At 34.2% G+C, this 461,373-nt stretch carries 425 protein-coding genes, 5 tRNA genes and 3 rRNA genes (2 of these 433 cut by a window edge); 219 read left to right on the top strand and 214 right to left on the bottom strand.

Translation table 11 applies throughout. The features are described from left to right. The 41 genes from QY331_04505 to QY331_04305 all read right to left on the bottom strand — a co-directional run. Positions 1-1,893, bottom strand: partial view of a glycosyltransferase gene (locus QY331_04505; protein WKZ70514.1) — the 5' portion only. The gene continues 96 nt to the left of window position 1, outside the view; only the first 1,893 of its 1,989 coding nucleotides appear in the window; its start codon is at positions 1,891-1,893; the stop codon falls past the left edge of the window. 7 nt (positions 1,894-1,900) lie between these two features. Next, positions 1,901-2,620, bottom strand: a complete 720-nt coding sequence (locus tag QY331_04500; protein WKZ70513.1) for a polyprenol monophosphomannose synthase — start codon at positions 2,618-2,620, stop codon at positions 1,901-1,903. 7 nt (positions 2,621-2,627) lie between these two features. Further along, positions 2,628-4,031 (bottom strand): sugar transferase, encoded by a 1,404-nt coding sequence (locus tag QY331_04495; protein ID WKZ70512.1) that lies wholly within the window; start codon positions 4,029-4,031, stop codon positions 2,628-2,630. Then, positions 4,028-5,248, bottom strand: coding sequence for an L-2-hydroxyglutarate oxidase (gene lhgO, locus QY331_04490; protein WKZ70511.1), 1,221 nt, complete (start codon positions 5,246-5,248; stop codon positions 4,028-4,030). Before lhgO ends, QY331_04495 begins: the two co-directional genes overlap by 4 nt. Further along, the gene (locus tag QY331_04485) at positions 5,245-6,429 is read right to left on the bottom strand and encodes a glycosyltransferase (protein ID WKZ70510.1); all 1,185 of its coding nucleotides are present in this window, start codon (positions 6,427-6,429) and stop codon (positions 5,245-5,247) included. The genes lhgO and QY331_04485 overlap by 4 nt, the downstream gene beginning before the upstream one ends. Positions 6,430-6,459: 30 nt before the next feature. Next, positions 6,460-7,368 carry a glycosyltransferase family 2 protein gene (locus QY331_04480; protein ID WKZ70509.1) on the bottom strand — a complete coding sequence of 303 codons (909 nt, stop codon included), beginning with the start codon at positions 7,366-7,368 and terminating at the stop codon, positions 6,460-6,462. Between the two features lie 16 nt (positions 7,369-7,384). Beyond that, on the bottom strand, positions 7,385-8,635 hold the full coding sequence (locus QY331_04475) for an O-antigen polymerase (GenBank protein WKZ70508.1): 1,251 nt from the start codon (positions 8,633-8,635) through the stop codon (positions 7,385-7,387). Between the two features lie 6 nt (positions 8,636-8,641). Further along, complete coding sequence (locus QY331_04470) at positions 8,642-9,562, bottom strand: glycosyltransferase family 2 protein (GenBank protein ID WKZ70507.1); 921 nt, start codon at positions 9,560-9,562, stop codon at positions 8,642-8,644. A gap of 1 nt (position 9,563) precedes the next feature. Continuing rightward, positions 9,564-10,994 carry an oligosaccharide flippase family protein gene (locus QY331_04465; GenBank protein WKZ70506.1) on the bottom strand — a complete coding sequence of 477 codons (1,431 nt, stop codon included), beginning with the start codon at positions 10,992-10,994 and terminating at the stop codon, positions 9,564-9,566. Between the two features lie 4 nt (positions 10,995-10,998). After that, complete coding sequence (locus tag QY331_04460; GenBank protein ID WKZ70505.1) at positions 10,999-12,249, bottom strand: Wzz/FepE/Etk N-terminal domain-containing protein; 1,251 nt, start codon at positions 12,247-12,249, stop codon at positions 10,999-11,001. A gap of 5 nt (positions 12,250-12,254) precedes the next feature. Then, positions 12,255-14,102 (bottom strand): SLBB domain-containing protein, encoded by a 1,848-nt coding sequence (locus tag QY331_04455; GenBank protein ID WKZ70504.1) that lies wholly within the window; start codon positions 14,100-14,102, stop codon positions 12,255-12,257. 54 nt (positions 14,103-14,156) lie between these two features. Then, positions 14,157-14,882, bottom strand: a complete 726-nt coding sequence (locus tag QY331_04450; GenBank protein ID WKZ70503.1) for a hypothetical protein — start codon at positions 14,880-14,882, stop codon at positions 14,157-14,159. A 177-nt stretch (positions 14,883-15,059) separates the two neighbouring features. After that, complete coding sequence (gene ftsZ, locus QY331_04445) at positions 15,060-16,349, bottom strand: cell division protein FtsZ (GenBank protein ID WKZ70502.1); 1,290 nt, start codon at positions 16,347-16,349, stop codon at positions 15,060-15,062. A 29-nt stretch (positions 16,350-16,378) separates the two neighbouring features. Then, positions 16,379-17,623, bottom strand: a complete 1,245-nt coding sequence (gene ftsA / locus QY331_04440; protein ID WKZ70501.1) for a cell division protein FtsA — start codon at positions 17,621-17,623, stop codon at positions 16,379-16,381. Beyond that, on the bottom strand, positions 17,620-18,396 hold the full coding sequence (locus QY331_04435; GenBank protein ID WKZ70500.1) for an FtsQ-type POTRA domain-containing protein: 777 nt from the start codon (positions 18,394-18,396) through the stop codon (positions 17,620-17,622). The genes ftsA and QY331_04435 overlap by 4 nt, the downstream gene beginning before the upstream one ends. Next, positions 18,397-19,779 (bottom strand): UDP-N-acetylmuramate--L-alanine ligase, encoded by a 1,383-nt coding sequence (murC, locus tag QY331_04430; GenBank protein WKZ70499.1) that lies wholly within the window; start codon positions 19,777-19,779, stop codon positions 18,397-18,399. A gap of 2 nt (positions 19,780-19,781) precedes the next feature. Then, positions 19,782-20,882: an undecaprenyldiphospho-muramoylpentapeptide beta-N-acetylglucosaminyltransferase gene (murG, locus tag QY331_04425; GenBank protein WKZ70498.1), complete on the bottom strand. Its 1,101-nt coding sequence runs from the start codon at positions 20,880-20,882 to the stop codon at positions 19,782-19,784. After that, entirely contained in the window at positions 20,879-21,988 is a 1,110-nt protein-coding gene (locus QY331_04420; GenBank protein ID WKZ70497.1) for a putative peptidoglycan glycosyltransferase FtsW, read from the bottom strand. Before QY331_04420 ends, murG begins: the two co-directional genes overlap by 4 nt. After that, a complete protein-coding gene (gene murD, locus QY331_04415) occupies positions 21,988-23,337 on the bottom strand; it encodes a UDP-N-acetylmuramoyl-L-alanine--D-glutamate ligase (GenBank protein ID WKZ70496.1) in 1,350 nt (449 codons plus the stop codon). The genes QY331_04420 and murD overlap by 1 nt, the downstream gene beginning before the upstream one ends. After that, on the bottom strand, positions 23,337-24,446 hold the full coding sequence (gene mraY / locus QY331_04410) for a phospho-N-acetylmuramoyl-pentapeptide-transferase (protein WKZ70495.1): 1,110 nt from the start codon (positions 24,444-24,446) through the stop codon (positions 23,337-23,339). The genes murD and mraY overlap by 1 nt, the downstream gene beginning before the upstream one ends. Further along, the gene (murF, locus tag QY331_04405) at positions 24,446-25,834 is read right to left on the bottom strand and encodes a UDP-N-acetylmuramoyl-tripeptide--D-alanyl-D-alanine ligase (GenBank protein WKZ70494.1); all 1,389 of its coding nucleotides are present in this window, start codon (positions 25,832-25,834) and stop codon (positions 24,446-24,448) included. Before murF ends, mraY begins: the two co-directional genes overlap by 1 nt. Before the next feature lie 2 nt (positions 25,835-25,836). Then, entirely contained in the window at positions 25,837-27,318 is a 1,482-nt protein-coding gene (locus tag QY331_04400) for a UDP-N-acetylmuramoyl-L-alanyl-D-glutamate--2,6-diaminopimelate ligase (protein ID WKZ70493.1), read from the bottom strand. Then, positions 27,318-29,330 carry a penicillin-binding protein gene (locus QY331_04395; GenBank protein WKZ70492.1) on the bottom strand — a complete coding sequence of 671 codons (2,013 nt, stop codon included), beginning with the start codon at positions 29,328-29,330 and terminating at the stop codon, positions 27,318-27,320. Before QY331_04395 ends, QY331_04400 begins: the two co-directional genes overlap by 1 nt. After that, positions 29,323-29,649: a hypothetical protein gene (locus tag QY331_04390; protein WKZ70491.1), complete on the bottom strand. Its 327-nt coding sequence runs from the start codon at positions 29,647-29,649 to the stop codon at positions 29,323-29,325. The genes QY331_04395 and QY331_04390 overlap by 8 nt, the downstream gene beginning before the upstream one ends. Beyond that, entirely contained in the window at positions 29,646-30,572 is a 927-nt protein-coding gene (rsmH, locus tag QY331_04385) for a 16S rRNA (cytosine(1402)-N(4))-methyltransferase RsmH (protein ID WKZ70490.1), read from the bottom strand. The genes QY331_04390 and rsmH overlap by 4 nt, the downstream gene beginning before the upstream one ends. Beyond that, complete coding sequence (gene mraZ / locus QY331_04380) at positions 30,565-31,008, bottom strand: division/cell wall cluster transcriptional repressor MraZ (GenBank protein ID WKZ70489.1); 444 nt, start codon at positions 31,006-31,008, stop codon at positions 30,565-30,567. The genes rsmH and mraZ overlap by 8 nt, the downstream gene beginning before the upstream one ends. Before the next feature lie 222 nt (positions 31,009-31,230). Continuing rightward, entirely contained in the window at positions 31,231-32,175 is a 945-nt protein-coding gene (locus tag QY331_04375) for an alpha/beta hydrolase (protein ID WKZ70488.1), read from the bottom strand. Positions 32,176-32,203: 28 nt separating this feature from the next. After that, complete coding sequence (locus QY331_04370) at positions 32,204-33,751, bottom strand: hypothetical protein (GenBank protein ID WKZ70487.1); 1,548 nt, start codon at positions 33,749-33,751, stop codon at positions 32,204-32,206. Between the two features lie 66 nt (positions 33,752-33,817). After that, entirely contained in the window at positions 33,818-34,570 is a 753-nt protein-coding gene (locus QY331_04365; protein WKZ70486.1) for a carboxypeptidase-like regulatory domain-containing protein, read from the bottom strand. 24 nt (positions 34,571-34,594) lie between these two features. Beyond that, positions 34,595-36,115 (bottom strand): long-chain fatty acid--CoA ligase, encoded by a 1,521-nt coding sequence (locus QY331_04360; GenBank protein WKZ70485.1) that lies wholly within the window; start codon positions 36,113-36,115, stop codon positions 34,595-34,597. Beyond that, positions 36,108-37,625: a sodium:solute symporter gene (locus QY331_04355; GenBank protein WKZ70484.1), complete on the bottom strand. Its 1,518-nt coding sequence runs from the start codon at positions 37,623-37,625 to the stop codon at positions 36,108-36,110. Before QY331_04355 ends, QY331_04360 begins: the two co-directional genes overlap by 8 nt. A 165-nt stretch (positions 37,626-37,790) precedes the next feature. Further along, on the bottom strand, positions 37,791-38,780 hold the full coding sequence (locus QY331_04350) for a ketoacyl-ACP synthase III (protein WKZ70483.1): 990 nt from the start codon (positions 38,778-38,780) through the stop codon (positions 37,791-37,793). A gap of 17 nt (positions 38,781-38,797) precedes the next feature. Beyond that, positions 38,798-39,541, bottom strand: a complete 744-nt coding sequence (gene fabG, locus QY331_04345; protein ID WKZ70482.1) for a 3-oxoacyl-ACP reductase FabG — start codon at positions 39,539-39,541, stop codon at positions 38,798-38,800. 80 nt (positions 39,542-39,621) lie between these two features. Then, positions 39,622-40,110: a MarR family transcriptional regulator gene (locus tag QY331_04340; protein WKZ70481.1), complete on the bottom strand. Its 489-nt coding sequence runs from the start codon at positions 40,108-40,110 to the stop codon at positions 39,622-39,624. A gap of 137 nt (positions 40,111-40,247) precedes the next feature. Further along, on the bottom strand, positions 40,248-41,672 hold the full coding sequence (locus QY331_04335; protein WKZ70480.1) for a phospholipase D-like domain-containing protein: 1,425 nt from the start codon (positions 41,670-41,672) through the stop codon (positions 40,248-40,250). Between the two features lie 200 nt (positions 41,673-41,872). Further along, on the bottom strand, positions 41,873-42,940 hold the full coding sequence (locus QY331_04330) for a hypothetical protein (GenBank protein WKZ70479.1): 1,068 nt from the start codon (positions 42,938-42,940) through the stop codon (positions 41,873-41,875). A gap of 3 nt (positions 42,941-42,943) precedes the next feature. Then, positions 42,944-43,468, bottom strand: coding sequence for a hypothetical protein (locus tag QY331_04325; protein ID WKZ70478.1), 525 nt, complete (start codon positions 43,466-43,468; stop codon positions 42,944-42,946). Further along, positions 43,461-44,150 (bottom strand): hypothetical protein, encoded by a 690-nt coding sequence (locus QY331_04320; GenBank protein ID WKZ70477.1) that lies wholly within the window; start codon positions 44,148-44,150, stop codon positions 43,461-43,463. The genes QY331_04325 and QY331_04320 overlap by 8 nt, the downstream gene beginning before the upstream one ends. A 65-nt stretch (positions 44,151-44,215) precedes the next feature. Next, positions 44,216-44,288, bottom strand: a tRNA-Thr gene (locus QY331_04315). Positions 44,289-44,415: 127 nt separating this feature from the next. After that, positions 44,416-45,186: a tetratricopeptide repeat protein gene (locus QY331_04310; GenBank protein WKZ70476.1), complete on the bottom strand. Its 771-nt coding sequence runs from the start codon at positions 45,184-45,186 to the stop codon at positions 44,416-44,418. A gap of 8 nt (positions 45,187-45,194) precedes the next feature. Continuing rightward, positions 45,195-45,491, bottom strand: a complete 297-nt coding sequence (locus tag QY331_04305) for an HU family DNA-binding protein (protein WKZ70475.1) — start codon at positions 45,489-45,491, stop codon at positions 45,195-45,197. Positions 45,492-45,750: 259 nt separating this feature from the next. Here QY331_04305 and QY331_04300 point away from each other — a divergent pair, with 259 nt between their 5' ends. From QY331_04300 to QY331_04280, 5 genes are all read left to right on the top strand, one after another. Continuing rightward, entirely contained in the window at positions 45,751-46,320 is a 570-nt protein-coding gene (locus tag QY331_04300) for a hypothetical protein (GenBank protein ID WKZ70474.1), read from the top strand. 80 nt (positions 46,321-46,400) lie between these two features. Beyond that, positions 46,401-46,907, top strand: coding sequence for a hypothetical protein (locus QY331_04295; protein WKZ70473.1), 507 nt, complete (start codon positions 46,401-46,403; stop codon positions 46,905-46,907). Between the two features lie 10 nt (positions 46,908-46,917). After that, the gene (locus QY331_04290) at positions 46,918-47,478 is read left to right on the top strand and encodes an AraC family transcriptional regulator (GenBank protein WKZ70472.1); all 561 of its coding nucleotides are present in this window, start codon (positions 46,918-46,920) and stop codon (positions 47,476-47,478) included. A gap of 211 nt (positions 47,479-47,689) precedes the next feature. After that, on the top strand, positions 47,690-47,887 hold the full coding sequence (locus tag QY331_04285) for a cation transporter (GenBank protein WKZ70471.1): 198 nt from the start codon (positions 47,690-47,692) through the stop codon (positions 47,885-47,887). A 1-nt stretch (position 47,888) separates the two neighbouring features. Continuing rightward, positions 47,889-50,117: a heavy metal translocating P-type ATPase gene (locus tag QY331_04280; GenBank protein WKZ70470.1), complete on the top strand. Its 2,229-nt coding sequence runs from the start codon at positions 47,889-47,891 to the stop codon at positions 50,115-50,117. Positions 50,118-50,179: 62 nt separating this feature from the next. Here the strand turns inward: QY331_04280 and QY331_04275 are convergent, their stop codons facing one another. From QY331_04275 to QY331_04230, 10 genes are all read right to left on the bottom strand, one after another. Next, on the bottom strand, positions 50,180-51,196 hold the full coding sequence (locus QY331_04275) for a guanosine monophosphate reductase (protein ID WKZ70469.1): 1,017 nt from the start codon (positions 51,194-51,196) through the stop codon (positions 50,180-50,182). Between the two features lie 141 nt (positions 51,197-51,337). Continuing rightward, positions 51,338-53,182: an oligoendopeptidase F gene (gene pepF / locus QY331_04270; protein ID WKZ70468.1), complete on the bottom strand. Its 1,845-nt coding sequence runs from the start codon at positions 53,180-53,182 to the stop codon at positions 51,338-51,340. A 59-nt stretch (positions 53,183-53,241) separates the two neighbouring features. Continuing rightward, on the bottom strand, positions 53,242-56,757 hold the full coding sequence (locus QY331_04265) for a UvrD-helicase domain-containing protein (GenBank protein ID WKZ70467.1): 3,516 nt from the start codon (positions 56,755-56,757) through the stop codon (positions 53,242-53,244). After that, positions 56,757-60,524 carry an ATP-binding protein gene (locus tag QY331_04260; protein ID WKZ70466.1) on the bottom strand — a complete coding sequence of 1,256 codons (3,768 nt, stop codon included), beginning with the start codon at positions 60,522-60,524 and terminating at the stop codon, positions 56,757-56,759. The genes QY331_04265 and QY331_04260 overlap by 1 nt, the downstream gene beginning before the upstream one ends. A gap of 49 nt (positions 60,525-60,573) precedes the next feature. Beyond that, positions 60,574-60,996: a DUF4783 domain-containing protein gene (locus tag QY331_04255; protein WKZ70465.1), complete on the bottom strand. Its 423-nt coding sequence runs from the start codon at positions 60,994-60,996 to the stop codon at positions 60,574-60,576. Between the two features lie 95 nt (positions 60,997-61,091). Then, the gene (locus tag QY331_04250) at positions 61,092-61,925 is read right to left on the bottom strand and encodes a fibronectin type III domain-containing protein (GenBank protein WKZ70464.1); all 834 of its coding nucleotides are present in this window, start codon (positions 61,923-61,925) and stop codon (positions 61,092-61,094) included. Positions 61,926-62,072: 147 nt separating this feature from the next. Further along, positions 62,073-63,362 (bottom strand): dihydroorotase, encoded by a 1,290-nt coding sequence (locus QY331_04245; protein ID WKZ70463.1) that lies wholly within the window; start codon positions 63,360-63,362, stop codon positions 62,073-62,075. Positions 63,363-63,385: 23 nt separating this feature from the next. Continuing rightward, entirely contained in the window at positions 63,386-64,306 is a 921-nt protein-coding gene (locus QY331_04240) for an aspartate carbamoyltransferase catalytic subunit (GenBank protein ID WKZ70462.1), read from the bottom strand. Between the two features lie 14 nt (positions 64,307-64,320). Continuing rightward, entirely contained in the window at positions 64,321-64,869 is a 549-nt protein-coding gene (gene pyrR / locus QY331_04235; protein ID WKZ70461.1) for a bifunctional pyr operon transcriptional regulator/uracil phosphoribosyltransferase PyrR, read from the bottom strand. Between the two features lie 193 nt (positions 64,870-65,062). After that, positions 65,063-66,160, bottom strand: a complete 1,098-nt coding sequence (locus tag QY331_04230; protein ID WKZ70460.1) for an OmpA family protein — start codon at positions 66,158-66,160, stop codon at positions 65,063-65,065. 194 nt (positions 66,161-66,354) lie between these two features. Here QY331_04230 and QY331_04225 point away from each other — a divergent pair. From QY331_04225 to QY331_04195, 7 genes are all read left to right on the top strand, one after another. Continuing rightward, positions 66,355-66,428 (top strand) — tRNA-Pro (locus QY331_04225). 183 nt (positions 66,429-66,611) lie between these two features. Next, entirely contained in the window at positions 66,612-67,109 is a 498-nt protein-coding gene (locus QY331_04220; protein ID WKZ70459.1) for a YajQ family cyclic di-GMP-binding protein, read from the top strand. Positions 67,110-67,193: 84 nt separating this feature from the next. Next, positions 67,194-68,249, top strand: a complete 1,056-nt coding sequence (locus QY331_04215) for an RHS repeat protein (GenBank protein WKZ70458.1) — start codon at positions 67,194-67,196, stop codon at positions 68,247-68,249. Positions 68,250-68,632: 383 nt separating this feature from the next. After that, positions 68,633-71,392: a TonB-dependent receptor gene (locus QY331_04210; protein ID WKZ70457.1), complete on the top strand. Its 2,760-nt coding sequence runs from the start codon at positions 68,633-68,635 to the stop codon at positions 71,390-71,392. A 161-nt stretch (positions 71,393-71,553) separates the two neighbouring features. Continuing rightward, positions 71,554-72,747, top strand: coding sequence for an ectonucleotide pyrophosphatase/phosphodiesterase (locus QY331_04205; GenBank protein ID WKZ70456.1), 1,194 nt, complete (start codon positions 71,554-71,556; stop codon positions 72,745-72,747). A gap of 6 nt (positions 72,748-72,753) precedes the next feature. Beyond that, positions 72,754-74,031, top strand: a complete 1,278-nt coding sequence (locus QY331_04200; protein WKZ70455.1) for a pitrilysin family protein — start codon at positions 72,754-72,756, stop codon at positions 74,029-74,031. Continuing rightward, positions 74,021-75,382, top strand: a complete 1,362-nt coding sequence (locus QY331_04195; protein ID WKZ70454.1) for a pitrilysin family protein — start codon at positions 74,021-74,023, stop codon at positions 75,380-75,382. Before QY331_04200 ends, QY331_04195 begins: the two co-directional genes overlap by 11 nt. On the opposite strand, the gene QY331_04190 is transcribed toward QY331_04195, so the two are convergent. From QY331_04190 to QY331_04135, 12 genes are all read right to left on the bottom strand, one after another. Further along, entirely contained in the window at positions 75,375-76,397 is a 1,023-nt protein-coding gene (locus QY331_04190; protein ID WKZ70453.1) for a hypothetical protein, read from the bottom strand. The genes QY331_04195 and QY331_04190 overlap by 8 nt on opposite strands. Before the next feature lie 65 nt (positions 76,398-76,462). Continuing rightward, complete coding sequence (locus QY331_04185; protein WKZ70452.1) at positions 76,463-77,245, bottom strand: enoyl-CoA hydratase-related protein; 783 nt, start codon at positions 77,243-77,245, stop codon at positions 76,463-76,465. 9 nt (positions 77,246-77,254) lie between these two features. Further along, positions 77,255-77,845 carry a hypothetical protein gene (locus QY331_04180; GenBank protein WKZ70451.1) on the bottom strand — a complete coding sequence of 197 codons (591 nt, stop codon included), beginning with the start codon at positions 77,843-77,845 and terminating at the stop codon, positions 77,255-77,257. Continuing rightward, positions 77,838-78,323 carry a hypothetical protein gene (locus QY331_04175; GenBank protein ID WKZ70450.1) on the bottom strand — a complete coding sequence of 162 codons (486 nt, stop codon included), beginning with the start codon at positions 78,321-78,323 and terminating at the stop codon, positions 77,838-77,840. The genes QY331_04180 and QY331_04175 overlap by 8 nt, the downstream gene beginning before the upstream one ends. Position 78,324: 1 nt before the next feature. Beyond that, a complete protein-coding gene (locus QY331_04170) occupies positions 78,325-78,765 on the bottom strand; it encodes an SRPBCC family protein (protein ID WKZ70449.1) in 441 nt (146 codons plus the stop codon). Positions 78,766-78,790: 25 nt separating this feature from the next. Further along, positions 78,791-79,543, bottom strand: coding sequence for a 3-oxoacyl-ACP reductase family protein (locus QY331_04165; protein WKZ70448.1), 753 nt, complete (start codon positions 79,541-79,543; stop codon positions 78,791-78,793). Further along, a complete protein-coding gene (gene truA, locus QY331_04160) occupies positions 79,543-80,277 on the bottom strand; it encodes a tRNA pseudouridine(38-40) synthase TruA (GenBank protein ID WKZ70447.1) in 735 nt (244 codons plus the stop codon). Before truA ends, QY331_04165 begins: the two co-directional genes overlap by 1 nt. A 110-nt stretch (positions 80,278-80,387) precedes the next feature. Continuing rightward, positions 80,388-81,107, bottom strand: a complete 720-nt coding sequence (locus QY331_04155; protein WKZ70446.1) for a hypothetical protein — start codon at positions 81,105-81,107, stop codon at positions 80,388-80,390. 4 nt (positions 81,108-81,111) lie between these two features. After that, the gene (mtaB, locus tag QY331_04150; GenBank protein WKZ70445.1) at positions 81,112-82,431 is read right to left on the bottom strand and encodes a tRNA (N(6)-L-threonylcarbamoyladenosine(37)-C(2))-methylthiotransferase MtaB; all 1,320 of its coding nucleotides are present in this window, start codon (positions 82,429-82,431) and stop codon (positions 81,112-81,114) included. Between the two features lie 79 nt (positions 82,432-82,510). Further along, entirely contained in the window at positions 82,511-84,388 is a 1,878-nt protein-coding gene (rpsA, locus tag QY331_04145) for a 30S ribosomal protein S1 (GenBank protein WKZ70444.1), read from the bottom strand. A 93-nt stretch (positions 84,389-84,481) separates the two neighbouring features. Continuing rightward, positions 84,482-85,174 (bottom strand): (d)CMP kinase, encoded by a 693-nt coding sequence (gene cmk, locus QY331_04140; GenBank protein WKZ70443.1) that lies wholly within the window; start codon positions 85,172-85,174, stop codon positions 84,482-84,484. 91 nt (positions 85,175-85,265) lie between these two features. Beyond that, a complete protein-coding gene (locus tag QY331_04135) occupies positions 85,266-86,030 on the bottom strand; it encodes an inositol monophosphatase family protein (protein ID WKZ70442.1) in 765 nt (254 codons plus the stop codon). Positions 86,031-86,185: 155 nt separating this feature from the next. On the opposite strand from QY331_04135, the gene lon reads away from it, so the two are divergent. Together lon and QY331_04125 are read left to right on the top strand one after the other, a co-directional pair. Then, the gene (gene lon / locus QY331_04130) at positions 86,186-88,606 is read left to right on the top strand and encodes an endopeptidase La (protein WKZ70441.1); all 2,421 of its coding nucleotides are present in this window, start codon (positions 86,186-86,188) and stop codon (positions 88,604-88,606) included. Continuing rightward, a complete protein-coding gene (locus QY331_04125) occupies positions 88,606-89,112 on the top strand; it encodes a GAF domain-containing protein (GenBank protein ID WKZ70440.1) in 507 nt (168 codons plus the stop codon). Before lon ends, QY331_04125 begins: the two co-directional genes overlap by 1 nt. Here the strand turns inward: QY331_04125 and QY331_04120 are convergent. Next, entirely contained in the window at positions 89,109-89,882 is a 774-nt protein-coding gene (locus QY331_04120; GenBank protein WKZ70439.1) for a response regulator, read from the bottom strand. The genes QY331_04125 and QY331_04120 overlap by 4 nt on opposite strands. A 116-nt stretch (positions 89,883-89,998) precedes the next feature. Between QY331_04120 and dnaX the strand changes: the two genes are divergently transcribed. From dnaX to QY331_04105, 3 genes are read left to right on the top strand one after another with little or no spacing between them, the layout of a single operon-like run. After that, on the top strand, positions 89,999-91,648 hold the full coding sequence (gene dnaX, locus QY331_04115) for a DNA polymerase III subunit gamma/tau (GenBank protein WKZ70438.1): 1,650 nt from the start codon (positions 89,999-90,001) through the stop codon (positions 91,646-91,648). 26 nt (positions 91,649-91,674) lie between these two features. After that, positions 91,675-92,127, top strand: coding sequence for a hypothetical protein (locus QY331_04110; protein WKZ70437.1), 453 nt, complete (start codon positions 91,675-91,677; stop codon positions 92,125-92,127). Continuing rightward, positions 92,127-92,741, top strand: coding sequence for a hypothetical protein (locus tag QY331_04105; GenBank protein WKZ70436.1), 615 nt, complete (start codon positions 92,127-92,129; stop codon positions 92,739-92,741). The genes QY331_04110 and QY331_04105 overlap by 1 nt, the downstream gene beginning before the upstream one ends. A 100-nt stretch (positions 92,742-92,841) precedes the next feature. Here the strand turns inward: QY331_04105 and rrf are convergent. From rrf to QY331_04080, 5 genes are all read right to left on the bottom strand, one after another. Next, a 5S ribosomal RNA gene (gene rrf / locus QY331_04100) occupies positions 92,842-92,958 on the bottom strand. A 96-nt stretch (positions 92,959-93,054) separates the two neighbouring features. After that, positions 93,055-96,056, bottom strand: a 23S ribosomal RNA gene (locus tag QY331_04095). Positions 96,057-96,196: 140 nt separating this feature from the next. Beyond that, positions 96,197-96,269, bottom strand: a tRNA-Ala gene (locus QY331_04090). A gap of 57 nt (positions 96,270-96,326) precedes the next feature. Continuing rightward, positions 96,327-96,400: transfer RNA gene (locus tag QY331_04085), tRNA-Ile, on the bottom strand. Positions 96,401-96,518: 118 nt separating this feature from the next. After that, positions 96,519-98,062: ribosomal RNA gene (locus tag QY331_04080) — 16S ribosomal RNA — on the bottom strand. The 16S, 23S and 5S rRNA genes sit together here with 2 tRNA genes alongside, the layout of an rRNA operon. 473 nt (positions 98,063-98,535) lie before the next feature. Between QY331_04080 and QY331_04075 the strand changes: the two genes are divergently transcribed. The 4 genes from QY331_04075 to dprA all read left to right on the top strand — a co-directional run bounded on the left by QY331_04075 (position 98,536) and on the right by dprA (position 100,601). Continuing rightward, on the top strand, positions 98,536-98,784 hold the full coding sequence (locus QY331_04075) for a hypothetical protein (protein ID WKZ70435.1): 249 nt from the start codon (positions 98,536-98,538) through the stop codon (positions 98,782-98,784). A gap of 136 nt (positions 98,785-98,920) precedes the next feature. Next, positions 98,921-99,205, top strand: coding sequence for a hypothetical protein (locus QY331_04070; protein WKZ70434.1), 285 nt, complete (start codon positions 98,921-98,923; stop codon positions 99,203-99,205). Then, the gene (locus QY331_04065) at positions 99,186-99,464 is read left to right on the top strand and encodes a EutN/CcmL family microcompartment protein (GenBank protein WKZ70433.1); all 279 of its coding nucleotides are present in this window, start codon (positions 99,186-99,188) and stop codon (positions 99,462-99,464) included. Before QY331_04070 ends, QY331_04065 begins: the two co-directional genes overlap by 20 nt. Positions 99,465-99,488: 24 nt before the next feature. Continuing rightward, positions 99,489-100,601: a DNA-processing protein DprA gene (gene dprA, locus QY331_04060; protein ID WKZ70432.1), complete on the top strand. Its 1,113-nt coding sequence runs from the start codon at positions 99,489-99,491 to the stop codon at positions 100,599-100,601. 18 nt (positions 100,602-100,619) lie between these two features. On the opposite strand, the gene QY331_04055 is transcribed toward dprA, so the two are convergent. From QY331_04055 to rmuC, 8 genes are all read right to left on the bottom strand, one after another. Then, entirely contained in the window at positions 100,620-101,918 is a 1,299-nt protein-coding gene (locus tag QY331_04055; protein ID WKZ70431.1) for a replication-associated recombination protein A, read from the bottom strand. Next, positions 101,902-102,219: a septum formation initiator family protein gene (locus tag QY331_04050; GenBank protein WKZ70430.1), complete on the bottom strand. Its 318-nt coding sequence runs from the start codon at positions 102,217-102,219 to the stop codon at positions 101,902-101,904. Before QY331_04050 ends, QY331_04055 begins: the two co-directional genes overlap by 17 nt. Then, a complete protein-coding gene (locus QY331_04045; protein ID WKZ70429.1) occupies positions 102,212-103,219 on the bottom strand; it encodes a D-alanine--D-alanine ligase in 1,008 nt (335 codons plus the stop codon). Before QY331_04045 ends, QY331_04050 begins: the two co-directional genes overlap by 8 nt. Positions 103,220-103,221: 2 nt before the next feature. Continuing rightward, complete coding sequence (locus tag QY331_04040; GenBank protein ID WKZ70428.1) at positions 103,222-103,884, bottom strand: class II aldolase/adducin family protein; 663 nt, start codon at positions 103,882-103,884, stop codon at positions 103,222-103,224. After that, positions 103,875-104,873 carry a Gfo/Idh/MocA family oxidoreductase gene (locus tag QY331_04035; GenBank protein WKZ70427.1) on the bottom strand — a complete coding sequence of 333 codons (999 nt, stop codon included), beginning with the start codon at positions 104,871-104,873 and terminating at the stop codon, positions 103,875-103,877. Before QY331_04035 ends, QY331_04040 begins: the two co-directional genes overlap by 10 nt. A 1-nt stretch (position 104,874) precedes the next feature. Beyond that, positions 104,875-105,828 (bottom strand): methylenetetrahydrofolate reductase, encoded by a 954-nt coding sequence (locus QY331_04030; GenBank protein WKZ70426.1) that lies wholly within the window; start codon positions 105,826-105,828, stop codon positions 104,875-104,877. Between the two features lie 66 nt (positions 105,829-105,894). Then, positions 105,895-108,312, bottom strand: coding sequence for a penicillin acylase family protein (locus QY331_04025; protein WKZ70425.1), 2,418 nt, complete (start codon positions 108,310-108,312; stop codon positions 105,895-105,897). A gap of 14 nt (positions 108,313-108,326) precedes the next feature. Then, on the bottom strand, positions 108,327-109,649 hold the full coding sequence (gene rmuC / locus QY331_04020; protein WKZ70424.1) for a DNA recombination protein RmuC: 1,323 nt from the start codon (positions 109,647-109,649) through the stop codon (positions 108,327-108,329). A 168-nt stretch (positions 109,650-109,817) separates the two neighbouring features. Between rmuC and QY331_04015 the strand changes: the two genes are divergently transcribed. The 8 genes from QY331_04015 to QY331_03980 all read left to right on the top strand — a co-directional run bounded on the left by QY331_04015 (position 109,818) and on the right by QY331_03980 (position 116,587). Continuing rightward, positions 109,818-110,498, top strand: coding sequence for a LiaF-related protein (locus QY331_04015; protein WKZ70423.1), 681 nt, complete (start codon positions 109,818-109,820; stop codon positions 110,496-110,498). A 17-nt stretch (positions 110,499-110,515) separates the two neighbouring features. Continuing rightward, positions 110,516-111,220 (top strand): DUF5668 domain-containing protein, encoded by a 705-nt coding sequence (locus tag QY331_04010; protein WKZ70422.1) that lies wholly within the window; start codon positions 110,516-110,518, stop codon positions 111,218-111,220. Continuing rightward, complete coding sequence (locus QY331_04005; GenBank protein ID WKZ70421.1) at positions 111,217-112,272, top strand: histidine kinase; 1,056 nt, start codon at positions 111,217-111,219, stop codon at positions 112,270-112,272. Before QY331_04010 ends, QY331_04005 begins: the two co-directional genes overlap by 4 nt. After that, positions 112,269-113,012 (top strand): LytTR family DNA-binding domain-containing protein, encoded by a 744-nt coding sequence (locus QY331_04000; protein ID WKZ70420.1) that lies wholly within the window; start codon positions 112,269-112,271, stop codon positions 113,010-113,012. Before QY331_04005 ends, QY331_04000 begins: the two co-directional genes overlap by 4 nt. 162 nt (positions 113,013-113,174) lie before the next feature. Next, positions 113,175-114,767, top strand: coding sequence for an aldehyde dehydrogenase family protein (locus tag QY331_03995; GenBank protein WKZ70419.1), 1,593 nt, complete (start codon positions 113,175-113,177; stop codon positions 114,765-114,767). Positions 114,768-114,937: 170 nt separating this feature from the next. Continuing rightward, positions 114,938-115,435 carry a bacterioferritin gene (locus QY331_03990; protein WKZ70418.1) on the top strand — a complete coding sequence of 166 codons (498 nt, stop codon included), beginning with the start codon at positions 114,938-114,940 and terminating at the stop codon, positions 115,433-115,435. Positions 115,436-115,864: 429 nt separating this feature from the next. Beyond that, entirely contained in the window at positions 115,865-116,329 is a 465-nt protein-coding gene (gene tnpA, locus QY331_03985) for an IS200/IS605 family transposase (GenBank protein WKZ70417.1), read from the top strand. Positions 116,330-116,377: 48 nt separating this feature from the next. After that, on the top strand, positions 116,378-116,587 hold the full coding sequence (locus tag QY331_03980; GenBank protein WKZ70416.1) for a hypothetical protein: 210 nt from the start codon (positions 116,378-116,380) through the stop codon (positions 116,585-116,587). Here QY331_03980 and lptB read toward each other — a convergent pair. The 20 genes from lptB to QY331_03880 all read right to left on the bottom strand — a co-directional run bounded on the left by lptB (position 116,584) and on the right by QY331_03880 (position 132,095). Beyond that, positions 116,584-117,327 carry an LPS export ABC transporter ATP-binding protein gene (gene lptB, locus QY331_03975; protein WKZ70415.1) on the bottom strand — a complete coding sequence of 248 codons (744 nt, stop codon included), beginning with the start codon at positions 117,325-117,327 and terminating at the stop codon, positions 116,584-116,586. The genes QY331_03980 and lptB overlap by 4 nt on opposite strands. A 1-nt stretch (position 117,328) precedes the next feature. Next, positions 117,329-118,678, bottom strand: a complete 1,350-nt coding sequence (locus QY331_03970) for an OstA-like protein (GenBank protein WKZ70414.1) — start codon at positions 118,676-118,678, stop codon at positions 117,329-117,331. Next, entirely contained in the window at positions 118,675-119,214 is a 540-nt protein-coding gene (gene lptC, locus QY331_03965) for an LPS export ABC transporter periplasmic protein LptC (GenBank protein ID WKZ70413.1), read from the bottom strand. Before lptC ends, QY331_03970 begins: the two co-directional genes overlap by 4 nt. Continuing rightward, the gene (locus QY331_03960) at positions 119,211-120,188 is read right to left on the bottom strand and encodes a KpsF/GutQ family sugar-phosphate isomerase (GenBank protein ID WKZ70412.1); all 978 of its coding nucleotides are present in this window, start codon (positions 120,186-120,188) and stop codon (positions 119,211-119,213) included. Before QY331_03960 ends, lptC begins: the two co-directional genes overlap by 4 nt. Further along, on the bottom strand, positions 120,185-120,940 hold the full coding sequence (locus tag QY331_03955; GenBank protein ID WKZ70411.1) for a hypothetical protein: 756 nt from the start codon (positions 120,938-120,940) through the stop codon (positions 120,185-120,187). Before QY331_03955 ends, QY331_03960 begins: the two co-directional genes overlap by 4 nt. Before the next feature lie 6 nt (positions 120,941-120,946). Then, positions 120,947-121,396 carry an HAD hydrolase family protein gene (locus tag QY331_03950; GenBank protein WKZ70410.1) on the bottom strand — a complete coding sequence of 150 codons (450 nt, stop codon included), beginning with the start codon at positions 121,394-121,396 and terminating at the stop codon, positions 120,947-120,949. A gap of 1 nt (position 121,397) precedes the next feature. Further along, positions 121,398-122,216 (bottom strand): 3-deoxy-8-phosphooctulonate synthase, encoded by an 819-nt coding sequence (gene kdsA, locus QY331_03945; GenBank protein ID WKZ70409.1) that lies wholly within the window; start codon positions 122,214-122,216, stop codon positions 121,398-121,400. Positions 122,217-122,218: 2 nt separating this feature from the next. Next, positions 122,219-123,250 carry a Holliday junction branch migration DNA helicase RuvB gene (gene ruvB / locus QY331_03940; GenBank protein ID WKZ70408.1) on the bottom strand — a complete coding sequence of 344 codons (1,032 nt, stop codon included), beginning with the start codon at positions 123,248-123,250 and terminating at the stop codon, positions 122,219-122,221. Between the two features lie 39 nt (positions 123,251-123,289). Continuing rightward, a complete protein-coding gene (locus QY331_03935; protein WKZ70407.1) occupies positions 123,290-124,384 on the bottom strand; it encodes a heparan-alpha-glucosaminide N-acetyltransferase domain-containing protein in 1,095 nt (364 codons plus the stop codon). 157 nt (positions 124,385-124,541) lie between these two features. After that, the gene (locus tag QY331_03930; GenBank protein WKZ70406.1) at positions 124,542-124,874 is read right to left on the bottom strand and encodes a 4Fe-4S dicluster domain-containing protein; all 333 of its coding nucleotides are present in this window, start codon (positions 124,872-124,874) and stop codon (positions 124,542-124,544) included. A 24-nt stretch (positions 124,875-124,898) separates the two neighbouring features. Beyond that, the gene (locus QY331_03925; protein ID WKZ70405.1) at positions 124,899-125,258 is read right to left on the bottom strand and encodes a DUF309 domain-containing protein; all 360 of its coding nucleotides are present in this window, start codon (positions 125,256-125,258) and stop codon (positions 124,899-124,901) included. Positions 125,259-125,307: 49 nt separating this feature from the next. Continuing rightward, positions 125,308-126,036, bottom strand: a complete 729-nt coding sequence (locus QY331_03920) for a TPM domain-containing protein (GenBank protein ID WKZ70404.1) — start codon at positions 126,034-126,036, stop codon at positions 125,308-125,310. Positions 126,037-126,039: 3 nt separating this feature from the next. Further along, entirely contained in the window at positions 126,040-126,651 is a 612-nt protein-coding gene (locus QY331_03915; GenBank protein ID WKZ70403.1) for a LemA family protein, read from the bottom strand. 14 nt (positions 126,652-126,665) lie between these two features. Continuing rightward, a complete protein-coding gene (locus QY331_03910; GenBank protein ID WKZ70402.1) occupies positions 126,666-128,027 on the bottom strand; it encodes a PFL family protein in 1,362 nt (453 codons plus the stop codon). A gap of 81 nt (positions 128,028-128,108) precedes the next feature. Next, on the bottom strand, positions 128,109-128,540 hold the full coding sequence (locus QY331_03905) for an ACT domain-containing protein (protein ID WKZ70401.1): 432 nt from the start codon (positions 128,538-128,540) through the stop codon (positions 128,109-128,111). After that, positions 128,537-129,370 carry a hypothetical protein gene (locus QY331_03900; protein ID WKZ70400.1) on the bottom strand — a complete coding sequence of 278 codons (834 nt, stop codon included), beginning with the start codon at positions 129,368-129,370 and terminating at the stop codon, positions 128,537-128,539. Before QY331_03900 ends, QY331_03905 begins: the two co-directional genes overlap by 4 nt. Positions 129,371-129,375: 5 nt before the next feature. Then, on the bottom strand, positions 129,376-130,245 hold the full coding sequence (locus QY331_03895; GenBank protein WKZ70399.1) for a hypothetical protein: 870 nt from the start codon (positions 130,243-130,245) through the stop codon (positions 129,376-129,378). Next, positions 130,238-130,681 (bottom strand): membrane protein insertion efficiency factor YidD, encoded by a 444-nt coding sequence (yidD, locus tag QY331_03890; GenBank protein WKZ70398.1) that lies wholly within the window; start codon positions 130,679-130,681, stop codon positions 130,238-130,240. Before yidD ends, QY331_03895 begins: the two co-directional genes overlap by 8 nt. Beyond that, positions 130,674-130,952 (bottom strand): DUF2442 domain-containing protein, encoded by a 279-nt coding sequence (locus QY331_03885; GenBank protein WKZ70397.1) that lies wholly within the window; start codon positions 130,950-130,952, stop codon positions 130,674-130,676. The genes yidD and QY331_03885 overlap by 8 nt, the downstream gene beginning before the upstream one ends. Continuing rightward, the gene (locus QY331_03880) at positions 130,953-132,095 is read right to left on the bottom strand and encodes an acyl-CoA dehydrogenase (protein ID WKZ70396.1); all 1,143 of its coding nucleotides are present in this window, start codon (positions 132,093-132,095) and stop codon (positions 130,953-130,955) included. Between the two features lie 153 nt (positions 132,096-132,248). Between QY331_03880 and rlmN the strand changes: the two genes are divergently transcribed. From rlmN to QY331_03850, 6 genes are all read left to right on the top strand, one after another. Beyond that, entirely contained in the window at positions 132,249-133,313 is a 1,065-nt protein-coding gene (gene rlmN, locus QY331_03875; protein WKZ70395.1) for a 23S rRNA (adenine(2503)-C(2))-methyltransferase RlmN, read from the top strand. A 14-nt stretch (positions 133,314-133,327) separates the two neighbouring features. After that, positions 133,328-133,753, top strand: coding sequence for a hypothetical protein (locus QY331_03870; GenBank protein ID WKZ70394.1), 426 nt, complete (start codon positions 133,328-133,330; stop codon positions 133,751-133,753). 65 nt (positions 133,754-133,818) lie between these two features. Further along, positions 133,819-134,061 carry a helix-turn-helix transcriptional regulator gene (locus tag QY331_03865; GenBank protein WKZ70393.1) on the top strand — a complete coding sequence of 81 codons (243 nt, stop codon included), beginning with the start codon at positions 133,819-133,821 and terminating at the stop codon, positions 134,059-134,061. After that, positions 134,052-134,528, top strand: a complete 477-nt coding sequence (locus QY331_03860) for a hypothetical protein (GenBank protein ID WKZ70392.1) — start codon at positions 134,052-134,054, stop codon at positions 134,526-134,528. Before QY331_03865 ends, QY331_03860 begins: the two co-directional genes overlap by 10 nt. 3 nt (positions 134,529-134,531) lie before the next feature. Beyond that, positions 134,532-134,849, top strand: coding sequence for a multidrug efflux SMR transporter (locus QY331_03855; GenBank protein WKZ70391.1), 318 nt, complete (start codon positions 134,532-134,534; stop codon positions 134,847-134,849). 8 nt (positions 134,850-134,857) lie between these two features. Beyond that, positions 134,858-135,406: an RNA methyltransferase gene (locus QY331_03850; protein WKZ70390.1), complete on the top strand. Its 549-nt coding sequence runs from the start codon at positions 134,858-134,860 to the stop codon at positions 135,404-135,406. Here the strand turns inward: QY331_03850 and QY331_03845 are convergent. From QY331_03845 to secA, 4 genes are read right to left on the bottom strand one after another with little or no spacing between them, the layout of a single operon-like run. Next, positions 135,393-136,046: an ATP-binding protein gene (locus QY331_03845; protein ID WKZ70389.1), complete on the bottom strand. Its 654-nt coding sequence runs from the start codon at positions 136,044-136,046 to the stop codon at positions 135,393-135,395. The genes QY331_03850 and QY331_03845 overlap by 14 nt on opposite strands. A gap of 5 nt (positions 136,047-136,051) precedes the next feature. After that, positions 136,052-138,220 carry a tetratricopeptide repeat protein gene (locus QY331_03840; protein WKZ70388.1) on the bottom strand — a complete coding sequence of 723 codons (2,169 nt, stop codon included), beginning with the start codon at positions 138,218-138,220 and terminating at the stop codon, positions 136,052-136,054. Positions 138,221-138,234: 14 nt separating this feature from the next. Continuing rightward, positions 138,235-138,573, bottom strand: a complete 339-nt coding sequence (locus QY331_03835) for a P-II family nitrogen regulator (protein ID WKZ70387.1) — start codon at positions 138,571-138,573, stop codon at positions 138,235-138,237. Positions 138,574-138,582: 9 nt separating this feature from the next. Beyond that, a complete protein-coding gene (gene secA / locus QY331_03830) occupies positions 138,583-141,645 on the bottom strand; it encodes a preprotein translocase subunit SecA (protein WKZ70386.1) in 3,063 nt (1,020 codons plus the stop codon). Positions 141,646-141,829: 184 nt separating this feature from the next. Between secA and QY331_03825 the strand changes: the two genes are divergently transcribed. The 3 genes from QY331_03825 to QY331_03815 all read left to right on the top strand — a co-directional run bounded on the left by QY331_03825 (position 141,830) and on the right by QY331_03815 (position 146,986). Beyond that, positions 141,830-144,622, top strand: coding sequence for a hypothetical protein (locus QY331_03825; protein WKZ70385.1), 2,793 nt, complete (start codon positions 141,830-141,832; stop codon positions 144,620-144,622). Beyond that, positions 144,619-146,493 (top strand): DUF2723 domain-containing protein, encoded by a 1,875-nt coding sequence (locus QY331_03820; GenBank protein WKZ70384.1) that lies wholly within the window; start codon positions 144,619-144,621, stop codon positions 146,491-146,493. The genes QY331_03825 and QY331_03820 overlap by 4 nt, the downstream gene beginning before the upstream one ends. A gap of 64 nt (positions 146,494-146,557) precedes the next feature. Continuing rightward, a complete protein-coding gene (locus tag QY331_03815) occupies positions 146,558-146,986 on the top strand; it encodes a hypothetical protein (protein ID WKZ70383.1) in 429 nt (142 codons plus the stop codon). A 53-nt stretch (positions 146,987-147,039) separates the two neighbouring features. Here the strand turns inward: QY331_03815 and QY331_03810 are convergent, their stop codons facing one another. From QY331_03810 to QY331_03775, 8 genes are all read right to left on the bottom strand, one after another. After that, positions 147,040-148,128: a DUF4837 family protein gene (locus QY331_03810; protein WKZ70382.1), complete on the bottom strand. Its 1,089-nt coding sequence runs from the start codon at positions 148,126-148,128 to the stop codon at positions 147,040-147,042. A gap of 55 nt (positions 148,129-148,183) precedes the next feature. Continuing rightward, complete coding sequence (locus QY331_03805) at positions 148,184-148,864, bottom strand: SEC59/DGK1/VTE5 family protein (GenBank protein ID WKZ70381.1); 681 nt, start codon at positions 148,862-148,864, stop codon at positions 148,184-148,186. Next, positions 148,836-150,971, bottom strand: a complete 2,136-nt coding sequence (ftsH, locus tag QY331_03800; GenBank protein WKZ70380.1) for an ATP-dependent zinc metalloprotease FtsH — start codon at positions 150,969-150,971, stop codon at positions 148,836-148,838. Before ftsH ends, QY331_03805 begins: the two co-directional genes overlap by 29 nt. Positions 150,972-150,990: 19 nt before the next feature. After that, positions 150,991-151,551, bottom strand: coding sequence for a hypoxanthine phosphoribosyltransferase (gene hpt / locus QY331_03795; protein ID WKZ70379.1), 561 nt, complete (start codon positions 151,549-151,551; stop codon positions 150,991-150,993). Then, positions 151,533-152,900, bottom strand: coding sequence for a tRNA lysidine(34) synthetase TilS (tilS, locus tag QY331_03790; GenBank protein WKZ70378.1), 1,368 nt, complete (start codon positions 152,898-152,900; stop codon positions 151,533-151,535). Before tilS ends, hpt begins: the two co-directional genes overlap by 19 nt. Positions 152,901-152,976: 76 nt before the next feature. Next, entirely contained in the window at positions 152,977-153,447 is a 471-nt protein-coding gene (gene greA / locus QY331_03785) for a transcription elongation factor GreA (GenBank protein ID WKZ70377.1), read from the bottom strand. Between the two features lie 99 nt (positions 153,448-153,546). Next, positions 153,547-156,681: an exodeoxyribonuclease V subunit gamma gene (locus QY331_03780; GenBank protein WKZ70376.1), complete on the bottom strand. Its 3,135-nt coding sequence runs from the start codon at positions 156,679-156,681 to the stop codon at positions 153,547-153,549. Then, complete coding sequence (locus tag QY331_03775; GenBank protein ID WKZ70375.1) at positions 156,678-157,178, bottom strand: class IV adenylate cyclase; 501 nt, start codon at positions 157,176-157,178, stop codon at positions 156,678-156,680. Before QY331_03775 ends, QY331_03780 begins: the two co-directional genes overlap by 4 nt. Positions 157,179-157,275: 97 nt before the next feature. On the opposite strand from QY331_03775, the gene QY331_03770 reads away from it, so the two are divergent. The 3 genes from QY331_03770 to QY331_03760 are packed head-to-tail and all read left to right on the top strand — an operon-like array spanning position 157,276 to position 159,106. Then, positions 157,276-157,923, top strand: a complete 648-nt coding sequence (locus QY331_03770) for a hypothetical protein (GenBank protein ID WKZ70374.1) — start codon at positions 157,276-157,278, stop codon at positions 157,921-157,923. Further along, on the top strand, positions 157,920-158,648 hold the full coding sequence (locus tag QY331_03765) for a DUF2461 family protein (protein ID WKZ70373.1): 729 nt from the start codon (positions 157,920-157,922) through the stop codon (positions 158,646-158,648). The genes QY331_03770 and QY331_03765 overlap by 4 nt, the downstream gene beginning before the upstream one ends. After that, on the top strand, positions 158,645-159,106 hold the full coding sequence (locus tag QY331_03760) for a YdeI/OmpD-associated family protein (GenBank protein WKZ70372.1): 462 nt from the start codon (positions 158,645-158,647) through the stop codon (positions 159,104-159,106). The genes QY331_03765 and QY331_03760 overlap by 4 nt, the downstream gene beginning before the upstream one ends. Before the next feature lie 25 nt (positions 159,107-159,131). On the opposite strand, the gene QY331_03755 is transcribed toward QY331_03760, so the two are convergent. From QY331_03755 to sufB, 7 genes are all read right to left on the bottom strand, one after another. Then, positions 159,132-159,614, bottom strand: coding sequence for an Rrf2 family transcriptional regulator (locus tag QY331_03755; GenBank protein ID WKZ70371.1), 483 nt, complete (start codon positions 159,612-159,614; stop codon positions 159,132-159,134). Position 159,615: 1 nt separating this feature from the next. Beyond that, positions 159,616-160,158 (bottom strand): BrxA/BrxB family bacilliredoxin, encoded by a 543-nt coding sequence (locus tag QY331_03750; GenBank protein WKZ70370.1) that lies wholly within the window; start codon positions 160,156-160,158, stop codon positions 159,616-159,618. Between the two features lie 35 nt (positions 160,159-160,193). Then, complete coding sequence (locus tag QY331_03745; GenBank protein WKZ70369.1) at positions 160,194-160,505, bottom strand: SUF system Fe-S cluster assembly protein; 312 nt, start codon at positions 160,503-160,505, stop codon at positions 160,194-160,196. A gap of 9 nt (positions 160,506-160,514) precedes the next feature. Beyond that, on the bottom strand, positions 160,515-161,789 hold the full coding sequence (locus tag QY331_03740) for a cysteine desulfurase (protein ID WKZ70368.1): 1,275 nt from the start codon (positions 161,787-161,789) through the stop codon (positions 160,515-160,517). Positions 161,790-161,794: 5 nt separating this feature from the next. Next, positions 161,795-163,132, bottom strand: a complete 1,338-nt coding sequence (gene sufD, locus QY331_03735; GenBank protein WKZ70367.1) for a Fe-S cluster assembly protein SufD — start codon at positions 163,130-163,132, stop codon at positions 161,795-161,797. Positions 163,133-163,147: 15 nt separating this feature from the next. Then, positions 163,148-163,906 carry a Fe-S cluster assembly ATPase SufC gene (gene sufC / locus QY331_03730; GenBank protein ID WKZ70366.1) on the bottom strand — a complete coding sequence of 253 codons (759 nt, stop codon included), beginning with the start codon at positions 163,904-163,906 and terminating at the stop codon, positions 163,148-163,150. 144 nt (positions 163,907-164,050) lie between these two features. Next, positions 164,051-165,532 (bottom strand): Fe-S cluster assembly protein SufB, encoded by a 1,482-nt coding sequence (gene sufB / locus QY331_03725; protein WKZ70365.1) that lies wholly within the window; start codon positions 165,530-165,532, stop codon positions 164,051-164,053. Positions 165,533-166,022: 490 nt separating this feature from the next. Between sufB and QY331_03720 the strand changes: the two genes are divergently transcribed. Then, a complete protein-coding gene (locus QY331_03720) occupies positions 166,023-166,865 on the top strand; it encodes a universal stress protein (GenBank protein WKZ70364.1) in 843 nt (280 codons plus the stop codon). A 1-nt stretch (position 166,866) separates the two neighbouring features. Beyond that, complete coding sequence (locus QY331_03715) at positions 166,867-168,546, top strand: cation:proton antiporter (GenBank protein ID WKZ70363.1); 1,680 nt, start codon at positions 166,867-166,869, stop codon at positions 168,544-168,546. 32 nt (positions 168,547-168,578) lie between these two features. Here the strand turns inward: QY331_03715 and QY331_03710 are convergent, their stop codons facing one another. Further along, complete coding sequence (locus QY331_03710; protein WKZ70362.1) at positions 168,579-169,358, bottom strand: cyclase family protein; 780 nt, start codon at positions 169,356-169,358, stop codon at positions 168,579-168,581. A 260-nt stretch (positions 169,359-169,618) separates the two neighbouring features. On the opposite strand from QY331_03710, the gene QY331_03705 reads away from it, so the two are divergent. Further along, positions 169,619-170,893, top strand: a complete 1,275-nt coding sequence (locus tag QY331_03705; GenBank protein WKZ70361.1) for a DEAD/DEAH box helicase — start codon at positions 169,619-169,621, stop codon at positions 170,891-170,893. Between the two features lie 11 nt (positions 170,894-170,904). After that, the gene (locus QY331_03700; GenBank protein ID WKZ70360.1) at positions 170,905-171,099 is read left to right on the top strand and encodes a YwbE family protein; all 195 of its coding nucleotides are present in this window, start codon (positions 170,905-170,907) and stop codon (positions 171,097-171,099) included. Between the two features lie 88 nt (positions 171,100-171,187). Here the strand turns inward: QY331_03700 and rlmB are convergent, their stop codons facing one another. From rlmB to QY331_03680, 4 genes are all read right to left on the bottom strand, one after another. Further along, a complete protein-coding gene (gene rlmB, locus QY331_03695; protein WKZ70359.1) occupies positions 171,188-171,913 on the bottom strand; it encodes a 23S rRNA (guanosine(2251)-2'-O)-methyltransferase RlmB in 726 nt (241 codons plus the stop codon). Between the two features lie 186 nt (positions 171,914-172,099). Beyond that, positions 172,100-172,612 carry a hypothetical protein gene (locus tag QY331_03690; GenBank protein ID WKZ70358.1) on the bottom strand — a complete coding sequence of 171 codons (513 nt, stop codon included), beginning with the start codon at positions 172,610-172,612 and terminating at the stop codon, positions 172,100-172,102. Next, complete coding sequence (gene hisS, locus QY331_03685) at positions 172,612-173,874, bottom strand: histidine--tRNA ligase (GenBank protein ID WKZ70357.1); 1,263 nt, start codon at positions 173,872-173,874, stop codon at positions 172,612-172,614. Before hisS ends, QY331_03690 begins: the two co-directional genes overlap by 1 nt. Before the next feature lie 34 nt (positions 173,875-173,908). Next, positions 173,909-174,382, bottom strand: coding sequence for a PTS sugar transporter subunit IIA (locus QY331_03680; protein WKZ70356.1), 474 nt, complete (start codon positions 174,380-174,382; stop codon positions 173,909-173,911). A gap of 174 nt (positions 174,383-174,556) precedes the next feature. On the opposite strand from QY331_03680, the gene QY331_03675 reads away from it, so the two are divergent. Then, on the top strand, positions 174,557-176,257 hold the full coding sequence (locus QY331_03675) for a short-chain dehydrogenase (protein WKZ70355.1): 1,701 nt from the start codon (positions 174,557-174,559) through the stop codon (positions 176,255-176,257). 119 nt (positions 176,258-176,376) lie between these two features. Here QY331_03675 and QY331_03670 read toward each other — a convergent pair whose 3' ends face one another. The 4 genes from QY331_03670 to QY331_03655 form a co-directional block, all read right to left on the bottom strand. Then, positions 176,377-177,030 (bottom strand): hypothetical protein, encoded by a 654-nt coding sequence (locus QY331_03670; GenBank protein WKZ70354.1) that lies wholly within the window; start codon positions 177,028-177,030, stop codon positions 176,377-176,379. A 91-nt stretch (positions 177,031-177,121) separates the two neighbouring features. Further along, positions 177,122-177,496: a hypothetical protein gene (locus tag QY331_03665; protein ID WKZ70353.1), complete on the bottom strand. Its 375-nt coding sequence runs from the start codon at positions 177,494-177,496 to the stop codon at positions 177,122-177,124. A 13-nt stretch (positions 177,497-177,509) separates the two neighbouring features. Continuing rightward, a complete protein-coding gene (locus tag QY331_03660) occupies positions 177,510-178,763 on the bottom strand; it encodes a hypothetical protein (GenBank protein WKZ70352.1) in 1,254 nt (417 codons plus the stop codon). 21 nt (positions 178,764-178,784) lie between these two features. Further along, entirely contained in the window at positions 178,785-179,297 is a 513-nt protein-coding gene (locus QY331_03655) for a hypothetical protein (protein WKZ70351.1), read from the bottom strand. A 225-nt stretch (positions 179,298-179,522) separates the two neighbouring features. Here QY331_03655 and QY331_03650 point away from each other — a divergent pair, with 225 nt between their 5' ends. Continuing rightward, positions 179,523-182,771, top strand: coding sequence for a glycosyl hydrolase (locus QY331_03650; protein WKZ70350.1), 3,249 nt, complete (start codon positions 179,523-179,525; stop codon positions 182,769-182,771). 109 nt (positions 182,772-182,880) lie between these two features. Beyond that, positions 182,881-184,002 carry a serine hydrolase gene (locus tag QY331_03645; protein ID WKZ70349.1) on the top strand — a complete coding sequence of 374 codons (1,122 nt, stop codon included), beginning with the start codon at positions 182,881-182,883 and terminating at the stop codon, positions 184,000-184,002. A gap of 67 nt (positions 184,003-184,069) precedes the next feature. Here the strand turns inward: QY331_03645 and alr are convergent, their stop codons facing one another. The 6 genes from alr to QY331_03615 form a co-directional block, all read right to left on the bottom strand. Then, on the bottom strand, positions 184,070-185,221 hold the full coding sequence (gene alr / locus QY331_03640) for an alanine racemase (protein ID WKZ70348.1): 1,152 nt from the start codon (positions 185,219-185,221) through the stop codon (positions 184,070-184,072). Further along, positions 185,222-186,367: an amidohydrolase gene (locus QY331_03635; protein WKZ70347.1), complete on the bottom strand. Its 1,146-nt coding sequence runs from the start codon at positions 186,365-186,367 to the stop codon at positions 185,222-185,224. Between the two features lies 1 nt (position 186,368). After that, positions 186,369-187,820, bottom strand: a complete 1,452-nt coding sequence (locus tag QY331_03630; GenBank protein WKZ70346.1) for a sodium:solute symporter family protein — start codon at positions 187,818-187,820, stop codon at positions 186,369-186,371. Positions 187,821-187,835: 15 nt separating this feature from the next. After that, a complete protein-coding gene (locus tag QY331_03625) occupies positions 187,836-188,915 on the bottom strand; it encodes an alanine racemase (GenBank protein WKZ70345.1) in 1,080 nt (359 codons plus the stop codon). A gap of 9 nt (positions 188,916-188,924) precedes the next feature. Continuing rightward, positions 188,925-189,368, bottom strand: a complete 444-nt coding sequence (locus QY331_03620) for a GNAT family N-acetyltransferase (GenBank protein WKZ70344.1) — start codon at positions 189,366-189,368, stop codon at positions 188,925-188,927. Between the two features lie 497 nt (positions 189,369-189,865). Next, the gene (locus QY331_03615; protein WKZ70343.1) at positions 189,866-190,297 is read right to left on the bottom strand and encodes a hypothetical protein; all 432 of its coding nucleotides are present in this window, start codon (positions 190,295-190,297) and stop codon (positions 189,866-189,868) included. A gap of 241 nt (positions 190,298-190,538) precedes the next feature. On the opposite strand from QY331_03615, the gene QY331_03610 reads away from it, so the two are divergent. Further along, positions 190,539-190,817: a hypothetical protein gene (locus QY331_03610; protein ID WKZ70342.1), complete on the top strand. Its 279-nt coding sequence runs from the start codon at positions 190,539-190,541 to the stop codon at positions 190,815-190,817. 43 nt (positions 190,818-190,860) lie between these two features. On the opposite strand, the gene QY331_03605 is transcribed toward QY331_03610, so the two are convergent. Further along, positions 190,861-190,933, bottom strand: a tRNA-Arg gene (locus QY331_03605). Positions 190,934-191,067: 134 nt separating this feature from the next. Here QY331_03605 and eno point away from each other — a divergent pair. Further along, a complete protein-coding gene (gene eno, locus QY331_03600; GenBank protein WKZ70341.1) occupies positions 191,068-192,360 on the top strand; it encodes a phosphopyruvate hydratase in 1,293 nt (430 codons plus the stop codon). A gap of 89 nt (positions 192,361-192,449) precedes the next feature. Beyond that, positions 192,450-193,832: a type I glutamate--ammonia ligase gene (gene glnA, locus QY331_03595; GenBank protein WKZ70340.1), complete on the top strand. Its 1,383-nt coding sequence runs from the start codon at positions 192,450-192,452 to the stop codon at positions 193,830-193,832. 42 nt (positions 193,833-193,874) lie between these two features. Here the strand turns inward: glnA and QY331_03590 are convergent, their stop codons facing one another. The 7 genes from QY331_03590 to QY331_03560 form a co-directional block, all read right to left on the bottom strand. Next, the gene (locus tag QY331_03590; GenBank protein WKZ70339.1) at positions 193,875-194,279 is read right to left on the bottom strand and encodes a PIN domain-containing protein; all 405 of its coding nucleotides are present in this window, start codon (positions 194,277-194,279) and stop codon (positions 193,875-193,877) included. Further along, complete coding sequence (locus QY331_03585) at positions 194,276-194,518, bottom strand: DUF6364 family protein (protein ID WKZ70338.1); 243 nt, start codon at positions 194,516-194,518, stop codon at positions 194,276-194,278. Before QY331_03585 ends, QY331_03590 begins: the two co-directional genes overlap by 4 nt. Before the next feature lie 151 nt (positions 194,519-194,669). After that, positions 194,670-195,290: a hypothetical protein gene (locus tag QY331_03580; GenBank protein WKZ70337.1), complete on the bottom strand. Its 621-nt coding sequence runs from the start codon at positions 195,288-195,290 to the stop codon at positions 194,670-194,672. A gap of 276 nt (positions 195,291-195,566) precedes the next feature. Continuing rightward, the gene (locus QY331_03575; GenBank protein WKZ70336.1) at positions 195,567-196,067 is read right to left on the bottom strand and encodes a cupin domain-containing protein; all 501 of its coding nucleotides are present in this window, start codon (positions 196,065-196,067) and stop codon (positions 195,567-195,569) included. Further along, the gene (locus QY331_03570) at positions 196,042-196,854 is read right to left on the bottom strand and encodes an alpha/beta hydrolase-fold protein (GenBank protein ID WKZ70335.1); all 813 of its coding nucleotides are present in this window, start codon (positions 196,852-196,854) and stop codon (positions 196,042-196,044) included. The genes QY331_03575 and QY331_03570 overlap by 26 nt, the downstream gene beginning before the upstream one ends. A 113-nt stretch (positions 196,855-196,967) precedes the next feature. After that, positions 196,968-200,228, bottom strand: a complete 3,261-nt coding sequence (locus tag QY331_03565; GenBank protein WKZ70334.1) for a PDZ domain-containing protein — start codon at positions 200,226-200,228, stop codon at positions 196,968-196,970. A 19-nt stretch (positions 200,229-200,247) separates the two neighbouring features. Continuing rightward, on the bottom strand, positions 200,248-200,667 hold the full coding sequence (locus QY331_03560; GenBank protein WKZ70333.1) for a hypothetical protein: 420 nt from the start codon (positions 200,665-200,667) through the stop codon (positions 200,248-200,250). A gap of 105 nt (positions 200,668-200,772) precedes the next feature. Between QY331_03560 and QY331_03555 the strand changes: the two genes are divergently transcribed. After that, complete coding sequence (locus tag QY331_03555; protein ID WKZ70332.1) at positions 200,773-200,988, top strand: hypothetical protein; 216 nt, start codon at positions 200,773-200,775, stop codon at positions 200,986-200,988. 83 nt (positions 200,989-201,071) lie between these two features. Continuing rightward, the gene (locus QY331_03550) at positions 201,072-201,530 is read left to right on the top strand and encodes a hypothetical protein (protein WKZ70331.1); all 459 of its coding nucleotides are present in this window, start codon (positions 201,072-201,074) and stop codon (positions 201,528-201,530) included. Between the two features lie 82 nt (positions 201,531-201,612). On the opposite strand, the gene QY331_03545 is transcribed toward QY331_03550, so the two are convergent. Then, entirely contained in the window at positions 201,613-203,349 is a 1,737-nt protein-coding gene (locus QY331_03545; protein ID WKZ70330.1) for a hypothetical protein, read from the bottom strand. A gap of 137 nt (positions 203,350-203,486) precedes the next feature. Between QY331_03545 and QY331_03540 the strand changes: the two genes are divergently transcribed. Continuing rightward, positions 203,487-205,025 (top strand): AbgT family transporter, encoded by a 1,539-nt coding sequence (locus QY331_03540; protein ID WKZ70329.1) that lies wholly within the window; start codon positions 203,487-203,489, stop codon positions 205,023-205,025. A gap of 133 nt (positions 205,026-205,158) precedes the next feature. Here the strand turns inward: QY331_03540 and QY331_03535 are convergent, their stop codons facing one another. From QY331_03535 to QY331_03520, 4 genes are all read right to left on the bottom strand, one after another. Continuing rightward, entirely contained in the window at positions 205,159-205,560 is a 402-nt protein-coding gene (locus tag QY331_03535; protein WKZ70328.1) for a NifB/NifX family molybdenum-iron cluster-binding protein, read from the bottom strand. 12 nt (positions 205,561-205,572) lie between these two features. Next, entirely contained in the window at positions 205,573-205,845 is a 273-nt protein-coding gene (locus QY331_03530; protein WKZ70327.1) for a DUF134 domain-containing protein, read from the bottom strand. 75 nt (positions 205,846-205,920) lie between these two features. Further along, positions 205,921-206,838, bottom strand: a complete 918-nt coding sequence (gene rfbD, locus QY331_03525; protein WKZ70326.1) for a dTDP-4-dehydrorhamnose reductase — start codon at positions 206,836-206,838, stop codon at positions 205,921-205,923. Then, the gene (locus QY331_03520; protein WKZ70325.1) at positions 206,825-207,694 is read right to left on the bottom strand and encodes a carbohydrate kinase family protein; all 870 of its coding nucleotides are present in this window, start codon (positions 207,692-207,694) and stop codon (positions 206,825-206,827) included. The genes rfbD and QY331_03520 overlap by 14 nt, the downstream gene beginning before the upstream one ends. Before the next feature lie 89 nt (positions 207,695-207,783). Between QY331_03520 and bshA the strand changes: the two genes are divergently transcribed. After that, positions 207,784-208,911 carry an N-acetyl-alpha-D-glucosaminyl L-malate synthase BshA gene (gene bshA / locus QY331_03515; protein ID WKZ70324.1) on the top strand — a complete coding sequence of 376 codons (1,128 nt, stop codon included), beginning with the start codon at positions 207,784-207,786 and terminating at the stop codon, positions 208,909-208,911. 44 nt (positions 208,912-208,955) lie between these two features. On the opposite strand, the gene QY331_03510 is transcribed toward bshA, so the two are convergent. Then, positions 208,956-210,281, bottom strand: a complete 1,326-nt coding sequence (locus QY331_03510) for a UDP-glucose/GDP-mannose dehydrogenase family protein (GenBank protein WKZ70323.1) — start codon at positions 210,279-210,281, stop codon at positions 208,956-208,958. Positions 210,282-210,447: 166 nt separating this feature from the next. On the opposite strand from QY331_03510, the gene QY331_03505 reads away from it, so the two are divergent. The 3 genes from QY331_03505 to QY331_03495 are packed head-to-tail and all read left to right on the top strand — an operon-like array spanning position 210,448 to position 212,294. Then, a complete protein-coding gene (locus tag QY331_03505; protein WKZ70322.1) occupies positions 210,448-210,759 on the top strand; it encodes a carboxymuconolactone decarboxylase family protein in 312 nt (103 codons plus the stop codon). Position 210,760: 1 nt separating this feature from the next. After that, on the top strand, positions 210,761-211,858 hold the full coding sequence (locus tag QY331_03500; protein WKZ70321.1) for a hypothetical protein: 1,098 nt from the start codon (positions 210,761-210,763) through the stop codon (positions 211,856-211,858). Then, entirely contained in the window at positions 211,836-212,294 is a 459-nt protein-coding gene (locus QY331_03495; GenBank protein WKZ70320.1) for a nucleoside-triphosphatase, read from the top strand. The genes QY331_03500 and QY331_03495 overlap by 23 nt, the downstream gene beginning before the upstream one ends. 74 nt (positions 212,295-212,368) lie before the next feature. Here QY331_03495 and QY331_03490 read toward each other — a convergent pair whose 3' ends face one another. From QY331_03490 to QY331_03460, 7 genes are all read right to left on the bottom strand, one after another. After that, positions 212,369-213,016 carry a rhodanese-like domain-containing protein gene (locus QY331_03490; protein ID WKZ70319.1) on the bottom strand — a complete coding sequence of 216 codons (648 nt, stop codon included), beginning with the start codon at positions 213,014-213,016 and terminating at the stop codon, positions 212,369-212,371. Beyond that, positions 213,013-213,612, bottom strand: a complete 600-nt coding sequence (locus QY331_03485; GenBank protein ID WKZ70318.1) for a YeeE/YedE thiosulfate transporter family protein — start codon at positions 213,610-213,612, stop codon at positions 213,013-213,015. The genes QY331_03490 and QY331_03485 overlap by 4 nt, the downstream gene beginning before the upstream one ends. After that, positions 213,609-214,196 (bottom strand): YeeE/YedE thiosulfate transporter family protein, encoded by a 588-nt coding sequence (locus tag QY331_03480; protein WKZ70317.1) that lies wholly within the window; start codon positions 214,194-214,196, stop codon positions 213,609-213,611. Before QY331_03480 ends, QY331_03485 begins: the two co-directional genes overlap by 4 nt. 118 nt (positions 214,197-214,314) lie before the next feature. Further along, the gene (nrfD, locus tag QY331_03475) at positions 214,315-215,247 is read right to left on the bottom strand and encodes a polysulfide reductase NrfD (GenBank protein ID WKZ70316.1); all 933 of its coding nucleotides are present in this window, start codon (positions 215,245-215,247) and stop codon (positions 214,315-214,317) included. Positions 215,248-215,258: 11 nt separating this feature from the next. After that, entirely contained in the window at positions 215,259-215,798 is a 540-nt protein-coding gene (locus QY331_03470; GenBank protein WKZ70315.1) for a 4Fe-4S dicluster domain-containing protein, read from the bottom strand. Between the two features lies 1 nt (position 215,799). Then, positions 215,800-218,007, bottom strand: coding sequence for a molybdopterin-dependent oxidoreductase (locus QY331_03465; protein ID WKZ70314.1), 2,208 nt, complete (start codon positions 218,005-218,007; stop codon positions 215,800-215,802). 1 nt (position 218,008) lies between these two features. Then, entirely contained in the window at positions 218,009-218,452 is a 444-nt protein-coding gene (locus QY331_03460; protein ID WKZ70313.1) for a MerR family transcriptional regulator, read from the bottom strand. 299 nt (positions 218,453-218,751) lie between these two features. Between QY331_03460 and QY331_03455 the strand changes: the two genes are divergently transcribed. The 3 genes from QY331_03455 to QY331_03445 are packed head-to-tail and all read left to right on the top strand — an operon-like array spanning position 218,752 to position 219,261. Continuing rightward, positions 218,752-219,006, top strand: coding sequence for a type II toxin-antitoxin system Phd/YefM family antitoxin (locus tag QY331_03455; GenBank protein WKZ70312.1), 255 nt, complete (start codon positions 218,752-218,754; stop codon positions 219,004-219,006). Continuing rightward, positions 219,003-219,077, top strand: coding sequence for a type II toxin-antitoxin system YoeB family toxin (locus QY331_03450; protein WKZ71297.1), 75 nt, complete (start codon positions 219,003-219,005; stop codon positions 219,075-219,077). The genes QY331_03455 and QY331_03450 overlap by 4 nt, the downstream gene beginning before the upstream one ends. Then, on the top strand, positions 219,058-219,261 hold the full coding sequence (locus QY331_03445) for a Txe/YoeB family addiction module toxin (GenBank protein WKZ71296.1): 204 nt from the start codon (positions 219,058-219,060) through the stop codon (positions 219,259-219,261). Before QY331_03450 ends, QY331_03445 begins: the two co-directional genes overlap by 20 nt. A 20-nt stretch (positions 219,262-219,281) precedes the next feature. Here QY331_03445 and QY331_03440 read toward each other — a convergent pair whose 3' ends face one another. Together QY331_03440 and QY331_03435 are read right to left on the bottom strand one after the other, a co-directional pair. Continuing rightward, on the bottom strand, positions 219,282-219,932 hold the full coding sequence (locus tag QY331_03440; protein WKZ70311.1) for a molybdenum cofactor guanylyltransferase: 651 nt from the start codon (positions 219,930-219,932) through the stop codon (positions 219,282-219,284). After that, the gene (locus QY331_03435) at positions 219,932-220,876 is read right to left on the bottom strand and encodes a hypothetical protein (GenBank protein WKZ70310.1); all 945 of its coding nucleotides are present in this window, start codon (positions 220,874-220,876) and stop codon (positions 219,932-219,934) included. The genes QY331_03440 and QY331_03435 overlap by 1 nt, the downstream gene beginning before the upstream one ends. A gap of 303 nt (positions 220,877-221,179) precedes the next feature. Between QY331_03435 and QY331_03430 the strand changes: the two genes are divergently transcribed. From QY331_03430 to meaB, 4 genes are all read left to right on the top strand, one after another. Beyond that, positions 221,180-223,336 (top strand): methylmalonyl-CoA mutase family protein, encoded by a 2,157-nt coding sequence (locus QY331_03430; GenBank protein ID WKZ70309.1) that lies wholly within the window; start codon positions 221,180-221,182, stop codon positions 223,334-223,336. An 87-nt stretch (positions 223,337-223,423) separates the two neighbouring features. Next, positions 223,424-225,601 (top strand): methylmalonyl-CoA mutase, encoded by a 2,178-nt coding sequence (scpA, locus tag QY331_03425; GenBank protein WKZ70308.1) that lies wholly within the window; start codon positions 223,424-223,426, stop codon positions 225,599-225,601. Between the two features lie 57 nt (positions 225,602-225,658). Next, positions 225,659-226,213 carry a GNAT family N-acetyltransferase gene (locus tag QY331_03420; GenBank protein WKZ70307.1) on the top strand — a complete coding sequence of 185 codons (555 nt, stop codon included), beginning with the start codon at positions 225,659-225,661 and terminating at the stop codon, positions 226,211-226,213. Between the two features lie 105 nt (positions 226,214-226,318). Then, positions 226,319-227,434, top strand: coding sequence for a methylmalonyl Co-A mutase-associated GTPase MeaB (gene meaB / locus QY331_03415; protein ID WKZ70306.1), 1,116 nt, complete (start codon positions 226,319-226,321; stop codon positions 227,432-227,434). A 2-nt stretch (positions 227,435-227,436) separates the two neighbouring features. On the opposite strand, the gene QY331_03410 is transcribed toward meaB, so the two are convergent. Together QY331_03410 and QY331_03405 are read right to left on the bottom strand one after the other, a co-directional pair. Next, the gene (locus QY331_03410) at positions 227,437-227,838 is read right to left on the bottom strand and encodes a bacteriohemerythrin (protein WKZ70305.1); all 402 of its coding nucleotides are present in this window, start codon (positions 227,836-227,838) and stop codon (positions 227,437-227,439) included. Between the two features lie 63 nt (positions 227,839-227,901). Beyond that, positions 227,902-229,023 (bottom strand): saccharopine dehydrogenase NADP-binding domain-containing protein, encoded by a 1,122-nt coding sequence (locus QY331_03405; protein WKZ70304.1) that lies wholly within the window; start codon positions 229,021-229,023, stop codon positions 227,902-227,904. Positions 229,024-229,158: 135 nt separating this feature from the next. Here QY331_03405 and QY331_03400 point away from each other — a divergent pair, with 135 nt between their 5' ends. The 4 genes from QY331_03400 to QY331_03385 all read left to right on the top strand — a co-directional run bounded on the left by QY331_03400 (position 229,159) and on the right by QY331_03385 (position 234,225). Beyond that, a complete protein-coding gene (locus QY331_03400) occupies positions 229,159-231,336 on the top strand; it encodes a DUF5916 domain-containing protein (protein WKZ70303.1) in 2,178 nt (725 codons plus the stop codon). 55 nt (positions 231,337-231,391) lie between these two features. Beyond that, positions 231,392-231,817 (top strand): archease, encoded by a 426-nt coding sequence (locus QY331_03395; GenBank protein ID WKZ70302.1) that lies wholly within the window; start codon positions 231,392-231,394, stop codon positions 231,815-231,817. Positions 231,818-231,867: 50 nt separating this feature from the next. Further along, positions 231,868-233,322 carry an RtcB family protein gene (locus QY331_03390; GenBank protein ID WKZ70301.1) on the top strand — a complete coding sequence of 485 codons (1,455 nt, stop codon included), beginning with the start codon at positions 231,868-231,870 and terminating at the stop codon, positions 233,320-233,322. 99 nt (positions 233,323-233,421) lie between these two features. Beyond that, positions 233,422-234,225: an alpha/beta fold hydrolase gene (locus tag QY331_03385; protein ID WKZ70300.1), complete on the top strand. Its 804-nt coding sequence runs from the start codon at positions 233,422-233,424 to the stop codon at positions 234,223-234,225. 79 nt (positions 234,226-234,304) lie between these two features. On the opposite strand, the gene QY331_03380 is transcribed toward QY331_03385, so the two are convergent. Further along, positions 234,305-234,763 carry an 8-oxo-dGTP diphosphatase gene (locus tag QY331_03380; GenBank protein ID WKZ70299.1) on the bottom strand — a complete coding sequence of 153 codons (459 nt, stop codon included), beginning with the start codon at positions 234,761-234,763 and terminating at the stop codon, positions 234,305-234,307. 107 nt (positions 234,764-234,870) lie between these two features. Beyond that, positions 234,871-235,845, bottom strand: coding sequence for an ADP-glyceromanno-heptose 6-epimerase (rfaD, locus tag QY331_03375; protein ID WKZ70298.1), 975 nt, complete (start codon positions 235,843-235,845; stop codon positions 234,871-234,873). 86 nt (positions 235,846-235,931) lie between these two features. Here rfaD and metH point away from each other — a divergent pair, with 86 nt between their 5' ends. The 7 genes from metH to QY331_03340 are packed head-to-tail and all read left to right on the top strand — an operon-like array spanning position 235,932 to position 245,013. Further along, positions 235,932-239,615 (top strand): methionine synthase, encoded by a 3,684-nt coding sequence (gene metH, locus QY331_03370; protein WKZ70297.1) that lies wholly within the window; start codon positions 235,932-235,934, stop codon positions 239,613-239,615. Positions 239,616-239,637: 22 nt separating this feature from the next. Beyond that, positions 239,638-240,192, top strand: coding sequence for a hypothetical protein (locus QY331_03365; GenBank protein ID WKZ70296.1), 555 nt, complete (start codon positions 239,638-239,640; stop codon positions 240,190-240,192). A 4-nt stretch (positions 240,193-240,196) separates the two neighbouring features. Beyond that, positions 240,197-241,117 carry a mechanosensitive ion channel gene (locus QY331_03360; GenBank protein ID WKZ70295.1) on the top strand — a complete coding sequence of 307 codons (921 nt, stop codon included), beginning with the start codon at positions 240,197-240,199 and terminating at the stop codon, positions 241,115-241,117. Between the two features lie 2 nt (positions 241,118-241,119). Beyond that, a complete protein-coding gene (locus QY331_03355) occupies positions 241,120-242,310 on the top strand; it encodes an aminopeptidase (protein ID WKZ70294.1) in 1,191 nt (396 codons plus the stop codon). A gap of 11 nt (positions 242,311-242,321) precedes the next feature. Continuing rightward, positions 242,322-243,566, top strand: coding sequence for an arginine deiminase family protein (locus QY331_03350; GenBank protein ID WKZ70293.1), 1,245 nt, complete (start codon positions 242,322-242,324; stop codon positions 243,564-243,566). Positions 243,567-243,591: 25 nt separating this feature from the next. Next, complete coding sequence (locus QY331_03345) at positions 243,592-244,572, top strand: DUF1028 domain-containing protein (GenBank protein ID WKZ70292.1); 981 nt, start codon at positions 243,592-243,594, stop codon at positions 244,570-244,572. A 24-nt stretch (positions 244,573-244,596) separates the two neighbouring features. Continuing rightward, on the top strand, positions 244,597-245,013 hold the full coding sequence (locus QY331_03340; protein ID WKZ70291.1) for an acyl-CoA thioesterase: 417 nt from the start codon (positions 244,597-244,599) through the stop codon (positions 245,011-245,013). Between the two features lie 56 nt (positions 245,014-245,069). Here the strand turns inward: QY331_03340 and QY331_03335 are convergent, their stop codons facing one another. The 3 genes from QY331_03335 to QY331_03325 all read right to left on the bottom strand — a co-directional run bounded on the left by QY331_03335 (position 245,070) and on the right by QY331_03325 (position 248,248). Beyond that, positions 245,070-245,717, bottom strand: coding sequence for a glycosyltransferase family A protein (locus QY331_03335; GenBank protein ID WKZ70290.1), 648 nt, complete (start codon positions 245,715-245,717; stop codon positions 245,070-245,072). Positions 245,718-245,811: 94 nt separating this feature from the next. Beyond that, positions 245,812-247,374: a PQQ-binding-like beta-propeller repeat protein gene (locus QY331_03330; GenBank protein ID WKZ70289.1), complete on the bottom strand. Its 1,563-nt coding sequence runs from the start codon at positions 247,372-247,374 to the stop codon at positions 245,812-245,814. A gap of 31 nt (positions 247,375-247,405) precedes the next feature. Then, complete coding sequence (locus QY331_03325; GenBank protein ID WKZ70288.1) at positions 247,406-248,248, bottom strand: T9SS type A sorting domain-containing protein; 843 nt, start codon at positions 248,246-248,248, stop codon at positions 247,406-247,408. 989 nt (positions 248,249-249,237) lie between these two features. Between QY331_03325 and QY331_03320 the strand changes: the two genes are divergently transcribed. The 4 genes from QY331_03320 (at position 249,238) to QY331_03305 (ending at position 254,396) form a co-directional block, all read left to right on the top strand. Continuing rightward, a complete protein-coding gene (locus QY331_03320; protein WKZ70287.1) occupies positions 249,238-250,353 on the top strand; it encodes a glycosyltransferase family 4 protein in 1,116 nt (371 codons plus the stop codon). 141 nt (positions 250,354-250,494) lie between these two features. Beyond that, the gene (locus tag QY331_03315) at positions 250,495-250,719 is read left to right on the top strand and encodes a hypothetical protein (protein WKZ70286.1); all 225 of its coding nucleotides are present in this window, start codon (positions 250,495-250,497) and stop codon (positions 250,717-250,719) included. 47 nt (positions 250,720-250,766) lie between these two features. Beyond that, entirely contained in the window at positions 250,767-251,441 is a 675-nt protein-coding gene (locus QY331_03310; GenBank protein ID WKZ70285.1) for a class I SAM-dependent methyltransferase, read from the top strand. Positions 251,442-251,483: 42 nt separating this feature from the next. After that, the gene (locus QY331_03305) at positions 251,484-254,396 is read left to right on the top strand and encodes a DUF2723 domain-containing protein (protein ID WKZ70284.1); all 2,913 of its coding nucleotides are present in this window, start codon (positions 251,484-251,486) and stop codon (positions 254,394-254,396) included. A 23-nt stretch (positions 254,397-254,419) separates the two neighbouring features. Here QY331_03305 and QY331_03300 read toward each other — a convergent pair whose 3' ends face one another. Beyond that, complete coding sequence (locus tag QY331_03300; protein WKZ70283.1) at positions 254,420-254,950, bottom strand: LOG family protein; 531 nt, start codon at positions 254,948-254,950, stop codon at positions 254,420-254,422. A 1-nt stretch (position 254,951) separates the two neighbouring features. Then, positions 254,952-255,371, bottom strand: a complete 420-nt coding sequence (locus QY331_03295; GenBank protein WKZ70282.1) for a secondary thiamine-phosphate synthase enzyme YjbQ — start codon at positions 255,369-255,371, stop codon at positions 254,952-254,954. A gap of 158 nt (positions 255,372-255,529) precedes the next feature. Between QY331_03295 and rocD the strand changes: the two genes are divergently transcribed. Next, the gene (rocD, locus tag QY331_03290; GenBank protein ID WKZ70281.1) at positions 255,530-256,732 is read left to right on the top strand and encodes an ornithine--oxo-acid transaminase; all 1,203 of its coding nucleotides are present in this window, start codon (positions 255,530-255,532) and stop codon (positions 256,730-256,732) included. A 41-nt stretch (positions 256,733-256,773) separates the two neighbouring features. On the opposite strand, the gene QY331_03285 is transcribed toward rocD, so the two are convergent. Beyond that, complete coding sequence (locus tag QY331_03285; protein WKZ70280.1) at positions 256,774-259,056, bottom strand: response regulator; 2,283 nt, start codon at positions 259,054-259,056, stop codon at positions 256,774-256,776. A 140-nt stretch (positions 259,057-259,196) separates the two neighbouring features. On the opposite strand from QY331_03285, the gene QY331_03280 reads away from it, so the two are divergent. From QY331_03280 to QY331_03260, 5 genes are all read left to right on the top strand, one after another. After that, positions 259,197-259,751 (top strand): phosphatase PAP2 family protein, encoded by a 555-nt coding sequence (locus QY331_03280; protein ID WKZ70279.1) that lies wholly within the window; start codon positions 259,197-259,199, stop codon positions 259,749-259,751. A 2-nt stretch (positions 259,752-259,753) separates the two neighbouring features. Next, positions 259,754-260,527, top strand: coding sequence for an AMP nucleosidase (locus tag QY331_03275; GenBank protein WKZ70278.1), 774 nt, complete (start codon positions 259,754-259,756; stop codon positions 260,525-260,527). Positions 260,528-260,650: 123 nt separating this feature from the next. Continuing rightward, positions 260,651-261,073 (top strand): hypothetical protein, encoded by a 423-nt coding sequence (locus QY331_03270; protein ID WKZ70277.1) that lies wholly within the window; start codon positions 260,651-260,653, stop codon positions 261,071-261,073. 3 nt (positions 261,074-261,076) lie between these two features. Beyond that, positions 261,077-261,532 (top strand): hypothetical protein, encoded by a 456-nt coding sequence (locus tag QY331_03265; GenBank protein WKZ70276.1) that lies wholly within the window; start codon positions 261,077-261,079, stop codon positions 261,530-261,532. A gap of 262 nt (positions 261,533-261,794) precedes the next feature. Next, entirely contained in the window at positions 261,795-261,977 is a 183-nt protein-coding gene (locus tag QY331_03260) for a hypothetical protein (protein ID WKZ70275.1), read from the top strand. A gap of 10 nt (positions 261,978-261,987) precedes the next feature. On the opposite strand, the gene QY331_03255 is transcribed toward QY331_03260, so the two are convergent. Continuing rightward, positions 261,988-262,881, bottom strand: coding sequence for an EamA family transporter (locus QY331_03255; GenBank protein WKZ70274.1), 894 nt, complete (start codon positions 262,879-262,881; stop codon positions 261,988-261,990). 119 nt (positions 262,882-263,000) lie between these two features. Here QY331_03255 and QY331_03250 point away from each other — a divergent pair, with 119 nt between their 5' ends. From QY331_03250 to QY331_03225, 6 genes are all read left to right on the top strand, one after another. Next, positions 263,001-264,230: a mechanosensitive ion channel gene (locus tag QY331_03250; GenBank protein WKZ70273.1), complete on the top strand. Its 1,230-nt coding sequence runs from the start codon at positions 263,001-263,003 to the stop codon at positions 264,228-264,230. 8 nt (positions 264,231-264,238) lie between these two features. Then, on the top strand, positions 264,239-265,393 hold the full coding sequence (locus QY331_03245; protein ID WKZ70272.1) for a thiamine pyrophosphate-dependent enzyme: 1,155 nt from the start codon (positions 264,239-264,241) through the stop codon (positions 265,391-265,393). A 94-nt stretch (positions 265,394-265,487) separates the two neighbouring features. Then, positions 265,488-265,805 carry a phosphoribosylaminoimidazole carboxylase gene (locus QY331_03240; GenBank protein WKZ70271.1) on the top strand — a complete coding sequence of 106 codons (318 nt, stop codon included), beginning with the start codon at positions 265,488-265,490 and terminating at the stop codon, positions 265,803-265,805. Positions 265,806-265,821: 16 nt separating this feature from the next. Further along, complete coding sequence (locus QY331_03235) at positions 265,822-266,973, top strand: DUF819 family protein (GenBank protein WKZ70270.1); 1,152 nt, start codon at positions 265,822-265,824, stop codon at positions 266,971-266,973. Between the two features lie 6 nt (positions 266,974-266,979). Then, positions 266,980-267,165 carry a PspC domain-containing protein gene (locus tag QY331_03230; protein WKZ70269.1) on the top strand — a complete coding sequence of 62 codons (186 nt, stop codon included), beginning with the start codon at positions 266,980-266,982 and terminating at the stop codon, positions 267,163-267,165. Positions 267,166-267,238: 73 nt separating this feature from the next. After that, complete coding sequence (locus tag QY331_03225; GenBank protein WKZ70268.1) at positions 267,239-267,781, top strand: hypothetical protein; 543 nt, start codon at positions 267,239-267,241, stop codon at positions 267,779-267,781. 13 nt (positions 267,782-267,794) lie between these two features. Here the strand turns inward: QY331_03225 and QY331_03220 are convergent, their stop codons facing one another. Beyond that, positions 267,795-268,970 carry a chorismate mutase gene (locus QY331_03220; protein ID WKZ70267.1) on the bottom strand — a complete coding sequence of 392 codons (1,176 nt, stop codon included), beginning with the start codon at positions 268,968-268,970 and terminating at the stop codon, positions 267,795-267,797. Between the two features lie 297 nt (positions 268,971-269,267). Between QY331_03220 and QY331_03215 the strand changes: the two genes are divergently transcribed. From QY331_03215 to QY331_03190, 6 genes are read left to right on the top strand one after another with little or no spacing between them, the layout of a single operon-like run. Then, on the top strand, positions 269,268-270,182 hold the full coding sequence (locus tag QY331_03215) for a 4Fe-4S dicluster domain-containing protein (protein WKZ70266.1): 915 nt from the start codon (positions 269,268-269,270) through the stop codon (positions 270,180-270,182). Next, positions 270,182-271,420 carry a Ni/Fe-hydrogenase cytochrome b subunit gene (gene hybB / locus QY331_03210; protein ID WKZ70265.1) on the top strand — a complete coding sequence of 413 codons (1,239 nt, stop codon included), beginning with the start codon at positions 270,182-270,184 and terminating at the stop codon, positions 271,418-271,420. Before QY331_03215 ends, hybB begins: the two co-directional genes overlap by 1 nt. Next, complete coding sequence (locus tag QY331_03205; GenBank protein WKZ70264.1) at positions 271,420-272,541, top strand: cytochrome c3 family protein; 1,122 nt, start codon at positions 271,420-271,422, stop codon at positions 272,539-272,541. Before hybB ends, QY331_03205 begins: the two co-directional genes overlap by 1 nt. Positions 272,542-272,544: 3 nt before the next feature. After that, on the top strand, positions 272,545-274,428 hold the full coding sequence (locus QY331_03200; protein ID WKZ70263.1) for an ATP-binding protein: 1,884 nt from the start codon (positions 272,545-272,547) through the stop codon (positions 274,426-274,428). Further along, a complete protein-coding gene (locus QY331_03195; GenBank protein WKZ70262.1) occupies positions 274,425-275,222 on the top strand; it encodes a response regulator in 798 nt (265 codons plus the stop codon). Before QY331_03200 ends, QY331_03195 begins: the two co-directional genes overlap by 4 nt. Before the next feature lie 37 nt (positions 275,223-275,259). Beyond that, positions 275,260-276,426: a response regulator gene (locus QY331_03190; GenBank protein WKZ70261.1), complete on the top strand. Its 1,167-nt coding sequence runs from the start codon at positions 275,260-275,262 to the stop codon at positions 276,424-276,426. Between the two features lie 61 nt (positions 276,427-276,487). Here QY331_03190 and QY331_03185 read toward each other — a convergent pair whose 3' ends face one another. Continuing rightward, entirely contained in the window at positions 276,488-277,984 is a 1,497-nt protein-coding gene (locus QY331_03185; protein ID WKZ70260.1) for a NapC/NirT family cytochrome c, read from the bottom strand. Positions 277,985-278,348: 364 nt separating this feature from the next. Between QY331_03185 and QY331_03180 the strand changes: the two genes are divergently transcribed. From QY331_03180 to QY331_03090, 19 genes are all read left to right on the top strand, one after another. Then, on the top strand, positions 278,349-280,322 hold the full coding sequence (locus tag QY331_03180) for a cytochrome c3 family protein (protein WKZ70259.1): 1,974 nt from the start codon (positions 278,349-278,351) through the stop codon (positions 280,320-280,322). Then, entirely contained in the window at positions 280,322-281,197 is an 876-nt protein-coding gene (locus tag QY331_03175; protein WKZ70258.1) for a cytochrome b/b6 domain-containing protein, read from the top strand. The genes QY331_03180 and QY331_03175 overlap by 1 nt, the downstream gene beginning before the upstream one ends. Before the next feature lie 30 nt (positions 281,198-281,227). After that, positions 281,228-283,669 carry a cytochrome b/b6 domain-containing protein gene (locus QY331_03170; GenBank protein WKZ70257.1) on the top strand — a complete coding sequence of 814 codons (2,442 nt, stop codon included), beginning with the start codon at positions 281,228-281,230 and terminating at the stop codon, positions 283,667-283,669. Between the two features lie 104 nt (positions 283,670-283,773). Next, the gene (locus QY331_03165) at positions 283,774-284,316 is read left to right on the top strand and encodes a cytochrome c family protein (GenBank protein WKZ70256.1); all 543 of its coding nucleotides are present in this window, start codon (positions 283,774-283,776) and stop codon (positions 284,314-284,316) included. A 17-nt stretch (positions 284,317-284,333) separates the two neighbouring features. Further along, the gene (locus QY331_03160) at positions 284,334-285,599 is read left to right on the top strand and encodes a hypothetical protein (protein ID WKZ70255.1); all 1,266 of its coding nucleotides are present in this window, start codon (positions 284,334-284,336) and stop codon (positions 285,597-285,599) included. Positions 285,600-285,605: 6 nt separating this feature from the next. Continuing rightward, positions 285,606-286,811 (top strand): cytochrome c3 family protein, encoded by a 1,206-nt coding sequence (locus QY331_03155; protein WKZ70254.1) that lies wholly within the window; start codon positions 285,606-285,608, stop codon positions 286,809-286,811. Between the two features lie 21 nt (positions 286,812-286,832). After that, entirely contained in the window at positions 286,833-287,690 is an 858-nt protein-coding gene (locus QY331_03150) for a CxxxxCH/CxxCH domain-containing protein (GenBank protein WKZ70253.1), read from the top strand. 343 nt (positions 287,691-288,033) lie between these two features. After that, complete coding sequence (ccsA, locus tag QY331_03145) at positions 288,034-288,858, top strand: cytochrome c biogenesis protein CcsA (GenBank protein ID WKZ70252.1); 825 nt, start codon at positions 288,034-288,036, stop codon at positions 288,856-288,858. 15 nt (positions 288,859-288,873) lie between these two features. Continuing rightward, entirely contained in the window at positions 288,874-290,175 is a 1,302-nt protein-coding gene (gene hemA, locus QY331_03140; protein WKZ70251.1) for a glutamyl-tRNA reductase, read from the top strand. A gap of 2 nt (positions 290,176-290,177) precedes the next feature. Beyond that, positions 290,178-291,119 carry a hydroxymethylbilane synthase gene (gene hemC, locus QY331_03135; GenBank protein ID WKZ70250.1) on the top strand — a complete coding sequence of 314 codons (942 nt, stop codon included), beginning with the start codon at positions 290,178-290,180 and terminating at the stop codon, positions 291,117-291,119. A gap of 2 nt (positions 291,120-291,121) precedes the next feature. Beyond that, the gene (locus tag QY331_03130) at positions 291,122-291,916 is read left to right on the top strand and encodes a uroporphyrinogen-III synthase (protein WKZ70249.1); all 795 of its coding nucleotides are present in this window, start codon (positions 291,122-291,124) and stop codon (positions 291,914-291,916) included. Positions 291,917-291,931: 15 nt separating this feature from the next. Next, a complete protein-coding gene (gene hemE / locus QY331_03125) occupies positions 291,932-292,978 on the top strand; it encodes a uroporphyrinogen decarboxylase (GenBank protein ID WKZ70248.1) in 1,047 nt (348 codons plus the stop codon). A gap of 31 nt (positions 292,979-293,009) precedes the next feature. Then, the gene (locus QY331_03120; GenBank protein ID WKZ70247.1) at positions 293,010-293,399 is read left to right on the top strand and encodes a GxxExxY protein; all 390 of its coding nucleotides are present in this window, start codon (positions 293,010-293,012) and stop codon (positions 293,397-293,399) included. Between the two features lie 48 nt (positions 293,400-293,447). Next, entirely contained in the window at positions 293,448-294,824 is a 1,377-nt protein-coding gene (gene hemN, locus QY331_03115) for an oxygen-independent coproporphyrinogen III oxidase (protein ID WKZ70246.1), read from the top strand. 205 nt (positions 294,825-295,029) lie between these two features. Beyond that, complete coding sequence (hemH, locus tag QY331_03110) at positions 295,030-295,998, top strand: ferrochelatase (GenBank protein ID WKZ70245.1); 969 nt, start codon at positions 295,030-295,032, stop codon at positions 295,996-295,998. Next, positions 295,988-297,364 (top strand): protoporphyrinogen oxidase, encoded by a 1,377-nt coding sequence (hemG, locus tag QY331_03105; protein ID WKZ70244.1) that lies wholly within the window; start codon positions 295,988-295,990, stop codon positions 297,362-297,364. Before hemH ends, hemG begins: the two co-directional genes overlap by 11 nt. 43 nt (positions 297,365-297,407) lie before the next feature. Continuing rightward, positions 297,408-298,382, top strand: a complete 975-nt coding sequence (gene hemB, locus QY331_03100) for a porphobilinogen synthase (protein WKZ70243.1) — start codon at positions 297,408-297,410, stop codon at positions 298,380-298,382. A 94-nt stretch (positions 298,383-298,476) separates the two neighbouring features. Next, positions 298,477-299,766: a glutamate-1-semialdehyde 2,1-aminomutase gene (gene hemL, locus QY331_03095; GenBank protein WKZ70242.1), complete on the top strand. Its 1,290-nt coding sequence runs from the start codon at positions 298,477-298,479 to the stop codon at positions 299,764-299,766. 44 nt (positions 299,767-299,810) lie between these two features. Then, the gene (locus QY331_03090) at positions 299,811-300,215 is read left to right on the top strand and encodes a hypothetical protein (GenBank protein ID WKZ70241.1); all 405 of its coding nucleotides are present in this window, start codon (positions 299,811-299,813) and stop codon (positions 300,213-300,215) included. A gap of 1 nt (position 300,216) precedes the next feature. Here QY331_03090 and QY331_03085 read toward each other — a convergent pair whose 3' ends face one another. The 9 genes from QY331_03085 to ccsA (QY331_03045) all read right to left on the bottom strand — a co-directional run bounded on the left by QY331_03085 (position 300,217) and on the right by ccsA (QY331_03045) (position 306,440). Continuing rightward, a complete protein-coding gene (locus QY331_03085) occupies positions 300,217-300,606 on the bottom strand; it encodes a YciI family protein (GenBank protein WKZ70240.1) in 390 nt (129 codons plus the stop codon). A gap of 28 nt (positions 300,607-300,634) precedes the next feature. Continuing rightward, complete coding sequence (locus QY331_03080) at positions 300,635-300,961, bottom strand: thioredoxin family protein (protein WKZ70239.1); 327 nt, start codon at positions 300,959-300,961, stop codon at positions 300,635-300,637. 1 nt (position 300,962) lies between these two features. Then, complete coding sequence (locus tag QY331_03075) at positions 300,963-301,751, bottom strand: sulfite exporter TauE/SafE family protein (GenBank protein ID WKZ70238.1); 789 nt, start codon at positions 301,749-301,751, stop codon at positions 300,963-300,965. Positions 301,752-301,791: 40 nt separating this feature from the next. After that, on the bottom strand, positions 301,792-302,145 hold the full coding sequence (locus tag QY331_03070; GenBank protein WKZ70237.1) for a DsrE family protein: 354 nt from the start codon (positions 302,143-302,145) through the stop codon (positions 301,792-301,794). A 98-nt stretch (positions 302,146-302,243) separates the two neighbouring features. Beyond that, a complete protein-coding gene (locus tag QY331_03065; protein ID WKZ70236.1) occupies positions 302,244-302,567 on the bottom strand; it encodes a DoxX family protein in 324 nt (107 codons plus the stop codon). 178 nt (positions 302,568-302,745) lie between these two features. Beyond that, positions 302,746-305,157 carry a cytochrome c-type biogenesis CcmF C-terminal domain-containing protein gene (locus QY331_03060; protein WKZ70235.1) on the bottom strand — a complete coding sequence of 804 codons (2,412 nt, stop codon included), beginning with the start codon at positions 305,155-305,157 and terminating at the stop codon, positions 302,746-302,748. Between the two features lie 21 nt (positions 305,158-305,178). Continuing rightward, positions 305,179-305,568: a cytochrome c maturation protein CcmE gene (locus tag QY331_03055; GenBank protein ID WKZ70234.1), complete on the bottom strand. Its 390-nt coding sequence runs from the start codon at positions 305,566-305,568 to the stop codon at positions 305,179-305,181. After that, complete coding sequence (locus QY331_03050) at positions 305,558-305,731, bottom strand: CcmD family protein (GenBank protein WKZ70233.1); 174 nt, start codon at positions 305,729-305,731, stop codon at positions 305,558-305,560. The genes QY331_03055 and QY331_03050 overlap by 11 nt, the downstream gene beginning before the upstream one ends. Position 305,732: 1 nt before the next feature. Beyond that, positions 305,733-306,440, bottom strand: a complete 708-nt coding sequence (ccsA, locus tag QY331_03045; protein ID WKZ70232.1) for a cytochrome c biogenesis protein CcsA — start codon at positions 306,438-306,440, stop codon at positions 305,733-305,735. Positions 306,441-306,818: 378 nt separating this feature from the next. Here ccsA (QY331_03045) and QY331_03040 point away from each other — a divergent pair, with 378 nt between their 5' ends. Beyond that, the gene (locus QY331_03040; protein WKZ70231.1) at positions 306,819-307,481 is read left to right on the top strand and encodes a redox-sensing transcriptional repressor Rex; all 663 of its coding nucleotides are present in this window, start codon (positions 306,819-306,821) and stop codon (positions 307,479-307,481) included. Positions 307,482-307,512: 31 nt separating this feature from the next. Here the strand turns inward: QY331_03040 and QY331_03035 are convergent, their stop codons facing one another. Both QY331_03035 and QY331_03030 read right to left on the bottom strand, forming a co-directional pair. Next, a complete protein-coding gene (locus tag QY331_03035) occupies positions 307,513-309,051 on the bottom strand; it encodes a tetratricopeptide repeat protein (protein ID WKZ70230.1) in 1,539 nt (512 codons plus the stop codon). 72 nt (positions 309,052-309,123) lie between these two features. Further along, entirely contained in the window at positions 309,124-309,537 is a 414-nt protein-coding gene (locus QY331_03030; protein ID WKZ70229.1) for an ATP-binding protein, read from the bottom strand. Positions 309,538-309,729: 192 nt separating this feature from the next. Between QY331_03030 and QY331_03025 the strand changes: the two genes are divergently transcribed. After that, the gene (locus QY331_03025; protein WKZ70228.1) at positions 309,730-310,122 is read left to right on the top strand and encodes a Ser-Thr-rich GPI-anchored membrane family protein; all 393 of its coding nucleotides are present in this window, start codon (positions 309,730-309,732) and stop codon (positions 310,120-310,122) included. Here the strand turns inward: QY331_03025 and QY331_03020 are convergent. The 3 genes from QY331_03020 to QY331_03010 are packed head-to-tail and all read right to left on the bottom strand — an operon-like array spanning position 310,114 to position 313,224. Further along, the gene (locus tag QY331_03020) at positions 310,114-311,682 is read right to left on the bottom strand and encodes a DUF4301 family protein (GenBank protein ID WKZ71295.1); all 1,569 of its coding nucleotides are present in this window, start codon (positions 311,680-311,682) and stop codon (positions 310,114-310,116) included. The two genes, QY331_03025 and QY331_03020, sit on opposite strands and share 9 nt — an antisense overlap. Positions 311,683-311,701: 19 nt before the next feature. After that, positions 311,702-312,589 (bottom strand): cation diffusion facilitator family transporter, encoded by an 888-nt coding sequence (locus QY331_03015; GenBank protein ID WKZ70227.1) that lies wholly within the window; start codon positions 312,587-312,589, stop codon positions 311,702-311,704. Positions 312,590-312,597: 8 nt separating this feature from the next. After that, positions 312,598-313,224 carry a hypothetical protein gene (locus QY331_03010; GenBank protein WKZ70226.1) on the bottom strand — a complete coding sequence of 209 codons (627 nt, stop codon included), beginning with the start codon at positions 313,222-313,224 and terminating at the stop codon, positions 312,598-312,600. A gap of 174 nt (positions 313,225-313,398) precedes the next feature. On the opposite strand from QY331_03010, the gene QY331_03005 reads away from it, so the two are divergent. Both QY331_03005 and QY331_03000 read left to right on the top strand, forming a co-directional pair. Further along, positions 313,399-315,087: an ATP-binding protein gene (locus tag QY331_03005; GenBank protein WKZ70225.1), complete on the top strand. Its 1,689-nt coding sequence runs from the start codon at positions 313,399-313,401 to the stop codon at positions 315,085-315,087. Between the two features lie 3 nt (positions 315,088-315,090). Further along, positions 315,091-316,401: a DUF4147 domain-containing protein gene (locus tag QY331_03000; protein WKZ70224.1), complete on the top strand. Its 1,311-nt coding sequence runs from the start codon at positions 315,091-315,093 to the stop codon at positions 316,399-316,401. Between the two features lie 19 nt (positions 316,402-316,420). On the opposite strand, the gene QY331_02995 is transcribed toward QY331_03000, so the two are convergent. The 6 genes from QY331_02995 to QY331_02970 form a co-directional block, all read right to left on the bottom strand. Continuing rightward, positions 316,421-317,197 (bottom strand): enoyl-CoA hydratase/isomerase family protein, encoded by a 777-nt coding sequence (locus tag QY331_02995; GenBank protein WKZ70223.1) that lies wholly within the window; start codon positions 317,195-317,197, stop codon positions 316,421-316,423. A gap of 55 nt (positions 317,198-317,252) precedes the next feature. Further along, the gene (locus QY331_02990; GenBank protein ID WKZ70222.1) at positions 317,253-320,345 is read right to left on the bottom strand and encodes an efflux RND transporter permease subunit; all 3,093 of its coding nucleotides are present in this window, start codon (positions 320,343-320,345) and stop codon (positions 317,253-317,255) included. Between the two features lie 8 nt (positions 320,346-320,353). Continuing rightward, the gene (locus QY331_02985) at positions 320,354-321,394 is read right to left on the bottom strand and encodes an efflux RND transporter periplasmic adaptor subunit (GenBank protein WKZ70221.1); all 1,041 of its coding nucleotides are present in this window, start codon (positions 321,392-321,394) and stop codon (positions 320,354-320,356) included. A gap of 28 nt (positions 321,395-321,422) precedes the next feature. Beyond that, on the bottom strand, positions 321,423-322,844 hold the full coding sequence (locus tag QY331_02980; protein ID WKZ70220.1) for a TolC family protein: 1,422 nt from the start codon (positions 322,842-322,844) through the stop codon (positions 321,423-321,425). A 26-nt stretch (positions 322,845-322,870) separates the two neighbouring features. Then, entirely contained in the window at positions 322,871-323,494 is a 624-nt protein-coding gene (locus QY331_02975) for a TetR/AcrR family transcriptional regulator (protein WKZ70219.1), read from the bottom strand. Positions 323,495-323,610: 116 nt separating this feature from the next. Further along, complete coding sequence (locus QY331_02970; protein ID WKZ70218.1) at positions 323,611-323,856, bottom strand: septation protein SpoVG family protein; 246 nt, start codon at positions 323,854-323,856, stop codon at positions 323,611-323,613. A gap of 360 nt (positions 323,857-324,216) precedes the next feature. Between QY331_02970 and QY331_02965 the strand changes: the two genes are divergently transcribed. From QY331_02965 to QY331_02935, 7 genes are all read left to right on the top strand, one after another. Further along, positions 324,217-325,677, top strand: coding sequence for a pyridoxal-phosphate dependent enzyme (locus tag QY331_02965; GenBank protein WKZ70217.1), 1,461 nt, complete (start codon positions 324,217-324,219; stop codon positions 325,675-325,677). Between the two features lie 126 nt (positions 325,678-325,803). Next, entirely contained in the window at positions 325,804-327,246 is a 1,443-nt protein-coding gene (locus QY331_02960) for an amidohydrolase family protein (GenBank protein WKZ70216.1), read from the top strand. Positions 327,247-327,326: 80 nt separating this feature from the next. Further along, the gene (locus QY331_02955; protein WKZ70215.1) at positions 327,327-328,652 is read left to right on the top strand and encodes an amidohydrolase family protein; all 1,326 of its coding nucleotides are present in this window, start codon (positions 327,327-327,329) and stop codon (positions 328,650-328,652) included. Between the two features lie 3 nt (positions 328,653-328,655). Continuing rightward, entirely contained in the window at positions 328,656-329,843 is a 1,188-nt protein-coding gene (locus tag QY331_02950; protein WKZ70214.1) for a YgeY family selenium metabolism-linked hydrolase, read from the top strand. Positions 329,844-330,046: 203 nt separating this feature from the next. Further along, entirely contained in the window at positions 330,047-331,051 is a 1,005-nt protein-coding gene (locus QY331_02945) for a hypothetical protein (protein WKZ70213.1), read from the top strand. A gap of 79 nt (positions 331,052-331,130) precedes the next feature. Further along, positions 331,131-332,312, top strand: a complete 1,182-nt coding sequence (thrC, locus tag QY331_02940) for a threonine synthase (GenBank protein ID WKZ70212.1) — start codon at positions 331,131-331,133, stop codon at positions 332,310-332,312. Further along, positions 332,313-332,915: an NTP transferase domain-containing protein gene (locus QY331_02935; protein WKZ70211.1), complete on the top strand. Its 603-nt coding sequence runs from the start codon at positions 332,313-332,315 to the stop codon at positions 332,913-332,915. Between the two features lie 156 nt (positions 332,916-333,071). On the opposite strand, the gene xdh is transcribed toward QY331_02935, so the two are convergent. The 7 genes from xdh to QY331_02900 all read right to left on the bottom strand — a co-directional run bounded on the left by xdh (position 333,072) and on the right by QY331_02900 (position 346,335). Next, positions 333,072-335,633, bottom strand: coding sequence for a selenium-dependent xanthine dehydrogenase (xdh, locus tag QY331_02930; GenBank protein WKZ70210.1), 2,562 nt, complete (start codon positions 335,631-335,633; stop codon positions 333,072-333,074). Positions 335,634-335,693: 60 nt separating this feature from the next. Then, positions 335,694-338,987 (bottom strand): putative selenate reductase subunit YgfK, encoded by a 3,294-nt coding sequence (gene ygfK, locus QY331_02925; GenBank protein ID WKZ70209.1) that lies wholly within the window; start codon positions 338,985-338,987, stop codon positions 335,694-335,696. A gap of 5 nt (positions 338,988-338,992) precedes the next feature. Continuing rightward, entirely contained in the window at positions 338,993-339,955 is a 963-nt protein-coding gene (locus QY331_02920; GenBank protein ID WKZ70208.1) for an XdhC family protein, read from the bottom strand. A gap of 8 nt (positions 339,956-339,963) precedes the next feature. Then, the gene (locus QY331_02915; protein WKZ70207.1) at positions 339,964-342,267 is read right to left on the bottom strand and encodes a molybdopterin-dependent oxidoreductase; all 2,304 of its coding nucleotides are present in this window, start codon (positions 342,265-342,267) and stop codon (positions 339,964-339,966) included. Then, entirely contained in the window at positions 342,264-343,676 is a 1,413-nt protein-coding gene (locus QY331_02910; GenBank protein WKZ70206.1) for an FAD binding domain-containing protein, read from the bottom strand. Before QY331_02910 ends, QY331_02915 begins: the two co-directional genes overlap by 4 nt. Before the next feature lie 171 nt (positions 343,677-343,847). Then, positions 343,848-345,914, bottom strand: coding sequence for a methyl-accepting chemotaxis protein (locus QY331_02905; GenBank protein ID WKZ70205.1), 2,067 nt, complete (start codon positions 345,912-345,914; stop codon positions 343,848-343,850). Between the two features lie 7 nt (positions 345,915-345,921). After that, the gene (locus tag QY331_02900; GenBank protein ID WKZ70204.1) at positions 345,922-346,335 is read right to left on the bottom strand and encodes an energy transducer TonB; all 414 of its coding nucleotides are present in this window, start codon (positions 346,333-346,335) and stop codon (positions 345,922-345,924) included. A gap of 286 nt (positions 346,336-346,621) precedes the next feature. On the opposite strand from QY331_02900, the gene QY331_02895 reads away from it, so the two are divergent. From QY331_02895 to QY331_02530, 74 genes are all read left to right on the top strand, one after another. Beyond that, on the top strand, positions 346,622-348,394 hold the full coding sequence (locus QY331_02895) for a hypothetical protein (GenBank protein WKZ70203.1): 1,773 nt from the start codon (positions 346,622-346,624) through the stop codon (positions 348,392-348,394). A gap of 123 nt (positions 348,395-348,517) precedes the next feature. Next, a complete protein-coding gene (locus tag QY331_02890) occupies positions 348,518-349,600 on the top strand; it encodes a UDP-galactopyranose mutase (protein ID WKZ70202.1) in 1,083 nt (360 codons plus the stop codon). Further along, positions 349,597-354,489 carry a glycosyltransferase gene (locus QY331_02885; GenBank protein WKZ70201.1) on the top strand — a complete coding sequence of 1,631 codons (4,893 nt, stop codon included), beginning with the start codon at positions 349,597-349,599 and terminating at the stop codon, positions 354,487-354,489. The genes QY331_02890 and QY331_02885 overlap by 4 nt, the downstream gene beginning before the upstream one ends. Before the next feature lie 173 nt (positions 354,490-354,662). Beyond that, a complete protein-coding gene (locus QY331_02880) occupies positions 354,663-355,547 on the top strand; it encodes a hypothetical protein (protein WKZ70200.1) in 885 nt (294 codons plus the stop codon). 1 nt (position 355,548) lies between these two features. After that, a complete protein-coding gene (locus tag QY331_02875) occupies positions 355,549-357,075 on the top strand; it encodes a glycosyltransferase (GenBank protein WKZ70199.1) in 1,527 nt (508 codons plus the stop codon). 13 nt (positions 357,076-357,088) lie between these two features. After that, positions 357,089-357,922, top strand: a complete 834-nt coding sequence (locus QY331_02870) for a flagellin (GenBank protein WKZ70198.1) — start codon at positions 357,089-357,091, stop codon at positions 357,920-357,922. A 210-nt stretch (positions 357,923-358,132) separates the two neighbouring features. Continuing rightward, on the top strand, positions 358,133-358,966 hold the full coding sequence (locus tag QY331_02865) for a flagellin (protein WKZ70197.1): 834 nt from the start codon (positions 358,133-358,135) through the stop codon (positions 358,964-358,966). Positions 358,967-359,043: 77 nt separating this feature from the next. Further along, positions 359,044-359,388, top strand: coding sequence for a flagellar protein FliS (locus tag QY331_02860; GenBank protein WKZ70196.1), 345 nt, complete (start codon positions 359,044-359,046; stop codon positions 359,386-359,388). Between the two features lie 9 nt (positions 359,389-359,397). Continuing rightward, positions 359,398-361,167, top strand: a complete 1,770-nt coding sequence (gene fliD / locus QY331_02855) for a flagellar filament capping protein FliD (GenBank protein WKZ70195.1) — start codon at positions 359,398-359,400, stop codon at positions 361,165-361,167. 1 nt (position 361,168) lies between these two features. Beyond that, positions 361,169-361,510 carry a hypothetical protein gene (locus QY331_02850; protein ID WKZ70194.1) on the top strand — a complete coding sequence of 114 codons (342 nt, stop codon included), beginning with the start codon at positions 361,169-361,171 and terminating at the stop codon, positions 361,508-361,510. Beyond that, positions 361,507-361,755, top strand: a complete 249-nt coding sequence (locus QY331_02845; GenBank protein WKZ70193.1) for a hypothetical protein — start codon at positions 361,507-361,509, stop codon at positions 361,753-361,755. Before QY331_02850 ends, QY331_02845 begins: the two co-directional genes overlap by 4 nt. A gap of 97 nt (positions 361,756-361,852) precedes the next feature. Continuing rightward, a complete protein-coding gene (locus QY331_02840; GenBank protein WKZ70192.1) occupies positions 361,853-362,572 on the top strand; it encodes a HAMP domain-containing sensor histidine kinase in 720 nt (239 codons plus the stop codon). Next, entirely contained in the window at positions 362,562-363,959 is a 1,398-nt protein-coding gene (locus QY331_02835; GenBank protein WKZ70191.1) for a sigma-54 dependent transcriptional regulator, read from the top strand. The genes QY331_02840 and QY331_02835 overlap by 11 nt, the downstream gene beginning before the upstream one ends. Before the next feature lie 184 nt (positions 363,960-364,143). After that, the gene (locus QY331_02830) at positions 364,144-365,523 is read left to right on the top strand and encodes a HEAT repeat domain-containing protein (protein ID WKZ70190.1); all 1,380 of its coding nucleotides are present in this window, start codon (positions 364,144-364,146) and stop codon (positions 365,521-365,523) included. A 17-nt stretch (positions 365,524-365,540) separates the two neighbouring features. Beyond that, a complete protein-coding gene (locus tag QY331_02825; protein WKZ70189.1) occupies positions 365,541-366,434 on the top strand; it encodes a protein-glutamate O-methyltransferase CheR in 894 nt (297 codons plus the stop codon). Between the two features lie 9 nt (positions 366,435-366,443). Continuing rightward, a complete protein-coding gene (locus QY331_02820; GenBank protein WKZ70188.1) occupies positions 366,444-366,809 on the top strand; it encodes a response regulator in 366 nt (121 codons plus the stop codon). Between the two features lie 12 nt (positions 366,810-366,821). Then, positions 366,822-367,193 (top strand): response regulator, encoded by a 372-nt coding sequence (locus QY331_02815; protein ID WKZ70187.1) that lies wholly within the window; start codon positions 366,822-366,824, stop codon positions 367,191-367,193. A 17-nt stretch (positions 367,194-367,210) separates the two neighbouring features. Continuing rightward, the gene (locus QY331_02810; GenBank protein ID WKZ70186.1) at positions 367,211-367,966 is read left to right on the top strand and encodes a protein phosphatase CheZ; all 756 of its coding nucleotides are present in this window, start codon (positions 367,211-367,213) and stop codon (positions 367,964-367,966) included. A gap of 5 nt (positions 367,967-367,971) precedes the next feature. Beyond that, complete coding sequence (locus QY331_02805; GenBank protein WKZ70185.1) at positions 367,972-369,774, top strand: chemotaxis protein CheA; 1,803 nt, start codon at positions 367,972-367,974, stop codon at positions 369,772-369,774. A gap of 2 nt (positions 369,775-369,776) precedes the next feature. Next, positions 369,777-370,859, top strand: a complete 1,083-nt coding sequence (locus tag QY331_02800) for a chemotaxis response regulator protein-glutamate methylesterase (GenBank protein WKZ70184.1) — start codon at positions 369,777-369,779, stop codon at positions 370,857-370,859. Next, positions 370,852-371,097: a hypothetical protein gene (locus QY331_02795; protein ID WKZ70183.1), complete on the top strand. Its 246-nt coding sequence runs from the start codon at positions 370,852-370,854 to the stop codon at positions 371,095-371,097. The genes QY331_02800 and QY331_02795 overlap by 8 nt, the downstream gene beginning before the upstream one ends. A 119-nt stretch (positions 371,098-371,216) precedes the next feature. Next, the gene (gene flgB / locus QY331_02790; protein ID WKZ70182.1) at positions 371,217-371,567 is read left to right on the top strand and encodes a flagellar basal body rod protein FlgB; all 351 of its coding nucleotides are present in this window, start codon (positions 371,217-371,219) and stop codon (positions 371,565-371,567) included. Between the two features lie 2 nt (positions 371,568-371,569). Continuing rightward, entirely contained in the window at positions 371,570-372,067 is a 498-nt protein-coding gene (flgC, locus tag QY331_02785) for a flagellar basal body rod protein FlgC (protein WKZ70181.1), read from the top strand. Between the two features lie 4 nt (positions 372,068-372,071). Beyond that, positions 372,072-372,311 carry a hypothetical protein gene (locus QY331_02780; GenBank protein WKZ70180.1) on the top strand — a complete coding sequence of 80 codons (240 nt, stop codon included), beginning with the start codon at positions 372,072-372,074 and terminating at the stop codon, positions 372,309-372,311. Positions 372,312-372,315: 4 nt separating this feature from the next. Next, the gene (gene fliE, locus QY331_02775; GenBank protein ID WKZ70179.1) at positions 372,316-372,606 is read left to right on the top strand and encodes a flagellar hook-basal body complex protein FliE; all 291 of its coding nucleotides are present in this window, start codon (positions 372,316-372,318) and stop codon (positions 372,604-372,606) included. A gap of 21 nt (positions 372,607-372,627) precedes the next feature. Then, positions 372,628-374,235 (top strand): flagellar basal-body MS-ring/collar protein FliF, encoded by a 1,608-nt coding sequence (fliF, locus tag QY331_02770; protein WKZ70178.1) that lies wholly within the window; start codon positions 372,628-372,630, stop codon positions 374,233-374,235. Positions 374,236-374,248: 13 nt separating this feature from the next. Further along, positions 374,249-375,274 (top strand): flagellar motor switch protein FliG, encoded by a 1,026-nt coding sequence (fliG, locus tag QY331_02765; protein WKZ70177.1) that lies wholly within the window; start codon positions 374,249-374,251, stop codon positions 375,272-375,274. Continuing rightward, entirely contained in the window at positions 375,267-375,893 is a 627-nt protein-coding gene (locus tag QY331_02760; GenBank protein ID WKZ70176.1) for a FliH/SctL family protein, read from the top strand. Before fliG ends, QY331_02760 begins: the two co-directional genes overlap by 8 nt. After that, the gene (gene fliI / locus QY331_02755; protein ID WKZ70175.1) at positions 375,893-377,224 is read left to right on the top strand and encodes a flagellar protein export ATPase FliI; all 1,332 of its coding nucleotides are present in this window, start codon (positions 375,893-375,895) and stop codon (positions 377,222-377,224) included. Before QY331_02760 ends, fliI begins: the two co-directional genes overlap by 1 nt. A 2-nt stretch (positions 377,225-377,226) precedes the next feature. Then, positions 377,227-377,658, top strand: coding sequence for a flagellar export protein FliJ (locus QY331_02750; protein WKZ70174.1), 432 nt, complete (start codon positions 377,227-377,229; stop codon positions 377,656-377,658). Then, the gene (locus tag QY331_02745) at positions 377,655-378,245 is read left to right on the top strand and encodes a hypothetical protein (protein ID WKZ70173.1); all 591 of its coding nucleotides are present in this window, start codon (positions 377,655-377,657) and stop codon (positions 378,243-378,245) included. Before QY331_02750 ends, QY331_02745 begins: the two co-directional genes overlap by 4 nt. Then, positions 378,242-380,824 carry a flagellar hook-length control protein FliK gene (locus QY331_02740; protein ID WKZ70172.1) on the top strand — a complete coding sequence of 861 codons (2,583 nt, stop codon included), beginning with the start codon at positions 378,242-378,244 and terminating at the stop codon, positions 380,822-380,824. The genes QY331_02745 and QY331_02740 overlap by 4 nt, the downstream gene beginning before the upstream one ends. A gap of 9 nt (positions 380,825-380,833) precedes the next feature. Beyond that, positions 380,834-381,550: a FlgD immunoglobulin-like domain containing protein gene (locus QY331_02735; protein ID WKZ70171.1), complete on the top strand. Its 717-nt coding sequence runs from the start codon at positions 380,834-380,836 to the stop codon at positions 381,548-381,550. Further along, positions 381,537-381,911 (top strand): TIGR02530 family flagellar biosynthesis protein, encoded by a 375-nt coding sequence (locus tag QY331_02730; GenBank protein WKZ70170.1) that lies wholly within the window; start codon positions 381,537-381,539, stop codon positions 381,909-381,911. Before QY331_02735 ends, QY331_02730 begins: the two co-directional genes overlap by 14 nt. A gap of 100 nt (positions 381,912-382,011) precedes the next feature. Further along, entirely contained in the window at positions 382,012-383,718 is a 1,707-nt protein-coding gene (locus QY331_02725; GenBank protein WKZ70169.1) for a flagellar hook protein FlgE, read from the top strand. A 156-nt stretch (positions 383,719-383,874) separates the two neighbouring features. Further along, positions 383,875-384,441 carry a flagellar basal body-associated FliL family protein gene (locus QY331_02720; GenBank protein WKZ70168.1) on the top strand — a complete coding sequence of 189 codons (567 nt, stop codon included), beginning with the start codon at positions 383,875-383,877 and terminating at the stop codon, positions 384,439-384,441. 5 nt (positions 384,442-384,446) lie between these two features. Next, positions 384,447-385,415 (top strand): flagellar motor switch protein FliM, encoded by a 969-nt coding sequence (gene fliM / locus QY331_02715; protein ID WKZ70167.1) that lies wholly within the window; start codon positions 384,447-384,449, stop codon positions 385,413-385,415. Between the two features lie 18 nt (positions 385,416-385,433). Next, positions 385,434-385,805 (top strand): flagellar motor switch protein FliN, encoded by a 372-nt coding sequence (gene fliN / locus QY331_02710; protein WKZ70166.1) that lies wholly within the window; start codon positions 385,434-385,436, stop codon positions 385,803-385,805. Continuing rightward, positions 385,805-386,146, top strand: a complete 342-nt coding sequence (locus QY331_02705) for a flagellar biosynthetic protein FliO (GenBank protein ID WKZ70165.1) — start codon at positions 385,805-385,807, stop codon at positions 386,144-386,146. Before fliN ends, QY331_02705 begins: the two co-directional genes overlap by 1 nt. Further along, positions 386,143-386,898 carry a flagellar type III secretion system pore protein FliP gene (gene fliP, locus QY331_02700; protein WKZ70164.1) on the top strand — a complete coding sequence of 252 codons (756 nt, stop codon included), beginning with the start codon at positions 386,143-386,145 and terminating at the stop codon, positions 386,896-386,898. Before QY331_02705 ends, fliP begins: the two co-directional genes overlap by 4 nt. Next, positions 386,895-387,161 (top strand): flagellar biosynthetic protein FliQ, encoded by a 267-nt coding sequence (locus QY331_02695; GenBank protein ID WKZ70163.1) that lies wholly within the window; start codon positions 386,895-386,897, stop codon positions 387,159-387,161. Before fliP ends, QY331_02695 begins: the two co-directional genes overlap by 4 nt. Further along, positions 387,158-387,934 (top strand): flagellar biosynthetic protein FliR, encoded by a 777-nt coding sequence (gene fliR / locus QY331_02690; protein ID WKZ70162.1) that lies wholly within the window; start codon positions 387,158-387,160, stop codon positions 387,932-387,934. The genes QY331_02695 and fliR overlap by 4 nt, the downstream gene beginning before the upstream one ends. Positions 387,935-387,937: 3 nt before the next feature. After that, positions 387,938-389,020 carry a flagellar biosynthesis protein FlhB gene (gene flhB, locus QY331_02685; GenBank protein ID WKZ70161.1) on the top strand — a complete coding sequence of 361 codons (1,083 nt, stop codon included), beginning with the start codon at positions 387,938-387,940 and terminating at the stop codon, positions 389,018-389,020. Next, the gene (flhA, locus tag QY331_02680; protein WKZ70160.1) at positions 389,020-391,071 is read left to right on the top strand and encodes a flagellar biosynthesis protein FlhA; all 2,052 of its coding nucleotides are present in this window, start codon (positions 389,020-389,022) and stop codon (positions 391,069-391,071) included. Before flhB ends, flhA begins: the two co-directional genes overlap by 1 nt. Then, entirely contained in the window at positions 391,061-392,164 is a 1,104-nt protein-coding gene (locus QY331_02675; GenBank protein ID WKZ70159.1) for a hypothetical protein, read from the top strand. Before flhA ends, QY331_02675 begins: the two co-directional genes overlap by 11 nt. 5 nt (positions 392,165-392,169) lie before the next feature. Next, positions 392,170-393,015, top strand: a complete 846-nt coding sequence (locus QY331_02670) for an AAA family ATPase (GenBank protein WKZ70158.1) — start codon at positions 392,170-392,172, stop codon at positions 393,013-393,015. An 86-nt stretch (positions 393,016-393,101) separates the two neighbouring features. Beyond that, positions 393,102-393,326 (top strand): hypothetical protein, encoded by a 225-nt coding sequence (locus tag QY331_02665; protein WKZ70157.1) that lies wholly within the window; start codon positions 393,102-393,104, stop codon positions 393,324-393,326. Positions 393,327-393,328: 2 nt separating this feature from the next. Further along, entirely contained in the window at positions 393,329-393,949 is a 621-nt protein-coding gene (locus QY331_02660) for a sigma-70 family RNA polymerase sigma factor (protein WKZ70156.1), read from the top strand. Further along, positions 393,942-394,823, top strand: a complete 882-nt coding sequence (locus tag QY331_02655; protein WKZ70155.1) for an HDOD domain-containing protein — start codon at positions 393,942-393,944, stop codon at positions 394,821-394,823. The genes QY331_02660 and QY331_02655 overlap by 8 nt, the downstream gene beginning before the upstream one ends. 15 nt (positions 394,824-394,838) lie before the next feature. Then, positions 394,839-395,717, top strand: coding sequence for an HDOD domain-containing protein (locus QY331_02650; protein WKZ70154.1), 879 nt, complete (start codon positions 394,839-394,841; stop codon positions 395,715-395,717). Then, complete coding sequence (locus QY331_02645; GenBank protein ID WKZ70153.1) at positions 395,714-396,997, top strand: hypothetical protein; 1,284 nt, start codon at positions 395,714-395,716, stop codon at positions 396,995-396,997. The genes QY331_02650 and QY331_02645 overlap by 4 nt, the downstream gene beginning before the upstream one ends. Next, positions 396,994-397,527: a hypothetical protein gene (locus QY331_02640; GenBank protein ID WKZ70152.1), complete on the top strand. Its 534-nt coding sequence runs from the start codon at positions 396,994-396,996 to the stop codon at positions 397,525-397,527. The genes QY331_02645 and QY331_02640 overlap by 4 nt, the downstream gene beginning before the upstream one ends. 11 nt (positions 397,528-397,538) lie before the next feature. Further along, positions 397,539-398,252 (top strand): flagellar hook-basal body protein, encoded by a 714-nt coding sequence (locus tag QY331_02635; GenBank protein WKZ70151.1) that lies wholly within the window; start codon positions 397,539-397,541, stop codon positions 398,250-398,252. Positions 398,253-398,268: 16 nt separating this feature from the next. Beyond that, positions 398,269-399,066 (top strand): flagellar basal-body rod protein FlgG, encoded by a 798-nt coding sequence (gene flgG, locus QY331_02630; GenBank protein WKZ70150.1) that lies wholly within the window; start codon positions 398,269-398,271, stop codon positions 399,064-399,066. Between the two features lie 2 nt (positions 399,067-399,068). Next, entirely contained in the window at positions 399,069-399,716 is a 648-nt protein-coding gene (gene flgA, locus QY331_02625; GenBank protein WKZ70149.1) for a flagellar basal body P-ring formation chaperone FlgA, read from the top strand. Between the two features lie 4 nt (positions 399,717-399,720). Then, entirely contained in the window at positions 399,721-400,293 is a 573-nt protein-coding gene (locus tag QY331_02620) for a flagellar basal body L-ring protein FlgH (protein WKZ70148.1), read from the top strand. Between the two features lie 8 nt (positions 400,294-400,301). After that, the gene (locus QY331_02615) at positions 400,302-401,396 is read left to right on the top strand and encodes a flagellar basal body P-ring protein FlgI (protein ID WKZ70147.1); all 1,095 of its coding nucleotides are present in this window, start codon (positions 400,302-400,304) and stop codon (positions 401,394-401,396) included. A gap of 5 nt (positions 401,397-401,401) precedes the next feature. Then, the gene (locus tag QY331_02610; GenBank protein ID WKZ70146.1) at positions 401,402-402,253 is read left to right on the top strand and encodes a transglycosylase SLT domain-containing protein; all 852 of its coding nucleotides are present in this window, start codon (positions 401,402-401,404) and stop codon (positions 402,251-402,253) included. 1 nt (position 402,254) lies between these two features. Beyond that, entirely contained in the window at positions 402,255-402,710 is a 456-nt protein-coding gene (flgN, locus tag QY331_02605; GenBank protein WKZ70145.1) for a flagellar export chaperone FlgN, read from the top strand. A gap of 1 nt (position 402,711) precedes the next feature. Continuing rightward, positions 402,712-404,070, top strand: a complete 1,359-nt coding sequence (gene flgK, locus QY331_02600) for a flagellar hook-associated protein FlgK (GenBank protein WKZ70144.1) — start codon at positions 402,712-402,714, stop codon at positions 404,068-404,070. A gap of 2 nt (positions 404,071-404,072) precedes the next feature. Then, on the top strand, positions 404,073-404,975 hold the full coding sequence (locus tag QY331_02595) for a flagellin (protein WKZ70143.1): 903 nt from the start codon (positions 404,073-404,075) through the stop codon (positions 404,973-404,975). Next, entirely contained in the window at positions 404,975-405,757 is a 783-nt protein-coding gene (locus QY331_02590) for a MotA/TolQ/ExbB proton channel family protein (GenBank protein WKZ70142.1), read from the top strand. Before QY331_02595 ends, QY331_02590 begins: the two co-directional genes overlap by 1 nt. Beyond that, entirely contained in the window at positions 405,745-406,419 is a 675-nt protein-coding gene (locus tag QY331_02585; protein WKZ71294.1) for an OmpA family protein, read from the top strand. The genes QY331_02590 and QY331_02585 overlap by 13 nt, the downstream gene beginning before the upstream one ends. 12 nt (positions 406,420-406,431) lie before the next feature. Then, entirely contained in the window at positions 406,432-406,815 is a 384-nt protein-coding gene (gene fliW / locus QY331_02580) for a flagellar assembly protein FliW (protein WKZ70141.1), read from the top strand. Positions 406,816-406,824: 9 nt separating this feature from the next. After that, the gene (locus tag QY331_02575; GenBank protein WKZ70140.1) at positions 406,825-407,076 is read left to right on the top strand and encodes a carbon storage regulator; all 252 of its coding nucleotides are present in this window, start codon (positions 406,825-406,827) and stop codon (positions 407,074-407,076) included. Further along, complete coding sequence (locus tag QY331_02570; protein WKZ70139.1) at positions 407,069-407,800, top strand: response regulator; 732 nt, start codon at positions 407,069-407,071, stop codon at positions 407,798-407,800. The genes QY331_02575 and QY331_02570 overlap by 8 nt, the downstream gene beginning before the upstream one ends. Next, a complete protein-coding gene (gene motA, locus QY331_02565) occupies positions 407,800-408,657 on the top strand; it encodes a flagellar motor stator protein MotA (GenBank protein WKZ70138.1) in 858 nt (285 codons plus the stop codon). The genes QY331_02570 and motA overlap by 1 nt, the downstream gene beginning before the upstream one ends. Then, on the top strand, positions 408,657-409,433 hold the full coding sequence (locus QY331_02560; GenBank protein ID WKZ70137.1) for a flagellar motor protein MotB: 777 nt from the start codon (positions 408,657-408,659) through the stop codon (positions 409,431-409,433). Before motA ends, QY331_02560 begins: the two co-directional genes overlap by 1 nt. Then, on the top strand, positions 409,430-409,825 hold the full coding sequence (locus QY331_02555; GenBank protein WKZ70136.1) for a response regulator: 396 nt from the start codon (positions 409,430-409,432) through the stop codon (positions 409,823-409,825). The genes QY331_02560 and QY331_02555 overlap by 4 nt, the downstream gene beginning before the upstream one ends. Continuing rightward, on the top strand, positions 409,822-410,490 hold the full coding sequence (locus QY331_02550) for a response regulator (GenBank protein ID WKZ70135.1): 669 nt from the start codon (positions 409,822-409,824) through the stop codon (positions 410,488-410,490). Before QY331_02555 ends, QY331_02550 begins: the two co-directional genes overlap by 4 nt. Before the next feature lie 66 nt (positions 410,491-410,556). Then, a complete protein-coding gene (locus QY331_02545) occupies positions 410,557-411,195 on the top strand; it encodes a hypothetical protein (GenBank protein WKZ70134.1) in 639 nt (212 codons plus the stop codon). Then, complete coding sequence (locus tag QY331_02540) at positions 411,182-413,077, top strand: ATP-binding protein (GenBank protein WKZ70133.1); 1,896 nt, start codon at positions 411,182-411,184, stop codon at positions 413,075-413,077. The genes QY331_02545 and QY331_02540 overlap by 14 nt, the downstream gene beginning before the upstream one ends. A gap of 118 nt (positions 413,078-413,195) precedes the next feature. Next, on the top strand, positions 413,196-413,678 hold the full coding sequence (locus QY331_02535; protein ID WKZ70132.1) for a chemotaxis protein CheW: 483 nt from the start codon (positions 413,196-413,198) through the stop codon (positions 413,676-413,678). A 46-nt stretch (positions 413,679-413,724) separates the two neighbouring features. Beyond that, positions 413,725-415,815, top strand: coding sequence for a methyl-accepting chemotaxis protein (locus tag QY331_02530; GenBank protein ID WKZ70131.1), 2,091 nt, complete (start codon positions 413,725-413,727; stop codon positions 415,813-415,815). A 145-nt stretch (positions 415,816-415,960) separates the two neighbouring features. Here QY331_02530 and QY331_02525 read toward each other — a convergent pair whose 3' ends face one another. From QY331_02525 to QY331_02500, 6 genes are all read right to left on the bottom strand, one after another. Continuing rightward, entirely contained in the window at positions 415,961-417,202 is a 1,242-nt protein-coding gene (locus QY331_02525; protein WKZ70130.1) for a PAS domain-containing sensor histidine kinase, read from the bottom strand. Between the two features lie 104 nt (positions 417,203-417,306). Beyond that, positions 417,307-418,371, bottom strand: coding sequence for a response regulator (locus tag QY331_02520; GenBank protein ID WKZ70129.1), 1,065 nt, complete (start codon positions 418,369-418,371; stop codon positions 417,307-417,309). 120 nt (positions 418,372-418,491) lie between these two features. Beyond that, entirely contained in the window at positions 418,492-421,785 is a 3,294-nt protein-coding gene (locus QY331_02515) for a PAS domain S-box protein (protein ID WKZ70128.1), read from the bottom strand. Between the two features lie 122 nt (positions 421,786-421,907). Next, complete coding sequence (locus tag QY331_02510) at positions 421,908-423,146, bottom strand: hybrid sensor histidine kinase/response regulator (protein ID WKZ70127.1); 1,239 nt, start codon at positions 423,144-423,146, stop codon at positions 421,908-421,910. Positions 423,147-423,251: 105 nt separating this feature from the next. Beyond that, positions 423,252-423,629, bottom strand: a complete 378-nt coding sequence (locus QY331_02505; GenBank protein WKZ70126.1) for a response regulator — start codon at positions 423,627-423,629, stop codon at positions 423,252-423,254. A 13-nt stretch (positions 423,630-423,642) separates the two neighbouring features. Beyond that, positions 423,643-427,428, bottom strand: a complete 3,786-nt coding sequence (locus QY331_02500) for a PAS domain S-box protein (protein ID WKZ70125.1) — start codon at positions 427,426-427,428, stop codon at positions 423,643-423,645. 325 nt (positions 427,429-427,753) lie between these two features. Between QY331_02500 and QY331_02495 the strand changes: the two genes are divergently transcribed. From QY331_02495 to QY331_02435, 13 genes are all read left to right on the top strand, one after another. Continuing rightward, positions 427,754-429,103, top strand: a complete 1,350-nt coding sequence (locus QY331_02495) for a Na(+)-translocating NADH-quinone reductase subunit A (GenBank protein WKZ70124.1) — start codon at positions 427,754-427,756, stop codon at positions 429,101-429,103. A 3-nt stretch (positions 429,104-429,106) separates the two neighbouring features. Beyond that, positions 429,107-430,309, top strand: a complete 1,203-nt coding sequence (locus QY331_02490; GenBank protein ID WKZ70123.1) for an NADH:ubiquinone reductase (Na(+)-transporting) subunit B — start codon at positions 429,107-429,109, stop codon at positions 430,307-430,309. Then, positions 430,299-431,105: a Na(+)-translocating NADH-quinone reductase subunit C gene (locus tag QY331_02485; GenBank protein WKZ70122.1), complete on the top strand. Its 807-nt coding sequence runs from the start codon at positions 430,299-430,301 to the stop codon at positions 431,103-431,105. Before QY331_02490 ends, QY331_02485 begins: the two co-directional genes overlap by 11 nt. Next, a complete protein-coding gene (locus tag QY331_02480) occupies positions 431,092-431,712 on the top strand; it encodes an NADH:ubiquinone reductase (Na(+)-transporting) subunit D (GenBank protein ID WKZ70121.1) in 621 nt (206 codons plus the stop codon). The genes QY331_02485 and QY331_02480 overlap by 14 nt, the downstream gene beginning before the upstream one ends. Before the next feature lie 2 nt (positions 431,713-431,714). Further along, complete coding sequence (gene nqrE, locus QY331_02475) at positions 431,715-432,326, top strand: NADH:ubiquinone reductase (Na(+)-transporting) subunit E (GenBank protein ID WKZ70120.1); 612 nt, start codon at positions 431,715-431,717, stop codon at positions 432,324-432,326. A gap of 12 nt (positions 432,327-432,338) precedes the next feature. After that, the gene (nqrF, locus tag QY331_02470; protein WKZ70119.1) at positions 432,339-433,574 is read left to right on the top strand and encodes an NADH:ubiquinone reductase (Na(+)-transporting) subunit F; all 1,236 of its coding nucleotides are present in this window, start codon (positions 432,339-432,341) and stop codon (positions 433,572-433,574) included. Positions 433,575-433,630: 56 nt separating this feature from the next. After that, positions 433,631-434,659, top strand: a complete 1,029-nt coding sequence (locus QY331_02465; protein WKZ70118.1) for an FAD:protein FMN transferase — start codon at positions 433,631-433,633, stop codon at positions 434,657-434,659. A gap of 17 nt (positions 434,660-434,676) precedes the next feature. After that, entirely contained in the window at positions 434,677-434,883 is a 207-nt protein-coding gene (locus QY331_02460; protein WKZ70117.1) for a hypothetical protein, read from the top strand. A gap of 196 nt (positions 434,884-435,079) precedes the next feature. Further along, positions 435,080-437,347, top strand: coding sequence for a T9SS type A sorting domain-containing protein (locus QY331_02455; protein WKZ70116.1), 2,268 nt, complete (start codon positions 435,080-435,082; stop codon positions 437,345-437,347). A 260-nt stretch (positions 437,348-437,607) separates the two neighbouring features. Further along, positions 437,608-438,360, top strand: coding sequence for a LytTR family DNA-binding domain-containing protein (locus tag QY331_02450; GenBank protein ID WKZ70115.1), 753 nt, complete (start codon positions 437,608-437,610; stop codon positions 438,358-438,360). 2 nt (positions 438,361-438,362) lie between these two features. After that, the gene (locus QY331_02445; GenBank protein ID WKZ70114.1) at positions 438,363-441,350 is read left to right on the top strand and encodes a two-component regulator propeller domain-containing protein; all 2,988 of its coding nucleotides are present in this window, start codon (positions 438,363-438,365) and stop codon (positions 441,348-441,350) included. Between the two features lie 466 nt (positions 441,351-441,816). Further along, positions 441,817-442,092 carry a hypothetical protein gene (locus QY331_02440; protein ID WKZ70113.1) on the top strand — a complete coding sequence of 92 codons (276 nt, stop codon included), beginning with the start codon at positions 441,817-441,819 and terminating at the stop codon, positions 442,090-442,092. 16 nt (positions 442,093-442,108) lie between these two features. After that, positions 442,109-445,663 carry a T9SS type A sorting domain-containing protein gene (locus QY331_02435; GenBank protein WKZ70112.1) on the top strand — a complete coding sequence of 1,185 codons (3,555 nt, stop codon included), beginning with the start codon at positions 442,109-442,111 and terminating at the stop codon, positions 445,661-445,663. A 100-nt stretch (positions 445,664-445,763) separates the two neighbouring features. Here the strand turns inward: QY331_02435 and QY331_02430 are convergent, their stop codons facing one another. The 7 genes from QY331_02430 to QY331_02400 all read right to left on the bottom strand — a co-directional run bounded on the left by QY331_02430 (position 445,764) and on the right by QY331_02400 (position 451,940). Further along, complete coding sequence (locus tag QY331_02430) at positions 445,764-446,117, bottom strand: DUF2200 domain-containing protein (GenBank protein ID WKZ70111.1); 354 nt, start codon at positions 446,115-446,117, stop codon at positions 445,764-445,766. Between the two features lie 91 nt (positions 446,118-446,208). Beyond that, entirely contained in the window at positions 446,209-447,663 is a 1,455-nt protein-coding gene (locus QY331_02425; GenBank protein WKZ70110.1) for an ATP-dependent DNA helicase RecQ, read from the bottom strand. An 89-nt stretch (positions 447,664-447,752) separates the two neighbouring features. Then, entirely contained in the window at positions 447,753-449,435 is a 1,683-nt protein-coding gene (gene ettA, locus QY331_02420) for an energy-dependent translational throttle protein EttA (GenBank protein WKZ70109.1), read from the bottom strand. Between the two features lie 633 nt (positions 449,436-450,068). Continuing rightward, positions 450,069-450,458, bottom strand: a complete 390-nt coding sequence (locus tag QY331_02415) for a putative zinc-binding protein (protein WKZ70108.1) — start codon at positions 450,456-450,458, stop codon at positions 450,069-450,071. A gap of 9 nt (positions 450,459-450,467) precedes the next feature. Further along, positions 450,468-450,806, bottom strand: a complete 339-nt coding sequence (locus QY331_02410; GenBank protein ID WKZ70107.1) for a cupin domain-containing protein — start codon at positions 450,804-450,806, stop codon at positions 450,468-450,470. Between the two features lie 18 nt (positions 450,807-450,824). Beyond that, on the bottom strand, positions 450,825-451,430 hold the full coding sequence (locus QY331_02405) for a DUF6448 family protein (GenBank protein WKZ70106.1): 606 nt from the start codon (positions 451,428-451,430) through the stop codon (positions 450,825-450,827). A gap of 276 nt (positions 451,431-451,706) precedes the next feature. Beyond that, the gene (locus tag QY331_02400; protein WKZ70105.1) at positions 451,707-451,940 is read right to left on the bottom strand and encodes a 4Fe-4S dicluster domain-containing protein; all 234 of its coding nucleotides are present in this window, start codon (positions 451,938-451,940) and stop codon (positions 451,707-451,709) included. Between the two features lie 387 nt (positions 451,941-452,327). On the opposite strand from QY331_02400, the gene QY331_02395 reads away from it, so the two are divergent. Together QY331_02395 and QY331_02390 are read left to right on the top strand one after the other, a co-directional pair. Next, positions 452,328-453,587 (top strand): diaminopropionate ammonia-lyase, encoded by a 1,260-nt coding sequence (locus tag QY331_02395; GenBank protein ID WKZ70104.1) that lies wholly within the window; start codon positions 452,328-452,330, stop codon positions 453,585-453,587. Between the two features lie 59 nt (positions 453,588-453,646). Next, positions 453,647-455,329 carry a formate--tetrahydrofolate ligase gene (locus QY331_02390; GenBank protein WKZ70103.1) on the top strand — a complete coding sequence of 561 codons (1,683 nt, stop codon included), beginning with the start codon at positions 453,647-453,649 and terminating at the stop codon, positions 455,327-455,329. A gap of 110 nt (positions 455,330-455,439) precedes the next feature. On the opposite strand, the gene QY331_02385 is transcribed toward QY331_02390, so the two are convergent. The 5 genes from QY331_02385 to QY331_02365 all read right to left on the bottom strand — a co-directional run bounded on the left by QY331_02385 (position 455,440) and on the right by QY331_02365 (position 458,013). Next, positions 455,440-455,634 carry a hypothetical protein gene (locus QY331_02385; GenBank protein ID WKZ70102.1) on the bottom strand — a complete coding sequence of 65 codons (195 nt, stop codon included), beginning with the start codon at positions 455,632-455,634 and terminating at the stop codon, positions 455,440-455,442. 55 nt (positions 455,635-455,689) lie between these two features. After that, a complete protein-coding gene (locus QY331_02380; GenBank protein ID WKZ70101.1) occupies positions 455,690-456,466 on the bottom strand; it encodes a hypothetical protein in 777 nt (258 codons plus the stop codon). 426 nt (positions 456,467-456,892) lie between these two features. Continuing rightward, complete coding sequence (gene rnk / locus QY331_02375; GenBank protein ID WKZ70100.1) at positions 456,893-457,285, bottom strand: nucleoside diphosphate kinase regulator; 393 nt, start codon at positions 457,283-457,285, stop codon at positions 456,893-456,895. A 58-nt stretch (positions 457,286-457,343) separates the two neighbouring features. Beyond that, complete coding sequence (locus QY331_02370; GenBank protein WKZ70099.1) at positions 457,344-457,829, bottom strand: DUF5698 domain-containing protein; 486 nt, start codon at positions 457,827-457,829, stop codon at positions 457,344-457,346. Between the two features lie 58 nt (positions 457,830-457,887). Next, positions 457,888-458,013 carry a hypothetical protein gene (locus tag QY331_02365; GenBank protein WKZ70098.1) on the bottom strand — a complete coding sequence of 42 codons (126 nt, stop codon included), beginning with the start codon at positions 458,011-458,013 and terminating at the stop codon, positions 457,888-457,890. A gap of 297 nt (positions 458,014-458,310) precedes the next feature. Here QY331_02365 and QY331_02360 point away from each other — a divergent pair, with 297 nt between their 5' ends. Together QY331_02360 and QY331_02355 are read left to right on the top strand one after the other, a co-directional pair. After that, the gene (locus QY331_02360) at positions 458,311-460,032 is read left to right on the top strand and encodes a sigma 54-interacting transcriptional regulator (GenBank protein ID WKZ70097.1); all 1,722 of its coding nucleotides are present in this window, start codon (positions 458,311-458,313) and stop codon (positions 460,030-460,032) included. A 66-nt stretch (positions 460,033-460,098) separates the two neighbouring features. Further along, positions 460,099-460,425 (top strand): NifB/NifX family molybdenum-iron cluster-binding protein, encoded by a 327-nt coding sequence (locus QY331_02355; protein WKZ70096.1) that lies wholly within the window; start codon positions 460,099-460,101, stop codon positions 460,423-460,425. 95 nt (positions 460,426-460,520) lie between these two features. On the opposite strand, the gene QY331_02350 is transcribed toward QY331_02355, so the two are convergent. Further along, a complete protein-coding gene (locus QY331_02350) occupies positions 460,521-461,006 on the bottom strand; it encodes a hypothetical protein (GenBank protein ID WKZ70095.1) in 486 nt (161 codons plus the stop codon). 160 nt (positions 461,007-461,166) lie between these two features. Further along, a protein-coding gene (locus QY331_02345; GenBank protein WKZ70094.1) for an FTR1 family protein crosses the window boundary here: on the bottom strand, positions 461,167-461,373 show its 3' end. The gene runs 1,761 nt beyond the window's last position; 207 of the gene's 1,968 nt are visible here — the last part of the coding sequence; the start codon falls outside the window, past its right edge; its stop codon occupies positions 461,167-461,169.

Here is a 461,373-nt window from a genome sequence, read left to right as displayed (position 1 = left end):
TTTGCGTTTTTCTTCCTCATCATTTTTATCAATGTTTTCGATATTCCACAAGCCTGTCAATCCCGGTTTACCGAGATACAAACCCTCAAATTCACTATTTGATTGTGGCCCGACAAAACTGAGCTTTCCTAAAAATACTCTAGGAACATTAAGAATAAATTTTGAGAATTCGCTAGTTCTCTTGGTCAACTTATGGTGCGAATATATCAAAGGGTAAACCAAAAGTAAAATTAGAGAGCTTAATATAAAATCAAGTACAGCTTTTGCCGTTTTATGAGGCAAATATGAAATGTTATAATAAACTTTAAGTAAAGGAATATCTTCCAACATCGTAATTGAAGATTTACCAACAAGATAATCCATTTCACTTCCTGCTACTACAAATTCAACATTCATACCTTGACATTTGGAAACAACACTGAACATTTGATTAAAAGTAAGTTCATCCGAAGAAAAAATTACTTTATCGATTCTGTTTTCTTGAATAACTTTTTTGATGTTTTCTAAAGAACCAATAACCGAAAAATTATCAATAACTTCTCCGATATCTTTGCTGCTGCTTCCAACCATTCCGATTATGTGATGAATAGAAGTCAAACTGGATTTTAATTTTTTAGTAAGTGTTAATGCTTTTTGATTTGTTCCAACAATCAGTGTTCTATTTTTCCTTTCATTTGCAGAAAGTCCGATCTTAAAAATTGTTTTAGCAATAATTCTCCAAAGTGAAAAACCCAATAACATAAATCCGAATGCAATAAGAACAACAGCTCTGCTGAATGCATATTGCTTAAGGAAGAATGTCATTGAAGTTATTACCATCAATCCGACTATTAAAGAAAGTGAGCTTCTAAGAACAGAAAAACCATCCTTGCGATATGAATTCATCAGTGAAGAAATAATAATCTGAATAAATGCCGGGACGAAGTAAACAGCAGGTTTAAAAATTTCCGGGAATCCCTCCCATCTTTCATTGCTGTAAATTTCTTCGGCAAATAGAAATGAAATCGTTCCAACAACCATATCGAGTATGATTGCGAGAATTACAAGCCGGTACAGATTTGAAAACGCAACGAATCTCCTAAAAAATATCGCTGCTCGTAAGATCAATTCAACAATAAAGAAAGATGAAAAATGTTTCCGGACAAACAGATGCATCGCGTCATAAAAAACTTTTGTCTCGTCTATACTGCTTCGCTTTGTGCTTTCACCTTTATAATGAATAATCTCTGTAGTATGAACGTAATAAACTTTATAACCTTCTTTTTGAGTTCTGTAACAAAGATCTAAATCCTCACCATACATAAAAAATTGAGGATCGAAACCTTTTGTTTTTTGATAAACTTCGCGGGTCATCATCATGAATGAACCGGAAATTGCGTCAACTTCGTAAGTTTCATCTTCGTTCAAATAAGTGAGGTTATACTTTGCGAATAATTTACTGTTAGGGAAAATCTTACTCAAACCGGTAATTTTTGTAAACGAAGTCCACGGCCCGGGAAAACTTCTTCTGCATGCAAGTTGCAGTGTTCCATCGGGATTTAAAACTTTGCAGCCGACCATTCCCGCATCCGGAGTTGATCCCATGAAGTCTATTAATTTTGTAAAAGTGTCTTCCTTTACAATAGTATCCGGATTAATAAGAACCAAATATTTACCTGATGCAATTTCCAACGCTTGGTTATTGGCAGCACCAAATCCAACATTAGTTTTATTAGCAATTAATTTTACTTGCGGAAATCTTGATTTGACTAATTCAACACTTCCGTCATCCGAAGCGTTGTCTACAACAATAATTTCATTTTCAAATTTGGAAACAGCTTTGTGAAGCGAATCGAGAAGATTTAGAAGAAATTCCTTTACGTTATAGTTCACTATAATTATTGATAAATCCATAATCCAACTAATCTAAATATCCGAACATGCTGGCGAAACGTAATTTCCAAACCATAAATATTGCCTCATATACAATATGCTTGGACATTTTAGAACTGCCGTCAGCTCTATCGACAAAAATGATCGGGATTTCTTTTACGCGGAAACCTTTTTTCCAAGTTTTAAAGTTCATTTCTATTTGGAACGAATAACCGTTTGAAGTGATTTTATCCAGATTGATTGATTCCAAAACTTCTCTTCTAAAACATTTAAACCCGCCTGTTGCATCATAGATCGGCATACCGGTTATAACTTTTGTGTATATGTTTGCAAAGTAACTTAGAAGCAATCTACTCATGGGCCAGTTAACAACGTTAACACCTTTAATATATCGGCTTCCGATCACCAAATCATTTTCTTCAATTTCTCTTAAAAAATTTTTCACTTCTTTGGGGTCATGCGAAAAATCAGCATCCATCTCCATTGCGGCTTCATATCCGTTTTCCAAAGCGAATTTAAATCCCCGCACATAAGCTGTCCCCAAACCTAGTTTTCCTTCGCGCTCAATCAGATGAATTTGAGGATCACTCTCCGCTAATTCAAGAACTTTCTTTCCAGTTCCGTCAGGTGAATTATCGTCAACAACAAGAACATCAACTTGCGGATATTCGCTTCTTAGTAGCGGAACAAGTTTTTGTATATTGTTCAACTCGTTATATGTTGGAATAATGATGAGTGTTTTTTTCATGATTCACCTATTCGTAATGACCTTTTCCAAAGAGTACTACAAAAACTGTTCTAAAAATTATTTTAAGATCCATGCGAAGCGACATATTTTCGATATAAAAAAGATCATAGCGCAATTTGGCTTTTACATCTTCAATCGATTCATCGTACTTGTGTTTAACTTGTGCCCATCCTGTTATTCCCGGACGAACTCTTAATCTTCTTTTATAAAGTGGAATTTCTTCGGCTAACTTTTCAACAAAAAAGGGTCGTTCCGGTCTTGGTCCGACGAAACTCATTTCTCCTTTCAATACATTTATTACTTGAGGAATTTCATCCAATCTTAGTTTACGCATTATTTTTCCGACTCTTGTAATTCTTGGATCGTCTTTCATTGACCAAATTGGACCGGAAGCTTTCTCTGCATCATTTATCATGGAACGGAATTTATAAATTTTAAAAACTTTTCCATTCAATCCGCTTCTTTCTTGCTTGTAAAAAATTGGACCTTTACTATCAAGTTTAATTGCAATCGCAGTCAATAATGTTAAAGGTGCAGTAAAAACTAAAAATGCTAATGAAATTCCGATATCCATCAATCGTTTAATTTTCTTTTCCCACTCGGGCATTAATTGGGGCATGATGTCAATTAATGGGAAACCATAAATTTGTGTTGTTCTCGCCTGTCCGCTAATAATTTCATAAAGGTCCGGAACAATCTTTATACCAATATCTAAACCATCGGTAAGTTCAATCACTTTCAGAAAAATGTCTTCTTCGTGATGTTCCAATCCAATGATAATTTCTTTAGCTTGATAGTTTTCAACTACACTTCTGAGATTCTCTGTCGTATCTATTACTTTTATACCGAGATGTTCTTTTCCCACATTTTCTTTTTTCACGGCAACGTAAGCTTTAACATCTATTCCGAGTCCACGGTGATTTGCAATAGAATTATGAATTCGATGAGCTTTTTCGTTGAAGCCAATTATTAAGGCGTTTCTTCTCCCTAGACCTTTAATAAGAATATTTCGCTGAATACTTCTAACGGAAATTCGACCGATAGAAACGTAAACAAAGAAGATAGCCCAATATACAATAATCATGTATCGTGTATTTGAAGCTACATTGTGGGACATGTCGTCGTAGTATATAAGAAAGAACAAAATGAAAATTCCGAAGAACGCAGTCTTGAATAGCAAAGTGATTTCATCAAACCGAGAATATGCAAACCATGTTCGATACATTCCGACAAAAATGAAAAGTATCAACCAATAAAAGTAAACAGCAAACATCGGGAATAAGAATGCAGGTTCGGAAAAAAGTTCAAACCAACCCGTTTCAACTCTTATAAGAAAAAACGTAGCCCATGCAGCATTGATGGTTAAAAAATCTACAATGAGAACTAATATTTTTTCTAATCTTTTATTCAATTAACTACCTGTGAATAATATTTTTCCGCGACATATTTACCAATTGATAGTGATGATGTTGCTGCCGGTGACGGAGCATTACAAACATGAATAATATTCTTTTGTTCAACAAAGTAGAAGTCATCAACTAATCCACCGGTCTTGTTACATGCTTGAGCACGAACACCAGCTCCACCTTGAATCATATCATCTTTCTGAATTTCGGGAATCAATCTTTGCAAAGCTTTTACAAATGCATCTTTACTGAAAGATCTGAAGAATTCACCGAATCCGGTTTTCCAATATTTCGCGGCAACTTTTTGAAATCCGGGCCAAGTTAAACTTTCAAAAGTATCTTTTATATCCAAACTATATTTTGAATAACCTTCTCGCTTAAATGAAAAAACTGCATTAGGACCACACTCAACTTCACCGTCAATCATTCTTGTAAAATGAACTCCAAGAAACGGGAATGCCGGATCGGGAACCGGGTATATTAAATTGTTTACCAAATTCTTTTTATGATTTTTTAATTTATAATATTCTCCTCTAAACGGAATAATTCTTATATCAAGGTCAGGCTTTGTTAACATTGCTATTCTATCGGATTGCAAACCGGCACATGTTATAAGAAATCTGGTATCAACTTCAAAATGATCACATATCACAGAAATTCTGTTATTGTCTTGTTGAATATTTTTTACTTCCGAATTGAATTTTATTTCACCACCAAGTTCAAGGATTCTTTCACTTAACTTTACTGAAACCTCTAAGAAATCTATAATTCCCGTTTGCGGAACGAAAACTCCTTTAATTCCATTAACGTGAGGTTCCTTTTCTTTGAGTTCTCCTTTAGTTAGAAAAATTAATCCTTTTAATCCATTTTCCAATCCGCGATTATAAATTTTTTCAAGTTGTTCAAATTCATGTTCTGAAACCGCGACAATTACTTTTCCGCAGATATCATATTTTATTTTATTCTCATCACAAAAATTCAACAATAAATCATAACCGCGTTTACAATTGATTGCTTTCAAACTTCCCGGATTATAATAGATACCTGAATGAATAACACCGCTATTATTTCCGGTTTGATGTTTAGCAACTCCGCTTTCCTTTTCGATAAGCAATAATTTTGTACTCGGCTTATCTTTTAGGATTGTATAAGCGGTTGCTAAACCAACAATTCCGGCACCTACAACAATAATATCATGTAAACATGAAATTGTACTTTTCATTCTACTCTATTAGCAATTTTATTCAAGTATTTTTCAAAATCGCCTACTATATTTTCCCAACTATAATGCTTCTTCACAAACTGCCTAGATTCCTTACCCATTTTTTCTCGCAAAATAGGATTCTCAATTAATTCTAGAATCCTATTTGCAAATTCCATGGGTGAATCTTCAATAAAAACAGTATTAGCAGAACAACCCTCAATTCCCTTAGCAGCATGTGATGAGATAACAGCAGGAATGGACATTGACATCGCTTCCAGTATTTTATTTTGTAAACCTGTTCCAATTTGCATTGGAGCAACAAATATTTTTGCTCTGTTATAAAATGGACGAATATCATCAACCCAACCAGACACAATTACACTTTTATTTACAAGACGTTTAATTCGAAGACTTGGTGAAGAACCTACAATATGGAATTTACAGTTTGGATGTTTTTGCTTTACTAATGGGAAAATTGATTCAATGAAATAAACAACTGCATCAATATTTGGCTTGTAACTCATATTTCCAACAAACAGCAAATCAATGTCTTTTTTAAGTTCTGGATCCGGTTGAAAGTAATCTGTTTCAATACCATTAGGAACAACCATTACACCAGATTTATTATTAATAGGAAGTGCATTCTTGTCATTTTCAGTTATAATTATAGAACCGTCAAATTTCGAATTCACTTTTTCTTCATATTCTAAAACTCTTTTGTACTCAGAATCGAAAATAGGTTTTAGCAAAAAGCTCACTCTCGATTTACGAAGTTCCAATCCCTTGGATAACACATCTATGTAATCAATTACTTTTGGAACAGAATCAATTGACTCAAGGTATTTACCCATTCGGATTAATTGACAAATTATTATATCGGGTTTATATCTTTCGACTATAGAATCAATAATCATTTTATTTTTTTTAGTGTAGAAATATTCAGTCTGAAAAGGAAACTTTGAAAAAATTGATCGGAATAGATTCCAAATTTTTTGGAGCTTACTCAATTTTAATATAGTGACGAAATCGGCAATAGTTTCCAAATTGTGTTCATACTTATTTTGATTTAGCTCTTCGTTAATCGCTATTAGGTGAACTTCATTATTGTTACGCAGATTATTTATTTGATGATAAGCACGAAGCTTATCGCCCTTGTTGATCGGATATGGATACCTTGATAATAAGAATAGAATTTTCAATTTAATCACTTATAATTTTTTCGAATAATTTTAGAAGAAGTTCTTTAAACCCTCAGAAAAACCACTTAATAAAGATTTTTGAGCCTCCTTTACTCGCTTCATATTCTTTTCCGTCGAAGAATATTTGAATTTAATAACTAACCATTTGCCAATGGTATTCAGTAAAGCAAATATGAAAACATATAATTTGATTAATATGCTTTTATCTTTAAAAAAGATAAAACGATTTCTTGTATAATAATAATAATAAAGTGGAGAGTAATTAGACCAGCCAAGACCACCGCCACTTTTATGATAAATAATCGAGTTATGTACATACACAATTTTAAATTTTTCAATAACTCTTTCAGAGAATTCAACTTCCTCAAAATACAGGAAAAATTTTTCATCAAATAAGCCAACTTCTTCAAATACCTCTTTCTTTACTAGTAAACAACAACCTTCTGCCATCGAGATGAATCTGTTTTCATTCGCATATGCGTGCATATTTTTGCCTTTATACTGGGCAATTCCGCCACACAAGAAAAAATTGATCTCTGCACCAGCACAATAAATTATCTCTCTACGGTCGAATAATCCAACTTTGGGAGATGCAATTCCAATATTTGAATTTTCTTCAAATACTTTTAGCATTGGTTCTAAAAAATTATTTGTTACCTCCGTATCATTATTTAATATGAGAACAAAATCATAATTTTTTTGGAGTGCGAACCTAATGCCTAAATTCATTCCCCCAGCATAGCCTAAATTCTTTTTAGCAACAATTATCTCCAGCTTAGGAAATTTTTGAGATAATTTTTCAACAGAGTTATTATTTGAACCGTTATCCACAATAACTATATCAAGGTATTTATATGTTGCCTTTAATAACGAGTTAACACATACGATTGTGTCTTCAAATCCATTATAATTTAATACAATAGCACAAACTCTATACAAATCTACTCCACGTATGTTAGGTTTTATCAGATACTTTTATGAAAAAGAATTGTGAAGCATATATTAAAGTAAAATTGAACATCATATCCAAACGGGTCAACGGATCGGAAGAATAAGAAATAACTATTACTATAAATCCAATTGAATATAACACAAGCCGCTTTACGCTAGGTTTTGACCTTAATAAATAATATGTATATGATATTATAAAACCAAGTATACCTGGCAATATTGCTAAGCCAAGTATTCCAAAATCATAATAGTAAGCCCAATAAAATGGGAATGTGTTATAACCGGATATAAAATGTGGGAATTTTTCCAAACCAAAATATTCAGCTATCCAATGCTTCATACCAAGAAGTGCCGTTAGAAAGTCACTTGTAAAAAAACCAAGAGCGTGATTTTCAATCTTGTTAAAATTATGCACGAAGTTTTCTAAATTCATGACAATATACATGTAGGGTTCTGAGAAAATTGCGTAATCAACGGAAAATTTCATTTCGGCCATGTAATAAAAATAGAATTCAGCTAATTGTGCGATTCGTAAGTTTCTAATTAACAAAACTGATCCCACCAATATCACCAGCATAATTACATAGGTCCTCAGTCTAATATTTCTCCCGGAGTAATAAAGGAAAATAAAAATCATGATCGTTAGAATAAAAAAGTTATATCGTTGTAAAAGCATTAAGAAACTACCGACCGAAATAATGGTAATTACACCTAAAACAGTTTTACGTTTATACTCACCTTTAATAAAAATGAAGTATTGCGCAATTAAGAATAGAATTACATTTACTCCGTTTACAAGCAGATGTAACCCAAAAACACCGAACATTTTTCTAGCTTTGTCCGGTTGAGGAGTAAAAATTGGAATGTATCCCTCAATCAGGAATTCTAATAAAAAACTAGTAGCAAATACTATAAAGTATATGACAATTAATTTAAAGAGTCGTTGTTCATCAAATTCAACATTTCGAATATTTGCTCGTATCTCATGGACACTTTGCAGTTTTTTATCCCAGAAAATTGTGTAGCATATATAAATACCTAATAAAAATGAAGCTAAACCAAGTAAAAGCATAAACCAACCGAAGAGATCCCACTGGACTTGTAATCGACTTAATTTCAAATCTGTCAACCCAATCGCCGTAAGCCAAACTAATCCAAAAGTTCTGGCAGGTGAGAAGAAATCACTCTTTTTAAATAAACCGGTAAAAATTAAAATTACGAGCAATGTAAATGATATGAAGCTGATGATTGTCATCTTAAGTTAATATTTTCCTAAATATTGAAGTCCCCTACCCATACCAAAATTCCTTTTGTAATAATCAAACAGCCCAGCTTTAGCTGATTGAAAAAATCTTTTGTTTGTAAACCGCCAAACGAAAAGTTTAAGCAAGATCACAGTCATAAAATAAATTTTAGAAATTGTTTTTCCAGGGTTTACAAATGATGAATTTATTAATAACAATCTATTCCTTACTGAATAATAAAGTTTGAATGGACTTTCTTTTTCACCAATGACTTTATGATAAATAATTGAATTAGGTATATAAAATAATTCGTAACCATTTTTACGAATTCTTATCGAAAACTCTATATCGTCTAAATACATAAAAAATCTGTTGTCCTCATTGCCAACTTTTCTGAGTACGCTAGTTTTGAGAAAAAGCATACATCCAGTAATAAATTCAGTTTTTTGACAACCAAGTTTTTTAAATTTACCTGAAAAAAATTCACCCTTATAGTTATGGGAAGCAAGACCTCTATATTTGTGTATTTTTCCACCAGCGTACCAAATCTCGTTTCTATTATGCTCACAGAGTATTGTACCACAGGCAGCTCCAATATTACCTTGCTTGTTAAAACCTTTCACCAATTCGCATAAAAAATTTTTATCGACAACTGTATCATTATTCAGTATCAAGATATATTCAGAATTGCGAGATAATAAAATATTTAAGCCAAAGTTGATGCCACCTGTGTAACCCAGATTTGAATCCGTTTTTAAAATTTCATATTCAGGATAATACTTAATAAGTCTTTCATATGAATTGTCTGTCGATGAGTTATCTACTATAAGCAATTTATAATTTTTATAATTTACTGCTTTTATCGAATCTACGCACTCAATTGTATCTTGATATCTATTATAATTAAGAATCAATATATAGACTAAAGGATAATCCATTCTAAGCAATATTGTCTTTTATAGCGAATAAGAGTTGTCTCTCTTTTCCACTAAAATTAATAAAAAGAGTCAGTGTAACAAATATAAAGACACTGACTATGATTCTAGTTATTTCGGAATTTATTAGTTCATTGAAAAATGGTGTAGAAAAAAACACGATTAACAACAAAGGGAATACATACTTAAGATCAACGAACCACAACAGAAATGACTTAGACACGAATGTTAAATAAAAAACGCCAGCAATAAAATTAACCATTATTGAAATTACAATACTCACAGTTATCCCATAAATAGGTAAGAAAATAATATTTAAGCTGATACTTAAAAAAGATGCCACTATAACGGTTATCGTTCTTCGAGATTGTTTGTCACATACTGTAAGGGAGGCTGCAAACGATTCGAAAAAGTATCGTATGAAAACGACAATTCCAGCTAACTTTAAAATAAATACTGAATCTAAAAATTCTGTCTTCTTATAAATATTGTCAAGGATAAATTCGGGATATGAAAAAAATAGAAAGCCTACTAAAAGACCAGTTAGATACAAACATTTAAATAGTACTTTGTTAATTGCCATCCATTTTTGATCACCATTGCTGTATAACCTGGTTAATGTTGGCATTAGTGCTCCGACTAGAACATCGGGAATAATTAATGAGATCATCATTAATTTGAAAACCGCCTGATAAAGTCCGGCATCAAATTCTCCTCGAATCGCTAGAATAAGAATTGAATCAATTTGGAAGAAGAGGGTTCCAAAAAGAAGATGAAATCCAAAAATCATTACCTTCTTAAATTCAACTCTCAGTCTAACAAAGTTAAAGTTCAAAACTATTTTGTCGAGATTCTTTTTGAATATAGTATAGGCTACGATAAGACTGAATAACCTTATCGCGACCATTGAGACAGCAAGTATGACAAGATCTTGTTGGAAATAAGCTAAGCCACCGATAACAGTTAATAATCCAAAATTACTTATTGATGAAACAATTGCTTCATACTTAAATTTCTCAATTCCTCTAAAGAAAGCAAATAAGAGATTCAGTAAGGAAGTAAAAACCATATTGAACAGAAAAATAAATACCAATGTTTTTGATGATTCCGGAATTGGCAGCAAAAGATTAGTTATTGCTAAAAGGATTGCTGCTGCCAGGGTAAAGACGAATTTAATAGGAAAATATTTGCTGACTATCTTTCTGATATCATTTCTGTATCGAGCTATTTCTGTAGTAATAAGGATATCGAAACCAAAATCAGCAAGCAGCAAAAACAATGTTGATAATGTATGCGCCGTTGAGAAGAGACCAAACTCTTCAGCCCCAAAAATTCTCGCTATAATAATAAAGATTAATGAATTGGCTACAAGACGAGCAAGTGATGAGATAAAATAATAAAGTGAGTTCCTTTTTAATAGGCTTATTTCACTCATCTCTTCAGCTTTTTTTAATTAACTTACGAAGCTTCACATAATCATTGTAGAGTGAATCTTTAATATATATTGATCTGGAATCTTGAAGATTATTAAACTTTTTGAGCAGATGAATTGAAAACACTATAAACAATCCCAGTAATAAGGATATGACAAACGAAACCGCCAAATAAATTGTCCCTTTTGGTTTTGCTTTTCTTTCCGCGGGACCTGCATAATCCAGAACAAGGACTGATGGAGTATTTCTTACTTCTTCAACTTTTGCTTGTTCGTAAAGCGGTGTTACAAATTCCAGGATTTCGTATTGTATTTCTAAATCCCTGTAAATTTTTAAATAATTTCTGCCAAGTTCCGGAGCTTGCCTAAATGGTATTAACAAATTAACATCATCATCGGTCATTTTACTACCGGTTGTACTCATCGAGTTTATTCGCTTCTCTAATTCATTTACTTGCGCTTTTGATATACTTACTAAAGGATGATTTTCATTAAGTGATTGTTCCAACACTTTTAATTCCAGTTGTTTCTCAACTAACTGTCCATACATCGCAGCCATTGCAGTCACGGTAGTTTTTAATTGTTCAGGTACCGCTATCACACCATATTTTTCTTGAAAATCCCTCATTGCATACTCTAACGAATCGATATCAGCTAAATTTTTGAAATATCTTTTTTCGATAAACTCCCTATTTGCCTTTGCATTGAATACATGCATCCGGGTGTTAACTTCATTTAGCTGATCGACAAAATAATTAGCCATGTCAGCGGCACGTTGTTTATCCTTATCATAAACAGAGATAATCAACTGACCTTCATCGCCGACTTCCATGTTTACGTTTCCTTGCAATTCTTTGACAAGCTTTTCATAATAATCATCTTCCATTTCATAAACTTCGCGGAGATTAAATTTCTTTATAACGTTATCGTAAACCGTGCTACTTTGTAAAATAGCTAAATATCTATCGGTTTCTGTGTTCCCGGTAAGACTAGCCAAACCGCTCGAAGCAGAAAAACCTTTTACTATTGATGATAAGCCTCCCAAACTACCTAACAGACTTGATTGTTCTGCCGCTAAAACTACCGATGTTGATTTGTACCATTTGGGCGCAACCAGGGCATACACCGTAGCAATAATAGTTATCGATAAAATAAAGATTACTAAGAAGTATCTATACCTTACGATAGTTGTTACGAATTCTACTAAAGGTGAACCGGTCATTTTTTGTTCTTGTATTTGTGTTTCTTGATTATTCATAAATTTTAGTTTCCTCCTCCACTAGAACTCGATTGAGCGACAAGAATAACGGTTGCTATACCCGCAGCAACAGCGACTATTTCAGCAAACCAAGAAAACCAGTAGCTAAATGTTTTATCCTCAAAATCCATATCACGAGGTATATAAATCACATCTCCGGGTTCAATGTTTGTATCGCTTGGATCAACCCAATTTTTTGTACCGGCTTTAATAATTCGAGTATCCCCCGATTGAGCCATTTCACCATAACCCCCGGCTAAATTAATGTAGAAATCATACTCGGCATCGGGTACATAGTTATAATATCCGCTCCTTGCAATTTGTCCAAAGACATATACTGTATTTTGCTTTTCAGGTATTATTATTACATCACCATCCTGCAGTGTTATATTATAATTCTCATTTTCATTTATGAAAAGTTCAACAAAATCAACGGCAACAAAACCACGTTTAATTGCATATTCATAGTTAAAATATTCTCTCATTCTTTGGTTGAGGGCACCAAGACGCATCTCTTCGAGCCGCATGTAATCAGGATTCTCTTTTGCTTTGTCAATTTCCTCACCAAATCTTATAACAGAAGCTTGCGAAAGCGATGCATGTTTTGTAAATCCTCCGGCTTCCTCAATCAAGTCCCTAATTGTGGTTTGATTTCGTATAATCGGATAAACACCAGGGGAAACAACTTCACCTTTGATTGTAACACTCAATGCTTGTTCACGAGGATATTTGGGTCGGAAGACAATTCTATCTCCCGGTTGAAGAGGCATACCAGTCTTCTTAGAATTAATTATATCTGTAACATTAATCACCATTTTTGTGATTTCGCCGGTATTAAAATTAGTACGATACAGATTTACTTTTTCCAAATCAGCGATTTCAGTTGGGCCTTGGGAAATTGCAAAAATTGAGCTCAAGGAATCGTGGGGTGAATATTCATATTCACCAGTCAATCTTACTTCCCCACTTATTGTTAGACTGTTACCATGCAAAGATTCATTCGGAATGAATATTCTATCGCCGTCTTGCAAAAACGGATTATATTTTACATCTCCTGTTGCATAATATCTGACCAAATCAACATTAAGAGTATCGCCATTTAATCTAATCAGCTTAATATTTCTCAATGACATTTTCAGTCTCTGTTCTTTAAGCTCGTCATTTCTGAAGTACTGAATTACACCTTGTCTGTTTAGTAATTCTCTTTCTTGAGTTTGTAACTGAGAAATATCAGATTGCGCTAAATTGGTTTTAAGGTTGGCCAAATAAATGACCTCATCTACTCTTTGAACTGAAGATGCATAAAAATTACCAGGATTATTTACCACCCCGCCAACCGATACAGTAAAAATTCTAGGAGAAATTAAGGTAGTAGATACTTTAGAATTCTTGAATTGGCTTGATAAAACTTTTTCTACCTCTTTCTTGGCTTGCGATAAATACATGTTTCTGACATTAATCACACCAATTGTAGGGATTACAATTGTAGCTTCCGGTGAAACTTGCAGAATAAATGAGTTTGGTAGATTACCAACAATTGTAACATCCAAAATATCACCCGGTCCAACCAAATACTTGTCTGGATCAATTGGTCCTTGAAGCGGAATCGCTTCTCTCAATTTTTCGATTAATTTTTCTTTATCAACATCATAAGATGGAAAAAGATCACTTGTTAATTGGGAAGATTTGGATCCAAATAGATTTTGGTAATAACTTTGAATCGATTTCGTATCGTTCATCGACCAAGTTTCCAACATTCCGGTAGGTTTTTTCTCTTCTGTATCATCATCCTGAGCAAATAAGACTGAGGATATAAAAATTAGAGCAAAAATTATTTCAAAGACTTTTTTCATCGAAAAATATTCCTTTTGAACTTGGTTTAAATTCTTTTTAAAGTATAACTTTATTTAAAACGCAAAAAATCCTAAGTAAACACCTGCTTGAATAAAAAATGAATTTGCATTTAAATCTGATGGAACTCCGTTTAATTTTAATTCATTGTTTAGTTTCCAATCATCTGCAAAGGTTACTATATACCCTGTCCCGATTCTGAATGCTAAGTATCTTGTAACCGGGTAATCGATATTCAAAGTTGGTGTAATTGTATAAAATGTATTTTCAATTGAATTCATTTTTGTATCAGTCTCAGTGCCAAAACCTGACCAGGTATCATTCCATTCTGCTGAATTAGTATTTTGGTAAAGATCTATATTTATACTTCCGGAACCTAGGATTGCCCCAACTGATATTGCAGGTGTTTTAAGAATTGGTAATGTGTATTCGATCGTTACTCCTCCCATTGATAAGGAATAATCAACTTGTCGATTTACTCCGTTTACATTTCCTTCACGGGATTGTGTTAATCCGAATCCCATTCCACCGATTCGTAAATTTTCCACCAATAATATATAAATATAACCTGAACCGCCGTATGCCATCATTCCTGATGTAGAGAGTTGATCGACTCCAAAATTTGGTAACATGCTGTTGACAGGATCGACATTTGGCATTACCCAAACAGGATTGAATCCGCCGGCAAGACCGAATTTTGTAATCCATCCAACATTTTGACCGTCTTGAGCAAAATTTGGGAGGGAAATTAATAGAAATAAAACAAAAACCTTTTTTGTCATTCCGTCTGATTTAATAATGGATTAAGAAGGTAAAATTAGTAATAATAAACTAAAATAAAAACCAATAACGAAGGTAAAAACAAAAGGCTGTGTCGATATCTTGTTTTGCAACCATGTCACCACAACAAGGTAAGATTCGTCAACAGCCTTTTGGCAGAAAGGGATTTAGGGTTAACCTTAATCCATCATCATTCGTAAAAATGAGGAACTGTCTTGCTCTCTCATTTCAAATTCTTTCTTTTTCTTCTTTTCCTCAGCTTTTTCACTTTCGAAGGCATCCATCTGTTCAATTTTGAATCCGCCTTTAATTTCGGATTCTGCAGATTCAAACATCTTTTTCTGTGATCCTTTTACTCTGAAGATTGTCGGTACATCTAAATTTTCTTCGTCTTCAATTTCCAATTCTCGTCGATTAAACCCACCGATGGGAAATCTTTCTGTTTCTTCTTTCGGCTTTTCGGGTTTTTCTGCTCTCAATTTACTTACACCGCTAGATTCACTTCTTGAAGAAAATCCAGTTGCAATTACAGTGTACGAAACATATTCATTCATTTCTTCTTTATTAACTAAACCAAATATAATGTTAGCTTCTTCACCGGCAGCTTCGTAAATAACTCTATTACCTTCCTCGATTTCCTGCATCGTTAGATTGCTTGAACCGGTTACATTAAGTAGAATATTCTTTGCACCTTTGATTGAAATACCTTCCAACAGAGGTGATGAAATTGCTTTTTGAGCAGCTTCAACGGAACGATTTTCACCTGAAGAAATTCCGCAACCCATCAATGCTTCGCCGCTATGATTCATTACTGAACGCACATCGGCGAAATCAACATTTATAATTCCGGGTACGGTTATAATATCAGCGATACCTCTGGTAGCTTCATAAAGAACTTCGTTGGGTTTATCGAATGCAGTTAACGCACCAACCGAACTATCCAAAATGTTTAGAATTCTTTCGTTAGGGATAACTATTAAACTATCTACAAATTGTCTGAGTTCTTGAATACCTGCTTCGGCATTCATCATTCGCTTTTTACCTTCCCAGCGAAATGGTTTTGTAACAATTCCGATCACTAAAGCACCAACACTTTTTGCTATAGATGCAACAATAGGTGCTCCACCGGTTCCGGTTCCACCACCCATTCCGGCAGTGACAAATACCATATCACTGTGGTTTAAAATTCCCTTAATTTTTTCTCTATCCTCTTCGGTTGCTTTCTTTCCTACTTCAGGATCAGCTCCGGCACCAAGACCCTTTGTCAGTCCAACACCTACTTGAACTTTATGATCTGCACTATTTTTTTGGAGAACTTGTGCGTCAGTATTAATAGCGACATACTCTACGCCTGTCAATCCTCTTTTGATCATACTTTCGATAGCGTTACAACCGCCACCGCCTACGCCTACAACTTTAAGACGTGCGGAAAGTTCATGATCGCGTTCTAGGGTGGCAAATTTACTCATGTTACCTCCTTGTTGTGGTATTTATGTTTTTATAATTCATCAAAAAATTCTTGTATTCGTTTGAAGAAACTTCCAATTTTGACCGTACTTTTATCTTTTTTTAATTTGAAAGTTTTTCCGGTATCTTCTGCTGGTGAACCGGGAACTCCCTTTATCAATCCACCTACGGTTGCAAATTCAGGACTTTCAATTTCATTTGATAAACCAGATCCAAGTTCAATAGGTATTCCGATTCTTGCAGGCATACCAAAAACTTCTTCGGCTAATTCTTTACAACCTTTTAATAATGAGCCGCCGCCGGTTAAAACTATTCCGGCTTTAATTTTATTTTTGAATCCCGTTTGTCTTAATTCGTTATCTATTATAGAGAAGAGTTCACGCATTCTTACATGTATAACCTGTGTTAAGAGTGTTACGGGAATTTTAACATTACCTCTTGCACCAACACCTTTTATATAGATATCTTCTTCTTTGATTATTGCCTCTTCAGTTGCGTAACCAAATTCTTTTTTCAATTTCTCAGCTTCTGATGTAACAATTCCCAAAGATTCTCTTATATCATTTGTTACTTGGTTGCCGGCAACACCGATAACTTTTGTATGCTTAATACTCTTATCATGAAAAATTGCGACATCTGTGGTACCACCGCCAATGTCAATAAGAGTAACTCCCAAATCCATTTCATTTTCATCAAGTACGGAAACACTTGATGCAATCGGTTGAAGTATATAATTTGAAACCGAATAACCGGCTCGTTCAACCGATTTTTTAATGTTTTGAATTGCCGGTATTGATGCCAGCACAACATGATTAACAGCTTCTAACCTTGAACCTGACATACCAATTGGATCTTCTATTCCACCTTGATAATCAACAAAAAATTCTTCCGGAATTATGTGAAGGATTTGTCGATCCGAAGGAATTCTAATTGTTTTAACATCGGCTCGTAATCTATCAAGATCACCTTGCGTAATTTCTTTATCCGGATTACTTATGGTAACATAATTTCTATGACGAAGGCTAGTGATATGTTCACCGGCGACACCAACATTTAGATTTCTAACTTCGAAACCCGCACGGTTAGAAGCTATTTCCATTGCTTCTTTAATTGCTTCTGCAGTTTTAGCAATGTTCGCAACTAATCCACGATTAAGACCTTCAGAAGGAGCAACACCGAAGCCAAGGATATTCAGTTTGTTATCCATCTGCTCTGCGATAACAGCACATACTTTCGTCGTACCTAAATCTAATCCGGCTATAATATTTTTTTTCATGTTTGAGTTTCCTCTACTTGTAAATTTTCTCCGATGAGACCAAGATAAACTTTATCAGTAAATCGGAGATCGACATATTCGAGTAACTTGTTTGCCTGAACAGTTCCAATACTTTCCCAAAGTTTTTCGAAGACAACCATTTTCTTTATTTCATCTTTTGCACCGAGTATAACCGGATAATCAACCGATGAAAAATGTATTACTGCGTTTTTACCATTTCTAAAATCAATTTCGGAAAGGTTATCATACAAACTTGGATTTAACAGTTTTGCAGCCGTTAATATTTTGAATGATGTTTTTAGTTCGTAATTATCTCTTACTATCTTAAAGTGGGAGATGCTTTTATCATCCGATGCAATTTGAATAACCGGATAATTTATATTCTGCGAATTTTTTAATACCGGAATTATTTCCATATCACCGGACATTAAGTATCTATTGTTGTTAGTTATTAACAATGCTTTTAACTCTTTTTCTTTGATACGAACAACAACTTTTCCATCTCCTGTATATTCAACGTTAACTTGCTTTATATATGGATGTTTTTGAAATCTATCTCTTATTAATTGAAGTGATAGTAAATGATAATCAGTTTTCTCATGCAGATTAGCATACTCGAAGTAGGAATTTTTCGGAAGATGAAAATTTCCGTTAATCTCAATCACAGAAATATTAATCTTATCGTTTCGTTCAACCCCAAACGATAAATAAATAACCATTCCGATTAAGAAGATTAATACGATCGTCGCTATTTTTCCGCTGAGATTTTTCATTTATTTATTTTTTAACATTTCGACAAATTTTTCACCGAATTTCCAAATATCACCGGCACCCATTGTTACAATTATGTCATTCTTCTTATGGAGCTTCATTAAAAGATCGGGTATTTTATTTTTATCCGATTCATAGATTACATGCTTATGTCCAAAATCTTTTGCTGTGTTAGCAATTAATTCACCAGAAATTCCATCAATTGGTTTTTCCCTTGCAGGGTAAACATCAGTACAAATGAAAACATCTGTATTCAGGAATGATCTACCAAATTCCGCATAGAAATCTCTCGTTCTTGAATAAAGATGCGGTTGAAAAACAACGACAAGTCTATTTTTCCATCCAGCTCTAATTCCGGATAAAGTTGCGTTTGTTTCAGTCGGATGATGTGCATAGTCATCAATTACAAGAATATCGTTGCTGTATTTAGTTTCAAATCGTCTGTAAACACCGGTGAATGATTCTAAAGCTTTTTTAATTGTTGTAAAATCGATTCCCATTTCTTTAGCAATACATACAGCAACAAGTGAATTTTTCACAAAGTGAACACCGGGCATTTGCAAAGTAATTCTACCAAGTTCTTCACCTTTATAAATTACGGTATAACTACTTGTGTAATGCTCGTGTTTAATATCGATTGCTCTGATATCAGCTTGGGAAGTCAAGCCGTATGTAAATACTTTTTTGTTTATTAACGGAATAATATCTTGAAGCGCCGGTTCATCCATGCATAAAACAACAAAACCAAAGAATGGAACTTTGTTTGCAAACTGAACAAATGCCGATTTTATGTCATCCAAATCTTTGTAAGTATCAAGATGCTCTTTTTCTAATGTTGTAATTGCTGCAATACTTGGTGTCAATTTTAAAAATGTTCTATCAAATTCATCGGCTTCAACTACAATAAATTCGCTGTTGCCAAGTCGAGCATTAGTTCCGCCTAATCCACTTAGTTTACCACCAACAATAATTGTAGGATCAATTCCGCCTTCAGTTAAAACCAATCCCACCATTGAAGTAGTTGTAGTTTTACCATGTGTACCGGCAATACCAATTCCATATTTCATTCTCATACATTCTGCAAGCATTTCCGATCTTTTGATTACCGGTATCTTTCTAGCGATTGCTTCTTTAACTTCGGGGTTTTCAACTGTCACTGCCGATGAATAAACAAGCACATCTGCTTCTTCTAAATTTTCAGTTTTATGACCTTCGTAAATTTTTATTCCGAGTGATTCAAGTCTATCGGTTACTTCACTTTTAGCAATATCGGATCCGGAAACTTTGAAGCCTTTTGTAAGAAGAATTTCTGCAATTCCGCTCATACCGATTCCACCGATTCCAACCATGTGAACATTTTTTACGGTATTCATCATCATAGCCATAATTACAATTGCTCCGCTAAATTAATTGCATTTTCCGCGACAACTTTTGCCGCATCAGGTTTAGAAAATTTTAGGATGTTTTTTTTCATTAAATCTAATTTTGTCGAGTCATTTATAATTGAATTTACTTTCTCAAATAAATCCGAATTTATTTTTCCATCGTCAATTAATTCTGCTGCATTTTCTTTTACTAATGATTCAGCATTTTTAAATTGATGATTTGCCGCTACATTTGGTGACGGAACTAGAATTACAGGTAATCCTAAATAGCTTAACTCTGCAATTGTTGTAGCTCCTGCTCTTGCAATTATTAAATCAGCACATGAATAAGCTGACTTCATATCATCAATGTATGGCATAACCTTTACCGAGTCGGAGTTATAATTCAAATAATTCTCGTAATAATATTTTCCTGTTTGCCATAAAATCTGAATATCATTCCCAACAAAAGATTGAATATTGTTTGCGATAGCTTTATTGATTGAACCGGCACCACCGCTTCCGCCAATTACAAGAAGAATCTTTTTTGTTGAATCTAGATTCAAATTCTTAACCGCTTCAGTTCTATCAATCAATTTTAATTTGGGTCTGATTGGATTTCCAGTAACTACAAGCTTTTCGCTTTGTCTAAAATATTTTTTTGAATCTTCATAGCTTATATGTATTTGATCAGCTTTCTTTTCTAATAATCTATTTGTCACTCCTGGATAACTATTTTGCTCTAATAAAATGATTTTCGTTCCCAATGTTGATGCGGCAGAAATAACAGGTCCGGCAACATAAGCACCTGTTCCAATTGCAACACGAGGCTTGAATTTTGTAAGAGCAATCAAACTTTGGAAATATGAGACAAACACTTTTAATGGAAAAAGAATATTGCTAAGATTCAATTGCCGAGAAAATCCGCTTATCCAAATAGATATAAAGTTAAACCCGCTCGCGGGAGCAACTTTCGATTCAATTTTATTTTTTGTTCCTATAAACAATATTTCTGATTCCGGTTTTAGTTCTTTTATTTTTTCTGCAACTGCAATTGCCGGATAAAGATGTCCACCTGTGCCGCCACCTGCAAAAACAAAACGATATATTGGTGAACCTTTCATGCTTGCGATAATCTCAATTCTCGTTTTTTTATAGTTTCTTTAGCAATACTTAAAATAATTCCGACCGAAAGACCGAATACTATAATTGATGTGCCACCAAAACTTATAAACGGTAAAGTAATCCCGGTTGTCGGCAGAATGCCCGATACAACCCCAGCATTAATGAACGCACTGATTATTATGTTAAACGATAATCCGAATGCAAGAAGTTGACCAAATTTATCAGTTGCTTTTTTTGCGATAATCAATCCGGCTAAAAAGATTGTTAAGTAAATTAAAAGAGTAACAATAGCTCCGATGAATCCATACTCTTCACCGAGAATCGAGAAAATAAAATCGCCGTACGATTCTGGTAAAAACAAATCACTCTGCCTGCTGTTTCCAATTCCTTTCCCGATTAATCCACCGCTTCCTAATGCAACTTTAGCTTGATACACTTGTATGTTCATGCTGGATTCGCTTCCGAAGCTATTTATGAATGCTAAAATTCTTTGCCTTGAATGCGAGAATAACATCATCATTATAAATCCAACTGATGCAGTTCCGGATAAAGTAAAAAGAATATGTTTAAGTCTAGCACCACCGATATAAAGCAGAGTAAAACTTGTGAGAATAATTATCATACTTGTACTTAAGTTTGGCTGAACTAAAACCAAACCACTAATTAAAAACACCCAGAAGAGTAAATAGATTAAACCATTTTTAAAATCATGTAGAATTTCATTTTTCTTTTCGATAAGAACGGCTAGATGCATAATCAAAATAATTTTGGCTAAATCCGATGGCTGGAATTGTATGAATCCAAGATTTATCCATCTCGATGCACCTTTTACAGAGGGAGCAATAAATAATGTTAATACAAGTAAAAAAACTATTCCGAACATGGCTTGTTTGCTGTATCGTTTATAGAATTCATACGGGATTGAAGCGAAGATTATCATTACTCCGATAGCGGCTAGAATTTTCCATAAATGCGAGTTAAATAAATAGTAGAAATTATTAAACTTCATTTGACTGTATGTTCCGCTAGCAGAAAACACTAAAACACCGCCGAGCAACATCAACGAAATAACACAGAGCAATATTATTCTAGTTAATAATCTCATTAATTCAGACTCATCACTATTTGTTTGAAAACTTCACCTCTATGTTCAAAGTTTTTGAACATATCAAAACTTGCGCATGCAGGTGAAAGTAATACTATTTCATTTGCTTCTGCTTCATTTCTTCCGGCTACCACACAATCTTCCATTGTTTCTTTTTTATCCACGCTTACAATGTCATGGAAAAAATCATATACTTTATCTTTGGATGATCCTATTGCATAGATTTTTTTAACTTTTGATTTCACTAAATCTTTAATAATATTATAATCGTTGCCTTTATCTTTGCCGCCAAGTATTAATAAAATTTTAGTATCGAAGCTTTGTAAAGCATACCAAACCGAATCAACATTTGTGGCTTTGGAATCATTAATAAATTTTATTCCTTCAATTTCTCTTACAAATTCTAAGCGATGTTCAACACCTTTGAAACTTGCAAACGCATCTTTAATTTTTTCGTTTGTAATACCAATTAATTTTGCTACAATTAATGCAGCTAAAGCATTTGATCTATTGTGTTCACCCTTTATATAAAGTTCACTGCAATCACAAATTTCTTCTTCAACATTATTATTCACGAATATGAATTTTCCATCCGAACAAAAAGCTCCGTTTTCAACTTTATTTTTTGTAGAGAAAAAGTATCGATTTACTTTTGAATCTATCTGAAGTTTGGATAATGATGAATCATCAGCGTTTAATATCAAAAAGTCATTTTCGTCTTGGTTTTCGAAAATTCTTAGCTTTGCTTGTTTATATTTTTCGAATGAGTTTTCATAACGATCTAAATGATCCGGTGTGATATTTAAGATCACTGAAAATTTTGGTTTGAATGTATTTATATGATCTAACTGGAAACTCGAAGTCTCAAGTGAAACAAAGTCATTACCATTAAGTTTATCGACTATTCCTGATAGCGCATTTCCAATATTACCCGCTGGATAAGAAATATAACCAGCTTCGTTTAAAAGATAATTCAATAATGTAGTAGTAGTAGTTTTTCCGTTTGAACCTGTAATGGCAACGATTGAACCTTCACAAAACCAGGATGCAAATTCAATTTCACTATAAATTGGAATGTCTTTCGATTTTGCATTTACTAGAACATCGGAATCACTTGGTACGCCCGGACTTGTAACTATAAAATCGCAATCAAAAACTTTTTTCGAGTGATTACCAAATTCGTATTGAATTTTTAATTGATCGAATTCTCGTTCTGCATCAACTAATTTTTCTGATGTATTAGAATCGGAAACAAATGGAATTGCACCATGAGCCAATGCAAGCTTAGCAGCAGCAACACCACTTCTAACAGCACCGATGATCGATATTTTTTTATCTTTTATAATCATTAACGTATCTTAAACGAAGCCAAACTTATTATTGCCAAAATTATTGTTATGATGTAAAATCTGATTACAATTTTAGGCTCGGTCCACCCTTTCATTTCAAAATGATGATGAATAGGAGCCATTAAGAAAACTCTTCTTCCTTCACCGTATTTTTTCTTTGTGTATTTGAAATACAATCTTTGAATAATTACCGAAACAGTTTCAAGGAAGAAAATCCCGCCGAGGATTGGAATCAATAATTCCTTTTTAATTAGTATGGCTATTATTCCGAAAGCCCCTCCCATTGCAAGTGAACCTGTGTCGCCCATGAAAATTTGTGCCGGATAAAAATTAAACCATAAGAATCCCAAACCTGCACCGACAAAAGCGGCAATGAAAACTGTAAGTTCACCAGAACCGGGTAAGTACATAATATTCAAGTAATCCGAGTAGATAACATTGCCGGATACGTATGCGATGACAGCAAGTGTTAGCATGACTATTGTCATTGTTCCCATCGCAAGTCCGTCCAAGCCGTCAGTAAGATTTACGCCGTTTGAAATTGCTGTTATTATAAAGATAACCGCCGGTATATATAGATAAGAGAAATCAAAATTGAGATTTTTAAAAAACGGCAATGTTGTTTGAGTACTATACTGTGCAAACTCGGGTGAAAAATAAATTACTGCACCTACAACTAATCCTACAAAAATTTGACCGACTAACTTATACTTTGCAATTAATCCTTTTGGATATTTTTTCACAACTTTTAGATAGTCATCAATGAAACCGACTAAGCTTAAAAATAGCATTCCAAAAGTTGGAAGAAGTATATATGTACTTTTTAAATCACTCCAAAGTAATATTGGAATTGTAATCGATATCATAATGATGATACCGCCCATCGTAGGAGTTCCGGCTTTAGCTTTGTGAGTTTCTGGACCGTCAACTCTTATTGTTTCACCAATTTGTTTGCGATGTAAATAATTGATCAACTTTGGTCCGACATAAAATGCAAGAATCAACGCAGTAATAGCCGCTAAAATTGAGCGGAATGTTAGGAACCGGAAGATATCGAATCCCGGCGGACTAAATTTGTCATTGATATAATCAAACAAATAGTAAAACATTATTGCATTCTCTTTTTAATTATTTCGACGAACTCTTCCATCTTCATTCCACGCGAGCCTTTTATCAAGATTACAGAATCATTTATATCCATCACATTTGCAAAACGTTTTAGACTTTCTCGTAGTGTAAAGTGTAAAGTTGCAATCTTTGTAGAAGGTAAAGCTTCATACAAATTCTTCATAAGTTTACCATGCATATAAACTTCGTCGACTTTTCTTTTCATAATATAGTCTTTAAGATCAGCATGGAGTTTTTCTTTTCCTTTACCGAGTTCGAGCATATCACCAAGAATTAAGATTCTTCGTTTATACTTTTTGATCTGACTTAGCAAATCAACTGCCGCTCTTACCGAATCCGGATTTGAATTATATGTATCGTCAATTAACATTGTTGTTTCTGAAATAATTGGATTTAATCTTCCTTTTACTACCTCAAATTTTTTGGTTGCATCGATAATTTCCTTTTTAGTTAGACCAAATGTGATTGCAACCGCGACTGTTGCTAGATAATTTTTTACATTTGATTCGCCTAAAAGTGGAAGAACAACTTTTAACTTTTTCCCTTTGCCAATAATCTCAACTTCGGGATATCCATATTGACTGAAACCGATTAGTCTTCCTTTTATATCGACTTTTCCCTTGAAGCCATAAGTAATAACATCTTTATAATTCTTTTTACTTTTGCTTAGATACGGATCATCATTGTTGATTAGAATTGTTCCATTGTTATCATCCGTTACAGATAACAAATATGATTTTTCCTTGAAGACGCCATCTCTATCTACTAAGAATTCCAAATGTGAGTCACCGATATTAGTAATTAAAGACAAATCAGGTTCGGATATTTTTGCTATGTATTCAATTTCACCAAAATGATTTGTGCCTTCTTCAAGTACTACTGCTTGAGTTTTTTCATTTGCAGTAAATAGGGTCAACGGGACACCAATATGATTATTATTGTTTGCAACTGATTTTGTTACTGAGTATTTGGCTGATAAAAGTGTCGCAATCATTTCCTTGGTGCTGGTTTTACCGTTACTACCCGTCAACCCAATTACTTTTGCATTTAGTTTCTGTCTCCAAACATTTGCAAGATTACCGTAAGCTTTAGTTGTATTATCAACAGCGATTACCGGAATTTTAATAGATGAAAAATCTTTCACTCTCTTTTTTGAAATCATTACTGCTGAAGCACCGTTAGTAATTGCTTCTTTTATATATTTATGCCCGTCAGTTCGCTTACCTTTTATTGCAACAAACAAAGTGTTTTTACTTATGTTACGGGAATCAATAGAAACTTTTTTAACAGGCTTAAATTCATCGGGATTATAAATGACTGCGCCTGGCAAATTGAAAAAATCTTCCAATGTAATTTTTAATGATTTCATTGTTATCTCATTAATCCTTCGGATAAATACTTCATTGCAGTTTCTTTATCAGAGAAATAACTCCTCACACCGTTTATCTCTTGATAGTTTTCGTGTCCTTTGCCTGCAATTAGGATGACTGCGTTGTCCTCGGATTTTTCTATTGCTGTTTTAATTGCTTCTTCTCTATTTTCAATTCTATGATAGTCTTTTCTTGATATACCTTTTATAACATCGTCAATAATTTTATTTGGATCTTCAGTTCTCGGATTATCGGAAGTAACATAGATTACATCGCTAAGTTCATCAGCAATTTTTCCCATCACCGGTCTTTTAGTTCTATCCCGATCACCACCACAGCCAAATACAGTGTGAATTGTTCTTCCTTCTTTATTCACATGCTGCAATGACATTAATACCTCTTTTAAGCTGCTGGCATTATGGGCATAATCAATTATTACTTTTTTGTTTTCCATCTGAATTAATTCAAATCTGCCCGGCACTTGTGGTGTGTTTTTAATTCCTTCAACTGCTTGTTCGATATCAATTCCGAGAGAAGTTGCTGCAGCTAAAGCGGCAACTGCATTAAAAGCATTAAACAAACCAATTAATTTTGTTTCGACAGAATATTTTCTTTCTTTATAAAACAAATCAAACTTAGTACCGCTAAAATCGTATTGAATATTTTTTAACTTATAATACGAGTTAAGGTTGGTACCGAATGAAAATGTTTTTGCTTTTGTAGAACTAATAACTGCCGTAGAATTGCTATCATCTATGTTATAAATTGCTGTTGCATTTGGCTTTAGTTGATCAAATAATATTTTTTTAGCTGCTAAATAATTTTCAAATGTTTTGTGAAAATCCAAATGATCTGATGCGATGTTTGTGAAGATTGCAGAATCAAAATCGATATTTGCTACTCGATCTAAAGAGAGTGAATGAGATGAAACTTCCATAACACAATATTTTGAATTTACACTTAACATCTCTTGCATCATGAAATTAATTTCATTCGCCTCGGGAGTTGTTAATCGGGATTTTAATTCTTTATTTCCGGCATAGTTCGCAATCGTTCCAATCAATCCACATTTATCCCCCATCTCTTCGAGAATTGACTTTAGATAAAATGCAGTTGTGGTCTTTCCTTTTGTGCCCGTGATTCCTATTACTTGTAACTTTTCGGAGGGATGATTGTAGTATTCATCAGATATTTCGGATAATGCTTTGCGACTGCTTTTAACAAGGATTTTTACCAAACCGGATTTATCAAATACTTGGTCGGGTACAGCATAATTATCTTCAAGAATAATTGCTACAGCCCCTTTATTGATCGCATCTAGAATGAATCTATGTCCGTCTGTTTTATATCCTTTTATCGCAACAAAGAGTGAATCTTTTTTTACCGCTCGTGAATCAATTGTGATATCTTTTATCTCAATCAATTCGGCGTTTCCGGTGACATGAATCGTTTTAACATTATTTAATAATTGTGATAATTTCATCAATAAACTCCCAGAGTTCGAAGTGAGCTATTGGTTTCACATTTTATGAAACATATATCTCCAACTTTAATTTGGGTTCCGGGTTTAATGCTTTGGTCAACAACTTTTCCGCTACCTTCAATATCAAATCTTAATCCCATTTCATTCATAGCTGCAAGTGCATCGCGTAAAGATCTATTAACTAAATTGGGCATTGTGACTCTGCCGACAAATTGACTTGCAAGTTCGACTTTGGGAATTACATCACCAATATTTGCGGTTTCCAGAAATACAGGATTTTCATCACCGGTTACGGATTCCAAAATTTTATCAAGACTTTCATCTTGCCGGGCTATCATAACTTTTTGCGGAATAACATTTATATCTTCTTGTACTATTCTATTTACAATTCGCTTATATACAGGTGCAGCCACTACACCGCCATATTTTCCTTTTGCAGGGGAACCGAGTAATATTAATCCAACTACTTGCGGATTATCTGCAGGGAAGAAACCAATGAATGAAGCATTATAATCTTTTGCATAGGCTCCGTTTATAATTTTCTGTGCGGTTCCGGTTTTGCCGCCGACAAACATATTATCTGTTCTAGCAAGCTTACCGGTACCGTGTTCTACAACTCCAAGCATCAAGTTTTTAATTCGTTCCGAAGTTTCAGCACTAATAACATTTCTAATTTTTTTGGATTGGTAGCTTTCAATTACTTTACCATTTTCATCTACTATTTTATCAATTATTCTAGGTTGATAAAGGATACCTCCATTAATAAGCGAAGCAAATGCGGTGACCATCTGAAGCGGAGTCACAGAAATTTCGTAACCAAATGACATAAACGGTTTACTCAGTGTTGAGTAGAAATCCGGTTTCTTTAAGAATCCGGGCGATTCACTCGGAAGAGTAATTGAAGTTGAGTTACCAAATCCAAAATCACGTAAATATTTATAGAAAGTTCTATCATCGACTCTTTCAATTAACTTTGTCATTCCAACGTTGCTTGAATGTTCTAAAACTTCTCTTACAGTTAACCGATCATATTTATGAACATCAATAATACTTGCATTCGCAATTTTATATCTTCCGTTTTCCGTATCGATTACTTCATCTTCTCTTACTAAATCGTTGTCAATCAAAATAGACATAGTGAGAGCTTTCATTGTCGAACCGGGTTCATAAGTATCTGTTACAGCTCTGTTTCTTCTTATTTGATCATTGAATTTGGAATATGCATCCGGATCAAAGGTGGGATAGTTTGCCAGTGCAATTATTTCACCGGTATTCGGATTCATCAAAATTCCTATACCCGATTCAGCACCACAGTCTTCCGTCCCTTTTTGAAGTTCTTGTTCAAGTATTTTTTGGTACTTTGTATCGATTGTTAAATAAACATCATGCCCGGGTTTTGGTTGACGAGAAAGTTCATCTTTTACCGTTACAATTCTTCCTTGAACATCACGTTCGACATAAAGTAATCCATCAACTCCGGTTAGATATTCATCAAAGACACGTTCAACTCCATCGAGTCCAATCATTTCATTATTTACATAACCTAGTATGTGTGCGGCTAGAGTTTCGTTGCTATAAACTCTTGTCGGATCTTCAACTGAAACCAAACCATCGACAACGAATGATTTGAAACTAAGATATTTCTCGCGTGGAACTTTCTTCTCTAAAAAGACATTACCTTTAGCAGAGTTCATCAAATTGAGATAATAACTTTCACTCTTTGAAAACACCTCAGAAAATTTGGCTGATATTTTCTGTCTAGAATTTGCATTTAGCATTCTTGCATCAACAAAGAAAGAAATATCATCTTCTGTGTAAGAAAGGATATCGCCATTTCTATCTTTTATTAATCCTCTTTCGGCTTTAATAAGAAGTGATCTATCTTGTTGGTTTTTTGCGACTTCGGAATAGTAATTGTGATCGAGCACTTGTAGGTTGAAAAGTCTTGCCGCAATTACGCCAAAACTTACAAACAAGATAAAAGTAATTAAAAGTGCTCGTGAATTAATCATATTTCTCGTTTACAATTTTTTCAATTTGATTAATGCGGTTACCGTCAACATAAACTTCATCAAAAGGATGAAGTGATCTAACTAAGCCGAGTGAATCTTCGGCAATCTTAACGATTCTGTATTCATCTTGTAAAACTTTGAAATCTCTTTCCACTAAGCGTTCAATTTTATCATTGATAGCTTTAAGAGACAATTGTAATGTTTGTTCTTGGTTTTTAAGTAGATCAATTTCAGAGCTGAGAAAGAGGTGCGGGAAAATCCACAAGCAAATTAATGCAAATAGAAAAATTAGATTTTTAACAAAATTACTTTTGTTCATACCCTTTCTGCCACTCTTAGTTTTGCGCTTCGCGCTCGCCTATTTTCTTTTATCTCATTTGTAGTTGGTGTGACAGGTTTTCTTGTAAGTATGTTAATCCGTTTCTCTTTTCCGCAAATACAGACCGGTGTTCCCGGCGGGCAAATGCAGTCCAGGCTTTCATACTTAAATTGTTCCTTAACAATCCTGTCTTCTAAAGAATGGTAACTTATAATTACTATTCTTCCTCCCGGAGTTAAAAGATCAAAAGACTTTTGTAAGAACTCTTTTAGTTCGTCTAATTCGTTATTCACATAAATCCGCAGTGCTTGAAATACCCTCGATAATGTTTTAAAAACAAATGGCTGCGGAGTGGTACTTTCGATTAATTGTTTAAGATGAGTTGTTGTGGTGATCTTTTTTTTTGTTCTCTCATCTTTAATTAACCGAGCAAGTTTCCTAGAGTTTTTCTCTTCACCATAATGAAAAAGAATATTTGCGATTTCCGTTTCTTCGAATTCATTTAAAACTTTATGAGCAGGAATACCTTCCTCTTTATTCATACGAAGATCAAGAATCGCTTCTTCTCTATATGTGAACCCCGAATCAGATTCATCCAGCTGAAATGAGGAAACTCCCAAGTCAGCAAAGATGCCGTCAAATTTATCAATGAACTCGATCTTAGAAATCAGATCAATTTTTGTGAATCCGGTTTTATAAAGCAAAACTCTTTTATCTTCGGCAAACATCTCTTTGCAAGCTTTGAATGCGACATCATCTTTATCAATGCCTACAAGTTTTGCTTTACTACTCAGTTTATTTAAGAACATTTTGGAGTGACCACCAAAACCGATTGTTGCGTCGAGATAACTTCCGTTAAGATCAGTAATAAGGTGATCAATACTTTCGTTTAATAGTACAGGTTGATGAACAAGTTTACTCATCACGTTTCATTACATCTTTAGCAATTTCCTTAAAAGAGGAAAAATTTTCTTTGATGTAACTTTCATACACATCGGGATTCCAAACTTCAATTTTATCCATGGAACCAAAAATCAAAACTTCTTTATCAATCTCTGCGTATTCTATTAATCGTTTGGGTATTAATAATCGTGATTGTGAATCGAGGGTATCCTCTGCAGCTTCATTTAAGAATAACCTTAGGAACATTGCTTCTTTCGGATCGAACTGGTTGATCTTAAGTTTCTCGGCGGCCATTTTTTTCCAAATATCCAACGGATATATACTAATACATTTTTCGGTATCGCGTGTAAGAACAAAAGTATCATTTGCTTCCGGGTTTATATTTTTGCGTAATTTTGCCGGTAAAGCAATTCTGCCCTTTGAATCGATCGAATATTTAAAGCTGCCAATAAACATAATTTTTCAAGTTTAATGTATGGGAAAATTCAACACTTTTCCCCACTCATCCCCAAAATAACGCTTTTGGTATTGTAAAGTCAAGCTTTTTTTCAACAAAAATTATGTTTTTGACACAGCTAACTTTTTAAAAAATAATAGATTGGGGAAATGGATACGAAGGTTTATTTAGGATTTAAACTGCGGGACTAAACCCGCAGTTTTGAGAAGGATAAAATCGGATTATCTGAGAAAATTTTTGACTGCATCGTTGAAAACTTCCGGCTTTTCAAACTGCAAAAAATGGCCACATTCGGGGATCATGACTAATTCGCTGTTTGGAATTAACTCTTTTCCTTTTTGTGCAACTTCTGAAGTGTAGCCGGGATTGAGATAAGGATTAGGAATTAAGTTATCATTCTCTCCAAAAACAATTAATGTTGGCTGTGTGATTCTATCCAGTAAATTTACAACCGGTTGGTCAACCATTCCGTTTACGGATTGAACTACAGCGTAACAGTAATTATCAAATTGCTCAGCTTCGCGGAGTGCAATTCTATCTGTGATCATAAATTCAGCATCATCCGGCATGTTGTAAAAATTTGCATATACATTTGCTCTAAGTTGATTAACCGGAGTAAGTTTAACTCCTTGAACAGTCATCACTTCTCTAAACCATTCTTTTTGACCTTCCGTAAATGATTCTATTCCGGCAGGTGCAACTAAGATTAGTCCTTTTACTTGTTCGGGATATTTTATTGCCATCGTAATTGCTGCTTGCCCACCCATTGAATGTCCGGCGATATTTGCCTTTTCAATGTTAAGTTTCTTCATCAGATTAGAAATTACATCGGCATAAAATTCCGGAGTTCCTTCATGCGGTTCTTTGCTGGATTTTCCATAGCCGGGAAGATCGATTGCGATTGTTCTGTAATTATTTTTTAATTCTTCTATATTTTTCTTCCAAGCTGGTAAATAACTTCCTAAACCGTGGACAAATATTATCACTTCCTCGGATTCACCTTCATCAACAAATGCAATTGTTCGTCCATCGTCTAAGTTCACTTTGTGAACTTCATACGGATATTGTAATTCATCGAATTCCATTTTGCTTAAATTCCCATAAGGTGAACAGGCTATTAATAAACTCGTTACAAAAATTGCTAGTATTACTTTTATATTTCTCATTTTATACTCAGTGATTATTGATTAAGAACTAGAACATAAGCCATTTAAATACTAGGAAAACTGTAAATGGATTATCCGGTTTGATATCAACATTCCCGTTAGTGACTTTGCTGTCATAAAAATCACCCAACCATAAATAAGCTCCGTGTAATTCGACATCCATAAATACAGCCGGTTTGTAACCGATCATCGCATTAATTTCAGATCCAACCATTTTCCCGCCGCCGTTTGGTTCAACTAAACTTTGAGCGGCAGCAGCTCCAACTTTTGCAACCATTTTATTTGGGATAAGTGATTTCGAAAAATTGATTGTTCCGCCAACTTGTCCATAACCCATATTTGATAAGTCGTTGATTGCTGATACATACCTATTGACTACATTTCCGTGAGGATAAAGTAGATAAGCGCCATGACTTACCATAATTGCACCGGGAGAACCCCAGTTATTTCCTGTTAATATACCACTGTATTTTTTATCATCAAGATTATTATCATCACCGGAAGCATAAAACATATCAAGCATAACATTATCATCTGCTGTTTGTCCGTATTTGTAGCCTGCTCTTAGATTAGCTGCGTAGCCAAAAATATCTGCTGCTTTCTTGAATTCGCCACCTTGTTCGGATTGAACTTCACCCAAATTTGCCATGAAGAATCCGTTTAAGGACCATCTCCCCATTGTAAATTCCGGGTTATAATTCCCGTGTGTACCCAACCAAATTACATCAGCTTTATAAGTATTGGCGCCGAGAGGGAAACGATAGACACCGTTATAAGCCGCAAGATTGCTGTTTAATCCTTGACCTAAAACTGAGACTCCACCTTCACCGTTTGCTCTATCATAAAGGTAGTAAGCTGTTACACCCTGCCGCCATTCTTTTGCAACATCCATTTCAAAATTTAATTCCCAAAGAGTAACGTCATCGTTTTGATTAATATTATTTTCATACAACTGATAATATCCCGCTTTTATACGATGATAATCCCAATCATATCTTGCAGAAATACCAACCGCATCACTTCCCCAATACATTAATCTGTAACCGGTTTTAAGCATTGTACTTGCAAAGGTTCGATATGGATTGTATGGAGTGTCGTAAAGTCTTTGTAAACCGAGATTAACAGCAAAATTTTTAAATGGTATAAGCTCCAATTCGATGTTTTGTGTTTGCAAGTTTACTTGGTCGGCAGATAGAGCTGAACCGAAATTGCCACCGGCACCGTAAGAAACATCTCCCCATGTCCAATCAATCTCGAAAGCCATTCTTAAAATCGCTTTCCCATTTAAGAGTTTGGGCTGATAAATAAAAAATGGAATGATTCTCTGTTCAAAGTAATTTGAATTCTGTCCGGTCGTTGTTGTGTTCCCGCCGAATAATCTTCCGACAGTCTGCCCTTTTAACAAATCATTGGTTGCATAAACATTATTACTTACACCTTGACTTATAAAGAAGGCAAGAAATTGAAATTCTTGAGGATGTTTTGTAGGTATGTTGTTTTCATCATAATTCCAGTTACCAGATTGAGCAAGACCTACAAAAGTAGTTAACAAAAAAAATAAAATAAATTTTTTCATGGTTGTATCACCACTTGTTGAATAATAAAATTTGGGTCTGCTCGATCACAGACCCAATTATAAAGATTATTGTCTGACGTAAGTCTGAACATTAAGTGTACCGAGTGCACCGGCATTTGTACTTCCAAAACCACCTGCAGGAGTTGGAGGTGTCGCACCAATATCCGGAGTCGTTTGCACAATTTCATATTTCATGTTGAAAGGTGAAGAATCAGCATAGATTTCAAAAATTCCGGATGAAGTAAGTGCTGCCGGACTTGTCTGTTCAGCTGTGATTTCAAAAATATTATTGACAGTACTTTTTGTCATAGTAAAAGTACCTGTTAATGTAAATGATGCTCCGGATGTATCTGTTTGAACTACAGTATAACTTCCGTTTTGATTAAATGTAGCTTCAATTTTTGCTGTAGCAAAAAGAGCGACTAAAAGAGGAGCTACATTAGCACCTTCTGAAACCCAAGTACCGTAAAGACCAACAGCTGTAAAGTTAACTGTCGCATCAGCATTTAGAGTAACTTGTCCGGTACCTGTTGTAGTAAAATAATAATCGGTACCATTTGCAGTAATGGTATAGGTAGTTCCTGCTGTTAGACCTGTAAATACATATGCGCCTTGTGCATCTGTGGTAGTTGTTTTTGTATCATCGGCACTCTTAGCTTCTACGGTTTGGTTAGCAACACCGTTACCATCAGCATCCGTAATTGTACCGGATACTTTGTAAGTAGTAGTTCCAGTTGGACCTTCATCATCATCGCTGCTGCATGCGATAAAGTTAATTGCAACAAAAGCAATTAATAACAATGTGAGTAATTTTTTCATTTGTACATCTCCTCTGATGTTAATTTAGTTAGTTTGTTTTAGGTGTATCTCGAGTAATTTTTTCTTATCAATTTTACCGGCTTCATTTTTTGGTAATTCATCTAGTATTTCAAAATATTTAGGAATTTTGTACTTGGCTAAATTTCCTGTACAGATTTTTTTTAATTCGTCTTTATTTAATTTAGAATTTTCTTTAAGAGATAAATATGCTTTGCCAACTTCGCCCCATTTCTCGTCAGGTACTCCAATAACAGCAACTTCTCTTATAACATCATTAGTGTACAAGAAGTTTTCAATTTCGGAAGGATAAACATTTTCTCCGCCGCTTATATACATGTTCTTTTTGCGGTCAACTACATAATAAAAATCCTCTTCATCTTTACGAACCATATCACCTGTGTGAAACCATCCATCTGTAATTGATTCATTTGTTTCTTTTTCTTTTTGCCAATAACCCGGTGTAACAACCGGAGATTTCAACCATAATTCACCGACTTCATTTATTCCAAGCTCATTACCTTTATCATCAACTACTTTTGCTTCTACATAAAAGTTTGTAAAACCTATTGAACCTTTTTTCCGGATTGCATCATCTTGATGAAGTGAGAAGCAATTCGGTCCAACCTCCGTGAGTCCATAACCTTGCCTTATGAACACACCTTTTTCATGCCACTTGTTTATTAAAGGAATAGGCATTGGGGCGCCACCAACAATTGCATATCTTACCGATGAAAGATCAACTTTATCGAAATATTCAGATTCAGCCATCATTTGCAACATTGTAGGAACGCCAAATAAAATTGTCGATTTCTCTTTTTCCATTAATTGTAAAATTAGATCGGCGTCAAATTTTGTTAATAAAGTATGAGATGCTCCGTGGTGCATAAATGGAGTAAACAAAACATTCCAACCGCCGGTATGAAAAAACGGAGCAAAACTTTGTGTATGATCTTGTGAAGACAAATCTAATCTTAATGCAGTATTAATTGAATTCCAATACAACATCTTATGAGTTATAATTGCACCTTTTGATAATCCGGTTGTCCCTGCCGTATATAGAATCATTACAGGATCGGATTCTTGAATTTTGTGATCATAATGAAAATCAATTAATTGAATTTTTTCTTTGCTGAACTTAGTAATTATATCCAATGACAATTTTATCGGAATCGAGTTAATTGTCTTCAGCCGTTTTACTTCTTCTTCAAACTCTGTTTCATACAAGAATAATTTTGGTGCAGCGTCTGCAATTAAAGTATCAAGTTCTCTTGGAGTCAATCTAAAATTCAATGGAACTAGTATTGCGCCTATCTTAACGCAAGCCGAAAACAAAAAGACAAACTCAGATTTATTTTTTGAATATATTGCTACTCTATCTCCCTTTTCAATTTTCAATTCATTTCTAAGATGATTCGCAAGTTGATTGGCTCTATTATTAAAATCGTAATAGTTCCATTCCAAACCCGTTTCATATTCTCTTATGAATAAACGATTAGCAGTATATTTAGCCCATCTGGCAATCCAGTCAAATTGAGTATTAAACACTTTTCTTGCTCCTTGTAACTAAGTATAATATTCCTCCAACAAGTATGGATGATATAATTGCCATTGCTGCTGCGACACCCGGATTTTCACCGGTTGCAATTGTAAACGGAACTCCGATTTGACCGTAGTAAAAACTAAAATGAACAATAACCGCAGTTACTGATGCAGCAATCGCTGCAATCTTTTTTACATCTTTCAAAAACATTCCGAATAATATAGGAACGAACGCTGCTGAGAAATAAGCATATACACCGTTCTGTGCAAAAATTGCAACGCTTAGTTTTGGGTTTATTAATTGATCATATGATAATATTATAGCAACCAAGCCTATAAGTGCAATAACAATTTTGTTAAGTCCAATCTGAAACTTGCCTCTTCTTATTTCATCCGCTGGATAATATTTACCAAATAGCGGCTCGGCAATGTCCGAAGTTACAGTTGTTGCAAGTGCTTGAATTAATCCTTCAAGAGTTGAGATGCCTGCGGAAATTAATCCCATAACTACAATTAGTCCAACAAATACTGGAAACTCAGCAACAACATATGCCGAGACTACTCCATCTAGTTTTAATGGGACACCATCAACTGTTAAATCGGGAAAAGTGATTCGAGCATACAATCCAGCAAAAACAACAAAGAAGAAAATTAATTCGGTAATAACGCCGACAATTAAATATCTATTTACATCCTTATCGGTTTTCAATAAAAGTGATTTGGTTATTATGTGCGGTTGACACACAATTGCAACACCCACAATAATTTGAGCAATAATTATTTCAAAAAAATCTCTAAATAAAAAACTTGAATCATTTGTAAAACCGATTAGCTTGGGATCAATTGATTTTAGTTTATCAAGAAATCCATTTATTCCTTCGCTGAAATATTCGTAGCCGGAACCTAGCAGTATAAAAGCAACAACAAGCATTAACACTGCTTGAATAGTATTTGTGTACACCATTGAATTTGCACCGCCAAACATCATGTAACCGAATATGAAAACAATAATTCCGATCATCATATAAATTTCATCTACGTTTAATGATTTTGAAAGTACTTTCGTTAAGCCAACTGCTATAAGAACTATGAATGTTATAAGAAGCAAAGAAAGAAATGCAAAGAACATAGAATAACTTTTACTATTATATCTCGTTCCCATCCATTGAGCCATGCTTAGTGCCTTAACACTACTTCCATGTTTTCTAAAACCTTTCGTGAGAACAACAAGAGATACCATTGCTGCAATAGGTAAAGCGATAGCATAAGATATAACTCCGCTGATACCATAATAGGCAATAAAACCCGGATTGATTATAAACGTTGCCGCGCTAGTCATTGAAGCAGCTAAAGCTAAACCAACTGCAACCGGAGAAAATGAAATATTACCGACTGCATAGTCTTTCATAGTTTTTATTTTCAACGCACCGCGAACAACAAAAAATAGAATAACGGATGCATAAAGCACTATTAAAACCCAGCTCGCAATAACTAATTCATTTGATGCAATGTTCATCTATCTTTCTCTGTGATTTTTATAATGGGGCTAAAGCCCATAATCAATTTACTTTTTTAAAACCGTCAGCTAAAGCAGACTGCAATTTTCAATTTTGTTTAATTACCGTTGACTTAAAGTCAACCGTTCAAAAACAGTTAACTCTCCGAGGCTTCAGCCCCATTTTTACCACTCAAAAAGAGAGCATGCAAACGCTAGTCCTCCGCCGGACCCCATAAAAATTATTCTATCACCGATTTTTAATTGCCCTTTTTCAAAAGCATCATTTAATGCCATAGGAATACAAGCGGAACCGGTATAACCAAATCTGTCCATAATTGTATGAGCTTTATTTCGATCAACTTCTAGGTTATCCATTGTCTCCCAAATTGAATTGATGTTGATTTGAGTAAAGAAAAAATGATCCACATCGTTTGGGGAAATATTTTCTTTTGAAGTGATTTCTTTTATCATACTTGTCCAAGTAGTAGGATTAATTTCTTTAGGGAATTTTTTAACAAACTTTAGAAGATGATCTTTATTTTCAACATCGGCCGGAGTAAGTGGATGTCTTGTTCCGCCTCCATAAATTCCCATCCATTCATTATATTGTCCTTCACTATATAATTTACTTCTTATAAATCCTCTATTGCTATTTTCTTCTGCAGATAAAACAACCGCACCCGCACCATCAGCAAATAGTGTTACAGTTTTTTTATCTTGTAGATCTAAATACTTGCTCATAGCGTATGCACCTATAACAAGAATATTTTTATAATTTTCATCCGCTCTTATAAATTTTGATGCAACATCGATTCCTGTGACAAAACCTGCACAAGCTGTATTAATATCAAACGTACCGGCGTTTACCGCTTTTAATTTATCTTGAACAACCGAAGCAGTAGAGGGTGAAATAAAATCCGGTGTATCTGTTGATATGATAATCAATTGCAAATCTTCAGGTTTTAGATTCGCCCTGTCTAAGACTATTTTTGCGGCTTCAACCGAAAGATCACTTGTTGATTGATCTTTGCTCGCCCATCTTCTTTCTTTAATAGTTAGATTACTTTTTAGCCAAGTATCAACATCTTCACCCAATAGTTCATTAAAATATGAGTTTGGTATAATTCGGTCTGGTGCATAAGCTCCAACTGATTTGATTACTGCATTTCTCATTCACTATCCTTTGCAAATTAAATTACTATTCCACCGTCAACACTTAATGTTGTTCCATTAATAAATGATGCTTCATCGCTTGCAAGAAAACAATATGCATTAGCGATGTCTTCGGGTTTTCCAAGTCTACCAAGCGGAGTTTTTTCTTCCATAGTTTGGATAACTTTTTCAGGCATGGCGGCAACCATTTCGGTTGCAATAAAACCAGGTGCAACCGCGTTTACACAAATTCCTTTTCTTCCTAATTCGCGTGCCCAAACTTTTGTCATACCGATTACACCAGCTTTAGTTGCGACATAGTTGGTTTGTCCAAAATTTCCATATAAACCGACAACCGAAGAGGCATTAATAATTCTTCCGCTGCCATTTTCAATCATATGGTCCGCAATTGCTTGAGTACAATTGAAGACACCAGTTAAATTAACATCAATAACTTGCTGCCATTGTTCTTGTGTCATTTTTTTTAGGGTGGAATCTTTCGTAATTCCCGCGTTGTTAATTAGTATATCAACTTTTCTAAAATCTGAGATCACCTTTTGCATCGCATCTTTCACTTCTTTAGCTTTTGCGACGTTGACTTTGTAGAAAATCACTTTTTGATCATTATTTTTAAATTCGTTTAACAATGAAATTCCTTTATCCGAATCAAGATCCCAAATTGCAACATTTGCACCTTCATTAACAAACTTCAGAACAGTTGCTTTTCCTATACCTTGTGCACCACCTGTTATTACTGCTGTCTTTCCTTGTAACTTTTTCATCTTATATCCTCATTACGTTTTTAACGTTTGAAAAATTTAAAACGTTCGATCAACAAAAAATCCCTTATTCGATTTTTGATTTATTTAGAATATATTTTTTCTCTCTCGACTTCCCACTCATCCAAAAAATTATTGTAATGCTTTTCAGTCAATTGGTAGAACCTATGCATTTCAGTTAATCTATTCTTGAGAGTATTTAAATTGGAGTTTTTTTCTTTTGCTACTAACGATTTAAGTTGTTTTGCGAGACGTGTATTTGATTTAATCAATTCAAAGTTGTTACGGAATGCATTTTCAAAAATTTCCGGCTGAATTTCATAATAATCTTTACGGCTGTTTTCGTGCCAAACTCTCCTTATAAGATTTCGATCACGCAAGCGTTTCATTATTTGACTAATTGGTCCTTTGCTTCTACCAAGATTTTTACAAATTTCATCAAGCGAGAGTGGCTCAGGGGAAGAAATTAGCAGAGCAACAACGTGACCCATCAATTTACTTAAACCAAAGGCTCTGTAGGCATGACCAAAATTCTGAATGATTTCTTTTTTAACGCGTTCTTCGGAACTCATAATATTTTTATCGTTTGAAATTTTTGAAACGTTAAAAACATAGGAAATCCAAATATTAAAAGCAACACATTTCGAACAGCTTACTCGAAACTTAATATAGATACGAGGTCTAATTTTGGAATTGTTACAATCGTCAATTATCTTTTCCTAAACTCTTGCATGAATTGGTTGGCAATAAATCGATCGTAGATAATCAATGTATTTTCATCGTTGTTAGCGTCGGCATTTTCACTCCAGTTGGCGGAACCGACAATTACAACCCCTTCATCTATTATCATTGTTTTCGCGTGCAGTTTTCTAGAATCTCTATCGCGGTAAACCGGTGGGATATTTTTCCATCTTCTCATTGGATGAGGTTCTGAAGTTTGTTTTGGTGTTCGTCCCGTCATATTAATTGAAGCAGACCACCATTGATTCCAGAAAGTTGCATCAAAAATTCCTTTCAAATCAAAATTAGTTCTTTCGCCTTGTAAGTCCTCAATACTTCCTTCCCATTTAACTTTCAACACATCAACTAAAGCTTGATAGGAAAATGCAAATATTGTAAAATAAACAGATCTATTAGCTTCTCGTTCAACTGTATTAATTATTTTATCAAGCACTTTATCGGATGGACTAAAATAGACTTCAACTCTTCTACCATCAATATTAATTATGTGTTGAGTGTTGTCTGTTTTTCGTTTATTGAATCTTGCAAAAGTCGGATTAGGTTTCCGGTTATTGCCGCCCCACATTTCCTCAAATTCTTTTAAATATATTGAAGCTAGTTGTCTATTTCTTATTTCAACTATGTGGTTTTGATTTCCATTTAAGTTGCCATTTTGCATATCTTTTTCGGTTCCGTACAATCCCGTTATTGTAAAATTCCATGAACCGGTAAAGACCCACTGTGTATCTATTATTGCTATTTTGTTATGCATTTGAGCACCAGGTGAATAATAACAATCGCTGCAGCCGGGTTTTAGTTCTGCATCGACTAAAAGATGACCGGAAATATTCTTGTTGCCGATTTTTAGTGTTACATTTTCATAGTCATTGAAAGATATCGGGAGTTTATATTTTTTTCTAAGTGTTGTATCGGTCACAGTAAAAATTGGTGAATCGGCAAGAAGCATAATGTCATCATCTGTACCGGGAATTAAATCCTTACCCCGACTCATCTTTTCTAGATACAATCTCATTTGCGTATATCGTTCAACTGTTGAAGTATCTTCAACCATTGATTCATCATGACTCTTTGCATCAATGATAAATCTAATTTGTATTCCCTCACTTGCTCGTTTAATAAGTGCGTCAATTAATTTCGGCAGATTAATTTCGTAGGCCATCATATCAATTTTTGAAGTTGCTTTTTCAATTCTATTGATCAACACTTCTTCAAAGTTAATGTTGAATTTTGCTTTATTATTTGGGAAAGCATAACTGGTGTCTGCATCTTTATTAAAATAAACATTAATTTCGGATTGAAATTCTTGATGTTGTCTTACTACTTCTGTTGAGCAAGAGACAAAAATGATTATTAAAGATATGAATGGGAATGATTTCTTAAAAGTTGTTTTCATTGGAGTAAATAATCTAAAAAAGTAATGGAGATTTAGAAGTTTGGGTGTGAAAATTCCCTCGAGCCGACTGCCGGAGTCGAACCGGCGACCTATTCATTACGAATGAATTGCTATATCTTGAAACTAAATAAATAAGGGATAAGTGATACATATTTGATTGCCCAACAAAACAAGTCAAAAGAATTCCATAAAAAAATACATTACTCCAAAATATGATTTAAGGGGTGAGGATGCCCTGTACATTGTATTAAGTTTGAATTCGAAGAAAAAGATATTGTCCCATTAAAAGAATTACCGTCTATTTCAAACGGTTTAATTGTATCTTGTTCAAGACCTTCAATTATTAACTCATCATCAAGTTCGTTTCTCAAGTCTAAATCTAATTTTCGGCCGTCATTTGCTAACCAGGACGGCTTCCCGGTACAATAAATATTAATATTCTCTTTTGCTATTTTCTCAACTATATCTTTCGCTGGCAAATTATAGGTTCCATTAGCTGAAATAACGGCTTTTGTCCCGGAATTACAATAATTATCATATAATTCTTTAAAGTAACCTGTTTTTGAGCCATGATGTGACACTTTTACCATGCTGATTTTTCTTTGACTAATTTCTTTTTTATAATCACCTTCATACTTCGCTAAAGCACTTTTTAATGATTCACTATTCGCGTCACTGCATAATAAAGAAATAGATTTCCCATCCTTAATTAACAAAACAGCCGACAACAAATTCTTATCTACTAGAGAATATCTACCTGTATTCAGCGCTTTACTAGCCTGATTTCTATATCTCTTTAATGCCATATTAAACGGTGCAATAGCGAAAATACGAAATTCATCGTGTTCTTCTAAAATGGTGTTATAGCTGAGTTGATTATACTCAATATTGAATTTATTTTTATAATCTAATAGTTTTTTATATAACTCGTATAATTCTTTTTCCTTTTGTTTTGTTGAACAAGTACTAACTCGATACTTATCTACATCCATTCCAAAATCGTAATAACGATTAATTTTAATAGCATTACTATTTGAGTAGTTTAATAACTCCAATAAACCAGAGTAATGATCTTTATCCGGATGCGTAAGACAGATAAAACTAATTTCCGAAATTTTATGATCTTGAAGATATTTTAGTGTAGGAGATTTGTCTGTGTTCGTAGGTTTATGACAATCTATAATAGCGTACTTAATTGTAGAATCAATCTCGTATTTTAGTATTAAGCTATCACCATGGCCAACTTCTAAAGTAATTATTTCATGCAAAATTTATTTCTTCTTTAGTTCTCTAATGATTTTCAAAAAACTTTCATCGGGATTTTCCCAATTATTTTTTTGATCGGAATCAAATCTGATGAACTTAGTCCTTAACTCACCATTATTTTTTTCTACTCTTAATCTTATTTTCATCCCTTCATAAACATCACCAAGATGGTTCAATCTTTCAACCTTAACTAATCTTTCAATTATCCTATCATTTTCAGTGAATGCAATAAGAGCAAAATTATTATCAATTCTCTGAAGCTCTCCCTCAATAAATTTTACATTTTGGGCCATGTGTGTTTTGTCAATAAATTCTTTTGAACCCCCAAAAGTGGCAGTAGTTTCTGAATATCTGGTCATCTCCATATCATGTACTGGCTCATTTTTCTCAGATGTAGGATAATTCAAAAATTCTGATAGGCTCACTTCAATAAAACTATCTCGCTGCTTTTGTCCGACTAGAGATTCACCTGTGCAATCAAAATGAAATTTTTCGTACGATCCACTATTTGTACATGCAACGCTAGTCATTAAATTTCTCCTGTAATTTATCTCTGAAACGAACAATACTAAGTCTTGATTCATTAATAGATTTCTCAATATAACCTTTCAAGGGAAGTGATTCTTCTGTATAAATATCGTAATCTATAAACAGATAAGAATCTAATTCATTTTTATAGTTTCTAAATTCAGCAACTTTTTTATTTACTTCTTCATCTTTCATTGGTCCACAACTTAAATTAGCTTTTGACTTTTCTTTACTTAGCGTCAATGCCAAAGTCCCAATATCTACAATATTTCCAAACCCGTTAAATGCGTCAGCATCAAAATTTATTATTTTTTCATAATATTCTATTAACTCTTCAAATGTAGAATCCGTCGGTATAAGGTACATAACTCTTAGACCAGTCCTTAAATAATAATCAACTTTCAAATCATCTAGTACAGACAGACAATATTTATTGATTTGTCTATTAGCTTCATCAAGCGACTTAACATTTTCGGTAGTAAATGCTAATTTATTCCAGCTAACCAATAATTTTTTATAATTTTCATCGTTACTTAGTTCTATTAACCTGTCTTGAACATCAAACCTCGTAAATTCTTTTGTAAATTTTTGGAGCCCATTAAAATTCTTAGAAGAAAAACTAAGTAATGGAAAATACCTTACCTCAAAAATTACTTTCTTTATAATATAGTCTTTGATTCTCATGATTGTATGCAATATAAAAATAATTATAACATGTAATCAAGTTATTACTTGATGCTATTCCCTCGAGCCGACTGCCGGAGTCGAACCGGCGACCTATTCATTACGAATGAATTGCTCTACCAACTGAGCTAAGTCGGCTTCTAAAGAATTATAAAACAACTATTTTTTCTTTTTGTGTCGGTTTTTTCTGAGTCTTTTTTTGCGTTTGTGTGTTGCCATTTTATGGCGTTTTCTTTTTTTTCCGCTCGGCATCTGGAAACTCCTTCTACATATTCGTGTTATTTTTAATTAATTCTTTTGCTCTATTTGCAATGTCAGAAGTCGGGTTTATTTCAATAGCTTTGTTCCACCATTGAACTGCTTCATTGATATTACCTTTTGTATAAGTAACAATACCTAAATTGAAATGTGCAATTTGATGATTAGGTTCAAGTTCAATTCCCTTACGCATAGATGAAACTGCATTTTCAAAATCGTTTAGATCAAAATAGCAGACACCCATATCAACCCAAACATCAGCTTCGTCACCGTGATCTTTCAAGTATTGCCGGTACCATTTAATTGCTTCTTCCTTAAATCCGGAATCGTTTAATAAATGAGCAAGATGCAACATTGATTGGTGATCGGCTGGATTGTTTGTCACACTTTCGCGTAAATTGTTGATTTCTTGTAGTTTACTCATATCAACCCCACGATGAAAATCATCTACGGGTTGCTCATGATTATGCTGAACTGTGGTTGAAACCGGGTCGTCAAAAATACCGGATGAATAAAGAATTGCACCACCAATAACAATCAATGTAACCGTAAGATACGTTAATTTAATCGGATCAATTTTCTTGGTATTCTTTTTATTAACTGGCGCTTTATCTTTCTTTTTTTCGGTTTTAATTTCTTTGGGAGTCGATGCAACTTCTTCTTTTTTTATTTCATTAATCTGCGCACCACATTCATTGCAGTAAACCGAATCGCTTTTATTTTCAGTTCCGCAAATTTCACATCTAATAAATTTTTTATTTTCTTGGTTAATACTCATATCACAAATTATTTTTCTTTTTCTTTCATTCCTTTATCAACAGCAGTTTTAAAATCTTTCGAGAATTTAAAAACCGGAACAAAGTGTTCTTCTACAAATACCTTTTCACCTGTTCTCGGATTCCGAGCATATCGAGAATTTTTCTTTTTAACTTTATAACTTCCGAATCCCCGAATTTCAATTCCTTTTCCTTCTCTTAAAGAATGAATTACAGTATTAAGAAAACCTTCAATAATTGCTTCGGTTTCAAGTTTTGTTAATCCAGTTCCGGAGGCAACTTTTTCCACAATGTCGGCTTTTGTCATGATAACCCCAAATTTTTGCCAAATCTTTTTTATCAGAGCTTGGAAAAATATCAAAAACTCGAATAAAATCAAACAAAGAATCTCTATAATTTATTTAATTATAATAACTTACTTGGATTCTACATCAAACGACAGCCTATCTCATAACGATACACAGTCTCATTTCTATAATAAAGAAACTTGAATAATTGATCAAAAAGCCACAAAATTTCTGGTATGAGTGTTGTATTAGTAGTGAAAGAGAGAAGAAAGGAATAAAATGTCATTCGTACCAATTATATATACAAGCTTAATTCTTTTTGCAATTTTAATGTTCATTGTAGTTAGTATTTCTTACATAGCTTATAAAATTCGCAATAGGAATTCTAATTCGGTTCAAAATAGAAGAACTGATAATTCTATCCATCTTTCACATAATCGAATTGTAAATAATAGTGTTTCTTATCCTCCACAACCGATTCGGGTTGTAAGTGCTATAAAAAAACCGGAGTTAAGAAAACCAGAAGTTGTACCGGTACAACCAAGAACTACTATTGTAACATCGATTAGCTCATCATATAATAACGGTTCAAGAGAAAGAGAAGATAATTGGAACAATGATTCTCATCGAATGACAGACTATAACCAAAGAACACATTCCGGTTCATTCAAAAGTCGATTAGAAATTCTGAACAAAATAAGTCCGGAAGAATCCAATAAGGAAAAGTTTTCAGTCAGCGGATCAGGTTCAATAGCTTTACCAAAATATTACGAGAATTTTAAAGCTATTCATTACTATTCGGATGATGATGACGAGCATCTTTACAAGCCTTCAAGATATTATCACTAATTAAACTCTATTGTTGCAAAAGGAGATATTAGTTTATATAATTGTAGATAATACATTTACATTAACATTGTATATCTCTTATGGAACTTCTCCCAATTATTTACAATAGTTTGCTAATTGCAGCCGGGTTATTCGTTATAACAATTGCGATTTCATATGTGAGCTTTAAATTCAAGAAAGGTAAAGAGGTATTCAAATCCGAAGAGACTCCAAGTTATACTCCCATATTTAAAGATAAGAAAAAAGTTGAGGACGAATTAAAACCTCATCATAGAACGAAAAACATTAAGCCATCTTCAAAAGAAAAACAATCATCTCAGGATTTTCGCAAACCAAAAACACCTCGTAAAGAGGAACCGAAAAAGGAAATTAAGCAAAGACCAACCGAAAGAATCGAAAGAGTAAGAGATCTTAACGCAAATGATAAATCTCAAATCGCAAAAAATGTTAAATCAGTAGATAAAAAGAAAAACGTATCCGAAGAAACCAGAAAGAAAAAAAATCTTAAAAGTATCGATGATGATCCGTTAAAAAGATATACCGATTCTGCGGATGACGATCTTCACCCCTTAAAAACCGAAGATTAACACCAAGTGTATGAAAATTAATATCAAGAATATGGTCTGCAACAGATGCATTAAAGTTGTTAGTGATGAACTACATAAACTTGGTCATGATGTTATTCATATTGAATTGGGAGAAGTTGAATTAAAGAGAGAGCCAACGAGTTCCGAGTTCGAGAAAATTAAAAAAGTTCTTAAAGAAAATGGTTTTGAATTAATCGAAGACTCAAAAAAAAGAATTATTGAGCAGATAAAGAATATAATTATCTCAAAAATTCATCATTCCGAAGGTGAAGACGAAATTTTGTTTTCAAAAGTGATTGAAAACGAATTACAAAAAGATTACTCGCAGTTAAGTAAAATATTTTCTTCAATAGAACAAATGACGATAGAACATTTCGTGATCCTTCAAAAGATTGAAAAGGTCAAGGAATATTTACGTTACGGAGAAATGACTTTAAGTGAAATTGCATATAAGCTCGGTTATAAAAGCGTCAATCATCTTTCAAACCAATTTAAAAAATATACCGGATTAACAGCCACCGAGTTTAAAGAGAACACTTCTCAAAAAAGAAAACCGCTAGATCAAATTTAGATCAATAATAATGGAACGCAGATTCTTATGATAATTAAGATTCTTTATGATTTTAATTAGCGGACATCATAACAATCATACAGATCAGCGTTTTATTGGTGTTGTGAAATAAAGTCCAAATTTTGTAAATCTTTTCCAAAATTATGTAACGCTTCCCCTATTCTGCATTCCTATATTTGTATCGTAACTTAAATCAAAAGGAGAATCACAAATGAAAAAAGAATATAAAGTAGAAGGAATGTCCTGCCAACATTGCGTTCATTCTGTAGTTTTAGAACTAAATAAATTGGAAATTAATTCTCATCAGGTTGATATAGGTAGAGTGAGTGTTGACTTTGACGAGACTAAAGTAAATGACGAACAAATTAAAGCCGCGATTGAAGAAGCAGGTTATAAAGTGGTGAATTAAAATGGAAAAGTATACAATCCCGGTAAAAGGAATGACTTGTGCAAGTTGCGTTGCACGAGTGGAAAAAGTTGTCGGAAAATTTGACCACCTTCAAAATGTCGCAGTCAATTTTGCTAATGAAAAATTATCATTTGAATCTGAGCATGATAATATTGATTTGCATGAAATTGCCAACAAAGTTAAAGAATATGGTTATGAACTGGAATTGCCAAATGAAGATCATAGCAAACATGCTGAGACTAATGCTGCCGGTCATCAACATGATGAAGAAAGTTATTCCGGAGTAAAAAAAGATTTCTTCGTTTCGTTGATTTTTACTATTCCGATATTTCTAATAAGTATGCTTTATGATTTTGAATTCTTCAGAGAGATTTGGACAATTAGTCATGAATCAACAAATAAAATACTCTTGCTGCTAACCACACCAATTATGTTTATCCCGGGAAAAAGATTCTTTGTAATCTTTTGGAATAATCTCAAACATTTTTCGGCGGAAATGAATTCTCTTGTCGCAATAGGAACAGGTGCCGCATTTTTATATAGCACAATTGCGACTTTATTTCCGGGATTACTTTTTGGAGATTCTCACATACCACATGTTTATTTTGAAACTGCCGCGGTTATCATCACTCTCATATTACTAGGAAGATGGCTTGAAGACAGAGCAAAAAAGAAAACGAATTCCGCTGTTAAAAAATTATTGAAACTTCGTCCCGATAAAGCGTTAGTTAAAAGAAACGGAAAAGAAGAAATTGTTTCTTACTCCGATTTAAGGATTGGTGACATTGTAATTGTTAAACCCGGTGAAAATATTCCAACTGATGGTGAAATAATTTCGGGTAGTTCTAATGTCGATGAATCAATGATAACCGGCGAAAGTATGCCTGTTGAAAAATCGATCGGTTCAAAAGTTATCGGCGGTACATTCAACACGAGTGGTACATTCAATTTTAAAGTTGAAAAACTTGGAGATAATTCCGTACTCGGTAAAATCATCAAAATGGTTGAAGAAGCTCAAGGTTCAAAAGCACCTATTCAAAAATTGGCAGATAAAATCGCATCCGTTTTTGTACCGGTCGTGATTCTTGTGGCGATTATAACATTTCTGGCTTGGCTTATTTTCCCGGATTCGCTTCAGTTCGATAGAGCGTTAATAAATTTTGTTGCTGTCTTAATTATTGCTTGTCCTTGTGCTTTGGGGTTAGCTACACCAACAGCAATCATGGTTGGAACAGGCTTGGGCGCAAATAAAGGGATACTAATCAAGAACGGTGAAATTTTAGAATTGATGCGAGAAATAAAAACTGTTGTGATTGATAAAACCGGAACAATAACGGAAGGTAAGCCAAAGGTTAGTTATATAATTCCGATAGATTACGAAGAGAAGGAATTGTTAAAAATTATCGGTTCTATAGAAAACAAATCCGAACACCCGCTTTCAAAAGCTATTGTTGAAAAAGCTAAAGAATATGAAATGGAATTTGATGAACCGGATAACTTTAATTCAAAAAGTGGATTTGGCTTATCCGCAGAATTAAACGGAAAGCAATATCTAATCGGTAATAAAAAATTGATGGAAGAAAATTCTGTAGAACTTTTACAAGTTGAAACGAAGTATAACGATTACTCGAACGAAGGAAAGACAGTAATTTTTACTGCTGAAAATAATAAGCTTATCGGATTGCTCACAATAGAAGACCCGGTAAAAGAAAGTTCAAAATCGGCAATTGAGAAATTGAAGAGAAAAGGTTTGAAAGTTATAATGATGACCGGCGATAATGAGTTGGTTGCAAAATCTCTGGCAGCTAAAATTGGGATCGATGATTACTTTGCAAATGTTTTACCTGAAGACAAATCTGGTAAAGTAAAAGAACTGCAAGCGAACGGAAGTAGAATCGCGATGGTTGGTGACGGAATAAACGATGCACCTGCCCTCGCTCAGGCTGATGTTGGAATAGCAATCGGAACGGGAACCGATATTGCAATTGAAACAAGCGATGTTACTTTGGTTAAAGGTGATTTAAATGATGTCCTTCATGCAATTAATTTATCTCACAAAACAATTAGAACTGTTAAGCAAAATTTATTCTGGGCGTTTATTTACAACACATTGGGAATACCACTTGCCGCTTTGGGATTATTAAATCCAATGATTGCCGCGCTCGCAATGTCATTAAGTTCAGTTTCGGTTGTTACTAATTCGCTTAGGTTAAAGCGGGCAAAGATTTGAAGGTATATATGATACAAAAAGCCCAACCCCGATTAATCGGGGTTGGCTTATTTGAACTAGGATTATTTTTTGGGGAGTCTTTCTATATAAGAACTGTTACTCAGTATCGCAAAAGCATCTTTACCTTTTAACTCTTCTAAGTTTTTACAGTTCATATAACTCAATGCACTTTTCAATCCATCCGAAATTGTATTGATAACATTTCTAACCGTTCCTTTATAAGGAACCATTGTTTCTTCACCTTCAATAAATTCACTTTTCATTTTTACACCGAATGATGCTGAGCCGCGATACTTTTTCCATAGTTGATCGCTGTATTTAATTACTTCACCGGGAGTTTCTTTTGTTCCAGCTAACATTCTTCCCAGCATAACAACATCGGCGCCGAGTGCCATTGCTTTTGCAACATCGCCGGGACTTTTGATTCCGCCATCGGCAATTAATTCAATTTTCAAATTCTCTCTTTCTCTCGTATGATAAACATTTAACAAACTTGAAACTTGTCCAATTCCAATACCGGTTTGTACAGATGTTGTACAAACGCTGCCGCCGCCAATTCCAATTCTAACAGCATCTGCTCCCGCGTTAACAAGATCTTTCAGTGTTGCACCATGTGCAATATTTCCCACAATAACTTTAGCATTGTATTTACTCTTAACCGATTCACACATTTGTAAAACTTCTTTATTACTTGCGTTTGCGGTATCAATACAAATCAACACGTTCAAGTCGGCTAATTTTTGAAGTATGTCATCTTTAGTTGTCAATCCCACTGAAACTGCATCGATTGTATTAGCAGATTTATCGTAATTCAAAAATGTTTCCAACGAAGAATCAAAACGATTAAGGATACCAATACAGCCCATCTCTTTTAATGTCTTTGCCATTTCGATACCGGTTACCGTATCCATCGGACTAGATACAACCGGAACTTTCATTTCCCTTCCAAGAAACTTTGTACTCGTTGTTACCTCGGATCTACTTTTTATTTCCGATATTTCGTGTGGAATCAGACTAATATCATCATAAGTGAGTGAGAGAGCATATTCGTTTAATTCTTTTTTTGTATAGACTTTCATTTAGTTCTCCTCTGAAGGATTATTTATTTTCTAAATACTTTTTTTTCAAAATACAATGGAACGCTGATCGTTATGATGATTATGATTTGTTAAGATCATAATTGATCATAATAATCCACTTTCCAATCAATAATTTATATTCTATAAATTTCTTTCCATTTCATCCAGCAATAGATTCATTTTATTAACAACAGCTTTAATCGGTTCTTCGGAAGTCATATCAACACCGGCATCTATCAAAACATCGATTGGATATTTTGAACTGCCGGCTTTAAGAAAGTTTAAATATTTTCCAATTGCCGACTCCCCTTCTTCTTTTACTTTATTTACTAAGACTTGCGAAGCGGCAAAGCTCGTAGCGTATTGATAAACATAAAAATTATAGTAAAAATGAGGAACACGAGCCCAAGTATATGTTTCTTCATCATCAACCACCATATCATTTCCCCATAGCGCTTTATAATTTTTACCGTAAAGTTCGCACAATCTTTCATGTGTTAAAACTTCTCCGGCTTCGGTTAATGCATGAGTTGTTTTTTCGAAATCGGCAAAGCGCGCTTGTCTGTAAAATGTAGTTGTAACATTATTGAGATGTTTTTCAATTAATGATAATTTTTCTTCTTGTGATGATGCATTTTCAATCAAGAAATCCAATAGCAAAGCTTCATTCATTGTAGATGCAACTTCTGCAAGAAAGATTGAATAATTTGCATACGGAAACGGTTGTGAAATCCCGGTATAGTGTGAATGCATATTGTGACCCATTTCATGCGTAAATGTGAACACATCATTCAATTGGTTCTGCCAATTAAGCAGCACAAACGGATGAACGCCAAATGTTGATCCGGATGAATACGCACCGCTTCTTTTTCCTTTTGTTTCGAATACATCTATCCATCTCTCATCAAAAGCTTTATTGAGATTTTTTAAGTAATCATCACCAAGCGGTTTAAGTGATTCGATTAAAATTTCTTTGGACTCTTCGTATGTATATTCTTTTTCTGTTCCCGGGAAAAGTGTAACATAAGAATCATACGGATGAAGTTCATCTAGTTTTAAAACTCTCTTTTTGATCTTTCCCCATCTATGCATCGGCTCTAAATTTTCATCAACTGTATTAATCAAATTGTTATAGACTTCGACGGGTATATTGTTTGGCTTTAATGATGCTTCCAAAGTTGACTTATAATTTCTTGCTTTTGCACTAAAGATGGAAGCATTAATGTTTCCGTTAAATAAAGTTGTTAAAGTATTTCGATATTCCACAAAAGGTTTATAGTAGTTTTTATAAACTCTTTCTCTATACGAGCGATCTTGAGAATAAAGTGAAGCCGTATATTTTCCATGAGATATTTTTACATCTTCCCCTTTTTCATTTTTGATTGTGGGAAATTGAATATCCGCGTTATCAAAAATACTGAATGTGTTGTATGGAATTGCTGTTACGGTTTGCGACATTGCAAGAATGCGTTCTTCTTTTGGTGATAGTGTATATTCCTTTTTACGAAATAAATTTTCGAAGTAAAACTTATAGACTTGCAATAATTCTTGTTCTTCGACAAACTCCCAAACTTTGGTTTCATCCATTTCCAAAATTTCAGGAACAATGAATGAACTTGCAGAAGTTAATTCCGAATGCAGCATCATAATTCTTTCGTTACGGGCATTATTTTTCGAATTTGTAAGATCAATATCTTTGCTGAGCATTGCATAAAGAAAAAGCTTTTCAAGCTCGATTCCTACCTTTTCATCAAACTCGATACAGTTTTTTAATTGCTCGGAAGATTGACTTAATTTACCCGAGAATTTTTCATATTCGTTTATCTGTGATTTGATTTCATTAAAAGCTGATTCCCATTTTTCTTCGGATTCATATATATCTTCAAGTTTCCACTTGTTTTCAGTAGGAATTTCCTCTCTATTGTTAAATTCATATTTCCCGGTTTGTGTTTCAGCAGATTCATATAAGTGATGATTTATTCGCATTCCTTTTCCTTTCGTTTTAAACAACTTGCAAATATATGATTTTGTTTGGAGAGGTTAAACTATGTTTGAAATATACATTTCTGATTTACAGCAAAATGACATTTAGCGCAATGATTTAGGTTTTTGGTAAACTTTTGATTCCGAATTGATGTGACAATCTGATGAATTTCCACTCCAAATTTTTCGACATCTATTCTATTAAACGAAAATTTAAAGGAGTGATCGGCGTGCTTTATGAAAATCAATTCTACTTCAAAGTTGGTTATTTCTGTGTATAATTTTGAAACTACATAAGCGTAAAATTTTAACTGCGGTAAGTAATGCTCTGCTTTAGAGTTGATTTTATCTACCGAAAGGTTATCGGTTTTGTAATCAACAATAATTATACTGTCGCCATCAATAATCAATTTATCAATAATTCCATAGACGTAATAATCACTTTCCTTTGAATAGATTTCATATTCATTTGTAAAATTTTTATAAGTTTTTAGTCTCCGAAAAGTCTGACTGGCATAAAAATCCTCTACTTCTTTATGAACCGTTTTTATAAAATCTGATTTCTTATTTTCTATTCTGTTATGGTAATTTGATGCAAGTTCTGCAATTCTAAGATGTAATTCTTCACGGTCAGTTTCTTCTTCCAATATTTTATGAATGATCTGCCCTTTTATATCTGCAAATAAATTAAATTTTGAATCTTCATCATACTTAAATTCATATTCATTAATTGCGGATTTAGTTAGATTAAAAAGCTCTGTGTATCCTAGTTCGTAGGTCAGGTAATACTTTATAGGACATTGAGTAAAGATTGCAATTTTTGTTGCAGACACAATTTCATTTTTTTCATGATCTGTTATTTGCTGCAATTTATAATTTTTGTATTCATTAGCTTTTTTCTTTTCATTAACAATTTGTGAATTTTCGTTTATTGTTTTCTGAATCTTAATCACTGTTGAAAACTTATGTGAAGTGATTGCAAATTTTTGCGAAGCATCCGCCATAAATTGAAGCTGCGAATTAAGTGTTACTGTTTCACTATTTAAATCAATATCCAAAGCATTGGTTAGAAAACTGAGGAATGAATTTTTTGTAATTTTATTATCATTAACAGTCGCCGTTATATAAACATTATCAATCGCGCGTGTAATACCGACATAGAATAATCGTTTTGCTTCAGCAATTTGTTTTTTGGTTTCAATATAATTATGAAGATCAATTATTGCTGAAGAAACATAATTTGAAAAGTAACTCTTATTTCTGGGAACCTTTGTCAGAATTCCCCAAGTCTTATTTATTGCAATACTTTTTGATTTTATCGATTCATCACGTACTTTTTCATTACACTTGAACAAGAATACGTGTTTAAATTCCAAACCCTTTGATTGATGTAAAGTCATAATTTTGACTGCATTACTTACTTCCGCAACTTGAGCCTGCCCTTCATCTTCTTTTATCAAAATTGATTCGTTCAAATAAAGTTTAAAATCATATAATGTTTTGAAGCGTTGAGTTGAAAAACTTCTAGCTACTCCTATCAGTTTAAATAGATTGGATATTTCTTGTTCATAGTTTTGCTTAGCAGCAGCTACTCCCCAGTAATTGCACGACACAAATAACTCTCTTATTAATGCTGAAAGTCTAATTGAAGACGCCAATAAAATATGCCGTTCAAGTTTTTTTACTATTGATTTTATTTCTGCTGAAATTGACTGTGAAGATTTTAATTTGTCGAAGTAATTCTCGCCTTGTTGGAGAAATATTTTATAAATAATCTCATCGTCTAAAGAATAAAAGGGTGAACGCAATATTCCGATTAAAGCAGTATCATCATCAGGATTTACTAAGAATGAGATATAGTTAAAAAGATCATAAATAATTTGGCGTTGATAAAATCCTTTTCCGCCGGCAATTACATAAGGAATTCCTAATTCATTAAATGTTTTTTCGAGTTCGTAAAATGCATCACGCTTTCTGCACAAAATTGCAAAATCGTTCCAGCTATTACTCTCATGGGTAGAAACTATTTCAATAATTTTTCGCGCAACAAACTTGGCTTCATCACTTTTATCTAATTGATTAATCAATATTTCGATATTCCCTTTTTCGTTTTGATTTCTGGAACAGATTAATTCATTATAACTAACTTCATTGTAAACCGCATTTGATTCAGCAAACAAACGCGAGAACAATTCGTTTACAAAATGTGCTATTCCCGGTGCAACTCGAAAGCTATGCGGAAGTAAAAGATTTCCGCTTTCGTTCTGATTTACAATTTCATTTTTAGTTCTATTAAAAACTGCTAACTCAGCTTCTCTAAACATATATATACTTTGTTTTTCATCGCCGACTATAAACAAGTTACCTTTCTTTAAGTTATTCAGAATCGGCATGAATATTTCGTATTGTATTTCGTTAGTGTCTTGGTATTCATCAATCATTATATATTCATACTTGTCTTTCAATAACTCGTTAAAGTTTCGTTTTGAGGTAAGATTTTTTGTGAGAAGTAAAATATCTTCAAAATCCAAAGACCCGGCTTTTCTTTTTCGTTCGTCATATTCTTCTAAAAGAATTTTTCCAATTTGAAAAATATCCTTTGCATACTCAATTGTTGCTTGAAGGACTTGTTTATCGATTTGAAATTCTACTAAGAATTTTAATTCATCCAATTTTTCTTCAATTCGATCAACTAATGTTTGGTCAGTATCATAATCTTTCTTTTGGTAACCTCGTTTTTTAACCGAAAACTGCTTAGTAAAAAATAAGTCAACAAGTTCCGGAAAGAGTTTAATCTTTTCTAATATGGAATTTCGATTATGGATTTTATCAATACAATGGGTGATTTCAATTGCAAGTTGGTTATCTCTATCCTGAGCTAAAATACTATTATTGAATTCCTTTATAAGTTCGATTAGATATTGTAATTCATTTGTGTAAATATGATGAAGAAACTCGTCAATAAGCCTTTCATAGTATTGAATAATCTCTTCGTTCCTGTTTATATAAATTGTTTGTTCAAGTTTTTCAAATATTTTTCTATTATGAACAATATTTTTAATTTCAGAAATAAACTTATACTTGCCGCCAAGTAAACGAATAATTTTCTTAAGCGATTCAGTGTAATTTGTTTGTTGTAAGTTTTGAGAAACAAATTCTTCGATCGTAATATCTAGCATCTCGTTTGCATCTTGTTGATTAAGAGGAGTAAAATTAGCATCTATACCAACTTCCGGAGAGAACTCTTTTAGGATACTTATGCAAAATGAATGTATTGTTGAAATATTCGCTGAAGTAAGTTGTCTGCGTATTCTTTGTAAAATCTTCAATTTGTGAGAATTAGTTTCTTCATTTAATCTTAGATCAATCTCGTCTGATATTTTTTTATTAAGCTCGGCCGCTGCTTTTTCTGTGAATGTAATTGCGACTATTTTACTTAACGGAACATTTTCATTTATGGCAATTTCAACGTAACGGTTTGCAAGAACAAATGTCTTGCCCGAACCTGCATTAGCGGTTAAAGAAATATGCTTTTTATATTGGAGAGCACTTTGTTGAAAAGGCGTTAATTGCGGCATTATCCTAACGGAAGTTTTATTTCAAAAATAGTTCCTGAACTACTGGTTTCTTTCAATCTAATTTCTCCATTCATATTTTCAACTGTTTTCTTCGCCATACTGAGTCCTATTCCCATTCCTGACTGTTTCGTGCTAAAATTAGCATCAAATATTTTAGCAATATTTTTTTTGTCAATTCCAATTCCATTGTCTTCAAAAGTAAGTACTACAAAATTTTCTATAGTACGTGTTTGTACTATAATCTGTTTAGCCTCAGCTTGAATTGAATTTCTTATCAAATTTATAAATACTCTTCTCAGCTGATCTTTATCCGCTTCAATTTTACAATGATCAACCTGGTGGATAAAATTAATATTTTCATCTACGAATAAATTAGTTGCTTCAAATAATAACTCATCAAGATACAACATCTCAAACTTTGGATTAGGCATCCGAGTAAAGACAGAAAATTCCGACGCTATGTTTTTTAATGCTTCTATTTGATTTACAATTGTTTGTGTTACTTTTTGAAATAAATCATCAAACTTTGGTGATTTATCATTATAAGCTGTTATCAATTGCTGCACAGATAATTTCATAGGAGTAAGCGGATTCTTTATTTCATGCGCGACTTGTTTAGCCATTTCCTTCCAAGCGGTTTCTCTTTCAAACTCGGCAAGTTCTGCTTGGTTACGACCCAATTCTTTGACCATGTAATTAAATCCCTGAACTAGCTCTCCAACTTCATCATCACGTTTTATTTTTAACTCAATATTCAAATCGCCTAAAGCAATTGAACGTGTCGCATTTTTTAATTGAGTAATTGGTTTAGATATTTGTCCCGATAATATAAATCCCATAATCAGAATTATTATCATGGCTACTGAATAGCTTATAAAAATATAAACATCTACCTCTTCGCCTGCGAGTGGAACAACAATTTTATTAAAACCGTCATCAATTTTAATTACATGATACTCACCTAAAAGACTTGTTTTGTAGTAAATAGAATTGAATGAAAACTTTTCAATACTTTCTTTTACAACGACATCATTTAATCCCGCTAAGAACAAGCTTTGAAAAGCAACCGGATTTATTACCTTAGGAATTAAGCCTACCTCATAATACTGGTCGTTACTAGAGTATATATACTCATTCGTTTTATAAAGTGTGAAGTCAATTCCAAGATCAGTAGTAGCTTTTGCCGCAATAGCTTCTAATTTTAAATTAGAAGTTTGAGTATAAGTTTCTAAGTAATTCTCTAAACTGCTTGCCCTTTTACCGAGTTTATATTCTATTGAAGTATCATTTTTTGATGTTGTTAATGATCTAAAAAAAACAGATACGAGAATGAGCGGAACTAACGAAATTCCTACAAATGAGATGAGTAGTTTTTGGGTAAAAGTAAGTTTGAGAGATCGATTCCTTGAAAAGAAATAAAACAAGTAAACTATAAAAATTGAGATTATAATAAGTATATGGACAAAAAATACTTTAAAGAAATCGAATAATCCCCAGCTAAGTTCTTTTTCTTTTAATGCGACTGAGATAACTCTGCTGATTGAATTTTGCTCCCTTTTAAGAACAAATACAAGATGTCTTTCGTTGTTTAAATTGAAATTTAACCATGCTTCTCCATATTCATTGTATGGTGCGTCTAAGATTGAAATAATTTCATTTTCATTTAGGTTATAATTAGAAATGGTATTAATCAAAGTGCCTTGATGAAAATCATAAATTTTCAATTTCTCAAAATCTATTGTATCGTTTATATAACTATTATCGGCGATCATGAAATCCGGAGCATCGGGAACATTTAAGGAACTCAAATCGTACATTACACTTACGGTAATATATCCGATTACACCTTCTACATCTTCAATGCTTGCTATTCCTCTAATAATTTTATTGTCAGAAAACAAAAGATCTTCTTCAAAAATTTTTATTTCATGTAAATCAGAGAGCTCAGTTGAGTAATTATCCCAATCTATATTAAATTCATTACTGAATCTAAATTCAAAAGAACCGACTTTGTTATGATTTCTATCGAGTAAACTTACTGCACTTCCTAAAGTTTCTTTTTGAAGAATACTATTGCTCCAGAGTTTAAAAGCTATCGAACTGCTGTTTGTGTTGTTCAGATAAAATGATTGTACTGTTTCTCTATCCGTAATTGCTCTAACTAATGTTTCTTGAACTGCAAATTTTAATAGCTCTTCGTTTTGTCTAGTAAGATTATATGCCGTTTTGCGCAGCGAATCTCTTTCCACCAAAGAGTTATACTGGGTTAACAGTAAAATCACAAGAATAGAAGATAAAACCGCATAAACAAAATGCTCTCTAACTCCAACAAACTTCAATTTAACGAAAGAGAACAAAGCGATAAAAGTAAATAGAATAAATATTATTCTGAATAATGGCGTCCCTTGTGGTTCTCGTTGAATTAAATCATAAAGCAATCCAATAATTTGAAACAAGAAGAAGATAGAAATGAAGTAACTAATGAAGTTTGGATGATCTTTAACATTTCTAAAAATCACAATAAGATATGTTATCGAAATAACAAAAATGATTATACCAAGAAGTAGTATGTTAAATAACATAAAAACTTCTATTGAAGACGGCAATAAAGAACCTTCTTTGTAATATCTTAATGAAGAATCAAGGACTATACTCTTGACGGAAGCTCCTAAACTTCTCAGAGTTAAAAAGTAGAATGGCATAAAAACTAAAAGTGAAAATATGAATTGCAAGCGTAGCTTTAAGTTTCTATCTGTATCTCGTTTATAGTATTCAATTGAATAGCGAAAGGCGATATAAACAATTACTGCAATTATAATTAAAGAAATAAATAATTCGAGAGGTGAGCCGGCAATTCCGCCACCAAACAGAGAAGAAAAATATTTAGAATTTGTTATTGCTTGGCCTTTGAACAGGCTTGATAGCTCTAAGTATAAAATGGCATACCTAAATAGAATAAGATATCCACCCAACAGAAAGAATTTGATCAGATTGGATTTAATCCTTAATAAATACTTAACAATTAGCAATCCTATAACTATTATTAAGAGTAACGACGAGATAGATTGAGCAAGATTGAAATTAGCTGCAATTTTATCGAATTCATTCTCTCTAGTTGGCTTTAGAAAAGTTACCGTACCAATTTTATTATTGTTTGAATTAAGCAATGCGAATGAATGTTTTCTCCCATCACGAGAAGGTTGGGCTTCTTTGAATAAATTGAATTCAACCTCGGTGTTGAATTCTTGAGAGAAAATGTTGCTTAGCTGAACCGGCTCGAAATATATATTTTCAATCTTATACTTCTTTTCAATAGGTTGAAAAATTGCAAGATAGTATTGACCAAAAGAAAAATTTAATGTGTCATAAGCGCTTATATAATCGACTAAACTATTTGAAATAAAATAATTTTCTCTCGGCACAAAATATTCGTCAATAAGATTACTGTTATCTAATATGGACGAGTAATGCCATGAGATTAAATTTTTCCCCGAATCCAACAGTGCAAATACAAATTGAGTATTGTCGTTGGTAAATAAATTTGAACCAGTCGTCTTAAGTAATTGTGGATCAATACTTTTAATATATTCTTTTTGATGTGCTAAATTATTTAGAAGGTTTGACTGTATCTTCTGAAACTCGGTCAGAATTTTTAATTCAATAGTTTCTATTTTTTCATTTAATTCTTCTTCCCAATTCTCCGTTTTATTTTTTAATACGATCGGATTAATTATGCCGATTAGGATAATCGCTGTAATAATTCCCAAAGCAATTGATAATATTATTTTATTACTGATCGATTTTATGCGTGCCTCTTCAATTTATCGATATTTGAGAAATATAAAAATTAGGACCGGATTTTTGCAGCGAGATAAATATTTTATGAGAACCGCGAATTCCATTTCGTAAATAGATATATTCACCCCAGCCAAATGGTGTTTGGCTTTCCCCTTGTTTACTGCTAAACTTAAATTTAATAGGAGTGTATGCAGAAAAATAATCTTTCAATAAATTATAGATTTGTGAATAGCTATAGTAACCTGTTAAATCACTTGTAAAACTAAAGTATGTTTTGCTATCTATATACTCACCAAGTGAAGAAACTTCACCACTATTAAATGCATCTTCAATTTTAATTAATGATTTTGTTCCATCAATTGTATCTTGAGCAATTATTGATGAAAGGAATATTAAGGTGAATAAAATAATAAGTTTAAGAAATGATTTTGTTGATTTCATATTCAATGATTTTGTAATGCTTAAAAAATACTCATTTGAAAATAAAAAAGCATCCGACAAAATTCGGATGCTTTTATGGTCTATTTGATCATTTACTAATAGTTTTTGTGTAATTTTCTGATTCCGGTTCGAGATTCATTATTTCGATTTCCTCGTTTTAGTTCTCTTTCACCGGTTACGGTTTGATAAGCCCAATCAAATACCATCATATCTCCTTGGATTCTGTTAATTCGTATCTTTGCATAATGATCATCGTTTGTCCAGATTACGTAGGTATGCCCTGGTATTGCCTCGGTATATTTTACATTTTCTCCTTCATATAAAGGAACCCAACCACCTATTGGTGCTTCGGTAATATCGTAAATATCGTAAGTCGAACCCATATCTTGAATATCTGTATCATCCCAAACATTGATGTAGTAAGTTCCTTCATAATTTTCGAAGAAGAAATCAGCATCCCAAGAATCGAAAGGAACTACTCTGTATGATGAGAAATCATATCCCGCTTTGCTTGGACTCGTAAAATAATCAAAAACTGATCTGTTATATCCTTCTGGTCTTGGAGTATCTTTAACGTAATCGTAACTCAATTCACTTTCGTTTCCGTCAAAATCATAAGCTGCAACTGCGTAAAAATAAGTTACTCCGTTTTGAACATCATAGTCAACAAAGTAATTCGAAGTGGTACTTCCAATTAAAGTATATCTTCCTTCATAAGTATAATTGTAGTAAACATTATAACCTGCAACATCTCTTTCAGGATTAGGGCTCCATTGAATTTCAACCCAGTTATCACCTGTAATCGTGACGACATTTGTCGGAGGTGATGGTGGTGTCGAGTCATAGTAATACTCCTCATCACATGAGGTTAAAAACATAGCAAAAGCAATTAAAGGTAAAAAAGTTAGTTTAAAAATGATTTTTTTCATGGCTTCCTCCGTTTTTACTAATAGAAACTCAAAGAGAATGCCAAATCAGATTCTGCTTGAAGTATTGGTTTTTACCAAAATTTGAATGGGTATTAAATATTTGCTGCAAAATGTGAGTCCACTCTTGTATAGAAGAGTGGACACACATTATATTTTTTTAAACTCTCCGTTGAAAAACATTTGGGAATTATTAATTACTCCTATAGCTTTTCCGGTTAATAACCTTTTATCGAACGGAGAATTTTTTGATTTCGATTTGAATTTAGAAATGTCCACTGTCCAAACCTGATTGAGATCTAAAAATGTCAAATTTGCTTTTTGACCAACTTTTATTGTTGGTAAATTTAATCGAAGAATTTTACGCGGATTGATAACAAACTTTTCAATTAGTTGATCTATGGTTAAGTGTTTTTTATGAAGCAATTCTGTTAATGCTAATCCAACTTCTGTTTCTAAACCGACAATTCCGTTTGGAGCATAAATAAATTCCATTTCCTTTTCTTCGATTGAATGTGGTGCATGATCACTTGCAATACAATCAATCGTTCCGTCTTTCAATCCTTCTATCATCGCATTAATATCTTTTTGAGTTCTTAGAGGAGGATTCATTTTGAAATTAGTATCGTATGATTTAAGATTCTCATCGGTTAAGGAAAAATGGTGAGGTGTAACTTCGGCTGTAATATTAAGTCCTCGTTTCTTTGCTTGTCTAACCATTTCCACTGAATTTGCTGATGAAATATGAGAAATGTGAACATGTCCTCCGCAATATTCCGCCATTATTATATCTCGCATAACTATCAAATCCTCAGCAACAGTTGGAATTGATGGCAAACCCAAATTTGTAGAAGAAAAACTTTCGTTCATCACACCATCTGCCAGAGATGGATCTTCACAATGTTCAATAACGGGAATATTATACATCTGTGTATATTCTAAAACATTTCTTAAAATTGCGGCCGATTTAATTGCAACACCATCATCAGATACGGCAACAATTCCAGAATCAACCATTTCGGCGATCGGTGCAAGTTCTTCACCTTTTCTTTTTAATGTAGCTGCTCCGATTGGATGAACATCGACTAGATGATTTTTTGCTTTTTCTTTAATAAGGTTTACAACTTCGGCTGAATCAATATCCGGAGATGTGTTGGGCATACAAGCAATACCAGTAAATCCGCCTGCAGCGGCACTATTACTTCCGGTTAAAACAGTTTCCTCATCTTCTCTTCCGGGTTCACGAAGATGAACATGCATATCATAAAATCCGGGTGTACAAATTTTGTCTTCGAGCTCAAAAATTTTTGCGTCTTTTATTTCTGAAGATTTCAATTTTCCGATTTTTGTAATCACACCATCTTCAATAAGCAGATCAGCTTTCTCGTTTAGTTTAACCGAAGGATCAATAACTGTTAGATCTTTTAATAAAATTTTCATTTCTTTCCTTCCGAATTTAGAATTTAGTTCTTAATTCCAAGCAAATAAAGTACTGCCATTCTTACTGCAACACCGTTTGTAACTTGATCAAGAATAACTTGATAAGGTCCATCGGCGACTTCCGATGAAATTTCAACTCCCCTATTTATGGGACCGGGATGCAAGATGACAATATCTTTATTATTTTTTTCAATTCTTTCCGCATTAATTCCAAAATAGTTATGATATTCACGTAAACTTGGAATTGTGCTTCCAGCCTTACGTTCTAGTTGAATTCTCAAAACATTCAAGACATCATTTGATGAAATAGCTTCATCAATGTTATGTAATACTTTTACACCTAGCGATTCAATATCTTTTGGAATCATAGTCTTGGGTCCGCAAACAGAAACATTTGCGTCCATAGCTTTTAATCCGTAGATATTTGATAATGCAACTCTGCTATGCGCGATATCACCAACAATACAAACATTCAAACCTTCTATTTTACCAAGTCTTTCTTTGATCGAATACATATCTAGTAATGCTTGAGTTGGATGTTCATGTCTTCCATCACCCGCATTAATAATATTTGCATTGGAAATCTTTGTTAAAAACTGCGGAACTCCAGCTGATTCATGTCTAACTACGATCATATCAACTTTCATTGCTTCAATATTTTTAACGGTATCTTTGAATGTTTCCCCTTTACTTGTACTGCTACCGGACTTTGCGAAATTTATGGTATCGGCCGATAACCTTTTTTGAGCTAACTCAAACGAGATTCTTGTTCTTGTTGAGCTTTCATAAAAAAGATTAACTATTGTCTTCCCTTGTAGAGTCGGGACTTTTTTAATTGGTCTTTCAAGAACTTCACGAAAGGTTGTTGCGGTATCTAATATAAGTTGAATATCTTCTCGCGGAACACCGTGTAAACCTAATAAATGTCTGCTCGATAATGGCATTTTTTTTCTCTCTTTTATCCTTCTTTTGAAATATCTATTAAATAAACAGCATCTTCACCGTCGGTTTCTGTTAATTTAACTTTTACTTCTTCATTTATTGAAGTAGGAATATTTTTACCAACAAAATCTGCTTTAATAGGAAGCTCACGATGTCCTCTATCAACCAACACACAAAATTGGATTGTATTTGGTCTTCCTAAATCCATTAATGCATCAAGAGCTGCTCTCACTGTTCTACCAGTGTATAGAACGTCATCAATAAGAACAACATCCTTTTCGGAAATATCAAATGTAATATCTGTTGTTGAGACCTCTGGTTGTTTTAATCTCATTCGGAAATCATCACGATATAATGTTATGTCAAGAACGCCTAATTCAATATTGCTACTATCAATTTCTTGGATCTTCTTATGAATTCTTTGAGCAATAAACTCACCTCGAGTTCTCATCCCAATTAAAACAACATTTTTTGTTCCTTTATTTCTCTCAATAATTTCATGAGCTAGTCGGGCGATGGTTCTCTTTAAACCATCTTCGTCAATAATTTTTGCTTTTATGTTCATATAAAAAAAATCCTCATCGACAAATAGTCTTTGAGGTCTCCGTGTTTGTGTGATATGTAATTATTTTTTCCAATCCTTGATTATCTCTCTGGATAAAATTAAAGGGAAATACGTTGCAATAATAAAAAGAATTAAATCAATATAAAAATATCAAAAAAAAAGGGGTCACTAGGTGACCCCTTAAAATTAATGCTTAGTTGAGAACTTTGAACTCTACTCTTCTGTTGATTGCTCTTCCGTCAGCTGTTTTGTTATCAGCTATTGGTTGAGATTCACCATATGATCTTACTGTTAATCTATCAGCAGAAATACCACGTGCGACTAAGTAATCTTTTACGGTTTGAGCTCTTCTTTCACCAAGTTTCATGTTATAGTCTTCAGAACCGATATTGTCTGTATGACCCTGAATTTCAACTCTCATATCAGGATTTTGTAGTAGTACTTGAACAGCATGGAATAATACTGGATATGATTCACTCTTAAGAGTAGCTTTGTTGAAATCAAAGTTTACACCAACAAGAATCCATTGTTGGCTTGCAGGTTCTTTAACAACAACTTGAGTTTCAATAACTTCTGGTATGTGTTTCTTGACTATGTTTTCAATTCTTTCATAATCAATTTCAGGAACGTTAACTGCGATACCATCATACAATTGGCAATATTTTGAAGGTTCGCCTTTTGAGAAGGTATACATTAAGCCAAGATTGAAAGTCATGTATGCATCTGTTGTAGCTCCGAAAATACCGCCCAAACCGGTTCCGTATGCACCATCAAGACTTGTGTTAGGTACTTGATGAAATCCCAATTCAGAAGTTAGAGCCCAAGAGTCTGATAAGTCTATATCAATACCTAAACCTAGGTTAACTTGGTAATCTAACAAATTGTCCAATGTTGGGTCAGGGGGATTATCGTACATTTGATAAACACCACCTAAACCAGCAAACATATATGGTGAAACTGATTCACATGGAGCAAATGTATAAACAAAATCAATATTACCGGAAATTAAATTTGTGTTACCATCTCTGCTCAATCCTGCACCCCAAGCATATGATATGTGGTTAAAACGGCCTTGCAACCTAAGAGCGGTATGCTCACTAAAGTTTCTCTGAAGTGTCAAAAAACCGCCAACACTTTCATTTTGTGGCCAAATACCTACATTATGTGAAGTTAATCTTGGGTAAGAAACGCCAAACCCGAATCCCCAGCTATCTTTAGCAAGCTGTGCGAATGCATTGCTAGAAAAAGCAAAGAACAGTAAAACGGCTAAAATGGTAAATAGTTTTTTCATGTTCACCCCTTAAGGTTGTTAGGTAATAACTTATTTTTAATAAATATTAAGTCTTATTTAAGAAATTATTATGAATAATACAACATTAAATGATACTTTATTACAAAAACTCCAAATCGCCCTAATGTGTAATTTAGAGATTGATTAACGATTATGCAATATTTATTTTTGTTTTTTGTTATTAATCACATTTTCGGGGTGTAGCGCAGCCCGGTAGCGCGCTTCGTTCGGGACGAAGAGGCCGTAGGTTCGAATCCTATCACCCCGACCCGGTTTATTTTCTGCTTATTTCAACTCTTCTTTTTTGCGTATCGTTCCAAGCGAAGATAGTAATTAGTTTATGAGATTTTTTAAATATTTGCTTACCTTTTAAAGCAGAATTTTTATTTAGTTCTCCTTAAACCGTACCAATTTTTATTTTGCGTTTCAAGAATATAATCGAGGAAGAAAAATGGCACAAAAATTTTCGTTTGATATCGTTTCCGAAATTGATTTTCAAGAAGTTGACAATGCTGTTAACCAAGCTGTAAAAGAAATTAATCAACGCTATGATTTGAAAGACTCAAATACCGAGATCAATTTGAATAAGAAAGAAAAAATAATAAACATGAACTCCAAGGATGATTATTCAATTAAAGCCGCGGTTGATATTCTTCAAACAAAATTTATTAAGCGCAGCATATCACTAAAATCAATGAAGCTTAGTGAAGTTGAACCTGCAGGTGGTAATAGAGTAAAACTCAAGATAGATCTTCAAAGCGGAATTTCTAAAGATAATGCAAAATTAATCACAAAACTTATTAAAGATAGCAAAGTAAAAGTAAACGCTCAGATTATGGATGAAATTGTTAGAGTTCAAGGTTCAAAAAAAGATGAACTTCAAGAAATCATCCAACTAGTAAAGGATGCTGATTTAACTTTTCCTGTGCAGTTTGTTAACTATAAATAAAATTTATAAATCTTGTTTCTCTTATAAACCGCTTTTTCTATATTGCAAATGGAATAATAATATTTCACCGTGTGGAGGTTCAAAATGAATTCCTTCTCAAAAACCCTTTCTTTTATTTTGGCTTTAGTTTTGGTCTTAGCATTCAATTTGTCGGCACAGAAGAATTATTACAAAAAAAATGAAAACTCAAAAATTAGATCCTATGAACAAACTTCTCATGTTTATCAATTTGGTGAGCCTGTACCGATTGGTGTAAAGATGTTTGGTGGGGAAATTGATGAAAATGGAAATCTATCTTCATTAAGTATTTACGATAAAGATGGCGAACTTCAAAAAAGAACGAGCTATGAATATGATGCTTCCGGAAATATAACCAAAGAAACTTTTTATGAAGGTGATAACGATGTTATTTTAATGAAAAGATACAGGTATAACAACGAGAATAATTTAATTGAAGAATCTGAACATGAATCCAACGAAAGTATAATTCGAAAGAAAAGTTATGAATATGAGAATGGGAAACTTACAAAAGACACCGAATATAGTGGAAGTGGAGAAATTATCTCGCGTGAAGTTTTTTATTATACTTCGGGAAATGACCTAGATAAAATGATTGGTTATGATTCCGATGGTCAACCAAAAATTAAAATAGATTATAAGTATGATTCAGCTGGAAGGGTAATCGAAAAAATTACATACGATTCAGACGGAGAAATTGTCGACAAGATTGCAAATGAATATGACGAACAAGGCAATCTTATAACAAAAATTCTTTTTGAACCGGACGGCTCAATTGTTTCAAAAACCGCGAACAAATATGATCCGCAAAATCACTTAATTGAAACTATGGAATATGATGATGACGGTGATTTGAAGTTCATGAAAAAATTCGAGTACAATGATAAATCATTGCTTATTTCCGAGAAGGAATATAATTCGTCCGCCGAATTAGAAATTAGCTACGAATACTCTTACACGACATCCGGTGAAATTGAAAAAGAAATCTTTAAAAACATTGATGATGATGTCTATCAAGAGTTCAGATATAAGTATGATTCTTCTGGTAATCTGATAGAAGTTATTGAGTTTGATAGATTAAAAGAACCAATCAAATCGTTTATGATAAGGTATTCGAATTAATCAATTGCATTATCAACTTAAAGATTAAAAGTCTTTTTTTGCAATTATTATAACTTATTGAAAAAAGTTAAAAAACTCTTTTTATTATTTATGAGACATTAGTTATATTGGTGCATCAAAGAAATGTGATTTAGGACAAATTATTTGCAACGGTTAAAAACCTTTAATCAGATTTTGTTAAAAAGTATCATTCGCAACTCGTTCTCTATAAATCTAATTGAGAACTATAATATTAATACACTTCTTAATACCTCAAAGAATTTCGCAAGATTATATATTAAGAAATTGTTAAGATTTCTTGAAGTATTATTAAAAAAGGAAAGTACTTCTTATTATTACATAACTAATTAATTTATTTCACTAACCAAAAAAAGGGTTAACACATGTCAAAAATCTACAACTTACTTATTGCTCTCCTCCTAGTTGCATCCGTTGTTGTAGCCCAAAATTATACTGTTAAAGGTAAAGTGACTGATTCCAGAAATGGCGAAGCACTTATCGGCGCTAACGTATATTTGAAAGGCACAACTTATGGTGATGCTTCAACTCAAGGAGGTATGTATGAGTTTACTGCACCAAAAGGTAAGTACACATTAGTTTGTAGCTACATAGGCTACGAAACTGTTGAGTATGAAATCAACTTAACCAATGATATGGAAGCTGATTTTGATCTCGACGATTATGAATTCTCTCTTTCTGTTGAAGTTATTGCAGACCGTGCAAAAGAAAGAGAAACACCGGTTGCTTTTACAAATGTTGATAAAAAACAAATGGAATTCACACTTGGTTCACGTGATATTCCAATGGTTTTAAATTCCACTCCTTCAGTATACGCATCTGAACAAGGCGGCGGTGCAGGTGATGCAAGAGTTAACGTTCGTGGTTTTGATCAAAGAAACGTAGCTATCATGATCAACGGTGTTCCTATCAACGATATGGAAAACGGTTGGGTTTATTGGTCAAATTGGGATGGATTAAGTGATGCTACTTCTTCTATTCAGGTTCAAAGAGGTTTAAGTGCTGTTAACCTCGCTACTCCTTCGATTGGTGGAACAATGAACGTAATTTCCGATCCTACTCAGCAACGAGCTTCAATGTTCTTCAAAACCGAAACCGGAACAGGTAATTTCTCTAAACAATCAGTATTTGCTCATACCGGTTTAGTTGACGATAAATTTGCTATGAGTCTTGGTTTAGTTAAGAAAACAGGCGATGGAATTGCTCAAGGTACTTATACAGATGCTTGGTCATACTATCTAGGTGCTGCTTATCAAATTAACAAAACAAACAGAGTTGAACTCTATGCTATGGGTGCTCCTCAACGCCATGGTCAAAGAAGTTATAAATTAAATACTGCGCAATTCAGTCATGAATTAGCAAGAGAATTAGGATTTTCGGAAGACGTTCTTCAAGATCCAAGATATCAAGAACGAGGTGTAAACTACAATCCTAACTGGAATGGCGCTCCTTCATGGTATCAAGGAAAAGAATATTATGAAGAATACTGGAATACACCTATTTCTGATAGATATGATGCTAGTAATATGTGGGAAAGAGAAAACTACTATCACAAACCATTAGTTAACTTAAACTGGTATTCACAGTTTAGTGAAGCATTCTCTCTCTATACAACTGCATATTGGTCAGGTGGTAAAGGTGGCGGTTCAGGTACATACGGAAGTATGGTTTGGGATTATACAGGAAGACAAAGAGTTGCTGATTTTTACGGTACAATTAATAGAAACTTGGGAAATACCGCATTGTTGGATTTAAATGGTGACGGCGACAGCACATCTTACAGAGTTGCTCGTGGTATCATGAGAAACTCAGTAAACCAACAATGGACAATCGGTGCAATTTCTAAGGCATACTACAAAGTAAATCAAGACCTTACAATATCATTTGGTATTGACTGGCGTCATGCTGAAATTGATCACTACAGAGAAGTTCGTGATCTTCTTGGCGGGGATGTATTTAAAGAATTTGCCGGTAACAATCAATTCATTACAAATCCAAATGACTTATATGTAAGATTAGGTGATAAAATTAATTATGATAATACAAACACCGTTGATTGGATGGGTGGTTATCTACAGGCTGAATATACTGCCGATAGATTAACACTTTACGGTACTGCAGGCTATTCAGTAATTAAATACGACTATGAAGATCGTTTCAGAACAGCTGCTACATTAGCTGACGGAAGTCCAGATCTAAGTTCTGGTATTAGAAAAATTGAAACAGATTGGATTGGTGGTTATCAATTCAAAGGTGGTGCAAGCTTCCGTGTAACTACTGAAACTGATGTTTATGCTAATTTCGGTTATGTATCTAAAGTGCCGATATTTGATCAGGTGATTGATGACGTTAACGGCGTTCAACTTGAAGATCCGATGAATGAAAAATTCATCTCTGCCGAATTAGGTGCAAACTTCAGATTATTGAAGAACATGCTTAACATCAAATCAAACGTTTATTACACAAAATGGATGGACAGAGCTCAATCACGTGGCGTTCAAAATGCTGACGGTAGCGAAGGTCTAATTCGTCTTGATGGTATTGAAACTACTCATATGGGTATCGAAGCTGAAATCGCTTTCCAACCAGCTAGATTTTTAAGAATCGATTTAGCAGGCTCAAAAGCTGTTTGGGAATATGGAACAGATGTTAGCGGTTCCTATATTCCTGATGCTGGTGATCCAACCACAGTTGAAGAGTACACATATTACATTGATGGTTTAAAAGTTGGTGACGCTCCTCAATTCCAAATAGCTGCTGGAGTAACAGTATTCCCATTCGATGGTTTCCAAGCTCAATTATCATGGAACTTCAATGACGAATATTATTCAGCTTATGATCCATTTAGCAGAACAGATGAAACTGACAGAGCTCAAGTATGGCAAATTCCTTCATTCCATTTGTTCAACTTACATATGTCATACAATTTACCGATCGATTTTGCTGATGTTTCAGTATTCGGTCATATCTTCAACGTGTTTGATGCTCTTTATGTTGCTGATGCTACAGATAACAGTAGCTTCAATGCTTACACAGAAAACGGCGTTAACCACTCTGCTGATGACGCTGAAATTTTCCCAGGATTACCAAGAAACTTCAAAGCTGGTTTCTCAATTAGATTCTAATTCTTGGTTTTTCCATTTACAATTAAGCTGCTCCAAATGGAGCAGCTTTTTTTTTGTTATTCGTGTAAGCATATTCTGGTTAGAGAATCCATCTTTACGTAAAGATGGATTCTCTTTTCATTATATTTACAATTGAAAAACATTTCAATACCGGATTAGTAATGAAAAAATTTATTGTACTCTTCATAATGTTAAGCGGAATATTATTTGCCGGAAAACCTTATGTAATTCTAGTCTCTTTCGATGGATTCAGATGGGATTATGTAAATCGTGATATCACTCCTAATATACAAGAACTAATTGATAACGGTGTTCATGCACTGTCATTGCGTCCTTCATTTCCGTCAAAAACATTTCCAAATCATTATTCAATTATTACAGGAATGTATCCAGAAAATCACGGAATAATTTCAAACAATTTTGAAAATATTCACACTGGTGAAAAATTTACGATGCGATCTACCGAAGGAAATTGGTGGATTGGGCGTGCATTTTGGGAAATTGCAGAGAAGAACGGAATAACTACCGCAACTTATTTTTGGCCCGGTTCAAGACTAGACGATCAATTAAGAAGACCAACTTATTCAAAAGATTATTATCATGAAAAACCTTACGAAGAAAGAATCGATTCCCTCTTTAAATGGCTGCAATATCCAAAAGAAAAACGACCAAATTTTTTATCAATTTATTTTGATGAAACGGATACAGAAGGGCATAAGCATGGACCAAATTCAAAAGGCATAAATGTTTCGATACAAAGATGTGACTCCCTTGTTAAATATTTACGGAATGGTTTAAGAGATATAGGATTACTTGACAGTGTGAATATTATATTAACGGCAGATCATGGAATGACCGAGATTTCAAAAGATCGCACTGTAAACATTGAACAAATGCTCACAGGACTTGAATATAAGGCAACCGATGGTGATCCGTTTATGATGATTCAACCTTCCGAAAATGATAGAGAAAAAATTAAAAATATATTAGAAACGAATCAGCAACATTATAGATTTTACAAACGTGAAGACGTACCGGATCATTATCATTATTCAAACAATGGCTTAATTTACGATTTTGTTTTGATTGCCGAGCTTGGTTGGCTGCTTGTCAATAATCGCGATATGGAACGATGGGATGAATATGCCTCATCAGGTACTCATGGCTACGATAACAATGAACTTGATATGCATGGCATTTTTATCGCAAACGGACCGGCGTTTAAGAAAAATTATAAAACCGGAACAGTTTGGAATGTAGATATTTATCCGTTACTTTGTGAAATATTCAATATTCCTAAAAACATAACTATCGACGGCAAGTTGGATAGAATTAGTCACATATTGAAGAATTAACTACTATTGAAAAACAACATTCTTAATATAGATTACAAAAAAGAGATCTTGGATAATGGGCTGGAATTAGTTCTTGTGAAAGCTAATTCCATTCCATTGGCTACAGTAAACCTTTGGTATAAGGTTGGATCTGCAAACGAATCCCCAGGTAAAACCGGTTTTGCACACCTTTTTGAACATATGATGTTTCAAGGAAGTGAAAACGTTCCAAAGGAAAAGCATTTTAAATATATTCAAGAAGCCGGTGGCACCTTAAATGGTTCAACAAGTCTGGATCGAACAAATTACTTTGAAACAATTCCCTCAAACAGTTTAGAACTTGCGCTCTGGTTAGAATCTGATAGAATGGGATTTTTACTACCTGCACTGACAAAGGAGAAATTACAAAATCAAAAAGATGTTGTAATGAACGAACGCCGACAGCGTTATGAAAATCAACCTTATGGATTATCTTGGGAAACTTTATTCTCAAATCTATTTCCCAAAAATCATCCGTATAGTTGGCCCACAATCGGATGGATGGAAGATATTAAAAAATTCCAATTGGCGGATGTGAAGAGTTTTTTTAAAACTTATTATTCCCCAAACAACGCGAGTTTAGTTGTTGTTGGTGATATTGACTATAACAAGACCATTATACTGATTGAAGATTACTTTGCTGAATTCCCTAAAGGAAATACAGTACCAGAAATTTATGTTCCGGAAACTTCTTTAACTGAGAACAAATTAATTACTTTGGAAGATAACGTTCAATTATCACGTTTGTACCTTGCTTGGCATTCGGATAAGTTATATGGGGATGATGATGCCGCTTTAGATATTCTTTCCGAAATTTTAAGCGGATCAAAGAATTCTAGACTTTTCAAATCACTTGTCTTTGACAAGCAAATCGCACAAGATATAAGCACATTCCAGTATTCAGCAAAACAAACCGGGATGTTTATAATTGTTGCAACTGTTAAACCCGGACATTCTATTGAAGAAGTAAAAGAAACAATTATTAATGAGATTAAAAAGATCGGTAGCAAATCAATAAAGGATGAGGAACTATCGCGAGCCTTGAATAGCCTTAAATCATCTTATATTTTTTCATTACAGAAACAATCTTCGCTAGCCGATCAAATAAATAATTACAATTGTAATTTGGGAGAACCAAACTCTTTTATTTTTGATCTTGATAGATATGCACGAGTTACAAAACAATCGGTCGCTGTAGTTAAAGAGATATATTTAGACAAACCATTTATAGAATTACATGTAGTTCCGAAGATATATGAAAATTAATAGAACGAAAATACCATCTTCCGATATTCCCAGACCATTTGATATACCAAATATCAATTCATTTAATTTATCAAACGGATTGCCGGTTTTCTTCACTCAAAAAAGTAAATTGCCGATAGTTAAGATTTCTTTAATTGTTCCTGCCGGCAGCAGATATGACGGCTATGGTAACGAAGGACTTTCATATTTAACTTCGCTAGTTATAGATGAAGGAGCCGGAAATTATAATGCACTTCAACTTGCTGATGAAATAGATAAACTTGGTTCTTCGATTGATGTTTCAACAAGTGTAGATCATATATTTATAACAATGTCTTCCCTTTCTGAGAATTATAAAAGGACACTTGAGTTACTAAGTTTAATTTTTAAATCCCCTTTGTTTGCAAAAGATAATTACAGCAGAGAAAGGAAAAAACATTTAACACGAATTCTTCAATCGTTCGATAGTCCTGAGTATATTGCTGCAAATGCATTTCAAAAAAACATTTTCAAGAATTCACCATATGATAAACCGGTCCTCGGTTATGAAAAATCCGTTGAACATTTAAAGCTTCAGCAAATTAAAGATTTTTATAACCGATTTGTTCTGTCCAACGGAGTGAAAATTGTTGCAATAGGTGATGTTCAAAAAGAAGAATTATTTCTTCAATTAAAATATCTTTTTTCCGATCTCTCCATCAAAATAAAAAGAAATACTAGCGAATTACGACTAGCTAAATTACATGCAAAGTTGTATTTCATAAATAAAGAAGACTCCGCACAAAGCGAGATAATTGCCGGACATATTTGCAAGGAACGTAATGCTGAAGATCATTTAGCCGCAAAGGTTGCAAATACTATTTTAGGTGGTCAATTTACAAGCAGACTGAATTTAAATTTACGAGAAGCAAAGGGTTACACTTATGGTGCGCATTCTGCCCTAAGTTATAATCAACACGCCGGATATTTTACCGTTTCTACTTCCGTGCAATCAGAGTTTACGTTTAATTCAATTCGAGAAATTCGCAAGGAAGTTGAAGGAATTCGAATCCAGATTAGTGATGAAGAGATATCGTTTGCTAAATCATCCTTGATAAAACAGTTTCCGTTAATGTTTGAGACTTACTCCCAAATTCTCCAACGAGTAACAACAAAAGTAATTTTTGATTTAGAAGATTATTATGATCATTATATTCAAAATATTTGGGAGCTTTCCAAGAATGAAATTCTGCAAGCTGCAAATGAATATTTTAATCCTGCTAATCTTTCCTTTTTTTTGGTTGGAAATAAAAATGAAATATTTGATGATTTGAAAAGAATCAATGATTTAGAATTGATCGAATTAGATAAACTCGGTAATCCGATTAATTAGAATTACTCATACTTTGGTTTATTTGAATAATTTCATTTGGTCTATAAAATTTTGTCCCTCTTTTTTTTGCCTCGAGCAATATCTCATTTGACTCGTAAAAAATATTTGCATTTGTAACTATGATTTTTCCCTTTTCTCCGACACCGCTTTCTAAATAAAATTTAAGCAGAGAGAGCGCTTCATCATAATTATCAGGTAATGAAATGAAATCATTTAACCGGTACAACTTAACTTCTCGAGAAGTGAATTCGTCTCTAATAAAATTAAAAATTGCCGAATTGAAAATGCTTGATTTATCATTCACAATGAAAAGATCCGCCATACTGTAATTTCGACTTAAATATCTCACTGCTTCTTTCAATCTTGTTTTACTAAAATCAGAGGCAAGTTTGTATTTGTCTTCATCAATGTCATAATCAATAAATAGTGAGTAACTTTTTTTATAGTCATTCAATTTGATTATTGTTGAATCAGTTTCAATAGATGGTACAAGCAGAATACTGTAAGGAATCATTGAATAAAATAAACTCTCTTTTCTACTTTGGTTCAACTCTTCATAATTGGTAATTATAAAGGACAGCTTCGTATGCGGCCTTTCCAATTCATTTTCGACAGATATAGTAGATTGCAGCTTTAACTTATCGTTGGAAAGAATATTGAGTGTGGTTGTTGCGTTCACAACTTTTTCATCGGAAATTAAATCAACAGGATAATTTTGAAATGCATTTTTTAGTTCTAGAAGTACAGTAGCCGGACGTAAATCTCCCGGTAATTTTATTCTATAGACTTTCCCAAGTGAATCATATTGGCGACTGCTAATCGGCACTTGAGTAACCCATGAAGAATCAATATTGAATTTATATATAGCATCGATAAACAGACTATCAATTTCCGCTGCATCGGTTTCGGCTTTAACTAGTTGTGGTTCCGGCTTGTTTACTATATTAAGAACAACATTGGCAAATAATAATAAAACAGATAGCACAACAAGAATGTATATTGTTTTTTTCTTCATTCGTAAATAAAAAAATCTCCGGGTAAAATAATTCGCCCGGAGAAATTATCTGGATAAACTATAAATTATTTTTTAACAAAATTAGGTTTTCTTTTTTCAAGGAAAGCTTTTGTGCCTTCTTTAAAATCATCTGTACTACAAGCTAATCCGAATAAAGAAGCTTCATGAATAAGACCTTCCATAAGACTCATCTTTTCGGATGCTTTTATTGCTTTCACCGATAGTCTTACAGCAAGTTGTCCCTTAGAAACGATTTTTTCAGCTAGTTCAAAAGCTTTTGGAATAAGTTCATCCGAGTTATATACTCTATTTACTAAACCAATTCTAAATGCTTCATGAGCATCGATCATATCTCCGGTTAAGATATATTCCATTGCTCTGCCGGTATTTATCAGTTTTGCGAGACGTTGTGTTCCGCCATAACCAGGAATTACTCCGAGATTAACTTCCGGTTGACCAAATTTTGCCTTGTCGGAAGCTAATCTAATATGACAAGCAAGAGATAATTCACATCCTCCGCCTAATGCAAACCCATTTACCGCGGCTATAACAGGTTTACCCAAATTTTCAATATTATTAAAAACGGATTGGCCAAATTCAGCAAACTTTTCACCGGAGATTCCATTTTGTGAATGCAACTCGGAAATATCCGCACCGGCAACAAATGCTTTCTCACCAGCGCCTGTTATAATTACACAATCAATATTGTCATCTGTTTTGAACTTATCAAAAAGTTCATTCAGTTCTTGAAGAGTTTCTTTGTTTAAGGCGTTTAATTTTTCGGGGCGATTAATAGTAACAATTGCAATTGTGTTTTTAATTTCTACAAGCAAACTTTTAAATTCCATTATTCCTCCTTAATAAGTAACAAATACTGGTAATCTAACACGTAAATCGAACGAGATATATTGACGGGTATAAAAATATTGGTAATGAATCATCGCATCTAATAAAAACATTGAAAAACCAGCTCCAACGTGAAATCCAACTTTTACTTCATCTTCAACAAAATTTCTTTTTCCGGAATCTAATTTCATTTGATGAGAAATATGACTATAAGAAATCGAAAGTCCGGCTTCAACAACTGGCATAAGCAATATCACATTTTCAACCAATGGTGAATAATAATGACGTGCACCAATATTTAGACTTATCATGTTTGTTGAAATTGAAGAATGATCAGAATTTTTATAATAGTCTTGTTTCCCAGGGAAATGTTGAAATCCTAAATCACTGTAAAGAAAAAGTGGGAGAATTAAATTATCTGTATAAGATAAAGCTCCGCTGAATCCAACGCCAAGATTATGTGTTTCGGAAAAATCACCCACCGGAATTCTTGGACCAACTCCGACTGAAAAGAACAATCCTTTAACCTCTCCAAACCGCAAATCCTGTGCAGGTGTGATGAGCATTAATGCGAATAATAATACAAATAATTTTTTAATCATGATTTTCAAAATTATCAAAAGTGTTCATGTCTTTATTTATTGATGTTCCTATTCCATAATTATAAACAAGTTTGCCACCGTGTTCACCGGTTTCATAAATCAAATAAGATCCGATCAATACAAGGGGAATAAAAACGAACTTTAAAATTCCTTCAAACTTTTTCTTGAGTATTAAATAAGTTCTCAAAATAAGGATTACAAAATAATACCACAATGTAATTGTTGCATATGTTTCATGGTCGTTAATTAAAGTTGCGATTGGTAAATCGGAATTTAATTTAGCGAATTCGGCTGCTTGATTTCCAGTTAAGACTGCGCCTACTGCGCTAACCACGCCAATTGCCAATAGAAGAAAAGATGTTTTTTGTAGAAATATATTCTTACTTAAGATACCGACAATTTCCAAAACAGAATATAGTATAAGTATTGCAATAGGAAAGTGAATGATTTGTGGATGAAGTTCGGCTAAAAATTCCATACTATTTCTCGAAGATCGATTTTGTTTTTTTATGCCGATGATTAAACATTGTAGTCAACTGAATTATTATAAATGGAAGAAATGTTTTTCCGATAAACCCGAATGGCGGAATAAATTCAATCTTATCGGTCATTATAACTCCATCACCTTTTATCTCAAATATATGAGAATGGTACCAATATTCAAACATCCCCTTGACTTGAAGATCACCGATAAGTTTATTTGATTCAACTTTCTTAATAAATATTTCCCAATCTGTTTTGAACAAAATAAAATTCAGAGTAACTGTAATTGAAGAACCTTGTCTTAATGGGATTTCACTTATTTTTTTAATTGAGGCTCTAGGAAAGGAAGGTGAGATCCTGGGGAGATTGTTTGTATCTAAATGAAAATTAAACAGATCATCTATTGGGCATTTAATAAAAACAGATTTCTCAAACAAAAATGTTCTCTTTATATTTTTTGGGTTATCCCGCAAGAACACTTCCACCATTAACGTTTAATATTTCACCGCAAATATGCTGGGCATAATCGGATGAAAGAAATAATATTGGATATGCAATGTCTTCAGATGAAGCTATTCTTCCAACCGGAATATCTTTCCGAACTTTTTCTTTGTAGGATTTATCCGCAAATACTTCGTCGTTCATTTCAGTATCAACCCACCCTGGAGCAACAGAATTTGTCGTAATTCCAAAAGGACCAAGTTCCCAAGCCATTGATTTAGTAAATGAAATCATTCCACCTTTCGAAGCTGCATAGTGCGAATGAAAGGATTCGCCTCGCTGTCCAGCTGTTGACGATACATGAATAATTCTACCCCAATTATTTTTTTTCATATATGGAACAACTGCTTTAGTAAATAGAAACATTGAATCGAGATTAATTCTTAACAGTTTCTGCCAATTTTCTAATGTCATTTTCTCTAACTCACCGTCATTCCATATTCCGGCATTATGAACAAGTATATCAACATTTCCAAATTCACTAATAACCTTTTCAACACATGTATTTATTTCATTTTCTGATTCCATATCTACTTTATATGCATTCACTTTATCACCATAATTCGAAACCAATTCATCAGCTCGATGCTTAGCACTTATATAAGTAAAAGCGACATTACAATTTGCTTCTGCAAAAAGCTTCACACATGCTGCACCGATACCACGTGAACCACCTGTGATTAATACTGTCTTTCCTGTTAAATCGATTTTCATTAATACCTCACTTTATATAAAAATAAACCTTTTGCCAGAACAGCTTCACCCGCTGCTTCTCTATCTTTTTGTGATAATATTTTGATAAGATAATTTTCATCTAACTGATTTCGTTCAGCATAAAGCAATGTGCCGACAATTGTTCTTACCATCCCGTGTAAAAATCTATTTGCTTCAATATAAAACAAAGAAAAATCTCCGGTCTTTCGCCAATGTATTTCATTTATAATACATTTTTTATTTTCAATTTCGGTATTCTTTTTTGAAAAGGAGGTAAAATCATTTTCCCCTATGAGGATTTTCGACAATAGGTTTAATCGTAAAATTTGCTCAGATTTTAAATCGGGATATTGCAACGAATAATTTTTATAAAAAGGTGTTTTTTTATGACTAATTAAATAGAAATAGCTTCGTTTCTTAGCTGAAAATCTTGCATGAAAGTTCTCTTCAACTTGCTCAATATTTTTAATGGCAATATCATCAGGAAGAAGTGAGTTAAGCGAATACAAAATTTTATATAAATCTAAAAATTGATCTGATTGAAAGTTTGCTACTTGTCCCAAGGCGTGAACACCTGTGTCAGTTCTGCCCGAGCCAATTAAATTAACATCCTCTTTTAAAAGAATTTTTATCGCCTCTGCAATTCTTTGCTGAACCGAATCCGCATTTTCCTGAATCTGCCATCCGGAATAATTTGAACCATCATATTGAATTGTAATCTTGTAGTTGTTCATGGTGTAAAATTAAGAAATAAATATAAAACACGAAGAAAGTAGTTTTGGTATTTGATTAATGATTTGGGAATGATTTGTAGTGAACGCAAACTTTGCGTTCACTACATTTATTAAAATTTTGTTATGAAGTTTAAGTTTATCGACGTTGGGAGATTTGGATTTGTAGTCATTCCAACCGAGACATTCCATGTATCTTCTTCAATACGTTTATTGTAGGCAGAAACCATTCTAACTGCATTAATAGCACTTACAACACGATTAAGAATTAGTGCACCGACCGCAAAACGAACGTTGTTGAATGCATTTTCGGAGGAAGTCCACATTTGACGATACTCACTTCGTTGAGCATTATCTTTCCACTGCCAGAAGTGTGTTGATTCATCATAAATAGCATCAAAATTTCTACTTAATTCTTGTACTTTGTTGTATTGATAAATGTCTGTGTAAATTCCAATATCAGCAAAATATTTTTCGTCTTTACCATCAAGATTAGCTTTACCATTCGATTGAGCAAAAGAACGGTAGCTATCTTCTTTCCAGTTTCCATAAATATTAAGTCCGGCTACACCTCCCCAAAAGATTGCATCTGCTACAGTAAAATAAATTCCGCTATCATATGCATCGGCATAAAGTTCACCCATTCCGGGAAGTATCAGAGAATAAATGATTGCGAGACCGGCTTTCTTCTTTTCCGGTGAGGTTTGTAATTGTAAAGAATAGTCTTGATCAACTTCGGTTGTTATTTGTTGTTTAAGTTCAGCAATTGATTTGTTTTGAGTTTGCGAAAAAATAATTATTGGGAGCAAACTGATTAACAAGAGTTTTTTCATAATGTTATCCGGCTAATGTTTGAATGTTTTCTTCAATTAAATCAACAGTACAAATATTACCATTTGCCTCCCTTATTTTAACTTTTGTGAACTTGTTAATCAACTCACTGTTGTATGTATGCGAAACTCTAAGATATGATTCAGTAAATCCTTTCATAATACCGTTTTCATTTTGATCTTCAAAAAGGACAAATTGTTCTTCACCGATCATTGATCTATTAAATTCGGCTCTTTTTTTGTCACTTAATATACGAAGCATTTTATTTCTTTTCTTACGAATTGAGATGTCAATATTTCCACCCATTTCAATTGCTTTGGTATTTGGTCTTTCCGAATAGGTAAAAACATGTAAATAAGAAATCGGAAGTTCTTTAATAAAATCGTAAGTCTCACGAAAATGTTCATCTGTTTCACCGGGGAATCCAACAATAACATCCACTCCAATTCCGACATTTGGAATTGTATTTACAACTTTGGATATCAATTCTTGATAATTCTCTTTCTTATATCGGCGCTGCATCAATGCAAGAATCTCTTTACTCCCGCTCTGCAAAGGAATATGAAAATGCTTCGCCATTTTTTCATTATCACGTGTTAATTGAATAATATTATCATCAAGTAAATTCGGTTCTATCGAACTGATTCTTATTCTATAATCTCCTTCTACTTTTAACATTCGTTGCAGGAGATTGAACAGGTTCATATTATAATTAAGTCCGTAATCACCAACATTTACACCGGTTAAAATTATTTCTTTATATCCGACATCTAACAGAGTTTTGAATTCTTTGATTACTTCATCGGGATTCATACTTCTACTTTTACCACGGGCGAGTGGAATAGTACAAAACGAACATTTATAATCACAGCCATCTTGTATTTTGAAAAAGGCTCTGGTTCTTTCATTACCTTCTAATGATAATGAAGAGTGAAATTCGTTTAATTCATTTGTATCTGAAACATAAATACAGGAAAGTTCGTTTTTTGAAAAGTTGTTTGCATAGTCAAAGATGTTGAATTTTTCGTTACTTCCAAGTACAACATCTACACCATCGATTTGCGAAATTTCTTCGGCTCTCAGTTGGGCATAACAACCGGTGACTGCAATAAATGCATCGGGATTATTTCTTAAGGCACGTCTAACTATTTGCCTACATTCTTTATCAGCGTTATCCGTTACTGTACATGTATTAACAACATAAACATCCGCATGAGAGTTGAAATCAACAATTTCAAAACCATTATTCAAAAATTTTTGACTGATTGCTGATGTCTCGGAAAAGTTTAGCTTACATCCTAAAGTATGAAATGCAACTTTTTTCAAAACTTCCTCTATAAAAAAAGGCTGTATTTAAGTTATAAAGTTAATTAACTAAATACAGCCCTAAAATAATTACAACTTATTAATTTGATTCTTCTTTTTTATCGTCTTCTGTTTCTGCTGATTTTTCCGTTTTTGGTTCTTCAGCTTGAGGAGCTGCCAGTGTTTGAGTTTCGGGTTTAACTTCATATAAATCGAAGTCGGTTGCATCAAACTTTCCGGTATCAGCTTGTTTTATATCGTCAACAGTAACCTTTTCTAATTTATACTGTGTGATATAATTTGTTATTTCTTCGTCTGATTTTTCTTTCAACGGAGCTAATGCACTCAACACAATTTTCTTGTTTTCTTTATCGAATTCAAGAACAAGTAATTCGAGTTGAGTTTCAATTGGGAAACAGTATGATAAGTTTTTAATCTTACCAGGCGAAAGTTGTGTCGCTGGAATAAATCCGTCAACTCCTAATGGAAGTTCAGCGATTAAACCTTTTTCAATTATGCGTACAATTTTTCCATCAGTTTTCTTACCTGCTGCATATTCTTTTTCAAAGTTATCCCATGGATTATCATTTATTTGCTTATGACCTAACGAGATTTTTCTTTGTTCAGTATCTACACTTAAAACCACAACTTCAATTTCTTCACCTTTTTTAACAACTTCCCCGGGGTGACGAATTTTCTTAGTCCATGATAAATCAGAAATGTGAACTAATCCGTCAATACCAGGTTCAAGTTCTACAAAGACGCCGAAGTTTGTCAAGTTTCTTGCAATACCAGTATGTTTTGAACCTACCGGATATTTTTTAAGAAGTTCTTGCCATGGATCAGGAGTAAGTTGTTTCATGCCTAGAGAAATTTTCTTATCGTTTTTGTCTAAGCTTAAGATCACTGCCTCGATAATTTGTCCCATCGAAACAAATTGAGAAGGATGACTGATATGTTGTGTCCAGCTCATTTCAGAAATATGTATTAATCCTTCAATACCTTTTTCAATTTCGATGAAAGCACCATAATCGGTCAATGATACAACACGACCAGAAACTTTATCACCAATTTTGAATTTATCTTCAATTTTTTCCCATGGATGTGGTTGAAGTTGTTTTAGACTTAGAGAAATACGTTTCTTTTCTTTATCAAAATCAGTAACAACAATTTTGATTTTTTCATCAAGTTTAACAACTTCACTTGGGTGATTAATTCTTCCCCAGCTTAAATCGGTAATATGAATTAAACCGTCAACACCGCCAAGATCAACAAACACACCAAAGTCAGTAATCGCTTTTACGATACCTTCAAGAATTTGACCTTTTTCTAAACCGTCAAGAATTTCTTTTCTTTGATCTGCAATTGTTTCTTCGATAAGTACTTTATGAGAAACAACAATGTTTTCTGTTGGAATGTTAACTTTAACAATTTTAAAATCCATTGTTTGACCGACAAACGCATCGAAATCTCTAACCGGACGAATGTCAATTTGCGAACCAGGTAAAAATGCTTCAATACCTGTTAAGTCAACAACCATACCGCCTTTAATTCTCTTAAGAATTTTTCCAGGAATAACTTCTTCATTGTCATGAGCTTTAAGAATTCTATCCCAAACCTTAAGGAAGTCTGCGCGTTTTTTACTTAATACTAGATTTCCGTCTTCGTCCTCAACGCTTTCAATAACGATATCAACTTTATTTCCTATTTTGATTTCTTCAGTTGCGTTAAATTCTGTTTTAGAAATAGTACCATCTGATTTGAAACCGACATCAACAACAACGTTATCACCAAAAACACCAACAATTTTACCGGTGATGATTTCGCCTTCTTTAATGTCGTAAAATGATTCTGAATATAATTTAGCGAGGGTATTTAATTCCTCTTCCGAATATTCATCTTCATTAAATATTTTAGCATCGTCAAGCGCTTCTTTAGCTCGCACTTGCATTGCTTGATCTTTTTCCATTTCGGACATCGATCCTCCAAAAAAATACTATGCTTTTTAATTCTCCGTCATCAAAAGAAATAAAAGCATTAATTTAGTTTTACATTTGTTATTTGTGATGACTTAAATATTTTTTCTTAATTTCATTCCGACAGCTTTTTCAATCATGTCTAAAATTTTATAAATCTCATCAGGTATAGTCATGTTAGTCGAATCTATTTCAACGGCATCTTTTGCTTTAATTAATGGACTAACTTCTCTACTGCTGTCAATTCTATCTCTAACTTCTATATTTGATCTAACTTCTTCTAAAGTAAGCTGCTGACCTTTTTCGATTAATTCTTTATGTCTTCTTTTTGCTCTTTCTTCTATACTTGCAGTTAGAAAAACTTTTATAGTTGCATCGGGAAAAACAATTGTTGTTGTATCTCTACCTTCGGCGATGAGATCGGTATCTGTTCCTAAATTTCTTTGGATTTTTACCATTGCATCTCGGACTTCGGAAATTTTGCTTACTTCACTTACGTAGGAATTTACTTCCGGTGTTCTGATATTATCTGTGACTTCTTCACCATTAATAAAAACTCTTGTAATGCCATTTTCAAACTGAAGTTTAATCTTTGCATCTGAAGCAATTTTTATGATCTCATCATGATCATTTTGAACACCATTTCTAAGAACTAAGTAAGTTATTGCTCTATACATTGCTCCGGTATCAACATAAACATAATCAAGCATCTGGGCTAAATGTTTAGCAACAGTACTTTTCCCGGCTCCGGCTGGACCATCGATCGCAATGACAATGTTTTTTGACATAGAATAGAAAATTAAGAATTATTCGTTTTTTTAGCAACTAAAAATCCGAATAAATATTTGAAATACAATAACTTAGAGAGATGATTTACTATTAACTACTTAAAATTTCACTTATCTTATTGTGTAATTTACAGTTTGTCGCTAAGATCTCAGAAGTATAATTGCCGATTTCAGCTCCGGCAAAATTTGTTACTTTTCCACCAGCTTCTTCAACAATTAATTTACCCGCGCAAAAATCCCATGGTTGGAGTTTCATTTCCCAATAACCGTCAAATACTCCGGAAGCAATATAGCATAAATCAAGTGCGGCAGATCCCAATCTTCTAACAGCTCTGGATTTCAAAAGTAATTCTGTAAACTTTTCCGAAATTTTAGGCATGTGGGATTCTAAATCATATGGAAAGCCCGTTACAAGTAAACTTTGCTGCAGTTCCGACGTTGAACTTACATTTATGCGAGTATCATTCCTCCATGCACCGGATCCAAATTCTGCAGAATAGATAGTATTCATCATAACATCATTAACGACGCCATATATAGTCTGGCCATTTTTTTGAACTCCAATTGAAACGGAAAAAATCGGTAATCCATAGGCAAAATTTGTAGTTCCGTCAATTGGATCAATAACCCATCTGAATTCTGAATCAGAATTGGTTTCTCCACTTTCTTCGGCTAAAATTGAGTGATTTGGGAATTCCTTTTTAATGAAATCCGTTATAAATTTTTCGGTTTTCTTATCATAATCGGTTACTAAATCTGAGCTATTTGATTTGAAGTTTATATCAAATTTTCCGTTAAAACCTATTTTGGCAACTTCACCAGCTTGCTTGGCTATATCAATAATTTTATCGAGCATAATTTGCAGAATTATTTTTTTATTAATGAATAAACATAACCACTTCAACCACAAAACTAAAGATATCATGCTGTTATTTGTACATTTCTTGTTGACGAAAGTGATTATTGGTATATTTGGTGTTGATTTACTGAAACTTAAGGAGAGAAACGTTAATGAAAGAAAAGATTCGAAAATATTCGTTAGATGAGTCAATTGTGGAAGATATACCAACTAAACTTCCGGTTTTACCACTGCGAGATAATGTAATTTTCCCGTACATGATTTTTCCTGTTTTGGTGGGAAGAGAACAATCCATTAGAGCAGCAAATTTTGCTTTAGAAAATTCCAAATATATTTTTCTATCATCACAGACAAAGGCAAATATTGAGGAACCCACAAACAAAGAAATTTACCTTGAAGGAACAATCGCAAAAATTATTCAAATTTTAAAACTTCCCAACGGATTAATGAAAATCCTTGTAGATGGAATTATTCAAGGAAGAATTAAAAACTTTGTCGATAACCCTAATTTTTTTGAAGCAGAAATTGAAGTTGTTCTTCCTAAATATGAAGATCCGAAGGAGATGAATGCACTTATCCGTCAGATGACAAATATGTTCAAAGAATATGTAAAGATTAATAGAAGTATTCCGCTGGAAACTATAAACTCGTTTGAAAATATAGATGAACTAGATAGAAAACTATTTTATGTTGCAGCGAACATAAATCAGAGCATTGAAGTTAAGCAGAAAATACTTCAGAAATTTTCTTTGAAAGATCAGATTTACGAAGTAATGAAAATCCTAAGCTCTGAAGTTGACATTTTAAAAGTTGAGAAAGAGATTGAGTCTAAAGTTCAAGAAAATATTACAAAGACGCAGCGTAAGTTTATAATACAAGAGCAAATTAGAATTCTGCAAGATGAACTGGGTGATGACGAAGAAGGTTCTCAAGAATTTGTAAAACTTCGTGAAAGAATAAAAAAAGCAAAAATGCCTAAACATGTTGAAGAAAAAGCTTTAGAAGAATTCAACAAGTTAAAGAAAACACCTCCAAGTTCGCCGGAATCTAGTGTTATAAGAAATTATTTGGATTGGTTGATTGATATTCCTTGGAAGAAAAAGACAAAAGATAATCTTGATATCTCCAACGTAAGAAAAATTCTTGATGAGGATCATTTTGGATTAGACAAACCAAAAGAAAGAATTGTTGAACATATGGCGGTTCTTAATTTAGTAAAGCAAATGCGCGGACAAATTTTGTGCTTTGTAGGACCTCCGGGAGTTGGCAAAACATCATTGGGAAAATCAATCGCACGCGCACTTGGAAGAAATTTTGTGAGAATTAGTCTCGGTGGTGTTCGAGATGAAGCAGAAATTCGTGGTCATCGCAGAACTTATATTGGTTCTATGCCGGGTAAAATAATTCAATCTATGAAACGTGCCGGATCAGTCAATCCACTTATGCTTCTTGACGAGATTGATAAAATGAGTATGGATTTCAGAGGCGATCCTTCTTCGGCCATGTTGGAAGTTTTAGACCCCGAACAAAATCATACATTTAACGATCACTATCTTGATATCGATTATGATTTGTCACAAGTAATGTTTATTACCACTGCAAATGTTCGATATAACATCCCTTTACCTTTACAAGATAGAATGGAAATAATTGAATTACCAGGATATTTAGAATTCGAGAAAAAAGAAATTGCTAAACGCCATATTATTCCTAAGCAAATCTCGGCTCATGGATTAGATAAATTCAAAGTTGACTTCAAAGAAGGAGCAATTTCAAAAATCATTAATGAATATACACGTGAAGCGGGCGTTAGAAATCTTGAACGTGAAATTGCATCCGTTCTACGTAAAACGGCAAGATCAATAGTTGCGGAATCTTCAAAGAATGGAAAGAATATTCGAAGTAAAAAAACGTTTGTAATTGATGAAGCTAAGATCGAAGAATTTCTCGGAGTTCCAAAGATTCGTTCTCAGAAGAATAAAAATGAAGCAACTATCGGGACAGTAAATGGTTTAGCTTGGACAAGTGCCGGTGGTGATATTCTATTGGTAGAAGCCTCGGTAATGCCCGGTGCTGAAAAGTTAAGTGTTACCGGACAAATCGGAAACGTTATGAAAGAATCAGCATTTGCGGCGTTAAGCTATTTGAGAGCAAATGCGAAAGATTTTGGATTGGCTCCACATTTTAATAAAGGCAAAGAAATTCATATTCACCTTCCGGAAGGTGCGATTCCAAAAGATGGCCCTTCTGCCGGAATTACTTTGGCAATGGCAATGTATTCAGCTATTTCCGGCAAATTACCAAAGTCTGATGTTGCAATGACTGGTGAAATTACACTTCGTGGAAAAATTCTTGCTATCGGCGGGTTAAATGAAAAGTTACTAGCCGCAAGAAGAAATGGAATGAAAACAGTTTTAATTCCACAAGAAAATGAAAAAGATCTGAAAGAAATAAAAACAGAGGTTAAAGAAGGACTTAAAATTGTTCCGGTAAATACTATTGGTGAAGCAATGCCATATGTCTTTAGCGGTTTTAAGAAAAAGCAAAATCCAAAAACTCGATCAAAAAAATGATGGCTGACGAAATAATTGTAATACAAGGAAGCACTGATAAAGAAATCTATGAACAATTAATTCCGCAAATTAATTCGTTAATAAATCCCGATGAACCAATAATAAGTTCTCTTTCAAATGTAACTGCTGCGTTAAAATCAGCATTCAAAAAAATAAGTTGGGTTGGTTTTTATTTGTTGAAAGATGAAACTCTTTACCTCGGACCATTTCAAGGGAAAGTTGCATGTACACAGATTAAAATCGGTTCGGGAGTCTGTGGAACATCTGCCCAAACCCGAGAAACAATTATTGTTGAGGATGTCGATAAGTTCCCCGGTCATATAGCTTGTGACAGCAAGTCAAAATCGGAAATTGTTATTCCGCTGAGTAGAGATAATGTCTTATGGGGAGTTCTTGATCTCGACAGCTATTCTTATTCTTCGTTTAATGCTATGGATGCAAAATACTTGAATGAATTGGTAAAAGTATTAGTACAAAAATTGGATTTCACTAAAATTAAGTTTTAGTTTATTGATTCTTTATGATAGATTTGATTGAGAAGTTCTTCAATCATTTCAGGCTCAGCAATATTGTGATCAAAATCTTGGTTAATTTTATTTTTTCCAACCACGAAAATTTTTGTGTTTAGTATAACACCTTTTAAAGCCTTGTCCGCAATAAACTTTTTAATTTTCTTAGCTATAAATTCTTCGCTTATGGTCTTAATTCCCTCATCGAGGACTACTATTGCCGTAAGATTTTTTAAATAGTATTCTAATCCTTCCGGTGCAGAATCAAAAGTTATAATAGAAAAATCCGGATTCAATTTTTCAACTATAGTCGACCAATTTTCTCTATTGTTAGTAATTATTAATAAACTTTTCTGTTCGATATTTGCCTTATTATTTTTCACTTCATCTGATTTGCACTTAATTAATTCGATAAATCGATTTATTCGTGATAAAGTTTCATGCGCCATTAAGGGCTTAAGCAAATAATCTGATGCTCCTAGTTCTAGAGCATGTTCTACATCAGATCTGGTATTATTTGCGGAAGTCATCATAATTGGAATTCGATTAGTATCGGGATTCGAAACCAAAATTTCCAACAACTCAATGCCTGTCATTAGCGGCATCGAAACATCCGCAATTATTCCATCGAATTTTTCATTCTCCAAAAGTTTTAATGCTTCAATACCATTTGAAGCCGAGTAGATTTCACATCGATGGTGAGTTTGAATTATCTTTTTTAAGTAGGCAAACGAAGCCTGCTCATCCTCAACAATTAGTATTTTCATAGCCAATATTTTTTCTAATATTATCGTAAATAATGAAGCAAAGTTTAGCAATCTTATTTGCAAGAATATTATTATTTTTTATTATCTTATAAATTCAAGAATTTAAGAAGAATATTATGGAATTTGTTGTAACCGCGCGTAAATGGAGACCACAGCTTTTTGAAGACGTTGTCGGTCAAGAACATATAACAACCACTCTAAAAAATGCAATTGTTAATAAAAGAATTGCACACGCATTTATCTTTGCCGGTCCACGCGGTGTGGGTAAAACTACAACTGCGAGAATACTGGCAAAATCATTGAACTGTTTGAATCCAACCGATGGAGAACCTTGTAACAATTGTGAAATGTGCAAATCATTTCAAACTTCACAGTCCATGGATATCATAGAGATTGATGGCGCATCGAATAGAAGAATTGATGAAATTCGGACATTACGCGAATCAGTTAAGTATGCACCTTCAAAAGGAAAATATAAAATTTATATCATTGATGAAGTACATATGCTAACAACGGAATCGTTTAATGCACTTCTTAAAACCTTGGAAGAACCCCCTGAACATACGATATTCGTATTTGCAACTACCGATATTCACAAAGTTCCTTTAACTATTATTTCACGTTGTCAAAGATTTGATTTTAGAAGAATCGAATTGGATGCAATAAAGAAACAATTAAAACTGATTGCTGATAATGAAAAGATAAAAATTGACGACCAATCCTTAACTCTTATTGCAAAAAAAGCCGATGGAGCATTGAGAGATGCACAAAGTTTGTTTGATCAAGTAATTTCATTTTGTGGAAATCATGTTAAGTCGAATGATATATTCCTAATGTTGAATCTTATAAACGAAGAAATTTATTTTGATTTAACGAATGCTATTCTTCAAAAAGATTTTAAAGTTGCATTCGAAGTTTGTAAAGAAATTTACGATAACGGTTGGAATTATGTAGATTTCTTCGACGGTCTTATAGAACATTTTAGAAATATTTTAACAGTTATTATCACCGGAAATCATAAACTTATTGAGGCTGCAGAGATTTTTAAGAATCGATATCTTGTGTATCAAAATAAATTCAACGAAGCGGATATTTTAAGAATACTGGCTTTTCTAAACCGAAACATTTCCGAACTCAAAAACGTCCAAAATCAAAAATTGAAATCAGAAATTATTTTGAGCCATTTGATAGGATTAGAGAGAACATCAACTATTACTGAGTTGATTTCAAAAATTGACTTGTTGAAAAATGATAAAGAATTTAATTTGAAATCGGAATCTCATTCTGACACTTATAATGAGTCTACAAATTCGAAGCGTAATAGTACTGATGATGTTGCTTCCAAAGTAAATGTTGGATTAAAATCGCCTAATTCAAATAAAGATAAGACTATTACTAGTTTTAAATCACCAACTGTAAATCCAAATAGCGATCTTAATCAAGTCATTGATAAATGGAGTGAATTTCTGACTTATGTTGAAAAAGATTATTCGTTTGGCCCGTTGCTAAATAATTCCCAACCTCTAGGTGTTAACGACTCAATTGTAGAAATTTCTGTTGAAAACGATGAAGATATTCAGCATCTTAATAGTTCAAGAGAAAAGTTTGATTTACGTTCAAAGGAATTTTTTGGAAAACCTATCGAAATAAATTTTATTTCAAAAACAGGTAAGAAGATTGAAGACTCGGATTCCGAGATTGAGCAATTTAACTCTCCTCTATCGAGAGCAGTTGTTGATCAATTAGGCGGACGCGAGATAAGATAATGATTCATTAAATTCTAGGGGGCTTTATGGTCAAAATAATATCGTTTCTACTTTTATCAATAATGTTAAGTCTTTCTTCATTAGCACAGGGTAAAATATTCTTAGAGGACGAGGCAGAACAATTGTTTGGTCCGGTTAAACAAAAAACACGTTTAAATACACGAGTATTTGAAGCCTTCATTGATACACACGAACATTTAATGTTCAAGATGGATAAGGCCAAAATAAATGTATTAGGGCGCAATAGAGTCCCAATAATAAAGCAATTTGAAAGTTCAGCTGATGAGGTTTATCACTTATTCAGTTCTGAAGTTATAAGAGAACTAATTGGGAAGGGCAAGAATCCGAATACTTATATTGAGACAAGAGAAGAAGTATTAAGTATCTCTAATGGTATTTACGTAATGGAAATTGCATTCCCTTGTCCCCCATGTTGTCCGGAATGCCCAGATTGGCCTTGGCCACCAAAGGATGAATAATGAAAATCACGACATTAGTACAATACTTTAGTGCTTTTTCAATACTCTTCCCATTAAGTGCGGCGGTTGTCTATTGGATAAAAAGAAAATTCACATTTGAGAAGCGAGTTAACATTATCGCAGCTTACTTTATTATTGCACTTGTAACTCAAGTATTTATGCTTCTATTGTCATTCTCTGGTCAATCAAATTTGTCTGTTATCAGAATTTATGTAATTATTGAGTCCTTAATACTTAGTTATTTTCTGCTAAGCATACAAATTAAATCCAGCGTACGAAAATTATCATTAACCTTTCTATTCGGATTAATTATTTTCCTAGTCGATTATTACTGGGGTAAACCGAACTCTTTACCGATCGAATCAATAATGTTTGAATCCATTATTATTACGATAATAGGCATGACTACGATTCCTGAGATTAGATTAGAAAAGAGTCACGAAAACTCTTTCTATTATTTCGTATTCGCAATTATGGTATACTCCGTAAACAATTTAATTGGTTATGGTTTTATGGAACTTGCACCTGGTTTTTCGCTTACCGTACAAGCCATTGTAAATGTCGTTAAGAATCTAATTTTTACTTGGGGATTTTATTTATTGATAAAAAAATAATGAGAATGGAGTAGATATTAATTTTAAGGCCGATTATTTTAATCGGCTTTTTTATTTTAAAATAAAAGAGCCTCGCAAAAACGAGGCTTTCAAAATTAAATCCTGGCAGCGACCTACTCTCCCACACAGTTGCCCATGCAGTACCATCGGCGCTAAGGGGCTTAACTTCTCTGTTCGGAATGGGAAGAGGTGTTTCTCCCTTGCTATAGCTACCAGAAAACTTTACCAGATTTACTGGATCAAATTTTCTCAAAACAAAATAGAAATAAAGGAAGAGTGAACCTGAATTAAATTAGGCGTATTAGAAATTTTAATGGTTAAGTCTCACGACTTATTAGTACTACTCGGCTAAATGCATTACTGCACTTACACCTGTAGCCTATCAACCTTGTAATCTCCAAGGAGTCTTTAGTCCGTCTGAGACGGAGGGATACCTAATCTTGAAGTATGCTTCGCGCTTAGATGCTTTCAGCGCTTATCATGACCGAACATAGCTACCCAACGATGCCGCTGGCGCGACAATTGGTACACTATCGGTTCGTTCACTCCGGTCCTCTCGTACTAGGAGCGACTCTCCTCAAGTATCCTTCGCCCGCATAGGATAGGGACCGAACTGTCTCACGACGTTCTGAACCCAGCTCACGTACCGCTTTAATTGGCGAACAGCCAAACCCTTGGGACCTTCTCCAGCCCCAGGATGCGATGAGCCGACATCGAGGTGCCAAACCTTGCCGTCGATATGAACTCTTGGGCAAGATCAGCCTGTTATCCCCGGAGTACCTTTTATCCTTTGAGCGACGGCACTTCCACTCGCTACCGCCGGATCACTAAGTCCTGCTTTCGCACCTGCTCGACCTGTATGTCTCGCAGTCAAGCTCCCTTATGCCTTTACACTCTGCGCATGATTACCAACCATGCTGAGGGAACCATTGAGAGCCTCCGTTACAATTTGGGAGGCGACCGCCCCAGTCAAACTACCCGCCTAACACTGTTCCGGATCCTGATTCAAGGACCGCGGTTAGAATCCAAATAAACCAAGGGTGGTATTTCACCGATGACTCCACCGAAGCTAGCGCCCCGGCTTCAAAGTCTCCCACCTATGCTACACATGATTTACCCGAACCCAATGTTAGGGTGCAGTAAAGGTTCACGGGGTCTTTCCGTCCATATGCGGGTAACCGGCGTCTTCACCGGTACCACAATTTCACCGAGCCCGTGGCTGAGACAGTGCCCAGATCGTTACACCATTCGTGCAGGTCGGAACTTACCCGACAAGGAATTTCGCTACCTTAGGACCGTTATAGTTACGGCCGCCGTTTACTGGGGCTTCGGTTCAAAGCTTCGCCTTACGGCTAACCTCTCCCCTTAACCTTCCAGCACCGGGCAGGTGTCAGTCCCTATACTTCGTCTTGATTGACTTCGCAGAGACATGTGTTTTTGTTAAACAGTCGCCTGGGCCTTTTCACTGCGGCCCCGTTCAGCTCAGAAAGTAAAATCATCACTTACTTGGGGCACCCCTTCTCCCGAAGTTACGGGGTTAATTTGCCGAGTTCCTTAGCCACGGCTCACTCGAGCGCCTTAGAATACTCATCTCGTCTACCTGTGTCGGTTTGCGGTACGGTCTGATAAAATTCTCCCATACGAAGATTTTCTTGGCAGTATGATTACGATCAGTTTATGCTCTAAGAGCTCCCGTTCGCGTCTCGGTCTTAAAAGAGAGCGGATTTGCCTACTCTCTAAACCTACTCGCTTAGACCACCTAATCCGTCAGGTGGCTGACCTTCACTCCTGCGTCCCTCCTTATGGTCGAACAAATTTTACCAGGTACGGGAATGTTAACCCGTTTTCCATCGCCTACGCCTTTCAGCCTCGGCTTAGGGTCCGACTAACCCTGAGTTGATTAACATTGCTCAGGAATCCTTAGACTTTCGGCGTGCCGATTTCTCATCGACATTATCGTTACTTATGCCAACATTTGCTTTTCTATACGCTCCAGCATACCTCGCGATACACCTTCAACGCAAATAGAATGCTCCTCTACCATCTCATAATGGATCCACAGCTTCGGTAAGTAGTTTAAGTCCCGCGTATTGTCGACGCCGAGTCGCTTGACTAGTGAGCTATTACGCACTCTTTAAATGAATGGCTGCTTCTAAGCCAACATCCTAGTTGTCTGAGCAACTCAACATCCTTTCTCTGTTAACTACTATTTGGGGACCTTAGCTGGTGGTCTGGGTTGTTCCCCTCTTGGCAATGAAGCTTATCCCCCACTGCCTGACTCCCGAGAAACATGTATCTGGAATTCGGAGTTTGTCTGGGTTTGGTACCCTTGTGAGGGCCCTAGCCCAATCAGTGCTCTACCTCCAGTACACTATGCTCGAGGCTAGCCCTAAAGCTATTTCGAGGAGTACGAGCTATTTCCGAGTTTGGTTGGCCTTTCACCCCTATCCTCAGCTCATCCAAGCGGTTTTCAACCCACACTGGTTCGGACCTCCATGAGGTTTTACCCTCACTTCATCCTGGCCAAGGATAGATCACACGGTTTCGCGTCTACCCCATGCTACTAAAACGCCCATTTCAGACTCGCTTTCGCTACGGCTTCTTCCCTTAAGGAATTAACCTTGCAGCATAGGAGTAACTCGTTGGCTCATTATCCAAAAGGCACGCTGTCATCCCGATAAATCGGGACTCCAACTGCTTGTAAGCATACGGTTTCAGGTACTATTTCACTCTCCTGTTAGGAGTTCTTTTCACCTTTCCCTCACGGTACTTATTCACTATCGGTCACAAAGTAGTATTTAGCCTTACCAGATGGTTCTGGCAGATTCCCACAAACTTCCACTTATTTCGTGGTACTCGGGAGTGTATTCGAGGAAGTTAAATTGTTTTCACTTACGGGACTATCACCCTCTTTGGTACAACTTTCCAGAAGATTCAGCTAACAATTTAATTTTTTACTTCCCGACCTAATCGCAATTTGGTCGGAATACATCCCACAACACCGCTAACACAAAGGTTGCGTCCTTTAACATGTTAAACGGTTTAGGCTGTTTCCCTTTCGCTCGCCACTACTTAGGAAATCACGGTTGTTTTCTCTTCCTCCGGGTACTTAGATGTTTCAGTTCCCCGGGTTAGCCTCTCCCAACCTATTTATTCAGTTGAGGATATCCCAACATTACTTGGGATGGGTTGCCCCATTCGGAGATCTGCGGGTACTAGGTTGCTTCCACCTCACCGCAGCATATCGCTGGTAGCCGCGTCCTTCGTCGCCTCTTTGTGCCAAGGCATCCACCGTATGCCCTTAATAACTTAACCAAAAATTTCTAAGACGTCTAATTTTGATTACAATAAAAAGACATTGTTTATATTTTTTATTACAGGCTCAGTGTTACTTGCATATGCAAATAACTACTCTTCCAATATTTCAAAGAACAAATCGACGTTAATCGAGTTTGTGGAGCTAATCGGGATCGAACCGATAACCTCCGCCTTGCAAGGGCGGCGCTCTCCCAATTGAGCTATAGCCCCTTAATAGAAATTAAGGGTCAATCAGTTCAGCAAAAACTAAACGCATCACCCTTAATGTGGGCCTGAGTGGAATTGAACCACTGACCTCACGCTTATCAGGCGTGCGCTCTAACCATCTGAGCTACAGGCCCATTAGGTATAATTTTGAAAACAGCCTTTAGGCCGATCGCTCAAAATAATTTAAGAACAAATAAATAAAAAAGAGCGAGGACTAAAGAATCTAAAATGTGATTTCGAAGTTACTCTTAGAAAGGAGGTGATCCAGCCGCACCTTCCGGTACGGCTACCTTGTTACGACTTAGCCCCAGTCACCAGTTTTACCTTAGGCAGCTCCTTCCTTACGGTTAGGTCACCGACTTCGGGTACCCCCGGCTTCCATGGCTTGACGGGCGGTGTGTACAAGGCCCGGGAACGTATTCACCGCGTCGCGCTGATACGCGATTACTAGCAATTCCAACTTCATGGAGTCGAGTTGCAGACTCCAATCCGAACTGAGGATACCTTTAAGGGATTGGCTCCACCTTGCGGCTTAGCAACCCGTTGTAGTACCCATTGTAGCACGTGTGTAGCCCTAGGCGTAAGGGCCATGCTGACTTGACGTCATCCCCACCTTCCTCACTACTTGCGTAGGCAGTCCCATTAGAGTGCCCAGCATAACCTGATGGCAACTAATAGTAGGGGTTGCGCTCGTTGCGAGACTTAACCCAACACCTCACGGCACGAGCTGACGACAGCCATGCAGCACCTGTACAGCGGCCCCGAAGGGAAAGGTACTTTCATACCCGGTCCACTGCATTTCAAGCCTAGGTAAGGTTCTTCGCGTTGCATCGAATTAAACCACATGCTCCACTGCTTGTGCGGGCCCCCGTCAATTCCTTTGAGTTTCAACCTTGCGATCGTACTCCCCAGGTGGAATACTTAATGCGTTTGCTGCGGCACTGACCCCTAACGGAGCCAACACCTAGTATTCATCGTTTACAGCGTGGACTACCAGGGTATCTAATCCTGTTTGCTCCCCACGCTTTCGCGCCTCAGCGTCAGTTATGGACCAAGAAGTCGCCTTCGCCACTGGTGTTCTTCCAGATATCTACGTATTTCACCACTACACCTGGAATTCCACTTCTCTCTTCCAAACTCAAGATCTGCAGTATCAGAGGCAGTTCTACGGTTAAGCCGTAGGATTTCACCACTGACTTACAGATCCGCCTGCGCGCCCTTTACACCCAGTAAATCCGGACAACGCTTGCCCCCTACGTATTACCGCGGCTGCTGGCACGTAGTTAGCCGGGGCTTTTTCTGTGGGTACGGTCAAGCTCTGCACCTTGCGAAGCAGAATTTTTCATCCCCACTAAAAGGAGTTTACAACCTTACGGCATTCATCCTCCACGCGGCGTTGCTGGGTCACCCTTGCGGGCATTGCCCAATATTCCTCACTGCTGCCTCCCGTAGGAGTCTGGACCGTGTCTCAGTTCCAGTGTGGCTGATCATCCTCTCAGACCAGCTACTGATCGTTGCCTTGGTAGGCCATTACCCTACCAACTAGCTAATCAGACATAAGCCCATCCTTAGGTGTTACCGAAGCAACTTTAACAACATCACCATAAGGTGCCGCTGCATCATCCGGTATTAGCTCCGATTTCTCGAAGTTATTCCAGTCCCAAGGGAAGGTTACTTATGCATTACTCACCCGTGCGCCAGTGTACCGGTTCTCCGAAGAAAACTTTCCCCTAGACTTGCATGTGTTAAGCACGCCGCCAGCGTTCGTCCTGAGCCAGGATCAAACTCTCCGTTGTAATTATAATTTAAAATTGACGTAACCTGCTGTCGAAATCACTAAAGATTTATCTTTAGTCACTCACTCTGTCAAAGAACTTCCGTCATTAAAGACGGACACGAAACTTACATTATAAAATCTTTTTTGTCAAGTGATTTTAAATCAGCAATTAACAAAATTTTTATTTCGCCGTATATCTTTACATTATTTCAAAAAAACATAAGCTTTAAGTTATGGTATTCTTTTTTAATTTGCAAGAAGAAAATTAAATTATTTTTCTTTTTTATTTGGTGGGGTTAAAATTAACATTTCAAGAGAGATTACTATAGTATAATTTTTACTTTTCTTTTATTACTACTGCCTAGATTTTAGGCACTTTTCTGGAACTAGTTCAATTTCTTATTTGTATAAAATTGAGTTTAATCGTTGGGAGGTTCGAATAGCTATTTGTTACAGTGATTAGTTTTTATCCACTAACAAAAGGGGGTAGCCATGAAGAACCCAAATCAAGCATCAAATAATCCTTTAGCTGATTTAATTAGTGATGATATTTACGAACTTCTTGATAGCCGTGGACTGATTAACGAGAAGTCAGTTCGCGATTACCAAATTCGTAAAAAATTCAAATCCTTGCGTGATAGTAAGATCTCAGCGAGCGATGCTATTGATAGGTTAAGGGAAGATTATCCTTATCTTCAATTCGATACAATCCGCAAAATAGTTTATCAACTTCAGAAGTAATTATATTCTTGACAAACTATAGTAGTAGATTTATATTTACGACATCAAGCTTTCAAAGACATTGATCTTTGAGTTTGTGTTCCGGCCCAGTGTCTCCCCCCAACACTGGGCTTTTAATTTTAACAAGGGATTTATTATGGCAAAACAAATCAAAAAACAATCACGCATTAGAAAAACTAGATCAGAGTCACCTTTTAAGAATTATTGGACTCGGGAAAATTATTTATTGTTAAGTGCTGGTATATTGGTTCTTGTTCTTGGTTTCTTTTTAATGACATTCGGTCCGTGGGATAATCCGGTTTCATTAACGATTTCACCTATTATTTTACTTATTGCATATCTTATTATCTTTCCATTAGCAATTTTATATAAGAAAAATAAAAAAGCCGGAACTTCAGAAAATGTTCCTAGCAAAAGTTAAAGGAAACTTGGTTTCTACACAGAAGAACGAATACCTAAAAGGTCATAAGTTGCTAATCGTTCAAGCAATTGATTTCGATGGTAATTTTATTGGTTCAAGTGAATATATAGCACTCGATTTAATTGACGCGGGAATTGGTGATACTGTAATCGTTGCTCGTGAAGGGGATGCTGTTCAACAAATTCTTGGTCACGGGAATGCACCAGTAAATACAATGATTATTGCTATTGTTGACGACGTAGATCTAGCAGAAAAGTAATTTTAATAAAACCACATTATTAAATTGGATCTCAAAAATCTCTCAGCATTAAGTCTGCTACTTAAAATTGATGGTCTTGGTCCTTCAAAAATCCTTAATCTAGTTTCAAAATTTCATTCTCCTTCAGAGATATTTGCAGCTTGTAAAAATGAACTTTCTCAAGTCAGTTTAATTAGCAGTACTCTAGCCCGGAGAATTCAGCTTGCTTCGAATGAACTTTTAGATCATGTGAAAATATTTCAACAAGAAATTGAACAATTAAATGAGAGGGGTTTTAAACTAATCACTTATTTTGATTCTGAGTATCCGGCAATCTTAAAAAATATTTACTCCCCGCCAATCTTTTTATTCGTTTGGGGAAAATTAATGGATGATGATAAATATTCTTTAGCTGTGGTTGGTACAAGACGACCGACTGCCTATGGCAGGAAAATTGCCGAGAAAATTTCTGTGGAGTTAGTTGAAAATAGAATAACAATAGTAAGTGGATTGGCGCGGGGTATAGATTCTATTGCTCATAAAACGGCTTTAAAGAATGGTGGTAGAACTGTTGCAATTCTTGGTTCAGGACTTGATAAAATCTATCCACCTGAAAATAAAGATTTGGCAAAAGAGATCTCTGAAAATGGTGCTGTAATTTCTGAGTTTCCATTAGGTACTAAACCCGATGCTCAAAACTTTCCCAGGAGAAATAGAATAATTTCCGGATTAACACTTGGATCGGTTATCGTTGAAACAAATATAAACGGTGGCGCAATGCAAACTGCCAGATTAGCTCTCGATCAAAACAGAGAAGTTTTTGCTGTCCCGGGAAATTTAGAAAGTCCGCAAAGTGAAGGCACAAATGAATTAATAAAAGAGAGCAGAGCAAAGCTTATTACAAGTGCAGAAGATATTTTAGTTGAATTAGATCTAAAATTAAAACCGATACTTGGAAAAAACATTCCAAAAGAAAAATTAGATATCAGTCTTTTTGAACAAAATATTTTAGACCATTTAGACAACAATCCGATTCACATCGACCAACTTTCACAAAAATTGGGTTGTTCCACTTCAGACTGTTTGGTTAACTTGCTAACGCTCGAATTCAAAGGATTGGTTAAACAGCTTCCAGGTAAGCAGTTTATAAGTATGTAATCAATTCTACACTTATTTTTAATACTTCTTTCTATTCTTCCAAAGAAATTTCAAAAAATCTTTTAATGACTTTTCTTTGCCCATTTCAGTCGGCTTGTAATACTGTTTATTAACTAATTCATTCGGAAGATAATTTTCATCCACAAAATGATTGTCAAAATCATGCGGGTATTTATAACCTTTTGCATAACCGATAGATTTCATAAAACTAGTAGGAGCGTTTCTTAAATGATTTGGTACTGCATAGAGTTTCTCATTCCTAACATCAGCAAGTGCTTTATTGATTGCTAGATATGAAGAATTACTTTTAGGTGAAGATGCTAAGTATGTGGCGCATTGTGCAAGAATAATTCTTCCTTCGGGCATTCCAATTTTATCGACGGCACCAAAAGTTGCTTCTGCAAGTACAAGTGCATTTGGTGATGCATTCCCGATATCTTCGGCTGCAAAAATCAGCATTCTTCTGGCAATAAATAAAGGATCTTCCCCGCCCTCTATCATTCTGGCCATCCAATAAATTGCGGCATCAGGATCACTGCCTCTTAAGCTTTTTATAAATGCTGAAACCACATTATAATGTTCTTCGCCGGCTTTATCATAAATAATATTCTTTTGTTGAATAATGTTCTCGATTACATTCTTCGTAATGTCTATACTTTCATCATTATTGTGTTGAGCAAAAACTAACTCAAGTATATTAAGCAAAGTTCTCGCGTCTCCTCCACTTATATAAATAAGATAGTCTCTATCAAATTCATTAATCTTGTAAGCCCTCAACGTTTCATCATTCATCAGTGCATAATCGATAATATTATTAAGATCATCTATTGTTAATTCATTTAGAATGTAAGTCCTCGTCCTTGATCTCAAAGCTGAAATAACTTCAAACGAGGGGTTTTCAGTTGTTGCGCCAATTAAAATAATCTGTCCCGATTCAACTGAGGATAATAATGCATCTTGCTGAGCCTTATTGAAACGATGAATTTCATCTATAAATAAAATTGTTCTTTTATTGTATTGAAGATTTGTAACTGCAGTTTCAATTACTTTTCTTACATCCTTCACACCAGATGAAACGGCATTAAGTTGATAGAAATCTGATTTGGTTTGAGCAGAAATAATTTTAGCTAATGTAGTTTTACCAGTTCCCGGTGGTCCCCATAAAATAAATGACAACAAATTATCACTTTCAATCATTACTCTGATAGGCTTTCCTTGGCCAACTAGGTGTTTCTGTCCAAAAAATTGATCAAGATTTTTAGGTCGGATTCTTTCTGCAAGTGGTGTATGAGAAGTTATATTACTCTTGGTTGCCATTAGTTTTAATTTTTACATCAAGCCCTTTTTCTAAAGGACGTTTCATGTTATATTTTTCGCGAGCGGTTTTTTCTTTTTTAAAGCGGTCGTTTCTTAATGAATCCATTTCTGCTTCAATTTTTTCTATTCGTTTTTCGGAAGATTTTATTTCTCTTTCGAGTGATTCAACTCGATTTTTAACTTCAAGATACTTAAGAATACCTTTGTTATTGAAAAACAGAAAAGCTAAGATGAGTAGAACAACTAAAAAGTAAACTCCCCCTATTATCTTTGCTTTTGATAGCGACTTTAACTTAGCCATTTAATTCATGCTTAATAATTCTATCTATCAATTCGTAAAACGAAACTCCAACCGCTTTTGCCATTTTGGGGATTAAGCTGTGACTCGTCATCCCCGGTAAAGTATTAACTTCCAGACAGTAATTTTTGTAGTCGTTTGTAAGCCTGAAGTCAACTCGTGCATAGTTTGAACACTCAACGGAATTAAATGCAAGAAGAGCTTGATGCTGCAAGTGACTTGCTACATTTTCGGGAATATCAGCCGGAACGATATATTCACTCATACCGTCAGTGTATTTACTTTCATAATCATATAAGCCATGTTTTGGTTTAATTTCAAGAACAGGCAAAGTCTGTTGACCCAAAATTCCTACTGTTACTTCCCTACCGGGAATATATTCTTCAATTAATACTTTATTTGAAAATCTTTTTGCCAGAACGATTGATTCTTCAACTTCGGCATCTCCTCTACATACAGATAAACCAACAGTTGAACCTTGATCATTTGGTTTGATAATACAAGGGTATCCAAAGAATTTCTTAATCTTATCTTTTATTACTTCATAATTTATTTCATTAAATCCGACAACGAACCATTTAGGAGTTGCTACATCATAATGTTGGAATAAAATTTTTGACATTATTTTGTCCATTGCCATCGCGCTAGATAAAACTTTGGACCCTGTGTAATTTATACCTCTTAGTTCAAGTAAGGATTGCACGGTTCCATCCTCACCGTATTTACCATGTAAACCTAAAAATACCAGATCAGTGTCATGTGGCAGCAATGAATTAATGGCTTCAACATAATTTTCTTTCTTTACTTCGCTAAAATCATCTTTTACAAAGTACAATCTTTCGTCTGTCGGTTGATTTTTTCCATAAGCCGGATCGATAAGAATCAGTTCATGTCCAAGTTCACGTATAGCATGAGCAATAGATTTACTTGATTCTTTGGAGACTTCTCTTTCCGGTGAAGCCCCACCAACTAATAAAGCGATTTTTAATTTTTCCTTAGACATTTTTAATAATCCATGCGAGAATTTTTATTAATCTTTATACCATAAGTTGATTCTGCTATATTATATAATTCTTTCAGTTTGAGATTCGGAATTGTTTTTTCTCTTCCCATTGATCTGGCTACAGATAAAATTTGTGCTGCATGTTCAAGTTTTTCCATTCTGAAATAGGCGCCTTTAATTGTTTTTGCAAAAGTTACTGCTCCATGATTTTCAAACAGCAGTGCATAAGCAAAATCAATATATGGTTCCATTGATTTGGGAAGTTCATCTGTAGACGGAGTTGAATATTTACAAAGCGGCACTTTACCCAATGACAAGATTACTTCTGGGAAAATAGGAGTTGTAAAACCCTCTCCTATTGCTGCAAATGCTGTTGCATGAACGGGGTGACAATGAACAACGGCATCAATATCACTACGTCTTTTGTAAGCGAGCAGATGGATTTTGCTTTCAGTTGAAGCTTTGCCACTGCCGCTTACTACATTTCCGTCGTAATCAATTTCTATTAAGTCTTCTTCTCGAATTTCACCTTTGCATTTTCCGGATGGAGTAATAAGAATTTTTGACGAATCTAGTCGAATGGATAAGTTTCCGTCATATGCTGCAACGAATCCTTTTTCATAAACTTTATGACAGTACTTGACAAGTTCACTTCTTATTGACATTGCCTTTCCAATTCTTCCATTAACTTTAGATTTATAAGTCCATCTTCGCCGCTGACCAAAGGAATTTCATTATTCAATATTGCCGATTGAAAATCACGTAATCGGAATAGTAACTTATTTGCTCTTCTTCTAAATGCTTTTTTGGTTTCACCATGAAGATCAATAGTAAGTCTACTTTGAGATGGTTTCTTTCCAATTACGTTTTCAATACTGATGGCACCTTTATAGCCGAGTATTTCTATACGATTAAAAAATCTTTTCGTGTTGAAGGAAACATTAAAATGACCGTAACCACTTTTCTGAAATTTTAATACAGCAGATGAAAAATCTTCAACATCACTTTTATAAATTATGTTATCCATGTAACCTTTAATCTCAATAATTTCTCCGCCGAAAAATCTGAGTAAATCAATCATGTGCGTACCAACATCACGAAGAGCTCCACCACCGCTAAGCTCGCGTTTAAATCTGAAATTTTCACTTGGTGGAATATCTGCATTAAAGGAAGCTGAAATAGATACAATCTTTCCAATTAGTTGATTATCAATCAATTCTTTGGCTTTAACTACCAGAGGATGAAATCGATGAACGTAGTTTACAGATAGCTGAACCTTATTCTCTTTACAAACCTTCACCATTTCTTCAGCTTGTTGACTATTTAACGCTAGAGGTTTTTCGCAAAGAATATGTTTACCGGCTTGTGCAGATTTAATCACTCTCTCATAGTGGTTGGAATTTGCACCATTTATATAAACTGCTTTAAAATCTTCTTTCAAAAACTCATCGAAGTCATCGTACGTTTTGGAAATTCCAAATTTGACGCCAACACTTTTTGCTCTTTCTTTGGAAGCACTAAATAACGCTATCGGTTTACTTTTTTTTAGAAGTTGAAATGTTGGTAAAAATGTGTGTTCAGTAAAGTAACCGCAACCTGCGATTCCCCAAGTTAATTTTTTACCGCGTGGTATTTTCAATCTTGGTTTTACCATTTCATAATTTTAATTTTTTCATCAACATGTTTATTGGCTTGGGATTTTGCATAATATAAAAATGAATTGCTGGTACATTTTCATTCAATAATTCTTCAACTTGTTTTGCAGTCCAATTGACACCAATTTCTAAAACGTGTTCCGGTTTTGCTTTATCAATCTCTTCTGTTAATTCATTAGGTAAATCAATGTAAAAATGTTTTGGTAAACTTTGTAATTGCTGCTTGGAAGTTACAATTTTTAGTCCTGGTATGATCGGCACAGTTATGCCGGCTTCTTTGCATTTTTCTAAGTATTGAAAATAATTTTTATTATCGTAAAACATTTGAGTAACAACATAATCTGCGCCAGCATCAACTTTTTGTTTTGTATATTTTATATCAATCGCGAGATTTGGAGCTTCAAAATGTTTTTCAGGATAACCACCAACTCCAATACAAAAATTCATTGGCTCAGCATCTAGAAGACTATCTTCTATATACTTTCCGCCATTGATATCTTTTATTTGCTTTACTAAATCAATTGCGTATTGATTTATACTTCTTCCAAATTTAACTGGCTTATGATAACCGCTATCATCACCTCTGATGGCAAGTACATTATCAATACCCAAATAGTGGAGTTCAATAAGAAAGTCTTCTGTCTCTTCTCTGGTAAAACCATGACAAATTACATGAGGTACAGCATCAACATTATATTTATTTTGAATCAATGCACAGATGCCAAGTGTACCGGGACGTTTTCTTTTTATCTTCATTTTATATCCACCCGAGGGAGTTTCTTCGTATATAACTTCTGCGGCATGACTGGTTATATCAATAAACGGCGGATTAAATTTAATTATTGCATCCAACACTTCCATAAGGGCTTTTATGTCACCACCCCGCTTGGGAGGTATAATTTCAAAACTTATTAATGTATGTTTTGCTTTAGCTAAATGTTCTATGACTTTCATTTAAGAATATGCTTCCTGAATTATATTAATATTGTTGATCTATTATGTTAAACTAAGAAATTATTTTCACTTTTTGAGTATAGTAAATTTATAAGGTAAACTTTTTATAGAAATCATATCAAGTTCTAACTCCCTATAATTTCCTTCAAGCCAGTCAGAGGTCATGTCACTGTAATGATCACTGAATATATGACCTGATTGACCAGTCGGTAGTATGTAATTGAATTTATTTTTTTCGCTAAAGTCGTAAATATATCTCATCGAAGGACCGAGTTTATTTAAGTACGGTTCAGTAAAAGAGTATTCTGTGTTAAAGACAGTTGTACCGTCACCACCGATTGGAAACGGACCAATATTAACAAAGTTATCAATTACAGGATTAACTCCATCAAAGAAATGCTTAAATTCAATCTGATGTAATTCTCCCCATTGCCAAGTTGCCAAATTAGTTCCAAATTTTTTTTCAAGGAATGTTAATGCATCAACTAAACTTTCACGAATAATTGCATCTCGATTTTCAATTTCTTCTGTTCCAATATTATCGAACCAAGTGGAATTCCCTTTTTCAAATAATTCAATTATTACTCTATACGGAACGTTTGCAATAAAAACATATTCATGAAAAAGTTCTTCGCCCATTTCATCCATAAAAGTATTTTCTAACAACTTCATTAAGAATACATTAAATATTGTTGGGGTTTGACTTTTGGCATCCATCTGATAATTCCATTTATTCAGTAGTTCCAATGCCAAACTTAGATTATCATCTTCAATTTTTGCTTGACCGAATGCACTTGTGATATGTGGCGTGATTCGCTTTGCATAGTAAGAAAAGAAATCATTCTGCAATTGCTTAAAATCTTCAATGGAAAATTTCTCTTTTGAATTTAAGAATTCATCTATTCGTTCGATTCTAGATGATGGCTCCCACAGATTTGAAATATGATATTTAAAATTGCTGACGGTTTTGTTATTAGCCGAAGCAATATAATTCTGAGGTGGATTAAAAAGTTTAGGCATTTCTTCAAATGACACGAATCCTTTCCAATCATCTACAGTAGTAGTTCCGTCATAAACCAAGGTCGGACTTACATTATTTCTGATTGGTAATCTGGCTGCACAAGCATAACCGATATTCCCTTGATCATCAGCATAAACAAAATTTTGTCCGGGCGAAGTAAACTCCTTAACTCCTGCAAGAAATTCATCCCAGTTCTCTGCCTTGTTAATTAATAAAATACCCATCAGTTCATCACTGAATTCATATGCAGTCCATCGCATGCTAATGTTTGCTTTGTTTTGTTGTTCGTTCGGGAAGAGATCATTATAAGCATGTGCACCCGAAACTATTGGTCCACGATGTGTTGATCTAATTTTAAAAATTACACTCGAAGAATCTTTTACAAAAATTGTATCTTCTTCAATTTCCAAATCATTCCATTTTCCATCCAATAAGTATTTGGTTTTCGACGAATCAAATTGCTCAAAGTAAAAATCAGCATCATCAGCCATCACATTAGTTAATGCCCAAGCAATGTTTTCATTTTTACCGATGACAATTGCAGGTAAACCCGGAATCGTAAAACCCTCGACATTCCATTGATTACTTCTTATTGAAGCGAAATACCATTTACCCGGTGCTTGAAATGCTAAGTGTGGATCATTCGCAATTATTGGTTTACCAGTAATTGATTTTTCTCCGTTAACCACCCAACTGTTTGATCCTATGTGTGTACCGACAAATCCAGTGAATTTTCTGAATTCCTTATTAAGCCTTATCAAATCAAGAGAAATTAGCGGACTAGTTTTCAAATTGTTTGGTATAATCGTCGGCGCATTTTCCGGGTAATCCGGAATTATTTCCTTTACTTTATCTTCATCAAACTTTTGTATTAAATGTGAAATTGCAATATCTGCCCACCAACTTATATTTAGTTCGAACGCCATTAACTTTGCAAGCAGCAACGAATGTTCTGGTTCCCAAGGATATGGTTCATAGTTCAGAATGTCGAACTCAAGTGAATGCTTACCCGAATTTTCATTAATGAAGAAATTCACACCGTTGGAATATGCTTCTAATATTTCTTTGGACTTAGGATCAATTTGCGAGTAATGTTTTTCGACTGTTTTCTCAATCTTCATTGTTTTGAACATTTTATCAAAAGGAACGGTTTTATTTCCTAGAATTTCGCTTAATCTGCCTTCACCGGCTCTGCGAGCAATATCCATTTGGAATAACCTTTCTTGTGCATGCAAATAACCAAGTGCAAATACTGCATCACTTTGATCTTCGGCTACAATAAAAGGAATCCCCGCCGAATCACGGTAGATTGTAATATTGTCTTTAATTACTGATGATTCTGTAGAACCATTAAAATTTGGGGAATAACTTTTTAGAAAGAAGTAGGAGATTATTACAAATCCAATCAACACTAAAACTATTGATAAAATTGTTCCGACAAAAACTTTAGTTAACTTTTTCATTTCAGAATTCCGAATTAATCTTCTATACCTTTAATCATATTGTCCGGTAATGATTTGGAAGCTTTTGCCCCGAGTTCTTTTATTGTTTCAATACTTCTTAAAATGTTTCCTCTTCCATCAGATAATTTATTTTTTGCATCATGGTAAGATGCATCTGCTTCGGAAATCTTTTTACCTATTTTTTCAAGATCATCAACAAAGCCGACAAATTTATCATACAACATTCCGCTTCGTCTGGCAATTTCCATCGCATTTTTATTTTGACTTTCTCTTCGCCAAATATTTTCTATGGTTCTTAACGTTGCCAATAAGGTAGATGGACTAACAATTACTATATTATTCTCGAAAGCGTCATTAAAAACACTCGGATCTTTTTGAACTGCCAAACTAAATGCAGGTTCAATTGGAATGAACATCAATACAAAATCCGGTGGATTTAAGTCCTCAATATTTTGATATTCTTTTGCACTCAAACCTTTGATATGAGATCGAATAGAAAAAATGTGATCCTTAACAGCTCTTTCAATTTCTTTTTCATCATCCGCGGACGAATATTTTTCATAAGCAACAAGTGAAACTTTCGAGTCAATAATTATACTTTTCTTTTCGGGCAGTTTTATAACAACATCCGGTCTTAACCTTTTGCCGGTTTCATCTGTAAAACTTTCTTGAATTGTATAATGTTCATTTTTTACCAATCCGGATTTTTCAAGTATGGTTTCAAGAACAAATTCGCCCCAAGAACCCATTACTTTTGTATCACCTTTTAAAGCTTTGGTAAGATTCTCGGCTTCATCTGACATTCGTCTGTTTAGTTCTTGCAAAGTTTTCAAATGAGTTGTTAATTCGGAATAACTTTTTGTATCCGATGCGTGAATTTCATCAACTCTTTTTCTGAAATCTGTAATTCTTTCACGCAACGGGTCCAATATATTTCTTAGATTTTCTTGATTCTGCTCGGTGAATTTTTTGCTTTTATCTTCTAGAATTTCGTTTGCCAAATTTTTGAACTCTATTCTGAATCTTTCCTGAAGTTCTTCAATCTCTTTTTTTTGATTGGATAATTTTTCTTCGAGATTTACGTTTTGGGTATTGATCTTTGAATACTCGGAACTGATTTCCAATAATTTAGTTCTTTCTTTTTCAAGATTACTTTTCAATTCATTCAATTCATTTTGGTAAAGAGAAACTTTTTCTTCGGCTCTAGTTTTTGCGGATTTTATTTCATCGAGTTCTTCAATTGTTAAGCTTGAACTCTTTTTGTTGTTCAATTTTGAAATCAAAAATCCGATGATAAACCCGACAACAATTCCAATAATTAAATAAACTATTTCCATCATAACCCCAAAATTTACATTTGATTGCTGATCATTTTAGCTTCGGACTAATTTAATCATATTCTAACTTCCATTCACCGATTTTTCTCGTCGATTTACCGATTCTTTATTTATTACCTCCGTTGCATAGTATAATTTTCGATCGAAACTTTAATTAAGGAGGAAAGAATGAAAGGAAGAATAAACATCAGCTTAATTATTGGCTTAGCCTTAGTGATTCTAGGTGGATTATTTTTATTGGATAATTTTGATGTAATTTATTTTGATGTCCCATGGTGGATTTTCAAATGGCAGTCCATACTAATAATAATCGGATTATTAATTCTTGCAAATTCCGAAAACAAAACAGCCGGATATATTCTAATTGCAATTGGTTTATTCGCTTGGTTCCCCGGGTTGTGGCCTTTAGTTCTAATCGGTTTGGGATTTTACATACTTTATAAGAGAAGAGATACACCAAAACAATTTTCAGATGAGGATAAAGATTCCCCATTCAATGAAGAAACCGACGAATACTTAAATGATGTTTCAGTTTTTGGTGGAGGTAAAAAAGTTATCAATTCTCAAAATTTTAAAGGCGGTAAAATAACAGCAATCTTCGGTGGATCGGAAATTGATTTGTATGAATGTAAACTTGCAAAAGGAACTAACTACCTTGATGTATTTGCAATGTTCGGCGGTAGTGATATTACTATGCCGGCAGATTGGAATGTAAGAATTGATGTTGTTCCGATATTCGGCGGTTTTTCCGACAAACGAAGAAAAGATCCAAACCAAGTTCCTGATCCGGAAAAGAAATTGATAATTAAAGGTTTAGTTCTCTTTGGCGGCGGAAATTTAAAAAGTTAATTTTACTGGAGGATAAAATGAAACAATGTAACGGAAGATTATTAATAGGATTTTCACTTATAGTTGTGGGACTTGCATTTGTACTTCGCAATCTAAATGTTTTTTCTTGGGAGTTTGAATACGTTTTCCTTTCATGGCCGTCATTAGTTTTTCTGATAGGACTGGTTACAACAATTTCCTCCCGCGGAAGTTTCTGGGGTTTCTCTGCTATGATTGTTGGCGCAATATTTATAACGGCTCGTTATTATGATTATCCGGCCGGAGAAATATTTAGCGATATATGGCCTGTGTTCATTATTTTATTAGGACTCTCAATTTTGTTTCAACATAAAAAGAAAAAATCCATCGAAGGTGAAAAAACAGAAGGTTGGGTTGATTATGCGGACAACACCTTGGATTTAAGTACAGTTTTTAATGAAAATAAATATCGAATAACATCTCAAAATTTCCGAACCGGGAAAACTTCAACTCTGTTTGGAAGTACTGAATTAGATTTTAGAGATGCAAAGCTCGAACAGAATGCATCACTTTACTGTGACACTATTTTTGGTGGAACCGAATTAACAATTCCTTCAACTTGGAAAGTAATTAATAAAGGTTCGGCTATATTTGGGGGTTCAGCGGATGAAAGAAGAAAATCAGCTCCTGTCAACGATAATGAAGAGAATGTAATTACAATTAATGGCTTCACTCTATTCGGAGGAATTGAAATTAAATCATGATGCACCCGTTCTTAAATAATAAAACAAGCATTATAGTTTATAGCTCTGTTTGGATTTCGATTTTCGCGGTTCAGAGTCTTACACTAATCTATTTTATTAATTTGGAAATGTGGTTGGCAATTGCGGATTCATTTGTTTTCACCGGCATTTTATTTTTACTTGGAATTGCGTTATGGTATCCATCTAAATTTATCGGATTTGAATCTACTTCAGTTAGAAACATTTTGATCAACCACGCGATTGGTGCTTCTGTAACAAACTCAGTTTGGATTGGTTTAAGTTATTTTATTTTGTCACGATTAATACACACTACAACCTATCTAGAGTTTCTTGATGCATCGATTATATGGCGGTTATTAATTGGGTTGTTAATTTATTCAATTATAATATCAATTTATTATCTGCTCATTTATTACAATAACTTCAGAGAAAAACTTCAGCAAGAAACAGAATTAAATACTTTAGTAAAAGAAGCCGAACTTAGATCACTGAAATATCAAATCAATCCGCATTTTATTTTCAACAGTTTGAATTCGATCAGCTCACTCACCTTAACTAACCCTGACAAAGCGCGTGAAATGACAATAAACTTATCAACTTTTTTGCGTGGTACACTTTCTAAAAATGAAAAGCAAAAGAATAAACTTTCCGAAGAATTAGATACAGTAAAATTATATCTGGAAATTGAGAAAGTTCGTTTTGAAGGAAAGTTTGAATTGATCGAAGAACTAAGTGAAGATTGTCTAAAAGTAGAAGTCCCGAACATGATTTTACAACCACTTTTTGAAAACGCAATTAAACATGGCGTTTATGAAAGTCTTGACAGTGTGCAAATAAAAATCAGTTGTAATAAAGAAGGTGAATACTTAAGAATTTCTGTATCCAATAATTTTGATTCCAAAGCTGCACCACGTAAAGGTGAAGGAATTGGAATCAAAAATATTCAAAACAGATTACGATTGATTTACAACCGTGATAATTTACTGCGTGTAAAAAAATCTGATAACATTTTTTCCATTGATATCTATATCCCAACCGGAGAGAGAGAATGAACAAATTACGAACAATAATTATTGATGATGAAAAACTTGCTCGCGAAATAGTAAAAAATTATTGCTCAAAGATTGACGAAATTGAAATCATTGACGAATGCAGCAATGGTTTTGATGGAATAAAATCAATAAATATTAACAAACCCGATTTAATATTTCTTGATATACAAATGCCGAAGTTGAATGGTTTTGAAATGCTTGAAATTCTTGAAGAAAAACCAAAAATAATTTTTACAACCGCTTTTGATCAATATGCCCTAAAAGCATTCGAAGTAAATGCTATAGATTATCTTTTAAAACCATTTTCGGAAGAAAGATTTGCGGATGCAGTTAATAAAGTTACTAAAGAACAGTTATCAACAAGTGATGAAAAAGTAGAAAAATTAAAATCACATCTTGAAGAAGAGCTTGAATTTCTTGACCGAGTGATTGTAAAACAAAACCAAAAAATAAATATCATCCCGATTGATAAAGTTATCTACTTCGAAGCGCAAGATGATTATGTAATGATACATACACTGGATGGAAAATATCTAAAACAAAAAACGATGAAATATTTTGAAGATCACCTTGATCCAAAAAATTTCATTAGAATTCATCGTTCCAATATTGTAAACATTTCTTTTATAAAAGAAATAGAACTTTATGATAGTGAGTCTTACCGATGTGTATTAAAAGACAACACAAAACTATCCGTTAGCCGCAGTGGTTATACAAAGCTCAAAGAAATTTTAGAATAATCTTCTAATATCCCAAAATCAATGGGGCTAAAGTCCAAAGAGGTTATTAAATATAAAGATCTAATCAATTTGAAGAGTAATCACAACACCCTATCACATTCCAAATTGAACTTTAAACCCTCTATCACTATATTTTGATACTTAAAAGTTCTGAGGGATAATATGGCAGTAGATAAAGATCTTCAATCAATACAAGAAGCAAGAGACCTCGCACGTAAAGCAAAAGAAGCTCAACTTGAGTTCAAACATTATAATCAAGAGCAAGTTGATAAAATTGTAAAAGCTATGGCTGATGCAGGTTACAAAGCAGCGGAAAAACTTGCAAAAATGGCTCACGAAGAAACCGGGTTTGGAATTGTCGAACATAAAATTATTAAAAACCAATTCGGCACAAAGAATGTATATGAATCAATTAAAGACCTCAAAACTGTTGGTGTTATAGATGTACGCAACAATGGTAAGATTGTAAAAATTGCAGAACCTATGGGAGTAGTTGCAGCTTTGATTCCTTCAACTAATCCGACTTCTACTGCATTGTTTAAGACTCTCATCTCGTTAAAATGCAGAAATGCTATTGTCGCCTCACCGCATCCCAAGGCCGTAAACTGTATAACTGAAGCAAACAATATTTTAAATGAAGCAGCAATAAAAGCCGGCGCACCGCAAGGATTAATTCACACGATGAGCCAACCATCGTTAGCAGGAACCGATGCATTAATGAAAGATGAAAATATTGGAGTTATTTTGGCAACCGGAAGTACTCCAATGGTTCGTGCAGCATATTCAACCGGAACACCTGCTCTTGGTGTAGGATCGGGAAATGTACCGGCATTTATTGAACGAACCGCAAATTATCAAAAAGCTGTCGCCGATATTATTTACGGAACTACATTTGATAACGGGACATTATGTTCATCCGAACAAGCAATGATTGTTGATCGCCCCCTAAAAGATAAAGTTATTGAAGAAGCAAAGAGACAAGGATGTTACTTCGTTAACAAAGATGAAAAGATGAAATTAGAAAACGCGGTAGCTAAAGGTGGAAGAATTAATCCGGATATAGTTGGTAAACCTGCAGCGTTCATTGCGCATTATTCAGGATTTTCAGTTCCTGAAGGCACAAAAGTTTTAGCTGCCGAATGTACCGGTGTTGGGAAACATGAACCCTTATCTATGGAAAAACTCTCACCTATGTTGGCATTCTATGTTGTTGATGGCTGGCTGGAAGGGTGTCATAAATGTATTGATTTATTAAAATTCGGCGGGATCGGTCATACGATGGCAATTCATTCTAATGATAAAGAAATCATTATGAAATTTGCGCTTGAAAAACCCGCATTCAGAATAGTTGTAAATACTCCAAGTTCAGTTGGTGCAGTTGGTTACACAACAGATTTGATTCCCTCGCTTACATTAGGACCAGGAACTTGGGGTGGATCAATAATTTCAGAAAACGTAAGCGCAATGCATTTGATGAATATTAAAACTCTCGCATTCGAAACTAACCCTGTAAATTCAGGCAATGTCGTTACTTCATTGGGAAGTAATATAAAAAACAATTTACGAGACGAAACTTCACCTGGATCTTTTATGCAGCAAATTGAAGAAAGGTTACGTGCCCGAGCCGGAAATGTGAATATCGCGCCCTTCAAAGCACAGTCGAAGGAAAAAGTCGATAACCCAAAATCAAAATTCGGCAGTGGAATCTCCGAAAGTGATATTCAAAGAATTATTGCAGAATTTAACAATAAATAGACTTTATCTAAATCGAGTTCATAGCTTTTTCATTCCTCAATATTGGTAATTCTAGGAATCATTCCGCCTACGGTTTTATTCTACTTTTAACCTAACTCTTAGATAATTGTTATCAATCTTAGTATATTTAACGATAGGATTGTATTATTTAATCAAAATCGGAGAAATCTATGCATAATAAGAGTATCGAATTATTAAATAAGGCCGTTGCCGATGAAATGCATGCTGTGCATCAGTATATGTATTTTCATTTTCATTGTGATGATCAAGGTTACGATTTATTGGCTAGCATGTTTAAAAGAACAGCTGTCGAAGAAATGATCCATGTTGAAAGATTAGCAGAAAGAATTTTATTCTTAAAAGGCGATGTGGATCTGAAACCAAAACAAGATGTTGAAAAAATTCAAGATGTAAAGAAGATGCTTAAAATGGCAGCTGATATGGAAAAAGAAAGCGCAGAAGAATACAATATCTGGGCAAATGAATCAGCTAAAAATAATGACAACGCAACGAAAAAAATATTTGAAAGCTTAGTTGATGATGAAGAAAGACATTTCGATCAATTTGATAACGAAATTGAACAACTTGCAAAATTCGGTGATAATTATCTAGCATTACAATCAATTGAAAGAAGCCGAAGCCGTGAAAGCGGAAATGCTGCTGAATAGTTTAATTTTTATTATGCCCCGGGTTAAAATCCGGGGTTGAATTTTTTTATTGAACTACTACGTAGTTCTTTTTTTTCTTCTAAAACTTTTTATAATTATTTGATGGCTTCGCCATCACTTCTAAATACCTTACATCAACGTAACACTATTTCGAATTATCATCTGTTCCTAAACAAATCCAAACCTTTTTTCTAAAATTTTCGATGATTTTTGATAGCTCCGTCATCATTTCTATATATCTTACATCAACTATTACACAATTTCGAATTATCATATATTCCTAACCGCATCGCGGTTAAATAATTATAAAAAATTTTAATAAACAAAAACGGGACAGCACCGCTGTCCAATTGCATTAGATATCTTTCTTGAACTTTAAAATCATAGAAAGTATTTTCAAAAATGACATCAATTAGGAGTTTAGATCCTATGGCAAACACATTTCACCAAATTTATATCCATATTATTTTCTCAGTTAAGGCAAGACAACACCTTCTTCCAAAATCTAAAAAAACCGAGTTGCATAAATACATTGCAGCCGTAATAAACAATAATAATTGCAAACCCATTCTCATCAACTCAATGCCTGACCATATTCACATCTTCGTTGGATTGCATCCATCTGTTTCTATCTCAACACTCGTAAAAGATATTAAACTCGCCACTAACCAATTGATTAACAAAAGGAAATGGATACGAGGCAAATTCGCTTGGCAGAAAGGCTTTGGTGTTTTCTCCTACTCACATTCACATATTGATAGAGTTTATAAGTATATTGAAAACCAAGAAAAACATCACACCAAGCAATCCTTTCAAAAGGAATACATTTCTTTCTTGAAGAAATTCAAAATCGAATACGATTCAAATTACGTTTTTGATATTGAAGAAGAATAGTTTACTATTTCCTTATATTTACACATCAAAAAAAAAATGATTTTCGATATGAATAAAAATGATCTCGAATATTACGATTCCAACAAGAGTAAATTTGAACGCAAATCAGTTTACTCGAGCTTCGGATGGTTTCTAGTAACTTTTATCGGAATGAGTGCTATGCCTACAAGAATTGAATTTTATGATAAAGAAACCGGTAAGCTTGCTGCAAGTTTTACGGATGATGAAACAAGAAAAAAATATGTAGGTAGATATTAATCGTAGCGGTCTAGCTTAAACTTTTCACCCAGATAAAGCTTACGTACTTCTTCATCTTCTGCAAGATCATTTGCACTTCCCTCTTTAAATATTTTTCCCTCAATTAAGATGTAAGCTCTATCGACAATACTTAATGTCTCATGCACGTTATGATCGGTTATAAGTATCCCGATATTTTTATGTCTTAGATTTGCAACAATGACCATAATATCTTCAACAGCAATCGGATCGACACCAGCAAATGGTTCATCAAGCAAAATAAATTTTGGATCGGTAGCTAAAGCTCTGGCTATTTCGGTTCTTCGCCTTTCACCACCGCTCAATTGAAAGCCAAGATTTTTTCTTAGATGAGAAATGCTTAATTCTTCTAAAAGAGATTCTGTTTTCTCTTTTCTTTGTTGCTTAGTTAAATCAGTCATTTCTAGAATAGCCATTATATTATCTTCAACACTGAGTCTTCGAAAAACCGATGCTTCTTGTGGTAAATAACCTATCCCCATTTTTGCTCGTTTATACATCGGTTGACTTGTAATTTCTTCTTCATTTAAATAAACATGTCCGTCATTGGGTTTAATCATTCCGACTATCATGTAGAATGTTGTGGTTTTACCTGCACCATTTGGTCCCAACAATCCGACAACTTCACCTTGTTTAACATTTACCGAAACGTTGCTTACAACAGTACGCTTTTTATAGATTTTAACTAAACCTTCACTCCTTAATTTCAAGTGTTCTTCCATATTATTTCCTAATCAATTTTTTTAGTTCATCTTTTGACGGACGATTTTCATATACAATAAACTGTGGTAAAGTAAATTCTCTTTCTTTTCCGTCGACTAAATTTTCGGGATGATATTCACTCATCACACTTTTATATAACCTTACATCAACAACTTGTCCGTCTTCAAAGAGTATCTTTGCATTTTCCGAACTGGATTTAATTAAACCGCTTGGTTCGCCATCTTCAAACATATAATAAATGCTTAATACATTTTCATAAACTTCCGTTTTCGAAATGGTGCTATCATTAAAAAACATTTTTATTCGATTTCCCGACATTTGATCATAACGCCAATCGAAATTTTCTTTTTTTGAAATGATTAAGCTGCTGCCGCGGACATCTATCCAATCCAAATTTTGTTCTTTTAAGTAAATGAAAACGGAATCACCTACAAGCTGATTTTCACCACTCCAGATTATTGGTCTGGGTGATTCATCTGTTAACTTATATGTTTCAATTCTCTCTTCAGCATTATAAAAAATTGATTTATCATTTACAGAAGAAAAATCATCGCGAATAATTTTTACGTTATCCGTCGCAATAAATTTTTTGGTTGAATCGGTATAAGATTCCAAAATTTTTCCGGTAATCATCAATGTATCGAGTTTGCCTGTGTTTGATGTATCAATTTGTATAAACAATGGAGAACCTGTTACTTTCGAATACTTTTGTAGATTGTCGTTAACTAGTGAATCCCCGTAAATCAGAACATTGTTTTCAAAGTTATCGACTCTTACATTACCAAATGCAAATGATAATTTTTCATTTCTAAAGTGACGGATACTATCGGCAAAAATAATGGAAGTTGAATCCATTACTTGAACATTAGTCTTTGCATTAATTCTTTCCTCTGTCTTAAAGTAGTAAAGCTCTTGTGAAGTCAATTGAAAAGCCGAATCATTAAGAACAACATCTCCAAAAAACTGGGCCAATTCGTCATTGTAAAAATACTTTCCTTTATTGGCTTTTAGGTCAAAAGAAGGTTCTCTTAGATAAATTAAAGTATCGCTCTGAGCTATTTTGGTGTTTCCAAAATAATAAGCTTTTTCTGTTTCAATCACCAGAGTGTCTTGTGTTGCGACTACATTACCGATTAATTCAAATTCATTTTTAGTGATATACTGTATTGCTTTTCTACAAGTGATTACTACATCCCCTTGAGTGATTACTACATTTCCTATTACCTCACGGATATTTTCACCGTTGATAGTTTTACCGGTTAGACTGTCCCCAACAACTTGTACAGATTCATTTTCCTGAGAAAAAGTGAGAGTTGAAACAAGGATTATCAACATAAATATTTTTCTCATTTATCCTCACCGTTCAACTTTGTTGAATATGTTACATTGTATATTGTATAATTTTTTAATCCTTGATCTGAGATGAAGCCGTAACCTTCGATTCGTTCTTCTTTTGTAGTGATCGTAACAAATTTATCGGTTGTAATTTTTTGTGTTTTGTTGATCCAGTGAAGTTCATCGGTTCTTAAAACTGTACCACTGTCATTTTGTGCAACAACAGAATCGATTGCAAACATATCTTTTGTTTTATCGTCTATTCTTCCTCGCTTTGAAGTCAATTGAGATGTTTTTACTTCATTATCATCAAAGAAATTTATTTTAACTCCTTCAAGAAGAGTTTCTTTTCTATCATCATAAACTAAAATATGATCTGAGTACAAGATTGCTTTTAATAATCCTTCGCCGGTTATTAATATTTTTGAATCCCAACTTTCTTGTGTTGGAATTTCACCATTTACAATTTCATTATTAATGATTGGCTTAACATCATCTTTACATGATGACAATAAAATTAATCCAATAAATATGTAAGCAAATAATTTCATCTTCTTTGCAGACCGATTTCAATCAACTCATGTAAGTGAACAATACCGACCGGTTTATTATTATCATCAACCACAATTATTGATGTTATCTTAAAATTCTCCATTTGCTGTAATGCAAAAGAAGCCAAATACTCACCACTTATCGTTTTAGGATTTATGCTCATAACGTCCTTGACTAGAACATTTACTATGTCGCTTCTTTTTTCAAGAAGCCTGCGTAAATCACCGTCGGTTAAAACACCAGAAAGTTCTCCGCTATCATTTACAACGGATGTTGCACCAAGACGCTTTGTTGTCATTTCGAATATTGCATCTTTCAATGCGGAATTTTCATTAACAATTGGGACTTGATCACCTTTATACATTATCTCGGATATTTTTAACGATAATCTTTTTCCAAGACTTCCGGCCGGATGAAGAAATGCAAAATCTTCCGATGTAAATCCTCTCATTTCCAAAAGTGTGATTGCAAGAGCATCTCCCATAACTAAAGCAGCAGTTGAGGAAGAAGTCGGAGCTAAATCATATGGACATGCTTCTTCTTTAACACGAACATTTAAAAAGATATCACAATCTCGTCCTATTTTTGAATCACGTTCGCCTAGCATTCCAATCATTGTTACATTGATTCTTTTCAGCATTGACATTAGGCTTACAAGTTCTTCAGTATTGCCGCTTTTAGAAATAAGAATAACAACATCTTCACTTCTCACCATTCCAAGATCACCATGCAGAGCATCTGTTGGATGAAGAAATATTGCTGGCGTTCCGGTAGAATTTAAAGTTGCTACAATTTTTCGTGCAATTAATCCGGATTTGCCCAGACCTGTAATTATAACTCTTCCCTTTGTTTCTATAATTACTTTTGCCGCTTTAATAAACTCTTCATCAAGCGTGTCACATAATCCGGCAATAGCTTCGCTTTCTATTTGAATTACTTTTTTACCGTGTATTAAAATTTCTTTATCGTTCAATTTTTTCTTCCTCCAAATATTTTGAAGAATGATTTTTTCTTGTCTGCTTTCTTTTGGGCAAATAATGAGTAATCAATTTTTATTTTGTTAAGATATTTATTGTACATCAAAAATCCTTGTGCGATTTCTTCATCAGAAAGTTCTTCAAGATGAGAAAACAAACGCATGGGCTTCAAAGCAATTATAGGATCACGAATATTTTTGACTCGCATTATTTCGTTATAGAAATTAGTTGCAGGTATGATATGGTTAATTCCCGATTGTGCTTCATAAACCCACACCCTTTTTGATTCGGGAGCAATAGCAATGACAATCTCATTCTTAATTAAATGAATTTCTCTTACAGCAGAATTATCCGGCGGAGAATTTTTTCTTGGCAGCCATTCGGAATAAGTCCAATAATTTTTGATTTCTTCATTAAATTCACCTTCTCCCGAAACCGCAAAATCAAGTTCAATTTTTTTTTCAAATTCATGGTGAATTGATATTTCAATTTTATGGTTCGATGTATTAATTACCCCAACAGCCAACATACTTTCTGCCGGTGCCGAAAAATCGGGCTGATCATTTTCTTCACCCAATACATAATCGTGTTGCTGAAATCTACCACGACCAATTAGAAAAATGTTATCCAATTTATCGTAATAAATTTTATAACCGGGTCTATTTGAGGGGAGTAATTTTCTTAAATAAAGTTTTTCTAATTCTGTTAGTTTGCGAGGATATTTTTCATGTTTATAGTTTGGAAGCATACCATTCTAATTTTGTAATACAAGCTGCTTGATTTCGTTCAGCATTAATTCGACATCTTCGGCAGGAATTATCTTTTTGACAACTCTTTTAACTTCACGACGGGCATTTCTTGGCGCCGCACTAAATCCAACTTTTTGTAAAAGTGGAATATCTAAAATATCATCTCCCATAAAGAAAACTTCGCTGAATCCAATGTTGAATTCTGCAATAATTTTTTCTGCCTCGCTGACTTTATTGATTGACGAATTAATTATCCGAATATCATAATTCTTTACAAACTCAATTACTTCATCATTTTGTCTGCCAGTTATTATTGCGAAGTAAATTCCTTCTTCACAAATCTGTTTAATGAAATCAGCTAACGGATTAAGAATTTGATCTAATGTATAATCTCTATTCTCTTGGATTAATACACCATCAAGATCAAAAAGAACAAGCTTTATTTTTGAATCCACATTAGATTTCATAATTTTTAACAACTGAATCAATTTTTTGAAGAACTACTAATAAATTTTCCAATTCATTAAGCGGTAATTGACTTGCAGCATCACTCATGGCATTAGGAGGATCAGGATGAACTTCCAGAAAGAGGGCATCGATACCAACTGCTGTTGCGGCTTTTGCTAATGGTAAAATATATTCCGGTTTGCCGCTAGTAATTCCGCCGCTACCCGGTGATTGAACCGAATGTGTTGCATCCATAACAACAGGATATCCGAGTTCTTTCATCATAACTAAAGATCGCATATCAACTACTAAATCCTTATATCCGAATGTTGTACCTCTCTCGGTCAACATAATTTTATCATTCCCGGTTGATTTTACTTTTTCGGCTGCATGTTTCATATCAGGCGGAAACATGAACTGTCCCTTCTTAATATTAATAATTTTACCAGATCGACCGGCAGCAATAAGTAAATCAGTTTGTCTGCAAAGAAATGCTGGAATCTGAAGTATATCAGCAGCTATCGAGGCTTGTACTATTTCTTCGGCGTTATGAACATCAGTAATGATTGGAAGATCTAATTCAGTCTTGACCTTATTCAGTATTGAAATAGCTTTATCAATTTCCAATCCCACAAATGAATTTATACTTGTGCGATTTGCTTTTTTATAACTGGATTTAAAAATAAAAGGAATATTTAACTCACTTGTAATTCTTTTAATTTCAGCCGCCGTTGTCAAAATCATTTCTTCGTTTTCAACAACACAAGGTCCGGCAATTAAAACAAAAGGATGGTTATCGCCAATTTTTATATTCTGTAATTTTATCATAATTATTGATTGAATAAATTATTTTGATCTAATTTTCCGCGCTTAGTGCGATTAAATTTTGTGTAAGCCGCTAAAGTTGCTTCTCGTCCACGAGGTGTTCTTTGTATAAACCCCTGTTGAATCAAGAACGGTTCGTAAACTTCTTCGATTGTTCCCGGATCTTCGTTAACAGCAGTGCCTATTGTATTTATTCCGACGGGTCCGCCGTTAAACTTATCAATTATTGTTAGAATTATATCTTTGTCCATTTCATCGAGACCGTCTTCATCAACTTCCAGAGCTAATAAAGCTTTTTTCGCAATTGCCAGATCTATGGTTTTTTTATTATCAAAATCGGCAAAGTCTCTAGTTCTTCTTAATAATCTATTCGCAATTCTAGGAGTACCTCGAGAACGTTTAGCTATTTCATGAGCTGCGTCTTCATTAATTCTGATGTCCAATATTGATGAAGAGCGTTTTATAATCTTTGTAACTAGCTCTGCATCATAATAATCCAGACGAGACTTGATTCCAAAACGATCTCTTAATGGTGCAGTAAGCAAACCGGCTCGAGTTGTTGCTCCAATCAATGTATAGCGTGGTAATTTAATTTGCACGGTGCGTGCATTTGGTCCGGAATCAATCATGATATCAATTTTGTAATCTTCCATTGCGGAATAAAGATACTCTTCAACAATAGGACTAAGTCGATGTATTTCGTCAATGAATAACACTGACTTCTCTTCAAGATTAGTTAGAATACCCGCAAGATCACCGGGTTTTTCTAATACAGGACCTGAAGTTGTTTTTATTGAAACAGCCATCTCATTTGAGATTATGTGAGCAAGAGTTGTCTTACCTAATCCGGGAGGACCGGTTAACAAAACATGATCCAAAGCATCACCGCGTTTTCTTGCGGCTCCAATAAAGACTTTTAAATTATCGGTAATTTTATTCTGACCAGTAAATTCGCTGAAACCTGTAGGTCTCAATGCATACTCAAGCTGCTTTTCTTCTGCTTGAATTTTGGGGTCTATATCTGTTGAATTTCTCATTTACAAATTTACTTATAAATATTATGTATAACCTTATAATTAAACTGCAAAATTTTCTTTTCGGAATTTCTTAATACGCTCTAAACCTAATATCATACTTATCATAACCAAATACATCAATGCAACCGCACCAATTGTTCCGATTGTATTAAATGAACCACCATATGAATTATAGAACCCGGGAATCCATGCACTTCCATATAAGATTACCAGATGAACAACATATATCAGTAATGTATGCCTGCCTATTAACTTAATTATTTGAGGAATGTTATCTAATTTTATAACTAATAATGAGACAATACCGTTAAGAGTAATGACAAAACCGATTCTTAAGAAGAAAATTGCGACACCGTAAGCTTTCTCAAGGTAATTTCCGCTAATAATATAACTGATGTTCGATGAAGCTAGATATATAAACATCAGACTCAGTCCGATGACTATCAAACTAGAACCAAACCTTTTTTTCTTAAAAATTAGTGGATTATGAGCCAGATAAACTCCCAGTAACGCACCGCCGATAACATAACCAACCCAAGGGAATAGCGGAAATAATGATCCTGATTTAGAATACATGTAAGCAGCCAACGGAGCCGTTAATATTTCATTCCAATTTATACTGTAGATAAATGGGTATGTGAAAACAAAGAATGAAACACTTGCAGTAAACATAATGTATGGAGTTACTTTCAATTTTTCAGCAAGGAGGGCTATTAAAATAATAAACAGCAAACCAAAACCAATCAAATGCAGCGCATCAACGGCAAAAAAGATTCGCCACTGTTCATCTGTTACATCCGAAAAATCAAATATTTTCCAAGTCGGATAGCGCAGAAGATAGCCAAGCCCAACCAAAAGTAAAAATCTTTTAAGTCCTTTAATTAATCTGGTTTTATTGTGAGTTTGGCTATTATAGAATAAGAGGTATGTAAAAACAACACCAGCGGTGAACATAAATATTGGGGCTGTAAACCCTCTCATTACATGCCAAATACTATAGAATAATGATTCTGAATTTCGTAAATCGTTGGATAAAAATGTATGCACAGTATGCCCCTGCACCATCATTAAAACGGCAAAAGCTCTCATAAGATCCAGAAAAACTATTCGTTTGGAATTTGAATTGCTATTCAATTTTTTTTAACTCAGATTTTTTTGTTTAGGAAATATATGGAAAGTGCGAATTGAATTAAACAAGGATTATAATAAGAACAGGGGTTGTCTCAAAATGTTAATGTCAATTATTTAAAAAACATAACTATTATAAGACATCCCCTGCGGCTAGTGGGAATTATCGCCCAAGTGCATCAAGTTTATCTTTTTTAGCAAGTAACTCATCTTTGCTTTCAACATGATTTGGATCAGGAATACAACAATCAACCGGACAAACAGCTGCGCATTGAGGTTCATCATGAAAACCAACACACTCGGTACATTTATCCGGTACAATGTAGAAAAATTCACTTGAATAGAAACCTGTCGCTCCGGAAGGTGCTTCATCGCCTTCAGAATAATGTTTTCCTTCTAACTCCCAATCAACTCCTCCTTCATAGATTGCTGTATTGGGGCATTCCGGTTCGCAAGCTCCGCAATTAATGCATTCATCTGTTATCATTATTGCCATAACTTGTCTCCTTTCAGTAAGTGTTTAAATTTTTTCTATCTTAGGAATTTTGTTGCTTGTAATCTCAATTTTTCCTTGAGAAAAATAAATCTCAAGATCTTGGATTATATTATCAATTTTTTGCAGCAGAATATCAAGTTGAATTCCTTTATAATCTGGCAAATAATTAGTCAATTTTTCGGTTCCTTTTTTATATTGACTAAGAGAACCTTTATAATTCTGGTTTAGAAGATGATATCCTCCAACCGAAATCTGTACCATGCCCTGGAAAAATAGTCTATCACTACTTTCCGCATTCATCCACAAATTTTCAAAGAAATCATGTGCTGCAAAAAAATCATGTTCGTTGAAGAGCTTAACCCCTTCTTCAATTTGCTTGAACATTAGCAAAAATAACTAATTTTCAGTTCATTAAAAAGACAATTTATTCTGATTACCACCCTCCGCTAGCTCCACCGCCGCCAAACGAACCGCCTCCACCGCTAAAACCACCAAAACTTCCTCCGCCGAATGAACCACCGCTACTTCGTCCCCCTCCCATTCCACCGAGTAGTATTAAACCGCCTAATCCACTACCTCTTCCCTTTCGCATACTCGAAAGGATCGAGATAATAATAAACATTATAAAATAAATTATCGGAAATCCATCATTTTCTTCTTCGTCTTGTTTATCATTTTTATATTCGCCCATAGTTGCAAGTTTGATAGCGTTTAATCCGGCTTGAACACCTCTAAAATAGTCATCTCTTCTAAAATATGGAGCAATCTCATTACGAATGATTGAACTTGCAAGCGCATCGGGAAGAGCACCTTCCAATCCGTAACCGGTTTCAATTCTCATTTTCCTATCATCTTTAGCTACAAAAAGAAGAACTCCGTTATTATTTTCTGACGTTCCAATTTTATTCTCGGTCGCAATTTCATATGTGAACATTTCAAGAGAATAATTATTGATAGATGACATCATCAAAAAAACAAGTTGGTTGGATGTTGTATCTTCAAAAGTCTTTAGATCCCTGTTAAGATAATCGAGTTCACCGGAAGATATTGTGTTAGTAAAATCAGTTGCATATCTCTCCAACTTTGGAACTTGAGGCTGTGCAAATATCAATGCTGCGACGCCCAAAACAAAAAATAGAAAAATTATCTTTTTAATAAACATTAACTAAAACTCAACTTTAGGGACTGTATCTGCACCTTCGGCAGCTTCGAAATATTGTTTTTGGTTAAATCCCGCAAATCCGGCGATGAAGTTTGCAGGGAATCTTCTAATGGTTGTATTAAATGCCTGTACTGTTTGATTGAATTTCATACGCTCGACCGAAATTCTATTTTCAGTACCTTCAAGTTGTGCTTGAAGCTGTAAGAAATTTTCATTGGCTTTTAATTGCGGATAGTTTTCAACCGTTACAAGCAATCTTGACAATGCATTACCAAGTTCACCTTGTGCACTTTGAAATTGTTGAAAGGCATTTGGGTTTTCCAACATTTGCGGTGTAACATTAATCTGGTTTACTCTGGCGCGAGCTTCAGTTACTGCTGTAAAAGTTTCTCTTTCAAATTCAGCAACGCCTTTAACGGTATTAACTAAATTAGGCACTAAATCAGCCCGTCGTTGATATTGATTTTCAACTTGCGCCCAACTTTGTGTAACACCTTCTTCAAGGGTAACTAAATTATTATAAACTCCCACTCCCCACAAAACAAGACCAATTAGAATAACAACAATTACGGCTCCTACGCCGCACCCTATCATTAGTCCTTTACTCTTTGCCATTTCAACTCCGGTTTTTAATTTGTTAAACTTCTTGTAGGTGCCGGGACTTTACCACCTCGATTAACAAATCCCGCACTGCTAATTTTTCTAACTTCCATTATAGGAGCTTTGCCGAGCAAACCACCGTAATCAACAGAATCTCCAACATTTTTACCGTAAGCCGGTATAATTCTCACAGCGGTAGTTTTATCATTTATAACACCAATTGCACATTCATCTGCTATAATTCCGGCTATGTTTTCTTTTGTGGTATCGCCGGGAACTGCAACCATATCGAGTCCAACTGAACAAACTGCTGTCATTGCTTCTAATTTTTCCAACGACAAATTTCCTCTTTCGACCGCACGAATCATTGCTTGATCTTCACTTACCGGAATAAAGGCACCGCTTAATCCGCCAACGGCTGTACTTGCCATCAATCCGGCTTTCTTAACTGAGTCATTCAACATTGCCAAAGCAGCCGTTGTTCCTGGAGCACCGACGTCTTCGACACCCATAGCAATTAATATGTCACCAATGCTGTCACCTTCGGCCGGTGTTGGAGCTAATGAAACATCAACAATTCCGAAAGGTATTCCATGTTTTTTAGCGACACTTCTTCCAATTAATTCTCCGGCTCGAGTAATTTTAAAGATTGTTTTCTTAATGACTTCGGCAAGTTCACTTAAATCGACTTGACCGGCTTCTTTAATAGCATCTAATACAACGCCCGGTCCGCTAATTCCGACATTCAAAACAACTTCGGGTTCACTAATTCCATGAAAAGCTCCCGCAACAAATGGATTATCTTCAGCAGCGTTTGCAAATACGACAAACTTTGCACAGCCAATCGAGTCATTATCTTTTGTCAGCTCAGCAGTTTTTTTAATTGTATCGGCAATCAAATTAACTGCATCCATGTTGATACCTGCTTTGGTTGATGCAACATTGACCGATGAACACACTCTTTTGGTTTGAGCTAAAGCATAAGGAATTGCTTTGATCAATTCTCTTTCACCATTTGTCATTCCTTTTTGAACTAATGCAGAAAATCCGGCAATGTAATCGATACCAATATCCTCAGCGGCTTTATCCAGTATTTTTGCAATTTCAACAAATTCTTCAGCGGTACAATAATCGAACGGTATAGAAGCGGGAGTTATTGAAACTCTTTTATTCGCAATTGAAATGCCGTATTGAGCTTCAACTTCTTTTGCATATTTAACGTGATTCTTTCCGTACTTTAAAATTTTATCGTAGATCTTTTGCTTTGTGATTTCAATATTACGATCGGCGCAATCTCTAAGACTAATTCCTAATGTGACAGTTCGGATATCGAAGTGTTCGATTTCCGTCATCTTAATTGTTTCTAATATTTCATCGAATTCGTAGTTCATTTTCTCTTAAGGTATAATTGTGAATGTATAATGTATAATTTCAATGTAGTTCATTTTACATAATAAATTATTCATTGTGAATTATAAACGGTGCATCATTCTAAAGACATCTTCATGCTGCAAGTAAATTTTAATTTTTAGATTTTCGGCAATACTTTTCATTTCTTCCTGTAATTCTTTGAAATCTCTTGGAGAGTGTGTGATATCGACAATCATAATCATCGTGAAAAATTCTTCCATTATTTTTTGACTAATATCTTGTATATCACATTTTGCATCGCTTAATGCTTTAGTAATTGCTGCAACTATCCCGGGTTCATTCAAGCCGAATGATGTTACAATAACTCTCCCTTCCGATGTTTCGCTTTTTGCTGTATAAGATGCCGACTCACTGGAAAGTTTTTCTGCGGCTTTCGAAACAATTGCTTTTACTTTTTGAGGTGTTGCTTCATCACCCAATTCATTAATAGCTTCAATCGTAAGTTTTCTGATTTGATCTTCAGTAAGTTTCACGGTTTTTCACCTTTATAATTTTCCATTAAGTAGTATAGTGCTTTGTTAGCAATTTCAATATCCTCTGCTTGGGCAAATTTACCGGCATTTTGAATATTTCCTCTATAAAATCTTAGCCAAAGAAGAGAACCAATAGCCGCGCCATCAAAAACGCGCTCTTCCATAAATGAATTTATGGCTAGATAACCCCAAAGAACATTCCATGCAAGAGACATAAAACCGGAAAAATAATTACCTGTATAAAACTGTCCTGCACCGGGCAAAATATAAGAAATTACAGTTGCAAAAGTAACCGAATATTTATCATTATTAACTTGTTCGCAAAGGGTTTTTAGTTCATGATCTTCCGAAATTTGAGAAAAACTTTGCGCTGCTAAATCCCAACTATCAGCTAACATATATGACCAACCACGCCAATAATTTATCTCTTCTTTATGATTTTCAAAAATTGAATCATTTTCAGACTGATTAAGTAATTGAAGTGCTCTTTCAGTAGTTCTTCTTAAGATATTTACTCTTATTATTTGAAAAGTAGATTCAATATCCTCTTCTGCCGTTTTACTTTCAATCTTTGCTTTAGATAAATGCTCAATTGCATTCTGATAATACCCGCCATATTTATAAGCAATTCCAATTTTATAATTGACTTCGAAAGAATATTTGTTTTCATTATCAAAAAAATGCAATCGTTTGAATTCTGTAATAGCTTCATAATATTTAGCATCATTAAAAAGCTGATTGGCAAATTTGTATTGATTCTCTAATTCATCGTTTCCACTAAGTGAAATGAAGATCAAAATGAACAGTATAGTTAGTTTTCCCAATTTCATAATGTTTACTTAACCAACCATTTACTTTTGGGAACAAAGTGATTTTTCTCGTTAAGAAATATTTTAAGATCACTATTAAACGAAATTCTTAGATTAGCATTATAAACATTAACTGACACAGCCGATCCATAAATATTACCGGCATAAAAGTACGCCGCTAAACCGGCAAACAGCCAACCTCTGAAGTCATGTCCTGCATCAAAATTGTCTACGGATAAAAAAGTTAGAATACCGGTCAATAATAATGCGGTTATCCCATCGCCATAATTTCCTGTATATATTTTTCCAAGTCCTGGTAAAACGGCGCTCATAACCGCGGCAAGTGTAGGATTTTTATCATCAAAATTTAGTTTCCGTTGATAGAACTTGAGAAGCTCAATACTTTCTTTTTTATCAAATGGTTCAAAAAAACTTGCAGAATCTATTTGATTCTCTGCACTTTGCAGTTTATCAAGTTGAATTAGTTTTTCTACATCTTTGCGATAAATTGAGCTTCTTAAGGGTTCACGTCTTGTAATAGAAAAATGTCTGGAAATATGTCCCCATAAATAAATTGTTCTAGCATATTCAAAGCTTGCTTCATCAGTTAAAGAACGACTTCGCATTAAATCACGAAATGTAACAGTTGCTTCTTCCAAACGATTAAGCTGTTGTAGTGATAACCCAATTTTGAATTGAAGAGAATCATTACTTTTAGTTGGATCTACTTCATTAAATTCATCAATTGCTCGAATATAATCACCGCTATAAAAAAGATAATTCGCAAACTTTAATCGATTTTCAAGCGAGAAAAATTCACTTTCTATTTGTGCACTTATTGAAGGAATAGAAAAAATAATTAAGCATAGAAGTGATTTAACTAATCGGTTATTCATCTTGCGACTTTTTAGTAACTATAAGATTTTCACAAACACTACATATATACTTTTTAACCGGATCATAAAACTTACCGGATTTATGAATTGGATAACTTTCAAATCCTTTGAAAAAATTTAAATCACGAGTAAAACGATCGGCAAACAGGAAAGAACCAAAAACTATGTTTAAAGAATCAACTGCGTGAACAAAAAATGTTGAACATGAAGGATAAAAGGGACAATTATCACCATCGTATTCAGAAAATAATTTATGATAAATAACTTGAGCCGATGAAATCAATAATGTCGAAACATTATTTGTTTTTATCGTTGTTGACTTCTCTTCATTTTGTTGCAGTAAATAATCGACAGTTTTAGTTTCCCATTTATGAGTTTCGATTTGTGCAATTGATAAAGAAGAGAGACAAAGGATAGCTAGTAAAAATTTAGTCATTGTCTAAATTTATTTTTAATCTATTCATTAAGCAAAGAAGTGAGAGTTGCTTATGCAAAGCATTACCACACATCCGAACTCCGCTAGGCCAGCAGAGTTCGTTTGTAATTTGGTCAACATAAACTTTTTCGAATTCCGAATTATTTTTCAACTCGTAAAAATTATTTCTTTCAATTGCTTTAACTAAGTTTATATCACCGGTTAATCCATCGTTATAAGATAATTTCACCGTACAGATATCTTTTGGTTGTACATCTACAATCTGTGCCAATTAATCCCTCAATAATTCTCTAGCAATAATAATTTTTTGAATTTCGGATGTACCTTCATAAATCTCTGTAATTTTTGCATCGCGTAAATATCTTTCAACAAGATATTCGCGAACATAACCATAACCACCGTGGATTTGAATAGCTTCCAGAGCGCATTCAACCGCAATTTGTGATGAATATAATTTAGCCATTGCAGCCTCTTTCACATATTTTTTACCGGCATCTTTCATTCCGGCAGCTTGCAATGTTAACAATTTGGCAGCTTCAATTTTTGTAGCCATTTCAGCTAACTTGAATTGAATAGCTTGAAGATTTGCAATTTCTGTTCCAAATGCCTTACGTTGTTTAGAATAATTTCTTGCAGCTTCTAATGAGGCTTCTGCAATACCTATTGCTTGAGAAGCAATTCCATATCTTCCGCCATTCAAAATATTCATTGCAAAGTTGAATCCTTTACCGACTTCCCAGATTACATTTTCTTCAGGAACTCTAACATTTTCGAAAGTTAATGAACATGTATCAGAACTTTTTATTCCAAGTTTATCTTCTTTTTGTCCGTGACCGAATCCATCCAATCCTTTTTCAACAATAAAAGCTGTTATACCTTTGTGACCTTTTTCTTTATCGGTTTGTGCCATAACAATATAATAATCAGCGGATTGACCGTTTGTAATCCAATTCTTCATTCCGTTCAAAATCCAATAATCACCATCTTTATCAGCAGTCGTTCTCTGTTGAGTAGCGTCGCTTCCTGCTTCGGGTTCGGATAAAGCAAAAGCACCAAGCTTGTCACCTCGTGCTAATGGTTTAAGATACTTTTCTTTTATGAAATCTGAGCCATACTTTTCTAAGCCCGAGCAAACAAGAGAATTGTTTACCGACATTATAACACCAACGCTTGCATCTACTTTTGAGATTTCAATCATTGCAAGAACATAGCATATAGTATCTAACCCTGCTCCGTCGTATTCAGGGGAAACCATCATGCCAAGAAAACCTAATTCTCCTAACTTCTTTACTATTTCGGTTGGGAATTCTGCGGTTTTATCACGTTCAACAGCGGATGGCGCAATTTCATTTTGAGCAAACTCTCTTGCGGTTTGTTGGATCATTAATTGTTCTTCGGTGAATTCGAAATTCATTATTCGCCCCGTAATTTTGTGAGGTTTATATTTATTTAGTAAAAAAGATTTTCTTACGAGTTCTGCGAAATCTTAGCTTTTCAAACTACTTAATGTTTGTAGAAATTTCAATAAAAATACCTATACACCAATTTGTTTATTATATTTGCACCCATGTCAAATAAAAGTAATAAAATAGAATTAAAGGGGATGACTCTTTCCGAAATAAAGAATTTTTTTGAATCTATCGGTGAAAAATCATTCCGCGGTGAACAGGTTTTTAATTGGTTATACAATCATCTCGAATTTGATTTTGACAATATGTTAAATCTGTCCAAAGAGTTGAGAGAAAAATTAAAAGAAAAAGTTTCATTGATTAGTTTGGATTTGATTGACTATCAGGATTCTCCAACTACAATGACAAAAAAATATCTTTTCAAGACTTTTGATGGGAAGTTGATCGAATCCGTGGTTATTCCGGATAAAGACAGAAATACACTTTGCATTTCAACTCAGGTCGGATGTCCGTTGGATTGTAAATTTTGCGCAACAGGTTTAATGGGATATAAAAGAAATTTAACTTCGGGTGAAATTGTTGATCAATATTTATTAGCCGCAAAAGAATATGGCAAAAAGTTTATCACAAATATTGTTTTTATGGGAATGGGTGAGCCGTTGTTAAATTTCCAAAATACTTCGGATGCGATTAGAATTTTTACAAACGAACTTAATACAGGTTTAAGTAGAAATAGAATTACATTATCCACTGCAGGAATTCCACATAAAATTAAAGAACTTGCGGATAATGAAATCAGAATTAAGCTTGCATTGTCAATTCATTCTTGTTTTGAAGATATTCGCTCGAAGATAATGCCGATCAATGAAAAATATTCACTCAAAGAAAATATTGACGCACTTAGATATTATTCTGAAAAGACAAAGACTAGAATTACATTCGAATACACCATGCTAAAAGATTTGAACGATCGACCGGAAGATGTGAAAGCATTAACACAACTCTGCAAAAGTCTTCCATCAAAAATTAATATAATCCCCTTCAACTCGATTAAACATATGGACCCGGATGGATTTTCCGGTCAACTTGAACCAACAACTTATCAAAAAATCGAAGAGTTTGCCGAGCAATTAAGAAATAATGGGATTACAGTATTAATTAGAAATACACAAGGTGATGATATTGCGGCAGCATGCGGACAGCTTGCCGTTAAAGCATCTTAATGAAAGGAAATTACATGAAATATCTTATTATAATACTATTATTTACACTAACAATTTCAGCTCAATCAAAACCCGGGAAAAAAGACAGTCTTCTCACTTCCTCAAAAAAGATTGAACAAACAAATGAGCAGCTACGCAATGATATTGATGCGCTTAAAAAATTGAGAGATTCACTTCAACAAAAACTACGGGTTGAATTAAAAGAATTATACATTTTAAGGTATGGTGAAGAAGCCGGTTCGAAAGTTTCGCTTGGTCAGATATGGACCGGGATGACCGAAGAAATGATGAAGGATAGCTGGGGTGAACCCGATAGTGTTACGGTAAACAATCAACCCTGGGGAAAATTTAGTCAATGGTATTATGGAGATATTACTTACTTTTTCAAAAATGGTGAACTTTTTGACTGGGAATCCCCTAAAACCGAAGAGAAGAAATAATTGTAAAGGGTACTTGACTCAATCATCAATTCTGCATAACTTGTAAAGTACACTTTACATTTTATATGAAACTGGCCAACGATTTAAAAAAATTTAGAGAAAGCCGTGGAAGTATTTCTCAAGAAGCCTTGGCAACTGCAGTGGGTGTTTCACGCCAGACAATAATCTCGATCGAGAAAGGTAAATTTATTCCCTCAGCTTTTCTTGCGTTAAAAATCGCAAAATACTTTGATACAAGTGTTGAAGATATTTTCTATTTAATAGACGGACAAAATAATAAAATACGTTGGAGGGTAAAATGGAAGTGAAAATAATTATTATCGTCCTCCTCCTTTTCTTATTCACAGGTGCATGGATTATTTCTAATTCAGAATTTGCACATAAAATAATTATGTCTGATAAATTATTTTATGGTACAAATATCGTTCTGTTAATCTGCAGCGGACTCGGTCTAATACTCACTATTATTTTAGGTGATGAAATATTGACAACCCATCTTTTCGAAATTCTTCTAATACCAGCTTTAGCAGCTTTCTTATTGACTGCAGTTTCCAAGAATAGGAAAAATTCCGAAGATAAATACGATGAAAAACAGCAAAGTAATATGAAAGAAGCCGCCGCATTTTCTTGGATGATTCTTCTAATAGCAATGTTTATTACCTATGCTTTCTATTATGCCGGTAACGTCACTGGCTTGTTTTTTTTTCCTTTACTTTTAAATATTGCATTCGTTTCGTATTCAGCATCGTTAATTTACTTTTATAAGTTGGGATAATTTATGGCATGGATTTACATTTTAGTTGCCGCAGTTTTTGAAATCAGTTGGGCAATTGGTTTAAAATATAGTGAAGGATTTACTAATCTGCGAGCTTCTATTTTTACTGTAATTACAATGATTCTGAGTTATATTTTTCTAGCAATGGGAGTAAAATATATTCCTGTTGGGACTGCATATGCTGTCTGGACAGGGATTGGTGCTGTAGGGGTTGCGATATATGGAATGTTCTTCTTTAATGAGTCGAAGGATGTTTTGAGAATAATATTTATCCTATTAATTGTTACAGGCGTAATCGGATTACGATTAACAAGCAAGTAGAAAATTGTATGAGAAAATTATCACATTCAGAAATTTCGGAAAACAGAAGTACAATTGAGTCAATCGAAACCGTTCGGAAATTACCAGTTGTTGTTGTATTAGACAGCATAAGAAGCAGTTACAATGTCGGCTCAATTTTCAGAACTTCCGACGGAGCAATGATCGAAAAATTAATACCTACCGGCTACACTCCTCATCCTCCCAAAAAAGATGTCCTGAAAACATCACTTGGTTCACAAGATAGTGTTGTTTGGGAATTTTTTAAAGATCCTGTTGAGCCGATTAAACATTATAAAAAGTTGGGATACAAAATTTGTGCGCTAGAACAGACTACAAAAAGTCTCCCCCATTACTCACTGGATAAAAACTACTTTCCGATGTGTTTAATAATTGGGAATGAAATAACCGGCGTTAAGCAAGTGTTAATTGATTTATGTGATTTCTCTATCGAAATTCCGCAGTATGGAATTAAGCAAAGTCTCAATGTTGCTGTTGCGTACGGTATCTCAATTTTTGAATTGCGCAGAGTGTTTGACAAAAAACTTAAACAAGAGTAAAAAATTCCTCTCCATTTTCTTTGTGATGAATAAATAGCAAGTTTGCTCTAACCATATTAATTAAAGTTCTGGAAGCTCTTCTGCTAGAAAGATTTGCTTTTTCTGCTAAGTCTTTTACGGTAACTGAATCATTATTCTGAAGCAATTCAAAAACTACTTTTTCATTTTTTGTAACTGAATAATTTACAAGGGATGAACCACTAGTTTTATTCTGCAATAATTTTATCATCTCCTTACTTGCCGGGATACTTTTGTCATTTACTCTTACGTAAACTTGCGCCGTATTCAAATCAAGTCTATTCTGATAGTCTTGAATTCTGTGCGGTTTAATTTGTGATTCGGGAATTTCAACAATAACAAGCTCGTCTTGCCCAATGTTAATAAACTCTAACGAATATTTTAAAGGTGGTTCACAATACTTTTCCGCGGCAGTCTTGATTAACTCTGCTTCACCTTTTTCACTAAGAACTCCACATATCTTACCATTATCCTCAACACCAAAAATTATTATTCCACCTTTTGTATTGGCAAAAGCGAGCATCTCTTTTGCAATTTTATCTTCTGATGAAAAACGTTTTTTAAATTCAACGGTGAGTTTTTCGCCCTCTTCAATTAATTTAATTAATTGTTTCCGGGTCATGTTGCTTAATCGTTTTTGGTTTGGGTTGTGTCTGTCGGTTCTTCTAAATTCACGGGAGAATTAATAATCTGTTCATTGATTACTTGCGTATCTTCATCTAAAATTTCCTTTTGTGTTTCTGGCTGCGGATCCAATTCTTGCTGTTTTGCATCTTCTTCTGCTTTCTTCTTTTCATTTTCAATTCTTTGTTGTTCGGCTTTGTAATTATTTACTTTCGGATTAACTGCTTTTGCATAATCACTATTTCTATATTCATCGACCAACACAGAATAATAAACTGCCGCTGAGTCAGGCTGATTAATTTTATTTTCATAAATCCAGCCGATAGTATACAACGATTTTGGTTTGAATATTGATTCTGGATGTTCATGAGAAATATTCTTTAATATCACTAATGCAGAATCAAGTTCTCCTTCTTCTATTTGGGATTCGGCAATTAAATATTTGGTTTGTGCCGGATCTGAATCGGTAAACAACAATGGTTTATTAAGCTTTTTAGCCGATTCATTTGCTAAAGGATGAGTTTTATACTCATTGTAAACTTCTAAATAGAGACTGTCACTTTGCTCTTTATTACCTTTTGTTTCAAAATAGGTTGCAAGAGCAAACATTACACGAGGTTTATATTTGGTTTCCGGATAATCCTTTAGCAATAAGTCATAATAATAATATGCTGAATCAGGCCTCATCAAATCTGAAAAGAACAAATTTCCCAAGGCAAAGTAATCTTTCGCAATTTTAGATTCCAAAGAATCTATACCAACTGTTGGAAATATTGGTTTGATTTCGAGTATATAATCATCGTCAAAATCATCAACACTGAATATTGGGGTTGTTGATATTACAGAATCGGCAGCAGCAAGTGTTGAAGTTGTATCAGATATTGCTGCAGTATCTGTTGGTGTTGTAATGTTAGTATTAGTGGTATCAGTGCCGAAAGGTTGATCAATCTTCTGATCATTTTTCACTGCACCGGACTGGACAAGAAACCTATTATATGCTAAGGAATCTCTAAAAAATTCTTGTGGTTCCAAAATGTACGTGATTTGTCGACTAGATTGTTGAATATCAGACTTAAATTTGATGTAACTTGTGATCGACTGAGAATATATTTCGGCGGTTTCTTTTAATTCTTGATCTACATTGTTGCCTTTTACCTTATCATAATAAACTTTAGCAGAATCATAATCCGCATAAACATTTCTCATAATTTCACCGAGCATAAGATTTGCTTTGATAGCTCCTTTGCTCGAAGCATATAATGAATTTACGTCGGTAAAAATATTAAATGCCCGTTCGTAATTTTCAGCACTGTATTCAATCATTCCAATCTCATAATAAACATCACCCCAAAAGCTTGAATACTTGCCTTCATTGTAAAGACTATTTAGCATATCTCGGCTTTCATCAATTTGTCCAAGTTCCCTTTTTAATTTAGCAAGTTCAAATTGACTATTAAATGCAGTCTCAAAATCGGGAGAATAATCAAGTACAGAAGCAAATGCTGAAGCGGCTTCTTCTTGATTATTAAACTTAAGGTGAAGCAACCCAATTTGATAAAGTACTAATGCACTAAATTTATCATCTTCAGAAATTTCAATATATTTTTCGCCTTCACTTATAGCGGTTTCAAATTGTTCGCGGTCAATGTGATATGAAATAATAATTTTATAAGCATCGTTTAGAACTTCTTCATCTTCGCGCACTAGAGCAGAGTCTCTAACTTCTTCAACTATTTTCAATCCCTTTTCAAAGTTTCGCATCTGTAATTCGCATTTACCGATCCACAATCTACTGATTAGATCATACTCATCTGTTCCTAAACTTGCTAATTCTTGAAATTTTCGATTGGCTTTTATGTAATCACCATTATAGTAAAAAGCCCAACCGCTAATGAATAAAGCATTATCAAAATATGATGATTCCGCTTCATGCTGCAATATTTTTGAAGCTTTCTCCTGAATTTTGATGAGGTTTGTTTTGATTGTACCGGTTATTTCCGGTTCTTTCAATTGAAAAGGATCTTTAGGGAGTTTTGAAATTTCTTCGTCTACTTGGTAATACAGTTCGCGAGTGTTAAAATAAAGATTAAAAAATGTTGTGAAGTCAGTCCAAATTCCACAACCGGTAAAAATCAGCAAAATAGCTATAGGCAGAAATTTTTTAATCCTCATACTCACATCAATTCCTATAATGCTTCCGGACCTGATTCGTCCGTTCTTATTCTTATAATGTCTTCTATATTGTAAATAAATATTTTACCGTCACCGACCTGACCTGTCTTTGCATGCGTTAATATTGCATCGATCACTTTTTCAACCATCGGATCATCAACAACAACTTCAATTTTAATTTTGGGAACAAATTCAATCTGATATTCGCTTCCGCGATATGTTTCTTTATGACCTTTTTGCCTTCCATATCCACGAACTTCGGAAATAGTTAAACCACGTACACCTTCTTCAAGCAAAGCTTCTTTAACTTCATCCAATTTAAAGGGACGAATAATGGCCTCAATTTTTTTCATATGGACCTCTTAAGTTCTGCCATGACAATTTTTGAATTTTTTACCGCTCCCACAAGGACATGGATCGTTACGACCGACTTTTTCTTCTTGTCTAACAATTGGTTGAACTTTACCCCTTCTACCACCTTCATCTTGCTGACCGCTGCCTTGCATCCCAAGATTAGTAACACTGTCCTTAATAGTAGTTATTCTTTGCATAGGCTTTTGTCTTCTTTGCTGAACTTCATCAGGTTGAGCCGGGAAAAATTTAAAGCAGAATGATATTGTATCGTTTCGTAATCTCTCTAACAATTGAACAAACAACTTGAAACCTTCTGATTTGTATTCGATGAGAGGATCTTTCTGACCATAAGCTCGAAGACCAATTCCTTCTTTAAGATCATCCATTTCACGAAGATGTTCTTTCCATTTATCGTCAATTACAGATAGGACTGCATATCTTTCTAAGCGGGCCATAAGTTCGTGGCCAAGCATTTCTTCTTTTCGTTTATAGAAACTCTTCGCTTCTTCAAGAATTTTTTCCTTAAGACCATCTTTACCGATTGATTCATAATTCTCAGGATTTATTTTATAATCGACTAAAAGATTTTGAAGTAACGCTTCTCTTATAGCTTCGGTTTCAGCGTTCTCATAATGTTCATTTAGCAAGTCTTCAACATACTCTTCAAGATATGCAAAGACTTCACCTTTCAATCTTTCACCCTCAAGAGCTTGACGTCGTTTTGAATAAATAACTTCACGTTGTTGATTCATAACGTTATCGTATTCAAGAAGTCTTTTACGAATTGCAAAATTATTTTCTTCGACTTTTTTCTGTGCACGTTCAACCGATCTGGTGATAAGCGGATGTTGAATTACTTCACCTTCTTCCAAACCGATTTTACCCATAACGGATGCGGCTCTGTCACTTCCGAATAATCTCATCAAATCATCTTCAAGCGAGATATAGAATTTAGTTGTACCGGGATCGCCTTGTCTTCCCGAACGACCTCGCAACTGTCTATCAATTCTGCGGGATTCATGACGTTCAGTACCAAGGATAAATAGTCCGCCGCGTTCTCTGACACCTGCACCAAGCTTTATATCGGTTCCTCGACCGGCCATGTTAGTTGCAATTGTAACTGCGCCCGGTTGACCTGCATGTGCAACAATTTCAGATTCTCTTTTATGTTGTTTAGCATTCAATACATTGTGAGGAACGCCTTGACGTTTCAACATTCTGCTTATGGTTTCAGAAACTTCAACACTTGTAGTACCAACTAGTATCGGACGCTGTTCATCACGCAGTTCTTTTATCTTCTCAATTACAGCATTATACTTCTCTCGTTTGGTTCTAAAGATGGCATCGTCTTCATCTTCTCTAACTACCGGTTTGTTTGTCGGAATTACAACGACTTCCAGTTTGTAAATTTCGAAAAACTCGCCTTCTTCTGTTTCTGCAGTTCCTGTCATACCGGCAAGTTTGTTGTAAAGTCTGAAATAGTTTTGAAGAGTAATAGTAGCTAATGTCTGTGTATCACGTTCAACTTTTACATTCTCTTTTGCTTCAATTGCTTGATGAAGACCGTCGGAATATCTTCTTCCCGGTAGAACACGACCGGTAAAAGTATCAACAATTGCAATTTTGCCGTCTTCAGTAATTACGTATTCATCATCTTTCTCAAATAGTGAATATGCTTTTAACAATTGGTTTATCGTATGAATTCTATCACTTCTTTCACTATAAACTTGATAAAGTTCATCCTTCTTTACTTTGAGATCTTCTTCGCTTAAGGAAGGATCATTTTCGAGTTTACTGATTTCGGTACCAAGATCTGGTAAAACGAAATAATCTTTACCCTCGGATGAACCGCGAGAAAGTTCTTCCCTACCTTTTTCCGATAGATCAATAGTGTTTTGTTTTTCTTCAATTGCGAAATAGAGTTCAGCATCAATTTCTGGCATGCGCTTTCCTTTTTCACGCAAAAATTCAAGCTCGGTACTTTGCAACAATTTCTTATAATCCGGATCGGATAAAACCTTCATTAATCTCTTATGTTTCGGATATCCGCGGTATGCCCTTAATAATGCTATTCCCGCCTTTTCAATATTAGATTTATCATTGTTATTTTTAAGTAGTTCTTCAGCTTCCTGTACCAACGACGCCACTAGTGAAGACTGTTTTTTAAATAACCTTTCAATCAGCGGTTTCATTTCATGAAACTTATGATCATCAACTTCGACTGGACCAGAAATTATTAACGGAGTTCTTGCTTCATCAATAAGAACAGAATCAACCTCATCAACAATTGCGTAATTATGACCTCGTTGCACACAATTCTCTTTTGAGATTGCCATATTATCGCGCAAATAATCGAAACCAAATTCGTTGTTTGTTCCGTAAGTGATGTCACATTTATAAATTTCTTTTCGTTGCTCGGGTGACATTGTGTTAAGTATGCACCCAACTGTCAATCCATGAAATTTAAAAACTTCACCCATCCATTCACTATCTCGTTGAGCAAGATAATCGTTGACGGTAACAACATGTACACCTTGTCCGCTTAGCGCATTTAGGTAGATTGGCATTGTAGCAACTAATGTTTTACCTTCGCCGGTAGCCATTTCAGCAATTTTACCTTGATGAAGAACAATACCGCCAATAAGTTGAACATCATATGGTATCATATCCCAATGGATTTTATTTCCGGCAGCCATCCATTCTTTACCAACTAATCTTCTGCAAGTATCTTTTACAACCGCGAATGCTTCGGGAAGTATTTCATTTAAAATGGTTTGATATTCTTCATGCAATTCATCTTCAAGAGCTTCAAGTTCGTCATAGATTGGATTTTTATCCTCGAGTTCGTCATCTTGAAGCTTAACTTTTAGTTCTTCGATGTGCTTTTTAGATTCGCCGACGTGTTCTTCAATGCGTTTTCGGAATTCTTCTGTTTTTTCTTTTAATTGCTCATCCGTTAAATCTATTAGTTTTTCGTACTCTTGATTTATTTGATCAACAATTGGTGAAATTTCTTTAATTGAACGAGTATTTTTGTCCCCGAACAACTTTTTTATCAAGCCTGAAACCATCCAAATCTCCGTTTTGTATCCAAAAAGTAAAGTTAAATAAAGGGCTTGCGAAATGCAATTTGGCTCATATTAGAGTAAATTAAGTACCAACCTTATAAATTATTTTGTGAAATTTGTTTCGTCAAATTATCGGATATATACGAGTTTAACAATGTATAAATTTGGGATGTTTTGAGGAAAATATTTGAGTAATGAAGAAATAAAATATTCTTTGTCCGAAGCATTCAAGAATTTCTTGGTAAATGTTTCAGAAGGAATTATTACCGGTGAGCAATATGATCTAGTAATAGAAAAGCTCAACGAAAATGCAATCAAGTATTTTTTTGATAACTCATCAGAGTCAAATCTAATAAGAATACTCTCTTCAATATTTGATAAAAAAACCTTTCTAATTGATTCATTAAAGTACCATCACCATTTGGAAATCATTTGTGCAATCAGTTCGCTAAGCAATTATTTAACTGATATTATTGTGCGAAATCCGGAATATCTCTATAAGATTTTTGATCAAGACTATTTATCATCAAGCATTGAAGATGAAATTCTCTTTACGGAAATTGATAATTCAGTCGATAACTTCAAAACCCTTGCTTCAAAAACAAAAATGCTTCGTAACTTGAAAAGAAAGTATCTGCTTAAAATTGGTGTTTGCGATATTCTTGCTTTTAAAGATTTAAAACAGACTACCGCAGATTTATCAAAACTGGCAAACTTACTTTCCTCAAAATTATTTGAGATTTGCTATGAAGAAATTGGTAAAAAGTACGCCATTGAATTACCTAAGGATTATGCTTTATGTTCGCTCGGAAAACTTGGTGGCAACGAATTAAATTATAGTTCAGATATTGATTTGATCTTACTCTATAAAGAAAATTTTGAAATCGAAAAAGTAAATAGAGATTACCACGAATTAATTTCCGAAGCTCTGCAAGTATTCATCAGAGAAGCAACTTCAATAACTTCGAGTAGTTATTTGTATAGAGTTGACTTCAGACTTCGTCCGGATGGCAGAAATTCTTTACTCTGCAGAACAATTTCGGATTATCTACGTTACTATGAGACCCGCGGTGAAGATTGGGAACGCCAGATGTTAATTAAACTCGGCTTTGTTGCTGGAGATAAGAATCTATTCCTTCACTTCAAAAATTATATTGATGGCTTTATATATCCTAAATCTTTTCACAATTCGATCACAGAAACGATTACCAAAATGAAAAGATCGATAGAAGCCGGATTAATAGATGAGACAAATATTAAACTTATTCCAGGTGGGATTCGTGATATAGAATTTTCAGTTCAAGCTTTGCAACTTATGAACGGCGGAAGATTTCCTAAATTAAAAACCGGAAATACTCTTGAAGCATTGAACGAATTATTAAGAACAGATCTAATAACTCTAACAGAATATAAAGTTCTAAAGGATGCTTACATTCTTTACAGAAAACTTGAACATTTTGTTCAATTGATGAATGATAAACAGACACATTCACTTCCTCAAGATGAAGACCTTTCAAATAAATTATCAAAATTTTTAAATTATAAAACAGCAGATGAATTAAATAACACAATTAATGATTATAGAAGATCTGTAAAAGAAATTTATACAAGTATAGTTGAAATAAAATCCGGTGAAAGTAAAAGCAATTATGCAGATATAAATTTCCGAGACATTCATAAAGCTAAATCCAATGTTAAATTTTTATCCTCAGGTTTGAGTTTATTGGGAGAAAAACAATTTGATATAACAACAATCAAGTTATTTCATGAAATTGAACCTGAGTTAGTTGGTTATTTACAGAGTTCGAATTCACCGGATTTAGTGTTAGAAAATTTTATAAAAGTAATCCGCAATTCAAGCATTCCTTCGGTATGGTATAGTTCATTTAAGGATACCTCATTCTTTAAAACTTTTTTAACCATTTGTGAATTTGGTCAACGAAGTATTGACTATATGTTTAGTTCAAAAAAACTACGTGATCTTTTCCTAAGTAAAAAAGTTTTTAATGAAGTTGATGTCAGGAACATAGAATCATTAGAAACAGTTTTGTTTATCCTGTCCGTTCAATTTACTATTGGATTAATTGATAACAAGTGTTTCTCCGATACTTTATCGAGCTTCATAACAAAAAAAGTCATTTTACATATTGAAGAAAAAAAAATCAGTTACCCATTTTTTGTAGCCGGTTTGGGAAGTTTTGCGACTTCGGAAATGAGTTTCGGTTCCGATGTCGATTTAATTGTTGTTGTTGAAGATTTAAATACCAGTCCTTCGGCTCAAAATGATTTTCAAGAATTACTTGTTGAATTACGAAAGACATTAAATCCCATTGAGGTGGATTTTCGTTTGCGCCCTGAAGGAAACAATTCACCACTCGTTTGGGATTTAGAAGGTTATTCAAAATATATTAATTCCCGTATGAGGATTTGGGAGTTTCAGGCTTTATCAAAAGCTAAATTTTTATACGGTTCTGAGAATATTTTTGATTCACTTATTAATTCCGTATCCAAAAAACTTAATGATTATTCAAATGATTTTATCATTGAAGAAGTTAACAAAATGTATAAATCTAAGCTGAGTTTTTCACATACAAATCAAACCAAGTTGGATGTTAAGAATAGTCATGGTGCTTTAATTACAATTGATACTATATTGGGATCACTTCAATTAAGAAATTCCAAATATTATAGGGAATTCGTTAATTGTAGTCATTCAGACAAACTTAGATTGCTCAATGATTTTTTCACTCTCGAGGAAAGTGAAAGAATTAAACAAAACTTTTTATTTTTGAAAAAGTGTCAAATTACAATGCAAAACTTATTTGTTATGAATAAATCAGTAATTCCAAACGATAAAAATAAAATTCAACAATTAGCCCATGTTTTAGGATTTGATGATTCTAAATCTTTTATTGAGTCGCTGCAAAAAATATTTAAAGAAAATATTGATCTATTAAATAAGACGAGAAATTTTCTGTGAAGATTTTTTCAAAATTCTATGCTGAAATTACAGCTTTAGTCGTTTTTATAATTTATACATTTACTCTTGCCCCGACAATAATTCATTTAGATGCCGGTGAATTGACTGCTGTTCAAGCAACTCTCGGGATTGCACATCCAACCGGCTATCCTCTTTTTACAATTTTAGGATACTTTGTTTCCAAGTTATTCCTTTTTGTTGATACTGTACTCGTCTTAAATCTATTGGTTTCTATTTATTGTGCCGGTTCGGTTTATATTTTAGCAAAACTTACATTTTTACTATTGAGCAACTTTTCCGAAAAAGTTAAAATTGGGAAAAAATTTCAGCAGCATTTAATTGATATTCCGATCGATTCAAAAGGAGTAATTGCTTCGGTTGTAGGATTAATGGTTGGCTTTTCAAAAACCTTTTGGTTTCAGAGTACTTCTGTCGAAGTTTATTCACTTCACTTACTTTTGATAAGTTTAATTTTATTTTTTGCAGTACGCGCTTATTATAACATAGGTAAATATGATTGGTATTTTGTTGCGATATTTTTAGCATTTGCGTTCTCTAATCACATGACCACTTTGCTCTTGTTACCTGGAATTGCATTACTCTTCTTTAATCAAAATGGATTAAAAAAAGAATCATTCTTAAAAATTACAAAGATGATTGCAATATTTGTCCCCCTACTCGTTGTCATATATTCTTACTTACCAATTCGTGCATTACAAGAACCAATCTTGAACTGGGGAAATCCAATAGATTTTGAACGAATCATACGACATATTACCGGTAAACAATATCAGGTTTGGATTTTCTCTTCGACCGAAGCAGCAAAAAAGCAATTTGAATATTTTGTCAACTCACTTCCAATAGAATTAGGCTACATAGGGTTGATTATATCGATGATCGGCATTCCGATTTTACTTAAGTATACAAAAATCCTTGGAATATTTTTTTTAATAAACTTTTTCAGCACACTTTTTTATTCTATTAATTATGATATTGCAGATATCGATGCTTACTTTTTACTTGCTTTTATTTCCTTAATAATTTTTTCATCTGCTTTATTTATAAAGTTTATACAAAGACTTAGTAAGAAATTCATTTACTTATTCTTTGCTATTCCTCTTGTTATGGTTGTAATTAACTTTAATAATGTCGATCAGAGCAATAAATATGCGTTCGAAGACTACACAAAATCTATTTTAGAAAACTCTACCGAGAATAGTATTGTGATGAGCTATTTGTGGGATTATTTTATTTCACCAAGTTATTACTACCAATTTGTTGAAAATTATCGTGATGATGTTGTAATCGTTGACAAAGAATTATTGAGACGTTCATGGTATTTTAGCCAATTAAGCAATCTCTATCCTGAAGTAATGGCTAATGTTTCGACGCAATCAATTTCGTTTTTAAAAGCATTAGAACCTTTTGAAAAGGATGAAGCTTATGATAGTCGATTGTTGGAAGAACGATTTAGAAACCTGCTTACTTCTTTTATATCAAATAATATAGAAGAGAGAGATTTTTATATAACACCGGAATTATTTTTAAATGAAATTAAAAGTGGTGAACTTACTCTGCCCAAGGGATATGAATTAGTTCCTATGGAATATACATTCAAAGTAGCAAAAGTCGGAGCGGACTATATTCCCATCAATTATAAGCAATCAGTCATTCGGTTTGACAATAATCTTAATCATTACGAAATAACCATCCGCAACTTAATTGTAAATGTAATGATCTATCGTTTGCTTTATGAAATACAATTTGGAATGTTTGAGAATGCAAAAGTTATTCACAATAAAATTAAGCATGATTTTCCGGAATACAACATTCCACCGGCAGTACTAAGAGAATTGGAAAAAATTCGTTGATTATATTTTGCACTTGAAAGCATTATCTTTTTTAATATATTACACAAAAAATTTGAGGCTTTAGATGAATTGTATTAAGAGACTTCTTACTATTTCAACAATCCTTTTGGCTTTCGGATTTTATCAATCGGCGGCACCAAGTTTACAAGCACAATCTTTATTCAAAATAAGTGCAGATGAACAGCCCGGGAATGGATCTTCTTCTGGAGAAAGTAGTGGAAATGAAGGAATTTATATAGCAGCCGGAGTAATCGTCGCGGCAATTGTCGGTTATACTCTTTATAAAAAAATTACAAAAGTAGAAGAGAAAGACACCACAACCAGTTCGACCTCTTCGTTAAACAGATTATTGGAAATTGAGAAGGCATCGTTTGCAAATCAACACCAAGAGTATAAAGAAAAAATTCCAGTTGATTTATTTTTTGCAATTAAAAATCCAAGTGTAATGTTACCGGAAAAATCGTATTCGATTGGAATTGGATATAGATTTTAAAACAAAATTGCCCAATCGAATGACTGGGCAATTAATTCCTCGTTTAAAAGTTATTACTTCAAGTGACTTAATAAATCATCGATCTTATCTTGTGATAGATCCGCCTTTGTGGTAAACGATTGCAATAAAACATCTACTTGCTGCAGCAAACGTTTCTTGTAATATTTTGGTGCATAGATTGACCCATCGAGCATATAAATCCGTTTCGTATCTTCATCGTAAAAAGTATAATTAACAAATGGTCCACCCATTGATTTATCCTTCATTCGCCACAAACCTTGAGTCATCAATGCGTATCTGCCTAAGAAATTTACTTCACTGGTGCTTATATAACTATCGGCAATTTCAACAGAAGAAGATAAGTCTGATGTAACATAGAATTTATCGGTTAAAAGATTTCTTACGGCATAGATTGAATCTTTTTCCAACATATTTGGTGATGCATTCTCAATCCAATGTACAAAAATCCATCTTTCCATATCGGTTCCGGGTGCTCTTCTAAACCAAACAAAATTTTCATTTTCATCTTCTTTTGCTAATTGGAAATCTGCCTGCACATAAATTATCCAACCATATTTATCGAGCAATTTAGCTTCAATTTCTTTCTGTTCATATTTTTCGTTGTAAAGGCTTTGGAATAATCTTTTATCGGAAATTTTTTGGAAATAATAAATCAAATTATCATGATCACTAAGTATTCTGGAGTTTAGCTTTTCTAAAGTTGGAGCAGTAATAATGCTAACTAACTGATCCCTAGCCCAAAGATCATATTTATTAAACACATACTCTGTTTCATTTTTTACAAGCTCAGTAACTGATGAATCCAAAATCGAATTAATATATTGGGAAGTGTATGAGCCCGAATTAAGTGGAGCAATAATAATTACATTTTTCTTGTTCTTTATTTCATCTAGGCGATTAACACTATGTCTTTTTAATTCAAAGATATTTTCCGGTTGAGGTGTATAAATTATTTTACCGAATACCTGAAGCAAGGAAGCCTCTAATTCATAAAATTCTGACGAATCGGCAACTACATATATCAAATCTTCTTCTCCGACCGCAGGTTTCTTTGAATCACATGATTGAATAAATAACGCAGAAATAAAAATTGCTGGAATTAAAAAGTATTTAAGTTTCATTTTGGTTTCTAAGTTTATTGTGCAAAATTATACATCGGACAATTGAGAAAGTTTCTCAATTAGGAACACCGCTTAAAACAAGATTCATATTTGGTAAGAACAATGCATAAAGAGCCCACATCGTAAATCCAATTGAAAGCGGGATTGTAAGATTATCATCGGCGTAACCATAGGAAATATTTTCAGCTATAGCTCCAACGAAAGCCGCAATAAAGCCGATTATATATTCAAGTTGAAGTCCATCAACTTTCGGAGCTAAAATAATGACAATACACGCGCTTATAAAAAATGCCGCTGTTCCTTCTAAACTTTTTGATAAAAATTTGATTCTCCCGAATCGTCTACCAATCAATGCCGCGGAAATGTCACTAATAATAAGGATTGTAAAAGCCGAAACGGTGATTACTTTTGGGAAGATTAAAACTGTAAGAACGGCTGCAATCAAAACATATGTTGCGCCGCTGAGATTTCTTTTCTCGTGATCCTTTTCATGTTCACGAAGTAAAAATCCGAATAGCTTATAGAATACTTTTCCAATTGAAGGGTTCTGATATCTGAGTAAATCTAGCGCAATGGAGAATATAACTAAGGGAACCAGTATAGTTAATGCAAGTTCCCTTGTTATAAAATAATAAATAACAGGGATTGAAAGCGAGACAAGATGAATCCCTTTTCTTAATATCTCATATTTATAGTCAATCGAACCTTTATCGAGTGCCGTCATCTTTTGTTTCATTATTTTCATCAGATGAATCGGTGTCTCGTTTCTTTCGCTCGTTCATCATTTTTTGAACATGATCAGGAATTTCATCTTCTGCATTCTTATCAACCGATTTTTCGCCATTAGGCTCTTTGCGAAGTGGTGGTAAATTTTCACCAGCCATAATTTTGTCTATTTCTTCAGAATCTAATATCTCTCTTTCAAGTAATTCTTTAGATAACTTATGAAGCATATCAAGATTATCATTAAGAATTTGTAACGCTCTTTGTTCGGCATCTAAAATTATACGCTTAACTTCAGAGTCAATCTCTTCCGCAGTTTTTTGACTGTAGTCTTGATGACGAGTAATTTCTCTTCCGAGAAAAATTTCTTCTTCATTTTGACCATATGCCAAAGGACCGAGTTTTTCACTCATACCCCATTCGCAAACCATTTTGCGAGCAATTTTGGTCGCCTTTTCAATATCGTTTCCGGCACCAGTTGTGTATCGATTGAAAACCAATTTCTCGGCAGCTCGTCCTCCAAGTGCGTAGGTGATCATCGCATTTAAGTATTCAAGCGAATAAGTGTGCTTCTCATCAACCGGTAAATAAGTTGTAACACCTAATGCTCTTCCCCGAGGAATGATTGTTACTTTATGAACCGGATCTGCCTCGGGAATTTTTCTTGCGACCAGAACGTGACCAATTTCATGATAAGCTGTTGTTTTCTTTTCTTCATCCGAAATTATCATACTTTTTCTTTCGGTACCCATCATTACTTTGTCTTTTGCTTCTTCAAAGTCAATCATACCAACGCTTTTTTTATTCTTACGTGCGGCAAGCAGAGCGGCTTCATTAACAAGGTTTGCCAATTCAGCTCCCGCTAAGCCCGGTGTTCCTTTCGCAAGTACTTTTAAGTCAACTTCAGGCTCTAAAGGAATTTTTCTAGTATGAACTTTTAACACACCTTCTCTTCCTTTAACATCCGGTCTATCGACAACAACTTGTCTGTCAAACCTACCAGGGCGAAGTAATGCCGGATCAAGTACATCAGGTCTGTTTGTAGCAGCAATGATGATTACACCGCTATTTTGTTCAAAACCATCCATCTCAACCAAGAGGGCATTTAATGTTTGTTCACGTTCATCATGACCGCCGCCTAAACCCGCACCTCTGTGCCGACCGACAGCATCAATTTCATCGATGAAAATTATGCATGGTGCATTTTTCTTTCCTTGTTCAAAAAGATCACGAACACGACTGGCACCAACACCGACAAACATTTCTACGAAATCCGCACCGGAAATTGTAAAGAACGGAACTCCTGCTTCACCGGCAACAGCTCTTGCTAATAAAGTTTTACCCGTTCCGGGAGGTCCCAATAACAAAACACCACGAGGAATTTTTCCGCCAAGTCTTTGGAATTTTGAAGGTTCTTTCAGAAATTCAATTATTTCTTCTAACTCTTGTTTTGCTTCATCGGCACCGGCAACATCTTTGAATGTTACTTTTGCGGATGATTCGGAAATAAGTTTAGCTTTACTTTTACCGAAGTTAAATATTCCCCTTGAACCACCTCCACCGGCTTGCATTCTTCGCATAATCAAAATCCAAACAGCGATGATTAATATCCAAGGTAACAGTCCTAGAATTACAGTAAGCCATTCATTAGATTCTTTAACGAAGGTATATTTAATTTCTTTATCATCCCATTTTTGAATTTGAGCTTGAAGCACAGGTTCAACAAATGTAACCGTAAAATTCTGAACACGAATGTAATTGTTATTAATGAGAATTCTTTCTTCTGAAGTAAGTTGCCCTTCAATCCGATAATCATTTATATCGGTTTTTACCACTTTTAATTCAGTGATTTTATCATCATTTAATAATTTTTCATAGAGGTCATAGGTTATTTCTGTACCTGTATTTGAACCTGTTCTCATAAACTGCATAAAAATTACTGCGGCAATAATTACAGCGCCCCAGCTAAAAACAGTTTTAATTACTTTCGACCAATCGAAATCACCATTTGGTTTATTTGAACCGCCACCCAAAGGTTTTTTACCTTTTGGATTTTTTGAGTTGTTTGGTCTCTTTTTATTCTCGTCTGCCATATTGTCTTTCTTAATTTCGTTATCCATTATTTGTAGCCTTATTTCTTTATTCACTTAACACAAAAATTGACTTTAAGTTCCGATATTTTTGGGCATAGTCCAATCCATACCCGATTACAAATTTGTTCGGAATTTCGAACCCAATATAATCAATTTTAACGTCATATTTGATGCTTTCCGGCTTTGAAAGAAGTGAAACAACTTTCATGCTTGCCGGGTTATGATCGCGGAAAATTTCCTCGATAAATTTGATTGACAATCCTGAATCAACAATATCTTCAACTATAATTAGATGTCTGTCAGTTACGTCAGCATTTAATTCTTTTAAAAGTTTAACTTTCCCCGAGGAAATTTTTTCATCGCCGTAACTAGATAGTTTGAAAAAATCTACTTCACAATTTATATCAATTCGTTTTAGAAGATCGGACATGAACATAAAAGATCCGTTCAGAACACCGATAAAAATCGGAAGTTTGGTTTTATACTCGGCTGAAATTTCAGATCCAAGCTCGTCAATTCGTTTTTGAATTTGAGCCTCGGTAAGAAATGGAACAAATTTTTCATTCCCAACTTGGATAATATCTTTTGTTAATTCATTTTCAGACATAGTTTAAACGCCCGTTTTGTGTTTGTAGTAATTTTAAATCTTTCGTCGATTCTCAACCCAACCAACCAAATAATTTGGTTCCTGTATGTAAGAACTAATTGATTTTTTTTATTAGACGAAGAAATTTTTTGATCTGTCAAAAAATCCGAAACTTTTTTAAAATTTTTCATTCCAAGAGGAATGAATTTGTCACCGTCTTTCCATTTTCGTATTGTAAAAGTTGGATGTTCCACATCTAAAGAAACATGTTCACAACCGCTTTGGTTCATTATAAAACGTGAGTTCTTCACATTGTAAATTGAGATTTCACAATCTTCTATTCGTAGTGATTGTCCAACTCTAATTTTGCTTTCGGTTGATTCAAACTTAGTTGATCTTTTTAAGAGCAACAATTCACGTTCTCTTAACGCAGAAAAGTTATTCTTGAATTTAACTTCCGAGCCAACTTGCGATTCGGCAAGTTTTCGAAGTTTTAAGATATCTTTTGAGGTAACTTCCGAATGAAGAAATATTACTAAACTTAATTTTAATACCTCATCAATAAAAAGTTCATCAACCTCAGTGAATAAATTGAGTTTTATAAAAACTTTATTTTCTTGCTGATCAACATATTTCTTAAAATATGATTGTGTTTGAGTTGAGATAATTTTGGCAATTAGTCTCATATTTAGCGATGTACGGAATATTGCTTCTGAAAATCCCGGGTTTAACTCAGATTCAATGATCGGAACAATTTTATTTCTTATAATATTTCTTTGATAATTATTTTCTTCATTAGATTTATCTTTTCTGTATTTGAGTTTTGACTTTCTTAGATAATCCACAATCTCTTTTTTTGAAATACTTAAAACCGGGCGTATTATTTTATTACGTTGAATCGGGATCCCAGCAATCCCCTTGATACCCGTACCTTTAAAGAGATTGAGCAAAATAGTTTCAGTATTATCATTTAAGTTGTGTGCCGTGACAATTTTATCCGCATGAATTTTTGCCGCAGTGTATTCAAAAAATTTATAACGTTCAATTCTTGCAAGTTCCTCAATAGATTTTTTACTGGTTGATTTTAGTTTTTTAATATCTGAATGAGTAGTTACAAACTCCACATTTAACTTCATGCACAAATTCTTACAAAACTCTTCATCTTTCTCGGAATCATTTCCTCGTAATTTATGATTCAGATGTGCTGCTGAGATTTCGATTTTATATTTTCTTTGAAACTTTTTAAGAAAATGAATTAAAAAAACCGAATCAGATCCACCACTTAAACCAACTAAAAGTTTATCTCCCTCACTTATTAGCTTATGAGTATCGATGAAATTAATTACTTTTTGTTCGATTGTTTTATTCATTGCCCTTCATAACGAATAAAAGGGGAAACGTATAATTCGTACTCCCCTTTTCAAAAAAAGAAAAAACTAGTTAAATCTAATCAATCGATAAAATTTGGAATTTGATTTCGCCGGCAGGAACATTTGCAGTAACAGTATCGCCAACTTTTGAACCCATAAGAGCTTGACCAACTGGAGAAGTATAAGCAATTTTCTGCTGTTGTAAATCTGCTTCTTCGGCAGAAACAAGAGTATAAGTAAACTCCTTATTCACTTTTAAATTTTTCACTTTAACTTTTGCCAGGATGTGAACTTTATCCTTAGGCATAGAACTAGTATCTATAATTTGTGCTTTACTAAGAAGTTCCTCCAGTTTACTGATCTTAAGTTCCAACAAACCTTGTTCTTCTTTTGCCGCATCATATTCGGCATTTTCTGACAAATCACCATGTGATCTTGCTTCGGCAATTCTTTCAGCCATTCCTTTACGACCGTTCGTTTTTAATTCGTTAAGTTCCAGTTCTATTTGTCTTAACCGCTCTTTACTCAAGTAAATGAAATTGGCCACGTTACTCACCTTTTACGTTTAACAAAAAAAATTGCCACTGCTTTTGCAGTGGCGATTCAAAAATAAGAAATTAAGTTTATCCTTTCAATAATTCTTGTGTTATAAATCGGTTTCTTCAACCCTGCATATCTTTCCGAAATTGCAAAAATTGCAGACTTTCCTTTCCCGGTCTGGTAATGAAGTCAATGGAAACTCGCCTTTAACAATACTTTCAATATACAATTCGATTTTAGTAATTGTCTCATTCATTAAATTTTCTATCTCTCTATCTCTGTTCTCACTTTTTGTTGGGATAATAGAAATTTTATGCCTTTTCAGTTCATTTTCATTGAATTTAAGTGAATAAAGATAGACTTCCGAGGGCGAAAATTGGATTTCTTTTCGCTCAAATAACTGTTTTGCGGCAAACATATATAGTGGCAGTTGAAGAGAAATTCCATCAGAAATATCAGACTTTGTTGGTTTACTATTCAAACTGAGTTTATAATCAACTATATCAAATGTTGAGTCGGATTCATTTACATCGATCCGGTCTATCTTTCCCTTAAATTTTACATTACCTCCGATTATTGATTGAGATGAGGATAAAGTGGGATCCTTTATTCTTGATTCGATTGAACCGAAAGCGACTTCAAAATATGATGGGATTGAATTGTCACTATTTTCCCTTTCGTTTTTGAGAAATTGATATAGAATAGAATCTTTCTGATTCCCATCAATACCAAGAATTTTTTCTCTCTCATAAAATGAAATTTCCGATGTAAACAGTGGTGAATCCAAATTTCTTTCACCTATAGAAAAAATAATTTTTTGAGCTTTTTGAAATTCACTCTCCGTACAATTTTTTAAAGAAATTTTCTGATTACGTAACTCTGAATAGAATTCATAAAGTATTTTATGAAGGATACTTCCTAATTCGATCGGTTCAACTTCTTCGGTCGGTTCACCTATGTCCGAAAGTTTAAGAACATATTGCAGAAAATATTTAAATGGACATTTTGCATAGGTTTCAAGTTGTGAAATAGAATATTCTCGATCTTTAAATTCGTCCAAGGCTAAGGTAATGATACTATCATTATTGAGCGAAACAAATCCATTTATTGAATTTTCAATATGCGGTGTTGAGGTTCTAACTTTTTGTGCCGCAATTTTTTTATTCAAATCATTGAGATCAATTAAATCAGTTGCCGCATCTTCATTAATTGTCGAATTAACGCCGATTAAACTTCCATAATTAATTTGTACTTCTTCTAATGTAAATGCGGAATCTTTAAAATTCTCATGAGTAATTTCTTCTGCTTCAAAAAGTTTAACAAAATCCTTTAAAAAAATTGAATGGATAAGTTCGCGGTCTCCATTAAAAGAAGAAGTTGATAAATATAAACTTTTTCGCCAAGTACAAAGCGATTGATAGAAATGAAAACGTTCCTCGGTTTGATGTGTAATTTCCTTTTTTGCAAATGAACCAGAGAAAAATATTTCTGGATTATATCTTGTCGGGAAAATTCCGTCATTCAATCCGGCAATAAATAAATAGTCAGAAGTTAATCCACGAATTTCGTTAACCGAAGTCACTAAAACTCCAAAATCAGATCTTCCTTTAATATTGAATCGCGCCCAACTGCATGCCGTTTTTATTTGATCAAGATAAAAGGTGGGAGAATATTTTTCATCATCTTTACTCTGTTTTTCAATTAGGTGTAAAAGTTCTTCAATGGTTTCGATGAAAGTTATAAGAGCTGCGATATCTTCTTCACGATAATTTTCATCACCTTTTAAAACTGTAATAGTAATTTGAGATTCGGTTAGAAATTTTATTAATAAATTATAGAACTCAATAGGTGTCAATTTTTTATTGAATGGTTGAATAAGCTCGTGAATTTTAGCAATATCTTGTAACGCCTTTTCTAATCTTCCGGCTGATATTTTTTCGTCGTCGTTGGATTGGTTATGTAATTCATTTTCAATTGTGTTTATCCAATTTCTGTAACCAGAAATAATTTTTAATTTTGAAGCGACATAATTTAGGTTAACCACATCAATTTCATAATGCTTTAAAAATCTACCACTGAATGCTCTAAAAATATTTTTATAATAAAAATCATTCTCGCCTATCTCCAAAACATTTATAAATGAAGTAACAGGAATGGATTGATCTAACGATGTTCTGTCCGTTAAATTAAATGGGATACCATACTTTTCAAAAATATCTTTAACTATTGGAGAGTACTCCGATATCAAATTAAAGACTACAGCTATGTTATGCGGAGCGACATTATCATCAACGATCAGTGTTTTTATTTGTTTTGCTATTAACTCAATTTCTTCTTCTGTATTTCTTCCGCTTATTATTTTTATTCTGTTTTTATATTTTGAAATTTTTCGCTTCTCGATTTGCAAAAATAGTTTTTCTCTAACTGCTTGAGTGAACTCAGTAAACTCATATAATGATTTATCTTCAACTCCATGAAAATCAAATGATTCCAAAAGTTTACTTGTATCCTCTAAGTGACTAAATATTAGTGGATTGTATTGATTATAGTCAAAGTCTATATAAAGTTTATTATTCACAAATTCCGAAATTGAACTGATAATTTTTACTTCAGGAACCGTGAATTGATCAAATCCCAACAACGCGACTAATTCAACTTGATTAAAAAGTTTACTGAATATCGCATTGAACTTTTCTTTGTCAACATTGATTAGATATTCGTAAACATCACCAATTTCGTAAGCATTAACTTCTTCGGTAAGGCTTTTAAATTTTTTATATATAGCCGAAATATCTTGTGCTTTTAATTTCTCCGAACCTTCAAGAGTTATACTTTCATTAAAGAGCTTCTCGGGTGTTATGTTATGTTTTTTATATTCCGAAATCACATTTTTGATTCTATCGAGTGTACCGTTTGGAATTCCGGACTTATAATTAATAAAATAATTGAGTTTAGTGCTTTCCGCACTTTGTTTAATAAATACAGAGGCAGCGGCTTCACTCAATTGTTCAAACGGTTTAACCTCTTGAAGCAATTTTGTAGCAAGTGTACTTATCGTTTCGATATTTATTTTGGTTACTGATTTGTTCGGTGATCTATTTATTATATCTTTTTTGACTGATCGAAGTTTTCTATTTGTGGGAACAACGATCAATAATTTATTAACCAATCCTTGAGTAATTCGGTTATCAATTTCTCCCATCAGATCGATTGATTTTATTTTATCTTTTGTAAGAATCATTTGTTAAGCAATAAATTTCGGTAAGAAGATTTTATTTGATCCGATGAATCCAATTCCAGAAGTTTCACAACTTCAGCGAATTCTTTTTTACCGGCTTCAACTCCTTCATTTACAACCGTTTCAAGTTCTATGAAATTACCGAGTTTTTCAACTTCATCTAAATGAATTCGAGTGTTTTTATGAATATATAAATTTCTCTTTTTCACAACCTCCGTTTCAATTTCAAAAAGATTGCTGAAAAATTTTTCTGCTTCGACCGGGTTCACATTTAGGATTTCATAATAACTTATTCGGTTGGAAGTATTTTCATTCCGTACATAATAAATTAATTCTCCCTTACCATCAAAAATTCGAAGTTTAAGTAAACCAGAATTACATTTGTAGTAAATATCTCTTTGTGGGATCATTTTTTGAAATGTGATGTTGTTTTCTTTAATTAATAGAAGAATCGAACTAAAATTTTCTACTTTTAGTTTTAATTCTATATTTTGTGCCATAGTTTAGCCTACCCTAAAAATATATATGAAACATTGCATTGATTTTTGAAATATAATATCTAATTTTAGCATAAAACAAAGAGAAAAGGAATTAAGAATGAAGAGAATTAAAATTATTCTCATTTTGCTAATATTTTTAAGTACTCTTGCATACAGTCAAGAAATAGGGAAACTTGCTCCGGAAAAACCGCCCGAAGAATTTCCGCCAAACTCGTGGGGCGTCGATTTGATGTTCGGTGAAGGTGGATTTGGGATAGGTACTTTTTTTAGAAAAGAGTTTAATACGGAAATGACCGGGTTTATTGATCTTTCTTTTTCCGAATCGAAAGACGAGAGAGAATTTCAATATATAGATTATTGGGGTAATACTTTTACTGTAGGAAAAATTAATAGGGTATTTCTTATTCCCGTTAATATTGGATTGCAATACAGATTGTTTTCTACTGAATTGACTTCAAACCTAAGACCATATGTAAATTTTGGTGTTGGTCCTACATTAATTTTATCTACACCTTATGAACAAGAATTTTTCAGCGCATTTGGTGATGCCGAAACAAAATTTGCTGTCGGCGGTTATGTAGGGTTCGGTGCTAATTTTGGATCGAGTAAATCAAATTTAATTGGAATTAATCTAAGATATTATTACATGCACCTATTCGACGAGGGAGTTGAAAACTTACGAGATCGATTTAGAAAAGATATCGCTCATTTTTATTTAACAATAAATATTGGAATAATGTATTGAGCAAAGACCAGCCGATTTTTAAGGGATTTGGCGATGAGATTTTTAATTTTCTGAGAGACCTTGAAAAGAATAATAACTTAGAATGGTTTCATAAAAACAAAGATCGATACCAAAATGTTTTGGTTAAACCGGCAAGATTATTTGTTACAGAAATGGCCCAGTTATTTAATAGATTGAATCCAGCGATCCGAACAGAACCAAAATTCAATCAAACATTAATGCGCCTTAACAAAGATATGCGGTTTGCAAAAGGTGCTCCCTATAAAAATTACTTCTTAATTCATTTCGGTAGATTTAAGTTGGATAGTGAATACTTTCTTTATTTTGATCCCAACGGAACTGATCTTGGTATTTTTTTGAATAAATCAAATGATGAAAATCTTTATTTCAGTCAGAATTTTAATAAGTATAAAAATGAAATCCGTGAAATATTTAAAGAATATAGACTAAATAACAAGCTATCACTTCATCATATGGATTCCAAAGAGCCGACCGAAGTGTTAAAAAGTTTTAATGCAGAAAAACATTTATCGTTACTTACGGATTATAAATACATCCTACTTCAGCTAAATAAATTTGACAAGAACCAAGTCGCGACAGATAATCTCCTTCCTCTTTGTGTAAAAGTTTTTTCAAATTTATATCCCTTACTTTGTTTTGCATACTTCCCGGATCCGTTAAAAGAGATTGAAAAATTTAAAGAATCTTTTGGGATTATTAAATGAAGACCTACAAGTTTACTGCGAAGCTTATTAAAACAAAACGCGGTGGTTACGGAGTTGAATTTCCCTACGATGCTAGAACTGAATTTGGAACCGGCGGTATGGTAAAAGCGAAAGCTAAAATTGGAGGAATTAATTATCGCGGATCACTAACTCCGATGGGTGGAAGTAATCACATGTTGATTGTGTTAAAAGATATAAGAGCTAAACTTGGTTTAAAAGAAAACGATGAAATTAAAATTGAGATTAAACAAGATACCGAAGAGAGAGTTGTAATCATTCCCAATGATCTTCAAGAGATTTTAAAGGAGAATAAAAAAGCAAAAGAAGTTTTTGATAGAATGTCTTACACACACCGAAAAGAATACTCAAACTGGATAAATGAAGCAAAGAAACCAGAAACACGCGAAAAAAGACTGATTAAAACTTTGGAGATGTTATTAGCAAATAAGCATTTGTAGAGACGTTTTACAACGCCTCTACATTTTAGTTGCTATTTTCAAACCCGTTTACAAATTCAAGATTTTCGTTAAACCTTTCAAATGTTTCATTTTCGGAACCGACCAAATCTTTAAGCGTCATGTCTTTTACAACAGTGTCAACCGCATCTTGAATAACTTTCCATAATGATCGAACCGAACAATCAATTGTATGTGTACAAATATCTTTTGAACCGGAGTGCGAATCACAAAATGATGAATCGAATAATCTTCCACCGAGAACATTCATCACTTCATTGATTTTAATGTCTTCGGGTTCTCTAGTTAAAGAGTATCCACCGGTCTGACCGCGTTCGCTTTCCAGAAATCCACCCAAACGTAATTGCCTTAAAATCTTAGCTGTATTATGCTGTGATAATCCTTCAGCTTTGCTAATTTCAGGAATCGTAAGTGTTTTTCCGATTTCATGAAACTTAGCAATTCTAATTAAGCAGCGAATACCATATTCTTCTGTTGAACTAAATTTCATTTTAATTTGTGTCTGGGTTTAATGGAATTGTTGAACCGCATGCTCTTGCATGAACTAATTTACCATAAGCTTCTTCGGAAATAGCCGGACCTTGCTTTGAACAATGTTTATCATAAACATCCATTAATGCTTCGGCAACTTCTTGGGGAGTTCTTCCTTCAATATGATGGCGTGGTAAAACAGCAAGTGGTTCACCGTTTTTAAACATCGCAACAAATGGAGAAGAAGGCGGAATATCTTTCAAATATTTTTCCCTTACATACTCAGTTGAGTCTCTATCTTGTCCGGCAAATACGGTTACCAATCGATCCGGAATTTTATCGTGCATAACAGAATGAGTAACACCCGGTCTTGCACTTCCGGCAGCACAACCACAAACCGAATTTATCATTAACAAAGTAATTTTATCATCCTTTTGCGAAAGAACTTCTTCAACTTTATCAGGAGTTTGTAATTCTTGAAATCCTACATATATAAGTTCATCACGCATAGGTTGAACTGCTTCGGGATCATACATAGGTGGTTTTAGATTTATATTATGCATAACTGAATCCTTTACTTTTGTGCTACATTAATTAATTATAAAAATCCAAGTTCAAGTTTGGCTTCTTCCGACATCATATCTTTATCCCATGGCGGATCCCAAACAAGATCGACGTAAACATCGTTTACATCTTTGAGTGCTTTAACTCTATCTTTAACTTCTCCGGGAAGACTTCCGGCAACCGGGCATCCCGGTGAAGTAAGAGTCATCTTTAAATAAACATTTGATTCTTCATCAATCTTTATTTCATAGATTAATCCAAGTTCATATATATCAACCGGAATTTCCGGATCAAACACGGTTTTAAGTTGATGAATTATATCTTGTTCTAATTTTCCAATATCCATTTTGTTCACTTATTGTTTAAACATCTTAATTACTTTTCGCAATCCTTCGGCTAATTTATCAATCTCTTCTTTTGTATTATAAAATGAAAATGATGCTCTTGCGGTCGCGGGTAAATTATATCTTTGCATTATCGGTTGTGTACAGTGATGTCCCGTTCTGATGGCAATACCATGTGTATCGACAATTGTACCGATATCGTACGGATGAATTCCTTCAATAATAAACGAGATTACCGATGCTTTATTTTTTGCAGTACCGATAATTTTAATCCCATCAACTTCTTTCAACTTTTCCGTTCCATAAAGAAGTAATTCATTTTCATAATCAGCTAAGTCTTCAAAATTAAATTCGTTCAGATAATCAATTGCAGCACCGAATCCAATTCCGCCTGAAATGTTAGGAGTACCGGCTTCAAACTTATTTGGTATATCTTCGAAAGTTGTTTTTTCGAATGTTACTTCTCTAATCATATCACCACCACCTTGATATGGCGGCATCATATTTAAATATTCCGTTTTACCATAAAGCACACCTATTCCCGTTGGTCCGTAAGCTTTATGTCCCGACATAACAAAGAAATCACAGTCTAAGTCTTGAACATCAATATTAAGATGCGGTGCGGCTTGTGCTCCATCAATCAATACGGGAATATTATTTGTGTGAGCTTTAGATATTATTTCTTTTATAGGATTTATCGAGCCCAATGAATTTGAAACATAAACAACCGAAATCATTTTTGTTTTTTCGGTCATGAGTTCATCAAGTTTATCAAGTTCTAATTCACCTGCATCATTAATCGGGATTACTTTTATTTTCATCTGTTTTTGATTACAGATTAATTGCCAAGGAACAATATTTGCGTGATGTTCCATTTGTGTTAAAATGATTTCATCACCTTCCTTAAAATGACCGGCTCTGCATAATGAAGTAGCTACTAAGTTTATTCCTTCAGTTGTGCCTTTTGTAAAAATTACTTCCGACGCACTCATTGCATTGAGGAATTCTTTTACTTTAAGTCGAGCAGTTTCATATGCTTCGGTAGCGACTTCACTTAGAAAATATAATCCTCTATGAATGTTGGCATTATCACTTTCGTAATAATTAACCAGATTTTGAATTACCGACTTTGGTTTTTGAGTTGTTGCGGCATTATCGAGATAGACTAAAGGTCTTCCGTTTACCAATCTTTGTAAAATCGGAAAATCTTTTCGAACATCGTAAACATCAAAGATTCGTTTTTTACTTTTAGTGCTTGCCGTAATTATGTCTATCTCATCTTTCATTAAAATTATATCTCTATTCTGTTTAAGGTTTCGAACAATTTATGATTGAGTTGATCTCTAAGTTGTTCAATGTTCACCGCTTCAATTACATCAGCAGCAAACGCGTGAATCAACATTGATTGAGCGATTTTATCCTCAACACCTCTTGAACGAATGTAAAAATATGCTTCTTCATCAAGTTTACCAATCGTTGCCCCGTGAGAGCATTTAACATCATTAGCAAAAATTTCAAGTTGCGGTTTAGTATCAATTGTTGCTTTATCAGATAGCAAAACAGTCTTATTAGATTGATAAGCATTTGTTTTTTGTGCATCGGGTCTTACTAATATTTGCCCGTTGAATACACCTCGAGATTCATCATCCAAAATTCCTTTGTAAACTTCATTGCTCATACAATTTGGTTTTGCATGATCAACAAAGGTATGGTGATCAAGATGCTGTTTATCTTTACCCAGATAAATTCCGTAGAAATGACATTCTATATTTTCATTATCGAGAACGGAGTTTATATCTGTTCTTGATAACGAAGCACCGAATGCAAAGGAGTAATGATTAAATATACTTCCCTTATCTTGATAAATATCTGTTTTATCTATATGAAAAGCATTCTTCTTTTCACTTTGGATTTTTATATAATCTAAGTTTGCATTTACATCAACGTGAATTTCCGAAAGTGTATTTGTAAAGTATGAGTTATTATTAACGCCTACATAATTCACAATAATTTTTCCCGACGAACCGGATTCCGCAATTACTAAATTTCTTGGGATGGAAAGAATTTTTTCATTTTCATTCCCATTTACAAAGAATACTTGAAGCGGTCTTTCAAGCATTTTTCCTTCGGGAAGATAAACGAATAATCCGTCGGTTGAATATGTTTGGTTCATTGCCGTGAAGGCGTGTTCAACTTTAGAATATTTTCCGATATACTTTTTTACAATCTCCGTGTTCTCTGTTATGGCTTTTGCAAGTGATCCGATAACAGCGCCTTTGGGCAATTCACCAATTATTGAAAATTGCGGACTAAATTTTCCATTTATGAATACAATTCGATCATAGTCAAAATCAGTGAAAGAATTTTTATAAATAAATTCTTCATCGATTTTTGTGGCTTCAACTTTTTCCGGAAGTACAAAATTTTCCTTCATTAAAGGTGCAATATTTGTGTATTTCCATTCTTCATCTTTAATTGTCGGGAAGTGTAAATCTTTTAACTTGGTTAACGCATCTTTTCTAATATCATGCAAAAAAGTTTTGGATTGACCGTTTAGTTTGCTTTCAAAATCTTGAAAATTGGAAATGTACCAATCTCTTATTGCATCGTATTTATTCAATTCTGACATTCTAGTTTCCCTCTCTTATGCTGTTTCCAATTCTGGGTTTACAATCCAATCATAACCTTTTTCTTCTAACTCTAAAGCGAGTTCTTTTCCACCAGATTTAATTATTTTTCCGTTTGACAAAACGTGAACAAAATCCGGGACAATATAATTAAGAAGTCTTTGATAATGAGTAACGAGAAGAACAGCGTTATCCTTACCTCTAAAATGATTCACTCCTTGTGATACAACTTTTAACGCGTCAATATCTAAACCTGAATCAGTTTCATCAAGCAAAGCTAATTTTGGATTAAGCATTAACATTTGGAAGATTTCATTTTTCTTTTTTTCACCGCCGGAAAAACCGGCATTTACGGAACGACTAATCAAATCATCAGGCATACTCAAAATTTTTGCAAACTCTCTTGTTCTCTGCATAAATTCTTTAGCTGTAATTTCTTCTTTATCATGAGCTTTTCTAATTTCATTAATTGCGGTTTTTAAAAATGTTGCATTACTTATTCCCGGAATTTCAATCGGGTATTGGAATGCTAAAAATACACCGGCTCTTGCTCTCTCTTCAGGCGCCATATCTAAAAGTTCTTCACCTTCAAAAATTATTTCACCTTTTGTTACTTCATAACCTTCGTTACCGGCAATTACATTGGCTAACGTAGATTTTCCGGACCCATTAGGACCCATAATTGCGTGGACTTCCCCCGCTTTAACTTCCAAATCAATGCCGCGAAGAATTTCTTTTCCTTCAACGGTTGCATGTAAGTTTTTGATCTTAATCATTATTTATTTTTCCTTTTTATATTTTCTTTTAAAAATCTTTGCAAATATTTTAGAGTAAGATTAAGATTACGATCAAGAATACTGCTCTCATTTCCCCATCTTAATCATAATCTTAATTCTTAATCTTACTCCCCAAACAAATTATTAACCGACACTACCTTCAAGTGAAATTGCGAGAAGTTTTTGTGCTTCGACTGCAAATTCCATCGGTAATTCATTAAACACTTCTTTACAGAAACCATTTACAATCAAGTTGATGGCATCCTCTTCATCTATTCCTCTTTGGTTCAAGTAAAATATTTGATCTTCACCAACTTTTGATGTTGTTGCTTCGTGTTCAACTTGTGCGGTTTTATTATCTATTTCTATGTAAGGGAAGGTGTGTGCTCCACATTTATCTCCCATCAACATAGAATCGCATTGAGAAAAGTTTCTTGCGTTCTCGGCATTCTTACTAACCTTTACTAATCCCCTATAAGTATTATTGCTTCTTCCGGCAGAAATACCTTTTGAAATGATAGTGCTTTTTGTATTCTTCCCGAGATGAATCATCTTTGTTCCGGTATCGGCTTGCTGATAATTATTAGTTACAGCAATTGAATAAAACTCACCTACCGAATTGTCACCTTGTAAAATACAGCTTGGATATTTCCATGTAATTGCAGAACCGGTTTCAACTTGTGTCCAGCTTATTTTGGAATTTTTTCCTCTACACGCTCCTCTTTTAGTAACGAAGTTATAGATACCGCCTTTACCATCTTTACTTCCCGGATACCAATTCTGAACCGTAGAATATTTTATTTCAGCATCATCAAGTGCTATAAGCTCAACAACGGCGGCATGCAATTGATTTTCATCTCTCATAGGCGCTGTACATCCTTCGAGATAGCTTACGTAAGCTCCTTCGTCGGCAATGATTAACGTTCTTTCAAACTGTCCGGTTTCTTGAGCATTAATTCTAAAATAGGTTGAAAGTTCCATCGGGCAGCGAACACCTTTAGGAATGTAAACAAACGAACCATCGGTAAATACTGCGGAGTTAAGAGCAGCATAATAATTATCACCTTGCGGAACAACAGAACCTAAATACTTTTTTATTAATTCTGGGTGTTCTCTTATCGCTTCAGATATCGAACAAAAAATTACTCCTTTTTCAGCGAGGGCTTCTCTAAAAGTTGTCGCAACCGAAACGGAATCAAATACAGCATCAACAGCAACACCGGCTAATCTTTTCTGCTCGTCTAGCGGAATACCCAACTTTTCAAAAGTTTCGAGTAATTCAGGATCAGCTTCATCAAGGCTATCTAAAGTGGGTTTTTTCTTCGGGGCTGAGTAATAACTAATATTCTGCAAATCAACCGGTGGATATTTAGCATTCAACCAATGCGGTTCTTTCATCTTCAAGAAATTTCGATAAGCTTTTAATCTCCACTCTAGCATCCATTCAGGTTCTTCTTTTTTTGCAGAGATAAATTTAATCGCATCTTCATTTAATCCTTTTGGAGCCGTATCGGATTCAATATTGGTTATCCATCCCCATTTATATTCGGATTTTGTAAGATCTTCAATCGCTTTGGCCTGTTCCTCGCTCCCAAAGTCCTCTATTCTTACTTTCGTATCAGACATTAATTCTCCTTTTATTTCAATTTTCTTCTTGTAAAACTATTCAATCTGGAAAAAAAAGTCAAGATTATAAGCCCTTATTTTCCCAAAATTTAGAAGAAAAACTGGATTTGAGGAGAATTAGTTCCTAATCTTGATTTTCTTGGCAAAAAAAAGAAGAGAAATAAATATTTATTAAAATCTATAAATAAAGAATCAAATTTGAATATTGTAGTAAAAATTCAGATTATAAAATCAAATGACTGGTTTTTTGAATAATGTGAAAATCATATCCCCTTTATTCACTCTTTCGTAATAGCGAAATAAAAGTTTTGTAAAATTCAAAAAAAAATCAGAGCAAAAAAAGATCCATTAAACTTTTACGTCAAACTATTATTAGACATAATATCGATCTAACTACTTATTTTTATTCACTATCCCTATTTAATTTTTTCTTTCAAAAATGTCTTATATATTTATGGTACACATCTCTAATAAATGGAAAATTAGAATCATGTTTAAAAAACTTGGATTAGCGATAACATTCTCACCTACCGGGAAAGCATTATTAGCGGAGACTAGACGACTCAAATTATTATTTAATTCAGAGCTGTATTTGATCCATGTGGGGGAAAGAAATTCGGAAACGGAAGAACGACTTAGAAAACTAGTTCTAGAAAGTAACCTTAAACCGGAAGAAATTAATTTTATTTGGGGTTCGGGAAATCCGGCTGATGTAATCATAGACTCGATTAAAAAAAATAGCATTGACTTACTAATTGCCGGAGCATTGGAAAAGGAAAAAACTATTAAATATTACTTCGGATCTGTTGCCAGAAAGTTAATGCGAAAAGTCCCATGCTCATTATTGATTTTGACTTCTGCAATGAACTCTGATAAAGAATTTAAAAAATTAGGCGTGTTGGTCGATTTTAGTCCCGAAAATGAAAATACAATCCAAAAAGCAAATCAGTTTGCAATGATGGAAAAATCCGATCAATTGATTTTAATTAGAGAAATTGATACGACAGGGATCTCGGCTTCAGCAGTTACCGGAAACAGTGCAAATGAAATGGATAATTATATAGAGAAAATAATTAATGAAGAATCGATCAAATTAAGCATTCTAGTCAATGAACTTAATCTTAGGGGCGTCGATATTAGTAAAATTTGTTTACCCGGAAAAGAAGGATGGGCAGTTAGACAGTTTTTAAGAAAGGAAGGTATCGATCTTTTTATTGTTAGCGCACCAGCAAGAAGATTGGGTTTTTTTGATAGAGTTTTTCAACATGATTTGGAATATATCTTTGTGGACATTCCCTGTGATTTATTAATTATAAAGAATTCATCCAAATAAAATGAAATTAACAGCAAACGAAATAACATTCTTTCTTATTGGTATTGCGGTAATGCTTTTGTTTGCAAGAGTTTTCGGAGAGATTGTTCGCAAGCTAAATCAACCATTTGTTATAGGTGAGATAATTGCCGGAATAATTTTGGGGCCTACTCTCCTAGGAACACTCTTCCCTGAATTTTTTAATTCTCTTTTTGTTGCATCAGAAAATGTTCAAATAGCTCAAGACGGATTGATCCAGATATCAGTAATACTTTTACTTTTGGTTTCAGGACTTGAAATTGATCTAGCACTAGTTTTAAAACAAGGGCCAGCTGCTGTAAAAACTAGTTTAGCAAGTATAATAATTCCTTTTGCAGTTGGTTTCGGTTTTGCATTTCTTGCACCTCAATTCCTAGGTATTGAAGATAGTAGTTCAGTTCTAGTGTTTGCTCTGTTTATTGGTACAGCTCTTTCAATAACTGCATTACCTGTTGTTGTAAAAACATTGATGGATTTAAATATTTTTAGATCCAAAATCGGTTCGATTATAATATCATCCGCAATGGTAAACGATTTAATTGGCTGGATCATATTTTCAATTATTCTGAGTATGATTGGTACAGATGGGCATGGTCTCGGTTTAGGAAATGTAATAATTATCACTTTTGTTTTCATTATTTTCTTCTTAACAATTGGAAAGAAAATTTTTGATATAATACTTCCGAAATTAAAAAAACATACCATAGTTCCCGGTGGAATTATAAATCTAGTTTTGATTACCGGATTTTTAGGTTCAGCATTCACGGAATATATCGGAATTCATGCAATCTTTGGTGCTTTTATAATTGGAATAGCAATCGGTGACTCAGCACATCTCGACGAAAAAACACGAAATATTATTCATGAATTTGTTACGAATATTTTTGCTCCTTTATTTTTTGTCTCAATCGGATTGCGGGTGAACTTTTTGGCAAATTTCGATCTCTTACTTGTACTTATTTTTCTAATACTTGCTTTTGTAGGTAAGGTTGTTGGCGGTTATTTAGGATCAAAAATTAGTGGATTTTCTAGAAATGATTCAATGATTATCGGTTTTGGTATGAACTCAAGAGGAGCAATGGAAATTGTCCTCGGTACACTAGCATTGCAATTTGGTTTGATTCAAGAAAAAGTTTTTGTTGCTCTGGTTATAATGGCGTTGTTTACTTCTATTTCAAGTGCACCGTTAATGAATATCTTTTTAAGAAAGAGTGTTCATTTTATCTCCTTCAAAAAGTTAATCAGAAAAGATTTAATTTATTTTACAAAATCTAAAAGTAAGACTGAAGTTATAAAAGAATTATCAGAAAAAATTGCGGCTATACAAACATTGGATTCTGAACTAATATTCAGTGAAATCTTAAAACGAGAAGTAACTCAACCAACAGGAATCGCTAACGGTCTTGCTATACCACATACAAAGCTCAATATTAAAAATTCAGTTGTTGCAATCGCAATCTCGAAGAACGGGATTGATTTTTCATCCTTTGACAACAAACCGGCGAATATTATAGTGATGCTGTTAACCCCCAGAACCGAAAATGAAATTCAACTAAAACTACTTGCCGAAATTGCTTCTCTATTCGAGACTGATGAACTTACTAATGAGCTTTGCTTATCTGAAAGCGTTGATGATGCAGTCATGATTATTGGGACTGACTAAACCAACTGTTTCTCAATCATTTTTTATCTTTTCTAATTACTAATCAGTGCAATTATTCTTGTCGGACCACCACTGCCACCCTTAATTTTTATCGGAAGAGCGATAACTTCAAATCCTTTCGGCGGAAGTTGGTCAAGATTTGCAACGTTTTCAATAATCGGTGTGTTTGCTTCACACAGAACAACATGCGCTTTAAAATATTTTGACTGTCCGTAATCTATGCTTGGTGTGTCTATTCCGACAGCTTTTATTTTTCTTTCGTTCACTAACCATTTGGCACCTTCTTCACTTAGACCGGGAAAGTGAAGTTTAGCAACAGCTTCTTCTCCACGTTCTGCTGTTCCCATATACTTTTCTCTGTCTGGCCAATATTTACCATAACCACTTTTTAATAGGATAATTGATTCATCGGGAATTCTTCCGTGTTCATTTTCCCATTTTTCAAAATCTGTAATACCGAAAAGATAGTCTCGATTCTCTGCGCACTCGTCAGATGCATCAATTACAATTGCTTGACCGATAAATTTCTCGAGTGGAATTTCGTCAGAAGTATATCTTCCTTCATAAAAGTGAATCGGAGCATCTAGATGTGTTCCTCCATGTTCAGCAGTTTTAAAACCGTATGATGAATAAAAATAACCTTTCTCGGTCATCCCGTGAAAATCTTCAATTAATTGAAAACCTTCCTGAGTCGGCCAAAAGATTGTGTTTTCATCAAAAGCATAAGTTAGATCAATGATCTTTCTATTTTCTTGAGCTGTTACAAATAACGTGGTAATCAATAGAAATAACGTTATGAATAGCTTTTTCATCGGATGCTCCATAATTATTTTCAGATTAGTGTGGGAATATAAAAAATATTTTATAAGAAGCTATTGTGTCTTTTAATCCTTCCATAAAAATATTATAACTTTGAGATGGCAAATATTTAAGCTAATTTTACATTGAAATTATTTGTACTGCTTCAGTAACATGCCCTGTTTGTAATTCTTTTCTAAGAAATTCATTCATTTCACTGCTGATCAAAACAAAATAAAATTTAACAAACCGTTATAAAAGGAAATAGAAACAAATGTCATTTGAAAAAATAAACCTTATTCAACCTATAAAAAAAGCTCTTGCCGAAGAAGGTTACACGATACCGACTCCCATACAGCAGCAAGCAATTCCCGTAATTCTTGAACGAAAAGATTTGCTGGGATGTGCGCAAACTGGTACAGGAAAAACTGCGGCATTCGCCGTCCCGATTTTACAGATTCTTCATCTTGAAAAATCAAAAACAAATAAGAGAAGGATTATTCATTCGCTGATTGTTACTCCGACAAGAGAACTCGCGGTTCAAATCGGAGAAAGTTTTGATGCTTACGGTAAACATACCGGACTTAAAAATGTTGTAGTTTTTGGTGGAGTTCCTCAGAGATCACAAACCGACAAGCTTAGAACCGGTGTTGATATTTTGATTGCAACTCCCGGAAGATTGCTCGATTTAATAAATCAAAACTATATCAGTTTGCGGGATATTAAACTATTTGTACTCGATGAAGCAGATCGTATGCTTGATATGGGATTTATTAATGATGTAAAAAAAATAATCTCAAAACTTCCCACAAAGAGACAATCATTATTTTTCTCGGCAACAATGCCGCCTGAAATTGTAAAGCTTGCAAATACAATTTTAGTCGATCCAGTTAAAGTAGAAGTTACACCGGAATCACCAACAGTTGAAGCAATTAAACAAAGCGTCTTTTATGTAGCTAAATCCGATAAGAAAGCTCTTCTGATTCACTTATTAAAAGATCCGGCAATAGAATCTGCTCTCGTTTTTACTAGAACCAAACATGGTGCAGACGTTGTCGCGAGGAACTTGAATAAAGCAAAAATACTTGCCGAAGCAATTCATGGTAATAAATCTCAAAATGCCCGACAGCGTGCATTGAATAATTTTAAAGCTAAGCAAACAAGAGTTTTGGTAGCAACAGATATCGCAGCACGAGGAATTGACATCGACGAGCTTTCTCATGTAATAAATTTTGAAATTCCGAATATTCCCGAGACATACATTCATCGTATTGGACGAACCGGCAGAGCGGGATTAGGCGGCGTTGCACTTTCACTTTGTGACACAGAAGAAAGATCTTTTTTAAAGGATATTAACAAACTGATTTCAAAACCGATTCCGATAGTTTCAGATCATCCGTTTGCTCTTAACAATATCACAAACGAAACTGAAAAAACTTCTCCATCTGTAAAAAAGAAAAGCTATGTAAAAGCTAAATCTAAAAAAACGGGTGAATCGAAAAAGACTAAATCCACATATTGGAAAACAAAAGTTTGGACTAATTGGTAGAGAGGTAATCATTGGATTTTCATAAACGTGATAGTGTTAAAATAGGATTGCATGTTGCAATTGTATTGAAGGAAGACCAACGCAGTAATAAATTAACCGAAGGTGTGGTCAAAGAAATTCTTACCAATTCTCCAAGCCATCCTCATGGTATAAAAGTCAGACTTGAGTCAGGCGATGTAGGACGAGTAAAAGAAATTTTCGATTAACACGAAGGACAACTTATGAGTTGTCCCTACGATGGAGATTTTAAAATTCTTAATTTTACTTTAATTAAAACCCAAAAAGTATAAAAGTCTATTGTTGCTTGCTAATTTCCGCCATCAAAATCCCCGCAGCAACGGATACATTTAGCGATTGAATTTTACCTTTCATTGGGATGTAAACTAGAAAATCGCAGTTTTTTGCCACAAGATCACGAATTCCTTTTTCTTCGTTTCCCATTATTAGTGCGACGGGCATTTTGTAATCTATAGTTGTATAGTCCTGTGATGTATCGGAAAGTGTAGAACCGATAATCCAAAATCCGTTGTCTTTCAAAAATTTTATCTCTTGAACCAGATTTGTGACTTTTGCAATCTTTAGATGATTTATTGCACCCGCAGATGTTTTTTCTACAGTTTCTGTAATCGGTGAGCTTTGATGTGTTGTTAATAAAACTCCGTCAACGCCAAAACATTCGGCACTTCGTAAAATTGCGCCTACGTTTTGCGGATCTTGGATTGAATCTAATAAGAGTATTAATGGAAATTGTTTTTGTTTTGATTTCGAAATGATTTCTTCAACGGACGAAAAATTAAATTCGGGAATGTTTGCAATTACACCTTGAGTGTTGTTTCCTTTCTCGAGCTGCTGGAATTTGTGGGTTGGTAACTCTGCTATCTTAATTTTATTTTTTTTTGCTTCGGCTTTAAGTTCGTTATAGAAATTCCCTTTAGCACCGAATGGAATCAGGATCTGTTCAATTTCTTGTCCGGATTTTATTGCTTCAAGAACAGGTTTTCTTCCGTAGATTTTTTTCATTATGAATTAATGTTAAGGAAGGATGTTGGGTTATTTAATAAAATTACTTTTAGTATCACAATGTTCCTCAAAGTTATTCTCAAAGTCACACGAAGTAAAAACTTTGTGTTACTCGGTGTGTACTTTGTGCTACTTTGTGACCAAATAGATATTGGACTGTAACACAAAGAAACACAGAGAAAAACACTATTCCCCAAAACTAAACTCAGCCTCCGCTACTTCGAACTTGCAGAAGAGTCTGTTGTTTTTCTTTTTTGGTTTATACTCTTTTAGAAGTTTAATTTCTTTTTTAAAAATATTGAAAGAATATTCTGCGGCATTAATTGCGCCGTCCTGTTTAACAACTTTAACCTCGTACTCACCGATTAAATCTTCAAAAGGAATTTCAGTCCTTGCCGGCTTAACTTGCGGGGCTAAATTTGTTAATGCTTTCAATCCCAATATCACAATAATAATTTCACGTTTTTCCTTTATTACATCAACCGAAACTTCATACACAAAACTTGTAAACTCAGCAACTGTTTCAATAGCAAAAACACAGTATTGCTTTTTCTCAACATCATCATATCCATAAAATGCTTTGCAGATATATTCAAGTTTATCAGGTTTGGGTTCGGGAATTGCTTTAAGTGCATTTTCGGCTTTTTTCTGACGAGACTTCGGAATCTTTGGTAGATCTTTTGGCTTTTTAAGAGGCATCAATTACCTCTTAGCATATTTGTTATTTGTTCTACATTTGTAATTGATACATTTTGTTCATCACCGGTCTGCATATTTTTTATACGAATTTGATCCTGGTTAAATTCTTCACCACCGATAAACAGAACAAACCTTGCATTCATTTTATTTGCTTCACGCATTTGTGCTTTCACACTTCTGCTTGCATAATCGAGTTCAATTGCCAAACCTTTTCTTCTGAACAGCAAAGAAAGTTCATAAACTTTATGTGATATTTCTTTATCAAGTGAAACAAAATATGCATCAATACTTTCTTCGGGAAGAGTTAGACTTCCCTCATTTTCACAAGCGAGTAAAATTCTTTCCATTCCCGCAGCAAAACCAACACCAGGCGTAGATTTTCCGCCTAATTCTTCAATAAGATTATCATATCTACCGCCGCCGAGTAACGCGGATTGTGCACCTACGCTCCCGCTTACAACTTCAAATGTTGTGTGAGTATAGTAATCCAAACCTCTAACAAGTTTTGGATCTAGCTCAAAAGAAATTCCCGCGGCTAAAAGTAATCCTTTTACTTTTTCAAAATGTTGCAGACTTTCGTCATCCAAATGTTCGATCAACATCGGAGCATTTTCAACTACTTTAATATCACGTTCATCTTTACTGTCTAACACACGCATAATATTAGTTTCAACTCTCTTTTTACTTTCTTCCGAAAGTTGATCTAGTTTATCAGCAAAGTATTCACGTAAAATCTTTTTATAACTTTCTCTCGATTTAGGAACACCGAGAGAATTTATTTTAACAATTAAATTCTTTAGACCAAGTCCACGCAAAATATCGTATGACATTATTATCATTTCAGCATCAAGAGCAGGATCGTTACTTCCTATCGCTTCCGCACCAAATTGGTGAAATTGTCGGAATCTTCCGGCTTGAGGTCTTTCTTGTCTGAACATCGGAGAAATGTAAAAAAGTTTATTTAAAACTTGCTGCTTGCCTAAGGAATGTTCAAGAAATGATCTTACGACACACGCAGTCATTTCGGGTTTGAGAGTTAAACTTGTCTCGCTTCTATCAATAAAAGTGTACATCTCTTTACTTACGATATCAGTCGCTTCACCAATACCTCTGGCAAATAAAGCGGTCTCTTCAAAAATGGGAGTTCTGATTTCTTTGTATCCGAAAATCGAAAATTGTTTACGTACAAGTTCTTCCAAAAATCGCCATTTGATAATATCAGAAGGAAGAATATCTTTTGTCCCGGTTATTGCTTTAATCATAGTGTAGAATATATAGTTTGTAATAAAAAGTGGATTAGCTTATTTCAAAATACTTCTTTTCTTCTTCATCAAAGATGGAATAAATTTCTTCTTCGGTTTTAGCATTTAAGAGAGAAGTCCTAAATTCATCTTTGTTCATCATGCGTGAAATTCTGCTCAATAATTTTATATGCGGCCCAACCAAATTATCTTTTCCGATTAATACAAAAACCAAATGGACTGGTTCACCATCAAGAGATTGAAAATCTATTTTATTTGATGATTTACCAAATGCCGCCACAATTCCCTCAATTGAAGAAGTTTTTGCATGTGGAATTGCAAATCCTTTACCGACTCCGGTGGACATAATCTTTTCTCTCTCAATAACAGCTTTTTTTAATTCATCAATCACTTCAACGCTGAATTCATCACTCAAAAGATCGATCATTTCTTCAATTACCTGATTTTTATCAATTCCGGCAATTTCTGCTTTTATATGCTTAACCGGAAGTATATCACAAATTCTCATTTTATAGATTCACTTTTATTGGAAAAATTAATTTAACAAAGGGAAAACCTTATAGCAATTTTGCAATCAAAATTAAAAAATTGCATTCTTTTATCCTATTTTTCTTGTTTCGCTGAATCATAAACTTTAATTTGGAAACATCATTTTTTTAGAATATTGAGATGAGGAAATCTTATGGATATCTTAAACAAAACCGTGTTAGTTCTTGGCGGTTATGGATTAGTTGGTAACGCAATTATTAGAAAAATTGTACCCGAAAAACCAAAAAAAATTATTGTAACATCGCTTTTTAAACATGAAGCTGAAGATGAATGTAAGAGACTTTTTGAAGAATTCCCAGAAATGCCGAAAGGTTATTTTGAACCTTGGTGGGGAAATATTTTTGTGCGTAATGAATTTAAAGACGAAAACAGATTTGAAATTTTAAATGACAGCAAAAAAAGAAAAGTATTGATGGCCGATATAATGGAAGAACTTACCGATAATGTTCTTCATGATTCTTCAATTTATCAGCTTTTAATGAAGTACAAACCGGAGATTATAATTGATTCAATCAATTCGGCAACCGGTATTGCTTATCAAGATATATATACGACATATCACCGCATCAAAACTGTTCTTGAAAGTAACCCGAGTGTAGAATTGCTTGCCGAAGAAACAGAAAAATTATTGTGCACTGTTTATATCCCGCAATTGATTCGTCACATTCAAATTTTATATAATTCAATGCAAGCTGCCGGAACAAAAATATATGTTAAGATTGGTACAAGCGGTACGGGTGGAATGGGATTGAATATTCCGTACACTCATAGTGAAGAAAAACCATCCAGAGTATTGCTGAGTAAATCATCAGTTGCCGGTGCACATACTTTGCTTCTATTTTTGATGGGAAGAACTCCGGACGGAACAATTATTAAAGAAATTAAACCTACGGCTGCCATCGCATGGAAGAAGATAACTTATGGTGAGATTAAGAAAAAAGGTAAACCGATTGAAATAATTGAAGTTGATCCAACAGAAGCAATTCCGCTAAAAGATAGATTACAATTAAAATTAGATAAAGAATTTAAATCAAGCGGCGAGACTTTAAAATCTGTATTCATTGATACAGGTGAGAACGGAACCTTCTCTCGAGGTGAGTTCGAAACAATTACAGCTCAAGGTCAAATGGAATACGTTACACCCGAAGAGATTGCAGTTGATGCAATTTATGAAATCCGTGGCGGCAATACCGGGCATGATATAATTAACGCTTTAGACAATGCTACTTTAGAACCGACATACCGAGCCGGATTTATGCAGCACGCGGCCGTTGATAAACTTGATGAACTTGAAAAAGAATATGGCTCTGAAAGTGTTGCATTCGAATTATTAGGACCACCTAGACTTTCAAAACTTCTCCATGAAATAAACTTGATCAAGAAAGTCGGCGGCGGAATGAAATCAATTATTGAACAGAATCCTGCTAAACTCTCCGAGAAAGTTCATCAATACATTAATGAAAATAGAAAACTGCGAAATGAAATTGTGTCTATTGGAATTCCGATATTATTACCGGATGGCAAAAACTTAATACGCGGTAATGACATAAAAATTCCACCTTTCAGAGGAAAGAATGAATTAGACCTTACTCCGGAAAATATTGACAGTTGGGCATTCGATGGTTGGGTTGATCTTCGCGAAAAAAATATGAAAGTATGGATAGAAAGAATCAAAACTATTATCAAAGAAGCCGAATCAATTAATCCGATGGATACAAGCTCAATGCATGTAAGAACTAAAAAATATTGGAATAACTTTGAAAAGATTGATATAGGTAAAGTTGTCGGCTGGATCTTCATAAAAGAAGAAAAAGGCGAAAGAATGAAAGCGTAAGAGTTTATTGCTTAATTGCTGCATGGCTAAATTGTTGTGAAGAGTTTAACAAAACGATTAGACAATTAAACCATGCGGCAATTTTTTTATCAAAAAAAATGTAACAAAAAATACACTACCTAAATTTTTGAATCCCTATTCCTATCAACCCAATAAGCCCAAATAATAAATAACCATTGCAAGTTTCCAGCCCAAGCAATTGCTTCTTCGTTTGGAGGTGTTGAGCCAAATACATTCATGATGTAAATAACTAATAGAAAAATTATCAATCCCCAAAATCCGTAATTACCTTGTTTGTTTTTTGCTTTTGTAACTTTTAGATAATAAAATAAACCGACAGAAAAAATAGCAACCTCGAACAGAAGTGTGAATATCAAAGAGTTCCACAAACCAAGCCCGACTTTTAATTCTAATCCCGGAATTAAAGGTAAATCCGGTGCATGTGTAATAAAATCAAGAATCCAATGACTTATAACTAACAATCCAAGTAAGATTGCCGTTTTATAATTTTTCTTTATTAAGAAATAAACCACACCAAATATTAATCCCCATATTACCACACCAGCTAAACTATGTGTAAACGGATAATAGATAAAATTAAGTGGAGTAAAAACAGTATTGCCAGGTTCAATTATTACTTGTTCAATACCCAGCAATAAAAATATTGGCCAAAGTAAATCGATAAACTGTGATGCAAAAAATAATGTACCAAGCGATGGTTTTGAATCAATCTTTTTGGCTCCGAGCCCAACGCCAAAATGCCCTATAAACATAATACACCTCTATTATTAACGATGGTTCCAAAAATAATTAAAAAGGAGATAAATCGTATTTTGATTTTATTGAAGTTATTAGCAGAAGAATCTATACCAATGGATAAATATATAAAACACCACCGATTAAGAAGAGAACGAAAAATAGAATTGAAGTTTTATTTTTCAATCCGAAGAAAGCAACTTGCATAAAAGCTCTAAGAAACCAGAATACAGAAATACTCGCAATTATTGAGTGTCCAAGCCTAGTAATCAATAAATCATACGTGTAACTGAAGGAGATGTAAGCAAAAATAAAAAACACAAATGTGAGACAAAGATTAAGTATCTGCATTAGTGCACGGTTAACATAACGAAGAGGTTTTAAGTCCTGCTGCCAATTAAATATTCGCCAAAACGAAAGATGAAAAACGGCAAACACTAAATTGAAAATTCCTCCGAGTATAAGTAAGGCATCACTATTCATGAAACTAATGTATCTAAAAACTGAAATTCTTCAAAATTATTCCGATGCCTTCGATTTCGGTTTCCCACCAATCAACGAAGAGAGTTGAGTGGTAATATTCAATTGAAATATGATCGGCAATAAATTGAAGTATATCATTATCGAAATTACTGCTGAGGTATTTTGAGATTCCGGTTGTACTGATTATGAGACCATCAGTTTTCCTAATTTCGTAATAACCCCGTCCGTCAAATCTTCCGATTGAGAAAGATATAGTTTCTAAAATACGGAACATATGAGCTTTACGAACAACAACTTTTTCATCACCCTTTAAGCTGATTACATTATCTCCAAAACTTATATCTCCAAAACCACTTTGATATTCGGTTTTGTAGTCATTGGCTTCATTTTTTTCAATAAGTATATCTTCAGCTTCTGCAATAAAATAATAATCAAGTAAATTGAATTTAAGATTATCACTTACTAAATCGAAACCGAGATTTATGTTATAGCCAAGGCGAGCAGTTCTTGGAATTGGGTCACTTTGAGCTTGATCTATATAATTTATTTCATCACCGATATTAGTTAGCGAGTAACCGAGTGAAATATTTGTCTTCGGTTTTATATTCCAATTATCTTTTACATTAAACACCACATCATCGTAAAACAATTTTGAAATTGGAGCGGTGATTAAAAATCCGTAATCAAATGCATTACCCTCGGCTTTACGTTTCCCGGGCTCAGATTCCGAAGGAGAATCGCTTAATACACTTTTAAATGATTTGGTGGTTATTCCTGCACTGAATTTCAAATAGAATTCATAACTCACCCCAAAACTTAAACTTGAAAATTCATCATAGCTATCGAAAGAAGAAATTGGATCAGGAGACTCCGGACCCATACGCACAAACTCTCCGTAATCAAGTCTATTTTTTATATATCCGATTCCGATTGACAAAGGAATTTTTAGAAATGAGTTTTTAAAATTGTAACCCAAACTCATTCCGAATGTACTAAATTCAATTCTACCAAAATTCAGCCAATCAACTTTTGAAGGAAGAAAGAGTGTAGTAAAATTAAATTCTTTAGAAGTTTCTCCAAGCACTGCGGGATTGAGATAAAATCCCATCGGGTCAATTGGCGGAATTGCAACACCAACTTGCGCTGCACCTGTAAACTGCGGAGATTGTTGTAAAACTAAGAACGGAACTGCGGCTTCACCTTGTGAAAAATTTGTGCTAACTAAAATTGTAAGTGATAATAAAATTACTTTAAAACCATTTTTCATTTTTTATACCTATTCGTTTTATTAATCACATAGTTTAATGACAACATTGCCCAGATGATATTCATATCTTTCAATTCTTGATTTTGCGTTCTGGGGTTCAACAGTATTTTCACAACATCCTACCCCGTGGTCGTCATATGTGTAAGTAATTGTGTGCTCATTTCTTTTTGTTGGATCAATATAAAATACATCACTAAAAATTGGTTCTTGTCCTGCAATCATGATTGCAGTTTTTATAGAATCAAATTCAAAATCATTATCCGCAACAAGTAAATAAAAACCGATTGAGTCGGTCAAAGCAGTATTACTATTCCAAGTTTCATGACAGAAAGCTCTAATAAATTTATTATTGGTGTGGTGCGATTTACCATAAAGTGTAATTGCATAATTCGATTTATTTATAATTGAGTCACACAAAATTTCACCGGAAACTTTGAATCTGTGATATGGAGGCGGGGTTGGAGAATTGCTAAAACCAATAACCGTCACGAAAAATAGTATGATAATAAGTGCCTTTCTGAATTTTCCTTTCATTAAAAATGTCATATGAAATTTGTGAAATTTAAACTACAGAAATGAATATAGTATGACAAGCGAAAAAAGACTGCATATTTAGACATAGTGTTCTATTAAACATATCTCTAATTCTTTCTATTAATTACTGATAATCTTTTTATTTTCACATACATAACTTCCAAAAACTCAGTGCGTCAAAAGGAACACAAATTGAACTCACAAAAAACAAATTCAGAGGTAATAATGCGTAAACTTATCTCTTATCTTTTCATCTTACTCATTGCTACAACTATCACTACTCTTTCGGATGACAAGAAAGAAACCGATCACTTAAAATCATCAACTTTCAGCGGATTAAAATGGAGAAATCTCGGTCCGGCAAGAACTGCCGGTAGAATTTCCGATTTTGCTGTTAATCCGAATAACATTGATGAATATTATGTTGCTGTATCAAGCGGACATTTATGGAAAACAACAAACCGGGGAATTACATGGTCTGCTATTGCAGATACACTTCCCTATTCACTTGGTGTAGTAAAACTTGATCCGAATAATCCAAATGTCGTTTGGGTTGGTACCGGTGAAAATAATCATCAACGTGCTCTTGGTTACGGTGATGGGGTTTACAAATCCACCGATGGCGGAGAATCCTTTGCAAGAATGGGATTGAAGGAATCGCGACAAATCGGCGGAATAGTTATTGATCCAAGAAACTCCGATGTAGTTTATGTTGCAGCTGAAGGATCGGTTTGGGGACCCGGCGGAGATAGAGGTCTTTACAAAACCGAAGACGGCGGCAAGACTTGGAATAAAGTTTTAGAAATAAGCGAACATACCGGCGTTAATAATATCATCATGGATCCGAGAGATCCGGATGTACTTTATGCAACATCAGAACAAAGAAGACGACATGCATTTACTAAAATTGGCGGCGGTCCTGAAACCGCAGTTTATAAATCAACCGATGCAGGTCAAACATGGGATAAAATAATGAATGGACTTCCCGGTGTTCATTTGGGAGGAATGGGAATTGATATTTCCCCCGCCAATCCCGATATAATCTATTTAAGCGTTGAAGCTGCGGAAGATAAAGGCGGTTTTTTTAGATCAACAAATCGCGGAGCTTCTTGGCAAAAAATGAGTGATACACATTCATCCGGTCAATACTTCAATGAAATATTTGCCGATCCTAATTTTGTTGATCGTGTTTATTTGATGGATGTGGTTTCAAAGTACACTGAAGACGGTGGTAAAACTTGGAAAAATCTTCCATTTAAAGATAGACATGTTGATGATCATGCATTTTGGATTAATCCCGATAACTCAAACCATTTACTTGTCGGTGGTGACGGCGGAGTTTATGAATCATATGATATGGGTGCAAATTGGGATTTTCTACCTAACATGCCAATCACACAGTTTTATAGAGTTGCCGTTGATAACGCCGAACCATTTTATAATGTATATGGTGGTACTCAAGACAATGCAACATTAGGCGGACCATCACAAACTTTAAGTGAAGATGGCATAACAAATGCTGATTGGATTGTAACTGTTTTCGGCGATGGCTTTGTTACTCAAATTGATCCTGAAAATCCTGATATAGTTTATTCTGAATGGCAATACGGAAATATTGTTAGATATGATAAAAAGAATGGTGAAATTTTATTAATTCGTCCCGAACCACCAAAAGGACAAAAAATGTATAAATGGTATTGGGATACTCCTTTTATAATTAGTCCGCATTCCAACACCAGATTATATATCGGAGCCGAGAGAGTTTTAAGAAGCGATGATAGAGGATTAAGCTGGAAAGAAATCAGCGGTGATCTTACAACTCAAACAAATCGTAATTCATTTAAAGTAATGGATAAATATTGGAGTACCGATGCAGTTTCAAAAGATGTAAGTATTTCACAATGGGGATTAATAATATCACTTGATGAATCAAGACTTCAAGAAAATTTAGTCTACGTAGGAACCGATGACGGATTAATTCAACATACCGAAGATTTATCAACTTGGATAAAATCCGAAAATTTTCCCGGTGTTCCGCAATATACTCCTGTTCACGATGTTGTTCCTTCTCGTCATGATGTTAATGTTGTTTATGCGGTTTTCAATAATCATAAACGTGATGACATGAAACCCTACGTATTAAAGAGTAACGATAAAGGTAAATCATGGACATCAATTGCAAGCAACTTACCTTCGAATGGCCCGGTTAGTTGTTTGGTTGAAGATCCGGTAAACCCAAATTTACTTTTTGTCGGAACCGAGTGGGGTGTTTACTTCACAATTGACGGTGGGCAAAAATGGGTTCAATTAAAAAATGGAATGCCAAAAGTAAAAGTCCCAGATCTTGTTATTCAAGAAAGAGAAAATGATTTAGTCGCAGCTACATTCGGTAGAGGATTTTATATAATTGATAACTATTCCCCTCTTAGAGAATTGACTCCGGAGTTATTAAAAGAAGAATCACATTTATTCCCGGTTAAAGATGCAAAAATTTTCAGAACATTTATGGGGAGATACGGGCAAGGCGCTACTTATTATCGTGCACCTAATCCTGAATTCGGAGCAATTTTTACTTATTACTTAAAAGAAGTTCCGACAACTTTAAAATCCGAAAGAAAGAAAAAAGAAACCGAATTATTTAAAGAAGGCAAACCGATTCCACAGCCGACTTATGAAGAATTAAAAGCGGAAGAAGATGAAATTCCACCGTATTTAATTTTTACAATTACCGATGAAACCGGTATGGTTGTAAAGAAAATTAATTCTGCAGCAAGTGCCGGTTTAAATCGAGTCGCATGGGATTTACAATTACCAAGTTATAACCCAATAACTGCTTCAGATAATAAATTTGATGCGACAAAAAAATCGAGTGGTAGTTTATATGCCATCCCGGGGAATTACATTGTTTCGATTTCGATGATTTACAGAGGTGAAGAAAAGCAAATAGGTGAGCCTGTTAAATTCAAAGTTGATTTATTGGACACACATACAATTCCCGTTGCAAAAACAGATGAGAAAATTAGATTTGAACAACATGCTTTAGAACTAGCTCGCAAAGTTGTGGGAGCAAGAGAACAAGCACAAGAACTTAAAAAGAAAGTTCAAACACTTTTGCAGACCGCTAATGAAACTCCAAGTGCTTCACATGAATTTATGAAAAAACTTTTCTCAATAAATGAAAAGATTGAAGCTGTTCTGTTCAAATTTATCGGTCAACCGGCAAAAGCAAGTTCTGAAGAAATTCCACCGGCAATACTACCGCTAAATTGGCGGTTGAATGATATGACAAGTCCTTCGCTTTATACACATGCTGATATTACAAAAAATCAAGCTGTGGCTTATGATGTGCTTGAGAGTGAATTACCGGAAATAATTAATTCATTAAGAGAGATAATGAATGTCGATATTGTTGATGCCGAAGAAGAGCTAAACAAACTTAAAGCTCCTTGGACACCTGGAAGAGTTTTAGATTAACTACTTCTGGAAAAATTCAAATTCAATTACTCCCTCTTTTTGAGGGAGTTTTTTTTTGTAATTCAATATATTTTTTCATAAAATGAAGAAAATTCAATACCAAAATAAAATGAATAAAATTAGTTTATATAGCGTTTTGCTCGTTTTGATTTTCGTTGCCTGCCATAACGAGAAACCAAAAGTCCATATAGAAGAAAAGGAGCAAAAGGAAAAAATAGTTTGGGAATATAATCCGGCAAATGACTGGCAGATTAAATTAATTCAAGAAACGGGAATCGATTCATTTGCCATAAATTCATTAATTAATTCTTTTATCGAGCATCAAAATAGAACCAATGATTTTACAAGTTATCTTATCGTCAAAGATCAATACTTGCTTTATGAAAAATATTTCGGCAACGGAAGCCAAGAAAAATTACACAGCATAAAGTCCGTAACAAAAAGTATAGCCTCATTATTAGTCGGTAAAGCAATCGAATTAAAATTAATTAACCGTGTTGATCAAAATATCTCCGATTTCTTTCCTGTTTATTTTGAAAATGCAAATGATTCTCTTAAACAACAAATTACAATCAAACATTTACTTACAATGTCCGCTGGATTTGAATGGAATAACTTCGGTGGGAAATATCGTTCAGGTTGGGATTTGTACAAAGGTAATCGAAATGAATATATGATTACTCAAACAGTGATGGAAGACGAACCCGGCGAAGTTTTTAATTATAATTCCGGTTTATCTCATATGCTTTCAAGTATAATTACCGAAAAAAGCGGAATGTCAACCGATGAATTCGCCGAGAAGTATTTATTCGATTCTTTAGGCATAACAAATTATAAATGGACAAAAGATAGAAACGGTTATAATCTCGGAAACTCCGAATTATTTTTAACTTCAAGAGATATGACAAAGATTGGTTTGCTTGTCTTAGAAAAAGGATTCTGGTATGATAAAAAACTTCTTGATTCAGCATACGTAAATGAAATGTTATACCCTCATATAAAAACTGCCGGTATCGGCGAAAAGTATAGTGAGTTTTACGGTTATCAATGGTGGGTAAAAAATTATAGAAGTGTAATTATAAATTTTGCAGCCGGATATGGCGGGCAATATATTTTTGTAATTCCTAAGTTTGATCTTGTTTTAGTATTTACAACTAACTGGCAATCAAGTAAATCTTCTTTTAAACCACTAGAATTGATTGAAGGATTTATTGATTTGATGATTGAGTAAATTATAAAAAATAGAATTACTCAATTCGCTAAATCCGTAAATTCACATAATTCGACAATTCGTTTAATTAATCAACAATTTTTCTGGGAATGCTTACCGGTAATCTTGTTAGAGTTTCATAATTAACTTGAGCACTTAACTCACTAAAAGAAGCGACCGAAAGTTCGAGTTCTCCTTGTGTTCCAATAATTACAACTTCATCACCTTTCATAATATTAGAGCATCCGGTTACATCAATTGTAAGTAAATTCATATTCACCATTCCGATAACACCCACGCGCTGTCCGTTAACTAAAACTCTTCCGATATTACTCAATCCGCGTGAAAAGCCATGCGAATAACCGATCGGAACATTTGCTATTTTAATTTCATGTTGAGCAAGGTATGTTGTTCCATAACCGATGAACTCACCTGTCTTAACTTTTTTAACATTCATAATTTTTGATTTCCAGGAAAGTATTCTCTTCAATGGTTCTCGAGGTTCGCCGTATTTGCTTATGTAATGAATATAAGTTTCTCTAGTAGGCCAATAACCGTATTGAAGAATTCCAAGTCGTACCATATCCATTTGAGTCTTTGGATAAGTAATTGTTGCAGCTGATCCGGCTGAGTGATATCGTTTTGGCCTTATACCTTCCTTTTCAATTGCAGTACGGATTCGATTAAATTTCTTTAACTGATTTTGGATTCGTAAATAGTTGGCAATACTTTCGGCCCCGGCGTAATGGGTACACATTCCTTCAAATGAAATTTGCTCAGAATTTTCTTTAATGAGTTTGATTGCTTTCCTTAAATCGCTATTATCAAAACCGGTCCTATTCATTCCTGTTTCAACCTCGAGATGAATTCTAGCTTTCTTATTGTTTTTTTTCGCAGAGCTCAATGCCGATTCCAATCTATCCATTTCAAAGACATAAAATTCAATTTCATTTTCAATCGCCCATTGTAAGTCTTCGCTATCAATGTTTCCCATTATCATAATGTCGGAACAATCATCGCAAACATTGAGAACTTGATCAGCTTCTTCAGCACTGAATACCGAAAAGTGGTCAACTCCGGCTTCTTCAGCAATCGGTACAAACTTTTCGATCGTATGCCCGTAAGCATTTCCTTTTACTACCGAAGAGAACTTAACACCCTCATTCAGATATTCATTGATGAATTTTACATTTTGTTTTAAAGCCGACTTACTAATTTCTATTTGAGATGTATGAAGCATTTATTCTTCCGCGATATTTTTAATTATTGAGTAGAACATTTTTGTGCCGGTTAATATTATATCATCCGGAAAATCATAATCGGGATTATGAAGCTGTGGTTGATCAACACCGGAACCCAAGCCAAACAACGCACCATTATACTTTTGTGTGAAGTGTCCAAAATCTTCAGACCATCTAAATGGATTTTTAATTTCTTCAATTGATAGATTATTTTCCTCGGCTGATTTTCGAACAACATCTACGCAAAATTTATCATTGATCGTCGATGGAAATTCTTCTACCCATTCAAGTTTAAATTTTAGATTGTTTTTTGCACTTACTTCATCAATAATTTTCTCAGCTTGTGCTTGAAGTTTTTCCATGTTTTCATTTTTAAATGAACGAAGAGTGGCCATCAATTCAGCATATCCCGGGGTTGTACCGAAAGCACGCTCACCAATTTTCGCATGGATTATTGTAACAAGAGTAAATTCATCAAATTTTTCTTTGTTCGGAATTTCTACTAATCTTTGAATTAATTCAGCGACAGCTAATGAAGGAGTAATTCCTTTTTCCGGTTCGGCTGCATGTGAAGTCTTGCCGATTAATTTTATTTTCAATCCTTTTGAAGCCGAAGCGAATTCATTTTCTTTTACAATAATTTTATTTTTTTCAAATCCCGGTAAATTGTGTAATGCAAAAACATAATCGGGATTTAAATTCTTAAATTTATCGTCATTTAAAATTTTTTCTGCACCTTCTCCGGTTTCTTCTGCGGGTTGATAAAGAAGAACTATTTTTCCGTTCTTAATTTTCTTTTCACTTAAAAGTGGAATCAATCCGCTGACAATTGCCATGTGTCCGTCATGACCACATTTATGCGAAACTCCTTCGGTTTGAGATTTGTAATCAAACTCATTTTCTTCTTCGATTGGAAGCGCATCTAATTCGCATCTTATTAAAATTGTTTTCGCTTCATGATCACCTTGGAATACAACTGCTAAACCATTTCCGCCGATATTCTTAATAATTTCATCCGGATTAAATTTTTCCGCAAACTTTACAATTTTCCCAGCTGTATTATTTTCTTTGCCGGATAATTCGGGATATTTGTGAAGTTCTCTTCTAAGTAAAATTAACTCATGTTCAATTTCTTCCCATTTCATTTTAGGTTTCCTTTTCAATAAATTCTTTTGATGGGAAAATATATGAAAGAACTACAAATACTAGTAGCGACGTAGTAATTCCGAAAATATTGGCATCTAGATTAAAAGGTAGTTTTGATGATATTACAATAAGAGTAATTGTTGTTCCGCCACCTAACAACATTGCCCAAAATGCCGCGATTGAACTACTTCGTTCCCAATAAAACGCGCCGATAACCGGCACGAATAGTCCGGAAACCATAAATGCATAAGAATACAACATTAACTCCAATACATTTTGCATAGTAGTAGCGAGAAGTAAAGCGAAAATTCCTAATACTAAAGTCATAATTTGTGATGTTCTCAAAAATGTTTTGTGATTTCCGCTAATGTTAAAAAAACGATCGAGTATATCCGTTACAAAATTACCCGACGCAGCCATCAAACAGCTATCCGCTGTTGACATAATTGCCGAAAAATAAGCGGACATCATAAGCCCCATTAAGCCAACCGGCAGTATTGTTCTAAGCAGAACTGGCAATCCCATCTCGGGATCGAGATCTTGTATTGCTTCAAAACCAAGATAGTTGAACATACCTTGATCCGCCGCAACTCTTGCGAATAATCCAAGCAATACTCCCATAAAAGCCATTAATGGATATTCAAATATTCCGGCAATATACCACGCTTTCTTTGCTGTTTTTTCATCGGGACAGGAAAAAATTCTCTGGTATAATGTCATCCCGACAAACCAGATTGGAATTATCGTTACAGCCCATTTAACTAATTCTTGCCAGCTAACATTAGTAAGTGTTAACATTTCTGATCTAACAGTCGAAACAATTTCTTCATAACCTCCTACAGCATAATAACCTAAAGGTATACCTATAAAAATTAATCCGGCCATCAAAATTATCCACTGAACAGTGTCGGTGTAAATAACAGCTTTAATTCCACCGAGAACTGTGTAAACAATTACAATAGTTCCCATAATAATTAGTGCGGTATTCATATCAAGACTTACGAAAGACGCAGAAGCGAGTTTTGCACCTGCAAGAATTTGAGATGCAGTGAACCCGATATAACCAATGCCGGAAATCAGACCGGCAGCTATTGCGACTTTTTTACTGTAAAAACTTTCGAAGATTTGCGGAAATGTATAAAGTGATTTGAAATGTTCTAGCTTACTAACTTTTGGAATTAAAAAAATTGCACTTAACCATGCACCGATTAATCCGGTGAATAACATCCAGCTACCGGAAAGACCCATAACAAAACCGAGTCCGCCGAGTCCGATTGAAAATCCACCGCCAACATCTGTTGCTACAACTGAAAGTCCGATATGAAGACTTCCCATTTTCCTTCCGCCGACATAATAATCTTCAGCACTTTTATTCTTTCTCAGAAAATAAAAACCGATACCAAGAACGATTATCATGTAAGCAATAAAAATAGATAGGTCAATCCAATGCATGAAAAAGTATTTTTGTTAGAGAACTTTTTTGGTCATGTACTTTGAGTTTGTAAGTCTTGCGACCGCCATATAATTCGGATTAAAGTGAACTTGATCACCAACTCTATACTTTCCGTTTCGCAATCCCAAATCATAAACAGTCATATCCGATGTTGTACCAACAAAATTTAACTGATCATCTTTTGGAATTAAATTTCTATAATCAACGTCAAGTTCGCCAAAGTCTGCTATAGCACGGTAAGATTCATCGTATTCTAATTTATTAAAATCAGCAGTTTCACCTATTGCAGCGTCGCCAATTTTTCCATCCGGAACAACTTCTTTTTTTTCGAGCTCAACAATGTCAGCGGAAAATGTAAAAACATTTGTCGAAAGATTTTTAAATTTTTTCCCATCATAGGGCGATACTCCAAGAAACGCAGCTTCACCAATCCTGAAATGAGAAACACCTTTCGGAATTTTGTTCATTGCTACTAGTGGCAATGTAATAGAACTCCCGCTTGAGACTAGTTCTAACTTTACATTAAAAGTAGTTTCAATCAGTTGTCTATACAAACTAAGTTGAATTAATTTATCATAAGTTGGTTCAACACCGTACATGCAGCCGAGGTTGGTCCCGATTCCGATGACATTGATATTCTTCATCTTGAAAATCTTTTCATAGAAATTAAGTATCTGATCTCGAACGACACCTTCTCTAAGTTCACCCATTTCAATCATTACAATAATGCGGTGGATCTTACCTTGCTTTTTAGCCTCAATATCCAGTTGCTTAATTGTTTCAAAAGATGAATTAAGCGAGATGTCTGCGTATTGAACTACATTTTTAGCTTGGTTAACTGCCGGAGGTTTAATATAAATTGTAACAATGTCCGGTTTGATTTCTTTAATAGCACGAAGGTTTGATATTCGTGAATCCCCAATCGAGTGAACTTGCTTTATTGCCGGATCAGAAAGAATTTTTTCAAGAATAGGTTTATAACCGTTCAATATTTTAGTTACGAGTGTCCACTCGATTCCTCTTGATTTAAGGAATTTATTGAGTTTTTTAATGTTGCCTATAATGCGGTCGGAGTGAATGTGTAGTGTTGCCATTTTGTTATCCTATTTTTTGAATCGCATTTCGGCATACTTTGTAGTAAAGCCTATTCTTTCATACAATCTTTTCGCGGGATTTTCATATTCAACATGAAGTTTTACATCACCCGGGCAATCTAAAATTGCTTTTTCAACAATTTGTTTTCCAAATCCTTTTCCTCGGTAAGAAGCATCAACTGCAATATATACTAAAATATGTTCGGGAATATAGCCTGACATTCCGGTGTTATTGATTATAAGAGTTCCGACTAATTTATTTTCATAATAAGCAGCGAGCAGAAATCCACCGAGTTTACCGTCCTTACCAAATGCGAAATCAATACATTTATTAATAGCATCTTTAGAATCACCAAATTGATCTAAGTGATGGTAAAGAAAATCTACAAATTTCTCTCGAGTTAAACTTCCATCAAAATCGGATTCGTTAACCAGTTTTTTAATTTCTAACATTTTTTAACCTTAATTTTTTGAACAAAATAATCCCTCCTCCAAAACTCTGGAAACCAATCATGTATTATAATTAGCATTGAGGACGAGATTTAAAAGGAGCTTCTACTTCTGAAGATTTACATCAAAATTTGTTTTTAAAGATAACATAAAATGAAGAAAGACCCAAATTGTTGCGTTTTTGGGTCTTAATTGGCGTTTATTAAAACTAAATCACTTAAGTTGTTCGTGATTTGTAAGTATTTCTTTGAAGAATTTAGAAGCCGGTTTAGAAAGAAGAAGTATTAAAAAGATCAGAAAGGCTACAATAAACAATCCGTTCATGGCGCCTCCCACTTTAATTATGAATGCCCGAAAACAATGTAAGAAATATGGCGTAAAAATATGTGATTTAAATCACAATAACCAAAGTTAGAAATGATTTGATACTAAAGAAAAAGTCCGCCGGGTAAGCGGACTTCCTATCACCTATAATTTATGGAAGGGGTTTTATAGGGTAATTATTTATTTAATGCTGCGATTACAAAATCTACATCCTTTATCGCTGTTTGCTCATCGCCAATCAAATAAGCTGAGTAAAGATGTTTTGCCATTCTACGAACTTTTTCACAGTCATTAAAATCAACCGTACGCTTGACCATGAAAACACCTCTGGCATCACCAATTTTAACAAGTGCGAGTGCGGCAGCAAGTCTAGCACCGTCACAATCATCTTCACGCAAAATTTTCATTAATGGAATAACAGCTTTTGAGGATTTGATTTCACCAAGGAAATAAGCAGAACTGACTTTTAATCCTTGATTTTCTGAACTAACACCAACCAAGTAATTTTCTTCAATTACATCTGCCGGTGTTGCATTTGGACCAGCATATATACTCGTTAAAAGAACTGTAAGAACCGTAAGTACAAGGTACATCTTTTTATGTTTCATTTCTCCCCCCAGAGATTGATCTTTAAGTTTGTGTTCCTATTTATATTAGACTCTTATTTCTCCGTAATGTTGCTTTTATCAGATTCATAACTTAAGACGAGTGTTTGTACTAAAAAGTTTCATCAATAATCTGAAGAAATCGTTCTATAACATAAATTAACAAATCGATTTACAATGGTTTTTTTTATAAATATTTATTCGTTTTTTTCGATAATATGGAATCCAGAAAAGAGGCGATTTTATGCAAAAATTCACAATTTCAGTAAAAAAAGTTCATCAATCTACGGTTAAGAAATTTGATGAACTGGAATTATTCCATTTCGAGTGCAATAATTATGGTATCAAAATGGAGAAATTGAACCCCCTTACATGGGGTCTGAAGTGTAAACGCTGCAAACGCCAAATTATTGTAAAAGATAATGCTTATGGAAACTTACCGATTATGCAAACCGCGGTTGACGGGGAAGAAAGATTATTTAATCATGAACTTGCAAAAGAAACTGTTAAAGCAAAATCTTAATCTGTTTGTTAAAATAGATTTGTAGCATCGACATCATACCTTGTACCCACGGCAGGAATTGAACCTGCGACCTGCGGTTTAGGAAACCGTCGCTCTATCCCCTGAGCTACGTGGGCAATTAAATCAAAAATCAAAGTTGAAATATAAAAATTAGTGAACGCCGTGACAATTTCTTAATCCGCTTTAAATTGAATTTGCATGTCCTTTTTTCTAATTTTCGATGATGAAAACTAACTAAAAAGGAGTAAAAATGACGACGATTATTGATGTTTTAGGACGAGAAATTTTAGATTCACGTGGTAATCCAACTGTTGAAGTCGAGGTTCAATTAGAATCCGGAGTAATTGGAAGAGCTGCCGTACCAAGCGGCGCATCAACCGGTGAACATGAAGCTGTAGAATTAAGAGACGGAGATAAAAAACGTTATCTGGGCAAAGGAGTTCTCAAAGCTGTTGAAAACATAAACAACAAAATTGCGGACGAACTAATTGATTTTGATGCAGTTGATCAAATCGCAATAGACAATATGTTAATTCAATTAGATGGTACGCCAAATAAAAGTGAACTTGGTGCTAATGCAATTTTAGGTGTTTCACTTGCATGTGCAAAAGCTGCGGCAGAAACATTTGGGTTGCCATTGTATCAGTATATCGGCGGAGTAAATGCAAAAACTCTTCCTGTTCCTATGATGAACATTCTTAATGGTGGAAGTCATGCAGACAACACAGTTGATTTCCAAGAATTCATGATCATACCTCATGGTGCCGAAACATTTGCCGAAGCTTTAAGAATGGGAACTGAAACTTTTCATTCATTGAAATCAGTACTTAAATCGAAAGGTTACAGCACTTCGGTTGGTGATGAGGGGGGATTTGCACCTAATCTAAAATCAAATGAAGAAACTTTGGATATAATTTTATCTGCTATCGAGAAAGCCGGATACAAACCAGGTGAACAAATTTCATTTGCACTTGATGTTGCTTCAAGCGAGATGTATAACAAAGAAAAAAATGTTTACGAATTCTTCAAATCGGATAAATCTCAAAAAACTGCCGAAGAAATGGTCGAAATTTATGCTAAGCTCGTAGCTAAATATCCTATAATTTCAATCGAAGACGGGCTTGATGAAAACGACTGGAAAGGCTGGAAATTATTAACCGATAAACTCGGCAAGAACATTCAATTAGTCGGTGATGATTTATTTGTTACAAACACTGAAAAATTATCACGTGGAATTGAAGAAGGTATTGCAAATTCAATTTTAATTAAGGTAAACCAGATCGGTACATTAACAGAAACTCTTGATGCAATAGAAATGGCAAAGAGAGCCGGTTATACGTCAGTAATTTCTCACAGGTCAGGCGAAACCGAAGATGCAACAATAGCAGATATTGCGGTTGCAACTAATGCCGGACAGATTAAAACCGGTTCAGCAAGCAGAACCGATCGTATTGCAAAATACAATCAGCTATTAAGAATAGAAGAATTCTTAGATATTACTGGAGTTTATCCCGGACTTGCAGCGATTAATTATAAAAAATAATTATTAATAGAACCCACAATTGGGGCTGTCCGGAATTTATAAATTCTTGACAGCCCATTTTTGTCTATATAAATAACACTGAGGAAGGTATGGCTAAAAGAACTATCGAATCAATTAAAAGTGAATTAAAGAAAAAGAAAATTGAAGTTATCGATTTAAAAGCGATCGATTTAGCAGGAAGACTTCATCACATCTCTTTACCAGTTCGGGATGATATTATGGAAAGATTAATGGGAGAAGGTGTTGGATTTGACGGATCAAGTTATGGATTTAGGAAAGTTGAAAACAGTGATATGATTTTAATTCCCGATCTTGATACAGCAGTTGTTGATCCTTTCAGAGAAGCACCGACAATGAGCTTTTATTCCCACATAGTTTTAACCGATGAAAAGCGTTCACCTTTTTCACAAGATGGCAGACACATTGCAAAACAAGCAGAACAATTATTAAAGAAAACAACCGGCGCCGATCAATCATGGTGGGGACCGGAATTTGAATTTTATATTTTTTCAAACGTTGAGTATGATACAAGAACAGCAACATCATATTACAAAGTCGAGCATGAAGAAGAATTTCACGGTAAAGCTTATCACGCTGCAAATCCTTTTGATATTTACGATGACTTTAGAGATGAAGCATGTAAAATTTTAAAAAACTTTGGAATAGATGTTAAGTATCATCATCATGAAGTCGGTGAAAGAGGTCAGCAAGAAATTGAGACATATTTTTCAACATTACTAGATACAGCCGATAATATAGTTACTTCAAAATACGCGTTGTTCAATTTTGCAAGATCGCGTGATTTATTTGTAACCTTCATGCCTAAACCAATGTATCATCAAGCCGGAAACGGAATGCACGTTCATCTATATTTAACAAAGAACGGTAAAAATCTTTTCTATAAAAAAGGCGCTTATGGAAATATGAGCGAACTCGGTTTGTATTTTATCGGCGGTATTTTGAAACATGGACCGGCATTAACTGCATTCACAAATCCAAGCACAAATTCATATAAGAGATTAGTACCGGGATTTGAAGCTCCGGTTGCGCTAACATACGGACAAGGCAATAGAGCAAGTGCAATCAGAATTCCAAAATATGTTTCGAATCCGGATGAAACTCGTTTTGAATATCGACCTTCCGATGCAACTGCAAATCCATACTTATGTTTATCATCAATTTTACTTGCGGGAATTGATGGGGTTGTAAATAAAATTGATCCGGTTAAGGAAGGATTCGGACCTTATGACAAAAATTTCTTGAATGATGAACACATCGACAAAATTCATTTCTTACCTCGCAACTTAACCGAAGCGCTTGAAGCACTTAAAGCTGACAATGAATTTTTAAAGAGGGGAAATATCTTTACGGACGAGTTACTTGATCAGTGGTTTAAGATTAAGAATGAAGAAGTAAAGGCAATCGGAACGATGCCTCATCCGTTCGAATATAAGATGTACTTTAATTTGTAAAAATTATTTATGTAGTGAACGCAAACTTTGCGTTCACTACGTTTACTCATCTAAAAATTCTTTTGGTGAATAAACATTTATTTTCGCGCGTGAAAAATCCTTTGTATTTCTTGTAATAATTGCATCAACTTTGCTTGCTAGTGCTGCCTCGTAAATTACTGCATCTTCAAAATCATTAAATTTAGATTTTTGAGCTGATTGCAAAACTTTTTTATTGACCTCGGCAATTCCAAAAAGATTCAATACGTCATTAATAATTTCTCGACTTTTATTTTTACCCAAAGACTTTTGAAGAAAATAATTAATCGTAGTAATAGAAGTAGCACATAAGAATCCAGAATACTTCTTTTTTTCGATAAGTGTAAATAATTGTGCAGCATTTTCTGCATGAGGATATCTATCAAGCAGCAGATCGAGAACAATATTTGTATCAAGTAATATTCTCATTTATGTTTTTCTTCAAGATAGTTGTAGTAATCATCCTTCTTAAATTCTTTCTCTTTAATTAGTCCTTTTAATTTCTTGGTTATTGGCGGATAAACTTCTACGGATTCATTCTCCTTGCGATCTTCATTTTGTATAAAATCCGAAACCATTTTTGAAATGGACTTTCCTCGTTTACGAGAAATTCTTTTAGCCTTTTCGATTACTTTTTCGTCTATTCTTAAAGTTAATTTTGTTTGCATAGATTTCCCTAAATCTGACGTACATTTTGTAATTAATATACGTCAAGTTATTTTTATTAGCAATTGGATTTTCTCTTTAATTTGTAAAAATTATTTATGTAGTGAACGCAAAATTTGCGTTCACTACATTTTCGAATAGATAATTTGTTAACTATTGGAAGGTAGCTGAAAAAGCAATTCCAAAAGTTGTGCAAGCAATAGTAATATCGGAACTACCTTTATCCGGGACATTAGCGTAAGAGAAAAATGCACAAGCTCCCAAAGCCCAATCATCAGCAATCCACCATTCTTTCCCTACACCGGCAAAAACACCAATTCCCATATCGGATTCACCTTCATATTTAACCGAACCTTTTGTGTACTCCATTTTCATTTTGGAAGCTAACACAGATGCGGTAAAGTAAAAATTTAGCGGCATGATATAATATGTCATACCACCTCCGAAACCGAAACTTGAAGATTTAGTTTCATCGGTTTCGTGAACTGTACCGTTAATTTCAATATCCGGATTTGTGATTGTTGACCCGCTTACTTCGCCGAAAGCAATTAAATTCTCAGCAATTGTAGCTCCAATTTGAAAACCGAAAGATGCAGAAACTCCCTTTACTTCCATCTCTGAAGGGGCACCATCATAAACTTGAGTTGTGTATGATGGACCTACCAAAATTCTCATAAAAAATCCATCATGTTCATGCTTTCCTGAGTTTTGAGCACTCGTTGAAATAACTACTAAAAGAACTAAACAAATTGATAGTGTAATTTTTTTAAGCACGGTACCTCCAAGGAATTTAGATGAACTATTTAAAAAAACACTTAAGGTGATTAAACAAACCTGAAAAATGATTATATGTCCTTGGGAGAAGCGCTGTAAAGGAGGAGAGAAATTTGAATATAGATTATATCAAAATGTCTCTAGCAAGGAATTGATTGTATTAGAAAACTAGCTCAATGAATAAAATAAATCAAGACAAGAGTATATTATTAAAAAGGATTAGAAGCTCAAATATCTTTTATAACAACTATCCGAGGACTAAAACTCACGAAATAATTATTGTGAAAATTGTTTAATTAAATTTTGATGCTGCTGGAACTTATCAAGAAGTGTTTTTCGATCTCCCATTTCAAAATCAGCAAAATCAAATCCGGGTGAAACTGTACATCCGACAAGCGAATAAGTAGTTTTGTCTTTTACTTCCGCGGCAAACCATGTTTCTCTTGGAATTGTGTATTGTAGATTTTCATCCTCAGTAATATTCTGTCCGAGAATAATTTTAGAATAATTCCCTTCCGACGAAATTAAATGTAAGACAATCGGTGAGCCTAAATAAAAATGCCAAGTTTCATCCGATTGTAATTTATGAAATGCGGAAAACTGTTCGCCTACCAACATGTAATAAATTGAAGTGCTAAAACATCTTTCGGATGAATAACGTTCAGGTAATCCCTCAACTTTTATAAGTTCATCGGAACGGTAAACTTCTTTGAAATATCCACCTTCCGGATGCGGCTGCAAATCCAATTTTTCAACCAATGTAGATGCTGGAATCATTTTTCCTCGGGAATAGTTTTGTAAATGGAATATGTAATCTATTTGCCCAGTCTTCTTCGGTATGCTTCCCGCCTTTTTCAATATGAGTGAACAAGTTTTGATTTTTCACATAACCTATTTTTTCTAAGAGTTTCATCATATTTTTTGAATCATCAATTAATTTTTCTTCTTCACTGCCGCAATCGATGTATAAAGAAATATCCTTTAAAGGAGTTTTATCATTTTTAATTTCTTTAAATATCTTTTTTTCTTCTACCCAGAACGAACTTGATAGACACGCTGCTTTTGAAAATATGCTTGGGAAATTCCATATTAATTGAAATGAATATAATCCACCAAGTGATGAACCCATTATAAAAGTATTTAATCTATCTTTTTTCGTGCGGTAGGATTCATCAATGTACGGTTTCAATTCGCGCATAATAAAACTTGCGTACTTTTTACCTTTAACCGTCCAAAGATTATATTCTTCCAATCTTTCCGAATTGTTATAAATCCCAACAACAATAAACTCTTCAATTTTTCTTTGATTGATAAGGTTAGTAGCCGTTTCATCAACTCGCCAATCTTTACCTATGAAAGCCGTTGAAGGAGAAAATAAATTCTGCCCGTCATGCATATAAAGCACCGGATATCTTTTTGAACTGGATTGATAAGAAGGCGGAAACCAAATAATAATATCACGTTCGTTTTTGAGATTAATACTATAATATTCATGAAGTAATTCGTGGTGACCAATTATTTCATCAACATTATTGTAAGTTGTAATCAATGCCGGGTCTTTCATTAATTATTTTATCTATTGGGATGGTAAGTATAAATTAAAATGAGATATGTATCAAATGGAAAAAAGAAAAAGAGATTCCATCTTGTGGAAAGATGGAATCTCTCTAGATGAAATTAATTTACTTTTATATCACCATCGGGTGCTTTTTCGGGGAGTTTTGTTGGATATTCTTTCATGAGTTTTTGAATTTCTTCAATCGCTCTGTTTAATTGTTGATCAATTCCCTCCCATTCTTTTGCGGGATCGTTATCAACTACTATATCAGGTTGAACACCTGTTCCTTCAATCAGCCAATCTTTTCCGTTTAGATCAAATAGACCGGCTTCGGGAACCATAACTGTTCCGCCATCCAAATATGGCAGCGAACCCCAAATTCCAACCGTTCCGCCCCAGCTTCTTTTACCGATTATTGGTCCGAGACCATATTGTTTGAAACGGTAATTTACAATGTCTCCATCGGAAGCGGAGAACTCATCAATTAACATTACTTTTGGTCCTACAACCATTCCATCAGGATCGGGTGATGGTTTATTATTTCTAACATTGTCCATCATAATAGCTTCGCGGCGTAATCTTTCTATAATCATAGGTGAAACGTTTCCTCCACCGTTTCCGCGAACGTCAACTATTAACGCTTCTTTACCGAGTTGAGGATAATATCGTTTTACAAATTCATTTAAACCGCCAACTCCCATATCCGGGATATGAACATATCCAACTTTTCCATCGGTAGCTTTGTTCACTTTTTCGATGTTATCTTTTACCCAGTTGTAATAATAAAGATCATGTTCATTATCGGTTGGAATTACAGTATAATCTTTTGCGCCGTCTTTTGATGCTTTGCTGTTCACGGTCAATACAACTTGTTTATTTGCTTTGCCTACAAGTTCGGCAAATAAATTTGTTGATTCATTTAATTGCTTTCCATCCACTGCGATGATGTAATCACCGACATTTACATTAACACCAATTTCTTGTAAAGGTGAACGAAGCGACTTATCCCAATTTGCACCGTCAAGAATCTTAGTAATTTTGTAATAACCTGATTTATCCAACTCAACTTGAGCGCCTAGTAAACCGGTTTTAATTCTATCAGCTTTATCATAATCGCCGCCACCGACATAAGCATGACCGACATTTAATTCGCCTACCATTTCACCCATAATGTATGATAAATCAATTCTATGGTTAACATCTTCAAGGAGAGGTTCATATTTCTTAACATTGGCGTTCCAATCTAGTCCGTGATAATTTTCAACATAGAAGAAATCTCTAACAGCACGAGCTGTTTGATGAAAAATTTGATTCCATTCATCATGTTTGTTTAACATTACTGTTAAACCTGAAAGATCCAGTTTTTCCGAAAGATCTAGTTTGCCGTTTGGTAAATCAATTATATAATATGAACCGTTGGCACCGGCTAACATTTTCTTTCCGTCAGCTGATATTTCATAACCGTTAATGTTTCCAAGTTCAGTTTCTTTTTCTTTTTCTAAATCATATAATAAGAAAACTGATTTGCTGTCTTTACTTCCGTTACGCATGTAATAAATTTTATTTCCAACCGAAGTTAGATTAAAATAATTTGATGGCGAAATTGGAATTTTTACGGTTCTAACAGTTATTCCATCAAAATCAATTTTAACATCTTTTGATTCTTCTTTAGAATCTTTTTTCTCGTCTTTCTTTGAATCTTTCTCATCGGATTTTATTGATACTTCATCATTTTTCGGTTCGAATGGTGATTTGGTTTCCTTCGAGAGTGTAATTAAATAAATACCGCTCATATCTTGATAAGCATGATTCCACTCTGTCCAACTATAGGTTGGACTAAAATCTCTTTGGGAAACGAAGTAAATATATTTTCCGTCTTCAGAAAATATCGGCGAACTGGAATTATTCCATTCATCTGTTATCGGATAACTCTTATTTTCATCTAAAGAATAAACCCAAACTCTGTTCATCTTTCTATGTTCTGGTAATGAATAAGTTATCCATCTACTGTCCGGTGACCATGAACCGAACATGCCTCTACCGGTTTCACCTTTAGCAACTTCAGTGACATTTTTTGAGTCAACATCAACATAATAGAGTTTTAATTCTCTGTCGGAGAATAATATTTTCTTGCTATCGGGCGACCAGCTTAATTGCCATTTGTATGCACCGCCTTGATTTGTGATTTGAATTTCATCACTACTTCCATCTTGCGTAATTATATATATCTCATCTTCACCTGATTTATCGGAAATGTAAGCAATATATTTTCCATCCGGTGACCATTTAGAACCTCTTTCATGCACTCCGGAAGTTTCAGTTAAATTTCTCGTTATACCTTCTTTAGCTGGAACCGTAAATACATCACCTCTTGCACCGAACAATGCTCTTTTTCCATCGGGTGAAATTTCGTAATTACTTACTTCTTTGCTGACATCTTTCATTGTCGGACGACTTATCGCAAAATCCTCAGCAAATTGTACTTCAACTTTTTTACTCGTCTCGGAAGCTAGATCGAATCTGTAAATGTAACCTGCATTTTCATAAACGATTGCATCGTTGCCGAGCGACGGAAATTTCACATCAAACTCTGTATAGTTTGTGAGTTTTCTTGTATCACCGTTCGTTAAATTATAAACGTATAAGTTCATTCTTGCGTTCTCATCACGGTCGGATAAGAAGTAAATATTATCACCATGCCACATTGGGATAATATCTTGTGCAGGTGATTCAGCAATTGTCTTAGTTTGTTTAGTTTCAAAATCATAAATAGAAATATCATCAGCCATACCGCCACGATATTTCTTCCAAGTTCTGAATTCACGAAATATTCTATTATATGCTAGCTTTTTTCCGTCCGGGGAATAAGACGCAAAGCCGCCTCTGGGTAAAGGTAATTGTTTGTGAAGACTGCCATCAACGGGAGCTAAGAAAAGATGTCCTTTAAAATCATTGAACTCATACATTCTTGAGCGGAATAAAACATTTTTATCATCTGGAGTCCATCCCATTACTAAATTATTAGGACCCATTCTATCGGATACATCATCTCTTCCTAAAGTTGCGGTGTAAGTAATTCTTTCAGGAATTCCACCTGTTGATGGAATCAGATAAACTTCTGTATTGCCATCATATTGACCGGTGAATGCAATCCATTTACCGTCGTTTGAAAATCTTGGGAAAATTTCGACTCCAACACTGGTTGTTAGTTTTCTTGCAACTCCACCATTAACATTGATGGTGTAAAGATCACCGGCATAGGTAAACACAACTTGATCATTGTGAATTGTGGGGAATCTTAAAATTCTTCCTTCATCTTGCGCATACAGAATCGAGATGAAAGAAAAAGAAAGAAGAAAGACGAATAACATCTTTTTCATTTGGGTTCCTTTATTTTATTTAAAGATATTTTTCTACTGATAAATGAGGTATATAAAAACTTTCATTACTTGAAGCATGCTCAGCTGTTGAGAGCTGCTGTACCAACCATTGATTGTCAACTTTATTCTTTTTTGCAATTGATGTTAAATATCCGATTTCGAGTTGACTGAACTGATTGTCTGTTATTGCGACTGAAATTCCATCTTCTATAAAACTTCTAGCAAATTCTTGATCTGAAAACAATGGTGGTTCTTGAGAGATGTATTCATTATCTAAAAGTGTATCAATTGCTTCCTCGGTAAATTCTTTATCAAACCCTAATTTATTACCGATACTCATTATGAAATTCTTTTCATCTTCGGAGATTTTTTTATCTTTGCTTATTAGGACTAGAAGTCCTTTGAGATAATTACTTCGGTCAATAACGTTTAGTTTCATTTCCCTCTTCTATTTATTATAGGACATGGAACATAACAAAATTTGGTCATTTGAAAAAAAATTAATTGTATTATTGATACACTTATAAACAATTCCGGTTTCAGGATGAAAGACAATTTTACTTCTAAAACTATCTGCAATTGGTGCGGTCAATTCACCGAAATTGTATGGGTTCATGGTCACGGGCAATGCAGAATTTGCGGAACTAATATTGAAGAATGCTGCAAAGGTGAAGTTTGTATTCAAGAAAACAGTCAAATTCATTCCAAAAATTTGTCTCAAAAAAGTTTAAATAATAATAATGAGACACAATCCAACTAATTCATCATTCTAAATTTCCCCCAAAACGCAAATTTACTGGCACTTTAATTGAATTATATCTTTGTTAATCTCATATAGGAACGATGGATTTAATACCCCAGATAGCAACAGTAATCATATATATTTTGATTGCTTTAATTATTGTGATCTGTTTTTCGTATTTGTTTGCCAGATTCTCTGACTCAAATCGGAAACCGGAAGATGAAAATTTACACGAAAAAAGAAAACATATACGTGAATACATAAACAATCATAATCGACAGCTGACTTCAAAAAATTTAACAAAAAATAAAAATGTAATTGTTCACACTTATTCAGCACCAACTTTCTCACGCAAAACAGCCGCGCAACATGATCAACCAAAGGAATATAATGTGACTGTTACAAGTTCAAGGAATTTATCACCCACTGCTAATAAACCCAAAAATATTAGATACATCATTGTTAATAATAAAAAATGTAACGAGTCAAGAATTACGAATATTCGGATTGTGACGAGCTTAAAAAACACAACCTTGGAACGCAGATCTTATCATCAATAAAACAATATCCGAATTCAAGAAGAAACTAAATAATAAAAAATCCCACATCTTAAATGATGCGGGATTTTCCGAAATAATATAATTATTCAACTCTCATCAGAGTAATACCATACATTTCTTGATTGTGAGGTGGGGTCGAGTTCCAACCTCTGTAGGAGTGTGAGTCATCGGATTCATAGATTAGTTTATAATTTCCGGGTGATAATGTTATTATGCCGTCAAATTTTCTATTCTTGGATGCTCCCCCGGCACTATCGGTTTTCCGGTAAGTCATCTCCCAGATTATGGTTTTTGTATCCGTGTTTTCAATCCAGCCGTAATCATACATTCTTCCGCTTGAACCTTCACCAATTGCTAAAATCCTGACTTGTTGTGTTTTGTCGATTTTAAAGGATTTGGTTTCATAAGCACGATTACCGACCCTTACTATTTGTGAAATTACTTTTTCACTCTGAAAGTTTTCCGGATCGAATAAAGATATACTATTTTCGTCAGTTTTATTTACAGTCCAAAGTGAGATTCCCCATCTTTCGGGATCAAATGGAGGTGCGGCATTCCATTTTTCATAAGAATGCGAACCGTCGGTTGAATAATAAACAATGTAATTTCCTTTTTTCAGTTTGATTGTTTCATGCACCATACGATTTTTTTCGGCACCGCCGCCATATTCAATACTTGCTTTTTCCATATGCCAAACTTTCTCACCGGTTTCAGCATTTACAATCCAACCAAAGTCAGAAAGTCTTCTTTTATCATATCCCTCACCGAAAGCATGGATAATTATTTCCATATCTTTTTTAAGAGTAAAACCCTCCTTTCGGAATTCATTATCTCGTACTCTTATAATTTCAATAAAGGGTTTGTTGATTTCACTTTGGTCAAAAGCTGTGATGTTTTTTGCATCTTTATCTGTCGCAGGCCAGATTGTTAATCCCCAAAACTGCGGATCATCCGGAGGCATTTGATTCCATTCATTAAAAGAATGTGAATCATCTGTCACATAAACAGCAATGTAATTTCCGGCAGGTAAAGTTATATCGTCATCAACCATAATATTTTTATCCGCACCGCCGGCATAATCGGAACGTCGAGTACTCATCTGCCAAACTTTTTCGTAAGTGGAAGCATTATAAATCCATGCATAGTCAAAAATTCTGTCACCAGTACCTTCACCAATGGCATAGACTCGCAGTTTTGTTTCGCCTTTCAGGGCAAATGGTTTTTTGACATACTCGTTATCACCGGTTCTGATGACACTTAGAATGGCACTTTTAGATAGATCGTTAGCAAATTTATTTTTATCGATAACTGAGAATCCCCCCGAAACTCCTGTTACTTTTAAAAATAATTCGTCACGATATCTTCTTCTAAATTCTCTTTGATCATCCCCGAAAATTTTTCTGAAAAATCCCTTTATTCCGTTAATTTCTATATTGTTTGAACTTGCTCCGCCGGTGAAATAAACCTCATACAATCCGGAATTAAGTTTCACACGTTCATCAACTTTTACAAAATCACGATCATTCAATTGATCGCGGATATCTCTAATATCAAGCATGTGCCAAACAACATTTCGAGAAGTAGCATCGAGAATCCATCCATAGAAATAAGTTTTTTGACCCCATTTTTCGAAGCCGGCAACGTTTCCTGTAACTCTAACCTCACCATCGTTGGTAAGTGAAAAAGCGCCATATTCTACATAACCTGGTTCAATATCACTAAGATTAATTTCGTTTTGTGCCTTTGCAGTTGTAACAAAAACAAAAAACGACATTAAAAATGTGAACCAAATTTTTTGTCCGGAATTATGCCTTTGCATAAAAACTCCATTGTTTGTTGAATTTTTAGACGTGAGATTTTATCAAAAGTTGCATCCGATTAAATTTTCTATTTGCCCATAAAATTATATCTTTACGCAATTTATCGTTAAAATTTCATCATTAAACAAGGGATTAAATGTCAACTGAGAATGTTCAGAAAAAATCGGTAATGGATAGGTTTCTAACCGTTATTGAACGAGGCGGAAATGCTTTACCGGATCCGACCACATTATTTGCTCTTTTAGCATTTGTAGTTATCGTTCTATCCGGTATTGCAAGTCTATTTGATTTAGAAGTTGTACATCCCGGAACAGGAGAATTGATTCGTCCGGTTAATCTTTTTTCTGTCGACGGAATACATAAAATATTAAAAGGACTTGTTACAAACTTCACTTCATTTGCACCTCTCGGCACTGTATTAGTTTCATTGCTTGGAATAGGAGTTGCCGAAGGAAGTGGATTGATTGGAGCGACTTTAAGATTATTAGTGTTATCTGCTCCTAAGAAACTGCTCACATTTGTTATTGTATTTTCCGGTATTTTATCTAATACTGCCAGTGAAGTCGGCTATGTTTTATTAGTCCCTCTTTCAGCAATAATATTTTTATCCGTTGGAAGACATCCTCTTGCCGGAATGGCAGCTGCATTTGCCGCGGTATCTGCCGGTTACAGTGCTAATTTATTGCTTGGAACAATCGATCCTTTACTAGCCGGACTATCTGAAGAAGCTGCTAGAATTATTGACCCGGATTACACTGTTAACCCAGCAGCAAATTATTACTTCATGTTTGTTTCTACATTTTTCCTTGCTGCTATCGGAACTTGGATAACCGAGAAAATAATTGTTCCTAGATTAGGTGAGTATAAAGGCGATGCTGAACGTGAAGAGTTAAAAAGACTATCGCCTCAAGAAAAGAAAGGTTTGAAATATGCATTGCTAGCTTCATTAGCATTCCTGGCAATTTTGTTATGGGGAACAGTTCCCGCGGATGGGTTTTTACGTAATCCGGAAACAGGTGATTTACTTAGATCACCGTTTATGTCAGGAATTGTTGCCTTTATATTTTTAGGTGGTGCTGTTGCGGGAGTTGCTTATGGGATAGGTGCGGGTACTTACAAAAGTGATCGAGATGCAATTAAAGGAATGTCAAAAGCAATGGAAACTTTAGGTTCCTATATTGTTCTTGTTTTCTTTGCCGCTCAATTTGTCGCATTTTTTAATTGGACTAATCTAGGATTAATTTTCGCTATTGAAGGAGCTGGTGTACTTAAAAATTTAGGATTGGGAAGTATTCCCTTAACTCTTTCATTTATATTAATAAGTGCAATAATAAATTTATTTATGGGAAGTGCCTCTGCTAAATGGGCAATTATGGCTCCTGTATTTATACCGATGTTTATGCTGCTAGGTTATTCTCCTGAGTTTACACAAATAGCATATCGAGTTGGTGATAGCGTGACAAATATTATCGCGCCAATGATGTCCTACTTTGCATTGATTGTAGCATTCTTCCAGCGTTATGATAAGAATGCCGGAATCGGGACAATAATTGCGACAATGTTGCCGTATTCGATTATCTTCTTGATTACGTGGAGTTTACTGTTAATTATTTGGATAAGTATAGGACTACCGATCGGGCCGGGTGCACCTCTTGAATATGTTATGCAACCGTAAAAAATCTCTTTCTTCTAGGAGAATTGATGAATAGGAGAAGCTGAGAATGGGCGAATAAAAATCTTTACGTGAATTCTAAATGCCGTATTGTAAGATTGATTATCAACCTTTGCAATACGACATGTTATTAAATTTAATGAGCTCTACATTCGGCATCTTCTAAAATATCTAAAGTGCCGTTCTCAAGTTTTATTGCAGCAGTAATTGTATCACTTTCATTAGTCAATATTGGTTTAATTCCTGCTAAAGTTAAGTCTTCAACAAGTCTCCAACCAACACCATGACAGATAAGATGACTACAATCTTTAATTCCATCAGCTAGTCTTTGATGACCGTTTTTATGTTCTTCGCTGTCATGATGACCATGTCCGGAAACATGTTCATGATTTCCCCTTCCGTGATTTGTAAAATTGTTTTCACGTTTTTCAGTTTCCTTTATTTCACCATTTTCAACTGTAATAATTAGAAAACCATTACATCTTCCAACATGTCCGGTTACCGATTTATAATCATCAGTTGCAATTGCTACTTTCATAACTCACCTCGTTTAATTTATTTTTATAGCTTTACCTTTTATTATTGATTCGGCAATTTTATACCGACCTTTTTCCAATATTCTTCCAAAAGTTGCTCGTGAAATATTCATTTTAACCGCACCTTCTTCATGTTTGAGTCCGTCAAAATCTGCAAGTTTAACTGCTTCCAACTCGTCTCTTTCTAAAACCACCTCTTCAAGATTATGCATGGGAATGCCTCTCGGTTTAAAATAATTTGAGCCGGGATTACATTTTATTCTTCTATGTTTACATGGTCTTGGCATATTTAATTATGAGCATATGCTCATAACAAAATTAGACAAATTGTTTCTTCATGTCAACTTTATTTTTTTAATTAATTATTTGGATTGTTCCTTGGTCATAATAATAAAAGCTTCTTTAAGTGAGCGCGGTTTGTAGTTTAATTCTGTTTCAGCTTTTAATGTAATCAAACCTGATTTTAAGGGACGTGGCGCCGGTTGGTTTAACTCTTGAGTTATAATTTTTTCTATTAGTGATGTATCCAAATTAAAATGGGCTGCGATTTTCTCTGTGAATTCAAATCGATTCAAAAATTCTCTTCCACCGAGATGATAAACGCCATCTCTGTCTAAATCTATTATTTTGAGAATTCCATCAGCTAAATCAGGGATGAATGTCGGGTTATTAATCTGATCCGTAACAATTCTAATTTTCTTTTTACTTTTTAAGGAATCAACCACCCAATTGACAAAATCGGGTTCACCAAATTCGGATGGGCCAAATAAAACATTTGTTCTAACTATCACATATTTAGACCCACTGATTTTCAATGCATTTTCAGAAGCAAGTTTAGTCCTGCCATAATAACTTATTGGATTAGTTGAATCGCTTTCAGAATATGGTCCGTCGTTTCCATCAAACACATAATCTGTTGAGACATGTGTAAGATGCGCATCAATCAATCGTGAATAATGCGCTAAATTCTCCACTCCCGAGACATTTATCTTCCAAGCAAGTTCACGTTCGGTTTCGCACTTATCTACATTTGTAAATGCCGCAGCGTTTATGATGTAGTCAGGCACAAAATCCAAAACTAATTTTTTAACCTGATCTTTAATTGTTATATCAGTTTTAGAATATTCAACACCTTTAATAAGCGACTCATTTTCAATAGATGAACAAAGCAATTCCGTCTTTTCTCGAACCATTATTTTTTTAACAAGTGACTGACCGAGTCTTCCGTTTGATCCGATGATTAATATTCGTCTCTTTAATATGTCTTTAGATGATATCATTTTTCAAATTAATAAATTCATTTGCTTTTGAATAAGTTGTAACAATTCCGGCTGCTTTATTTGCTTTGAATAAACATTTTTCATAATTCAATCCGCTAAGGTATGAATAAAAGAAAACGGAACCAAAAACATCTCCGCAACCAATTTTATTTATGGAATTCACTTTTATGGCTTCTACACTATAAAATGACCCGTCGGATAAAAATAATTCCGCACCATTATTACCTTTAGTAATTATTATTGCTTCAACTCCGGATGAGAATACTGTATTAAGAATTTTTTCTTTTTCGTCAAATGGAGTTACTGTTTTTAATTCATGTTCGTTCACTTGAATAATGTCCACGTTACAAAGATACTTTTCATAATCGGAAATCTTTCTAAAATATCTGTGTTGATCTTTCCCAATTCCGCGTGATAATGTATGAACATCCAAATATATTTTTCCAAGTGAAGCTTTTCTAATATGCTCGAAATCATCAGGCAATAAATCAGTTCCGGTTATCATATTGATATAGATTCCATCATAAGATTGCAAGTTAAGTTCCTTCGAAAGTTGTAAAGGTTCAAAACTCTTTTTGTAATGTTCTTTTCTCTCCGCATTACCGTCCAAGTAGAGATTCACGTGTGGAATTTCCTCAAGCTTATTTGCATACATTAGATCATATTTTCTAAATGTTCTTTCAAAAAAATGAAAATCATTATCGGAAATTGAAGTCAACAGATGCAGTTCATCATTCTGGCTAGATAGAGCATTAAATCCACTTGCAGAATAGAATATTCCACCTGGTGAAATTTTTTCTCCATACCCGTCAAACACATGATCAACAACTGAATGACCGACAATTAATAGCTTCATACAAAGAACCGTTTTTCATTACGTAAATATTTTTGATTAACTTATATCCAATAAAAATACAATTATAAATTATACGGTAATAAATTGATATGAAAATCGGAATAACATGTTACCCGACATACGGTGGAAGTGGAGTTGTTGCAACCGAACTAGGCAAAGCTCTAGCGGCAAAAGGATGTGAAATCCATTTTATTAGTTATGCTCTCCCGCATCGGCTAAACAGTTTTGTCGAAAATGTAATTTTTCATGAAGTTGAAATGACTACTTATCCTCTCTTCGAGCATTCTTTATACGGATTGTCTTTAACTAGTAAAATGGTTGAAGTTATTGAATATGAGAAATTGGATTTACTTCATGTTCACTATGCAATTCCTCACGCGACGAGTGCTTATCTAGCAAAGCAAATCTTAAAAAAAGAAAACAAGCAGACTAAAATTATTACAACACTTCACGGAACTGATATTACTTTAGTTGGATTAGAACCTTCTTTTTTACCATTAGTAAAATTTAGTATTGAGGAAAGTGATGGCGTAACTGCCGTTTCAAGATTTTTAAAAGAAAAAACAATTACAAACTATAATATTGATAAAGACATCGAGGTAATTCACAACTTTATCGATACAGATGTTTACAAACCAGTCAGCAATGAACATTTCAAGAAGCATATTGCGCCAAACGGTGAGAAGATTTTAGTTCATACATCGAATTTTCGTCCCGTAAAACGTGTTACCGATACAATTAGAATTTTAAAAGAAGTTCAAAAGAAAATTCCAACCAAATTGGTTCTAGTAGGTGACGGACCGGAACGATCTGAATGCGAAAGATTAGCAAGAGAATTAGAAGTTCACAAAGATGTGATCTTTTTAGGTAAGCAGGACGGATTAACGGAAATACTTAGTTCATCAGACATATTTTTGCTTCCGTCACAATCGGAAAGTTTTGGTTTGTCAGCATTAGAAGCAATGGCGTGCGGTGTTCCCGTAATTAGTTCCAGTGTCGGTGGTTTGCCGGAACTTGTTCGTCACAACGAGACCGGTTTCATTGCAGAGTTTGGTGATGTGCAAAGAATGGCTAAGTATGCAATTGACTTATTAACCAATGAAAAAAAATATAAAGTATTCTCTGATAATTGTATTAAACTAGCAAAAGATAATTTTGAAAAAACTTTAATTGTTCCGCAGTATATGAAATATTATGAGAAGGTTTTAAATTCCTAGCAAAAAAATTCCCCGTAATTAATAGAATTACGGGGAACCAAATTCTATTTTATAGCCACTCTGCCAATACTGTAATAAGTAAACTCAAGTTCGTTCATTCTTTCGGGTGTAAAAACATTTCTACCATCAAAGATTAATTTTTCTTTTAGATTTTCCGCAATGAGATTCATATCCGGGTTTCTAAACTCATTCCATTCGGTTAAAATCAGTAATGCATCTTTATCTTTAATTGCAGCATATTGGTTTTCTGTGTATTCAATTTTATCGTCAAAATAAATTTTAGAATTTTCGATTGCTTCGGGATCGTAAGCCGATATTTTTGCACCGTGTTTTAATAATTCGTTAATTATATAAATTGATGGTGCTTCCCGCATGTCATCCGTGTTTGGTTTGAATGATAATCCCCAAACTCCGAACTCTTTTCCCTTAATGTCATTATTAAAATGCTCTAAAATTTTATTTACTAGAACCAACTTTTGTCTGTTATTAATTTCATCAACGGTCTGAAGAATAGTCATTGAAGAGTTTTTATCAATAGATGTTTTTATAAGAGCGCGAACATCTTTAGGAAAACAAGAACCACCGTAACCAATTCCGGGGAATAAAAATCTTTTCCCGATTCTTGTATCGGCACTAATACCTTTTCTTACCATATCAATATTGCCGCCAACCTTCTCGGTAAAGTTCGCAAGTTCGTTCATAAAAGTAATTCGCATTGCGAGATATGAGTTAGCGGCATACTTTGTTATCTCGGAACTGTATGGATCCATTTCAATTATCGGGTTGCCTTGCCTAACAAATGGCTCATATAATGTTCTCATTTTTTCAAAAACTTTTTTACTTTCTGCCCCTATTACAATTCTATCCGGTTTTAAGAAATCATCAACTGCAAAACCTTCACGTAAAAATTCGGGATTTGAGATCACTTCATAATTCTTTACTCCTTCATCGGCAATAATCTTTGTAACCGAAGCGCAAGTACCAACTGGCACAGTGCTTTTATTAACAATTATTTTAAAATCTTTGTCGTCGTTTCCTTTTAATATTTTTGCAATATCACCGGCAACTCCAAACACATATTTTAAATCTGCAGAACCATCCTCATCCTGTGGCGTAGGCAAGCAGAGAAAAACCACTTCGGAATTTTCTACTGCATATTTTAAATCATCGGTAAACTCTAATCTTTTCTTTTCAATATTTCGATGGAATAAAGTATCTAATCCCGGTTCATAAATTGGGACAACCGCCCTTTTCATCTTTGCTAATTTTTCTTGATTATTATCTACACATATAACATGATTTCCCATCTCGGCAAAACAAGTTGCAGAAACCAAACCAACGTACCCGGTACCAATAACCGATAATTTCATTAAACCTCCTATATTCAATAACATGTTTAAATCTTAATGTAAAACTTACAAAAAATCCCAAAGTTAGTTGCGATTATTTAATCGCTAATAGTGATTTTCTTGTAGATACTTTTATAATACTTTAACTTTACGAAAATGATATTTCCTTTATTACAAAGAGGTCAATATGAGTGAATTACCAAAACCATTTAAGAAGTTCACAGAAGATTATCCAAAGGTAGTCGATGCATACGAAAAATTAGGAGCAGAAGTACATGGAGCAGGACCAATTAACGATAAAAACCGTTCATTAATTAAACTTGCTATCGCCGTTGGTGCTAGAATGGAAGGAGCCGTTCATTCTCATACCAGGAAAGCTCTTGAAGCCGGATGCACAAAAGAAGAAATTAAACATGCAGTTCTTTTAGCGCTTCCAACCATTGGTCTGCCGAATATGATGGCTGCAATGACTTGGGTTAACGATATTTTAGAATCGTAATTTGTTTCGAGATAATTTTAAACATAGCTCAATTCTTGAAAAAGAATTTACAACTATAAGCAGAATTACCGCGCTTTGGGCTTTCAGTGAAGCTGCTTTGGGTGGAATTCTTCATGTGCTGAGAATACCGCTAACAGGGTTATTTATTGGTGGAAGTGCTGTTATATTCTTAACTCTTATTGCATCTTCAGCAGAGAAAAAATCAACACTTCTAAAATCAACTTTGATTGTTATTTTAATTAAAGCAATGGTTAGTCCTCACACACCATTGAATGCCTATTTTGCTGTATTCCTACAAGGATTGTTTGCTTACCTGATATTTAGTTTCATAATAAACAAAAAATTAGCTGCACTTTTGTTGGGATTTATTTCTTTAGCCTATTCAGCTTTTCAACGAGTTTTTGTTCTTACAGTTTTATTCGGTAATACATTATGGGAATCGATTGATGCTTTCGGAATTTATCTGATGAATGAGTTTTTATCAGTTTCTTCCACAGACACAGCATTACAACTTAGCTATATATTAATTGGAGTTTATGGATTTATTCATATTTCGGGTGGAATCTTTTTCGGAATAATCGCCGGTAATATTCATAGCTGGATTACTAAAAATTTTGATAAAGTAAAAGAGTTTAACGAATCAATTACAAGAAAAGATGAATCGATATTATTACAGAAAGATAAAGAAAAAAAGAAAAGAAAGTGGTGGAAGAAAAAAGCAAACATTGCAGTTGCTGCGTTCGCTGTGTTAATGATGATAATATCATATTCAAATCCGGAGCTGGACGATAATTTATTTTACAACATAATTTTCATGTTGATTCGCTCAATTCTTATAATGTATGTTTGGTTTGTGTTATTATCACCCATAATTGTCAAATGGGTAAAAAAATATTTAATGAAAAAACAATCCGATTATTCAAAAGAAGTTGAAACAATTTTAGCATTGTTTCCTTACTTCAAAGGAATTATAAATTACAGCTGGGAACAGACAAAAGGATTGAAAAATTATAAACGCATAATTCCCTTTTTAAAAAACTCTTTTATTCTTCTTTTAATGGCAGACATCGAATCGTATGAAGAAAATAATATTATTTAGCGGACCGATTCATTCCGGTAAAACTACACGATTGCAAAATTTTATTGCAGACAAAAACTGTGACGGAATTATTGCGCCTGTAAAAGAAGGTAAAAGATACATTCAGCGAATCAAAACCGGTGAAATAAAATTGCTTGAAACGAAAAGTCATGAGGCAATTGTTATTGGGAAATATAAATTCAGCAAAGAAGTTATGGATTGGGCAAAGCAACAGATTAAAGAATCATTACATACCGAAGCTGATTACATTGTTATTGATGAGGTCGGAAAACTCGAAATGGTTGATCAAGGTTATGAACCGACGATAAGCATTGCCGTTGATAAATTCAAAAAAGAAAATTTGTTTGAACTTGTTTTAGTCGTGAGAGAAAGTTTGGTTGATGAGGTTATCGAAAAGTATGGATTAAGTGAGTGTAATTACGAATTTACGGATTAGCGAATTTTACGAATTAAATAATCTTGGACTTAAAATTCGCAAAATCCGCCAAATTCATCAATCCGCTAAATCCATTAACATCCTTCCCGCTTCGGTTTACCGCTGTTTGTATTCATCGGTATCGCAGCAGGCATTTCAATCTTAGGCATTTTAATTTCTTTTCCACCTTCGGTTTCGCCGACTTGTGGTGAGCCGCCGAAAAATTTGCTTACTTCAACCATCTTATCAAACTCTGCTTTTTCTTCCGGCGAAGCATTCGTGGATATACTTGGAAATAGGATTTCATCTTTCCAACTATCAACACCACCGTCCAAGATATACACACCCTTGTAATTATTAGCTTTCAGAATAAACCAACCTTGCGCTGCTTTGATATTATCTTCGCAGTACAAAAGAATTTTTTGATTACGCATTAAATTGGATTCTAATAATTTTGAAGTCTGAATATTTACTGCAGTCGGAATAAAATATTCTTTGAAAGCTTCCTCATCGCGCAAGTCCACCAATCTGTAATCTACTCTTCCTTCAATTATCCAGTCGGCAAGTTCTTTAACGTTGATTATTTCGCTATCACGAATTGCCTCGACGGATAACTCTTTCACATTTACTTTTGCATAAGTATTATCGTATGGATTACCGAGAAGTACCGCAACCAAACCGAGTATTAAACCAACTATTGCTAATTTTTTTGAACCGGATAAATTCATAATGTAATTTTTCATTTTGATTCTCCTTTTTTCGCCATAACTCTTTCACCCCACTCTGCTGCGGCAAAAGCACCAAGCGCCATCAACACTACTAAAAATACAACCATCCCGTAAGAAAGTCCGAAGTAGTCGGGCAAAGTTACTCTTCCCATATTTGTTGAGTAATAAAAATCTTCGATGAATGGGAATAATTCAGCGAAGATAAATATGCCGAAAGTAACTCCGAGTATAAAAACAATTGCATCCTTCTTGCCCGTTGAAAATGCGACAAAAGAAGTACCGGGACAGTATCCACCAATTATAAATCCCATACCGAGAATTAATCCGCCTACAACTTGAGGGATGATATATGTATCACTTATAAAAACTAAGGATAAATCTAAGTATCCAATGTATGACAAATAAAAAACGCCGATCATTGCGGTAACAATTGCAGTGAACATAACTTTAAGAACGCGCATATTGGTAAAGTAAAATTGCGCAGCTAAAATTCTTGCACTCCCGAATCCGCCGCGTTCTAAAGCAAACCCGAAACCGATACCGATTGCAAATGCAATTATTAAACTAACGTCAAAACCAAATAAGTCGAATTTGTAAAATGGTGCATTCATCTCCATTGCCTCCTCATAAAATAAGCTACTGCATATCCGCCGGCAAAAACTGCAAGCATAAATGCCCAGCTCCCGAGTCCGAGTAAAGCTCCACCGGTAAGCGCTTGTCCGCTTGTGCATCCTCTTGCAAGCTTAGCCCCGAATCCCATTAATGTACCGCCGATAAAAGCGAAAATAAATCGAGTTCTTGTTTTAACACGCGGTCCTTTTTCAACTCCGCCTTTAACTCTTCCGGCTAACATACCGGATAAAAATCCACCGAAGATAACTCCGAGAACTTCGAATACAAGCCAATCTTTTAGAGGGCTAACAGAACCGTCGCCGAGATAAGATGAAAAGTAACCGTTACTCTGTGCATGTTCCGGAGCAACTGCGTTTACTCCAACGGTTACAACCGATGAAACCGCGCCGGAAGCTCCGAGTCCCCTTCCCATAATAACGAATGCTGCTAATAAAACAAGCCCCAACCCAAATCCGACGTAATATGGATTTGAATAAGGTTTTGCTTCAACGTGACTGTAAGTATGTTCATTATCAGTCACCTGAAGTTTAACTTTTGATAAAATGTGAGTAAGTGCTGTCATTTATATTTCCTTTTAAATCTGCTTAAAATCTCTTAGTCATGCCCGAATGTCTCTATCGGGCATCTCATATTAAATTAGATTCCCGCTTGAAGCATGCGGGAATGACACTAATAAAAAGTTAAAACCAAGAACTAACCTGTCCTGCTTCAACGATTACAAATCTTAAAATCAATCCACCGAGTATGACCATTATCGGTGCCCACGGCGTGTGATTCACTTTATGATTCACCGCCATCAATTGTATTATCAACGGAATTATTATTCCGATACCGACAACGAACACCCAAAAGGTTGGTGCAAATGGACCGTTTAGAATTAACATCGCCGCATCTTGATGAACTTGAGTTGATGTAAGCAAACCAATAATCATTAATCCGATTACAAATAATTCGAAAGTCAAAAATCCGTTATCGGCTTTTGCGAGCAATTCTCTTTCGTAAACATTTTTTGCAACCATATGAACAAAAGCCGCCGCACCGGAAAGTCCGGAAACCAAGAATAGTAACCACAATATTGAAGTATTCCACAAAGGTCTCGCACCGAGTGAACTTAAAAGAATACCGGTGTACATTCCGAGCATTGCTCCTAAAATCATATTTGCAACACCGATGTTTTTAATCCATATTTTTCTTTCGTTCAGCCAATTCGAATATTTTTTTACAACAGGAAACTTTTCAATCAACCATTTCGGTGGTGTGATTAATATAGTTACGAGTATCGCGGGGTAAACAATTATTAAAATCCAAGCTCCCCAAGACATTGGTGAAGTTACTTGGAATGTTGTGTATAATCGCCATGTAAATAATTTGTGTTCGAGATCTAAGAATAACGCGAACATACCCAAACTCAATAAAACTAAACTAACCCAGGGTACATAACGGCATGAACAAGTTTCTTCACTTTGTCTCTGTTTAAATAAAAAGTATCCGGTTATAATCATCATCCCGGCTACCATTCCGCCTAAGAAAAGATAAACCGGAATTTCCCATCCCCAAACACTTAGAGTCGGATCGATTAAATGATTATTTCTAGTTGTTGAAATTTCGTGCATCGTAAACCTCTTTAAGTCAAATAGAATATTTTTGGATTTGTACCGGCTTCAGGTTTCAGCGAATGATGTTTTCTTGAATTAAGTTGTTTGCTTATTTCGCTGTTAGGATCATCAAGATCACCGAAGATCATACAGTTTGTAGGGCAAACCGAAACACATGCCGGATCTTTACCTTCTTCAACTCTGTGAATACAGAAAGTACATTTATCGGCGTAACCATCCGGATGAATAAATCTTGCATCATAAGGACAACTTGCAACGCAGGCTTTACATCCTATACATTCGTTATGTTCAATTAATACAACTCCGCCGACATCGTGATAATGACTTGCACCCGTCGGACAACTTGAAACGCATGGTGCATCTTCACAATGATTACATCTCTCGCTTCTTATTTCCAGATTTATGTTCGGAAATTTTCCTAATGCTTCTTCTGTTATCCAATCTCTATTATAACCTTCGGGAACATTATTTTCTGTTTTACAGGCAACAACACAATCCATACAACCGACGCAAAGTTTAGTATCTATTGCCATTCCGAATCTTGCCATCTTACGCCTCCCGCTCAAAAGTTACAAAATTGACATTCATCGCAGTGCCACCCATCAGCGGATCGAGCTTGTACTTTGTCGTAAGTTGTGCATCGCTGGCACCTTTTAAGTAAGTGCTTTTCAACATTCTTGAACGCTGTCCGAATCCGTGAACCATGTAAACACTATCGGGACGAATTCTCTCTGTTGCTTTTACTTTTACCTTGTTCGAAACTACACCCTCGGTGTTTTTGAGTTTTATATAATCGCCTGATTTAAGACCATAACGCTGTGCTATATCAATGTTTATCCAAACCGAGTTTTCTTCCATCATATCTTTCAATATTGGGTTTGATTGTGTTTTAGCGAAAGTGTGAACAGGAGCTCTTCCCATTAATAATCTGAAGTAACCGGGAGGTGGTGATTCCGGTTCGGTAAATTTCGGTACGGGATCAAATCCTTTTTCTTTTAATTGAAGCGAGTAGAATTCAATTTTACCCGATGGCGTCCAGAAATTCGGCTGTATTCCATCTTCAAAATATATCGGCTGCTTGGGAGCTTTTACTACTCCTTCTTTCTTCAATCTTTCAAGTGAAAGTCCGACTGTTTTCAACCTTGTATCGAGATATTCTTCAACATCTTTCCACGGAAAATATTTTTGCAAACCGAGACGCTTTCCTAATTCTTTTGCAATCCACCAATTCGGTTTTTGATGTGAAGGTTCTTCAATTACAGGCTGACGAATCGAAACAAAACCTTCTTTGAAAGGAGAAATATTTAATTCATCATATCTTTCCAAGTAAACCGATTCAGGAAGCACAACATCAGCCCAACCGGCAATCTCACTTGGAACAACATCTACAACTACCATTAAATCTAAATTTTGAATTGCTTTTATAGTCTCTTTTTGGTTCGGAATTGCCTGAAGTAAATTGGTTGCATAAACTATCCAACCTTTTACAGGATAAGGATTTCCTGTAATTGTTGCTTCACGAATTCCGTTTGCCAAAAGCTCACCTTTTGCGAATGGAAATCTTTCATCAGGGTTATCAACTCTTCCTCTTTCCGGATTTGGATATTCCGGATAAGGATAAGAAGGAATACTTAATTTGGTCGGCATAAAGAATCCGCCTTTTCTTCCCCAGCTTCCGAGAAGTGCATTGAGCAATGCAATCGCACGACTTCTTTGACTGTCGTCTCCATACCAAGTTGTTCTTCTACCGGGGTGAATTATTGTAGCCGGTTTATGCTTAGCCATTTCATAAGCTGTTTCCCTTATTACTTTTGGATCAATTCCAGTTTGGGGATAAGCCCACTCAGGTGTGTAATCTTTTATTTCATAAGCAAACTGTTCAAAACCGAATCCATAGTTTTCTACGTATTCTTTATCATAAAGATTTTCGTTAACAATAACGTTCATCCAAGCGAGCAGCAATGCAATATCGGTTCCCGGTTTAATCGGTAGATAATATTTTGCTTTGCTTGCAGCAACGGAAAATCTCGGATCAACAACAATAAATGTTGCACCTTTTTTGTTTGCTTTAGCAAATTCCTGCACTTGTGTGTTGTGCATATTTTCACCAAGGTGCGAACCGATCAGAACCATACACTTCGTGTTTTCGATATCTGTTCTTTCGGGTGAGCCGACAATATCACCGAAGGTTAATTCAAACCCGGTTTCTCTTGGTCCGCGGCATTGCGCAAATGACGGAGCTGTTTCGTTTGGTGAACCGTAAGCTTTTATCATATGTTTTAAAAATGTTCCGCCGACACCGTGACTGAATAATGCCATTGATTCGGGACCGTATTCGCTTTTTATTTTCTTCATTTTATCAGCTATGTAATCAAGTGCTTCAGTCCAAGTAACGCTGACCCATTTTTCTTCACCACGTTCATTCTTACGGATGAGCGGAGTTTTCAATCTATCTTTATCGTAATGAGCACCGACACCTCCGGTTCCTCTCGGACAAAGTCTACCGTTACTTAATGGATCGTTCGGATGTCCTTCTATTTTCCAAAGCTCACCATCTTTTAGATAAGAAACAGCGCTGCATTTCCAAAAACATAAATCGCAGTAAGTTGGGATTTTTTGTATTCCTTTAACCGGTTTGCCGGTTTTCTCTTCAAGCTTTTTGGCGCCCTTGGTAATCGTACTTAGCGATGTTACCGCTGCAAGTCCGGTTACAGTAGCCGATGAAATCTGCAGAAATCTTCGTCGTGATAATTCCATGTTAGTTTCCCGAAATTTTTCGAATTAATTCTTTCACTTCACCACAGCTTGAATGATCTGTATAAACTTCACATTCTCGGCAGTCTCTATTTTCGCAAGTTGTGTTTGGGTGATTATAAGTCCAGCAAGGTTCTGTATGACCCAAATAGGCTTTACAATTTTTTCTGTCTTCATCCGAACATTTAACTACTTCCCAGCAGGGAATCAACGAGTAAATTGTTTTGATTCCGTTAATACTAATTTTACTTTCGTTAATTGCTCTGCGAATACATTCGATTCTATCGATATCCGCTTGTGAATATGAACGCTGGTTTCCTTCTGTTTTATGTGGGAGGATTAATCCTTCACGCTCATACATTCTTAAAGTGTGAACAGAAATACCGAGAAGTTCGGCTGCCGTTCTGATCGGGTAGATCGGTTTATCTTTTATTTCAGTTAAGTTCATTGAGAAATTCTCATTTGTAAATGTTGATATTTGTGGATGTCAACTTTCTTGCCATTTATAATTATGCGTTTTTATAAAATTTTTTAAGGGTAGACAAATCTCATTTTTATAATTGGGAAATTTTTCTTTATAAAATCATTGATTTTGGGAAATAAAAGACGTTTTATCCGTATAAAGCATAACTGGATATTTTTATTCTGTTAAGATGTACGTAATGGGGAAAAGATTCAAGCAGTAGAAATATCATTGACAAATTCTATTTATGTACATATACTTGTACAAAAAAGTAAGGTTGAATCATGCTCTCAACTACAATTTCAGAATTTAGAAAAGACATAAAAAAATACTTTGATGTTGTTACCAATAATTTTGAAACATTGTTGATTAATCGTGGGAAAGATAACGGGGTTGTAATAATGTCTCTGGAGGAATACAATTCACTAAATGCAACATCTTACGAACTTGCCTCGAAACTAAATGAACAAAGATTAGATTCCGCTATTAAGAAGTTCAAAGAAGGGAAACATTTCGAAAAAGATCTGATTGAAGAATGAAATATCTGTTTGTGGAAGAATCTTGGGACGACTATTTATTCTGGCAGAAAACTGATAAAAAAAATTCTTAAAAGAATAAATGAACTTTTAAAAGATATTTCTCGCAATTCATTCACAAGTCTTGGAAAACCCGAACCGCTTAAACATAAATATACCGGCTGCTGGTCAAGGCGAATCACAAGCGAACACAGATTAATTTATCAAGTAACGGATGATGAAATCAGAATATTGAAATGCCGCTTTCATTATGATTAATCGATCAAGAAAGATGAGTATCATTCAAACATCTTTTTTATCAACTCAAAATCCTCAACCGTATTCATATTCAAAAATTCATTCTTGCCGGAAATTGAAGTTAAATCAACAAACTCAACTTGAGAAACTTCGAGTAATTTTTTAACGGAAGTATTTCTCTTCTTTCTCCATTTCTCCTCTTCTCCTTTTCTCCAATTCTCCCCCTCACCCTCTCTTCTCTTCTCCTCTTCTGTATTTAAAATAGATTCAGATTTTTCCAAAACTGACTTCGAATAAACTCCGCAAAGTTGATGATACTTTCCATTCGTAACCGGAAGAATTATTTCTTTGGTGGAATTACAGTTAATAAGTTTTTCAATTACTTCTGAAGATACAAGTGGCAAGTCGCAAGAAATAATAAAATTCTTTTCTGTATTTGATTCGATAAGTGAAGAATAAATCCCAGCAAGAGGTCCACCGTTTTTGAATTTATCAGGTACAACTTTATAGCCAAATTGAGAATATTTTTCAGTTTCGTCTGCACTGATTATAATCTCATTACAGAATGGTTTTAGTTTGTCAATCATTATTTCAATGATAGTTCTTGTGCCGACCTTCAGCAGGGCTTTATCTTCGCCCATTCGAGAACTTTTTCCACCGGAGAGTATTATGCCGTTGATTTTATTATGCATCAGAAAAGTTGAAAATCAAATTGGAGAAAATAATTTGGAGCAAAAAGTTTGTCTTCTGAGTCGGTATACTTGTTAAATCTTACTCCGCCAAACAAATACCCTAAAGATTCAATCTCTTTATATAGACCGAGTGAAAGAGTATGGTAAGTCTCATCCAACTCAAACCTCTTACCTTCAGAAGACTTTAACCAATCATAAAAAGTAACGGAGGTAGGTTCAATATCAAAAAAGCTTTGTTGGCCGAAGGTGTAGTTAATAAATCCGTTTACGAACCATTCAGGATTTCTTGAGTTTATTGTTACTCCCAAAGACAGATCAAAAAAATTTTCTTTGTGAGATTCATAGAAGAAAAATACTTTACGCTCAGCATCACCGGTAAATGGTTTATCTTCAAGCCGAACATAATCGATATGAGTTTCAGTCTCATAATATGCACCAGCAATATCCAATCGAACCGCCCAATTATTTTCTTCTCTAAAAAATCCAAGTCCAAAATTAAAGTTGTTCAAATCAATTTGATCAATGTCCGCGAAAGTAGTTCCACCGTAGACGGAAAAATTAGGTGTGACATTGACTTCAACCTCAAAATTTGTTTGAAATTCAGGAATATTCCAATGTAGATTATTTCCGGTGAACTCTTCTGTATTGACCCCTGCGGTTTCAAAGAAATAATCTTCGCCTTCAACAGGTTCGACTTCATAAATCCCATTTTTATTCACCATCGTGTGTCCTTCAATTTTGCTGCTCAAGATTCTATCGCGGTTTTTACTCACGTTCAATCGAACACTAAAGTCACCAGCTGATTCATGATTAGTGATCTTAATCGTATTATTATTGACCACGCCAAATTGCTCAGCGTTTTGCAATTTCGGCGTTGTTGTAGTAACCGTACATCCGATAAACAGAACTGAAATTGCTATGATTAATGTAAGTATGATCTTCATAACCATCCCTATTTATCCTCTGAAATATAGCACATAGTGGGAAAAGATAAATTGAAATAAATTTTCGGATTAAATATTCAAGAGGTATCACAACTAATTACCATATTTACTTTTTCCAAAAACGAGAAATATTTCTCAATTTAAGTTAGGTTTTTAGCGAAAAATAACCCTATTTCACTTAAACCCAATCCTTATTTGGCTCGATTTTTTCTTTTCTTCTATTTCTGCAAATGAGATATTATCGCTGATTATTGATAAGTTTATTAGATTAACAAAAAGAAAAGTTTATAACGGAGCTTTATAATGTCTGAAGAAAAACTGAAACCGGAACTTCCAAAAGAATTAAACTTGAAAAAGGATTTTGAGTCACCTTCATACAAACAGTGGCGTGAAGTTGTTGAAAAAGATTTAAAAGGTGTTCCATTCGAAAAGAAGTTGGTGACTAAAACTTACGAAGGAATTGATCTTCAACCAATTTATACAAGTAATGACGTAGAAAATTTGGAGTTCATTAATGAATTACCTGGAGATGGAAATTTTCTTCGAGGAAAATCTTCATCCGGTTATAGTAAAAATGGTTGGGAAATTTGTCAAGATATTCCATATCCAATGGCAGAGGATTTTAATAGTGCACTCAAAAATGATTTAGCATGCGGACAAAATTCTATTTCACTTCCTCTGGATGAAGCAACAAAATTAGGACTTGACGCTGACTATGCAAAAGTTGGACAAGTTGGAAAAAACGGTGTCTCTATTTCAGCTCTAAATAGTTTTAGAAAATCATTGGGCGAAATTGATATCACTAAATATCCAATTCACATCAACACTGGTTTTTCATCTTTACCGTTTATTTCAATCTTTGCAGCTTATCTTAACGAACAAAAAAATGACGCAAAACACATCAACGGAAGCATTACTTCTGATCCGATTTCGTATTTAGTAGAGAATGGTTCTCTTCCGGTCTCCTTCGATTTTTTAATTGATGAAATGAAACTTACTACCGAATGGGCAAATGAAAAAATACCGAACTTCAAAACTATCGGTATTAGCGGATTAGTTTATCATAATGCGGGTGCAAGCGCAGTCCAAGAACTCTCATACACACTTGCCGCTGCAGCAGAATACATGAAAAACCTTTCCGATAAAGGCATGGATGTAAACCTAATTGCAAAACAAATGAGATTTACATTTGGTGTCGGCTCTTTCTTTTTTATGGAAGTTGCAAAATTTAGAGCTGCTAAAATTCTTTGGTCTAAAATTACCGAAGCATTCGGCGTTAATGAAGAAAATCGAAAGATGACTATACATGCTAGAACTGGTTTATTCACTCAGACAAAGTTTGATCCGTATGTAAATATGCTTCGAACTACAACCGAAGCTTTCTCTGCGGTAGTAGGCGGAATTGATTCGATTCATACAAATACATTCGATGAATTGTTTGGGATGCCTGATCAGTTCTCAAGAAGAATCGCACGCAACACACAAATAATTTTGGATGAAGAATCACACCTAACAAACTTGATTGATCCGGCAGGAGGTTCATTCTTTGTCGAAAAATTAACAGACGAAATCGCAAAAGCTGCATGGAAAGAATTCCAAAAGATTGATGAAAAAGGTGGACTTATAAAAGCACTTGAAGAAAACTATGTTCAAGACGAAATTGAAAAAATTTGGGAAACAAGGAAGAAAGATATTTCAAAACGTAAATCTGTAATTGTCGGTACTAACATGTACGCCAACTTAAAAGAAGAAATTAAAAGAAAGAATGAACCTGATTATAAAGCAATTCATAAAAAACGTTCGGAGTATTTGCAAAAACTCAGAACTTCGAGTGATCCAAACAAACACACAAGCATTTTAGAAAAACTACAAAAACTCGTAGATGAATCTTCCGAGAATGCGATTGATACAGGTGCCCAAGCAATTTTAGAAGGCGCTACAATCGGTGAAATTTCTAAGGCAAGCAGAGCAAATGCCGGAGAAGGAATAATTATTCAAAAACTTGAGAAGCGCAGAGCATCAGAGTTTTTTGAATCACTCCGAGATAAATCCGATGAAATAGAAGACAAACGAGGAAACAGACCAAAAGTATTTCTTGCTACAATGGGACCACTTAAGCAATACAAAGGACGTGCAGATTTCTCACAAGGATTTTTTGAAATAGCTGGATTTGAAATTGAATATCCAAAAGGTTTTAATTCAACAGAGGAAGCAGTCAAAACGGCAAATGAATCTAATACTGATGTTGTTGTTATCTGTTCTACTGATGAAACTTATCCCGCGCTTGTTCCACAGATAGTTAAAGGAATTAAAGAAAATAAAAAAGAAGTAACTGTTGTTCTAGCCGGCTATCCAAAAGAACAAATTGAAGAACATAAAAAATCGGGTGTGAATGAATTTATCTATCTCGGCTGCGATGCGTTTGAGTTATTAGATAAACTTTTGAATAAAATTAAGTAAACACTTTGCGTCTCTGCGCCTTAGCGGTTGTTTTTCATTTACTCACCGCAAAGACGCCAAGACGCTAAGAAATGCAGAGGATTGAAAATGAAACCTAATTTTGCAGAATTAAAATTAGACTTGAAGAGTAAAAAAACTTCTTACGATGAGTGGAAAGAAAAATTTAAAACCGAAACTGGTAAAGAAGTTGATGATTTCATTTGGGAAACAATGGAGAAGATCAACGTAAAACCTCTTTACACAAAAGATGATATCACTAATTGTGAACATATCGATTATATGTCCGGCATTCCACCGTTTTTACGCGGACCATATTCGACAATGTATGTGATGCAACCTTGGACAGTTAGACAATATGCAGGGTTTTCGACCGCGGAAGAAAGTAACGCATTCTACAGAAGGAATCTTGCACAAGGTCAACGCGGACTTTCAGTCGCTTTCGATCTTGCAACTCACCGTGGGTATGATTCCGATCATCCACGTGTTGTCGGTGATGTAGGTAAAGCCGGTGTTGCAATTGATTCTGTTGAAGACATGAAAATTTTATTCGATCAAATTCCGCTCGATAAAATGTCCGTATCGATGACGATGAACGGAGCGGTTCTCCCAATTCTTGCATTCTTTATTGTTGCGGCTGAAGAGCAAGGTGTCAAACACGAAGAACTTACCGGAACAATTCAAAATGATATTTTAAAAGAGTACATGGTTCGCAATACATATATTTATCCGCCTGAAATGTCGATGAAAATTATTGCTGATATTTTCAAATACTCAGCGAAAGAGATGCCGAAGTATAATAGCATTTCAATTTCAGGTTACCATATGCAGGAAGCAGGCGCAACAGCCGATTTGGAAATGGCTTACACTTTAGCAGATGGATTAGAGTATGTAAGAACCGGTGTTAAAACAGGAATGGATATAGATGAATTTGCTCCACGTTTATCGTTTTTCTGGGCGCAAGGAATGAATTACTTTATGGAAATTGCAAAGATGAGAGCTGCAAGATTAATTTGGGCAAAACTAATTAAGCAATTCAATCCTAAAAATCCGAAATCAATGTCATTGCGCACACATTCGCAAACTTCAGGTTGGAGTTTAGCAGAACAAGATCCATTCAACAATGTTGCCCGAACTTGCATCGAAGCAATGGCTGCGGCACTTGGTCATACACAATCATTACATACAAACTCACTTGATGAAGCTATTGCACTGCCGACAGATTTCTCGGCAAGAATTGCTCGTAACACGCAACTTTATTTACAAGATGAAACAAACATCACAAAAGTTATCGATCCGTGGGCAGGTTCTTATTATGTTGAAGCATTAACAGACGCGCTTCTCAAAAAAGGTTGGGAACACATTCACGAGGTTGAATCTTACGGTGGAATGACAAAAGCAATTGAAGCCGGTATTCCTAAAATGAGAATTGAAGAGGCTGCTGCGAGAAGACAAGCGAGAATTGACTCAGGTAAAGAAACAATTGTAGGTGTCAACAAATATAGATTAGATAAAGAAGATCCGATTGAAATTTTGGAAGTCGATAACACTGCAGTAAGATTGTCTCAAATTAAAAGATTACAAAAAATAAAATCCGGTCGTAATGAAGCAAATGTAAAGTCAGCGCTCGAAGCAATTACAAAATGTGCCGACAAAGGTGACGGAAATTTATTAGATTTATCAGTCAAAGCTGCTCGAGTTAGAGCGACACTAGGAGAAATTTCAGATGCAATTGAAAAAGTAAGCGGAAGATATCATGCAACAACAAGAACTATTTCAGGTGTTTATAGAAGTGAATACAGCGATGAACAAGGTGGAACAGTGGAACAAGTAAGAAAAATGACTGACGAATTTGCAGAGCACGAAGGTCGTCGTCCCAGAATTATGGTTGCTAAAATGGGACAAGACGGACATGACCGCGGAGCTAAAGTTGTCGCAACCGCTTACGCCGATATGGGATTTGATGTTGACGTCGGTCCCCTCTTCCAAACTCCCGAAGAAACGGCAAAGCAGGCAGTTGAAAATGATGTGCACGCAATTGGTGTAAGTTCACTTGCGGCGGGACATAAAACTCTTGTACCACAATTAATTGATGAACTAAAAAAACTCGGTCGTGAAGATATTATTGTTATTGTCGGTGGTGTAATTCCTTCACAAGATTATGATTTCTTGTATGAAGCGGGAGCTGCTTTGATCTTCGGTCCGGGTACACAAATTCCTGAAGCGGGAATTAAAATCATGGATGAAATAAATAAGAGATTTAGTTAACATCAAATCAGCATAAATTATTAAATTTGATGCCGAGTTTAGCTCGGCATTTTTATTATGAAAATAATACCAAAATTAAAATCAGAGCGTATTACTTTGCGTGCATTTACATTGGATGACGCAAAAAAAGTACAAAAATTAGCCGGTGATAAGAAAATTGCCGAGACAACTTTATATATTCCGCATCCCTATCCCGATGGCGCAGCGGAAGAATGGATTATTACTCATCAAAAAGAATGCGAAGAAAACAAAAGTATTATTTGGGCAATCACTAAAAATGATAATAATGAATTAGTCGGTGCAATTGGTTTTACTTTACAACCAAAGTTCAACAAAGCAGAGTTTGGACTTTGGATCGGTGTTCCCTTTTGGAATAAAGGTTATGCTAGTGAAGCTTTGTCAGTTATTTTGAAATATGGTTTCGAGGAATTAAAATTGAATAAAATTTTCGCTCATCACTTTATTACTAATCCGGCTTCGGGTAAAGTAATGTTAAAACACGGAATGAAGTTGGAAGGTCACTTAAGAGAAGACGTTGTTAAAGATGACAAGTACATAGATGTGAAATTTTATAGTATATTACAGAGGGAGTACAAGAAGTTAAAAAAATAAATCCTTGTCATTCTGAAGGAGTCGCATTTTGACGACTGAAGAATCTCCACTAATTACAAAATGAGATTCTTCGCTTCGCTCAGAATGACATGCCTAATTTCACTTATGAGCAAAAAAGACAACACATATAAACCCGAATGGACACCCGAAAATGCCGGAGATGAATTTGCTGTTAGAATTGTTAAAGGGATTCAGTCGAGCGATAAGAAATCCGAATCAACGAATTCAAAAAAGAATACCTTTCTTTCGATTGATGAATATGTTGAAGGAGTTCTAAAAGGTGACAGAATAAAACTTGCCCGGGCTATCACTTTAGTTGAAAGTAACTCGTCAAAACATCATCAACTTTCTCAAGAATTATTACAAAAACTTCTTCCCAATTCAGGCAATTCATTGAGAATCGGAATTACCGGAACTCCCGGTGCAGGGAAAAGCACTTTGATTGAATCACTTGGAATGTATTTATTAAAGCTAGGACACAAAGTTGCTGTATTAACTGTTGATCCATCCAGCAGTATTTCAAGGGGAAGTATTCTCGGTGATAAAACACGAATGGAAAAATTAGCAAAGGAAGAAAACTGCTTTATCCGTCCATCTCCTTCCGGTGGAACATTGGGTGGTGTTGCCCGCAAAACTCGAGAGTCAATTACACTTTGTGAAGCAGCAGGTTACGATGTGATTTTAATCGAAACCGTGGGAGTTGGACAAAGTGAAATAACAGTCCGTTCAATGGTTGATTTCTTTTTACTGGTTTTAATTCCCGGCGGTGGTGACGAATTACAAGGAATAAAAAAAGGTGTAATTGAACTTACTGATGCGGTATTAATAAATAAAGCTGATGGTAAAAATGAGCAATTAGCAAAACTATCAAAATCAGAATACGCAAATGCACTTCATTATATTCAACATGCTACAAAAGGCTGGCAGACAAAAGCTTTAACTTGTTCTGCATTAACTGGTAAAGGTATCCCCGAAATTTGGAAGATGATTAAAGATTTTGAAAAACTTACAAAAGAATCAGGTGTTTTTACTCAACGAAGAAAAGAGCAATCATTAGAATGGGTTTTGAGATTAGTTGAAGATGGTTTACGAGATTCATTTTTTAATGATGATATAATCAAAAAGGAATACAAGCTGATTCAAGAACAAGTATTGAGTTCAGAATTACCGCCGACAACAGCCGCCGAAAAACTATTAAACATTTTTCGTGAAAGGAAATAGCATTAATTCAAGATTGATAGTCCGAACTTCTTATCACTCCCTTGTATATGTTTAACCAACCAATCTTTAAGAAAAGTTATTAATGAAATTGTAACGGCAACGGAGCCGGAGCCGGATTTATATTTTTCATAAAATGATTCAACCTCTTTCACAAAACTATTGTGTTCGGCAATATGTGTTTCGAGATGTGCGTAATTATGCTTGCGCATAATGTTTTCTTCGTTCTTAAAATGTGTTTTAGTATAAGTAATCAGTTCATTTAGAATATTTCCAAGAACTGCAGAACCCTTACCTTCCCTCATTGCGGCATGTAGTTTATTTGTGGTTTCTACAAGTTTTTTATGTTCGGAATCGATTGTTAAATTTTTTACAGAAAGGTCATCACTCCATTCAATGAATGCCATAAATATCTCCGGATTTTTTAATACTATGACCTATCATCGAATTAAAAATGAAAAAGTTTATGATTATTTCAAATTGAATTCGATTTTAACTTCACATCCTAATCGCTTTATGTCATTTAAAAATTTTTTCGGTTCAACATAATTTGCTTGGAAGTGAAGTCCGGGAATTCTATTGGACTTTTCTAAATACTGATGCAAACATGCAAACGCAGGAACAGCAGTTAGAAAATATCCGTCTTCATGAGATACTTCAATTTTCATTTGCTGATTTTTATCTTCTTTAATTCCTTCTGCAATTAATTGAAGAATAACTTTATAAGGAGGTTTCGAAAATTTCCGGAGACTCCACTTAAAAAGTTTTGTAATCGAATTCAATTTATTCAGTGAAAATCTTTTCACGGCGAACATCATTAATGGTGTGACAAAATAATCAGTAAACCAATTAAATCCGGAGATATAAAATCCTGTTTCAGAAAGTGACGGATATTCATCCGGTAATTCCTTTAACTCTTCCATCATCATAGAGATGCAAGGTTTCTTTCCGAAAGGTTTATCGAAATCAAAGTATTTGTAATCTTTATAACTAAGCTTTCTCCATTCTTTTTTAACATAAGCGGTTGAACCATATTCTTTGAACTCATAAATGAATTCTTTTATTGTATCCGGTGAAGAAAATTCAAACTTCCAATCCATATTCAGCAAGCTGCCTACATTCGCCGAGTGAATTTCATCAAAATAATCTGCAGCATAACGAATTAATGCCGCCGGTAAACCGGGATGAAATCCGCCATCGCTTATTATACATTGATCATTCTTGACAAATTGTTCCGAGGTAGCTTTTAATAAGTTTAACTTTTGCGGAGATGACATCAATACATCGAGGTAATTATTCTTTGTTTGAAGTAATGCTTCGACAATATTATTAGTAAACTGAATTGTACTGGCTGCATTGATTACAAAATCGGATTTCATAAACTCGTTTATAAGAGAACCGGTATTTGAAGCATCGACAAAACCGGTTTCGATTCTTTTCTCATCATGTCTTACTACTAATTCATCTTTAAATTTTTCTGCTTTCGCTTTATCTCGGCCTACAATAATAATTGATGAATTAGTATTTGATAAAATTAATTCAGATAGAAATTTGCCAACATTACCATATCCGCCAATTAAAAGAATTTTCATTACCAATTTCCTCTAAAAACGATATATTTGTATTTTTTAATTTAATCAGTCGAGAATAAAGAATCATTCCTAAAATTGTGAACCTTATAGAAAGAATTTCGTCTAAAATGTAGATTTCAAAATGATGGGGATTAAATGCGGTCTATTTTACTTTTTATTGTTTTCGTAACCTTATTAACTGCTCAAGTTGCAAATTCAGACAAAGTTTTACATCTCAAAAAAATTGATCAACAAATTATAATTGACGGTAAGATTGATGATATCTGGTTACAAGCTGATTCAGTTACCGATTTTGTTCAATATTCGCCTTATAATAATGAAAAACCAACTCAAAGAACCGTTACAAAAGTTTTAACAACAGAAGATGCATTGTATTGTTTATTTATATGCTATGATAATCATGAAGAAATTCAAATCGAAACAGGTGTACTCGATGATTTTGCCGGAGATGGTGTTTCATTTATGATTGATACTTTCGGTGACAGAAGAACTGCTTACAAATTTATTGTTTATGCTTCCGGTGTTAGAGGAGATACAAGGTTGCTTGACGATGCTCGTAACCGTGATTACAGTTGGGATGGAATTTGGTTCGCTGATACCGAAATTTATGATTGGGGCTGGGTTGCAGAAATGGAAATTCCGTACAAGTCAATTCAATACAATGACAAGTTAACAGAATGGGGTCTCGATTTTGACAGATGGCGTTCAATAAATAACGAAGATACTTATTGGATAGCATATGAGGAAAACGAGGGTCAAAGAATTTCCAAATGGGGAAGCTTAGTCCTTGATGATTTTTCTCCAACTCAACATGGTTTGAATTTGGAAATTTATCCGGTTGGCATTAGTAAAATTAATTATATCGGAAATGATGAATACGATACTGATACAGATTTAGGGCTGGACATTTCTTATAACCCCTCGCCTGAATTAAAATTTCAGTTTACCGCAAATCCCGACTTTGCTCAAATTGAAGCTGATCCATATGATTTTAATATCTCCCGTTATGAATCCTATTTTAGTGAACGAAGACAATTCTTTACTGAAGGAAGTGAAGTTTTTAATGCATCAGGTCGAGATAGAAATTCCGGATTCTATAAACCAATCGAGTTGTTTTATTCACGACGAATTGGCAAAAAATTGCCCGACGGAAATGAAGTTCCATTATCATTTGGTACACGTGCATTCGGAAGATTTGGTGATTGGGAATACGGCGGATTTGTTGCCCGTACAGAACAAACCGATTATTTTTTAAATAATGAAAAAATTACTGAACCTACTTCATACTTCGCATCTGTAAGATTGAAAAAACAAATCTTGGACAACTCCTCGATCGGCGTTTTATATGTCGGAAAATTTAATGAATACAATAATTACGGAGTGCTTGATATCGATGGTGCATTTAGAGGAAGCAATTGGCAGCTTTCATATCAACTTGCAAGATCGATAAAAGGAAACGAAGGTGATTATGCCTTTTCTGTTGGCTTCACAAACTTTGCAGACTCTTGGATTAATATGTTTAGAAGTAGATACATTGGTAATGATTTTGATGTTCAAGAAATTGGATTTGTACCATGGCGAGGAACCATGGAAACTGTCGGTCTGACAGGTCCACGATGGTGGTGGGATACTGGATATCTAAAATCCATTATGATATATGGCGGTGGTGGTTTTAATTGGGAAAAAGCTGACGACTATACTGATTACTTTGCAATCCTAGGTTATAATATGCAATTCAGAGACAATTGGGGATTGGAAATAAATCTAGATGCCGGAAAATCTAAGGATAACAATGTTGATTACTCTTCCTATAGTGCAAACTTAAGTTCTTGGTTTAATATTTCGCCTAATTGGAGTGGCAATTTATGGGGAGGATATTCTCATACTTATAACTTCAGCCGAGATTGGCTTGCTTTCTATTCATGGATGGGGACTTCATTCAGCTATAAATTAATGAGTCAACTTACCATTGGAACTTCATATGACATGTTTATCGAAGGTAATCCAGATGGAAACATTGAAGACATTACATTTAATACTCGTCCCTACCTTAATATAAAACCTGTGAATGATCTTAAAATAAGAATTTACTTTGATAATGTATTTGTACGTTCAACTGACAAATTTGAACGATTTATTGTTGGTTTCCTTTTATCATACAATTTCTCACCAAAAAGTTGGATTCATTTTGCGTATAACGAAGTTCAGGATAGAAGTCCCGAATTTGATTTAGCGGGGACAATTCGTCCAAATAGAATGCATACAGTTAACCGAGCCGGAGTATTAAAGGTAAGTTATCTTTATTATTTTTAATTAAAGAAACCACTTTTACTATTTCTTTTGATTCCAGAATTCATCACATTATAGTATGTATAACTATAAATTCATAGAGCACACCGCCGATATTGCCGTTGAATTAACCTCATCAACAATCGAAGAATTATTTCTTTGCGCGGTTGATGCTTGGAACAAGGCGATGCTTGATGCCGAGATTTTATACGATGATGAAAAAATTAAATTAGATTTTGAAGCAGAATCCCTCGAAGAATTGCTGGTTAATTTTTTAAGCGAAATAAATTATTTATTCCTTTCAAAAAAATGGTTTTGTACTTCCGTTGAGGATATAAAACTTCATCATACTAATAATTATAAATTAACTGTTCGTCTTGCAGGCTTAACTGTTCAACCATCGAAAATTGATTTTAAAGAAGAAATAAAAGCAATCACTTATCATCGATTGGAAATCAAAAAAGAAAAAGACGAATATACCACGCGAATTATCTTTGACATTTAACCCATTCCTTTTATAATTATATCATATCAGAAACGTATCAAGGTGAAACTATGCTATTAAGCGGATACGAATTGAAAAAGATCACCGACTATCTTTGGGAAATTCCAAGACAAGGCAAGATGCTTGTACCCGGACGAATTTACACTTCAAAAAATATGCTTGAAGGATCATTACAAAATGACGAAGCAATCAAGCAAGTTGTAAATGTTGCACATCTTCCGGGAATTCAAAAATATAGTCTAGCTATGCCGGATATTCATTGGGGTTACGGTTTTCCGATCGGTGGTGTAGCAGCAACCGATATCAATGAAGGAGTAATTTCGCCCGGCGGTGTTGGTTATGATATAAATTGCGGCGTAAGATTAGCAAGAACTTCACTTGAATTCAACAAAGTGAAATCAAAAATTGATGACCTCGTTAAACAGTTTTTTAGAGATGTGCCAACCGGTGTGGGTGCAAGCGGTGCAATTAAAAAATTACCGCCGAAAGAAATTAAGAACATTTTAATAAGCGGAAGCCAATGGGCAGTTGACTATGGCTTTGGTAATTCGGATGATATCGAATACACCGAAGAAAAAGGAAAACTAAGGGATGCAGATCCGGATGCAGTTTCAGAACGAGCGATTGAACGCGGACAAGATCAAGCCGGTACGCTTGGTTCCGGTAATCACTTTCTTGAAATTGATGTGGTTGATGAAATTTACGATGAAAAAGCTGCAGAAGTTTTCGGAATATTCAAAGGACAGATTTTAATTTTAATTCATACCGGTTCACGTGGATTGGGTTATCAAATCTGTGATGATTACTTAAAAGTTCTTGTTAAAGCAGAGAAAAAATTTAATTTTAATTTACCCGATAGACAACTTGCTTGCGCACCAATTCAATCGCAAGAAGGACAAGATTATCTCCATGCTATGAGATGTGCGGCAAACTTCGCATGGAACAACAGACAAATTATAATGCATCTTGCAAAGAAGAGTATGTTAAGAACTTTTAACATTTCCGAAAGTGAACTGGACTTCAAACTTATTTACGATGTTTGCCATAATATCGCGAAAATAGAAAAGCATAGTGTTGGCGGTGAATTAAAAAATGTCTGCGTTCATCGTAAAGGAGCAACGAGAGCATTTCCACCGGGGAATGAATTTATTCCAAGCAAATATAAAGATATTGGTCAGCCGGTTTTAGTCCCCGGTGATATGGGGCGATATTCATTTATACTTTCAGGAACCCAAAAAGCTATGGAAGAAACTTTCGGAAGTTCATGTCACGGTGCAGGTAGAGTTCAAAGTAGAACACAAGCGAAAAAAGCAGGGAAAGGAAGGGATTTAATTAAAGAGTTGCATTCACAAGGAATTGCAATTGCAGCAAAAGGTTACGGTACAATTGCCGAAGAAATGCCTTATGCGTATAAAGATGTTTTTGATGTTGTTGATATAATGCATAACTCAGGTATAAGCAAAAAAGTTGCAAAGATAAAACCGGTTGGAGTTATTAAAGGATAAATTGTCCACTGTTGTGGTGTCATGTTCCTTTTATTCCTTATATAGTTCAACATTCATAAAGATTTTGTTATCTTGTTCACTCAAATTCTTGGAGTTGTTATGCATATTACGATAAACGGTTTATCTGTTCACGACCTGGGCAACAGCGAAAAACAAACTGTTATATTAATTCATGGATTCCCATTTGATTATACAATGTGGAATAGTCAAATCCGCGCACTTCAAAAAGATTATAATATTATTGCTTATGATATAAGAGGATTAGGGAAAAGTTATGTCGGCGATGGTCAATACACAATGGAGTTTTTTGTTGATGATTTGTTTTGGCTTATGCACGAGCTAGATTTAGGCAAATTAGGGAAACCTATTTTATGCGGACTGTCAATGGGTGGATATATTGCTTTACGTGCAGTTGAAAGAGATCAATCAAGGTTCAACGGATTGATTCTGCTGGATACAAAATCGGATGCTGATGATGATGCCGGGAAGGTTAAAAGATCAGAGGGAATTAATAAAATCAATACCGATGGATTGGATAAATTTGTTGATGACTTGATTCCAAATTTATTTGCCGATGAATCTCTCGAAAATATGAAATCAACTGTCGAGTATATTACTAACATTTGCAAAAATAATAATCCGGTTGGTGTTAAAGGATCGTTGCTTGCAATGTTATCAAGAACAAGTACAACCAAATTTTTAAAGAAGATTGAAATACCAACACTTGTGATGGGCGGTTCGTTTGATAAGCTGACTCCACCACCTGTAATGCGTGAAATGGCTGATAAGATTAAAGATTCAGAGTATGCAATTGTTCCAAGAGCTGGGCATTTATCCCCGATCGAAAATCCATCTTATGTTAATGATATGATTTGCGGATTTTTGAAAAGAAGAATTGAATAGTCACAACACAGATTCAATTGAACGCAAATCTTTATGATTATTAAAATCTTCGCAGATTATAACAAATCTGTGTTCTTTTTTAATAAAAATTAACTTCGTAATCTTTGAACTTGCCTTCCTCATAATTAAACTTTGCGCTGAAAAACTTATCTTCAAAAAGCCAAGGGATAAAAATCTTATCCCCTTCCCATAAATTTATTTCCGATAATTTATCGTTATCGATCCAATCAAGCTCGCCTTCTGGTGAATCAATTAATTCGCCTTCAAATTTATCAATTACAAAAAGGAATACATGCCAATCATCTTTTCCATCAAATAGTGGGAAAGTTATAAATCCCTTCATGATAAGATTCTTTACCGTTAATCCCGCTTCTTCATTAATTTCTCTAATAGCACAATCTTCAGGTGATTCGCCCAATTCAAACTTACCGCCGAGTCCATTCCATTTCCCTTCGTGGTAATCGTTTTCTTTTTTATTACGGTAAAGCATTAATGTTTTGTTGTCTTTTTGAACATAACAAAGTGTTGCGAGTTTCATATTAAATTCTTCTCCAAAGAATGCTGGTTAAACCCATAAAGTTGATCATCCATTTGTTTTATAGATTCCCGCTTGAAGCATGCGGGAATAACATGCGGCTAAAGGATTTACCAAGCTAAATACTCATTTTTCAAAAGATAATTCTTAACATAATCCTCAACACCTTTTTCAAGCGAGGTAATTTCCTTTTTGTAACCAGCACTTTTGATTTTTTCAATTTTAGCTTCGGTAAAATTTTGATACTTGCCAAGTAAATGCTGCGGCATGTCAATGTACTCAATGTTAACCTGTTTACCGATTGAATTAAATACTGAGGTCACTAAATCATTCCAAGTCCTTGCATGACCGGTACCAATATTATAAATTCCGTTTGCATCAATATTTTCGAGGAAGAATAATGTCATATCAACAGCATCCTTTACATAAATAAAATCACGCATCTGTCCGCCGTCTTCATATTTTGCATCTGTTGACTTAAATAACTTTACTTTACCCGTATCTCTAATTTGTTCAAATGATTTGTGAACAACGCTTCTCATATCACCTTTGTGAAATTCATTTGGTCCATATACATTGAAATATTTAAGTCCTACAATTCTATCTAAAACTTTATTCTGTTTAGCCCAAAGATCAAACATTTGTTTTGAATAGCCATACATATTCAGCGGTCTTAGCTTTTCAACTTCGTTCTCATTATCGTTATAACCAAATTCACCGCTTCCATAAGTCGCCGCGGATGAGGCAGAAATAAATCTTATATCTCTTTCAAGAGCATACTTCGCAAGTTCGACAGTATATACAAAATTATTATGCAAAAGATAATCAGCATCTTTTTCGGTTGTTGATGAACAAGCGCCGAGATGAATTATTGCTTCCGGTTTGAAAGGAACTTCATTGTCTAAAACCATATCAAGAAAATCAGATTTATGATAGATATCCGCAAACGAAAGTCCATTTAGGTTTTTCCACTTTTCACCGTCTCTCAACTCATCAACAATAACAATATCACTTCTGCCAATTTGATTAAGCTTCCAAACAGTTACGCTTCCTATAAAACCTGCACCACCTGTTACTATTATCATAGTTTTATATACTCCTTATCAATTTATATTAAAAACTAATTTAACTATATTGGGCTTCATCTTCAAAGAAAGGTTATACAGACACTATGTTATTGGAACAATTAAAAGAAATCCTTCAAAAAAGAATCATGGTCATTGATGGTGCTATGGGAACTATGATTCAGAGATATAAACTTACTGACGCCGATTATCGTGGCGAAAGATTTAAAAATCATTCAGACGATTTAAAGGGTAATAACGATATCCTTTCATTAACTCAACCACAGGTAATTAAAGAAATTCATAAACAATATCTTGAAGCAGGTTCGGATATAATTGAGACTAATACTTTTAACGGTACTTCAATTTCCCAAGCAGATTATAAAACCGAAAATTTAGCTTATGAAATAAACAAAACCGCAGCTGAAATTGCTAAATCTGCTGTTGATGAAGTTATGAAGAATGATCCGAGTAAACCTCGATTTGTTGCCGGGGCAATCGGACCGATGAATAAAGCTCTATCTCTTTCTCCGGATGTTAATGATCCCGGATTCCGGGCAGTTACTTTTGATGAAGTTTATGAATCATACAAAGAAGCTGTTAAAGGTCTGCTTGATGGTGGTGCGGATATATTGTTAGTCGAAACAATATTCGATACGTTAAATGCTAAAGCCGCACTTGTTGCAATTCAAGATTTGTTGGAAGAAAGAAATCAAGAAGTACCCATTATGATTTCAGGTACAATTGTTGACCAAAGCGGAAGAACTTTATCGGGACAAACAACCGAAGCCTTTTGGATTTCTATTTCGCATGTAAAAAATTTGTTAAGTGTTGGACTCAATTGTTCCCTCGGTCCAAAACAAATGCGGCCGTTTATACAAGAGTTATCCAAAATCGCCGATTGTTATATTTCAATTTATCCAAACGCCGGTTTACCTAATGAATTTGGTGAGTACGATGAATCACCTGAAGCAATGAAAAAAGTGTTAGATGAATTTGCTGAAGCCGGTTTCTATAATATTGTCGGTGGATGTTGCGGAACAACACCTGATCATATAAAAGTATTCTCTCAATTGGCGTCTCATCACAAACCCCGTAAAATTCCAAAAGTTGAACCCTATTTGAGATTAAGCGGATTGGAACCATTAGTCTTAAGACCCGATTCAAACTTTATTAACATTGGCGAAAGAACAAATGTAACCGGTTCAAAAAAGTTTGCGCGATTAATAAAAGAAGATAATTATGAAGAAGCATTATCCGTTGCGCGTCAGCAAGTTGAAGGTGGTGCGCAGGTTTTAGATATAAATATGGATGAAGGAATGATCAATTCAGAAAAAGCTATGATTAAATTTTTGAATTTACTTTCATCCGAGCCGGAAATTGCAAAACTTCCTATAATGCTGGATTCTTCAAAGTGGTCTGTTATTGAAGCCGGATTAAAATGCTTACAAGGTAAAGGAATAGTAAATTCAATCAGCTTAAAAGAAGGTGAAGAAGAATTTATAAATCACGCAAAAAAAGTTATGCGTTATGGTGCGGCAGTAATAGTTATGGCATTTGATGAAGACGGACAAGCAGATACTTATGAACGTAAAATCAAGATTTGTGAACGAGCTTATAAAATTTTAACTGAGCAAGTCGGTTTCCCTCCACAGGATATTATTTTTGATCCTAACATATTTGCAATCGCAACCGGAATTGAAGAACACAATGGATATGCAACAAATTATATAGAAGCGACAAAATGGATTAAGAAAAATCTTCCTCTCGCCAAAGTTTCCGGCGGTGTCAGCAACGTATCTTTTTCTTTTAGAGGAAATGATTTAGTGCGCGAGGCAATTCACTCTGCGTTTTTATATCATGCCATTGAAGCCGGCATGGATATGGGAATTGTCAACGCAGGACAACTTGAAGTATATGAAGAAATTCCAAAAGAATTATTAGAAAGAGTTGAAGATGTTATTCTAAACAGACGAATAGATGCAACAGAACGATTAACCGAATTTGCGGAAAATGTTAAGCAAAAAGACAAATCGGAAATTCAAACTGCAGAATGGCGCAACGCTGAAGTTGAAGAAAGACTAAAACATTCACTTGTTAAAGGCATTACCGATTTCATAGAAGAAGATACCGAAGAAGCACGTAAAAGATATCCATCTGCACTTCAAGTGATTGAAGGGCCATTGATGGACGGAATGAATATAGTCGGTGATCTTTTTGGTTCGGGAAAAATGTTCTTACCGCAAGTTGTAAAAAGTGCCCGAGTAATGAAAAAATCTGTTGCTTACTTAATCCCGTTTATTGAGGCAGAGAAAAAGAAATCCGGTAATATCAAAAAAAACGGAACTGTTCTTCTTGCCACAGTAAAGGGCGATGTGCACGATATCGGCAAGAACATTGTTGGAGTCGTACTCGGATGCAATAATTATGATGTGATTGATCTCGGAGTAATGGTTCCATCGGATAAAATTCTTTCAACAGCAGTTGAAAAAAATGTTGATATAATTGGTTTAAGCGGCTTGATTACTCCATCACTCGATGAAATGGTTCACGTGGCTAAAGAAATGGAAAGATTAAATCTGAAATTTCCCTTACTAATTGGAGGAGCAACAACTTCCAGAATACACACTGCTGTAAAAGTTGAACCAAATTATAGCGGACCAACAATTCACGTTCTTGATGCATCTAGAAGCGTTAGTGTAGTTGGTAATTTACTAAACGATAAAGTTACCGATGAATTTATAACAACTATTCGCAATGAATATGTTGAATTGAGGGAAAACCATAAACGCAAACAAAGTGAGAAAAAATTAATATCAATCGAAGAAGCGCGTAAGAATAAACCAATTTATACTTTTGAATCGATTTCAAAACCAAATAAACTTGGGGTTGAAGTTTTACATGACTACTCACTTTCAGAGATTAGAAATTATATTGATTGGACACCTTTCTTCCTAACATGGGAATTAAAAGGAAGGTACCCTGCAATATTCGATAATAAAAATTACGGAATCGAAGCAAAAAAACTCTTTGATGATGCAAACACATTACTTGATAAAATCATAGAGCAAAAGTTATTGAAAGCAAATGCAGTTTATGGAATCTTTCCGGCAAATTCTGTTGAAGATGATATCGAGGTTTATGTTGATGACTCAAGAAAAGGATTGCTTGCATCGTTTCATTCATTAAGGCAACAATCAATCAAATCATCCGATATTCCTAATATTGCACTATCTGATTTTATCGCACCAAAAGAATCGGGACTTACAGACTACATCGGAGCGTTTGCAGTTACAACCGGAATTGGAGCAGATGAGCTTGTAAAAAGTTATGAATCAAATCACGATGACTACAATAGTATCTTAGTAAAAGCTATAGCCGATAGACTTGCGGAAGCTTTCGCAGAATTACTTCACAAAAAAGTTAGAAAAGAATTTTGGGGCTATTCTTCCGGTGAAAAATTCTCTAACGAGGAATTAATAGCAGAAAAATACAACGGTATTCGTCCCGCTCCGGGTTACCCGGCACAACCGGATCACACAGAAAAAATTACTTTGTTCAAGTTATTAAATGTGAATAAATCTGCAGGAATAAATCTAACAGAAAGTTTAGCTATGTATCCGGCCGCATCAGTTTGCGGTTTATACTTTGCTCATCCCGAATCCAAATACTTTAATGTTGGGAAATTAGCCGAAGATCAAGTTAGGGATTACGCAAAACGAAAAGGGATGAGTACCAAAGAAGTTGAAAAATGGTTAAGTTCAATATTAAATTATGATCAAGCAGATTAATTTTTAATTACAAGGTTATTTTATGAAAAAAATTCATTTATCGGTATTATTTACTCTTATTGTTATTTTTTTAATTGCATGTCAAAAAGAAAATATGGAAGGTTATAAACTTTATGAGAATGAGGAATATCAATTTACAATTCAATATCCTGAGAACTGGGTTTATCGTGAAGGATTGGCTAAAGATAGTGGTTTAGATTTAGGATCGATTGTAGTTATACAGGCTCCGAACGAAGGGAAAAAAGATTTGTTTAGAGAAAATGTTCACATATTTACCGAAGCTCTGCCTGATTCAGTTACAAATATCGATGAGTATTTAACATATTCAAAAAGTTATCTTCCGACTCAACTGCAACAAATCGATTTCAAAGAGGAAGGTAAAGTAATTATAGACGGGAAACCGGCACGATGGATAATATTTGACTTTGTTAATAGATTGCAAATGGTTACTACAATAGGATATATATTTTATATGGATGGATATGGTTTAGTTATTACTTCTACATCGCGGCCCGAAGATTTCATGAAATACAGAAGAACTTTTGAAAATATTTCAACGTCAATAAAATTCAAGTAAAATTATGGATTTTGTTACTGATTGGTTAACTCATAATTTCGGGATACAGGTAGAGACTCAGGAAAAATTCCTCACCTCGTTTATTGCTATAACAATTCTTCTAATTATTAGAAAAATAATACTCAACATCGTTACAAAAAAAATCGACGATGTTAAAATCCAATATAAGTGGAGAAAATCTTCTCTTCACGTCTTAACAGTCATAGCATTCCTTGCACTTATAAAAATCTGGTTTCAAGGTTTTGGCTCACTTGCCACATTTTTCGGATTGCTTTCTGCTGGTATAGCGATTGCCTTAAAAGACCCAATTGTAAATTTGGTTGGATGGGCTTTTATAATGATTAGAAAACCTTTTGAAGTAGGTGATAGAATAGAAATTGATAATGTTGCCGGTGATGTAATTGACGTAAGAATCTTTCAATTTACCATTATGGAAATAGGCAATTGGGTTGATGCTGATCAAAGTACAGGGAGAATTATTCATGTTCCAAACGGGAAAGTGTTTACTACTTTTCAAGCTAACTACAGTTCCGGATTTAATTATATATGGAATGAAATTGGAATAAATATCACTTTTGAAAGTAATTGGCAAAAGGCAAAAGAAATCCTCACTAAAATAATTAATAACGATGCTGAGAACTTGACCACGGAAGTTCAAAAGCAAATAAAGGAAACATCCCGTAAATTTATGATATTCTATAGCGTATTGACTCCGACAGTTTACACTTCGGTTAAAGAATATGGAGTAAAGCTTACAATCAGGTACCTATGCGATGTAAGAAAAAGAAGATCATCAGAACAACAAATTTGGGAAGATATTTTAATTGAATTTGCTAAACATGACGATATTAGTTTTGCTTACCCAACTACTCGTTACTATAATAATTTGACCGAAGGAAAACCCGGAACGAAACCAAGAGGATAAAGATGAAAGTTAATATTTCTCAATCGGATTTGAATACTTGGGCAGATTATTTGCTCAATTATTCGTTGGATGGAATACTTCCCAAAGACATTGTGATGATTAAGGGAGAACATGTTTGCTGGCCTCTTATTTCGGTTCTGCAAGATAAAATTTTTCAAGCCGGAGCAATTGCTGATGTTAACTTGGTAACTCCGGATAACGACAGAGGAAGAATATGGGGTTCTTCAATTGCAAAACATGGTACAGTTAAGCAAATTGAACGTGTCCCGGAATGGCAGATGGAAAGATATAATGCAATGACAAAGTATATTGAAATTCTTGGAGCGGAAAATCCCAAACTATTTGAAGGCCTACCCGAACTAAATGCTAAAGCAATTATGCGAGCCGATGAACCTTATAAAAATATTAGATTAGGAAAACCATGGGTTCTTACTTTATTCCCGACACAAGGCTTTGCAGAGTTGGAAGGAATGTCTCTCGAAGATTATACAAAAGTGATAGTCTCGGCTTCAACTGTTGATCCAAGAATGCTTGAAAAAGTTGAGGAAGATATTTATCAATTAATGGAAAAGAGCGATTCTATAACTATCGTTACTGAAAATCCCTATACCGGAAATGAATTAGTTTTGAAGATGGATATATCAAAAAGAAATGTCGTAAAGTGTACGGGAAAAAGAAACTTCCCTGATGGTGAAGTTTTTACAAGTCCGAATGCAAACAGTGTTGAAGGTGAAATTTATGTCGATCTTCCAGTATTTCAAGGAGGAACAACAATACAAGGAATTCATCTGAGATTCGAATCGGGAAAAATAGTTGAGTATTCCGCAAAACTAGGTCACGACGCACTTACAAAAATAATTGAAACAGATGAAGGTTCACATCGTTTGGGTGAAGTAGCTCTTGGTATGAATAACGGTATTCAAAAAGTATTAAAGCATCCCTTGTTTGTTGAAAAAGTCGGTGGAACTTTACATATAGCAATCGGTGCAAGCTACCCGGAATGTTTTACAGATGATCCTAATTCTATTGAGGGTAAAAGTGAAACCGAATCCTTTACAAAAAAAGGTATTATGAATAAATCGGCACAGCATGTAGATATTGTTACCGATTTTAGACCCGGCGGTATCGGAAGATCAGTATACTTAGATAATACAGAATTGAAAATAAAAAATAATATTTGGGTAATTAGCTAAATCGAGATTATATGAATGCAAATGTAAATTCAGAAATCGGTGAACTTGAAAGTGTAATTGTTCATACACCAGGTCAAGAAGTCGAGAACATGACACCTCAAAATGCTGAACGAGCATTGTATAGTGACATTCTAAATCTTTCAGTAGCTAAACGAGAATACAAACAATTCAAATCGGCTTTAAACAAGCTTACCAAAGTTTACGAAGTTTCTGATCTTCTGACGGATATTCTGAAAAAAGAAGAAGCTAAAATTAATGTTGTAGAAAATATTTGCCGCAACGAAGGAATTGAATGCATAAAAGAATATTTATATTCTCTTCCACCCAAAGAATTAGCTCGTCAGTTGATTGAGGGAGTATTAATGGTAAAAGATACTCTTACAAAATTTTTAAACAAGGATAGATATTCACTTCTTCCACTGCACAATTTTTTCTTTACAAGAGATGCTTCAATATCAATTGGTGAAAGAGTTTTTATTTCAAAAATGAGCAGTCCCGTTAGAGAACGAGAAGCTCTTATAATGGAAGCAATATTTAAGTATCACCCCGAATTGAATTCGGAAACAATAAATCCAAGAAATATCGTTAAGGATATTTCACAAATTACTTTTGAAGGTGGTGACATACTTGTAGTTAGAGATGATATACTCTGCATCGGTATTGGAATGAGAACTTCAACACAAGGTGTTGATTTTATAATCGATGAATTAAAAAAATCTAAAACACCAAAACACATCATCGTGCAGGAATTACCGCAAACATTAGAATCATTCATTCATCTCGATATGGTTTTTACATTTTTAGATAAAGACGCTTGTCTAATTTACGATCCGGTAGTTTTTAATCAACATAGTTTTGAGACAGTACATATTAGAATTGATAATGGAAAAGTTGATTGGATTCGAGAAGAAGCAAATATACTCGAAGCACTTAGAAAAATAAAAATTCATCTCAAACCAATCTCATGCGGAGGTAATTCGGATGATTGGATTCAAGAACGTGAACAATGGCACAGCGGCGCAAACTTTTTTGCAGTAGCACCGGGCAAAGTACTTGGTTACGGAAGAAATAGTTACACAATTGATGCACTCAACAAAAACGGATTTGATGTAATAAAATCCGAAGACTTATCTAAAACAGATATAAACTCGATTCAAAAATATGTAATAACAGTTGAAGGCTCAGAACTATCACGAGGCGGGGGCGGATGCAGATGTATGACAATGCCGGTCAGACGAAAAGAAGTAAAATGGTAATTCAAACAAAGACGAGAGTTAAAAAATGAAATATCTAGCCTCAATATTATTTTTAGTGATTACTTTGTACTCGCAAACTTTTTTTAGCAGCAATCCCGTCGCCAATACATATAGCATTGTCGCGCGAGATACAGTCACCGGCGAAATGGGTGTCGCGGTTCAATCGCATTGGTTTTCTGTAGGCACTATAGTTTCTTGGGGCGAAGCCGGAGTTGGTGTAATTGCAACTCAATCGTTTGTTAATGTCTCCTTCGGTCCGGATGGTTTAGCTTTACTTAGAGACGGACTTAGCGCACAAGCGACTTTGGATAAACTTATTGAAGAAGACGAAGGAAGAGATTTCAGACAATTGGCTGTTCTCGATTCAAAAGGAAATGTAGCCGTTTACACAGGTAAGAAATGTACCGAGGAAGCCGGACATTTAAAAGGTAATCAATTTTCCGTTCAGGCAAATATGATGAAGAATAATTCCGTGTGGCCGGTTATGAAAGAAACTTTTGAAAATTCAAAGGGTACTTTGGCTGAAAGATTATTATTAACTCTAGAAGCGGCAGAAGAAGCCGGCGGTGATATTCGCGGGAAACAATCAGCTTCAATATTAGTTGTAAAACCAGAGTCAACCGGTAAAGTTTGGTTAGACAGATTAGTTGATTTACACATAGAAGATCATCCGGAACCTTTAGTAGAATTAAGAAGATTATATAATGTTCATCAAGCTTACGAACACATGAACAAAGGCGATCTTGCTATTGAACACGACGATATGGAATTAGCAATGAAAGAATATTCCATGGCAGAAGAATTATTCCCGGAGAATTTAGAAATGAAATTTTGGAGAGCGGTTACACTTTCAAACATCGGGAAAGTTGATGACGCTTTACCAATATTCAAAGAAGTATTCAGCAAAGATGAAAACTGGAAAATTCTTACTCCAAAATTAATTAAGAATGAGCTTTTAACTGTAAGTGAAGAGGATTTAGAAAGAATACTTTCGGTTAATGAATAATTTTCGCAAATAAAAATATTCTCTATGAATGACAAGTACTCAATTTTTGAAACAGAACTAACGATTCGACCTGATGATATCGACATGAATAATCATGTACATAATTCGAAATACTTGGATTATGTACTTGCAGCTAGATATGATCAAATGAGAAAAGATTATAAAGTAACAATGGAAGATTTTCTATCTCGCGGATTTACTTGGGTTGTTTCAACTGTGAATATCAATTACAAACGTGCTTTAGTTTTAACAGATAAAATAATTGTACGTACACAAGTTGATTCGTTTAACCGTTCGCAAAGTATTGTCAACTTTGAAATTGTAAAAAAAGAAAACGGTAAAGTTGCAGCGGACGGACAATTTGTCTACACTATGATTAATGTCGAAACCGGAAGACCCGCAAAAATCCCGGAAGATTATATTGCTAAATACACTGTATGAAAAAGCCCAACTTCTTTGAGAAGTTGGGCTTTTCGACACACAGCAATGCTATGTCTCTACGAAAACTCAATATTACTGCAAATACTATCCGGCGTATCTCTGTAATAAATATATGTCGGAAAATCGACATCTTTCACATTAAATTTCTTTTCGGCACGTTTCCAAAAATCAGCATCATCTGCATACTTTAAATCGCGAAATCCTTCCAATTCAAGAAATACTTCCCGCTTACCGAAAAATGTTCCGCCGACCTTACATTCCGAAATATGAATTTCTTTTGAGAGATCATTCATATCTTTTACATAAGGATGACCGATAATTTCCAAACCGCCTTGTATTAAATCTATGTCGGGATTATTGATCATAAAATCAAATCGCAATTGCAGATGCTCAGGTTTATATTCATCATCACTACCGAGAAAAGTAACAAATCTACCGATTGATGCTTGAATACCCGTATTAAAAGTAAGCGGTGGTTTTTTGTTTGCATGTTTCATGTATCTGAAACGATGATCTTTTTCTAAATAATCATTCACTATTTGAGAAGTATTATCCGTACTGCCGTCATCGACAATAATACATTCCCAATTGTGGAGTGTTTGCTTTAATATAGAATCCAACGCACGAGGTAGCAGTTTTTCTCTATTGTAAGTAGGTACAACCACTGAAACCGAAGGTGTGAAGTTTTTGTATAACTGAATCATTATTAAATCCCCGGGATTTTTCATCTGAAGTTTAATAATACCTAAATAGATATCAAATTCTATTACGAGTAAATCCCGGGGATTTTCTTTGATACTATTTTATCACCATCATCTTCTTTGTCTGAGTAAAATCACCGCTTTGCAATCTATAAAAGAAAATTCCACTTGGTAATTTTGATGCATCGAACTCAACTTCATAAGTGCCGGGTACTTTAATTTCATTAATAAGTGTTTTTATCTCTCTTCCCAGAATGTCGTAAACAATTAAACTGGTTTGTTGGGGACGAATATATTCGTCCCCTACGTTCGGAATTGTAAATTTTATTGTTGTACTAGGGTTGAATGGGTTTGGGTAGTTTTGTTCTAGTTTAAATTCTGTTGGAATTTCTTCGTCAATTACCGAGTTTGGATCATCCTTTATTGCAATTAATGTTCTTTGCTGACCTTGAGCTGTTGAACTGCCATGTGATCCAATATAAAGTGTCCCATCCGATCCAATCGCCGGGCTTGAGTCAAAATCGTTACCTTCCAAATATAGTTTCCAGAGCAGTTCCCCATCTTTACTTAAACAATAAAAATATCCTTCTCTTGTTGCGCCAAAATAAATTTTCCCTTCTGCATCTACGGTTATTTGACCTTCTACGTCTGTATTATACCATGTATCATGGTCAATAACATAGCTCCAGTTAAGGTCTCCGTCGTTGTTTAAGGAGTTAATTGACGTATATGTTTTGCCATCAAGCACAACCCAATCGGCATAAATTATATTTCCATATTTGTCTATTGCGGGAGTATGATATCTTGTGAATTTTTGGTACTTATAAACCCATCGTTTTTCTCCAGAAGCACCAAGAAACGATATAATGACTCGTGAGGAATCAGCACCAATTATATATATGTTATTTTCATTATCAACTATCGGCATACCCTCTGAGGAATAGCGAGCTTCTTTCTCCCAAATTATATTTCCTTCCAAATCCATACAACCAACAAACGAATTATCTCCTGATCCACGAATAGCCCTAACATAAAATAATTTATCTCCTTCAACTGAAAATGCAAACTGATTTGCATTTAAGTTCTCACCAATATATTTCTTGTATTTAATTCTTCCGTCTTCCGTATCAATTATCAACATTGAGTCTAAATATGTCGAAACGTATAAGTCTCCCTCTTTGGAAATGTTCAATATTGATTTAAGACCAATTGCCAATGATCCGGTTTTCCATTTCTGCCGTCCGTTTTTATCAACTGCATAAATGTGGGAATTATTGGATGGGAAATATATTGTGCTGTCTTTATCTATAATCGCCGCGCCGTAGTTCGGGTATCCTTTTTCCGTACGGAAAACCCACCGTTCTGTTCCATCGGGATTTAATGCGAAAAAATAATTTGAATCCGGTGAAATACCTGCTGTACCAAAGTATAGAATATCCTCATACCCAATTATGGGTCCATGCACAATTCCGCGGGGCATATCTTTTGTCCACATAATATTCGCAGTAGACGGACCTACATATTTTGATCTGCCCGTACCTTGAGGATCACCTTTTATCATCGGCCAGGGGGAGTCTGCCAACGAAGGCCAATCTATTGGGTTCTGTGTCTGAGCTAGAAGAACCAAAGTAAGTGAAAAGTATAAAATAAACTTATTCATCTTAACAACCTGTGTAGTTAATCGATTGATATTATTTTAAAAGTAACATTTTTTTTGTATCCTCAAAATTACCGGCCTTGAATCTTATAAAATAAATACCGCTTGAAAGATTTGATGCATTAAACTTTATTTCATACTTCCCAGCATCTTGAGATTCACTAACTAGCTCAATAACTTCGTCACCAACGGCATTAAATATCTTTAATTGAACAAATTCGTCACTTCTGATGGAATAGCTTATTATTGTGGTTGGGTTGAAAGGATTCGGGTAATTTTGATCAAGTCTGTACTCTAAATCTAATATTTCCGATCCGTCTTTATATAGATCACCATAAATAAATTTCTCAGGAGTAAATTCGGAGTATGCTGTAGCACCTGTACCGTTTTTGGCTCTTATTTTATAGGTTAGTTTGATTGAGCTTCCCACAACATAATCATAATCAATGTAGCTTCTTGTAGTACCATCTACAGTTGTTATTTTTTGGAAAAAACCAAATTTTCCAACTTGCCTATAAATTTCATAATTCTGAACGTAATCAGAATACGGTTTAGTCCAAGTGAGTTTGGGATAGTTATTGTAGCTAGAGACGTTAAAACTGGAAGGTATTTTCGGCTCAAGTTCTGTTGTAACGCCAATTGGTAAACCCGCCGCTTCTGCATAATTAATTGTCGCGTTACTTATTGGGACAGGGTTTGGATTATTATTATAATCACCACCATAATAAAATTTATTTGTTACAGCATCGAAAGAGACAACTATATCATATCCATTTAGCTCATAAGATTCTGGTAATAATGAAGTTCTCCAATCCATTAAAAACCAATCAACGATATTAACAAAATCTTCATCATACGCTGCTGAGACTTTATACAACCCGATACCAAATTTTTTATCATATTGACTAAATTCATTAGTCCAGCACCCTCGCCAATAAATTCTTTCTGGATTATTACCGAATAAGGGAGTCGAAGCTCTAGAATAATTATAGTCACTGGTTAATGGGTGAATCTGAAGACTATCATTGTGTGAATAACCTTCCCAACATACATTTGAAACTAATCTTACTTCAAAATAGGTAATAGTACTTGCTGGTACATTATAGGCTTGAATTGCGAATTCATCAGTTATCCTTTCTTGAGCAATTACCCCCCCATAAAAATATAAATAGAATAAATAGAAGCTTTTTCATTATTTAACTCCTTAAGTTAATATTAAAAATCACCGTCCGGTTAATGCAATTTGTGATTTTAATACCTAAGTGTCAAGTTAAATTTTAATCTCTTTTAATATTTTTTATTTGTTATTAACTCATTGTTTTGGATTTTAATTAAACTCAGTAGAAATACGGAAAAAAGGATGTGTGATCTTTTAATTTAATCTGAATAATTATTTCACCTTGTTAGTCAAAACTACCGAAAGTATCCGTTACTTGTAGGAACAATCGCGAATTGTCCCTACTTTATTTTATCACCATCCCTTTCTTTGATATTATTTCGCGGTTCATAAAATTGACTACACAGAAACCTAAGGTGTGAAATTTTTGTACAACTGAATCTTTATTAAATCCCCGGGATTTTTCATCTGAAGTTTAATAATACCTAAATAGATATCAAATTCTATTACGAGTAAATCCCGGGGATTTTCTCGTTGACAATGTGAAGTTTTTGTATAACTGCATCGTTGTTTGACCGATTTTGATTATTTTTAATTTACAAAAACATCGGGAAAGAAAATCCTAATATCTAAATGCTAATTGATAGACAATACCAAAATCCTAAATCTCATTGCTCAAAACAAAATAGGCGGTTTTCGAATTTTCACATGCTATCTCGATTTCCCAAATAAATATGAAGAAAGATTGAATGAAAATATTAGTAGTAAACTGGCGCTGTCCTAAAAATCCGGAGATGGGCGGAGCCGAAGTTCATATGCACGAAATTTTTAAGCGAGTTGCTGCTAAAGGTCACAGCGTCACTTATGTTGCGCACAATTTTAAAGGTGCTAAACAAAAAGAAATTTTAGACGGAATTGAAATTAGAAGAACCGGAAACAAGTTTCTATTTAACAGACAATTCAAGAATTATTACAAAAAATATTTAGCACAAGAAAAATTCGATCTTATTGTTGATGACATTTCTAAAATACCGCTTGGAATACCTTCATATGTAAGCAAACCGGTTGTAGGAATAATTCATCACATTCATGGGAAATCACTATATAGAGAATTACCAAAACTACTTGCGAATTATATCATTCGCTCAGAAAAAATGATTCCAAAATTATATCGCAATACACCAATCTTCGCGGTTTCCGAAAGCACAAAAAGTGAACTGATAGAATTGGGTCAGCCAGAAAATAAAATAGATATTCTGTATAATGCCATTGACCATGATCTGTTTGACAAATTAAAAGTTGATAAATATTCTGAACCGACAATTTGTTATATAGGACGAATTAAAAAGTACAAAAATCTTGAAGCTATAATTGATGCTTTACCTTTAGTTATTCAAAAAATCCCAAATCTAAAATTTAAAATAGGCGGTTCGGGAGATCATGTTCCAAATCTAAAAGAATATGTAAATCAAAAAGGGCTTCAGAACAATATAGAATTCTTAGGCTATTTGACTGAAGAACAAAAAGCCGAAGAGATGGCTAAGTCGTGGTTGTTCGTTACGATGGCATTAAAAGAAGGTTGGGGAATTACGGTAATCGAAGCAAACGCAGCGGGCACTCCGGTCATTGGATCAGATGTACCCGGTTTACGCGATTCCATTAGAGATAATATTACCGGTAAACTTGTCGATCTTAATAACCAAGATAAATTATCCGCATCTTTAATCGAATTATTGACAAACAAAGAAAAACTAAACTCAATGTCATGCGAAGCAAAAAATTGGGCGTCAAATTTTACGTGGGATAAATCGACTCAGCATTTTCTTGATAAAGTTTATCAGTGGTATCCAAAACTAAAAGAATGATAAAGGATTCCCGATTGAAGGATGCGGGAATGACATTTGCTAATGATTTATAATCAATCTAAGGCACAAAACAGATTAATTCCGATTATATTTGGCACCTATTTTTTATATATTGTTCAGTTCTAAATTATTGATTTTGCAATGAGTTACAGAGATCAAAAAAAATATTTCGAAACGCTTAAACGATACGAACGCAAATTCGAATCGAAAGAAAAACAGCGCTATGATATGCTTGTAAAACGAAATAAGGATGACGAAGATCTTGATAAAGCATCAATGGAATTCTTGAAAGATTTGATCGAAAAGTATCACCGAAACAGACCGAAACCAAATCTGGATGATCTTTTCAAAAAGCCGGAATCATGATTTAGAAACTTCAAAATATTTATCCGCTACAATTACTAAAGGACTTAATGATTAGTTGGAATGAATACTGGCAGAATTACTCTACTTCGAAAGCTGAATTTTGGATGATCGGCGAAAGGGATAATATCTTAAATAAGTATCTTGATTTAATTGATAAACCCGTTAAGAAAGTGTTGGAAGTCGGTTGCGGTTTCGGATCAAATATAAAGTTGCTCAAAAACAAAAGGAGTGATGTAGAAGTTTACACGTTGGATAACAGTCAAGTCGCAATTGACAAAATTAAAGAAGAAATTCCATATTCATATCTTGGTGACTGCCGAGATACTGCTTTTGAGGATAACCAATTTGACTTAGTTTACAGTGCCGGTTTAATGGAACACTTTAGAGATGAATTACCTTTTGTTAACGAGATGAAACGTATAACAAATGATCAAGGTTATCTCGTAACATTTGTTCCGGCAAAATATTCTCTTTGGCAATTATATCAATTATTGCATTTCGGTAAATGGCAGCATGGTTACGAAAAAGCGTATTCTTACAATTCTTTGAAGAACCTTTTTGTAAAAAATAATTTTAAGATTATTGAGATGAGCGGAATTGATCCGTTTAGTGTGAACGGATTTATTATGAAGTTAGCAAATACATCATACGATCCATTTTTCAAAAAGTCCTTTTTAAAAAGTGGTTATACTGAACTTTGTGTTGTAACGCAGAATAAATAAGTTTTTAATAAATCGATGTAACGAAACTCAATCGAGGAGTAAATGGATTTTAACAAATTACACAAAATTATTGCGGCGGTGGTCTTCTTCGTTGCTTTCTTTGTTTATTTTTCAACCGCTCAAGTATCGGTTTCATTTTGGGATTGCGGTGAGTTTATCGCTTCAGCAGTTTTAATGCAAGTTCCGCACCCGCCGGGAACCCCATTCTTTTTGATACTCGGAAGATTATTCTCCCTAATTCCATTTGGTGAAGACTTAGCTTTCCGTGTTAATATGGTATCTGTTTTATCTTCAACCTTTACTGTTTTGTTTGTTTATTTAATCATTGTAAAGTTGATAAGAAATTACAATAAAGACAAAGAAAACGGATCGATAGATAAACTTGGTACTTATATCTCTGCCGCAATCGGTGCTTTCTCTTTAGCTTTTGCTGATACATTTTGGTTCAACTCGGTTGAAGCTGAAGTTTATGCACTCTCCACATTTTTTATTGGAATTGTTACTTGGTTGGTAATGGTTTGGAATGAAAAAGCCGACGATGTCGACGGCAATAAGTATTTGATTCTTATTGCATATTTGATCGGACTTTCCACAGGCGTTCATCTGCTTGCGGTTCTAGCAAGTGTTTCTATAATGATGGTTGTAATTTTCCGTAAATACATAGACGATTTTGAAAACTTAAAGAAAACTGGTGTACTATTAGCATCTCATGCCGGTATAGTTTTATTGGTTATGATGGGATTATGGGCGACTCAAACTCAGTCTGCACCTGTAGGTTTTGAAGAAGCCGGCGCTTTTGATTGGCGAATGTTAATGATTGTCGGTGTTGTAAGTATCGTATTCATGCTTTTCTTCAGAAAGAAAATCTTTACTAAAAATTCGTTTTACTTACCTATTGTTTTAGGTGGCGTAGCGTTGTTGATTGTTTATCCTGGTATTGTAAAATATATCCCAAATCTAATTTCAACAATAGGTAAAAACAATATTGTACTGGATATGATAATCATCCTGGCAATATTCGCAGTAATTGGTTATGTAATCTATTACTCCAGAAAAAATCATAAAGAAACACTTAATCTTGTAGCGAAATGTTTCTTATTTGCGTTTTTAGGATTCTCCTCTTATTCGATGATTATTATTAGATCAAATCAGGACACTCCGATTAACTTAAACAGTCCTAAAACATTTTCAGAACTTGTATCTTACTTGAATCGTGAACAATATGGTGATGCACCTTTATTCCAAAGAAGATATTCGATGGAGCCGCAGCATCAAAATATTTATAGAAATTATAGTTCTGATTTTGATTTCTTCGTCAGCTGGCAAATGGATCATATGTTTAACCGATATTTACTATGGAATTATGCCGGCAGAAACTCTACAATTCAAGATGATGGAGTTAACTGGGGTCAACTTCTTGGCATACCATTTTTCCTAGGTCTGCTCGGAGTATTCTATCACTTTAGGAAAGATTGGAAGATGGCTTCAATTTATCTTGTTCTATTCTTAATGCTTGGATACATAATGGCAATTTACTTTAATATGCAGGAGCCGCAACCGAGGGAAAGAGACTATTTCTATACCGGGGCGTTCTTTGTCTTTTCAATTTGGGTAGGTTTAGGTGTCCGTGGAATTCTTGATTTTGTAAAGGAAAAATTCGAAGGTTCTTCGTTCATAAAACCGGTAATGAGTTTAATTATTATTGTATCATTTATTGCCGTACCTATTAACATGCTTGCCAGTAACTATTTTAAGAATGACAGATCAAAGAATTATGTTCCATGGGATTATTCATATAACCTATTGCAAAGTGTTGCACCAAATGGTATAATTTTTACTAACGGTGATAACGATACATTTCCTTTATGGTATTTACAGGATGTTGAAGGTGTAAGACAAGATGTAAGAGTTGTAAACTTAAGCTTGCTTAATACTTCTTGGTACATCGATCAAATGAAAAACACCGAACCGCATGGTGCCCAAAAGATTAACTTAAGTTATTCTGATTCGCAAATTAAAAGTATTGGTCCGTCTCGTTGGGAACCGAGAAAAGTATCAATTGACGTTCCTCAAGAAGTTATCGAAAAGTACAATGTTAAAGACGAGGAAATAATTAATTCCGGTAAATTAACATGGACGATGCGACACACGGCTCAATACGGTGATATTACAGCAATTAGAGTACAAGATATAGTTGCTTTGGATATTATTAAATCAAATACATGGGATAGACCAATTTACTATGCGGCTACAGTAAGTGATGACAGCAAAATTGGTTTAGAAGATTATCTGCAGATGGAAGGCATGGCTTACCGTCTTGTTCCGGTTAAGGGCGGTAACTCAATGACTCATGTTAATCCGGAAATTTTAGAAAAGCAATTATTTAATATTCCCGATGGATATAGCAAATCATATCAACCTGGATTTAAGTTCAGAGGAATTGATGATCCTTCTGTTTTCTTAAATGATAACGAAGTAAGAATGATGCAGAATTACAGGAATTCATTTATAAAACTTGCATTATATTATTTATATGACATAGGTGACAATGAAAAAGTAATATCTACTTTGGATAAGATGGAAGAAAGATTGCCTCGTAAAACTTTACCGATGGATCATAGAATATTATTCGATGTTGCCAATATTTATTATGAAGCCGGCAGTTTTGAAAGATACTCGGAAATAGCAAGTGAAGTTCAAGTTATAACAGAACGTAAGCTAGCTGAGAACCCAACTGATTTCCAGAGTTCATATAATCCGTATCGATTACTCTTAGATATTTATGAACGAACGGGTCAACCTCTTAAAGCACTTGAATTAGTTGATCAAATTGAAACTTATTTACCCGGTGATCCTTCGATTAAATCGCTGAGGGACAGGTATGAAAGATTAAGTAAATCTTTAGAAGGACGCGAACTGAACAAAGAAATTCCGGTTCCGGATACGATACAATAAATATTGTGTAGCGGTTTGATTGATCAAACCGCTACATTTTTTATAATATAATCCGCACAATCTCTTATTTCATTGCTCCAATAAACAAAACCAAATTTTCTATTTTCATATTGCATTCTTTCATCAATCGTTTTGACTAAAGATTTCCACATTTCGCCATGACAAGCAATCGGTTTTTCATTCATTAAATTCTTATTGAACATTTCCCACACTATAGAAAGTTCTACAAGAGTCCCTGTTCCGCCTCGTAAAATTATATAGGCATCACCAATTTCAATTAGTTTTTCGATTCGAGAAAACAGTGTCTGACAATTGATTTCTTCTGATAAATACTGGCTAACTTTTGCACTAAAAATGTTAACCGTAATACCGATAGCTTTTCCACCAGTTTCAGTTACACCTTTAGACACAGCATCCATTATTCCTTGATAACCACCAGAGCAGACATTAAATCCATTTGATCCAAGAATTTTCCCGAGTTCGTATGCAGTTTCATATTCTTCCTCACCCGGTTTTGGCATAGAACTTCCAAAAACAGTAACAACTTTTCTCAAATTATTTCCCGGTTAATTGAACTATAACTTTTCTATTACGTGGGCGTGCATCAAAATCAATTAGTACAATTTGCTGCCAAGTGCCTAGTAATAATTTGGCGCCGGTAAATGGAACTGTAAACGAACCACCTTGTAACGATGCCCTTACATGAGCATGACCATTACCATCATGCCAAGTTTCATTATGCCGGTATGATTTATCCGATGGAATAACTTTTTCGAAAAATGCCGGATAATCATGAAGTAATCCTGGCTCAAATTCGATTGTAGTAATTCCGGCTGTTGAACCCGGGACAAATATTAAAACTGATCCTTCAGTTAATCCTGATCCCGATAATATCTTTCTAACATTTCCGGTGATATCAATAATATCGGTATGACCTTTTGTTTCAATAGAAAAGGACTGCGTATCGATTTTCATCGGTTCATCTCACAAAATAGTTGTACTTAATCCTAAATGAAATCTAATCAAATCTATGGAAGAAGTGAATTTTACTCATCGATTTTCTTACCAAATCAAACCAAAAATTGATAGATTTGGTGACTAAATTTTTCACATTAATTTAAGGTAGGTGTTAGATGAATTCACAGGACTATATTGCATTAGAAGAAAAATACGGAGCGCATAATTATCATCCGCTTGATGTAGTGATTGATAAAGCTGAAGGTGTTTGGGTTTACGATGTTGACGGTAAAAAATATTTAGATTGTTTAGCTGCATATTCCGCCGTAAATCAAGGTCATTGTCATCCAAGAATATTAAACGCAATGAAAGTACAAGCAGATAAAGTTACTTTAACTTCACGCGCGTTTAGAAATAGCCAGCTTCCTCTTTTATACAAAAAATTAAATGAGATCACCGGTTATGAAATGATTTTACCAATGAACTCCGGCGCTGAAGCTGTTGAAACCGCGTTAAAAGCCGCCAGGAAATGGGGATACAAAGTTAAAGGTGTTCCTGAAAACAAAGCAGAAATTATAGTATGTACAAATAACTTTGCCGGAAGAACAATTTCTATTGTTTCTTTCTCTACCGAAGCTCAATATAAAGATGGATTCGGACCTTTCACCGAAGGGTTCAAAGTTGTTGAATATGGTGATTCAAAAGCATTAGAAGATGCAATCACTCCAAATACAGTTGCTTTTATTTTTGAACCTATACAAGGTGAGGGCGGTGTAATTGCCCCACCGGATGGTTACTTAAAGGAAACTTTTGATATCTGTAAGAAAAACAATGTTCTTTATATAACTGACGAAATCCAATCTGGCTTAGGAAGAAGCGGAAAACTTTTTGCGTTTATGTATGAAGATGTTCAACCAGATGCAGTGATTATTGGTAAAGCCTTATCGGGTGGATTTTATCCTGTGTCAGCTGTTCTTTCTAAAAAGGAAGTGCTTGGCGTTTTTAACCCGGGCGATCATGGATCAACATTTGGCGGAAACCCGCTTGGTGCGGCAGTTGCTATAGAAGCTCTCAATGTTTTAGTTGAAGAGAAACTTGTTGAGAATTCTTTCGAGCTTGGAAATTATTTCAGAGAAGAACTAAGAAAAATTGATTCTAATCATGTGAAGGAAGTGCGTGGCAAAGGATTATTTATCGGTGTTGAATTACATCCTGAAGCAAAAGGTGCAAGAAGATTCTGTGAAGCTTTAATGCAGCGTGGCATTTTATGTAAAGAAACTCACGATAATGTTATTCGTTTTGCTCCTCCTCTTGTAATCAAAAAAGAAGAAATTGATTGGGCGTTAAGTCATATTCGTGAAGTATTGGTAATGGACTAATATATAGGTAGGGACAACTCATTGAGTTGTCCCTACAATCTTCATCTTTTTTGATTAATCCACTGGTCAATTGTCATCTTTAGAAAGTTTATTGAAATTGGTTTTGCAATATAATCATTCAACCCGGCCGCTAAGCATTTTTCTCTATCCTTCATACTGGAATGCGCTGTTACGGCAATAACTGGAATGTGTTTTGCTTCAGTTTCAAGTTCACGAATTTTTTGTGTAGCAGTTAATCCATTCATACCCGGCATTTCAATATCCATCAATACAATATCATATCTTCCGGTTGCTGTTGCTCTAATAGCTTCTTCACCTGATGAAACTGCATCAACTTCGTAACCAACACTTTTGAGCAATTTTATTTCAACATTTTGGCTAATGGGATTATCTTCAACTAGTAAAATTCTTTTTTTATTGTCATCTACATATGCGGTCGCAATATCAATCGCTTTCTTAAATTCATCTTTTTCATCAACCGATGTTTTGGGACTAGGTATTTCAGTTTCGCCTTCAACTTCTTCATCAGCACCAGTCGCGATTTTATCATAATCTAATTTTTGTTCAACAGAAAAGGGTTTAGTACTTAATTTTACAGTAACGGCAAATGTGCTTCCAACACCAATTTCACTATCTACTTCTATATCCCCACCCATTAGGTTTGAGAACTCTTTGCAGATAACAAGCCCAAGACCTGTACCTTGACGGTTCGACCGAACACTATGTACTTGAGAGAAAGGACGGAATAACATTTTTAAGCTTTCTTTTGCAATTCCCTGACCAGTATCTTTTACGGTTGTTTTTAAGGTAACCTCATCATTCTTGTTTTCCATCATCTCAATAGAAATTTCAATTTGACCTCTATCGGTATATTTAACTGCATTCGATAATAAGTTCAATAGAATTTGGCGATATCTTGTTGCATCACCAAATAAAGTATGAGGTATCATCGAGTCATAATTTTCAACCACCTTAATGTTTTTGTCTTTCGCGGTCTGACTAATTATTGAAACGGCTTTGTCCAATTCTTTTTTAACACTAAACTCAACTTCATCGAGTTCCATTTTACCGGCTTCAATTTTTGAGAGATCAAGAATATTATTTATAGTATCAAGCAATGAATGAGCAGACATCCTTCCACTTCTGGCAAAGGTTGTTAGTTCTTCTTTGTCTTCATAAAGATTATTCTCAATCAAATCCAAATAGCCTAAGATTGAATTCATCGGTGTTCGGATTTCATGACTCATATTGGCAAGAAAACGGGTTTTAAAACTACTTTCTTCGATGGCTTTTGTGGCAGCTTGATCAGCTTTAATTTTCTCCATCTTTAATGCATCAAGTGCTTTTTGACGATCATACTCTGCTTGAACTTGCTGAGTTATATCTTGCAAACTACCTTCATAATAAAGTGGATTGCCATCGTCATCAGTTATTAACCGAACGTTGGCTTTTACTACAATATGAGTTCCGTCTTTCTTTTTAAGAATGAGTCTATAATTTTTAACTTTACCTTGCTTACTTAAAAGTTTTAAGAGGGTTTGTCTATCATCCGGATTTTTATATACATCTTTTTCTATATCAACAGCCAAGATTTCTTCTTGGGTTTTATATCCCAACATTTTAATTAAGGTAGGATTAACAATTATAAATCTTCCATCAATTGATGACTGATAAATTCCATCGGCAGAATTTTCAAAAATATTTCTAAATCTTTTTTCCGAAGCAGCAACTTCAAAAGTTTTGAAAACAGATTCTCTTCTTAACCTATAATTAATTGAACTTGCTGCAACTGCCATCGCACTTATAAATAGTACAAGTAATACAGCTTCAAACATATTTGGCAAAGCATACACAGCTTTGTCCGTCATCAATATTGAAACAGCAAAGACTATGTTATAATAGATAGCTACAATAATTTGATTGGTTACTTCCCAACTGAGGAAAAGCGCGGCAGTGAATATTATTAAACTAATGATATGAGAATTGAACACCAATGTATCGGGGATAAGATAAATCATTATACCGAAGGAACCGATAATAGAGAGTAATAATATGTGAACTAATCCTACCGGATGCTCTTTACCAAACTTACTATTTGAAAGTACTAATAATAAAAATGCAATCAGAATTGCACTTAACCTAGCAAGATAAACTTCAACAGAATGTTCCGCGAAATATCGGACTTCGAAGATTAGAGCAAATAGACCCGCTACCGCAGTAAACTTAGCGAGAGCTCGAAAAGGAGCTAATAACAACCTATTACTTTCTTCCCGGAAATATCTATACTTATATGTTTTTTCGGAAGTGATTTTTACATCAGACAATTTTTGCCACACAAAATTAATTAGTTTGTAAAATAACGAATTTTATCATTATTAATATAGTGCTTTGTTCTTTATATTGGAATAAGTTGTTTAGATAACGTAACTTAAATATAAATTATATTCACTTTGTGCTAATATATATGATTGATTTTCTTTATCAAATTGACGTTGCACTTTTTTATCTTTTTAATCACACATTATCTAATCCTCTCTTCGATAAATTTTTCCCATTTATTACCGAAGTTAAACATTGGTATTTAGTTTATGTAATTATGTTTTTTCTCCTCCTTATTAAAGGAGGAAAATTAGGACGAATTTCCGCGATTGGTGCGATATTATTAATTGTTATAACAGATCAATTTAGTTCTTTCTTCTTAAAAAATTTAGTTGAACGGATTAGACCATGTAATGAGTTACCGGACGTTAATATATTAGCCGGTTGCACTGGTTCGTTTTCATTTCCTTCTTCACATGCAGTTAACAATTTTGCAGTTGCAGTATTTTTCACAATTCTTTTTCCTAAATACAAATGGGCATTATTTACTATTGCAACTCTCTTAGCATTGTCAAGAGTTTATTGCGGAGTTCATTATCCCTCCGATATAATTGGCGGTGCTATAATTGGTTCCTTATTCGGTTATATTTTAGCTAAGGTAGCGTTAATTATAAATAATCTTATCAAAACAAAATCATAACTATGAAAACAAAATTAGAAATTGCACAGAATTGGCTTCCAAGATATACGGGTACCGAGATAGATGAATTCGGTGATTATATGCTTCTTACGAATTTTAAGAATTACGTAATTAAGTTTGCTGAAAGATTCAACTGTGATGTTAGAGGTGAAGGTCGGGCAATGCAAACGGCAACAAACAGCAAGGGTTTATCAATTATTAACTTTGGTATGGGTTCGGCAAACGCAGCAACAATTATGGATTTACTCGTTGCAAGAAATCCAAAAGGTGTTCTTTTTTTGGGTAAATGCGGTGGCTTAAAACGTTCAACTGAACTAGGACATTTTATTTTACCTATAGCTGCTATTAGAGGTGAAGGTACATCAAATGATTATATGCCTCCGGAAGTTCCTGCTCTTCCATCATTTAAGTTGCATAAATTTGTTTCGAATAAAATCATTGCACATAAAGTTGAATACAGAACCGGAGTAATTTATACAACTAATCGCCGTGTTTGGGAATGGGATAAAAATTTCAAAAAATATTTGAAAACTTTAGGTGCAATTGCAATAGATATGGAAACCGCCACGCTTTTCGTAGCTGGATATAAAAATCAAATTGCGCGAGGAGCACTTTTACTTGTGTCTGATTTACCAATGATGCCGGAAGGTGTTAAGACTGAAGAATCTGATAAGATAGTAACTCATAAGTATGTCGATCTTCATCTGGATATTGGGATTGATGCGATGAGCGATATCGATACAAAAGGTGAGCAAATAAAGCATTTTACATTTTGATTATCGGCATGAGTTTTGAGCTATAATAAGTGGTTAGTTTCATAATTACTGAATTAGCAGAAAATTGAAATGTTTTGTGAGTAGTATTTAGTACTTTACTGTACAGAAAGAATGGAGTATCAGATGAAAAAGATAATGTCCTTCATGATAATTATAAGTTTTGTAACCTTCGCTCAAAACACCCAGATTGATAGTAGCTTATCCGGTTCGCTCGAAGGATTTTTTACCGCTGTGCAAAAAGCTGATTACAAAAATTCGGCAGAATATATAGTCTATAGCGGGAACGATGAGTCAAGAAAATATTTAGAAAAACTTAACTCTGATAACGCTGGCGAATTACAAAGTGCAGAACGAATCGGCAAAAAAGTAAAGGCATATTTGGATATTAGTGATTCATATGAATTCATCGGAAGCAAAGTGGTTACAGAAAATGAAAGAACTTTTGTTTTTGTCAACACTGCGTTTAAAAGCGGAAAGCAAAGTTTGAATATTGAATTCAAATTTGTCGATGTTCAGGGCAAATATCTATTGGTAGGAATAGAATAGGAAATGAATAATTTAGATAGAGATTTTAGGGTAATAGAATTAATTTTCTATTCGATATTATCGATACAAATGTTTCTTGCCGTCACATTTTATTATCTGCGAAGCAATAATATCATTTCAATGGAAGATATTGATTTTGAATACTTGCCTCTCTTAGTTTTAATGATAAATACATTGTTTATTTTGTCAGCAAAATATTTTTTTACTGCTAGGAATAAGATTGATATCAAACTTCCGGTTGAGACAAAAATTCAAAAATATAGACTAAACACAATTTTAATTGTCGTGCTGCTTGATACAGCTTTTCTCATAAATCTCATCATTTATTTACTAAATGGCTCGCAGATTTATTTATTAGTCGGAATTTTAGTATTGATTCTTTTCATAGTTTACAGACCAAATAAATCCAATTTTTATGAAATTTCGCTCACATCAAATGAAAGATCGGAACTTTTGTAACTGATCGATACTTCTGCCCACTTTGTAAAATAATTTACCTCGGCTGTACTAGTTCTCATTCCCCCTTGGAACAATTGAATTATTAAGGTGTTATACAATTAAATAATTTTTTCTAGTTCTTAAGTTGGTGATTTTATTCATGTTTAATTTCCAATGGATTTTTAATCCTATTGTCCGATTTAAATATTTATTTTTGTATTGACTCTCATACATATTTTCAGTAAAAATAAAGTGACCGAATTGTTTACGAGGGAGGTAAATTATGGAAAATGTTAATCTCGGAACGAGACGATTTGATGACTGGTCTAAACTTTTGAATCGCGATACAAAATTGCCGAATGATTCTAAGTTAAAACCCACGGTACCTTTTTCACATCTGAAGCGAGAAACTTCGGGTGTGAGAAAAGAACGAAAGATTCTGACAAGTGAGATGTGGCTCGGTTAAAAAAGGGGAGTTACTTAACTCCCCTTTTTACTAAAGCAACTCCGGCAAAAATTATAACTGCTCCAACTAATATTTGTAAGTTTATAACTTCATCCAAAACTAACCAGCCTAATGTTAAAGCAATAACCGGATTAATATAGGTGTATGTTGAAACAAATGAAATTGGTAAATGTGAAATAGCATACATGTACGAACCATAACCCAAAATCGATGCGATAAAAGTTAGATAAGCAAATGCATAGAAACTTTCTGTAGTGAAATAAAAACTATGCCATTCACCGAGTGAAAAACCAATTGTTAATTGAAATATTCCGGCGAACATCATTTGTATAGTCGCTCCCATCATTGGGTGAACAGATATTTTGTTATATTTAGAATAAACTGTTCCTCCTCCCCAAGCAGCCATCGCTAACATAAGACTTACTATCCCCGGGAAATAATCAGCATGCCATAAATTAAAAAGACTTTCGTAAAATATTGATGTAACTCCGGCTAACCCAATAAACAATCCAAACATTATTTTTACATTCAACTTCGGTCCTTGCGGAACAAATGATTCAATTCCAACAATCCAAAAAGGTAGGGTTGTAATAAGCAAAGAAGTTAATCCACTCGGCAGCCATTGTTCACCAACTACTACTAACCCGTTACCGCACCCAAGTAACAAGATTCCTACAACAGCAAGATGTTTGATGTCCTTTACCGTAGGCAGTTTATATTTACCGAATAGAAGAATCAAAAAGAAAACCGGACCGGCGATTATCCATCTAAAACCGGCGAATAAAAATGGTGGTAAATCCGATACTCCAATTTTAATTGCGAGATAAGTTGTTCCCCAAATTACACAGATAGTAAACCAAGCTAAGTATGCTTTAAATTTAGTATTGTCGATTATTGTAGTCATATCAAATTAATGCGGAAAATTGAAGATGAAAAATTTTCTGATAAGTTTGATTTCACGGATAGTCACACAGTAATTCCTTAAATTTGGGAGAGGAATATTAATAATATTTTTGAGAAATAATGAAATTTATTGAAGACATTAATAATTGGTTAGAGCAGTATCCTTTTCTTAAAGAAAATATAGTTTTTGTTGGTGTAATTCTATTGGCATATGTTGCTTATCTGATTACAAAAAAAATTCTTATGCGGGTAATTAAAGGATTTGTAAAAAAAACAAAAATTGAATGGGATGATATTTTATTAAGCGACAGAGTTTTAAGAAGAATTTCTCTTGTTGCACCGTTTCTTGTAATAATTAACTTCGCATACTTGGTTCCGACTTTTGCTGGGTTGATACAAAGATTCTCAACCATATTAATAATCTTTTTTATTCTATTAACTATCAGTTCATTACTCACAGGTATTGTAGAAGTTTATGAAAAGATTGAGCGATACAAAGACCGTCCGATTAAAGGATACATTCAAGTTGTAAAAATAATCATGTTTATTTTCGGGGGTATTTTAATCATTACAACTCTCACCGGACAGTCGCCTTGGGCTATTCTTGGTGGTTTAAGTGCTTTAACCGCAGTAATTATTCTAGTCTTCCGCGATACAATACTTTCCTTTGTTGCAAGCATACAAATTTCTTCTTATGATTTAGTTAAGGTTGGAGATTGGATAGAAGTACCGAAGTTTGGTGCCGATGGTGATGTTATCGATATCGCTCTTCATACAATAAAAGTTCAGAACTGGGATAAAACCATCACCGTTATTCCGACTTATAAACTTATTGAAGACAGTTTCAAAAACTGGCGCGGTATGCAGCTTAGTGGTGGTAGAAGAATTAAACGGTCAATTTATATCGACCAAAATTCAATAACCTTTTGCACTGATGAAATGTTGGAGAGATTCGGCAAGTACCAATTAATAAAAGATTATCTTGATAAGAAAAAAAACGAAGTGAAAAAGTATAACGAAGAAAAAAAGTTTGACACAACTCAACTTATAAACGGAAGAAGACTCACCAATGTCGGGACTTTTAGAGCTTACTTAAAAGAATATCTTTTAAAAAGAGAAGATGTTAATAAGGGAATGACTTTTTTAGTCCGCCATTTACCACCGGGTCCAGAAGGGTTACCGATTGAAATTTACGTGTTCGCCACCACAACTAAATGGGCGGAATATGAAGATATTCAATCAGATATATTTGATCATATATTTGCTGTCGTTCCACAATTTGAATTGAGAATATTCCAGAATCCAACTGGTAATGATTTTAAATCATTGTCAGGTTCATCTAAAACATAGGTGATATTATGCAGGCGAAAGTTTCGGAAATTATTGCACAAGCATTTGTTGATTTAGGTGTTAGTGTTGTGACCAATGTTCCAGGTTTAGGCGGCACACAAGTTTACGGCGAATATGTAGCAAAAACATTTAAACAGCATCCCGTTTCATTTCATGAAGAAGTTGCTTATACAATCTCTCATTCGGCTGCTATTTGCGGTAAACGTTCCGCATTTCTTGGTAAATCACAAGGTGTTGCCAAAGCAATGAATTCTATTACCGATTCACTTTACACTGATATGACAGCCGGATTTGTTTCTATTATTTTTGATGATAAAACAGGTCGAAGTTCGGATAATATTTTGGAGATTGAGCCACTATTAAAAGGAGCTGCAGTTCCTCATCGTGTTGCTTCACCCGATTCGATTTATGAAGATGTAGTTAGCGCATTCCGTGAATCAGAAAAATCATTCTCACCATTCTTTTTAATATTAGATGCCGCACAAGTAGAGAATACATTTGAGTATGAAAGACGGACAAATCTTGAGAAAAGGTTTACTTATCAAAGAGATATTTATAACCATGTAGTTCATCCGTTTTTATCGGATTATCAATACAAAGTATTTTCAGCAAAGAAATTTGATGGTGACAGAAGTATAATTAAAAAACCCGCATTACCAAATATCCCCAATGATTTACCTGAAAAATACAAAGAGGCGGCACACAAGTACCTTCCGTTTTTCGAATTGTTTTCAAAATTGAAACGAGATATTACAACAGGCGATACAAGTATATCAAGTTCTTTTGCATTCCCTCCTTATAATGCAATTGATATTGTTACATACATTGGTGGCAGCATTCCGCTTGCGATCGGTGCTTACATTGCCGGTAATAAAAAAGTTTGGGCACTAACAGGTGATTTTGGTTTTCTTTGTGCCGGACATCTTGGTTTGATGGAAGCGGTTAATCGTCAACTTCCGATTAAAATAGTAATATTCAACAATAAATCCGCAGCAGCTACAGGCGGACAAAAAATTGATAAAAAACTTTTACCCAGAATTCTTTCCGGGTTTGATCAATATGTAACTCATATTTCATCTCCATCAGATTTATTTGAAGTAGAAGCTGTTTTAAAGGAAGTAAATAATTCTGATGAACTGAAAGTTGTAGTAGTTGATTACTAATTTTTCGTAATCATATTTATTCACTTCATTAGAAAATTTATTTATATGTTTTTTTCTAATTCCTTATTTTGCGTCAACTCTTATACAACTCACAATGAACAAAAAAAATATTTACAAGGATATTCCTTCTTCAATTAAGGATGAGCTATTTGAGTTAATAGACCAAACAGAACATCTTAAAATTGAACGTATTATATCGGACGGACATCACTCTCCCCAAAATTTTTGGTACGATCAAGAAATGAATGAACTCGTATTTTTACTACAAGGTTGTGCCGTAATTGAATATGAAAATGGAACCAAGTTAAATTTAGAAGTAGGCAACTATGTAAAAATTAAAGCTCACGAAAAGCACAGAGTTGTCGAAACGAGTAATACCGGCAAAACAATTTGGTTAGCAATTCATTATTAAACTTACGGAGGTAAGCGTGTTTGAAAACACTTTAATAGATTCCAACCAAACGTGGATTCTTTGGTCAATTCTTCTTCTTGCAGCTTATTTCGGAATTTGGGCTGAGAAGACAAAAATAGGTTCGCGTTTATCAGGTGCGGTTGTAGCAATTCTAACAACTTTTGTTTTATCTAATTTGTCAATTATTCCCGCAGTATCGGAAGTTTATGATACTGTCTGGTCTTACCTTGTTCCGCTGGCAATTCCGACACTTTTATTTAAAGCAAACTTAAAGCGCATTATAAAAGAAGCCGGACCAACTTTAATCGCGTTTTGTTTCGGAGCTATTGGTACGGTAATCGGAACAATAATTTCTTTTAATATAGTTTCACTTGGAGATGAAGGCTGGCGATTAGCCGGAATATTTTGCTCAACTTATATCGGCGGCTCAATGAATTATGTTGCAGCAGCCGAAGCGCTTCAATTAATGTCGGGCGATCTTCTTACAGCCGGAATTGCCGCGGATAATTTGGTTATGACTCTTTACTTTCTTTTATTGTTCGCCATTCCATCGTTTACTTTTCTTCAGAAGAGATTTAAAACCCATCATGAAGATAACGCACAAAATGTCGATTCATCAAAAATGCAATCCGTCAGTGATGTTTCCGAATTAAGTTTATCTAATCTCGCAAAAGCTTTGGCAATTAGTACATCTGTTTGCGCTGTTGGTTTTTTATTACAAGATATTACCGGTATTAAAGGCAGCGGAATTTTAATAATAACAGCAATTGTTGTTTTTTTAGCAACAGCTTTTCACAATGCGATGGGAGAAATTAAAGGAGCCGACAAAGTAGGTACATTTTTAATGCAAATATTTTTTGCAGCAATTGGGGCGAGTGCAAACATTGCAATTGTAATTGAGTTTGGACCGGTTCTATTTATTTTTGCTGCTATTATTTTATCAATTCACTTACTATTCTTATTAACTGCGGGAAAAATTTTCAAACTTGATTTGGCAGAAATCGTTATAGCTTCGAATGCTAACATGGGCGGCCCCACAACCGCGGCGGCAATGGCAGTGGCAAGAAAATGGGAAAGCTTGGTTATACCGGCAATTTTAGTTGGGACTTTAGGTTATGCAATTGCTACATTTATAGGTACCGGAGTTGGTTATTGGTTACAACCTTAAAAATAAATGAAATTAAAACGTGCAAATGATAGATATCTCGGCGGTGTTTGCGGAGGAATCGCCGAATATCTAAAAGTTAATCCAAATTTTGTAAGAATAATTTGGTCTCTTGTAACATTATTTTCTGCAATGATTCCGGGATTAATTGTTTACATTATTCTGTGGATTATCATGGAACCGCCCGAAGAGTAATTGTAGATTTTGATTTCCATTTTATCTTAAAATGATTGCGATATATTTATGTTTACTAATTAGATGAGTTGATGTGAAAAAAATATTTTTAGTTATTCTTGTTTTAGCAAGCAATACACCTTTAATATCCCAAGTTAAGTTCGAGGCTATTGGCGGCTATATTGGTTTGGGAAGTATTAAAGGAAACTCGGCATCGGTCGGCAGTTTTACAACCTCTGTTTTCTTAGATACAAGATTATCTCTCGCGGACGATGTTATTTTTAGATTTAGTTTCCATTATGCACGTAAGTTAGAATCGTTATTACCCGACAACTCTCAATCTAGATATTTCCCATTTGTTCGAGGCGGTTCAATAAAATTAATTTTAGAACAACCATTAAGTGAATACTTCTTTCTTGAAGAAGGATTGGGAATACTTGCACTAAATGACAGAACATTCAGTGATGTTGACAAATGGGCATTTGGTGCGGCTTTTAATCTCGGAATCGGTTTGGATTTTCGAAACTATAAGCAGTCCGGTTTTAAACTTTTACTTGGTTCTGATATTGGAACAACGTTTAATGCAACAACGCCAAGTTATATTTCTTTCCACATTCAAACAGGATATTATTTTTAGATTTGAGAAAATTCTACTCATCAATAATCTTTGTCTTTGGTAAATCTTTGGAAGGATAGCTTCCGAGAATTTTTAAGAATCTTGTGAAAGGTGTTAATTCATGAATTGCTTTTTGAACATTCTTATCGGATAAATTTCCTTCCAAATCCAAGTAGAACATTTCTTCCCACGGATTCCCGAGTATCGGTCTGGATTCTAATTTTGTCAAGTTGATATTATATTTCCGGAAAGTCATTAATCCTTCAACCAAAGCTCCGGCTGTGTGGGCGGTAGCCATCACTATAGAAGTTTTAGACGGAACTCTTTTATCAATTGATATCGGTTTGCGTGCACAAATTAAAAATCGAGTGAAATTTTCGGGCTGATTTGCGATGTTCTTCTTTAAAATTTTCACCCCAAATACTTTCGCTGCTTCTTCACTGGCTATTGCCGCATGAAATTTATTTTTTTCTTCACTAATTCTTTTTACTGACATTGCAGTATCTGCAAAATATTCCAGGGTGGGATTATTAAGTGTGTCTATAAAACCACTACACTGCGCGGCTGCTTGGTAATGTGCATAAATCTTTTTGATTTTTTCAAGCGGAATTTCTTCCGTACAACAAAGGCAATGTTCTACTTTAAATTTTTCTTCCCCTACTATAGATAAAGTTGTATGAAGCAATATATCATAAACTTCATTGATGCCACCGGATGTAGTATTTTCAATCGGAAGGATTGCATAATCTGCTTCACCGTTTTCAACTGCTTTTGCGACTTCCTCAAATCTTTCTTCGCCCACAAATTCGATTGAATCTTCATAGTCATTAAAGAATCTTTGTGCAGTTAAATAGCTGTATGAACCTTCAATACCTTGTATGGCAACTTTAATTTTTTTCTTCTTCCTGTCTCTCTTATTTGCTTGCTGCTGTATGTATTTTTGTTGAAGTCTTACAGAATTTTCAATCACTTCATAGAATATGCGAGAAACATATTCCGCTTCAAGACCTTTTTGTTTTCCTTCATTAATTAATCTATTGAGAAGTTCTTTCTCTCTCTTTTCATCACGGATCGGTAAATCATTAAGATCTTTCGCTTTAATAATTTCTTTGCTTAGTTCTCTTCGTTTGGAGAATAAATCCAGCAAGGAAGAATCAATTTTGTTGATTTCTCCACGGAGCTTATCTATCTGATTTAATTTTTTTGACATAGCGTTAATTGTAAAAATAAGTGCAAAAAGTAAGAAATAATTTCATTTATAAAAAGATATTTAGTATTGAATAAGAGATTACGATAAACTTATCCCATTACCCATATTTATTTAAGTTGACAGTAAAAAGCAAAAATTTTATCTTTCCAAAAGATATTAGAATCTTTTTTTCTAATTATTCCCTTATTTCTTAACTGGTTAAAAAGATATTATGATCAAGATAAAGATTTTTTTGACAACCCACACGAGTTCTTTCTTAGAAAAACCTAAAATAATCTATAAAAACATGGTAAAAAAATGGGAAAACAAACAAGAAGAGATTTCCTAAAAGTATCTGCCGCATTAGGAGGAACAGTTGCAGGTTTGAGTGCACTTTCTCCCAAAGAGGCAAAGGCTGCCGATATGAAAAATCTATCCGAGGATAGAATGGGTGTGCTTGTAGATACTACTGTATGTATAGGATGTAGAAGATGTGAATGGATGTGTAAAAAAACACATGGTTACGATGCCGGCGATATCGAAACTTATAGCGACGAAGAGGTATTCAACAAGATGCGTAGACCTCATAACGAGGGTTATACCGTTGTTAACCGCTATGATAATCCGGATCAACCATATCATCCGATTAATGTAAAAGTTCAATGTATGCATTGTGATCAACCCGCATGTGTTTCGGCTTGTATTGTCGGTGCTTTTTCAAAAAAAGAAGATGGTTCGGTTATTTGGGATACCGGTATGTGTATCGGCTGTCGATATTGTATGGTTGCCTGCCCCTTCCAAATTCCAACTTTCGAGTATGACAAAGCTATTGAACCTGATATTAGAAAATGCGATTTCTGCCATGAAAGAACTGCCGAGGGATTACTGCCCGGTTGTGTAGAAATCTGTCCTGTTGAAGCTCTCACTTATGGTAAAAGACGAGATCTAATTGCGATCGCAGAAAAAAGAATGGAATTATATCCTGATCGTTACATCAACAAGATTTATGGTCATACCGAAGTAGGCGGAACATCTTGGATGTACATGGCAAGTAGAGATTTCCATGAATTTGATTTTCCAAAACTCAAAAATAATCCCGCTCCCGGTGTATCCGAATCAATTCAGCATGGAATTTTTGCTTACTTCGTTCCACCGATTGCTCTTTATGCTTTACTTGGAGGAATTATGTGGGTCTCAAAAAATAAAGAAAAGAAACATGGGGAGGATGAATAATGGAACATAATCTACAACCTATCCCCGTAAAACATAAATATTTCACTCCTGGAGTAATATTTATAGCAATTATTGCTGCAATCGGGATGACATTTTTATTAGGAAGATTTTTATTCGGACTCGGTGCTGTTACAAACTTGGATAACTTTTATCCATGGGGAATTTGGATCGGGTTAGATGTTGCTGCCGGTGTTGCTTTAGCTGCCGGTGGTTTTACAACTGCCGCACTTGGTCACATTTGGCATCGCGATAAATATGAAGTTTTAGTGAGACCTGCTTTACTAACCGCCTTACTAGGCTATACATTTGTCGCATTCGGAGTATTTACAGATATCGGTAGATGGTATTATATCTGGCATCCGCTTATTATGTGGAACGGTAACTCCGCACTTTTTGAAGTAGGTATTTGCGTTATGTTTTATCTAACTGTTCTATATATTGAATTTCTTCCGATGGTGACGGAAAGATTTATGGGAAAAGTTAATCTACCCGGTTTCTTAAAAGCGTTTAATAAAATTGTTGATAAAATTCTCCATGTGCTGGATAGAACTCTTAACAAAGTAATGTGGATATTTATTATTGCCGGTGTAGTTCTTTCGTGTTTACATCAATCTTCTCTCGGCACATTAATGATTATTGCCGGTGAAAAAATGCATCCATTATGGCAAACTCCAGTATTACCGCTTCTATTTTTATTATCAGCATTTTCAGTCGGATTTCCAATGGTAATTATGGAGTCACTAACGGCATCAAAATCATTTGGTATGAAACCCGAGAAAGAAGTTCTAACTAGTTTATCAAGATTTGTAGGACCATTGCTTGGAGTTTATCTCGCTGCTAAACTTGGCGATATGTTCATCCGCGAATCTTTTGTTTATCTAGCTGAAATAAATACAGCAAGTATAATGTTTACTGTTGAAATGGTAATAGGAGTTATTATACCGCTAAGGATGTTTCTCTCGCCTGCCGTTAGAGAAAACACGACGGGACTCTATATTGCTTCGATGTTGGTAATATTCGGAGTTCTCTTAAATCGGTTTAATAATTTTGTGATCGCATATGATCCGCCTTATACCGATGCATCTTACTTCCCATCAGTTGGTGAAATATTTGTAACATTAGGATTTGTTGCTCTAGAAATTCTTCTTTATAGAGCATTTGTAATGATATTCCCGATTATCAGTCAGCCTGTAAAAGGTGCAATTCAAAAAGCTAAATATGCAATCAAAGGTGCATGATGAAAAAATTAAAAACACATATAGCATTATTATTTTTTGTGATTGGATTTGTATTTACAATCAATGCACAATCTCACAAGAATATGAATTTTAGTTGTAATACTTGCCACGCTTGTGATACACCGACAAAATCGGATCCCTGTTTAATCGAATGTCCTCGAGAAATGATGATAACTGTTTATCAATCTCCTGAAGAATCTCCAGATATCATTGTATTGAATAAAATGAAATCCGTTGAAGATTTATATGAACCTGTTCAATTTACACATAGACTTCATGCGGAAATGGCCGGAATGTCGAACGGATGTGAAATGTGCCATCACTATAATCCTCCCGGAAATGTAGTATCATGCAGCCAATGTCACTCCGCATCGAGAGTTAGACAAGATATTTCCAAACCGGATTTAAAAGCAGCGTTTCACAGACAATGTATTGACTGCCATAAACAATGGGAAGAAAAAGTTGAATGTAAAAGTTGTCACGAATTGAATTCAAGCGGTAAATCAGCTTTCGATAAAAAAACACAAACTACCGATAGAGTTCATCCGAAAATTATAGAGCCGACAAAAATCGTGTATGATTCGAAAGAATATGAATCGACCCTTGTAACTTTCTTCCATAATGAACACACCTCTTTATACGGATTTGAATGTGCTAGTTGCCATAAGAACGAAAGTTGTGCAGCTTGTCATGATAAGAAGACACCGGTTAAAGATGTTGAAATGGAATTCACCGTTAAGCATCAGAAGTGTGCATCTTGCCATGAAACGGAGGACAATTGTGAAAGTTGCCACAGAACTGAAGAGTTAAAACCCTTCAATCATAAACAGCGAACCGGTTTCGACTTGGGAAAATATCATAATAAATTAGGCTGTGTGAAATGTCATACAACTAGTCAAGTATATACAGGTTTAAATAGCAATTGTAATTCATGCCATGAAAACTGGGCTCCTGATAATTTTGATCACAGAATTGTTGGTCTGAGTTTAAGTGAAAATCATATTGAGTGGACTTGCGATGTTTGTCATGAAAATAATGACTTCAAGAAAACTCCGGTTTGTTCAACTTGTCACGATGAAGATATAACTTATCCCGATTATGAACCGGGAGAAAGATTGTAAGAAATGAAACACTATGTAAGTAAAATAGGGTTCAAATTAATTTCGGTTGTTGGGGCCACTTCCCTTATTATTATTGGAGTTTACGGATTTATTGCTATCAAATCTCAACAATCCGTGTTGCTGGATGAGGTAGAACGTCACGGTAATCAATTGAGTGAAGCATTAAAGAAAAGTATGCATTTTGAAATGCTTGCAAACAACCGTGAAAGTATTCATAACATGATTAATACAATCGGCGAAGAACCTTCAATTAAACAAGTAAGAATATTTAATAAAGCCGGAGAGATAATTTATTCGGCCGAAAATAATGACATCGGTAAAATGGTTGACATGCAAGGCGAAAGCTGCTTTGCATGTCATGCCAAAGATGAACCTCTTACACGTTTATCAATGAACGAGCGAACAAGAATATTTAGAGATGAAGCTAAAGGAATTCGTGTACTTGGAATTATAAATCCAATTTATAATGAAGTGAATTGTTATAATGCTCCTTGTCACGCGCATACTGAAAATCAAACTGTACTTGGCGTTCTTGATATAACCTTGGGCTTAGAAGATATTGATAAACAAATATCAAAAAGTGAATTAAACATATTACTATTCTCAATAATTTCGATTGTAGGGATTAGCTTAATAATTATTTTCTTCATACGCCGTTGGGTTGTAAAACCGGTTAGTTTACTTGTAACTGCGACAAAAAATGTTGCTGCGGGTAACCTTCAATATACAATTGATAAAACACAGAATGACGAACTAGGTATGCTTGCGACTTCGTTTAATAATATGACACACAAACTTGCAGAAGCTAGAATGCAATTGTTTCAATCTGATAAAATGGCTTCGCTTGGCAAATTAGCAGCCGGTGTTGCACACGAAATTAATAATCCATTGACCGGAGTTTTAACTTACAGTAGTTTTTTGTTAAAAAGAACAAAAGATAATCCCGAATTTCAAGAAGACTTAAAAGTAATTGTTCGCGAGACAAAAAGAAGTCGTGAAATTGTTAAAGGACTTCTCGATTTTGCTAGACAATCGGTTCCAAAGAAAAATAAAGCTGATATAAATGAAATAATTGATCGAGCTTATACGGTTATCGAAAATCAGCTAACTATGAATAAAGTTAAATTCGAAAGAGATTATCAACCTGATCTTCCGACAATTATTGTTGATTCTAATCAGATGCAGCAAGTTTTTATAAACTTAATTGTAAATGCGTCGGATGCAATCGGTAGCGGTGGCGGAAATATAAAAGTAAGTACAAAACTTATTGAACTTTCACCTTTCGGTGTTATTCAAATTAAAAAAGCCGAATGCGGTAAGCGACACAATCTGTTGGACGATCACCATAAGATTGACGGACTTCCTTCGATAAAATTATTAGCTGAGCAAGATGAAAAAGATGGATTGATTAACCTTAACGCAACTTACGGGAAAAAGGATCATGATGCTGAGATGATAGTCAATACAAATAAACCTTTCTCACTTGAATGCCCAACTTGCAGTATTTCTTTACTTGATGAAAATGAAAAATGTCCCGAATGCAATTCACCAATCTATAAAATTGAAACTCCGGGCGAAGGTCAATTAAAAGGATGTATAAATAAAAATTGCTATTGGCAATTATGGCCACAGGTTGAATCAAGTGGAAGAAGAGAATTTATTCAAATAACAATTGAAGATAACGGAAGTGGAATCCCTCAAGAAAATCTATCCAAAATTTTTGATCCGTTTTTCAGCACAAAAGGTCAAAAAGGCACCGGGCTTGGTCTAGCCGTTATATGGGGAATTATTGATAATCATGATGGCAACATAAAAGTGGAAAGCAAAGTTAATGTCGGCACAAAATTCATAATAAGTTTACCAATGGAGCCGATTAGAAAACAATGAAGGAAAAACAATTAAAAATATTAATTGTGGATGATGAACAAGTTGTTGTTGATTCTCTAGAAAAGATTTGTGCTTTAGAAGATTTCCAAACATCTTTTGCATTAACCGCAGAAGATGGTCTTTCACTTCTTTCAAAAGATAAATTTGATTTGATTCTCTCAGATATAATGCTGCCGGAAATGAATGGTTTCGAATTTTTAGAAACGCTTCAATTAAGAAAAATCGAGACACCTGTTATAATGATCACAGGCTATTCAACATTAGAGAATGCTGTTAAAGCTTTGAATGAAGGAGCGATTGATTATATCCCAAAACCATTTGAGGTAGATGAAATACTAAGCGCTCTTTATAGAGCCAAAAATTTTATTCGTATTAGATATAAAGTCAAAGAAGAAGAAACTACTGATATAGTTTATGTTAATTGTCCATCGAAATATTTCCGGCTTGGGCTATTCTCTTGGGTTCACATAACAGATGAAGGTTCAGCTTTAGTAGGAGCAACGGATTTATTCTTAAAGACAATTGATAACTATAACAATCTCACATTAAAGGAAATCGAAGAAGAAATTTACCAAGGAAGCTCTTGTGCAAAATTAATTGAAGATGATGTTTATATCCATGATTTGCTTGCACCAATTTCCGGTAAAATTATTGAACGAAATGAAGCTGTAATTAACAATAATAGCATAATAGAGAAAGATCCGTTTTTTAATGGTTGGTTGTATAGAGTTATACCCACTGACATTGAATATGAGATGAAAAATTTATCTTCATGCAGTTCGGATCAGATATAAAGAAATTAATTAATGTACTTATAATCGGAGAAATAAAATGGCACTACTAATTGTAATTATTGCCTTCGTCTGCTTTATCATTGCCGATATGTTGATAAGAAAATATCTTGAATCGCATAAAGCAAAGAAAGCTCGTGAAGAAAGAGAAGCCGTTTTAAAACAAAGTTTTAATCTCGATGTTTCTCACGAGGCTAAAACATTAAAACGAGCCGAAGTTGAAAATCCAAAAGCAAAAATTCTAGCTGTAGATGATGAGCAAGTAATTCTGGATAGTTTTCGTAAAATTCTTGTTCTTGATGGATATTCTGTCGATACGGTTGAAACCGGACAAGAAGCATTGGGATTGATTCAAAAGCATCACTATGATTTTGTATTTACCGATCTTAAAATGCCTCAAATGAGTGGTGAAGATGTTTGTAAATCAGTTAAACATTTACGTCCGGATATCGATGTTATAATTATTACAGGTTACGCAACTGTTGAGTCAGCTGTTGAGACAATGAAATACGGAGCAATGGATTATGTTCAAAAACCATTTACAGAAGAAGAACTTATCGAAATGGTTAAGAAGTTTGTAATCAAACGACATGATAGAATTCAAAAGCAGATTAAGCCAAAAGTTCATATTACGCATTTAAGTTATAAAGATGATCCGAAGAGTACGGAATTCTTTATACCGGGCGGTGTGTTTATTTCGGATGCACATTGCTGGTGTTCCGTTAACCAAGATGGAACTGTTAAAACCGGAATTGATGATTTCGCTAAAAAATTACTCGGCAAAGTTGATAATATTGAAATGCCGAATCTTGGAATGGCTGTGACTAAAGATCAGACTTTATTTAACATAACTGCCGGTGGAAAAATTTTCCATTTCAAATCTCCAATTACCGGGAAAGTTGCAAAAGTTAATACAGAGCTCTTAGAAGACTTAGAGAAACTTGATATTACACCTTATGAGAAGAATTGGATCTGTTCACTTGACGCAGACAATCTTGATACAGAATTACCGAATTTAAAGATTGGGAATTCTGCGGTTGCTTTTTATCAAGAAGAAATTGATGAAGCTCAAAAAATAATTAAATCAAAGTTAGTTGCTAAAAGCAAAATGAAAGAAGACGATACAGAAAACGTATTACAGTTTGGCGTGCTAAACCAATTTACAGATTTAGAAGCAAATGAATTTGCTGAAAAATTCTTTGCTTAAAATAGAATTTTTATAATGGTAAATAAAACCCGGGATTTTGAAAATCCCGGGTTTTTTATTTTTAGGGGTTCAAACCCGTGTGGCAATCCGTGCACAGAAAATCTTTCCAAGCTTCATCAATATCAGTCGGATGAACAAACTCAAGTGATTCATTAATACTAGCAACTTGCAGATTATCAGGCGGTCCTTGTGCAGTAATATAATGACATTGATTGCAATCCTTCGAAATTACTTTCCCTTCTTCACTCATATGTAAATCATTATGACATCTAAAGCAGCCGTTAAACTCAACATGCCCAATATGATTAGGATATTGATCCCATTTAACTTTCATTTCCGGGAAAATATTTCTGTTGTATTCTGTTTGTAAACCAACAATTGCTTTTTCAACTAATGCTTGATCAAATTCGGGATAATTACTTTCGTAAAACTCCGACAGAGTTGTTCTTATATATTCATTTGCTTCTTCCCTAGTTTCAAATTCTTCAGAACAAATTTCCATAGAAATTGATTTTAGTTCGGGCAACTCTTTCGGCATTGTTCCGGCGGTAAGTGCATTATTAACAAAAAATGCCGGTGGTTTATAATTATGCGAAGGACGATTATGACAATCCATACAATCCATTTCTCTCACTTTCATGTTAGTCATTTCAGCTGGATCAATTGGATTATCTTGATCTTCATAAATTGTTACTTCACCGGTTTTTAAGTTTGTATATCTGACCCAGGGAATTTCTTCGCGTTTTTCGGTTGCTGGAATGTATTCAATTTTTACGTCCGGATTAATATGCCAGTGAATTCCTTCGGTTAAACCGAGTGCGCTATGTGTTGCACCGATTCTCATGGTTAAGTAAATATCCCATTCGCTATTTGTTTCATCATTTAAGTAGTGTCTTTCCAATCTAAATTTTTGAGCATAGAATTTTTCCGGCCAGTGACATCTTTCACAAGTCTCTCTTGCAGGACGCAGGTCCGTAATCGGAGTTGGGATTGGAGTCGGATAAGTATTGGCAAGAACTGCGTAGACTTGTCTAAGCCCGGAAAGTTTTGAACGCACATACCAGTCAACACCTTCACCGACATGACAATCAACGCAGCTTACTCTTGCATGCGGAGAATATTGATACGCTACATATTCAGGCTCCATCACACTGTGACAAACAGTTCCGCAAAATTCAACCGATTCAGTGTAATGGAATGCTTCATAACTACCGATGGCTGAAATGAATAAAAACAATATTGTTCCAACAATAAAAATTGTGAAAGCATTTCTGTGTCTTTCATTATTCAAATCAATTAGAGGTAATCTTTTTTCTGAATCGCCATGTTTATTGATTCTTCTTTTTTTCCAGATCATACCGATAGGAATCAAAACTAGACCGGCAATCAAGAACGCCGGAAGAATTATATAAACGACTAAACCGAGATACGAACCCCCACGATCGAATACCGATGAGATTATGAAGAGAAAAACAATCATGAAAAAACTAATTGATGCGATTGTCGCCCCCACTAATGAAATCCAGTTATAAGAAGATTCGGGAAGTTTGAGTTTCATAATTTCCTCAAATTGTAGATATTAAGTTAATTTGGTCTGATTTATAATTTATTAAGATAGTTTTTCTGCTGTTAATTCACAATTAATTTATTACGATCAACTGCATCACTTTTTCAATATACGGCATTTAGAAATTATCGGCATCTTTAAAGTTTGACAAAGAGTTCGATTCTCAATATTTTTCTTTTGGATATTATACTCTAATATCTTATTCTGATTTTTCTTAGATATGAAAAACTTGGTTGTTTTCATCTCTCCAAATAAGAAATTATATCAGATTATCTCATTTTTAATGAGTTATTAATGTCATATTTTTAGCATGATTTTTGCAATTATTTGACGATAAATTTTATATGGGAAAATGATGATCAAAAAAATTAGAAATGTTGGGTCACTATTAATTTTCTTTTCACTTATTGTACAAATTTCGGCACAAAATGACGAATGTATGATGTGTCATGGTGACAAATCATTGTCCTATGAACGAGACAATAAATTAGTATCACTTTTTGTTAATGAATCAAAGTTTAACACATCCGTTCATGCTGATTTGGAATGTGTTGACTGTCATCAGGATTTTGATCCCGAAGATATCCCCCATCGTGAAGGCGAGCAGATTTATAAAGTTGATTGCGCAATGTGCCATGATAAACCCGCCGAAATGTATGAGAATAGTTTACATGGCCAAGCTTTAGAAAAAGGTAAATTCTTGGCCCCTTCATGCGCAACTTGTCATGGAAAACATGATATCCTTTCTCACACAGATGAAAATTCTAAGACTTATGTTATGAACATTCCAAATCTGTGCGGAAGCTGCCATAAAGAAGGCACACAAGTTTCTGGTTTAAGAAATATCTCCCAAAGTCATATCCTTGAAAATTATAAAGAATCAATTCACGGCGATGGGTTATTCAGAAGAGGTTTAATCGTAACCGCCGTATGTACTAGTTGTCACTTTACACATAATATTCTTCCGCATGAAAATCCAAATTCTTCTATTAACAGAAATAATATTGCTTCAACTTGTATGCAATGTCACACTCAAATCGAAAAAGTCCACACGAAAGTTATACGTGGTGAATTATGGGAAAAACAACCCCATTCAATTCCGGCTTGTATAGATTGTCACCAACCGCATGAAGTGAGAAGAGTTTTTTATGATCAGAAATACGATGATCAAAAATGTATGTCGTGTCACGGAAACGAAAATTTAACCAGAGAAGTTAACGGTGAACCACAAAGTCTCTTTGTTGATGTAAACGATTTAAAACATTCAGTTCACAAAGATAACTCATGTATTAAATGTCACACTAATATCACTCCATTTAATGATCCAATATGTTATGAAAGCGGTAAGGTTGATTGTTCTGTTTGTCACGCAAGTCAAGTTGAAGACTGGGAGTTAAGTCAGCATTCTATGGAATTGATGAGTGGTAATTTAGATGCACCATATTGTACTGATTGCCACGGAGATCATAAAGTTCAGTTGAAAAAAGACAGAACATCTCCAACATTTTCAAGAAATGTTCCCAAACTTTGCGGAGAATGCCACAGCCCCGGCGGAGTTGCTAAAGGCATGGTTGAAGATGCCGAAGGTATTATTAAAGATTATACACAGAGTATTCACGGAAGCCTGCTCGAATCCGGTTTAACTGTTACCGCTACCTGTGTCGATTGCCATTCAGCTCATAGAGAATTACCTGAAAGCAATCCATTATCTACAATCAGCAAAGATAATGTCGGAGAAACATGTGCTAAATGTCACCTCGGAATTTATGAACAATTTACACAAAGCATTCACAGTCCGCTCGTTACTAAAACAGACAAAGAATTACCGGGATGTCAGGATTGTCATCAAGCGCATACGATAAAAAGAACAGATAAAGACGATTTTAGAGCAGAAATAATAGACCAATGCGGCAGATGTCATGAAGATGTAACTGATACTTATTTTGATACGTTTCATGGCAAAGTTTCAAAATTGGGTTCGGTTGGTGCGGCTAAATGTTATGATTGCCATGGCGCACATAATATTCTTCCGACTTATGAGCCTAAATCTACACTTCACAGAGATAATATTGTCGAAACTTGTAAATCTTGTCATGAAAATTCCAACAGAAAATTCGTTGGATATTTAACACACGCGACACATCACGATAAAGATAAATATCCATTTTTGTTTTATACATTTTGGTTTATGACTATTTTGTTAACCGGAACTTTCTTATTCTTTGGAGCTCATACTCTACTTTGGTTGCCAAGGGGATTAGCTGAAAAAAGAAAAGAGAAGAAAGAACGTGAATTGAAAAATAAAAAGAAAGAAGGAAACACCGATTAATGGAAAATAAAGATTTAGGAAAAAGTGAAACTTTAGAAAATCATGATGAGCAATACATTTGGCGATTCGAACCATTTCTAAGTTTCTTACATATACTTGTTATTTTAAGTTTTATTGCGCTCGCTGTAACCGGAATGACCATCAAATTTTCCGGTGTTGGAATTTTTCAATTTGCTTCAAAACTAATGGGTGGATACGAAGTAACCGGATTCATTCATAGATTCGCCGCTATAATTACTTTCGCTTATTTTATACTTCATATTGGTTATCTGATTAAAAAAGTGACCAAAGAAAAAAGATCTTATAAGCATATGTTCTCCGGCGAAAACTCTATGGTTCCAAATAAAAGAGATCTTACAGAGTTTATCGGAACTATTAAATGGTTCTTTGGTGTAGGAAAACGTCCGGACTACGGTAGATGGACCTATTGGGAAAAGTTTGATTACTTTGCAGTGTTTTGGGGAATTACTGTAATTGGTTCCAGTGGTTTGTTATTATGGTTTTCGGAATTTTTCACAGGTTTAGGTTTGCCCGGCTGGTTGATAAATGTAGCAACTATTGTACATAGTGATGAAGCATTACTTGCGACCGGATTTATTTTTACAATTCATTTTTTCAATACTCATTTTAGACCGGATAAATTCCCGATGGATAATGTAATCTTTACAGGAAGAGTTCCGTTGGAAGAATTTAAAAAAGATAGACCACGCGAATACCAAATTTTAGTTGATACAAATAAATTAGAATCGAGATTAGCACCGCCCCCACCGGAATGGTTAGTTAAAGGTGCAAGAATTTTCGGCTTCACGGCATTAATAACCGGATTAATAATTGTCGTAATGATTATTTATTCGATGATATTCTTATATAGATAATTTTTTTGAAAAATAATTGATGGTAAACGAATGAAAATTTCGAAATTTCTATTACTTTTTTTAGTCACTCACCTATTTATATCAGCTCAAGATGATTGCTTAGTTTGTCACGAAGATCAGAGTTTAACATATGAAAGAAAAGGAAAAGAAATTTCCCTCTTTATAGATGGTAATCGATATTCGAACTCAGTTCACGGAATGTTCGACTGCGCCGATTGTCACACAGATTTTGATGGCGAAAATTTACCGCATAGAGAAGGAACGGATATTTATAAAGTTGAGTGTGCTGATTGCCATGAAGAAATTTATTCGATTGTTCAAAATGATGTTCATCATCGCCTAAAGGACAGAGTAAAAAATCCACCCGAATGTATTGACTGCCATGGTTCTCATTACGTAAAACCACCGGAAGATAGTCCTAATAAAGCTCGTGATTATTGCTCGAGTTGTCATGAAACGAAATTGTTAATGAGACCTTTCCACTCTGTTCAAAAAATTGAAGATAATGCTTGTGCGGATTGTCATTCAACTGAAGATTTTGCTCCTCAATTATCTCAATCTGTTCATAAGGATTTAATTTGTAATGATTGCCATTCGGCAATTGCAAGTAAACTAGACGATCACCCCGATAATTTCAATAAAGTTGAAGTTGCTAGCTGCTATGTGTGCCATAAAGAACAAGCCGATCAACACAAAGAAAGTATTCACGGTATTTCACTTAGCGACGGAATTACCGAAGCTGCAGCGTGCTGGGATTGCCACGGTTCTCATGAGGTATTACATGTAAACAATCCAGCCAGCAAAGTTTCAAACGAAAATCTTGGTCATACTTGCGGTGTATGTCACGACGATGCGAAATTTGCAGAGAAGTTTAATTTAATAAACGTCAGATCAGGATTAAGATTCGAAGACTCTTTCCATTATACATTAATGGCACAAGGTAAAGATATCGACATGAACTGTTCGACCTGTCACGGAGTTCATGATATCAAAAACAGAATTCAACCTGGCTCTAAAATTTCTACATTTAATTTAAATGAGACTTGTGAACAATGTCATGCCGATGTTGTTCATGATTATAAAAATTCAATTCATTGGATCGGCGCTCAAAAAGGATTAAGAGTTGCACCGATTTGTAGTGATTGCCACAGCGAACACAGTCCCCGTGCAAAAGAATTAGCGGAAGGCACTTATTCGGTAAAGCAGTTCCAAGAAGAAATTTGTATTTCTTGTCATCAAGATCCGATACTTACATCACGATTGGGACTATCACAAACTGAAGCATATAGTTACCAAGATAGCTATCACGGCTTGGCAGTTAAAAGAAATGATCCGAACGCAGCATATTGTATTGATTGTCATAATGTACACGATATACTCCCGCAAAAACATCCCGCTTCTTCAGTTAGTGAAGAAAAGGTTTTGCAGACATGTCAAAAATGTCATCCAGATGCAAAACCGGTTTTTGCGAAAAGTTATTCTCATATATCACAGAATAAAGAAGCTCAACAAGTTGAGGATTTAGTTTCTACAATTTATTTCTGGTTAATTGTTGTTATTATCGGCGGAATGATTCTTCACAACCTTCTTATATATGTTCATGAAGTAAGAAAACGCAAACAGAATGAAAGAAAAGAAATTCTTATACCTAGATTCACAAGGAATGAAGTTATTCAACACGTTTTATTATTTACTTCTTTCTTCACTTTGGCAATTACAGGCTTCGCTTTGAAATACCCATTCAGCTGGTGGGCAGATGGTTTATATCAATTTGGAATGTCTGAAGATATTCGACAATTAATTCACAGAATTGCTGCTGTTGTGATGATAGTCCTGAGTTTATATCACGTGATTTATTTGGTTATTACTAAACGCGGTCGTGATGTACTTTCTCACATGGCTCCAAAATTTGAGGATATCAAAGAAGCGACTCAAAATCTCATGTACTATTTAAGATTGAGGAAACATCCCCCTGAATTCAGCAAGTTTGATTATACCGAAAAAGCCGAATATTGGGCTTTGGTTTGGGGTACAATAGTAATGGGTGTCACAGGATTAATATTATGGTTCCCAACTATAGTTGATGATTGGGCGCCGGTTTGGTTAATAAAAGTTAGTGAAACAATTCACTTTTACGAAGCAATACTTGCGACTCTTGCAATTTTTGTATGGCATTGGTTCTTTGTAATATTCAGACCGAGTGAATACCCTATGAGTTTTGTGTGGGTTGATGGTAAGATGAGTTTACACAGATATAGACATCATCACGAAAGACATTTCAAAAAAATTGCTTTGGAATGGATGCAAGTTAAAGAAGAACAAAAGAATATTGACGAAGTTAGTCATTCGACAAAATTATTCTTAGATACGATGAAAAAACATGGCGCAAATCCTGACGAAATTATGTCAGCCGAAATGGAAAATGATCCGGAATTAAGAAATTGGGTTATTGAGCGCTTAAAAGGACTCTAATATAGTTGTTTTTATAAAAAGATTTATACGTCTTCGATTGCTAAAATCGGATAAATGGATTATATTCTTAATATAAATATCCCAATATAAACAGGAGGAATGTTATGAAAAAACTCTGGCTAGCAGTAATTGCGTTATCGTTTATCGCTTTAACAATTAACGCGCAAGAGTTCAATTACATTGGTGTAAAAAAATGTTCAATGTGTCACAAAACTGAAAAACAAGGCTCACAACTTTCAATATGGGAAGGTTCAGCACACGCAAATGCTTACAAAACCTTAACAACAGCTGAAGCTGATAAAATTGCTGCAGAAAAAGGCTTTAAAACAAAAGCTGCTGAAACAAAAGAATGTTTAGTTTGTCATGCAACCGGTTATGATCTTCCAGCTTCAAGAATGGAAAAAGGATTTGAAGTTTCCGCAGGCGTGCAATGCGAAACTTGTCACGGTGCAGGCAAAGATTACAGCCCTATGAAAGTTATGAAAGATCAAGCCGCTTCTGTTGCTGCTGGTTTAGTAGTTTGGGCTGATGACAAAGCGATTGAAGCTCAATGCAGAACTTGCCATAATGAAAAAAGTCCTACTTACAAAGAATTTAAGTTTGCTGAGATGTACGAAAAGATTAAACACAATGTGCCAACTGAATAAATCAGCATAGGTAGAAAATGAAAAAGATTTTAATTGCAGCCGTCATGTTCACTACTTTAGTGGTGACGGCTCAAAATTTAAACGGAAGATTCTCAACTTCCCTCTATACTTTTGAGCGATTTTCTGCTCCTGAAGTTTCGGAATTAAATGTTAGATCACTTAGCTCACTTTATTTTAATTTATCAAAAGACAACATCACTCTAAGATCACGTTTAAATTTTGAAACCAATATTGCAAATTCACTGAACAACGATCCGCGCTTAAGATTCTATAATCTTTATGTTGAAGCTAGAAATTTATTGAATGTTGCCACAATTCGACTTGGAAGACAGTCTCTTTATAATGGCGTTGCAGGTGGATTGTACGACGGTGTTAATCTTCAACTTAGACATGGGATTTTCAAATTAGAAGGTTTCTACGGTGGTAATGTTCCGGAATATCAGAAACTGGAATTAACCGACGACTTTGCTAATGACTTTATTCTTGGCGGTGAACTTACCGTTTATCCAACTGATGAATTGAGAATTGCAGTTAATTATACCGACAAAAATTTCAAAGCCCAAGATTATGATGCAATCCGTTTGAATGAGTTTAACGTGCTTGATACAATTCTTATTCAACGAGCTTCTAACCAATTCAAATATTTGGGTGCTGAAGTTTCTTATTATATCCCCAAACTAATAGAAATTAATTCAAGGTATAATTACGATCTAAATTTTGAGCAAACATCAAGATTTGAGATCGGGACTCGCTATACTCAAGTTGAAGATTTCGGGGTTTCACTTTACTATAATTACCGTGAACCACGAATTAGATACAATTCAATTTTCTCTGTATTTAATTTCTCCAATACTGAAGAAATTGAAGGCGGATTGGATTATAAGTTCAGCGATGTTGTAACTGCTTTCGGAAAATTTGCTAATGTTACTTATCAAGACGAAGATTCTCAAAGATTAACCTTGGGAGTAAATACCACTTACGGAACTGTTAGCTACAGAACATCTTTTGGTTATGCTGGCGAACTTAATTCATTCTCGGTTTATACGGCACGTTCTTTCGATGACGGATTTATTACTCCTTCGTTCGGACTTACGGTTTCAAGTTATAGACTATCGGAAAATGACCCAAAAAATAATTTGCTCGCATTATTAGCCGGAATTAATATCCGTCCTTGGAGCAAATTATCGTTCGATCTTCAAACACAATATGTATCAAACAAAATTTATAATAATGATTTCCGAATTCTCTTTAAAATCAATCACTGGTTCAACACTAACTTTTAGAAAAATATGAAAAAATTATATACGTACTTAGCAGTTTTCATTTTGGGAATATCGGTAATTTTTGTCACTGCTTTTACCACGCAAGAAGAACCTCAAGAAAAGACCAACGAAAGTATTATCATATTTTCGCATTCGCTGCATGCGGAATTAAGTGATTGCGAATCATGTCATACAGGAGTTCTTGAAAGTGAGTCTTTATCAGACAGACTGATTCCCGAAAAAGATGCATGTGCAATGTGCCATGATGTTGAGGACATGGACGCTTGCGGAACATGTCATTATGATGATGTTTTTGAACCCTTACTGCAAAAGAAATCGGAATTGATTTTCTCTCACAAATTTCACGTAGCGGAAAAGGGAATGGATTGTGCTGAATGTCATAAAGATTTCGAAGAAATTAATTATAGCTTCGAATCTTCTCAAGCAAATCCACCAATGATGCAATGTTATTCTTGCCATAATGATAAAGCTGTTGCAACAAATGAATGTTCGGCATGCCATACTGCAACCGATAATCTTCTTCCTCAAAATCATAGAACAGCTTCATTTTTTGATAATCACAAATTCTCGGCTATGGCAGCTACAGCGGATTGTGCAATGTGTCATAATGATGTATTCTGTGAAGATTGCCACGTTGCAACTATCGGAATTGATGAATCAAACCTAGTTGATAATTTTTATACACCTTATTCTCCGCACACATATTTGAATAATACTAAACAGCAAGTTATTACTCGTGTTCATGATTTGAATTACAGATTCTTGCACGGTATTGATGCAAAAGGTAAAACGATGGAATGTCAAACTTGTCATCAAACAGAAACTTTCTGTGCTGAATGCCATTCATCGAATCATCAAGATTTTGCTGCCGAAGGTATTATGCCATCATCACATCTTCAACAAGGATTTGTAATGATTGGAGTTGGCTCGGGCGGTGGTGAACATTCACGACTTGCTAGAAGAGATATTGAAAGATGTGCTTCGTGTCATGATGTTCAAGGCGCCGATGCAAATTGTATTTTATGCCATGTTGATCCGGACGGTGTAAAAGGGACTAATCCTAAGACACATGACATTAACTTTATGAGTAGCAATAATGGTGATTGGCACAATGATGCCGGATCGGTTTGCTATAATTGTCATACTGATGCAAACGCTTATCCGGGTGGAAACATGAATTTCGGATTTTGTGCATACTGTCATAATAACTAAGATTAATTTTACAGGTTAACAATGAAATATATTATCTCATATTCAATATTATTATTAGTCGGAACTTTATTCTTTGTCGGATGCGCCGAATCGAGATATGATCTTACCGAACCTCAGGAAGTATCGATTCATGAAGATGGAATAAAAAATCGACTTTCCGATAAATTTCACGGACAATTAATTCGTGAAGATAATTGGAATCTATTTGCATGTGCACAATGTCATGGCGCTAATTATGCCGGCGGAACTGTCGGTGTAACTTGTTTAAAATGCCACTCACAAGATATGGGACCCGAAGCATGTAATACTTGTCACGGGGATTTCGCTGATCCGTCTAATATTGCCCCGCCTCAAGGGACCAACAATGAAACCAGCACTTCAGATTACGCTGTTGGTGCTCATCAAGTTCATTTATATGGAATTCAAATTGCAGAGAATGTGGCTTGTTCAGAATGTCATCATGTTCCAAATTCATTTACTGCGGAAGGTCACATTGATGAAGCCGGAAGCAGAGCTGAAGTAATATTCGGGCAATTTGCTGATCTTGGAGATTCAGTTGCCGTTTATGATTTTGAATCATTGACATGCCAAAATACTTATTGTCATGGTAACTTCGAATTTATTGCGGCTTCAGGCGTACCGATTGTCGGAAATAATTTTGCACCGAATTGGACAATAAACGATGGATCACAAGCTAAATGCGGAACATGTCACGGTGAATTAGATGAAGAAGGTGAGTTAATTACTCCGCAGCCAATGGGTCACCCGGGTTCATTTACTTTAACTCAATGTTGGAACTGTCACCCGAGAGTTGTTGACGCGCAAGGCAATATTATTGATAAAACACTTCACATTAATGGTGAAAAAGAAATTTTTTAAGAAGTAAAAACATTCCTAAAGCTGTTGCCGTTAATTCGGTAACAGCTTTTTTATTTCCATCAATTAAGAAAGAAAAAGTCATCTCATCCCATTTATAAGAAGTCAATCATTATCTCTTTTTACAAGCTCTATTAAAATTTAAATATACCCATTCTGCATATTCTTAGAGCAATTCTAAACGCGGCTAAATACTTACAAAACAACAATTTAGACATCTTTAAGCCAAATTATTACCTCAAAATAAATTACCGATTGATCTTATTTTTGCATAATTTTAGACTCTTAAAACTGCTTTTTGGCACGCAAATAGAAACAACTTATAAATATATGCAGATGAGGAGAAATGCTTTCGACAATTCACGTACTTAATGTTATACTCCCTATACTTTACGGAGTAACTTTCTTCGTTTATCTATATGATTTCTTGAAGGAAAACAAATCCTTTGCCGATGCGAAAAGAATGTTTTTGTTTATCACACTGGTTATTCATTTTTTCTATTTATTGGTTAGAACATTCGAGTTCGATCATACTCCAATTACAAACAAATTCGAAATCTTCACCCTTCTCGCCTTCTCCATTTCGTTTTCTTATTTCGTTTTAGAACTTCTAACTGATGTTAGAGGGACGGGATTATTTATTATTTTATTTTCATTGGTGTTTCAAATTTTCTCCTCAATATTTATTGAAGATCTTTTTGAAGTTGCAGAAGTTTTAAGAAATAGATTGCTCGGCTTACACGTTGTAAGTTCAATGCTCGGTTATTCCGGTCTCACACTTTCAGCCGTTTATGGTTTGCTTTACCTCCTTTTATATAATGAAATTAAGATGAATAAATTCGGACTCGTATTTAAAAGATTACCAAGTTTAGAAACTCTTTACAGACTTTGTTTTCACTCGGTTGTTATCGGATTTGTGTTGTTAACTTTCGGAGTTGTGATTGGTGTGATTTGGCTTCCTTCTGCTTTTCCAAATTTCAGCTATACCGATCCGAAGCTTATTACAACCGGTATCGTATGGATTTTATTCGGATTTTTAATAGTGGCAAAATATGTGGCTAATTGGAATGGCAAACGTGTTGTTAACTTAGCTTTATTCGGTTATGTGTTGACGATATTATCTGTAGTATTATCAATTGTATTTTCAAGCAGTTTTCATTCATTTTATTAAGATTTTGTATTAATCATGAACCTTTTTGGCATCTCAATAAATCATAAAACAGCTCCTATTGAATTAAGAGAAGCTCTTCATTTAAGTCATGATGAAATAGTTGATTTAATTCCCAAACTTAAAACCGAACTTTTTGAAGATGGATTTATACTTTCAACTTGCAACCGTACCGAAATTTTCGGTACTCCAAAACATGGTTTACTTGATTATAAAAAATTACAAGAGACGATAATTAATTATAAGCCGGTCTCGGGAATTAAATCTGAACATTTTTTAAAGTTCTTTTCTTGTAGTGCTGTTAAACATATTTTCTCTGTGGCTTCGGGAATTGATTCTTTGATAATAGGCGACAGTCAGATTCTCGGACAAATGAAGGATGCATTTCAAGATTCAGAGGATTTACATTTCTCAGGCTCAATAATTAAAAGAGTGTTCGATTCTGCAATTCGCGTCGGAAAACGTGCTATTAAAGAAACATTAATCGGCGAAGGTGCCGTTACTGTTAGTTATGCAGCCGTTCAAGTTGTTGAAAAAATTTACTCCAATTTAGAAAAGAAAAATGCGTTGATTATCGGAGCCGGCGAAACAGGGGAATTAGCTGCCGTACACTTGCATGATAAAGGCGTCGGTAAAATTTCAATTGCAAATAGAACTCTATCGAAAGCTGAAACTTTAGCAAGAAAAGTTCAAGGCGATATAATCCCCTTTGAACAACTAACAACTCATCTGCATGAATTTGATATTATTATAAGTGCAACAAGTTCCCCCGACTATATAATTTCGTTTGATGATGCAAAACAGATGATGAAAAAACGTAAAGGTAACACTTGCGTTATTATGGATATTGCTATTCCGAGAGATATAGATCCCACGGTTAAAGAGATAGAAACTATTTTCTATCATGATATGGATTCGCTTAAGATCATAGTTGATCAAAACATGCGAAGACGTAAAGAAGAAATCCCCAAAGTTGAAAAAATTATTCTTGAAGAAATGACAAATCTTTTCAGTTGGTATAATGCTTTAGAAGTAGTTCCAACCATTAAAACAGTTCGTGAATTTTTTGATGAAATAAGAAATGATGAACTAGAAAAAATAAAACACAAAATCTCTCAAGAAGATTATGAAAAACTCGAAGATATGACCCGCAGAATGATGGGTAGAATTTTACATAATCCAACAATTAAATTGCGTGAACTTGCTGAAGATGGCACAAATACACAGCAAGCAGTAACTCATGCACTAATTCTTAAAGAGTTGTTCAATTTAGAAAATAGAAAAAACGGTTCGAGCACCGCTCATAAGAACGAGGAATAATATTGAATAAACATAAATTAATCATTGGCTCGCGTGGAAGCGACTTAGCTCTATGGCAATCAAATTTTATTAAAAAGGAAATCGAAAGAAAACATAAAAATGTTTCAGTCGAAATTAAGTTAGTAAAAACCAAAGGCGATAAAATTCTTGATGTGGCTCTTTCGAAGATCGGTGATAAAGGTTTGTTCACCAAAGAGTTGGAAGTTCATCTGCTTCATAAGAGAATTGATATAGCCGTCCACAGCTTAAAAGATTTGCAGACTGAGATTCCCGATGGTTTAAAATTAGCAGCAGTTACAAAACGTCACGATGTTGAAGATGTTTTAATTGCTCGAAAGAAAGGAATGACGATTTGGGATTTACCCGAAGGAGGAACCGTAGCTACAGGTTCTTTACGAAGACGTTCACAGCTTAAACATCTTCGTCCCGACTTGAACATAGTTGAACTTCGAGGAAACGTTCCAACACGAATTCAAAAATTTTTAGATTCTAATTGGGATGGAATAATCTTAGCCCGCGCCGGTGTTGAACGATTAAAATTGACTAAACATATTTCTTCTATTATATCTTCTGATATAATGCTTCCTGCAGTTGGACAAGGAGCTTTGGGAATTGAAATTAACAGAGAAAACAAATTTGCCGAAGATATTTTATTATCATTAAACCATTACGAAACAGCTCAAGCTGTGTTAGCGGAGCGCGCACTTCTAAAAGAATTAGAAGGCGGATGTCAAGTTCCGATTGGTGCTTTGGGAAATGTTATGTCAAACGGATTATACTTGGATGCTTTGGTTGGTTCGATCGATGGAGGTGTGACATACAGACAAAAACTACGCGGTAGTAAAACCGAACCGGAAAAACTAGGTAAAAATCTCGCCCGCAATTTATTACGCGCAGGTGCAAAGGAAATTTTAAAAGAAGTTTACGAAACAGCAAGAAAGTAAATTTGAACTACGGATTAAAAAATAAAGTTATAGTTATTACCAGAAGTGAAGAGCAATCAGATGATTCGATCAAAAAATTTGAATCGCTCGGAGCAATTGTAATTCCCTTCCCTACAATAAAAATTAGACCGATTGAAACCTTTAACATGTTTGATAATTATGCAAACCAATTAGACAAATTTGATTACATAATTTTCACTTCAGAAAATGCGGTGAAATATGCTGTTGAGCGCTTAAAAGAAATTCGAATTGATTTACCATCTAGTTTGAGTGTGGTTTGCGTTGGGAAGAAAACAGCGTCGGTTTGCAAAGAGCTTGACATTAAAGTTGATATTGTTCCTAATGATTTTTCTGCTAAGGGTTTATTAAATCATTTTAAAGAAATCGATATAACTAATAATAATATTTTTATTCCATCATCGACAATTGCACCGGATGAATTAAAAGTTGGTTTGATTGAGTTAGGCGCTAAAGTTGTAAAAACTCCTATTTATGATGTTGGTTTGCCTGATGAAAATGATATTGAAGAAAGCAAAAAGATGCTGCAAAAAGAGACCCCGGATTTGTTCATTTTCACTAGTCCTTCTACATATAATAATTTTTTGAAAATTCTTCAAATAGAAGATGCTCAAAATTATTTTGCAGATTACTTGATTGCTGCTATTGGACCAACAACAAAAGAAGCAATAGAAATCAGTGGAGTAAAAATCGATATCATTCCAAAAAATTTCACGATGAATGACTTGATAAAAGAAACAGTAAAGTATTACTCAGAAAAAGAAAATATTACTACTTAATTCTACGGAGGATTTTTGCCGAACTTACAGAACGATTTATTTTTAAGAGCATGCAAACGTCAGCCGGTTGAACGCACACCAATTTGGATGATGCGTCAAGCCGGAAGATATTTACCAGAATATAGAGCAGTGCGCGAAAAAGCCGATTTTTTAACGATGTGTAAAACACCTGAGCTTGCAGCGGAAGTTACACTCCAACCAATAGATTTAATCGGAGTTGATGCGGCAATAATTTTTTCGGATATACTCGTTATTCCCGAAGCAATGGGAATGAATCTCGAAATGCACGAAGGTAAAGGTCCCATTTTTCCAAAACCGATTAGAAATGAACGTGACGCTAATGAATTAAAAATTATTGAACCGGATAAAGACTTAAAGTATGTATTGGATGCTGTTTCATTAACTAAAAAGGAGTTAAACGGAAGAGTTCCTTTAATCGGTTTTAGCGGTGCACCTTGGACGTTATTAACTTACATGGTTGAAGGTAGAGGATCTAAAAATTTTGCCGAAGTAAAAAAATTAATTTATAACAATCCCGAACTTGCTCATAAACTTCTCAGCAAAATTTCTGATGCCGTTGCAGATTATTTGAATGCAAAAATTGAAGCAGGTGCCGATGCTGTTCAGATATTCGATACTTGGGGCGGAATACTTACTCCCGATGATTTTAATGAGTTTTCACTTCAGTATATCCAACAAATAATAAGTAAATTAAATAAAAATGAAGAGCCGGTAATTGTTTTTGCGAAGGGAGTTCATTATAATATTGAAGCTATTGTAGGAACAGGCGCAGATGTTATTGGACTTGATTGGACAATGAATTTAGGTGAAGTTAGAAAAAAAGTCGGAGATAAAGTTGCTCTGCAAGGTAATATGGACCCGACCAAACTTTATTCAACAGCGGATGGTATAAAGAAAGAAGCGTCAAGAATTTTAGAAAGTTTCGGCAAAGGAAGCGGACACATTTTTAATCTAGGTCACGGAATTCTACCAGATGTTCCGCCTGCAAACGCGAAACTTCTTGTAGACTTTGTAAAAGAAGAAAGTAAAAAGTATCATTGAAAAACAACCGCAAAGACGCGAAGGCGCAAAGGTGATAAGCAGAGAGGAATTAAATAAACTTAGCAAAATAATTTTAGATAGCGCAATTGAAGTACATAGGGAATTGGGTCCCGGATTATTAGAAAGTGTCTATGAAATATGTTTATTCAAGGAATTGAGGAATAGAAATTTATTTGTACAGAGACAATTAGAATTACCAGTTAAATATAAAAATGAAATATTAGATGCCGATTTTAGAATCGATCTTTTGGTAAACGAAGAAATTATCATAGAGTTAAAAGCAGTTGATGAATTAGCACCGGTTCACGAAGCACAAATTTTAACTTATATGAAGCTAGCAAATAAAAGACTTGGTTTTTTGATAAACTTTAATGTACCAAAATTAGTTGACGGATTTAGACGGAAGGTTCTAAATTTTTAACTTTGCGTCTTTGCGACTTCGCGGTTAATAAATGAAGGGAGTAATTTGATGTTCGAAATAGATTTAGATTTAGTAAAAAAATACGATAGACCCGGACCAAGATATACAAGCTATCCAACGGCTCCGCATTTTCACGAAAACTTTAAATCGGAAGATTTAACGAACGCTTTGATAAAATCAAACCACGTTGATAACCCGCGTGATCTTTCGCTGTACTTCCACATTCCGTTTTGCGATACGCTCTGTTACTTCTGCGGCTGCAATATGATAATCACCCGCAATCGGGACAGAATTGCAGAATACATTAAGTATCTGAAAAACGAAATTGATTTAGTTAGACAACTACTCTCACCCGACCGGCAAACAATCCAACTTCATTGGGGTGGAGGAACTCCAACTCAATTAAATCCGGATGAAATTAGTGACTTACTCGGTTACATAAAATCGAGTTTCAACTTCAAAGAAAACTCCGAAGAAGGATGCGAAATTGATCCCCGTGAATTAACAAAAGAGCACTTAGTTGCTTTACGCGAAGGCGGAATAAACCGAATAAGTATGGGCGTACAGGATTTCAATGATAAAGTTCAAAAAGCAGTTAACAGAATTCAACCAGAAGAGATGACGCGAAGAGTAGTCAATTGGATTCGCGAACTTGAATTCGAAAGCATCAACTTGGATTTAATTTACGGCCTCCCCTTCCAAACAGTTGAGGAGTTTGAAAAGACAGTCGACAAAATGATCGATATTTCTCCCGATAGAATTGCACTCTTTAATTATGCACACGTTCCATGGATGAAAAAACACATGGCATTAATTAAAGAAGAAGATTTACCGAAACCGGAAGAAAAATTAGAAATATTAAAAATGTCGGTTGCCAAATTAACTGATGCCGGATACGAATTTATCGGTATGGATCACTTTGCAAAACCGGATGATGATTTAACCAAAGCGTTACACGAAAAAAAACTTTACAGAAACTTTCAAGGTTACAGTACTCACGCAGGCACTGATTTGATCGGAATGGGAATCACAAGCATAGGGCAGCTTGCCGATACTTACGCACAAAACGTAAAGAAAGAAAAAGAATACTTTGAGATGATCGATAAAGATTTACTTCCTGTCGAACGAGGATACAAATTAAACGAAGATGATTTACTTAGAAGATATGTCATAACAAAAGTCATGTGCGATTTTGAATTGAACTATGAAGATGTTGAAAAGAAATTCGATATAAATTTTGAAGAATATTTTAACTTGGGAATAAAAAATCTACAAGAAAATATTGATGATGGACTTATAATTATGGGTGATCGAAAATTTGAAGTAACACAAATGGGAAGATTACTTATTAGAAATATCGCAATGAATTTTGATGGTTACTTGGAACGAAAAGAAGATACGGCGCGTTATTCAAGGACAGTGTAATATCGTCGTTCGTTTGGCGGAATGAAGAATCTAACCCAGAAAAAATTGAGATTTTCAGCAATTTTTAGTTGAGATTCCTCTCTCGCCAAAAAACAGCTCGATCGGAATGACGACTTATCAGTTGTACAATAGTCTCTTAAGTAGACGACAATTAGCTACAACGAATTTGTGAGTTATATTTCAATTTTTATAAGAAAGGAAGTGAATGAGTAAAACAGCAGTTGTACTTTTTCAATTAGGCGGTCCCGATTCAATTGAAGCAATTGAACCGTTTCTATATAATCTTTTCCAAGACCCTGATATATTTAAACTCCCTTTTCAGAAAACATTGGCAAAAATAATTTCTAAAAGAAGAGCACCGAAGGTTGCTGAAGAGTATGAACTTATCGGCGGTAAATCTCCAATTAATGAATGGACAGAAATTCAAAGAAAATTGTTGGAAGAAGAATTAAGAAAAGATCTCAGCCAAATCGATGTGATAACGGCAATGCGTTATTGGCATCCACTGACGGAAGTTGCAGCTAAACAAGTTGAAGAAGGTAATTATGACAAAGTAATTTTACTTCCGTTGTATCCTCATTATTCGATCTCAACAATTGGATCATCATTTAATGAATGGAAAAGAAAATATAAAGGCGATACTTCGAAACTTATTTACATTAATGATTTTTATAAAAATGAAAAGTACATAAAAGCTTTTAACGAAAAAATTGATGAAACACTCACACGTTTCCCAAAAGAAGTGCAAGCAGATGTTCAAATAGTTTTCAGTGCTCATGGTACACCTATGAGCATGGTTAAAAGCGGCGATCCTTATAGCGGACATATTTGTGATACCGTTGAACTTGTGATGAAAGCAAGAAACAATTCTCATGAGCATCATCTATGTTTTCAAAGTAAAGTCGGACCGGTCAAATGGCTGGAACCAGCAACAGATAAAATGATCGAAGAACTTGCGGAAAAAGGCAAAAAACATTTACTCATTGTTCCGATAAGTTTTGTGTCTGATCACGTTGAAACATTATTTGAACTCGACATTGAATATAGAGAAGATGCCGACAAGAGCGGTATCGAAAATTATATTGTGATGAAAGGACTAAATGATTCACCAACCTTCATTTCTGCATTGAAAGAGATCACTATTAACGCACTAAAAGAAAATAATGATAAATAAGAAAGTTATAGTTCTGGGCGCTGGTATATCCGGATTGGCTACTTCATATTGGTTGAAGAAAGATGGTTTCGATGTTAACATTCTCGAGTCAAAAAGTGAACCCGGCGGCGCAATGGAAACAATTACCAAAAATGGTTTCACCATTGACTTCGGTCCTAATAGCGGACTTGAAACCACACCGCTTATAAGCAAGCTTGCAGAAGAAGTCGGTCTAAAAGAACAAATGATTTATGCCAATGATGAAGCAAACAAAAGATATATTTTAAGAGATGGAAAACTTCATGCACTTCCAACATCACCGCGCGCATTTATCAAAACAAAATTGTTTTCAACAAAAGCAAAATTAAGAGTAATGGGCGAACCGTTCATCGGAAAATCTAAAGACGGTTACTACCAAAGTATAGCTGAATTTGTTGAGCGAAGATTGGGTAAAGAATTTTTGGACTATGCAATCGATCCGTTTGTATCTGGTGTGTTTGCCGGTGATCCGAACAAACTTTCTGTTAAATCTGCATTCCCAAAACTATATAGATTAGAAGAAGTTTATGGTGGTTTAGTTAAAGGAATGATCAAAGGTGCTAAAGAAAGAAAACAGCGTAATGAAGAATCAAAACAAAGCGCTAAGATGTTTTCATTCATTAATGGTATGCAGTCTTTCCCCGAAGCAATAGCAAAAAAGTTTGAAAATAAAATTGAATATGATACAAAAGTTGAGATCATCAGCAAATCGGCTAACGGTTATGAAATAACTTACTCTGTTGATGGTGAAAGAAAATCATTATCCGGAGATATTCTATTATCAACTATACCAGTTCACAAAGCTGCTAATTATTTTTTAATATTTGATAATGAATTTACTGAACACGCTACTGATATTTTTTATCCGCCAGTATTAGTTCTATACATAGGTTACAAAAAAGAACAGATTAAAAGAGAGTTGGACGGATTTGGATTTTTAATCCCCTCAAAAATGGGAAAGAATTTTTTAGGAGCTATCTGGAGTTCAACAATTTTTAAGAACAGAGCACCTAATGGTTATGCGTCTTTCACCTTATTTGTCGGTGGCGCAAGAAGGCCGAATCTTTTTGATGAATCAACAGATACAATAGTTAATAAAGCGATTAAAGAATTCAGCGAAATAATGAACATTGACGGTAAACCCGAGTTGATAGTTTACAGGGAATGGCAAAAAGCAATTCCGCAATACAACTTAGGTTATATAGAACACGAAAATTATTTTGATAAATTTGAAAAAGAAAATCCCGGAATATTTTTAAGCGGCAATTATCGCGGTGGTATTTCCGTCGGTGATTGCGTAAAAAATTCTGAAATAGTTTTTAATAAAATCAGAACCTTTGCGTCTTAGCGCCGTTGCGGTATCTTATGATTCAAAGTAATGGAGGAAAATAATGGCAATGTATCCAACCCAAAGATTACGAAGATTACGCTACAATCCACGAGTACGTGGTTTAATTAGAGAAACCGAACTAAGTGTAAACGATTTAATTTACCCGTTGTTTGTTCGTCCGGGTGAAAACATCAAGAATGAAATAAAATCCATGCCCGGTGTTTATCAACTTTCAATAGATAACTTAGTTAAAGAATGCAAAGAAGTTCGTGATTTAGGAATTCCCGCTGTAATACTTTTTGGAATTCCGGAACATAAAGACGAAAAAGGATCCGAAGCTTATGATCCGAATGGAATCATTCAAAAAGCAATAAGAGCTATTAAATCTGAAGTAAATGATTTACTAGTAATAACCGATGTTTGCTTATGCGAATACACATCGCACGGTCACTGTGGTCTGCTTGACGGAGAAAATATTTTAAACGATGAAACAGTTTCACTTCTAGCAAAAGAAGCAGTATCACATTGCGAAGCCGGAGCAGATATGATTGCTCCTTCGGATATGATGGACGGAAGAGTTGCAGCTATTCGTAAGGCTTTGGACTACAAAGGATTCACTCAGATTCCGATTATGAGTTACGCTGTTAAATATGCATCGGGTTATTACGGACCGTTTAGAGATGCGGCAGAATCAACGCCGGCGTTTGGAGATAGACGTTCTCACCAAATGGATATCGCAAATAGCGACGAAGCAATCCGTGAAGCTGAAAGCGATATTGATGAAGGTGCAGATATAATTATGGTAAAACCTGCCGGTGCTTATCTCGATATAATTTTTAGAGTTAAACATGAACTTGCTATGCCTACTGCAGCTTACCAAGTAAGCGGTGAATATTCTATGATAAAAGCCGCTGGAAAACTCGATTGGATTGACGAAGAACGAGTCATGATGGAATCATTAATTGCTATTAAAAGAGCAGGTGCCGATATGATTCTTACCTACTTTGCTAAAGATGCGGCAAAGTTGATAAAATAAATTTTTGTTCTTACTCTTAATCCAAATAGATTAAGAGAAGAAAAAAAGAGTAAGATTAAGAGTATGATTAAGATACAGATTAAGAGGAGATAATATGAATATTGAAAAAAGTAAAAAGTTGTTTGAAGAAGCACAGAAATTTATTCCGGGTGGAGTTAACTCGCCTGTTAGAGCCTTTAAATCAGTTGGGGGAGATCCGTTATTTATTTCAAAAGGATACGGCTCAAAAATGGTTGACACCGACGGAAACGAATACATCGATTACATTGGAAGTTGGGGACCTCATTTATTCGGGCATAATCCTGATTTCATAAAAGAAGCACTACTCGAACAAATTGAAAATGGCGTTAGTTTCGGCGCACCTGCAGAGATTGAAATTAAAATGGCTCAGTTAATAACTGAACTTGTTCCTTCGGTAGAAATGGTTAGAATGGTAAATAGCGGTACTGAAGCAACAATGAGTGCTGTTAGAGCTGCACGCGGTTATACTGGTAAAGACAAATTCATAAAATTCGAGGGCTGTTATCATGGTCATGCTGATCACTTTTTAATTAAAGCTGGTTCAGGTGCCCTCACTCTCGGAATTCCGACAAGTCCCGGAGTAACTCAAGGAAATGCTAGAGATACTTTGACAGCCGACTTCAATAATATTGAATCAGTTAAAAAATTAATCGCTGCTAATAAAAATGAAATAGCCGCAATAATTATTGAACCCATTGCCGGTAATATGGGAGTAATCCCTGCAACAGAAGAATTTCTAACAGAGCTTAGAGAAATTTGTGACAGAGAAAACGTCATTTTAATTTTCGACGAAGTAATGACTGGTTTTAGAGTTGCACCCGGAGGTGCTCAAGAAGTCCTGGGTGTTAAACCTGACTTGACAACATTCGGTAAAATTATCGGTGGCGGATTGCCGGTTGGAGCATTCGGCGGAAAGAAAGAAATAATGGAAAAGATTGCACCGGTCGGACCTGTTTATCAAGCCGGTACTTTAAGCGGAAATCCTTTAGCAATGGCTGCAGGATATGCTGCATTGAAAAAAATTAAAGATAATCCCTACACTTACACAATCCTTGAAGAGCAATCTGCTTATTTAGAAAAAGGCTTAAAGGAAAATCTTAGACAGATTGGTAAAGATTATACAATGACACGCATTGGATCAATGATGTGTATGTTTTTCACCGAAGCAGAAGTAACTGATTTTAAATCCGCTGTAAAATCTGATACAGAACTGTATGGAAAATACTTTAACCAAATGTTAAAACAAGGAATTTACTTAGCCCCAGCACAGTTTGAAGCAATGTTTGTATCAACTGCACACACAAAAGAAGATTTAGATAAAACAATTGAAGCTCATCACAATTCATTAAAGACATTGATTTGAATTTATTTTCTGTATAAATTAAATCAAATATTTTTTGATTGGAAATGGGTCAACAGCAACTTTTACTAATTACATTGGGTGTGATAATTGTTGGTAGTGCTTTGATTGTTGGTATGAATCTATTCCACACGAATGCTATTGAATCGAATCGCAACGGAGTGACAAACGATTTATTGCATATTGCTACAATGTCTCAGATCTATTTCAGAAAAACTTCCGAGCTTGGCGGAGGAAATAAAAGTTTTGTGGGTTTCCAAATTCCGAACCAATTGTTGAATAATGAAAACGGTGAATATAGCGTGGTCTATCTTCGATCTGACCGCGCATTATTTCAAGGGATTGGAGTTGAACCGTTGGAAAGCGGTGTCGGATGCACTCAAGGTGGTGATTATGTTACACACAGAATATTGGTATTCCCGGATTCAGTTCAAGTAGAGATAGTATATTAAATCACTCTCCCTTTTCTAACACAAAAGTACCTTCCGAAGTCCACCAAGGACGAATCAAATAATTCAATCGTTTATTTATAACAGCCGGATCTTGCTTACATAACTCTTCGGCTTCTTGATATGAATCAACTTTTAGAATCCAAATACCACCGCCATTGTTGTCCCCGAATGGTCCGGCACAAAGAAGTTTTCCCGCTTCAGCCATATTCCTCATGTTCTGCATATGCCCTTCTTGAATCTTCATTACTTCTGCTGAATCAATTTGAGGTTTATCAGGATTTCTAATCAACTCGACAAAATAATATTGAACCATTTTAAATTCAGGTTCGTCCTGAGAGTATATATAAGTAGTTAATAGTACAAGTGAAAAGGCAATCCAAAATTTGTTCATATCTTATCCTCATTTAATAAAAATATGTTTATGAAAATAACATTTTGTAGGGTCTCTCTATCGCTAATTCTAATTCAGAAAACCCGAAGTTTCTAGATTTCCGAATTGCTTCTTTTCCATCAAAGAAAAAAATAATCGTCGGTACGGCAAAAATAGAATAAGTTGCGGCTAGTTCTTTTTCATTCTCAATATCGATATATATAAAAACAATTTTAGGAAATTCTTCACTTATAAATTCCTTTAATTTTGGTTTCAGTACTTTGCAAACATTACAATGTTCTGTACTGAAGTATGCCGCAACTGCTGCATTTTCTGAAATGATTTTAGAAAATTGATCCATTGATGTTATGTTCATCTTAAATTACTCCCATTCCTAAACCTATTGCTAAAAGAAAAAGCATTGACGCAACTGTATATTGTATTGATTTAAACGTTACTTTCTCTAATAAATATTTTCCAAAAGTTGTACCGATAAATGCAGCAGCCGAACCCACAATTAACAAACCCAACAAACCGGACTGATCTAAAATATTAAAATCTGTTTTGAAAAATGTAATTCCGTAAATCGTAATTCTAGTTACGTCTATTAATAATGAACAACCTACAAGTGTTCCTATAAATTCCTTTTTCTCCAATCCGGCTCTAATTAAAAATGCAGTTCTTAGAGCTCCTTGATGTCCGGAGAGACCGCCAAAAAATCCGGATAATAGTCCACCAAAAGGAATCCACTTATGAGAGATTTTAAAGTTTTTAAAATTTGGAATTAATTCTACAATTGCGAAAACTATCATAAGTAGTGCAATCATAAATTTGACAGGTGTTACACTCATTTCATTTTGGAATAATGAATAAGAATATGCATTCTCAAATTGACTAACATAATCTAAAAGATATGCGCCTCCAGCCGCAGCAATAACGGCGGGAATACCAAAAGCTATAACTATTTTTAAATTCCCTTCTCTACCGATGAGAATAAATTTATAAATATTATTAACAAAGTGAACAATTGCCGTAGCAGCGACAGCAATTTCAATTGGAAAGAAAAGTGCAAAAGCAGGCATTAATAAAGTACCAAGACCAAATCCGGAGAAGAATGTTAGTCCCGCTACAAATAATGCAACAGCTGCTATAATAATATATTCCATAAATTATTTTTCTTTTAGTCTTGAGCTTATTGATGGAATACTAAAATGTAAGCACTTTATCTGAAGCTAAAGTTAACTCGGTCAATTCTTTCATACTACTTTTTTCAACACCATTCATTAACATTTCTTGAGTTAATCCTCTTGCGTCCATGCAACCGCCGCAAGCTTTTACTTTGCTACCTTTCAGAATTACTGACTTCAACATTCGCTCAACATTGTAATATCCTTGAGGTGTATTTTGATTTGGTAGAGCACATCCGACTGCATCTGCCATTAAAAACACATCAACTTGTGTATCGCTGCTTTCTTTTTGAATACTCATTGCTAATCGTAATGCATTATAAGCTTTTTCCGTTCCATAAGGTGCATCGTTAATAATTATAAGTATTTCCATTTTTTCTCCATAATAAATTTTTATTTGTTGAAAATATTATCTACTGTGTACTTCCTGTCTCCTGTTAATAGCAAAATCATTGACCCAATTAAAATTGATCAATCTGTTCTTGCGGCATGTGCCATTTCCCAAAATCCATCTTTAAAAAGTATTGGTACTTTTGTCGAGATTATTGCTGTTAACATTATAATTATTAATGGAACAGCAGAGATACGAGTAAATAATCCGAGTAAAATTAAAATACCGCAAACGATTTCAAATGAGGCTACAAAGTAACCTAAAAACTCCGGTGCGGGTAACCCAATTTTAATGAATCTGCCAACTCCTCTAATTTCGAAATAAAGAAATTTTTGAATTCCTTCGATTAGAAATACTGACCCAACCATTACCCTCACAAAGAAGATTGTAAGGGACGAGGTCATATTTTTATTTGTACGATTTATATGTTTTGTTTTACGAATCCTTTTGGGAAAATTTTATAAACAATTGAAGTAAATGAAAATAAAATTTAATACTTTTTCAGAACATACAAACGCTTAGATGTGTGAACAAAAAAAAGCGGCCCGAAGCCGCTTTTAAATTATAAATGTAATTCTCTAATTATTTTTTTGATTCTTTTGTTCTTCTTACAACCGAGACTGTAAAACCCGCAACCATGATAAGAACACCAGCCCAAACTAAATTGATAAATGGTTTTACACTCGCCTCAATAGAAAGAGTTTCCTTTGTCATTGAAGCATGAGAATTATTAGAGTCCGATCCATCAAGTGATTCTAATGAAACAACCACGCTACCGGAGGCATCCAGATTAATCATATCTATCTTTAAATTTGCTTCGGGTACATCTGCCGGAACAAATGTTCTATTTCCACCTTCACTTTTCATGTACGCTTTTGCTTCATATGCTTTGCCTTCTTGTTCAACATTGAAGACAGCACCGATTTGAAATGAACCGCCGCCCATCATTGAACTCATGGACTCTTCCGGAAACTCAAAATTTACAAAAGTAACAACCGCATTTTCATAAGTCGCAGAGCTTCCCTTTTTTATTGTTACAGTCTGATCATGGTTGTGATCTTGTGCTGCTCCATCATTATAACCAAGTGGTGAAACATAAATATCTTTTGTAAGCATATTTAAGATATCAGGTTCACGCATCAAGCTATTGTTGAAATCTGCAACGTACATAACCGGTGATATTGTATTTTTTACTTCACCATTTTTGGCAATATCAATATTAAAAGCAAACTTCTTTCCGTTATCAATTGGGGTGTACCCTTTAAAAGTTAAGTCGTAACCAAGCACTGATTTTGGTTCGCCTTTAACTAAATCGATTTGTTCTTCATATGTTTTTCCGCCTGTGGCTATAACACCTAACATAAATAACGCTATACCGATATGAGCAATATATGCACCTAAATGTGTTTTCTTTCCTTTTAATATTTTAAAAGCAATTTCACCGTTCACGAAAAGTGCGAAGGCTGCAGAGAATGTAAAGATGATCATCATTATATCATGGATACCGCCAAATATTACAATTAATGCGGTCATAATAACTGCGCCAGCTATTGCATTTCTTGAGTTCTTAAAAATCTCATTACTTTCTGTATGTTTCCATTTTAATAATAAACTGAGTCCGTTTAATAAACCGATAATAATTCCGATCGGTAAATTCATTTCATTATAAAATCTTATTTCAACAGATTGACCGAAAATTGGAGCACTTGTTCCGACTAAAACAATAATTGCAGATGCTAATAAAGTAACTGCTCCTGTAAACAACGCTAGCTCTCTTGATAGGCCGCTGCTGTCATCGTTAAAGGTTTCGTTTAAGTATTTCCAGCGATAAGCAATTCCACCTAATCCGATAATTGTGAATGTTCCAATAAACACAACTAAGAAAAAGTAAACCAACATACCCGGGCTAACAAACGAGTGTACAGATGCGTCGCCAAGAATACCGCTTCTCGTTAAGAATGTACTATAAATAACTAGAACGTAAGTCATTACAGCAAGCAGCAAATTTGTTTTTACAAATCTTGGATGTCCGCCATTTGATTGCGATTTTTTTTGGATCAACATTGTATGAATTAACGCAACACCGACAATCCAAGGTACAAGAGAAGAATTTTCCACAGGATCCCATCCCCAATAACCACCCCAACCGAGTACACCATAAGCCCAATAACCACCAAGCATAATTCCCAGCCCGAGTAGCATCATTCCACTAAGTATCCAGGGTAATGATTGTTTAATCCATTCCGTATATTCATTTTTAACTATTGCGGCCATTGCAAAAGCAAATGGCGCTGTTGCCATTGAAAATCCAACAAATAAAATCGGCGGGTGAATTTGCATCCAGAAGTTTTGGAGAAGTGGATTCAAGCCTTTTCCTTGAATAATAAAATCATTGATCGCAATTCCGTTTGCAGTTAACAATGCATACAAATCTTTATTCATCTGAACGAATGTTGTTCCATTACTGGAATCAGTAAATAGAAAATTTTGAACGAATGATAAATTCAGAAATGATGAATTAATATTTTTTGCATTTATGAAACTTGGATCAGCCCAAATGTAATTAAACGGTGATTTTAATAGTGGGTTTACCATAACAAGAAGAAAGGCAATAACCAATGTAAAGAAAAACATTGTACGCTCTTCCAGGTCGCCACGCTTTGCTGTATAATCTAAAAGTATTAATCCTACTATGGAAGTTAATAATACCCATAACATAAAACTGCCTTCTTGTCCGGCATAAAACGTTGACATAAGTAAGCCGGTTGGAAGTCCGCTTCCACTATAGTTGTAAACATAATTATACTGATATTGATGTGTAAGCACAGCATGAAGCAATAATGCACTAGCTGCGATTACCATAATAGCAGTAGTGTGAAATCCTATTCTTGCAAAGTTTTTTGTATTTTCAAAACCTCTTAGTGTAAAATAATACATAGTAAGAGTGAAAAGACTTGCAAGAAGTCCTATGGTTAAAACTATATTTCCAATCATTCTAAATTGACTCCTTTGTGATTAAGAGCTTGCGGTTTCGTCAAATTGCTCTTCATATTTTGAAGGACATTTGGTGAGAATATCCGTTGCATAAAAATAACCGTCTTGGTATTTACCTGTTACAACAACACTTGTAGATGATTCAAAATTGTTCGGCATTACTCCATTATAAACAACTCTCATTTCGTTTCCTTTATAATCTTTCATATAGAAAGAAAATATTTTCTTTTCATTATCTAATCGATAATTTTTTGATTTTACCCATTCACCGGTAGCTTTTACGGTTTTTGTTGAATGCACAATTTCGGCAAAATCTTCCTCATAACTAACATTTGTCTGTGTAAAAAGATAAGACATCAATGCTAAGAAAACGATGATAATCCCACCGCCGAACAAATATTTATTTTTCATTTTGTTTACTCCCTTCAATCTTTAATTCTTCTTCTATTTTCTTTAATCTTTTATCTGTGTTCCATAGAAAAGTAAAAATTCCCAACCAGACGACCAAAACAATAAAGAGTACTATATAAATTGAATTATTATTTAAAAAATCGTATAAGCCTTCCAAATTCACCTCAGATTATTTTTTTCGAAAGTTTATCTTTAATAATTATTGACTTGTAACTGATTTGCCACATCCAAAAATATAAAATTGTAAACGCGAAAAGTGATAAGTAAAATACTAGCATCATATTTGCATCCATTTTAAAATCAACCACCGGACCGGCTGTATCATCATTTGCTGAACCGGGATGTAAACCTGTCATAATCCTCGGCATAATAAAAATAAAGAATGGTACCGTTAGAAAAGCAATTATTGAATAAACGGCTGAAAGTCTTGCCCGTTTATCTTCATTTTCTACAGCTGAACGAAGTGCAAATAAAGAACCATATATTAGTAATAAAATAAAAATTGATGTTTCGCGAGGATCCCAATGCCAGAATGCACCCCAAGTAAACTTAGCCCAGATTGAACCGGTTACGGTTGCAAGAATCGAGAATATAAATCCAAGTTGAAGAGCAGCATTTGACTTTGCATCATTATCAAGATTTCCCTTTACTAAATATTTAACACCGTAAATCATTGCCATCAAGAAAGCTATTACAGCAAGCCATGCTGTCGGAACGTGAAAGAAAATTATTTTTGCTTTTTCTTCCAAACCAGGGATCATCGGAAATTGGTTCCAAGCTGATGGTGACTTCACAATCTCAAATGAAATTCCGGCAACAATCACAAAAGTCATTAAAACAAATAAGAGTATCTTCCAAATTATGCTTTTCATATCTCTCTATAATTAATGGAATTAAAATTGAAACAAAAATTAGACCAGAACGAGTTATTATTCAAGTTAAATCGGAAACCCGAATTGAGAAATTATTATAACCTATAATGAGATAATTTGTTCCGATTAACAAATTAAAATATAGGAAAAAGTGTATAATTTGACAAAAGGTATTAGAAAAATCATTTGTTCCTGATTTGTGCATTAAAATAAATCCAAAGTATAAGTTTCATATTAATTTTAACATCTTTGAAAAAGATCGGCCATAAATAAATCTTTCTCAAAAGTCTGAAAAATCTTCTCAGTTCAGGGGAAAAACAGGATAAAAAGCTTTGAAATATTTTTTTGTTATTAGAGAAATTTTTCTTCATATTTGTAATGTTTAATGAAATTAAAGGAATTGTTTTGAGGATTACACCTGAACCAACTATGAGGAGATTACCTCATTATCTGCACTTTCTGCACAGACAAGCAGAAAATGGAGTAACAAGGATTTCGAGCACTGTTATTTCAACTGAGCTTTCTCTTGATGCCACACAGGTTAGGAAAGATCTTGAATATACCGGCGTTAAAGGCAGACCCAAAACAGGTTTTGTTGTAGAGGAATTAATTAAAGCAATTAATGAATTTTTAGATTGGCATTTAGAAAAAGCTGCTTTTCTTGTCGGTGCAGGAAACTTAGGTTCAGCTATGTTGGGATACAAAAGATTTAATGACTATGGATTAAATATTATTGCAGCTTTTGATAGTGATGAAACAAAAATTGGGACACATATTTACAACACCCCTATATTCAGCATCGATAAAATTCCAGCCATGGCGCAAAAGATGAACGTAAAAATAGGTGTAATAACAGTGCCAGCATTCGCTGCTCAGCAAGCGGCAGACTTATTAATTGAGGGTGGAATAAAAGCTATTTGGAATTTTGCTCCAATGAATATTAGAGTTCCCCAAAATATAGTTGTGGAAAATGCACAATTTTCTGAGAGTCTTGCAGCTCTTTCAAGAAAGCTAGTTGAAATTAATTATAAAGAAAAATAATGCCAGACTTTCTAACTTACTAAATTCATCGTTACAATGACTTTTCTTTATAGATTTGAAATTCTTCTAAGGCAGGTCTTAATTCATCATACATTCTTTTTAAAGAATTATATGCGTTTTCATTTCCTCTTGAAGCCGCTTGTCTATATAATTTAGCAGCCATAGATTTTCTTATTTTTACTCCGATTCCATTCTCGTAACAATAAGCTAAAGCAGATTGTGCAAGAACAGAACCTTGATTGGCTGCAAGTCGTAAAGTATTTATTTCATCGGAATAATTTTCCTTAGTTTCGGAGATTTTTGCGAATGCTATTCTAACATCTGCTTCACGGCTTCCCAAGTTAGAGGCTTTTTCCCAATACTCAAATGCTTTCTCTTTGTCCTTTTCAACCAAACTGCCGTTAAAATAGTTTAATCCGATCTCTATCATCGAGTTAATGTGATTTTGAGCGACAGCCTTTACCAATAATTCATACGCTTGCTTATCGGTTAAGCTATTGTCAAAACCGAGAGCAACTAAACCAGCCCAGGTATACATTGCGTCCGGATTATCTTTGTCAACTTGCCCTTTTAGTAATCTAAATATTTCTCTTTCCCTTGTTAATTGATATAGCCTGAATGCTGCTTTTTGTGAACCGAGTCGATAGGAACGTAGGTATTTGAATGCAGCATCTATTAAATTATTTTCTACAACGATTCCCATTTCCGCTGCTTTCGCAGAAATATACAGTGCTTCTGGGCTTCCGTTATCGGCAGCAAAATTGATTATTCCTAAAGAACTTGTGTCTTTAATAAGTTCCTCGTTTCTGATTTCGGAAACACCAAGCTTTTGTTTAAGCTCATCTTTATTCTTTGTAAATAATTCTTCAACAATTTCTTTTTCCTGCTCATCAGTTAAAGTATCTTCTTCAAATTCAAAAAAGGAAACTTCCCAATCTTGATGCATAAGCGATGATGATTGAGTGCTTTCTTTCTCTTCTTCATTTGAATTTTTGCCATCATTTTCAATATCAACCGGATTATATCCTTGCTTAATTAAATATGCAATTGATTCTCTAGCCGGTTCATAATCTTTGTCCGCTGCCTTTTTAAACCAACGATATGCGTTGGAAAGATCTTTATTGACAACAAAGTTTTCAGTAAAGAAAATACCAAAAGCAAATTGTCCCTCCGCCATTCCGGCATCTGCGGAAGCCTTGAAATTTAAGTAAGCTAAAAAAGGATTCCACTCTACACCAATTCCGTTATAGTACATTATCGCGAGATTAAATTGAGCAGCCGAAATATTTTGACTAGCAGCTTTTTGAATCCAAAAAATTGCTTTTGAAGTATCCGGTGCGAATCCATTACCAAGAAGTAATCTAATACCCAGCTCGTGTTGAGCAAATGGATCGCCGCTATTTGCTTCTTGTTGAAGTAGGAATCCGGTTAATAAAGGATAGGATGGATATTTTGGTTGATGAAGTGTGGATTTTCCTTTCGGCAAATCACGTTTAAATGCTTCACTTTTTGTTGAATCTTGTCCTAGCAGCACCGAAACAATTAATAAGAGTGGTATTAGTATTTTCAAATGAAATAATATTTTTAGTAATTAGACAATTTTTAACAGCGATACGTTTGAAAAGTTACAAGAAATGAACTACTAAAATTTCTTTTTCATGGAAAAAATATTTACACCATCAAGAACTTTGTATGATATTTCGTCCATAAGTTGATCAATTATGTACAAACCCATACCTCCCTCAGGCAAGTTTTCTATATCTTCTGGATCATATTCCAATGTAGGTTTTTTAAATTCTTTACGTGAGATTCCACTATCAAATAGCTGAATCATAATCTCATTATTGTTAATATCAACTTTTATTTGGATCGATTTGGTGAAGTCCTCTTTGTAAGCATGTTTAACAATATTGTTTAGAGCTTCTATTAAGCATATTTCTATTTCGCTGCAATCTGAAGGTTTTATATTTTCATCCAGGCAAAAAGATCTTATCTCCTTACAAACGGGGGTGACTTCCGTATAATTGCTCGCTATTGAGAATTCTTTGCTATTCATAAATCTTTGTAATAAAGTATATTAAATAAATATATGAAAGTTCTTATTTCTTTGGAAGTACAAATATCTACTTTAATAGAATATTATCAATTGGCTATGTTAGTAATTTTAAATAACGGATTTAGGGTCGAATAGGTTTTGAGTTACGCGAAAATTTTTTATCTTATTACTGAATTGATAGTGACTAGTATTATGAAAAATTTAATTTTATTTTTTTTATTGATTCTCTTATTTGCTTCATGCCGAAATGAAAATTATACCCCCACTGAAGTTAACGAACTATTTGATTTTGATCCGGATTTTGAAGTTTTTCACAAACCGCAAAAGGGAAATATTTTCTATTTAGGTGACGAAATTGATGTAGAATACCGTGTGTTTTCAAATTCTGATTTCATTAATTTGTATGCAGAAAAAAAAGGCAGCATAATGTTCACTATTGCTGAAAACGTACCAAATACCGGTCAATTCAAGTGGCAAACAAATAAGCAGATGATTCCATCGGTTCATTACCAGATACGCATTGTTAATCCGAATAACCAGGACATTTATGCGTTAAGCGAAAGATTTGGAATAATTTCAAAGTGATCCGAGATGATAATTTTTTAAAAGGTCATTTACTTCTTTGACCGGTGTAAAAGTTGCACTTGGGACTTCAACGAAAATTGTAATCCAATCAGACATTCCCCCGTTCCATAAACCGGGTAATTCGAGAGCATTTAACTCCTTACCATCTTTGGATTTCTTGGAAACGAGAACAGCTTGATTATCAACATACTTTATCAAGTCAAATTTTTTTCTTTTCGCATCCTTTATTCCGCATACAATATCAACCGGATTAAAGTGCGTAGAAGAATTATATATCTGTCTTTGTTTATCATCTTCAAGTTTAATCTGATTGCCTTCAACAATTTGCTTTGTGAAGTTTCCATTTTCATCTTCAACCCAAAATGGTCCGCCTCCGGGATGTCCCTCGTTTACTACAACTCCACAGACTCTAATCGGTCTGTTCAAAAAATCCAATAAATACTTTTGTTTTTCGTCTAAGCTATAATTTGTATATCCCAAATCGAATTGATAACCGAGTTCTTTACTTAAAAACTCCTCTATTTCTTCAATAAAATTGATATCGTATGATATATTAAGTTTTGTAATATAGGAATGTATTTGTGACTGATATTTAATAAGTAAACCACCAAGTAATTTTTTGTTATCGATGGTAACACTTAAATTTTCTTCTCGCTGAACATTATCAATATTTTTAATAAATATTAAATCAGCGTCAAGTTCATTAAGATTTTCGATTAAAGCACCATGCCCACCCGGTCTAAAAAGTATTTTGTCATTTTCACGAAAAATATTTTGGTTGGAATCAAGTGCTACTGTGTCTGTAGATTTTTTCTGAAACGAAAATGATGTACTGATTTCACATTTAGATCTATATTTTTTGGCTAGCAGATTTGCTTTTGCTTCAAACTCACCTTTCATATCCTCGGAAATTGTAAAGTGCAGGTTAATACTTTGTTCGCTACTTTTAATATATTCGATTGCTTCAACAATTTGCTCTTCTAATGAAACTCTTGATTCATTTTTATACTGGTGAAATTGTATTAGCGCTTTGGGAAGGTTGGAATAATTCATTCCATGCGGGGTTAATAAGAATTCTAAAATTTCTTTGAATTTTTTCTCGAGTAATAACTTTTCAATATTTAATTTATTCTTTTCAAGTACTTCACTTAATTCGGTGTAAAAGGGAAAATTTTTTATGTTCTTAAAAAAATGTTGGATGTACGTTTTTTCGTCTGAAGTATAATTTTGATCAAGAGCTAGGTTCTCACTTGCCAACATAAAACTTTCCAGCTTCTTGAACATTCTACTTGCGGCACCGGATGCTGGTACGAATTTTATAACGAGATTGGATTTAACGTGATCTTCATAAATTTTTATAAATTTTTGTTTTTCATTACCGGATATCCTCAAGATTCCGTTCTCGACAGTACATGCTTCAGAAAGTTTTAAATATTTTGTCCCCTTCTTAAGTTGCTCAACTTGGTAGCTTACTTGAGATAAAGTTAATCCATGTTCTTCAATTAATTTTAAGTCCTCAATGGTCAAATTCATTTTATCTACGAACTCTTTGGTATTCACATTTTCCAATAGATTCTCCTTAAATATTTCCGATCATGTTACACTCATTACAAATTTCTGTTCGTTCAATTTGAATTGTCGCATGATTTATATCAAATTGCTTACGCAAATCATTATTAATTTTTTCAATGAAGTCATCGTCAACATTTGAATCCGGCATATAGAGATGGGCGGTTAAAGCTGTTTCGGTTGTGCTCATTGCCCAAATATGAAGATCATGAATATTCTTCACATTTTTTAAATTCAGAAAATATTTTTGGACGGCTTCAAGATCAATATTTTTTGGAACAGCATCTAAAGATAGATTAAGAGATTCTTTCAATAAACCCCATGTGCCAATTGTAATAACTATTACAATAATTAAACTTACAACCGGGTCAATCCATGAAAAACCGGTTAAACCAATAAATATTGCTGCAATCACTACACCCAGAGATACCGCGGCATCGGCGGCCATGTGTAAAAACGCACCTTTTATATTTAAATCATGCTTGTGGTCTGCAAAAAATAAATAAGCTGTAATTCCATTAATTATGACACCGATAGCTGCGACATAAATTATTGTTTCACTTTCAATAACTTGCGGTTCTGAAAATCTTTTTATTGATTCAAAAGCAATTGCACCGACAGCTATTAAAAGAATTACAGCGTTTGTTAATGATGCCAGAACTGTTGACTTTCTAAATCCATACGTGCGTCTATTTGTTGGAGTTTTTGTTGCTAAATAGGAAGCTCCCCAAGCTAAGATTAAGCCGAGTACATCACTAAGATTATGTCCAGCATCAGCAATTAGAGCCATTGAATTTGATATTAAACCATAAATAAACTCGACGATAATGTATATTACATTTAAGCTGATGCCGATAAAAAATGCTCTATTATATGGTGGTCTATGATTGTGTGACATTTTTATTTTTAGTGATCACAAGAACAAGATAAATTACCGCTTCTTACTTTTTCAAACGCTTCTCTGCCTTCATTAAATGAAAAATATGCAATACCAAGAGAACCAATTGCGTCAATAAATCCAAATCCTAATAACTCATAACTTGCACTTGACAAAAGTAAAACAATAGACAGATAGAAACATGTCTTTGTACAGTTTGCATCTGCTATAATCGCATCAGAATTTAGTTCTTTACCAACTTTCAATTTTGCGTTCATCAAGAAATACATTGTTAACAGCGAAACGATAGAAATAATTATCCCCGGTATTGTTGTTTCTGGTTTAACATCATTAACCACAATCAAAACCGAACCAAATACCAATCCAGCAGTCAAGATATAAAAAGCTGACCCAGTAATTCTCAATGCAGTTTTTTCAAATTCATCACGGTGTTCAACATTTTTATAAGTCATTCTGAAAATAAGGTGAAGAATTCCTATCCCGGAAATAACTTCTACAAAACTATCAACACCGAAACCGAATAATGCAAGAGTTTCATCTTCAGCACCAAATATTATCGATACAAATCCCTCAATAACATTATAAAGAACAGTAACGATTGCTAAAAATAAAGCCCACCTTAATTTCTTGTTCATTAATATCTTTCTGAAAATGTTTTTATTTATTTTTTCTTACAACAAAATTATATATTTAAATATAAATCATATTTCTATAGACCACAATTTTTGATAAAAAACATAGCAGGTTTCAATATGGTTAACTAAATTACAAAAGTTACTTCTAAGACAAATAAACTTTTGTGATATTATATGACCAAGAATAGTTTAATCACATCAGGTAACACAAATCATCAACTGAATCCACTCCGAATTTTATCAGCTATTTCGATTATTGCCGGCACTTGGTCGATGCTTTTCGAAATATATTTTTTCCAAGGATTTCAAATTGAACTTTATTTAGCCAGAGTATCTTTTACTTTTCTTTCCGCTATTGTTTTTGCACTGACATTTAGAAATTTCTCCCGTAAAATTGTCAATATGTTAACTCACGTATTGATCTTAGGTCTTATATCCTCATTTATTTTTACAATTATTATGATACCCAGCACCATATATATAAACTCTCAGATATTATCATTATTAATTTTCACATTCGCAATTATTTTTAGCTGGGAAGTAACACAACAAATAATTGTAGCCATTTATTACAATTTATTATTTGCCGCTTCAATTTTCTATTCGGATAAAAATATTTTTCAGCTGCCCAATGTTCTTTCACTAGTTTTGTTTGTTAGTTTCATAAGTTTATTAAGTGTTGCCGCAAGTGCAGTTATATATAAAAATCGCAAGAAGTATATAGAGAAGACAAACGAAATAAAATTTCTTTTTGATAATGCCTCTGTTGGTATTTTGAAAATTAACAAAGACGGAAAAATCATTGCTGCGAATAATTACTTACTAAACTTATTTGAGATAACTGATTTTGAGGTAGAGCACAACATTTTTGATATTCTGGCTCCGGGAGAAAAAGAAAGAGAACTTATCAGAAATAAAATACTAGCTGGTAAATATGATCATCTTGAAGAAAGAATAGTAGGAAAAAGTGGCGAGGTAAAACACTTACACATAATATCAAAAGAAATTGAAACAGATACTAACTTAAAAGCGATTGAATGTATTATAACCGATAAGACAAAAGAAAAACAAGCCGAACGCGAAAAAAATCTTGCACTTGAAAAGTTATTTGAAGAAGCAAGAGAAAAAGAACTTATTGCTCAAAAAGTTATTGATGAAAAGAATCAAAAAATAAAATTGCTTGCAAAAATTAATCATGAAGTTAGAACACCTTTAAATGCGATTCTCCTATACTTCGATATGATTGAGAACAAGCAACTAACCACTATTGAAGAATTTGAAGAATTTGCTAAGACTGTAAAAGTCAGTGCTGAATCTTTACTGCAGGTAATAAGTAATTTTATAGATTTTGCAAAAATTGAAGCCGGCAAAATCGAAATTGAAAATGAAGAGTTTGATCTTCTAAAGGAAGTTAGATCAGTCACTAAACTTTTAAGCTACCTATCTGAGGAAAAGGGAAATAAATTAACTTTAATAACAAAAGACATGGACAATTCTTCTATTGTAACTGATAAAATTAAATACCGCCAAATATTGATCAATTTAATCGGTAATTCTATTAAGTTTACCAAGAATGGGGAAATACAAATTTCGCTGGAAACCAAACAAACAGAGAAGAGAAATGGAATATTGACTACAAAAATACAAGATACAGGAAGAGGAATTCCGCCTGATTTAATGGAGAAGATTTTTGAACCATTTAAGACAAGTGCAGATAGTTCCGGTAGAGAAGCATCAAGCGGTTTAGGTTTAGCAATCTGTAGCGAATATGTAAACTTGCTTGGTGGAAAAATTGTAGCGAATAGCGAGTTTGGTATCGGTACTACAGTAACCTTTTCGATTAATTATAAGATTGCTTTCTAAAAAATGAGTTCTAATTCTTCCCAACTTCGTAAACACATAGAGTCAATTTATCAAGCTGCAATTCAAAGTGTCACGCCTAAAAATCTTTTCCAAAGTTCAATAAAATATATAAATGAAATTCTTTCAATTCAGGGAATCGATTTTGATCTAAGAAAATACAAGAAAATCTATATCATCGGCGCCGGTAAAGCATCTACAAGTATGGCAATCGAAATTGAAGATTTATTAGGAAATAAAATAAGTCAAGGAATTGTGTCATCAAATATTTCTGCTGATAGTAACACCGGCAAAATTGAATACATCAAAGCATCACATCCATTACCAAATGAAAATAGTTTATTAGCCGGCAACAAAATTCTTAAATTAGTAAAAGATGCGAACGAAAATGATTTAGTTATTGCATTAATATCCGGCGGAGGATCTTCTTTATTAGAATCATTACCGGAAAGTATTTCTTTGGATGACTACAAAGACTTTGCAGATTGCTTGATAAAAAGTGGAATGGATATTGATAAGATCAATACTCTACGTAAAGCTGTTTCGAATATTAAAGGCGGCAAACTTGCAAGAGAAATCCATCCGGCAACATGCATTACTCTAATCATTTCTGATGTACTTGGGAACAAACTTGAATCAATTGCTTCCGGCTTAACATATATAACGAGAAAAGAAAAGTATAAACCGCTTGAACTTCTAGATGATTATTATCTTACTAAGAGGATTCCTGAATCAATACTACGCTATCTTCAACAAAATTTTGAGAGTAATAATCTAGAAGATTTTTACTATAAGAATAATCATCATTTTATTCTTGGTGATAACTTAAGGGCAATAAAATCTGCAAAAGGTATAGCTGAACAATTAGGTTATGAAACGCGTATTATCAGAACAGATATAATAGGTGAAGCTAAATCAGTGGGAGAATATATTGCTGATTTTGTGACTAAACGACAAAAACCAGATAGTCCTAAATGCTATTTGTTTGGTGGCGAAACCACCGTCAGAGTAAAAGGAAAAGGAATTGGTGGAAGGAATCAAGAATTAGCTTTAAGCACATTGATACATCTCAAAGATATTACGAATGAATTTTGTTTTGCAAGCATTGGTACTGACGGAATTGACGGACCAACTGACGCTGCCGGAGCGATTATCAATAATTTTTCAATGAAAAAAGCGATAGAGTTCGGTATCGATCCGGCAATTTATTTAAGTGAAAACAACTCATACGAGTTTTTTAACAAACTCGATAGTTTGATCAAAATTGGTCCAACCGGCACAAATGTTATGGACATTCAAATAATGTTATTGATATAATCCCAAAAATCTCCAACAGCTATTTGTAAGTATAATTAGATTCTATTTTAAAATAATTTTCCAACTCGTCAGAATTACTATTAATTAATGATTTTGTATTTTTTAATGTACTCATTCCCATTTTAATATAGTCTTTTGCTTTTTCTATACTATTCTTTTCAAACTCACTATCGTCAACTAATTCATTTACAAGATTTAATTTAACAGCTTCCTCAAAATTAATTACTCCGCCTTGCAACATATATTTCATCGCTAACTGTTTATTAATGAATTTTGGTAAGAAAAATGGAATTGCACCACTTGGATGCAGACCATATTTCACATGTGAAAACATGATTTTCAAATCAGAGCTTGCAAATCGAAAATCACTAACCAAACTTAAACCGAGAAAAGGAGTTACAATTTCTCCATTGATTGCAGAAATGAATATTTTCTTAAACGAATAAATTTTTCTAATAAGATTAATTAGCATATTAATTTCGATAGCACGTATATCTGATTTCTCAAATCTAGTTATCTCATTATATTTATCTCTTTGGATGCTTCTTCCGGTAATTTCGGATAAAAACTCTTCATAGGCTGTCTCACCAAGGCAATCCTTTTCCGACATACCAACAATTGCTTTTACAGAAGGATCATTTTCAACCATATCAAACCAAGGTAAAACTCTATTTGCTTGATCTAAATTTGTTAACGTACCGAAAGCATTACATGTAATTTTTAAAACAGCGACTTCACCGGCCAAATAGCACTTTACGTTTTCTGATTCAAATTCTATTTGAAGGGGCTTTTTCATTTTACACCTCCATATTAAATATGTCCCGGTCAATTACCGGGACTCAATTTGTTAACTATAATTTCTCTTTAACAACACCTTCTTTGCTTTTTCTTGAAGTAACATAATAGAACGCCGGAATTACAAATAGTGTAAGGAATGTTGATACGACTAAACCGCCGATACTAACAACACCAAGCGGAATTCTCATTTCTTTGCCGGCATCACCAATTCCTAGAGCCATTGGCAGCATGCCAAGTATAATTGCAATGGATGACATTAGAATTGGTTTTAGTTTTGTCGGACATGCTTGAACTAATGCCTCTTTCACCGGCTTTCCTTCATCTCGAACAAGTTGATTTGTATAGTCCAGCATTAGGATTGCATTGTTTACAACAATACCAATCAACATTATCAACGCCATTAGGGAAGTAATCCCAAATGAAATATTAGTATGGAACAATGACGCGAATACCCCTATTAATGCCAGTGGTATTGTTAAAAGAATAAAAAACGGTTGAAGAAAACTTTCAAGAATTGCTGCGAGAAGCATATAAGTCAATAGTATAGCAAGGAAAAATGCAAAAAGCATATCGGCAACCATTTCATTCATCATTTTAACATTACCACCCCATGTATATCTGTACCCGGGAGGTAAATCTAATTGACTAATTCGATTCTCAATTTCATCAGTAACATTCCCTAAAGGTACACCTGGTGCGGGTGAACCGGTAAAATGTATGGTTGTATATTTATCTCTATGTAAAATATTTGTATAACCTATTGTAAAATTTACATCAGCTAATTGTGACATTTTATAAATAACACCACTTTGAGAAACAATCGGTATGTTTCCCACTTCTTCAGGAGTATCGACATTTTTATCATTTAATGTGATTGTTATGTCGTACTCATCACCTTCTTCCCTATATTTTGAAGATTCTAATCCGGCTATTGCGGCTCTTAGGGTTAAAGCTAATTCTTGAACTGTGACTCCGGCTTCTGCAATTTTATCACGTTTGGGAAACAGCGTGATTTCCGGCTTACCGGCTCGTGAACTATTATCAAAGTTAATTAGACCCGGAACATCTTTAACTTCTTCAACAATTTTATTTTTCCATTCTTCAAGTACTTCCAAACTTTGTCCTAATAAATAAAACTGAATAGGAGCACCGCCCATTCCCATACCTGATCCATAATCAACAACAATTCTTGCATTCGGAACACGTGATAGATTGCTAACAAAACTTGAAATCATTTCATCCAATCCGGCTTCACGCTCACTTTCATCAACTAGTTGAACATTCATTACTGCCATATTCGAACCTGTATTTAGATCACTAATTTTGCCAAGATTTGTAAGTAAATACTCAACCTCGGAATAATTTTTTAATCGATTTTCAATTTCTCCCAACACTTCAGCGGTTTCATATAGATTGTAACCCTCGGGCAGTTCAACTTCTACTTTAATTTTTCCATCATCAAGATTCGGCATAAACTCAAAACCGATATTTGGCGCATAGATAGTTGTTGCGGCAATAAAGAGAACAAATGAAATTGCAATAATAATTATCGCCCGTTTTTTAGTTTTTAAAACTTTACTTAAAATTTTCTGATAATAATTGTCCCATGAATGAAATAAATTGTTGAACCAATTACTTAATTTTCCTGTATTAAGTTTTTGGGGAAGTATTAGTGAAGCAAGCATTGGTGTTAATGTAAATGAGAACAAAAGTGAGAAAATAGTAGCAAAACTTGCTGCCAATGCAAGTTCACTTAAAAACCTTCCAACCATTGAGGACATACTAGCTATTGGAAGAAATACAACAATGTTTGTTAATGTAGAAGCCAATACCGCGACCAACACTTCTGTTGTGCCGTTATATGCGGAACGTTTGTTGTCCATCCCCATTTTTTTGTGACGGAAAATATTTTCCAGCACGACAACTGAGTTAGCGACCAAAACACCGACTGAAACGGACAGCCCCATTAGAGTCATCATGTTTAATGTTAAGCCGAATGCCTGTAAAAGCAAAAATGTTGAAATGATTGATGTTGGCATAGATAAGGCAACAATTATTGTAGAACGTATATCAGATAAGAAAACTAAAAGTACAATTGATGTAAAAAGAACGCCGAGCAATATATTACTCATCGTATCATCAACTGTAGATTTTATAAACTCGGATTCATCGTTCACCATTTCCAAATTTGTTCCTGCCGGAAGAATTGCTTGAATTTCCGGAAGAGCTTTTTTAACAGCATTTGCAACTTCAACAGCATTACCTTCCGAGCTTTTTACAATTCCCAGTCTCACCACATTTTCATTTCTGAATTGCTTTTCTGCATCAAAAAATATTGTACGTTGTCGAATATCCTTTCCAGAATCAGCAACTGTTGCAAATTGACGAAGTTTTTTATTACCGAATGGAGTCGGCAATTGTAGCTCTTCTATTTCTTCCAAACTTTCAAACTCACCACTCATTCTAACCGTAAATTCTTGATCTTCAATTTGAAAATAACCACCGGGCATATTCATATTATGTGCGGCTAATATTTGCAAAAGCTGCGGCATAGAAATATAGTTTTGATATATATCCTTGTTCTCAAGAATTACCCTTATTTCTCTTTCCTGTCCACCGGTGATATCAACTCTTGCGACACCCTGAATTTGCGAGAATCTATCTTTCAAAGTTTTATCGGCAATTTTATAAAGTTCACGTGGATCAAGATTACCGCTAAGCACAACATCAATAATTGGGAATGCACGTATATCAACCTTTTGAATAATTGGTTTTTCTGCAGCGTCCGGTAAGTCATTAAGAATCTGATCAACTTTATCTTTCACTTCTTGATTTGCTATATCAACATCTTTACTCAAACTAAATTCTATAATAATAATTGAGGCGCCATCTAGAGAATAAGAATTCATACTTTCGATTTGACTTACTGTGGAAATGACATCTTCAATTCTCTTAGTTACTAGAGTTTCAATTTCTTTCGGTCCGGCACCTGGATAAATTGTTTGAACTGTTACATAAGGAATTTCTACATCCGGCATTTGATCGAGATTAAGATTAAAGTAAGCTAGAAGACCAAATATTAGGAAAACGAAAATTCCCATTGTTGTAAGGATGGGACGATTAATAGATGTTTTTGCAAGAATCATTTTTTCCTCTAGTTTACTTCGTTTACTTTTTGTCCGTTACTAATCATATTTGATCCTTTTATGATGAGCTTATCGCCTAATTTTAATCCCTCTAAAACTTCTACTGAAATCGCATTTCTTTCACCGATCGTAATTGTTCGTAATTCAGCAATGCCATTATTAACAATGTATATTGACTCAACTCCATTCTCAGAATTTAGTAAATTCTTTGGGACTATAATTGCTTTTTCGTTTTCATAAACTTTGATTGCTATTTCAGTAGTAAGACCCGGGCGCAGTTCAATATTATTATTGTCAAACTCAACTTCAGCATAAAACGATCTTGTTCTTGGATCGATGGCGAGTGATATTTCGGTAACTTTCCCTTCGTATTTTTTCTCGTTATTCATCAACTCAGCTTTCATTCCTTTTTTAATTTGGCGAATTTCACTTTCGGAAGCCCAAACTCTTGCCTTCATTTTATCCAGCTTTGCAATTGTAAAAAGTGGAATTTTTGAATCGACACCATCTCCTTCATTAACCATAATTTCAACAATAACACCATCATAGGGTGCTTCTATAAACATTGCTTGTTTAGCCATCTCATAATTTCTTTTATCAACCAAATACTTTGTCTCCACACCATCATAATTAGCTTGCGAAGTCTCACCGGCTTCCAATAATGTTTTTATTCTTTCATATGTTTTCTTTGAATTTTCATAGGCATGTTTAGCTTGCTCATATTGAACTGCTGGATTATCTAAAGGAAATTCAATAACAATATCATCTTTCTTAACGTAGTCCCCGACTTTATAATTAATCTTTTCAATTCTTCCACCAACTGCCGAGGCTCTAGTTGTTTGCATAATTCCGCTTAGGGAAGCAAAGTATGTTAATTCTTTTTTGAAGTATTCAGATTTTACTTCTTTTGTAATTACCGGGATACCGGTTTCATTTTGGATCTCTTGCATACTTTTGTTCTCTGCTTTATCATCGCCACCACATTGAATTAGAATCGAGGAAGCAAAGATGGAAAAGAATGCAATTAGCAATTTTGACTTTAAATTCATTTTGTGTCAATTCTCCTAGTCGTTTTTATTAATTTTTTAGAAAATTTATTTCTTGATCAGTCAACTGACCAAGAAGCCTATCTAATTTTGCAAATGCGATTATATAATCATGCACCACTTGAAGCCGATTTGTTTTGGCGGTCTGAAGTTCAATATTTGCATTCTTAACTTCGAGCTGCGTACCGGTTCCCTCATTATATCTTGTTACGGAAATTTCATAAGCTCGTTCTGCTAGTTTCACATTTCTTTCAACCGCATCAATTTGAATTTTTACGCGTTCAATATCATTGATGGTTTTTTTTACTTCCGTTACGGTATAATCTTGGAGAGTATTAATCTGCTCTTCTGTTTGTCTTAAACCAATTAGAGATTGTTCAACTTTATTTTTAGTTCTTCCTCCATTGAAAATATTAATCGAGAAAGCTAAACCAACAGTAGTAGAAGAATAATTTTGGAAATTCCATTCGTCGGAAGAACCGGCGTAAGTGTAATTTCCAAACGCTGCTAATTGAGGCCAATATTCTGATCTATCTAATGCAATAAATTCTTCGTCGATTTGTTTCTTAACTTTCAACGAACTTAAATCATAGTTTTTATTAATTGCCTGTAGAGAGGCATCTTCAATTTCGGGGATTTCCTTTATTTCATATTTAATCTCACCGACAACTTCGATATCACTATTTTGATCAACACCTAAAACCATTTTTAATTTATTTATTGTATCCTTATAAACATTTTCTAACTCAAAAACTTTTGGACGAATATTTTCTACCATAACTTCCGCTTGCATCATTTCATATTCGGATGTTAAGCCCTGTCGATAATATGAATTAACATTCGCAACATTCTCTTCAGCATTAGCCAACGAAGCTTTTGTGATATCAAGCATCTGTTTTGTTAATAGAGCTCCATAAAAAGCTTGTTTAACAACCAAAACTATTTCTGTTGTTTTAGCTTTCAGCTGTTCTTTGGATAAATCGAGATAAATTTGAGAAGCACCAATTCCCCTGAACACCGCTGAGTTAAAAAGAATTTGAGTGACTTGAGCTGAAGTTTCGAAATTATTTGTCTGTGCAAATGATTGAAGTTTTGTCTGCATCGGCAGCAGTTTAGAATTGTCTTGAGGTATAACTCCTTCATTGAACAAAATTCCGTAAGTAGCGTTAGTAAGCATTGCTTCAAAATCCGGGAATGCCATTTTGGGTTTAGAGAGGAAGTGAGAAAAATTAGCAGAAACATCTACTGAAGGTAGAGCGTATCCAAATGCTTCATCAACAGCTTCTTCAGCTTTCTGTACTTCGAGTTTTGCAATTTTAATATCCCGGTTATTATCCAATGCAATTTTTAGGGCGTCGTCGATAGTAATCGTTTGACCGGAGATTGATGAAGCAAAGAAGAATGCCAAAAGAATAATGGAACTTATTGTCTTAAATTTGTGCTTTAGGATCATTTGTTTCTCATTTATTTTGTTCATATCTATTTTTTTATTCCATTTACAACTAAATCAAGAAGAGCCAGTACTTCTTGACGCAGCCGCTCATTAGTCTGTCTATCAATAAATTTTGATTTGATTTTTGAATACTCGAGTAGTTCAATTGCTTGCATATAGCGGATAAGTACTCCGGCTGTCTTTTTTACATCAATTTTTTTTAACTCACCTTTCTTAATACCTTCTCTTAAAATTGAATGCAAATAATTGTTTGTATCTTCAATAAATTCTTTGAATGATTCTTCAATAACTCTCCCAATTTCAATGAAGGCTTGCGGAGTTACATTGTATGATTTTTTATCTATTACTATTGGTGATATAATTGCTTCAAAGAAAATCTTCAGCTTATCAAATGTTGATTCAACCGATTCAACTCTTTTTTCGAAATCACTAATTTTGCTTTTATAGATCCTGGAAATTATTTCGTTGAGCAAATCTTCCTTATTCTTAAAATAATAGTAAATACTGTTTTTCTTCATGCCGACTTTATTTGCAATGTCTTCAAGAGTAGTTTTGTTATAACCATAATACGCGAAGACATTTTCGGCAGCTTCAATTATTTGCTCCCGCTTAGCTGAATAGTTATCTGATATATTACTGTCTTGGTTCATAGAATTTTCGAACGTTTGTCCTTAATGTTCGAAAATTATAAAAGATTTTTAATAAATCAAAATAGATAGCGGACAAATATTTATAAAAGTTTGTCCGCTATCTTAAAAAGAATGGTCTATTTATTGTATTCTGAAATGGCGAGTTGTTCAGCTTCTTCTTTCAATTCTTTTGGTAGGATAACATTTTCATAGTACTTCCCGTCCTTCCCTTTTTGATCGGGTGCTGAAAGAAATAGTCCGTTCGATCCATCGACTAACCGGAAACCCTTAAGTATAATTCCGTCATTTGTTTGTAGATCAAGAAAAGCAGCAACCTTACCGGCAGTTTTTGAATCAAGTTTATTCATTCGATATACTTTCATTTATACCTCCTTAAAATAATTATTGTATCAGAATGCACGTGGCATCCACAATTGATTAATTGATGATAAACAAAATTTAGAGTACAACAGTTAGAAGATAGATTCTGAGGTTTGGAATGACATCAAATTAAGAAGTTCAAGATTTATAATCAAGTTTAAATATCATAAAATTATAAACATCACAATTTGGATTCTTCCATTTTAATAGCTATTTCTTCCAGATTTCCGCACATTTCAGCTTTAGCTTGATAAAGACAAACTATATTAAATTATCACAATATTCTGTAGATTTATAGACGTGATTGTCCGGCTAAGGCGATTATTGGCAATTCACCATTTAAGATGAATAATGGAGTTAATATGGAGTTATGGAATTGGACCATTCAGAACAAAGATTTTTTAGAAAGAACTATCAAGCGATGTAAAGAAAACAAAATTTTGTTACCCACATTTGAGCAATTAAAACACCCGCACAAAATTCCCAAAGAGATACAAGAAAAATTAAAATCTATCGGTCTCCAAGATGTTCACCCTCTAAATCTTTTTAGAATTAATTGGAATAACAATCCGAATGACGGATCAATCGGCGGAATTAATTATTTAGAAATTCCCAAGGAAATAACCGGAGTTAAAGCAAGAATAATCGGCTTGGTTGGCAAACACTTCCCAACCGGTGCTCATAAAGTCGGTGCTACATACGGTTGTCTCGCACCTTATTTGGTTACAGGAAGATTCGATCCAGAATACCATAAAGCTGTCTGGCCGTCAACCGGGAATTACTGTCGCGGCGGTGCTTTCAATTCTGCTTTACTTACAGTTCATGCTGTAGCAATTCTTCCGGAAGAAATGAGTCAAGAGAGATTTGATTGGCTTAAAAATATTGGCTCGGAAGTATACGCAACTCCCGGCTGTGAAAGCAACGTAAAAGAAATATATGATAAATGTCACGAACTAGAAGCGGAAAGTGATGAATACCTTATCTTCAACCAATTTGATCAATTCGGAAATCCAATTTGGCACTATGAAATTACGGGAAATACGATTGATGAATTATTCAATCAAATAAAAGAAAAAGATCAACGTTTATCAGCTTATGTAAGTGCTACCGGATCTGCCGGTACAATTGCCGCTGGAGATTATCTGAAAAAAGTTTATCCACACATGAAAGTACTTGCTTCCGAAGCTTTACAATGTCCAACTTTATTAATGAATGGTTTCGGCGGACATAGAATCGAAGGAATTGGCGATAAACACGTTCCATGGATTCACAATGTTAAAAATACCGATGCTGTTTGTGCAATTGATGATGAAGATCCTTTGAGAATATTAAGACTCTTCAACGAAAAAGATGGTCATAATTATTTAAGAAAGCTTGGCGTTAAAGAAGAGATCCTTTCCCGTCTGCCTGAACTTGGAATCTCATGTATCAGTAATTTAATCAGTGCGATTAAACATGCAAAATATTATGAGCTAACCGAAAACGATGTGATATTCACTATTTTTACTGACTCCGCAGACCTTTATCAATCCAGGTTAAAGGAAATGAACGAAGCATGGGGAAGTTACAGCGAAACACAAGCCGCGATTGATTGGAACAGCGTTATTAAACATCAAGGAATTGATTACTTTAAAGAATTGAATTATTATGACAAGAAGAGCATTCATAATCTAAAATACTTTACTTGGGTTGAGCAGCAAGGAAAAGATGTAGATGAACTTAATGCTCAATGGTATGATGAAAATTACTGGGATGAAAGATTTTCAATCGTGCCCGAATGGGATAAACTTATTGAAGAATTTAACAAAAAAGTGAGCTTGTGATTTATAAACCGTTAAAACGGTTAGGACTTTTTTTTACTTATTCATTAACCCACGGATTAATCCGTGGGTTAGCAAGTTCTACAAAACCATATTAACCGCTTCAGCGGTTTTACGGTAACATAATAAATGAAAAAACTAACAAACATATTCATCAACACAAAAGAAAATAAACTTCGATTAGCCGAAATTATTTTCTCCGATATAATTGAAGAGATAAAATTTCTCTCTGATGAAATTGATTGGAAGAATATAAAAGATAAAATATCACTTGATGAATTTAAGTCGAAGAATAAAAAAGAATATGATGATGAGAATGCAATCGATGGTAATTTCAGTTTATTAATGCCCGGCGCCATTGATCCTCACGTACATTTTGACACACCAGGTTTTGAATTTAGAGAAGATTTTGAACACGCATCAACCGCAGCTGCTTACGGTGGTGTAACAACTATAATAGATATGCCTTGTACTTCTCTACCACCGGTTACCGATCTTAAAAACTTCGAAACAAAATTAGATGTAGTAAAAAACCGAAGCTTAATTGATTTTGCTTTTTGGGGCGGAGTGCGCAGACAAGATTTTGATAATCTTCAAAAATTAGAAAAACAAATTATTGAATTATCCGAAGCCGGAGTTGCTGGATATAAAGTTTACGTTATTTCCGGAATGGAAGAGTTTTCCGATTTAACTTACGATCAAATTGAACAAGCCGCGGAAATAGTTAAACAAACCGGTAAACCGATGGCGGTTCACGCAGAAGATAAATCTTTAGTCATTTCACGAAGGGAAGCATTTCAAAAAGAAAATAAAAACAGTTGGAAAGAATACTGCATTGCGAGAGATGTTGAAGCAGAACGAAAAGCAATTGAGCAAATAAAAAACATTTCTGAAAAAACCGATTGCAGAATTCACGTTGTCCATCTTAGCTCAAAAAAAGGAATGGAAATAATTCGAGCAGCCGCTAAAGATAATATTAAACTTACATCCGAAACTTGTCCACATTATTTGTATTTCACCCAAAGTGATTTTGAAAACGATAATATTAGAAATTACCTAAAGACTGCTCCACCGGTAAAATTCGAGGAAGATAAAAATGAATTATGGAAGGCTCTAATAAATAATGAATTAGAATTTGTAACAACAGATCATGCTGGATGCAATCCACTAGACGAAAAACAAGTTGATAATTTCTGGAAAGTATACGGTGGGATACCGGGAGTTGAACATCGAGTTCATTTTTTATTTAGTGAGGGTTTTCTAAAAAACAGATTAACACTTGAGCAGACAATCAAACTGTTGTCGACTAATGCTGCAAAGTTTTTTAATCTTACGGATAAAGGTGAATTATCAGAAAAAAAAGCTTCTGATTTTACATTAATTGATTTATGGAATTCACAAGTTATTTCGGCTGAAAATATGCATAGCAAAGGAAAGTACACTCCTTTTGAAAACATAACTTTTAACGCGGTAGTAAAGCAAACATTTTTACGAGGTGAAGAGATTATGAATCGAGATAAAAATACATTTGGTAAAATTGGTTACGGAAAGTTTATTGAAATAAAAACTTAACCGCAGAGTTGCTAAGGCGCAAAGGGATTACTTTTTCTTTGCGTCTCTGCGTCTTGGCGGTATATAAATTTGAGAGAATTATGAAAATTGCTAACGCTTGGATATGCAGTATAAAAAAGAATTCAATTTCTCCGGTTTTCGGTGATTTGATTTTATCCGATGGTAAAATCAAAGAGATAAAAAAGAAAAACTGGTATGATTATTTAAATGGAAAAACTAGGATCGATAAAAATGCTTACGATGCTAAAGGGAAAGTAATCACTATCCCTAATGTAAATTTTCACGAACACATTTATTCACGTTTATCAAAAGGTTTACCTATAAGCGGGCCGACTGACAACTTCATCAACATTCTCAAGAATCTTTGGTGGAAACTCGATTGCTCACTCGATCACGAAATGACAAGTGCATCCGCCGAAATGGCTTCGCTTGAATCAATTAAGAACGGTGTTACTTATATTTTTGATCATCACGCATCACCGAGAAATACAATCGGCAGTTTGGATGTAATAGGTGACGTGCTTCGTAAAAGAAAATTGAATGGTGTTTTGGCTTTTGAAACATCAGATAGAAACGGAGAATTGCTAAAAACCGAAGGCATAATTGAAAACAGTTCGAGAATAGATTTTGTTGATCCGGACATAAAATATCTTTTCGGACTTCACGCTTCATTTACGTTCAACAATGATACTCTAAAAACCGTATCTGATTTCATTAACGAAAACGATTTGGGAATTCACATTCACTTATGCGAAGATCCGGCAGATAGAAAAATCAGTAAAGATAAATTCGGTAATCTTCCGTTAACACGATTAATAAAGTACAATCTACTTAACGATAAAAGCATTATATCACATGCAATTCATTTAACTAAATCTGAGTATAAAAAAATCTACGAGTACGGAAGCGCAATTGCTTTCAACCCGGATTCAAATCTTAATAACTCTGTCGGAGTTCCAAATTTTAATAATATTCCCAAAGAACAGATAATACTATGCGGTACAGACGGAATGCATGCTGATCCGGCTAAAACTTTGAAGACATTTTTCTTATTGATGAGACATTCCGGTCTATCTTCTGATGAAGCTTTCGAAAGAGTGATCTATACTTATTTCAATCAAATAAAATTTGTTAAAAAGTTTTTCCCCGGTTTTTCAACACTAAACAAAAACGATAAAGCCGATTTCATTATTTGGGATTATGTACCTCCTACCCCTTTCAATAAAAATAATTTTTGGGGACATTACATTTACGGCATAGCCGAAAGTCAAGTTTCATCAACAGTAAAAGGTGGAAAGTTTTTAATGAAGGATAAAAGACTAATTGGAATAAACGAATCAGAAGTTCAAAAAGAAATTTATAAACAAGGTGAAAGATTATTCAAAGAATTCAAAAAGTTGAGATGATTTATGGAAAACATTGCAAAAGAAGTAAACAAGTTAGCTGAAAATTATCAAGATTATTCAGCTGAAAACTTATCAAAGTTGATTCAAAAAAAATCACTAAGCACACAAGAAAAAGATGCGGCAGATGAATTGCAAAGACAAATGAATGAAGCCGGTTTTGATGAAGTAAGAATTGATAAACTAGGGAACGTGATTGGACGAATCGGTAACGGTAAAAAAATAATTGCAATCGACGGACACATTGATACAGTTGATATGGGAAATTTGGATAACTGGAATTTCGATCCGCTCGGTGGCGAGATAAAAGACGGATTTGTTCACGGACGCGGAAGCGTTGATCAGAAAGGCGGTCCTGTTGCTGCTGTTACTGCCGGAAAAATTTTAAAAGAACTTGGATTAACAAACGACATAACTTTATACGTAACCGGAACAGTTATGGAAGAAGACTGCGACGGCTTGTGTTGGAAGTATCTTGTTGAAGAAGAAAACTTAAAACCGGATGCCGTGATAATTACTGAGCCGACAAATTTAAATATTTATCGCGGTCATCGCGGAAGAATGGAAATGAACGCTGAGTTTTTCGGTATTTCTTCGCACGGTTCGGCACCCGAACGAGGAAAGAACGCAATTTATATGGCATCGAAAGCAGCACTCGAAATTGAAAAACTTCACGAAAAATTTGACACTGATGAATTCCTCGGTAAAGGAAGTATAACTGTCACCGAGTTTATTTCTAATAGTCCTTCACTTTGCGCCGTTTCCGATTATGCTAAAATTCATATGGATCGCAGATTGACTTGGGGTGAAGACCGCAAATTAGCTCTTTCCCAAGTAAATGAAATTATTAAGAATATGAAAGCTATAGCATTCTTACTCGATTATAAAACCAAAGCATACACCGGTTTTGAATACGGAATGGAAAAATATTATCCGACTTGGAAACTTGAAGAAGATCATCCGTTGGTTCTAAAAGGGGTTGATGTGTACAAACAATTATTTGAAGCTGATCCAAAGGTTGATAAATGGACTTTCTCCACAAACGGTGTAACGATTAACGGTTATTACAAAATCCCAGTTATAGGTTTTGGTCCCGGCAATGAAGTTTTAGCACACGCACCAAACGAGAAAGTCCCGATTGAACATCTTGTAAAAGCATCAGCGTTCTATGCTTTGTTTGCTATGAGTTATTGATTAGAAATAGAACAAATTGCCGTCGGTTTTAACCGACGGAATACAAACACACTTAAATATAATTGGGCTTTAGCCCCATAATGCAATCTTGAATGGGACTAAAGTCCATATAGATTGGAAATATTTTCTCCGTCCACTTGGCATAGCCATCCCTAAGGGAGAAGTGGACGGCAATTAACTAAATTTTACATTTAGGAGCAACAATGAATCTAAAAGGAAAGCACTTTTTAACTTGTGATGATTGGACAAAAGAAGAATTAGATGTTGTATTCAAAAGATCATTTGAATTAAAGAAAGAATTCTATGAAGAAAAACCACATCTTTACCTTCCTCACAAAACTTTGTTTATGATTTTCTTTGAACAGTCAACCCGCACAAGAAACTCAATGGAAGCAGGAATGACACAACTCGGCGGTCATGCACACGATTTAACAGCCGATAAAATGCAATTATCACACGGCGAATCTGCAAAAGATACGGCAATAATTTTATCAAGAATGGGTCACGGAATTGCTTCTAGAAATTGCTTTTACGGAATCGGTGCTGATTACTTAGCAGAAATGTCAAAGCATTCTACAAAACCGATAATGTCATTACAAGATGATATTTATCATCCGTTTCAAGGACTTGCAGATTTAATGACAATATTTGAAAAATTCGGAAACGATCCGCGCGGATTAAAAGTTACTGTTTCATGGGCCTACGCAGATACACACTCAAAACCTTTGTCAGTTCCACAGACACAAGCTTTACTTTTCCCGAGATTTGGAATCGATTTAACAATTGCTCATCCGAAAGAATTTCCTTTGAGCAAAAACATTGTTGAAAGAGCAAGGAAACGTGCAGACGAAAACGGGACTAAAATTAGTTTCACTAATAACATGGACGAAGCGTTTGAAGGTGCACATGTAGTTATTCCTAAAAACTGGGGCGGTTTTGGAGCTTACGGTGTGCAGGAATATCTCGACAATGAAGACGAATGCAAAAAAGAAATGAAAGTAAATTTGGAAAAGTATCACGATTGGATTTGTGATGATAGAAGAATAAAGTTAGCAGATAAAAATGTAAAACTTATGCACGCACTTCCGGCAGATAGAAATCACGAAGTAACAGATGAAATTTTGGATGATCCAAATATTTCAGTGGTTTTTGACGAAGCAGAAAACCGACTGCATACTGCTAAAGCTATTATGTCTTTGACGATGTAACCGATAGATGAATATAAATTATAAATATATATGCAAAGACTGCAACACAGAATTTGATTCTGCATTAATAGAATCAAAAATGATTTACCTATGTCCCGATTGCGGAAGCTGTGAAAAGAACCAACCACTAAAAGGTGTTCTTACAATTGGATATGATTATGAAAGTCTAATAGCTAATTACAGTAAAGACAAATTACTCAGTTTTATAGCCGGTAAAATATGGGATTATCCTGATCTTTGGCCGGTTGAATTTAATAAGATTGATAAAAATGATTTATATAAACTATCTCTTCCGTCTAATCAAATATTGAAATATAATATTGATGGAAGAGAATTATATTTTCAAGATGAAACTAGAAATCCAACTTATTCTTACAAAGATCGTGCTTCAATTTTAGTCGCACTTAAAGCTAAAGAACTTGGAATTAATGAAATTGCTGCAGCTTCTACCGGAAACGCCGGTTCTTCGCTAGCGGGTATTTGTGCTAGACTTGGAATAACTTCACACATCTTCGTTCCGAAAAACATTCCCGAGGCTAAACGAATTCAAATTCAATCCTACGGTGCAAATATTTATATAGTTGACGGAGACTACGACCAAGCGTTTGATTTGTGTCTGGAAGTTTCAACAAAAAACAATTGGTATAACCGGAACACCGCTTACAATCCATTAACAATTGAAGGAAAGAAATCGGCAGCCTATGATATTTTTATTAATACAAATGGGAATTTGCCTGATTACATTTTTGTCCCGGTTGGGGATGGTGTTATTATAAGCGGAATTTACAAAGGTTTTCTTGAGTTGAAAAAGCTCGGCATAATTGAAAGACTTCCAAAACTTATTGCAGTTCAAGCAGAAGGTAGCTGCGCTGTTGTTGATCATTTTTCTTCTAATAGATTTGAATATAAACCGGCAAATACAATTGCAGACAGCATCAGCGCGGGTGCTCCTCGGAATCTTTTTATGGCAGTAAATGCAGTAAAACAATCAAATGGATTTGGAATTAAAGTCAGCGATGAGGAAATACTTTCTTCTCAAAAGATACTCGCTTATAAAACCGGTTTACTTGTTGAACCTTCGTGTGCTTCAACTTTCGCTGGTTATCAAAAAGTGAAAGACAAATTTGAAAAAGACGAAAAAGTAATGTTGCTTATAACAGGTAGTGGTTTAAAAGATTTTGAGGCATTAAAAAAGTGGAATGAAAAGCTGTCTGTTAAAAGCACTAATGAATGGAAAAGTTTTTTGATTAAAGTTAATTAAATGATGCACCACTCTATAACCGGAATAATTTTAACCGCCGGACTCTCCGGTAGAATGAACAGTTTTAAGCCATTGTTAAAATTAAACGATGGTAAGACTTTCATTCAAAATATTGCTGGAAAACTTATACAAGTTTGTGATGAAGTAATAATTGTAACCGGATTTAAATCGAATGAAATTGAAGAGAATTTGAATTCAATTAAACAGAAAGAGAAGTTGAGATTTGTATTCAACGAAAATTATCAATCGGGAATGTTCACGTCTCTTCAAGCTGGTATAAATGAAGCAAATTCTCAATGGCATCTTTATCACTTTGTAGATCAACCAAGTTTACCGTTAAGTTTTTATTCTGATTTTATTCAACAAATTGATAAGCAATTTAACTGGATTCAACCAAAGTATAACAATAGAAAAGGTCACCCAATTCTATTTGATGATTTCGTAAAGCATAAAATTCTGGAAATCAGTATTGATAAGACACTTCGTGATGTTACACAAGATAATTCAATTAAAAAGAAATTTTGGGAGTGTGATACCGATTTGATTTTTCAGGATTTAGATTCTCCCAAAGATTATAAAAGGACTAAGAATAACTTGACCTAATGGGGCTAAAGCCCAATAATTTTCACCTAAATATTCCGTTGGCTAAAGCCAACGGCAATTATAATTCTCAATTCGCTATTCATTGTCTTCGCTTTTAAGCGATGGATAATAATTCAACAGAAGAACTAATTGGGACTCAGCCCCATTGCCAAACACCTAATTCTTAATTCGCTTTTTAATTGGTAATGTAAAATATCTCTGCTTATCAAACTGGTAAAAAGCATTTGCAACTGCACCCGCAGTTGGAACTAAGCCGATTTCTCCGACTCCCTTTGCCCCGTGCGGACCGATTGGATCTTTCACCTCAACTCCTATCACTTCAACTTCCGGCATTTCTCTTGCTCGAAGTATTCCTAAGTCTCTGAAATTTGTACTCACCGGGAAACCGTCTTTCAACACAAGTTCTTCAGAAATAGCATAACCTAACCCCATATGAACCGAACCTTCAATCTGTCCTTCAAACAAATTCGGATTAATAATTTTTCCCGCATCGTGCGCTGCAATTACTTTTTCAATCTCTCCGTTATCATCCAGTATAACTACTTGAGTTGCATAACTGTAAGAGTAATGAGTAATTATATCTTTATCGGTAGCGCCCGGTTTTGTCGTCCAGTCGCAAATCCATTTCCCTTCGTAAATTTTCCCGCTCAATTCGGATAAATCAGAATTCTCCAAATCTTCTTTTAATTTTTTTGATGCTTCAATAATTGCATTCCCTATGATTGATGTAGCACGTGATGCGGTTGTCATTCCTGCTGTTGCGTTAATTTTTGTATCGACCTTTACTTCAATTATACTCGGATCGATACCGGTTTCATTGCACAAAAATTGAACAGCCATTGTGTTTACGCCCTGCCCCATTTCCGTCCAGCCGTGATGAAGTATAACTTTATCTTTCGATACAATTTCAATTTTCACAACTCCGTCATCAGGCATTCCGTTTCCGATTCCAGTGTTTTTAATCCCGCAGGCAATGCCGGCATAATTTGCGTTATAGAATTGATCTTTAACCGCAAGCAATGTTTCTCTTACGCCCGTTCCCCCTTTTAATATTTGTCCGGTTGAAGCAACTCCGCCATCAACTAATGCATTATTATATCTAAATTGCCATCTATCAAATCCGCCTTGTTCGCAGAGATCGTCTATGCAGTTTTCAATAGCGAATGTAACTTGGTTGACTCCGAAGCCACGCATTGCACCACATGGGATATTATTAGTATATACTGCTTTACTAACTATATCGGCATTAGGAATTGAATAAGCTCCGGTTGCATGTCCGGCAGCTCTTTCCAAAACTTTCATTCCTACTGAAGCATAAGCTCCTGTATCTCCAATTATATCGGCTTTAATTGCTGTCAGCATTCCGTCTTTATCGCAAGCTAATGTATAATCCATTATTAGCGGATGACGTTTAGGATGCATACGAACTGATTCATCTCTATTTAGCTTTACTTTGACTGGTTTATCAAGAAGAAATGCACAGAGTGCTGCGTGATGCTGAACGGATAAATCTTCTTTGCCGCCGAATCCGCCGCCGTTCGGAACAAGTATCACTCTAACTTTTTCTTCAGGTAGATTTAATACCTTTGCAATTTGTTTTCTGTCCTCGTAAACACCTTGTCCTTGTGAGAGAATTTCAACTCCACCCTCTTCAGGTTTTGCAACAGAACATTCGGTTTCTATGTAACCGTGTTCAATAATTTGTGTAGTGTATCTTCCTTTCGAAACAAATGAAGATTCATTAATTGCTTTGTCGGTATCGCCCCGATGAATTTCCGTCGTTGATAAAATATTTCCGGTTGAATGAATTTGAGGCGCATCATTTTTAATTGCTTCGAAAGGATCAGTTACCGGTTTTAAAACTTCGTATTCAATTTTGATGAGTTTTGCAGCTTCTCGTGCAATTGCTTCGTTCTCTGCAACAGCAATAGCCAAAACATCTCCGATGTATCGCGTTTCTTCTCCGATATCAACCATCATCGGCCAATCATGCACAATCAAGCCTGTATTTCTTGTGCCGGGAATATCTTTTGCAGTTACAATTTTCTCTACACCATCTAGTTTTTCTGCTTTTGTAATATCAATCGATAAAACCTTTGCTCTAGGGTGATCACTGAACTTTAATGCACCGTAAACCATGCCTTCTAACTTTACATCTTCAACGTATGGACTGAATCCAAGAACCATATTTTCAGCATTATATTTAGGATATCTTTTACCGACTCCTGTTTGCTTTATTTCGGGTATTGGTATTTCTTTTAATTCACGAATCGCTTCTGCAGCGTATTCAACAGAATCTATTATTTTTTTATAACCGGTGCAGCGGCAAATGTTTGATTGTAATCCCGTAGCAATTTCAGTTCGAGTTGGATTTGGTTTCTTCTTCAGCAGTGCAACCGACTGCATTACAATTCCCGGAATACAGAATCCGCACTGCACTCCGCTTTTTTCAACAAATGCATTCGTGAAAACGCGCTTAGTGTAATCATCCAATCCATCGGGAGTTACAATTTCTTTTCCTTCCAAGCGTTCCATAAAAGTTGTGCAGGATAATCTCCCTTTGCCGTCGATTAAAACCGAGCAGGCACCGCATCCACCTTGAGGCGAGCAGCCATCTTTTACTGTTGTTATTCCTTCTTCGTTGCGCAGAAAACTAAGCAATGATTGCTTAGGAACACCGTTGTATTCTTTTTCAATTCCGTTTAAGTAAAATTTCATTTTAAATCTCGTTTAAAGGAACGCAGATGACACAGAATAAATTGATATTCACAGATAAAATCAGCGAGAATCAGTCGCATCTGTATCATCTGTGTTCCATTGTTGATTAACAAATGTCTCTTTTAAATTTGTTAAATAATAATACATCTCAATAATTTTTTTTGTATTTAACTGTTTATTGTGATCAAATTTTTTCAAAACATTAATTGGGTTCATCTCCAAATCAAAAATTGATTCAAAATACTTATCGCTATATAGAATTTCATTATCGTTAAAAACCAATTCGTGTATTTCATTATCTTCTTTATAAATTAATTTATTTCCTTCAAGGAAATATCCTTTGCTGATTTCATCAAAGCTATCTTTACTTAATGCAAATTTCGGTTTTACTTTATAAGGAGCTCCGCTGGTCGGACAAAATGTATCGCAGTTTCCGCACTCATTACAGAAATCGTTTATATTAATTATCTGATACTTTTGATTAACCTCAAACTCTTCCCAACTTGTTATTTTATAATCTCCATTTTCAAAATTGATTTGAGGATATTTCTTTTTGAAAGGGGCGATTTCATAATAAACGTTTGCGAGATTCGGGCAAACACTTACGCATATATTACATATTTCATCACAGTAAAGACAGCGTAAGGCTTCTTCAACTGCTGTTGCTTCATCCATTACCGGGTTAACTAAATCGAATGAATTACGCTGCTCTAATGGTATAGATTGTAAATCCTTTCCATAAACTCGATGAGATAATTTATGCTGATAATTTTTTAAATCAATCTTCTCAAGATCAGGTTTTAATGTTTTATATTCCTGCTCAATCTTTGATAAAATTATTTTTGCTGCATCTTTGCCGTCGCCAATTGCATTGATTAATGAATCCGCTCCACGAACTGCATCGCCGCCGGCAAAAACGTTTTTAATTTCCGTTTCTTTAGTGTGTGAATTCACTTCCAGTTTTTTATTCGGAAGAAAATCTAAATTTACTTCTTGTCCAATTGCTGTTATAATCGAATCAAACTCCAGTTCATAATCGGAGTTTGGGATTTCAACCGGGCGTCTTCTTCCCGATTCGTCTTCATCGCCGAGTTTCATCTTTATACAAGTTAATCTAAGTCTATCATCAACTTTTTCAATTTTCTTCGGTGTAGTTAGTTCAACAACATTAATTCCTTCATGAATCAATTCTTCAATTTCTTCTTTGTCGGCGGGCATTTCGTTGACTGTTCTTCTGTAGAGCAGCGTTACGCCTTCACCGCCGTTTACCAATCTTTGTGCTGTTCGTGCTGCATCCATCGCGGAGTTCCCGCCGCCTATTACTGCGGCACTTTTACCGAGACTTACTTTTTCACCGAGTTTAATCTTTTCCAAAAATTCAATTTGATCAAAAACGTTTTCATTTTCTTCACCTTCGATTTCAAGTTTCTTCCCTTTCTGTGCACCTACTCCCAAATAAACAAAATCAAACTTATTTCTAATTCCTTCAAAGTCATCTTTAGTTATTGCGCGATTGTAATGGATCTTAACTCCGAGGGATTCAATATTTTTTACATCGAGTTCCAAAAGTTTGTCGTCAATTCTAAACTTTGGTATAGTAGACGAAGCCATTCCTCCGCCGAAACCGTGTGCTTCGAAAACTTCTACGTTAATACCTTCCAACGCTAAAAAGTATGCAGCTGAAAGTCCCGACGGACCCGCACCAATTACTGCTACTTTCTTATTCAAAATTTTTGAAGAATGTTTATCAAAATGATTTGATTCTTTCTCTGCCGCAAACCTTTTTAACTCTCTTATCAAAATTGAATTGTCGATATTCATTCGCGTACACTTGGTTTGGCAAAGATGATCGCAAACCATTCCAGTTATATTCGGCAGTGGATTTTCTCTTACAATCGTTTCGTATGCAGCAGTATAATTTTTATTGCCGATATTATATAAATATTCCGGTACATCTTGATCAATAGCACAGGCTTCAACACAAGGTGGATGAATGCAATCGAGTTCGGTTAACTCTCTGTTTGTTTTTATGTTTTGATGCTTCGCAAAAGATTTTTTGTAACGTCCATCATTAATTACCGATTCAGCATAGGTATTTAAATTCTCAAGTGCGGCTGACTGTAAATCTTCTTTACTGTTTTTACTTAGGATAAACTTGTCAATAGTCGAAGTATTCGCTTTATCCATTTCTGATTGAAGGTTTGACAAATATTGTCGAAGACGTGAATAACCACCAGGACGCAGTAAATCCGAGCAGACGGTAACCGGTGTCAGGTTACAGCTAACAATATCAGCAAAATTAAATGCATCTGCTCCACCGGAAAATGAAAGGTCTAATTTTCCTTGATATTCATTTTGAAGTAACGCGGCCACGTTAATAGTGAGCGGATGAAGCGATCGACCGCTCATATAAACCATCTTTTGATCATTTGGTAACATTTGAGAGGGATTTAACGACTCAAGTGTGTTTGTTAATTTTAAACCAAACTCAACATTGTTTGCTTGTGCACAATTAAGAAGTTCATTTATAAGATTCTTTGCATCATTGAATTTCAAATCGTGTTCAAATGCTTCATCCGGAATTGTTATTTTATAACCTAGCTTTTCGTTTAAGATTTCTCTTAATTTTTCTTTGCCGAGAATTGTGGGATTTAATTTTACGGCTGTATGAAATTTGTATTCATTCATCAAATGTTTTGCTATTGCTTCAATTTCATCAGGCGGACAACCGTGCATTGTTGAAAGTGTAACATTGTTGCTTATCTTGCTCGGTATTTTAATATGAGTAATACGTGGATAAATCTTCTTTAATTTTTCAATTTTTTCCTCAATCTCACTCGAAGCATCTTTCATCTTACACAAAAATGAAGCAACTTTTTCGCTTTTGATTCCTTTTAGATCATAACCAACGCTTATATTAAAAATTGTTTCAAATTCATACTCTTGTTTATCACTGAGAATGTGAAGCAAAATCCATGCATCAATATATTGACCGAGACTCTCTTCAATTCTCAATTCTTGAGACCATTCGCAGTTATAACCTTCATCATACATATCGATACAAGGTTTTGCGACTTCAATCTCATCAAACACTTGAACGGTTTTCAACTCAATATAACGAGCGCCGAATAACCAAGACAAGACAATATTTTGCGAGAGCTGTGTGTGCGGACCGGCTGCAACACCAAGCGGTGCAGCGAGAGTTTGTTTATATCTTTCTACTTTGAAGGGATCGGTTGACTTCGGCTTGAAGAAAAGATCATTGTAATAACCAAAAATCCTTCCTTCTTTTTCTTCGGACAGCATCCATTTCAAAACTTTTTCAAGCGGGTAGATGTGTAATTTATCTTGCATAATTTTTATTCTGTTTTCCGTTTTATACTTATTATTTCTGCTGCAATGCTTACTGCGATTTCTTCCGGAGTTTCGGCTTCAATTTCTAATCCTATTGGAGTGTAAACTTTATCAAAGAGTTTTTTATCGACTCCATCTTTGACAAGATTGTTAAACACAGTTTTAATTTTACGGGCGCTTCCCATCATACCAATATATTTTAGATCCAAGTTAATTACAGAACAGAGCGCATCTTTATCTCCCATATGCATCGGTGTTACAATAATTGCATAAGATTTGCTTCCTTCTTTTATAAATTGATTTACATCCTTATAATCGGTTATAATTTTTTCATCTGCATAAGTGTTTTGATTCATAGTAAAAACATCCTCGCGGTGATCAAATACAACAACATAAAAACCGATGAACTTCATAATTTGCGAAACCGCCAAACCAACGTGTCCCCCGCCAATTATATAAGCAGTATCCGTAAAACCGATATTTTCTTTGTAGATATAATCAGTGTCATTTTCGTAATTGAAAGTACAATCATCTTTTTGAGATTGGGAGGAATCATAATCAAACAAGTTATATGATAATTTCAATATACCGTTCTCACGCTTATTGAGATTCTCTAATATTTTATCAATCGACTTAATTTCTTCAGAAGCTAATAACGAAAAAATAATTGTTTGATATCCACCGCAGATTAAGCCGGATTCTTCAAGATCTGTTTTAGGAGAATGTTGTAATCTTTTAATTTGTTTTTCTTCTTTCCTGGAAAGAAGTTCAATCCCATAATCAATTAACTGTTTCTCCATAATTCCGCCGCCGACAGTACCTTTTGTCAAACCGCTCTGCGTCAACAACATTTTAAATCCTTGTCGTCCGGGAGAATGATTTGAAGAATCAGCTACGGTTAAAAGGAGAACTTTATCATATTCGTTTATATTATCTCTCGCAAATTGCCAGAATCTTTTTTCATTCAAATTTTCACCTATCCTATTTCGGAAGAAGCCATTTTAGATCTTTCTTTTGCAGTTTTTCTGCCTTGGTACAATTGCATCAAAGTTTTCTCGTGTGTAATCGGAGAAGAATATTTCAAATCAACATAAGGATTGAAAGCTTTAACAGCATTTGAAATTGCAAAAAATGCTCCAATACCGTACATCAATGGCGGCTCACCGACTGCTTTTGATTTGAAAGGTCCGTAAGGATTTTCCGATTCTTCTAAAAAATATGTCTCAATTATTTTTGGTGCAGAATAAATATCAGGGATTTTATATGTCGATAAGGAATTTGAGTTAAGCCTGCCTTTACTGTCCTGTACAAGTTCTTCGACCGTCATCCAGCCGATACCTTGCACAATCCCGCCTTCAACCTGTCCCAAATCAATTGCGTGATTTAGAGTCTTGCCGTAATCGTGAACAACTTTTACTGAATCAATTTCATAAGTGCCTCGCAGACAATCAACGGTAACTTCAGTAATTGCTGTTCCGTAAACGTGATAAGCGAACGGGTGACCTTGTTCTTTCTTTTTGTCGAAATAGATATCAGGAGTTGCATAAAACGCCTGAGCCGTTAAACTAATTCTATGTTGATTTGCTGATCGAATTAATTTATTCCAATCAAGTTCAGTTTCTTGTCCGTTGCACAAAATTCTTCCGTCAACTATTTCGATATTATTTTCATCATCTAACTTTAGTAAATCAGCAGCGTGTTTTTTAAGACGAGAAAGCAAACTGCTGCATGCAAAAAGAAGAGCGTTCCCATTAAGATCGGCAGCACTGCTTGCTGCAGTCGGCGAAGTGTTTGCAACTCTGGTTGTGTTTGTCGATTCGACTTTTACTTTAGCTTTATCAATCGAAAAAACTTTTGAAGCAATATTTATCATCTTTTCGTTTACGCCTTGTCCCATTTCAACTGCGGCAGTACTCACCGAAACAGAACCATCAGTGTAAATATGAACTAAAGCGCTGGCTTGGTTCATCATAGTATTTGTGAATGAGATACCGAAACAAACCGGCATAAACGAAACACCTTTTTTCTTTAAGGTATTGTGTTTATTAAACTCTTCGACTGAACTTTTTATCGTATCAAATGAATATTTTGTTTCAGCTTTGTTCCAACATCTCGAAGCATTAACCCTTTCAGCAATCTGACCGTAGTAAAATTTGTTTCCTTCTGCGAGTAAATTTTTCTTTTGAATTATGTACGGCTCAATTCCAATTTTATTCGCGGCTTTATGAATAGCAGATTCAATCACGAACATACCTTGCGGTCCGCCGAATCCTCTGAATGCTGTGTTAGGCGGAAGATTTGTTTTGCACGAAATTGCAGTAGCTTTAACGTTTGGTATGAAGTAACTATTTGTAGTATGAAATAATGTTCTTTCCAAAACTGCGGGAGAAAGATCAGCTGCGGCTCCGGCATTTTGATAGAATGTAACTTCGTATGCTAAAATTTTATAATCTTTTGATAGACCAATTTTATAATCGGCAGAGTAAGGATGACGTTTGCCCGTCATTCTTAAATCGTCGTGGCGGTGAAGTATCAACTTGACCGGTTTATTAGTTAACTTTGCTCCAAGTGCTGCCATCACAGCCCAAGGAGTTGCTTGATCTTCTTTACCACCGAAAGCACCGCCTAATCGTAACACATCAACTTCAACTTGATGCATCTTTAAGTTAAGTACTTTTGCAGCAGTGCTTTGAACTGCTGTTGGACCTTGTGTCGATGAATAAATTTTTATTCCTCTGCCTTCAGACGGAACTGCAACAGCACCTTGTGTTTCGAGATATAAATGTTCTTGTCCGCTTATTTCGATTCTGTCTTCAATTATATATTCACAATCGTTAAAAGAATTTTCAACATCGCCCATGGAGAAAATTCTTGGTGGGATTATTAAACTTCCCTTTTCATAAGCTTCACGTGGATCGGTTATTGGAGTTAGTTCTTCATATTCAATTTTAATTTTGCTCTTAGCTTTCTTTGCAATCATTTCAGTTTCAGCAATAACTATTGCAATAGGTTCGCCGATAAATTGAACTGTGCCTTCTGCAAGTAAATGTTCATCGGGAATTATATTACCGATTTGATTTTCACCCGGTATATCTTTGTAAGTAATAACCTTGACAACACCGGGGACTTTGAGAGTTTCCGACAAATCGAGTTTGGTAATTTTACCGTGTGCTATTTTTGAATCGAAAACAGATGCATACAATGTACCTTGCGGAACCGGCATATCATCAACAAAAATTGATTCCCCTTTTACGTGTTTTATTACGTCACTCGATTTCATACAATTTCTTTCTCGTTTATTAATTGCGGGAACAACTTTAGAAAGTGTGCTTTTACTAATTGACCAAGCAATATTTTTTTATACTCAGCACTTCCTCTTACATCGCTTATCGGTGATATTTCATTTTGCATAACTGCTAAAGCAGAATCAATTGTATCGATTGAAATATCCTTGCCGATTAAATATTGATTTGTCTCTTTCAATAATTTGGGAACCGGTGCAACACCACCGGCAGAAATAAAAATATTTTTTATTCTATTACTGTTGGTTTCTATTAACATTGCCGTGTTAACTGATGCAATATCTAAGTAAGTTCTTTTAGAAACTTTTTCAAAACTAAAATTGAAATTGTTTTGAGGAACTTCGAACCAAACTGCTTTTATGAATTCATCTTCTTTTTTATTGAGTTTTTTATAATCGAGGTAATATTCCGAAAGTGGGACTTCTCTTTCATATTTGCCATTGGATAAAATTAATGTGGAGTTTAGCGCAAGAAGAATAAGCGTTAAATCTCCAATCGGTGAAGCGTTTGATAAGTTGCCGCCGATCGTTGCAGAATTTCTAATAGGAAGGGAGGCAATTAAATCAATATCCCTTTTTATTGATGGAATAATCTTTCGTAATATTTCGGATTGCTTGAATTCTTCAAAAGTTGTTCCGCCGCCAAGTTCAATGCGATTGTTATTTTCAACAATGTAATTCAAATGCTGATGTTCGAGAAAAGCAGCATCTCTTTCTAAAAGATCATCCGGTTTCTGTACGAACAAATCACTTCCGCCGCCGATAAAGATAGTTGATTTCTCATTTGCTTCGACTTGCTCTAATATTATTTCCTTCAATCTGTTTTCAATATCGACAAATGTTTTCGGCAGCACATTTTTCTCAATTAGATATGAAATGTGACTTGATTCGTTAGCATCTTTAAGTTCAGTTATAACTTTATCAACAGCACGAATAATTGAATGATAACCTGTACAGCGACAAATATTTCCGGCAATTGCGTTGATTGCTTCATCGTGAGAATATTTGAAGTTATTAAGCAGATAAAAAGTAAACGACATTATAAATCCTGGTGTGCAGAACCCGCATTGCGAAGCATTTTCATCGGCAAAAATTTGCTGTTGAAGAAGTAACTCGCTTTTGTTTATGCCTTCTATTGTTACAACGTGTTTACCTTGACAATTTCCAACCGGATAAATACACGAAGTCACAGTTTTATATTTGAGTTTTCCTTCGACGAGTTCACCGAGCAAAACAGTGCACGCTCCGCAGTCACCTTCTTTGCAGACTTCCTTTGTTCCGGTTAAATGTTTCTCTTTACGAATGAAATCTAATAGTGGGAGGGATGGATTTACATCTGTTTGAATTAATGATTGATTTAGTATGAACGATAACTTTGAATTTTTCACGTATGTCTCAAACAATTTCCTAAAAATTACCCAATAATTGAGACAAAATAAACTAAATCAGAATATATTGATCTGATAGTGAGTATCGGTATCGCTTAGTTGATCAACAAAAAAGGAAAAACCCGGACAATAGAGAAAAAGAATATTTGTCCGGGTTTGAGTAAAGGAAAATTAATTGTAACGCAGTTCTTCCTCTTCAACGGCACGTAATTCAGATAAATTAAATTTACTCAAGGATCCTTTTAATTCACTTGATGATTCAGAAAGTTTACGAACTGAATCTTTAATCTGACTAATGTGCAAACTATAATCTTCGGTTACTAATCTTATGCTTTCAACATTTTGAGAAATGACAGCGCTGGTTGTACTTTGTTCTTCATTTGCCGCAGCAAGATGCTTTATTGTTATTGAAACTTCATCGGCACCTTTAATAATTTCTTCCAGTGCAGTATTTGCTTGATATGCTAATTTTTTCCCGGTTTCAACTTCTTTAGTTCCTTCGTTAATGACAAGAACCGCGTCAGAAGTATCTTTCTGAATTCTATTTAACATATCTTCGATTTCTTCGGTTGCATTAGTTGTTCTTTCGGCAAGCTTTCTTACTTCATCAGCAACTACTGCAAATCCACGACCTTGTTCACCAGCTCTCGCAGCTTCAATAGCGGCATTCAATGCAAGCAAGTTTGTCTGATCTGCAATTTCATTAATTACTTTTATAATCTCACCGATTTTATTTGTGTTGTTCGCAAGTTCATGAATTGTTTTTTCGGATTTAGAAACAACATCAGCAATTCTTTGAATACCTTTAATTGTTTCGGTGACAACATTACCACCTTCTTTAGCCTTTTCACCGGCTTTATCAGCAAGTTGTGAAGTTGTTAACGCACTCTTACTATTATCTTGAATTGTAGTTGTCATCTCTTCAATAGCTGAGGCTACTTCATAAGTTTGGCTCTTTTGTCTTTCTGATCCATGAACTAATTCTTCTGTTCCGTTATAGATAGAACCTGTCATCATTTCTAGTTCGTGCGAATTGCTGATTACTTTTAATAGAATATCATTAAGTGCATCAACAACTGCATTGATGTTATCTTTGATTAACTTATAATCACCTTTGTAATTATTCTCCATTTTTACGGTAAGATTACCGCGAGCAATCTCGTTTAATACAACCGTAGCTTCTCTAATCGGTTCGATCATCGAATCAAGAATGGAGTTTATACCTATAATAAATTTCTGCCAATCACCGTTGAACTTCGAAACATCACCTTGAAGCGAAAGGTCGCCAATTTTATTAGCTTCAACAAGCATATCTGCTTCTAATAATAAATTTTGAAGAATATCGACTTGCTTATTAATTGAGTATGCTAATTCATCTTGTTCCGAAGCGGGAGTAACTTTATTAAGTTTTCCTTCCGCAACATTTTTAACTGCTTGAATTTTTTCAAGCTGCTTTTCTTTCATATGGTTCATCAGATCAGCAAGTTCACCAAATTCATCTTTTCTATCTAAATTCAGATTTACATTATAATTTCCATTTGCGAATTGCAATACAGAGTTCTTAAGTTCATTAATCGGTTTGCTGATTGTCGGCGCTAAGTAAAAAGCGGCAAAAAAGAAAAATAAAGCTCCTACAATCATACCAATTACTATTGACGTTTTAGAATATGATATTTGGCCTGCCATATCATTATCTAATGCGACAGCAGTTGCATCGAGTTCTTTGACAATCATTTCAAACTTTTTAACTAATTGATCACCAACTTCTTTGCCTGAAGTTGCAGCAATAATAGCTGCCATATCAAACATTTGAGATGCGCTGGCACTTATAATACCGTCGGCAACTAATCCTTTATAATTTTGCCAGATAGATTGAATATCGGTTAAAGCGGTTTCAATCACTTCATTATTGAACTGAGTTTCACCGAGACTAACTAACGACGAATCAAAGTCTGCACTGAAACCTCTGTAGGTTTGTTCATTCTTACTAAACTCATCGGCAAATTCGGGAATTGATAATTGAAGAAGTACAAATTGCATTTGCTGAAATTCGGTGTACATCTCTTTTAGTTCAACCATCGGCTCCATATAATCCGAGAAAATATTTTCTTTGGTTGTTTCAAAAGCTGATATACGCACATAATCATTCAATGCAATAAATGTTGATATAACCGCGATAATCAAAAATCCAATTTGAATTTTTCTAACAAATTTCAGATTGTTTAATTTGTTTAGCATTTTTTTCTCATTGTAATTGAAAACTTATTGGAAGGGACAATTTAACTTTTACTGCTTGTCCATTATTTTTACCGGGTACAAACTTTGCTTTTTTAATTGCTTCAACAGCTGCTTCATCACAACCGCCGCCAATACCTTTTATTACTTGAACATCTTCTACATTACCGCTTTCATTTATAAAAGCCATAACAAATACTTTTCCCGTAATACCGGCTTTTCTTGCAATCTCCGGATATTTAATAGTTTTATACAGATTTGGTAATCCACCTTCGACTTCCGGCATTTGTTCTGCAAATGCTAAATATGGATCTGCTTGATTCACTCCTGAATCAGCGACTAATACATTTTGATTTATGATTCCTGTAAATACAAAAACAATAAAAACGATCAAAAATGAATTGTTTTTTAATTTAGAGAGCATGACTCATTTCTCCTTTTGTGAAAAGTTTTAAGATAACTTGCTATATCATCGAAAATTTTTGGCGAGATTTTATGCTTTGGAGAGATTTTTTTTATTTTTTTTGTCACTTCTCAAGAATTTTATGGGATTTAGGATTTTCCTAATTTCAATTTCAAACAGTATCTCGTATCGAGTTTATAATCCTAACTTTTCCAGCAATTAATTTCAGTGAATTACTAAATAATTGGAATAATTTTTCGATTATCATCTATAGAAATACGTTCACCAAATTAATGTGAAGATTCAAATGATTCTAACTTTAGATGACATACAACTAGAAGATAGACGAAAGTTTAGCAGACTTGGAAAAGAATTTTTCTTTTTTGATGACAAGGAAGAATTCGATCCGTTAAAAGAATCACAGAAATTTCACAAATTTTTTAGTCTAAACTTACCTGAAAACATTTCCGAAAATTTTCTTTCAAAAGAGAATATTACTCTCTATTTGCTTGATTACTACAAATTTGCTCTCACAAAAAAAACAAATGGAATCTTATCAAAAGATACAGTAAGAGATTCGTTATTGAAGTGGTTTTTTACAAAATCGACTTTGGAGAAAGAATCAAACTTACACACAATCTTTAAATTAAGTAAAGCGAACAATCTGCCTTTTTATGATGAACTGCTATTAAGTTCATTCATTATACGTGATAAAAATCTCATTAAAGATTTTTCTTTAATCGACCGAAAATTAGAATACCTTACTGCAATGGAAGCGACTGAAAATGACGTTCATCTTAAACTGATGATGAATCTCATAAAAAGCTTGTATTATATAGATATAGAAGAAATTGAAACAGCGTTATATGCTATCAATGAAATCGAAACTTCCGGTGGATTTTCACCGAATGCGGCATTTTATAAATCAGTAATAATGTTGAAAACCGAGCAGTTTGAACAAGCGGAAATACTAGTCGATAAATTAGTTGAATATGACTTAAGCAGAATTTCCTACGCGGTTGAAAACAATAATCTTAAGTTCTTCGAAATGCTTATTCGGAATTCATTTCTACAAAAATTCTTCTTGCTCAATGAAGGACCGTTGCTTACCGAAAAAATCACAACACTAAATCTAATTGTTCAGAAAAAATCCGAATTAATTGCAAAGATAAATGCTGCAATGAAAGGTCTTTCGCAAGAGATGTTCTCGGAGTACAAGAGTGATGAAATTAAAAGCAAAATATCATTTATAGAATTTATAATTGCTAAATACGGAAACTCAAAAAGTTTTTACTTTACCACAAGTCTGGATTTTCTTAATAATAAGTGCCGTTCCATCCTTAATGAAATCTCAAGCAATATCGATCAAAAATTTGAAAAAATGATCAATGACTTATTGGTGCGATATGACGAGAAAATTAATACCAACCGAGATTTATTAAGAACACTAGAAGAAAACAATAGAGATATAATTCAGAAAGAAGATGCAAAGTTTCAGAAAGTATTGACCGAATACGAAAATAAAATTAATCATGAATTAAAATATTTTGAAGACCTACTTTCACGTTTTGATAATGATTCAAACAATTCATCATTTTCTTCAATCAAAAATTCCATGCTTTACAATGGATTGTTTTCCTTGTTTGTGTTGCTATCCGGTGGATTTGCAGAATATTCAAATAGCTATGTCGCCGACATCGCAAATATTGGAAGCGTAATTTCAATAGTAATTATGGGCGGATTAAAATGGGGAACGATTAGTTTCATAATCGGCATTTTCATCTCAATATTCATGCTGCTTAGCACTTTACATCAGCGCTATTCAGCAAAAAATAATTTGGTACAAAGAATAAGCAATTTAAACACCGAGAAAGAACAAGGTAAAAACGCTATTCGCTCAAAACACGAACAAAAGAAAAAACATCACGAAGAGAAATACGAGAAATCCAAGATAAGATTAAACGAAGAAATTGAAACCTACAAGAACAACAAGCTTGAAGAACGAAAATTATTAGAAGAAAAATTCCGCGAAGAACGAACAACCCTCCACCAACCGCTGGAACAATTACTGCAGATGTAAGTGGTTAATATTGGCCAAAGGGCTAATCCCGATGAAAAGTTCCAAGAATACTTAGTGTTTTGAAGCTATAATTAATGTTATTCTCTGGAATAAAAATTGTTTTGCAAACAAAAAAGAAAATTTATGAAAACAGAATACTTAATAATTGGGTCTGGATTGACTGGAAGTGTTCTAGCACGAAGTTTAACTGATATCGGCAAAAAAGTTATTGTACTTGAACGCCGAGATCACATCGCTGGAAACATCTACGATTATTACCACAAGAGTGGTATAAGACTGAATAAATATGGCCCACACTATTTTAGGACAAATTCTGAGAAAGTATGGAAGTTTGTGAATAGGTTTTCTGAGTTTTACAAATTTGAAGCAAAATTAAAGACTTTTTCTAATTCCCAATTATTTAACTGGCCTTTACATGAACAAGATTTTAAAAGAATTGTTGACGACAAGTTCGTCTATAGTTTTGATGGGGAAGCTACTAATTTTGAAGAAGCTTCTCTTAAAATGATGCCAAGCTTGATTTATGAAAAATTTGTTAAGGGATATACGAAAAAGCAATGGGCTGTTGATCCGAAGCAATTATCAAAGGATTTAGCAAAAAGATTTGATATAAGAATAAATAATGACATAAGACTAATGGATCATAAATATCAAGGATTACCAGTTAACGGTTTTACTGCATTAATAAGTAAGATGTTAGAAGGAATTCCCGTTATTCTAAATTGTGATTTTTTAAAAAATAGGGACCAATTTCAGTATTCTAAGCTCATTTATACAGGTTCTATAGATGAATATTATAATAGCAAATTTGGTAAACTGAGATATAGAACCCAAAAAAGAATAGATAAATACTTCTCCGAATTTGATTCATTTCAAAATTGTGAACAGGTTAATTATCCGGGAGAGGAATATGAATATGTAAGAATATTAGAATGGAAATATATGCTGCCTCAAAACTTTAGAGAAAAGATTTCGGGCACCTTAATAACATATGAAATTCCACAGAACCCAAGTTCCTCTTGGGAAAATGAATATCCCTTCCCTAGCTACATTGATCAAGAGATTTATAAGAAGTATGAAAAAGAAAATACTGATAATAATATAATTTTTTGCGGCAGATTGGGGAAATATAAATACTATGATATGGACATAGCTATTTCAGAAGCCTTTAAAATTTTTAGACAAATTGAAGATGACAAATTATGAAAACAAACGAAAGAATAGTATTAAGTAAAACTGAAGCATCGAACAGTATCTTTTGTTTCACCGGTGAATTTGGATATGAAATGATTTCGTGGATCCCATACCTCCTATATTTAAAGGATACACTTGGGATTCGATTCAATACTATAAGCAGAAGAGGTTCTAAAGTTTTTTATTACTTTTCAGATAATCACATCGAAGTTGGCCCGGAATTCATTGGAGACATGTGGGGCGATCAGAAAAAATATGGAGAACTACAAAAATTATATCCCGATCGACTTTTAGTTTACCCCGGACCTGACTTAGTAAACAAGAAACAGATAGTTGTTGAAGATATTGAATGGACAAACAAAGACATTCATACTATAATTAGTACTGAAAACTATGCTGTTCCAGATTATACAGATGTAAAATTCAATTATGACTTTAAATTAAAGAAGCCATTCGTTGTTGTAAATAATAAATATTTCAGACAATGGTATAATACATACAAGGCACCCTTAAATTATTTCGATCCCCAAGAATTTAAAAGTATGGCAAAAACTCTCAATGAAATGGGATATATGGTTGTCTATAACCACTATATTGAAAAAACATCAAGTGATCAATATTTCCAATATGATTTTAATCAAATCGGGGAAAGAGATGATCAGATTATAAGCCTAAATAATTATTATAAAGGTTTAGAGCCTGAAGAAAGAAATCGATTCCAATTGTCATTATATAATGATTCGGAATTTGTTATAGGGCCTCAAGGAGGTAATTTATATTTACCGGCACTCTGCAAAAAAGATCTTTGGATTCTGATGAGAGATGGAAGGTATGTTGATTATTTAGAATTTGGGAAATTATATGGTATTCAAGTAAATGCTTTTTATGAACCATGGCATATGGAGAATTCCATCAAGCAAGTTTACAAGAATAAAGATTATACTTTTTTTACGGCTAAATCAATCGAAAAAATGCATTTTGCGATAAAAGGCTATTCAAGTAATATGAAGGACTGCTCATCTATGAATCCAATGATTTCAATTTGTATCCCAACATATAACAGGAGACATTTTATTGAAGAGGCTATTAATAGTGTTCTTAGTCAAGAATATGATAATTATGAAATTGTAGTTGTTGATGATGGTTCAACAGATGAAACTGGTGATTTAATTAATCTAATTAACAACGATAAAATACAGTACATTCGTAAAGATCATACAGGTGCATCGGATACCCGCAATAGAGCAATTTCCGAAGCAAAGGGCGAATTTATTCTATGGCTCGGATCTGATGATTTATTGATGCCAAATACTTTGAATAAATATGCAAGTATTTTAAGAAACCAATCTGACATTGATGTAATATATGGGAATTTAATTGTTACTGATGCAAAATTGAATCCAATTAAAAATGAGATATTTCAAGATTGGTCTGGAAAAAACTCTGAACTTCTGGGAATGCTCATAAAATACAATCCAATACCGGATGGCGGATCAATAATTCGCAAATCATGCTATGATAAAATTGGGAAGTATAATAAAGAGTTTACACGCGCTCATGATTATGAATGGTGGAGCAGAGCTGCATTAAAAGTTAGCTTTGTACATCTTAATGATTTTGTATATAAATGGCGTTGGCACGATAACAATATGTCATCCGGAACAGTTGAAATTAATACTGACTTTGAATCCAGGGTTGTTCAAAATATGCTTGAACAATATTCTCTACGAGAATTGAGTCCTGATCTCGATTGGGATATTGTTGATTCAAATAAAGCAAAAGCCATTGTATATCAAAGAGTTGCATTGAGAATGTTTAGATTAAATGATTTTCACAATTCCACTAAATTTATTCAAATGAGTTTAGATAAATTCCCATTCCAAGAAACTGCTAATTTAGCATCCGAAATTTACAATGGTGTTCTGACTAGACTTTATACTAATCAACAGTCTAATAATAAAGAACTATTGCCACAACTTTCATTGAAATCCATTCTTTCATGGACAATAGGTCGCGGAACTGTTAATATTAATAACGTTGAACATCGGCTTATAATTAAGTGTAATCGATGTGATAGTGAATCAAATTTTATTGCTATACATGAAATAAAAGAACAGCCTAGTAGCTCGATTTTTATTTGTCATAAATGTAAAAATATTTCACTATTCAGTGAAGAGTTATTCACACCATATTTCACATCGTTACTTAAAACTAAGAATCAAGTATTAAAACATAATCTTAATCCTATAACAAAATCGAGACTTGCTTACTTTATAAAAGATGCACACATAATTACTGGTGGGGCTAAAGTGGTTTTTCAACATATCAACTGGTTGATGAAATTAGGTGTAGATGTAACAGTATATTCTTTTGAACCGCAGCCGCGGTGGATTGATTATAAAATCAATTTCACACAAATACAGAGTTTTGAAGAATTATATGATAAAAAATTCGATCAGATAATTGTGTTCAGTATTTTTGAAATTCCTGAAATAGTCCAAAGAATCCATCCATCACGTATATATTTGTTTTGTCAAGGGTTCGAGGGTTATCATTACGGAAGAAACTATGATGATATTCGTACAGATAAATATTTATTGAATGAAATGCATCGTCTGCCGATAGGCAGTATAGTTATCTCAAAACACTTGGTCGATCTATTCAAAGAAAAGTTTAATAAAGATAGTTATTATATACCGAATGGAATTGATCACAATATTTTTAAACCTTCGCGATCTTTAACATCAAGAGAAAAATCCATAGCTTTTATTGGCAATCCCTTCCATTTTCTAAAAGGATTATCTTTCCTGGTGAGTACTATTAAAGCAATTCAAAAATCGAATTATAAAATTGAGGATTTGAAATTAACTATAGTTATGGGTTTTAATCCCCAGAATAAAGTATCACTTGAGAACAATCTTGAACAGGAAACAGGAATAAAAATCGAAATACTTACAGAATTAACTTCAGCAGAAGTTGCAACTGTTTTACAAAAAAGTAGTCTAGTTGTCTGTAGTTCGGTTTACGAAGGTTTTTCACTGCCAATTTTAGAAGCGATGGCTTGCGGAACCCCTGTAATAACAACTCGTAATATGGGTGCCGAAAGTTTTTGCGTAGATGGGAAGAATTCTTTTTTGGTAGATTTTGGAGATGTTGATTCGCTTGGTAAAAGAATAATTGTGATTATGCAAAATACCGATTCATATACTTCTCCGGTAATTGAGGGAATTAAAACATCTTATGAATTTAATGAAAGAAACACATTAAAAACTCTTGTAAACGTATTCGAATCAATTACCAATTTAACATTCAAGAAACAAGTAGTCGAAAAACTGTTAAATGAAACCGGTACACCGAAGGAATTATCTGAGGAGAATATCAAAAATGTATTATCCTCATCTGATATATCCAATAAAATAAATGCTAAAGATTTGATCTCCATAATCATCCCAACTTATAATAAACTTAAATACGTTATAGAAGCTATAACAAGTCTTGAAAAAACCCTTGAGATGGATTACGAAATATTAATTGTTGACGATGCCTCTACAGAAGATATGATCGAACCTTTTAAAAATAATAAAACAGTAAAAGTCCTAAGAAACGAAATTAACTCAGGGTTCTCAAAATCAGTCAATAAAGGAATCAAAGCAGCAACAGGAAAGTATATATTATTAGTAAATAATGATACAGTTTGCACTAAGTCTAGTATTGACAGAATGGTTGAGATTGCTGAATCTAAAAAGGATTATGGTCTGGTGGGAGTCATCAGTAATAATGCAAGTGGGCCACAATGGGATCGAAAAGCTAAATACAGCACATTGAACCAAATGCATGCTTATGCGAAAAAGACTAGATTGGAACATAAAGGGAAATTCTATGAATTTCCCCGAATTGCCTTTTTATTTACTCTAATTAAACGAGAAGTAATTGAAAAAATAGGTGGTCTGGACGAAAGATTTTCTCCAGGCTATTACGAAGATGATGATTTTTGTCTGCGTGCACAGTTAGCCGGATTTAAGGGAGTAATTGCAGAGGATGTTTTTATACATCACTATGGCTCAATCACCTTTAAAGAAAACGGTACGACTACACAAAATAGTGTATCTGAAATAAATCGAGAGAAATTCTCAAAGAAGTGGGGTGGTAATCCTGACGAAATATGGCTTAAAGGGAAACAACTCAGAATCAGAAACATTCACTACCCGATAAACAACAGTATCTTTATTGAAGCATTTTCAAGAGCTCTTTTACACTCCGAAGAAAATGATTTTGAGCTTGCATTAACAGAATCTGAAAGAGCAATTAAAAATTTTGAAAACAGCGACCGAACTGGCTATGAAAATATTTCTAAAACCGATGTGATTAATTTTACAGCTAATATTGCTCTCCAGCTTGGTAGTTTGGAAAAAGCTCAAAATTATTTTCAAACAGAATTAGAGTTAAATCCCAATTCCGGCAGAGCATGCCTAGGTTTAGCAGAAACATTTTTTGTAGCTGAATTATTCCACGAAGCAAAAACAATGTATGAATGGGCAATAAAAAATGGTGAGAACAGAAAAGAAGTCTGGGATAAATTAGCAATCGTAAATAAAAAACTTAGCTTAGATGCTAAAGACTATAATTTGGATTTATCATCTGAAGAATCCTTCCCTTCTCTTGAAGAAGCTGAAGAACTAATTAATAATTCCGATTTGGATGGCGCTCTCGAAATATTGAATAAATTACTAAGACAAAGTCCATCTTCTACCGAGGTATTAAATGATTTAGCTGTTGTAAAAATTATGCAGAATCAAATTGAAGATGCACTTGGATTTATTAGCAGAGTAATCGAACTCGATCCTCAAAATGAAATTGCCCTCGAAAATCTAAAATATATTGAAACTCATGTAACTCCTTAAAAAATAGTGGTCTTTCAATAGACCACTATTTTACATCTGCACAATATTAACCAGTCTTTTCTTGTAATAACCGCATTTTTATCCAAAATAACTCACTTTTCTCCTCAAAAGCAATATGGCATAACTGTTGTTTCTTATAACTCAAATTCTTTAGTCAAACAAGGAGAAATGACATGGAAGTACTAGAAAACACCGTTACTCAAGCGTTTGAACTTTTTGCAAAAAAAGAGTTCGAAACTGCATTAGATGTTCTTAATAATTCCAGCGAAGATCTTGAAAATGAACTTCAGAATATCGACGAAGATCAACGCGATGAATACTTAGCAAGTGTTCAAAACTTACGTGGATTTATTTGCCTAGGAACAGGCGATAATAAATCAGCTCAATCATGTTTTGAAAGAGGTTTACAATTAAATCCTCATTCTTCACAAGCATGCGCAGGTCTTGGTGAAGTTTTATTCTTACAAAACCAAGATGAAGAAGCAAAAATAATGTTTGAATGGGCATTAGATCTCAATTCAGACAACGAATTTGCTAGGAATGGATTAACAAAAGTTAACAATTCACTCGGTTTACATAGTCACCACAACTCTTTGGTTGATGACTCAATTTCTGAAGAAGAGTCAGCAATATTCAATCAATGTGTTACGGATGCTTATAAGTTATTCAGAAATAAGGATTATCAAAATTCATTAGATAAAGTAGTTAAAGCGGAAGAGCTATTGACAACCGGGATAATGAGCAACTCAACTCTTTTGAAAATTTCTTCTTTAGAAAACTTCAAAGGATTTAACTACCTAGCTTTAGAGCAATTTGACGAAGCTCAAGCATGTTTTGAAAAGGCATTAAATCTTGATTCACGGTCATCACAAGCTTGCGCCGGTCTTGGTGAACTATTCTATCTAAAAGGTATGGACACAGAATCAAAAACAATGTTCGAGTATTCAATAACTTATGATTCCAGAAACGACTTTGCTCTTAACGGATTAGCAAAAATTAATAGAGTTTTGGGATTAGAAGTAAATCACAATTCATTAGAAGAAAAAAAGGTTAGCTAAAGTGTCCACAATTTCACTTAGCATGATTGTAAAAAACGAAGAACAGCATCTAGAGGAATGTCTTCAATCGGTAAAAGATGTCGTTGATGAGATCATAGTCGTTGACACAGGCTCTAACGACAATACCATTAAGATTGCTGAATCCTGTGGTGCTTCGGTTTATCATCATAAGTGGAGTAATGATTTCTCTGAAGCTCGAAACTTTTCTCTATCAAAAGTAACGTCTGACTGGGTGTTATATCTTGACGCAGACGAACGATTAGATGCAAATTCAAAACACATATTGAAAAAGCTTACTTCAAATAAAGATAAAGTCGGCTATAGATGTAAAATTTATAACGTTGACGAGATTCACAACAAACCCAAACTTCAACGTTATACAAGATTGTTTAGAAATTTTAGTGGTATAAAATTTATAGGTAAAGCTCATGAACAAATTGATGATTCGCTCTTTGCGCATGGCTGCAAGATTCAAAACACGGAATTATTGATTAATCATATCGGTTATAATATTGATAGAGAAGGGCTAAAACAAAAAGCAAAACGTAATCTTGATTTGTTACTTTTAGATTATAAAAACAATCCGAATGGTTATTGCGCTTTTCAAATTGCAAATAGTTACAGCATACTAAAAGATTTTGATAGTACCTATCGATACTATACACTTGCAATAAATGATTCTTCTCTTACTAATGAGTATAGAGGCTATTCATTAAGCAGTATTGCAGAATATTTCTTACGATCAAACGATATCTCCAATGCTTTTAGTTCAATAAACGAAGCAATAAAAACTGATTCAGAAAATATGATTGCAAATCTTACCGCATCTCAAATTTACGAAAAAGCCGGGAAACCAAATGAGGCAATCGAATTTTGCAAGAAAGCTTTAGAACTTAATCGCACTGTAATAAATAGCATGAACAATCGATTACTGGATGTAATTCTGGACGATGTAAAAATCATCTATCATGGTTTAACAATTTCATATAATCAAAATGCTACAGAAGGGATTGATTTCTTCTTTAATAAATTAGAAGAAACCAAAAGAAAAAATCATTCTGAATGGCAGAAAGAATCTAGCTTGATTCAACGATTATCCTCAAACTCTCAACTAACTTCTGAAGAATTAGACGAACTGGTTGGTATTATAAACGAAAACAATCTGGATTTTTACTTGGCTCTCACAAAACACTATGATCATATTGATACAAAATTGGAGTTTGATCAAAAATTAATCGGAAAATTTATCGATAATGTTTCGGTAAAAAATAGACTAGGATACGATTTAAGTAAAGCAGGCAAAAATCCCGAAGCTGCCGAAGTGTTTGAAAAGTTGTTAAAAGAAAATCATGATGAAGCCACACCTGTATTCTATTTAATCCCGATTTATCTTGAAATGAAAAAATTCGATGATCTTAAACAATTAATAGAACAGTCTAAGAATAGATTTACCAAAAATAAATTAGTAATGAACCACATAAATAAATTCGAAGAAAAAATTAACTCATACTTACAAAAAATCAATTGAATTAGGAGGAAGAATGTCTACATTCAAAATTGCATCGAACATTGGAGCTTTGGAAGCATACAATGCTCTTGCAAAACTAAACTCACAAACACAAAAAGCACAATTAAGATTGGCGACACAAAAAAGAATCAACAGTGTTGCAGATGATACTTCCGGTTTTAATATCGGGAAATCATTAGAATCAAAAGTAGCATTAATGCATGCGGCTCAAAAAAATGTTGGTTCTGCAAAAGATATGTTAGCTACTGCAGAAAGCCAGTTGGTTAGCATGCGTGATATGGTAACACAAATTAAAGCAAAGATTGCTGACTCTGGTAATGCAGCCGCAGACTTAAGTTCATTAGTAAATGATATAAAAGCGCTAGCCGAAGAAATCGGCAACGGTATTCAAAACACTAAATTCAACGATACTGTTTTGCTTGGTACGACAGCTGCAAGTGGATTTACTTTCCAAACCGGTGTTTCTAGCTCAGATACACTTACTGTCGACTATGCCGACGATATAGCTTCTAACTTTAACACTTCAAAAACACAAATTGATCTCCTTACTTCTTCCTCATCTCGTACAGATTTTACGAATCTTGAAACTAACTTAAATACATTCGAATCTACAATAAGTGATTCCCTTGGTAAAATCGGAAATTATATTCAGAGAATGGATGCCAAAGAAGATTTCTTAACTTCCGCTATTACAAACTCTGAAGCTTCTGTATCAAGATTGTTTGATGCAGATGTTGCACTTGAACAACTTAATGCTACTAAAGCCTCTATTGGAGCACAAGCTGCAACAGCTATGTTAGCTCAGTTGAATATGAGTCCACAACAAGTATTACAACTTTTCGGGTGATATATTTCAATGGCTTCACAAAATGAATTTGTGAAGCCACTTTCATTCCCCTAAATTTTCTACAAAAAATCCGCTAAACTATTTCCACACTTCTGCGATAATGTTAGTGGAAACAAGATCAATAAATTAAATAGCTGGTAGCAAAAAATGATCTACTCAGACAACAAACAAGGCAAGGAAGCCTAATTAACAAATAACAAGGAGGTTGTAATGTCTAATTTCAGAATCGCATCAAACATTGGAGCTTTAGAAGCTTATAATGCTCTAGCAAAACTCAACTCACAAACTCAAAAAGCTCAGTTGAGATTAGCAACACAAAAAAGAATAAACAGTGTTGCAGATGATACTTCCGGTTTCAGTATCGGAAAATCTTTAGAATCAAAAGTTGCTCTTATGCAATCTGCTCAAAAGAACGTTGGATCTGCAAAAGATATGCTTGCAACTGCCGAAAGTCAGTTGGTTAGTATCCGTGATATGATCACACAAATCAAAGGCAAAATTGCCGATTCTGGTAATGCTGCTGCTGATTTGGGCTCGTTAGTAAATGATATTAAAGCTATCGCTGAAGAAATTGGAAATGGTATTACAAACACCAAATTCAATGATACAAATCTACTTGGAACAACAGCTGCTACAGGATTCTCGTTCCAGACAGGTGCATCAACCAGCGAAACTTTATCAGTTGATTATGCTGATGATATAGCTTCTAACTTTAACACATCGAAAGCTCAAATTGATTTGTTAACTTCAACTGCTAGTCGTTCTAATTTTACTGCTCTAGAAACCAACTTAAATACATTTGAGGCAACAATTAGTTCTTCACTTGGTAAAGTTGGTAACTTTATTCAGAGACTAGATGCAAAAGATGACTTCTTAACATCTGCTATCACAAATTCTCAAGCATCTGTATCAAGATTGTTTGACGCTGACGTTGCCGTCGAACAATTAAACGCTACCAAATACTCAATTGGTGCTCAAGCAGCTACAGCTATGGTTGCTCAAATGAACTTTGCACCACAACAAGTATTACAGTTATTCGGATAATTGACTTGATCTTGATTTATCATAAAGCTCTTCCGGGAAACCGGAAGGGCTATTTTTTCAAACTGTAGGAGTTGTTTATGTACTCTTCATTATCCGCAAAATCAAGAAACCGTGCTAATCCATATTTAGTGAATGACATAATGGAATCTTCACAAGAAAAACTCTTGTTGAAGCTTTATGATTTTGCAATCACTAATTGCCGTCTTCATAATATTGAAAAAACTAACAAAGCGCTAAATGAACTTATCTTCGGTTTAAGATTTGATGAAACCGAATTAGAAAAAATTTCCTCGGGTTTATTTCAACTGTACAATTTTTGTAAAGATCAAATGCGTAAGCATAATTATGAAATTGTTGAAAAAATCTTATCGGAACTAAAAGAGACTTGGGAACAAACGCTCAAAGCAAATAAAAAGATTTAGGTAATTGTAATGGAAATTCTTTCTTCATCTTATATCAACGAAATGATTTACAATTTCAAATCTGTAGAGATTAAGAAAAGACTCTCCTCTATACAAACGAAGAAGACTAACTTTTCTTCCTTAAGCAGTACAATTACTGATGTTAGCTCGAAAGTAACAAATTTACTTAGTTCATTAGATAAATTAAAAGCTACATCATCAAGTTCAATTTTTAATACAAAGTCCGCCCTCTCAAGTAATGAATCATATTTAACAGCCACTGCGGATAAAACAGCTAATATCGGATCATACGAATTATTCGTCACTCAGCTTGCTAAAAACGATATGGTTATTTCGCAAGATGTTAGTTCTTCTGCTGTTTCCGGTCTTACCGGAAAACATTCGTTTACAGTAAAAACCGGTGATGGAACTAACGCTGATTTTACCAGCACAATATCAGTAGATCTCGATGGCACAGAAACAAACTCGGAATTATTAAGTAAAATTTCTTCAGCAATAAATACTGATTATGTCGAAGTAAACTCAAGTGCAAAGACTGCAGCAAATAATTATACAGGTAACGAAAGTACTATAAAAATTAACTTAAATGGGACGGATTATTCAATCAACGTAACCGGCGGCGGTACTTACGAACAATTAATTGATGAACTTGTTGAGAATATTAACTCCGGTATTGATGGAATTAATGCGGAGAAGGTTCTTGATGATCCTTCAACGGGCGATGTTCAGCTAAAAGTTACCGGATCAAAAACTACAGATTTCATTAGCATTTCACATGACTCCGGATTTGATTTGGTAACTGATCTTGGAATTCAAGTAGATAAAGAAGTTGGTGCTGCATCTGTTTTATCAGCTTCAAGTTTTGCTCCCGGTTCAGATACTTCTCAACTTTCAATTACTTCCAAGAATTCCGGTCTTGATTATAGAATTAAAAGCATTGCAGATAATTCCGGTTCAACAATTTTAGCTCAACTGGGTTTAAACTTAGGTTCATCTCGTCCATCTTTTGATCAATCAATAGAACCTGATACTGCCGGATTTGTCTATTCGGATATCACAAATGCAAACAATCAACTTAATGCAAAGTTTAGCTTTAATAATGTTCAGATTCAGAAAAATTCAAACACTGTAAGTGATTTAGTTAGCGGAATGACATTCAATATTAAATCCGTAATGAAAGATACTGATCCAAAAGTGAATATTACTGTTGAACATAATAATGAAACAATTAGAAACGATGTAAATGATTTCATCAAGAAATTTAACGATGTCTATACTTTATTGAAGGAAAAGACAAAATCAACTGAGACTTCCAGAGGGATTTTAAGAGGCGAAGCTACAGTAAGCTCATTACTTAATTCTCTTCGATCAATTGGTCATACAACTTTTGGTGATTCGGATAATGAGTTTAGATATCTTTCACAAATCGGGATTAAGTTTGACGCTACTACGGGTCTATCAATTTCCGACTCTACCCTATTCGATGACAAAGTAAATAACAATACAAGCGAAGTTGAAAATATCTTCAATTCTTCAAATGGACTTGCAACAACATTGTATGATTCATTAAAGAAATATTCCGGAGCGGAAGGATATCTTTCGCTTGCAAAACAAAGTTACGATAACTCTGCTAAGTATTTAAGTGATCGTATAGATAGTGTTACAACAAGTATTGATAAAAGTGCAGAAGTTCTCAGAAGGCGTTATCAATCAATGCAAACACAATTGGCAACTTTATTAAGTACTCAGTCATTTTTTGGTACAGGATCTAACTACTAATATGAATAGTGTAATTGATATCCTTAATAAGATTGATGAACTAATAAATAACTGTCTGCAGTTTTTAATAACTCTTGATCCGGATAATTTTGATACAAATTATAATGGAGCATTTTCAGCTCTTACGCAAGCGAGATTATTGCGTGAAATAATCGATTTAGAAAGTCTCGACGCTGAATCAGAAAAAATTCTAAAAAAAATTGATATAAACACTAAACTTATTAAGAAAGAATACGATAATGTGATTAGGAATTATTCCACAGAAATTGATAATATTAGAATAGAAATGCGAAATATTAGCAATAAGCGAAAATTAGCGAGTTATTCTAAAGGTGAGTTATGAAAATTAACAATGTAAATAATCAACCGATTCTTCCGGCATCGAAGAAAAACATTCCCGCAAAGGATGAAAAAAAGGGTCAAGGTGTTGACTCAATCAATATCTCTCCTGAAGCGCGTGAATTAATTAACAGCGAGCAAACCGCTAAATTAAACGAAATTCGTCAAAAATTAAGCGAAAACTTCTATAGCAGAAAAGAAGTTTTAGAAAAAACTGCTGAAGCAATATTAAAAGAACTCAAAGGATAAATTATCCACATTTACACATGTGGTTAATATTGTGCAAATTTCGTTTCACAAATTACAATAAATTTGTATCTTAGCAGCCTCTAGAATGGGCTGTTTAATGTATTCAGAAATCACTCAGAAAAATAAACTGGAAATATTAGGTAAGCTTACCGCAAGTCTTTCTCACGAATTACGTAACCCCCTTTCGGCTATAAAACTAAACTTAGATTATATGCGCATGTCTTCAGATGATTTACCGGAAGACTTAGTCGAATCATTAGACGGTTGCCTTGCAGGCGTTCAAAGAATTGAATACCTTATTGAAAATATCCTCAGCTTTTCAAGAAAGAATCGCGATAATGAGATGCTTGTTTCAGTTAACGATATTTCTGAAACTGCGATTAATTTAAGTTCGGCAAAAGCAAATCGTGAAGGAGTAAAAATTCTTACCGACTACGCAAGCACACTTCCCAAAATTGAATTCAGCGAAAGTAATCTATTGCAAGTATTTTTAAATCTCATTACAAATGCAATTGAAGCTTGTGAGGAATCCGGTGGTAAAATAGAAATCAGTTCTTACACGGCAATTCATCTTAACCAAAACAAAATTGTTTGGGAAATTAAAGATAACGGTGGCGGTATCTCCGAAGAAAATAAAGAAAAAATTTTCGGTGAATTTTTTACTAGTAAAAAAAGTGGAACAGGAATCGGTCTTTCTGTTTGCAGATCGCTGCTTGACGAGAAAGACGCGAAACTTGAATTCCATAGTGAATTTGGAGTTGGAACAACATTTAGTATATTATTTAATAACGAGCCGAGCGTAGAAAATGTTGAATAAAATTTTAATTGTGGATGATGATCAACTAGTATGTATGTCGCTGAAAAAGGCATTAACAAGGCTAAACTATAACGTTGAAGTTTGCCTCAATGGAGACGAAGTATTTGATAGCATTCGCAGTTTTGATCCCGATATAGTTTTACTCGATATTTATCTTACAACTCACAATGGTTTAGAAATTTTAAAGGAGATTAAAGCAAAACATACCGAAATCCCGGTTATTATGATCACCGGTTACGCAGATGTTGATATTGCTGTAAATGCCATAAAATCTGGGGCACACGACTTTCTTTTAAAACCACTTGATCTAGAACAACTTAATAATGTTTTAAAGAAGACTTCTGAAAATCTTAGACTAAAACAAGAAGTCGAAGCATTACATACATTATTGAAGCAAGATGAACTTTCTCCTGAGTTTTTTGGGAAGAGTAACAAAATTCAAAGAATAGTAAAAACTGCTCAAAAACTTGCAAAAAGTTCGGATACAACAATTCTTATTGAAGGAGAAAGTGGAACCGGAAAAGAAGTGTTTGCAAAATTTATACATCAAAACAGTCCAAGAAAAAATAATAACTTTATTCAAATTAACTGCGCTACAATACCAAAAGACTTAGCTGAAAGTGAATTATTCGGTCATGAAAAAGGAGCTTTTACCGGAGCAGCTCAAAAAACTAAACTCGGAAAGTTTGAACTTGCAAACAATGGCACAATATTGCTGGATGAAATTGGTGAATTAACACTTGATCTTCAGGTTAAATTATTGCGTGTTTTACAGGAAAGAAAATTCTTTAGAGTCGGTGGTGAAAAAGAAGTTGAAGTTGATGTAAGAGTTTTAGCCGCAACAAATAAAAATCTTGAAGATGAAATAAGAGCAGGCAATTTTAGAGAGGATTTATATTTCAGATTAAATGTGGCAAAAATAGAAATCCCCCCTCTTCGTGAAAGAATTGAAGATATTCCTGCATTGTCATATTCGTTTTTATCAGAATTCAATAATAAATTTCAAAAGAGAGTTAATGATATAGAATCCGAAGCAATGGAGAGATTGAAATCTTATCCATGGAAAGGAAACATAAGAGAATTACGAAATGTTATTGAACGAGCAATTCTTCTGATTGATGACGAAGAGAAAACAATTAAATCTCATTTCTTGAGTTTCATGAGTGGAATTTATTCGGCAGAAGATAAACAATCGGATAGTTTCATTCTGAAAATCCCCCCAAAAGGTATAAAGATTGACGACGTTGTTAAGGACCTAATCTTAAAAACACTCAAAATAACTAAAGGAAATCAAGTACAAGCCGCTAAAGTGCTTGGATTATCCAGATCAAAATTGCGTTATAGAATGGAACAGCTTGGAATTTCGGTTACAAAAAGTATTGAGTGATCATTTCAGCATCGAATGATCACTTGGCTAATATTATACAATTAAATTAGCTCAAACCCTCATTTTCCTCAAAAAATAACCCTATTCACAGGCATTAAATTTGTCTCTCAGCTATAAATTTTTGTAAAAATATTTCGATTATAAAACCAAGATTAAATTTTCCGATAGAAATAAGAGAGACAAAGTGTCAACATTATCTGAGCTAACCAATTTTTTAGAGCAAGCTGAACCTCAACAGAAAATTGAATTATTACAACAAATTTCTACAAATGAATTAGCTGATGAAATTCTGGAACTCCTTCTTTCAATTCTCACAGACCAAGATAAGGGTGTAAGAAATAGTATAACTATTCTTTTAGCTAACAGTAACGATGACAGAATTCCGGCAATTCTCGTTAAATATATTTCCTCAGCAGACATTGCTGCAAGAAATTTAGCCGGTGAAATTTTAGTCATGATTGGCAGCCCTTCTGTAACTCCATTATTGGATTACCTAAATGGTAATACTTGCTATGATGACCAGAAGTTTATCATCGATCTGCTTGGTTTAATAAAAGATAAATCAGCAGAAGAACCGATTCTTGAGATACTTCGTAAAACAGAAGATGGTAATGTTAAACTTTCCTGTTTAGAAGCACTTGGAAATATTAAATCCGAAAAAGCCGTTGATCTAGCAATGAAATGTTACGAGGAAGATGAACTTTATAAACCGACAGTAAATGAAGCTCTTGGTAAAATAGGCTCGAAAAAAGCATTAGATTTTATGATTGCTAAGTATCCCGAAGAAGATGAATTAACAAAGTTCGCGATAATAGAAAGTTTAGGATTAATTGGTAACGTTGATACATTTTTCTTCTTAATCTCAGAATTACACTCAGCAAACGGACCGCTGATCTGGGTGCTCGTGAATTCAATCGCATCTTTAAAAGATAAACTTGATTTGGATGTTCCTTATGACGAAAAAGTAAGAAATGCAATTTTAAATACTCTATACGAAGCACAGCCCGAGTTTAAAAAAGCAGCAATCCTTCTATTAAAAGAATTTAATGATAAAGAGATTTTAACAGCCGCATTAACTACTCTGGGTGATGATTTTGAGCTCGACGAAATTCTAAGAGTAAAAGTTCTCGAAAATAAAGAACATGCATTAATTGGTTTCTCGTCCTTACTGAAAATGGATCTTAAAAATGCCGGGAATATTCTTGGGCTATTAAGTGAAGTTATCGATTCAATAGATGAACCGATCAGCAAAATATTAAACGGCTTACAAGTAAGAAGTTTAATAGACTCTCTCTCAAGCTACTTAGATCATCCGGATGAAGAAGCAAGAAGATTAACAATGAATTTACTCTTTAAAATAGACTATAAAACAGCAGTGTTATTCGCCGATAAAATGTTAAGCGACGATAATCTTTGGAATAAAATAAGATTGATTGATAACCTTGCGGAAATAAACGATGAAATCGTGAACCCGTTACTCCAACAATTATCAAAAGATAATGAAGTAATGGTCAGTGAACGTGCAGCGGATTTGTTAGATCAAAAAACTTCTATTTACAATTAAGAGACAGAAGACAAGATATGATTGAACAATCATCTTCAGCTTTAGGAATTAGTTCATTACTAAATGTTACGAATGACATTAAGCTTTCCATTGAATCTTTTGAAAAATGGCGATCATATATTTATGAAAAATGTGGCATTTATTTTCAAGACAATAAAAAATACTTGCTGGAAAGTAGATTACAGAAGAGAATTAAATTCTTAGGCTTAGAAACTTTTGAACAATATTTGGACTATTTGAAGAATCGTGATAGACTTAGTGATGAACATAAATACTTATACGAAGCCATTACAATTAATGAAACATTCTTCTTCCGTAATCAACCTCAACTTGAGGCTTTAATTTCTAAAGTAATACCGGAGATAATTGCCAAAAAAGAAAAAACCGGGAACAAGACAATTAAAATATGGAGTGCCGCGAGCTCTTCAGGCGAAGAAGCCTATTCAGTGGCAATGATTATAGATGACTTAATTAAACCGACATATCCAAGCTACAATTATGAAATTGTTGGAACTGATCTCAGTCAGCAAGTTATTAATACAGCTAAGAGCGGAAACTATAAAGAATATTCTGTTCGACAAACTCCGTCATACTATCTAAAAAAATATTTTAAGATGAATGACAATTCATTTCAATTGGATAGTAAGATTACAAACATGGTCAAATTTAAGATTCTAAACTTGTATGATGATTTAGCCATGAAGAGTATGATAAATTATGATATAATTTTCTGTGCAAATGTTCTTATCTATTTTGATTTGAAATCAAAAATAAAAGTAGTATCACATTTATATAATTCACTAAACAACGGTGGTTATTTGTTTATAGGATATTCGGAAACACTTCATAGTATATCCAAAGCTTTTCAAGTAATAAGTTTCCCTAAAACAATCGGTTACAAAAAGGAGTAATTCGAGGAAATGAAGAAAGTTATTTTAGTTGCTGATGATTCGGCTACAATTAGAAAATTTGTTTCTTTTTCATTAACCGTAAAAGGTTTTGAGATCATACCGGTTTCTGACGGAATGGAAGCTCTTGAAAAATTACCGCAAAAAAATATTGATCTGGTAATTACAGATTTAAATATGCCGAATGTTGATGGCTTCGAGTTGATCTCAAAGATTCGTGAAAACGATCAATACAGAGATATTCCAATTATTATATTGAGTTCACTTAGCTCTCAAGAAGAAGTTAACAAAGGTCTTAGCATTGGAGCTAATTCATATCTTATTAAACCATTTGATCCAAGCAGAATACTCTACGAAGTTTCTAAGTATTTAAATTAGAGGAGAATTGAAATGAGCATTAAGTTTTTAGTCGTTGATGATTCGGTAACAATGAGAAGAATTGTTGCTAATTCACTAAAAAATCTCGGGTATAACGATTTTGTTGAAGCCGCTGATGGCAAAGATGCCCTAGATAAATTAGCAGCCGATGAATCTATAAACTTTGTTATTACCGATTGGAATATGCCGGTATTTTCAGGATTGGAATTAATTAAAAGCATACGAGGTGATGAGAAACTAAAGAACCTCCCGGTTTTAATGGTAACAACCCGTGGCGTAAAAGATGATATCATGGAAGCACTTGCGGCAAAAGTAAACAACTACATTGTGAAACCTTTCACTCCACAAATTCTTAAAGAAAAAATTGAAGCTATACTTGGCTAACTTAAAACGGAGAAACAATGTCACAAGAATCAACAATGGTTAAGCTTTTCGAAAAATTGGATGATCTAAAATCCGTTTTTGTTTATGGACAAAAGATAATACCCGTCATCCATAGTTTAATTGATTTTATGAGAGATACCGTTCCCCTACTAGAAAATATCAATAAATCAATTGCCGAAAGCACAAATAAAATTCCCAAAGCTAAACATCACATAAATGATGTTACAAACGCAACCGAACTCGCAACAACTGAAATTCTTGATTTGGTAGATACAATTTCAGATGACCTGGGCTCGGTAGAAAAGCAAATTCATGAATTGCAATCAAGAGAACTTAAGCAGATCTCAGCAATAGATGATATAGTAAACTTAGTAATTGATAATCCGATAGCACAGTTAAAACTAAAAGAGCTAAAAGAGAATTTGAACGCCGAAACCTTGATCTCAAATACACTTACAAATATTTCAAAGGTCAAAAACGATGCATATAACATTACGATTTCGCTTCAAGTACAAGATATTACTTCACAACAATTAGCCGCGGTAAATCATCTAATTGAATCTGTGCAAGATAAACTATCATCTTTAATCAGCAATTTAAGTGAAAGTGAAATAAAAGAATTAACCAAAGGAGATAGCAACGGATTTGAAAACGTTGCCTTCGACCCGGAAGCAAAATATAACAAAGAAACAAGCAGACAAGATATGGCAGATACATTAGTTAACGAAAATTACAACGCTTCTCAAGAAGAGATTGATAAACTATTTTCATAAAAACTATGAGCGAACAAAACAATTACGAAATGCTAGTTGATCCGGAAATGAAAGAAATTGTAGATTCATTTTTGGAAGAGACAAAAGAAATCTTTGAAAACCTTAATAAAGATTTAGTAGAACTAGAGCAAAATTCAAATGATCTTGATTTGCTTAACCAAATCTTTCGTGCTTTCCACACGATCAAAGGTACGTCGGGATTTTTAGGTTTAGAGAAACTGCAAACTGTAACGCACAAATGCGAAGATATTCTTAATAAGCTGCGTAAAGGCGAAGCAAAATTAAACTCTGACCTGATGGATACAATCTTGCTTTCTTTTGACTCTATACAAGCGATAGTTGCCTGTATAGAAAAGGAGAAAACAGAGAATGTAAATGTAACAAAAACATTAAAAGAGCTTGATAGAGTTCTATCTGTATTGGAAGGAAAAGTTGAAGAAACAGAAAAACCTAAAAAAGCAAGTCGTAAGAAAAAAGCAGAAGTAAAGTCTAAAGAAAAAGTTGAAAATGAACTAATAGAAAATGATCAAGAAGAGTTAAGGGAAGCGGAAACAAATCAAGTTGAGAACAGTTCATCAAGTGATCAGTCAGTTAAAAAAGCTTTATCACAAAGCAAAACCGATTCGACGATTCGTGTCGATGTAGAACGCTTGGACGAACTATTAAATATTGTTTCCGAACTTGTATTGGGAAGAAATCAATTACAGCAAGTAAACAATCATGCAACCTTAAGTTTTGAAGGGACACAAATTGCGCGAGACTTAGCAGATGCTACAAAACAAATTGATTTGATGACAAATGAACTACAGCTTGTTGTAATGAAAACAAGAATGGTTAAAATCGGAAAAGTTTTTAACCGGTTTCCCAGATTGGTCAGAGATTTAGCAAGAGACACTCAGAAAAATATTAAACTTGATATCTTCGGTGAAGAGACAGAACTTGATAAGACATTGATCGAAGAAATAAACGATCCGCTTGTTCACCTTGTAAGAAATTCAATTGATCATGGAATTGAATCCCCTGAGGAAAGAAAGAGTTTAGGTAAAGATCCGCAAGGAACTATTACCTTATCAGCAAGTCAAGAAGGTAATAATATTGTTATCGCAATAAAAGACGATGGTAAAGGAATCGATCCGGAAAAATTAAAAGCAAAAGCTATTGCAAAAGGATTGCTAACAGAAGAAAAAGCAAAAGAACTTACAAAGCAAGAAGCCTTCAATATAATTTTTATGCCCGGTTTTTCTACGGCTGAAAAGGTTACAAATATTTCTGGTCGTGGCGTTGGGATGGATGTAGTTCGCACAAATGTGAAAAAACTTCGCGGTATAATTGATATAGAATCCGAAGTAAATATAGGAACAACTGTAAAGATAAAGCTACCTTTAACCTTAGCAATAATTTCCGGTATGGTAGTAAAAGTAAACGGCGAAACAATTGTGATTCCGCTAAACTCCGTTTTAGAAGTTGTACGAATGCATATCGAGGATATTAAATCAATTAACGGAAAAGAAGTAATTAAAGTTCGCGATCAAATTATACCTTTAATTGATGTAGATGAAATAATGTATGGAAAATCTCACGCTCAAGATGATAGAGTTTACCAACATGTTGTAACTGTTGGTATTGCCGAACAAAGATTTGGGATTAAAGTTGATGAATTGATCGGGCAAAAAGAAATTGTAATTAAGACACTCGGTAATTATCTTGGCAACATAAATGGATTAGCCGGTTCAACAATTATGGGGGACGGAACTGTTGTGATGATATTAGACATTGGTGAAATTCTTCACTTCATTTCTGCTAAATAAAAATGGATAAAATTAAGACACTCATTATAGACGATTCTGCTTTTATGAGAAAATCTCTCCAAATTATGCTGGAGAGTGATCCTCAAATTGAAATTGTTGATACTGCTCGTGATGGTATTCAAGGTATAGAACTAATTAAAAAGCATCGTCCAGATGTTGTTACTTTAGATATCGAAATGCCAAGGATGGATGGACTTACTGCATTAAAGAAAATAATGCAAGAATGTCCGACTGCTGTTATTATGGTAAGTTCACTAACTTCGGAAGGTGCGGAATCTACTCTTAAAGCAATGGAACTTGGTGCCGTTGATTTTATTCCGAAAGAACTCTCCTTTGTTAATGTAAATATTATCAAGATAAAAGAAGACATTATCAGTAAAGTAAAAACTATCGGCAGACAGTCCAGATTAAAAAATAGACTTAACCGCATAGTTTCAAACAGAGTAGTGCCAACTACAGAAACTGCACCCATAAATAAAAGAACACGAGTTTTATTACCACGCTTTATATATTCGGCAATTGCAATTGGGATTTCCACAGGCGGACCATTATCATTACAAAAAGTTATTCCGCAGCTTTCAGAAAGAATAAATATTCCAATTTTTATCGTGCAGCACATGCCTCCAAAGTTTACACAATCGTTATCGGAAAGATTAAACAGTATGAGTAAACTAAGAGTTAAAGAAGCCGAACATGGAGAAACTGTAAAAGGCGGAACAGTTTATATTGCCCCCGGTGGGAAACATATGGTAGTTGTTCAACATAACGGAAGCAGCAGCATTTTAATCTCCGATGAGCCTTCTGATACTTTACACAAACCATCGGTGGATGTAATGATGGATTCGGTAATAAAAATTTATGGTAAAAACACACTCGGTATAATTATGACCGGCATGGGTAAAGACGGTTTAGAAGCAATAAAAATTCTTAAAAAACTTGACGGCTATGCAATTGCACAGGATGAAGAAACATGTGTAGTTTACGGAATGCCTAAAGCAATAGTTGACTGCAATCTTGCCGATGCAGTTTTATCATTAGAAAAAATTCCAGAAACAATAAATAATTTGGTGGTTCGATATGTCTGATTCATTTATAGAAAACACATACAGAGAAGTAATTAATTCTAGTAAGAAGAACTCCGGCAACGTAATTAAGAAAAATGAAATACATCATGCCGGAAGTACAAAAATTGAATACCATGATGAACATGATGATGGAGTTCGTGTCCTCTTAAAAAAGGATGAAAATGATCAGGTAAAAGAAATTAAATTCGTCTGTTCATGCGGTGAAACTAAAACAATCAGCTTAGATTACAATGAGTAATATCTCCCAACTGCACAATTTTAGCCACAAATACTTCGAAAATCTTTAAAAATTGCTTAAAATCCCCGTTTAACACCTGGCATCAGAATTGACTTTTCATTACAAAAAAGGAAATTCTGATGGCAAGCAATATCAAACTTTTAGAATCGTTTATGAATTACTGCTCTGATAAGAGTAAAGTAATTAATCAGAATATAGCTAACCTTAATACAGCTGATTACAAACGACGTGATGTGAATTTTCAATCATATCTGCAAAATCAGTTGAACAAAACAACATCTCACTCAAGCATTGAAAACTCTACTATCAATTCTATCGTTAATGATCCTTTTACCACGGAAGAAAGTGGAGTAAATATTGAACAAGAGATGTCAGAACTGGCAAAGAATACAATCAACTTCAAATTCGCATCTAAGCGAGTCAGCGGTTATTATAAAAATCTTCAAAACGTCATTAAGTCAGGAGGTTAAGGATGAAAGTAGGAGGCAATTTCAGCAGCTTTGACCTTAGCTCAAAAGGGTTGAGTTTACAAAGAAAGAAAATGGATGTGATTGCAAAAAACATTGCAAATGCAGATGCAACAAGAATGGAAAATGGACAACCATACAAACGCAAATTCATGAAGATTTCCGAAGTCACAAATGATAATAAAATTTTATCGACACCTCAATCAACAGCAAAATTACTAACAACTAAAAAGGAGCATATTATGAACCCAACTAATAATATGTCCGTCTTTAATAAAACTTCTAAACCAGTAAACGCAGAAATCCTAGAAGATTCATCAATCGGTGAATTAATCTTTATGCCGAATCATCCGGATGCGGATCAAAATGGGTACGTAGAATCTTCTAATGTTAACATCATCAATGAAATGGTTGAGATGATTGAAGCTACTCGAAACTATGAAGCAAACTTAAAAGCTCTAAATGCTTCCAAAGAAATGATAAAAGATGCATTGGAGATATAGTTAAATGAAAATTACAACCAACAATATTGGCAACTATACACTCAGTAATTTAACTGCAAAAGTACAGCAGAAGACTGCCGCTAAAGACATATCAACTGCGGCTTCAGTCTCAAACAGAGAAAAAGAATTTTTCACAAAGCTATATCCAGCACAAAAAGATGAAATAATTAACTATCACTTCTATAGCAAAAAAGGTGAAATGGCCGGTGTTGCTGTAGGTAAGAATTTTGATAGAAGGATGTAAGAAGATGAAGATAGAAGGAATAATAAATCAGATAAAAATTAATCCTCAATTACAAGTTGAGAAGAAACAGCCCGATGCAAAATTCGAAAATATTCTCGGTTCTTTCATCGATCAAGTTAAAGAGAGCGGTGCCGCATCAAATCAAATAACACAAGATTTTATTCTTGGCGGAGATGTAGAAATTCATGAAGTAATGATAGCCGCTGAAAAAGCTAAAACCGATATGATGCTTTTGACCGAAATAAGAAACAAAGCATTAGATACATTTAATGAATTAAGCAAGATGCAAATCTAATAATGATAAGAGTAATGCAGAATGAGTGATATACTTGGAATTTTTAATAAACTAGCGCCGCAGCAAAAAATTGTTCTCGGCGTTGCTGTTGTTGGAACAATAGTATTAATGTTTGTTCTTTTTGGATTACTTAATCAACCAAGTTATTCCACTTTATATACAAACATTCACGAAGAAGATGCTGCAAAAATTGTAGATCAACTAAACAATGATAAAATCCCTTATAAGTTAGAAAGCGGCGGCAAAACAATTCAAGTCCCCACAGAAAGCGTTCATGAGATAAGACTTAATATGGCTGCAAAAGGAATACCCAGCAGTGGTATTGTTGGATATGAAATTTTTGATAATAGTACGCTTGGGATGTCCGAATTTATCCAGCGCTTAAACTATAAACGCGCACTTGAAGGTGAACTCGCACGAACTATAATTCAACATAATGGAATTGAAAGTGCAAGAGTTCACATTGTTGTTCCGGAAAAAAGTGTATTTAAATCAGAACAAAAATCTCCTACAGCGTCAATTGTAGTTAAGCTTAAACAAGGTGCAAATCTTGATAAGGAAAGCATTACAGCAATTTTGAATTTCGTCTCCAGCAGTGTCGAAGGTCTTCAAACAAACAGAGTTTCCTTAATGGATACACAAGGAAGACTACTTTCTAAAGATCATGGGACAGATGGATTTGGTATATCGACTTCAAAGCAGTATGAATTAAAACAAAGTATAGAAAATTATTTATCACAAAAAGCTCAAACTTTATTAGATAATGTTGTTGGCTTCGGTAACTCGATGGTGCAAGTTGATATAGAGTTAGACTTTGATCAAGTCGAAAAAACCATGGAGACTTACGATCCCGATTCTCAAATTGCAATTAGTGAGCAGACAACTAAAACTGAAAATATCGGTTCGAACATGGTTGATTCCTCAGCCCAAGTAAGTGAGAATACAACCGTTAACTATGAAATTAGTAAAACCATTCAAAGAGTAATTCAAGGCAGCGGAGCTATTAAAAAACTTACTGTTGCCGCGGTTGTAAATGAAGTACCAAAAACGATTGTAGAAAAAGGCAGCTCAACAATAATATACGAACCTCGTCCGCAAGATCAACTTGTAAAACTTGAACAAATTATCAAGAACAGTGTAGGATATGATATCAATCGCAATGATAATTTCTCTTTGGTTAACATCCCATTTGAAACAAATATTTCAGATCCGTTAAACAATGAAGAGTTTAGCACACCCGGGACATTTGATTTTAATAATATGGACCAGATTATAAACATTGTAATGGTATTAGTGGGAATTATTACATCGTTATTAGTTATAAGAAGTTTGATGTCAAAGATCAAAAAGGAAAAAATATTAATAGGCACGGTCAATCCTGCTGAATTGGCTTATGCCGGTACGGGAGGATCTATGGACAGATTAAATGCGGCATCATCACAATCCAAAACATTAAATGCTCCGAGAAAAAGAGAACTCCTCCCTATCGGAGATCTTGAAGATGAAATTTCTGATGAAGCTGCTTTAAAGAAAAATCAGCAAGACAAAATAGCTAACTATGTTTCTAAAAATCCTATTGATGCGGCTAAGCTAATTAATTCATGGCTTCATGAAGAAGCTGAAGTATAGGAAGAGTTGAGTTATGGCAAATAGTTTAATAATGAAAAGTAATTTATCGGGTGCGCAAAAAGCTGCAATACTTTTAATTGCATTAGATGTTGATACTGCCGCGGATGTATTTCAATATTTAGATACAAACGAAGTTGAACAAATCTCTGCAGAAATAACGCGCGTTCGAAATACTCCCTCAGCTACTGTTGATCAAGTACTTGAAGAATTCTACAATATGGTTACTGCACGGGAATATGTTCTTGAAGGCGGTTTGGAATATGCTCAAGCTGTATTGGAAAAATCATTCGGTGTTAGTAAAGCTCAAGAAATAATGGAAAAAGTTCAAAACCTTACAACACTTAGAGGATTTGATGTTTTGAAAAAAGCAGACTCCGCTCAGCTTGTAAATTTCTTAAATAAAGAACATCCTCAAACAATCGCTTTGATACTGTCACATTTAAGTCCGGATCAAACCGCCGCAGCTCTGCGTGAACTGCCGGATGATTTGAGAGTAGAAGTCTCATACCGCATCGCTACACTTGGAAAAATTTCACCACAAACATTAAAGCGAATTGAAAAAGTTGTTGATGATATGGCTGGATTAACAATCAGCCAATCAATGGGAAAAATTGGCGGAACTAAGAGTTTAGCTCAAATCTTAAATAGAACTAATGTGAGTTTAAGTAAGGATCTATTAGATAAAATCGCCGAGAAAGATCCCGATGTTGGCATGGAAATTAAACGACTTATGTTCATGTTCGATGACTTAATAAATATTCAAGATAAAGATTTGCAAAAAATACTTCGCGAAGTTGACAGGAAAGAATTAGTGCTTGCTTTAAAAATTGCTGATGAAAAACTCAAAAATAAGATTTATTCAAATATGTCCGAACGAGCATCAAGCTTGCTTAAAGAAGAGTTACAATATATGGGCATGGTAAAACTAAAAGAAGTTGAAGGCGCACAAGCAAATATTATTGATGTTGTTAAAAGATTAGAAGAAGATGGTGAAATTTCCTTAAACATGAGAGGAAGCAGAGAAGAAGTTTATGTCTAATGTTATAAAACTTCAAAATAATTCGAGAAAGATTCAACTTAAAGTGGCATCCGGAGTTGAAGAATTATATTCAGATTTCAATTCTGACGAAGAGCGTCTTGCTGAAAAGTTGAAAAAAGAATTTGATAATGGTTATCAAACTGCCGTGAATGATTTGGAAAAGAAGTATGCTGAAAAATATGAGAAGCAAATTTCTGAGGAGAAAAAATATTTAACTGATCTCATCTCAAAAATAAATGACGAGATGGAACACTATGAGGCAAAGTTTTCTGAAATGGTAATTACTGTTGCCTTATCTATGTCAAAGAAAATATTGAAACAAGAGATTGAGAAAAATTCACCTTTGATAGAAAATATAAATTCAATTGCTCAAAAAATGATAGGCGCTAATTATTTAGTCATAAAAACAAATCCCGAAGAGCTGCAACTTCTTAAAGAAAATTCACATAACGCATTTGCAGAAGGTAATTATTCAAAAATAAAGTTTGAAGAAGATCCACGTATTGAAAAAGGTGGCTTTATCATTGAAAGCGATATTGGAAATATTGATGGGCAAATTTCCTCTCAGTTAAATGAAATTAAAAAAGCAATCGGCAATCTACCAAGTGTTGAAGAATAATGACCTCATTAAATACCATATTGGATAATTTTCATACAACTCTTGATGAACTAGAGACTATCAAAGTTCATGGCAAAGTTAAAGATGTAATCGGTTTAGTTATTGTATCCAACGGACCGAATGTTGCGCTAGGTGAAATTTGTTCAATTGTAGATCGAAACGGAGTAGAAATTTGCAAATCAGAAGTTGTTGGATTCAAAGAAGGTAAGGTTTTATCAATTGCGCTTGGTGAAGTTCATAGTATTTCCCCAAGTTGTGAGATTAGATCAACCGGTGAAAACTTTAAAATACCTGTTGACGAAAGTTTACTAGGAAGAGTTATAGACGGTTTAGGCCGTCCAATTGATGGGAAAGGACCGATTGTAGCTTCAACATATAGAGAAGTTTTTCAGCTTCCGCCAAATCCTTTAGAGAGAAAACGAATCGAAGTACCTCTTCAAACCGGTATAAGAACAATTGATGGATTACTAACAGTTGGCAAAGGACAGCGCATAGGTATATTTGCCGGAAGTGGTGTCGGGAAAAGCGTTACTCTTGGCATGATTGCAAGAAATACTAATGCCGATGTTAATGTTATAACTTTAATCGGAGAACGCGGAAGAGAAGTTAGAGAGTTTATTGAAAAAGATTTAGGTACTGACGGATTGAAAAGATCCGTTATTGTTGTTGCTACAAGTGATCAATCAGCATTAATAAGAATGAAAGGTGCACTGATCGGAACGACTATCGCTGAATATTTTAGGGATAAAGGTTCTGATGTTGTGTTGATGATGGATTCGGTAACTCGTTTTGCAATGGCACAAAGAGAAATTGGGTTAACAATTGGTGAACCTCCAACTACAAAAGGTTATACACCCTCGGTTTTTGCAATATTACCAAAACTGCTTGAACGCGCCGGAAATAAATCAAACGGTTCTATAACAGGTTTATATACTGTTTTAGTAGATGGCGACGATATGACCGAACCAATTGCCGATGCCGTAAGATCAATTTTAGACGGACATATAGTACTTTCACGTAAACTTGCAAACAAAGGACAATACCCGGCAATCGATCCTTTGCAAAGTGTAAGCCGAGTAATGCCCGATCTAGTTTCTGCTGATCATCGAGAACGTGCAATGGTTTTTAATGAAATTCTATCAACTTACAACGAAGCAGAAGACCTGATTAATATAGGAGCTTATGTTAAAGGAAGTAATCCGCAAATCGATCACGCACTTTCAAAAATTTTAGCTCTAAGAACATTTTTAAAACAAGATATGACTGAGACTGCATATTATAAAGATACATTAGAACGGCTAAATAAAATTATAGAGCAACCAATAGGTTAGTCATGAGCAGATTCCAGTATAAATTTCAAGCAATTGAAGATATTAAAGAAAAGATCAAAAAAAATTCCGAAAAGGAATATGCTCTCAGTAGAAAAGTTGTTGATGCAAAAAAAGATGAAATTAATGAGATCAAGAATAATTTAGAAGAATCTTTCACAGAGCAAGCTAAAATGACTCCCCAAGAAATGATTTTTAGAGCCAGCTATAGAGAAGCTTTAATTAGAAAGATGGAATTAAAAGAAAAGGAATTAGCAATTCTCGAGGATGAGTCAAAACATAAGTTAGCACAATTAGTTGAACATCATAAAGATCATAAAGTTTTCGAGCGACTAAAAGAAAAACATTTGGACGAGTTCACAAAAGAGCAAACAAAGTTAGAAATGAAATTTATTGATGAAATAGCAAACCAAAAATTTAACAGAAAAGAAAAGTGAAAAATAAACTGATCTATATTACTTCTTTTATGACAGCATTTATAATTGTAACAATTGCAATTATACAGTTGAATTCAATATACAATAATATATTCGAATTTGATTTTAGCGAGGTTGTTCTTCCCCCCGATCCACATGAATTTGTATCTGAGGTTGACAAACAAAACTTTGAATACATAAAAGATTACTTCGATAACGAATTCCGATCAAAATTTTTAGATTCAATTAAAGCCAATACTCTTGTAAAGATTGACACAGTTTATCAGGAAATTTTAAAAGATGCCGCGTTAGCCGACAGTATAAAAAAATTGCAAAATGAATTAAGCACATTAAGAACACAAGCTATACAAAAAGATACAACGAATAATGTGATTGTTAATAAAAATATTATTGATGAACAGTGGGCTAAAAAGACAGCAAAACTAATTGAATCCATGAACCCAAAAAATGCTGCTAAAGTAATCCAAAATTATTCCGATAATGAAGCAAGAGAACTTATATACAAAATGAAACAAAGCAAAGCAGCAGCAATATTGTCACATTTAGATCCCAATTTTGTTAATAGAATAACCAAATCACAAATATGATATTTAATCCATTGTTCATAGATTCTGACACTAAGCAGATAAACCCGGTTGGTTTTGGGAAGACTAATAGTACATATCTTTTTAAAGATATAATTAATGTCGCTAAAAACTTTTCTGCAGAAAGATCATTCAACTCTACTTCTATTCTATCAAATATTTTAAGTGATATTAAAGGGCTTATAAATTCTCCCGGAGATGCTGGAATTAAGCTTGATAATAAACTCAACTTATTATTGAATGAGTTGAATATCTCAAGTGCAGTCAATCAAATTGGTTTAGATGATATATCAAATGCCTTATTTAAAGAATCAAGTATTATTTCCGGTTCACCCAAAGAAGTTACTGAATTAATCACCGAAGCTCTTAAAAAATTAGAAGAAGAATTTAAACTAGAAATTGTATTACCCAAAGACCTTCCCGGCGAAACGGAACAAGATTTATCTAACGAATCAAATTTATCAGCACATATAGCTTCACTTTTACTTTCTGATAAACCACTTACATTTCATATTCTACAAAACAATTCCGAAAACCTACTCACACTAAGTGTTGACAAGGTTCCTCAAGAATCGATCGGAATGAAATCCGGTAAATTTAATGAAACACTGTATTCATTAACCTTAACTCAGTCAAAAAGTATTGAGTTACAAGAATCTTCATTGGAGAAGTTTATTTCGAAAATCAATGCGAAAGAAGAAAATCCGGATATTAGACCAACTGATAATTCTAAACCAACAGTTGATAATAAACTTATTAAAAATAAGGATACACAACAAAATAACAACTCAAAGATTATCGAATCCCTCCAGACTAGCGAAAAAGATAGTCCGGGTAAAAATATTGACCAAAAGATAAATTTAGTTCAAGAAAAACCTCTAACCCAAAGCGAAAATCAAAATCCATCGCATAAGGGAATTGATCTTTCAACTGTAAAAGAACTTGAAAAAAACTCTTTAAATAAAGGAATTAATTCTACAGAGGTTGAACAGAAAAAAGTCTTTGACTCAGCAATAAAGAGTGAAGCAGCAAATTCGAAAACAACAAATCAGAAAGCAGAAACAAATACAAAGATTAATGATGACGCCTCAACCAAATCCGAGAATCAAACAAAAATTACTAAGAATGATAGCCCGATTGTAAGAAATGAAGAAGCTTCGATGAAAATAAATTTAAATGGCGAAAGCACTCAAGTTAATAATCAAAAAGATTTACGTGTAGATTCCAAACCATTAAGCACAATTGAAGGTGATATAAAATCAGAGAACGATGTTAAGATTGAGAACCTCCCATTACATAACACAAATAAGCTAAATGATAATGACGGGAAATTAGTATCAAGCCATTCTGTGAATAACGATGTTACGAAATTAAACTCAACAAAACATCAATTGGAAGCAAATTCTGAGATCTCTTATAAGAATGATATATCAGAGGATAGCAATTTAGGTAATGATGTTTTCACTAAGAGAATCAATTCAGCTCAGAAGCATGAAACAAACAATGAAATTATAATCAAACTAGAGCCCAAGCAAGAAAAACAAATTGACGAATTCAATAATAACGTTCGCAAAAATTTTGTTGAGAATATTGAAAAGATTATAACTGTCAACAAAACAAACTTTGTTAAAATAGATGAAAGTATTTTGGACAATAAAGAAGAGTTGACGTTAAAATTAAATCAGGTAATTAATTCAGACAATAGATTTGCTGATACGAAGAAAGAACCAAAAAATAATACAAAAGCAATCGATCAGATCTCAGATATATTTAAAAAAGTTGAGCAGCGGTTGGAGAAAATAAATTTGAGTTCACAGTCAAATGCTCAAAGCAATACATTTTCGGAACACGAAACTTTAACGGGGAAGATTCGAGCTTCAAAACCGGAAGAAGTAGCAGGAATCAATATTGATGAAAGTGATATGCGATTGAAGATTGATACACCTCAAAAAGATGCTGATTCCCCCGCTAATGAAAATAGTGGAAAAGAATCTAAAATAGTCGATTCCGACAGCAGGGATAAAAATGTATCTAAAAACAACACTGCACCAACTGATACTCAATCAACTAAGCTTGACAATCCAGTTTCATTGAGTCAAAGCAATCGACAAGTAATTTCAGAAAATCAACCAAATAATTTTAACGAAGCGGTTCATGTTAGAACTAAAGAAATATTCCAACCGGAGTTAAATAAAAAACTTCTTAATGAAATTTCCGATATGGCGATTTCTGACAAGAAAGATAAAGCCATTATAAATCTGGCTCCGGCAAAACTGGGTAAGATTAGAATTGCTTTGGAAATTATAGACAACAAACTTAACGCAAGATTGGAAGTTGAAAGTCAAGCCGCAAAAGAAATGTTAACTAATCAAGTTGATTTCCTTAAAGAAAGTTTGAACAGCAATGGACTTCAACTAAATACTATTAACATCTCACTACAGAATTCTGATCAAAAAAATAATAAAGCGGCTCGCGAAAAACGCAAAGATACAAATGTTGAAAAACTTGAATCCAAAGATAAAGGCAGTAAAGAGAATAAAACAAAAACCTTAGGTTACAACACATACGAATTTATAGCATAGAGGCTTATTATGATTGATATACTTTCAAACAACTACAACACAAACACTCCGGTCTATGGACAACAACAAGGTGTACTTGGCAAAGATGATTTCATGAAATTGATGATACAGCAACTGAAACATCAAGATCCGTTAAGCCCCATGGAAAGTCAAGAATTTGCCGCTCAACTTGCTCAGTTTACATCACTTGAACAATTATCAAACCTCAATAGCAATGTGAGAGAAAGTATTGATGCTAATTATTTATTGTCCCAATCTATCAACAATACAATGATGTCAACCCTGATCGGGAAAGATGTCAAATTCCAAAGCAATGTAATGGAAAATAAAGGTGACAATACTGTAAGTCTTGGCTACAATTTACCGGCAAATGCTACTAATGTTAAAGTTAATATCTATGATGCAAACGGTAAAATAGTCCGCACGATAGAAAATGCAGGAAATACTCAAGGTGACCATAAACTTTCATGGGATTTTACCGATAATGATGGTAACAAATTAGCAAATGGTAAATATACTTTTGAAGTAGAAGTAACAAATGGCGGAGAAACAAGCGTGAGTAACAATGTATTTCAATATGGTTCTATAACCGGTGTCAGGTTCACTGAAAATGGAACTAAAATTTTAATAAACAATATTGAATACTTACTCTCGGATATTCTCGAAATACTTAACCCAACTCAAATTACAAATAATGGAGGTTCGGAAGACGATGCCACAAATTAACGGTGTAAGTGTTCCTTTCGTCCCGATAATTGAAAATAATAACTTCGATCGCTTTAACTCATCGAAAGAAGTCAGTTCAAAATTCAATGATCTTCTTAATGATGAGTTATCGAAACTGAAATTCTCAAGCCACGCAACAAAACGGCTTGAAGATAGGAACATTGTTCTAAGTAATGAAGAAATGGGAAAAATTAATGAAGCAGTTCAAAGAGCAGAAGACAAAGGCTCTAAAGATTCATTAGTGATGATGAACGGAAATGCTTTCATTGTAAACATCCCAAACAAAACAGTGATCACAGCAATGCCTTTAGGTAGCAATGATAATGTTTTCACAAATATTGATAGTGTAGTTTTTGCTTAAAAAATAATTAAACAATAACAATAAAGAGCGGGACCTAATGAGGACGCTCTAACTCGGCCGACCGACTGACGCTGAGTAAAACAACCTTAGGAGGTTAAAAATGGCACTTCTAAATTCACTTTTCGCTGGTGTATCCGGTTTAAGAAACCACCAATCAATGATGGACGTAATTGGTAACAATATTGCCAACGTCAATACAATAGGTTACAAAGGTTCAAGAGTTACTTTCAGTGATACTTTTAATCAATTCGTAAAAGCCGGTACAAACCCAACCGAAAACACAGGCGGTACAAATACATTCCAAGTTGGTCTTGGTATGAAAATCAATTCAATCGATCGTAACTGGAATCAAGGTACATTTGAAAGAACAGGAATCACAACTGACTTAGCATTACAAGGTCCGGGAATGTTTGTTCTTAAGAGTAACGGAGAACAATTCTATTCACGTGCAGGTGCTTTCGTTTTTGATGCTGAAGGTAAATTGGTTAATCCACAAAACGGAGCGATTGTTCAAGGTAAAATTGCAAACAGTGAAGGCGCAATACCTCCCGGAAACAATTTAGAAGATATTATAATCGACACAAACCAAAAATTACCAGCTGTCGCTACAAGTTTAATTAGCTGGGGCGGTAACTTAAAAAGTAATTCTGATTTAACTAGAAGTGAAAGCGTTATGATGCGCGGAAATATTCAGAATGACGGAACCTTAGATGGATCTTCCACAATGGTGTCCACAAAAGTTTATGATACTTTTGGTGAAGAATACAAACTAGAAGTAAAATACACAGAGACAGCTAATCCAAACGAATATGATATGACTTGGGAAGTTTTGGATGCAGACGGAAACTCAGTCGGTACTTCAGCAGCAGCAATTACTGTTGCATTTGTCGATGACGGTTCAGGTAATTTTGTAATGGATGATGCTTCAAAAGAAAAATTTGATCCTAATGCAGCAGGTTATGATGCAAACACATCAGTATCTTTCACAGGTGTCGGTGCAAACGCCGGTGATCTTCAATTTCAAATTGATGCTTCAACCACTTCAAACAATGCAAGCACTCAGACACTAAGTATTTCAGCTGATGGAAATAGAACTCCAAATATAGTTTCCGGTTCGGTTACAGCATTTGATTCTCTCGGTAACTCACATCAATTGACTTTAAAATTCACAAAGATTAATACAAACGAATGGGCTTGGACAGTAACCGTTCCCGGTACAAGCACTGCTGGTGGACAATCAACATCGACAAGCGGAACAATTGCATTTAATGCTGATGGTACATTGGATCCTGCAAATATTTCACCAAATAATCCGCAATTCACATTCCAGCCTGATGGTGGTGCTAACCCTGTTGTAATCGACTTAAATTTCGGTAGCGGATTCTCAGGTGTTACTCAGACTTCATCTAGTTCGGTTGTTTCTGCATTGAGTCAAGACGGATCAGCTGCAGCATCACTTTCAAACTTAAATATCGATCAATACGGAAATATAGTTGGTATTTTTTCAAATGGTAATTCGAGAACATTAGCGCAAATTATGGCTGCGACATTTACCAACCTAAACGGATTGATAAGTGTTGGTGATAACATGTACTCAGCATACGCAAACTCGGGTGAACCAAGAATCGGAAGTCTGGGTGAAGAAACAGGAACTACAGTTCAGTCCGGTGCGTTAGAACAATCAAATGTTGATCTTTCTGAAGAATTCACAAAAATGATCGTATCACAAAGAGGATTTCAAGCAAACGCCAGAGTAATAACTACCGCGGATAATCTTCTTCAAGAAATAACTAATCTAATAAGATAATTTAAGTTAAGCCCATTATAAGGAGAGATGAAATATTCTCTCCTTTTCATTTTGATCAAGTGGTTAATATCAGCCACTCTTTTCTTCATTTTCCTTCAAAAATCTAAATTTTCGAACTTTTTTCCATGGCACAGCAGTTGAAATTAAATAGATACTATGGAACCAAAAGAAAAAAACTTAGACGAAAATTTAGAGGAAATAACTTCCACACCGGAAGTTAAACCAAAATCTAAATTCAATCCAAAAATCTTGATTTTCGGATTGCCCCTTTTTGTACTTCAATTAATAGTTGTGTATTTCATAACCGCAAACATCTTAATCAAAAAGATGGATGGAAGAACTCCCGAGAAAACCGCAACTGAAGCTGTAGCGGAATCACCGGCGGAAGCTGAGGAAAAAGACACAACCATGAATCATTTTGGTGAATATATTTTTCAAATAGAGGACATAATTGTAAACCCGGCTTATACCAAAGGCGAGCAGTTACTTCTATCTTCTGTTGCGTTCGATGTACCAACTGAAGTTACAAGAAAAGAACTTGAGAAAAAACAAATTCTGGTTAAGGATATGATTATCTCAATCCTTTCCAGCAAGACGATTAACCAACTCAGTAACGTAACTTATAAAGACACTTTAAGAGTTGAAATCACCAATAAGTTGCAAAGCAGTTTTAGTGATATGAAAATTAACAGAGTTTATTTCAGTAAATATATAATCAACTAAAAACTATGGCTGAAGTACTAAATCAACAAGAAATTGATAATCTGTTAAACAACGTCAAAAGCGGAACGGAAGAAAAAAACGATTCGTTCGAACAAAAAGAAGCTGTTCCTTTTGACTTTCGTTTACCAAATAGAATATCAAAGCATCAATTAAGAACCATCACAAACATTCACGAAAATTTTGCCGAAAGTTTGAGTTCATTTTTAGTTTCAAAACTTCAGACATTGGTATCAACATCCGTAGCTTCTGTAGATCAGCTATATTATTCGGAATATGTTCTATCGGTATCCAATCCCTCTTGTTTGTTCACCTTTGATATTAGAAATACGGATATAAAAGGAATTTTAGAATTCAGTCCCGAATTAGCTTTGGTACTTGTTGATCGCTTACTCGGTGGCAGTGGCGAAGGTAAAAAAGAATCGAAGATCATTACTCCTATAGAACAAAAAGTTCTAAACGTTGTTGTTGAAAGTGCGATGGTAAATTTGACAAAAGCATGGAGCGTTGTTGATAAATTAGATTTTGCGGTTGATAGATTTGAACCCGATATAGACTTCGCACAAATAACGTCACAAAATGAATCAGTTTTACTTATTTCATTTGAAGTAATGATAGGTGAAGAAAGTCATTTTATGAATTTGTGTTTTGCGACTTTCTCTTTCGATAGAATTCTTGCAAAACTAGCTTCACAAAAGTTTTCATCAATTAGACCCACGGATTATCATGGTTCAACTTCACGTGAAGTAATTTCTAAGAGCTTATTATATGCAGAAGTTCCTTTAAAAATTGAACTTGGAAAATCAACAATTTCAGTTGCAGAGTTTATGAACTTAGAAGTCGGCGATATAATCAACTTGAACAAAAAAATATCCGATAACTGTGAAGTAAAAATGGAAAATAAAGTTATTGGCTACGGCAGACCCGGATTAGTTAATAAGCGTAAAGCCATAAAGATCATTCAAAAATTAATATAAAGTAAGAGTGGTAATAAAATGGAAGATAAAACAACAAAACCCGAATCAGAAAAAAGTGGAAATCCATCAGTAGAAACTCAAGCAGCCGTTTTTGACGAGTTTGATGAATCGACAAAGAAAACATTCGGTGAAAACAAACTGGACTTTCTGCAAGATCTGCAGCTTAATGTATTTATTGAACTGGGTAGAACAAAAATGCAGATCAAAGATATTCTAGAATTAGAACGCGGTTACGTAATTGAACTTGATAAGATGGCAAGTGAACCGGTTGATATCTACGTAAACAACAAAAAAATTGCAGAAGGCGAAGTTGTTGTGATCGATAAGCATTTCGGAATTCGCATTACTAACCTAAGCCAACCGGCAGAAAGATTAAAAGGATTGTATTAATGGGAATCTCCGATGTTTTCCAAATGATCTTTCCACTATTGGCAATAACTTTGCTGTTAGGCGGTGTTTACTTTTTTATTAGTAAGAAAAAGTTCATCGGTAATTTTGCTAAATACAATTCAATCCCGATTGATATTGTTAGTGTAAAATCAATAATGCCGAAGAAGTATATCGCTGCTGTTAAAGTTGAAGACAAACTTTTAATTCTTGGAATCTCGGATCATTCAATAAATCTTTTACAAGAAAAAGATTTTGATTCAGAGCAGTTGATTAATCCAAACAGTGAAAAAGTTCGTTCAAAATTTCATGAAATATTAAAAAACAGTTGGCCAGGTAAATGAAAGCAGTTAAAATTATATTGTTTATCATATTGCTTTCATTAGCAGCACAAGAAATTCAAGCTCAATCAACTATTCCATTTCCCAAAATTGGAATTGATGTTGGTCAAGCTCAAAGTGGTGAAGATGTTTCTACAACTTTACAAATCTTACTTTTACTTACTGTTTTATCTCTAGCACCATCTATTCTTATAATGACCACTTCTTACTTAAGAATAATTATAGTTTTTCATTTCTTGAAAAATGCTTTAGGTACACAACAAATGCCACCCAGCCAACTTTTGGCGGGAATTGCATTGTTCATTACATTTTTTATTATGGCGCCGACTTGGTCTAAAGTTAACGACATAGCATTAAAACCTTTGATGGACGGTGAAATGACTCTTGAACAAGCCTATGATGCCGGTGTTGAACCGATAAGAGAATTTATGTTTACTCAAGTAAGAAATGAGGATCTGGAATTATTTGTCGGCTTAGCAAATATTGAACAACCGGAAGATAGAAATGATTTACCGACGTACATCTTAGTCCCGGCTTATGCACTTAGTGAGTTGAGAGCTGGATTTATTATCGGGTTCTTTTTGTTTATACCATTTGTGATGATTGATCTTATAATCGGAAGTATTTTGCTTTCGATGGGTATGATGATGATACCTCCGATGATGATTTCTCTTCCATTTAAGATTTTACTTTTCATATTGGTTGACGGTTGGAATCTAATTGTTGCATCTGTTGTGCAAGGAATATTAAAATGACAGAAGAATTAGTAATAGAAGTATTGACCGAGGTTTTCTACACAGTATTTATAATACTTTTACCAATACTTGGTGTTTCATTAGTCGTTGGTATTGCAATTTCAATTTTCCAAGCAGTTACATCAATCCAAGAAATGACATTAACATTTGTACCAAAAATTTTATTCACTGCAGTAATGATCGTGTTTTTGATACCATGGATTTTAGACAAGCTGATAAGCATAACACTAAAACTGTTTAATATAATGGTGACAATTGTATGATGAGTGAAATTCTTGTTACACATTTCATGATTTTCCTTTTCATTTTTGTACGGATTGTTGCTGTATTTGTAACAGCTCCGTTATTCAGCAATAAAGCATTCCCTAGTATGGCAAAAGTTTCCTTAGCTCTCGTTATTTCCTATTTAATATTTACTTTTATAGATAAGTCAAGTGTGCAATTGGAAATCACAATTTGGTTTATAGCCACCAACGTAATTAAAGAAATTATAACCGGGGCGCTTATTGGTTTTAGTGTCACATTGGTTTTTTACGCAATATCATTCGCCGGAACCATTATCGGTTTTGATATTGGTCTTGCCATGGCTCAGGTATTTAATCCGACAGAAGAAACAAATAATAACGTACTTGGCGAATATCTTTACATTCTTGCAATACTCGTTTTAATATTAATAGATGGTCACCATTATATAATTCGCGGTGCTGTTTATTCGTTTACTATAATTCCACTTGGGCATTACACTATTAATGCCGAAGTGTATGATTACTTGGTGAAAATGGGTGCAATGGTTTTTGTACTTGCAGTAAAAATTGCATCTCCAATATTGGTTTCCTTTTTCCTCGTTCATATCGCCGAAGGAATCATGGCAAGAGTAATTCCGCAAATGCAAGTTTTCTTTGTTACTTATCCCCTTAAAATTGGATTAGGTATTGTTCTCTTAATGGTTACAATTCCATTGTATTTACACATGATTAAAAATCTACTACATCTTTATGAAGAAAAGTTATATCAACTAATTCAGTATATGAGTTAAGAAATGGCCGAGCAACCGGGACAAGAAAAAACCGAACAACCTACGCAGAAGAAACTTGATGACGCCAGAGATAAAGGCCAAGTTGCTAAAAGTATGGAAATTTCTTCATTTACCGTATTTGGAACCGGTCTGTTAATTCTATTTCTATTTCAGGGTTTTATAGGACAAAGATTATCTCAAATCTCTACTTCTGTTTTTTCTTCACTAAGCACTTTGGAACTGAGCTATAACTTAGTTCAAATGTACGCATTAAAGGGTGCGGGATTTTTTTTCATATCGCTATCCCCTTTCTTTATTGGCATTATTGTTTTAGCACTTGCAGTAAACTTGGCTCAAGTTGGAATAAAACTTTCACCTAAAGCTTTACAGCCGAAATTTGAAAAACTCGATCCGATTAAAGGATTAAAAAACAAAATATTCTCTTCCCGAGCATTGGTCGAGGCGCTTAAGTCAATATTGAAACTCGTGATGATCGGGTTGTTTACTTACATTTCATTAAGCACGTTAATTATTCAATCAACCAACTTGCTGGATCAATCAATAGAAGAAATAGTTGATTTTATGGCTGATGCAGCACTTTCATTTTTGTGGAAGATACTGATTGTTTACGCTGTTCTTTCGATTGCAGATTTTCTATTTCAGAAATACAAGTTTAAGAAAGACATGATGATGACCAAGCAAGAAATTAAAGATGAGCATAAACAAACCGAAGGTGATCCATTTATTAAAGGGAAAATTAAAACCAAGCAGTTTCAAATGTCTCGTAACAGAATGATTATGGAAGTGCCGAAAGCCGATGTTGTTATTACAAACCCAACTCACTTTGCAATTGCTTTAAAATATGATTCGGCAAAAAATTCAGCACCAATAGTTCTTGCAAAAGGTATGGATGAAGTTGCATTGAAAATAAAAGAAATTGCTCGTAAAAATAACATACCATTATATGAAGATAAGCCTTTAGCTCAAGCATTGTATAAAGCTTGCAACATCGGTGATGAAATTCCGGAAAAACTTTTTGAAGCTGTCGCAAAAATTCTAGCATTTGTATTCAAGGCTAAACATAGTAAGAGGAAGAGTATAGTATAATGTTCAGCATCAATAAAAATAGCGATGTTATATTAGCATTTGGCTTGATCTTAATGCTGGGATTAATGCTAATTCCTCTACCGGCAGTATTTTTAGATTTCTTTTTGGCGTTGAATATTTCGCTCGCTCTTTTAGTGTTAGTTCTATCTTTATACATAAAATCACCCTTAGATTTCTCAGTTTTCCCAGGATTACTCTTAATTCTGACTCTATTCAGATTGGCATTAAATATCAGTTCAACAAGATTAATATTAATAGATGGTTATGCCGGACAAGTTATTGAATCTTTCGGGAGCTTTGTTGTAAGTGGAAACTTTGTTGTTGGTTTTATCATCTTTATGATTCTCGTTATTATCCAGTTTATTGTTATCGTAAAAGGTTCGGGAAGAATCTCTGAAGTTTCTGCACGGTTTACCTTAGATGCTATGCCGGGTAAGCAAATGGCAATCGACGCTGATTTAAGCTCTGGATTAATTTCCGAATCTGAAGCCAGATCAAGGAGAGATAACATTTCACGTGAAGCCGAATTTTTTGGCGCTATGGATGGCGCCAGCAAGTTTGTTAAGGGTGATGCTATCGCCGGGATTTTAATTAATGCTATAAACATTATTGGTGGATTTATAATAGGTGTTGCTCAAAAAGGAATGCCATTTACGGATGCTCTTCAAAGCTATACAATTTTAACAATCGGTGATGGATTGGTTTCACAGATTCCGGCATTGGTTATTGCAACTTCTGCCGGTATGGTGGTTACACGAAGTGCTTCTGGATCATCATTGGATTCACAAATGAAGTTACAGCTTCTATCAAATCCTCGTGTGCTTGGTACACTTGCCGGTGTTGTTATGTTAATGGCTTTTGTTCCCGGAATGCCTATGATTCCTTTCATGTTTATAAGTATCGCAGCGGGTGCCGGTTCATTTTTTACTAAGAAGAGTTTGAATAAAAAACAATTAGACATTACGGACAAAGAAGAGAACGCCGAAGAAGAAAAAGAAGAGAATGTTGAGCAATATCTGCAAGTCGATCCGATCGAGTTAGAGATTGGTTATGGTTTAATTAGTCTTGTAGATGAAAATGAAGGCGGAAATTTATTTGAAAAAATTTCATCAACAAGAAAATTTATTGCATTAGAATACGGAATTTTAATTCCCCCTGTTAGAGTTAGAGATAACTTACAATTAGAACCGAATCAATACATTATAAAAATTAAAGGCAACATCGTCTCTTCGTTTGAAATTCATACTGACAGATGGCTTGCAATGAACAGCGGATTGATTGACGAGGTACCGGATGGCATTCCTACAAAAGATCCGGCATTTGATCTCCCTGCTGTTTGGGTTAATAAGGAAGGCAAAGAAAAATCAGAAATTCTTGGCTACACAGTTGTCGATGCTATTTCTGTTTTAACAACTCATCTGCAAGAAACATTGAAGAAAAATTTTGATAAGATTTTAACAAGACAATCAGTTAAACAATTATTAGAGAACTTGAAAAAAGATTACAATGCGGTTATTGAAGATATTAATCCGGAAGTTCTTCCGCTTGGAACAATACAAAAAGTACTACAAAATTTATTGCGAGAATACATTCCGATTAAAGATCTAGTCCAAATTCTTGAAGCGCTAATAGATTATTCAAAAGTCACAAAAAATATTGATGTGTTAACAGAATATGCAAGACATGCAGTGGGAGATGTAATTGCAAATAACTTTAAGGATTATAACAATATTATTCACGCAGCTGCTCTTGGAGAAAAACTTGAACAACATATAATCTCATCAATAAAGGAACAGAAAGATGCTATACAAACTCTCGGATTGAATCCGAATTTATTAAATACACTTAAACAAAATATTGCAAGACTTATTGATAAGTTTACAAGTCTAGGTTATTCCCCTGTAATTATTACATCAGCAACAATTCGACCATACTTTTATAGATTATTTACTTCGAGTTTCCCGGAACTAGCCGTTATTTCTTATTCGGAATTACCTTCTCACATCGAACTCGAGTTAATTGATAAGTTAGAGGTTTCAAATGCAAACTAAAAAATATACTGCCGCCACATTAAAAGAAGCTACCGAAAAAATGAAAACTGAACTCGGAAGTGAGGCGATGATATTAAGCACTCGTATAATTGAACAACCTAAAAATGGAACTATCCAAAAATTATTTGAAGTTGTTGCCGGTTATGAAGAGGAGATCAAACAGTTAAATAAAATTCAGAAAATCACTAAGAATGCAGAAAGTCGTCCGAAGCCGGCATTAAAAGCGAGCACTGACCTTGAAGCAAGAAAATCGGCTGCAAAAAAGATACTATCAAACGGATTATTTAATGAGAAAAATAACGTCAACGATCTGAAGAAGGAAATACAGACTGTAGTTGAAGTCTTACGTGAAAAAGATGTAAAAGATGATGTTATCAAAATGGTTATAGATTATTTAAAAAAATCAGAAAAATTTCTTTCTGTTAACAACTTAGATGATTACGTAATTACCGGATTAGCGTCCTTGATAAAAACAAAAAACTTTTCTGTTGAAAAAAGAAAGACCGGTAAAGTTGTTAGTATTATTGGTCCAACCGGTGTTGGCAAAACAACATGCATTGCTAAACTTGCAGCTATCTCAAAAATAATTCACAACCTTGATATCGGAATTATATCAATTGATACATATCGATTAGGTGCTATTGATCAACTTAGAATTTTCTCGGAGATCAGTAATGTTGATATGCTGGTTGCTTATGAGCCCGAAGATATGCCAAAGTTGATAGATAAACTAAAAAAGAAAGATTTGATTTTTATCGATACTACCGGAAGAAGTCAAAGAAACATTGGTGAACTCCAAAAGATGAAAGAGTTTTTATCTCAAATAAAAATCGATGAAACTTATTTGGCATTATCATTATCAAGTTCCTCAAAAAATCTAATTGATGCGGCGGATAAGTTCAGCATGTTTAATTATGATTCTTTTATTTTCACAAAAGTTGATGAAGCAGTTACTCATGGGAATATGGTAAATCTTTCCGTAAGAACACAAAAGCCTGTAATATATTTGACCAATGGACAAATAATTCCGGATGATATTTTATCAGCAGATCCTGAGTATGCAGCAACTTTGATTTATAATGGACATAACTAATTGTCATGTTTGATCAAGCTCAAAAACTGAGAGACTATTATAATTCTCCGGTTTCAAAAAAAGCAAATAATAACCGTCAATTAATTTCTATAACATCGGGCAAAGGCGGAACAGGTAAAACATTTGCAGCGTTTTATCTATCTCAATTTCTTGCTAAGCAAGGCTACAAAACTCTTCTTGTTGAATTTGATTTTAACCTTGGCAGTTTGTCCTACCATTTGAACATTAATCCTGATGCAACGATTTGCGATCTCTTTTCCGGTTCTGCCTTGTTTGATGAAACAATAGTCGAAGTGGAAAACAATTACAGTATTATCTTTGGTGATAATGGCAAACTTAATTTCCCAGAAAACAAAGTTGCTCACATTCGAAATTTCTTCGGTTATCTTAATAATAAAACAAATAATTATGATTATATAATTTTGGATAACGGAGCCGGAATAAGTAATGAAATATTTGAAACGATAAAGCACTCAACAATGAATTTAATTGTTACAACTCCCGATCCCGTTGCTGTTATGGATGCTTATGTAATTCTAAAATTAATGACAAAAAATTCTATTGATATCCATAAAGGGATAATTATTAATAAATGTAAAAACCCTGAAGAAGGAAAAACAGCTTTCGAAAACTTAAGTAAAGCGAGCAAACATTTTCTTAAAGAAGATATCAATTTTGTCGGCTCAATAAGTAATTCCGATCTTACCAATTCGCTGCAATTAATAAGTTCTTCTAACTTTAACGATACCCCAAACAGAAAATTATTTAGTGAATTTGAGTTCATATCTCAAGCAATTTCTAAAATCGGGCAAGTGGCTAATAATCACCAACCTAATTTTATCCGGCCATAAAAAATCAATTTTTTAGCTTAAAAACGAACATTATCAAAACTATTTAATGGTACAATCTTTGTCTTTTAGTAACAAAGGAGAAAGAAATGAACAAAATAGTACTAAATGTTGGGATCTTGGTTTTTTCACTTTCGCTAATTTATTTCGGCCAACGCAACCTAGAGTTTACGGAAGTATTACTCCGATCATTTGTTATGTTCGTTTTTTCAACCCTTGCACTCGCGGTTATAACAATTTTATTTATAAAATCAATTAACCGCACAACAACAAAAAAGAATGCTGAAATAGCTAGAAACATAACTAGGAAGTAAAAATGTCAAACACAGATTTGTGGTCAGAATATAAGAAGTCACCAAATTTTGAACTCAAAAAAGAGATTGTGATAACATACTCAAGTCTGGTTCATTATGTTATCCACAATTCCAAATTTATCAACTACGATATATTTGACGAAAAAGATTACTTCCAATTTGGTATTGAAGGATTAAGCGAGGCTATTGACAGATTTGACCCGGATTACGGCACAAAATTCGAGACTTATGCACTTCAAAGAATTCGTGGTAAAATAATTGATGAAATAAGAAAAGTACAAAGCAAATATCGAGTTCAGACAAATTCAAACATTCTTGCAACAAATCTATCATTAAACAAAAGTGTTTCGGATGACGAAAGTTTTATGCTTTATGAAGTAATTCCGGACGACAATGAAGAACCCGACGAAACCTTAGAAAATCTAGAAGCAAAAGAATTATTAGTCGAAGCATTACAAAAACTAGAAGAAAGAGATAGACTAATTATAACTCTCTATTATTACGAACACCTTAACTATAAAGAGATAGCACAAATATTAGGAATTACAGTTTCACGAGTATCACAAGTTCACTCAAAAATAATTGACAAACTCAGATCAAAATTAGCGCACTTGAATGATTAATTTAAACGAAGAAATAGAACTTAAACGAGTAATCTATTATCGCCATTTATCAAGGATTAGAAATCTTCCTTCGGTTCCGACATTAATGATGGAAATATCAAGATTACTCGAAGACCCAAAAACAAGCGCTGCCGAGTTAGGCAGAATTATTTCAAAAGACCAGGCAATGGTTGCAAAAGTATTGATGGTTGCAAACTCACCACTTTATGGTATTCCACGTAAAGTATCAACGGTAGAATTTGCAATCGTTATTCTCGGATTCAATCATATTAAAAATATTGTGGTAGCTCTTTCCGTAATGGATGCTTTCAAAAACGGTGAAAATAAAAATTGGAATAAAAATAAATTCTGGACTCATTCACTTGCTACGGGAGTTCTGTCGAAAAGAATAGCAGCAGATTTAGGTTACAAACGAACCGGCGAGGCATTTACTGCCGGTCTTTTACATGATTTAGGAATCTCAGCTATACAAAGATATTTCAACAAAGAATTCAATGAGATTGTTAATCTAGTTGAAACAGAAAAAGTTAGATATGATGTTGCAGAAAAAGCCACTCTTGGTTTAACCCATTCCGAAATCGGACAATTTTTAATTAAAAACTGGAATCTTCCCGATCTATTAGGCGATGCTGTAAGATACCATCATAATCCGTCAGAAGCAGAAGAAGATAAAATTTTACCGTCTATAATTCACTTAGCGGATTATATGACACAGAAGTATCAACAAGGAAATTTTGATTGGGACGAAAACATAACATTTGATAAGGAAATAATTCACAACCTTTCATTTGGTGATGTCTCATATCTCAACTCATTTGTTGAATCATACAAAGAATTATTTACAGAACATATAAACACTATTCAACTTTACTAAGAAAGAGTTTATGATATGGAACTAATATCAATCGAAAACAAAATTAAGAAGACTGAAGCGGTTCTTAATAATGTATTTAAACTTCACTCAATGCCGAAGGTTCTTGGAGAAATTTTACAATATCTAAACTCTGATTCTGTAAACAATACTACTCTTAGTAAAATGATTTTACGTGATCAAAGTTTAGCTACAAAAATTTTAGCTATCGCAAATTCACCCTTGTATGGATTACAACGAAATGTTACGACAATCGATTTTGCGGTAATGGTTCTTGGTGTTGAAGAAATTAAACACATAGTGTCTTCACTTTCAATGATGGATACATTTAAGAACAAAACAGATGATTACTTGGATCAAGCAAAATTTTGGGAACATTCATTTTTGGTAGCATTAATTTCCAAGAAGATTGCGGAAGATTTTAAAATGAAATATGTAGGTGAAATTTTTACCGCCGGTTTTTTACATGATTTAGGACTGCCAATTATTCACAGATACTTTCATTCATCGTTTGTTAAAATTAAAGAAGATATCGAATTAGCTGGAACAAACTTTATAGAGGCCGAAAGAGAAAACATTGGTTTAACTCATGCTGAAATTGCTTATCGTTTATTAGATAAGTGGAATTTACCTGTAATACTTTGCGATATTACAAAACATCATCACGCACCGTTAAACTCCGAAGAGTTCCCGAAACAAACAGCTGTTGTTCACCTAGCGGACTATACAACGAAGTATTTAAGCACAGGTTCATTCTTTTGGAATCATCAATTGGAGCTTGATTATACTGCTGCAAAGTTGATTGGCTTTAAAACAGATGAAGAAGTGATTGAATATATCGAGCAGTTCCGTTCCATACTTCCACAACAACTAGAATCGATGAGGCACTTACTTTGAGAATAATAAAGAGAAATACACTCGAATTTCCTTCACTTTATACAACACTTATTGCTGATAAAAAAGGTACGCCAAGCAGAAAAACTAATATAAGCGAAAGAATGATACAGACATCAACTAAACACGAAGAACTTTTTGAATCACTTTATACATTCGGAAGAAAAATTAGAGAAACAAACAGTATTCCGGTTATAGGTGAATACATGAAAACGTCATTAAAGAAATTTATTGATGTTTCTGAAGTTGTTTGTTTCAATACTGCAAAAGATGATAGCGAACCAATTCCGTTATCGAGCATAAAGGATACAACTTGGGGATTTGTTAAAACAATTCATGAAGATGGAATGCTTCATAAAATTTTACATCGTGGTCATTTATCAATAATTCCAACAAGAAATAAAAATTCGCAAATATATAATTACTATTTAGTTTATCCGATAATTGATTTAGACCGAACAAATAATCATTTCATTCTATTCAGCACTACAGAAAAACATTTTGAAAGCGGAACTTTTATGCGAAAAGTTCTTGAATCTTTCGTTCAATTATTAATTCCACGTGTAGAGTATCTTCTTCAGAAAAAAGATATGGGACAAACATACGACGAGCTTCAAGTCTATCAATCAAAAATTTCTAACGACTACAAACTATCTGCAATTGGTGAAATGACTTACTCGCTTATCAACCAAATTATATCACCAATGCAAGTTGTGTTAAGTTGTGTAGATATAATTGAAAACAAAACCGGTCCGGATGACAAAGTTATAAACACTATTAAAACACAAGTAAAGAAAGTACAATCAATAACCGATAAAATCGTAAAGTTTTCTGCAGGCGATAATGCCAGGTTATCAGTTATTCCTTGTTCACTAAATGGATATGTAAATAAATTTCACGACTTCATTAAGTCATCGCTTACAAAAAGAAATTATGAAATTATTCTTGATCTTGATAATTCACTTCCTCCGGTATTAAGTACACCAAATTATATGCATCAGATTTTAACAAACACATTTAGTTTGATGGTTACTACAGCGGAAACCGGTGGATTATATCTACAAACAAAGTACTTCGAAGGAAATGTTTTACTTAGAATTATATCAACGGATCATACAAATATTCAAACAGAGGAGCAACAAGATTTCAGTAAGAACATTAATTTAATGATGTTAGAAACATTGATGAAAAAGCACGAAGGTCATGTAAAATTCACTTCAGATCAAGATAGAGGCTCAAACTTAGAACTGATATTTCCATTAAAAAGGAAATTATTGAAATGATACAAAAAGTGATCATACTAATTGCTTTAATGGTTATAATAAACGCACAAGAACTAGCCGTGGATAACAGTGTAAATGTTAGAGAAATTGTACAAAAGCAAATTGAAGAAGCAAAAAAGAAAGAAGCAAAAGCGGTTAAACATATACCAGCTTCAATGAAGCCTGTTAAAATGGTAGAGAAACCTGTAATCAATATTCAAACGACGGACTATACTCTAATAGGGAAAATTGTTGTGCTGGGACTTTCGGCAACAATAATTCTTTCAGTAGTTGCAATACGAAGAAGGAAATTAAGAAGCCATACTTCTTCAAGTGATCTTAAAACTAACATTCAATTAATGAGACAAGAAAAGTTCATCAAACCAATTGATCCTAAGTTGAAAAAACTACGAACAAATCTATGTCTCAATTCAAAGTATCTTAATAACTCAGAGAGTGACATAACAAATGCGGCAAGAAAATATAACATTGCAAAAACCGAATTATTATTGGCAGCAAGACTAAGAAATCAGACACTAAAAGTAAGTTAAGAGAAATCATCATGGTAAACGGATTAGAATCAGCAAGTAAAAGCTTAACGCTGAATGAAAAGAAAATCGGATCGCTTGTAAACAACTTGGCGAATTTAAATTCAACCGGTTATAAACGCGAGCTTCCGTTTGAACAGATTATGAATTCAAACGGTGAAAACACAATTAGAAAAAACATGCTTGATTTTACGCAAGGGGATCTAATTCAAACAGATAATCCTCTTGATCTCGCAATTAACGGTGATGCATTTTTTGTAATTGCGGCAGAAAATGGTGATATGCAGTTCACAAAGAATGGAAAATTTGCTGTCTCTGATGAAGGATTTTTGGTTGACAATCTCGGTAATAAGGTGATGGGTCAAAGCGGTGAAATTCAACTACTTGAGGATTTCTGGCAGAAAGATAGAACCGTTTCCATTTCGACTAATGGTGAGATTTTCGTAGGCAAGAACTTTATAGACAAATTAAAAATTGTCGCCGTTGAAGAGAAAGCCGATCTAATAAGATGCGGAAACAATAACTATAAAGTGAGTAACGGATACTTTGAAGATTTAGAAGAAGATCAATTTAAAATTGCTCAAGGATATCTTGAAAACTCAAACGTGAATCCAATTATTGAAATGGAAGAGATGATTCGTATAAGTAAAGAATATGAATCAGCTCAAAAAATGATTCAATACATAGATGAAATAATGGCAAGAGCTAACGAAATAGGCACTATCTAAATAATAGGTAAAAATTATGGCAACAAAATCATTAAGAACCGCAGCAACCGGGATGTACGCACAGCAATTAAACATTCAGGTTATATCAAATAACATTGCGAACATCAACACGACCGGCTTCAAAAAGAATAAAGCTGAGTTTCAAGATCTCATGTATCAAGAAATTCCATCTTCAAATTTGGCTCAGAATAATATTGCCGGTCCACAAGCTTCCGGTGAGATGCTGCAGGTTGGTAGCGGTGTAAAAGCCTCTTCAACTCAAAAAATATTTAAGCAAGGAGATTTACAGCCGACAAACAACTCTCTCGATCTAGGAATTAACGGTGAAGGCTTTTTCCAAGTTAGAAAAGCCGACGGAACTTTTGCCTATACAAGAGACGGAAGCTTTAAGATAAGCGGTGAAGGAAGAGTTGTAACCGCAAGCGGTTATGTTTTAGAACCCGATATCACTCTTGATGATGACGTACTGCAAATAAATATTTCACGTGACGGCGAGATTAGCGTTCAATCAACAGGTGGTAATTCTTATGTGCTTGATAATATTCAATTAGTAAGATTTATGAATCCCGGCGGATTGGAAGCGCTAGGCGATAATCTTTATGCCGAGACTGAAGGTTCGGGACAACCAATGTTCGGAACACCCGGTGCGGACGGATTTGGTGAAATTCAACAAGGTTTTCTTGAAGCGAGCAATGTTGATATTGTTGAAGAAATGATTGCAATGATTACAGCTCAACGAGCATATGAAATAAATTCAAAAACAGTACAGACAGTTGAAGAAATGATGACAATTACAAATAATCTAAAACGATAAACATGTTGGCAATATTCTTAAATATGATTCTATGCTTACTCCCGGTTGATAAATTATCACTTGTTGAGATTGATCACTATATCCAAAATCATTTCGCCGAGTATGATAGTATTAGCTATTCTATTCAAGACGATTTATCGAGCACAGCTGAACTTGAAATCAATCATTCAAGGTCATCAAATAGAATCGGTAATAAGTTTTTCATCCCCGTAATAACAATAGAAGCAAACGGTGTTTCAAAAGAAAAGTTTTTGAATGTTGAAATAGAACTATATCAAAGAATTGCAATAGCAATAGATCATATAAATAAAGGCGATCAAATTGCTTTAGGAAATACAACTTTTGAATTACGAGATATAACCGGATTTAACAAATCTCCTCTCACTGATCTGGAGAGAATCGGCAGCATAATTTCAAAGTATAATATGAAACCCGGTGATATAATTTTTACTGAATTTATTGATACAATGCCTGTCGTGAATCCCGGTGATCCTGTAAATATTATGTATCAGGTTGGAGGCGTTCATGTTTCTTTTATTGGTACTGTGCGCCAAGCCGGCGCGATTGGTGACGTAATAAAAGTAAAAGCACAAAATCAGCAGTATTCAGCTAAGGTAATTAACACAAACGAAGTTTTAATAATAGAGTAACAAAATGAAAAAAATAACTTTGCTACTATTTGCGATTACTATATTAATATCAGCTCAAGATATGAGACAAAATAGTTTTAGATCTCTCTTCTCGGATCAAAAAGCCAATCGTCTTGGTGATGCTATTACAATTCTAGTTATGGAAGCATCAGAAGCATCAAACAATGCCCAAACTTCAGCAGGAAGAAATAGTGAAATCGGTTTTGGCGCAAGCGGCTCAATGGATGGAAATTCTGTTGTTCCAAATGTTGATCTTAATATTGGAAGCAATAATGAATTCAACGGTTCGGGTGCAACAAAATCTGCGGGTATGGTCAAAACAAGAATCACTGCAACTATAGATTCAGTTCTGCAAAACGGAAATTTATTTATAAGAGGCAGCAGATTAATTTCTATCAACGGAGAAGAACAGAAAATTTTTCTCACAGGTGTTGTTCGTGTTGCTGATATTGCTTCCGACAACACTGTTAAATCATACAACATTTCCGATGCTAAAATCATTCTTGAAGGAAACGGAATGATAGATAGAATGCAAAGTCCCGGTTGGTTAACAAAATTATTTCATTGGTTATTCTAGGTATAATTATGAAAAGTTTACTTAAATATATAGCGCTCTCAATTATTGCAATACAAATTCTTCCCGCACAAAGAATAAAAGATATTGCATATGTAAACGGTGATAACTCAACACAAGTTATCGGTTATGCAGTTGTTGTCGGTTTAGGCGGTACCGGTGATAGCCATAGAACGTCTTTCACAATTCAGTCAATTAGCAGTATGCTAAAAAGATTTGGGATCACCGTCCCACAAGATCAAATAAAAACACGTAATGTTGCCGCGGTTATGGTAACAGCAACAATTTCTAATTTTCTAAAACCGGGTTCAAAGTTTGATGTTAATGTATCATCACTAGGCGATGCAAGAAGTCTTCAAGGCGGAACTTTACTAATGACTCCTCTATCTGACATTGAAGGGACTGTGTATGCAATGGCACAAGGACCAATATCTGTCGGTGGTTATGAATTAAATTCTCCAACTGGGAATAAAGTCGGAAGAAACCATGTGTTAGCCGGACGTGTTCCTCTCGGTGGAATTTTACAAGTTCCTCTGCCGGGCAGTGGATTTAATACTAGCGCTCTTAAAGTTTATTTAAGATCTCCGGATATAACAACTGCAAGTAATGTATCTACAGCAATTAATCAATACTTTTCACAAAGTATTGCGATGGCAATCGATCCATCTGAAATTGAGGTTCAAGTTCCGGCTGATCGCCAGCAAGAAGTAATATCATTTTTATCTGAACTAGAGTCAATCGAAGTTGCAACCGACTATACTGCAAAAGTTGTTCTTAATGAACGAACAGGTACAGTTGTCGCCGGTAGCAGTGTAAAAATTCAGCCTGTAACTATTTCGCATGGCGGATTAAATATTGCTATTAGATCATACCCAATGGTATCACAACCCGGAGCATTTTCAAGAGGTGAAGCAATTTTCTTTAACAATATGGTACCATATGCTCAACAAGACTCAACTACTGCAATTGCACTCAATGCTGCAACAAATGTTCAAGAAGTTGCCGCTGCACTTAATACATTAAAAGTTTCTCCGAAAGATATAATTGCAATATTCCAAGCATTAAAAGAATCCGGAGCTTTAACGGCAGAACTAGTAATCATGTAATCGATATGGAAGAATTAAAATTAAAAATAACGAATAGTCTAAAGCACATTGCGGATACTCAATCTGTAAATAAGACTGAGCGCTATTCAGAACCCGAAAAAAGAAAAATTGCCGGTGCTTCGAAAGACTTCGAAAGTATGCTCACTTCAATGATGTTGAAAAGTATGACTTCATCTGTTGAGGGATTTTTCGGTGAAGATAGTTATGGCGGTGATTACTTCGATTCAATTTTTACAATGGAGCTTGCTTCAAAAATTTCTGAAGGCAACAGCTTAGGCATTGCACAGCAAATTTATCAAAAAGTAACCGGTGAAAAATGGGACGATTCGATAATGAATCCCCAACAAAAAGTGAATTTTGATGATCTTCGCATGCAAATTAACCAAAAGAATAAACTTGATGCAGAACAGGTTAATCTTGGAGGTTCAAAAGTTGATAAAATATCTCCTTCTAATCACTCTTTAAAAAGACTAGAAAAGTATGAACCTGTCATCTCAAAATTTGCCGATAAATTTGAAGTGGATAAAAACTTAATTAGATCAATAATTCTAGCGGAATCAGCAGCTAAACCGGATGCCGTATCCACAGCAAAAGCTAAAGGTTTGATGCAATTAATGGATGGAACGGCAAAAGAAATGGGAGTTAAAAATTCGTTCGATCCTGTAGAAAATATTCACGGTGGGACTAAATATTTCACCCATTTACTTCGAAAATATAGTGGGAATATTCCTTTATCATTAGCTGCCTATAATGCCGGACCGGGAAATGTTGAAAAATATAACGGTATTCCCCCATTTGATGAAACTAAAAATTACGTAAACAGAGTACTAGGATACTACAATTATTTTAATGGTTAACATGGAAACTAAAAAATTACCCGAAATTCTAATTTCAATTGACGAGACAATCAGACATCTGCTTGATCTTTCGAAAGTAAAACAAACTGTATTGATAAATAGAAATCATGACGAGTTAAATGAATTAATCGAACGAGAACAAAAATATTTAACAAATATTTCCCATTTATCAAAACAACAAAAACTTTTTACTGAACAACTAAAACTAAATTTTGAAGTACCGACCGACATTAATAGTATCATAGATATTTTAGAAATTGTTGGTGATCGACTTGATTCGAATTTTCGTAATACGGTGTTGACAACATTGTACAGCATACAAGAAAATAGTTTGGAGCTTCATAAAATAAACGAGCAAAATAAAATGCTCATAGAAACCTCAAGAGCATTTATTAAAAGTATAATCCAAGCAGTTCGCGGTTCGGTTGATACTTCAATAATTAACAGAAGAATGTAAAATGTCACTAAGCAGAATTTTCGACATAGCACAAAGAAGTTTAGGCTCATACCAACGAGCGATTGATGTAACAGCACATAACATTGCTAACGCATCTAATCCAAATTATTCAAGACAGCGTGTAAACTTCGGGACTGAAATCCCGGAAATTAATGCAGGAATGATTTGGGGAACAGGTGTAAGATTAGAAAGTGTTGAACGAGTTCGGAATCAACTGACCGAATCACAAATATTAAATAATAGACCGAAATTCAGTTCAAACGAAAAAACATCTTACTTATTAGGTCAAGTAGAGAATGTATTTTCAGAACCTTCTGAATTAGGCTTATCAAATTTGATAAATGAGTTCCTTAATTCATGGGGTGAATTATCATCAACTCCTAATAGTATTCCGCTTAGAAATAGTGTTGTTTATTCCGCACAAAAATTAGCTTCAAAGGTTGTTAACATAAAAGAAAGCTTCGATATCATTAGAACAGATATAAGCAACGAATTTAAAAGTAACGTAACTCTCATCAACGGATATTTAAAACAAATTCAAAGTTTGAACGCAAGAATTTTTGAAGCAAAAAGCAGTGGTGTTAATCCAAATGATTTTCTAGATGAAAGAGATAAACTTATAAACGAACTAAGCAACTTTGCTAACATAAATGTTAGTTATGATGATAAAAACATGGCAACAATTTCAATCGGTGGTGTATTTGCCGCGGACGGAAATGATTCAATTGAGTTTGAGGCATTTGAAGACGATGGAGAACTTTTACTGCGTACGGCCGGCAGTAATAATATTGTAGCATTAAAATCCGGAGAAATGTTTGCGTTGAAAGATGTTTATTCAAATAAAATGGCAAACTATGAAACGCAGCTTGATAATGTTGTTGATGCAATAAGAGATCAAGTTAATTCAATTCATTCAACAGGTTATTCAATCGACAATCCCCCGCAAACCGGAATCAACTTTTTCTTGGTTACAGATTCAGGTAAGCTTGTTGTTAACTCTGAGATTCTCGATGATCCATATAAAATTGCAGTCTCAAGTGACGGTACAAATGGGAATGGTGATCTGGCTATAAGTATTTCCAACATAGCAAATAAAAAAGTTATAAATAATCTAACTATTTCAGAAGCTTACTCAAGTATCATAAGCGGGATTGGTAACAACAAACAATCTGCAGATAATATGGCTGCTACGGATAAACTGGTCTTGGAACAACTTGAACTCCAAAAGGCATCTTATTCCGGAGTATCAATTGATGAAGAAATGGCAAACGTCATAAAATTTCAGCGTTCATACGATGCATCTGCAAAATTAATTAGGGTTGCAGACGAAATGTTAGAAACAATACTAAACATGGTATAATTATGAGAGTATCCGATTTATTAATGAGCAATACTTACTTAAGCGGAATAGCAAAAAATAAAAGTAAGATTGATACTTTGAGTAAACAGATTGCAAATCAATCATCCATACTCAAGCCATCGGATTCTCCGATTGGTACCGCAAAAATTATGCGCTTCGAAAGTAAGATAGCTTCAACCGATCTTTATCTTAAAAACATTAACAGTAGTTATGGTTTTGTAAATGAAACAATTCGTGGACTTGAATCCATGGAATCTGAAATCTCCGGAATTCTTGTAAAATTAACCGAAGCAAATAATGCCATTAATCAAGATCATTTAGAAAATTATGCAGCACAACTTGATCAATCGCTGGATGCTTTGTTAACATCTGCTAATCTTAGCTATGATGGGAAATATTTATTTGGCGGTACTTCCCATTCCTCACAACCGTTTGCAATAACAGCTGATAGATCAGAGGTTGTGTTAAACAGTCCTGATGTAAGCGGAAATTCAAATGTAAAAATTGGGAATAGCACAAATCTAAAAATTAACATAACCGGTGAAGAGCTTTTCGGAACAATTAGTTCGGATCCTGAACGTGATATATTCAATACAATTATAAAAATTCGAGATGATCTGAAAAATGGAGTAATGCCAACCGAAGCAGATGTGACGGCGGTAGATTCATTCCACAAAAAATTGTTAAACAAAATGTCTGATGCCGGATATATCTACAATACTCTTGAAAATACTCAGTCACTACTAGAATCACAGAGAATCGAATTAGAAAGTATGCTTTCTACTGAAAAAGATATCGATATGGCTAAAGCCATAGTTGATATGCAGAATTATGATTACCTGCTTCAAGTTTCTTATAAAATGTCGGCTATGATACTTCCAAAATCATTATTGGACTTTATCTAATGAAAATGGTAGGCGGATTATTCGGTTTATTTCTTGGTATAGTTTCCATCTTCGGGGCTTTTCTGCTTGAAGGCGGATCACTTAAAGCTCTGTTTTTAATTGCTCCTTTACTTATTGTTTTCGGCGGAACATTTGCAGCAACAATCATAGGCTTCGGTTTCGAAAAATTTAGATCAATTTTTAAACTGATTCAAATCGCATACTTCCCGAAGAGATACGATTTCAAATCATTGATTAATTCATATTTCGAAATTTCCGTGATGGCGAGAAAAGAAGGATTGCTCTCGGTAGAAAAAGAACTTGATAACCTTATGTACACCTTTCCTAAAAAAATGGTTAGGTATGGAATTGACGGTACCGATGCTGACATGCTGGAAGACATTGCTAGATTAGAAATGAAATTGGTTCAAGAAAGACACTTAGCAAACGCTGCAATCTTCAACAAGATGGGAGGATACGCTCCCACAATGGGAATTTTAGGAACAGTTATGGCATTAATAATGACTTTAGCAAATGCCGGTTCCGATCCCGACCTATTAATAAAAAATATAGCAACTGCATTTATTGCAACTTTATGGGGTGTATTAAGTGCAAATTTAATATGGCTTCCGATTGGAGATAGATTAAAAGAATGTCATTTAGAAGAAAAACATATGATGGAAATTTCGTTGGAGGGGACAGTAGCACTCTTGAGCGGAGAGATTCCTTCGGTGCTAAAAGCACGACTCGTAGGAATGCTGCCTCAAAGAGAGCAAAGAGATCTTCTAGAATTTCAAGTTTAGAGACTGATCTCTACCAAGAAGATAACGATAAAGATCGTTACTTAATTACTTATGCTGATCTTATTACTCTTTTGTTAGGACTATTTATTATTCTTTACGCAATTTCAAATATTGATATAAAAAAATACGAAGAGATGATGAGTGCGATTGGAAGTGTTTTTGGTGGTGCAAATGTAATCAACAGTCAACCGGCTGCAACTAGTGCAATTGCCGTTGAGCCGATTGACAAACTTAAAGATGAACTAAATTCTTTAATAACCGAAATGAATTACACAAAATCTATTTCGGTAGAGCAAAACGAAAGAGGTTTAACGCTTCATATATTGGATGATATTTTATTTCCTTCCGGAAGTGCAGAGTTAAATTCCGGATCTGTTGTTGTTCTTAATCAACTTGCATCGATAATTAAAAAACTGCCGAATGATATTAGGGTTGAAGGTCATACTGATAATATACCTATAAAAAGCAGCTTATATCCTTCAAACTGGCATTTATCAGTAGCTCGTGCACTAAACACTGCGTACTTTTTAATCGATAAAGAGAATATAAATCCTGATAAAGTTTCGATTGTCGGATATTCCGAATATCAACCGATTGCGACCAACTTAACTGATGAAGGCAGAGCAAAAAATAGAAGAGTAGATTTAGTAATAATAAAATAAGTAGAAAGAAAAATGAAAATAACTAACAAACAATTCGGAGAATTTGAATTCTCTAAAGAAAATATACTTCATTTCAAGAATGGTTTATTCGGTTTTGAAGAGTATAAAAGTTTTCTCCTAATCAAAAGTGAAAACGATTTATTCTTTTGGCTTAATTCGGTCGATCAACCCGAATTAATTTTCCCGCTTGTGGGTTTAAGAATTATTGATGATTCTTATCCACAAAATGACGAAACCGAAGCATTTGGGATTGTTACTTTAAATAGCGATCCAAATAATACAACGGTAAATCTTAAAGCACCCGTTTACATAAATCAAGATAAGAAAGAAGGTTTTCAAACCATCATTGATCATGATAAGTATATGGTTAATTATAAATTATTTGTTGAAGATTGAGAGAAGACAATGCTTGTACTTAATAGAAAACCAGGCGAAGAAATTCGAATAGGAAGTGATATTCTTATTAAAATAATTTCTTCAGCTGACGGAAATGTGAAAATCGGAATTGATGCACCACAAGATGTTGCAATACTTCGCGGTGAATTATATCAAAATGTTAAAGAAAGTGTGATCAAAGCTTCAGAAGAAAGTTACAAACCATTAACCGAAGCTAAATCACTTACAATTAATAAGTTAAGAGATACAGATAATGAATGAGCCTGCTGAAAAACTAAAAATTTTAGTAGTGGATGATTCCGATTTAATTCTGCACGCACTAAAAAATTTCTTTCGTGAATATAATCTCGAAGTAATTACTTGTCATGATGGGCTTGAAGGTATTCAGCAAGCAATGGAAACCAGACCGACTCTCATCATACTGGATTTAATGATGCCGAATTTAGACGGTGTTAAGATGTTAAATGTCATCAAACTGATGAAAGAACTCAAGGATATTCCGGTTATTGTAATAAGTGGCAATACAAATAAACGAAATGTTATAGCCGCGATTGAAGCCGGAGCCGAAAAAGTTTTATCAAAACCACTTAAGAAAGAATTGCTAAAGAAAAGCATCTCGGAAGTATTGGGTCCGGAGTTTCTCAAGAATGCAAAGAAACCAGAGCAAAAAATCGATTTGAACAAAGAAGATCAAGAATTCATAAATGAACTACGTCAATATTTTTTGAATGGATTTAATTCAAAAGTTGAATTGATGGAATCTGTTTTTAGAAAAGAAGATATGGATAATCTCCGCTTTGTTTTCCACGAATTAAAAGGAACCGGTTCAACAATTGGCTCACCCGAACTTACTCAAATAGGATTGGAAGTTGAGCAAAAAGTTGATGAAAAGATTAAGGATTGGAATTACTATAAACAAAGATGGGATGAAGTACTGGAAATAGTTAAAGAAATTAAAAAAGAACAAGTCTCTTTGGAAGATTAATGCTTATAATTATCGGAATATTTGTTGTTACTGTATCTGTTATTGTCGGGTTTGTTATTGCCGGCGGTAATTTACTTTTACTGCTCCAATGGGCGGAATTTTTAGTAATTGGTGGTGCCGCTATTGGTAGTCTTCTAATTTCATCGCCGGTTTCATTAATTAAAAAAATTATAAAAGCCATTCCGGAAGCAATTAAGGGTAGTCATCTTACCAAACAAGATTTTATGGAATTATTAAAATCTTTTAACGATTTATTCCTAATCGCACAGCGAGATGGTTTACTTTCAATAGAAAGTCATATAGAAAATCCTGATGAAAGTGAAATACTATCAAGAAGTAAAAAATTCATCCAGCAAGATTTTATGAAGAATTTCTTCTGTGATACAATGAAAGTTATGCTTTCCGGTGGAGTTCCGCCTCACGAGTTAGATGCACTGATGGATATAGAAATAGAAACTTTCGAAATTGAGAGTCAACCTGTTAGTCACTCAGTAGCTAAAGTCGGGGATGCATTACCGGGTCTGGGTATAGTTGCGGCGGTTCTCGGTATTATTGTCACAATGAGTTCAATCGATCAAGGCGCTGCAGCAGTTGGTGCACACGTTGCCGCAGCGTTAGTTGGTACTTTTCTTGGAGTGTTGCTTTCCTATGGATTTGTAAATCCACTCGCTACCAGCATTGAACATATGATAGAACACAAAACCAGATATTTGCAAACTATAAAGTCATGTATTGTTGCATATGCAAAAGGTAATCCGCCGATTGTAGCTGTTGAAATTGCAAGAAGAACAATTTTCTCGGAAGATAGACCATCATTTTCGGAGCTGGAAAATTACATAAGAGGAAAAACTGAATAATGCGCGGAATAGATAACCCGGAACCACCAATAATAGTAAAGAAGATTAAGAAAGGAGGCGGTCATCACGGCGGCGCTTGGAAAGTTGCCTATGCTGATTTTGTTACCGCTATGATGGCTTTATTTATTGTGCTCTGGGTACTTAGTGCAGGCGAAGATGTTCAACAAGCTGTTGCCGGATACTTTAAAGATCCTGTTGGGTTTAGCTCCGGCGGCGGAAAGTTAATTGATCCGAATACAAAATTGAATTTGATGGACAACAATATTCTGAATGAAAAAGATTTCAAGGAAATGCAGAAACAAAAATTTGAAGAAATGAAACAAGAAATTATAGATAAGCTTTCGGAAAGTGAGGGACTTGCATTTCTATTAGATCAAGTAAAATTTGAATTGACCGACGAAGGTCTTAGAATAGAGTTGTTGGATTCATCAAACGATGTATTTTTCCAGCTTGGTAGTGCTCAGTTAAATCTTGCGGCAAAAGAAGTTCTTAACAGAGTTGGAAGCGAGATAAGTAAAATCCCGAATAAAGTAGCAATTGAAGGACATACCGACATCAGACCCTTTAACTCCGGCGGTATAGAATATACCAATTATGAATTAAGTGCAGATAGAGCAAATTCAGCAAGACGAGAATTAATAAAAGGTGGACTTCGAGAAAATCAGTTGGATGAAATTAGAGGTTACGCCGCTAATCGTCTGCGAGATAAAGATGATCCGTATAACATAATTAACAGAAGAATTAGCATTATTATTAAATATTCAGATCAATTATGAGTTCAAAGATTGCAATAATAGAAGACGATCCGTTTACACAGCATTTATATTCACATCTTATGAGAAGAGCGGGGTATGAAGCTTACATTATGGAAGATGCGAATCTTTTATTAAAGAAACTTGATGAAGAAAATATTGCACTTATAATAATGGATATAAATTTGCGAAATACATATCTTAATGAAGAGAAAATAAACGGCATTCAATTGTCAAAATACATTAAAACGCACGACAAATATAACCACGTTCCTGTTATTCTTGTTTCTGCTTTTTCAATGGCTAACGAAAAAAATAATGTTTTGGAAGAAAGTTTAGCACATCATTTTATTACCAAACCAATTACTGATTTTAATGCTTTTATCACTACTTTAAAAGAGACAATGTTAAATTGAGCGACGAACAGAAAAAAATATTGATTGTTGAAGATGAAGCCGATACTGCCTATATACTTGGTTTGCTTCTTAAGAAAAATAACTTCATATCCAAAATTGCAAAGAACGGACAAGAAGCCCTAGAGATTCTTGAAAACTTTACACCCGAAGTAATTATTGCAGATTGGAACATGCCTATAATGAATGGTATAGAATTATGCGAAAAGGTAAAAAGTTCGGATAAATATAAACTTATCTATTTCATTATTTTAACAGCCAGATCTACATTACAAGACCGCGTAAAAGGATTAGATGTCGGAGCAGATGACTTTCTTCTCAAGCCTATTGAGAATCAAGAGTTATTAGCTAGAATTAGAACCGGTATGAGAATTCACAATCTTCAAAATGAACTTCGTCAGATTGAACACAGTAAAGCGTTAATTGAAATGGCTACAACCATCGGACACAATATTAATAATCCGCTAAGTAGTCTTCTTCTTTCTCTTGAAAATATAAAAGCTGAATTAAAAGAAAATAAGTTAATTGCCTCAATTAGCGAAGATGTAAATATCATCGAAGAATCCCTCAAAAAGATACAAATACTAGCCAAAGATTTAACAAACCTTCAGAGGCCTGAATTAATTCAATATGCAGAAAATAAGAGCATGTTGAATTTTAAGGACTAATTCGAACAATTTGATTTTTTACGCTTAACTTTTTGCAGAATCACCCGATAATAAAGTGGTGACTTTATGCTTAAAAGTATAGCAAATATAAAATCTAGTTCCGGTGCTGAAAATTCCGGTAAAAATATTTATAGAAAATTTATGTCCTCTACTATTTTGAAACATGAAGACGTACACGACAGCTTAAATATTTCTCAAGGTTATCGAATTTTCAGAGACTATAATTTTGATCTAAAAAGATTTAGGAAGAATAATACCGGTCTGCTCGAAATCATTTTTGATTATTCGGAAATTAAGTTTGAAACACTATTGAATATTGAAAATCTCACAAATTTTTTACGATTGGATTATGAACTTAGATTCAAAGAAGATAATCCACAATTTGCAGCATCTGTATTTACAAGAACATATTACTCGGAATTTATTGAGAATCAATTACGTATAAATAATATCTCGTTTCTAATGGATAGAATTAACACGCTTGGAGTAGGAAGTGAAATAAATATTTCAAACACTCGCGCTCTAAGTAATTTATTAGATGGTGCTTATAACGGTATATTAAACGAATTTAAAACTATAAATTCAATACTAATTACAGCTGCAAAAAATACATTTAACTTGGGTATAAAGCATTTACCAAAGAACGATGCAGAAAACGAACTTGTATTAATTCAGAAGATTACTCCGCTTAATGGAAACTATTAATAACATAATTGATAATATTGCAAAACATCAGACTGATTCTGATAGCTCTGAACACATCATAAATTCCGCAAAACTAGCCAACTTCATGTTTGTTGATGAAACAGGATTAATACTTTATAAAAGTGATAGTTTTTGTGCAGAGTTTGATTTAGTAAGAGACTTAAAATCCATAGATGAACTTCAAACCGATCCTGATATTTCCTTAATAATAAAAGGAATGAATTATAATAAAACCGATCGGCTCTCTCTTGAATTACTTTTCTATTTCGTAAGGCAATCCGAAGTTAAAGATTACCTAGTTCAGATAAACAGAATTACACTTCTAAATAAAAAGTTCTTCTTGTTACTTTTTGAAGAGCCAAAAATTTATAAGGTATTTGAAAATAAAATTAACACTTTGCAGCACGCGTTAGAAAGAGGAAACATACCTGTATTAATAGCCGATGAAGAATACAAAACAAAATATGTAACGCAAAATTTTGAAGAGATCCTTGACAAAAACATCGAGGACTTATACGATAAACCGATTTTTGATATTTTGATTTCCTATCTAACCGAATCTGATGAAACAATTTTACTACATGCTATGGAGACCAAAAAACCTTGGTCAAAAGTTATAAACATTAATCATCCGAAAAAAGAAAATGCTTTTTATGATATAAGCATCACTCCGGAATTTGATTCTTCTCTCAGAAAGTGGAGTTACATCTTAAGTGCTTATGATATTACCGATTATATACTTAAAAACCGAACTCTGAAAAAAGAGGAAGCACGTTTAAGAGGAATTATAAATAACATTGCAGATTCACTTTTTGTTATAAAAATAAAGAACAAACTGACCAATTTTGAAATTGGCAACGATAGATTTTTTGAATCATTCCATATTGACAAAAATAAATTTGACGCATCTTTATTTGAAAAACATTTTGATGTTGACCTTTGGAATACAGTCAAACAAATGATTGTTCAAGCTGATCAATCTAAATCCAAATACAGCTCCTATAAATTTTATTATAAGAAAGTCGATAAATATTACGATATAGGTATTACCTATGTGGACAATAAATTTGATGATGAACGATATTACATTATAACACTGCGAGATATTACGGTTAAAGAAAACTACGAAAAACATCTTGAATCGGCCTATGCTAAAGAACGAGAGTTAAACAAACTCAAGACGTTAATACTTCATAACATGTCACATGAGTTAAGAACACCCGCAAATGCAATGATGGGTTATACCGAAATTATTGAAGATGCCATTGAGTCGAAAGATTATGATACTGTTTCTCAAATAAGTATTTCAGTTAAAGAGATACTTGGTAAACTCATTAATCTCTTTACTAATATAATAGAATTATCAAGTATTGAATCCGGAGAATATGAAGTTGAGATAGTGAGAATAAATTGCAATCAAGTTCTTCAAAGTGTTTTCAACAAAAAATTTGCTGAAGCATTAAGCAAAAATCTTAATTTCTCTTTTGAATCCAGAGATAAGAATTTATTTATAAAAACAGATTGGGTAAAATTCGAAAAGATCATTCGAGAAATAGTTGATAATGCAATCAAGTTTACACAAGAAGGATCCGTAAAAATTGAATCTTTTTTAAATGAATATCACGATGCCGAGATAAGAATTATTGATACCGGCGAAGGCATTGAAGAAGAGAATATCAAAAAAATACTAGAGCCGTTTCAACAGGAAGCTGAATTTTATACAAGGAGTTATGAGGGAAATGGACTTGGTATAACAATTTCTCATAAATTGACTTCTTTACTTGGTGGTAAATTTAAAATTGAGAGTAAGAAAAATAAAGGAACAGTTGTAACATTAACCTTCCCTACCGTCTCACCAAGACCCACAATTGAACTAGAATAACTCAAGCTGATCTGTAGCAAATTATTAACTAAAGAATGCATAGTTGGTCTAAATTTCCACTCATATTATTCGATAATATATATGGAATATTAAGTCAAATCTAACATGAGGAAATGAAATGGAAAATCAAAAAATAGAGATTACCGATTTAATACAACTTGTCAGTTTTAAAGTCGGGCGCGAAGAATTCGGAATTGACATTCTAAAAGTTCAAGAAATTAATAGAATGTTAAAAATAACCAAGGTTCCAAATGCACCGGATTTTGTTGAAGGAGTTGTAAATCTAAGAGGAAGAATTATACCGGTTATCGATTTAAGAAAAAGACTTAAAATTGAAAGTAGAGAGCACGACAACAAGACAAGAATTGTTGTTGTTGATATAACCGGCAATACAGTAGGATTTATTGTTGACGAAGTAAACGAAGTACTTCGCATTCCTAAAGATATTATAGAAAATCCGCCGGAATTAGTTGCTACTGTCGATAGTGAATTTATTACATCGGTAGCAAAATTAGAAGACAGAATTATAATCTTGCTTGATTTAGATAATCTTCTTAAACAAGACGAACAAGCAAATCTAGATAAACTAACTGAACAATAAACAAAATATAAGCGAATAACTTACAGCTATATTAGCTGAGGACAACATGAGTATTCTTAATAACTCCAAATCATTATCAAAAAAAATATCCCACTCAGTTGCAGGTGCATTAATACTTCTATTGGGTGTGCTTTTGATCTTTGTTTTATATTATTCACAAAGTTCAAAACTCGAAAGTGCAAAGGATTTGACAGACGAAGTAAATCAAACAATGAAGCAATCCATACTATTCTCAATGGGAGAAGGTATTACTGATGTTGAACCATTTGTCGATAGGATCAAACAACTTGACAACATAGCTGAAGTAAGAATAATTCCCACAGATTTAATTGACGACACAAAAGCAAAAAGCATAAATTCACTCGAAAAAGAAGTAATCAAATCCAAGGAAGATTATTTTGGTGAAGATGAACATAACGGTATTCCTGTGTTTCATTCTATAACAACTTTAGTTGCTGATGAAAACTGCTTGGATTGCCATGAAGGAAATGTCGGTGATGTTTATGCGGTTATGAGTATTAAATACTCATTAGAAGAAACCTACGCTTCCATATATGGCGAACGAATCGGAGCAATAATTCTGATAGCAGCATTTGCAACTTTTGTTTGGTTGCTGATTTTATTTTTAGTCAAAAAGAATGTTTTGAACGATTTGTTTAACTACATCTCGAATGTTAAAAAATTAGCGAAAGGAGATCTATCCGAAAAGATTTCGGTTACACGTAAAGATGAACTTGGTGATTTAGGTGAATCACTTCAACATCTGCAAGGAAGTTTAACAAATCATGCACAAACCGTTAAACATTTCTCCGAAGGAAATTTTGATGTTGAGGTAACCACACTATCAGACAAAGATATATTAGGCAAATCTATATTTGACATAAAAACCAGCCTAACAAATTTATCCAATGACGCGAGAACATTGTCGGTTGCAGCAAGAGACGGTAATCTTTCGGAAAAAGTTGATGTTGATAAACATAAAGGATTATTTAACAAAATCATCAAAGGATTTACATCTACATTTACGCATTTAACCGATCCAATAAAAGAAGGCAATATCGTACTTCAAAAATATGCAACCGGAGATTTAACCGCTCGTGTAGAAGGCGAATATAAAGGTGAACATCAGCTTATAAAAAATAGTATTAACAATTTAGGTAATTCTCTTTCTTCGCTTATAAAGAATGTTACCGAAGCAGTTCAAGCAACAGCAAGCGCAAGCAGTGAAATTTCTGCTTCATCGGAAGAAATGGCTGCCGGTGCTCACGAACAATCCGCACAAGCTACAGAAGTAGCAAGTGCAGTTGAACAAATGACAACAACTATTTTGCAGACTACAAAAAATGCAAACTTAGCATCAGAAAGTTCTGTAAACGCAAGCAAACTGACAAAAACCGGTGTTGAGCAAATTACAAGAGCAAAGGAAGGAATGAATGAAATTACCGCTTCTGCACAAGGAACTGCTAAAGTAATTAGTTCGCTTGCAAATAAAACCGATCAAATTGGAAAGATTGCTCAAGTCATTGATGATATCGCCGATCAAACGAATTTACTTGCGCTAAATGCAGCAATTGAAGCCGCACGCGCCGGTGAACAAGGAAGAGGTTTTGCAGTTGTAGCAGACGAAGTCCGCAAACTAGCCGAACGTACGACAAAAGCTACCAAAGAGATTGCCGAAACAATCAAAGAAATTCAGAATGAAGCTCGCGAAGCAAACGAATCAATGGTCGTTGCCGGTAAAGTAGTAATGAAAGGAATTGAGTTAAACGCTCAAGTTGAAGAAGTCTTATTAAGTATTGATAAAACAGTTAAATCTGTAAGTGATGAAATTAATCAAGTTGCATCTGCAAGTGAAGAACAATCTACGGCAGCCGAACAAATTAGCAAGAACATTGAATCAATAAGCAATGTAACACAAGAATCTGCTGCGGGTACTCAACAAATTGCTAGAGCAGCCGAAGACTTAAACAAGCTGACGGAGAAATTACAAAGCATGGTTGCACAATTCAAAATCATAGCTTTTGAATATACCGGCAGTTCAATTAAAACTAGTTTCCACTCAGCAGATCAAACAGCAAAAATTCCTAAAATTTCTCCGAGCAATGGAAAAGGTAACAACGGTAGATTAGTTCACTAAGATTTTTCATAAACCCTCATGCCCTCATAAAACACTGTCAGTCAAAAATGATTGGCAGTGTTTTTATTGATTACAAAAATCTTTTATACCTATTATAGTTCGAGTGGGATTACTTTGTGTGGAGGAAATACGGAAATAGCAAGACTTAAATTTCTTCTGGTTCAACCGGAATTCTAAAAAAGAAAGTGCTTCCTTTTTCACGTTCACTTTTAGCCCAAATTTTACCATTGTGTTTTTCAACGAACTCTTTGCTAATAAGCAAACCTAAACCAGTTCCGGTTTCGCCTTCGGTTCCTGAACTTGTTACTTTGCTATCTAGTTTGAATAATTTATTTACAATCTCTTTACTCATACCGATTCCGGTATCTTCTACTGAAACAATTAAATCATCAATATCGAATCCGGACGAGATTTTTATCAATCCATATTTTGGTGTGAATTTAATTGCGTTGTTCACAAGATTTCTAATGATTGTTTTTATCATGTGAGCATCCGCATTTATTGTACAGTTTTTGGGGACCAAATTAACAACTGTAATATTTTTGTCCTTCGCTACCGATCGCAATGCGTTAACAACTGAAGACACAACTTCATACAAATTGAAAACTTTCGGCTCAAACTCAATTCTGTTGAATTGTATTCTTGACCAATCCAGTAAATCTTCTATTAAGTTGAATAAACCTTCCGAAACTTGATGAAGATTATATAATGAATCTTTTATTTCCTCTCTTGAAAATCCGTCAAAGTCTTCAAGAATTAGTTTGGTTAGACCAAGTAAAGAGTTAAACGGACTTCTGAGATCGTGTGAAATAATAGAAAAAAATCTATCTTTATTTTTATTTATCTCTTCAAGCTGCATTTCAGATTGACGCAATTTTTCATTAAGAAGAGCAAGTTCACTAGTTCTTTCTTCCAGATCATCTCTAACAACCTGCATCTCTTCAAAATATCTACGAATATATTGTTCCTCTTCTTTCTTAGAAGAAATATCCTCCACTGCAGCAACTATTTTTAATTCACCATTATCTTCGGGAAAGTAGTGCGAGAATTTGTACAGGAATGTAATGACCTTCCCTTCTTCAATTTCATATTTGACATCGACTTGTATTACATTTTCACTTGTAGAATTTTTAATCTGATTAAAGTATTCACTAAGTTTTAATTTTGATTCACGATTTTCAAGATGAAGCAAATTTAATTCAGTCGGATCTTTTGAAACTTTAGAAAAAAGTTTTTTTGCGGAATTATTATAATTAATTATTGTTCCATCTTGATCAATTTCTAGTAATGCGATTGGCGCCAGTCTAAAAATGCGGTCATCTTCATTTTTAGTAATATTATTCTGAACGTCAGGATTATTTTCGAGAGTTGAGATTTCGGTGTTCATTTAAATTCGGCTGATTATTTATCACTGAATTAACTAAAGATGCTACTAGCTAATTCATTATCGAATGAAAAATAGATTTGTTTAGGCTGCGTTTACAAATATATTCAAGAAGCTAAACCGAGGTTTATTTTTACTTCGGTTCCTTCATCTTTTTTACTATTTATTTCGAAGTTTCCATCTGCAAGTTTAACTATATTTTTCACAATGGCTAGACCAAGACCATTTCCTTCCTGTTGATTCTGCTCTCTGTTGAATTGCTTAAATGCAGTTATTTGTTTTTCTTCATCCTTAGTCATTCCCATACCTTTATCAATAACTAAGATTTGATAAGTATTACCAATTACTTCTCCGCTAATAATTATTGGAGAACTCGATTGCATAAATTTATATGCGTTATCGACTAACTCAATTAAGATTCTAGACAAATAGTCTTGTGAAATTTTTAATTCTGCTTCATCTATTTTAATAGAAAGAAGACTGACATCATTATTACGGAATTTTGAAGTAAGCAAATTTGTGACATACATACTATCTATTTGAGTTTTATCAATAGATTTGTTTTCTGTTTTATTTAATTCTAATTCCGCGAAGTACAGGAACTTTTCAATTCTATCGTAAAGTCTTAATCCGGAATGCTTCACCTTCTCAGCCATTTCTTTAATTTCTCTTTTTTCCAAATCATCAAGATTATTGATGATTAAATCGGCAAAACCAAGTATTGAAACTAAAGGTGTTCGCAGTTCATGCGGAATGTACATTGAAATATTGGATTTAAGATCATCAAATTTCTGTTTAAAATTACTTTGTTTTTGTAAGCGAGTTTTCACAGCCGAAATTAAATCATTCGCTTTAAATGGTTTAGTGATATAATCATCAGCGCCGTATTGCATCCCCATTCTAATATCTCGTGTTTCGGATCTTGCGGTAAGTAAGATTATTGGAATTCCGGAGGTAACAGGATTTGATTGAATATATTTTACTAAATCGTAACCATCTATTCCGGGCATCATAATGTCTGATATAATTAAATCGGGAAGACTGTTTTCTAAAGACTTTATTGCGCTGATTCCGTTATCTGTTTCGATCACTTCAAAATTTTCAGATTCCAAAATTTCAGCAATATTACTGCGAACAATTTCTTCATCTTCAACGATTAAAATTCTCTTCACTGTCCCTCCCGGCTGTAAATTGATTTTCCATTTGAAGAAATCAAAGCGTCTTTAAGTATTTGCTTTAACCTGGCAATAATTGTCGATAAATACAATACAAAGAAGAAATATATTTAAAAATTATTGAATGAGAGGAAGGATGATTTCGAACTGAGTCCACTTTTTAATTTCACTATTTACATTAATAGTTCCGTTGTGTAATTCCACTGCTTCTTTCACAATCGAAAGTCCTAGCCCGGTACCTGAAATATTTGAAACATTTCTACCACGATAAAATGGTTCAAATAAATTGTTAAGTTCTTCTTGTTCAATACCAATTCCATGATCTTTTATTTTTATGTTTATGTTGTCATCATAATCAGAAATGAAAAGTTCAACGTCACCACCATCAGGTGAATATTTTAACGCATTTGAAATAAGGTTTTGAATAATATACTTAATAAGTTTTTCATCAAGAAAATATTCTTCACTTTTTAAGTTGAATTCCACCTTGAAATTATGTGTTGCCTTTTTAAGCGGTTCTAAACTGATTAAATTTTCTTCTACAAGTTTTTTGAGTTTCAGCCTACTAGGACTGAATTCTATCTTACCGGTCTCAACTCGCGATAAAGTAAGTAGATCTTCCATTAAGTCTGTTAAGTTTTCAACAGAATATTTTATTCGAGCAATATGTGAATGAAATTTATCCTCAGTCCATTTTCTCCCAAATTTTTCTATTAATTCTGTTGAACTGTAAATTGCTGTTAAAGGAGTTCTGAGTTCATGCGATGCAAGAGAAATAAAATTTGATTTCATTTCATTCAGTTCTCTTTCCTGCTCAAGAGCCTTCTGCATTTGATGCTGGGTTTCTTTACTTTTTGTTATATCGATAATTAAACCCACTATACCTTCAGGTACTTCTTCTTCCGGTCCAAATGATGCTTTGTACACCATAATTGGGATAGTTCTTCCGCTCTTATTTTGCGCAACGGATTCGTAAATAATTTTACCATGTTCTTTTAATAATTTGTTATCTGCTTCTTCGGCTTCTGATGCTATTTGTGTGTTAGCAATTTTCTCAACTGTTTCCCCTATTATTTCATCAAACCCAAGTTCAAACAATTCTATAAAAGCTTTGTTTACGTCTGTATATTTTCCGGCTCTATTTTTTACAAAAACCGGATTTGGAATTGTGTCGATAAGTGTTCTTAAAAAGATATTTTTATTGTTTAGCTCTTCTGTTCTTCTTTCAACTACGTGTTCGAGGTACTCTTTGTAATTCTTTAATTCAATTTGAGCTTTAGTTAACTCGGTTATATCTTCTTTAACGGCAATATAATGACGAACACTTCCGTCTTCGTCTGTTATTGGTGATATCGATGCTGATTCAAAGAACAGTTCGCCATTTTTCTTTTTGTTTTGAAAAATACCGGTCCATGTTTCGCCGCCTGAAATTTTCTCCCACAATTCTTTGTATTGTTCGTCAGATGTTCTTCCCGATTTTAAGATATTCGGATTTTTCCCAATAGCTTGATCGTAGGAATAACCAGTAACATCTTCAAACTTTGGATTAACATATTCAATATTTCCGTTTAGGTCGGTAATAACAATCGAAACCGGACTTTGTTCAACCGCTCGATAAAGGATTTTCTTTTCTTCTTCTGCTTCAATCAATGCTGTAATATCTTTTTGAGTTCCCCAAATTCTTAATAAAAATCCGTCTTCTACAATTCCAAAAGCATTATTAGAAAAGTGGAGCGTGTTTCCCTTCTTATCAGATTCCGTTGTATGCTGATTTTCAACACGATAACTACGATTAATTAAATCAACGGTTTTATTGAAGTTTTCAGGATATCTTTCGAGATCATGAAATTCCGAAATCTGTTTTCCAATTAATTCGTAAGGGTATTTTGCACCATACATTTTTACAAAAGCAGAATTGCATTCTGCGATATAACCATTTTTGTAAAATAATTTTGCTTGTTCTTCTGAAGGCAAATTAGTACTGATGGGCATTGTAAATTCAATTCTGTATATACCTTCATGTGTCTCGTCAATAAATGCTTCATATCGCTCTCTGCTTGCTTGAAGCATTTCTGCAATTCGTTTGTTTTCCGTTATATCTCTAATTATGGCAAGAAGTGAATTTTCACCACTTTTAACAATTCTTGATTCATAGTATCTTATTTCATCGTTCATCTCAAGAGGATATTCATAAAGCTGCATTTCTCCCGTAACCTTAGCGGCATAAATTTTTTCCATCGTTAAATCAGATAATTCTTTAGGGAAAATGTCACTAACTTTTTTACCAATAAATATCGCGGGATCTAAATACAGAGCTTCATCAGTATTGGCGTAGTATTCCGTAAAGGTACCATCAGAATCAAGCTGGAATAAAAGATCAGGAAGAGCGCTAACAATCGCGCTATTTTTTTCTAAACTTTCGCGCAAGTTGTTTTCCACTTTTTTTAACTCAGAGATATCTTCCACTACTCCCATTCCGCTTATTATTCTATTATCGAGATCGCGAATACCACGGAGATAGATTTTAGCATTTACTTTTTTACCTGAAGTAATCGATGTGTATAAATCTTCGTAGTAGCCATATCCGTTCAATAATGTTAAGCGAACTTGTTCTGCTAATTTTTTATCAGGTAATTGAAGTAAATTTATTCCGGTTAGTTTTTCTCGTGAGGAATTTAAGATTTCTATAAACTTTTCGTTGAAGTCTGTTATGATGCCATCGGAATCAAAATGAAAAATTCCTAGCGGGGAGTTCAAAAAAATGTTACGATATTTACTTTCACTATCTTTAATTCTTTGCTGGGCGGTTCCAACACTTTTAATATATATAAACAACCAAATAAACAGTGTTGTAAAAAGCACCACGGTTATTGCAATTCTTAATTCTTGAATTAACTCGAGCTTTTCTTGATCAACATTAATTATATCAAGATACGTTTGGTTTAATAAATTACTGATACTTAGGAAAGTATTAAGTTTTTCAATATTAGCCGCTTGCAGAATTATAATTTCTTCGCTATTGAGATTGTTACTAACTATTAACCATGAGAGTTCTAGATATTCCTCCAATTCTTCTGAAGCTAATTCGAGTTGTTTTATGAGACTCGAATTCTTATCATTTGCACCAATGCTTGCGGAATATTTAAGTGAGGATTTTAACTTCTCAAAAGACGTGCTTAATTTTTCTAATGAGTTTACCAATGATTCATTCTTATCCAAACTATCCGGATTAAAATCTTTTATTGCACTATTTGACTTGAATAAGTTCAATTCAATATCGGAGAATAATTTCATTACATGAATTTTTTCTTTATGACGGTAGTGAACGTAGTAGTATGAGAATACCATCGAAACAATCAATAGTAGAAATACGATTGCAATGAATATTAAAAAGAATTTATTCTTTTTCATCTATCTAACGTATACTTATTCTCTTAATTATAAGAAGCTATAAAGATAATAAAACCCAAGTTTAGCCAATCGGATTTTCGTAACATGTTTTGGGTAAAAAAAGAGGATCCCACTTATAAAATTTATCTGCCATTTGATTTGATGCGTAAAGAAACTGTAGTGCCTTCGTATTTTACGCTATGAATTGAAATCTCAATATCATTCAAATCGCAAAAATATTTTACCAATGCCATACCTAATCCGTTTCCTTCATAACTTCTTGAATATCCATGCTCTTCTTGTGAGAATGGTGTGAAGATATCTTTAATATAATTTTCATTCATTCCAATACCGGTATCTTTGATGCTGATAATAGTTTCCGAATCAGTTTGGCAAAGGCTAATATTTATATAACCTGTCGAGGTAAACTTTATAGAATTGTCAATTATATTATTAAGAATTTGGACAAAGGAATAATGATCCAAATGAACACAGCATTCCTCCAATCTTGAATCTAATTTTATCTCTAAATCCTTTCTAATTTTTTGTTTGTGTTCGTAAATCAGAGTTTCAAGAACTTCAACAACGTCGATCTCCACAATTCGTTTTTCATATGAACCTGAAATTACTTGGGACATATCAATAAGTAAATCAATAGTTCTTATAATTCTTTCACCGGATCTTTCAATTATTGTAAAACCATCTCTAAGATCTTCGGGAACACAACTAACAGCTTCGGATTTAATTAAACTGGTAAAACTGATAATAGAATTAATAGGTGTTCTTATTTCATGAGAAACTTGCGATAGGAATTCGGTTTTCAGTTTATCAGCATTCTCCGCTTTAAGTTTAGCAACTCTCATCTCCGAATTAGATCTTTCAAGTTCTCTCGTTTTCTCTTCCAGTTGTTTTGTTCTGTGTTCAACAAGTTTTTCTAAGCTTGCTTTATATGCTTTGTTCTCTTCTATTAACTGTACTTTTTCTAATGCGCGATGAAGACTTAATTCAAGCACATCAAAATTTAGAATTGGTTTTGTGATAAAATCCCAAGCACCAAGTTGAATTGCTCTAATTGCATTATCAATTTCGCCTGTTCCGGAAACAACAATCAAAGGTGTATCGGGAGAATTTCTAGAAATGTAAGAGATAACTTGGTGGCCATCAATATTCGGCATATTAAGATCAACTACAACTACATCAAATTTTTGACTTAGAAATAACTGAATTCCTGTCCTTCCATCATTAGCTACGGCAACAACACTTTCTTGATCTTCAAAGTAAAACTTCAAACTTTCGCATAGCTGAACATCGTCATCAATGATTAATACTTGCAAACCGGTGAAGGGAACATCGTACTTACTAGAATTTGGATTATTGCTCATATAGGACTACTAAAGATTAAAAAAATAGTGAGTGACAAAATTAAATAAATCTGCGGTAATAATTATATAAAAAGCTCCGATTAAAAATTAGATTTTCAGCCAATTTTATAGACTGGTGGATAATTCCTTTATTTTCTTAACGAAAATGTCCATTGATTTTATTGGTTTATGATAAACATCGTTCTGAGTCATTCCGATATCAATTAGTTCTTTTGAAAGTTTATAATCCGAAGAACCGGTGTAGATGAGAAATTTAGTTCGGAGATTTAGTTTATGTGCTTCTAATATAAACTCTTCTCCATTCATAACCGGCAAACGTAAATCCACAATTCCAACTTCAAATTCAGAATTCGAAAATTCACTTAACGCAGTTACAGAATCTTCATAAGCAGAACAATCAATGCCCTCATCTTCAAAATAGATCTGTAAGTTTAATCTTACGTCATAGTCATCATCCAAAATTAACAGCTTAATGTTTTTCATTTTAGCCGCCTTTTTATCTTGGTAATTTTATTATAAATGTGGTTCCTCTTCCTACTTTTGAATTGAACGTAAGAATTCCATCATGATTATTCTTTATAATCATATATGATACCGATAAACCTAATCCGGTTCCGTCTCCTACTTCTTTCGTTGTAAAGAATGGTTCAAAAATTCTATGACTAATTTTTTCGGGGATTCCGGGACCATTATCTTCAATTTCGAGAACTACATATTCAGCTTCCAATTTCAATCTAAAAATAATTTGTGGGATCTTTTCCAAATTATTTTCTTCATGAATAGCTTGAGCCGCGTTACGCACAATGTTGAAAATTACTTGTTCAATTTCAGTTACTGTAATCTTTATATCAGGCAATGATTCAGGAAACTCCTTAATTATATCAATATTCCTAAAATCGAATTTCTTCTTCATATCGTAATCATTATATGCTAATTCAAGCGTATCGTTAACCAGCTTAATCATATCGTATTTTACTTTCTTAGATTCACTTCTTCTGCTGAACTGGAGCATGTTCTTTATAATCTCGGAAGCTTTAGCGGCTGCTGTTCTCATAGATTCAATGATATCATGTATTTGCCGTTCTTTCATGTAAGCTTCAATCGCTGTAATTGTTAAACCAAGTCCTTGTGCAATATCATTATTCTTCGGTAAAACGTCTGATGTTCTACGTAAAATGTTTTGACATCCTTGAACTATTGTACCAAGCGGATTATTTATCTCGTGCGCCATACCGGCTGCTAATCCGGCAACACTTAACATTTTTTCTGATTGAATCATAAGTTCATCAATCTTTTGTCGTTCGGTTACATCTTCAATCATTAATACAAAACCGGGTTGCTGTTCATTTTTAATTTTTGAAACCGTAAGTAGAAAATTTTTAATCTCGCCATTTTCTTTTATTATACTTTTTGTAGTACTGTCGGATTCTGATTGATTTCTAATTGCTTCACGTAAAGAATCTTCAATAAAATTAAGCCCCGGGAACATGTTAAACAAATATTCATCTTCTGCCTCTTCATCAAAATATTCGCGTGATGCTTTATTAGAATGAGTCACAAACAATTCAACATCCACCGAAATTATTACACTTTGTATCGAATCCATAATAAATTGGATATAGTTAAAAGCCGATTGTAATTCTTTCCTTGCCTTTTCTATCTCGGTGATATCTTGAACCACATTAAGGATACATTCTGTATCGTTGAAAATTATTGGGCGAAGTGTAAGCAGTAAATTTCTTTTACCAAGTTTTTTGTGATAAAAATTAAAAGGATGATTTTCTAACTCACCATTATATTCAAGCATATGACTTAGTTCACCATAAAGCTCAACCGGCAAATTTTCATTTTTAACGGCATCAATAATTGACGACGAGTAAATTTCTTGAATACTTACACCGACTAAATCTGAGTAAGCTTTGTTAACAATTAATCTCTTATGCGGTACTTCTTTCTCGATAATTTGCATTGGTATCGGTGAATCTTCAAATATTCGCAAGAAATTTTTTCGTTCAATTGCAATTGTATCTTCAGCTTTTCGTTTTTCTGTAGTATCAATAAAAAATACACTCATTTTATTTTCGCCGGTATTAAAAGCAAAGATTTCAAAAATTCCTCTTACTCCCTTTTCGTCATATCTTATTATTCCCTCATAATTCCTAAGTTCACCTTTAGCCAATTTTTTATATACATCAACCAACTCGGTTTTGGTTAAATGCGGGAAAAGTTCTTCCATAGTTTTGTTCATAAAAACAGAATGATCCGAACCTAATATTTGCTCCGCTGATTTATTATAGCCGCTAAAGATAAGATCATCGTTGCCGTTAATTTTATAACTATGAGCACCAAAAGGAGAAGAATCAATTATGTTTCTAACAGCTTCTTCAGCTATCTTTCTCTCTGTTATATCGATATAAATTGAACCAACATAGAGTTCTTTTTCAGTTTGAATCGGGAAAATAGATTGAAGAATTACCAAACTATTTCCGTTTCTATTAATAATTTTTATTTCCGTCTGTTTAATTTTTTCGATAAAACTTCTACCGCGTTTAGGATCACTTGTCAACATTTTAATTCTATTTAACTTCTCCTTTGCTTCCAGCAGAGGAATTTCTGAAGTGTCAATTATACTTAGCTGTATATCCCATATATATTTACCTATTGCTTGCTGCTTTGGAATTCCGGTCAACTTTTCTTGTGCAGCATTAAATTCTATTATGATTCCATTCTTATCCATCAAAACAAAACCGTTTGAAGATTGCTCGATAAACGATCTAAATTTTTCTTCACTTAACTTGATTCGTTCTTCGGATGATTTCCTTAAAGTTATATCCGTCAACACACCAAATGAGCCTATTACCTCACCTTCTGAATTATAAACCGGCGATCCGCTTACTAAGAAATCGATTTTCTTTCCGCTCTTACTTCTAAATGCAATTTCATATTGACTTGCTACTTTCTTTGTACGAAGTGTGTTCATTTTTTTAATAATATGATGATCAGCCTGATCGAGCAAAACTTCGTAACCAGGTTTACCTTTGATTTCATCCAATGTATAACCAAGAATTTCGGTAAACTTATTATTTACAAACACAATTCTATCATCGTTATCGACCTGCATAACACCGTCGTTCATTCCTTCGATGAGTGTTCTTAATTTAAACTCACTTTCTTTTAATTGAATTTCCATACTTTTTGTATGGGTAACATCTTTAACTCGGGCTTGCAAAAACTGATTTTCATTTAGAATAAATTTGTCCAGCGTAATTTCTGCGTTAAAAAGTGAACCGTCTTTTCGCTTGTGAATCCATTCGAAAAATAAACTCTCGCCAACCAATGCCTCTTTAATCTTTTGTTCTTCGAGTTCGGATGAAAGCTCCCCCGATGATTGATATTTGGGAGAAATTTCATGAGGAGCTTTACCTATTAATTCATCTTCTTTACAATCAAATATCTGCAATGATTTTTTATTGCACTCTATAATCTTACCATCTTTTATAAGTAGAATTCCATCGCCGGCATTTTGAAACAAAGATCGGAATTTAATCTCATTTTGTTCTAAATCTTTTTTCATTTGGGCTGATTTCAGAACACTGTAAAAATTTATATATCCAACTAAAACTATAAAGCCCATGTAACCCAAATCATCCAGCAGCAGGATTTGAATATTGTAGAAATATATTAGAGCTTGATCAACTATTAATCCGGATAAACCAATGGTAAACATTGATAATAAAATTACGGCTTTTTGTTTTTGTCCTGTTCGGAATAAAAAACGTATTGCTAACGATGAATAGAAAAGAAGTAATAGTAAAATTGCCAGCACAAACAACAACCATCTTGATGCAGTACCTTCAGCGTAGTAGATTGTTTCTACATTAAAGATTTGTGTAGGAGACATTTGCTCAACGTGACTCCATGCTGCACCGTTAGGTAATACAATGTTGATGATAAAAAATATTGATAAACATATTATTGCAAAGATTTCAAGCGGACGATTTACATACTTGGTAAGATTCGATAATAGATAAATATATGAAATACCTGCAATGGCTAACAATGAAGTACTAATTTTATCGATTAATAAAAATTCTGAAACTTGGTTAGAATAAAACCCGAGGAGGTTAAAAGTTATACCCAATCCGAGAAAGGTTGCAAATACAAAATATGCTAGATTCGTTTTTCTATCGATGTACTTTAAAGCCAAGAATAGACTGAAGAGAGCACTAAAGAAAAACAATCCAATCAACATTCCTTCGAAAAGGGTAAAAAGGCTGATCATAATTCCTCAAATTAAACACAATACCATATCTACATTATCGAAGATAATTTTCGATAATTAAATTGAGGATCTGCTTTGGAACTAAATACACAAGTAATGTTTTCTTGAATATATGCTTAAATTTTTTGAAATACTTAAAAATCTTTAAAAATTTATCTATTATGGCACTTTTTTATTAATTTTACTAAAGTCTAAACAATCCAGATCTAATCATTAATTTTCTTTTAAGTTGCGATTTATTTCGTGTTAGTTAGCTGGATTTTCTTTAATAAGACAGTATAAATCGTTATCTTTGTCTCTTTATTTTGAATTATGTAGGAAGAATATGGGAAGAATAAAACTTACTAAAGGATTGGACATTCCGATAAAGGGAAAACCAGTCCAAGAAATTTCCGATGCAGCACCAGTCAGGCGTGTTGCTGTGCTTGGAAATGATTACGTGGGTATGAAACCCACAATGCTGGTTCAAGAAGGAGATATTGTAAAATTAGGGCAGCCTCTTTTTACGGATAAAAAAAATCCTTCAGTTCAATATACATCGCCGGGTAACGGAAAGGTTGTTGAAATTAATCGTGGAGAGAAAAGAGTTTTTCTTTCACTTGTTATTGAATTAAGCGGTAATGAAGAAGTTACTTTCAAAACTACATCTCAAGCTGAATTAAATAATTTGAAACGTGAAGATGTAGTTACTCGTCTCATCGAATCGGGTGAATGGACAGCTTTAAGAGTTAGACCATTCAGCAAAGTTGCAGATCCCGATACAACACCTCATGCTATATTCGTAACCGTGATAGATACGAATCCATTTGCGCCTTCTGTTGAAAAAATTGTTGGGATGAATGAAAATCATTTCAAAAATGGTCTGTCTGTAATTTCTAAACTTACAGATGGGAAAATATTTGTATGTAAATCACCAAACTCAAAAGTTCCGGTTATTGATTCACCGCAAATTTCAGTTGAAGAATTTGAAGGTCCGCATCCGGCAGGTAATGTTGGAACACATATACATTTCTTAAGCCCGGTTAGTAGAAAAAGATTTGTCTGGCACATAACCACTCAAGACTTGATAGCAATAGGTCATCTCTTTACAACCGGTAAAATTATGACAGATAGAATTGTTTCTCTTGCCGGTTCTTCAGTTAAAAATCCTAGATTAATTAAAACCAGACGCGGTGCATCAATTACCGAAATAATTACAAATGAAATTAATGATGATAACTATAGAGCAATTTCCGGTTCGGTACTTTCAGGAAGAAACGCGGTTGATGCCGAAGCCTATTTAGGAAGATTTCATCAACAAATTTCTGTTATTCCTAATCCGGTTAAACGAAATTTCTTAGGATGGTTAAATCCATTTGTTAATCATTATTCAATGAAAAATATAGTATTCTCAAAATTGTCTCCATCTAAAGAATACGAATTCAGCACAGAACTTCACGGCGGTAAAAGAGCAATTGTACCAAGTGGAAATTTTGAAGAAGTAATGCCGATGGATATTCTTCCGACATATCTATTACGTGCACTGGCGGTAAAAGATGTTGAAGAAGCTGAACAACTCGGCATATTAGAATTAGATGAAGAAGATTTAGCACTATGTACTTTTTCTTGTCCTTCTAAACTAGAATACGGACCTATGTTAAGGGAAAATTTAACAATTATTGAAAAGGAAGGTTAATTCGTGAAGCTTTTAAGAAACTTTTTAGACAAACAGGAAAAACATTTCCATAAAGGCGGAAAACTTGAGAAGTTATTCCCCTTGTATGAAGCTGCTGATACTTTCCTCTATACAACCGCATCCCAGACAAAATCGGCTTCGCATGTTAGAGATGTGATGGATCTTAAACGTATGATGATGATGGTTGTTATTGCGTTAGCTCCGGCAGTTTTTATGGCTTTTTATAATACAGGTTTACAAGCTAATCTTGGTTTGCAGGCAACCGGTGCAACAAGCTCGCCACACTGGCAAGCTCAAGTTTTACAATGGCTTGGGTTCGGTTTTGATCCTTCAAACATTTTAGCCAATATAATTTTTGGCGGGTTGTACTTTCTGCCGGTTTATTTGGTAACTATTGCTGTCGGTGGATTTTGGGAAGTGATTTTTGCCACCGTTAGAAAACATGAAATCAATGAAGGATTTCTTGTTACATCACTCTTATTTCCATTAATACTTCCTCCTAATATTCCTTACTGGCAAGTTGCTATTGGAATTTCATTCGGTGTCGTTATTGGAAAAGAAGTATTCGGCGGTGTGGGGATGAATATTCTAAATCCGGCATTAACCGCTAGAGCGTTTTTATTCTTCGCTTATCCGGCAGAAATTTCGGGCGATAAAGTTTGGGTTGCAGTTGATGGACTTAGTCAAGCAACAGCTTTAGCACAATTTGCTGATTCCACAATGGAAGTTTCATATTCATGGATGGATGCGTTCTTAGGTTTTATTCCAGGTTCCATGGGAGAAACTTCAGCGCTTGCATGTTTAATCGGTGCAGCAATATTAATAATAAGTAAAGTTGGTTCATGGAAGATAATGTTCTCAATTATTGTTGGAACAACACTTACGACCTTATTACTTAATACAGTTGGAAGTTCAACAAATCCGATGTTTGAAATGCCATTATACTGGCATTTTGTATTAGGCGGATTTGCATTCGGAACAGTATTTATGGCAACCGACCCCGTTAGTGCTGCAATGACTGAAAACGGGAAATATGTTTACGGATTTTTAATCGGTTTCCTTACAGTTTTAGTTAGGGTTGTTAATCCGGCTTTCCCGGAAGGTATGATGTTGGCCATTTTATTCATGAACGTATTCGCTCCTATAATAGATCGATACTTTATAAACAAAAATATTAAAAGGAGGCTTGCAAGAAATGTCATCTGATAGCACAAAAAAAACTATACAGGTTGCGTTAGGAATATGTCTTGTATGCTCTATTTTAGTTTCTTCTGCTGCGGTCTCCTTAAGCTCAAGACAAGCAGAAAATAAACAAGTAGATAAAATAAAGAATATTCTCGCGGCCGGCGGGATCGATTATGAAAATAAGAACCCGCAAGAAATTTATAACAACAAAATAAAAGCCGTTACTATCGAACTAGAAAGTGGTGAAGTTATAAATCCGGAAGAAAAATCCGAATTGCTTACGCCCAAAAACTTCGATATTAAAAAGGTAAGCAATATTTCAGATTTAAGTGTAAGTATTCCCTCCTCTGAAGATATCGCGGGTATCAAGCGTAAACCAACCCACATGATCATTTATGAAGTTCTTACTGAAGATAAGAATATTGATAAATTTATCTTCCCCGTACATGGGAAAGGATTATGGTCAACAATGTATGGCTTTATCTCATTAGATAAAGAACTAAAAAATGTTGAAGGGATAACTTTTTACGAACATGGTGAAACTCCCGGTCTTGGCGGTGAAGTTGATAATCCAAACTGGAAAGCCAGCTGGAAAGGTAAAAAAGCTTTCAACGAAGATGGTGAATTTATCATAGAAGTATTAAAAGGAAAAGTTGATCCTACAAACCCAAAAGCTAATCATCAAATTGATGGACTTTCCGGTTCAACTTTAACAACACGCGGACTTGATAATTTAATGAAATATTGGCTTGGCGAAAATGGCTACGGCGCTTTTATTGAGAATGTGAGAGTGGAGGGGTCAAATGAAGAAATATAAAGAAATATTACTCGACCCGATTTTTAATAATAACCCTATTGCGTTACAGATTCTAGGTATCTGTTCTGCGTTAGCTGTTACATCAAAGTTAGAGACATCTATTGTTATGTCGCTTGCTGTAATTTTTGTTGTATCTCTCTCTAATTTTTCTGTTAGCTTAATTAGAAATCATATTCCCGGCAGCATAAGAATTTTAGTTGAAATGACAATTATAGCTTCTTTGGTAATCATTGCCGATCAAATCATAAAAGCTTTCCTTTTTGATATAAGCAAACAGCTTTCAGTTTATGTTGGATTAATTATAACCAACTGTATTATTATGGGTAGAGCTGAAGCATTTGCTCTTCAAAATACACCCGGAAGAAGTTTTCTTGATGGAATTGGAAACGGTTTAGGTTATTCATTTGTACTTCTGTTTGTAGGATTTTTTAGAGAACTATTCGGTTCCGGTAAATTACTTGGATTTACAGTATTCCAATTAAATACCGAAGGCGGATGGTATAATCCTAATGGTTTATTCCTCTTAGCTCCAAGTGCATTTATTATAATCGGTTTACTAATCTGGGCAATTCGTACTTGGAAACCAGAACAAGTTGAGGAGGCATAATTATGTTAGAACATTATTTAAGTCTTTTTATAAAATCCATTTTTATCGAGAATATGGCACTAGCATTCTTTTTAGGAATGTGTACATTTCTTGCCGTTTCTAAAAGAGTTGAAACTGCTGTCGGTTTAGGTATTGCCGTAGTTGTTGTGCAAACTATTACGGTTCCGGTTAATAATCTTATATATAATAATGTACTTAGAGAAGGTGCCCTTGCCGGTCTTGGTTTTGAAACACTTGATCTTACATTTCTCGGATTGATCACATACATTGGCGTAATTGCCGCAATGGTTCAGATATTAGAAATGGTGCTTGATAAGTTCGTCCCAAAATTATATAACTCGCTTGGAATATTTTTACCTCTCATTACTGTTAACTGTGCAATCCTTGGTGGTACACTTTTTATGGTAGAAAGAGATTACATCTTCGGTGAGAGTGTTGTATTTGGGTTAGGTTCAGGCGCCGGATTTGCGATTGCGATTATTGCTCTTGCCGGTATTCGTGAGAAAATGAAATACAGTAATGTACCCGAAGGATTAAGAGGTCTCGGTATAACTTTTATAACTGTTGGATTAATGGCTATTGCATTTATGCTGTTTTCCGGAATTCAATTATAAGGATTTTTTAACATGGAAGGAATCAACATAATAATTATCGGCGTCGTGATGTTCACCTTGATTGTGTTGGTCTTGGTTGGATTAATCTTATTTGCTAAATCAAAATTAGTTGCTTCTGGCAACGTAAGCATTTCAATTAATGACGATCCCGAAAAAGCAATTACAGTTCCAATCGGCGGAAAATTGTTAAACGTATTAGCCGATAACAAAATTTATCTACCCTCGGCTTGTGGCGGAGGTGGTACCTGCGGTGAATGTAAATGTGTAGTTAGTGATGGCGGTGGTGACGTTCTACCTACAGAAAAATCTAAATTGAACAGAAAACAAGTTCGCGAACATTTTAGATTGAGTTGTCAAGTTCCCGTAAAGAGCGATATGAAGATTGAAGTCCCGCATGAAGTTTTTGATATTAAAAAATGGGAATGTACAGTTAAGTCAAATAAGAACGTTGCTACTTTTATTAAAGAACTTGTTCTTGAACTACCTGAAGGTGAAAATGTAGATTTCCGTGCTGGTGGTTATATTCAAATTGAAGCTCCTCCTCACGAATTGGACTTCAAAGATTTCGAAGTTGAAGAACAATTCAGAGAGGATTGGGATAAATACAATGTTTGGCAATACAAATCAAAAGTTACCGAACCGATTGTGAGAGCTTATTCAATGGCTAACTTTCCTCTCGAAAAAGGAAAGATTATGCTTAACGTAAGAATAGCAACACCTCCACCTAGGTTACCGAATGTTCCTCCCGGTCAAATGTCATCATTCATCTTTAACTTAAAACCGGGTGATAAAGTTACAATCTCAGGTCCATATGGTGAGTTCTTTGCAAAAGATACCGATAACGAAATGGTATTTATTGGCGGTGGTGCTGGTATGGCGCCAATGCGTTCTCATATTTTTGATCAGTTAGTTAGACTAAAATCAAAACGCAAAATGACTTTCTGGTACGGTGCCAGAAGTGTTCGTGAAATTTTCTATAAAGAAGATTTTGATAAGCTTGCTGCCGAGAACGACAACTTTACTTGGCATATTGGTTTATCGGAACCATTACCGGAAGATAATTGGACCGGTTACGTTGGATTTATTCATCAAGTTCTTTATGACAACTATCTTAAAAATCATCCTGCGCCGGAAGATTGTGAATACTACTTATGCGGTCCGCCTATGATGAACGCAGCAGTTTTAAAACTTCTTGATGATCTTGGCGTAGAACCCGAAAACATTTTACTCGATGATTTCGGTGGTTAATAAAATTAAAAGAAAGTCATCCCGAAGCCGTAATTAAATTACGGCTTCAGTTTATTATGAAACCTAAAAGAATTATATATTTTCTCATCTTCTTATTACTGCTGATTACTTCATGTACAAATGTTGAGCAAAACAATTTTTTAGAAATTAACGGCTCAACAATGGGTACAACATATTCCGTAAAAGTTGTGATCGATCAGTCAACTGCACAACTAAATGAAATTGTACTAAAAGAAAAAATTGATTCCGTTTTAGTCATAGTAAACCGGCAAATGTCAACGTATATCCCGACTTCCGAGATTTCAGTATTTAATAATCTGGAAAGTAATAAATGGTTTGAAATTTCAGAAGACTTTGCATTTGTACTTTATGAATCGATAGATATTTGTAAATTAAGCAGCGGAAGTTTAGATATTACCGTTGGACCATTGGTAAATATTTGGGGTTTCGGACCTGATCAAAGACCAAGAAAAATTCCATCTCAAACTGAAATTGATTCCGCAATGCAATTAGTCGGAATTCAAAATTTGAATGTGAAACTCGAACCCCCATCAGTAATGAAAGGTATTGCAAATTTGGAAATTGATTTATCATCAACGGCAAAAGGTTTTGGCGTTGATAAAGTTTTCGCTTTATTAAATGAGCTAGGTTATAAAAACTCAATGGTTGAAATCGGCGGCGAAGTTCGAACCTCGGGATTAAATCATAAAAATGAAAAATGGAAGATTGGGATTTCGGAAGCTGATCATTCCGGTGCAATTAACAAAGTTGTTCAGTTAAGTGATCTTTCGATGGCAACTTCTGGTGATTATTGGAATTACTTCGAAGAAAATGGTATTAGATATTCACATACAATTGATCCGAGAACAGGAAAACCCATAACTCATAAACTGGCATCGATAACTGTTTTTGATTCTACTTGTTTAAGAGCAGATGGTTTTGCCACTGCTTTATATGTTATGGGTCCAGAAAAAGCTTACGATTTCGCGGTTGAAATGGAACTTCCAGTTTATATGATTGTTAAGAAGGATACTGGATTTGGAACTGTTAAAAGTCCAAAGTTTATAGAACTTTTTGAAAAGTAAAAAGGAAATTAAAATAAATGTTACAAATAGTTATAGTCACGTTATTTTTTGTGTTAGCGTTTTCGTTAATGGCAATGGCACTTCATTTTGCAAAATGGAAGAAGAAAGGTGAATCCGGTTGCTGCGGAGGCGGGCATTGTGAAACAAATGGCGGCGGACATAGCTGCTACAGCAGTAAAATTAATTATCTTGATGAAAAAGTTTTGAAGCCGAATAAAAACTAATATCACAAGTTATGTTTCTAGATCTTATTAATATAAAATTTGTTGATCTGTTTAATATTCAATTCAAAAATCACAGACCACTTAATAAAATAAATAACCAGAACTCTCTGCTCGTACAAATCTTCTTAATAATACCATTGCCTCTTTAATAAGTATTAGTTAAATTTAGTTTATTCTATATAAAATCTAATTAAAAATGAAAATTTTATGTTGTCTTTTGATCTTGTTTACTATTCAAACTAATTCACAAACTAGAATTTACCCACCGTTACCTCATGATAGAATAGTTGATATACAATTTATTAATGAGAGAGAGTTTATTTTAATTAGCGAAAATGGTAGTATATATAAATCGTATGATCAGGGTAATCGATGGGTACATAAGCAATCGATTAGTAATGAAAAATTTGATCGAATAAAATTTGCGGATGAGCATGTAGGATATATACTACCAGAAAAGTCATCACTTGATGAATTCTCAAATTTATATTTTACCTTGGATGGAGGTGAAAGTTGGGTAATGCATAGTTTTTCCATTCAGGGATTTCTTGATTTCTTACCGGTCACTCGTGGTATACTTTTACAAAGTGATTACAATGGGAATATATTACGACTAGACAATTTTTTTGATGAGTGGGATACTACCTACCAGTTACCAAAATTTTTGATTACTATTAACTATCCTGCTTACGATGAAATTTATTATAGTTACGGTGCGATAGATGGATTTACAAAACTACCATCTGGTGATATAATCGCTAACGCTTATTATTATAATGCTTTGAATTTCGGAATTATTACTGATTCGGTTAATGTCTTGTTTAAAAGCAGCGATCTCGGAGTAACATGGGAGATAATATGGTCGGGATTATTTAGCAATATATTTGATATACAGTTTGCTTCTGATAGTATTGGATATTTTCAGCACAAGATTTATGATGTGTACACTTCTCGAGACTCTGGTAGAAATTGGACGGGTTTGCCTAAACCCGAAAATTCAAAGTGGATTACTCAAATAAGTGTTGCAAGTGAGGACACCGTTTACATCGTGAGTGATGATACAATTTTTGTTAGCACTGATGGTGGAAATAATTGGCATAATACCAACCAGAGGACAAATGGATTTAGGAAATTAAAATTTTTTAATGGTGAACTAGGATTTAATTTTGGAGATAGTCTTTTTAGGTCTTCAAATTCTGGTTCAAGTTGGGAAAATTTGTATGATTTTAAAAAAGATGATATCATCGATCTGAATTTTGTAAGTAAAGACGTAGGTTTTTGCCAAGGCAGAGATACATTCTACAGATCAAACAATGGTGGTTATGAGTGGGAGGTAATTGAATCAATCCAAAACATTAAAAATGAGATGAATTTGACCCCTAATTCTTTTGCCTTGCTAAGTGAGTCGATTGGTTTTATTGGTTTTAGCAAAGGTAGACTTTATAAAACTGTTAATGGTGGTGATGATTGGGAATTAGTCTCTCTTCAACCTTATCCAAGCGAATTTAGAAAACTCTGGAAATTAAATAACTCCACAATTCTTTTAAGTTTTGCTAAAATAATTAATGCGGAGACAGAAAAACATGAAGTTCTGAATTATCTTTCAACTGACAGTGGTTCTTCCTGGAAAACAATTCCAATAGATTCTACCAACGGTCCAACGGAATTCTCTGAAATTGTATTTATAGCACCAAATTATTTGTTTGTGCTAGATCGTAATAGCGGTCTTTGGTTATCCGAAGATACAGCTAAATCTTGGTTTCATATTTATGATCACGAAAAGTATTTTGTTGGAGGGTTGGCTTTTGATTTTTTTGATCGAAACTTTGGGATCATTGCTAAATCATTCGAAGGTAATTTAATAACGGTAGACGGTGGAAAGAATTGGTCAATTTTTAGTAAAATAGTAAATAATCACCCGAGTGATTTTGAAATTTTAGGTAAGAATTCTGCAGGTGAATTTATTGCACTTGAAAGTGGTAGAGATGGAGTACTCTTGGAATACCATATTTCATCCAGCGGTGAGTTAATTTCTCAACGCAAAATTGAAACCGAAACCTCTGTTGAACTTCGTAAAATTGAAACTTTTTACCACAACGATGATGTGCATACTTGGATTAGCGGCGATGATTTTATTTTGTTATATAAAATTCACCAATCTGAAATTACAAGTGTTGGTGAGCAAGAAATCATTTTGCCTTCAAGCTTCACATTACACCAAAACTATCCCAATCCGTTTAATCCTAAATCAATGATTAGATTTCATGTTAATAAAACCAGTAAAGTGCAATTAAAGGTTTTTGATATCTTAGGCCGGGTTATATCAATATTAGTTGATGAATTCATGCAGCCTGGGAAATATGAAGTAGAATTTGATGGGAGTAAACTTGTCAGCGGGATTTATTTTTATCAAATTATTACGGATAGTTTTGTAGATACAAAGAAGATGGTATTAATCAAATAGTTAAGAGGGGTTATTTCCCCTCTTTAATTTTAATCCTATTAAAAAAAAATAATTCGATATAAACTTAATTGTAAACTGTACAAAATTTATACAGACACTTATTTTCTTAAAACTGAAGCAAATAAATATTTCATTTCTGAACCCCACTCTCAAGTCGCAAGATAGATAAGTAACTATAGAAAGTAATCCAAATATTAATGTAGTTTGTTAATAGTACAATATGTATTATTACCAGTACTAAAAAATGTGACAATCCATAAATGTCTTCACAAGGCATAATAAATAAACTCACTGCCATTATAGTTGATGACGAACTTCACGGTAGAGAAAATTTAAAAGCAATTATCGAAAACTACTGCTCCGAAATTGAAATTCTCGGATTAGCCGATTCAGTAATGGCTGCAAGAAATCTTGTAAACATTCACAATCCCAATATTGTCTTTCTCGATATAAGTATGCCGGTACTTAACGGTTTTGATTTTCTCGACGAATTTGATTCACGAAACTTTTTTGTAGTATTCGTCAGCGCTCATCAAGAATTCGGGATTAAAGCGATTAAAGCTGGTGCTACGGATTATATACTCAAACCGATAAACATTAAAGAACTGAAACAGACTGTAAAAAAAATTTTATCACTGCAAGTAAGAGCTAATCAAGTTGTAACTCAAATTGATAATGAAAAATTAGTTCTCCCCGCTTCTCATGGTTTTAATGTAATTATTATTGATGACATAATCAGATTAGAAGCCGACGGTTGTTATACAAAAGTAATTGTTAAAGAAAAAAAGAATTCAATTATATCCCGAACATTAAAAGATTTTGAGGAGAATCTTCCAAAAGAAAAATTCTTCAGAGTTCACAAATCTCACATAGTCAGTTTGAAGTACATTAAAGATTATTCGAATATAAGCGGGAATTATGTAACAATGATTGATGGAAGTAAAATTGAAATATCCCGCAGGAAAGCACCCGAATTTATTCAAAAAATTAAGACAGCTCTGAAGACAGTCTAATCATGACTAACAAAATATTTATAGTTGTTTTAATAGGTCTTTTTCTGTCTACATCTCATTATTCACAAACACCGCCTTATTATCATTACACATCCTCTAATGGACTGGCTTCTTCCACAGTTTTTCATATGATTCAAGATAAAGCTGGTTATATATGGTTTGGCACTCTAAATGGATTAAGCAGATTTGACGGAACTAGATTTATTACATACAGAACTAAGGATGGACTAAATTCTAATTCTATAACTCAAATTTTAGAAGGTGAGGATAATCAACTTTATTTATCAAATTTTGAAAGAGGTATTAATTTATTAAGTAATGGAAAAATTGAAAACCTAATTGAGAATATTGACGGTAGATATCACACTGCATCATATATGATTGACTATAAACAAAAAATATATGCATATGCACCACTGTTATCTTTTATTGTTTTTGATAAAAATAAATTTAAAAAAGACTCGGCATATATTATAACTTCAAACCCGATTTTAGTTAATAAATTAGTTGTTCTACCTAAGGGAAATCTTGCTGCACTCACTCATACCGGATTATATGATTTTATTGATGACCAATTTTATAAAATCAGTATTAAAGGTTTGAATGACATCAATGCTACCTCATATGCAAAAGATAATGACGGAAGTTATTTACTTGGTTCAATCGGCGCTATTTACAGAATAAAAGACAATACTTTGGTAGAAAAATATAATATCGAATTTTCTAAGGATATAAAAATTGAGAATGTTTTTAGCGATAGTAAAGGGAACATCTGGTTCAGTACTCCGGGCAAGGGGTTTTATGTAATCTACAAAGGCTCCGATGAAATAATTAACTTGGGCACAAAACTTAAACTTGATATTACGCATATAACTAATTTCCTGGAGGACAGCGAAGGAAATATTTGGATTACAACATTCGGCAAAGGAGTATATTGTTTGAATAATCTTTATTTAAAAAATTATACGGAATATGACGGATTAATTAACAATAATATTAATACCATTACAAAAGATAATTCGGGCAGAATTATAATCGGAACCTTTAAAGGAATTAACATTTTAGAAAAAAACAGTTTGCATAAACTAAGCGGCAAATTAGATAAAGAACTTATTGGAGATATTAACAGCATAATTGTTGATAAAAACAATGTATATGTCGCTTGGTCAGCTAACCCTTTGTACTCTGCAAGTATAAAATATAAGGAGCTTCAATTTAATATTACCGGTAAACGATCTCTTTTAAAATTATCTTCAGGTGATTTTGTTTATGGAGGATGGGGTAATGATATTAGAATAAGTAAAAATTTTGAATTAACTTCTCAAAATCCGGTATATTATTTAAGTGATCAAATGCAATCCAATAGGATTTATAACCTCAAAGAAGATAGTAAAAAAAATCTTTGGATTGCTTCAGCACTTGGTTTAATTAAATTAACAAATCTATACGAAAAAGATGCTGCTTGGAGTTGGGACAAAACTTTATACAGCGATAATCAAATTCTCAATTCAAGAATAAATTACATTCACGAGGATTCTAAAAATATAGTTTGGTTTGCCGGTTCCAAAGGAGTCGCCTCCTATGATTTTAAATCAGAAAGAATAGATAATTATATAAATGTTAACGGGTTTGATTTATCAAGTGCAACTTCAATTTCATCGGATAGTAAAAACAGAATTTGGATTGGTACTTTAAGCGGTCTTTATTTTATGGAAGGAAATAATATTAAGTATCTTAACAGCAAAACCGGACTTCCCGCCGATGAAATACTTTCATTGTTTTATGATAAAGATGAAGACTATTTGTATATCGGGACAAGTAATGGTTTGTCCATTATGGATATCAAATTATTTGATAGTTACGTTTATCCTGAACTAAATATAAAAATAAATAATATAAAGTCGGGAGACTCCGTTTATACTGACTATAATAATTTAATATTCGAGCCGAATCAAAACAATATTTATATGGACTTTAGTGTTTTATTGTATTCGTCACCCGATATAATTAAATATAGATATAAACTTAATAATCAATTACTGGAAACAAATCACAATTTTCTAAATTTAACTTCATTACTAAACGGTAAGTACGAGCTTGAAATAGCAGCGAAAACTCATAACACGGACTGGGGAAAACCTTTGTTAATGAAGTTTGAGGTTTTACCCAATTTTTACGAAACCCTTTGGTTCTATGCCGTTATGCTATTTCTTTTTATTGTTTTAATAATTTCAATCGCTGCAAGACGAATTAAAATTAATAGCAAAAAGAACAGTGAACAAATTGAACTTAACGAAAGAATAAATCAACTTAAACATCAAGCTTTATCCTCAATGATGAATCCGCATTTTACATTTAACGCTCTTAACTCCGTTCAGTATCTTATAAATTCTAATCGAAACGAAGAAGCAAATAATTATATAGCTATGATGGCTAAACTCATCAGGAAACACCTAGATACAGCCGGAAACGGGTTTATTCCTTTATCCGAAGAGATAACTCGACTTAAGCTTTATTTGAATCTCGAAAAATTGAGATTCCAGGATAGATTCTCTTATGAGATTATTAATGAAACAAATATTGATGCATCTTCAGTAATGATACCCAATATGATAATTCAGCCCTTTGTAGAAAACTCACTTTGGCATGGAATACTCGATTCCGGTGATGAAGGATTACTTTCGGTCTCTTTCTCGTTCGAGAATGTAGATATTGATTCAGTTTTGTGCAGAGCGTTAATTATAAAGGTCACTGATAATGGTATCGGGATCAAAACAGCAAAGAAGCAGAAAGAAGAAGAATCAAAAGGAAAAGAAGATCATATATCTAAAGGAATTCAAATAGTCGAAGAACGTTTGAGATTATTAAGTACAAAAATGCACATCCCTCAACCGATAATGTTTGAAGATCTCAGCAGCCGCGATAACAATTCACAAGGAACAGAAGTTATTATTTCACTTCCTCCAACTCTTTACAAGATTATTAGTTAGAGCAATTTTTATTGAACCCCTATAGGGTTCATTTGCTTTACGTGGTTTCATTTTCTCCGTGTTTCACACGAAGCTATTTATATTTGACTGCTTCGTAGTCATTAAGATGCATTATGTATTTCACAAAATTTAGGAAATAACTCCAAAGGAGTTAAATATGAATAACTTTGGGCAACGCCCCAAGTTAAACGACCTATTTATTCAACAACAACCATGAAGTGGTTGAATAGAGGGAGATAGATTGGAATCTAATGCTACAAAAAAAAAGAATATAAATCAAATCATATTAGTGAGGTAAATCCAATTTATTTTGAACAGCGATGAACTAGAGATAAATATCCGTCCAACTCTTACCGATTAATTAGTAAAACATACCGTTAATTTAATAAAAGATACCGCATCCTTATTTGCTCTTGTAGCAGCACTCCTATTGATATAGATTTGATCAAAAATCGGATATCATATCGTGAGAATTGTTAAAGAATTGTTCAGCTTGTTTTCAATAATATTTTCAAATCATTCTTCCAAGCACTATAAACCCGCTCCACTTTTAATAATTAAGAAAGAATCTTCGCCTAACAATTCTGATGTAAAAGAATACAATTCAATTGACGAAGCGATTGCCGATCTGGAAAACGATCCGAATGTACCAAAAGAAAAAATTGAAAAATTAAAGTCATCCTTAAGAAAGTTGAAGGACAAAACTTCAATCAAGATTAAGAATGGTGAATTAATTAAATAACAAAACCGAGGTTATAATGAATAAGCTATATAAAATGATTGTGATTCTCGCAGTGATGTTTACTGTCACAAATATATGTGCACAAAGTGCTTATGTAACTTGGCCGCTTTCAAGCACAACGACCATTAGTCCAAGTACCCCTGTTGGAAATATTCAGGCTACCAATCAAACAATTGGGACGAGCAATCCACAAATGACTGTTAATCTGCCGTACACAACTGATGGTCAAAGATTGTACTTCCCGAACACCGGTTGGCCCGCAAGTCCCGTTGATTATACTAGATATATTCAACATGAAGTTGCACCACTTTCAGGAAACAGTTTTAATGTTCAGTATGTGTCCTTCAATTATGGAGATAATCCTCTCCCAGCAAATTTCAACATTATAGAATCCGAAGTATGGTACTCGCTCGATAATTGGAATACCAAAGTTCAACTAAACACTACTCCTTTGAGTTATCTGAATTCTTCTATGCAGACATTCTCAAAAAGCTTAAGTGTAGTTGTGGCAAGTGGACAAACTTTTTCGCTTAGAATTTTTCCATATTCTCCAAACGGTGGTATTGCAATGACTCCTTCTTTTGCAATTCATAATACTGTTCTTATTGAAGGAACAACTTCTGAAAGTTCTACTTCTATTTGTACGGATTTTGAAGATGGTAACGGTGGCTGGACAACCAATAATGCTCAAGGTACTATTATTGAGGAAGGCGATAATCATTATTTTCAAACAACCGATCAGTCAGGCGCATCTTCTTTCTATAATGAAAGCAAACCTTTAACCGGAGATTGGGCAGCATTCCTTGACGGTGGTTGCGGAACTTTATGCTGGGATGTTAATTATTTGTTTGCAGGAAACGGGAACGACGGTTCATCGCAACCGATAACTATTACGCCTGGTATTCGAATTGAGGGTAATGGTTTTTCAGCATACTTTGTAACTAACGATCTCATTACTGCCGGTGATGGCTGGCATTCTTATTGTGCTCCACTTTCAATACTTAATCCAGGAGAATCCTTACCGGCGAATTCCGAAGGTCATTGGGTGATGTCGGTTGGGACAGATAGTGATTGGAATTCAATGTTGAGTAATATAACCATGTTGAGATTATCAATCGACCCGACAAGTTATCAAGCTGAAAGATTTGGTTTTGATAACTTCTGCTTAACCAATACTGGTGATTGCGGCTCTATACCTGATCTTTGCGAATCATTAGATGCCGAGGCAATAAAAACCTCACCCGATGATTGTGACTGGAGCTTAAATCTTATTCAACCAAATGATCTTACCGGTATAACTTCAATACAAATTTTATGTTTGTTACCAAATCAATTTACAACCGGTACCGGACTTGGAACTAATTATCAAGATTGGTTTACCTCAGGATCAAACACATTTACACCTCCAAACGGAATCGTACCGGGTGGAAATCTTAATGATTTCTTTAATATGTCACTTAGCTTTGTAACTTCACCACAGATAGTCATTGTAAATTGGTTAGATGAATCAGGAGAAATAGTTTGTTCAGAAACTATTGAACTGGACTGTGAAATTTCATGCACTTCAATTCTGAGTGACACCGTAACATGTAACGGAAGTGACTATACTTATTCCTATTCATTTACAAACAATGCAGATTATGGAATATCAAGCATCGAATACACATTACAGAGTCCAGGTAATGTTACAATTTCACCGCTAACTACGAATTTATCATGGGCTGTTTCACCGGGTTCAAATTCTATTCTCCAAAACATACAAATTCTAGGAGCTTTTCCGGGTGATACCGTTAGCATTCTAGCAAAGTTCAATAGCCCCGACGGATGCTGCTGGTGTTATGAAACAATTACCGCAATTATGCCGTCTTGTATTACTGTTTGTGATTCATTAAGTGTTGAAGCACAAGGTAATCCTGATGATTGCTGTTATTCTATTTCATTAACAAATATCAGCAGTATGGAATTTTCACATGTTGAATTCGAATTAGTTTCAGGCGGAATGTTCAGTACATTTTCAACTTCGGCAACTGGTTGGGGATTTACAAATGCTTGGCCGAACAATCTTATCAAGTTGAGAAAATTTCCACCCTTCACTGAAACGATTGGTCAAGGCACATTTCCTGATGTTCTTGATATGTGTATAAGAGATTACACTTCACCAAACCAAGTTGTTGCCGTAAGATGGATGAATAACGGAGAAGTTGTTTGCACTGATACATTAATGTTTGGATGTACCCCACTAGATTTACCAATCGACAGTTGTTCGCAGGCAATTAATGGTACGTTAACATGTTTACCGGATGGAACGTTCTTGTATAAGTTCCGTGTTCAAAACAATTCCACAATTATGTCAACAGGTTACGGAATTTATCCAACAACTCCGGGAGTTACTTTTTCTAAAACATTATTTGAAAATATAAACATTCTACCGGGTCAAGTTTCACCTCTTGATAGCATAATTATATCAGGAATTGGTGGTGGAGAAGAACTTTGTTTCCAAACTGCAATATTCAATACAGTCGTACCCGGAGAAAGTGTATATAATTTCTGCTGCCATAGCGATATATTCTGTATTACTACACCCGAATGCGGCGAACCTACCGGTTGTGTCGATCCTCCTTCAGGTATGGTTGCATGGTGGACTCTTGATGAAATCTCAGGTACATCATCTCTTGATTTAGCTAGTTTTGATAATATGGGTACTCATATGAATAACCCTGTTCCGGTAGCCGCAAAAGTACTAGGTGGTTTACAATTCAGCGGTAAAAACTTTGTGGATGTCCCGCATCAATCTGAACTTAACTTTGGTACCGGCGATTTTTCTTTTGATGCATGGATACAAACAAGTAACGATGTTGGAGTACAACATCTTGTTGATAAACGAGTTAAAAATTCCGGCGGTATTTTCGGATATCTATTCTATCTTGTTGATGGAAAACTAAGTCTAAGATTGGAAGATGGAACTGCTACAGATTATGTTTCACCGGTTTTTGTGGCTGACGGTATGTTTCATCATATCGCTATAACGGTTTCCAGAAATGATCAGAACGGTATAACATTCTATCTTGACGGAGAACCAACTACTTTCGGCGATCCGACAACACACCAAGGCTCACTTGATAATAGAGGTATTCTAAGAATCGGTGCTCAATCATTTGTAGAGAATTATCCCTTCCGTGGAATTTTGGATGAGATAGAATTATTCAATCGAGCGATTACTAAAGATGAAGTTAATTCAATATATGAAGCAGGAAGTAATGGGAAATGTAAAACGACAACTGATATAAATGATGAGCAGCAAATCCCTAAAAAAATTGAATTGATGCAGTCTTACCCAAATCCGTTTAATCCATCAACTACAATTAGGTACAATTTATCTAAAGCGGGTTTTGTAAAACTTACAGTGTATGATATACTTGGAAGAGAAGTAAAAGTATTGGTCAATGAAGATCAAAATCCCGGTCAACATAACATAACATTCAATGCCGATAACTTGGCTAGTGGGATTTACATTTATACTTTAAGAACGGGAGATTTTTACCAAAGCAAGAAAATGATATTGATGAAATAGTATAGTAATTAAACAGCAATTAATTTAGAGGGACTTCGGTCCCTCATTTTATTAAAGAAATTTTTCATGATAACTTTAACCTAACTCTACACATGACGTATTATACTTTTCTCAGTATCTTTTCCATCGTTTTTCCCTTTGCTAATTCGTCGATCAGTTTGTCTAGATAGCGGATTTCACGCATTAAAGGTTCTTCGATGTCTTCCACACGGATACCGCAGACCACACCTTTAATTAAATTTCGCGAAGGGTTCAGCTTGGGAGCTTCAGCAAAGAAAGTTTCAAAGTCAGTTTGTTTTTTCAGCTGGGCTTCAAACCTTTTTTGAGTATAGCCCGTCAGCCAGCGAATTATTTCATCAACTTCCTCTTTGGTACGTCCTTTTTTCTCTGCCTTAGTAACATAATGAGGGTAAACACTTGCAAAGCTCGTTGTATATATTCTGTGTTTTGTCACCATCAATTCCTTTTAATTAGATTTTCTTAACACATTAAACTTTTCTATAGTAATGAATTTTGTGAGATTTTACAAAGAGTAATAACTAAAATCACGTAATAATATGTTGACTACACACATCACAATTCCCACAAGGTTTCTCACCGGGGAATCCGAAATAGTCTGAAATAAATATCCGCCGGCATGTAGTCGATTTGAAATAATTTACAACTGCTAGCAGCTTCTTATTATCGTTCAAAAGTTTTTCTTCCAATCGTGCATCATCTTGAAGTTCATCAGGAAGATCGTCGACAACAATTAAATCTTTATTCTCCGGACTTCCCTCAATCACCCCGTAACGGTCCAACATTGATAGAACAGTTTCAATCCTAAAATCATTTCTGTCTCTAAAACTCATCTGTTCACGTAGATAATCAACTCCCATAGAGTTGACGGTATTCAAATCGCTTTTCAAAATATCATAAACACGTGAATAGTATTCGGCATTTGGATTAGACCATTTTATAAATTCCATTTGAGTATAAAGATCCTGCTGATTGTAAAGAAGTTTACATAGTGAGTCTTTTCCATCACGTCCCGCTCTACCGATTTCTTGGTAATAAGATTCAATTGAACCGGGGACTTCGGCATGCAGCACAAATCGAATATCGGGTTTGTCTATTCCCATTCCAAAAGCATTTGTAGCCAAAATCAAATTTTCCTTACCTGCTAAAAAATCTCGCTGGGTTTGTTTTCTTTTCTTTGCCTCCAACTTACCGTGATATATTCCATGTTTGTAACCTTTGTCGCCAATCTTCTCTGAGAAATACTCAAGTGTTTTGATAAGAGAAAAATAAATTATACCAGGACCTTTATATTTATCGAGCACTTTATAAATTTCATCGAATGAATCTTTTTCATCAAAGATATCTGCTGTATCAAGTCTTAGGTTGGGGCGCTGAATTCCCTGATGAAACAATTTAATCTCATCTTTACTCAATCCAAGTTTATTAACTATGTCTTTCTGCACTGCACGGGTTGCGGTTGCTGTCAACGCAATTGTTAAAGGATTTCCCATCAACTCCCGGAATTCAGCTATGCGTGAGTAGTCGGGACGAAAATCATGTCCCCATTCCGAAATGCAATGTGCTTCATCAACAGCAAGCAGAGAAATTTTTGTTTTTTTTATCTCTTCTACAAATTCTGTTTTTCTAAATCGTTCGGGAGTTACGTAAAGGAGTTTAACTTTTCCATCGACAAATTTTTGCAATCTCTCTTTTCTTTGCGTCGGTTTAACCGTGGAGTTTATAAATTCAGCCGGAATGTTTTTCTTCTTTAAAGCGTCAACTTGATCCTGCATAAGAGCAATCAAAGGACTAATAACAATTGTCCCTCCTTCAAATATTAATGCGGGTACTTGGTAGCAAAGAGATTTACCTCCACCGGTCGGCATTAAAACAAGTGCGTGACCATTATCTAAAAGTAGTCTATTAATTATATTTTCCTGCTCACTCTTAAATGCAGAGTAACCGAAATATTTTTTAAGTATGTCTGAAGGATTTACCATATTGTTTCTCTAAAAGAATCGCTTCCGGTATTCTAAAAATTGAATACCGGATATGATATTACACTTAATGCGAAAATAGAATTCAAAAATTATCTAGTAAGTTTTTTGTATTTAATTCTTTTGGGAATATCAGCATCTTTGCCAAGTCTTTCTCTTCTATTTTCTTCGTAGTCGGAAAAATTTCCTTCAAACCACACAACTTGACTATTACCTTCAAACGCTAAAATATGTGTGCAAATTCTATCCAAGAACCATCTATCGTGACTAATAACAACTGCGCATCCGGCAAAATTTAAAAGTCCTTCTTCTAATGCACGCATTGTATTAACATCCAAATCGTTGGTAGGTTCATCAAGAAGAATAACATTTGCACCGGCTTTTAACATTAATGCGAGATGAACTCTATTTCTTTCTCCTCCGGAAAGGACTCCAACTTTTTTCTGTTGATCTCCACCACCAAAGTTAAATTGCCCAACATAAGCTCGTGAGTTTACTTGCTTGTTGCCTAATTGAATTACATCAGCCCCTTCTGAAATTTGCTGCCAGACTGTTTTATCCGGATCTAAAGATTCTCTACTTTGATCTAAATAAGCAAGTTTTACAGTTTCTCCAATTCTAAATGAACCGGAATCTGCTGCTTCTTTTGCAGTGATCATTCTAAATAAAGTTGTTTTACCTGCCCCGTTTGGGCCGATAACACCAACAATTCCACCCGGAGGAAGTGCAAAATTTAGATTTTCAAAAAGTAGTTTATCACCATAAGCTTTAGAAACATTTTGCGCTTCTATAACTACGTTTCCTAATCGAGGGCCGGCAGGTATATAAAGTTCTATTTCTTTCTGAGCTTTTTCATTTTCTTCTTTTAACATTTGCTCATAAGATGTAATTCTAGCTTTTGATTTTGCATGTCTTCCCTTCGGCGACATCCTAATCCACTCTAACTCTCTTTTCAAAGTTTTTTGTTTTTCAGTTTCTCTTTTTTCCTCTTGAGCAAGACGAATTTGTTTTTGTTCTAACCAAGAGGAATAATTCCCTTTCCAAGGAATTCCTTCACCGCGATCAAGTTCAAGAATCCAACCGGCAACATTATCTAAGAAATATCTATCATGAGTTACGGCTATAATAGTCCCGGGATAGCGGTTCAGTTCTGCTTCTAACCAAGCAACGGTTTCAGCATCAAGATGATTTGTTGGTTCATCCAATAGTAAAATATCTGGTTTTTGAAGAAGCAATCTGCACAAAGCGACACGTCTTTTTTCGCCACCGGAAAGAACCTTTACCGGCGTATCACCGGGGGGACAATTTAACGCATCCATTGCCATTTGAAGTTTTGAATCAATGTCCCAAGCTCCCATAGCATCCAGCTTATCTTGAACTTTTCCTTGTCTTTCCAGTAAGTCATTCATTTCATCGTCAGTCATTTCTTCCGCAAATTTCGTATTTATTTCGTCATACTCTTTCATTACTTCAAGAACTTCTTTAACTGCTTCTTCAACTGTTTCCTTTACTGTTTTAGATTCATCGAGCAATGGTTCTTGTTCTAAATAACCAATTGTGTATCCGGGAGAAACCGCTGTTTCTCCATTAAAATCTTGATCTACTCCCGCTAATATTTTTAGTAAAGAACTTTTTCCGGAACCGTTTAATCCTAGAACTCCAATCTTAGCACCATAGAAATATGAAAGGTAGATATCTTTTAGAATTGGTTTTTTATCGTAATACTTACTAACACCAATCATTGAATAAATGATTTTATTTGCCTCAACGCCCATTGAATCTCCATTATCGATTAATTTTTATTTTGTAAACAAACATAATGAATTTCCATTTCTGACATGCATTGTGCTTTGAATACGATTGATAAGATTTGTAAAATTCGATGACCAAAAAGTGACTAAAAAGTGTCCATAGCAGGTCAAATTAGTACGTCTACAACCACTACAAATTACAAGCGGGCACAAAAAAACCTCAAAAACGGCTTATTTTCGCTATCCTTGAGGTTTTAATTATCTGTGCGGAGAGTCAGGGAGCCTGCGCATTCCGATATTTATTGAGTTTTTGGCTTATTTTCGAAAGATTTTGGGGAAAGCGATGACCAAAAAATGACTGTCAGATATTCTTCCATGAATGGAATTTATAGATCGAAATTTACAGGGATCGGTACAACGTGCATTTATCAAAAAATGTTTGCGGAATTCATATGCGAACTTTTCAGGCTCGTTTCACGCTAATCTCGATAGTTCTTTGCGGTACTGCTGGAGTGAAATGGTACGCGACTTAACCAAAATAAAAGAGGCAGCCGAAAACATGCGGATGGCAAAAAGGTAGATTGAACTGTAATAATAACTATTAAGAAATATTTATGCCGCGAATGCCTGAATAGAAATTGACAGTCGTGGCATTTGCTACACCGTTTCTAACTCACTATATAAATCAAGTGTTTCTTCAACTATTCTTTCATAGACATCCAATTCATCTTCCAAATTAATTTTTGTATTAAATTTCTTTTTCAGATCATAATCTGTAAGAGTAATATGTTTATCCGGTTTAACCCCGATATTATTCAAACATGCCTTTGCACATTTGAGTGGGCAGCCGTCAATTACAATTATCGGTCTTCCCGATAATGCTGTCTTTACAAGTGGTTTAACTTTTCCACCTACACCAGCAATGCAGGACATTTCAGCAACTTCTTCCTCATTTATCTTAACGGCTATATCATTAGCCAGCTGGGCTACATTGCTGCAACCCGAGCATGAATATATTATCGGCTTTTCTTTTTTTCTTCTTTCCATAATTTCAGACTAATTTTTTATCATTGTCAAAAACATTTTCGTTTTCTCTTTGGCTACCAATCCGTGTGGTATGTTCGGCGGCATAATTATCATTTCGCCCGCCTTAACATTATAAGGCTTGCCGCCAATTGTAATTTCCATTTCACCTTCAATAATATTAACGACCGCTTCAAAAGGGGATGTGTGTTCAGTCAAGGACTCACCTTTATCAAATCCGAATAATGTTAAATTGCCGTTAGGTTTTTTGATGATTTGTTTACTTACAATTCCACCCGACTGATATTCAATCATTTCCGATATTTTATTTACTTCTATTTTTTCGATATCCTTATTTTCTTCATGTACCATTTTTCTACCTGTAAATTTTTAATGTGTGTGTGCTTTGTTATGTGAATCGTTATGATCTGTTGCGCCGCCGAATAACCCTTCAACATAATGAATAAAATGCACATAAGATTTTACATATTCTCTTCCGGCTTCTACATCATTAACTTCAAAATTTCTTTTTGATTGAAGATCTGTGAAATAATGTTTTACGGGTTCTTGTTTGGATTTATCATTAATATGAGAAAGTATTTCTTCAACGGAATCTTTTTCAATTGCTCTGTCCGCAGCTTCAATTCCCACGGCAGGCTGAAAATCTTCGAATTCTAATCCCGTATAACCAACTCCCTCGCTCATTCTATGAACTCTAACTACGGTTTCGTAAAAGTACATATCCGCCAATTCACGAACGTCTTCATTAATATCGCTAACTTTCACAACTTTTTTGTACAATTTTTCGATTTCAGCTTCGTCTTCCGGCTGAAGCCAAATAAAGACGTAATTAAGATTGCCAGTCTCAAGTGTTTTCTTTGCTGCATGAACAACCGGTCCTTCAACCGAGTCACAGTGTGCGGAAATGCTGTTAGAAAATAGAAATAGTAAAAAAAGCCCACTTAAGATTTTGGTCAAGTTTACTTTGTGTAACATTTTTCCTCCATTTTATCTGATTTAAATACAAATCTAGTCCGTTATGGAGACATGCGCCTTGACTTAAGTCAGTTCTTAGTTGAAAATTGCTAAATAAGAGATTGGATACTCTTGATAGGTCAAATTTTTGATGTTTTTTTATCTGTAATGAGAGAGTGGAAGTACACCACGAAAAGTCAACTATGCACATTGAATAGTATACAAAGCATACGTGGTTCTCTAAATTAAGGAGAGTTAAAATTAAGTAACACCTCAAAGCTTTTCCGCTTCTTAAGTTCAAGCCATTTTGAATATCGTTGCTGATGTTGTAGCATTCTTATATCTAACGATAGCACCTTCAACCGGACAAACATTTACGCATTGAGGTTCATTAAACAACCCAAAACACTCGGTACATTTTTCATGGTTTATCTCATATCGCATATCGTCATTTTCAAATATTGCCTCATTCGGGCATTCATGAATACACGCTGCACACGAAATGCATTCATCTGTAATTGAGTAAGCCATATTATCCTCATAAAATATTAATGTGGTTTTTCTGTTACTTCATTAGGTCAATAAGCATACCAAGATTAGAATAGTAATTCGAGAAAAAATATTATTTACATATGTTGATGGATTAAAGTAAGGACTGTTTGGTTGCAATTTTGCAATTATTAAATGAACTGATTACAATAATGCAACTTCCAGTTTCAACATACTTTATACCTTATTGTTTCTCAAAACTATTTTTGAAAAAGAGGCGCCTCAATAATCGTTTTAGTCATTGATTTAAGCGTTTGCAAAAAACCTAATCTGAGATCATAATTATACTGTGTGAAAGTAGATTGGCAGAATTATTGTCTAGATAAGAAATAAAGACTATGAAAACAACAAGAGATTTAGGAGAACATAATGGTTTCAGTGCCACCAATAGAATGGATGCAGAACAATAATCTAAAAAAGGAAAAGAATACCGAAGTTATTAACGAGCTCTTTCCCAAGGAAACAACTACAATAGCAAGGAACTTTCACAGAAAGATTAATGGCTACAAAATTACGCCATTAAAGAGCCTGCCTCATCTGGCAGATATGATTAATATAGGTGGAATATTTATTAAAGATGAATCACAAAGACTGAATTTAAACTCTTTCAAAGTGTTAGGTGGAACCTTTGCCATATATAATTATTTGATCAATTCTCTCAAGTTAGATTTTGAAGACATTCTCTTAGCAGATTTGAAATCTCAAATAATCAAAAAACAATTAGGCAACCTTAAGTTTGCTGCGGCAACAGACGGTAATCATGGGATGGGGATTGCCTGGGCTTCAAAACAATTAGGCTTCGAATCTATTATTTACGTTCACAAAAACACAACTCAAGCAAGGATTGATGCAATAAAGAACAATGGAGCCGAGGTTGTAATTGTAGATGGCACCTATGATGAAGCGGTTAAAAAGATATTTCGTGATTCTAAAAAGAATGGATGGCAAGTACTTTCAGATACTTCATGGAAAGGTTATGAAGATATCCCCAAATGGGTGATGCAGGGTTATACAACTATGCTGTCTGAAAGTCAAGAGCAGTTTGCTGCCCTTGGCATTGTAAAACCGACTCACATTTTTATTCAAGCCGGTGTTGGTGCTCTTGCCGCTTCGGTTATTGGATACTACCGTCAACTATTCGGCGTTGAATCACCAAAATTTATTATAGTGGAACCAACAAAAGCTCAATGCTTATATCGATCAGCAAAAATCTCAGATGGGAAAGTGCATAGTGATAATGGTGATTTGAATACAATGATGGCGGGATTAGCTTGCGGAGATCCAAGCCCGCTTGCATGGAATGTTTTACGAGATTATACAGATGTATTTATGATATCACCTGATTATGTTGCTGCAAAAGCAATGCGTGTTTATGGAGTCCCATTATCAGGCGACCCATTTATTGTTTCAGGTGAATCCGGGGCGGTGACTTTGGGAGCTTTAATGTTTACGATGGCTCTTCCTAAGTATGAACAATTGAGAAGTTTTTTGGATCTCAATAGTGATTCCAAAGTTTTATTAATAAACACCGAGGGGAATACTGACCCTAATGATTTTAGGAAAATTGTATGGGAAGGGAGTAACCCGGTTCCGGAAGAGTACAGAATGACAAATACGTTTCATAAATGAAACATGATAATAAATAGTATCATAATTAAAAAGTTTGATTAAATATCAGGAAAAATGCCATGTTAACTAGCCTTGAAATATCACGTAAAGTAAAATTACACGAAATCAAACATATTATTGAACGATTAAATATTTCTGAAGATGATTTTGAATTTTATGGGAAATATACGGGCAAGATAAAATTATCGATGTTAGATAAACTAAAATCACAGCCTGATGGTAAATTAATATTAGTAACTGCAATTACTCCAACAAGTTTTGGTGAAGGGAAAACTCTAACGACAATTGGTCTTGGACAAGCATTAAATAAAATTGGGAAGAACGGAATAATAGCCATAAGAGAACCCTCAGTTGGTCCCGTCTTCGGAATTAAAGGCGGTGCAGCTGGAGGAGGTTATTCGCAAGTGCTCCCAATGGAAATGATAAACTTACATTTTAATGGTGATCTTAGTGCAATTACAGCCGCACACAACTTGCTGGCAGCCATGTTGGATAATCATATTCTTAAAGGAAACAAGCTTGGTATTGATGTAACAAACATCTTGTGGAATAGAACGATGGATATTAATGATCGCTCATTAAGACAAATTGTTATTGGATTAGGTGGAAGAGTAAATGGTATTCCGAGAGAATCTAATTTTGTGATTACAGCGGCGTCTGAAGTTATGGCAATATTGGCACTTGCAACTTCTCGTACAGACTTAAAGGAAAGATTAGGAGAGATTATTGTTGGTTATTCGCACGATAAAAAAGTTGTAAAAGCAAAAGACCTTCAAGCTCATAAAGCTATGGCTGTTTTATTAAATGATGCGATTATGCCCAATCTTGTTCAAACTAGTGAAAACACACCTGCACTTGTTCATGCTGGTCCTTTCGCAAACATTGCTCATGGGACTAATAGTGTAATTGCAGATAAAATTGCTCTGAAATTGGCTGATTATGTTGTTACTGAATGCGGATTTGGTGCCGATCTGGGTGCTGAAAAATTCTTTGATATTGTTTGCCGAAGTACAGATTTTTATCCTTCCACTGTTGTGATAGTTGCGACTTGTCGTGCAATTAAATTACATGGGGGTGTTAGTGAAAAACCGGAAGAGAATCTCTATAAAGAAAACAATGAGGCATTTAAAAAGGGCCTAGCAAATTTAGAAGCGCATATTAAAAACTTGAAAATATTTGGAGTACCATTAATAGTAGCGGTGAATAGATTTCCTACTGATTTACCTAAAGAAGTGGAGATGATATTTGATTTATGTAAAAAATTGGATGTTGAATTTGCAGCACACGATGCATTTATGCATGGAGGCAGCGGTGCAGTAGAGTTAGCGAAAAAAACAGTTGCATTGGCGGATAACTATACAATTAATGATAGAAAATACTTGTATAACCTTGATCAATCAATTGAAGAAAAAATAACTGCCATTGCACAGAAAATGTACTGCGCTAAAGATGTTTACTTTGAAAAAAGAGCAAAAGCCAAAATTAAAAGATTTGTTGAACTTGGATACGGAAATCTACCTATATGTATAGCCAAAACTCAATCTTCTTTGTCTGATAATCCTAAAGCAATTGGCGTTCCGACTAACTGGTCTTTAACTGTAACAGATGCTAAACTCTCTGCAGGAGCAGGTTTTATAGTAATTATTTGCGGAGATATGATGCTAATGCCCGGGCTTCCTCAAACACCTGCTGCGGTTAATATGGATGTGGATGAAAATGGAGAAATAACAGGATTGTTCTGATTTATACCGACTTATAAACCCAATTTTTCTGATTCAGATTGATTACTATCTACGAATGAAATAAAAAATTGTAAGGCTAGGCTATAATTAAAAAGTAAAAGAAATTATAGCTAAGCCTCATCTATCTTCTTAATATTTTTATTCATTTCGATGAACTGTTTTTTTGCTTTTAGATACCCAAACATCACTAAGTTTTCCGCAACCATCAAATCAAATTCCGTTAGATTATCCCCTTTTACTTGGGTCATATATTCTTTTGCGATTACTTCAATTTCTTCGATCATATTTTTAGAGACTTTACCCATGATGTTATTTACTATCTTATAAAATAATAATGTGATTTATTTTACTATCCCTTTTTCAGTTTAAAGCCTGTTCTATTTTTTTTAATCCAGATAGCCCCATCTTTTCCGCTGACTTTATGGTTTCAACAGAAAATAGATATAGTGCTTGCTGATTTACTGCTTTAACCGAACAGTTACTAATATTGTGTTTTGAAATTAAGGTATCCCTGATATTATTTAATAGTCTTAGCTTGAAATTATTTGTGCTCATTCCTTTATCGGCAAACTCACCTATACTATTGCAGCCAATTATTTTTGAAATACTACCCTCTACTATCTCAACAATATCTTCTGTAAAGATTATATCGTCTCCCTCAAACTCAACCACTATTTCAATTGGAGAGTCCAACGGGTCTTCCAAAAAAGACAATAAAGCATGATACATTGTAACAGGAACAGTTACTTGATGTTTTCGTTTGTATTCAAACAATAAATCTTTTTCTGCTGAAAATTGGCAAAAACATTTCTTTATTTTATTATTAGACTTAAAGGACATGTTATTAATGAAATAGGGATATTCATAGGAGATGCTTGTTTTTTCTGCATTAATTGAATTACAGTAATCCATTATCTCTTTTGTAAGTTGATATATCCCGATAGATTCGTTTCTGGAGCTGATAACTTGAATTATCTTTTTTGCAAATTCACCTCCGTACGCTAATTCTATTGCGGAATCAATTGAGATGTTCGCTATGGTTTTCTCTCCATTGTAATGATCTTTTGACCTTACTTTTATTGGAAAGTAGAGATTTCTTATTTTCACTTTGATGTGAGAGTTTGGCTCATTTTTCATTTTACTCCTCACTTGTATTAGTTTATAATTTTGAAAATACTGAATCTTGATCAAGCTTATTCTTGTGATTTGGTATTTATCCTACTTCTATTCCATGTTAAGTACTTATTTGCGATTCCAATTAGAACCAGAATCGATGAGACAAGCATCATTGCTAGTAGGACCTTATATATTACAATACTAATTATCGAGTTCATAATTTTACGAGACCATATTTAGAATATAGTTTTTGATTTTTGTTTAAGTGCTCTATTATAATCTTGCTTTAAATCAACAGTACTTCAGTATACTTATAATCTTTTGGTTACTTAAGCTTGCTTGGATTTTTTTAAATGTTGTTCCTACAATTAGTCCTTAACTTGATCTTCCGCATACTAATGATAAATCATAATCTTAACAAAAAATTACCATAGCTATGTTTTTATTTTATTCTTTTGATACTATTTCTAGTATTTCTAATCTCCTTTTACCAGCAGGCACTTTCCATTCAATAATCTCTCCTACCTTATAACCCAACATCGCTGTTCCAATGGGTGCGAAAATTGATATTTTATTTTCCGCAATATTGGCCTGATCAGGATATACAAGGGTATATGTAAACTCCACGCCGGACTTAAGATCTTTTAAACGTACCGTTGAGTTCATTGTAATTATGTCGTTAATTCTTTCTTCGTCAGTAATAACCTCAGCACGTTCAACCTCAGACTTAAGATCTTGTATAGTCTTTTTGTCCAATTGTCTATATCCGCTTGAAAAAGAAATTAACTTCTTTAGCTTAGTTTTATCTTCTTTCGTAATGTAAATTGCTGTACTATTCATTTTTTTATCCCATAGATTATTTTAAGTGTCAGATTTATGAAGACTAGAATCAAACTTTCTATTTCCTAACTCCATGAATAAATCCTCGTAATGGTGAAGCCGGCAAAATATTTATGAAACCTGATGGATCAATCTCTTCAACGATAGCTTTTAACCTTTTGAACATTCTCTTACTAATAATAGTGTGGATGACATTAACTCCACCATTTATACCATTTGCAGGCATTACAGTAACACCAAACTGTTTATTTCTCAGTGAGTCGACTATTAAATCAGTTTTTAAATTAGAGATAATATTAACCTGAACATATCCTATTCCAATTTTTTGTTCTATAGTTATACCCAGAATTGTTCCAAAACCGAATCCAGAAGCGTACCCCAGTAAATTCAGGGTATTATCCATGTGCTCGACTATGTATTTCATTGCAAAGATCCAAACAAGTACCTCAAAGAAACCGGCAATACCAGCATGATATTTTCTTGATTGAACCACAAAAACAGTTCTTAACGTTCCTAGAGTTACGTCGCAAATACGTAGCAACATTATAATTCCTGCACTGAATATTAATTCCATTAGTATACCCTATGTTTAAATGTTCCTCTTATTTTAGAAGTTCATTTATTTTCTTTTGTTCACGTTTTTGCCTTTTTTCAGCTTTTCGCTCTTTCATAGTTTTTGTTGCTTTCTTCTTAAGAGTTATCTTTCTGTTACTTTGATTCTTAGCCATTTCATACTCCATTTAATTATAAGTTTTCATTTTGATTTGAGTAGCCTATCAGTATTTACATAATTAACAAAAAGAGGGCCAAGTTATACGCTGGAGAAGTCCTAATCAATCAACTGTTTTGGAATTGTTTGAATGGAGAGATTGCAGAACTGAAACGAAAAGAACTAAGCTGATTACATTCTTGCAACCTTTTTGATAACGTGGGGAATATCAAATTGTTTCTGTAATTTTACAAATAGTCTTTGAATATATTAGAGCACTGTGTTAAACTAATTCAATAATAATTTTCTAGCAGACATGAATAAAAATAGTCTTCAAATCGACTCTTTAGCGGCAGATGGTGTCATTGCAATTAATAAGGAACAAAAAGTAATTGTTTTTGATGATGCTGCTTGTAGAATTACAGGATTTGGAAGTAATGAAGTTATTTCAAAGGATATAAGTTTTTTATTTCCAAAAGAAAATGAAAGAGAAGTATATATAATTAGCAGTTTATCCACCGGTGAATTTTTCTCGAATATTTCTTTAACAATTACATGCACGGATAATAAAGAACTATTAATAACCGCTTCAATTACTCCCTTAATACAACCAAATCAAGGTATTATTGGACTAATAATGGTTTTCAGAGATACCAATGAAACTCTTTCTCTACAAAAAGCCCTAGCTGCTAAGAAAGATGAAGTAATACAGGAAAAAAATAAACTTGAAATTATTTTTAATAGCCTTTTAGAGGGAACTTTTACAGTTAATACAGAGTGGGAGATTACTGCTTTCAATAAAGCTGCTGAACAAATAACCGGGTTTACAGAAAAAGAAGCTATAAATAAAAAATATTGGGAAATTCTACTTTCAGAGGATAGTAAGCAAGACGCACAACTGAAATCATTTATAGCAGAGCACTACTCTAACTTATTAAGAGAAACAACTATTATAAGAAGGAATGGAACTCGTGTGCCGGTTAGAATTAACTCTGCCTCTCTATTAAATACTGCCGGAGAAAAAATAGGACGTGTTGTAACCTTTGAAGATATTAGTGTCGTCAAAAATCTAACTGATCATATTACCGAAAGGTATCATTTCAAAAACATCATTGGGCGCAGCAAGTCGATGTTAAAAGTTTACAATCTTATGCAAAATGTTGTTAACACCGATAGTACTGTTCTTATTACCGGAAAAAGTGGAACCGGCAAGGAGATTATTGCCCGATCAATTCATATTAATAGTGAAAGGAAGTCGACACCTTTTGTTGCTGTAAATTGTTCTGCTTTTGCCGAGACATTGTTGGAAAGTGAACTATTTGGTCACGAAAAAGGTGCTTTTACCGGTGCCATTCGCACAAAACCGGGACGTTTTGAACTAGCCGGAGAAGGTACTTTATTCATTGACGAAATCGGTGATATTCCATTATCAATTCAAGTTAAGTTATTGCGCGTATTAGAAAATAGACAATTTGAGAGAGTCGGCGGAACTGAAACTATTGAGTTAAAAGCCAGAATAATTTCTGCAACTCACAGAAATTTAGAAAAGGAAATTAGGGAAGGGCGCTTTAGGGAGGATCTTTTTTATAGAATAAATGTCATTAATATCCATCTGCCACCTCTAAAAGAACGGCGTGATGATATTCCAAGCTTGATTAATCACTTTATAGAAAAATTCAACAAAAAATTCAAAAAGGATATTCATTATATCTCACCAAATGCTTTAAAGCTTGTTTCCAACTATGAGTGGCCCGGCAATATTCGAGAATTGGAAAATGTAATTGAGCATGCATTTGTTGTTTCAAATTCGGAAGCGATTCATACTGGGCACCTGCCTGAAAGATTCCAGAATACGTCTGGGGAATTAGACCATACAGACGAAAGGGAATTAGTTGAAAAACCACTGGATAATGCAGAAAAGGAACTAATCGAAAGCATGTTAAAGAAATTTAATGGTAACCGTATCAAAACCGCTGAGGCTTTAGGTATAAACAAAACCACATTATGGAGAAAGATGAAAAAATTCAATTTAAAGTGAGATTGAAGAGTTAGATTTTCTTTGGCCTAATTGTTGCTAAAATATTCATATATAATAGAGGATTTGATGAGAATAGCAGTCTGTTCAATAGGCGAAGGAAAGTTACCCATTATAGCGGAATCCATTTCTACAACGAGACTCTTTATTGTCTTCGACTTATTAGAAAACAAAATATTGGAGAAAATAGCTAATAATTATAGCACCTCACCAAGCTCGGAAATCTTTAGTGCCCAACTCTTAATTAGCAAAGGTGTTAATGCGGTGGTTTGTAAAAAAATCGAAGAAAATGCAAAAAAGCTTTTTGATGCTGCGGATGTAAAGGTGATAGAAAACTTTGATCACGAACTTGATGGAATTCTTAATGAGATTTTTATGGTCTATCACAATCTCTGATTATCTAATCTATAAATTAGCCAAAAGGGAAGTGGTAAGCATAAAATATTATACAACTGATTCACTTTCAGTATGTTTATTAGATAATATCTTAATTAAATAATTCCATGAACCGCATTGATCATCAAAAGGAAGATTATAATTAATATAGTTAACCCTATTCTTGGAACAATTTTCATTTTCAGATGCACTTCTGCTAATTTCTCATTCTCTCCCTGCTTACCAAGCATGATTTTTTTTGCTAGTTTATTTTCCAAGAAGAAATGAAATATAGTCAACAAAATTCCAAGAGAACCGCCAATTAGAATTGATAACCCCCATCTACCATCCAGTAAAACTTCAAGGTTCCCTTTTGTAAGATAAAAAACCATGTACAAGCCTGTAATAACTACAGTCGCAGATAAGATTGAAGCAAGCTTAAAGACTCTGGGGAATATTGAAGTGATTACCCGTTTTCTTAAATCCCCTTCGTATTTTGAAAGAACAGGTAAAAGTATAAAATTGAGAACTAAAACTTCGCCCAACCAGAGTGCTCCGGCTAACTGATGTATTGTTCTTATAATTATGTAAAATTCATACATTATTTTCTTGTCCTTCTTCTAATTTCATTGAAATGCTGTTTTTGATTATCTTATTTGATTCGCATTGTAAAAATAGTCGGCACTCAAAATGAGTTCCTTGACTTAAGTCAGTTGTGGTAAGATTATTTTTGGGATTGTGTAAAAACCGGATAATGCCGGATCATTTTTTATATTTATTAACTACTCGCCTTTTTACAGGGATTCTGCCCGCGTATTTCCAAAGAATAATTGTTAAAATTAATAAAGCAATTTGTGAAAAAGTTGTTTCTACCGTGGGATAAAATCCGATAAAGCTAAGTTTTAAGTGATCGGTAATTTGAGTCACTCCAATATATCCTCCCTCTTGTAAGGAGTGAATTGCTTTCCC

Source organism: Melioribacteraceae bacterium (assembly GCA_030584085.1).
Classification (GTDB): domain Bacteria; phylum Bacteroidota; class Ignavibacteria; order Ignavibacteriales; family Melioribacteraceae; genus SURF-28.
Note: the sequence above shows the minus strand (reverse complement) of the source record. Positions and strands in the feature narration are given on the sequence as shown.

What these genes read in the sequence shown, in the direction of transcription:
- QY331_04245 (WKZ70463.1), bottom strand. Translation starts at nt 63,362, where the DNA reads ATGAAAATTTTATTAAAAGATCTAACAGTTATTGATCCTTCGGTTAAA.
- flgA (WKZ70149.1), top strand. Translation starts at nt 399,069, where the DNA reads ATGTTGGCAATATTCTTAAATATGATTCTATGCTTACTCCCGGTTGAT.
- QY331_03915 (WKZ70403.1), bottom strand. Translation starts at nt 126,651, where the DNA reads ATGGCAAAGAGTAAAGGACTAATGATAGGGTGCGGCGTAGGAGCCGTA.
- QY331_02915 (WKZ70207.1), bottom strand. Translation starts at nt 342,267, where the DNA reads ATGAAATCGAGTGACGTAATAAAACACGTAAAAGGGGAATCAATTTTT.
- QY331_02805 (WKZ70185.1), top strand. Translation starts at nt 367,972, where the DNA reads ATGAGCGAACAAAACAATTACGAAATGCTAGTTGATCCGGAAATGAAA.
- QY331_04275 (WKZ70469.1), bottom strand. Translation starts at nt 51,196, where the DNA reads ATGAAAGTCTATACAAAAAAAGAATTAAACGAATATGCTCTCTCACTC.
- QY331_02800 (WKZ70184.1), top strand. Translation starts at nt 369,777, where the DNA reads ATGGATAAAATTAAGACACTCATTATAGACGATTCTGCTTTTATGAGA.
- ygfK (WKZ70209.1), bottom strand. Translation starts at nt 338,987, where the DNA reads ATGCAAGATAAATTACACATCTACCCGCTTGAAAAAGTTTTGAAATGG.
- QY331_03465 (WKZ70314.1), bottom strand. Translation starts at nt 218,007, where the DNA reads ATGGAATTATCACGACGAAGATTTCTGCAGATTTCATCGGCTACTGTA.
- QY331_03005 (WKZ70225.1), top strand. Translation starts at nt 313,399, where the DNA reads ATGACCAAGAATAGTTTAATCACATCAGGTAACACAAATCATCAACTG.
- pyrR (WKZ70461.1), bottom strand. Translation starts at nt 64,869, where the DNA reads ATGAACATAAAAGCAAAAATTATTGACGAAGATGGTTTAAAGAGAACC.
- QY331_02810 (WKZ70186.1), top strand. Translation starts at nt 367,211, where the DNA reads ATGTCACAAGAATCAACAATGGTTAAGCTTTTCGAAAAATTGGATGAT.
- QY331_03585 (WKZ70338.1), bottom strand. Translation starts at nt 194,518, where the DNA reads ATGCAAACAAAATTAACTTTAAGAATAGACGAAAAAGTAATCGAAAAG.
- QY331_02555 (WKZ70136.1), top strand. Translation starts at nt 409,430, where the DNA reads ATGAGTTCAAAGATTGCAATAATAGAAGACGATCCGTTTACACAGCAT.
- QY331_03530 (WKZ70327.1), bottom strand. Translation starts at nt 205,845, where the DNA reads ATGCCAAGACCATGTAAACATAGAAGAATAAAATGTAATCCCGGCTCA.
- QY331_02965 (WKZ70217.1), top strand. Translation starts at nt 324,217, where the DNA reads ATGGAGTTATGGAATTGGACCATTCAGAACAAAGATTTTTTAGAAAGA.
- QY331_03490 (WKZ70319.1), bottom strand. Translation starts at nt 213,016, where the DNA reads ATGAAAAATTACATTATGAATTTATCCGGTTCAAAAAAATTAGCAATA.
- QY331_03155 (WKZ70254.1), top strand. Translation starts at nt 285,606, where the DNA reads ATGAAAAAATTATATACGTACTTAGCAGTTTTCATTTTGGGAATATCG.
- QY331_02640 (WKZ70152.1), top strand. Translation starts at nt 396,994, where the DNA reads ATGATACAAAAAGTGATCATACTAATTGCTTTAATGGTTATAATAAAC.
- rocD (WKZ70281.1), top strand. Translation starts at nt 255,530, where the DNA reads ATGAATTCACAGGACTATATTGCATTAGAAGAAAAATACGGAGCGCAT.
- QY331_02495 (WKZ70124.1), top strand. Translation starts at nt 427,754, where the DNA reads ATGGGAAGAATAAAACTTACTAAAGGATTGGACATTCCGATAAAGGGA.
- QY331_02360 (WKZ70097.1), top strand. Translation starts at nt 458,311, where the DNA reads ATGAATAAAAATAGTCTTCAAATCGACTCTTTAGCGGCAGATGGTGTC.
- QY331_03570 (WKZ70335.1), bottom strand. Translation starts at nt 196,854, where the DNA reads ATGAAAGACCCGGCATTGATTACAACTTACAATAATGTTGATGAAATA.
- QY331_03395 (WKZ70302.1), top strand. Translation starts at nt 231,392, where the DNA reads ATGTATAACTATAAATTCATAGAGCACACCGCCGATATTGCCGTTGAA.
- QY331_02825 (WKZ70189.1), top strand. Translation starts at nt 365,541, where the DNA reads ATGATTGAACAATCATCTTCAGCTTTAGGAATTAGTTCATTACTAAAT.
- QY331_03510 (WKZ70323.1), bottom strand. Translation starts at nt 210,281, where the DNA reads ATGAAATTATCGGTTATTGGTACCGGGTACGTTGGTTTGGTTTCTGCA.
- QY331_03980 (WKZ70416.1), top strand. Translation starts at nt 116,378, where the DNA reads ATGAATAAAAATGATCTCGAATATTACGATTCCAACAAGAGTAAATTT.
- QY331_04300 (WKZ70474.1), top strand. Translation starts at nt 45,751, where the DNA reads ATGTCATTCGTACCAATTATATATACAAGCTTAATTCTTTTTGCAATT.
- QY331_02945 (WKZ70213.1), top strand. Translation starts at nt 330,047, where the DNA reads ATGAATCTAAAAGGAAAGCACTTTTTAACTTGTGATGATTGGACAAAA.
- QY331_02615 (WKZ70147.1), top strand. Translation starts at nt 400,302, where the DNA reads ATGAAAAGTTTACTTAAATATATAGCGCTCTCAATTATTGCAATACAA.
- QY331_04500 (WKZ70513.1), bottom strand. Translation starts at nt 2,620, where the DNA reads ATGAAAAAAACACTCATCATTATTCCAACATATAACGAGTTGAACAAT.
- QY331_04040 (WKZ70428.1), bottom strand. Translation starts at nt 103,884, where the DNA reads ATGTCAATAAGAAGTGAACTTGTCAAGTACTGTCATAAAGTTTATGAA.
- QY331_03760 (WKZ70372.1), top strand. Translation starts at nt 158,645, where the DNA reads ATGAAGACCTACAAGTTTACTGCGAAGCTTATTAAAACAAAACGCGGT.
- QY331_03385 (WKZ70300.1), top strand. Translation starts at nt 233,422, where the DNA reads ATGCATATTACGATAAACGGTTTATCTGTTCACGACCTGGGCAACAGC.
- hemG (WKZ70244.1), top strand. Translation starts at nt 295,988, where the DNA reads ATGATAAATAAGAAAGTTATAGTTCTGGGCGCTGGTATATCCGGATTG.
- QY331_03670 (WKZ70354.1), bottom strand. Translation starts at nt 177,030, where the DNA reads ATGTTTATAGGGCATTTTGGCGTTGGGCTCGGAGCCAAAAAGATTGAT.
- QY331_03090 (WKZ70241.1), top strand. Translation starts at nt 299,811, where the DNA reads ATGGGTCAACAGCAACTTTTACTAATTACATTGGGTGTGATAATTGTT.
- QY331_02980 (WKZ70220.1), bottom strand. Translation starts at nt 322,844, where the DNA reads ATGATCCTAAAGCACAAATTTAAGACAATAAGTTCCATTATTCTTTTG.
- QY331_04065 (WKZ70433.1), top strand. Translation starts at nt 99,186, where the DNA reads ATGTTCCTAGCAAAAGTTAAAGGAAACTTGGTTTCTACACAGAAGAAC.
- QY331_03315 (WKZ70286.1), top strand. Translation starts at nt 250,495, where the DNA reads ATGAGTTACAGAGATCAAAAAAAATATTTCGAAACGCTTAAACGATAC.
- QY331_03775 (WKZ70375.1), bottom strand. Translation starts at nt 157,178, where the DNA reads ATGGCACAAAATATAGAATTAAAACTAAAAGTAGAAAATTTTAGTTCG.
- rlmN (WKZ70395.1), top strand. Translation starts at nt 132,249, where the DNA reads ATGTCAAATAAAAGTAATAAAATAGAATTAAAGGGGATGACTCTTTCC.
- QY331_03380 (WKZ70299.1), bottom strand. Translation starts at nt 234,763, where the DNA reads ATGAAACTCGCAACACTTTGTTATGTTCAAAAAGACAACAAAACATTA.
- QY331_02815 (WKZ70187.1), top strand. Translation starts at nt 366,822, where the DNA reads ATGAGCATTAAGTTTTTAGTCGTTGATGATTCGGTAACAATGAGAAGA.
- QY331_02960 (WKZ70216.1), top strand. Translation starts at nt 325,804, where the DNA reads ATGAAAAAACTAACAAACATATTCATCAACACAAAAGAAAATAAACTT.
- QY331_03815 (WKZ70383.1), top strand. Translation starts at nt 146,558, where the DNA reads ATGAATTGTATTAAGAGACTTCTTACTATTTCAACAATCCTTTTGGCT.
- QY331_02435 (WKZ70112.1), top strand. Translation starts at nt 442,109, where the DNA reads ATGAATAAGCTATATAAAATGATTGTGATTCTCGCAGTGATGTTTACT.
- QY331_03540 (WKZ70329.1), top strand. Translation starts at nt 203,487, where the DNA reads ATGTCAACTGAGAATGTTCAGAAAAAATCGGTAATGGATAGGTTTCTA.
- QY331_03870 (WKZ70394.1), top strand. Translation starts at nt 133,328, where the DNA reads ATGAAATATCTTATTATAATACTATTATTTACACTAACAATTTCAGCT.
- QY331_03665 (WKZ70353.1), bottom strand. Translation starts at nt 177,496, where the DNA reads ATGAATAGTGATGCCTTACTTATACTCGGAGGAATTTTCAATTTAGTG.
- QY331_03055 (WKZ70234.1), bottom strand. Translation starts at nt 305,568, where the DNA reads ATGAAAAATAAATATTTGTTCGGCGGTGGGATTATCATCGTTTTCTTA.
- QY331_03340 (WKZ70291.1), top strand. Translation starts at nt 244,597, where the DNA reads ATGAATGACAAGTACTCAATTTTTGAAACAGAACTAACGATTCGACCT.
- QY331_04460 (WKZ70505.1), bottom strand. Translation starts at nt 12,249, where the DNA reads ATGAATAATCAAGAAACACAAATACAAGAACAAAAAATGACCGGTTCA.
- QY331_02635 (WKZ70151.1), top strand. Translation starts at nt 397,539, where the DNA reads ATGGTAAACGGATTAGAATCAGCAAGTAAAAGCTTAACGCTGAATGAA.
- truA (WKZ70447.1), bottom strand. Translation starts at nt 80,277, where the DNA reads ATGAACAACTACAAGATTACAATTCAATATGATGGTTCAAATTATTCC.
- QY331_03990 (WKZ70418.1), top strand. Translation starts at nt 114,938, where the DNA reads ATGCATAATAAGAGTATCGAATTATTAAATAAGGCCGTTGCCGATGAA.
- QY331_02880 (WKZ70200.1), top strand. Translation starts at nt 354,663, where the DNA reads ATGGAAGTACTAGAAAACACCGTTACTCAAGCGTTTGAACTTTTTGCA.
- ccsA (WKZ70232.1), bottom strand. Translation starts at nt 306,440, where the DNA reads ATGAAAAGCATAATTTGGAAGATACTCTTATTTGTTTTAATGACTTTT.
- QY331_02350 (WKZ70095.1), bottom strand. Translation starts at nt 461,006, where the DNA reads ATGTATGAATTTTACATAATTATAAGAACAATACATCAGTTAGCCGGA.
- QY331_02795 (WKZ70183.1), top strand. Translation starts at nt 370,852, where the DNA reads ATGTCTGATTCATTTATAGAAAACACATACAGAGAAGTAATTAATTCT.
- QY331_03180 (WKZ70259.1), top strand. Translation starts at nt 278,349, where the DNA reads ATGATCAAAAAAATTAGAAATGTTGGGTCACTATTAATTTTCTTTTCA.
- QY331_04325 (WKZ70478.1), bottom strand. Translation starts at nt 43,468, where the DNA reads ATGACTAGCGTTGCATGTACAAATAGTGGATCGTACGAAAAATTTCAT.
- QY331_03160 (WKZ70255.1), top strand. Translation starts at nt 284,334, where the DNA reads ATGAAAAAGATTTTAATTGCAGCCGTCATGTTCACTACTTTAGTGGTG.
- QY331_04350 (WKZ70483.1), bottom strand. Translation starts at nt 38,780, where the DNA reads ATGAGAAATGCAGTAATCAAATCAGTTGGAGCTTATGCACCAGACCGA.
- QY331_03455 (WKZ70312.1), top strand. Translation starts at nt 218,752, where the DNA reads ATGCTCTCAACTACAATTTCAGAATTTAGAAAAGACATAAAAAAATAC.
- QY331_03620 (WKZ70344.1), bottom strand. Translation starts at nt 189,368, where the DNA reads ATGTTAGAAATTAAAAAACTGGTTAACGAATCCGATTTTGATGGAAGT.
- QY331_03855 (WKZ70391.1), top strand. Translation starts at nt 134,532, where the DNA reads ATGGCATGGATTTACATTTTAGTTGCCGCAGTTTTTGAAATCAGTTGG.
- QY331_03565 (WKZ70334.1), bottom strand. Translation starts at nt 200,228, where the DNA reads ATGAAAAAGATGTTATTCGTCTTTCTTCTTTCTTTTTCTTTCATCTCG.
- QY331_03970 (WKZ70414.1), bottom strand. Translation starts at nt 118,678, where the DNA reads ATGAGAAAAATATTTATGTTGATAATCCTTGTTTCAACTCTCACTTTT.
- QY331_03435 (WKZ70310.1), bottom strand. Translation starts at nt 220,876, where the DNA reads ATGAAGATCATACTTACATTAATCATAGCAATTTCAGTTCTGTTTATC.
- QY331_02890 (WKZ70202.1), top strand. Translation starts at nt 348,518, where the DNA reads ATGAAAACAGAATACTTAATAATTGGGTCTGGATTGACTGGAAGTGTT.
- flgN (WKZ70145.1), top strand. Translation starts at nt 402,255, where the DNA reads ATGGAAACTAAAAAATTACCCGAAATTCTAATTTCAATTGACGAGACA.
- QY331_02405 (WKZ70106.1), bottom strand. Translation starts at nt 451,430, where the DNA reads ATGTTACACAAAGTAAACTTGACCAAAATCTTAAGTGGGCTTTTTTTA.
- QY331_02450 (WKZ70115.1), top strand. Translation starts at nt 437,608, where the DNA reads ATGTCTTCACAAGGCATAATAAATAAACTCACTGCCATTATAGTTGAT.
- QY331_03360 (WKZ70295.1), top strand. Translation starts at nt 240,197, where the DNA reads ATGGATTTTGTTACTGATTGGTTAACTCATAATTTCGGGATACAGGTA.
- QY331_04365 (WKZ70486.1), bottom strand. Translation starts at nt 34,570, where the DNA reads ATGAAAAAATTACTCACATTGTTATTAATTGCTTTTGTTGCAATTAAC.
- QY331_03810 (WKZ70382.1), bottom strand. Translation starts at nt 148,128, where the DNA reads ATGAAACTTAAATACTTTTTAATTCCAGCAATTTTTATTTCTGCGTTA.
- QY331_03845 (WKZ70389.1), bottom strand. Translation starts at nt 136,046, where the DNA reads ATGACCCGGAAACAATTAATTAAATTAATTGAAGAGGGCGAAAAACTC.
- QY331_03250 (WKZ70273.1), top strand. Translation starts at nt 263,001, where the DNA reads ATGAAATTTATTGAAGACATTAATAATTGGTTAGAGCAGTATCCTTTT.
- QY331_04320 (WKZ70477.1), bottom strand. Translation starts at nt 44,150, where the DNA reads ATGAGAATCAAAGACTATATTATAAAGAAAGTAATTTTTGAGGTAAGG.
- QY331_04205 (WKZ70456.1), top strand. Translation starts at nt 71,554, where the DNA reads ATGAAAAAATTTATTGTACTCTTCATAATGTTAAGCGGAATATTATTT.
- QY331_04135 (WKZ70442.1), bottom strand. Translation starts at nt 86,030, where the DNA reads ATGCTCGATAAAATTATTGATATAGCCAAGCAAGCTGGTGAAGTTGCC.
- QY331_04055 (WKZ70431.1), bottom strand. Translation starts at nt 101,918, where the DNA reads ATGGCAACCAAGAGTAATATAACTTCTCATACACCACTTGCAGAAAGA.
- QY331_02895 (WKZ70203.1), top strand. Translation starts at nt 346,622, where the DNA reads ATGATTCTAACTTTAGATGACATACAACTAGAAGATAGACGAAAGTTT.
- QY331_03750 (WKZ70370.1), bottom strand. Translation starts at nt 160,158, where the DNA reads ATGCATAATATAAATCTAAAACCACCTATGTATGATCCCGAAGCAGTT.
- QY331_02675 (WKZ70159.1), top strand. Translation starts at nt 391,061, where the DNA reads ATGCAAACTAAAAAATATACTGCCGCCACATTAAAAGAAGCTACCGAA.
- QY331_04230 (WKZ70460.1), bottom strand. Translation starts at nt 66,160, where the DNA reads ATGAAAAAACTATTTACCATTTTAGCCGTTTTACTGTTCTTTGCTTTT.
- flgG (WKZ70150.1), top strand. Translation starts at nt 398,269, where the DNA reads ATGGCAACAAAATCATTAAGAACCGCAGCAACCGGGATGTACGCACAG.
- QY331_03150 (WKZ70253.1), top strand. Translation starts at nt 286,833, where the DNA reads ATGAAATATATTATCTCATATTCAATATTATTATTAGTCGGAACTTTA.
- QY331_03495 (WKZ70320.1), top strand. Translation starts at nt 211,836, where the DNA reads ATGAAGAAAATAATATTATTTAGCGGACCGATTCATTCCGGTAAAACT.
- QY331_03850 (WKZ70390.1), top strand. Translation starts at nt 134,858, where the DNA reads ATGAGAAAATTATCACATTCAGAAATTTCGGAAAACAGAAGTACAATT.
- QY331_03305 (WKZ70284.1), top strand. Translation starts at nt 251,484, where the DNA reads ATGGATTTTAACAAATTACACAAAATTATTGCGGCGGTGGTCTTCTTC.
- QY331_03030 (WKZ70229.1), bottom strand. Translation starts at nt 309,537, where the DNA reads ATGAATAGCAAAGAATTCTCAATAGCGAGCAATTATACGGAAGTCACC.
- QY331_04250 (WKZ70464.1), bottom strand. Translation starts at nt 61,925, where the DNA reads ATGAAAAAAATCATTTTTAAACTAACTTTTTTACCTTTAATTGCTTTT.
- QY331_04120 (WKZ70439.1), bottom strand. Translation starts at nt 89,882, where the DNA reads ATGAAAATACTAATTGTTGAGGATGAGCAGGCTTCGTTTGCCTACTTA.
- QY331_03310 (WKZ70285.1), top strand. Translation starts at nt 250,767, where the DNA reads ATGATTAGTTGGAATGAATACTGGCAGAATTACTCTACTTCGAAAGCT.
- QY331_03955 (WKZ70411.1), bottom strand. Translation starts at nt 120,940, where the DNA reads ATGCTTCCAAACTATAAACATGAAAAATATCCTCGCAAACTAACAGAA.
- QY331_03240 (WKZ70271.1), top strand. Translation starts at nt 265,488, where the DNA reads ATGAACAAAAAAAATATTTACAAGGATATTCCTTCTTCAATTAAGGAT.
- QY331_02760 (WKZ70176.1), top strand. Translation starts at nt 375,267, where the DNA reads ATGTCTAATGTTATAAAACTTCAAAATAATTCGAGAAAGATTCAACTT.
- QY331_02935 (WKZ70211.1), top strand. Translation starts at nt 332,313, where the DNA reads ATGATGCACCACTCTATAACCGGAATAATTTTAACCGCCGGACTCTCC.
- QY331_02355 (WKZ70096.1), top strand. Translation starts at nt 460,099, where the DNA reads ATGAGAATAGCAGTCTGTTCAATAGGCGAAGGAAAGTTACCCATTATA.
- QY331_03405 (WKZ70304.1), bottom strand. Translation starts at nt 229,023, where the DNA reads ATGAAAATTCTTTTAATTGGCGGATATGGTAATGTTGGCAAATTTCTA.
- QY331_02985 (WKZ70221.1), bottom strand. Translation starts at nt 321,394, where the DNA reads ATGAATTTAAAGTCAAAATTGCTAATTGCATTCTTTTCCATCTTTGCT.
- QY331_02780 (WKZ70180.1), top strand. Translation starts at nt 372,072, where the DNA reads ATGAAAATTACAACCAACAATATTGGCAACTATACACTCAGTAATTTA.
- QY331_03185 (WKZ70260.1), bottom strand. Translation starts at nt 277,984, where the DNA reads ATGAAACTCAAACTTCCCGAATCTTCTTATAACTGGATTTCATTAGTG.
- xdh (WKZ70210.1), bottom strand. Translation starts at nt 335,633, where the DNA reads ATGAAATTTTACTTAAACGGAATTGAAAAAGAATACAACGGTGTTCCT.
- QY331_04070 (WKZ70434.1), top strand. Translation starts at nt 98,921, where the DNA reads ATGGCAAAACAAATCAAAAAACAATCACGCATTAGAAAAACTAGATCA.
- QY331_02885 (WKZ70201.1), top strand. Translation starts at nt 349,597, where the DNA reads ATGAAAACAAACGAAAGAATAGTATTAAGTAAAACTGAAGCATCGAAC.
- QY331_03660 (WKZ70352.1), bottom strand. Translation starts at nt 178,763, where the DNA reads ATGAAAAATGGTTTTAAAGTAATTTTATTATCACTTACAATTTTAGTT.
- QY331_03740 (WKZ70368.1), bottom strand. Translation starts at nt 161,789, where the DNA reads ATGAAAGATGAGATAGACATAATTACGGCAAGCACTAAAAGTAAAAAA.
- QY331_03170 (WKZ70257.1), top strand. Translation starts at nt 281,228, where the DNA reads ATGAAAATTTCGAAATTTCTATTACTTTTTTTAGTCACTCACCTATTT.
- metH (WKZ70297.1), top strand. Translation starts at nt 235,932, where the DNA reads ATGTTATTGGAACAATTAAAAGAAATCCTTCAAAAAAGAATCATGGTC.
- hemL (WKZ70242.1), top strand. Translation starts at nt 298,477, where the DNA reads ATGAATATTGAAAAAAGTAAAAAGTTGTTTGAAGAAGCACAGAAATTT.
- ruvB (WKZ70408.1), bottom strand. Translation starts at nt 123,250, where the DNA reads ATGAGAAATTCAACAGATATAGACCCCAAAATTCAAGCAGAAGAAAAG.
- QY331_03065 (WKZ70236.1), bottom strand. Translation starts at nt 302,567, where the DNA reads ATGACCTCGTCCCTTACAATCTTCTTTGTGAGGGTAATGGTTGGGTCA.
- QY331_04285 (WKZ70471.1), top strand. Translation starts at nt 47,690, where the DNA reads ATGAAAAAAGAATATAAAGTAGAAGGAATGTCCTGCCAACATTGCGTT.
- QY331_03350 (WKZ70293.1), top strand. Translation starts at nt 242,322, where the DNA reads ATGAATGCAAATGTAAATTCAGAAATCGGTGAACTTGAAAGTGTAATT.
- QY331_02535 (WKZ70132.1), top strand. Translation starts at nt 413,196, where the DNA reads ATGGAAAATCAAAAAATAGAGATTACCGATTTAATACAACTTGTCAGT.
- QY331_02620 (WKZ70148.1), top strand. Translation starts at nt 399,721, where the DNA reads ATGAAAAAAATAACTTTGCTACTATTTGCGATTACTATATTAATATCA.
- QY331_02870 (WKZ70198.1), top strand. Translation starts at nt 357,089, where the DNA reads ATGTCTACATTCAAAATTGCATCGAACATTGGAGCTTTGGAAGCATAC.
- QY331_02365 (WKZ70098.1), bottom strand. Translation starts at nt 458,013, where the DNA reads ATGGCTAAGAATCAAAGTAACAGAAAGATAACTCTTAAGAAGAAAGCA.
- QY331_02650 (WKZ70154.1), top strand. Translation starts at nt 394,839, where the DNA reads ATGGAACTAATATCAATCGAAAACAAAATTAAGAAGACTGAAGCGGTT.
- QY331_04280 (WKZ70470.1), top strand. Translation starts at nt 47,889, where the DNA reads ATGGAAAAGTATACAATCCCGGTAAAAGGAATGACTTGTGCAAGTTGC.
- QY331_02740 (WKZ70172.1), top strand. Translation starts at nt 378,242, where the DNA reads ATGATATTTAATCCATTGTTCATAGATTCTGACACTAAGCAGATAAAC.
- tilS (WKZ70378.1), bottom strand. Translation starts at nt 152,900, where the DNA reads ATGAATAAAACAATCGAACAAAAAGTAATTAATTTCATCGATACTCAT.
- QY331_03645 (WKZ70349.1), top strand. Translation starts at nt 182,881, where the DNA reads ATGAATAAAATTAGTTTATATAGCGTTTTGCTCGTTTTGATTTTCGTT.
- QY331_03755 (WKZ70371.1), bottom strand. Translation starts at nt 159,614, where the DNA reads ATGAAATTTAGTTCAACAGAAGAATATGGTATTCGCTGCTTAATTAGA.
- thrC (WKZ70212.1), top strand. Translation starts at nt 331,131, where the DNA reads ATGATTTACCTATGTCCCGATTGCGGAAGCTGTGAAAAGAACCAACCA.
- QY331_04165 (WKZ70448.1), bottom strand. Translation starts at nt 79,543, where the DNA reads ATGAAAATCGATTTAACAGGAAAGACAGTATTAATCACAGGTGGTTCA.
- secA (WKZ70386.1), bottom strand. Translation starts at nt 141,645, where the DNA reads ATGGTTTCAGGCTTGATAAAAAAGTTGTTCGGGGACAAAAATACTCGT.
- hisS (WKZ70357.1), bottom strand. Translation starts at nt 173,874, where the DNA reads ATGATTAAAGCAATAACCGGGACAAAAGATATTCTTCCTTCTGATATT.
- QY331_03075 (WKZ70238.1), bottom strand. Translation starts at nt 301,751, where the DNA reads ATGGAATATATTATTATAGCAGCTGTTGCATTATTTGTAGCGGGACTA.
- ftsA (WKZ70501.1), bottom strand. Translation starts at nt 17,623, where the DNA reads ATGAAAAAAAATATTATAGCCGGATTAGATTTAGGTACGACGAAAGTA.
- QY331_03690 (WKZ70358.1), bottom strand. Translation starts at nt 172,612, where the DNA reads ATGCCTCTTAAAAAGCCAAAAGATCTACCAAAGATTCCGAAGTCTCGT.
- hemA (WKZ70251.1), top strand. Translation starts at nt 288,874, where the DNA reads ATGAACCTTTTTGGCATCTCAATAAATCATAAAACAGCTCCTATTGAA.
- meaB (WKZ70306.1), top strand. Translation starts at nt 226,319, where the DNA reads ATGAGCAAAAAAGACAACACATATAAACCCGAATGGACACCCGAAAAT.
- fliW (WKZ70141.1), top strand. Translation starts at nt 406,432, where the DNA reads ATGAAAATAACTAACAAACAATTCGGAGAATTTGAATTCTCTAAAGAA.
- QY331_04400 (WKZ70493.1), bottom strand. Translation starts at nt 27,318, where the DNA reads ATGAAATTATCACAATTATTAAATAATGTTAAAACGATTCATGTCACC.
- QY331_02400 (WKZ70105.1), bottom strand. Translation starts at nt 451,940, where the DNA reads ATGGCTTACTCAATTACAGATGAATGCATTTCGTGTGCAGCGTGTATT.
- QY331_02865 (WKZ70197.1), top strand. Translation starts at nt 358,133, where the DNA reads ATGTCTAATTTCAGAATCGCATCAAACATTGGAGCTTTAGAAGCTTAT.
- QY331_03440 (WKZ70311.1), bottom strand. Translation starts at nt 219,932, where the DNA reads ATGCATAATAAAATCAACGGCATAATACTCTCCGGTGGAAAAAGTTCT.
- QY331_04475 (WKZ70508.1), bottom strand. Translation starts at nt 8,635, where the DNA reads ATGACAATCATCAGCTTCATATCATTTACATTGCTCGTAATTTTAATT.
- QY331_02750 (WKZ70174.1), top strand. Translation starts at nt 377,227, where the DNA reads ATGAGCAGATTCCAGTATAAATTTCAAGCAATTGAAGATATTAAAGAA.
- QY331_03555 (WKZ70332.1), top strand. Translation starts at nt 200,773, where the DNA reads ATGAAAGACAATTTTACTTCTAAAACTATCTGCAATTGGTGCGGTCAA.
- QY331_03390 (WKZ70301.1), top strand. Translation starts at nt 231,868, where the DNA reads ATGCTATTAAGCGGATACGAATTGAAAAAGATCACCGACTATCTTTGG.
- QY331_04355 (WKZ70484.1), bottom strand. Translation starts at nt 37,625, where the DNA reads ATGAACATTGCATCAAATGAATTAGTTATTGCGAGCTGGGTTTTAATA.
- QY331_03560 (WKZ70333.1), bottom strand. Translation starts at nt 200,667, where the DNA reads ATGAAACTAAACGTTATTGACCGAAGTAATTATCTCAAAGGACTTCTA.
- QY331_04390 (WKZ70491.1), bottom strand. Translation starts at nt 29,649, where the DNA reads ATGAACAAAAGTAATTTTGTTAAAAATCTAATTTTTCTATTTGCATTA.
- QY331_03175 (WKZ70258.1), top strand. Translation starts at nt 280,322, where the DNA reads ATGGAAAATAAAGATTTAGGAAAAAGTGAAACTTTAGAAAATCATGAT.
- QY331_02540 (WKZ70133.1), top strand. Translation starts at nt 411,182, where the DNA reads ATGGAAACTATTAATAACATAATTGATAATATTGCAAAACATCAGACT.
- QY331_02730 (WKZ70170.1), top strand. Translation starts at nt 381,537, where the DNA reads ATGCCACAAATTAACGGTGTAAGTGTTCCTTTCGTCCCGATAATTGAA.
- rfbD (WKZ70326.1), bottom strand. Translation starts at nt 206,838, where the DNA reads ATGATATCATCTAAAGACATATTAAAGAGACGAATATTAATCATCGGA.
- ftsZ (WKZ70502.1), bottom strand. Translation starts at nt 16,349, where the DNA reads ATGAGTAAATTTGCCACCCTAGAACGCGATCATGAACTTTCCGCACGT.
- QY331_03880 (WKZ70396.1), bottom strand. Translation starts at nt 132,095, where the DNA reads ATGAATTTCGAATTCACCGAAGAACAATTAATGATCCAACAAACCGCA.
- QY331_03780 (WKZ70376.1), bottom strand. Translation starts at nt 156,681, where the DNA reads ATGATTCTTACAAAAGATAAAATAAAATCAATCGATCTGATGGGAGAA.
- murF (WKZ70494.1), bottom strand. Translation starts at nt 25,834, where the DNA reads ATGAAATCATTAAAAATTACATTGGAAGATTTTTTCAATTTGCCAGGC.
- fliP (WKZ70164.1), top strand. Translation starts at nt 386,143, where the DNA reads ATGAAAGCAGTTAAAATTATATTGTTTATCATATTGCTTTCATTAGCA.
- QY331_04110 (WKZ70437.1), top strand. Translation starts at nt 91,675, where the DNA reads ATGGTCAAAATAATATCGTTTCTACTTTTATCAATAATGTTAAGTCTT.
- QY331_03200 (WKZ70263.1), top strand. Translation starts at nt 272,545, where the DNA reads ATGAAACACTATGTAAGTAAAATAGGGTTCAAATTAATTTCGGTTGTT.
- sufD (WKZ70367.1), bottom strand. Translation starts at nt 163,132, where the DNA reads ATGTCAGAATTGAATAAATACGATGCAATAAGAGATTGGTACATTTCC.
- eno (WKZ70341.1), top strand. Translation starts at nt 191,068, where the DNA reads ATGACGACGATTATTGATGTTTTAGGACGAGAAATTTTAGATTCACGT.
- QY331_03635 (WKZ70347.1), bottom strand. Translation starts at nt 186,367, where the DNA reads ATGAAATGGGAAGAAATTGAACATGAGTTAATTTTACTTAGAAGAGAA.
- QY331_02445 (WKZ70114.1), top strand. Translation starts at nt 438,363, where the DNA reads ATGACTAACAAAATATTTATAGTTGTTTTAATAGGTCTTTTTCTGTCT.
- QY331_02560 (WKZ70137.1), top strand. Translation starts at nt 408,657, where the DNA reads ATGCGCGGAATAGATAACCCGGAACCACCAATAATAGTAAAGAAGATT.
- QY331_04295 (WKZ70473.1), top strand. Translation starts at nt 46,401, where the DNA reads ATGGAACTTCTCCCAATTATTTACAATAGTTTGCTAATTGCAGCCGGG.
- QY331_04470 (WKZ70507.1), bottom strand. Translation starts at nt 9,562, where the DNA reads ATGGATTATCCTTTAGTCTATATATTGATTCTTAATTATAATAGATAT.
- QY331_02545 (WKZ70134.1), top strand. Translation starts at nt 410,557, where the DNA reads ATGCTTAAAAGTATAGCAAATATAAAATCTAGTTCCGGTGCTGAAAAT.
- QY331_03805 (WKZ70381.1), bottom strand. Translation starts at nt 148,864, where the DNA reads ATGAAACAAAAGATGACGGCACTCGATAAAGGTTCGATTGACTATAAA.
- QY331_03630 (WKZ70346.1), bottom strand. Translation starts at nt 187,820, where the DNA reads ATGCATTGGATTGACCTATCTATTTTTATTGCTTACATGATAATCGTT.
- QY331_02510 (WKZ70127.1), bottom strand. Translation starts at nt 423,146, where the DNA reads ATGAGCAATAATCCAAATTCTAGTAAGTACGATGTTCCCTTCACCGGT.
- QY331_03860 (WKZ70392.1), top strand. Translation starts at nt 134,052, where the DNA reads ATGGAAGTGAAAATAATTATTATCGTCCTCCTCCTTTTCTTATTCACA.
- rpsA (WKZ70444.1), bottom strand. Translation starts at nt 84,388, where the DNA reads ATGTCCGAAATGGAAAAAGATCAAGCAATGCAAGTGCGAGCTAAAGAA.
- QY331_04335 (WKZ70480.1), bottom strand. Translation starts at nt 41,672, where the DNA reads ATGAAAACAACTTTTAAGAAATCATTCCCATTCATATCTTTAATAATC.
- QY331_03835 (WKZ70387.1), bottom strand. Translation starts at nt 138,573, where the DNA reads ATGAAAAAAATTGAGGCCATTATTCGTCCCTTTAAATTGGATGAAGTT.
- QY331_03520 (WKZ70325.1), bottom strand. Translation starts at nt 207,694, where the DNA reads ATGAAGCTATTAATTGTCGGTCATTCAGTTGTTGATCATGTGTTTGAC.
- glnA (WKZ70340.1), top strand. Translation starts at nt 192,450, where the DNA reads ATGGCTAAAAGAACTATCGAATCAATTAAAAGTGAATTAAAGAAAAAG.
- QY331_03060 (WKZ70235.1), bottom strand. Translation starts at nt 305,157, where the DNA reads ATGATTGGAAATATAGTTTTAACCATAGGACTTCTTGCAAGTCTTTTC.
- QY331_03215 (WKZ70266.1), top strand. Translation starts at nt 269,268, where the DNA reads ATGGGAAAACAAACAAGAAGAGATTTCCTAAAAGTATCTGCCGCATTA.
- QY331_02590 (WKZ70142.1), top strand. Translation starts at nt 404,975, where the DNA reads ATGAAAATGGTAGGCGGATTATTCGGTTTATTTCTTGGTATAGTTTCC.
- QY331_04255 (WKZ70465.1), bottom strand. Translation starts at nt 60,996, where the DNA reads ATGAAATCAACAAAATCATTTCTTAAACTTATTATTTTATTCACCTTA.
- hemB (WKZ70243.1), top strand. Translation starts at nt 297,408, where the DNA reads ATGGCAATGTATCCAACCCAAAGATTACGAAGATTACGCTACAATCCA.
- QY331_03335 (WKZ70290.1), bottom strand. Translation starts at nt 245,717, where the DNA reads ATGATTCAGTTATACAAAAACTTCACACCTTCGGTTTCAGTGGTTGTA.
- QY331_03040 (WKZ70231.1), top strand. Translation starts at nt 306,819, where the DNA reads ATGTTTAATGAAATTAAAGGAATTGTTTTGAGGATTACACCTGAACCA.
- QY331_02840 (WKZ70192.1), top strand. Translation starts at nt 361,853, where the DNA reads ATGTATTCAGAAATCACTCAGAAAAATAAACTGGAAATATTAGGTAAG.
- QY331_04210 (WKZ70457.1), top strand. Translation starts at nt 68,633, where the DNA reads ATGTCAAAAATCTACAACTTACTTATTGCTCTCCTCCTAGTTGCATCC.
- QY331_04015 (WKZ70423.1), top strand. Translation starts at nt 109,818, where the DNA reads ATGAAAGGAAGAATAAACATCAGCTTAATTATTGGCTTAGCCTTAGTG.
- QY331_03430 (WKZ70309.1), top strand. Translation starts at nt 221,180, where the DNA reads ATGTCTGAAGAAAAACTGAAACCGGAACTTCCAAAAGAATTAAACTTG.
- alr (WKZ70348.1), bottom strand. Translation starts at nt 185,221, where the DNA reads ATGCTTCATACATCTCAAATAGAAATTAGTAAGTCGGCTTTAAAACAA.
- QY331_04050 (WKZ70430.1), bottom strand. Translation starts at nt 102,219, where the DNA reads ATGGCTAAGTTAAAGTCGCTATCAAAAGCAAAGATAATAGGGGGAGTT.
- QY331_03345 (WKZ70292.1), top strand. Translation starts at nt 243,592, where the DNA reads ATGAAATATCTAGCCTCAATATTATTTTTAGTGATTACTTTGTACTCG.
- QY331_02660 (WKZ70156.1), top strand. Translation starts at nt 393,329, where the DNA reads ATGTCAAACACAGATTTGTGGTCAGAATATAAGAAGTCACCAAATTTT.
- QY331_03720 (WKZ70364.1), top strand. Translation starts at nt 166,023, where the DNA reads ATGTTTAAAAAACTTGGATTAGCGATAACATTCTCACCTACCGGGAAA.
- QY331_03410 (WKZ70305.1), bottom strand. Translation starts at nt 227,838, where the DNA reads ATGGCATTCATTGAATGGAGTGATGACCTTTCTGTAAAAAATTTAACA.
- QY331_03840 (WKZ70388.1), bottom strand. Translation starts at nt 138,220, where the DNA reads ATGAGGATTAAAAAATTTCTGCCTATAGCTATTTTGCTGATTTTTACC.
- QY331_02975 (WKZ70219.1), bottom strand. Translation starts at nt 323,494, where the DNA reads ATGAACCAAGACAGTAATATATCAGATAACTATTCAGCTAAGCGGGAG.
- nqrF (WKZ70119.1), top strand. Translation starts at nt 432,339, where the DNA reads ATGGAAGGAATCAACATAATAATTATCGGCGTCGTGATGTTCACCTTG.
- QY331_02525 (WKZ70130.1), bottom strand. Translation starts at nt 417,202, where the DNA reads ATGAACACCGAAATCTCAACTCTCGAAAATAATCCTGACGTTCAGAAT.
- murG (WKZ70498.1), bottom strand. Translation starts at nt 20,882, where the DNA reads ATGAAAGGTTCACCAATATATCGTTTTGTTTTTGCAGGTGGCGGCACA.
- QY331_02860 (WKZ70196.1), top strand. Translation starts at nt 359,044, where the DNA reads ATGTACTCTTCATTATCCGCAAAATCAAGAAACCGTGCTAATCCATAT.
- QY331_04465 (WKZ70506.1), bottom strand. Translation starts at nt 10,994, where the DNA reads ATGAGTGAAATAAGCCTATTAAAAAGGAACTCACTTTATTATTTTATC.
- QY331_04215 (WKZ70458.1), top strand. Translation starts at nt 67,194, where the DNA reads ATGAATTCCTTCTCAAAAACCCTTTCTTTTATTTTGGCTTTAGTTTTG.
- QY331_02950 (WKZ70214.1), top strand. Translation starts at nt 328,656, where the DNA reads ATGGAAAACATTGCAAAAGAAGTAAACAAGTTAGCTGAAAATTATCAA.
- QY331_04420 (WKZ70497.1), bottom strand. Translation starts at nt 21,988, where the DNA reads ATGAGATTATTAACTAGAATAATATTGCTCTGTGTTATTTCGTTGATG.
- QY331_03275 (WKZ70278.1), top strand. Translation starts at nt 259,754, where the DNA reads ATGAAAACAAAATTAGAAATTGCACAGAATTGGCTTCCAAGATATACG.
- QY331_02595 (WKZ70143.1), top strand. Translation starts at nt 404,073, where the DNA reads ATGAGAGTATCCGATTTATTAATGAGCAATACTTACTTAAGCGGAATA.
- QY331_03930 (WKZ70406.1), bottom strand. Translation starts at nt 124,874, where the DNA reads ATGGCAATAATGATAACAGATGAATGCATTAATTGCGGAGCTTGCGAA.
- QY331_03575 (WKZ70336.1), bottom strand. Translation starts at nt 196,067, where the DNA reads ATGATTCCAGCATCTACATTGGTTGAAAAATTGGATTTGCAGCCGCAT.
- tnpA (WKZ70417.1), top strand. Translation starts at nt 115,865, where the DNA reads ATGGCAAACACATTTCACCAAATTTATATCCATATTATTTTCTCAGTT.
- QY331_02665 (WKZ70157.1), top strand. Translation starts at nt 393,102, where the DNA reads ATGAACAAAATAGTACTAAATGTTGGGATCTTGGTTTTTTCACTTTCG.
- QY331_02845 (WKZ70193.1), top strand. Translation starts at nt 361,507, where the DNA reads ATGAAAATTAACAATGTAAATAATCAACCGATTCTTCCGGCATCGAAG.
- fliR (WKZ70162.1), top strand. Translation starts at nt 387,158, where the DNA reads ATGATGAGTGAAATTCTTGTTACACATTTCATGATTTTCCTTTTCATT.
- QY331_02575 (WKZ70140.1), top strand. Translation starts at nt 406,825, where the DNA reads ATGCTTGTACTTAATAGAAAACCAGGCGAAGAAATTCGAATAGGAAGT.
- rfaD (WKZ70298.1), bottom strand. Translation starts at nt 235,845, where the DNA reads ATGATAATAGTAACAGGTGGTGCAGGTTTTATAGGAAGCGTAACTGTT.
- QY331_04000 (WKZ70420.1), top strand. Translation starts at nt 112,269, where the DNA reads ATGAACAAATTACGAACAATAATTATTGATGATGAAAAACTTGCTCGC.
- QY331_04435 (WKZ70500.1), bottom strand. Translation starts at nt 18,396, where the DNA reads ATGAAAAATCTCAGCGGAAAAATAGCGACGATCGTATTAATCTTCTTA.
- QY331_02725 (WKZ70169.1), top strand. Translation starts at nt 382,012, where the DNA reads ATGGCACTTCTAAATTCACTTTTCGCTGGTGTATCCGGTTTAAGAAAC.
- QY331_03320 (WKZ70287.1), top strand. Translation starts at nt 249,238, where the DNA reads ATGAAAATATTAGTAGTAAACTGGCGCTGTCCTAAAAATCCGGAGATG.
- QY331_04190 (WKZ70453.1), bottom strand. Translation starts at nt 76,397, where the DNA reads ATGAAGAAAAAAACAATATACATTCTTGTTGTGCTATCTGTTTTATTA.
- hybB (WKZ70265.1), top strand. Translation starts at nt 270,182, where the DNA reads ATGGAACATAATCTACAACCTATCCCCGTAAAACATAAATATTTCACT.
- QY331_02735 (WKZ70171.1), top strand. Translation starts at nt 380,834, where the DNA reads ATGATTGATATACTTTCAAACAACTACAACACAAACACTCCGGTCTAT.
- QY331_03550 (WKZ70331.1), top strand. Translation starts at nt 201,072, where the DNA reads ATGGATTTAATACCCCAGATAGCAACAGTAATCATATATATTTTGATT.
- sufB (WKZ70365.1), bottom strand. Translation starts at nt 165,532, where the DNA reads ATGTCTGATACGAAAGTAAGAATAGAGGACTTTGGGAGCGAGGAACAG.
- flhB (WKZ70161.1), top strand. Translation starts at nt 387,938, where the DNA reads ATGGCCGAGCAACCGGGACAAGAAAAAACCGAACAACCTACGCAGAAG.
- QY331_04450 (WKZ70503.1), bottom strand. Translation starts at nt 14,882, where the DNA reads ATGACAAAAAAGGTTTTTGTTTTATTTCTATTAATTTCCCTCCCAAAT.
- QY331_03400 (WKZ70303.1), top strand. Translation starts at nt 229,159, where the DNA reads ATGCGGTCTATTTTACTTTTTATTGTTTTCGTAACCTTATTAACTGCT.
- QY331_02530 (WKZ70131.1), top strand. Translation starts at nt 413,725, where the DNA reads ATGAGTATTCTTAATAACTCCAAATCATTATCAAAAAAAATATCCCAC.
- QY331_02720 (WKZ70168.1), top strand. Translation starts at nt 383,875, where the DNA reads ATGGAACCAAAAGAAAAAAACTTAGACGAAAATTTAGAGGAAATAACT.
- cmk (WKZ70443.1), bottom strand. Translation starts at nt 85,174, where the DNA reads ATGTCAAAAAACATTGTCATTGCGATCGATGGTCCAGCCGGAGCCGGG.
- rmuC (WKZ70424.1), bottom strand. Translation starts at nt 109,649, where the DNA reads ATGGAAATAGTTTATTTAATTATTGGAATTGTTGTCGGGTTTATCATC.
- QY331_03365 (WKZ70296.1), top strand. Translation starts at nt 239,638, where the DNA reads ATGAAAAAAATTCATTTATCGGTATTATTTACTCTTATTGTTATTTTT.
- QY331_02390 (WKZ70103.1), top strand. Translation starts at nt 453,647, where the DNA reads ATGTTAACTAGCCTTGAAATATCACGTAAAGTAAAATTACACGAAATC.
- QY331_02410 (WKZ70107.1), bottom strand. Translation starts at nt 450,806, where the DNA reads ATGGTACATGAAGAAAATAAGGATATCGAAAAAATAGAAGTAAATAAA.
- sufC (WKZ70366.1), bottom strand. Translation starts at nt 163,906, where the DNA reads ATGATTAAGATCAAAAACTTACATGCAACCGTTGAAGGAAAAGAAATT.
- QY331_03625 (WKZ70345.1), bottom strand. Translation starts at nt 188,915, where the DNA reads ATGGCAACACTACACATTCACTCCGACCGCATTATAGGCAACATTAAA.
- QY331_03535 (WKZ70328.1), bottom strand. Translation starts at nt 205,560, where the DNA reads ATGAAAGTAGCAATTGCAACTGATGATTATAAATCGGTAACCGGACAT.
- QY331_03355 (WKZ70294.1), top strand. Translation starts at nt 241,120, where the DNA reads ATGAAAGTTAATATTTCTCAATCGGATTTGAATACTTGGGCAGATTAT.
- QY331_04075 (WKZ70435.1), top strand. Translation starts at nt 98,536, where the DNA reads ATGAAGAACCCAAATCAAGCATCAAATAATCCTTTAGCTGATTTAATT.
- QY331_02695 (WKZ70163.1), top strand. Translation starts at nt 386,895, where the DNA reads ATGACAGAAGAATTAGTAATAGAAGTATTGACCGAGGTTTTCTACACA.
- flgK (WKZ70144.1), top strand. Translation starts at nt 402,712, where the DNA reads ATGTCACTAAGCAGAATTTTCGACATAGCACAAAGAAGTTTAGGCTCA.
- QY331_04455 (WKZ70504.1), bottom strand. Translation starts at nt 14,102, where the DNA reads ATGAAAAAAGTCTTTGAAATAATTTTTGCTCTAATTTTTATATCCTCA.
- QY331_02425 (WKZ70110.1), bottom strand. Translation starts at nt 447,663, where the DNA reads ATGGTAAATCCTTCAGACATACTTAAAAAATATTTCGGTTACTCTGCA.
- QY331_04340 (WKZ70481.1), bottom strand. Translation starts at nt 40,110, where the DNA reads ATGAGTTCCGAAGAACGCGTTAAAAAAGAAATCATTCAGAATTTTGGT.
- lhgO (WKZ70511.1), bottom strand. Translation starts at nt 5,248, where the DNA reads ATGAAAAGTACAATTTCATGTTTACATGATATTATTGTTGTAGGTGCC.
- QY331_03330 (WKZ70289.1), bottom strand. Translation starts at nt 247,374, where the DNA reads ATGAATAAGTTTATTTTATACTTTTCACTTACTTTGGTTCTTCTAGCT.
- QY331_03230 (WKZ70269.1), top strand. Translation starts at nt 266,980, where the DNA reads ATGAAATTAAAACGTGCAAATGATAGATATCTCGGCGGTGTTTGCGGA.
- hemN (WKZ70246.1), top strand. Translation starts at nt 293,448, where the DNA reads ATGTTCGAAATAGATTTAGATTTAGTAAAAAAATACGATAGACCCGGA.
- QY331_04175 (WKZ70450.1), bottom strand. Translation starts at nt 78,323, where the DNA reads ATGGAATTTTTAGCCGAACTTCATCCACAAATCATTCACTTTCCTATT.
- fliG (WKZ70177.1), top strand. Translation starts at nt 374,249, where the DNA reads ATGGCAAATAGTTTAATAATGAAAAGTAATTTATCGGGTGCGCAAAAA.
- QY331_02370 (WKZ70099.1), bottom strand. Translation starts at nt 457,829, where the DNA reads ATGTTGCTACGTATTTGCGACGTAACTCTAGGAACGTTAAGAACTGTT.
- QY331_04030 (WKZ70426.1), bottom strand. Translation starts at nt 105,828, where the DNA reads ATGAAAGTCATAGAACATTTAGCTAAAGCAAAACATACATTAATAAGT.
- QY331_03295 (WKZ70282.1), bottom strand. Translation starts at nt 255,371, where the DNA reads ATGAAAATCGATACGCAGTCCTTTTCTATTGAAACAAAAGGTCATACC.
- ettA (WKZ70109.1), bottom strand. Translation starts at nt 449,435, where the DNA reads ATGGGCGTTGAGGCAAATAAAATCATTTATTCAATGATTGGTGTTAGT.
- QY331_02955 (WKZ70215.1), top strand. Translation starts at nt 327,327, where the DNA reads ATGAAAATTGCTAACGCTTGGATATGCAGTATAAAAAAGAATTCAATT.
- QY331_04310 (WKZ70476.1), bottom strand. Translation starts at nt 45,186, where the DNA reads ATGAGTATTAACCAAGAAAATAAAAAATTTATTAGATGTGAAATTTGC.
- QY331_03900 (WKZ70400.1), bottom strand. Translation starts at nt 129,370, where the DNA reads ATGAAATTGGGAAAACTAACTATACTGTTCATTTTGATCTTCATTTCA.
- QY331_03485 (WKZ70318.1), bottom strand. Translation starts at nt 213,612, where the DNA reads ATGAATGCACCATTTTACAAATTCGACTTATTTGGTTTTGACGTTAGT.
- QY331_03460 (WKZ70313.1), bottom strand. Translation starts at nt 218,452, where the DNA reads ATGAACTTAACTGAAATAAAAGATAAACCGATCTACCCGATCAGAACG.
- QY331_02670 (WKZ70158.1), top strand. Translation starts at nt 392,170, where the DNA reads ATGTTTGATCAAGCTCAAAAACTGAGAGACTATTATAATTCTCCGGTT.
- QY331_02500 (WKZ70125.1), bottom strand. Translation starts at nt 427,428, where the DNA reads ATGATCAGCCTTTTTACCCTTTTCGAAGGAATGTTGATTGGATTGTTT.
- QY331_03505 (WKZ70322.1), top strand. Translation starts at nt 210,448, where the DNA reads ATGAGTGAATTACCAAAACCATTTAAGAAGTTCACAGAAGATTATCCA.
- fliI (WKZ70175.1), top strand. Translation starts at nt 375,893, where the DNA reads ATGACCTCATTAAATACCATATTGGATAATTTTCATACAACTCTTGAT.
- QY331_02705 (WKZ70165.1), top strand. Translation starts at nt 385,805, where the DNA reads ATGGGAATCTCCGATGTTTTCCAAATGATCTTTCCACTATTGGCAATA.
- QY331_03255 (WKZ70274.1), bottom strand. Translation starts at nt 262,881, where the DNA reads ATGACTACAATAATCGACAATACTAAATTTAAAGCATACTTAGCTTGG.
- QY331_02415 (WKZ70108.1), bottom strand. Translation starts at nt 450,458, where the DNA reads ATGGAAAGAAGAAAAAAAGAAAAGCCGATAATATATTCATGCTCGGGT.
- fliN (WKZ70166.1), top strand. Translation starts at nt 385,434, where the DNA reads ATGGAAGATAAAACAACAAAACCCGAATCAGAAAAAAGTGGAAATCCA.
- QY331_03080 (WKZ70239.1), bottom strand. Translation starts at nt 300,961, where the DNA reads ATGAACATAACATCAATGGATCAATTTTCTAAAATCATTTCAGAAAAT.
- QY331_04240 (WKZ70462.1), bottom strand. Translation starts at nt 64,306, where the DNA reads ATGCCATTATCGAGCAGACATTTATTAGGTTTACACGGTGTTCCGCGA.
- QY331_03710 (WKZ70362.1), bottom strand. Translation starts at nt 169,358, where the DNA reads ATGAAAAAGCTATTCATAACGTTATTTCTATTGATTACCACGTTATTT.
- ftsH (WKZ70380.1), bottom strand. Translation starts at nt 150,971, where the DNA reads ATGGATAACGAAATTAAGAAAGACAATATGGCAGACGAGAATAAAAAG.
- QY331_04370 (WKZ70487.1), bottom strand. Translation starts at nt 33,751, where the DNA reads ATGAAAAAATTTATTTTATTTTTTTTGTTAACTACTTTTGTAGGTCTT.
- QY331_04185 (WKZ70452.1), bottom strand. Translation starts at nt 77,245, where the DNA reads ATGGAATTTAAAAGTTTGCTTGTAGAAATTAAAAACACAATTGCAATT.
- QY331_03070 (WKZ70237.1), bottom strand. Translation starts at nt 302,145, where the DNA reads ATGGAAATACTTATAATTATTAACGATGCACCTTATGGAACGGAAAAA.
- fliD (WKZ70195.1), top strand. Translation starts at nt 359,398, where the DNA reads ATGGAAATTCTTTCTTCATCTTATATCAACGAAATGATTTACAATTTC.
- nrfD (WKZ70316.1), bottom strand. Translation starts at nt 215,247, where the DNA reads ATGCACGAAATTTCAACAACTAGAAATAATCATTTAATCGATCCGACT.
- QY331_02995 (WKZ70223.1), bottom strand. Translation starts at nt 317,197, where the DNA reads ATGAAAAAGCCCCTTCAAATAGAATTTGAATCAGAAAACGTAAAGTGC.
- QY331_02485 (WKZ70122.1), top strand. Translation starts at nt 430,299, where the DNA reads ATGTCATCTGATAGCACAAAAAAAACTATACAGGTTGCGTTAGGAATA.
- QY331_03205 (WKZ70264.1), top strand. Translation starts at nt 271,420, where the DNA reads ATGAAAAAATTAAAAACACATATAGCATTATTATTTTTTGTGATTGGA.
- QY331_03420 (WKZ70307.1), top strand. Translation starts at nt 225,659, where the DNA reads ATGAAAATAATACCAAAATTAAAATCAGAGCGTATTACTTTGCGTGCA.
- QY331_03280 (WKZ70279.1), top strand. Translation starts at nt 259,197, where the DNA reads ATGATTGATTTTCTTTATCAAATTGACGTTGCACTTTTTTATCTTTTT.
- QY331_02455 (WKZ70116.1), top strand. Translation starts at nt 435,080, where the DNA reads ATGAAAATTTTATGTTGTCTTTTGATCTTGTTTACTATTCAAACTAAT.
- QY331_03650 (WKZ70350.1), top strand. Translation starts at nt 179,523, where the DNA reads ATGCGTAAACTTATCTCTTATCTTTTCATCTTACTCATTGCTACAACT.
- QY331_04105 (WKZ70436.1), top strand. Translation starts at nt 92,127, where the DNA reads ATGAAAATCACGACATTAGTACAATACTTTAGTGCTTTTTCAATACTC.
- fabG (WKZ70482.1), bottom strand. Translation starts at nt 39,541, where the DNA reads ATGAAAAAGTTACAAGGAAAGACAGCAGTAATAACAGGTGGTGCACAA.
- QY331_03085 (WKZ70240.1), bottom strand. Translation starts at nt 300,606, where the DNA reads ATGAACAAATTTTGGATTGCCTTTTCACTTGTACTATTAACTACTTAT.
- QY331_04265 (WKZ70467.1), bottom strand. Translation starts at nt 56,757, where the DNA reads ATGCCGCAATTAACGCCTTTTCAACAAAGTGCTCTCCAATATAAAAAG.
- QY331_02515 (WKZ70128.1), bottom strand. Translation starts at nt 421,785, where the DNA reads ATGAAAAAGAATAAATTCTTTTTAATATTCATTGCAATCGTATTTCTA.
- QY331_04305 (WKZ70475.1), bottom strand. Translation starts at nt 45,491, where the DNA reads ATGACAAAAGCCGACATTGTGGAAAAAGTTGCCTCCGGAACTGGATTA.
- QY331_03910 (WKZ70402.1), bottom strand. Translation starts at nt 128,027, where the DNA reads ATGAACTACGAATTCGATGAAATATTAGAAACAATTAAGATGACGGAA.
- QY331_03705 (WKZ70361.1), top strand. Translation starts at nt 169,619, where the DNA reads ATGTCATTTGAAAAAATAAACCTTATTCAACCTATAAAAAAAGCTCTT.
- mraY (WKZ70495.1), bottom strand. Translation starts at nt 24,446, where the DNA reads ATGTTTTACTATTTGTTTGATTATATCAATGACAAATTTAGTCCGCCG.
- QY331_03895 (WKZ70399.1), bottom strand. Translation starts at nt 130,245, where the DNA reads ATGAATAACCGATTAGTTAAATCACTTCTATGCTTAATTATTTTTTCT.
- lptC (WKZ70413.1), bottom strand. Translation starts at nt 119,214, where the DNA reads ATGAAATTATTTGCTTACATATTTATTGGATTAATTTTATTGTCATCA.
- QY331_03245 (WKZ70272.1), top strand. Translation starts at nt 264,239, where the DNA reads ATGCAGGCGAAAGTTTCGGAAATTATTGCACAAGCATTTGTTGATTTA.
- QY331_02385 (WKZ70102.1), bottom strand. Translation starts at nt 455,634, where the DNA reads ATGGGTAAAGTCTCTAAAAATATGATCGAAGAAATTGAAGTAATCGCA.
- QY331_03545 (WKZ70330.1), bottom strand. Translation starts at nt 203,349, where the DNA reads ATGCAAAGGCATAATTCCGGACAAAAAATTTGGTTCACATTTTTAATG.
- dnaX (WKZ70438.1), top strand. Translation starts at nt 89,999, where the DNA reads ATGGAATTTGTTGTAACCGCGCGTAAATGGAGACCACAGCTTTTTGAA.
- QY331_03615 (WKZ70343.1), bottom strand. Translation starts at nt 190,297, where the DNA reads ATGAAACATAAAAAGATGTACCTTGTACTTACGGTTCTTACAGTTCTT.
- fliE (WKZ70179.1), top strand. Translation starts at nt 372,316, where the DNA reads ATGAAGATAGAAGGAATAATAAATCAGATAAAAATTAATCCTCAATTA.
- QY331_03025 (WKZ70228.1), top strand. Translation starts at nt 309,730, where the DNA reads ATGAAAAATTTAATTTTATTTTTTTTATTGATTCTCTTATTTGCTTCA.
- QY331_03655 (WKZ70351.1), bottom strand. Translation starts at nt 179,297, where the DNA reads ATGAAAGGAAAATTCAGAAAGGCACTTATTATCATACTATTTTTCGTG.
- QY331_03920 (WKZ70404.1), bottom strand. Translation starts at nt 126,036, where the DNA reads ATGTTTATTAAAAAGATAATTTTTCTATTTTTTGTTTTGGGCGTCGCA.
- QY331_03680 (WKZ70356.1), bottom strand. Translation starts at nt 174,382, where the DNA reads ATGAGAATTTGTGATATACTTCCGGTTAAGCATATAAAAGCAGAAATT.
- QY331_04025 (WKZ70425.1), bottom strand. Translation starts at nt 108,312, where the DNA reads ATGAAAAAGTTAACTAAAGTTTTTGTCGGAACAATTTTATCAATAGTT.
- QY331_02380 (WKZ70101.1), bottom strand. Translation starts at nt 456,466, where the DNA reads ATGAAAAATGAGCCAAACTCTCACATCAAAGTGAAAATAAGAAATCTC.
- fliF (WKZ70178.1), top strand. Translation starts at nt 372,628, where the DNA reads ATGAGTGATATACTTGGAATTTTTAATAAACTAGCGCCGCAGCAAAAA.
- lon (WKZ70441.1), top strand. Translation starts at nt 86,186, where the DNA reads ATGAAAGAAAAGATTCGAAAATATTCGTTAGATGAGTCAATTGTGGAA.
- flgC (WKZ70181.1), top strand. Translation starts at nt 371,570, where the DNA reads ATGAAAGTAGGAGGCAATTTCAGCAGCTTTGACCTTAGCTCAAAAGGG.
- QY331_04010 (WKZ70422.1), top strand. Translation starts at nt 110,516, where the DNA reads ATGAAACAATGTAACGGAAGATTATTAATAGGATTTTCACTTATAGTT.
- QY331_03260 (WKZ70275.1), top strand. Translation starts at nt 261,795, where the DNA reads ATGGAAAATGTTAATCTCGGAACGAGACGATTTGATGACTGGTCTAAA.
- QY331_04180 (WKZ70451.1), bottom strand. Translation starts at nt 77,845, where the DNA reads ATGATTAAAAAATTATTTGTATTATTATTCGCATTAATGCTCATCACA.
- QY331_03265 (WKZ70276.1), top strand. Translation starts at nt 261,077, where the DNA reads ATGAATAATTTAGATAGAGATTTTAGGGTAATAGAATTAATTTTCTAT.
- murD (WKZ70496.1), bottom strand. Translation starts at nt 23,337, where the DNA reads ATGATTATAAAAGATAAAAAAATATCGATCATCGGTGCTGTTAGAAGT.
- nqrE (WKZ70120.1), top strand. Translation starts at nt 431,715, where the DNA reads ATGTTAGAACATTATTTAAGTCTTTTTATAAAATCCATTTTTATCGAG.
- QY331_03865 (WKZ70393.1), top strand. Translation starts at nt 133,819, where the DNA reads ATGAAACTGGCCAACGATTTAAAAAAATTTAGAGAAAGCCGTGGAAGT.
- QY331_03480 (WKZ70317.1), bottom strand. Translation starts at nt 214,196, where the DNA reads ATGACAGCACTTACTCACATTTTATCAAAAGTTAAACTTCAGGTGACT.
- mraZ (WKZ70489.1), bottom strand. Translation starts at nt 31,008, where the DNA reads ATGTTTATTGGCAGCTTTAAATATTCGATCGATTCAAAGGGCAGAATT.
- QY331_04195 (WKZ70454.1), top strand. Translation starts at nt 74,021, where the DNA reads ATGAAAATTAATAGAACGAAAATACCATCTTCCGATATTCCCAGACCA.
- QY331_02610 (WKZ70146.1), top strand. Translation starts at nt 401,402, where the DNA reads ATGGAAGAATTAAAATTAAAAATAACGAATAGTCTAAAGCACATTGCG.
- QY331_04005 (WKZ70421.1), top strand. Translation starts at nt 111,217, where the DNA reads ATGATGCACCCGTTCTTAAATAATAAAACAAGCATTATAGTTTATAGC.
- QY331_02395 (WKZ70104.1), top strand. Translation starts at nt 452,328, where the DNA reads ATGGTTTCAGTGCCACCAATAGAATGGATGCAGAACAATAATCTAAAA.
- QY331_02820 (WKZ70188.1), top strand. Translation starts at nt 366,444, where the DNA reads ATGAAGAAAGTTATTTTAGTTGCTGATGATTCGGCTACAATTAGAAAA.
- kdsA (WKZ70409.1), bottom strand. Translation starts at nt 122,216, where the DNA reads ATGATAAAATTACAGAATATAAAAATTGGCGATAACCATCCTTTTGTT.
- motA (WKZ70138.1), top strand. Translation starts at nt 407,800, where the DNA reads ATGCTTATAATTATCGGAATATTTGTTGTTACTGTATCTGTTATTGTC.
- QY331_04220 (WKZ70459.1), top strand. Translation starts at nt 66,612, where the DNA reads ATGGCACAAAAATTTTCGTTTGATATCGTTTCCGAAATTGATTTTCAA.
- QY331_03010 (WKZ70226.1), bottom strand. Translation starts at nt 313,224, where the DNA reads ATGAACAAGAAATTAAGGTGGGCTTTATTTTTAGCAATCGTTACTGTT.
- hpt (WKZ70379.1), bottom strand. Translation starts at nt 151,551, where the DNA reads ATGTCTGAAAATGAATTAACAAAAGATATTATCCAAGTTGGGAATGAA.
- bshA (WKZ70324.1), top strand. Translation starts at nt 207,784, where the DNA reads ATGAAAATCGGAATAACATGTTACCCGACATACGGTGGAAGTGGAGTT.
- hemH (WKZ70245.1), top strand. Translation starts at nt 295,030, where the DNA reads ATGAGTAAAACAGCAGTTGTACTTTTTCAATTAGGCGGTCCCGATTCA.
- QY331_03220 (WKZ70267.1), bottom strand. Translation starts at nt 268,970, where the DNA reads ATGTCAAAAAAATTAAATCAGATAGATAAGCTCCGTGGAGAAATCAAC.
- QY331_04035 (WKZ70427.1), bottom strand. Translation starts at nt 104,873, where the DNA reads ATGGTAAAACCAAGATTGAAAATACCACGCGGTAAAAAATTAACTTGG.
- yidD (WKZ70398.1), bottom strand. Translation starts at nt 130,681, where the DNA reads ATGACTAAATTTTTACTAGCTATCCTTTGTCTCTCTTCTTTATCAATT.
- QY331_03715 (WKZ70363.1), top strand. Translation starts at nt 166,867, where the DNA reads ATGAAATTAACAGCAAACGAAATAACATTCTTTCTTATTGGTATTGCG.
- QY331_03195 (WKZ70262.1), top strand. Translation starts at nt 274,425, where the DNA reads ATGAAGGAAAAACAATTAAAAATATTAATTGTGGATGATGAACAAGTT.
- QY331_02465 (WKZ70118.1), top strand. Translation starts at nt 433,631, where the DNA reads ATGAAACCTAAAAGAATTATATATTTTCTCATCTTCTTATTACTGCTG.
- rnk (WKZ70100.1), bottom strand. Translation starts at nt 457,285, where the DNA reads ATGAATAGTACAGCAATTTACATTACGAAAGAAGATAAAACTAAGCTA.
- lptB (WKZ70415.1), bottom strand. Translation starts at nt 117,327, where the DNA reads ATGGAAGAACACTTGAAATTAAGGAGTGAAGGTTTAGTTAAAATCTAT.
- rsmH (WKZ70490.1), bottom strand. Translation starts at nt 30,572, where the DNA reads ATGAGTAAACTTGTTCATCAACCTGTACTATTAAACGAAAGTATTGAT.
- QY331_03015 (WKZ70227.1), bottom strand. Translation starts at nt 312,589, where the DNA reads ATGTCACACAATCATAGACCACCATATAATAGAGCATTTTTTATCGGC.
- QY331_04290 (WKZ70472.1), top strand. Translation starts at nt 46,918, where the DNA reads ATGAAAATTAATATCAAGAATATGGTCTGCAACAGATGCATTAAAGTT.
- QY331_02570 (WKZ70139.1), top strand. Translation starts at nt 407,069, where the DNA reads ATGAATGAGCCTGCTGAAAAACTAAAAATTTTAGTAGTGGATGATTCC.
- QY331_02460 (WKZ70117.1), top strand. Translation starts at nt 434,677, where the DNA reads ATGTTACAAATAGTTATAGTCACGTTATTTTTTGTGTTAGCGTTTTCG.
- QY331_03675 (WKZ70355.1), top strand. Translation starts at nt 174,557, where the DNA reads ATGGATATCTTAAACAAAACCGTGTTAGTTCTTGGCGGTTATGGATTA.
- QY331_02835 (WKZ70191.1), top strand. Translation starts at nt 362,562, where the DNA reads ATGTTGAATAAAATTTTAATTGTGGATGATGATCAACTAGTATGTATG.
- QY331_04155 (WKZ70446.1), bottom strand. Translation starts at nt 81,107, where the DNA reads ATGAAAAAACTCTTGTTAATCAGTTTGCTCCCAATAATTATTTTTTCG.
- QY331_02905 (WKZ70205.1), bottom strand. Translation starts at nt 345,914, where the DNA reads ATGCTAAACAAATTAAACAATCTGAAATTTGTTAGAAAAATTCAAATT.
- QY331_03770 (WKZ70374.1), top strand. Translation starts at nt 157,276, where the DNA reads ATGAAGAGAATTAAAATTATTCTCATTTTGCTAATATTTTTAAGTACT.
- QY331_03995 (WKZ70419.1), top strand. Translation starts at nt 113,175, where the DNA reads ATGGCAGTAGATAAAGATCTTCAATCAATACAAGAAGCAAGAGACCTC.
- QY331_04395 (WKZ70492.1), bottom strand. Translation starts at nt 29,330, where the DNA reads ATGATTAATTCACGAGCACTTTTAATTACTTTTATCTTGTTTGTAAGT.
- QY331_02505 (WKZ70126.1), bottom strand. Translation starts at nt 423,629, where the DNA reads ATGAAAAACATTAAGCTGTTAATTTTGGATGATGACTATGACGTAAGA.
- QY331_03590 (WKZ70339.1), bottom strand. Translation starts at nt 194,279, where the DNA reads ATGAGAATATTACTTGATACAAATATTGTTCTCGATCTGCTGCTTGAT.
- fliM (WKZ70167.1), top strand. Translation starts at nt 384,447, where the DNA reads ATGGCTGAAGTACTAAATCAACAAGAAATTGATAATCTGTTAAACAAC.
- QY331_02655 (WKZ70155.1), top strand. Translation starts at nt 393,942, where the DNA reads ATGATTAATTTAAACGAAGAAATAGAACTTAAACGAGTAATCTATTAT.
- QY331_03165 (WKZ70256.1), top strand. Translation starts at nt 283,774, where the DNA reads ATGAAAAAACTCTGGCTAGCAGTAATTGCGTTATCGTTTATCGCTTTA.
- murC (WKZ70499.1), bottom strand. Translation starts at nt 19,779, where the DNA reads ATGGCTATGATGATGAATACCGTAAAAAATGTTCACATGGTTGGAATC.
- QY331_03470 (WKZ70315.1), bottom strand. Translation starts at nt 215,798, where the DNA reads ATGGCAAGATTCGGAATGGCAATAGATACTAAACTTTGCGTCGGTTGT.
- QY331_04125 (WKZ70440.1), top strand. Translation starts at nt 88,606, where the DNA reads ATGGCTGACGAAATAATTGTAATACAAGGAAGCACTGATAAAGAAATC.
- ccsA (WKZ70252.1), top strand. Translation starts at nt 288,034, where the DNA reads ATGCTTTCGACAATTCACGTACTTAATGTTATACTCCCTATACTTTAC.
- QY331_02970 (WKZ70218.1), bottom strand. Translation starts at nt 323,856, where the DNA reads ATGAAAGTATATCGAATGAATAAACTTGATTCAAAAACTGCCGGTAAG.
- QY331_04375 (WKZ70488.1), bottom strand. Translation starts at nt 32,175, where the DNA reads ATGAGAAATATAAAAGTAATACTAGCAATTTTTGTAACGAGTTTATTA.
- flhA (WKZ70160.1), top strand. Translation starts at nt 389,020, where the DNA reads ATGTTCAGCATCAATAAAAATAGCGATGTTATATTAGCATTTGGCTTG.
- QY331_02480 (WKZ70121.1), top strand. Translation starts at nt 431,092, where the DNA reads ATGAAGAAATATAAAGAAATATTACTCGACCCGATTTTTAATAATAAC.
- flgB (WKZ70182.1), top strand. Translation starts at nt 371,217, where the DNA reads ATGGCAAGCAATATCAAACTTTTAGAATCGTTTATGAATTACTGCTCT.
- QY331_03190 (WKZ70261.1), top strand. Translation starts at nt 275,260, where the DNA reads ATGGCACTACTAATTGTAATTATTGCCTTCGTCTGCTTTATCATTGCC.
- rlmB (WKZ70359.1), bottom strand. Translation starts at nt 171,913, where the DNA reads ATGAAAAAAATCTACGGAAGAAAACCTGTTCTTGAAGCAATAAAATCC.
- QY331_02900 (WKZ70204.1), bottom strand. Translation starts at nt 346,335, where the DNA reads ATGCTCTCTAAATTAAAAAACAATTCATTTTTGATCGTTTTTATTGTT.
- QY331_02990 (WKZ70222.1), bottom strand. Translation starts at nt 320,345, where the DNA reads ATGATTCTTGCAAAAACATCTATTAATCGTCCCATCCTTACAACAATG.
- QY331_03925 (WKZ70405.1), bottom strand. Translation starts at nt 125,258, where the DNA reads ATGTTCAAGCAAATTGAAGAAGGGGTTAAGCTCTTCAACGAACATGAT.
- scpA (WKZ70308.1), top strand. Translation starts at nt 223,424, where the DNA reads ATGAAACCTAATTTTGCAGAATTAAAATTAGACTTGAAGAGTAAAAAA.
- QY331_03000 (WKZ70224.1), top strand. Translation starts at nt 315,091, where the DNA reads ATGAGTTCTAATTCTTCCCAACTTCGTAAACACATAGAGTCAATTTAT.
- pepF (WKZ70468.1), bottom strand. Translation starts at nt 53,182, where the DNA reads ATGCGAATAAATCATCACTTATATGAATCTGCTGAAACACAAACCGGG.
- QY331_03610 (WKZ70342.1), top strand. Translation starts at nt 190,539, where the DNA reads ATGCAAAAATTCACAATTTCAGTAAAAAAAGTTCATCAATCTACGGTT.
- QY331_03270 (WKZ70277.1), top strand. Translation starts at nt 260,651, where the DNA reads ATGAAAAAGATAATGTCCTTCATGATAATTATAAGTTTTGTAACCTTC.
- QY331_03745 (WKZ70369.1), bottom strand. Translation starts at nt 160,505, where the DNA reads ATGGATATTGGAAAATTAGAACAAGATATAATTCATCAACTTAAAACC.
- QY331_04045 (WKZ70429.1), bottom strand. Translation starts at nt 103,219, where the DNA reads ATGTCTAAGGAAAAATTAAAAATCGCTTTATTAGTTGGTGGGGCTTCA.
- QY331_02850 (WKZ70194.1), top strand. Translation starts at nt 361,169, where the DNA reads ATGAATAGTGTAATTGATATCCTTAATAAGATTGATGAACTAATAAAT.